Below are 446008 nucleotides of genomic sequence, written 5' to 3' on the forward strand. Positions count from 1 at the left end.
CGGGCGGCCAGGGCACGATCAACGTGAACAGCTGGTCACCGGATTCGCGACGGTTCGCCTACGTCGACTACCCGTTCCCGGCCTGACGTCACGCCCGGACCGACGCCATGTACTCGCGCAGCCGCCCGTCCTCCACCGCCTGCACCCACAGGTGCGACACCTGCGGGTCCAGGTCCCGCGACCGGGCCGCCAGCCGCCGCCGGACCGTGGCCTGCAGCTGTGCCTTGGTCAGCCGGAACGTGTCCGGCCGGGTCCGGGCGGCCAGCCGCCGGGCGACCGCCACCGCGGCGTCCAGCAGGCCGTCCGGCGGGGCCAGCTCGTCGACCCGGCCGGCGGCCAGCGCGGCGGCCGGCCCGAGCGTGTCGGCGGCCAGCACCTGCCGGCGGGCCTGCGGCTCCCCGTAGGCGTGCCCGAGGATCTCCAGCGCGCTCGCCGGGAACGGCACCCCGACCCGCAGCTCGGTCACCCCGATCGTGCCGGCGCCGTCCGCCATGACCCGGTGGTCGCAGGCGGCGGCCAGGATCGCGCCGCCCGCGATGGCGTGCCCGTTCAGCGCCGCCACCACCGGTTTGCCGGTCGAGAAGACGGCCAGGAAAGCGGCCTCCAGCGCGGGCAGGAACGCGTGCACGTACCCCGCGCCGCCGTCGATGACCCGCCACAGGTCGACGCCGGCGGAGAACGCCCGCCCGGCCCCGGTGAACACGATCGCCGCCGCCGGTCCGGCGTCCAGCTCGGTGAAGGTCGCGGTGATCCGCTCCAGCAGCTCCAGGTCGAGCGCGTTGACCTTGCCGTGCGCCAGCCGTACCACGGCGACCCCGCCGGCCTCGTCCAGTTCAATCACGGGCACCTCCCCGCACTGATGCATATCGCATCGCGTCCGGTTGCGGAACCGCTCGGTCGCGCGTCCGCACCTGCAGGACCACGGCCGAGGCCAGCACCAGCGCGCCGCCGGCCAGCTGCACCGCGGTGAGCGCCTCGCCGAGGATCAGCGCGGCCAGCGCGGCGGTCACCACCGGCTCGAAGGTGGACAGGATCGCCGCGGTCGACGGGCCGGTCCGGCGCATCCCGGCGAAGAACGTCAGGATCGGCAGCACCGTGGCGATCACCGCGATGCAGGCCAGCCAGAACCAGCCGACCGGCCGGAAGGCGAGATCGACCCCGCTGCCGACGGCCGCCCGCAGCGTCAAGGCTCCGGCCGCGCCGAGCATGACGAGCATCGACAGTACGACCGGGGGCAGCCGATCGACGACCGTGTCGGCGACCAGGATGTAGATCGTGTAGGTGACCGCCGCGGCGAACGCGAGCAGCGCCCCGACCGGCTGGAAGTCCATCGCGCCGCTGCCCAGCAGCACCAGCAGGATGCCGGCGCACGCGGCCAGCAGGGCGATCACCCGGCGGCCGGTCAGCCGGTCCCGGCCGAGCAGCACCGCGGCCAGCGTGACCAGCACCGGATAGGTGTAGAGGATCAGCGACAGCAGCGAGGCGTCCATCACCCGCAGCGCCCCGAAGTAGAGGCTCGCCTGCGCGGCGTACCCGACCGCGCCCAGCCCGAGCCCGACGGCCAGCACCCGGCCCGGCAGCCCGGCCACCGCCCGGCGCAGCTGCGGGCGGGTCAGCACGATCGCGGTCATCAGCGCGGCGGCCAGGCCGAACCGGACCAGCAGCAGCGCGGCGGGGGAGACGCCCGCCTGGTAGGCGAGCTTGCCGAAGACGGCCATCGCGCCGAAGCAGACGGCGGAGACGAGACAGAGCAGCGGACCCATAGGTCGAGCATCGGCGGCAGCATTGTTCGGGTCCAGCGATGATTCCTGGACCTCAATGATTAGGATTCCCGGATGATGGAGCTGGACCTGCGGCGCCTGCGGTTCCTCCGGGAGCTGGAGGAGCGCGGCACGCTCGGCGCGGTCGCGGCGGCCCTGGACTACAGCCCGTCGACGGTCTCCCAGCAGCTGGCCCTGCTGGAGCGGGAGACCGGCGCCCGCCTGCTGGAGAGAGCCGGGCGCGGGGTGCGGCTGACCGAGGCCGGGCGGGTCCTGGCCCGGCACGCGCGGGTGCTGCTGTCGGCGGCCGAGGCCGCCGCCGCGGACCTGGCCGCGCTCGACGACGAGATCCGGGGCACGGTACGCGCCGGTGGCCTGCAGTCGGCGGCCCGCCGGCTGCTGATCCCGGCGGTCGCCCGGCTCCAGGCGGAGCATCCGCTGGTCCGCCCGGAGATCCTGGAGATCGAACTGGAGGAGGCGCTGCCCAGCCTGAGCCTGGGCGCGATCGACCTGGTGATCGGCGACGAGTACGACGGGCATCCCCGGTCCCGGCCGCCCGGCCTGCGTTTCGCGGTGCTGCTGGAGGAGCCGGTCAAGGTGGTCCTGCCGGCGGCCCACCCGCTCGCGGCCGGCGGCGGCCCGGTCCCGATCGCCGGGCTGCGCGCCGACGTGTGGACCGCGGCCGACGAGGGCACCGGCCACCACGCCATGGTGGTCGGCACGTGCCGGGCCCTGGGCGGCTACGACCCCGACCTGCGCCACTTCTCCAACGACGCGGACGTCCAGCTCGAACTGCTCCGCCGCACGGGCGCGGTCGCCCTGATGCCGCCGCTGGCCCTGCCCGCCGCGGATCCGTCCCTGGCGGTCCGCGAGGTGGCGGAGCTCCACCTGGGCCGCCGCCTGCTGCTCGCCACCCGCGACACCGCACCGTCCCCGGCGCTGACCGCTTTCCTGACGGCGGTGACGGAGCGGGCTGCCACCATGGGGGCGTGAACCAGGAGCGGGTGCGGGCCGGGGACGTTCTGACCGGGACGGTCACGGAGGTCGGCGACAGCGGGGTGTCGGTTCGGCTCGATGAGGTGGGGGAGGAGCTGGACGGCTTCGTCGGGGCGCTTGACCTGTCGTGGCGGGATTTCGGGCCGGCTTCGGTGCGGGTCGGCGAGCGGGTGTCCGCCGAGGTTCTCCGGGTGAACCCGGCGAAACGACGGGTGTGGCTCTCGCTCGCGGCCACCGAGAACCCGGAGTTGTGGGCCTTCCTCAAGGGGTTGCGGCCGGGGCAGCGGCTGTCCGGCACGGTGGCGTCCCTGGAGACGTTCGGCGTGTTCGTCGCCCTGGATGACGGGCCGGCGCATCCGGTGTTCCCGGGCGTCGGGTTCCTCACCATGCCGGAACTGTCGTGGCGGTGGTTCCAGGACCCGGCCGAGATCGTCGCCGTCGGGCAGCGGATCACCTGCGAGTTCCTCGTCTTCGACACCAGCAACGGGGAGGCGCGGCTGTCGCTGCGGGCCACCCAGCCGGACCCGTTCCGGGAGTTCGCCCGGGACTTCGCGGTCGGGCAGGTGGTGCGCGGGCCGGTCACCAAGGTGCTGCCGTTCGGCGTGTTCGTGCGGGTGGCGGAGGGGATCGAGGGGCTGGTCCGCGAGCCGGATCAGGAGTTCCCGGTCGGCGCGGAGGTCACCGTCGCCATCCGGGAGATCGATCCGGACCGGCGCCGGGTCACTCTTGTTCTATATAAAGATCATCTCTATATTGGGCGGCGTGACCGAACCGATGCGTGATCCGAGCTTCTGGGTCCTCACCGCTCTCGCCCCCGAGCCGCGGCACGGCTACGGGGTGATCCGCGAGGTGGACCGACTGTCCGGCGGGCAGGTGACGCTGCAGGCCGGGACCCTTTACGCGGCTCTCGACCGGCTCACCGCGCTCGGCCTGATCGAGGCGGACCGGGAGGAGACGGTGGACGGCCGGCCGCGACGGTACTACCGGCTCACCACCGACGGCGCCGCCGCGCTGGACGCCGAGACGGAGCGCCGGCGGGCGGCTGTCGCCGCGGCCACCGCGCAGCTGTCGGCCCGTCGCCGGCTCGGGCTGAGCCTGGGCGCGTCGTCGTGAGTGACCGGCTGGCCCGGCGGTACGCCCGACTTCTCCGCTTCTATCCGCCCGGCCCGCGCCGCGCCGAGATGCTCGGCACCCTGCTGGAGTGCGCGCCGCCCGACCGGGTCCGACCGACCACCAGGGATGTCGTGAACCTGACCCGCTTCGGGCTGCGCGCCCGCCTCGGCCGTCCGACCAGCACCGGCGTGGTCGTTCTGTCGCTGCTGGTCACGCTGGTCTGCGGCCTGCTCGGCGCGGCCAGCAGCGCCCGGCTCGGGTGGGCGCTGCAGGAGCCGCTGCCCTCGGGCGCGGAGGCGGAGCGGCTCTCGGCGACCGCCTTCCCCGGGCTGCCGGTGCTCGGTGGTGGCGACGCGCCGCCGTTCGTGCCGGCCTTCGGCGCGGACGGCGGCGAGATCTACGGCTTCGCCGAGTACTGGGTGCGGAACACCGCGGAGACCCGGGACGTGCTGGCGTACACGAAGGGGGTCCGCGATCGTCTGGCCGGCGCCGGCTGGGAGATCCGCGACGACATCGCCTACGAGGAGGACCATGAGCAGCCGTCGTGGTTCGCCGAGTTCTCGGCTGTCCGGGACGGGCTGATCCTGGACTACGGCGCCTACTACGTGAAGGACCACCCCTGGTACGACTCCGACGGCTCGGCCGGCTTCCAGTTGTCCCGCGCGACGCCACCCTGGCCGGCCCGGTTCGCGGTGCCCGGCGGGCTGTTGGCCGCGTGCGTCGGCTGGCTGTTGTTCGGCTGGGCGAGCCGCCGCAGCGAGGGCTATCCGGGGCGGACCCTGGCCGCGGCCGCGCTCGCCTGGTCGGCGGTGGTGGTGGTCGCGCTGAGCCTGTACTTCATCTGCCTGTGGTTCTCGCAGCCCGGCCCGCTGGAGGGCAGCGCGCTGTGGACGAGCCTGGATCAGCTGTCCCAGGCGCCCACCACGATGGTGCTCGGTCTGGGCCTGCTCGCCCTGGCGGCGGCCGTCCTGCCGGGCGGCCGGGTGCGGGTGTTCGCGGCGGCGGCGCTGGTGCTGGTCGCGGTGGGCGCCATGACGGGCTGGCCGGGCTGGGCACGTCCGGGTTGCACGCCGTCCGGGCCGCCGGCCGACCTGCCGGCCGCGGAGGTCGCCTACAGCCTGGTGGCCCGCGTCTACGTGACCGCGGACGCCACCGACGACCAGCGCAACATCGCCCAGGCCGCGATCTGGCACGTGCCTTCCGTGCGGACCATGGCCTGGTCCGCGGACGTGACCGACCAGGAATTCCGGGACGCGTACTGCGACGGCGGCCCGGTCCACGGCGCCTCGAAGGCGACGGTGCCCGGGTTCTGGCTGCTCGAGCTGAGCAGCCCCGGCGCGTTCGAGGGCCTGGTCGCCGAGGTGGGCAGTCTGCCCGGGGTGGCGGCGGTCCGGCACGCCGCTTCCTGACACCGTCGAGGCGAGGCGCGGGTCAGCGAGCGCGATCGGCCCCGGTGGCCACCCGATCCGGCTGGTCAACCGACCGGTGTGGAGCGGGGCGGCGAGCGGCCACCCCGGCGAAACCGGCGACCAGGGCGACGTTCACCGCGACCGCCAGCCAGGCGAGGTTGGCGATGTGGGCGACCGGCCAGGCCAGCGACGCCACCGCGATCGAGGCCACCGCCCACCCCGGGCCGTAGCGGCGCAGAGCGAGCGCGCACAGCAGCAGCATCAGCGGGAAACACAGGCCGAGCGGCTTGATCAGGACCGCGGCGCCGACGGCGTCGACCAGGGCGGTGTCGCCGAGCGAGACGTGGATCGTGTCGAAGCCGTAGGCGACGCTGCCGGCCACGCCGATCGCGCCGGCCACCAGGAGGACGGCGGCCGGATAGCCGGTGCTGCGCTGCACCACCCAGAGCATGACGAAGGTGTAGGCGATGCTGGCGAGGACGTGGACGACCGCGGCGCCCGGGTCGTCCCAGCCGCGAGCCGCGTACAGCACGTCGGCGATCAGGTACAGCGTTGGGGCGAAGTAGAGGGACGCGTTCAGGATCCGGTTCACGGGACTGGTCATGGCTTCACCGTGGCCTCCGGCGACCGCCCGCCACATCGGTGCCGGCCCGGCAACATCGCAGGGTTAACCCTGGTCCGGTACGACCGGCGCGCTGGCACGATACAGGCATGCTCCGGAGCGCAGCCCTCGGCGCGGCGACCGCGGCCCTGGTCGCCGGCGGTCTCGCGCTCGGCTTCCACGTCGGCAACCTGCACAACGCCCTGATCGCGCTCTCCTTCACCGCCGTCGGCCTGTACGTCGTCCACCGCCGCCCCGGCAACCGGGAGGGCTGGCTGTTCGTCGCCACCGGCACGGCGCACGCGGTGATGTTCGCCGGCCGGCAGTACGGCCTGCACCCCGGCCCGCTGCCCGGCGCGTCCTGGCTCGGCTGGCTGGGCGTCTGGCCGTTGCCCCTGGTCCTGGTCCTCGCCGGGGTGACCGTGATGGGCTTCCCGGACGGCCGGCTGTCCTCGCCCCGCTGGCGGCCGGTGGTGGCGGTCATGGTGGCGGCCGGTGTGGTCCTCACCGGGATGTCCGCGCTCTGGCCGGTGGAGTACGCCCGGACCGGCCTGGTCGCGCCGCACCCGCTGAACCTGTCCGGCGCCGCCGCCGCGGAGGCTGTCTACGACGTCTGCCGCCCGGTCGCCTACCTGCTGTTCCAGGTGACCGCCGCGGTGAGCGTGGTGGCCCGGTTCCGCCGGGCGCGCGGCGACGAGAGCCGCCAGCTGCGCTGGTTCGTCTACGCGGTGACCGTGTCGGCGACGGTCATGGTGCTGGGTCTGCTCGTCTTCGGTTCCCCCTTGGCCGGCACGCTGACCGTGCCGCTGGTGGCCGTCGCGGCCGGCGCCGCGATCCTCAAGTTCCGGCTGTACGACATCGACCCGGTGATCAACAAGTCGTTGGTGGTCAGCGCGATGGCCGCCGTGGTGACGCTGGGCTACGCCGTGGTGGTGGTCGGCGTCGGCCGGCTGGTCGGCGGCGCCGGCACGCTGCTCTCGCTGCTCGCCATCGCGCTGGTGGCGGTGGTCTTCGAGCCGGTGCGCCGGCGCGTGCAGCGGCTCGCCGACCGGCTGGTCTACGGCAACCGCCCGACGCCGTACGAAGCGCTGGCGCGCCTCTCCGCGCACCTCGCCGGACCGGCCGGCCGGCTGCTCGACGGCATCTGCGCCACGGTGGCCGATGCCGTCGGTGCCCGCGAGGTGGTGCTCTGGGCCGGCCCGCCGGACGGGCAGCGGGCCGTGTCGGCCTGGCGGGCGCCCGGCGAGCCGCCGCTGGCCGACCCGGCCGGCGTGCGGATCCGGCACGACGGCCGCACCCTCGGCACGATCACCGTGCGGAAGGCGCCCGGCGACCCGCTGTCCGGGCCCGAGCGGAGGCTGACCGCCGATCTGGCCGCGCAGGCCGGGCTGGTGCTGGAGTTGCGGGCCGCCGCGCAGCGGCTGGTGGTGGCTGGTGACGCGGCCCGCCGCCGGTTGGAACGTGACCTGCACGACGGTGCGCAGCAGCGGCTGGTGACGGTGGCCCTGGAGCAGGGGGCGGTGGTGCGCCGGGCCCGGGCCGAGGGCTCGGTGGGGCTGGCCGAGCAGGCCGAGGCGGTCCGGGCCGGGCTGCTGGAGGCGACCGCCGAGCTACGCGAGATGGCCCGCGGGCTGCATCCGGCGGTGCTCACCCAGGACGGCCTGGAGGCTGCGGCCGGGTTCCTGGCGGACCGCTCGCCGGTGCCGGTCCGGCTGACCGTGGCGGTCGGCGGCCGGCTGCCCGCCGAGGTGGAGGCGACCGCCTACTTCGTGATCAGTGAGGGGTTGACCAATGCCGCCAAGCACGCCGGGGCCACGCTGCTCACGGTCCGCGTCGAGCGCACCGCCGAGGGGCTGGTCGTGGAGGTGACCGACGACGGCTGCGGCGGCGCGAGCATCCGTCCGGGCAGTGGCCTGGAGAACCTGGCCGACCGGCTCGCCGCCCTGGACGCGCGCCTGCATCTGGACAGCGGGCCGGCCGGGACCAGGCTGGGTGCGGTGATTCCGTGCGGGTGATGCTGGCCGACGACGCGGTGCTGTTCCGCGAGGGCATGGCCCGGATCCTCGCCGAGGCCGGCTTCGCGGTCGCCGGGCAGACCGGCGACGGGGCGGCACTGGTCGACCTGGTGCGTGCCGATCCGCCGGATGTCGCGGTGATCGACTTGCGGATGCCGCCCGGGTTCGCGGCCGAGGGCATCGACACCGCCGCTGCCATCCGGCGGGCAGCGCCGGGCGTCGGTCTGATGCTGCTCTCCCAGTACGTCGAGGTGCACCACGCGCTGCGCCTGATCACCGACTTCGACGGCGGGGTCGGCTACCTGCTCAAGGACCGGGTCTCCGACTTGACCGCGTTCGCCGCCGACGTGCGCCGGGTGGCTCGCGGGGAGACGGTGATCGACCCTGACCTGGTGGCCCGGCTCGTCGCCCGGCGCCGCGAGCGTGACCCGCTGGACGGGCTCACCGAGCGGGAACGCGCCGTGCTCGCGCTGATGGCCCAGGGCCTGTCGAACGCCGCGGTCGCCGCCGACCTGCACCTCGCGGTCAAGACGGTGGAGGCGCACGTCACGGCGATCTTCACCAAGCTCGGGCTGATCCCGCACGACCGGGAACACCGCCGGGTGCTCGCCGTCCTCACCTTCCTGCGGGCGTGAGGCGATCATGCCAAGGCGGTGGCGAAGGCCCGGTGCGGCGCGGAAGCACTCCGGTAACTGGTCGCCGGGCGGGCGAACTCGGCCGCCCGCTCCGCCTGCCGGGCCGCTTCCGTGGCCTGCCGGAAGAGAGCTTGGCGGTGCGCGGCGACCGCCCGGAGCAGCGCGAGTTCCTGTTCGACCGGGTGCAGGCGCGGGTCCCAGCGGTCCCGGGCGGCCGCCGCCGGCAGGTCACCACGCTTGATCGCGGCCCACAGCGCCCGGTGCAGGAAGCGTTCCCGGTCGGCGTACTCGTCCGCGGTCCGCGGGGTGTCCGGCGTCGCGAAGGCGGCCGCGGCCCGCGCCCGGGTCACCCGCTCCTCGGCCCGCTGCCAGGTCTGCCACGCGGTGTCGGCGTGCTCGTCGGCCTCCCGGGCGAACTCGTGCCACCGCCACGCCACCTCGGCGGCCCGGGCCGCTTCGGCGGCCTCCCACGCGGTCACCGCGACCGGCCGCGGCCGCTCCCGGCGCAGCGCCTCCAGCACCGTCCGCACCGGATCGCGCATCGCCTCCGGATTTCCGAGCAGCAGCAACGCCGGCACCGAGACCAGTACCAGGACCAGCCAGATCGCCATCGGCCGGAAGTCGGCGAGCAGCATCTGCAACACGACAGTCATGCTTGAAAAGCTCCTTGAACAGGAAAGATCAACACCAAGACCCGAGTGGGGTACGGCGGGGGAGCGCGCGCCTACGCGAAGAGTGCGGGCGGTGCGCGGGAGTCCCCCGCGGACGCGACGACCTGGTCGATCAGGACGCGCGTGGAGTCGGCCACCACCACGGTGACCGGCGCCTCGAAGTCCACAGCGGACGTGTCGTCGACCGTGGTGGGGGCGCTGAAGGCGGCCAGCAGAGCGGCCAGCAGAAGCGGCAAGAACCGGCGCAGTACTCCGCGCTCCCTGTCCTTGACCATGGTCAACAAGCTACCGATCGCATCGTGCTCAGGCCACGCGCCGCGCCCGTCGGGAAACGTATATTCCGGACAAAAGTTCGACGCCGCCTCCGCCCTGCTCAACTACCTCCTCGGCGTCGGCGCCCAGAACGCCGCGATGGCCAGCTGGGTCACCCAGGGCACCGACCGCACCGAGGTCCTCGACATGGTCGCCTCCTTGTGGACCAGCCTCGACACCGACGAGTACCCGTTCCTGCGCTCCATCGCCGCGCAGCTCCGCGCCCACGACGACCGGGCCGAGTTCCTGGCCGGCGTCGACCTCATCCAGGTCGGCATCACCAGCACCGCCCCCCGGCGTGAGACCGCTTCCGCTAGGCCAACCCATTTCCGGTACTACGCCGGCGCCCCCTGACTGCGGTTTCCGGACGGGACGCTCCGGGCGTACCGAAAGACGGGGTGAGCAGTGAGTGCCGAGCGGATCCCGCGCCCGCGTGCCGTTGGCGGAAAGCGATCACCTGAGTACTCTGCGAGCATGCCTGTCGATGTGACATGCCGTGTTCCTTGACCGCCGCCCGGACGCCGGCCCGGGCCTGCACGCCCTGATCATCGGGGTCGGGCACCATCCATTCCTTACCGGCGACCACCTGCGGCACGCCGGGCCCACCGATGCCGGGACCGCCCCGGCCTCCGCGCTGCGCTTCCTGGACTGCCTGCTGGCCCGCGGGGTGGGCAACTGGGCGCGGCCGGTCGCGACGGTTGACGTGCTGCTGTCGCCGGTGCGGGAGCTGGTGAGTCCGGACGGACGGAGCGTGGCGGTCGAGGAACCGACCCGGCGTAACGTGCAGGCGGCTTTCGACCAGTGGCTGGAGCGGTGCGAGTCGCATCCGGACAACATCGCGGTGCTGTACTTCTCCGGGCTCGGTGTACAAACCGGTCAGCAGGTCCTGCTGACCTCCGACTTCGCCGCGAGCGAGGACGACCCGTTCCGGGGCGCGTTCGCCTTCGACACCAGCCGGGACGGGTTGCTGACCCGGTTGCCGTCCACGCAGTGCCTGTTCGTGGACGCCGGGTGGCTGCGGCTGGGTGACGAGGTGATCCGCCGGCGCGGCCGGGGCGCCGAGCCGCTGATCGCTCCCGGACCCTTCGCGGAGCGGAAGTGCCGGCATGATCTGACTCTGCGGGCGCCGCAGCTCCCGGATACCGGCGCGCCGCTTTCCCCGTTCACCTCCGCCCTGATCAAGGCCTTGGAGGGGGTGGCAGCCACGGAGGACCCGGAAACCGGGGACTGGGTGCTCTCCACGGCATCCATCAGTCAGGCCATGACCGTCCTGGTCCAGCGGGAGCTGGGGAAGGCCGGCACCGGGCGGGCGGTACCGGGTGCGGAGATCTTCGAGCCCGCGGTGCTGCGGCGGCTCCTGGTACACCCGCAGGTCGAGGGTGAGCTGCGCTGGAAGGTAACGACGTCCGGCCGGGTGCGCTGCGTTCCCCGGCTGCGCACGGGTGCCGCGCAGGAGTTCTGGGGCTCGATCGAGGGGCCTCAGTGCTTCTCGGGGCCGGCCGGCCATTATGTCGCGAAGGTCGACTCCTTCCCGGGCGTCGGCGAACTGGCGGAGCGGCCGCTCCTCGCGCTGCCGCCAGCCGCCGAGATCCTCGTGGGGAGCGCCTGATGAGTTCGGTACGGCTGCTGCTCACGGCCGCGGATCCCGGCCTGGCCGGCACGCCGCTGCTGGTCACCACCCATCCACCGGCCGGGCGTGGTGGGCGGTCCCTGGTCGCCCGGATCCAACATCCGCTGAGCGTTGCGGTGGCGGAACCCTACTGCGGGTTCGCCGTCCATCTGCCGGGCGGCCGCACGATCACCGCCGCTGTCGCGCCCGGCAAGCGGGACGAGACAGTGGACCTCGTCGTAGACGTGGTCGGCGACGCGCACACGGTGTTCACCACGGCCGGCACCCAGCAATGGGGCCGCTTCACCGACTCCGGCTACCCGGGATGCTGGGTCCGGCTGTGGCGGGCGGACGACCGGACCGGCGCGTGGCAGGTCGTATCCTGGCCGGACGCGCCGATCACGGCCGAGCCGGACCGGATCACCTTCCACCTACGGCTGCCGCCCGGCCGGCACATGGTGCAGGCCGGTGGCGAGCGGCTCACCCCTAAGCTGTCCGTGCTCCCGGAAGCGGCCCGGGTGGACATCACGCTGCGCCCGGCCGCCGGTCCGGTGCCCTGGCTCGGCGTCTTCGTCACCACCGATGACCTGCCCGCCGAAGCGTTGCGGGGCTACCTGGCGAGCGGGGCAGTGGCAGCCGCCCGGCAGATCGATCAACTGACCAGCGATGCCGCCGGTCCGCTGGCCCGGATCGCTGCCGGCTACCTCAGCCTCCGCGCCGGCGCCCCGCCGGACGCCGAGGCAGTCGACGGGTCGACAGCCGACGAGACGGTGATCCGCGCCTGGCGGCACTGGCACACCGGATCGGAGCCGGAGGCGGTGCCGGCGGAGTTCGAGCGAGCGGTCCGGGCCGGGGTGCCGATCTACCCGGAAGGGCTCCGGTTGCTGGCCGCGGCCCTGCGCCGGCTGTCCGATCCCGGCGCGCTGGACGAGGTGGCTCCGCTGCTGGACGCGGCGGAGCTGAGCGAGCCCACCACGGCGTTCGCCGGAGCGGCGCCCGACCGGCCGTCGGCGGATGCGACCGACTCGATGTGCACGGCGCTGCCCCATCGCGTCGCGTTGGCCCCGCATGTCGGCGAACCGCGAGAGGGCGTTCACCTGCCCGCCGCCACTCTGGCCGACATCGCCGAGGCCGAGGAGTTGCTCGGCGACCTCGAAGTGTTGGCGTCGTGGTACCACACCGCGAAGGGCTGGGAGCAGGTCGGTGTCGCGCTCCGGCAGATGCGGCAGGCGCTGCTGACCGACGACCTCGATCAGTTCCAGGACAGTCTGGTCGCACTCGAAGTCTTGGGGCCGGTCCGCCACCACCATGGTCCACGCACCGTGAGCCCCATGCCGGCCGAGATCCGGGTCCTGGTCGACGAGCTGCGCGGCATGCTGGCGGCGATGCGGGTGGACGGATCGCCGCGGCTGGCGTGACCCGGGCGGAGCATTTGCGGACAGCGATCACCTGAGTACTCTTCGGGCATGCCGGTTGTCTTCGTGCACGGGGTGGCCACTCGGAAGAAGCCGGGCACGACGCGGCGGTTCGTGAAACGCTGGGCGCTGCTCGAGGAGATCCTGTTTCCCGCGCTGGGCGGCGGCGACGCGGCGATCGGGCGGTATGAGGCGTTCTGGGGTGACGCCGGGGCCGAGCTCTGGTGGGGTGGGGCCTCGCTGCCACGGGCCGGTGGTGAGCGGTTCGGCGGGTTCGAGCCGGACGGCGACGACCTGATCCTGGCCGAGACGCTGTTCGGCGGGGCGGTCACCCGGCCGGTGGATGTCGCCCGGCCGCTGCTCGACGCGGCCCGGGGCGGGCTGGGGCAGGCCGTCGATCTGCTCTGGGCCTACGCCGAGCCGGAGCCGCCGGACGAGCTGATCCCGTTCGTGGCGAGCGCTTCGGCGTACGCCGAACGCCATCCGTCGCCGGGGTGGCTGGCCGACTGCCGGGACGACGAGGACCTGCTGGGCCGGCTGCTCGACGAGGTCGCGCCGGCCGAGCCGGGCGCGGGGGAGACGTTCGGGTCGCGGCGTCTGGTGCGGCGGCTGCGCGAGGTCGGCGCGCGGGTGGTCGCGGCGCCGGGGCGGCTGGTCTCGAAGCCGGCGATGGCGGCCCGGCCGCTGGTGCACCGGCCGAGCGCGATTTTCCTCGGTGACGTCTTCGAGTACCTGGCGCAGCGCGGCCGGGCCGGCGCGGAGGGAAAGATCGCGCGGATCGTCGGGGACACGATCGCGGAGGCGATGACGGCGCGGCGGCCCGGCGACGAGCGGCTGGTGGTCATCGCGCACAGCATGGGCGGGAACATCGTCTACGACCTGCTCTCCGACCTGCGCCCGGAGCTGGAGTGCGACCTGCTGGTGACGGTCGGGTCGCAGGTGGCGCTCTTCGCCGAGCTGGGCATGTTCGGCGCGGTCGAGCGGCCCGCGGACGCCGAGCGCGACCGGGTGCCGGCGCTGCCGAACGTCCGGCGCTGGATCAACGTCTACGACCAGCAGGACGGCCTGTCGTTCGCGGGCGCCCGGGTCTTCGACGGCGTCGAGGACTACGGGTACTCGACCGGGGCCGGGCTGCTCGGCGCGCATTCGACCTACTTCGAACGGCCGAGTTTCTACCAGCGGCTGGCCGCCCGGATCCAGGAAGGCGGCTGACGCCGGTGTTCCTGGACCGCCGCCGGGGCGCCGAGCCCGGGATCCACGCCCTGATCATCGGGATCGGTCACTATCCGTTCCTGACCGGAAACCATCTACGGTACGACGGGAGCGCCGATCTGCGGTCCGCACCGGTGTCCGCGCTGCGGTTCCTCGACTGCCTGCTGGACGACGCGGCAGGACCGTGGTCGCGGCCGGTGTCGACGGTCGACGTGCTGCTCTCCCCGGTGCGTGAGCTGGTCGACCCGGACGGGGTGGCCGTGCCGGTCGCCGACCCGACCAGGCGGAACATCCAGGCGGCCTTCGACGGCTGGCTGGATCGCTGCCGATCCGATCCGGACAACGTCGCGGTCCTCTACTTCTGCGGCCACGGTGTCCAGACCGACGAGCACATCCTGCTGGCCAGCGACTTCGCCGAGAGCGACAACAACCCGTTCCTGGGTTCGTTCGCCTTCGACACCAGCCGGGACGGCCTGCTCACCCAGTTGCCCCGGACGCAGTGCCTCTTCGTGGACGCCTGCCGGGTCCATCTCACCGAGGAGGTACGGCGGAAACGGCTGCTGGGCGCCGGCCCGCTGATCGCCCCGGAGGACTACGCGGAGCGGCTCTGCCGGCACGACCTGACGCTGCGGGCGCCGTTCCTCGACGAGTTCGGCGCGCCGGACGGCGAGGCGCCGGTCTCCTACTTCACGGCTGCCCTGGTGAAGGCTCTGGAAGGCCAGGCCGGGGAGGAGGACCCGGACACCGGGGCCTGGCTCGTGTCGAACGAGTCGATCAGCCGGGCGATGACGACGTTGCTGCAGCGGGAACTGGGCGAGGCGACCGGGCAGGCGGTGGAGGGCGCGCGGATCTACCAGCCGGCGGTGCTGCGGCGGCTGGCGGCGGCGCCGTCGACCGAGGTCCGGGTGCGCTGGGATCCGGAGATCACCTCCGGTGTCGTCCGGTGCACGCCGCGACTGCCGGCCCGGCCGGAGCACCGGTCGGCGGCCTCGGCGAGGCAGCCCTGGCGATTCCCGGCCGAGGCCGGGCACTACGTCGCCACCGCCGAGTGTGACCAGGGCTCGTATGTGGCGGAGCAGCGACCGTTCCTGGCCCTGCCGCCGACCGCCGACGTCCGGGTGCGAAGGCAGCGGTGAGCACCGTGCGGCTGCTCCTGACCAGCGACGACGCCGGGCTGGACGGAACGCCACTGGTGGTCACCGCGCATCCGATGGAGGGTCGCGGCGGCCAGCCGTTCGTCGCCCGGATCGGCGAGCCGCGGACCGTCACGGCGACCGGCCCGCAGTGCGGCTTCGCCGTGGCGCTGCCGGGCGGCGGCACGGTCACCGCCGCCGTCGTTCTCGACGATGGCGACCGGGCGGACCTGGAGGTCGGCCTGCCCGACGCGCACGCCCTGTTCACCACGGCCGACAGCCAGGTGTGGGGCGCCTTCACCGATCCCGGCCATCGCGACTGCTGGATCCGCCTCTGGCGCCGGACCGGCGATTCCCGCGGCTGGGCGGTGGTCCCGTGGCCGGCGGAGCCGGCCGTGGCGTTGCCGGACCGGGTCACCTTCCGGATGGAGCCGCCGTCCGGGGCTCTGGTGCAGACCGGCGGCCGGGGGCTCACCCCGAAGTTCTCCGTGCTGCCCGAGGCGTCGCACGTCGAGGTGACGGTCCGGCCGGCCGCCGGCCCGGTGCCCCGGCTGGCCACCTACGTCACCACCGGCGACCTGATCGCCGAGGTGCTGCGCGGCTACCTGTGGCGAGGGAACGTGTCCGCCTGCCGGCGGATCGCCGCACTCGACTACGGACACCGGGACGTCGGCACGCACCTCGCGCGCGGCTATCTCCTGATGCGAGGGGCAGCGGAGTTGCTCCCGGACCTCAACGTCTGGCATGCGGACGACGCGTTGTGGTGGCCCGATGCCGACGGGGTCCGGGAACCGGCGGATGTCGCCGCGATCCACGGCACCCTGCTGTGGGAGGCCGGGCAACGGGAGGAAGCCACCGCGGCTTTCCAGCGGGCCGGCATCCCGGCCTACCCCGAAGGACTGCGCCTGCTCGCCACCGGCCTGCGCAGGCTCCGTGACCCGGCCTCGCTGACTCTGCTGGAGCGGCTCCTCCCGACGCTGGACGCGGCCGACCTGAGCGAACCCACCACCGCCTGGTTCGGGGCGTCGCCGGACCAGCCGTCGCGCGACGCCCGCGACGACGACTGCGCGCACCTGCCCCACCGGTTCAGCATCTCCGCGCTGTTCGGCACGCCGGCTGCCGGCTTCCGGCCACCGGCCGCTGACCGGGAGCTCCTCGCCGAGGTTCAGGATCTCCTCACCGACGTCCCGGGCTGGACCTTCACGGCGGACCGGTGGGCCCGGGTGGGCGTGCTCCTCGACGACCTGCGCAGCGCCTTGCTGGCCGCGGACCTGGAGGCGTTCCTGGAGCGGGCGGACGATCTGGAGATGCAGGCGCCGTTCCGCGACGTGCAGCCCGGCGCCAGGCTGACGGCGATGCCGCCCCACGTCGGCTCGCTGCTCGCCGAGGTGCGGGAGCTGCTGGCCAGGATGCTGGCCGGCGAGATCCAGCGATGACGCCGGAGGCGATGCGCGAGCGGCGTCGCCGTCGGTGCGGTCAACCGGTTGCTGCGGTGGTCGCCTGGATCAGGTAGAGGACGGCCAGGGCGGTGGCCAGCGTGCCGAGCAACAGGCGCAGCGTCCGCTCCGGGAGCCGGGGCTGCAGGCGGGCACCGAGGTAGCCGCCGATCAGGCCGCCGGCGCCGCAGAGCAGGCCGAGCAGCCAGTGCGGGGCGATGTCGCCCGAGGTGGTCAGGGCCAGCACGCCGTAGGTGGCGGCGCCGACGATCGAGGTGACGAAGGTCGAGGCCAGGGCGGCCGGGGCGATCTGCGTCATCGGGGTGCCGCGGCCGGCCAGGATCGGGCCGAGGATCGAGCCGCCGCCGATCCCGTAGACGCCGCCGACCGTGCCGGTGAGCAGGCTGAGCCCGAGGATGGCGCGGCGCGGCAGCGGCGGCCGGTCGGGAGTGCCCGGGCGCAGCGCGCGGGCGCACAGCCAGAGGCCGAGCGGCAGCAGCACCGCGGCGGCCACCAGGCGGAACACCCGCGGGCCGGGGATCGCGAAGACCCGGATGACCGCGCCCAGCACGACACCGGGCACGGTGCCGGCGATCAGCAGCCGGGCGAGCGGGCCGGTCAGCTGGCCGTTGCGCCGGTAGCGGGCCAGTGCGCCCGGGCCGGCGACGACGTTGAACAGCAGGTTGGTCGGGGTGACCGCCGGGCTGGGCACGTGCAGCACGCTGAGCTGGACCGGGAGCAGGAACACCGCGCCGGACACGCCGACCGGCGCGGTGACCGCGGAGATCAGCAGGCCGGCCAGGAAGCCGGTCAGGCCGGTCGCCACGTCCATGGTCGGAAACGATAGTCAGCCCTGGTACGGCGGTGCGACGCCCCAGCCCCAGTGCGGCACCGGGGCCTGCCGGGGCGGGGTGGCGCCGGGCTGCGAGTTGGCCAGCGCCAGCCGGGTGCCCCACTCGATGTAGCCGAGGAACGCCGCCCGGAACTCCGGGTCGTCGGGCAGCCCGACCTGGTCGGCGGCGTCGATCAGCAGGTTCACCCAGCGGCGCCGCTGCGGCTCGGTGATCGCCTTGCCGAGGTGGTGGCCGAGCATGGCCGGGTAGCCGCCGCGCTCGTCGGTGTAGCGGCTCGGCCCGCCGAACACCTCGCCCAGCCACATCGCGACGTGCCGCGGATGGCCCGGGTCCATCTGCGCGAACAGCGGCCCGATCAGCTCGTCGGCCAGCACCAGCTGGTAGAACCGCTCGGTCAGCCGCTCCAGGGCCTCGGTGCCGCCGGCCCACTCGTACATGCTCGGGACCGAGGCGCCGGCGCCGCGCACCTCGGTCGGCTCGTAGTGGCGCATCTCCTCGATCGCCTCGACGTACGGCCGGATCTCGGCCAGGAAACCGGGGAACAGCTCGCCGCCCCGGAAACCCTTCAGGTGATCGTCGGGGGAGGTCCAGGTGATGCGCAGGATGTAGGTGTCCGGTTGGTCGGCGCAGCGGCTCAACTCGTAGTCGACGCACTGCGGGGCCCGGGCTAGGAATCGGGCCGCGCGGGCATAGGCCTGCTCGAACGCGGCGGTGTCACCAGGGATGCGATACCGGATGTACTCGACCGTCATGCGGTCCACCTTAGACCCTGTAAGCGTGTAAGCATGTAATCAATTGGGTGGCGACGGCGGCCGTTGCGGGCATCATGCCAACCGGATCGGGCAGCGCGCAGGCCCGCCGCCGGGCGGGTGGGCCGAGGACCGGGCCGCCATGATGGGATGGGCGGCGTGCCTGATCTCGCTGACCGGCTTCCGGAGCCGCCCGCGCGCCGGCCCGACCTCGACGACGACTTCGCCGGGCCGCGGCTGCGCGACGACCTCTGGATCGACCACTATCTGCCGCAGTGGACCACCCCGGACCGGTCCGCGGCCCGCTACGACCTCGGCGACCGGGGACTGCGCCTGCGGATCGACGAGGACCAGCGGGACTGGCGGCCGGAGGACGCGCCGCTGCGGGTGTCGAACATCCAGACCGGGACCTTCGCCGGGCCGCTCGGATCCGGGCAGGGCACCCACCGGCACCGGCCGGACGGGCTGGTGGTGCGGACCGCGACGCCGGCCCGGCTGCTCTGGGCGCCGGCCGCCGGGCGGGTCGACGTCACGGTCAGCGCCAGCGCCGACAAGGGCTGCATGTTCGCGGTCTGGCTGGTCGGCACCGAACACCTCGACGCGCGGGACAGCGGCGAGGTGTGCGTCTTCGAGATCGAGGCGGCCGACCTGACCACCGCCCGCTGCGGGATCAAGGCGCACCACGACGACCGGCTCCGGCAGGAGATGACCGAGGTGACCATCCCGGTCGACGCGGCCCGGCCGCACACCTGGACGGCGATCTGGGGTCCGGACGGCACCGTGATCGGGTGCGAGGGCGTCGAGCTCTTCCGCTCGGCGCAGGCCCCGCTCTACCCGCAGTTCCTGCTGATCGACCTGTGGGAGCTGGGCGGGCGTACCGGGAAATATCCCAAGACGGCCTGGATCCACCGCGTCCGCGGCTGGGACAACAGCCGTTAGCAGGCGGCCGGGGTGCCACCGGCGGTGATCGTCTTCAGCGCGGTCAGCGCCTCGTCGACGGTACCGACCTTGGCCATCGGCAGCCCGGGCACCGCGTTGCGCTTGGCCTCGGCGCAGTTGCCGGCCGGCACCAGGAAATACGTCGCGCCGGCCGCTTTCGCCCCGTGCAGTTTCTGCGGGATGCCGCCGATCGCGCCGACCTTCCCGGCCTCGTCGACAGTGCCGGTGCCGGCCAGGATCCGGCCGCCGGTCAGATCGGCCGGGGTCAGCTTGTCGACGATGCCGAGGCTGATCATCAGCCCGGCGCTCGGGCCGCCGATCCCCGCCACGTCCACGGTGACCTGCACCCCGGCCGGGTTGCCGAGCTCGTCCAGGGCGACCGTGACGGCGGTCGACTCGGACTCCTGGAACGCCGTCGCGTTCTCCTGGTTGACCTGCTCGTCGGTGCGGCCGGCGGTGAACACCGCGTCGCGCGGCACCAGCGCCCGCTGCGGATCGGACCAGGCGTCCCAGGCCTCGCCCAGGGTGACGCCGGTCTCCACCGACACCGTGGTGAGCCGCAGCTGGCCGGCCGAGGCGGACACCTCGGCGCCGGTCACGGTGATCACCTGGTGGCCGTCCTTGCTGCCCAGCGTGTCCACCGTCGGACCCGGATCGAGCAGCACGTAGGGCAGCGGCAGGACGGCCGCGCCGACCCCGAGCAGAGCGGTGATCAGGGCGCCAACGGCGATCAGGAGGCCACGACGTTTCATCGGGGCGAGCGTACCGATGGTCGCGCGACGGCCGCCGCCGGGTCGGCCTTGCCCGCCGGTCCTAGCGTGGCCGCATGCCCATCATCTCCTGGCGCAAGGCCGGTCCGGCGGCCGCCGCGGCCGCGCTGCTCGTCGCGTTCGTCGTGGCGCCCGGGCCGCTGGCCGCGATCGGCTCCGGCGGCACCAGGTTCGACGAGGCCGGCGTACGGTCGGCGTTCCTCGGCTACTGGAACTCCGGCGACCGGCAGCTCTCCCCGGAACTGCGCGACCTGGTCGACTACTGGCTGCGCTACCACGTGGCGAAAGGGCTGATCGCCGCGCTGCTGCTGGCGGTGTTCGTGCTGCTCGCGGTGCGGGTGCACAAGGCGTTCCTGGCGCTGGCCGTGCTCGCCCTGGTCACCGTGATGGCCAACGTCCAGGGCGCGGTGGCGCCGTTCGCGTCGCTGTTCCCGATGCTGACCGACGCCCCGCCGCCGCAGCTCCAGCAGCAGTTGGACGCCGCCGCCCCGGTGCCCGCGGTCGCGGTCATGGTCGACGACTTCGCCCGCTACCACGTGGCGATGGCGGTGATCGCCGCGGTGGTGGCCGTCGCCCTGGTCGCGCTCAGCGTCCCGCTGTGGCGCCGCAGCCGCGCGGTGACCGCCGGCCTGCTGGTGCTCGCCGTGCCGATGCTGGTGATCGCGGTCGCCAACACCGGCACCGCGGCCGACCCGGCCCCGGCCCTCGCCGCCCTCTTCCACGGCGGCTGGTGAGCCCGCCTCAGTCGATGTCCTCGCCGTCGTAGAAGATCTGCAGCACCGGCCGGATGACCTGCTCCCGGCGCTCCGGATCCTTGATCGCATAGGGTGGATCGGTCGCCTCCAGGGCCGCTTCGAGCCTGGCGACCAGCCGGTCCCAGGTCTGCCGGTCGAGATCGGCGTCGGTGTGGTCGATCAGCCTGGCCGCCTCCCGGGCCACCTCGTAGTTGTCCTCGACGATCAGGTCGACCAGCAGCGGCAGGAGCGGCCCGCAATCGTACGGCTCGAGCGCGTAGACGAGCGTGCCCCGACGGCCCCGGGTGCGCTCCTGGGTCAGCAGCCCGGCGATCACGTCGCGCGCCTCCGGGACCCGCATGTCGGACAGCGCGAGCGCGGCGGCGACCCGCACCGCCGGGTCCTCGGTCGTCGTGAGCACGTCGAGCAGGCGGACCGCACCGAGCGCCCGGGCCGCCTCCGCGGCCCGGTCCGGGTCGTCGTCGGTGAGCCGCGCGAGCAGGTCGTCCTGGGGAGCTGTCACAACCGGTCATTCTCCTCGGCCTCGCCGATCCACGGGGGCTGATGGCTACCGCTACTGTGTCGGCGTGCGGTGGCGTGGGCGGCGCGTTCTGGGGCTGGGGCTGGCGGGGCTGATCGTGGCGGCCGGCGCCGGCTGGGGGCTGTACGCGTGGCAGCGGCACACCACCTACGGGACCGTGGCCGATCAGCAGGAGCTGAGCGTGACCGTCGCGACGGGGGAGCGGCTGACCCTCGCGGTGCCGGACCGCGGCGCCTCGGCCGGTGACCACTGGACGGCGCAGGTGGCCGCGCCCGACGTGGTGCGCGCGGTGGACGAGCGGCTCGCCTACAGCAGCGTGCACGACCGGCTGTTCGGGCCGGAGCTGGGCGGCGGGGCCGGCACCCGCTACTTCATCTTCGAGGCGGCCGCGCCCGGCGAGGTGGCGGTGACGCTGACCAACTGCTACCGCGGCTGCAAGACGCCGGCCGACAAGGCGGAGTCGACCGCCACGATCTGGTTGGTCACCGTCTCCTGATCCGCCGACCTTCTACAGTTCGTTCGTGACTGTCGATGGGATCGAGCGGCCGGCCAAGCTTCGGGCCGGGGACCAGGTGGCGCTCGTCGCGCCGTCCGGGTGGGTGCCGGAGGAGCTGGTCGCGGCGGCGGCCGCCGTGCTGAGCAGCTGGGACCTGCGGGTGCGGGTGGGTGACAACGTGCTGCGGCGGCACTTCTACCTGGCCGGGACCGACGCCGAGCGGGTCGCGGACCTGAACGAGGCGTTCCGGGACCCGTCGGTGCGGGCGGTCCTGTGCATGCGCGGCGGCTACGGCGCGCAGCGGATCGTCGACGACCTCGACTTCGCCGCCGTCCGGGCCGATCCGAAGCTCTTCATGGGCTTCTCCGACATCACCGCCCTGCACGTCGCACTCTGGTGCGAGACCGGGCTGGCCACCCTGCACGGTCCGACCGCTTCATATCTGGCCCGAAGCCCGGACAGCGCGACGGCGCGGGACATGCGCCGGGCGCTGACGACGGCCCAGCCGGTCGTGCTGACCGCGGACGAGCGGGAGGACAGCTTCGGCGTCCGGACCGCCGGCCGGGCCGACGGGACCCTGCTCGGCGGCAACCTGAGCCTGCTGGCCACCACCGTCGGGACGCGCCACCGGCCCGACCTGACGGGTGCCATCCTGATGCTGGAGGTGGCCGGCGAGGAACCGTACCGGATCGACCGCTCGCTCGTGCAGCTCCAGCGGGCCGGCTGGTTGGACGGGGTGGCCGGCGTCGCGGTCGGCCAGTTCACCGGCTGCACCGACGACGGCCCGACGCCGACGGTCCGGGAGGTGCTCACCGAGCAGCTCGGATCGCTCGGGGTGCCGGTCCTCGGCGGCCTGCCGTTCGGTCACGGCGAGCAGCAGACCGCGCTCGGCCTCGGCGTGCCGGCCGTCCTCGACGCGGACGCGGGAACACTGACGGTTCAGTCGCCCGCGCTGTAGACCATCAGCGCGGTTCGGCCGGCCGGGTTGTAGGCGACCAACGCGGTTCGGTCGGCCGGGGTGTAGGCGACCCGCGCGGTTCAGTCGGCCGGGCTGTAGGCGACTCGCGCGGCGAGGAATTTCGGGGCCATCAGGCAGTAGCTGTCGGTGACCAGCTCGGCGATCTCGGTCCAGTCGGTGTGCTCGCCGAGCACGGCCCCGGCGACGTTGTGACCCCAGGGCGCGCGGAAGTAGGGGAAGCCGGCGGCGGTCAGCCCGAGCAGGTCGTCGACCGGCACCCGGAAGGTCAGCACGGTCGGCGCCGCGCCGTCGGCGAGATGCTCGGCGTAGACCGGGAAACGCTCCGGGTCCGGCTCGTAGACGTGCGCGACGGTCCGTTTCCGGATCCGCCAGCGGACCCCGATCCAGGCCGGCTCCTCGTAGCTCTCGGGCAGCTGCCGGCAGATCGGCCGCAGCCGGTCGAGGATCTCCGGGGACACGTCGCCAGGACCAGACATCAGCCGACCCTAACGGCTGCCGGCGATTTCCGGTACGACGCCCGGCGGCGCGACCGGGCGGGCTGCTTCCGGTACGCGACGCCAGGCGTACCGGAAGCAGCCTGTCATTCCGTGCGCAGGGCCGTCGCGGTCCGGGTGCGGGCCGCCCACCCGGCCGGCAGCATGGCGCCGAGGACCGCGATGAGCAGGCCGCCCAGGCCGAACAGCACCAGCTCGGCGGGGACGTAGATGTCCAGCACCGAGTCGGGCAGGTGGAAGCCGGCGGTGTGGCCCATCGACGTCACGATGGTGCGTTGCAGCAGGACGCCGATCGGGGCGCCGAGCGCGCCGCCGGCCAGCCCGGTGACCGTGACCGAGGCGATCACCATCGTGATGGTCTGCCGCGGGGCCATCCCGAGGGCCTTGTGGACGCCCAGGTCGTGGACGCGTTCCCGGGTCTCCAGGACGACCGTGTTGAGGACGCCGAGGGCGGCGACCGCGATCAGCATCAGGGTGAGCAGCGCGGTCAGCGCGTTGATGATGATCACCTCGTCGGGGATGCCGTTCTCGTCCACGATGGCCTGCGCCTGGAGGGGCCGGAGTGCGGCGTTCAGCTCCTCGGCGTAGGTTCCCGGATCGGTGCCCGGCTGGACCGAGACGGAGAACATCTCGGCCTTGTCGTCCGGGCCGGCCGCGGTGATGATCTGCAGGCCGTCGTTCTCGGTGTTGAACACCTCGCCGACGATGGTCGCGCTGCTCCGCCGGCCGTTCTCGGTCAGCAGGACGGTGTCGCCGACGCTGGTGTGCGTGGCGGTCAGGAACGGCGTCGACACGACGATCTCGCCGGCCTGCCGGTACCAGCTGCCGGTCACCATCCGGTAGCCGTCCGCGCAGGTGGTGCCGGTGGTCTTCAAGGTCTCCAGGTCGCCGGTGACGCCGGCCGCGGACACCTGGCCGGTGGCGACCCCGCAGTAGCCGGCCGTCCCGGGCTGGGCGGTGATCGCGGCGGCGACCGCCGCCGGATCGGTCGTCGTCCCCTTCTGCTGCGCGCCGCCCGGGGTCGGCCCCGGTCCCGGGCCCATGCGGCCCAGTCCGACCTCGACGTCGCCGTGGCTGTCCGCGGCCTGCACCTCGGTCAGTGACGCGGCCAGCCCGACCGAGAAGGTGACCGCGGCGGCCCCGAAGGCGATCGCGATGACGATCGTCGCCGATCGGACCGGCCGGGCGAACGGCTGCGCCAGCCCCAGCGTGACCGGGCGGGGCAGCGGCAGCCGGGCGGTCAGCCGGGCCGCCCACCGGCCACGGCCGGGTGACGGGGTGCGGCCCACGGCAAGAGCGTCGACGGTACGCAGCCGCCCCGCCCGGGACGCGGCGATCCACGCGGTCACCGCGACCAGGGTCAGCACCCCGGCGAGCACGGCCGCGGTCACCCACGGTTCGACGCCGCTGTCGTCCGTACCGTAAAGGTCGTTGGTCTTGGCCAGCACCGGGATGGCCAGCAGGTTGCCGGCGACCGCGCCCAGCGCGGCCCCGATCGTCGCCGGGATCAGCGCCTGGCTCAGGTAGGCGCGGACCACCTGGTGCGGGGTGAAGCCGAGCGCCTTGAGGATGCCGATCCGGCGGGTGCCGGAGCTGACCGCGCCGGCGATCACGTTGCCGACGATCAGCACCGCCATCACCAGGCCGAGCACGCCGAAGGCGATCAGGAAGGGGACGAACAACGCGGCGTCGCTCGCCGCCCGTTGCCGGGTGACCAGCCAGGACCTCGACGCGGCCAGCGAGGCCTCGGGCACGCTCGCCTCGATCGCGGCCAGCCCGGCGTCGACCTGGCTCGCCGACGTCAGCCGGTAGAGCATCTGGTAGCCGGTCGCGGTGATCTGCTCCGGGACCACCCAGGCGTCGGCGGTCTCGCTGATCGACCGGGCCAGGCCGACCACGGTCAGGTCCGGGTTCCGCCACACCGCGCCGATCGCCCGGGAGCGCATGCCCTCCATCCGGCCGTCGCTGAACAGCACCACCTCGCCCGGCTCGGTCGCCCACCGGCCCTTGAGCAGCTTGACGTCGTCCACCCCGCCGGTCGGCTGCGGGCGGCCGACCACGGTCATCGACACCGCCCGGCCGTGGTCGTCGACCGGGGTGATCGTCGCGGTCGGGAACGGGCCGGCGGCCGCGGACACCCCCGTGGCGTGCGCGGACGCGGCCAGCTGCGCCGCCGTGGTCTTGCTCGCGTCGAACTGCGCGGTCAGGTGCGCGCCGTTCTGCTGGTCGAAGGCCCGGTCGAACGGCGCGTGCGAGGCCACCAGCAGGGTCCCGCCGAGCACCGACGCGGAGACCGCGATCAGCACGACCAGGCCGACCACCAGGGTCTGCACCCGGCGGCGGCCGACCCCGGAGCGAACCACCCGGCCCAGCGCGCTCATCGGGGCCGCCCGTCTCCGGCGGTACTCCGGTCTCCGGCGGTACGCCCGTCGATCAGCTCGACGGTCCGGGTCGCGCACGACTTCGCCAGCGCCAGGTCGTGGGTGACCAGCAGGATCGTCTGGCCTTCCCGGTGCAGCTCCTGCAGCAGCCGCTGGACGTCCTCGCCGGAGGCGGTGTCCAGCGCGCCGGTCGGCTCGTCGGCCAGCAGCAGCGCCGGCCGGTTGATCAGGGCCCGGGCCACCGCGACCCGCTGCCGCTCCCCGCCGGACAGCCGTCCCGGGTAGGCGCCGGCGTGCCGCTCCACGCCGAGCGTGCCGAGCAGCTCCCGGGCCCGGCGCTGGGCCGCGCCGCGCGACATCCCGGACAGCTGGGCGGGCAGCGTCACGTTGTCCGCGACGGTCAGGTCGTCGAGCAGGTTGAAGAACTGGAAGACCAGGCCGACCTTGGCGCGCCGGTAGCGGGCCGATCCGGCCTCGCCCAGCTCGTCGACCCGGACACCGTCCACGGTGACCGTGCCGCGGCTGGGCCGGTCCAGGCCGGCGATCAGGTTCAGCAGGGTCGACTTGCCGCTGCCGGACGGGCCGAGGATGGCGACCGCCTCGCCGGCCGTGACGGTCAGGTCCACGTCCCGCAGGGCGGGCGGGCCGTCGCCGTAGCTTCGGGTGACTTCACGCAGCTCAATCATGCTGCCCGAGGCTAGGGGCGCGGGCCGGGCGGCCGCGTCGCTCGCAGGAGCCATCTTCGGCACACCGTCGGGATGAGACGGTCCGGGGTCATCCCTGAGGTGTAGTCCACGGGTGGACGCCCGGCGGCGGATCGACGGCGATAATGGGCGGGTGATCGGCCGGTTGTTGCGTCGGGACGGCACGCTGCCACGGCTCACGTGGCGCGGGCAGGTGCTCGACGTGCTCATCGCGTTGTCGCTGATGCTGGCCGCGGTCTCGGCCGGCGACCACCCGAAGGTGGTCCTGGACCAGCGGCCGCATCCGGGCGTGCCCGACCCCGGGCTGTTCGTGCCGATCCAGGAGAACGACAGCGCCGAGGTGTTCTTCGGGCTGCTGCTCGTGGTGGCGCCGCTGGTGTTCCGCCGGCGCCGCCCGCTGACCGTGCTGTGGATCGTGCTGGCCACCATGCCGTGGCTGGTCGACAACGACTCGGCGCTGCGAGTGTCGTTCTACGCCTGCGTGATCGCCGGCTACACCGCGGCGGTCTACAGCCCCTACCGGATCCTGGCGCTGGCCAGCCTGCCGGTCGCGATGCTGTTCTACAGCGGCGCCGAGGACGGCGCGCCGACCGTCCCGCCCGGCTTCGTCCCGGTGCTGATCCTGGGCGCGATCGCGATCGCCGCCGACGGCCTGCGCCGGTGGCGGCACCGCGCCGCGGAGCTGGAGCGCGACCAGGCGGAGGCGCTGCGCCGGGCCGCCGAGCACGAGCGCGCCCGGATCGCCCGCGAGCTGCACGACGTGGTCACCCACAACGTGAGCGTGATGGTGATCCAGGCCGGCGCGGCCCGCAAGGTCCTCGACGCGTCGCCGGAGCAGGCTCGGGAGGCGCTGCTCGCGATCGAGAGCGGCGGGCGGGCCGCGATGACCGAGCTGCGGCACGTGATGGGCCTGCTCACCATGGACGACGCCGGGCCGGGCGCGGACCTGGCGCCGCAGCCCGGCCTGGACCGGTTGGACGCGCTGATCGAGCGGGTCGCCGGCAGCGGCGTGCCGGTCACCCTGACCCGGTCCGGGCAGCCGCGGCCGATGCCGGCCGGGGTGGAGCTGACGGCGTACCGGGTGGTGCAGGAGGCGCTGACCAACACGGTCAAGCACGCCGCCGGGGCCAGTGCCACGGTGCTCGTCGACTACCGGCCCGACCAGCTGCGGGTGCGGATCACCGACACCGGCGGGACGTCCCGGTCCGCGGCCGGCGCCGGTGGCGGGCACGGCCTGATCGGCCTGCGCGAGCGGCTCGCCGTCTACGGCGGCACGCTGCGCACCGGCCCGCGCCTGACCGGCGGCTACCGGGTCGACGCCGCGATCCCGCTGGAGGGCCGGTGACGCTGCGGGTGGTGGTCGCCGACGACCAGGCGCTGGTCCGGGCCGGGTTCCGGATGATCCTGACCGCGGACGGCATCGACGTGGTCGCCGAGGCCACCGACGGCGCCGAGGCGATCGAGGCGGTCCGCCGCACCCGGCCGGACGTGGTGCTGATGGACATCCGGATGCCCGAGCTGGACGGCCTGGAGGCCACCCGCCGCATCCTCACCGGCGCCGACGGCGAACCCCGCGTGATCATGCTGACCACCTTCGACCTGGACCATTACGTGTACGCGGCGCTGACCGCGGGCGCGAGCGGCTTCCTGCTCAAGGACGTCACCCCGGAACACCTGGTCGCCGCGGTCCGGATGGTCCGCTCCGGCGACGCGCTGCTGGCGCCGGCGATCACCCGCCGCCTGGTCGAGCGGTTCGCCCAGCGCGAGACCGGCCCGCCCGCCGGGCACCGGGAGCTGGGCACCCTGACCGCCCGCGAGCTGGAGGTGCTGCGGCTGCTCGCCCAGGGCCTGAGCAACGCCGAGCTGGCCGCGCACCTGCACCTGTCCGAGGCGACGGTGAAGACACACGTCGCCCGGATCCTGGCCAAGCTCGGCCTGCGGGACCGGGTGCAGGCCGTCGTCCTGGCCTACCGCACCGGCCTGGTCACCCCCGCCTGACCGACTTCCGGTCCGCTTCGGCTTGCGGTGCTTTCGTTTGCGGTCCGCTTCGGCTTGCGGTGCTTTCGTTTCCGGTCCGCTTCGGCTTGCGGTGCTTTCGCTTGCGGTCCGCTTCGGCTTGCGGTGCTTTCGCTTCCGGGCCGCTTCGGCTTGCGGTCAGGGCCGTTTTCGGTACGGCCTCCGCACCCCGCCGTCAGCTGGTGGCCGGCTCCGGGCGGATCGCGTAGTGATGCATGGTGACGCCCTGCTCGAAGCGCCGCTGCTCGATCAGGTCGAGGTCTATCGGCCGGTCGTAGTCGTCGAACAGCGGCCGGCCGAAGCCCAGGATCGTCGGGTGGGTGAAGAGCAGCAGCTCGTCGAGCAGCCCGGCGCGCAGCAGCTGGGTGGCGAGCGTCGCACCGCCCACGCCGATCGTCCCGTCGGTCTCCGCGCGCAGGGCGGCGAGCTGCTCGATCGCGTCGTCGCCGCCGATGATCCGGGTGTGGTGGCCGGCGCTGTCGCGGGTCCGGGAGACCAGCACCTTGGGGGCGGCGGTCCAGATCTCGCCGTACTCCCGGAGCACCTCGGGCAGCGTGGTGTCGTCGCGCGCGGCCGGCCAGAACTTCTCCATCGTCTCGTAGACGACCCGGCCCTGCACCATCAGCGTGAGCTCCCGTGCCCGCGCGTTGAACTCGCGGTGCAGCTCCTCGCTGATCCGCAGCCACTCGCCGGCGCCGTCGTCGCCCGGGACCTGCTCGATGCGCAGGTCGACGGAGACGTTCATCCAGTACTGGAAGCGGCCCATCGGTTCACCCTTCGACTAGTGGTTGCATTTTGCAACCACTATATTGGGGCCGAGATGCCTGTCAAGGAGGAGTCGTGGAGCCACGGTCCGGGTGCCCGATCAACGCCGCCGTCGAGCTGCTCGGCGACCGCTGGTCCCTGCTCGTGCTGCGCGACGTGATCTTCGGCGACCGCCGGTACTTCCGGGCCCTGCTCACCGGGTCGATCGAGGGCATCGCGTCGAACATCCTGGCCGACCGTCTCAAGCGCCTGGTCGACGCCGGCCTGCTCACCCGCGGCGCCGCGGCCCGCGGCCAGCGCGCCCGTTTCAGCCTCACCGAGGCCGGCATCCAGACCCTGCCGGTCATCCACGCCCTGGGCAACTGGGGCCTCGACTGGACCGCCGGCACCCCCGGGCTGCGCGTCCGCCAGGAGTTCATGCGCGCCGCCGGTCCCGCCTTCCTCGAGGACCTGATGGACGAGCTACGCGTCCGCCACCTCGGCGCCACCCCGAAGCCGGCCGCGGGCCCGACCGCTTTCGACCGGCTGAACGCCGCCCACGCCGCCGGGTCAGGAGAGGCGGGATGAGCCGGCGCGCGCCTTCTCCAGGAGGGTGAAGAGGATGGTCTGCTCCTCGGGGGTGAGGCGGCCGACGGTCTCGGTGAGGACCGTGTCGACGATGCCGGAGCCGGCCTCGTAGGCGGCGGTGCCCTCGTCGGTCAGCGCGTGCCGGACGGCTCGGCCGGGGCCCTCGACGCGGCGGAGCAGGCCGCGCTCGATCATGCGGCGGGCCAGCTCGCCCATCGACTGGTCGGTCTGGAAGGTCAGCTCGGCCAGGGCGTGCAGCGACGCGTCCGGGTTGCGGTGCACGTGCCGGAGCACGTCCCACTGCACCAGGGAGAGGCCAGCCTGCGCGGACAGCCGCCGGTTGCTCTCGCGGTGATGGACCCACTGCAGCCGCTTGACGGCCAGACCTACGTCCTGCTGGGAAGGCACGCCGCCCAGCCTAGGCCACGATCACGGCACATTGCAAGGTTCCTTATACAAGGAACCTGATATACGGTGGGTCCATGACGATCACCATTCGCCCCGAAGACGTTCCGGTCCGCGGCGCCGGCGCTCACACGTTCCTGCTCCTGCACGGCGGCGCCGGGCCCGGCTCGATGGCCGGGTTCGCCGATCTGCTCGCCGAGCGCACCGGATCCCGGGTGCTGCTGCCCACCCATCCGGGCTTCGGCGGCACCCCGCGGCCGGACGCCCCGGCCACCACCCGCGACCTCGCCGCGGCGTACGCCGAACTGCTCGACCGCCTCGGCCTGTCCGGGGTGACCGTGGTCGGCAACTCGTTCGGCGGCTGGCTGGCCGCCGAGCTCGCCCTGCTCGGCGGCCCCCGGGTCGGCCGCGCGGTGATCGTCGACGGGATCGGCGCCGAGGTGCCCGGCCACCCGATGACCAGCGTGGCCGGGCTGGACCCGGCCGGCCTGCGCAGGCTGTCCTTCCACGACGAGCGCAAGGCGCCGCGCCCGCCGGCCGGTGGCGGCCCCGGCCCGGACATCGCCGCCCTGGTCGGTTACGCCGGGCCGGCGATGTCCGACCCGACCCTGCTGGAGCGGCTCGCCGCGGTCACCGTGCCGGTGCACGTCATCTGGGGCGAGAGTGACGGCATCGTCGGGGTGGAGTACGGCAAGGCGTATGCCGGGGCGATGCCGCACGCCACCTTCACGGTGCTGCCGGAGACCGGGCACCTGCCCCAGCTGGAGACGCCGGGGGAGCTGCTCGACGCCATCCGGTCGCCGGTGCGCTGAGGTCGTACCGTCGAGCGGGTCTTATCCGGCGAGCCAGTCGAGCAGCAGGGCGTGGAAGCGGTCCGGCTGCTCCAGGGACGGCAGGTGGGCGACGTCCGGCCAGTCGACGCGGCGGACGTCGGGCAGGCCCGCGCAGAGCCGGTCGGCGGCGTCCAGCGTGGTGGCCAGGTCGTGCGCGCCGACCAGGACCAGCGTGCGGGCGCGCACCTCGGCCAGCCGGTCCAGGGCCGGCGGGTCCAGCTCGACCTCGTCCGGCTCGGCCGGCCAGTTCTCCTGGATGTCGAAGGCGCGGCGCTGCATGCGGCGCACGGCGTCCTGCACCTCGCGGTCGACCGTGGCCGGGTCACGGCCCGGGCCGACCACCCAGGCGGCGATGTTGGCCTCGACCGCGGCGTCCAGGTCGCCGGCGGCCAGCGCGGTCCGCTCCGCCTCGAAGAACGCCTTCAGATCGTCGGTCAGCTCGGCGAGCAGGCTGCCGCCGGGCGGGGCGAGCAGCAGCGACGCGACCAGGTCCGGGGCGGTCAGCGCGACCTCGACCGCGACGCCCGCGCCCATCGAGGCGGCGACCAGGTGGCAGCGGTCGATGCCGAGCCCGGCGAGCGTGCCGATCACCTCGGCGGGATGCGACAGCGGGCCGTCCGGCGGGGTCGCCGACTCGCCGAAGCCGCGCAGGTCCAGCCGCACCAGGGGGTGGTCGCCGGCCAGGCGGTGCCACTGCGGGTCCCACATCCGGCGGTCGGCGACCCCGGCGTGGATGAAGACGATCGGCAGACCGGCGCCCGCGGTGGCGTGGTCGAAGGCGAGAGATGTCACAGGACTCCTGGCGTCAGGCGGGTGAGCGGCCCCCAGGCAAGCACGCGGGCCGCCGCCGCGCAACGGGAATACTCAGATCCGCGCCGTGCCCGCCGATGGCGACGACGTGCGGCGGGAGACGGTGTGGCTCGGGTGGATCGTGGCTGGAGTGCTGGCCACGGCCGGCTACTACGCCGTGCCCACCGACAGCCTGGCCGCCAACCTGTTCTACAACGGGATCGGGCTGAGCTCGGTGCTGGCCATCCTGGCCGGCATCCGGCTGCACCGGCCGCGGAACGCGGCGGTCTGGTACTGGTTCGCCGCCGGCCAGTTCACCTGGGCGGTCGGTGACCTGGTGTGGGAGTACTACCAGTACGTCCTGCTCCAGGAGCCCTACCCGTCCGCCGCCGACATCTTCTACCTGGCCTCCTACCCGATGCTGGCGATCGGCCTGTGGCTGCTGATCCGCGGCTGGGGTGGCGGCGCGGCCCGGCTGGCCGACGCGGCGATCGCCGGCGTCGGCGTCGGCCTGGCCCTGTGGATCTTCGTGTTGCACCCGATCGCCAGCGACTCGACCGCCTCCGCGGTGGAACGGGCGATCAGCACCGCCTATCCGGCCGCTGACGTGCTGATCCTGGCGCTGCTGGCCCGCCTGCTGGTCACCCGGGACGCCACGATGAGCATCCGGCTGCTCGGGGCGGCCGGGGTGCTCCTGCTCGCCGCCGACGTGGCGTACTCGGTGGTCTCGCTCTATGCCGACGGCGACGACCACCTGATCTCCGGCGGCTGGCTGCTCTCCTACGTGCTGTGGGCCGCCGCGGCGCTGCACCCGTCGATCACCGCCGAGGCGGCCGAGGAGGACGGTTCGGTCCGGGTCGGCCGGGTGCAGTTCGCGGTGCTCACCGTCTGCGCGCTGATCGCGCCGGCGCTGCTGTTCATCCCCGGGGTCGGCGCCGACACCGTCGACCGGGTCGCGATCGGCGCCGGATCGGTGGTGCTGTTCCTGCTCTCGGTGACCCGGGTGCTCGGCCTGACCCGGACCGTGCAGGGGCAGACCGTCGAACTGCAGCGGATCGCCCTGCACGACGACCTCACCGGACTGCCCAACCGCCGGTACTTCGAGCAGGCGCTCGGCGAGATCACGCCGGGCGGCGGCTCGCTGCACGTCGTCTTCCTCGGCCTGAGCGGCCTCAAGAACGTCAACGACGAGCTCGGCCGACCGGTCGGCGACCAGGTCGTCGCGATCTCCGCGGCCCGGATCTCCGGCGCCGCGCCGGAAGCCACCCGGGTGGCCCGGATCGGCGGCGACGAGTTCGCCCTCGCCCTGCCGGACGCGGAGACCGCCGACCGGGTCGTCCGGCGGCTGGTGTCGGTGCTGCGCGAGCCGGTCCACGCCGGCGGCCACGAGCTGCTGGCCGGCGCCGCCATCGGGGTCGCCGAGGCCGGCGGTGTGGTGGAGGCGCTGCGCCGGGCCGAGGCCGCGATGCACGCCGCCAAACAGACCGGAGAGCCGTGCCGGACCTGGACGGCGGAGCTGGACGAGCGGGCCGGCGAGCACGCCCGGCTCGGCGCCGAACTGCGCGCCGCGCTCGACGCCGGCCAGTTCCAGGTCGTCTACCAGCCGATCGTCCGGATGCCGGAAGGCCGGGTCACCGCGGTCGAGGCGCTGGTCCGCTGGCAGCACCCGCAGCGCGGGATGGTCAGCCCGGCCGCGTTCATCCCGGTCGCCGAGCAGAACGGCCTGATCGTCGAGCTGGGCGCCTGGATCCTGCAGACCGCCTGCCGGCAGATGGCACGCTGGCGTGCCGAGCTGGGCCCGACCGGCCCGGACCGGATCAGCGTCAACGTATCGGCCCGGCAGCTGGCCCGCGCCGGCTTCCCGGCCACCGTCGCCGCGACGCTGGCCGCCACCGGGCTGCCCGCCCAGTGCCTGACCATCGAGGTCACCGAGACCGCGGTGTTCGGCGGCGGGCAGGCGCTCACCGCGCTGCACGAGTTGCGGGCGCTCGGCGTCCGGATCGCGCTGGACGACTTCGGCACCGGCCACTCGTCGCTGGGCCTGCTGCAGACCGTCCCGGTCGACGTGCTGAAGGTGGACAAGTCGTTCGTCGACAACATCACCGAGGCCGGCCGGCACACCGTGATCGCCCGGGCGCTGATCCAGGTCAGCGAGGGTCTCGGGCTGACCGCGGTGGCCGAAGGGGTGGAGACCGCGGAGCAGGCGGCGGCCCTGTACGACCTGGGCTACCGGCTGCTGCAGGGCTACTACTTCGGCAAGCCGTCGGCGGACCCGGATTTCCAGCCTCGCCCGGCGGCCGCCGTACCGGTGGCCTAATGTCTGGGGGATGCGCACCGTCAACGCGATCGCCGCTCCGTCGGCGACCGAACCGCTCGTCCGTACCACCATCGACCGGCGTGACCTGGGGCCGCGCGATGTGCTCATCGAGATCCGCTACGCCGGGATCTGCCACTCCGACATCCACACCGTCCGCGGGGAGTGGGGCCAGGTGCCTTACCCGCTGACCGTCGGCCACGAGATCGTCGGCCGGGTCGCCGAGGTCGGGGCCGAGGTCGATCGTTTCGAAGTGGGCGCCCGGGTCGGCGTCGGCTGCATGGTCAACTCCTGCCGCAAGTGCGGCAACTGCCAGGCCGGGCAGGAGCAGTACTGCGAGAACGGCAACATCGGCACCTACGCGAGCACCGACCTGGACGGCACGGTCACCCAGGGTGGCTACTCCACGCACATCGTGGTCGACCAGGACTTCGTGCTGCGGGTGCCGGAGAGTCTTCCGTACGAGAAGGTGGCGCCCCTGCTCTGCGCCGGGATCACCACCTACTCGCCGCTGGCGCACTGGAAGGCCGGCCCCGGCAAGAAGGTCGCCGTCGTCGGGATGGGCGGCCTCGGCCACATGGCCGTCAAGATCGCCGCCGCGATGGGCGCCGAGGTCACCGTGCTTTCCCAGACGCTCGGCAAGAAGGACGACGGGCTCCGCTTCGGCGCCGAGCACTACTACGCCACCAAGGACCCGGCGACCTTCGAAGCCCTGAAGAACACCTTCGACCTGATCATCAACACGGTCAGCGCGCCGATCGACATGGCCGCCTACCTGCGCCTGCTCCGCCTCGACGGCACGCTGGTCAGCGTCGGCGCGCCCCCGGAGCCGCTGCCGGTCCCGGTCTTCGCGCTGTTCGGCAACCGCCGCTCGTTCGCCGGCTCGAGCATCGGCGGCATCGCCGAGACCCAGGAGATGCTGGACTTCTGCGCCGAGCGGGGGATCAGCCCGGAGGTCGAGCTGATCACCGCCGACGCGGTCAACGAGGCCTACGAGCGCGTGCTGTCCTCGGACGTCCGCTACCGCTTCGTGATCGACATCGACTCCCTGCGCTCCTGAACGATCCGCCCGTGAGGATGCCTGCCCAGGCATCTTCACGGGCAAGGTCCGCCGCCCTCTTCCGGTGGTCCCGCCCCATTGCCGCCGCCTCCCGGTACGCCGTGAGCGCGCGCCCCGGCCACCGCCCCGCGAATCCGCGCTCCGCGTCCGTCGGGCCTCTTCTCCCGTCCGCCTCTCGGGCGTCGGGCCTCTCGCGTGTCGGGCTTCTTCTCCCGGCCGTCTCTCGCGTGTCGGGCCTCTCGGGCGTTGGGCCTCTCGCGTGTCGGGCCTCTCGGGCGTTGGGCCTCTCGCGTGTCGGGCCTCTCGCGCGTTGGGCCTCTCAGGTGTCGGACTTTTCGCGTGTCGGGTCTCCTCGTTGGTCAGCGGTCTCCCAACTCGGTGATCGACCGCTCCAGCCACTCGGCGAGCAGCGTCCGCTCGGCCGCGGTGAGCGCGGGCAGCTCTGGCACCGTCGTCGAGAAAGCCACGGTGACCGCGAGCGGGCCGGCCGAGGGAACAGCCGGCGCGTCGGTCAGGATCGCCGCCGTCACCGCGTCGAACAGGTGGTCGGCCAGCCCCAGGTCCCGGCGCTCGGGCGGGCTCGCGAGCAGCGCCAGCACCGCGCCCGTGCCGGCCGCGTGGATCATGTCGACCGCCCGCTGCTGATCGACACGCAGCAACCCGGCCTCGGCGAGCCGCTGCACCCGGCGCCGCAGCACCTGCGCCCCGGCCTCCACCGCCCGCGAGTCCGAGCTGCGGCCCGGCGTGACCAGCAGGGCGAACAGGTCCGGGTTGGCCAGCCCGAAATCCACGTGCACCTGCCATCCGTCGCGCAGGTCGGCCACCGGATCGTCGGACTCGTCCTGCACGCTCTTCTCCGCCACGTAGGTGGCCATCACCTGCTCGGCGACCGCATCGAGCAGGCCGTCCTTGTCGCCGAAGAGTCGATAGATCGTCGGCGCCTGCACGCCGGCCGCCGCGGAGACCGCTCGGGTGGTCACCCCGGCGGCCCCGGTCTCGCGCAGCAGCCGGGTCACGGCCTCGACGATCGCTGCCCTGGTGTTGGTCACGGATCGATGCTAACAGACTCTTGCTATCGCCGATAGTGCAGCGCTAACGTTGCGGCGTTAGCGAAGATAACAGGAGGTCGTCATGATCGTTGTCACCGGTGCCACCGGGCGCCTTGGCTCCCAAGTCGTCGAGCGGTTGCTGAGTCGCATCCCGGCGGATCAGGTCGGGGTCAGCGTGCGCGATGTCGCCCGAGCTGCGGCCCTCGCCGGCCGTGGCGTGCGGGTCCGGCAGGGCGACTTCACCGAGCCACAGAGCTTGAAGCACGCCTTCGAGGGCGCCACCTCGGCGCTGATCATCTCCGCGGGGATCCGCGGGCACGAGGCCGCCGTCTCGGCGAACCGGGCAGCCGCCGACGCCGCCTGCGCCGCCGGCGTCGAGCGGATCCTCTACACCAGCCATCAGGCCTGCTCGCCCAGTTCGCTGTTCGCCCCGATGTCGGTGCACGCGGCCACCGAGGAGCACCTGGCTGGCCTCGGCACCCCGTTCGTCAGCCTGCGCAACGGTTTCTATGCCAGCACCCTCGGGTTCTATCTGCCCGAGGCCCTGGCGACCGGCCGCTTCACCGTGCCCGATGACGGCCCGGTCTCCTGGACCGCGCATGCCGACCTGGCCGAGGCGGCCGCTGTCGCGCTGACCCGTCCCGAGGCGTTCGACGGGGTCACGCCGCCCTTGGTGGCCGACCGGACGTGGACGTTCGAGCAGGTGGCCGCCGAGTTGTCCGCGATGCTCGGCCGTGAGATCACCCGGGTCGTGGCCACCGACGAGCAGTGGCGGGACGCGGCCGTCGAGCGCGGCATGCCACCCCAGGCGGCCGACTTCACGCTGGGCTTCTTCCGCGCCGCCCGCCGCGGCGAGTTCGACGTGGTCGATCCGGCCCTCCCAACGGTCCTCGACCGCCCGACGACTCCGCTCCGGACCACCCTGGAGGCGGTCGGCGGTCTTGACTGAGGGCGTCACCTTCCGGGCGTTGGAGGCGGTCGGCGGTCTTGACTGAGGGTGCCGCCTTCCGGGCGTTGGAGGCGATCGGCGGTCTTGATTGAGGGTGCCGCCTTCCGGGCGTTGGAGGCGATCGGCGGTCTTGATTGAGGGTGCCGCCTTCCGGATCGCTCGGGAGGCGATCGGGTGGCCTTGGCCAGGGGCGCCACGTCGCAGGGCATCCCGGCAGGCGCGCTGCCGTAGCGGTCCGGCCTGTTTCCGCCTGACCTGGGCATCGCCGGCCGCTGACTATTCGATCTGGGGGATGGCGGAGGCGGGCTGACGACCTACGTTGCCCTTATGGGTCACCGCGAGCCTCATCGGGAAGTCGGGTGTCGATCCGAGGATGAGAGGAGCAGGGACAGATAGGCGATCGCGGTGCGCAGCTGGATCGATCACGCGGGGGAGGTCGTGACGGAACCCTCGCCGTCCCTGCTGGCGCGGCTCCTCGGAACCGGCGAGCCGCTCTAGCTGGACATCGAGGACCCGACCGGCGAGCCGCTCTGGCTGGACATCGAGGACCCGACCGGCGAGCCGCTCTGGCTCGACATCGAGGACCCGACCGACGAGGCGATCGACCGGCTGGCCGTCCGCCTCGGGCTGCACCCGCTGGCGGTCGAGGACTCGAAGCAGTTCGGCCAGCGCGGCAAGCTGCAGGTGTACGGCGAGGTGACGATGCTCGTCGGCTTCGGGCTCGACGAGCAGCTCAGGGAGACGGTCGAGGTCCACTGCTATCACACCGCCGGACTGCTGATCACGCTGCGCCGGGCGCCGAGCCCAGCGCTGGACGCGTCCTCACCGGCACCATCCAGGTGGGCTGGCCGGCGTTCCTGTTGCTGGGCTTGGGACTGCCGGTGGCGTGCATATCGGTGACGGTCTTGCTGCTCACCCGCCGCCGATGGAAGTGACGGGGGAGGGAGGTGGCGGCTCGGGGCCGGGGACGGAGGAGGCGGCTCAGCGGGACGCCGTGAGGATGACAGGCAGGGGAGTGCGTAAGGATGACTGGCAGGGGAGTGAGCGCTCAACCGCCCGGGCCCTCCTCCTCGGGGGCGACTCCGGTGATGGCTTTGGTCTCCTGGGCGATCAGGGACTGCAGGGACACGTCCTCGGTGTCGCGGTTGAGCAGGATGACGCCGACCCAGCCGGTGTCCGGGTAGACGCTCCAGTTCGCGCCGATGCCGGGATTGCCGCCGGCCCGCTGGTACTGCCACTGGCCGCCGACGATCTCGACCGCCACGCCGTAGGCGCCGAACGACGCCTGGCCCAGCGGGATCTTCGGCGCGGTCAGCACGTCGGCCCAGGGCTGGGCCAGCAGCGTGCCGTCACGCAGGGCGTTCGCGAACCGGACCAGGTCCGGCGCGGTCGCGAACCCGCCGTCGCCGGGCGCGTCGATGAAGGCCCGGCCCGGGTTCTTGCCCGCCACGTGCCCGAGCGGACTGCCCTGCGTCAGGTCCTGCAGCGCGTCCGCCACCCGGCCGTCGGCCAGTGTCATGTACGGGTGGGCGAGGTGCCGGTCGACCCGCCACTGCGGCCGGGTGAAGAATCCCGAACCGGTCATGCCGCACCGGTCGAAGATGTTCCGCTGGACGTAGTCCCAGTACGTCATGCCGGACAGCTCCTCGACGATCCGTACCGGAATGGTGATCTCCGCCTCGGCGTGCTCGGTGTCGAGGGTGCCCGGCACGCCGACCAGCCGCACGTCGCGGGCGCGGCGCGTGTAGTACTCGCGCACCTCCTCCCGGCTGTGGAAGATCCGGTCGGCGTCCTCCGGCTGGGTGGCCAGCCGCGACGTCCCGGACAGCAGGTGGTGGACGGTCACGTGATCGGCGATGTCGCTGGGGTAGCCGCTCAGGTAGGTCCCGATCATCTCCGACAGCCGCAGCCGGCCCGCCTGGGCCAGCTGCAGGACGGCGACCGGGAGGAACGGCTTGCCCGCCGAGCTGAGGTTGAACGCGGTCCCCTCGTGGTTGCGGATCCCGCGCGCCTGGTCGGCCATGCCGTAGCTGCGGGACAATACGGTCCGTCCCCGATGTGACAGCAGCACCACGCCGGAGAACTTGCCGGCGGCGGCCAGCCGGGCCACGTAACGGTCGTAGGCGCCGCCCGGCTGAGTTTCCGGCGGCACCCGGCCGGACAGCGCGGCGGCAGGGTCCGCGCCGGCGGCGACAGAACCGGCGACAACACCGCCGGCCCCAGGAGCCACCAAACCGCCGACCGCCGCCAATCCACCCCGCTTGATCAGCCCACGCCGGCCAATGCCTTTCGGATGAGAAGTCATACCTACATCTAAGACGATAGATTGTTACCAGAACGTATGAAATTTCTGATATGTCCTCGATAGGGCACGCGAACCGTGACCACGAGCCCACCACCCGACCGCGGGACCAGATCAAGCGTCCCGTCATGCGCCCGCACGATGCTCTGCACGATCGCCAGCCCCAGCCCGGCCCCAGCGTGTTCGTCCCCTCGAACCCGCTCGGTGCCACGCTGGAAGGGCTCCGTCAGCGTCGGAATCAGCGACGGCGAAAGCCGCTCCCCGGTGTTCTCCACCCGCAGCAGCCCCACGCCGCCGCCCGCCTCGGTGTGGACGGTCACGACCCCGCCGCCCGGCAGGTTGTGCACGATGGCGTTCTGCACCAGGTTGGTCGCCAGCCGCAGCAGCAGCTCGGCGGACCCGCTGGCGGGAGCCGCCTCCCCGGTCACCTCCAGGACGATCCCGCGCTGCTCGGCGACCGGCAGCAGGGTCTCGGCGGCCTCCTCGGCGACCAGCGACAGGTCCACGTCCTCCCGGGTGACGTCGTCGCCCCGGCTGAGCAGCAGCAACGCCTCGGTCAGGTTGACCGCCCGCTGGTTGGCGGCGAGCAACCGGTCGATCAGCTCCTCCCGGTCCCGGGTGGGGTCCTCACGGGCGACGTCGAGCAGCGTCCGCGCGATGGCGAGCGGGGTGCGCAGCTCGTGCGACGCGTTCGCGGCGAACCGGCGCTGCTCGTCGACGTGCGATTCGAGCCGGTCGAGCATCGCGTCGAAGGTGTCGGCCAGCTCCCGGAACTCGTCGCGCCGCCCGCGCAGCCGGATCCGGTGCGACAGCGATCCCTCGCCGGCGAGCCGGGCCGCGTCGGTGATCCGGGTGAGCGGCGCCAGCATCCGCCCGGCCAGGAACCAGCCGCCGAGCAGCCCGAAGAGCAGCAGCATCAGCAGCACCCCGGCGGCCCGCGGGGCGAAGGCGCGCAGCAGTTCGGAGCGGACCGGGAAGACCCCGTCGACCGGCAGGTCGCCGGCGTCGGGAAGCAGCAGCGCCCGGTCCGGCACGTAGCGCAGCAGGAACAGCCACACCGTCGCGAGCAGCAGCACCCCGGCGAGCATGAGGAAGCCCGCGTAGCTGAGCGTGAGCCGGAACCGGACGCTCAGGCCGGGCGCCCTAGACACGGTCGCCGCCAGCCGCCGGTGGGGTGTCGATGCGATAGCCGACCCCCGGCACGGTGGCGATGATCCACGGCTCGCCGAGCCGTTTGCGCAGGGCCGAGACGGTGATCCGGACCGCGTTGGTGAGCGGGTCGGCGTTCTCGTCCCAGGCCCGCTCCAGCAGATCTTCGGCGCTGACCACTCCGCCCTCGGCGGCGACCAGGACTTCCAGTACGGCGAACTGCTTACGGGTCAGCGCCACGTACCGTTCGTCGCGGTAGACCTCCCGGCGGAACGGATCCACCCGCAGCCCGGCGATCTCCCGCACCGGCGGCCGGGCGTGCCCGCGCCGCCGGTCCAGCGCCCGCAGCCGCAGGACCAGCTCGCGCAGTTCGAACGGCTTGGTCAGGTAGTCGTCGGCGCCCAGCTCGAACCCGGACGCCTTGTCGTCGATCCGGTCGGCGGCGGTGAGCATCAAGATCGGGATGCCGCTGCCGGACGCGACGATCCGGCGGGCCACCTCGTCCCCGGACGGGCCGGGGATGTCCCGGTCGAGCACGGCGAGGTCGTACGAGTTGACGCTGAGCAGCTCCAGCGCGGTGTCCCCGTCACCGGCGAGGTCGGCGGCGATCGCCTCCAGCCGCAGACCGTCCCGGATCGCCTCGGCCAGGTGCGGTTCGTCCTCCACGATCAGCACGCGCATGCCGCCGAGCCTATAGATCCGCTCATACCGGCACGCCGGGCGCGAGATCGCCGGTCGGCGCCCCGTCCCGGCCACGCCACCAGCGGCGCGACGCCAGCCCGGCGAGCGCCGCACCGGCTGCGTTGACCAGCACGTCGTCGACGGACGAGACCCGGTCGAGCTGGAGGACGTATTGCGCGATCTCCACCAGTGCCGAACATCCCGCGCCGAGCGCCAGGATCCGGGGCACGGTGGCCAGCGCGGCGAACCGCATCGGCGCGAAGAACCCGGCCGCCGCGAAGATCAGCAGGTTGCCGCCGATCCCGAGCGGGCCCATGGTGACCAGGTCCCGCAGCGGGACCAGACTGAGCCGCCCGGGCACGATGCCGGCGCCCGGTCCGGGCATCAGCGTCAGCCAGACGAACGGCACGGTGCCGTACACCACACCGACCTCAGCCACCGACCTCCGCCAGGGATCGGTGACGCCCGCCGCGCGCCGGCCCCAGGCCAGGGCGCTGACCAGCAGCGCGGCCAGCGGCAACCCGGCGAGCGTCATGAGCACCACGCCGTTCTCGGTGTCGTAGCAGCCGTGCCAGTGCCCGCCCAGGCACCGCGGCGCGGCCATCAGCAGGGGCCGCCGTACGAGGTAGGCGCCGGTCCCGAGGAGGACCAGCCCGGCGATCACGATCCAGCGCAGGCGGCTCATGACCTCATTGAAGGCGGCGGCCGGTTGCGACGGCGTATCCGATTTTCGATACGCCCGCGATACGTGGTTGCAGTTCGGTTGCGCGCGCACCTCGCACCAGAAGTACCGCGCCCGGGTGCCGATGGAGGGGCATGAACCGCCGGATGCTGCTGCTCTACGTCGCCTTGGCCGCCGTCGCCGCCGTGGTGGCCGGCGTGACGTCCGGCAAGCCGGTCGGCGACCTGGCGTACTTCGGCGCCTACCTGGCCATCACGGGCCTGCTCTGCTGGTCCGCGGCGCGGCGGCGGCGCAGCGTGGACTACCTGCCCTGGTCCTACCTGGCGCTGGGGCAGATCGTCTGGCTGGCCGGCGATGCCGTCTACCCGGTGAGCACCATGCTGCACCGGGAGGACGACGGGACCGCGTCCGCGGTGCTCTGGACCATCGGTTACCTGGCCTACGGCGCGGCCCTGGTCGGGATGGCACGGCGCCGGGCCGGCCGCTGGTTGCGGCCGGCCTTGATGGACATGCTGACCATGGTGGTCGCCGCCTCGATCGTGATCTGGACGGTCTTCGTCTCGCCGTTCCTGGGTGAGCTGGCCGCCGATCCGCTCGGCGCCTACCTGTACCTGATGGGGCCGGTGGGCGACCTCGTCATCCTGGCCGGCGTGCTGCTGCTGGCGTTCTCGCCCGGCCGGCGCACCGGCGCGACCCGGCTGCTGGTGGCGTCCGCGGTGCTGCGCATCGCGTCCGATCTGGGGTCGAGCTTCATCCCGTCGCTGGAGCTGTCCACCGCGGTCGCGACCGCGGTGATCCTGCTCAGCAACGGCCTGCTGGTCGCGGCGGCGCTGCACGAGCACAGCGGTGAGCTGACCATGGCCGCGCGCCGGGCTCCGACGCTGCACGCGGCCCGGGTCTGGTTCCTCGGTTTCGGTCTGCTGACCGCCCCGGCGGCCCTGTTCGTCCAGCGCGACTACGACGAGGGTGAGCGGGTTCTGCTGTTCGGCGCCGCGGTGGCCATCGCCGGGTTCATTCTGGCCCGGTTCGCCACCGCCCTGCGCTCGCTGGAGCGGGCCGAGCGGACCCTGGACCACCGCAGCCGGCACGACGCGCTGACCGGTCTGCTGAACCGGGCCGCGCTCAACGACGAGCTGGACGCCTGCCCGCCCGGCTCCACCGTGCTCTACCTGGACCTGGACGGCTTCAAGGGGGTCAACGACAGCGCCGGGCACGCGGCCGGCGACGCGATCCTGCGGGCGGTGGCGCAGCGCCTGACCGCCGCGGTCCGCGACTGCGACACGGTGGCCCGGCTCGGCGGTGACGAGTTCGCCGTGGTGCTGCCCGAGTTGAGCAGCACGGACGCGGTCCCGGTCGCCGAGCGGATCCTGCGCGACGTGGCGGTGCCGGTCGAGTACGAGGGTGCCTGGCACACGGTCGGCGCGAGCATCGGCATCGCCGGCGTCGAGGCCTCCGGCTCGGCTCTGCTGCGGGCCGCGGACACCGCGATGTATCAGGCGAAGCGTCTCGGCCGCGGCCGGTGGGTGCTCGCCGACGCGGCGGCGTGACGGCGGTTATATTTACGACCGGTCGGTCTTTTTTGTAGGGTCGGGGCATGACCCAGGACGGCAGGCTCCTCCGCGGTGAGCGGACCCGGACGGCGGTGCTCGACCAGGCGCTGCTGCTGGCCACCGTCTCCGGGCTGGACGGGCTGTCGCTGAGCCAGGTCGCCGAGGCGCTCGGGGTGAGCAAGTCGGGGCTGTTCGCGCACTGGCGCTCCAAGCAGGAGCTGCAGCTCGCGGTCATCGATCACGCCCGGGCGCAGTGGACCGACCGGGTGATCCGGCCGGCCCTCGCCGAGCGGGCCGGGGTGCGGCGGCTGTGGGCGGTGCATGACCGGCGGCTGGCCTTCTACGAGGCCGGGGTGCTGCCCGGCGGCTGCTTCTTCGCCACCGCGCACTTCGAGTTCAACGCCCGCCCCGGCGTGATCAAGGACCGGCTCGCCACCGAGCAGAGCGACTGGATGGCCTTCCTGACCCGGGTCGCCGCCGACGCCGTCGACGCCGGTGACCTGCGGCCCGGCACCGACCCGGAGCAGCTGGCCTACCTGGTCGAGTCGCTCGGCGTCTGCGCCGTCATGCGGGCCACCGCACCCACTTTTCAGTACGCCCGCCGGGCCCTGCGCGACCACCTGCGAGCCATCGCCATCGACCTTCCGGAGCTGATATGACCACGCAGACCCTCCAGCACGGCGCCGTCGTCCGCATGCCGGTGCACTTCGACGACCTGGACGCGATGGGCGTGCTGCACAACTCGCGCTATGCGGTGCTGGTCGAGCGCGCCGTGGTGCTCTGGTGGGCGGAGCGCGGCGTCTCGTTCGCCGGCGGCCGCCCGACCACGCCGGACGCGTTCAACGTGGTCCGGGAGTATGCGGTGACCTTCCATCGCCCGGTCACCGGCACCGGCGAGATCGCCGTGCACTTCTGGGTGGACCGGCTCGGCACCTCCAGCGCGGAGTACGGCTTCCGGGTCACCTCGCTGGACTCGGAGACGGTGTTCGCCGAGGGTCGCCGGGTCAACATCCGGGTCGACCCGGCGACGATGCGCCCGGCGCCGTGGACCGAGCACGGCCGCGGGATCGCCGCCACGCTGCTGCGCTGATTCATCCCTGGCGAGTGGTGCCCGTCCGGCCCGGACGGCCGACAGTGGGTCGATGAGTGACGCCTATGTGTACCGTCCGGCGGCCGGGGTCGCCGCCCGGGACCGCGGCCGCACCCTGTTCGCCCAGACGATGGGGTATGTCGCGGCGACCACCGCGCTGTTCGCGCTCGGCGCCTACCTGGGCCGGAACCTGCCGCCGTTCTTCGCGTTCGTCGCCTACCTGGCGTCGTTCGCGGCGCTGATCGCCATGCAGTTCACCGTCCGCAGATCCCGGCCGGCGACGGTGGCCATGCTGGCCGCGTTCGGCCTGCTGATGGGCGTGGCGGTCGCCCCGACCCTGGTCTACTACGCGCAGACCGATCCGCAGGCGCTGTGGCAGGCCGGCGCGGCGACCGCGCTGTTCGTCGCCGGTTTCGGCGCCGCCGGCTACGCCACCCGCCGCGATCTGACCTTCCTGGCCCGGATCTGCTTCTGGGCGCTGCTGGCCCTGATCGTCTTCGGCATCGTGCTGATCTTCGTGAACATCCCGGGCGGCGCCCTGATCTACTCGGTCCTCGGCCTGGTCATCTTCGCCGGCTTCATCATGGTCGACTTCCAGCGCCTGCGCCGCACCCGCGACATCGACGCCGCCCCGCTCCTGGCCGCCGCCATCTTCCTGGACATCCTCAACGTCTTCCTGTTCTTCCTCCGCATCTTCCGAGGCGGCAACCGCTGACCCGTTCGCCATCCAAGATCAAGACCCGCTTCCGGTACGCCCGGAGCCGCCTCGCCGGCTGTCAGCCCGGACAGCCGAAGGTCTGCAGGATCTCGCCCGTCTCGCTGTCGACCGTGACGGCCTGCGCGAACGTGATCTCCGACCCGGACTGCTCGCACAGCTGCCACGGCCCGTTCGCCGGCACCGGCGCGACCGTCCCGCCCGGCCGGGGCGACGACTCGCCGGGAACGCCGAGCAGGGCGAACGCCAACACCGCGAGAACCAGCAGCCGGCCGTCCCCACCCCGGGCCCGGCTCGAGGGGTCAGGGCGCGGGGCATCGAGATCGATCAGCGGCATGCCAGGATCTTAAGGTCCTCAGCCCTGCCATGGAGCCGGCAGCCCGCACGAACCGCGTACCGGGGGAGCGGGTGGTGAAGCCATCGGTACGCCATGGATCTCCCGTGCTATTCCTGGTGCTTGTGACACTTGCCCCGGCTGGAGGGAGTGGTACGCCACCCGGTGTGCCGGCAGCCGTCTTCGGGACAGCGAGAGAGGGAGTTCGTTGGCACTTCCGGCCTGGTTGGAGTCCTGTCGCCAGTGGGTCCTGCGGCCGCCCGGCACCACCGTCCAGCTCCGTCCCTTGCAGGAGAAGGTGCAGCGGGCCGCGGAGCGCCGGCGTGAGCTGGAGCAGCTCGGCGACGCCGCGCTGAACGCACGCGCTCGGCGGAGCCGCGCCGACCGCGATGAGGTGGAATTCGCCGCGGCCGCCCGGGAATGCGCCCGCCGGGCCCTGGGCCTGCGCCCATACGACGAGCAGTTGACCGGCGCCCTGGCGCTCGCCCAGGGGCGCGTCGTGCAGATGGCCACCGGCGAGGGCAAGACGGTGACGGCCGCGATCGCCGCCGCCGCGCTCAGCGCTGACGGGCCGGTCCACGTGCTGACCGTGAACGACTATCTGGCCGGTCGGGACGCCCAGTGGATGCGCCCGCTGTACGAGCGGCTCGGCGTCTCCGTGGGATGGATCACCGAACTGTCGACACGGCAGGAGCGGCGGGAAGCGTACGCCTGCGATGTCACCTACGTGTCCGTCAACGAGGCCGGTTTCGACTTCCTCCGCGACGGGCTCTGCACCGACCTGGCCCACCGGGTCCAGCAACCGCTGGGCGCGGTGATCGTCGACGAGGCCGACTCCATCCTGGTCGACGAGGCCCGTATCCCTCTGGTCCTTGCCGGCGCCACCCTCACCGGCCAGAACCTGGCGCAGCGCATGGCCGAGCTGGTCCGCCAGCTCCGTCACGACGAGCACTACGTGCTGGCCGACGAGAACCGGGTCGTTCACTTGACGCCCGAGGGCGCCGCCCTGCTCGAGCGAGCACTCGGCGGTATCCACCTGTACGCGGCGGAGAACCTCGACGTGCTCACCGCGGTGAATCTGGCGTTGCACGCCGAGGCGCTGCTGACCCGGGACGTGGATTACATCGTCCGGGACGGTCGCGTCGAGCTGGTCGACAGCTTCCGCGGCCGGGTGGCCCAGCGCCGCCGGTGGCCGGACGGTCTGCACGCGGCGGTCGAGGCCAAGGAGAGCCTGACGAGCACCGGCGGCGGCACCATCCTCGCGACGATCACCCTTCAGGCCTTCGTCAACCAGTACTCCCGGGTGGCCGGTATGACCGGGACCGCGCTGCCCGTGGGCGACCAGCTGCTCGAGTTCTACGGCCTGGAGGTCGTCGTCCTGCCGCCGCACCGGCCGCGCATCCGTGTGGACGAGCCGGACCGGGTCTACGCCACCTCGGAGCAGCGCGACACCGCGGTGCTCGCCCAGGTGGCCACCACACACGCGACCGGCCAACCAGTACTGCTGGCCACACCCAGCATCGCCGAATCGGAAGCGCTGGGCGCCCGGCTCCGCGACGCCGGCATCGACTGCACGGTGCTCAACGCGAAGAACGACGCGATGGAGGCGGCCATCATCGCCGAAGCCGGCACCCTCGGCGCGGTCATCGTCTCCACCCAGATGACCGGCCGCGGCGTGGACATCCGGCTCGGCGGCAGCGACCAGCACGACCACGCGAGGGTCGCCGCGACCGGCGGGCTGTACGTGATCGGCGTCGGGCGCCACGACAGCAGCCGGGTCGACGATCAGCTCCGGGGCCGCTCCGGCCGGCACGGCGACCCCGGTCGCTCGGTGTTCTTCGTCAGCATGCAGGACGACCTGATCACCACATTCGGGCCGGAGAAACTGCCGCGCCTGGAGCCGGCCTCTGACGGCCGCCTCGACGAGCCGGCCGCGCTGCGCGCCGTCGCGGACGCCCAGCGCATCGCCGAGCAGGTCAACCTGGAGATCCACCGCAACACGTGGCGTTACCACTACCTGCTGGAACAGCACCGGGCGACGGTGGCCGCGCTGCGGGAGGAACTGCTGACCGGCGACCGGGCTGACCGGATGATGGCGCAGCACCGCCCGGCCGACCATGCCCGGCTGGTGCGGGCGCATGGCCGGGACCGTGTCGCCTCGGCGGCCCAGGCCATCGTCCTCTACCACCTGGACATGGCCTGGGCCGACCACCTGCGCGACATGGGAGACCTCCGCGAGAGCATCCACTTGCACGCCTTCGCGAACCTCGATCCGCTGGACGAGTTCCACCGGGCGGCGATCCCGGCCTTCCGGCAGCTGATCCCGGATGTGGAGCTGCGCTCGGCGGAAACCTTCGCTGGCCTCGACCTGTCCGACCCGGACTGGACACCCGCGGACCTCGGCCTGGAGCGCCCCAGCGCCACCTGGACCTACATCGTCAACGACAGCCCGTTCGGGGTCGACCTGGAACGCTTCTTCGCCGGCGTCATCGGACTGCTCCGAGCGGGCTGGCAGGCGGCTTGACTCGCCTCGGCTGTCGCGGACAACCCGGCCCGGGTCCCGGCTGTACGTGTCGAGCACCCTCTGATAGGAAAGCGTCCATGGTCGTCGCGTCGGTGGTGCTGGTGCCCTTGCTGCTGCTCAACGCCTATCTGCTGACCTGGTACCTGCCCGAGCTGACCGGCGACCGGCCGGCCGGGTGGCTGCTGGTGTGCGCACTGACCGTGGCGTCGGCGGTGTGTCTGGGGCTGGGCTGGGCGCGGCGCCGCGGCAAGGGGCGGTGGGTCTGGCCGCTCGCGGCGGCGGCGCTCGTGGTCGCGAGCTGGCCCTCGTTGTCGAGCCTCTGATCGGACCACCGGATGCGATGACCCTGGAGCAGCAGCCCGGCCGCGCATTGATACATTCGCGCGAACTGATCTCCTGGGGGCTACCGTGCGACGGCGCTGGCATGCGGGTCTACTGACGATTCTGGTCCTGATATCCGGTTTCCTGCCCCAGGTGGTGGCGGTCGCCCCGGCGGCCGCGGCGCCCCCGGCCGGCGGCATGACGGGCGCGGCGCTGACCGCCGCCTTCAGCGACTACGGCAACACGAGCGGCCGCTGGAGCGGCGCCGACAGCACGGTCTCGGTGCTGCTGCCCGACGGCCGCGTCCTATGGCTCTTCTCGGACACCATGCTCGGCACGGTCAACGCCGACTTCACCCGTCCGCGCTCGAGCCCGATGATCAACAACTCGGCGATCGTCCAGGACGGCAGCGCGCTCGTGTCGACGCTGCACGGCGGCACCACGGCGGCGCCCGAGGCGCTGTTCAAGCCCTCGGTGGCCGGCGAGTGGTACTGGATAGCCGACGCCACCGTCGAGGGCAGCACGCTCAAGGTGCTGGCCAACCGCTATCGCAAGACCGGCGAGGGCGGCCTCGACTTCGCGCTGACCGGATCGGCGCTGGCCACGCTGGCCCTGCCCTCGCTGACCGTGACCAGCGTGATCGACCTGCCGCTGGGCTCGACGACCGCGTGGGGCGCGGCCGTGCTCGAGGACGGCGCCTACACGTACGTCTACGGCTCGGAGTACGTCGCGGCCGACGCGATGCGCTTCGCCCGGCTGGCCCGGGTGCCGGCCGGCGGGCTGGCCGGCGCCTGGAGCTTCTGGACGGGCACGACCTGGTCGGCGAACGCGGGCGACTCGGCCCGGCTGCCGCTGTCCGGGGTCGGCACGTCGTTCGGCGTGCAAAAGGTCGGCAGCCAGTACGTCGTGGTCACGATGGAGAGCAACACGACGTTCTCGGCGCAGGCGGTGGCGTACACGTCCAGCTCGCCGCAGGGTCCGTTCAGCGGCCCGATCGACCTGTTCACGGCGCCCGAGCCGGCCGAGCGCTCCGGCGTGATCGTCTACGACGCGCGCGTGCATCCCGAGCTCGCGCCCAGCGGCAAGCTGCTGATCTCGTACAACGTGCACAGCCTGACCCCGGACGACCTGTACGACGACGCCCGGATCTATCGCCCGCGCTTCGTCGACCTCACCTGGCCGATCCCCGCCCCCGACCCGGCGGCGGTGCCGGCCGCGCCCGCGAGCCTGACCGGGACCACCGACACGACCGGCGCGATCAACCTGTCCTGGCCGGCGGTCTCCGGCTCCGGCATCACCTACAACGTCTACCAGCGCGACGTGACGGCCGGGCAGAGCCACGCGTCGCGGGTCAACCAGCCGTCCACCAACGCGGTCACGCTGGGCGGATTCAAGACCGGGCACACGTACGAGTTCACGGTCAGCGCCGTCAACGCGGCCGGGGAGGGCGGCCGTTCGCCGGTGCGCAGCGTCGCCGTCACGATCGCGCCGCCGGCCGCGCCGACCGGCCTGACCGCCACCGCCGGCACGGACGGCTCGGTCACGCTGAACTGGTCGGCCGTCCCGTACGCCTGGCGCTACGACGTGCAGCGCCGCGACATCACCGCCGGCGAGACCGAGTTCGCCCTGGTCAACGACCCGTCACCGGCCGACACGACGGTGACCGCGACCTGGCTGGAGAACAACCACCAGTACGAGTTCGTGGTCACCGCGAGCCACGGTGGCGGCACCTCGCCCCGCTCGGCCGCCGTCACCGCCACGGCCCGGTACGCCGTGCCGAGCGCGCCGACCGGGCTCACCGCGACCGCTCGCAGCGACGGGCAGATCCAGCTGACCTGGACCGCCACCGCGCAGAACGTCTACTACTGGGTCGAGCAGCGCGACGTCACGGCCGGCGAGACGGCGTTCACCCGGCTGCCGCTGCCGGTCGGCACCTGCTGCGACTTCACCGCGGGCTATCTGATCAACGGGCACCGGTACGAGTTCCGGCTGTTCGCCAACAACAAGGGCGGCGACTCGCCGGCGTCGAACACGGCCCAGGCCACCTCGGCCTATCCGCGGCAGTCGGCCCCGGGCACGCTGACCGCGGTCGCGGGCGACGGACAGGTGCAGCTGACCTGGGGCGCAAGCCCGTCGGAGGACGTCTGGTACCTGGTCTACCAGCGCGACGTGACCGAGAGCGAGACCGAGTTCACCCAGCTCCCGCTGCCGATCACCTCCTGCTGCACGATGACGGCGGGTTACCTGGCCAACGGGCACGAGTACGAGTTCAAGGTGACGGCGACCAGCCAGGGTGCCGAGTCGCCGCCGACCAACCTCGTCCGAGCGACGCCGAAGGCGCCGCTCCCCGCGCAGGTGACCGGCCTGAGCGTGACCGCCCTGTCGTCCGGGGAACTCAAGCTGAGCTGGAACGATCCCGGGCCCAACCTGTGGTTCAACGTCTACCAGCGCAACGTGACGGCCGGCGAGACGACGTTCACCAAGCTGGCGCTGCCGGTCACCACCTGCTGCACGTTCAACGCGGGACTGCTCACCCACAACAACGTGTACGAGTTCAAGGTGGCCGCGACCAACGCGACCGGCGAGGGGCCGCACTCGGGCACCGCCCGCGGGACGGCGAAATACGCGGTGCCGGCGGCGCCGACGAACCTGCGGGTGAGCGCGGCCGGCGACGGCAGCATCGACCTCGACTGGGACGCGCCCGCCAACCTGTTCTTCTGGATGTACATGCGGGACGTCACGGCCGGTCAGACCGCCTTCACCAAGGCGTTCTACCCGACCGACAAGACGTCCGGGAGCTGGGGCGGCCTGGTGCACGGCCACCAGTACGAGTTCAAGGTGACCGCGACCAACCAGGGCGGCGAAGGGCCGGCCTCGGGCACGGCCCGGGCCACCTCGGTCGGCGGGCTGCCGCAGCCGCCGTCCGGTCTGAGTGCGACGGCCGGGGACGGTCAGGTGACGTTGCGCTGGACGGCCAGCCCGACCGCGAACGTCTACTACTGGGTCGAGATGCGTCCGGCCGGCGGCACCTGGACGCGCCTGCAATACCCGGTCACCACGTGTTGCGCCTACACCGTGAAACTGCTCAACAACGGGACGACGTACGAGTTCCGGCTGCGCGCCAACAACGCCGCGGGCGACTCGGCCGCCTCGGGCACCGCGTCGGCCCGGCCGTTGCCGCCGCTGCCGCAGGCGCCCTCGGGCCTGACCGCGACGGCCGGCGACGGTCAGGCGACGTTGCGCTGGACGGCCAGCCCCAGCGGCAACGTCTACTACTGGGTGGAGATGCGCTCGTCCGGCGGCACCTGGAAGCGGCTGCAGTACCCGGTCACGACCTGCTGCTCGTACACCGTGAAACTGCTCAACAACGGGACGACGTACGAGTTCCGGCTGCGCGCCAACAACCTGGCCGGCGACTCGGGAGCGTCCAACACGGCCTCGGCCCGCCCGATGCCGCCGATCCCGTCGGCGCCGTCCGGGCTGAGCGCGAGCGCGGTCGGCGACCAGGCGGCGAAATTGACCTGGACGGCCAGCCCGACCGGCAGCGTCTACTACTGGATCTACTACAAGACGACCGACCAGTCGGCCTGGACCAAGGCCCGCTACCCGTACGGCGGGTGCTGCACCTTCACGATGCAGCTGCTCACGCCGGGCAAGACCTACCAGTTCCAGCTGCGGGCCGAGAACCTGAGCGGGATGAGCGGCGCGTCCAACACGGCCACCGTGACGCTGACGATCACCGCGCCGGGCACGCCGGGCAAAGTGAAGGCCGTGCCGTCCACGTCGTCGTCGTCCGTGCAGGTCTCGTGGAGCGCCGTCAGCCAGGCCACCGGGTACTCGGTACACGCGAAGCCATGTCGGGGCGGTTCCTGGCTGTTGGTCGGCTTCATGATCACCAGTACGTCGTACACGGTGAACGGCGCCGCCGGCTGCTACCTCTACCGAGCCGTGGCCGACCGGTTCGGCAAGGAGGGGACGCCGTCAGGCGGCAACCTGATGGCCTTCGGCACGGTCGACGACTACCCGTGGGGCAGCGGCTTCCCCTGGCTCGACCGGTACGGGTTCCCGCTGCAGGAGTGCACGTCGTTCGTCGCATCCCGGGTCAACCGCTACTACGCCAACCCCAACCCGCCCGGTTTCACCAGCCTCAACTACTGGCACGCCAAGGGCTGGGACGAGGCCGCCCCGAAGTACGGCGGCTTCGTGAGCCAGACGCCGGCCGTTGGCGCCATCGCCCAGTGGAACTACCAGCCTTACGGGCATGTGGCCTGGGTGGCCGGCATCGACGGCTCGGACATCATCATCGAGGAGTACAACTACGTTGGCCATCACGTGTATTCGAGGCGGCGGATCTCCGCCTCGAACCCGGACAACTACCTGGCCCTGATGTAGGTCGGTCGGCCGGCTGGCGGTTCAGCGGCGTCAGGTTGCCCGAGCGGGCGGCCTCGACGTTGCGGCTGGTCCGGTCAACCTGGTTCCGCCGCTGACCGGAACACCGAGCGGCCTGATCCTGCCTACGGCAAGGACCAGGCCGCTCGCCGGTGCGGGCGAGACCACAATGGGCCTGCTACGACTAGGCTCCTGCCGAACGGGGACGCGGAAGGAGACCTACTGTGGACGATGCCGGGAACGACGGGTCGAAGAATCCAGGGCCTGCCACGAACCGCCGCATCGCGCGCACGTTGTTCTTCAGCCTCCTAGCGGTGCTGGTGGCGCCGTTCTTCGTCGTCCTGAAGCCCTGGCAAGGGATAGGAACACCGGCCACGGTCGTCGTCGCGCTCCTCGCCGTCGCCGCCGTGGGCTGGTTCTGCCTGGTTCTCCTGCGGCACGCGAACGCCAGACCGGACTGGTACCAGGCCCGGATCTGGACCACCCTGTCCGACCCGCCGCCCGAACGGACGGTCACCACCGTCGTGTGTACCGACCTGGTGGCTCCCGGACACTTCCGGGACTTCGTCGAGCGGCTCCGGCGCGCCTTCGGGGACGGCACCGACGTGGTGTTCGATGTTGAGCCCATCAGCAGGCAGAACACGGTTCACGTGCACGCCCCGCTACCCGACGCGCTGACCGTCCGCGCCGCGGCGGTGGACGCGCTGAGATCGATCGGCGTCACCCGCATCGAGCACCGCCCCGAACCCTTCTCCGCGCAGCAGCCAGACCCGACCTGACCTACGCCGCAATCGGGCCGCGGCGATCCCGCGGACCAGCAGGCTCACCGAAGATGGACGCCCTGGAGCTTGAAAGGTCTCAGCCGGCGGACCCTCAGTCACCCCAGCGCGATGCCGCTGCGGCGGCCTCCAGGGTGGTGACGTGCGGCGGGACCTCGCGTTCCCGCTGGAATTGCCAGGCGAGTGAGTATGCGGGTGCCTTGTCCGGCCGGCCCTGCGCCTGCGTCACGATCGCCTCGACCAGCGATCGGGTGACGGCCAGGCGCGGATAGGCCGCGTGGATCCGGGTGGCGTCCGGCTCGGTGACCAAGGCGGCGTCGAAGCCGAGATCCATACCGACACCCCGGCGCACCAGCTGGCACAGGACGCCGCGGCGCTCGGCGATGCCGGGCGAGGTGTGCAGGGCGATCGCCTCCCATACGGCGTCGACTCCGCCGGCCGGCACTCCTCGGGCGGTCAGGAACTCGGCGGCGACATCCGCCCCGTCGACCTCGAAGCGCTGCCGGCGATCGCCGGGTGCGGACAGGCCGATGTCGTGCAGCAGGCACGCGACGAACAGCAGCTCCGGGTCGTAGTCGCGATCCGCCTCGACCTCTTGGTGCTCGGCCAGCAGCCGGGCGAACAGATAGCTGCGGATGCTGTGGTTGGCCACGACCACGGGTTCCGCGTCGACCACGAGAGCCAGCGTGGCAGCGGCCAGCTCGGTGTCGGGCAGGGTCAGTACGTCGGTCTTCGTCGTCATGGTGACCATCGTGGTCCGGTGGGCCGGCAGCCGGTGAGTGGCTGGAACGCCACTGCTGGATAGGATCCTGCCATGGTCCGGCATGCCGTCGCGGTGCTCGCTCTGCACCAGGTGGTGCCGCTGGACCTGGGCATCCCGGCCAGCATCTTCGGCGAGCACCTGGACCTGCCCTACCAGCTGACCGTGTGCGGCCCCGCCGCGGAGGTGGCGACCACGACCGGCTTCGCGGTCCGGGTGCCGGGGACCCTGGCGGACGCCCGCCGTGCCGACACCCTCATCGTCCCGGGCTACACCAGCCCCGGCGACGAGGTCCCCGAGGCGGCCTTGGCGACCATCGCCGAGGTGTTCCGCCGGGGCGGTCGCGTGGTCTCGATCTGTTCCGGTGCGTTCGCCCTGGCCGCCGCCGGGGTCCTGGACGGCCGCCGGGCGACCACGCACTGGAGCCGGACCGCCGAGTTGGCCGCGCGATACCCGCAGGTCACCGTGGACCCGCACGTGCTCTTCGTCGACGAGGGCCAACTGCTCACCTCGGCCGGCGTCTCGGCGGGCATCGACCTGTGCCTGCACCTGGTCCGCCGGGACCACGGCGCCGTGGCGGCCAACCGGGTGGCCCGCAACGTGGTCGCCGCGCCGCACCGCGACGGCGGCCAGGCCCAGTTCATCGAGTCACCCGTCGTCGCCGAGGACGACTCGCTGTCCGGCGTTCGCGCCTGGGCGCTGGCCAATCTCGACCGCCCGGTCAGCGTGCCCGAGATGGCCCGCCAGGCCGCGATGTCCTCGCGTACCTTCGCTCGCCGGTTCGTCGCCGAGACCGGCCGTACCCCGCTGCAGTGGCTGTTGCACGCCCGCATCGACCGCACCCGCGAGTTGCTGGAGAGCAGTGACCTCAGCATCAGCCAGATCGCCGACCGCACCGGGCTGGGCAGTGCCGTCAATCTCCGGGTGCACTTCCGCACCATGCTGGGCACCACGCCGACCGCCTACCGCCGGGCCTTCCGCACCTGCGAGATCGACTGACGCCGAAAGCCTGCCGCCGGTGCCCGATTGTCGGGCACCGGCGGCAGACTGATGGCGGTCTTCGGGCCGAGGTGGGCGGCGCCCTGGTCGAGGACGCCGCCCACCGGGTCAGCGCTGCTGGGTCAGCAGACCCGGGCGGTAGGGCAGCAGCCCGTAGTCGCCGCCGGAGCTCGGCGAGCGGCCCTGGTAGAGCAGCTGCAGGCGGCACGGGTCCACGGTCATCGTCTGGTCGGCGGTGACCCGGACCAGCTCGCCGTGGCTGATGTCGTTGGTCCAGGTGGCGCCGCTGTTGGCCTTGCCGGCGAACGGGTTGCTCTCGGTCGCGGCCTGCGGGGTCCACGAACCGTTCAGGCTGCTCGCGGTGAAGGACCGGAAGTAGCGGCCCTGGCTGCCGATCGCCTCGACGATCATCAGGTACTGGTTCTGACCCTGCACCTTGTAGACCTGCGGCGCCTCGAACAGGTTGTTCGTCGTGTCGCTCATGATCGTGGTGTAGGACGAGCCGAAGTTGCCGGGGAAGTTCCCGATCGGCATGCTGGCCCGGTAGATCTTCCCGTTGTCGCCGGCGAAGAACAGGTACATGTTCTGCCCGTCGCCGATCAGCGTCTGGTCGATCGGCCCGGTGCCGGAGCCGGAGATGCTGCCGGTGAACAGCGGCTGCGCGGCGGACCACCCGTTGGCGTTGGTCGGGTCACTCGACGTGCGGTACGAGAACGCCGTGCCACCCCACTGGTAGGTCAGCACCCAGATGTTCTTCGGCGCGAAGTAGAACAGCGTCGGCGCGACGGTGCCGGAGTTCATCCCGTTCTGGCTGGCCGAGGCCATGTCCGACCAGTTGGTGAACGGGCTGAAGTTCATCGAGCCCCAGGACGACCCGTAGTCGTGGGTGGTCGCGTAGACCAGCTGCTTGCCGTTGTAGGGCACCACGGTGAAGTCCTTGAGCGAGACCCAGCCGGACTTCGGGGTCGCCAGCGAGCCGGTGGAGGTCCAGCGGTAGCTCGACGGCAGCGTGCACGAGCCGCCGGACGTCGGCGACGTGGTCGGCGTGCTGCCGCCCACCTTCACCAGCTGCCACTGCTGGTTGGCGCCGTTCCAGTCGCTGTACTGCACGATGTTCGCGCCGTCCGCGGTCGACGCGCCCTGCACTTCGACCGCCTTGCCGCTGTTGCGATTGATCAGCTGCACATAGCCGTCGATGTCCTGAATGCTGAACTGCTGGTTCGTGGTGTTGTTGTCGGTCCACTGGACAATGGCGCCGCCGTCGGCGGTGGACAGGTTGTAGACGTCGAGCACCTTGCCGGAATGCTTCGATTTCAGCCGGTAGTAGCCGCCGCCGGAGTCGACGAACTGCCACTGCTGCTGCGCCTGGTCGTTGCGGGCCCACTGGGTGATCCGCGCGCCGTCGTTGGTGGCCAGGTTGTAGACGTCCAGGGCCTTGCCGCTGTTGCGGTTGACCAGCACGTAGGAGGCGCTGGTGTCGATCGTCGCGGCGGACGCCGCGGTCGCGGTCACGGCGACGGCTCCGCCGCCGGCCAGCACGATCATCGCGGCCAGGCCGGTGCGCCACCACTTGCGGCGCGGCACGGCTGGTGGTGCTTGCGGCTCATTCTCCGGTACGGGCGGACGGCCCAAAGTCATGGCGATCTCCTGAGTGGGGGAGGGGTCCGAGCCGGCGCCGGGGAATGCGCCGGTGATCACGTGAAAGCCGAATGGGAGCGTTCACATTGTGTCCGTGATGGTGCCAGACGGTGCGCGACCGTTTCAATGACGTGAACAGCCGACTAATTGGCGCCGGCCGACATAACAAATCTTTAAAACGCGTTTCTGTTATCTGCCGGCCGGACCCGGAGTCGGCGTTTCCCGCGTTCCGTGCGCGCGGTAGTCTCCCCGGGCGCCGATCAGAGGGCAGCGGGGGAGAGCAACGCGATGTACAGCAGCGGCACCGGGCTGGACCCGGCAGGCGGTCGTCCGGCGGAATGGGATCCGGACCTGGAGCGCGGCCCGCGCAGCGATCTCAGCGGGTTCGCGGTCGCCTCGCTGGTCTTCGGCCTGATCGGCGGCCTGCTGCTGGGCCCGCTGCTCGGCGTCGCCGCGCTCGTGAAGATCAAGCAGACCGGGCAGCGGGGCAAGGGCCTGGCGATCGCCGGCCTGGTGCTCAGCGGCGTCTGGGTGCTGGTGCTCGCCGTCGTCGTCGGCGTCAACAAGTACGTGGTGAACCGCGCCGAGGACGTGGTCGCGCTGCAGATCGGACAGTGCTTCGACCTGCCGTCGACCGGCCCGGAGGACGTGTTCCCCGGGCCGATCACGACGCTCCCGTGCACCCAGCCGCACCGGGCCGAGATGGTCGGCTGGGCGAGCCCGGTCGAGGGCCGGGGGACGGCCGGCGACTACCCGGGTGTCGCGGCTCTCGTCCAGCGCGCCGAGACCGGCTGCGCCACGATCAGCCGCAACTACGTCCTGGACCCGGTGTCCCTGCCGGCCGGCGTCCGCCCGCGCTGGTACATCCCGCGGGCCGCGGAATGGGCGCGAGGTAGCTACGGCATCACCTGCTTCCTCGCGACGGACGGCGCGCCGGTGAGCCGCCCGCTCCGCGAGGACGCCTCGATCGTGAACCGGGACCAGCTGACCTTCCTGCTGGCGATCCGGGACTGCGCCGAGTCGACGGCGAAGGTCGAGGCACTGCTCGCCGGCGGACCCGCGGCCGAGCTGCGCAGCGCGACGAAGCAGACCGCCGAGGCGTGGTCGACCATGTGGCTCAAACTGCGGGCGGGCGCGTGGCCGGCCGAGGCGCAACCGGCCATCATCCAGTGGATTGCCGACGTCGACGCCGCGCAGCCGCTCTGGCAGGAGGCCGCCGCCGCGACCAGTGACCGGGACCTGCGCGACAAGGTCCGGCGAGCGCAGCAGCGCAGCGGCGCCGACCACCTGCTCGCGGTACGCCGCGCGCTGGGCCTGTCCACCACGCGGGGCGAGCCGCTGCCCCACCGGTAGGAACGGTGCCCGGGGCAGGGCGCCGCGGCCGTACCGTCAAGCGTCTTGCGATCTCGGCCGTCGCCTGCCTGCGGCCGGCCGGGTCAGGCGCCCGATCCCGCCGCGACCGGCTCGCGCTGGGCGCGGAACTCGGTGCCGGCGATCAGCTCGGAGACGAAGCCGTCCGGGCCGACCGGCCGGTCCCCGATCAGGGTGACCCGGTGCAGGGTGCGCTGCACGTCCAGGTGGTCGAGGTCCTCCGGGGCCAGGTGGGCGGTGGCCCGGTTGTCCCAGAAGGCGATGTCGCCCGGCTGCCAGCGGAACCGCACGGTGTACGCCGGGCGGGCGATCTGTGCGAACAGCAGGTCGAGGATCTGCCGGCTCTCGGCCGCGGACAGATCCAGGATCTTGGTGGTGAAGCCCGGGTTCACGAACAGCGCGCGCTCCCCGGTCTCCGGGTGCACGCGCACCACCGGGTGCACCGCGACCAGCAGGTTCTTGCTGATCCGGTCCTGGTAGCCGCCCAGGTCGCTGGCGTCCACGCCGGCCAGGAAGCGGTGCTCGGCGCGCAGTCCGTCGACGAACCGGCGCAGCGGCTCGGACAGCCCCTCGTAGGCGGCGACCAGGTTGCTCCAGGTGGTGTCGCCGCCGAAGCTGGGGACCACCTCGGCGCGCAGGATCGACGCGGCCGGCGGGTTCACCGCGGCGGTGACGTCGGTGTGCCAGCCCGCGTAGTAGCTGTACTGCCGGCGGCTCTGCTGTTTGCGGTCGATCCCGTACTGCTCCTCGTAGCGGCGCGGGTCGATGGTGAGGATCTCCGGGGCCTCCGCCGGGGCGGCGTCCTCGTGCGGGTGGGCGTGGGTGAGGTCGCCGAACTGGCGGGCGAAGGCGATCTGCTGGGCGTGGTCGAGGTGCTGGCCGCGGAAGAAGACGACCTTGTGGATGTGCAGGGCGTCGCGGATCGCGGCGACGTCGTCGGTGCCGAGCGGCGCGGACAGGTCGACCCCGGAGATCTCGGCGCCGATCCGGCCGGCCACGCGATCGATCTTGATGCTGGACATGAGCGGGTTCCTCTCGTCGGGCGTGCCTCCGATCAAATATCCGCATCTCCTATATGTCAACTAGGATATTGGGAGCCGTAACGAGCTGTCATGAGTCCGTAACGGGTCCGGTTGACCTCAAGCCGGGTTCAAGGGTGACGATGCGGGGATGCGGATTCGACGGATCTCCTGGCTCGGCGTGAAGACCGACTCCTATCAGGAGACACGGGACTTCTTCGCGGACGTCGCCGGGCTGGACGTGGCGTACGAGAAACCCGATTTTGCGGTCTTCCGGATGGCGGACGGGGACCTTCTCGAGGTGTTCGGGCCGGACGCGGACGACCCGCCCGAGCAGTTCGCCGCCGAGAAGGTGGTGGCCGGCCTGCTCGTCGACGACATCGACGAGGCCACCGCGACGCTGCGCGCGGCCGGGATCGAGCTGCTCGGCCCGCAGCAGTCCGGCAGCGACGGCTACCGCTGGCAGCACTTCCGGCTCCCGGACGGCAAGGTCTTCGAGCTGTCCACCGGCCCCGGTGCGGACTGACCCCGGTCAGCCGTGCCGGGGCAGCGACGCCTCCACCCGCAGGCCGGTCGGTGCCAGCTGCCGGGCCCGGACCGTACCGCCCAGGTCGGCGAGCCGCTGCCGGACCACCCACAACCCGAGACCGTGCTCGTCGGCCGGCGCGGTCCGGCGGCGCAGGGCGGTGCGCAGCCCGGTGGTCATCCGACCCTGATCGGTGACGGCCAGCCGCAGCTGCCGAGCCCGTACCACGGCGCGCAGCCGGATCGGACCGGGCGCGTGCCGGACCGCGTTGCCGACCAGGTTGATCAGGATCTGCTTGGTGTGATGCGGGTGCACCGGCCAGCGCAGGGCGGCTCGGCTGGCGGTCACCGCGAGCGCCCCGGGCGGGGCGGTGACCCACACCGCGGGCAAGATGTCGTGCAGCGGCACCGGCGCGGCCTGGCCGTCGGTCAGGCCCAGCGCCGCCTCCGCGGCGTCCCCGAGGACCGCCTCGGCGTAGACGACGTGCTCGGTGGCCAGGCTGAGCAGTTGCTCGCGGCGCGGACCGGGCGGCGTGGACTCCAGCGCCCGCAGCAGGCCGCGCAGCGTCGCCATCGGCGGGCGCAGCTCGTGACACAGGCTGCGGGTCAGGACCAGCCCGGGTTCGATCGGCCGGCGTCGAAGACTCAGGCGCATGCCGGCCCCGGATCGGGGCAACCGGCCGGCATGCGCACCGGGATCCGGGTGGTTGTCATCGACGACCACCACCTTTTCGTACGAGGCCTGGAACTGTTGCTGCCCGAGGTCAGCGACGGCCGGGCCGCCGTGGTGGCGAGTACCGGCGACGCCGCGTACGCGGCCAGCGTCGCCCGCCACGCGGTGCCCGACCTGGTGCTCGTCGACCTGCACATGCCGGCGCCGGGCGGGGTCCGGGCGATCGGCGCGGTACGCCGGGCCGCGCCCCGCGCCCGGGTGCTCGCGATGTCCGGCGACGACGACCCGGCGATCGCGATCGAGGCGCTGCGCGGCGGCGCCACCGGCTTCCTGCCCAAGAGCAGCGACCCGGCGGACCTGCTGCAGCCCCTGCTGGCCGCGGTCGACGGCTGGGCGGTGCTGCCCGACCAGCTGCTCGCCGTCCTGACCGAGCAGACCCGCCGGACCGCCGCGCACCCGGCCGCGACCCTGTCCGAACCGGACCGTGAGCTGCTCCGGCTGATCGCCGGCGGTTCGTCGACCGTGGAGATGGCCGCCACCCTGCACGTGTCGGAGCGGACGGTCAAGCGGCTGACCGCGGGCCTGCTGCGCAAGCTGCACGTGGCCAGCCGTGCCGAGGCCGCCGCGGTGGCCGGGCAGGCGGGTCTGCTGTAGGTCGCCATGCGGTCCGGATGCCCGGTTTCCCCCGGCTCAACCGGCTGTCCTGACGATCAGGAAGACGTCCAACGCGATGATCAGCACGGCCGCCGCGGAGGCGGCCGTCGTGGTGACCCGCCGGTTGACATGGGCGCCGAGCAGGTCCCGGCGAGTGGTCAGCCAGATCAGGGGCACCAGCGCGAACGGCACGCCGAACGAGAGCATCACCTGCGACCAGACCAGGGCCTCGGTCGGGTCGGCGCCGAGCAGCAGGACGACCATCGCCGGGGCCATGGTGACCAGGCGGCGCGCCACCAGCGGGATGCCGCGGCCGAGGAAACCCTGCATCACCACCTGCCCGGCGTAGGTCCCCACACTGGACGACGCGAGACCGGAGGCGAGCAGCGCGATCGCGAACGCCAGCGCGGCGTGACCGTCCAGCACCGTGGCGAGGCCGGTGTGGATGCCCTCCAGCGTGCCGGTGTCACCACCCGCCGAGCCGGCGAACAGCTGGGCGGCGATCACCAGCATCGCCAGGTTGACCAGCCCGGCCGCGCCGAGCGCCAGCAGCGTGTCGGTGCGCTGGCAGCGCAGCGCCGGCCGGAGCCGGCCCGGCTCGGCGGCCGCGCCGGCCCGGGACGTGGTCAGCGCCGAGTGCAGATAGATCACGTGCGGCATCACGGTGGCGCCGAGAATGCCGGTGGCCAGCAGCAGGCTCTCCGACCCGGCGAACGACGGGACCAGCCCGCCGGCCAGTGCGCCGGGATCGGCGCCGGCGCGCAGGCTGGTGTAGAGGAAGCCGAGCAGGATCACCCCGAGCAGCGCGCCGATCGCCGCCTCGAACCGGCGCACCCCACGCCGGTGCAGCTCCAGCAGAGCGAACGCCACGACGCAGGTGATCAGACCACCGACCGGCAGCGGGACACCGAAGAGCAGGCGCAGGGCCAGCGCGCCGCCGATGATCTCGGCGAGGTCGGTGGCCATCGCGACCAGCTCGGCCTGTGCCCACAGGCCCCAGGTGACCGGCCGGGGCAGCCGTTCCCGGCACAGCTGCGCGAGGTTGCGGCCGGTGACCAGGCCGAGCTTCGCGGACAGCGACTGGATCAGCATGGCCACCAGATTGGCCGCCACGATCACCCAGACCAGCAGGTAGCCGTAACTGGCGCCGCCGGTGAAGTTGGTCGCGAAGTTTCCCGGATCGGCGTAGGCGATCGCGGCGACGAAGGCCGGGCCGAACCACGGCGCCGCCCGTCGCGCCCGGGCCAGCGGAACGGTCAGATCGAGAACCACCATGCCCGGCCGATTCCCCGCCCGGCGCGGCCCGCCCGGGCCCGGGATGACCCCATCGGGTCGCCGCCCCGGGTAGTCCGGTTCAGGTACGCAGTCCCCTTGAGAGGAGCACGACGTCATGTTCAAGCACGTCGACTACCTGCAGTTCCAGGCCAAGCCGGAGAAGCCGGACGCGTTCTTCGCCGCCAAGCTGCAGGAGCTGGTCGGTGGCCAGTTCGGTGAGATGACGGTGATGATGCAGTACCTGTGGCAGGGCTGGTCGTGCCGGGTGCCGGGCAAGTACAAAGACATGATCATGGACATCGCGACCGAGGAGATCGGCCACGTCGAGATGCTCACCACCATGCTGGCTCGCCTGCTGGAGGGCGCCCCGGCCGAGGCCACCGAGAAGGCGGCGGCCGCGAACCCGCTGCTGGCCGCGGTGCTCGGCGGGCAGAATCCGCAGCACGCGATCGTCACCGGCGGCGGCCCGATGCCGACCAACAGCCAGGGCGTCCCGTGGAACGCCGGGTACATCGTGGCGAGCGGCAACCTGCTCGCCGACTTCCGGTCCAACGTGGCGGCGGAGGCGCAGAGCCGGCTGCAGACCAGCCGGATCTATAACATGACCGACGACCGCGGGGTCAAGGACATGCTGCAGTTCAACCTGGCCCGGGACACCTACCACCAGCAGCAGTGGCTGCTCGGCATCGAGCAGCTGATCGAGGACGGCTTCACCGAGAACGGCATCGAGGACTCCAACGCCGAGCACGAGCACCCCGAGGCCAACCACACGTTCTACAGCTTCGACCCGGAAAGCACGGCGGGCGAGGGCCGGTGGGCGCGCGGGCCGGCGCTCAACGGCAAGGACGAGATCATCTATGTGCCGGACGCGCAGCCGCTGACCGACGACCGGCCGCTCGGACCGGCGCCGGACCCGAAACTGTTCGTCACCTACGACGGGTCGATGGGCAAGGGCAAACCGGGAACCGGGGCGGGCGCGCACGCCCAGGGAGTGGCGAACGTGGTCAACAAGGTCAAGGGCGTCTTCGAGTAGGTCGCCCGCCGAGGGCCCGATGCCCGGATCATCCTTCGAGCATCGGGCCCAGGCCGGCGATCGTGGCGATCCGGCGGACGAACGAACTCATCCCGGCCGCGGTGACCGTGACGCCACGGACCCGGCCGGCCTCGTAGACCGCCAGCAGCACCCGCACCCCGGCGGCGTCGAGCAGCGGCACCTCGTCCAGCCGCACGGTGACCCGGTTGCCGGCCGGCTGCCGGCGGATCAGCTCCAGCAGCCGGGTGCTCAGCCGGTCCGCGTTGTCCCGGTCCACCTCGCCGGCCACGGTGATCTCCAGCTCGCCGCCCGGGTGCAGTGCCGCGGTCACCCGGAACGGCTCCTCCAGCTCGTCGGCCCCGACCGGCCAGCGCGGCACCTGGTCGGTCAGCAGGCCCTCGCGCATCCAGCACAGCACCCGGGACAGGATCCGCGACACCTGCATCTGCGAGACGCCCAGCTCGGCGGCGATCTGCGCCTGGGTCCGGCCGCCGTAGAAGGTGGTCAGCACGACGCGCCGCTCGCGCTCCGGCAGCCGGGCGAGCAGGGTGGCCACGGTGAGCCGGTCGGCGGCGCTCTCCAACTCGCCGTCCGGCTCACCGATCACGTCACTGAGCTGCACCTCGCCCTCGCCGATCGGCCTGCTGAAGGAGATCGGCCGGAAGGCGGCCGACGCGGTCCGGACCCGGTCGACCTGCTCGACCGCCATCCCGGCCGCGGCCGCGATCTCGGCGTCGGCCGGCCGGCGTCCCCACCGGCGGGTCAGCTCGGCGTCGGTCTGCGTGACCAGCAGCACCAGCTCCTGCATCCGGCGCGGCACGTGCAGGCCCCAGGCGTGGTCGCGCAGGTGCCGTTTCAGCTCGCCGAGGATCGTGTTGACCGCGTACGCGGTGAACGAGCCGCGCTCCGGGTTGTACCGGTCGACGGCCTTGACCAGCCCCAGCCGGGCCACCTGCTCCAGATCGGCGAGCGGCTCGGCGCCACCGCGGTACCGCCGGGCCAGGCGCTCGGCCAGCGGCAGAGCGGTGCGGATCATGTCGTCGCGCAGCCGGGCGGCGCGCCGGTGGTCCGATCCCCGGTGCTGCCGGGCGTACTCCTCGGCGATCGCGTCGAAGTCCTCCCGGACCGGGTCCGTCGTCTCCGCCCGCTGCTTCGCCATGAGCACGCGAATGCCCTGAACCGGACGCGGCAAACAGCGGGTATCGATCAGGGGCGAGCCGTGCGGCGGCCGCGGATCCGATCACGCAGCAGGGGAGCGGCCCAGACCAGCGTCACCCCGAGAGCCGCCCGGCCGCTGGCGGCGCCCGGCTCGGCGAGCAGCAGCAACGCGGTGAGCCACAGCAGGACGAAGAACATGCGGGCGGCGGAATCAAGGCTCATGGGGGTGGACTGCCCGCCCGTGCCGGTCCCTCGGGGCCGCGGGTGGCCCGCCGGGGACAACGGTCAGGCGGACAGCCCGCGATCCAGGAAGCCGATCATCCACGCGAAGCTCTCGTCGACGTCGGTGTCCAGCTGGAAGCCGCCGGCCGACTCGATCACCGCGAAACCGTGGAACAGGCTGCGCAGCATCCGCATCGCGTGCACGGTGTCGGCCGGGTCCAGCGGGTAGCCGCTGAGCACCGCCCGCAGCGAGTCCAGCACCCGGTCGCCGGCCGCCACCACCGGATCGTCCGGCGAGTCGGCGTCGAAGCGGATCGTGGTGGCGTACCGCCCCGGGTGCTCGACGACGTAACGCCGGATGGTCCGGGCGGCCGCCGCCAGCGCGTCCCGCCCGGCCCGGCCCTGCAGCGCGTCGCGCAGCGCGTCGCCGAGCTCGGTCAGGGCCAGCACGGCGATCCGCCGGGTCAGGTCGGCCTGGCTGCTGATGTGCTTGTAGAGCGACGGCGCCCGGATCCCGAGCCGCTCGGCGAGCAGCCCCATCGTCACGTTGGCCAGCCCGATCTCGTCGGCCAGGTCGGCGGCGGCGGTGACCACGGCCACCGGGTCCAGCCCCGCCCTAGGCATCGGCGTGCGCCTTGAGGAACGGCAGGAGCAGCGCCACCGTCTCCTCCGGGAACTGGGTGTGCGGGTAGTGCCCGGCGCCCTCGATCACCTCGACCCGGCCGACCCCGGCCGGCATCGCCGCCACGATCGCCTCGCCCTCGGCGCGCGGATCGGCCCAGTCCGGGTCCAGCGAACCCTCGATGATCAGCGCGGGCTGCCGCACCTTGCCCAGCTCGGCCCCGGCGTCGGCGGGCGTCGACTTGCCCATGCCCTGCAACGCCTTCATCCGGCCGGGCTCGCCGAGCATGACGGCGATGTCGTGCAGCTGCGCGTCCCAGTCGGCCGGCTTGCGCCCCGGGAACGCCACGTCGAGATACCTGTGCCACCACTTCACGCTGCCCAGGATGCCGGTCAGCAGCCGCGTCATCCCGCTCCGGAACCGCTTCACCCGCAGGTCGCCCAGCGAGACCGACTGCGCGCGGGTGAACGGCGCCAGCTCCACCACCGCGCTGACCAGCTCGGGCGCCCGGGCCGCCGCGATCGTCGCCGCCCCACCGGAGATCGAGTGCCCGACCAGCACGGCCGGGCCGCCGAGGTGCCGGATCAGCGCGATCAGGTCACCGGCGATGTCGGTGCGGGTGTAGGACGGCCACTGCGCGCTCGACTCCCCGGCCCCGCGGAGGTCCGTCACCGCCACCCGGTAACCGGCCGCCACCAGCCGCGGCACGACGAACCGGTAGGCCGACCGCCCGTTGCCCATCCCGGGCGCCAGCACCACCAGCGGCCCGCTGCCACTGACCTGGTAGGCGATCGTGCCACCGTCGACGGCGAGCATCTCGGTCATCTTCACTCCTTGGCTAATGTCGTTAGCTATAAGCTAATGCCATTAGCTTTACCCGTCAACCCCACCGCCTGTCCGCCCACTCACGGCCCGCTCCGGCCCGCGGCCGCCGCTTTCCGGTACGACCGCCCCGCCCGACCGTCCCCACGCGACGGCCCAGGCCATGGCGCGCCCGGCGGGCATCCAGCGGCGGGCGATGCCCGGTTCACGCCTCGCTGTCCGCGGAGCGCTCGGTCGATCGGGGCAGTCGTGCGCAGCGAGATCCCGGGGCGGCTCAGGTCGTACCGGAAACTGGTCTGACCCGGTGCGGCCGCGGTCCGGAAGCGGGGCGTGGAGGGCGATGCCGAAGGCGAGACGGATTTTTGTGGTCACCCGTCCGGGACCGCGTTGGTGCAGGCCGGGTCCAGGCTGTGGCAGGGTGGCGCGATGGCGCGGCGGGTGCTCGGTGACCGATATGAGCTGCATTCATTGCTGGGCCGGGGTGGCATGGCGGAGGTGTGGGAGGGGGTCGATCGGCGGCTCGGGCGGGCGGTCGCGGTCAAGGTGATGCGGCGGGTGGAGGACGCCGACTCGTCGTTGCCGGCGCGGTTCGACCGGGAGGCGCGGACCGTGGCCGGGCTGTCCCACCCGAACATCGTGCCGGTGCACGACGTCGGCGCCCACGACGGCGTGCCGTTCCTGGTCATGGAGCTGGTCGACGGGGACAGCCTGGCCGACCTGCTGGAGCTGCACGGGCGGCTGCCGATCGGCGAGGCGGTCCGGGTGGCGATCCAGGTGTGCGCGGCGCTGGAGGCGGCGGCCGCGGCCGGGGTGGTGCACCGGGACCTGAAACCGGCCAACATCCTGATCACCGACGCCGGGCTGGTGAAGGTCTGCGATTTCGGGCTGGCCCGCCGGGCCGGGGCCGCGCAGGCCGAGCTGACCGGGATCGCGCAGATGATCGGCACCAGCACCTACATGGCGCCGGAGCAGGTCACCGGCAGCCCGATCGACGCCCGCACCGACCTGTACGGCCTGGGCTGCGTGCTCTACGCCATGGTCACCGGCCAGCCGCCGTTCGTCGGCGACACCGCCATGGAGATCGCCTGGAAGCACGTGGAGAACAGCCTGGAGCCCGCCTCCCGGCACCGCCCGGACCTGCCCGCCGACCTGGACCGGCTGCTCGGCGCGCTGCTGGCGAAGTACCCGGCGGACCGGCCGGCCGGGCCTCGCGAGGTGCGCGCCGCCCTGGAGAGCCTGACCGTGGCGCCGGTCGCCGTCGCCGGCCGGGCGCAGCCGTGGTTCCGGCTCGCCGGTCTCGCCGTCGTGGTCACGATCGGCATCGGCGGGCTGGTCGCGCTGCTGCCACCGGAGGCTCCGGAGATGAGCAGCCCGCTGCCGCTGCCGTCCTTCGCGCCCCCGCCCACGGCCCCGTCGTCGTCGCCGCCCACGACCCGGCCGTCGAGGACGCCGAGCCGCCCGGCGCCGGCCGCCGCCCGGCCCGCCCCGGTCGCCGAGCAGTGCGATTTCCCGGGCCGGGGCCGGCCGGCCGGTAACCCTCGGGCCGGCTGCCCGAAGGCGCGGGGCCAGCGGCAACGCTGATCATCCGGCGGAAACCGATCCGTGTTGACCGCCCGGATCCGGGTAGCCGATCGTCATGGGGGACGACATCCACGAATACCTGGCCCGGCACGCCGACGACCTGGTCCGCCAGCCGGCCGACCGGGTCGGCATCCCCTCGGTGGCCGGCCCGCCCGAGCGCGAGCCCGACCTGCTGCGCTCGGCGAACTGGCTGGCCGCCGCGCTGCGGGCGACCGGCTTCCCGTCGGTCGAGGTGTGGGCGGCGCCGGGCGCCTCGGACGCCAAGGGCCAGGTGCTCAGCCACGTCCGGGGGATCCGCGCGCACCTGGCCGCGACCGGCCGCGAGGCGCCGGCGGTCGACCTGCTCGACGAGCACCGTGACCGGCTCGGCGCCGACCTGGTGGTCTTCTCCGACACGATGACCTGGCACACCGACCACCCGGCCGTCTGCACCAGCCTGCGCGGCATGGTCAGCGCCCAGCTGGCCGACGCCGGGCGGGGGTGACCGCCATGCTCGCGCAGGCCCCCACGGTCGGGGTCGAGGAGGAGTTCCTCCTGCTCGACCCGGTCACCGGGGAGAACCTGCCGGTGGCCGAGCAGGTGCTGGGCGCGCTGCCGCCGGCCGCCCGCCGGCAGAGCAGCCTGGAGTTCCGGCGCAGCATGGTCGAGCTGGTCACCCCGGTCTGCGCCGGCCTGGACGAGGTGCGCGACGCGCTGACCGGGCTGCGGCACGCCGCCACCACGGCCGCCGAGCGGGCCGGCGCGCACCTGGTCGCGGTCGGCGCCACCCCGGTCGCCGAGCCGCAGCCGGCCGTCGCCGACGAACCGCGGTACCGGGCGATCGTCGAGCGCTACGGGCCGATCGCGCTGGACGCGGCGGTCTGCGGCTGCCACGTGCACGTCGGGGTCGCCGACCGGGAGCTGGCCGTGCGGGTCTGCAACCAGCTCCGGGTCTGGCTGCCCACGCTGCAGGCGCTGACCGCGAACTCGCCGTTCTACGCCGGGACGGACACCGGTTACGCCAGCTGGCGGTGCACCCAGCTGGAACGCTGGCCGAGCCTCGGGCCGACCCCGTACTTCGAGTCGGCCGAGGACTACGACCGTACCGTCGACGCTCTGATCGTCTCCGGAGTGATCCTGGACGCGGCGATGGTCTACTGGTACGCCCGGCCGTCGGCCCGCTATCCGACGGTCGAGGTGCGGGTGGCCGACGCCTGCCCCACCGTGGCCGACGCGGTGCTGCTCGCCGGACTGGTCCGGGCCCTGGTGGCGACCGCGATCGACCAGCTGCGCCACGACGCGCCGGAGCCGCCGATCCGGGACTGCCTGCTCACCGCGGCGCACTGGCACGCCGCGCACGACGGGCTCGGCGGCACCCTGATCGACCCGCGGACCGGCGCCGCCCGGCCGGCCTGGGACCTGGTCGACGAGCTGGTCACCACGGTGACGCCGGCGCTGCGCCGGCACGGCGACCTGGTGCGGGTCACCGCCGGGCTGGCCCGGCTGCGCCGGCAGGGGACCGGGGCGGCCCGGCAACGGCGCCTCTTCCAACGGGCCGCGAGCCTGCCCGAGCTGCTCAACACGCTCGCCGAGCACTAGCGCCTGTGCCGGGATCCGGCCGAGTGTGCGGCGCGGACCCCGGAACAGGTCTCAGCCCGGCTGCATCATCGGGCCCAGGCCGGCGCTGGTGGCCAGCCGGCGGACCAGCGGATTCACGCCGGTCGCGGTGACCAGCACACCGCGCGCGCAGGCGGCCTGGTAGACGGCGAGCAGCACGCGCACCCCGGCGGCGTCGAGCAGCGGGACCCGGCGCAGCCGGAGCACCACCCGCTGCCCGGGCGGCTGACGGCGGATCAGGTCGAGCAGGGTCGCCCGCAACAGCCCGGCGTTGTCCCGGTCGACCTCGCCGACCACCGTGATCTCCAGCGCGCGCCCCGGCCGCAGCGTGGCCCGCACGTCGAACGGCGCGCCGGCGGTGACCGGCCAGCGCGGCACCTGATCGGTCAGCAGCCCCTCGCGCAGCCAGGCCAGCGCCCGGGCCAGGGCGCGGGACACCTGCATCTGCGAGATGCCCAGCTCGGCGGCGACCTGGGTCTGCACCCGGCCGGCGAAGAAGATCGCCGACACGATGTGCCGCTCCCGGCCCGGCAGGCAGCTGATCAGGTCGGCGGCGGTGAGCCGGTCCGCGGCGTTCTCCACGGCCCGGTCCAGCTCGCCGAAGAGGTCGGCGAGCTGGGTGCCGGTCTCGCCGATCGGCATGTTCAGCGAGACCGGGTGGTAGGCGGCCGCGGACACCCGGATCCGGTCCAGCTCGCCCGGCGCCACCCCGGCCCGCTGCGCCAGCTGCGCGTCGGTCGGCGCCCGGCCCAGCTCCCGGGTCAGCGCCGCCTCGTGCCGGTGGAGCTCACGCACCGCGTCCTGCATCCGGCGCGGCACGTGCACGCCCCAGGAGTGGTCCCGCAGGTGCCGTTTCAGCTCGCCGAGCATGGTGTTGACGGCGTAGGCGGTGAACGACCCGAGCGCGGGATCGTACCGGTCGACGGCCTTGACCAGCCCCAGCCGCGCGACCTGCTCCAGGTCGGCGAGCGACTCGGCCCGGCTCCGGAACCGCCGCGCCACCCGCTCCGCCAGCGGCATCGCCGCCGCGATCATCTCGTCCCGCAGCCGCCGCGCCCGCTCCGGCCCACAGCCCTGCCGGGCCCGGCTCCACCCCTCGGCGAGCGCGTCGAAGTCGTCGCGTCCGGCGCTGTCGAGCCCCACAGCACTGTCGAGCCTCACGCTGCGCTGCTCCGGCATGCCCGGCCTCCGCGTCCTCGTCCGCCTCACCGAGAATGTCCGCTTCCCCGCCCGAAGGCCACCGCCACCACCCGGATTGACCACATTCCGGCAACTCGGAACCCCTACTCGGGTGAGGCCGGCCGTTGACCCGTGGTTACCGTCGCGACTCGCGCCGGACGCGTTGAACCTTTCCGGGCGGCTGTGCGTTCACTCGGGGGTGAACCGGAAACGGGTGGCCGGTCTGGACGGTCTGCGCGGGCTCTGCGCCCTCTACGTGATGTTGTTCCACTGCTGGGCGTACACGTTCCGCGGGTTCCCGCGCTATCGCGGGCCGGACTGGCTGAGCTGGCTCGGGTTCGGCCGGCTGTCCGTGGTGTTCTTCCTGGTGCTGTCCGGGTTCTCGCTGGCGCTGGTGGCCGCCCGCGACGACTGGCGGCTCGGCGGGCTGGCCCGGTACGCCCGGCGCCGCGCCTGGCGGATCCTGCCCGCCTACTGGGCCGCCCTGGCGTTCAGCCTGGTCGTCGCGTGGACCGTGGTGCGCCAGCCGTACTCCGCGGAGCCGACCGCCGGGTCCGTGCTGGTCTACACGCTGCTGCTGCAGGACCTGGTCACGGTGCCCACCCCGAACGGCGCGTTCTGGTCGATCGGCGTGGAGGCGCTGCTGTACGGCGTACTCCCCATTCTCTTGATCCTGTGCCGCCGGCTCGGCCCGGCGGCGATGCTGGCCGCCGTCACCGTGCCGGTGGTCGTGGTCGGCCTCGTGGTCTTCGACGGCTCGCCGCCGCAGGGCGACAACGGGCTGGCCCCGCACCTCGTGCCGGCCTTCGCGGCCGGGGTCCTGGCGGCCGGCGTGGTCGCGGCCGGTGACCGGCTCCGCCGCCTGCCGTGGGCCGGGCTGGCGCTGCTGGCCGCGGTCCCGGCCGGCGCCCTCATCCTGCACCAGGGCTCGCGCTGGATGGTCAAGCACTACTACTGGGTCGATCTGGCCGTCGTCCCGGCGATGACCCTGCTGCTGCTGGCGGTCGCGAGCGGCCGGCCCGCCGCGCTGACCCGGCTGCTCGACTCGGCGCCGTTGCGGCGGCTCGGCTCGTTCTCCTACAGCCTCTACCTGATCCACCTGCCGATCGTGGTCGCGATCGACCAGAAGCTGGTGGCGCCGCGACTGGGTCACGGGATGGCCGCGTTCACCGCCACGACCCTGCTCGCCGGGGGCCTTTCGCTGGTCGGCGCGTGGTTCTTCGCCAAGGCGTTCGAGTGGCCGTTCCGCTCCTGGGCGGAGGTGCGCGCCGCGCTCCGGCTGCCGGCCCCTGCCGACCGGCTGTGCCGCGAGGGACGCCACGATGGCAGCCGGCGCTGTTGCGACCAGGTGGTCCTCGGCCAGGTCTGACCGCACTTCGCGCTGCACGGCGACGGCCGGCGGTCGCGCTGCGCGGCGACGGCCGGCGGTCCCGCTGCGCGGTGACGGCCGGCGGTCCCGGTTCATCGGGACGGGTGGCGGTCCCGGTTCATCGGGACGGGCGGCGGCGGGCCGCCAGTGCGCCGGCCACGGCGAGGCCGGCGACGGCGGCTCCGGCGGGGCGCGTCCAGGAGCGCTTGCGGCCGCCGCTGACCGCTTCCGCTTCCGGTGGCAGGGGACCGAACACGTTGCCGTCGTGCGGCGCGACCGGCTCCCGGGACAGCCCGGCGATCCGCATCAGCGGGCCGACCAGCACGTCGTAGAGCGGCGGCGTCGCCACGAAACCGAACTGGATGAACCGGTTGGCGAGCCCGATGCTGACGGTGCCGCGCGGGCGGTGAGCGCACCGCACGATCGCGGCGGCCACCTTCTGCGGCGTGTCGATCGGCGGTGGCGGCCGGCCGATCCGGCCGGCGAAGTTCGCCGCGTTGCGGTAGACCGGCGTGTCCACCGAGCCCGGCGACACCAGGCAGATGTGGATGCCGGGCGCGTCCCGGGTCTCGATCCGCAGCGCGCGCACCAGCGCTCGCAGACCCCACTTGCTGGTCACATAGGAGCTGGTGTACGGCGTGACGACCGTCCCGAGCAGCGACCCGCCGAAGATCAGCGTCCCGCTCCGCTGCCGCCGGAAACACGCCAGCGCGACCCGGGCCACGTTCGCCGCGCCGAGCAGGTCGGTGGTGATCACCTGGTCGAACACCTCGGCCGGCACGTCCTCGAACCGCCCGTACGCCATCACCGCCGCGGTGTGCACCCAGACGTCCACCCGCCCGAACGCGTCCACCACCGCCTTGAGCGACTCCGCCTTGGTCACGTCCGCGACCACCACCCGGACCACGGCACCGAGCGCCCGGCACTCGGCCGCGACGTCCCGCAGCGCCCCCTCCGACCGCGACGCCAGCACCAGCGTCGCCCCGTCCCGCGCGAAGGCGAGCGCCGAAGCCCGCCCCACCCCACTCGATGCCCCGGTGACCGCCACGACTCCCACGGCGACCCAGTACCCACCGACACCCCCGCGAACCCAGCGCGATACGAGCGTCCCGGCGATCGCGCCCCGCCCTCGCTTGAGCGGTCGCTCAAAACCTCGTATCCTGCCGTCTTGAGCGACCGCTCAAAGGCAAGGGGGAGTCAGTGAGCTCGACGGCGTGGCCTCTGGCGTTGGCCAGCCGATGGTGCCTCGGTCGGTTCTTCGTCCATGCGGTGGCCCAGGCTCTGGGTCTGGCAGTCCTGGCTGCCGCGATGAATCCCCATCCCGGAGCGGTGGACCTCATCGAAGTTCTGGATCAACTCGGAAGTGTGTTCACCGTCTACTTGATTCAGGGTGCTGTAGCGGCAGTCGGCCTGTGGATTTTCGGCAGAAGCGGCAGCGGGCGCCGGTTCCGGGCTCTCAGCCTGCTCATGTTCGTCGGATTGTGGCTGCCCCTGCAGATGTTCACTTCACCCCCGGTGGTGGCGGCCGTGTGGCTGTGCGCCTCCCTCGCCGCTGTGATCACTACGCGGCAGCCGGAGCCGGCATATTACGGGCCGCCGCAAGGAACGGTGTGGCGGTCGTGCGCCGTCAGGCTCGTCCGGTCGGCATCGGGGAGGGCCTCGCGGTGATGTGGGAGAGGCGATCTATCCGAGGAAGCATGTCGACTGGCCCAAGCGGATATATGTCCGATGGGCCACGACCTGGACCCTCGTGTTCGCGGTGTTGCATCTGACCGGCCTGATCGTTGCCATGGCGCTCGCGGTGCGGGATTCCGGCAGGTCGACGGATCTCGCCGCGGAGCGTCTCACGGTGCTCGAAGCGATACAGGTCACCATGGTGCTGTCCGTCATCGATACGGTCGTGGCGACGCTGTTGGTCAACCTGCTGTGGACCTACGGCAAACGGCGAGGGCCGGTCGGGTTCCGCATCGTTGCCCTGCTCGTCTTCGTCCTGGTCGGCTCCCCGGTGCAGGCTTGCATATCCGCCAGCACGTTCGACACGGCGTGGGCCGCTGTCACGGCGATCATGGTGGTGATCGTCCGCCGTCCCCGGCCGGCCGTCCGCGTGCTTCCCGCGGGGACCGCGCCTGCCATCGTCATGCGGGCCGGCCGCGCGCCCCGCAGGAGCGCGCGGCCGTACCGCAAGCTGGTCTAACTCGCGAGGAATGAGCGGACCTGGGCCAGGGTGACCGTGTCGGTGAGGTAGCCGAGGTGGGTCTGGCAGGCCACGTAGTTGTTGGTGGCGCCGCTGAGCACCGTGCTCGTGTACGGGATGATGATCCCGTCGCACGGGGAGTACCACGTGCCGTAACGGGTGCTGCCCGGCGTCTCGTCGCCCGCGCTGAGCGTGCTGATGAATGACGAGCCGGGATACATCTGCTGGCAGGTGACGTAGGCCAGGCAGGCGCCGGCGTACGTGGTGCCATGGTTGGCGCCGGCGATCGAGGCCAGGTGCCGCACGGAGGACGCGCCGCCGAGCTGCTTGAGGTACCAGAGGCTGACCAGGCCGCCCATCGAGTGGTTGACGATGTCGACCTGGGCGGCGCCGGTCCGCGCCCGCACCTGCTCGACGTAGGTGGCCAACCCTCGCGCGTTGGTGATGTTGTTGCCGTACGAGTTGTACTCGTACGCGAAGAGCTGGCTGCTGGCATAGCCGCCGGCGCGGAACACCGACATCGCGGTGGTCCAGTTCGAGGCGCTGCCGGTGTAGCCGTGCACGAAGATCACCGGGGTGCTGGGCGCGGCGGCGGCCGGCGGGGCCGGGCTGAGCGCGAGCGCGGCCAGCAGCGCGGTGATCAGGACGACGAGACGACGCATGAAACCTCCAGGGGAGTTCGGGGTTTCTGCATCTTCAGTGCAAAGACTTCGGCCGCACATCGGCGAAATCACCGGCTTTCGAACCCGCCGCGAGGTAACCGGCCGAACCGCCGATCACACGGAAGGTGCGACTCCGGCGGGCCGGTTTTTTCGCAATCTTTCCGGTACCGAGCCGATGGGAACGGATGAGACGTCCGCGGAGGTGATGGTCCGGATGGTTCCGGAACAGGTCGGATACTGGGTACTGCACGAACTCCCCCGGCTCAACCAGGCGATCCTGCAAGATCACGCGCCACCCGAGCTGTTGGTCACCGAACTACACGAGCACGTGCTCGACCACCTGCCGGAGGTCACCCAGCTGACCCCGGCGCAGGCGCAGCAGCTGGTGGTGCACCTCGGCTTCGTCGGCGCCTCGGTGGCCCGGCACTACCAGGAGCACACCGCCGGCGGCACCGAGCACCCGGAGCGCGCGTTCGACCCGCTGACCGTCGACGACCGGATCCCGTTCCGGACCTACTTCGCGACGCTGGCCGCGCACACCGGGACCGGCCACTACGAGCGGGACAGCTACGCCTCGCTGGTGCGCTGGAACGTCGGCACCATCCAGGTGCGGCTGCACGACGAGGTGGTGGCCGAGCTGCCCGGCGTCTTCGACGACGGCCGGATCCGCAGCTACACCGGCACGCCGGGGGAGGAGCGCTTCTTCCTGCTGGTCAAGCAGGGTGAGGCGATCGAGCTGGCGGTCAACTGCTTCCTCGAGCCGCTGACCCGCGAGCACGCCGACCTGATCGGGGAGAGCGCCCGGCACCGGGTCCGCGAGGCCACGCTTCTGCTCGGCGCGATGCGCAAGCTGTTCATCGAGTTCGGCTCGCTGCCGGCCGAGCAGACCATGGACGCCGAGATGTTCATGGACGTGTTCCGGCAGTTCGCCGCGCACTGGGTGCCGGGTGACATCCCGCCCAGCGGGGCCCTGGACCCGGAGGCGCTGAAGCGCGACTTCCTGCTCGGCATCGCCGAGCCGGACTACGACCAGCAGGCCCGGCGACTCTTCCCGGCACTGCTGGAGCGGGAACGGACCGAGATCGACGATCTGATCACCGCGCCCACCCTGCCGCAGCGGCTGCTCGCCGAGATCGGGCTGGACGAGTCCGCGCTGCGCCTGTCCGACGACGGCGACCTGCGCCGGCTGGTCGCCCACCACCCGGCGCTGGTCGACTGGTACCGGCTGCTCGCCATGCACGCCCGGGTGTCCGGGGCGCACCTCATGCTGAGCAAGAAGTTCCTGTTCAAGCCGCAGCGGCAGCGTGACGCCGAGGGGATCGGCGACCAGCATCTGGTGTCGAACCGGGCCGGCACCACCGGGATGACCGAGAGCTTCCTGGAGCGGATCACCCGGGCCCGGCAGAACCACGCGCTCGCCCCGCTGCGCTCGGTGCTGATCGGCGAAAACCCGGCGCTGCCCGGGACCGAAGGGGTACGTTCCGCACGGGGAGCGACCGCGCCGGTGGTGCTGGAACTGACCGGATGAGCGCAACGGACGGAGCCGCGGGCGGGGTGAAGACGAAATCCGGCGCCGCGCGCCACCCGATGCCCGAACTCGGCCGCGACCAGCTGATGGCGCTGATCGACTACACCTCCGCGGTCATCTACATGCGCGACGCCGACGGGCGGTACCTGCTGGTCAACCGGGAGTACGAGCGGCTGTTCGGGCTGCGCCGGGAGGACATCGTCGGGCTCACCGACCACGACCTGTTCCCGGCCGACGTGGCCGACGCGTTCCGGGAGAACGACCTGCAGGCCCTCGCCGGCGGCGTCCCGGTGCAGATGGAGGAGGTCGCGCCCGGCGACGACGGGGTGCGCAACTACCTGACCGTCAAGTTCCCGCTGATCGACGCGGACGGTACGGCGTACGCGGTGGCCGGCATCTCCACCGACATCACCGAGCGCAGCCGCGCCGAGGCCGCCCTGCGCGACAGCGAGGAACGGTTCCGGCTGCTCGCCGAGCACGCCCAGGACATCATCTTCCGCTACCGGCTGGACCCGGACCCGGCGATGGAGTACCTGAGCCGGGCCGTCGAGTCGATCACCGGTTTCCCGGCCGAGGACTTCTACGCCGACCCCGATCTGATCATGACCCGGATCGAGCCGGAGGACCGCACCGTCTTCGAGCAGTCCTGGCGGGCGCCCCGGGCCGGGACGATCACCTTCCGGCTGCGGCGCCGCGACGACACGGTGGTCTGGATCGAGCAGCGGTCCGGCGCGGTCCTCGGCGACGACGGCGAGCCGGTCGCCGTCGAGGGGATCCTGCGCGACGTCACCGAGCGGATGGCCGCCGAGCGGGAACGCGCCGAGCTGGAGCACCAGCTGCGCCAGTCGGAACGGCTCGACTCGCTCGGCCAGCTGGCCGGCGGCATCGCCCACGACTTCAACAACATCCTCGCGGTCATCTCCGGGTACGCCGACATGCTGGTCGACGAGCTGGGCGACGACCATCCGAGCCGGCCGGACGCGACCGGGATCAAGCAGGCCGCGGCCCGCGGCGCCGCGCTCACCCGCCAGCTGTTGCTGTTCAGCCGCTCCGAGCCGTCGCAGGCCGAACTGCTCGACCTGAACGCGGTCGCCTCGGACATGACGCGGCTGCTGACCCGGACCCTGGGCGAGGACATCGAGCTCGGCACGGCGCTCACCCCCGGCCTGCCGCCGATCATCATGGACCGCAGCAAGCTGGAGCAGGTGGTGATGAACGCCGTGCTGAACGCCCGGGCCGCGATGCCCTCGGGCGGCCGGTTGACGATCAGTACCGGCCTGGAACACGGCGGTGGCGGCGACGACCAGGTCTGCCTGGCGGTGACCGACACCGGCTGCGGGATGACCCCGGACGTGCTGGCCCGCGCGTTCGAGCCGTTCTTCACCACCAAGGGCCGGGGCAGCGGCACCGGGCTGGGGCTGGCCACCTCGTACGGCGTGGTCACCGACGCCGGCGGCACGATCAGCCTGGAGTCCGAGCCGGGCCGGGGCACCACGCTGCGAGTCCGGCTGCCGGCCGGGGCGGAGGGCGCGCCCGGGGTCAGCCCGGCCGCGCCGACCGCCGCCGCGTTCGCCGGGGACGGCCGCCGGATCCTGGTGGTCGAGGACGAGGAGCAGGTCCGCGACATCGTCTGCCGGCTGCTGCGCAAGGCCGGCTACCGGGTGTTCGCGGCGCCCCACCCGGCCGAGGCGCTGCGCATGTGCCGCGACGACGGGCTCGCCTTCGACGTGCTGCTCACCGACGTGATCATGCCCGGCATGTCGGGCACCCAGCTCGCCGCGGAGCTGCGCCGCGACCGCCCCGACCTGCCGGTGCTGTTCATGTCCGGATACACCAGCGGCCCGGCGCCCGGCGGCCAGGAGATGCCCGCCGACGCGCCGCTGATCCGCAAGCCGTTCGAGGCGCAGACGCTGATCAACGAGGTGCACCGGGTGGTCAGCGAGCGCGTCTGACGGGTCATTTTCCCAACAGATCTGGTTTTCGGTACGCCCGGGGGCGCATCATGCGGCGATGACCGAGACGCGGGTGGACGTGCTCATCATCGGCGCCGGGATCTCCGGGATCGACGTCGCCTACCGGGTCCGGGAACGCTGCCCGGAGCTGAGCATCGCGATCGTCGAGGCGCGGGACCGGCTCGGCGGCACCTGGGACCTGTTCCGCTACCCGGGCGTCCGATCAGACTCGGACATCTACACCCTCGCGTTCCCGTTCCGCCCGTGGCGCGGCGAGCGGTCCATCGTCGACGGCGATGAGCTGCTGGCATACCTCGAGGACACCGCTCGGGAGACCGGCGTCGACCGGCTCATCGCGTACCGAACGAGGGTCCTGGAAGTTGACTGGTCGGGTCGGGACGCCCGGTGGACGGCCCGCGCGCGGCGGGGCGACCAGGACGTCGTCTACATCGCCCGGTTCGTGGTGTCGTGCGCCGGCTACTACGACTACGAGAACCCGCACGATCCGGGCTTCGCCGGCACCGAGGACTTCGCCGGGACGATCGCGCACCCGCAGTTCTGGCCCGCGGATCTCGACTACACCGGCAAGCGGGTGGTGGTGATCGGCTCCGGCGCGACGGCGGTGACCGTGGTGCCGGCCATGGCCGGTGACGCCGCGCACGTGACCATGCTGCAGCGCACCCCGAGCTACGTGCTGGCCCAGCCCCGGGACGACGTGATCGCCCATCAGCTGCGCCGGTTCCTGCCGCTGCGGACCGTCCATCGGATCACCCGGGCCAAGAACACCACCCTGCAGTGGGCGCTCGTACAGGCCTGCCGGCGCTTCCCGGACCGGATGCGGGCGCTGCTGCGCAACGGCGCGGTTGCCCAGGTCGGCGACGCGGCGCTGGTCGACGAGCACTTCCGGCCGCCCTACAACCCGTGGGAGCAGCGGCTCTGCGTCGCCCCGGACGGCGACCTCTTCTGGGCGATCCGGGCCGGCGACGCGTCGGTGGTCACCGGGCACGTCGACCGGTTCGTGCCCGAGGGGATCCGGCTGACCAGCGGCCGGGTCCTCGACGCCGACCTGGTGGTGACCGCGACCGGCCTGCGGATCCGGCTGCTCGGCGGGGTCCGGGTCAGCGTCGACGGCGAGCCGGTCGACCTGGCGAAATCCTGCACCTACCACGGGGTGCTGCTCAGCGGCCTGCCGAACTTCGCCTTCTGCGTCGGCTACATCAACCTGTCGTGGACCGTCCGGGCCGACGTGACCGCCCGGTTCGTGGCCCGCCTGCTGCGCAAACTGCTCGACACCGGCGCCGACGCGGTGGTCCCGGACGTCCCACCGGACCTCGGCCCGACCGGCCCGTTCATGGACATGCCCTCCGGCTACCTGGCCCGGGCCGCGGCGATCATGCCGCGCGCCGGGCGCCGCTACCCGTGGGCGTTCCGGCAGAACGTGATGCGGGACGGCTGGGCCACCAACCGGGCCGGTCTCGACGAGGGCCTGCGGTGGAGCCGGGTCCGGGCGGAGGCGGACGCGTGAGGGCGGTGACCGTCCACGACGGGAAACTGGAAGTCACCGAGGTGCCGCTGCCCGAGCCCGGGCCCGGACAGCTGCGGCTGCGGGTCACCCGGGCCGGGATCTGCGGCTCCGACCTGCACGTCCGGCACGCCGCCGACGCCAGCGCCGACGTCGCGGCCGAGGTCGGCTATCCCGACTTCATGCGGCGCGAGCACCGCGTGGTGATGGGTCACGAGTTCACCGGGACCGTCGACGCCTACGGCCCCGGCTGCCTGCGCCGGTGGCGGCCCGGCCAGCCGGTGGTGTCGCTGCCGCTGATCCGGCACGGCGACGAGATCCACATGACCGGGCTGTCGGCCAAGGCGCCCGGCGCCTACGCCGAATACGTCCTGGTCGCCGAGGATCTCACCATGCCGGTCCCGGCCGGCGTCGACCCCGACCTGGCCGCGCTCACCGAGCCGCTGGCCGTCGCCCACCACGCGGTCCGCCGCGGCGAGGTCGCTCGAGGCGACACCGCGGTGGTCATCGGGTGCGGACCGATCGGGCTCGCGGTGATCCTGATGCTCAAAGCACTGGGGGTACGCGAGGTGGTCGCCAGTGACTTCACCGAGCGCCGCCGCGAGCTGGCCCGGGCGTGCGGCGCGGACGTCGTGGTCGACCCGGCCGTCCAGTCGCCGTGGGCCGATCTCGGGCTGGTCACCTCGGCGCCGGAACTCTTCGGCACCGGCCTGACCGCCCTGCACGCCCTGCGCAAGGTCCGCGGCCTGCCCTGGTGGACCGTGGTGAGCGCGGCCCGGCGGCTCGGGGCCGGCCCGCGCGGCGCGGTGGTCTTCGAGTGCGTCGGCCTGCCCGGCGTGATCGAGGACATCGTCACGCACGCCCCGTTCCGTTCCCGGGTCGTGGTGGTCGGCGTCTGCATGCAGCCGGACACGTTCCGCCCCACGATGGCCAGCAACAAGGAGATCGACCTGCGGTTCTCGTTCTGCTACGACCCGGCCGAGTTCCACGACACCCTCCAGCTGATCGCGAGACGCCGGATCGACCCGCGCCCGCTGCTGACCGGCGTGGTCGGCCTGGACGGCGTGGCCGGCGCGTTCGACCAGTTGGCCGAGGCCGACCAGCACGCCAAGATCCTGGTCGACCCGTTCCGGGAGGTCAGCAGCTGAACTTGACGGTCCTGCTGCTGCCCTCGTCGACCGAGGACTCGATGGCGTCACCGACGAACTTGGCCCACACGACCCGGTAGTTCATCCGGTAGGAATGGGTGCCGGAGGTGCAGCCGCCGCTCAGCGAATAGGTGTGATTGCCGCTCGTGCTGGGAATGGCCTTCGCCCCGGTGGTGCGGACATCGCGCCAATTGCAGCCCCAGAAACCGCACACTTTCCGCTGCAGCTTGAACTGCACGGTGGCGCCGCAGTTCATCCGGGCCCAGACGCGGATCGTGCCGGTGCCGGACAGCGTGCCGCCGTTGCGGGAGACGTCGCTGACCGAGCTGCGCTGGATCGGATCCGAGATGAAGTTGCAGGTAGCAGCGGCTGCCGGGGAGGCGCCCAGTACCGAGACGGCGGGGACGGCGAGCATGGCGGTGACCGCGCCCAGGGCGAGGCGGCGCATGGTGATCATTGGTGTGTCTCCTCATGAGTGCCGAAACGTTCTGCGCATCAGCAAACATTCGGAAATGATTCCGGACAATCCCTCTCCGGGGGCATCGATGCCATTGCCTCGGACGGGTTCATAAAGGCGGTCGAATCATCTGACCGGACGGCTTTCCGGGTCGGCCCATCGGCCGCTTGCCGCCCGGCCCGGTGGCTCTGGTGGTCCCGGCCGGTCGAGGTCGGAGAAAAACGCCGGTGCGGGATGTCAAGGTGGGTGGGCCGGCTCCGACCACCTGACGACAGGCACGGTCCGGGTGAGGGAGCAGAACGATGCGCAAGATCATTTACTGGGTGCACACGTCGGTCGACGGGTTCATCGACGGGCCGGGCGGGGAGTTCGACTGGCCGGTCATGGGGCCCGGCCTCTCGGCCTACTCGGAGGGGCTCGACCAGCGGGTCGACACGCTGCTCTACGGCCGGCCGGTGTGGGAGATGATGGTCGGTTTCTGGCCGACCGCCGACGCGCGGTCGCGGAGTCCGCACACGCTCGCCTTCGCCCCTTTCTGGCGAGCCACGCCGAAGGTCGTCTTCTCCCGCACCTTCCCGGGCGACGACTGGACCGACCGGGTGATCAGCGACGACCTGCCCGGCGCGGTCACCGAGCTGAAGGTCCAGCCGGGCAAGGATCTCCTGCTCACCGGCGGCGCCGGCCTGGCCGCCGCGCTGACCGAGCACGGCCTCATCGACGAGTACCACATCGCCGTCCACCCGGTCGTCCTGGGCGGCGGCCGCAAACTCTTCACCGACCCGAAACAGCGCCTCACCCTGCGCACCACCCACTGCGAGCTGGTCGACGACCGGGTCGTGGTCACCAGCTACGAGGTGGCCCCGCCTCACGCGGCGCGGTGAGGCCGTGCGCGCGGACCGGGCACAATGGCGCCGTGACAGCGCTGCCGCCGATGCGAGAAGTTCGATTTGAGGTACGCCCGTGGGACGGGTCCCTCGATCCGCCTCGGGAGGTGCTGGCGTTTGTCGATGACGTCAGCTTCGTGGACCTCGTCTCCGGTTACGAGAAGGCGGCTGGGTTCGATGTGCCGGGGCAGTATGCCGGGCTGGTGGTCGACTTCTTTCGCTTCGGTGACCTGAACGACTACCTGCTCGGGCGGCCGGAGGGCGGCTACTGGGGTGACCTGGGGGCGATCGCGCTGCTCGGCTGCGACTGCGGTGAGGTGGGCTGCTGGCCGCTGCATGCGCAGGTGGTCGCGGACGAGAACCGGGTCACCTGGCGCGGGTTCGTGCAGCCGCACCGGCCCAAGCGGGACTACTGGGACTTCGGGCCGTTCGTGTTCGAGCGCGGGCAGTATGAGCGGGCGGTCCGGGAGGCGGCCGCGATCGTCGCCGACCGGGGGTGAAGCTCGGCGGGATGACCGGGCGGCGGCCCGATCCCGTCAGGCCGGAGGGACGGGACAGGCCGGACAGCGGAGTGAGCTGCCGCTCGCATAGCCTGTCGGCCGTGGGTACACCGGCGATCACCTATCGGAACCTGGCCCTGCTGGCCGACGCGGGCCGCTGGGACGACCTGCTGAGCCTCGCCGCCGACCCGGGCGTGCCGGTCGACGAGCGGCGCGAGGTGGCCCACGTGGTCGCGCTGGAGGCGCCCGCGTCACTCGCCGTGGCGGCCGCGCAGCTGTTCCCGGACGACGACTACGGGTTCCTGGGTCCGCTGTGGCAGGTGGTCGCGCAGCACCGGCCGTGGCGTGAGCTGGCGCCCCACCTCACCCAGCGCCGGGTGCGGGACCTGGTCGCCCAGACCCGGGTGCTGCACGGCGAGGACCTGCGCGACGCCGACGACGTCCGGTCCGCAGTCCCGCTGCGGCTCGCCGCCTGGGAGGCCGCCCGCTGGGACCCCGAGTGGGACATTCCCGAATGCGGCCGGTCCACCAGCTCCAGCGGCCTCCTGTGGTACTTCCCCGGACCGCTGAGCGACCCGACGATCCCCTCGGACACACCGGCCGAGCCGATCGCGCACCCGGCGGTCGCGGTGCTGGACCGGCTGGCGGCCGTCCCGCCCGGCGCCGACCGGCGGGCCGCGCGGGCGGCGGCGTTCCGTGGCAGCGCCTGGGCGGCGGCCGCGGCGACGGTGCCCGGGGTCGAGGCGGCGCAGGTCCGGTTCACCGACGCCTACAAGTATCTGGTGAGCCTGGCCTCCGGCGACGTCGCCTACGGCCGCGCGACCGGCCGGGCGCTGGGCCGCAGCCGTCTGTGGGAGGCCCTGCGCGCGATGGCCGGCGACCCCGAGGTGGACGCGTTCGTCGGGCGGCTGCGCTGCGTGGCCTGGGCACCGGCCCGCTACACCCTGTACTCGATGCAGATCGCCATGGAGGACCCGGAGCAGGGCATCAGCTGGGTCCTCGTCGGAGCCGACGATGACTGACCTGCCGGCGCTGCGGGAGCGGATCGCCGCGATGGTGCGGCGGGAGCTGCCGCCCGACGGCGGCCGCGGGTTCGCCGCCGAGGTGCTGCGGGAGCGCGGCCCGGCGTACGCGGAGCTGCTCCACGGCGGCGACCCGGGACGCCGCGGTACGCATGCTCGGCCGCACCGATTAAGGTCGGTGGATGGAATCGGACCTGGTGACCAGTGCCTTCGACTCGCTGCGCCGCGACGCCGTGCCCGACCACGAGGCGCTGCGCCGGGTCTATGAGCTGCCCAACGAGGCTGCCGTGCGCAAGCAGATGTCCGAGCTCACCGTGCCGACCCGCCGGTTGATCGCCTGCGCCTCGCTGGTTCTGGTGGCCAGCGCCGACGCCGAGGGCAACTTCGACGTGTCGCCGCGCGGCGGCCCGGCCGGTTTCGTCAGCGTGCTGGACTCGCGGACGGTGGCGATCCCGGACGCGACCGGCAACAAGCGTCTGGACACCCTGCAGAACGTGGTGGCCACCGGCCGGGCCGGGCTGCTGTTCGTCATCCCGGGGCGCAGCACGACGCTGCGGGTGAACGGGCGGGCCTGCGTCTCCACAAGCCCGGAGCTGCTGTCCCGGCTGACCGCGGTGGGCAAGCCGCCGGCGAGCGCGCTGGTGGTCGGGATCGAGCAGGTCTACCCGCACTGCCCCAAGGCGTTCCTGCGCAGCGGGACCTGGAAACCGGAGCGGTGGCTGCCGGCCGACGCCCAGCCGACCTCGGCCGAGGTGACCCAGGCCCAGCTACGGATGCCGGGCCTGACCATCGCCGAGATCGAGCAGAACGAGGCGGACGCGTTGAAGTACCGGTACGAGTGACGGGCGGCTGCGGCCGTACCGGGAAGCGGCGGACCGCAACCCGGCACGGACCGTGAGTCAACCGGCGACCGGGGCCTGCGTCTCGGTCTCGGCCGGGCGGCGGTCCACGTCACCGTGGCCCGGCCACCAGGCGGCGTGCCCGATCAGCGCGGTCAGCGACGGGACCAGGAACATCGACATCACGAACGCGGCCAGCAGGATGCCGGTCGCCACCGAGAAGCCGATCTGCTGCAGGAACGACACCGGGGCCAGGGCCAGCACCGCGAACGTGCCGGCCAGGATCACCCCGGCCGCGGCGACCGACGGGCCGCCGTGCTGGATCGCCAGGGCGGCGGCGTCGCGCGGCTCGTTGCCGGCCCGGGCCTCCTCGCGCAGCCGGGCGATCATCAGGATGTTGTAGTCGGTGCCGATCGCCAGCACGAACAGGTAGAGCACGATCGGCAGCTGGAAGGTCACCCCGGGCCGGTCGGCGACGCCCTGGAACAGGTAGACCGCGGCGCCCAGGGTCGCGGCGAAGTTCAGCAGCACCGCGAGGACCAGGTAGACCGGCGCGACCACGCTGCGCAGCAGCAGGCCCAGGATGATCGCGATGAGCAGCGCCGCGACCGGCAGGATCACCGACAGGTCCCGGTTGTTCGCCGAGTTGATGTCGGCGAACAGCGCGGTGGTGCCGCCGACCAGCACCTTGGTGCCGGGCGGCGCGATGCCGTGCAGGTCGTCGCGCAGGTGGTCGTGGACCAGCGTGATCGCCTCGTTGGACGCCGGGTTCACGGTGAGCAGCAGACCGAACCGGGCGACCGTCCCGTCGGCGTTCTTCACCGGCGGCTGGACCGCGCCGACCCCGTCCACCTTGGCGGCCGCCGCGCCGAACTCGGCGAGCTGCGCGTCGGTCAGCTTGCCGCCGCCGGTGGTGGTCAGGTAGGCCTCGGTCGGGTCCAGCGCGCCCTGCGGGAAGCCGCGCTCCAGGTCGGCGGCCGCCTTCGCGGACTCGGTGGTGCTCGGGAACCCGGCCGCGAAGTCGTAGTCCGCCTTGAACAGCAGCACCCCGCTGGCCAGCGCGACCAGCACCAGGCCGGACGCGGCCGCGGCCACCGCCGGACGGCGGCCGACCGCCGCGCCGATCCGGGCGAACCGGGTGCCTTTCGGCTCCCGCTTCCACGCCTTCGACGGCCAGAAGGTGGCCGGCCCGATCAGGCTGACCAGGGCCGGGATCAGGGTGAGCCCGGTGACCAGCATGACGAAGACAGCGATCGCCAGGGCCGGGCCGAGCGACCCGAACCCGCCGAAGCTGGCCAGCAGCAGCACCAGGAACGCCACGATCACCGCGGCCGCCGCCGAGGTGATCACCTCGCCGACCCGGGCGACGGCGTGCACCATCGCGGTCTTCTTGTCGGCGCCGGCCCGCAGCTGCTCGCGGTAGCGGAACAGCAGGAAGAGCAGGTAGTCGGTGCCGATGCCGTAGAGCACGATCAGCAGCAGGGTCTGCAGGCTCTGGTCGACGTTGAAGTCGAACAGCTCGCCGGCCGCCGCGATCAAGTTCGACGAGACCTGCATGACCACGCTGATCACCACGATCGGCAGCAGCGCCGCGATCGGGCTCCGGAAAATGATCAAGATCAAGACAATGATCAGTACGAACGTCGCCGTCCCGACCACGGTGAACGCCGTGGTGAACGTGTCGTTGTTGTCGACGATCTGGGCCACCTGCCCGGCCACCCCGGCGCTCAGCGCGGTCCCGGCCAGCTGCGTCTTGATCACGTCACGGGTCTGTTTCACCGCGTTCAGCTGGCCCTCGGCGTCGGTCGCCGCCGCGGTGACCGGGATCGAGATCAGCTGGACCGTCTTGTTCGGCGCGACCGCCTGCGGGCCGGTCAGCGGCTGCCCGACCCCGGCGATGTGCGCGTCGCCGATCGCGGTGGCCAGCGCCTGGGTCTTCTGCTGGTCGGCGGCGGTCAGCTCGCCGCCGTCGGTGCGTTTCACCACCACGACCGCGGTGGACGTGGCCTGCTCCGGGAACGCCTTGGTGGCCAGCTCGATGGCCTGCACCGACTCGTAGCTGTCCGGCAGGAAGCTGCCCTGGTCCCCGCTGGTGATCTCGGAGAGGCTGGGCAGCAGCCCGATGATCAGGAAGGCGCCGACCAGCCAGCCCCCGATCACCCACCACGCCCGGCGTACGACGAACCGTCCCCATCTATCGAACATCACGACTCCCGGTTGAACAGTCGTATCGACCAGAGGTATCCGCAAGTTGTCATGGCAGCACACCAAGCCAACGCGATCCATCCGTTATTGCCGATGCCTCTGTCCGAGAGCGGACCGCGCGGAGTCCCGGGTTCGCTTCGGGAGTCAGGAGCGGTGCGGTCACGCACCTCGACGGTCTCGTCCCCGCCGTGCGGGGTGCGGCCGGCGTCAGCTCGGTGAGCCGAGGGCGGTCTCGTCGAGGGCCTTGCGGAGATCGATCAGGGAGTCGAAGACGCGGACGGCGCCGGCGTCGGTCAGTTCCTCGGCGGAGAAACCGCCGGTGCGGACGGCGAGGGTCGGCACGTCCAGCTTGCGGGCGGCGACGCAGTCCCACGTCGAGTCGCCGATCATCACGCCGGAGGCTCCGCCGGCCCGCTCCATCGCGGTGGCGACCAGGTCCGGCGCCGGTTTGCTGCGCTCCACGTCGTCGGCGCTGGTCCAGGCGTCCGCGATCGGCCGGCCGCCGACCAGGTCGAGGAAGTGCTCGACGTGCTGCTTGCGGCCGGAACTGGCCAGCACCACCCGGAAGCCGCGGGACTTGACCTCCTCGATCAGCTCGCGGGCGCCGTCGAACGGGCGTACCTCGTCGATCAGCCGGTCGAACTCCTCGGTCTGGGCCTCCCGCAGCGCGTCACCGTGGCGCCGCTCGGCGTCGTCGCCCGCGACCGCCGGGACGAGCTGGTCGCCGCCCATCCCGATGGCCCGGTGGATCCGCCAGACCGGCACGGTGAGTTCGTGCCGCCGGAACGCCCGGTACCAGGCGATGGCGTGCTGATAGTTGGTGTCGACGAGCGTGCCGTCGACGTCGAAGATCGCGGTGTCGGCCACCTGGTCCCTGTACCCACCCCGCTCCCACCTGAAGCGCCGCCGGACCGTGACGTGATCCCGAGCCGGCGGAACGCGAACGGTCAGGAGCCGGCGAGGCGCGAGCCGCCTGGACTCGGCGAGGCGCGAGAGGTCGCGATTCGGGGCGACCGCGGCGCCTACCGCGTACCGGAAATCGAACTGACCGTGAGCAGCCGCTATCTCGCGCCGGACAGCTTGCGGCAGAGCGCCAGCAACCGCTCGTCGTCGCCGATCTTGCCGGCCAGGACGCCGTGCGCGCTCAGGTTGTGCCGGAGCGCCGTCGCCAGCTCGGCCTGCGCGCAGCGAGCCACGTGCCGCGCGTCGCCGGTCTCCACCCAGAGCCGGGCGATCCGCGGCCGGACCAGCGGTTTCGACTCCCAGACGCGACCGAGGCGCTGGGCCGCGTCGCGCTTGCCGGCGATCCACCACAGGGCATCCGCGGCGGCCGCGGCGACCGCGCCGTCGGTGCGGCTGCCGGTCAGCGCGGACAGCCTCCGGACCCGGCTCTTGACCCGGATGCCCAGTTCCTTGAGGCCGTCGATGGCGGCGACCGCGTGCTCCGGCTGGGCGGTGCGGTCGTCGAAGTAACGGTCGTAGACCTCGGTGGCCGCCTCGGCGTCCCCGGCCACCAGCCAGACCGCCCGCGCCGCGGCCAGTTCCAGGGTGGGGTCGCCGCAGGTCAGCGTGGTCCGGATGTCCGGGATCCGGGCGGTCGCGGCCCGGCCGGCGCGGGCCAGCAGGCCGAGCGTGGCCACGTCGATCGACTTGTCGGCGAGGTGTTCGGCGGCCTCGTTCGGGGCGACGGCGGTCAGCGCGCGCAGCAGGTTCGCCCGATGGGTCTCGTAGCGCCACGCCTCGGCGAACGTCTCCGGCCGCAGACTCCGCAGGTGCCGCCGCAGCGTGCGGCTGGTGCCGCGGGCCCGCACCCCGAACCCGGCGATGCCGCGGTGCAGGCCGACCGTCTCCGGGATCTCGTCGAGCAGGCGTTCCAGCATCGGCAGGACCCGGTCGTCACGCAGCTCGGCGAGCAGTTGCGCGGCCGGGCCGAGTTCGGGGCCCTGGGTGCCCAGGGTGACCCAGGCGAACGGGCTGTCGTCGACTCCCGGCCGGATCCGCTGGTCGGCCGGCGGCAGCGTGGCCCAGACCGCGTCGGCGGCCGGCCGGGCCAGCTCGTCGATGCCGTGCAGCAGCCGCATCGCCGCCGCCCGCACCTGCGGATCGCCGTCGCGCAGCAGTTCCGCGGCCCGCGACACGATCGGCCCGTAGGGTCCGCGCAGCCGCTGCACCAGGGTCCGCGCCGCGTACAGCGCGTCCTGCTGGGCGTCCCAGGCGTCCAGGGCCAGCATCTGTTCGAGCAGGTCCCGGTGCGCGGCGGCGTCGTTGCGGTAGGTCGCCCGGATCGCGCTGAGCACCTGGTTGTAGCCGGGCGTCCACTGCCGCGCCGCCATCCGCCGCCCGGCCAGCAGCGGCGCGATCTCGTCGTCGAGCGGCTCCGGCTCCCGGTTCAGCCCCTCCCGGTAGGCGGCCAGCAGCGTCTCCCGCGCCGTCTCCACGTCGAACGGCGGCGGGTTGAGCAGGGCCATCAGCTCGGTCAGCGCGGTGATCCGGACCCGCAGGTCGGTGTCGCTGCCGGCGACCCAGGCGAGCCGCTGCTTGGTCGGCTCGTAGCCGCTGCCGACCGCGCCGGCGAGCACACAGCTGCGGATCAGCGTGACCCGGACCGCGGGGTCGGGCTCCTCGACGTACCGATCCCAGAGCAGGCCGGGCGCCAGCCGGGTCACCGCCCGCAACGTGTAGGCGGCCGCCTCCCGGACCTGCGGATCCTCGTCGGTGAGCAGGTCGGTCAGCCCGGCGTGCCCGGCCAGCAGCTGCTTGGCGCGCAGCGTCTCCCCGGTCAGCTGCCAGGTCCGGTCCGCGCCGGCCAGGTCCCCGATCAGGCACAGGATCGGCCCCCGGTCCGGCTGATCGCGGTCGGCCACCAGATCCAGCAGGATCGGCAGCGCGGTCACCACCCATGGCTGCACATCGCCACCGTCCGGCGCGAGCCGCCGCAGCTCGCGCAGCGCCCGGGTCCGGGCCGCCTGATCACTTCCGGTCAGATCGAGGAGCATTTTCCGTACGACGAAGCCCCGCTCCACCGTCGCCCAGTCGATGTCACGCAGCGCGCGGGTCTCCGTCATGCGCTAGATCATGGAGGTCCCGGCCCCCCAGCGCCAGCGGGCGTCACCTTCTCGTGGCATTCACCGCTGCTGGTCGGCGGGCCTCGTCGTCCGGTGGCGGCGGTGGCTCACGCTCGCGGCACGTGCGGCTCGTTCCGGGCGTCGCCGCCGCGAGTCGCCTGCCGCCCGGAGACGTCCCGGTCCAGGTCACCGCCCCGCTGACCGTGGCCGGAACGTGATCGAAATACCTGCTCCCGGCCGATGGCTGGATCGAGCATGATCCAGTATGGTCGGTCGCCATCGCCGGGGTTCAGCGCGGCGTGGTGGCTGGTGGAAACGTGGGTGGCGCGGTGAGTGTGATCGAGGTGCGCGTGCGGCGCCGGGTGTTGCGGCGGGCCGGGACGACCGAGGGCACGGTGCTGCTGGTCGGTGAGGGGATCGCCGTCGCGATGCCGGCGGCCCGCGCGGCCAGCGTCGGCAAAGCGGTGGTGACCGCGGCGGGCCGGGTGAAGTTCGTGCCCGGTGGCACGCCGGCCGGCCGGTTGCGGGTCACCTGCTCCCGGGGCCGGTTGACGCTCGACGGCCGGGTGAAGATCACCGCGAGTTAGGCCGCGGCCGGCGCCGTCACGGACGGCGCCGACCGCGAGGGTCAGCTGCGGGCAGCCAGGATCCGGGCCGCGAGGGTCAGCTGCGGCGGGCGGCCAGGATACGGGCCGCGGCGCCGGTCGCGGTGATCGCGCTGCCGGCGATGAGCAGCCACAGTACGGCCGGTCCGGTCGTGGGCAGCGGCTTCGTCGTGGTGGTCGTGTCCTTCGCGGCGGCCTTCACGTCGAGGCGGCGGACCAGGGCGTTGCCGTTCGAGTCCACGCCGGAGGCGACGATCGAGTGGGTGCCGACCGGGACCCCGGCCGGGATGGTGACGGTCAGGCTGATCTCACCGGCGGCGTCCGCGGTGGCGGTGCCCAGCTCCAACGGGTCGGAGTAGAGCGTGACGGTGACCGTGGAGAACGGGGCGTACCCCTTGCCCTTGATCGTCACCGTGCCGCCGGGCGCCACCGTGTTGCTGGTGCCGGCCGGTGTGGTGAGTGGTTTGTCGGTGTTGGGGACGGTGTCCGGGATCGCCGGGGTGGTCGGGGTGACCGTGTTCGACGCGGCGGAGGCCGCCGACTCGCCGCCCTTGCCGAGCGCGACGACGGTGACGGTGTAGGAAGTGCCGGCCGCGGCGCCGATCACGCAGCTGGTGCCGCTGGAGGTGCAGGTGCCCGGGCCGGGTTCGGTCATCGCCCGGTAGCGGGCGACGCCGGAGGCGTCAGCGGGCGGGTTCCAGGAAACCACGATCGAGGAGATGCCGGCCTGGGCGGTGACGCCGCTCGGCGAGCCCGGGGGAGCGGCGGATTCCGAGGGGCTGGGGGTGGCCGACGGGGTCGCGGACGGTGTGGGGGACGGCGTCGCGGACGGGCTGGCCGCCGAGGGCGACGGGGACGGCGTGGTCGCCGATGGGGTCGGCGACGCGCTCGTTGTCGAGGGTGTCGGCGACGCGCTGGTCGCCGATGGGGTGGGCGAAGCGCTCGTAACGGACGGAGTGGGTGCGGCCGTCGTGGCCGACGGGGATGGCCCAGGAGTCGTCGGGGTCGAGGACGGTGTCGTCGGCGTGGGCGACGGCGATGCTGTGGTGGGCGTGGGCGACGGGGATGGAGTCGTCGGCGTGGGGGACGGCGAAGGAGTCGTCGGAGAAGGCGTCGGCGAAGGGGACGGTGCCGGTGTCGGCGACGGCGTGCTGACCGAGGGCGACGGCGACGCGGTCGTGATGCTGGGCGACGGTTCCGGGCTCGGTGTCTCGGCCGACGGTTCCGGTGAGGGCTCGGGTGTTGGTGACTCGGACGGTTCCTCGACCGGTTCCTCGATCGGATCCTCGGCAGGCTCCTCGGGCATGACGGCCGCAGCGGACGGAGTGAACGTGGTGGACACCGGCTCGCCGACGCCCAGCGAGTTGCGGGCGCGCAGCTGGACGGACAATTCGACGTCGTTGGCCAGCCCGGTCAGCGTCGCGACCAGATCCTCCCGGTCGTCCGATGACCGCCAGTCCAGGGCGGTCCAATCCCCGCCGTCGATGCTCACCTCATAGGACGTGATCGGGTCGCCGCCCGAGTCGGGCTGACCGAAGACCAGCAGCGCCTCCTGGTTCCCCGGCACCGCGTAGAACGCTCCTGGCGTGCCGGGCGGCCACTTCGCCGCCAGGCTGTACGACTCGCTCGGATCACCCTCCCCGGCGTCGTTCACGGCACGGACCCGTACCGCGTAAGTTTCGCCCTCCATCAGCCAGTCGATGCTGCCGCGCAGGGTTGTCGCACCCTCGCCGGTCGGGGTGACGTCCAGGTCGAACCAGGTTTCACCGTCGTCGGGGGTCAGCTGGTACCCGGTGATCTCGCTGCCGCCGGTGTCCGTCGGCGGCTCGAACACCACGGTTGCGGAACCGTAGCCGTAGGCGTCGTCCAGGCGCCGCGCCGTGGCGGTCAGGTCGGTGGGCGCGAGCGGCGTGCCGATCGGAGTGACCGTGGCGGCGTCCGAAGCCGGCCCGGTGCCCCGCGAGTTGGTGGCGCGGACCCGCACCGAATACTGGACGCGGCCGGTCAGGTCGTTCAGGTAGCTCTCCAGCGTGGCGCGGCTTTCGTCCTCGACGTTCGGGGATGCGTGCAGCTCGTGCCAGGTGCCGCCGTTGTCGACGGAGTACTCGTAGCCGGTGATGCCGGAGCCGCCGTCGTCCGGCGTCGTGAAGACGATGCGGGCGCCCCGCACCCGGGGCGTCAGGATCACGCCGGTCGGCTTGCCGGGGACGGCCGCCGGATAGGCCCACGCGCCGGTCTCCGCGCCGGGTCCCTGGCTGTTCACCGCGCGCAGCTTCAGCCAATAGGTCTGCCCGTTGGTCAGGCCGGTCACGGTGGCCTGCCACCGGCCCTGCTCCTCGGCCGGGCTGAGCGTCGCCCGCTCCCATGCGTCATCGGCCGTGGCCACCTCGTAGTAGTCGACGGCCGCGCCGCCGTCCTCGGCGGGCGGCGCGAACTCCAGGATGGCGCCTTCGTCCTGCGGGCTGGTGGTCACGTCGGCCGGCGCGTCGGGGGCGGTCGCCGGCGTCACCTCGTCGGTGATCCCCGCACCGGGCCCCAGAGCGTTCACGGCCCGCAGGTGCACCGTGTAGGTGGTTCCGTTGTCCAGCCCGAGCACGTCGGCCCGCAGGGCGCCCCCGTCGGCCGGCGCGGAGTAGACCGTTTCCCAGTCGCCTTCGTCGATCTTCACCTCGTAGTGGTCGATCGGCGAGCCGCCGTCGTCCTCCGGCGGGTTGAACAGGAGGCGTGCGCTCTGGTTTCCCGGGGCGGCGGTCAGCGAGGCCGGGGCGCCGGGCAGTTCCGGCATCGGTGTGACCTCGATGGGCTGGGAGACACTCGGTCCGACCGCGTTGACCGCCCGCACCCAGAGCGTCACCGCGTAGCTGTTCGCGAGGCCGGTGACGGTCGCGGTCAGGTCCTCCCCGGATGGTGTGGTCGTCAGTGTCGTCCAGGCGTCCCGGTCCTGCGACACCTCCCACCTGATCACCGGGCTGCCGCCGTCGTCGCCCGGCGTGATGGTGAGCGCCGCCTCCGCGTTGCCGGACTGGGCGGTCAGGGTCGGGCTGCTGGGATAGGTCGGCTCGTGCGGGGTGACCGGGTCCGACGCGGCGCTGGGCGCGGACTGCCCGACATCATTGGCTCCGGTGTTGGTGGCGGCCACCGTGACCGTGTATGCAACATCGTTGCTCAGTCCGGAGATGGTGCAGCTCGTCCCGGTGGTGGTGCACGTGCGTTCGGTCCCGACCACCCGGGCCGTGTATCGGGTGACCGCGTGCGATCCGTTGGCGTCGCTGGCGGTCCACCTCACCTCGACCGCCTCGTCGCGCGCCATCGCCGTCACCGAAGCCGGTGGCAGCGGCACGGTCCAGGTGTCGACTGCGGTCGGCGAGGTGAGCTGGGTGATCGTCGAAGGGTCGAGAGCGTCGTCCCCGCTGATCCGGGACACCGTGCCAAGATCGGGATCAGCTGCCCACACGTTGTCGTGCGCGTCCACGGCGACGCCGCCCACGCTGCCGTTGGGCTGAGCGACCACCGAACGGGTCCCGCCCGGGCTCACCTTCTCGTATTCGCCTCGGAGAGGCGCGGCGAGATACACGTTCTCGTGGCTGTCGACGTCGATCGCCGTGGTCACACCAAAGGTGAACGGGCTGCCCACGACGGAGGGCTCGCCGTTCTCCACCCGGCGCACCGTCGTGTGCCCGGTGTCGGCGTTGAAGTCGGCGACGAACATGACGCCGGCCGGGTCGATGGCGACACCCTTCGCGCTGACCAGGCCGGGGATCGATACCGGGGTCTCATTGCCCTCGTCGTCGAACTCATGCACCCCGGTGGAGTCGCTGACGTACACGTGGCCGGTGGTCTGATCGACGTCGATCCCGGTCGGGTCGGTCAGTTGCCCCGAGCCCCAGTCCACCGTTGCCCCGTCCGGCGCGAACCGGACGACCTTCGCGGGATCGGCGACGACGGCGTACACGAAACCGTCCTTGCCCACCGCGATGTCCCGCGCCGGCCCGTTGTCATCAGGGTCGGACAGCAGGGTGAGATCGCCGTCGGGGCGGATCCGCCAGATCGCTCCGTCCGCGTCGGCCGTATAGGTGAGCAGCCCGGTGATCGCCTCGACCTGTGCCGACGCCGCTGCCCGGGTCACTCCGACCAGCACGCACAGCCCGCTGACCAGCAGGACCAGGATTCCCGCCGCGCGACGGCGCAGCCTCTCCACCGACATGCCGCTCCACTCCCCGCGTCTGCCCGCCCCCACTATCTAGGGCGGAACCGGCCCGGTACGGAAAACCCGGAAAATCAGGCGGAAGGGCTAAAAGTCAGGCTAGAGCGCCGGTGGCAGCAGGTTCGCCCGGAGCGAGCGCACCGTGGAGATCAACGGCAAGATGGATCAGCACACGCTGGTTCACGAGAATGGGATACGCCGGAATGAGCGACTGGAACGCCAAGATCATCGAAGAGTTCCGGGCCAATGAGGGCCGGGTCGGCGGGCCTTTCGAGGGCGCGCCGATGGTGCTGGTCCACAACAAGGGTCGCAAGACCGGCCGGGAGCTGGTCATCCCGCTGATGTACCTGCCGCACGAGAACGACGACGACGTCATCTACATCTTCGCCTCGAAGGCCGGCGCCCCGGACAACCCGGACTGGTACTACAACCTGATCACGGCCGGCAAGGGCGCCGTCGAACGTGGCACCGAGACCTACGACGTCAAGGTCCGCGAGGTCACCGGCGACGAACGCGACCGCATCTACTACGAGCAGTCCCGCCTCTACTCGAACTTCGCCGAGTACGCCCAGAAGACCGCCGGCATCCGCACCATCCCGGTCCTCGAGCTGACCCGCGCCTGACTCCCGGCCCGCTCCGGCCCACGACCGACATTTCCCGGTACGGCCGGAGCACCCACCGGCCCAGGGGATTGAAGTACGGCCGGAGCACCACTGGCCCCGGCCGATCAGCGAGGTCCGGGGATCAGCGACGTCGGGGGGATCAGCGAGGTCGGGGACAGCAGATCGCCGCCGATCAGGGCCGGTCGGCGGCGGGCCAGCCCGGCCAGCAGGTCGGCGACCTGGACCCGGGCGTCGTCCCGGGAATCGGTCATCAGCAGGCCGGCCAGCGGCGACGGGCCGTCGCTGGCCAGGGCCTGCTGGAGGCGGGTGAGGCGGTCGGCGGTCAGGGCGCTCTGCTCGTCGTGGACGACCAGCACCCGCCGCCACCCGCCGCTCCAGTGCAGGACCGTCTCGGCGAGGGCCGGCAGCATCGGCTCCAGCGGTGGCGGCATCGACCGGTCCTCGTCGTCGAGCCGGGTCATCACCTGCCGCACCGCCTCCGGCCGCAGTCCGGTGAGGACCGCGTCGGCGTCCGGGCCGGTGCCGAGCAGTCCGTCGCGGGCCTGCAGGAACCGGTCCGCCACCCGTGGGTCGGGCCGTCGCCGCCGGGTCTGCACCAGATCGACGAAGGCGGCCAGGAAGCCGTCCCAGGCCGGGCCGCCGGCGCGCCCGGACCGGTACAGGGTGAGCGCCGCCGCCCGGTGCTCCGGCGCCAGGCTGGTCCCAGCCGCGTAGGAGGGCTCGCCGAGCAGCAGGTCGACCACCCGGGTGACCAGGAAGAACTCCTTGTCGATCAGGTGCACCAGGGCCCGGCCGGCAACCGCCGCCAGGAGCCGGTCGAGGGCCGCGTCATGCCGGCGCAGGAACCGGCCGGACTTCAATTCGTGCGGCGAGAAGCGCAGGGCGCCGACCAGTTCGGCCGCCTCGGGCACGCTCAGGTCGACGCTGGCGTGGGTGATCACCGGGGCGCCGGAGCGCAGCAGGTTCGTCCCGGAGAAGCCGGACTCGTCGCAGGCGATCTCCACCACCGCGCCGGCCACCGCCCCGGCCGGCGGCAACCCGCCCTGCAGCGGCGATCGCATCCCGACATCCTGTGTCGGGTGCCCGCCGCGGGCAAGCTATTTGCGGTCCGGGAAGAGCCCGGACATCCGCTGGTCCAGCAGTTCCGGCCCGGCCACCCCGGCGAACAGGTTCGGCAGCAGCGCCACCAGCCCGGTCCAGCCGGTCTGGTGCGCGGCGCCGAGGCCGGCCCCGTTGTCGCCGTGGAAGTACTCGGAGTACGTGATCAGGTCCCGCCAGTGCTCGGTGGCGAAGATGTCCTGCCCGCCGTAGCAGGGCCGGCGGCCGTCCGGGTCCGGCAGGAAGATCCGGGTCAGCCGGTCGGACAGCTCCCGGGCCACCTGGAACAGGGTCATCCGCTGCCCGGAGCCGGTCGGGCACTCGACGGTGAACTCGTCGCCGTACGCCAGATAGAGATTGAGCAGCGAGCGGATGATCAGCATGTTGACCGGGAACCAGATCGGGCCGCGCCAGTTCGAGTTGCCGCCGAACATCCCGCTGTCCGATTCGGCGGGCAGATAGGACACCCGGTAGACGTCGTCCCGGACCGGGAAGGCGAACGGGTGCTCGCGATGCCAGCGGGACAGCGACCGGATCCCGTACGGGCTGAGGAACTCCTCCTCGTCGAGCATCCGGGCCAGGATCCGCCGCAGCCGGTCCTCGTCGAAGAACGCCAGCAACTGTTCGTCGCGGGTCAGCACCGAGCTGATGCTGGGGTGGCGGGACACGAAGTCCCGGGCGTTCTCCAGCAGCCTCGGGAACCGGGCCAGCAACGCCGGGTCGTACACGGTGGCCGCGGCCAGCGGCAGCAGCCCCACCATCGAGCGGATCCGCAGCCGGCGCGTCTCGCCGTCGGGCAGCCGCAGCAGGTCGTAGAAGAACCCGTCCTCGTCGTCCCAGAGCGCCGCCGTGCTCGACTTGCGGTTGACCGCCACGGCGATCCAGGCGAAATGCTCGAAGTACGCCTGCGCCTGCTCGACGTAGACCGGGTCGCGCACCGACAGCTCCAGGGCGATCTGCAGCATGCTCTGGCAGTACAGCGCCATCCACGCGGTCCCGTCCGCCTGGTCGATGGTGCCGCCGGTGGGCAGCGACGTGCTGCTGCGGTCGAACACCCCGATGTTGTCCAGGCCGAGGAAGCCGCCCTGGAAGACGTTGTTGCCGTCGGCGTCCTTGCGGTTCACCCACCAGCTGAAGTTGCGGGCCAGCTGGTGGAACACCGACTCCAGCCAGTCGTGGTCGCCCCGCCCGGTGCGCGCCTTCTCCAGTTCGTGGACCAGGTGTGCCGCCCACGCGTGGACCGGCGGGTTGACGTCGCCGAAGTTCCACTCGTACGCCGGGATCTGCCCGTTGGGGTGCAGGTAGCGCCGGCTGAGCAGCAGGCTCAGCTGGCTCTTGGCCAGCTCGGCGTCGACCATGCTCAGCGCCACGGCCTGGAAGCCCAGGTCCCACGCGGCGAACCAGGGATACTCCCACTTGTCCGGCATGGAGATCACGTCGTGGCAGATCATGTGGAACCATTCGCCGTTGCGGGTCGGCCCGGCCTCCAGCGGATCCTTGCCGTGCCCGGTCAGCCAGCGCTCCACGTCGTACCCGAAATATTGTTTGCTCCACAGTAGGCCGGCCAGCGCCTGCCGGGCCACCTGCCGCTCCGCGGCGCTCAGCTGCGGGGCGAGCACCTGCTGGTAGAACTCGTCGGCCTCGTCGCGCCGGGTCTGCACGAGCGCGTCGAACTCGGCGTCCGAGGAGGTCACCGCCTGCTCGCTGAGGCGGACCCGGACCACGCCGGTCCCGCCGGCCGGCACGTGCAGGGTGTAGTCGGCGGCGACCTTGGTGCCGGTGGCCGCCGGGTTGACCGCGGCCGTCTCGCCGTGCACCACGTAGCGGTCGATCGCGTCCTTGACGAACGGGCTGCCGTTCGGCCGGTGGAACACCCGGTCGGTGTTCGTGTCGTTCTCGGTGAACAGCAGGTCGGGCGCGCCCAGGCAGGTCAGCCGGCGGGTGCCGAGCCGCTGGTGGACCGCCTCGACGACCGGCGCGGCGCCGTTGCGGGCGGCCGCGTGCAGCTCGGGTCGCGGCTCCGGCCGGTCCCAGGACCAGATGTTGCGGAACCACAGGGTGGGCAGCACCCGCAGGGTGGCGGTCTCGGGACCCCGGTTGTGCACGGTGATCCGGGCCAGGATGTCCTCCGGGGCCGCCTTCGCGTATTCGATCTCCACGTCGAAGTACCGGTCCTCGGCGAAGATCCCGGTGTCGAGCAGCTCGTACTCGTACTGGGTGCGGTCCCGCCGGCCGTTCGTGACGACGAGTTCCTCGTACGGGAAGGCGCGGTGCGGATATTTGTAGAGCATCCGCATGTACGAGTGGGTCGGCGTCCCGTCGACGTAGAAGTAGTACTCCTTGACGTCCTCCCCGTGGTTGCCCTCCTGGTTGGTCAGCCCGAAGAAGCGTTCCTTGAGGATCGGGTCGTGCCCGTTCCACAGCGCGACGGCCAGGCACAGCCACTGCTGGTCGTCGCAGAACCCGGCGATCCCGTCCTCGCCCCAGCGGTAGGCCCGCGACCGCGCCATGTCGTGGCTCAGGTAGGACCAGGCGTCCCCGCCCGGGCTGTAGTCCTCCCGGACCGTGCCCCACTGCCGGTCACTGACGTACGGCCCCCACCGCCGCCACGGCACGGCGGCGGTGTCGGCATCCCGGAGGCGTCGCTGCTCGGCGCCGGAACTCTCAGCCATGCCCTCAGCGTGCGCCGCTCCGGAGATCAGTAGGGCGCTCCTGGCTGTCCGAAGCATGACCCGGTCCGGTTTGGCGTATCCGCTGGTGAGGCGGGCATACGGGGGCTGAACGGGGGAAGGCGGGGCGATGAGAGACATCCCGGGCGACGACCTGGCCGTCGCGTTGAGCGAGGTGGCCCGGTCACTGCAGACCGAACCGGACGAACGGCACACCCTGGACGCGATCACCACGACCGCGGTGGACACCGTGCCCGGCAGCCGGTACGCCGGGCTCATGGTGGTCGAGCACCACCGGGACGTCGACACCCGCGCCGCGACCGACGAGGTGGTCCGGCAGATCGACCAGGCGCAGTACGACACCGGCCAGGGACCGTGCCTGCAGGCGATCTACGACGACCGGATGGTCAAGGTCGCCGACATGGCCGGCGAGGACCGGTGGCCGGTCTTCGCCGCGCGGGCCGCCGAGCTGGGCGTCCGCAGCATGCTGTCGTTCCAGCTCTACGTCGAGGACGACACGCTCGGCGCGCTCAACCTGTACTCGTGCGAGCCCGGCGCCTTCGGCGACGAGGCCGAGCACGTCGGCCGGCTCTTCGCGGCGCACGCGGCGGTCGCCCTCTCCGGGGCGAAGCAGCAGGAGCAGTGCGGGCACACCATCGAGGTGCGCGACCTGATCGGCCAGGCCAAGGGGATCCTGATGGAGCGGTACTCGGCCGACGCCGACCAGGCTTTCCGCCTGCTGATCCAGGTCAGCCAGCGGACCGGGACCAAGCTCATCGACGTGGTCCGGCACCTGACCGCGACCCGGGAGCTGCGCCCGGACCGGCGGCCGCCGGGCACGTGCTGACGGCCGGCCGGAGCGGCGGATGGGATACTGCCGGGTGCCGCGCCGAGAGGTATCTAGGCCATATCTCTCGGCGCGGCGCGGCCGGATCAGTACCCGCCGAAGGTGTCGTGCGTGACGTAGGTGCCGGTCGGCGGCGTGATCGTGCGCCGGTTCTGCTGGTAGCTCTTCTCCCAGCGGGCGACGCTGCCGTTCGGGTTCTTCACGATGTACTGGAACTCGACGTAGGTGTTGGGCGGCAGCGCGGCGCCACCGGTCCAGACCGGGAAGGTGGTGCCGGTGGTGCTGAGCGGGACGGCCTTGGCCGTGTCCCAGCCGCCGAGCGCCGGGATGTTGCCGACCACCGCCACCGTCTGGCCCCAGCTGGTGAAGTCGGCGGTGACGTTGAAGGTGGCGGCGATCGGCGTGACCTCGGCGGCGCCGGCGGTCACCGGCGCCGCGGTGACGGCCGGGGCGGCCAGGGCGGGACCGCCGGCCCCGAGGACGCCGGCGACGAGCCCGGCGACGACGCCGGCCCGGACGGCGATGCGGTTCTGCATGAAGTCTCCTCAGTCAAACAGCCTGCCAGATCCTGCAAAGGATGGAAGTGTTTGCAGACCGCGACCGGTGTCGCGCGGCAGGCACTCTCCACACTGGTCACTCGTGAGACCCCGGTCAAGGCATGGTGAGAAGCTGTGAGCTGCGTCAAGAAGTCACCGTCGCGTCACAGTATCTTGCTAACGGGGGTGCAAGATTTGCAAGAATTTACAGCGTGGTGAGCCGGAGTGCCGCCGTGGCGACGGCCTCCTGGAGTTCCTCGTGCGGCGGGAGGGTGGCCAGGTCGCGGCGCATCCCGATGACGCTCTCCACCAGGCCGAGCACCAGGTCGCCGGGGACGTCGCCGCCGGCCAGCCGGCGGTAGGCGAGGCGCAGCCGCTCCCGCTCGGCGCGGAATCGGGTGAACGGCTCGGTGGCGATCTCCGGCAGGGCGTAGAGGATGCCGGCGTTCCATCGGGCGCCGAGCAGCACCCCCACGTCGTAGCGGACCAGCGCGCGCAACGCCTCGGCCGGGTCCAGGCCCTGCTCGGGCAGTGACGACGCGTAGTCCACCGACGGCCGGACGGTGGACTCGAGCAGCTCGGCGAGGATCTGCTCCTTGGTCTTGAAGTGGTAGTAGAGCGAGGCCTGCCGCACACCGACCATCTCGGCGATCATCCGGGTCGAGGTGGCCGCGTAACCCCGCTCGGCGAACAGCTCGGCGGCGGCGTCCAGGATCTCGTCGCGGGCGGACCCGGTGGGCAGCCGGCGGGCGCCGGATCGGGGCCGGCCGACGGAGGCGGTCGGGGAACTCACCACCGCATCGTGTCACGCGGCCGCCCGCACTTCCGTCGCCGGATCGATGTAACCGTCGCGACACAGTAGGCAACCCAAGGTTTACCGCCGAGAAACCACGGTCGATGTCCGGTCACAGAATCTGTCAACCGACAGGTATTCGCCGGACCTCCGGGAGACGGTATGACCACATCCACCACTGACGCCGCTGACCTGCGCGGCTTCGGATACGAGCCGGAGCTGCGCCGCAGCATCGGCAGCTACGCGTCGTTCGCCGCCGGGTTCTCCTTCGTCTCGATCCTCACCACGGTCTTCCAGCTCTTCGGTTTCGGCTTCTCGTTCGGCGGGCCGGCGTTCTTCTGGACCTGGCCGCTGGTCTTCCTCGGCCAGTTCATGGTGGCGCTCAACTTCGCCGAACTGGCCGCCCGCTACCCGCTCTCCGGCTGCATCTACCAGTGGTCGCGCCGGCTCTCCAACGCCACGGTCGGCTGGTTCGCCGGCTGGGTGATGATCATCGCGCAGATCGTCACGGTGGCCGCCGCGGCGATCGCGCTGCAGGTGGTGCTGCCGCAGATCTGGTCCGGCTTCCAGCTGGTCGGCGGCGACCCGGCGCTCACCTCGGCCAGCGGCGCCACCAACGCGGTGCTGCTCGGCTCGATCCTGATCGTGCTCACCACGCTGGTGAACGTGATCGGCGTCCGGCTCATGGCGATCATCAACAGCACCGGGGTGACCCTGGAGATCATCGGCGTGGTCGCGGTGATCGTGCTGCTGCTGTTCAACGTGGAGCGCGGGCCGGGCGTCGTGTTCGACACCGGCGGCATGGGCGACGGCGCCTCGTACGTCGGCCCGTTCCTGGTCTCCGCCCTGATGGCGGCCTACGTGGTGGTCGGCTTCGACAGCGCCGGCGAGCTCAGCGAGGAGACCCGCGACCCGCGGCACACCGCGCCCCGCACGATCCTGCGGGCGCTCGCCGCGTCCGGCATCGGCGGCGGCCTGATGCTGCTGGTCGCGCTGATGGCCGCGCCCAGCCTGACCGACGGCCGGCTGGCCACCGAGGGCCTGCCCTACGTGCTGACCAGCCGCCTCGGCGAGACCGGCGGCAAGATCCTGCTGATCGACGTGGCGATCGCGGTCGCGGTCTGCACCCTGGCCATCCAGACCGCCGGCAGCCGGATGGTCTTCTCGATGGCCCGGGACGGCGTGCTGCCGTTCTCCGCCGCGCTCAGCAAGGTCAACCCGCGCACCGGCACCCCGGCGCTGCCGGCCATCGTGGTCGGCGCCGGCGCGGCCGGGGTCCTGCTGGTCAACATCGGACAGGCGGCCCTGTTCACCGCGCTGACCAGCGTCTGCATCGTGCTGCTCTACCTCGCCTACGCCCTGGTCACCATCCCGCTGCTGATCCGCCGGATCAAGGGCTGGCCGGCCGGCGCCGAGGCCGCCACCACCGAACGCGGCGGCAAGCTCTTCTCGCTCGGCAAGTTCGGGATCGTGGTCAACGCGGTCGCCGTCCTCTACGGCCTCGGCATGATCCTCAACCTCGGCTGGCCCCGCCAGGAGGTCTACGACCCGGCCGGCACCCACTGGTACCTGCACTACTTCTCGCTGATCTTCGTCGGCGGCGCGCTGCTCGCCGGCGGCCTCGCCTACCTGCGCTACCGCACCCGCGCGCTGTCGCTGCACCTGCCGTCGTTCCCGGCCGCCGTCCCGGCCGTCGTCGAAGGAGAGCCCGCATGAGCACCGCCACCACCACCGGGGCCCGGGAGCACGCCCGCGCCCAGGGCGGCACCGTCGTCGAGTGCATGCCCACGGTCCCGGCCAGCACCGGGCTGACCTGGGAGGAGACGATTCCCGGCGGCGGTTACGCGAGCAAGCGCCTGGCCCGCGGCACCACCCTGCGGTTGACCGACGTCCACGGCGACGCCTGCGTCTCGGTGCTGGTGTTCAACGCCGACGAGCCGTGGGAGCGGCTCAACGTCGCCGACACGGTCAAGGTGCTCTGGCAGGCCTACGTGGGGGAGGGGCACCTGCTTCTCTCCGACCAGGGGCGCGCCCTGGCGACGGTCACGGCCGGTTCCCCGGACCGCTCGGACACCTTCTGCGGCACCACCACCCTCACGAGCAATTCTTCACGGTACGGCGACGGCAGCCCGCACAGCGCCACCCCGGCCGGCCGTGAACTGTTCACCCTCGCCGCCGCCAAGCACGGGCTGACCCGCCGGGACCTGCCGCCGAGCATCTCGTTCTTCCAGGGCGTCCGGGTCGGCGCGGACGGCGGCTTCACCTGGCTCGGCTCGGCGGGACCGGGGGCCGTCGTCGAGCTGCGCGCCGAGATGCCGGTCACGGTGCTGCTCGTCAACGTTCCGCATCCGCTCGACCCGCGCGAGGAATACACCTGCTCACCCGTACGGATAAGCGCCCGTCCCGGCAAGCCGAGCGAACCGCGCGATGCCCGCACGCCGGAAGCCGAGCGGGCCCTGTTCAACACCGTCGACTACCTGACCGCCCGGGGGCTCGCATGACGACCGTTCTCGATCAGATCGTCCCGGCCCGCGCGCCGTGGTCCGCGGTGATCCGGAAGGGTCAGACGCTGACCATCGAGGACCTGGCCGGCAACCAGGCCGTCGACTGCCTGATCTACAACGCGGACGACACCGCCGAACGCTACTCGGCGCCGGACACCGTCGCGGCGCAGGGCACCATCTTCCTGACCACCGGCAGCGTGCTGCGCTCCAGCGAGGGCAACCCGCTGATGACCGTGATCGGCGACCAGGTCGGCCGGCACGACACGGTCGGCGGGGCGTGCAGCCGGGAGAGCAACACCCTCCGGTACGGCCAGCACACCAAGCACCAGCACGCCTGCGTGGAGAACTTCCTGATCGAGGGCAGCCGCTGGGGTCTCGGCAAGCGTGACCTGGTCAGCAACATCAACTGGTACATGAACGTGCCGGTCGACCCGGACGGCAGCCTCGGCATCGTCGACGGCATCTCCGCGCCCGGCCTCACCGTGACCCTGCGCGCCGAGATGGACGTGCTGGTCCTGGTGTCGAACTGCCCGCAGATCAACAACCCGTGCAACGGCTTCGACCCGACGCCGGTCCGGATGCTGGTCACCGCTCCCTGACCTCCGGCACGCCGCAGCCACCACGGCAAGCCGTCCCTCTCCCCGACCCGGAGGCCCGCTCCCCATGTTCGACACCCTGCTGATCGCGAACCGCGGCGAGATCGCCTGCCGGATCATCCGCACCGCCGCGCGGATCGGGCTGAAGACCGTCGCGGTCTTCTCCGACGCCGACCGCGCCGCCCCGCACGTCCGGATGGCCGACGTGGCCGTCCGGCTCGGCCCGGCCCCGGCCCGGGAGAGCTATCTGCTGGTCGACCGGGTGCTCGACGCCGCACTGTCCACCGGCGCCGGCGCCGTGCACCCCGGATACGGCTTCCTCTCCGAGGACGCCGCCTTCGCCACCGCGGTCGAGGCGGCCGGGCTCGCGTTCGTCGGGCCGACGCCGGCGCAGCTGACCGCGTTCGGCGCCAAGCACACCGCGCGGGACCTGGCCCGGACGGCCGGCGTTCCGATGATCGAGGGCACCGGGCTGCTGTCCGGCTTGGACGAGGCGCTCGCCGCCGCCGAGACGATCGGCTACCCGGTGATGCTGAAGGCGACCGGCGGGGGCGGCGGCATCGGCATGCAGGCCTGCCACAACGCGGCCGAACTGGCGTCCGCTTTTGATCGGGTCGAGCGGCTCGCGGTCGCGAACTTCGGCAGCGGCGGAGTGTTCCTCGAACGGTTCGTGCAGCATGCCCGGCACGTCGAGGTGCAGGTCTTCGGTGACGGCGCCGGACGCGTGGTGGCGCTCGGTGACCGGGACTGCAGCCTGCAGCGGCGCAACCAGAAAGTGATCGAGGAAGCGCCCGCGCCCGGCCTGCCGGACGACGTGCGAGAGCAGCTGCACGCGGCGGCCACGGCCCTCTGCTCGTCGGTGCGGTATCGGTCAGCGGGGACCGTCGAGTTCGTCTACGACGCGGCCCGGGAGCAGGCCTCATTCCTGGAGGTGAACACCCGGCTGCAGGTCGAGCACCCGGTCACCGAGGAGATCTTCGGGATCGACCTGGTGGAGTGGATGCTGCGCCTGGCGCAGGGCGACGCGAGCGTGCTGGACGAGCCGCGACGGGCGGCCGGGGCGGCGGTCGAGGCCCGCGTCTACGCCGAGGACCCGACGCAGGGGCACCGGCCCAGCGCCGGACTGATCACCGACGTGGCCTTTCCCGGCGACGTCCGGGTGGACGGCTGGGTCGAGGCCGGGACCGAGGTGAGCACCGCCTACGACCCGATGCTGGCCAAGGTGATCGTCACCGGCGCGACCCGGGACGAGGCGTTCGGCAACCTGCGGGCCGCGCTGGCCGGGACCAGGGTGGACGGGATCGAGACGAACCTCGGGTTGCTGCGCGCCGCCGCGGCCCACCACGACGTGCTGGCGGCGCGGCACTCGACGGCCACGCTCGCCGGGGTGCACGACACCGAGCCGCGGATCGTGGTCGAGCGGCCCGGCACGATGACCACGGTGCAGGACTGGCCCGGGCGGACCGGGCTGTGGGAGGTCGGGGTGCCGCCGTCCGGGCCGATGGACGACCTGTCCTTCCGGCTCGGGAACACGGCGCTCGGCAACCCGGAGGGGGCGCCCGGCCTGGAGTGCACGGTGGACGGGCCGGCGCTGCGGTTCACCGCGGACACCACGGTCTGTGTGACCGGGGCGCCGGTGCCGGTGAGCGTCGACGGACGGCCGGTGCCGCAGTGGGAGCCGGTTGTGGTGCCGGCGGGTGCGGTGCTCGACGTCGGGAAGGCGACCTCGGGTGGGTTGCGGGCCTATGTGCTGTTCGCCGGGGGCCTGGACGTGCCGCGGTATCTGGGGAGTGCGGCGACGTTCACTCTCGGGCAGTTCGGGGGGCATGGCGGGCGGGCGTTGCGGGTCGGCGATGTGTTGCGGTCGGTTTCCATCGGGACGAAACCTGAGATGTCGATGGTGGAGCCACCGCGGATCGGCCACGACTGGCGGATCAAGGTGACCGAGGGGCCGCACGCCGCCCCCGAGTTCTTCACCCGCGAAGACCTCGACGAGTTCTACGCCGCCGCCTGGCAGGTGCACTTCAACTCGGCGCGCACCGGGGTCCGCCTGGTCGGCCCGAAACCCCGCTGGGCGCGGACCGACGGTGGCGAGGCCGGCCTGCACCCGTCCAACATCCACGACACCCCCTACTCGGTGGGCGCCATCGACTTCACCGGCGACGTGCCGATCATTCTCGGACCGGACGGGCCCAGCCTCGGCGGCTTCGTCTGCCCGGCCACGGTGATCACGTCGGAGCGGTGGAAGCTCGGGCAGCTGAGCCCGGGCGACACGGTCCGGTTCGTACCGGTAAGCGATCTTGATTTCACGCCCTTGCTCAAGACGCGCGACGACGGTGTGCTCGCCCGGGTCGACGACGTCACCTACCGGCGCTCCGGCGACGACAACCTGCTCGTCGAATACGGCCCGATGACCCTCGACCTCGGCCTGCGGATGCGCGGGCACGCCCTGATGGACCGGCTGCGCGCCGAGGGCCTGCCGGGCGTCGTCGACCTCACCCCGGGGATCCGCTCGCTGCAGATCCACGTCGACCCGGCGGTGCTGCCGGTCCGCAAGCTGCTCGACGTGGTCCGGTCCATCGAGCTGCCGGCCACCCGCGACCTGGAGGTGCCCAGCCGGACCGTGCACCTGCCGCTGTCCTGGGACGACCCGGCCACCCGGGAGGCGATCGCCCGCTACATGGCCGGCGTGCGCGACGACGCGCCGTGGTGCCCGTGGAACATCGAGTTCATCCGCCGAGTCAACGGTCTCGACTCGGTCGACGACGTCTACCGGACCGTCTACGACGCCAGTTACCTGGTGCTCGGCCTCGGCGACGTGTACCTCGGCGCGCCGGTGGCCACCCCGCTCGACCCGCGGCACCGGCTGGTCACCACCAAGTACAACCCGGCGCGCACCTGGACGCCGGAGAACGCGGTCGGGATCGGCGGGGCGTACCTGTGCATCTACGGGATGGAGGGGCCGGGCGGCTACCAGTTCGTCGGCCGTACCGTGCAGATCTGGTCCCGCTGGCGGCGCGAGGCCGGCGACCCGTGGCTGCTGCGCCACTTCGACCGGATCCAGTGGTACCCGGTCGGTGCCGAGGAACTGCTCGACCTGCGGGCCGACGTGGCCGCCGGGCGGCACCGGCTGCGGATCGACGACGGGACGTTCCGGCTCGCCGACCACGAGGCGTTCCTGGAGTCCAACGCGGCGTCGATCGCCGACTTCCGGGCGCGGCAGGCGACCGCTTTCGGCCAGGAGCGGGAGGCGTGGGCGGCGGCCGGGGAATTCGATCCCCGGCCCGAGCCGGAAGCACCGCCGGCCGCCGGGACGGTCACCGTTCCCGACGGTGGGACGCTGGTGGAGGCGCCGTTCGTGTCCAGTGTCTGGCGGGTCGACGTGCGGCCCGGTGACCGGGTCGTCGCCGGGCAGCCGCTGCTCGCGCTCGAGGCGATGAAGCTGGAGACCGTGGTCACCGCGCCGTGCGACGGGCAGGTCGCCGACATCCTCGTCATCCCCGGCGCGCAGGTCGCGCCGGGCAGCCCGCTCGTCGTCCTCGGGAGCCCCGCATGAAAGACCGCGTTCGCGCCGCCTACGCCCGGCTCGCCCGGGAGGAGCGTCCGGAAGCCTGGATCACTCTGCGGCCCGAGGTGGACGTGCTCGCCGACGCGGCCGTCGTCGAGGCGCGCCTGGCCGCGGGGGAGGACCTGCCGCTGGCCGGAAAGCTGCTCGCGGTCAAGGACAACATCGACGTCGCCGGGCTGCCCACCACCGCGGGCTGCCCCGCCTATGCCTACCAGCCGGACCGCAGCGCGTCCGCGGTGCAACGGCTCGTCGACGCCGGCGCGCTGGTGCTCGGCAAGACCAATCTGGACCAGTTCGCGACCGGGCTGGTCGGCACCCGCAGCCCGTACGGGGCGGTCCGCGACGTCCGCGACCCGGCCCGGGTCTCCGGTGGCTCCAGCTCCGGGTCGGCGGTGGTGGTCGCGCTCGGCATCGCCGACCTGGCCCTCGGCACCGACACGGCCGGGTCGGGGCGGGTGCCGGCCGCCTTCCAGGGCATCGTCGGGATGAAGCCGACCCCGGGGCTCGTGCCGGTCGACGGGGTGGTGCCGGCCTGCCGCAGCTTCGACTGCGTGACCGTTTTCGCTCGCACACTCGGCGAGGGTCGGCAGGCGCTCGCCATCATGAGCGACCCGGCGCCGCACTCCGCCGCGTCGCCCTTGTCCGCGCCGCCGCATCCGGTCGTCGCGGTCCCCGACCGGTCCGAGCTGATCGGGCTGTCACCGGACTGGCTCGACGCGTTCGACCAGGTCGCGAAGGACCTCGAAGCGGCCGGCGCCCGGCTGCGCCCGATCCGGCTCGCCCCGTTCCTGGCCGCCGCGAAACTGCTCTACAACGGTGGCTTCGTCGCCGAACGCTACGCCGCGGTCGGCGCCTTCATCGACGAACATCCGGATCAGGTCGATCCGACGGTCCGGGCCATCATCAGCCCCGCCCGGGACATCCCGGCCCACGTGCTGGTGACCGATACCGAACGCCTCTCCCGGCTGCGCGCCGAGGCGATGGCGGAGTGGGGCGACGCCGACGCGCTGCTGCTGCCGACCGCCCCGAGCCACCCGACGATCGCCGAGGTCGCCGCGGACCCGATCGGCGTCAACGCGACCCTCGGCACGTACACCAACTTCTGCAACCTGTTCGGGCTCAGCGCCGTCGCGGTCCCGGCCGCCTTCGGCGTCCAGATCATCGCCAGAGGCTTCGCGGACGCGGTCGCCGCCGACGTCGCGGCCCTGGTCCTCGGCGAAGACCCGCTTTCCGGTACGGCCACCCGTGGCCTCCCGTTGCTGGTGGTCGGCGCGCACCTGACCGGGCAGCCGCTGAACCACCAGCTCACGTCACCGGGCGGCAGATTCGTGCGAGCGGCCCGCACCGCCCCGCGCTACCGCCTGCACGCCCTGCCCACCGAACCCCCCAAGCCCGGCCTGGTCCGGGTCGCCACGGACGGCGCCGCCATCGAGGGTGAAGTGTGGGAACTGCCGCCGGACGCGCTCGGCCGGTTCCTCGCCGCTCTGCCCAGCCCGATGGTCCTGGGCCGGGTCGAGCTGGAGGACGGCACCAGCGTGACCGGTTTCCTCTGCGAGGGCGTGGGCTTGGTCGACGCACCGGACATCACCGCTCACGGCGGCTGGCGCGCCTACTTGTCGTCCTTGCCTTCCGCCACCCCCGGCTCCGCCTCCGCCGAGTCTCCCTTTTTCGCCGTTCCCGCCGCCGCGTCTTCCTCTTCCGCCGTTCCCGCCGCCGCGTCTCCGTCTTCGGCCGTCCCCGCCGCCGCGTCGCCCTCTTCCGCCGCATCCCACTCTGTCGTCGAGGAGCATCGATGAACTCGCTCGCCCTGCACGCGCCCCGCTACGTCCTCGGCGACCTGTTACTCACCCGCGTCCGCGGCGCCGACGTCCTCCTGGTCACCGGCGGCGCCGCCCTGATCGGCCTGTCCGCCCAGATCGCCGTCCCCGTCCCGGGCAGCCCGGTCCCGGTCACCGGCCAGACCTTGGCCGTCCTGCTCTGCGCCGCCGCCCTCGGCCCCTGGCGCGGCCCGGCCGCCACCCTGGCCTACGTTTTCGCCGGCCTGGCCGGAGTCCCGTGGTTCGCCGGCGGCGCCTCCGGCCTCACTGGCGCGACCTTCGGCTATCTCCTGGGCATGATCGCCGCCGCGGCGGTGGTCGGCGCCTTGGCCCGCTACGGCGCCGACCGCACCCCGTGGCGCACAGTCCCGGCGATGCTCCTCGGCAACGTCGTCATCTACACGGTCGGGGTCTCCTGGCTGGCGGTAACCCTGCACCTGAACGCCACCACCGCCGTCCGAGTCGGCCTGGTCCCGTTCCTGCTCGGCGACGCCCTGAAGGTCCTGATCGCCGCCGGGGTCCTCCCCGCCGCCTGGCACCTCACCCGCAGGACGCCGAGGAGCCGGTGAGGCGCGGTGCCGTCGCGCTCAGGCGGTCCGAAGCACCACGGCGCCCACGATCCCGATCGTCGCCACCATCGGAATGGCGTAGCCCTGCCCGGTGCGTCGCGGCCGTAGCCACAGGTACGCGATGCCGAACATGAACGCCAGCATGAACGATCCCTCGTAGCCCGCAGCTCTGACCGCCCGGCTGTCGGCGACGGCAAACCCGACGTAAACGGCGACGAAGGGCAGGTAGAGAGCCCAGGAGTCGTAGGGAACGAGTGACTGCACCGGAAACGTCAGGGCCATGCCCCACGCGTAGGCGTTGTTCAGGCGATCCATCGTCGTTCCCGTCCGCTCCCCAAGATCATCCGCGACAGCGTAGGGTGCGAGGTGGCTGCGGGCAACGCCCATCCGGCGGAAAACCGCAGGTCAATCCGGCTAAGTCCCGCCATGGTTGTGAAGGTTTCGGGGAGATTGATGGGCTCCCTTCCGCTGCAGTCCCGGATCGATCAAGATCATCCCCGACTTGGGGAGGGCTGGGATGCCAAGGCAATGGGACACAACCGCTCATGACCGAGCGAAGGCTGATAAATCAGGCCGACGTTGGCGCGGCCTGCTGGCGCTCATCGGAACGCTCCTTGTTGTCGCGTTCCTTCTCGCCATGGCGGCTCTCAAGGTCATTACCTTCGCGCTCGAACCCATCACCTCGCCGCCCGAGGCGCCGAGGGAGGATGAATTCGTGGGCACCTGGTGCTCACCTCACGGCGACCGGCTGGTACTTGCCGGAGACCGCTTCAAGGTCGATCCGATGTCGCCTGTGCTTGCCGGGCAGATTTCCTTCAGAGTTCCGACCCCTAAGCCTGGAAGCTCACCCCGGTGGAACGATCCGCCGGCCACCACCGCGGCCGGCAGTTGGGGTGTGTTCGTCCTGGGAGCTGACGTCATGGCTGGACGGGTGACAACGCTGGACATGGAGTTCGACACCATCGGCCAGGACGCCGTCATCAGCGACATGCTGGAACTGGACACCTACGAAGGAGACGCCGGCTGGAGTTTCTCTCTGCCGCTGAAGCCCAGCGGTTCCGGCGACATGACGTTCGGCAGATGCGAGGGGAACGGCTGATGGAAGATTCGCGGGTGCGCGTCGAGTCGCAGTTCTAGGGGCAGTCGATGCGATGCCAGGTCGTGTCGTGCTGCCACCGCAGTTCGAAGCGCACGCACACAATGTGGTCCATCTGGCCATCGGCCCCGCCGCGCATTTCGGCGTCGGCCCAGGCGTGCGGGTCGGCCGGGTTCTCGTTGTCGTTGCCCTGGGAGGCCCGGACGGTTCCGCCGTAGTTGGCGATCCAACCGGTCAGCGCGTGGAGGCCGGTTGTCGGATATTCCCCCGGGCCGAGGGGCGCCACTGCCAAGTCGGCCTTGCGGGCGATGACCTTCGCGTTGGCGTCAACGGCTGACCAGGCCGGGTCATAGGTGTTGAGTCGATACAGCAGCCAGACGACTCCACCGGCCAGGATCACGAGCATCACCGCGACGGCGCCGCCGACAAATTTGATCACCTTCACGCCTGCCAGTGTTCCTGGGGAGAGCAAGGTCAAATAGAGGTGCTACTGCAAGCCGGACTCGATGGCGATCTGCCTGCGCACTCAGTTGGAGGGGTCAGAGGCGCTGGCCGTATACCTCGGGCATTCGGATCCCGAGTTTCGCCCTTCGGACGTACACCCATCTCATGCCCAGCAGTGAGGAACGGACCCGCCGGGCGATCGACCGGGGGTTCTGGCGCGAGGCGGTCCCACGGCCCAAATGGTCCGCGCAGCATGAAACCGCAGCTTGACGCCCTGTTTCTCGCAGTACACCAATTACCGATAATGGTGTTTGGCCGGTCCTGGCAGCAGGGTCGGCCAGGGTGCTGACCTGGGTAAATGCCGTTAGTCATGGTCATCTTTGGTCAACGTTCTGGGACGTCTGACGGCCCAGAGACGGCCCAGGACGCCCCCAGCGGCCCCGAGATCGTCGGACCCATGTCCTAGCCTTCGTCCGTGCGATCCCGCCCGCTACCGGAGCCACAGACGCTGGCGCTCTCCTGGGCTGACTGGCTTCCGCTGAACGATCGGGCGGCCCGTCTCCGGGTGCCGCGCGGCCCAGGGCTCTACCGCGTGAGGCGGGTGGGGGAGAGCACGCTCGCCTACGTCGGGCAGAGTTCGGGGCTCCGTGGGCGGCTCAGCCAGCTTTGCGCCCTGTATGGCGACGAGATGCCGTACAACGACCCGCACACCGCCGCTCCGTGCCTCTGGGTGATGCGCACTGCGGAGGGCGCCGAATTCGAGGTCTCGGTGGCTGAGTTCGCGGGGGACGTCCGGGAGCGCAAGCTCGCCGAGTGCGTCGCGGTGTCACAGCACCGGGCGAAGTTCGGTCGCTCGCCGACGGCCAACTTCGGGCGCATGCCAGATGGGTGGATCAAGTCCACCGGCAACAACGCCGCGTTGGTGAAGTCAGGGCGCCGGACTCGCGGGTATCAAGATCCCGCAGTCACCCGATCGCTGGATCATGCCCCGGTGCTTGATCTGGACCACGCCCCGACCAGCGCCGAGTGGGCCGGCCTCCCGTGGAGTCCCTGGCACCCCGGGCTGATCGCCAAACCGACCCTGGGCGTGTACCGAATCCGTCGCGCCGGGGAGCAGCACCTCGTGTACCTCGGGCAGGGCCGGATCGGCGCTCGGCTGGCCGCTCACGGTGCCAAAAGCCGCCTTGAAGACCACCGCCAGCGCGCCGCGTTCACCGGCGACCTCGAAAGCTCCTGGGCGCCCTTACCGACCTGCACCGCGGCCCAGCTCCTGGAGGTCGAGTGCGACCTCATCGCCAGTCACGCACTCTTCGCCGGACTCGCGCCCGAGGCGCAGTTCCTTGGTTGACCACCGATCCTGACCAGGTCAGTCCTTGCCGGCGCGATCGATCGCAATTGAGGCGCACAGGCGGCCCTCTACATCGATTCCCCACGGCTCGGTGCGAACCAGCCGACGAGCAGTAAGAGCCGTGTCTATCGCCGTCATCTCGCTTTCCGTCGGCCGGTCGTCGGTCGGACGGCTCGCAAGGCCAGTCCACTCCTCGCCGGGCTGGCGGGGCGGCAGAGTGACCCAATCCCTGCCGTTGGTGTAGTCCACTAGGAGGATGTAGCCGGACGGTAAGACTGCTGCCACTGTGGCGCGCCGCGGCGACCCAAGGAACCAGTTCGGATGCGGGCCTAGACTCCTGAACACCCTGGTGAGGAAGCTTTGCAGACCTGACGACATCGTGAAGACCCTCCATACCGCCGCCGTTTGGGGGATGCGTTGGATCGATGGTCGGCCATGGCGAAGAGCACCGGCAATACGACAGCCGACACGGAGTTATAAGCGACCGCCTTAGCCATCCGTCCGCCGTCGACCCGCCGACCGGGGAGCGGGCATGGTCCTGGGCGCCAAGGTGGAGCGCCAACCGGACGAACGACCTTGGCGCCCAGGGGCATGTCTGCTCGACTTCGTCCGGGTCGACGGTGGACGGAATGGCGTCACCATCCCAGAAGCCCGAGCGCTCCTGCCGGAGGCATCCTGCAGACCAAGTGCCGCAGCAGAGGTTGGCCGGCGCGCCGGCCGATGCCGGCCGAAGGCCGCCAGCAGGGCGAGCGCGACCGGCCCGCGGCGCGCTCGCGCGGCGCCTTGATCCAGAAAAGATCAATTCGGCAGTATTCGCCGCTAGACATCGCCGCTAGTGCACAGAAGCGGCCGGGCTGCGAAGTGACTCCCACACTGCCAGGACGGTGCTCGCACATGATCGTAGAGCTGCAATTTCGTTCACCAGCCTGGACGCAAATCGACTTGCAGCCGTTCCCCCTATACTCCATCAGCGACCGATCCGTCTGGCACGGATCTGGCACACAGGCATCAGTATCGAGAGTATCTGGCGCGCGATCTTCACGCCCATCGTCCCAGCAGGTTAGGGCCTCAACCTCTCCTTGACTTAGCTGTCGTTCAGGAGCGCCTGTGATCGAGATGGCTACCGTCGTTGACGTGAGCACAGACTTTAACAAGCGCCAGGAAGGCCAGAGACCGAGCATTAGTTCAGCGAGACTCCTGCGTGACGTGGGTGTCAACGTGCTGGCGAACCTCATAGCGGCGGCGATCATCTATCTGGCTGGTGCTCTGCTCGGTCTTCTTCCCCGGTCGCCTGCTGCGATCGCTGGAGCCACTTCTTTGTTGGTGATGGTTGGTGGCATAGCGTTGCAGATATTGGCTTTCCGAAGGGGCTGGCACGGCTTGCCCTGGTTTGCGGTTGGGGCAAGTCTGGTTGCTGCCGTCGCGGCCGGTACCTTACTTAGCTCGTCCAACCCGTCTCGGTTTGCGCTGGCAGCCTGGTGGAGTCTCCTCGTCGCTATCCAGTTCTTGGGCACGTTTGTTTCAGATCGGTACCTGACGAGTCGAGCGAATAGGCAGGAAAGCAGCCGACTAAGCACTTGATCCCCAGGCAACGATGGGTGCCATTTGACCTTGGCTTACGGTGCCCTCTATCTGCAATTTCTGTCAGTGGGCGTCCACGCTGGTCCTGCATGATCACTGGCGGTCGTCACCCAGTTAGTCACCCGGACAGAGCCCGCAATGCGAGAGCCGTCTCCATGGAATGGCTCTTACCTCTGCCAACCGGGATCGTTGTTGCGGACGATGTACGCTCTCGCTTCGTCACCGTCCAGAGTCAATTCCGTGTGAAGCTTGAACTTCACGAGTCGCCGCCATGCGGCGTGGTGAGCTTCCTGTACTTCTACTGCTACTTCGTACGGTCCCGCTTTCAGTGGTAGGTCAACCTGTACCGCCCGGCCGAACTCGATGAATCGTTCGACCGCCGACCGGCCAGCTACAGCGATCGGCGATGGCATCAGCCGCCCTCCGCCGACCCCAGCCGGTTCGAGCCTCGGCTGAATCGCCTGCCAGGACATCGAGAAAGGCACGGGGCTGGTGGTTCCGTCGATGGGCGGTACTCCGCCGCTTACGTGAAGGCGAAAGTTGAGTACCACGATCGGTGCCGGACCGGGGTTGTAGAGAACCAACGGTAGGACGAGCCTGATGTCGTTCGGGTGAAAGTAACCGGCATAGGAGAGCGGCGGATAGCTAGCCAACTTGCTTCTTCGAACTTGGATCCACCAGAAGGACGCGATCGTGAAGATCAACGCTAGGACTGCGACAGAGAGACTTGGCGAGAGCCATGAGGAGGTAGTCGCCATGGAGGTCGCCGCGGAGATCGAGTTGGCCACGGCGGCACCTTACGCGGTCCCGGCCTCACTCACCCAAGACCGTTTGGAGTGCGGCTTGCTTACCAGGACAGACACACATCTACTTCCTGATGTTCCCCGCAGAACCCGGCGAATGACCGGCCGACCTGGCATGGATCTGGTACGACGAATCTCCCCGTCGGGAGCCGTTCAACTCTGGGCGGAGCGGTCCGATTGGGTGCACGTGCCACCGTCGCTCTGAAGCAGGGTCGGCCCCGCCGGGCCGGTGCCACCTGAACTCGGCGACCAAGCTTGCATGGCCTATCCGTCTGGCGTGACTTCGCGGAACCCCGCACGAACCAAGATCTCGATTTGAGATTCGGGGTCTGCTTCTAGGCCAGGAATTTCCATGTCGATATGGACCGTGCCCTGCCCAGGAAGGAAGATTGCCCTATTGATAGGCCGAGGTTGAAGTAGTTGTTCATGCACCCAACGGCTCACCAGGGTGTCACCTTCGCCGCTTACTCGCTCCCACGACCCAGGGCTGTCGATGCCCACTGCGTCTCCCGGTGAGGGCAGCCAAGGGAACGGCCACGTACCGGCTTCCCGAACGAAGATCCTCTTCAGAGCGTGGTGCGGGTCGTCTAGATGTATGCGATACATGATCGTTGTCATCACGCCTCCACTGGCCCGTAGCCGGCCTCAACTACCGGCTTGCTGCCGACTCATCTACCCGCAGGTCTGACATTAATACAGCGGGCGGCACTCGAGAACGATTGTGATCATCGCATGTACCCACTAGCTTCGGGGGCATGGGCTCGCGAGATGGCAGTAAAAGCGGCATTGAAAACGCGTCCGAAGGATGGGTAATAAGACTTGAAGGCTCATCAATTCCTATGCCGAGACAGAAGAGCGATGGCCCGGTTTCCTCGGACGAGAGAGTATTCAATAATGCTAGAGAAACAGTTGCAGATGCGGTCAAACCCTATCGCCTCGTTTCCTATGGACCTGTAAATTCTCTCGGCGGAGCATTCGCATTTCTCGTCGCAGCGCCACGCGCGGGAAAGTTCAGCAAATCCAACGAGGAGCGGGCGGTCGATTCGCTCACAATTGCGGTTTATGTTGATTCCGACGACGAGGAGCAGAACGATAAGGTAATCCGTGCTGCGGATAAGCTTCGACGCGCGCTTGGATACGATGCCGAGGAAGATATCGACATCAAGCGCGGCTCCATTTTCCGACGTTCCCGAGCTTGGCTGAAGGGAGCGGTGAAATCAGAAGAGGTTCAGCATAGGCTCGTCAAAGTCGAACGAGCCCTCGAGCTTGTTGTTCTTGATGCGAAACAGGCAGAAGTAGATTCCGCGCAGGCTTCCGCTGTACGCGAAATTGTCGAGTCGTTGGCGGGAGTGAGTCGAGCGTCCGTCCGCGTCGGCTCCATCCTGGTCGCTAAATACATGGTAGCCGAAGAGCCTGTAATTCTGGTACGAAACCTCTCGCAGCTGGAAATCCGAGCGCTTGAGAAATACCCGGAAATCCAAGGTCGGCCCGAAAACATGTTCCATGCTTTGGCTATAGCCGTGTCGACTATGAGCGAGGTCTCTGCCGAGCAAGGTGTGGTCGAAGGAACCGGGGGCAGCTAAGACAACTCGACCTACCGCCATCGATCTGCGTGCCCACGACGTCAAGGAGCGCTTGACAGCCGCGTTGAGCCGTCGGCGGCGTGCGCACGTTGTGGGCAGGCCGTAAGGGCTGACCGTTACTGACCGCTAAGGGTTGCAGAGGCTCCACCGCTCAAGGGCGGCCGCTCGCGGCCGTCGCTTGCGACGCGTAGCGCCCTTGACGGTGGAGGGGCGGCCCGGACGCACGGCGCGCCGCCGCGCCCTGCATCCGACGGCCGCGACTCGACGGCGGCCCGGCGCGGCGGCTCGGCCGCGTCGCCCTGACCGCACCGGTTGGCTGCCGACCAATACTCCTTAATCCCCCACGCCGCGTCGATGTTCTACAGCGGCTCACGGTTGTCCGTTCCCCACGCCATCCGACGGGCGATGGCGAGCTCCGGCCAAAGCACTGCGGCGGCCGGAGCTCGCGCCCAGGCGGCGGCCTGAGCGGCCCGTTTTGGGCCACCTTGAAGATGTACAGGAAGTTTGAACGAAGCTCGACCGGCGTATGTGGCGGATCGCGGTAACGGCATCCGTGAGTCAGAGGCGTTGTAGGGGCAGATGCCACGGGAATCCGCTTGCCGAGTGATCGCTGGTTCCTGAGGCATGCGGATCGAAGCCATCAGACCCCAGTAGGACGTCGATCCCCTCATCCCGCAGTTGGTGGATGCTGCGGCGGAATGGTGCCCGGCCGGCGAGTGCGCTGTTCGCGAAAGGGAGGATGACGACGGGAATTCCTAGTCCTGGTGCCTCGGCGAGGAGCCCGAGGGCGTAGGTGTCGGCAATGCCCTGCGCAAACTTGTTGATGGTGTTGTACGTGGCGGGCGCGACGATGATGGCGTCGGCGCGGCGTGGCTTCGGATCGGTCGGCTTGCGGTATCGGCTGCGTACGGGGTGGCCGGTTTGCGCTTCCAGGGCCTCGATGTTGATGAAGTTGAGAGCCGCTGGGGTGGCGATGACGTGGACGTCCCAACCGTCGGCTTGGGCCAGGTCGACGAGCTGGCCTACCTCGCCGGCGGGGCCGGCAGCACAGACGATGACGTAGAGCATCTTGCCGTCAGGATTCATGGGGTGATCCTCGGACGTCTTGAAGGGGGCAAGCTATTGCCCCTACGGCCGGACCGGCTGAGTCCCGGTTATGAGGCAGGAACGGGTTCGCCAGCGACGAGGGCGAGGATGGCGGGCAGAAGCGCGGGATTCGCGGCGATAGTGGCGCTCGATCCGGTGTGATGCGGGGTGCCGTCCTGGTCTACGAGGACGGCACCGGCCTCACGAGCGATGATCACCCCGGCTGCGGTGTCCCAGGGTTTGTTGGCGAGCATGACAATGGCGTCGACCTGGCCGGCGGCCAGCCAGGCGAGGTCGATGGCGGCCGAGCCGTGCATGCGGACACGCTGCACGCTGGTAGCAAGGCGCTGAGTGAGGGCGAAGCGGGCGCGGTTCTTGTCGTCGGCGCCGTCGCCTACGGCGTAGTCGCCGAGGGCCACCACGGCGTCGCCGACGTGGGCGGTGGTGCTGACAGCGATGGGCTGGTCGTTGGCGTAGGCGCCAGCGCCTTCGGCTGCGTGGTAGCGGACGCCAAGAAAGGGCAGATCGATGACACCGAGTACGGAGCGATTCTCGCGTGCCTACGGTGGAGTGATGGGGTCGGATCGCTGTCCCTGACACCGGTTCTTTGATCACGGCCTGTGCTTGCTCGTGTTGACAAGTCGGGTTGTCATCTCATTTAGCCGGGCGCTGGGCATCGGGGATCGCGAACACTCGGCAGAACGGCATGCACGACCTCCAGCACTTCTACGCCTCGGTCTTCCGGGACGGCCGCGAGTCGATCAAGGCACTGGCCGCGTACCTCGGCTACTCGGACCCCGGATCCGCCCTCCGGATGGAAGCCCAGCAGTGCGGGGGGAACCGCCGGGCGATCGACCGGGTTCTCAAGGGGGGCGAGACGGTCACACGGCCCAGCGGCGGCCCAGAGCGTCCGGGCAGCACGAAACCGCAGCTTGAGGCCCTGCTTCTCGCGGTGCACCAAGTTTTTCTGGTCGAGTGTCGATCTGGCGGCGCGCCGTTCGTACAGATGGCGAAACCACCGGCGGCGTTATCGTCGCGACCGGAGAGCGGAGGACGGCATGAAGCAGTACCTGTTGAGCGTGTACCAGCCCGACGGCGGCACCCCGCCGCCCGAGGTGCTCGAGCCGATCATGGAGGGGCTGCGGCGGCTCAACGACGATCTGCGCGCGGCCGGGGCCTGGGTGTTCGCGGCCGGGCTGCACGCGCCGGAGACGGCGACCGTGGTGCGGGTGCGGGACGGCGCGGACCTGATCACCGACGGGCCGTTCACCGAGGGTAAGGAGCACCTGGGCGGGTTCACCGTCATCCAGGCGCCGGACCTCGACGCGGCGCTCCGCTGGGCGCGCCGGATGGCGGACGTGACGACGCTGCCGATCGAGGTTCGCCCGATCGCCTCGTGAAGCTCGTGACCGACGTGGACTTCGAGGAGCTCTACCGCCGGGAGTACGGCCGCGCGGTCGCGATCCTGACCCGCGCCTTCGGCGATCTCGATCTCGCCGAGGACGCGGTGCAGGACGCGTTCGCCGCGGCCGTGCGCCGCTGGCCGGCGGAGGGCTGCCCGCCGAGCCCGACCGGCTGGATCGTCACCACCGCCCGCAACCGGGCGATCGACCGGCTGCGGCGGGCCCGGGCCGGCGCGGAGAAGGAGGCGCTCGCGATGACGGCCGGCCACGACGAGCCGGTGGCCGGGCCGTTCACCGACGACCGGCTGCGGCTGGTCTTCACCTGCTGCCATCCGGCTCTGGCCCTGCCGGTCCGGGTGGCGTTGACGCTGCGGCTGCTCGGCGGGCTCACCACCGCCGAGATCTCGCGGGCGTTCCTGGTGCCGGAGGCGACGATGGCCCAGCGGATCGTGCGGGCCAAGGCGAAGATCCGGCACGCGGGCATCCCGTACCGGGTTCCCGCCGAAGCGGACCTGCCGGAGCGGCTGCGTGGCGTGCTCGCGGTCGTCTATCTGATCTTCAACGAGGGCTACGCGGCCTCGTCCGGCGACGCGCTGGTCCGCGACGACCTGTGCGCCGAGGCGATCCGGCTCGGCCGGCTGCTCGTCGAGCTGATGCCGGACGAGCCGGAGGCCCGCGGCCTGCTCGCGCTGATGCTGCTGATCGGGTCCCGGAGGGACGCCCGCACGGCGCCGGACGGCACCCCGGTGCTCCTCGCCGACCAGGACCGGTCGCGGTGGGACCGGACCCTGGTCGCCGAGGGGCAGGCGATCGTGCGGGAGTGCCTGCGGCGCAACCGCCCGGGGCCGTACCAGATCCAGGCCGCGATCAACGCGGTGCACAGCGACGCGCCGAGCGCCGCGCGCACCGACTGGGCGCAGATCCTGCAGCTGTACGACCTGCTGGCCACGATCGCGCCGGGCCCGGTCGTCGCGCTGAACCGGGCGGTGGCGGTCGCCGAGGTGCACGGCCCGGAGCCGGCCCTCGCCATCGTGGACGGCCTGCCGCTGGCCGATTATCACGTCTTCCAGGCCGTGCGGGCGGATCTCCTGCGCCGCCTGGGCCGCTCCGAGGAGGCCGCGGTGGCCTACGCGCGCGCCGCCGAGCTGACCGGCAACGCCGCCTCCCGGGAGTGGCTGCTGTCCCGGTCTACCGCAGGACGTCCACCACCTGTGGCTCGGTGAGGGTGTCGTAGATCAGCTGCACGGTCGCGTCGGTGATCCCGCAGAACTCCGAGATGCCGACGCGCAGCTGCCGGTCCAGGATCTCGTCGAGGCCCTGGACGGCGTAGTCGGCTGCCGAACCGCCGGCCAGGCCGACCCACCGTATCCGCTTGCCCTTGAGAGTGGACGGCTCGTAGGCGAAGCCCCGGTTCCAGACCCGGTCCACCCAGCCCTTGGCCATCGCCGGCAGCCCGAACCACCAGACCGGGAAGACCACGACGATCTCGTCGGCGGCGGCGATCCGGGCCATGTGCGCCCGCACCTCGGCCGAGTACTCCTTGGCGGCGTCCGCCCAGTCCGGCTCGTCGTCCGGGAGCAGCGACGGGTCGAAGCCCTCGCCGTACAGGTCGAGGACGTCGACGGTGCAGCCGCCGGCGACGAGCGTGTCCCGGGCGCGGGCCGCGGTGGCCGCGGTCAGCGAGTCCGGGCGGGGGTGGGCGAAGACCACGAGGGCGTGCGTCATCGGTCGAGCGCCGGGTAGTCGGTGTAACCGGTGTGGTCGCCGCCGTAGAAGGTGGCCGGGTCGGCGGTGTTGAACGGCCCACCGGCCCGGATCCGGACGTCGAGGTCCGGGTTCGCCAGCCACATGGTCGCCAGCGCGACGGCGTCCGCCACCCCGGACTCGATCGCCTCGGCGGCCGTCTCCGGCGAGGCGGGGAACGCCTCCGGCGACGGGTGCGGGTTGAGCAGGAAGGTGCCGGGCCACGCGGCGCGCAGCCGCTCGGTCAGTGCCCGGTCACCGACCTCGACCAGGTGCACGTAGGCGAGATCGAGCTCGGCCAGCAGGGCCAGGTAGACCGGCGCCGGATCGGCCTCCCGGATGTTGTTGTACGGGCTCCCCGGCGACAACCGGATCCCGGTGCGATCCGGTCCGATGCTGTCGGCGACCGCGGCGGCGACCTCGACCGCGAAGCGGATCCGGTTGGCCACCGAGCCACCGTACGGATCCGTACGCAGATTGGTGTTGTCGGCCAGGAACTGGTGGATCAGATAGCCGTTGGCGCCGTGCAGCTCCACCCCGTCGAACCCGGCGTCGATCGCGTTGCGGGCGGCGGCCGCGAAGTCGGCGACCGTGGCCCGGATGTCGTCGGCGGTCAGCTCCCGAGGCACCGGGTGGTCGAGCATCCCGTCGAGGCTGAACAGCTGCTCGCCGGAGGCCACCGGGGACGGCGCCACCGGCAGCTCCCGGTTCGGGTAGAGGCTCGGGTGCCCGATCCGTCCGGTGTGGTTGAGCTGGGCGAAGATGCGGCCGCCGGCCTCGTGGACCGCGTCGGTGACCGCGCGCCAGCCCGCCACCTGGGCGGCGGTGTGCAGCCCCGGGGTCAGGATGTAGCCCTGGCCGATCGCGCTGGGCTGGATGCTCTCGCTGATGATCAGGCCCGCGCCGGCCCGCTGCCGGTAGTACTCGGCGGTCAGCGCGGTGACGACGCCGTCGGTGGACGCGCGGTTCCGGGTCATCGGGGCCATCAGCAGGCGGTTCGGCAGCTGCAGCTTGCCGAGCGTGACCGGCTCGAAGATTTTGGGCATGGTGCGACCTCCCACAGATGCTTGATTGGCTCAAGCATTACCGTGGCACAAATGCTTGAGCCAATCAAGTGTTAGAGTGAGGGCATGGCGGTTCCCTCCGGTCCGGTCTCGGCGTCCACCGAGGCCGAGCGCGCGATGTTCGACTTCGTCGACGCGTATGACCGCGCCTACGAGACGGCCGCCGAGCAGCACGGCATGAGCGTCGCCCAGGCCTGCGTGCTGGGCCGCATCTCGCAGCCGAGAGGGATGCGCGAGCTGGCCGACGAGCTGGGCTGCGACGCCTCCAACATCACCCAGATCGTCACCCGCCTGGAGGCCCGCGAGCTGGTCGAGCGGCACGCCAACCCGAGCGACCGCCGCTCCCGCCAGCTCATCCGGACCGCCGCCGGCGACCAGCTCAACGCCGACTTCGAGAAAACCTTCGAGTTCGCCCGCTCCGCCGCCTCCAACCTGTCCATCGAGGAGCAGGCCCAGCTGGCCGCCCTGCTGCGAAAGGCCCTCGGCCAGCCGGGCCCGCGGAGTTAGGCGGGGAGCAGGCTGGTTGTCAGGACCTCTCGCGCGACGCCGCGGCCGATGGTCTGCCCGGCCTGGTCGCTGAAGCTGAAGTGCTGGCCGCCGTAGACGCGGGACAGGCCCACCTCGGTGGCCGCCGCGGCGAAGCCCGGGTAGCTGCGCGCCACGCCGCCCGGCGCCGAGTCCGTGGTGTGCGTGAACGGGATCCGGTCGGTGCGGAAGAACCCGGCCAGCACGGTCGCCGCCGCGCCGCTGTAGGAGCTGTGCCCGGACACGTACTCCGGGGAGCCGCCGACGCTGCCGGCCCGCGACGTCCACGCCGGATCCGGCTCGGTGGCCGGGTTGCCGTCGGTGTCCGCCTCCCGGATCGCGGTGGTCGGCCGCCAGTGCCGGTAGGCGTACTTGGTCGACACCGTCACCACCGTGGTGTCGGCCAGCGTCATGGTGAGCAACGCGGTCAGCCGGGTCTGCTCGGCGAGCGGCAGGTGCCGGTCGCCGGCCACGGTCAGCGCGATCCGCAGCCACTCGCCGGGCGGCTGCACCGAGCCGGCCGGCAGCGACCAGAACTGGAAGGTGGCGAGCAGGTCCGGCGCCGGGATCGCCGCGTTCCCCAAGGTCTTGACCTGGGCGAACGCCTGCGCGTAGACCGTGCTGGTCAGCGCCGGCGGCGCGCCGGGGACGTACCGGGCCGGGTTCGCCACGGCGAACGGCCGCACGTGGCGGTACTGCGTGCCCGACCACTCGGCCCGGAACACCCCGGGCCCGGCGCCGGCCGCCTGGCTCTCCACCGGGCGGTACCCGTCGTCGGCCCGGGACGCGATCACCGCGGCGCCGACCTGGTCACCCCACGCGGCGCCGCGGTCGACCGGGGTGCCCGGCCCGAGCTTCGCCAGGTCGGCGGCGAGCTGCGCGTCATAGGTGGCGGTCCGGTCGGCGTCGGCGCGCACCAGCACCGCGTGCGCCGCCGACGCCGCCGCGGCCTGCGGGTCGGCGCCGTGCGGCCCGCTGCCCCCGACCAGCGCCGGGGCGCGGCGCGCGTGCCCGGAGCGCAACCCGTTGACCGCGTCGTACATGGCGGCGTCGAGCATGGCGTAGAGCCGCGCGGCGTCCGCGTCGGTGGCCCGGGTGGTCCGCACCGCGGTGAACGCGAGCTCGTTCCAGACCCGGACGCTGTCGATGTCCGGCCGCTTCGACTGGGCGACCGCCGGTGCGCCGGCCCCCACGCCGGCGACAAGCACTGCGACGACGAGCAACAGCTTCTTCATCCGCACACCGTCGCGCATTCCGTGAAGACCGTTATCGATATGTAGGCAACCGGACTGGACCGCTGTCCGCCGCACGGCCCGCTTCGGGTCACGGCCACCACCAATTTACGGTACGTACTCCGTACCGTAAATCGAAGTGACCGTGACCGAAGCGGGCCGTGCGTGCCCGGCGGTCAGCCCCGCTTGGTGCAGGTCAGGATGATCAGCGAGTCGAGCGGCAGCTTCTTGCCGGCCTTCGCGGACTGCTTCTTCACGGTCCAGTTCTGCGGGAGCACGACGAAGGTGTCGTTCTCGTCGGCCGAGCCGAACTGGACCCGGGTGAAGCCGAGCTGCTTGAGCGTGTCCTCGGCGATCGCCGCGTTCTCGCCGACCAGGTTCGGCATGGTCGCGGTGGCCGGCTGGGGCGGCGTGGTGGTCGGCGCCGCGGTCGGCTCGGTGGTGGCCGGCGTCGTCTCGGCCGGCGTGGTGGTCGGCGGCGTGGTCGGGACGGTGGTCGCCGGCGTGGTCGTCACCACCTGGGTGGGCGCGGCGCCGGTGCTCTTCTTGTCGTCGTCACCGGCGGCCGCGGAGATCACGCCGCCGAGGCAGCAGAGCGCCACGAAACCGCCGGCCACCCCGAGGATGATCTTCCCGGCGTTCTTCTTCGGCGGCGGGGGCGCGAGGAATCCGGGGTGGCCCGGCGGGATCGGCTGTCCGGGCGCCGGCGGCGGCTGGTATCCGGCGGGTGGCGGGGCCCAGCCGGGCTGCGGCTGCGGATTGATCGGCGGTTCGTGCGGCGGCTGGTTCGAGTAGGACATTGCCCTCTTCCGGGATCTGTTCACGGGGCCCACGCTGACCGGACCGAGGTCCAAGATCATTTAGGCTTGTTGAACATTCAAGCTCAGCCGGTGATCCGGACGGCTAGGTCGTTCGGGTACATCACCCCGCCTACCGGCCAGTAGTTGATCATGAAATCGATCGGCCGCCGGCAACCGGATCGCAACCGGGTCGCCCTGTTCGCGGCACGAATCCTGCCGAACGGAAAGGGTCTGCTGTCTTCGATCTTCGGTGCGGGAGGGGTGCGGCGTGGGCGGGCGACGACTTCCGCTCTGGGGCTGGCCGCTGGTGCTGGCCCCGGTGCTGACCACGGTCTACTACCTGATCGGGCACTATGCCGGGACCTGGACGGTGGGGAGCCAGCTGGTCTTCTCGGTGCCGTCGGCCAGCGCGGTGGCCGCGCTGATCGGCGCCGCGATGCGGTACCGGCCGCACGGCGCGCGCCGGCCGTGGCTGCTGCTCGCCGCCGGGCAGGGCGCCATGCTGATCGGCGACCTGGTCTACTACCTGCTCGGCCGCTCCGGCGAGGTGCCCTATCCGAGCCTCGCCGACCTCTGGTATCTCGGCGGCTACATCGGGCTCGCGCTCGGCCTGCTGTCGCTGCTGCGCCGCCGCACCCCCGGCTGGGACCTGCCCAGCCTGATCGACGCGACCGTCGTCGCGGTCGCCACCAGCCTGGTCGCCTGGGTGTACCTGATCGAGCCGCTGTCGTCCGGCGCGTCCGGCGCCGCCCAGGCGGTCACCATCGCCTTCCCGATGATGGACCTGGTGCTGCTCACCGTGGGCGTCCGGCTGATGATCGGCGCGGGCCGCCGGCCGCCGACATTCTGGCTGCTGATGACCTGGCTGGTCATCATGATCTTCGCGGACACCACGTACTCGCTGCAGGCACTGCTCGGCACCTACGACGGCACCGTCCTGGACGGATTGTGGATCTGCGGAGTGTTCAGCCTGGCCGCCGCGGCCCTGCACCCGTCGATGGCCGCGGTCGACGAGCCGTCGCCGGCCGCCGCGCCGGACGCCACCCGGAGCCGGCTGATCGTGCTCTCGGTCGCCTCGGTGGTCGCCCCGGTCCTGCTCGGCGTGCAGTACCTGCGCGGCGCGGCCCTGCACGTGCCCGAGGTGACGGTCGCCTGCATCGTGCTGTTCCTGCTGGTCCTGGCCCGGATGGCGGGGCTGGTCGACGTCCAGCGGACGATGGCGATCACCGACGGGCTGACCGGGCTGCGGACCCGGCGCTACCTGGAGGAGGCGTTGCGGACCGAGGCCGAGCGGTGCCGGCGTACCGGAGCATCCTTCGCCTTCGTGCTGGTCGACGTCGACCACTTCAAGCGGGTCAACGACACCTACGGCCACCAGGCCGGCGACCGGGTGCTGGTCGAGGTGGCCCGCCGGATGCGCCAGCTGGTCCGCACCGGCGACGTGGTGGCCCGCTACGGCGGCGAGGAGTTCGCGGTGCTGCTGCCCGGCGTCGGCCCGGAGACGGTCGCCGCGATCACCGGCAGCATCCACCGGGGCGTGTGCACCGCCCCGTTCGCCATCGGCGACGACCTGCTGCTCTCGGTCACCGTCTCGGTCGGCGTCGCCTGCCTGCCCGAGCAGGCCACCGAGGTGACCGAGCTGACCCGGATCGCCGACCAGGCCCTCTACGCCGCGAAGGCCGCCGGCCGCAACCGCGTGGTGGTAGCCGGCGCCGACACCCTGCCCGCCGCCGCGTGATCAGCGGGCCGGATCCCAGTAGGCGGTGGGCAGGCCGGTCACGCCGACCCGGGCGGTGAACAGCCGTCCGGAACCGGGGAAGCCCTCGGTCCGCGCTGTGGTGATCACGAGAAGGTCCAGGTCCGGGCCCGCGAAGGCGACGCTTGTCGGTTGCGGCGCGTCGACGGTCACGGTCGCCACGAGCACACCGCTGGGGGTACGACACTCCACGCGCCCGCCGTCCCACACCGCGATCCACAGGTTCCCGTCCGCGTCGGCGCACATGCCGTCGGGGAGGCCGCCGCCGACCCGGAACGCCGCCCGGCGCTCGCCGGCCGCGCCGGTGACCGGGTCGTAGTCGCGGACGTGAACCACGCCCGGGATCGTGTCGATGCTGTAGAACCGGTCACCGGCCGGGCTCCAGGCGAGCCCGTTGGAGAGGATCAGGTCGTTGTCGAGGGTGGTCAGCCCGCCGTTCTCGAACCGGACGAGCACCTCGGTCCCGGACCGCTGCCCGGGGTCGAGGCTGCCGACCAGGAACCGCCCGGCCGGGTCGACCGCGCCGTCGTTGAGCCGGCTGGTGCTGCCCGGCGCGAGCACCCGCGCCAGCTCGGTCCGCGTCCCGTCGACCGCGACCCGGGTGAGCACCTCCCGCTCGGCGACCAGCAGCTCCCCGCTCTCGGCGACCGCGACCGCCCCCACCTCGGCGCCGAACCGCCACTCACCGGTGGCGGCGATCCGCCCGTCCCGCAAAGCTCCTTGGTGGACGACGCCGCCGTCGATGTCCACCCAGAGCAGCCGCTGCCGGGCGCCGTCCCACACCGGCCCCTCGCCGAGGGCGCAGATCTCCACCCCGGCGGGGCGAGCGGTGAAAGCGGTCGTCATCACTCTCCTACCGTAGTTCCGAAGCCGGGGTTAGCCTTCGGTCATGCGGCCGCGGCGGAGTGCGCAGTGGTATGCCGGGGAGGACCGGAACAGCTACATCCACCGGGCCTGGATGCGTCGTGGGCTGCCGGGGGACGCGTTCGCCGGCCGGCCGCACGTGGCGATCGCCAACACCGCCTCGGACCTGACGCCCTGCAACGCGCACCTCGATGAGGTGGCGCGCAGCGTGTCCGCCGGGATCTACCAGGCCGGCGGGATCCCGCTGAACCTGCCGGTGGTGTCGCTGGGGGAGACGCAGGTGCGGCCGACCGCGATGCTGTGGCGCAACATGGCCGCGATGGCCATCGAGGAGATGCTGCGGGCCAACCCGATCGACGGGGTGGTGCTGCTCGGCGGCTGCGACAAGACCATTCCGGCGCTGCTGATGGGCGCCGCCTCGGTCGACCTGCCCGCCGTCGTGGTGCCGGGCGGCCCGATGCTCACCGGAACCTTCCGCGGGGTGCCGCTCGGCTGCGGCACCGACGTGTGGAAGCTGTCCGAGGAGGTGCGCGCCGGGACGCTGCCGGCCGCCGAGTTCCAGCGCTCCGAGTCGTCGATGATCCGCAGCCGGGGCCACTGCAACACGATGGGCACCGCCTCGACCATGGGGCTGCTCGCCGAGGTGCTCGGGATGACCCTGCCGGGCGTCGCCGGCACCCCGGCCCCGGACAGCCGGCTGCTGGAGGCCGCGCACGCCACCGGGGTCCTCGCGGTCGAGATGGTCGACGCCGGTCGCCGCCCCAGCGAGGTGATCGGTCACGGGTCGTTCCGCAACGCGATCGTCGCCCTCGCGGCCCTGGGCGGGTCGACGAACGCGGTGGTGCACCTGCTCGCGATCGCCGGCCGGCTCGGCGTCCCGCTCACCCAGGACGACTTCGACCGGATCGGCGCGGACGTGCCGTTGCTGGTCGACCTGCTGCCGGCCGGCCGGTTCCTGATGGACGACCTGTTCCGGGCCGGTGGCCTGCACGCCGTGCTCGCCGAGGTGCGCGACCTGCTCGACCCCGCCGCGCTCACGGTCACCGGCCGGCCGCTGGTCGAGCACCTGGCCGGGGCGGTGACCCACGACCGGGAGGTGATCCGGCCGCGTGCGCAGCCGTTGCAGGCGCACGCCGGGATCGCCGTCCTCTACGGCAACCTGGCCCCGGACGGCGCGGTGGTCAAGCCCGCGGCCGCGTCCCCGCACCTGCTGCGGCACCGGGGCCCCGCGGTGGTCTTCGACTCGGTCGAGGACCTGCACGCCCGGCTCGACGACCCGGATCTCGAGGTGACCGCCGACTCGGTGCTGGTGCTGCGCGGCTGCGGCCCGAAGGGCTACCCGGGGATGCCGGAGGTGGCGAACATGCCGCTGCCGGCGAAGCTGCTCGCGCTCGGGGTCCGCGACATGGTCCGGATCTGCGACGGCCGGATGAGCGGCACGGCCTACGGGACCGTCGTCCTGCACGTGTCCCCGGAGGCCGCCGCCGGTGGCCCGCTCGCCCGGGTCCGTACCGGCGACATGATCGTTCTCGATGTGGCCGGGCGGCGTCTCGACGTCGACGTGCCGGCCGGAGAGTGGGCGGCCCGGGAGCCGTCCGCGGAGGCCGCGCGGGCCTACGCGGCGCCGCGGCGGGGCTGGGAGCGGCTCTACGTCGACACCGTCGGGCAGGCGAACACCGGCGCCGACCAGGATTTCCTGCTCGGCGCCAGCGGTGACCACGTCGCTCGCGGCTCGCACTGATCAGGCACCGCGGATGCTGCCCCAGCCGGAGTCGGCGCAGGTCATCCCGAGCCGGTAGCGACCGGCGGCGTTGACCAGCGTCTGGTTCGTGACCTGCCGGGCGGGGACGTTTCCGAGCAACACCGGCGCACCGCTGTCGGCGTTGATGATCCGATAAGCGCATCCTCCGTTTCCGGTCTGGATGCGGACGAACACCAGGTGGTTGCTGCCGGCCGCGACGACCCCGCTGGTGCAGCTGCCGAGCGGGGTGGTGACGATGCAGTCCTGCGTCACCAGCGAGTGAGCCTGTGCCGCACCGGCGGGAAGCAGGGCCGCGACCGGTGCGAGGACGGTGAGCAGGCCGAATGATCTCTTGTTCTTCACCATGGCATCGGTCTAGCGGCGCGGGCGTTGTCTTGCTCCTGCGCGGCCGGTCAGTCAAACAACTCCGGACAACGGGTCCCACTTTTGCTTCCTGTGACAAAAGTTGGGCGAGGCGGATCGGAAAGATAGACAGCTGGTTTCGAAACTCTTAAGGTCCCGTTTCAAATCGACGCATGTCACTGCTCGGTGAAGGGACCGCACATGCGCCCGTACCGATGGGGATCCACCGCCTCCGCAGCCCTGCTCGCCGCCGCCCTCCTGACCGCGCCCGCCCCAGCGGCGGCGCACCCGATCGATCCCAGCAACTTCCAGCAGGTCACCCTGGCCAAGGGCGAGCCCGAGGTGGGCGAGCCAATGAGCCTCGCGGTGCTGCCGGACCGCTCGGTCCTGCACACCGCCCGAAACGGAACGCTGCGCCGGACCGATGCGTCCGGCACCACCGCCGTCGTCGGGACACTCCCCGTCTACTCCCATGACGAGGAAGGTCTGCAGGGCGTCGGGGTGGACCCGGGGTTCGCCACCAACCGGTTCATCTACCTCTACTACGCGCCGCCGCTGAGCACCCCGGCCGGCGACTCGCCGGACGCCGGCGCGGACTACTCGGTCTGGCAGGGGGTCAACCGGCTGTCCCGGTTCACCCTGACCGCCGACTGGAAGCTCAGCGCCGAGAAGACCGTCCTCGACGTGCCCGCCTCGCGCGGCATCTGCTGCCACGTCGGCGGCGACATCGACTTCGACGCGGCCGGCAACCTCTACCTGTCCACCGGCGACGACAGCAACCCGTTCCAGTCCGACGGGTACTCGCCGCTGGACGAGCGGGCCGACCGCAACCCGGCCTTCGACGCGCAGCGCAGCGCCGGCAACACCAACGACCTGCGCGGCAAGATCCTCCGGATCAAGGTCAACACCGATGGTTCGTACGCGATCCCGTCCGGCAACCTGTTCGCGCCCGGGACGGCGGGGACCCGGCCGGAGATCTACGCGATGGGCTTCCGCAACCCGTTCCGGCTCAGCGTCGACAAGGCGACCGGCGTGGTCTACGTCGGGGACTACGGACCGGACGCGGGCGCCACGTCCAGCCGCGGGCCGGGCGGGCAGGTCGAGTTCAACCGGATCACCGCGCCGGGCAACTTCGGCTGGCCCTACTGCACCGGCACGAACACCGCGGCCGAGACCTACGCCGACTACAACTTCGCCACCGGCTCGGTCGGCGCGAAGTACGACTGCGCCGGCGGCGCGACCAACAACTCGCCGCGCAACACCGGCCTGGGCAAGCTGCCTCCGGCGAAACCCGCCTGGATCCGGTACGGCGGCGACGCCGGCTCGCCGCCCGCCTTCGGCACCGGTTCGGAGTCGCCGATGGGCGGACCGGTCTACCGGTACAACGCCGCGAATCCGTCGACCACCAAGTTCCCGCAGGATCTGGACGGGCACTTCTTCGCCGGGGAGTTCGGCCGCGGCTGGATCAAACCGATCCACGTGGGCACCGACGGCTCGGTGGGGGAGATCTCGAACTTCGCCTGGAACGGCAAGCAGGTGATGGACATGGCGTTCGGCCCGGACGGCGCGCTCTACGTCCTCGACTACGGCACCGGCTACTTCAACGGCGACGCCAACTCGGCGCTCTACCGCTACGACTACGTGGGCGGCGGCAACAAGGCGCCGACCGCGGTGGCCTCGGCGGACAAGACCTCCGGGCAGGCGCCGCTGACGGTGAACTTCTCGTCGGCCGGCTCCTCCGATCCGGAGGGCGGCGCGCTCAGCTATGCCTGGAAGTTCGGCGACGGTACGACGTCAACCGCTGCCAATCCGGCGCACACGTACACCAGCAATGGCACGTACAACGTCACGCTCACGGTGACCGATCCGCAGGGCGCGACGGGCAGCGGTGGGGTGCAGATCGGCGTCGGGAACACCGCGCCGACCGTCACGATCAGCACCCCGGCCAACGGGCAGCTGGTCAGCTTCGGCGACACCGTGCCCTACACCGTCACGGTCAGTGACCCGGAGGACGGGTCGGTCACCTGCTCGCGGGTGAAGATGACCTACGTGCTCGGCCATGACCAGCACGGGCACCAGATCACCTCGGCGACCGGCTGCTCCGGCTCGATCACCATCCCGGTCGACGGCGAGCACGACTCGGCGGCGAACATCTTCCCGATCTTCGACGCGGAGTACGCCGACAACGGCGGGCTGATCACCCACAAGCAGCACGTCCTGCAACCGCGGCACCGGCAGGCCGAGCACTTCAAGACCTCGTCCGGGATCAACACCTTCAGCAAGCCGGAGGCCGAGGGCGGCAAGACGGTCGGCGACATCAACAACGGCGACTGGATCGCGTTCGAGCCCTACACCATCGCGAACGCCAAGACCTTCAGCGCGCGGGTCTCGTCCGCCGGGGCCGGCGGCACGCTGCAGATCCGGGCCGGTTCGGCGACCGGGACCGTGCTGGGCAGCGCGACCGTGCCGGTGACCGGCGCGTGGAACGTGTTCACCGACGTCAGCGGCACGATCACCAACCCGCCGGCCGGCACCACCACGCTCTACCTGACCTTCGCCGGCGGCACCGGGGCGCTGTTCGACCTGGACGCGTTCACCTTCACCACCGGCGGCACCGGCCGGGTGGTCGGCTTCGCCAACAAGTGCCTGGACGTCAACGGCGGGGCCAGTGCCGACGGCACCAAGATCCAGCTCTGGACCTGCAACGGCTCCGGCGCACAGACCTGGCAGATCAGCGGCCAGGTCTGGCGCAACCCGCAGTCCGGCAAGTGCCTGGACGTGGCCGGTGGCGCGACCGCCAACGGCACCAAGGTGCAACTGTGGACGTGCAACGGGTCCGCGGCGCAGAACTGGGTCGCCTATCCCGACCGGACGGTCCGCAACCCGCAGTCCGGGCGCTGCCTGGACGTCTCCGAGGTCAAGTCCGACGACGGACAGCAGATCCACCTCTGGGACTGCCTGGCCGCCGCCAACCAGCTCTGGAGCCTGCCATGATCCGCATCCTGCTCAGCGCGGTGCTGGCCGCGGCCTTCGTGCCGACACCCGCGGCCGCTGCCGACACCCCCTACGACGTGCTCGTCTTCTCCAAGACCGCCGGGTTCCGGCACGACTCGATCGCGGCCGGCACGACCGCGATCCGCGAGCTCGGCGCGGCGAACAACTTCACTGTCACCGCCACCGAGACCTTCCCCGCGGACCTGTCCCGGTACGAGGCGGTGGTCTTCCTGAACACCACCGGCGACGTGCTGGACGCCGCCCAGCAGACCGCCTTCGAGTCCTACATCCGGGCCGGCGGCGGCTACGTCGGGGTGCACGCGGCCGCCGACACCGAGTACGACTGGCCGTTCTACGGCGAGCTGGTCGGCGCCTGGTTCGCCTCCCATCCGGCGATCCAGCAGGCCACGGTCAAGGTGGAGGACCGGGCGCAGGCGGCCACCGCGCACCTGCCGCAGGCGTGGATCCGCACCGACGAGTGGTACAACTACCGGACCAACGCCCGCAGCACCGCGCACGTGCTGGCCAGCCTGGACGAGGGTTCCTACGCCGGCGGCGGGATGGGCGCCGACCATCCGCACGTGTGGTGCAAGACGGTCAGCGCCGGCCGATCGTTCTACACCGGCGGCGGGCACACCATCGAGTCGTACTCGGACGCCGCCTTCCGGGCCCACCTGCTCGGCGGCATCCGCTACGCGGCGAACCGCAGCCACGCCGACTGCCGCCCGGAGACCGGGTACACCACGCTCTACAACGGCTCGACGGCCGGCTGGTCGCAGGCCGGGCCGGGCGGCTTCGGCAACGCCGACGCGACGCTCTCGTCGACCGGCGGGATGGGGCTGTACTGGTACTCCGCCAAGCAGTTCACCAGCTACTCGCTGAAGCTGGACTGGCGGATGACCGGCGACGACAACTCCGGGGTGTTCGTCGGCTTCCCGGCCTCGCCGGACCCGTGGTCGGCGGTGAACAACGGCTACGAGATCCAGATCGACGCGACCGACGCCGCCGACCGCACCACCGGGTCGGTCTACACCTTCAAGGGCGCCGACGCGGCGGCCCGGGACGCCGCGCTCAACCCGCCCGGCGAGTGGAACGGCTACGAGATCCGGGTCGAGGGGGAGCGCCTGCAGGTGTTCCTCAACGGCGTGAAGATCAACGACTTCACCAACACCGATCCGGTACGGTCGCTGGCCGGCTACGTCGGCATCCAGAACCACGGCGACGCCGACCACGTCGCGTTCCGCAACGTCCGGATCAAGGAGCTCGGCACGCCGTCGCGCACCGGCCCGGTGGTCGGCTTCGCGAACAAGTGCCTGGACGTCAACGGCGGCGGCAGCGCCGACGGCACCAAGATCCAGCTCTGGACCTGCAACGGCTCCGGCGCGCAGACCTGGCAGATCAGCGGCCAGGTCTGGCGCAACCCGCAGTCCGGCAAGTGCCTGGACGTGTCCGGCGGCGGCACCGCCAACGGCACCAAGGTGCAACTGTGGACGTGCAACGGCTCCGGCGCGCAGAACTGGGTGGCCGGCGCCGACCGCACGGTCCGTAACCCGCAGTCGGGCCGCTGCCTCGACGTCTCCGAGGTGAAGTCCACCGACGGCCAGCAGATCCACCTCTGGGACTGTCTGGGCGCCGCGAACCAGCTGTGGACCGTTCCCTGACGCTTCGGCGGGAGTGCTCACGGCCGCTTCGCGGTCGTGAGCACTCGGCGGTCCGCGGCGGCTCCCGGCTGCCCCCTCGCCGAGCCAGCCGGACCAGGCTGGTCAGGCTCGGTCGCCGGGGAACCGGACGGATCCGTCTTCCGCCACCTGCCCACCCCAGTGCTGCACGACGCCGCCGTCCATGGCATTGCCCCATCCGAGCGGAATCACGGTGAGCAGGTCGCGAGCGAGCGCGGCGGCTGTCGGATCGGACCCGACGCCCGCGATCGTCTGCAACAGAGGGATGGCGTCAGTCATCTTCTGCACGATGGCGGGGATGACCGCGACTGTCGCGCCGCCCGCCTCCGCGAAGGACTCGAAGCCGTGCTCCGGCTCGTACCCACCCCACCAGTCCGCCACCACGGACAGGGCGACACACCGCGGCTCACCGGGATACTCCCTGGCGATGAACAGCAAGATGTCCACCATGGCCAGCGCGGCTGGGTACAGGGAGCCTCGGTGGTCGTTGCCGACGGCGCAGCGCACCATCGTCCCCGCGTCGCTCCAGTCCTTGGGGTTCGGCGCGAGGACGGCGCGCAGTGCCGCCAAGATGTTTTTCTCGTTGCCAGCACGGGACTCCGGCCACGGGAAAGCCGCCCAGCGCACCTCTTGACCCAGCGGGCGACCGTCGTGCAGGAACACGTCTGGCCGTCTTCGAAAAGCACCCCTCACGCACCTACTGTCGCATCGGCTGGTAGCCGCCCGGGGAGCTGCAGGGCGGGAGGCGCGCAAGCAGCTTCACATTCTGCAAGCATTTTCAGACTTCGTCACGAAATTCGTCACCGGCACCACAACTTCACTCCTTCCAGCGGCACTCTGCCGGCGCATGCCACTAGGCCATGCCGCCACTTCGACTCGCCGCGCGTTGGTGGTCCGGTGCTGTGCACGGTGGATCTCGCCATGGTGAGGGGCGATGGAGTGGCGACCGTCTCATCGAAGCCGCCGCGATGTCGATACCACTGTCAATGAGCTCGGCCTATCGGCATCCGTGAATGCCGATACATGACGTTCACTTGCATGTCATGAAAAAACTTGCAGAGCACCGGGCCTATTCCACTATGGTCGATCAGCGCGGCCGCATCTCGCCGCCCGGCCGCGACGACGGCCGCGACACCGCCGTCGCGCCCCGTCCAGGACCTCTGCACCCCGCCCGAGCAACTCGCGACGAGCGTCAGGTGCCCTGCACGCCGATGACGTTCGATCGTCCCGGGTGCGCTCGCCGCCAGAAAGGAAAGCCCATGAACATGTCACGCGTGCTGCGTAGTGTGCCGATGATGGCCACGGTGCTCATCGCCGCTCTGGGAGGCCTCACGGCTCCCGCCAGCGCCAGCCCTCTCCCGGCCGGCACGGGTACGCCGGTGCTGCACTTCAACGCCGACGGAAGCACCTCGGTCGACGGCGTCATCGAGTCCGGCCATGCGGTCACCATCGACTTCGACCCGGCTCGCCTGCCGCACTGCCGCGGCACGGACGAGTACGGAGACTCCTGGGGCATCTCCGTCCAGTACCGCATCGACGGTGGCGACCTGCGCGTCTACCCGGTCACCGAAAGGGTGACCGCGGACGGCAAGGACACCACGGTCAGGAGCCTGGGCACCGTGCAGCTGCGCCCGGACACCCAGCACCTGCAGATGTGGTTCGTCAACCAGGACCGCACCGGTTGCCACGAGGAGGACACGAACCACGGCGCGAACTACGAGTTCGACATCAGCCAGCCGCCGGTGCTGGCGCGCGCCACCTACCGGGCCGACTGGTCCGAGACCCTGACCGGCTCGCTGCGTAAGGGCGGCGCGCTGGTGATCGACTACGACCCGGCCCGGCTCCCGCAGTGCCGCGCCACCTACCGGGGCTACCCGGCTTGGGACATCACCGCCTTCTACCGCTTCGACGGCGGCTCGGTGCGGTCCGCCGTGGTGAACCAGGGTGACGAAGTCATCCCGTTCCGCATCGACGTCCCCGCCGACGCCCAGAAGATCGAGACGTGGTTCAAGATCGCGAATTACTACGCCCAGTGCTCGGCGTACGACTCGGACTACGGGAAGAACTACACCTTCGCCATCAACTGACTCGAGCAAGCACCGGGCCGGGCGGTGGCACCGCCCGGCCCGGTGCCGGCCAGTCAGCACAGGTCCTTGGGGCGCCATGCCGGGCCGGTGTGCGGCAACGCTTCCGAGCGGCTGCTTCCATTGTTGTGGCGCGACGTGAAGAACTACGTTTGACCGCCGGTTCAATGCCATGCGGAGGGCGGCTTCATGACGAACGGCGCGGACGAGTCCGATCTGGCCGACGATCCGAACGAGCTGACCGTGTGGTTCGAGCGCCTCGACCCCCTTCAGGTCCGCACCTACGATGACGCGCCGATCCGGGACGACTACAGCAATATCTACTTCGTGGGCACCGGCAAGTCGCGTGCTCACGCGGGCCGGCCAGGGCGGCGCCCCGATTGCATCCCCGCGGACGCACCAGCGCATTGGTCCCATGATCTGTGGGCGGGCGAATTGCCTCCTGCGATTCCGCGATGTGCCGACTGCGCGAAAAGGCATCCGCGGCCGTCCCCGAGTGCCTCCCGCTGACCGTGGAACCATCAGATGGTGACCATGGCCCCTACGGCTCGTGGTCCGCCGTGCCGCCCGTGAGTAAGGTCCGCCGTGCCGCCCTCAAGTAAGGTCCGCGGTGCCGCCCGTCAGTGAGGATGACGATGTCGAATACCAGTCGGCCCGGCACGGGCCCGGCTCTGCGGGATGCCGGACCGGCGGCAACCGGTTTCTCGGCCGCAGCCGTCACCGTGCTCGGCGTCGTGGCGGTACTGGCGGTCACGCTGGATCAGCTCGTCAAGGCGCTGTCGACTGACAGGTTGACCGAGAACGAGCCGGTTCGTACCCTCGGCGGCCTGGTCTATCTGTGCCTGTGGCGCAACAGTGGTGCGGCGTGGAGTGTCGGAAGCCGGCACACCTGGATGTTCACGCTGGTGGCGGTTGCGGTCGTCGGCTGGATCGGCTGGGTCGCGGTGCGCCTTCGCTCGAAGCCGTGGGCGGTCGCGCTCGGTCTGGTGCTCGGCGGGGCACTGGGTAATCTCGGCGATCGGCTGTTCCGCGATCCGGGCGTGCTGCGGGGGCACGTGGTCGACATGATCAGTCTCTTCGGGCCGGACGCTCAGTACTTCCCGGTCTTCAACGTCGCCGACATGTGCCTGACGGTCGGTGTGGTCCTGGCGGTCGTGCTCGAGCTGACCGGACGAGCCCGTGACGGCTCACGCCGGCAGCCGACCGGATGACCTCCGGCACGTGTCGCCCGCTCCGATACTCCCCTTTTGTTTGATCCATTGACATTCATTACGGGCGGATGACAACGTTGTAAGCAATAGATCTCAACGGATCGATGGGGAGATGCTGTTGCGCGATCTCGTCCTCCGGAGGGTCGCCGCGGCGACCGTCCTGACCCTGGTGCCCGGCGGCCTGGCGCTGATCCCGTCCACGTCCGCCCAGGCCACCCCGGGGCACAGGCACCCGGCAAGCGTCGTCTCCGGCGACGCCCGCTTCCAGATCCTGTCGCCGACCCTGATCAGGACCGAGTACGCGACCGGCGGCCGGTTCACCGACACCGACACCTTCACCGTGATCGGCCGTGACGACTTCGCGCCGGTCCGCTTCACCCAGCGGGTGTCGCGCGGCTGGCTGACCATCGACACGGGCGCTGCCACCCTGCGCTACCGGGTCGGTTCCGGTCCGTTCACCGGGGACAACCTTTCGGTACGCCTCAAAGCCGGCCGCCAGACGGTGACCGCCGCGCCGTGGGCCGGCAAGGGCGCGCCGGACTGCGTGGCCGGAGCCCTGTGCGAGGCCGAGGACCTCGCGCTCACCGGGCTCGGCACGGCCACCGACCACCGGGACTACACCGGTCAGGGCTTCGCGGCCGGGTTCGAGGGCACCGGCGCCTCGGTCGCCTTCGCGGTCACCCCGGCCGCCGCGGGCGGGCAGCAGCTGACCGTCCGCTACGCGAACAGCACCGGCGGGGACGGGCAGAACGTCACCCGCACGCTGACCGTCACGGTCGACGGGGTCGCGGCCGGGACGCTGAGCCTGCCGCCGACCGGGAACTGGGACACCTGGGCGCTCGCCTCGCTGCCGCTGACCCTGAGCGCCGGCCGGCACGAGATCCGCGTGGTGCGCACCGCGAGCGACTCCGGCAACGTGAACGTCGACAGCCTGGCGGTGCTCGCGCCGGGCGCCGCCTATCCGGCTCCGACGCCGGCCGGGCCGCTGCCGTGCGCGTTCGGCGCGGTGTGCGAGGCGGACACCGGGACGGGCGCCGGTGGGGCGAAGCTTGCCGACGACCACAACGGGTACTCCGGCGAGGGCTTCCTGGCCGGGCTGGAGCGGGCCGGCGCCGGGACGGCGCTGACCGTAACCGGGGTGCCGGCCGCCGGGACCTACCAGGTGCAGCTGCGCTACGCCAACGCGCAGGCCGGCAGCCAGCCGGTGCAGACGCGGACGATGACGGTGACGGCTAACGGCGCGGCTCCGGTCACCGCCACGCTGCCGCCGACCAGCGGGTGGGACTACTGGCGTACCGAAAAGGTCCTGGTGCCGTTGAACGCGGGCACGAACACGGTGACGCTGGGCTGTCCGACCGACCAGAGTTGCAACGTCAACGTGGACACCGTGGCGGTCGCCGACCGGACGGCGCCGCTGCTGGCGCCGCACGCGCCGCTCGGTGGGTACCGGCGCGGGCTGGACGGCGTCAACGGCGGCGCGCGGACCTTCGCCGGGCTGCTCTACCAGGACGGCTGGTCGCTGCTCGACGACTCCGGGGCCGGGCAGGACGGCTACGTCTTCGCCTACGGGCAGGACTACCGGCGGGCGCTGCGCGAACTGTCCACCCTGACCGGGCCGACCAAGCTGCTGCCGAAGTGGGCCTACGGCGTCTGGTACTCGGAGTACTACGACCGGACCGCCGCCGAGTTCCAGGACATCGTGACCCGGTTCCAGACCGAGGGCGTGCCGCTGGACACCCTGGTGGTGGACACCGACTTCAAGTCACCGGACCGGTGGAACGGCTGGGAGATCGACCCGTCCCGGTTCCCGGACTGGACCGCCTTCGCGACCTGGCTGCGGCAGCGGGGCGTGCACACCGGGCTGAACATCCACCCGAGCATCCTCGGCTCCGACCCGCACTTCGCCGGAGCGCAGCAGATCGCCAAGGGCAAGCTGCAGCGGACCGGGTGCAACAGCGGGCCGGACTGCTACGTGTTCGACTTCGGCGACCCGGACCAGCTCGCCGCGTACTTCTGGCTGCACGACCAGATGGGCGCGACCGGGGTCGACTTCTGGTGGCTGGACTGGTGCTGCGACGGCTCCCGGGGCCTGGACGCCCTGATCAACAAGGCGTACGCCGACAAGACCGGGTTCGCCTTCTCCCGGGCGTACGGGTCGCTGCAGGCCGGTGGCTACGGCAACCCGGGGGAGGTGGCCATCGGTCCATGGGCGGAGAAGCGGAACACCCTGCACTTCACCGGCGACACCATCTCCAACTGGGAGACGCTGCGGTTCGAGATCGGCTACACGCCCGGTGAGTCGGCGGCGACCGGGCTGGCCGCGATCAGCCACGACATCGGCGGGCACACCGGCGGGCTGCAGGAGCCGGGCAGTGAGCCGGGCAGCACCAAACTCCCGGACGACCTGTACGCGCGGTGGGTGCAGCTGGGCACCTTCCAGCCGATCGACCGGCTGCACTCGAACCACAGCGACCGGCTCCCGTGGCAGTACGGCCCGGCCGCCAACGCCTCGGCGAAGAAGTTCCTCAACCTCCGGAAGAAACTGCAGGGTTACACGTACGCCGCGGCGGCCGAGGCGACCCGCACCGGCACCCCGATCGTCCGGGCCATGTACCTGGCCTACCCGGGCGAGCAGGACGCCTACGCGACGGCCGGCAGCCAGTACCTGTACGGGCCGGACCTGCTGGTCGCCCCGGTGACCACGCCGGGTGCGACCGCGACCACCACGGTCTGGTTCCCGCCGGGCAGCACCTGGACCGACTACTTCACCGGCAAGCGGTACGCGGGCGGCACCACCGCCGCGGTCACCACCACGCTGGACACCATGCCGGTCTTCGTCCGCTCCGGCGCGAAGATCCGGTGACCCCGGCGGGCGGGTGGCGCCCGCCACCCGCCCGCCGCTCCGGCCTCCCAGGTGGGCGAGCCGTAGGTCGCCGACGCCGTATGCTCCTCCGGATAATGATCTTGGCTGACACCTGGCCTGCACCTGAGGACACCGGATGAGCGTGGCATCACCGAACCGACCGAGCCCGCGCCGCGCGTTCGTCGAGGGTGTCAAGCTCTACATCGGCCCGGTGCTGCTGTTGACCCTGCTGGCCGGGCTCGGCTTCGCCTCGAAGAGGGTCGATCCGGACAAGGCCGGCTGCCACGCCGACCTCGACGCGATCGCGGCCATCCGGGCCGAGCCGGTGTTCCGGCAGCACCCGAAGTCGACCGACCTGGACGAGCCGACCGAGTCCCTGAGCTGCGGCACGGTCAGCTCCGCCGCCGACGACGGTTTCCCGTTGCTGGCGGCCGGCCAGGTCAGCGCCCACCTGACCGGCTCGCCGGCCGGAGTCGACGTGCCGGGCTTCTACGCCGACCTCGCCGAGCGCTCCGGCTGGCGTCCGAGCCCGAGGCCCGGGGGACTGTACTCGGCCACCAAGCCCGCCGGCGGCTGTTCCTGGTGGTTCGTCCTCCAGCCCGCGGACCGCGGCTACCAGCTCACCGTCCGATACCAGCCGGCCGGCCTCCGCGACGAGACCTGCGCCTGGGAGGACGGCGACGCGGTGCTCATCCCCCTCGTCCCGAAGAACTGAGAAGGACCGTCGGCGTCACCGCCGGGGCGGTGAGCGTCGCGGAGAACTACACCCCGGTCGAGTTCGACGGCTTCGAGACCGGCCTCCCGGTGCTGGCCGGCAACAACGTCTGCGCCGCGCACCCGGCGGGCAGCCCGGTCCGGGCGGCTGCCGATGAGCGGGTGCCGCTCGTCAGGTCGTCGGTGGCGGAGTGGTGTGCACGGCGGGATCGCCCTGCACGATCCAGACCTGCGGGTCGTCGATCGGGGTGAACGACCGGTCGCCGCCGGGTTCCCGGGTGCTCGGCACGGTGTCGCCGCTGGGCTGGTGGACGATGAAGTTGACCGGTTCGGTGTCGTCGGCGATCGGGATGTCGAACTCCGCCCAGCCGCCGGCGATCCGGGTCGGTGGCATCGGCCGGTCCCAGGTGATGGTGGCCAGGGTGGCCGGGTCGACGGCCTCGCCCCAGAGATGCAGGCCCCAGCCGGTGTAGTCACCGGCCGGCCGGTGGTAGCGCAGAGTCGCCACGGTCACCGGTGGCCCGGCGTACCGGACGGTGCGGACGGCGCTGGTGACCCGGGTGCCGCCGGGCTCGCTGAGGATCGCCCGGTACCGGATCGGGGTGCCCGCGGCCAGGCCGAGCGGCGTGAGATCGTCGACGACGGTGTACGCCGGTGAGGAGCTGTCCTGGCCGATGGCGGTCCAGGCGCCGTCGCCGATGCCGCGCTCGAACCGCACCACCTGGCTGGCCCGCTCCGGGTCGGTGACCGCCCGCACCTCCACCGTGCCGCGGACCTGCCGGCCCTCGGCGGGTGCCTCGATGGTCACCGCCGGCGGCGCGACCCGGGTGGCCCGGGTCCGGCTGGTGGCGGTGTGCCCGGCGTCGTCCAGCGCCACCGCGCGGTACTCCACCCGCTGACCGCTGCGCAGGCCCGACGTGTCGTGGAACACCCGGTACGGCGCGGTGTCGTCGGTACCGATCGGGGTCCAGCCGCCCTGCCCGGTCTTGGCGTAGAAGGTGACCTCGTAGAAGGAGTCACCGGCGACCTGGGCGGTCACCTCCATCCGCCCGGGCGAGGCCGCGGCCGGCGCCGGCGCGGCCAGGGAGACGGCGGGCGCCGCGGTGGACCCCGGGATCCGCCCGGCGGCCGCGTACACCAGGGTGGACAGCGGCGGCACGGTGACGGTGAGACGGCGGTCGCCGGCGGTGCGGAGCTGGGCCGGACCGGTGCCGTACACCTGCTGGAAGGCCTGACCGGCCGCATAGGTGGGTACGGCTGCGGTGTGCGGCTGCTCGCTGTTGTTCACCGCGACCACGTACTCGCGCTGCCGGGCCCGGTCGATCCGGGAGAACGCGTAGACGCCGGCCTGGTCGTCGGCGTACCGATTCTGGTGCGCGCCGTCGCGCAGGGCCGGGTGCTCCCGGGTGAGGGCGGCCAGCCCGCTGATCGTGCGGTACAGCGGATGCGTGCTGGCGAAGTTGTCCTGGGCGTGGGTGGCATCGGTGCCGAGCAGGTCGTCCTTGAGGTATTCCGGCACCCGGCTGGCGAACATGCTCTGCCGCGAGTCCTGCCCGCCACCGGCGCCGGTGAAGCCCTGCTCGTCGCCGTAGTAGACGACCGGGTTGCCGCGGGAGAGGTACAGCAGCTCGTGGGCGAGCCGGTCCCGGGCCAGCCACTCCGCGTCGCCGGCGCCCGGGTTGTCGGTGACGACGAAGGTGCCGATCCGGCCCATGTCGTGGTTACCGAGGAAGGTCGGCAGCTGGTAGACGTTGGAGTCGGCGTCGGTGTACCAGTCGTCGCCCTCGAAGAACCGGGCCAGCCCGCTGGCCGGTCCGCCGCGCGAGGCGAAGGTGCGCGCCGCGTCCTGGAACGGGAAGTCGAGGACCGCCTGCATCCGGTCGGTGGTGGTGAAGTGCGAGCCGAACGGCCGGCTGGTGTCGTACACCTCGCCGAACATGAAGAACTCGCGCTTGCCGTGCGCCCGGGCGAAGGTCAGCACCTCCGGGCCGAACCGCTGCCAGAACTTGTCGTCGACGTGTCGCATCGTGTCGATCCGGAAGCCGTCGATGCCGAAGTCGCGGATCCACGTCCGGTAGACGTCGATCATGCCGCGGACCACCCGGGGATTCTCGGTGAACAGGTCGTCGAGGCCGAAGAAGTCGCCGTAGTAGGAGTTCTCGCCGCTGAACGTGGTGTCACCGCGGTTGTGGTACAGCGTGACGTCGTTGAGCCAGGCCGGGACCTTGACGTTCTCCTCGCCCGGTTCCAGGACCGGCCGGTACGGGAACGACACGGCCGGGTCGAGCGCCGGGAAGGTGCCGGTGCCGGCGTAGTCGCGGTCGTCGAACGGCCGCCCGGTCGCGGTCCGGTAGGGCGAGACGTCCTTGCTCACGTACGGCCGGCGGGCGCCCTGCTGGTAACCGATCACGTCGGCGGTGTGGTTGGTGATGATGTCGAAGTACACCTTCATGCCGCGCGCGTGCGCCGCGTCGACCAGGGCTCGCAGGTCCTCGTTGGTGCCCAGGTGCGGATCGATCCGGGTGAAGTCGGTGATCCAGTAGCCGTGGTAGCCGGCCGACGGCCCGTCCTCCAGCTGCACCGCCTTGTTCTTGAAGCTCGGGGTGAGCCAGATCGAGGTGGTGCCCAGCCCTTCGATGTAGTCCAGACGCCGGCGCAACCCGGCGAGGTCACCGCCGTTGTAGAAGCCCGGCCGGGTGGGGTCGAACCCGGACACCAGCGGATCGTCGCCGAGCCCGCCGGTGTCGTTGCCGGTGTCACCGTTGTCGAACCGGTCGGCCATGACGAAGTAGAAGTTCTCGTCGGTGACCGGGGCCCGCAGCGAGTGCCGGGCCGGCAGACCGTTCCCGCCGGCCCGCGCCGGCGACGTCAGTGACCCGCCGACCAGCACGGTCGAGAGCAGCATGGCCAGTGCGGAACGTATGCGCATCGAACCTCCCTGAGAGACTTGCGATGACATCGGTCAGAGCGGGACGTCGTCCGCCCGCGCGAGCAGGATCTCGCCGACCGCGCCGGCCAGCTCCCGATCCAGGTCCAGGGCCTGCAGGCGGGACAGGCGCAGCGCCACCGGACCCGGCCCGGTGGCCGCCTCCAGGACCAGCGTCTTGGTCCGGTATTCGATCTGCGCCCGGTCCAGCAGGGTGAACAGCCGCCCGGCCACGTCGTTGCGGCCCAGCCGGGGCCCGGCGCCGATCTCGACCCGCAGGGTGGCGATGACCGGCACGTCGTCGACCGTGATCGAGGTACGGGTGCCGTCCCGGGTCACCTGCGCCGGCACCGGCACACCGTCCGCCGTGGCCACCGGGTCGCCGGCGAGCAGCGCCGGAAAGGTGACCGTCCAGCGGCGGGCGGCCGGGACCACGCCGGCCGCGCCGCGCACCGGCTCGACCACCAGCGTCCCGTCGTCCTGGTGGAAGCCGATCCGGGTACGGGCCGGGTCGCCGGTCGTGGTGCCGTCGTCCTCGATCAGCTCGAACGCTCCGTCGGCGCCGGCGACGACGAGCAGCTCCAGATGGCCCGGGTGGACCGGCGCGTTGCCCGGGACCGCGGCGCCGTCCAGCACCACGATGGCCCCGGCGGGCGCGAGCACCGGGATGCCGGTGAGATCGCGGTGCAGGTGGATCGTGCGCCCGCCGTCGTAGACCAGGTCGGTGAACACGTCCACCCAGGTGCCCTCGGGCAGCCACGCCTTGACCCGGCCCAGGCCGGTCCGGCGGTCGGCCGGCTCGGTGATCGCGGCGACCACCAGCTCGGTGCCGAACTGGTACTGGTTGGGCACCTGGTACGCCTCGTCCGCCCCGGGCGAGCGGTAGTACATCGGCAGCACCAGCGGAAGCCCGTCCGCGGCGGCGCGGTGGTTCATGGTGTGCAGGTACGGCACGAGCCGGTGCCGCAGCCGCAGGAACGCGGTCATCACCTGCTCGACGTGCGCCGGGAAGGACCACGGCTCCTTGGTGATGAACGGGTTCTTCGCCGAGTGCAGCCGCAGGATCGGCGAGAAGGCGCCGAACTGCACCCAGCGGACGGCCAGCTCGTCGTCACGCGTACCGAAGAAATGACCGCCGATGTCGTGGCTCCACCAGCCGTAGCCGATGTTGCTCGCGGTCGCGGTGAAGTGCGGCTGGAACGCCAGCGACGCCCAGGAGATCACCGTGTCGCCGGAGAACCCGACCGGATAGCGGTGGCTGCCCGGACCGGCGTAGCGGGAGAAGGTGAGCGCACGCCGGCCGTCCCGCGCGTTGTCCAGGTAGTGGAAGTGGTTGAGCATCCACAGCGGGTCGATGCCGGCCACCCGCGAGTACGGGCCGGACTGCCAGTCCAGCCACCAGAAGTCGACGCCGTCCCGTTCCAGGCCGCGATGCAGCACCTCGAAGTAAGCGGCGAGGAACTCCCGGTCGGTGACGTCGAAGGCGATCGGTTCGCCGTCGGCGGGATCCCGGCCGAGAGCGGCCGCCATCGCCGGGTAGGCCTCCTCGAACGCGCGGACCCCGTCGGCCGGGTGGACGTTGAGGGTGACCCGCAGGCCGTTGTCGTGCAGCCAGTCCAGCAGCTTCTCCGGGTCGGGGAACAGCTCGCGATTCCAGGTGTAGCCGGTCCAGCCGCTGCCGTGCGCCGGGTCGACGTCGGTCAGGTGCCAGTCCATGTCGACGACGCTGACCGAGAACGGGATGCCCTGCTGCCGGAAGCGGGTCATCAGCGCGAGGTAGGACTCGGTCGTGTACCGGTGGTGCCGACTCCACCAGTTGCCCAGCGCGAAGCGCGGCACGACCGGCACCGGACCGGACACGGCGTACAGGGCGCGCAGCGCGGCGGTGTAGTCGTGGCCGTAGGCGAACACGTACAGGTCGGTCCGGTCGATGGAGTCGGCGGCCACCCAGCCCTCGTCGTCGAAGACGAACGACGACGAGTCGTCGATCACAGCCACCCCCGCGCGGGAGATGACGCCCGGCTCCAGCGGGATCGGCCCGTCCGTGTTGTCCAGCGTCCGCGCCGTGCCGCCGAGGTTGGGCGGCTCCTGCCCGAAGCGCCACACCGAGTGGTACGCGGTGATCCCGCCCCGCACGGCGACGCTCAGCCCGCTGGTGCTGAACCGGCCCCGGTCGTACGTGAGCCGGAACCGGGACGTCACGATCTCCAGGTGGCCGCCGCTCTCCAGCACCCGGAAGTCCGGCACCGGCAGCCGCCGGTGGACCGCGAAGGTGGAGGCCCGATCCTCGAAGACGCCGTCGTCGGCGTACTCCAGGCGCAGCAGACCATCGGTCAGCACGGTGATCCGGTAACGGTCACCACGGACCACGGCTGCCGGGTCGGCCGTCGGATCGCATCCCAGCCGGTACGGAAATGGCATGTGACGGTGTTTCCTCTCGGAGGTGCGGCCGGGGGAGCTCAACCCTTGACGGCGGCGCTGGCCGCCCCGGCGACGAAACGCTTCTGGAAGATCACGTAGACGATGACGACCGGGATGATGGAGACCGTCGTCGCCGCGAAGAGGCCGCCGTAGTCGGTGCTGTACTGCCCGCTGAAGGTCGTCAGGCCCACCGCGAGCACCTGCTTGGACGGCGTGGTGAGCATGAGGTACGGCCACAGGTAGTCCTCCCAGACCCAGAGGAACTGGAAGATGGCCAGCGCCGAGATCGCGTTGACGCTGAGCGGGGCCACGATGCGGTGGAAGATGTAGAGCTCGGAGGCGCCGTCGATCCGGGCCGCCTCCAGGACCTCGTCCGGCACGTTGTCCATGCTCTGGCGCATCAGGAAGATGCCGAACGAGCTGATCGCGGCCGGGATGATGATCGAGGCGTAGCTGTCCTGCAGCCCGGCGCCGGTGAACATCGTGTAGCGGGGGATCAGCACGACCGCCCACGGGATCATCATCGTCGCCAGGACCAGCGCGAACAGTGGGCCGCGGCCGCGGAAGCGGTACTTGCCGAAGACGTACCCGCCGAGCAGGCTGGTGTAGACCGCGATGCCGGTGATCGCCACGGACAGCAGCAGCGAGTTGCCGAACAGCCGGACGACGTCGAAGTGCTCCTGGATCGACCGGTAGTTCGCCAGCGTCCAGACCCGCGGCAGCAGGTGCTGGTCGACCGAGGCGATCTCGTCGGCGTTCTTGAAGCTCGACATCAGCATCCAGACGAACGGGAAGATCGTCACCGCCGAGACGGCGAGCAGCCCGGTGTTGAGACAGATCGAGGCGATCCTGCGACGCATCACTGAGCCTTTCCGCGCCACGGGCCGCGCTGCGCCCGGAACGATAGGACGGTCAACGCCGCGGTGGCGACGAAGAGCACGAACGCGGCCGCCGACGCGTACCCGAAGTTGTATTTGACGAACGCCTGCTGATAGATGAGGTAGGGGAGCAGGCTGGTCGAGTCACCCGGCCCGCCGTCGGTCAGGACGAAGACCTGCACGAACGCCTGCAGGTACCCGATCATCGACGTTACGACGACGAACAGGGTCGTCGGGCGCAGCATCGGCCAGATCACCCGGCGGAACCTCGCCCAGGCCCCGGCGCCGTCCACCTGGGCCGCTTCGAGCACGTCCGCGGGCAGGGCGTACAACCCGGCGAGGTAGAGGATCACCCCGAAGCCGAAGTCCTTCCAGATGGTCATCACCATGACGGCGGGTAGCGCGAAACGGCTGTCGTAGAGCCAGTTCACGTCCAGCCCGAGGATCGAGTTCACCGCGCCGAACTGGGGGTTGTACATCAGCCGCCAGACGTACGCCACCGCGACCAGCGGGGTGACGGTGGGCAGGTAGAGCAGGGTCCGGTGCAGGGTCCGGACCCGGGTCAGCGAGGAGTGGACGGCGTAGGCGAGGGCCATGCCGAGGACCACCCGGCCGATGATCGCGCCCGCCATGAAGACGACGGTGTTCACCGAGGAGGTCCAGAACACCGGGTCGGCGAACAGGCGGCGGTAGTTCGCCGTGCCCACCCAGCGGTAGGTGCCGTTGAGCGGGTTCCAGTCGTGCAGGCTGCCCAGGAGCGCGGCCACGATCGGCCAGGCCACCAGGGCCAGGATCGCCACGGTGACGGTGGTGACGACGACCAGCCGCAGCGGGCGCTCGCCGTGCGCGGCCGGGGTCCGGCGTGAACCGGCCGGTGGCCGCACCGATGCGGCCACCGGCTGAGCGGATTCGGTGGTGGTCATCGGGCCCGGCCTCAGTTCGAGGGCGCGTAGGCGGGATAGAGCTTCTCGGCCGAGGTGAAGTTCTTGCCGGCCAGGTCGGCGGCGATCTTCTGCTGCGCCGTGGTCAGCGCCTTGGCCGGGTCGACCTTGTTGTAGAGGATGTCCTGCCACATCTTGGTGAAGTTGTCCTCGAAGGTGGACGGGACGGTGCCGGGCCAGATGTAGCGGCTGATGTCGCCGTACGCCTGCAGCGCCGGATCGGCCTTGATCTCCGGGTCGTCCGCCAGCGGCTTGTACGCCGGGAAGACGCCGAGGCTCAGGTCGAGCGCCTTCATGTCCGCCTTGTCGGTGAGGTAGAACTTCAGGAAGTCCTGGGCGGCCGCCTGCTGGTCGGCCGGAGCGTTCTTGTTGATCCCCACGGTCGACTCGCCGTTGTAGCGGTCGTAGGCGTACGGCGTCGCGCCGGCGGTCGGCACCGGGGTGCGGAAGACGCCGAACTTGATGGCGGGGAACTGGCTGCGCAGCGTGCCCTCGTACCAGCCCCAGGCGTAGACCATGGCGGTCTGGCCCTGCCCGAAGCTGGTGGTGGCCTCGGTGCCGAAGTCCTTGGAGCCGGAACCGTCCGCGTAGATCTGCAGGAACCGCTGGATGACCTGCCTGTTCGCCGGGTTGTCGACGGTCGGCGTGGTGCCGTCGGCGGCGAACATGTTCTGCCCCAGCTGGTACGCCATGCCGGCCTGGAAGGCGCTGAAGGAGCTGTTGAAGTTGAACCCGGCCTGCTTGAGTTTCGCGCCGTCCTTCACGGTGAGCTTCTTGGCGACCTCGCGGAACTGGTCCCAGGTGGCCGGGATGTCCGCGTCGGTCAGGCCGGCGGCGGCCCACATGTCCTTGTTGTAATAGATGGCGCCGCTCATCAGCCCCAGATCGAGGTAATAGATCTTGCCGTCGATAACGTGCGATTTCGCGTTGAGGTAATCCGCCGCCAATTGGTCGACCGGGATGTCGTAGGGCGCCATGTACTTGATGACATTGTCGTGCTGACTGTTGTGGATGTTGAAAATTGCCGGCCCCTTGGGGCCCTGCAGTTGCAGCGGCAGCTTCGTCCAGTAGTCGTCCCACGGCTGGTTGACGACGGTGATGTCCACGTTCGGGTGGATCTTCTGATAGGCGTCGGCGAACGCCTGAATCTGCGGGATGTTTCCCCAGGCCCACCAGTCGAGGTGGATCGGCTTGCCGTCGTTGACCAGGGTGTTCGGGTCGTACTTCAGAGTGGCGCCGGCGACCGGCAGCCCCTTGGCCGCCGTGGTGTCGGTCACCCCGTCGCCCCCGGAGGGCTTGCTGGAGCAGGCCGTTATCATCAGGACGCCGGCCGCGAGGACGGCGGCCAGCGTGCGCGTGGTTTTCATGGAACCTCCGCTGAAAATGGAGTAAGCACAGGCATAAACCATCCACGGAATGACGGTGGACATCCCGGATGGATTAGGTTTACCGGTATATGGCAGAACGCTAGACCGGCCGCCCGGAGACGTCAAGATGGTTCGATGTCCGGGTGCGGCCGAGACCAGGGCGCAGAGAGGACGAGAGATGCCGACGCTGCAGGACGTCGCCCGCGAGGCGGGAGTCTCCAAGATGACGGTCTCCAACGTGCTGAACGGGCGCCGGGACCGGGTCTCACCCGCCACCATCGCCCGGGTCATGGAGGTCGTCGGCCGGCTGGGCTACGTCCCGAACGCCACCGCCCGGTCGCTGAGCGCGCGCCGGTCGAACATCGTCGCCCTGGCTTTCCCGAGCCGCGCCGCCGGCGGGGTCACCCCGCTGACCAACCCGCACGACTCGCTGTTCCTCAGCGAGGTCGAAGAGCACGTCACCCAGGCCGGCCTCTACCTGATGGCGCACTCGGTGAACAGCGTGGAGTCCACCGCCAACAGCCTGCGGTCCTGGAACGTCGACGGGGTGATCTTCCTGGGCACCCGGGCGGACGAGGTCGCCGCGCTGCAGGCGGCCTACGACGCGCCGATGGTCTTCATCGACAACCACGGCACGCTGCCGCACATCAGCAACGTCGGCATCGAGGACCGGCTCGGCGGGCATCTCGCCGGCCGGCGCCTGGTCGAGGCCGGACACCGGCGGATCGGTTTCGTCGGGCCGAGGTTCGACGAGCCGGGTGTGGTCCGGGAGCGGCACGCCGGATTCGTGCAGGCGCTGGCCGAGGCCGGGCTGAGCCTCCGGCCGGAACACGTGGTGCACTGCAACGCGGGCTTCGACCACGCGGTCGCCGCGGCGCGCCAGGTGCTGGCGGCTCCGGAGCGGCCGACGGCGGTCTTCGCCACCGCCGACATCATCGCCGCCGGCCTGCTCAAGGGCTTCGTCCGGGCGGGCTGCCGGGTGCCGGACCAGATGTCGATCATCGGGTTCGACGACCTGGAGGTGGCCCAGCACGTCACGCCCGAGATCACCACGCTGCGCCAGGACATCCCGGGCAAGGCGCGGGCGGCGGTGGAGGTGCTGCTGACCCAGCTCGCCCACTGGCCCGCGGCCCGGTCCGAGCGCCGGGTGCTGGGCGTCACCCTGATCGAGCGCGAGTCCGTCGCCCCGCCCCCGGCCGATCCGGTCTGACCCGCAGTTTACCGATAAACCCAATGCCGGATGCCGACTTCGGCGCCCGGGCCATTCACTTCAGGGCTCGGGGACCAGCGGCGCGCGCGGTGCCGCTGGGCACGGTAGCGGCCGCGGCTCACGGTTCCGGCTGGTCGTCAGGGGTGTCTCGCGACAGCTGAGACACCCCTGACGACCAGCCGAGGGCCGGGAGGCGCGTGACGGCCTCGGGCGGGCTGGGCGTCGCGGTGGGCGAGCGGACCCGCACGACACGCGCCGCGGCCGGGCGCCGGCCGGGCCTCGCGGGCCGACTGCCGCGGTGCTGCCAGTCGTACCGAAGGAAAGCATCGCGGCAGCGGCAGGGGCCTCAGCGCTGGAGCCGGTTGGCGAGGGTGGGGTCGCCGTTGTAGTGGGCGAGGACTCTCGGGTCCATGACCCGGCGCCACAGCGGCGGGATCAGGGCCAGGACCAGCATCGTGGCGTAGCCGGCCGGGAGCTGCGGGGAGACGTCGAAGCTGCGCAGCGTCTGGTAGCGGCGCAGCGGGTTGGCGTGGTGGTCGCTGTGGCGTTGCAGCTGGAAGAGGAAGACGTTGGTGGTGAGGCGGTCGCTGTTCCAGCTGTGCCGGGGGTCGACCTTCTCGTAGCGGCCGGCCGCGTTGCGCTGCCGCAGCAGGCCGTAGTGCTCCAGGTAGTTGACCGCTTCGAGGACGGTGAAGCCGACCACCGCCTGCAGCACCAGGAAGGTCAGCACCCCGGGTCCGAAGGCGACGGTGAGGGCGGCGAAGAGCAGCGCGGTCATCACCCAGGCGTTCAGGATGTCGTTGCGCGGGGACCACGGGCTGCGCCCGCGCAGCCGGTGCCGGCTGGTCTCCAGCCGCCAGGCCGACACCAGACTGCCCTTCACGGTACGCGGCCAGAACCGCCAGAACGACTCGCCGAGCCGGGAGCTGGCCGGGTCCTCCGGGGTGGCCACCCGGACGTGGTGGCCGCGGTTGTGCTCGACGAAGAAGTGACCGTAACCGGTCGGCGCGAGCGCGATCTTGGAGAGCCAGCGCTCCAGTGACTCGCGTTTGTGGCCGAGTTCGTGCGCGGTGTTGATCGCGATGCCGTTGACCAGCCCGGCGGTGAGCACCAGCCCGGCGGCACCGCCGACGCCCGGCCCGCGGACCCAGATCGCGCAGGTCATCACCAAGGCGGCGTACTGGGCGGGGAGGAACAGGTAGGTGATCCAGCGGTAGTAGCGGGAGGCCTGCAGGGCCGGCACCACCTCCTCGGGCGGGTTGGCGTGGTCGTCGCCGACGAGCAGGTCGATGACCGGGATGACGCCGAGGATGACGATCGGAGTCAGCCACCAGGCCCACGTCGAGCCGGTGGCGGCGCCGAGCAGCAGGGCGGCGAAGGGAAGCGCGGGGACGACGAGGGCGAGCGGCCAGAGCGGGCGTTTGGTGTCCCGCCAGGGGACGACGGCGGCGGTCATGCATCGATGCTTTACAAAGCATGCTCTGGTGTCAAGAGTGTGGACAAGAGGTGCCTGTTTGTCGACATGTGGGGCCGACGCTATGGTTTGGCGGGAAAAATGCGCGCGGGAGGAGAGCCGGATGCCGCCGGGGTTGAAGGACGTCGCCCGGCAGGCGGGCGTCTCGATCAAGACCGTCTCCAACGTTGTAAACGGTTACCTGCACGTCGCGCCGGACACCCGCGCCCGGGTGCAGAAAGCGATCGCCGAGCTGGGCTACCGGCCGAACGTCGCGGCCCGGCAGCTGCGCGGCGGCCGATCCGGGGTGATCGCCCTGGCGCTGCCCGAGCTGCGCTCGGCCTACTTCGCCGAGCTGGCCGGCTCGATCGTCAAGGCGGCCGAGGAGCGGCACTGGACGGTGCTGATCGACCAGACCGACGGCTCCGCCGAGCGGGAGCGCGGCCTGGTGTCCCGGCTGCGCCGGCACCTGATCGACGGGCTGATCTTCAGTCCGCTCGGGATGGCCGGCCCGGAGCTGGCCGCCGACGCCAGCGACACCCCGATGGTGCTGCTCGGCGAGCGGGTCTGGCACGGCCCCGCGGACCACGTCGCGATCGACAACACCGCGGCCGCCGCCGAGGCCACCCGGCACCTGTGTGAGCTGGGCAGACGCCGGATCGCGGCGATCGGCGCGCAGGACGCGCCGACCGCGGTGACGGCCCGGCAGCGGCTCGCCGGGTTCGAGGCGGCGCTCGCCGAGGCGGGCCGGCGGGCGGATCCCGGGCTGGTCGCGCACGTCGAGGAGTTCCACCGGGCGGACGGCGCGGCGGCGATGGCCCGGCTGCTCGACTCCGGCGACCCGCCGGACGCGGTGTTCTGCTTCAACGACCTGCTGGCCATCGGCGCGATCCGCACGCTGCTGGACCGGGGCTACGCGGTCCCCGGCGACGTCGCGGTGATCGGCTTCGACGACATCGAGGAGGGCCGGTTCAGCTCGCCGACGCTGAGCACCGTGTCGCCGGATGTGGACCGGATCGCCCGGACCGCGGTCGACCTGCTCGCCGAGCGCCTGGACCTGCCGCGCGGCGAGGACGCCCCGGCACCCCGGGAGGTGCGCATCGAGCACCGGGTGGTGGTGCGGGAGAGCACGCTGGGCCGGCTCGCCGCCCGTCGCGTCTGAGGCGCTGACGCGCCCGAAATCACGCTCTTGTAACACGCGTGCCACAGGCCATTTACAACGTTGGTTACAACGTTGTAGAACTAGTGCTGCCCGTCACATGACGTTTCGTTTCCGGGAGCTCATCTGTGGAATCCGCGCACCTCGCCGTCGATCCGGCGTTCTCCGTGGCCGCGGTCGACCGCCGCCTCTTCGGCTCCTTCGTGGAGCACATGGGCCGGTGCGTCTACACCGGCATCTTCGAGCCCGGCCACCCGGCAGCCGACGACGACGGCCTGCGCACCGACGTCCTCGCCCTGACCCGCGAGCTCGGCGTCACCCTGGTCCGCTATCCGGGCGGCAACTTCGTCTCCGGCTACCGCTGGGAGGACGGCATCGGCCCGGTCGGCGAGCGCCCGCGCCGGCTCGACCTGGCCTGGCGGACCATCGAGACCAACGCGTTCGGCCTCAACGAGTTCATGACCTGGGCCGGCCGGGCCGGCGTCGAGCCGATGATGGCGGTCAACCTGGGCACCCGCGGCGTCGCCGAGGCCGCCGAGCTGGTCGAGTACTGCAACCTGCCGAGCGGCACCGCGGCCGCCGACCTGCGCCGCAAGCACGGCGTGGCGCAGCCGCACGACATCCGGCTCTGGTGCCTCGGCAACGAGATGGACGGTCCCTGGCAAACCGGCAGCCTGACCGCGTACGAGTACGGCCGGCTCGCCGCCCGGGCCGGGCACGCCATGCGCAAGGTCGACCCGTCCATCGAGCTGGTCGCCTGCGGCAGCTCCAACTCGAGCATGCCGACCTTCGCCGCCTGGGAGGCCACCGTCCTGGAGCAGGCCTACGACCAGGTCGACTACCTGTCCCTGCACCAGTACTACGACCCGGACAAGACCGACCCGGCCAGCTTCCGGGCCTCGGCGGTCGACCTGGACGGCTTCATCGACGCGGTGATCGCCACCGCCGACCACGTCCGGGCCAAGCTGCGCCGGCCGAAGCGGATCAAGCTGGCCCTGGACGAGTGGAACGTCTGGTACCAGACCCGGTTCACCGAGCCGGAGGACCGGCCGATCGCCGAGGAGCCGTTCCGCCTGATCGAGGACGACTACACGGTCACCGACGCGGTCGTGGTCGGCAACCTGCTGATCAGCATGCTGCGGCACGCCGACCGGCTGACCGTCGGCGCCCAGGCCCAGCTCGCCAACATCATCGCCCCGATCCGCACCGAGCCGGGCGGCCCGGCCTGGCGGCAGACCATCTTCCACCCGTTCGCGATCACCGCCGGGCTGGCCCGCGGCACCGTGCTGCGCACCGCGGTCACCGGGCCGCTGATGGCCACCGGCGAGTTCGGCGACGTGCCGGCGCTCGACTCGGTCGCGGTGCACGACGCGGAGCGCGGCGAGCTGGTGCTCTTCGTGGTCAACCGCGGGACCGAGGCCGTACCGATGCAGCTCGATCTCCGGTCGTTCCGCGGCCTGGAGATCGCCGACCACATCTCGATCAGCGATCCGGATCCGGCGGCCCGCAACAGCGTGGCCGAGCCGGACCGGGTCACCCCTCGCCGGACCGCCGGCCCCGCGCTCGACGGCGGGACGGCCACCGTCCTTCTCCCGCCGGTCTCCTGGCACGCCCTCCGCTGCACCGTTCCCCCGAAGGAGTAATCACCGTGACCATCAACCTCAACCGTCGTAACCTGCTCGGACTCGGTCTCGGCGCGGGCAGCGCCGCGCTGCTCGCGGCCTGCGGTGACAGCGGCCCGAGCGACAAGGTCACCGGCGGCGGGCAGAACGCCGCGCCGGCCGCCACCGACTACACCGGGCCGAACGTCTCGCTGGCCTTTTGGAACGGCTTCACCGGCGGCGACGGCCCGTTCATGAAAAAGTTGGTCGACCAGTTCAACACCGAGCACCCGAACATCAAGGTCACGATGAACGTGTACCAGTGGGCGGACTACTACCAGAAAGTGCCCGCGGCGGTCTCCACCGGCAACGGCCCGGACCTGGGCATCATGCACGTCGACCACGTCGCCACCAACGCCGCCCGCGGTGTCGTGCTGCCGCTCGACGACCTGGCCAAGACGCTCAACCTGACCGAGGCCGACTTCTCGCCGCCGGTCTGGAAGGCCGGCGTCTACCACGACAAGCGCTACTCGATCCCGCTCGACGTGCACCCGCTCGGCCTGTTCTACAACAAGAGCGTGCTGGAGAAGGCCGGCCTTGACCCGGCCAAGCCGCCGATGACCGCCGACGACTACATGAAGGCGCTCGACACGCTGAAGAGCAAGGGGATCCAGGGCCACTGGGCCACCCCGTTCCCGTTCACCGGCGAGATGCAGTTCACCGCGCTGCTCTGGCAGTTCGGCGGGCAGCTCTTCGACGAGCAGGGCACCAAGCCGATGTTCGCCGAGCAGGCCGGCGTGCAGGCGCTGACCTGGCTGACCGACCTGGTCAAGAACGGGTACAGCCCGAAGAACGTGGCCCAGGACGCCGACGTGGTGGCGCTGCGCAACGGCAAGAACGCGTTCAACTGGAACGGCATCTGGACGATCAACACGCTCAAGGAGGACAAGGCCCTGCAGTGGGGCGCCGCGCCGCTGCCGCAGATCGGCACCCAGAAGGCGGCGTGGGCCGGGTCGCACCAGTTCGTCCAGTTCAAGCAGAAGCAGGCGGACGCCAACAAGCTGACCGCCGGCAAGGTCTTCATCAACTGGATCAGCCAGCACTCGATCGAGTGGGCCAAGGGCGGCCAGGTGCCGGCCCGCAAGGAGATCCGGGACAGCGCCGAATTCCAGGCGCTCACCGAGCAGGCCGCGATCGGCACGCAGATCGACTACCTGCAGTTCCTGCCGTCCACGCCGGGTATCTCGGACGCCATGGCGACCGTGGACACCGCGGTGAACGAGGCCATCCTGCTGCGCAAGGAGCCGGGCAAGGCGCTGGCCGACGCGGCCGCCAAGGCCGGGCAGATCCTGGAGGCGAACCGCAAGAAGTACGGCAACTGATGGCCCTCGCCACCGCCTCCGCGGCGGCCACCCGGCAAGACGCCCCGCCCGGCGGCCGCATCCGCCGGGTCGGGATCGCCACCCCCTACCTCTTCCTGCTCCCGTACCTGCTGCTGTTCGGCACGTTCGTGCTGGCCCCGGCGGCCTACGGCCTGTGGGTCAGCCTGCACGACTGGGACTACCTGCTGCCCGGCAAGCCGTTCGTCGGTCTGGCGAACTATCACGCGCTGCTCGACAGCGGGTCGGCGGTCTACGAGGAGTTCTGGCAGAGCATGCGGGCCACCGGGATCTTCACGGTGGCCAGCGTTCCGCTGCTGGTCGTCGTGCCGCTCGGGCTGGCGCTGCTGCTGAACCGGTCGTTCCCGGGACGGACGTTCTTCCGGGCGGTCTACTTCGCCCCGTACGTCCTGGGTGTCGCCGTGATCGGCGTCCTCTGGCGCTTCCTGCTCGACCCGAACCTGGGCGCGGTCAACGGCCTGCTCCGCGCGGTCGGGCTGCCCAGCGACACGCCGTGGATCACCGGCCTGCCCTGGGCGTGGATCTCGCTGGTCGCAGTCACCGTCTGGTGGACGATCGGCTTCAACGCGGTCATCTACCTGGCCGGCCTGCAGGACATCCCGCGCGAGCTGTACGAGGCGGCCCGGATCGACGGCGGCGGGAAGTGGGCCGAGTTCCGCCACATCACCCTGCCGGGCCTGCGCCCGGTCCTGGTCTTCGTGGTGATCAACACGATGCTGGCGTCGAGCAACATGTTCGGCCAGTCCCTGCTGATCACTCAGGGCGCGCCGGGCAACGAGACCCGGACCGCGATCATGTACATCGCCGAGAAGGGCCTGCGGGAGTACAACATGGGCACCGCCGCGGCGATGAGTTACGTGCTGACCCTGGCCCTGCTGCTGGCCAGCGTGATCATCTTCCGCCTCTTCCGGGACAGGGATGCCGTATGACCAGAACCCGGGGCATCGCCTGGTACACGATCCTGATCGGGCTGAGCCTGATCTTCATCGCGCCGCTGGTGTGGATGCTGATCACCTCGTTCAAGACCACCGGCGAGGCCACCCGGGTGCCGCCGACCCTGCTGCCGCAGGAGCCGAGCACCCACGCCTACGACACGCTGTTCGCCGCCGACTCGCAGACGCCGGTGCTGCGCTGGTTCCTCAACAGCCTGCTCGCCGCCGGCGCGCAGGCGGTGCTGATCCTGGTGGTCGCGTCGATGGCCGCCTACGCGCTGGCCCGGCTGGAGTTCCGGGGCAAGAAGCTGCTCTTCGGGCTGATCATCGGGACCCTGTTCGTGCCGGTCTTCACGCTGATCATCCCGAACTTCCTGATCGTCGACCGGTTCGGCTGGCTGGACACGCTCTGGGCGCTGATCGTGCCCGGCGCGGCCGGCGCGTTCGGGGTCTTCTTCCTGCGGCAGTTCTTCCTCGGCCTGCCCCGGGAACTGGAGGAGGCCGCGCAGCTGGAGGGCGCCAACGCCTGGCAGATCTTCTCCAAGGTGATCCTGCCGCTGTCCAAACCGGCCCTGGCCACCCTCGCCGTGATCAGCTTCCTGGCCAACTGGAACGACTTCATCTGGCCGGTCTACGTGCTGTTCAGCCCGGAGCACTTCACCCTGCCGCCGGGGCTGAGCATCCTGCAGGGGGCGTACACCATCGACTATCCGGTGATCATGGGTGGTGCGGCGCTGGCCAGCGTACCGGCCCTGATCCTCTTCCTGATCACCCAGCGTTACGTGATCGAGGGGGTGTCGCGATCCGGCCTCAAGGGTTGATCCTTTCGCTGGTCCTGGCGCTCGCCGCCTGTTCGTCGCCTCCTCCTCCGCCACGCCCATCGGGAGAGCCTGTGCTGATATATCCGGAAAACTTCCCCGACCCGGGGGTCATCGAGGCCGACGGGACCTGGTATGCCTACGGCACCAACAACGCGACCGACAACGTCCCGCTGCTGACCTCCACCGACCTGGAGCACTGGACCCCCGCGGGCGACGTGCTCCCGGAGGTCGGCAGCTGGGCCCAACGCGGCAACACCTGGGCGCCCGAGGTGGTCCGCACCGACGCCGGCAAATACGTCCTGTACTACACCGCGCGCTGGTCCAAGGCGGACCGGCAGTGCATCGGGGCGGCGGTGGCCGACACCCCGGCCGGGCCCTTCGTCGACCCGTCCGACCGGCCGCTGATCTGCCAGGACGCCGACGGCGGCTCGATCGACGCCAGTCCCTACCGGCACACCGACGGCAGCCTCTACCTGTACTGGAAGAACGACGGCAACCACATCGGCAAACCCACTTTCCTGTACGGCCAGAAGCTCACCCCGGACGGCCTGTCCCTGACCGGCGACCCGGTGCAGCTGATGGTCAACGACAAGCCGTGGCAGGCACACGTGATCGAGGCGCCGCAGATGGTCCGCCACGACGACAAGCTCTACCTGTTCTACTCGGCGAACGCCTTCGACACCGACCGGTACGCCGTCGGCTACGCCACCTGCGACACCCCGCTCGGGCCGTGCCACGACGCGCCGGAGAACCCGATCCTCGCCTCGTTCCCGCAGGCGGCCGGGCCGGGCCACAGCTACCTGGTGACCAAGGCGGACGGCAGCACCTGGCTGCTTTACCACGCCTGGCCGCCGGACAGCATCGGCAGCGTCAGCCCCGGCCGTCAGCTGTGGCTGAGCCGGGTCGACTGGCCGGACGGCAAACCCGTCGTGGTCACCTCATGAGCCGGACTCGCTCCCGCCGGGGTCACCTCATGAGCCGGGCGAACACCTCGGCCAGCGCGTCCGCCGAGGTCTCCGGGGAGCCGGACGGCAACACGATGTGACTGACCGTGAGCCGGACGATCGACTCGGCCGCCAGCCGGGTCGTCGCCGGGGCGGCCTCCGGCACGCAGGCCGCCGCCCACTCCTCGATCACCGCGCCGGCCGCGCCCAGCAGCAGGTCGGCGCGGGTGGTCAGGTAGGGCAGCAGCTCGTCGGCGCCGCCGGGGGCGCTGGTCAGGATCGCCTTGATCAGCGGATTCCCGGCGGCCTCGCGCAGCGTGTGCAGGATCGCGGCGTGCCCGGCCGCGCGGACGTCACCGCCGTGCTCGTGCAGCCGGGCCCGGACCGCGGCGGTGAACTCCTCGATCTCCCGCACGGCGAGCGCCTGGGCCAGCCCGTCCCGGGTGCCGAACTCGTTGTAGACGGTCTGCCGGCTGACCCCGACCAGCCGGGCCACGTCGGCCATCCGCACCCGGTCCCAGCCGTCCGCCACGGTCAGCTCCCGCGCCGCCGTCACCAGGGCGTCCCGCAGCCGGGCCCGGTTGGCGTCACGGTAGGAGAGCGCTGTTTCCATTCCGGCCATTCAACCCGATTTCCGGTACGACACGCGCGGCGCTCCCGGTCGTACCGGAAATCCTGGGTTTTGCTCAGGCGGGCTTCTTGCCCGGGATGCGCCAGAGCCGGACCTTGTCGTCGGCGCCCGCGGTGATCAGGCGTTTGCCGTTGCGGGTGAACCGCAGCGCCCAGACCTGGCCCTCGTGGCCGGTCAGCGGCGCGCCCCGCAGGCTGCCGGTGACCGTGTCCCACAGCCGGACGGTGCCGTCGTCGCTGCCGGTGGCCAGCAGTTTCCCGGCCCGGTTGAAGCGCAGGGCGCGGACCGGTCCGGTGTGCCCGGTCAGTGGCTCGGTGGCCGCCCGGCGCGTCGTCGTGTTCCACATCTGGACGGTGTTGTCGCCACCGGACGAGGTGGCCAGCAGCTTGCGGTGGTGGCTGAAGGTGAGCGCGTAGACCGGCCCGGTGCTGGTGGTGATCGGCTGGCCGGCGGGTTTGCCGGTGACCGGGCTCCACAGGCGGACCACGTTGCCGGCGCCGGAGGCGGCGAGCAGTTTGCCGTCCGGGCTGAAGCTCATCGCGTAGACCGGGCCGGGGCCGGGAGTCAGCGGCTCGCCGATCGGCCGGCCGGTGGCCAGGTTCCACAAGCGCACGGTGTTGTCCGCGCCGGTGCTGGCCAGCCGCTTGCCGTCCGGGCTGAACGCGACCGAGCCGACCGGGCCGGCGTGCGCGTTCAGGGTGCGCATCGCCTCCCCGGTGGCCGGGTCCCACAGGCGGACCGTGCCGTCGGCGCCGGCCGTGGCCATCAGGTCGTCGTCGGCGTCGAACGCCACCGAGCGCACCGCTCCGGTGTGCCCGGTCAGCGGCGCCCCGGACCGCTTGCCGGCGACCGGATCCCACAGCGACACCCCGCGGTCCCCGGCGACCGCCAGCAGCTTGCCGTCCGAGCTGTACATGATCGAGTTGACCGACCCGGCGCCGGCGGCCAGCGGCGCCCCGGCCGCCCGCCCGGTCGCGGTGGCCCACAGGTGCACCCGCGCGTCGCTGACCGTGGCGAAGACCTTGCCGTCCGGGCGCAGGGCGATGAGGCCGTCCGCGCCGGGCACGACGGTGCGCCCGTTCTGCGGTGCCGGGGCGGTTCGCGGGTTGGTGGCGGCCGAGCGCTCGCTGTGGTCCGCCGCGAGGGCGGGGTGCGGGCCGGTGACGACGATGGGCGCCAGCAGCCCGACCAGGGCGACGGCGAGGAGGTTCTTGGTATTCACGCCCGCACGATAACTACCGTTATAGCCAACTTTTATCCGTTTCGTCGCATTTCCTCCGACCGGACCTCGGCCAGGCGGTCGGTGAGGAAAGCGCGCTCGACCTCGTTGCCGGTCAGCGTCAGGGCCTCCGCGTAGGCGGTGGCGGCGTCCGCCCACCGGCCGAGCCGGCGCAGGAAGTCGGCGCGGGTGGCACTCAGATAGCCGTAAGTCGCCAGCGCCGGCTCGCCCAGCAGCGGGGTCAGGGCGTCCAGGCCGGCCTGCGGGCCGTCGCGCATGCCGATCGCCGCGGCGCGGTTCAGCCGGACGACGGGGGAGTGCGGCCACCTCTCCTGCAGCACCGTGTAGAGCGCGACGATCTCCGCCCAGTCGGTGTCCGCCCAGGTCGGGGCCTCGGCGTGGACGGCGGCGATGGCGGCCTCGACGGCGTAGCGGGTCGGCGGGCGACGGCGCAGCGCGTCGGTCAGCACCGCGGTGCCCTCGGCGATCAGCGCGGCGTCCCAGAGGGATCGGTCCTGGTCGGCGAGCAACCGGAGCCGGCCGTCCGGGCCGACCCGGGCCGCCGCCCGGGCGTCGTTGAGCAGCAGCAGCGCGAGCAGCGCGGCCACCTCGGCGTCGGACGGCATCAGCAGGCGCAGCAGCCGGGCCAGGTCCACCGCGCAGCCGGACAGGTCACGGCGGACCAGCTCCGGCCCGGCCGGCGCGGTGTGCCCGGTCGTGTAGATCAGGTGCACCACCTGCAGCACCGCGCCGACACGTTCGCCGAGCTGGTCGGGGGCGGGCACCCGGTACGGGATCCGCGCCGTGGCGATCTTCTTCTTCGCCCGGGTGATCCGGGCCGCCATGGTCGGCTCCGGCACCAGGAAGGCGCGCGCCACCTCACCCGTGGACAGCCCGCAGACCAGCCGCAAGGTCAGCGCGACCTGCGCCTCCCGGGCCAGCGCCGGATGACAGCAGGTGAAGATCAGCCGCAGCCGGTCGTCGGCGACCACACTCTCCGCCGAGCCCGGGACGCTCTGCCCGGCGAACAGCCCGTCCGCCGGGCCCGGCGTGCTCTCCTCGGCGACCAGCAGCGGCATCGTCCGGCGGAAGTGCGACTCGCGCCGCAGCACGTCCCGGGCCCGGTTGCGGGCCACCTGGGTGAGCCAGGCGCCCGGCCGGGACGGCACCCCGGACGCCGCCCAGACCTGCAGCGCCTGGGCGTAGGCGTCCTGAGTGCACTCCTCGGCCAGATCCAGGTCCCGGGTGAGCTGCGCGGTGGTGGCCAACACCCGCCCCCAGTCGCGGCGGTGCGCGTCGGCGACCGCCGCGACGACGTCCTCGGTCACCCGTGGAACACCACGGGCCGGATCTCGACGGCGCTGTGCCCGGCCCGCACCTCGGGCAGCAGTGCGGCCAGCTCCAGCACCTCGTCCAGGTCGGCGGCCTCCAGCAGGTAGAAGCCGCCGAGCGCCTCCTTGGTCTCCAGGAACGGCCCGTCGGTGGTGATCAGATCCCCGGCCACGCCGCCGCGCAGCGTGGTCGCGGTCGGCGCCGACACCAGCTCCTCCCCGCCGACGACCCGTGCCCCGGCCGCTTCCCGGAACGCCGCGTGCGCGGCGTCGTGCGCGGCCCGCTCGTCCGCCGTCATGGCGTCCCACTGAGCCGCGTCGCCGTAGATCAGAAGCGTGTACTTCGCCATTGCCGTTCCCCTCACGTCGTGGCCCGGGGTGGGCCTCTCAACCTACGACGAACGACGCGCCCCGCGGATCGACAGGCCGCACAGCCTTTTTCACCGGCGATCCGGGCCGGTTGCGGGTCGCTGTGGGTTCCCATTCTTTCGGTACGCCGCCCGCCCGCCTCCGCCTCCGTCGCCTCCCGCCCTCCCGTCAGCCTTCAGCCTTCCGCCGACACGGTTCACTCTTGTCGCTAGTCACTGTACCCGCGTACAGTTGTCGTGTGTCACGGTCTTGGGGAGGGGATGTGTCTGACGGGTCGGGGGACGGTCGCCGCGGTGCGGCAGTCCGGGACTACGACGGTTTGTACAAAGCGCTGCTGAACGCGCACCCGCAGGAGGCGTTACGGCTGCTGTGCAAGGCGCAGGTCGACGGGGCGGTGGTCGTCGACGGCCCGACCGAGCAGGTCCGCCAGCGCAGCATGCAGCGGGACAAGGTGTTCGTGGTCTCCGGGCCGGACGGCACCGTCGACGTGCACCACATCGAAGTCCAGGTGAAACGGACCGACGACTTCCAGGTCCGGATGGTGGCCTACTGGGCGGGCCTGGCCGGCAAGTACGCCGAGCCGAGACACCGGATCCACCAGACCGTCCTGTGGCCGGTCGGCGGCGGCTATCCCGGGTCTTTCCAGCGCGACCGCCTGCACTTGGAGTACCGCTCGGTGAGCGTCCCGGACGACCTCGACCCAGCCGCGTTGCTGACGAGCCCGCTGGCCCCGCTCGCCCTGTGGTCGAGCCGCCGCCCGCCGGATGTCGCCGACCGGGTCGCCGAGCGGATCGCCGCCGTGGCGGACAACGAACAACGATTGGTTCTCGTCGACCTCAGTATGCTGGCTGAGGAAGACGTCGCAGCTCAGGTGGTCGAGGCGTTGAGGAGCAAAGGCATGAGTTTCGCTCTGGAGAAGACCGAAGTCGGTCGCGAGATCGCCCAGAAGAACCGGCTGGAGGAGCGAATCGATGCGATGAGACTTCTTCTACAGGCCCGCTTCGGTGACCTCGCCGACTTGGACGAGCTGGCGCGGAGGCTCGTTGCCGACGACTATGCGGCCAACATGGTGAAAATCGTCAACGGCGCCTCGCTGGAAGACCTCGAACGGTCCTGACCGCGGCGTCGGATCAGACGGTCGTTCGCCGCCTCGGTCGTTCTCGGCTTCGGTGCAGGGCATCTACCGCAGGGAAGGTCGGCGCCGCCCAGGGACGGCCGGCGCCGTTCGGTGAAGCGGCGCCGGCCGGTAGGTCAGGCGGGCAGGGTGACCTGGGTCGGGGTGGTGCGCTGGGTGGTGGTGCCGTCGCCGAGTTGGCTGTTGGCGTTGTTGCCCCAGCACCACAGGCTGGCGTCGGTGCGGAAGCCGCACGTGTGGTAGCCCGTGACGTGCTGGGCGGACCACGTCGTGGCGGTGCCGACGCGTACCGGGGAATTGTGGTTTGTCGTCGTGTTGTCGCCGAGCTGGCCGGCCATGTTGTTGCCCCAGCACCACAGGCTGCCGTCGGTGCGGTCGGCGCAGACCGTGTTGTAGCCGGCGTCGACCCGGCTCCAGGTGGTGCCGGCGACCTGGGCCGGCGCGGTCTGGTAGGTGGTGCCGGCGCCGAGCTGGCCGTAACCGTTGTCGCCCCAGCACCACAGCGTGGCGTTGGTCTGGGTGGCGCAGGCGAAGGCGTAGCCGGCGGAGACGGTCGCCCAGCTGGTGCCGGTCCCGACTTGCGCCGGGGTGGTGGCCCCGGTCAGCCGGCCGAGTCCGAGCTGGCCGTCGCCGTTGTCGCCCCAGCACCACAGGGTGCCGTCGGTGCGGGTGCCGCAGCTGTGCGCGAAGCCGGTGGTCACGCTCGCCCACGTGGTTGCCGTGCCGACCTGCAACGGCGCGGTGGCGTAGTAGACCGAGCCGGTGACGCCCAGCTGGTTGAGCCGGTTGAAGCCCCAGCACCAGAGCGTGCCGTCGGTGCGGGTGGCGCAGGTGTGGCTGTCGCCGGCGCTGACCGTGGCCCAGCCGGTGCCCGTGCCGACCCGGGTCGGCACGTTGCGGTTGCTGGTGGTGCCGTCGCCGAGCTGGCCGCGGGTGTTGCTGCCCCAGCACCACAGTGACCCGTCGGTCTGGGTGCCGCAGGTGTAGCTGGTGCCGGCGTCGATGCTGGTCCAGGTCGCGGTGCCGACCCGGACCGGGGTGGTTTTCTTGACGGTGGTGCCGTCACCGAGCTGGCCCTTGGTGTTGTCGCCCCAGCACCATAGGCCGCCGTCGGCGCGGATCGCGCAGGTGTGCGAGTAGCCGGCGGCGACGGTGGTGGTGGCGGGTGGTGCGGCGGCGGCCGCTGGTCCGGTCGTGCCGCCGAGGGCGAACGCGGTCAGCGCGGCGGCGGTGAGGAGGGCGCGCGCCGTGAATGTGCGCATGTATGGATCACTCCAAGCCGGGGATCAAGGGGAGTGGGAGCGCTCCCAGGATGTTCTTACCATCGCCCATCGACATTGACTAGAAGCAATGTTGTCGGTCCTGCCTTCGTGCCAGACCCTCCTTCGGGTGGCGTCCGGCCGCCCGGCCCGGCCGTAGAGTGCGCCGAAAGCCGGTCCGATCAGGGAGGACGTCAGTGAGACGTCGTTGGTTCATCGCGCTTCTGTGCGCCATGGTGATCCTGGCGGTCGCCGCCGGGATCGTGTTGTCCCGGCTCCGGGCGCAGCCCGCCGTTCCGCAGGGCGCCGATCCGGTCGTCACCACCACGGTGACCGAGAGCCCCGCGCCGGAGACCACCACGAGCCGGCCGAAGGATGTCCCGACCCGCAAGGTCACCGCCACGGCCACGGCCACCGCCACGCCGGCCGCGAGCGAGACCCCGGACGGCCCGGCGATCAGCTACTTCCGGGTCACCGGCAAGCCGTCCTGCCCGTCCGGCACCGACCAGGTCCGGTACGAGGGCACCCCGGTCACCCTGGAGTGGAAGGTCACCGGTGCGGAGAAGGCCACGCTGTCGGTGGACGGCCCGGGCGTCTACGCCGAATACGCCACCAAGGACTCCGCCACCCTCACGTTCTCGTGCGGTGGTGACCCGGGTGGCTACCAGGTGCACACCTACCTGCTCACCGCGATCGGCCCGGACGGCACCAAGACCAGGAAGCTGACCGTCAAGGCCAAGGTCAACGAGATCGCCACCACCTGAGTTCCTGGACGCCGGCCGACATCCCCTACGGTGACCAGGTCTTCCACGCCCAGGTCCGTCCGTCCCTGAGGTCCGCTGCGCGGCGCGAGGCCACGCCGGGCTTCCGGACACCCCGCTTTCGGTACGGCCGGAGCACCGTGATTCCGTAGACTTCCCGGCGTGATCGCGCGCATGTGGCGGGGCTGGGTCAGGTCCGAGCGGGCCAAGGAGTATGCCGACTACGTCGCCCGGACCGGCCTCGCCGGATATCGGGAGACGCCGGGAAATCTCGGCGCCGAGTTGTGGACCCGGGAGGTCGGCGACGGCCGTACCGAGGTCACCACGCTGAGCTGGTGGGAGTCCGTGGACCACATCCGGGCCTTCGCCGATGACGACATCGACCGGGCGGTGTTCTACCCGGAGGACGACGACTTCCTGGTCGACCGGGAGACCACGGTCACCCACCACGAGGTCACCGGCCGCATCCCGGACACCCAGGCGTAGGCGACGGTACGACCCGGTCACGGCCAGGCCGAGTCGTCCCAGCGCACGTCGGCGGGCAGCTTCGCGGCGTACTCGGGATGTCTCTTGATCCGGGTCCGGACGCTGGCGTGCACCCGGGCGTCCGGCGGCAGCGGCCGGGTCCGGCGCGGGATCAGCGCCCACTTCCAGCCCATCCGGTGGATGTCGCCGAAGGCGTCGGCCTCCTGCCACCGGCACTGCTCCGAGTAGGACGGTGCCAGCAGGAGCCCCTCGGCGCGGGCCCCCTCCAGCATCCAGCGCAGCGACACCCGGCCCAGCTCGGGATGGTCGTCGAACCCGCCGCCGACATCCGAGTGCACCCCGGCGAACCAGGTCTCGGTGACCCGCCGCCGGCCGTCCGCCGGACTCGGGATCAACTTCTCCCGGTACGGCCGGCGCCGCTCGTCGATGGCCACCGCGTGCCGCACGACACGCACGTTGAGCAGCTGGTTCGTGTAGGGCCAGTGAATGTCCCGGCCGATGATCCGGGTGGCTTTCACGGTGTCGTAGACGCCGAGGTAGTGGATCGGGAAGGCGCGCGACTCCGGGTTGACCGGCCGCACCGCCATCGCCGCGGAGAACCGGTCCATCAGGTCCCAGCCCTCCGTCCCGTCCAGCCGGGAGTTGCGGCCCGGGCGGCGGGCGTAGGCGCGGATCGCGTACCGGATCAGGTTCTCGTTCCCCGGGCGCAGCAGGCCGATCCGGTAGAGCATCCCGCACAGGGCCCGCGCCGTGTAGGCCCCGCGGCTGAAGCCGAACACGAACACCCGGTCGCCCGGCTGCCAGGCGCGCATCAGGTAGCCGTAGGCCTCGCCCACGTTGCGGCGCAGGCCGTGGCCGAGCGCCAGCCCGCCCAGCCGGGACAGTGCGCGCGCGGTCGCGGTCCAGGCGCTCGGCGAGGCGAACGTGCCCACCCCCGGGTCGTAGTAGACCACCTGCTCCGCGGGCCTGCTCACGTCCAGCAGCTCGACGGTCTTCAACACGTTGGTGGCGCCCACGGCCTTGACCTCGTTGCCGGTGCCGTCCAGGCAGATCACGATGTTCTTTCCCATGGCCTCGTCCCGATCGACTCAGGACCGCTTCCGGCGCAAGCGGCTCGGCAGCGCGACGGCGGGCGGGATCTCGTTCACCCACTTCACGGCCGGCGCGGCGGGCGTGGCGGCGAGCATCGCGCGGGCCGGCCCGACCGCGGCGGCGGTCCGGGTGACCACCACCGCCGGACCGGTCCCCACCTGCCGCAGGAAGGTGCGGGCGGTGCGGCCGGCGGCACCGCGTCCACCGGAGTGGCTGAGCTGCTCCTCCAGGCGGGCCGGCAGCCGGATCAGCCGCGGCCGGTCGGTGTCGCTGCCCAGCCGCCACTTGTCCTCGTCCAGGCGCTGCCGGATCTCGGCGGCCAGGATCTCCGGGTCGCCCAGGTGCCTGCGGGCCGGCCGGGACAGCAGCGGGGTCTCGGCCAGCCGCACCACGTCCGGGTCGGCGGTGCTGCTGCCGGCCTCCAGCATCAGCCAGAGCAGCCGGGGCAGGTTGCGCATCGCCTCGGTGTCGGCGCTCAGGATGCGCAGGCACGCCGAGACGGTCTCCAGCGGATAGCAGTCCTCGATCAGCTCGACCATGTCGGGGACGATGTCACCGACCGTGATCAGCGACTCCTTCACCTCGGAGGTGCGCACGAACCAGGCGCGGTGCTCGTACAGCTCCCGCCGCAGCAGGTCGGTCAGGGCGTCCCAACCGGCTGACTGCGGCAGGTCCGGCTCGCCGACCGTGACGTCGTTGAGCCGCAGGCGGACCCGGCCCGGCGGCAGCTCGGCGAACTGCAGCCGGACGTCCGGGAACTCCAGGCCGGTGCGCCGGAACAGGTCCTGGCGCAGCGGGGTCAGATCGGCGCCGGCCGCGGTCAGTTCCCGGGCGGTGGCGGCCGAGGCGTGCACGACGATCTCCCTCGGCGCCAGCGCGTCGACGAGACGTTCGCCGAGCGTGGCGGCGTTCTCCTCGGGCGTGCTGCGGGCGATCAGCCGGCGCAGCTCACCCGCGTTCAACCGGATCCCGTTGTCCAGGCCGTAGCAGAGCGCGTCGCGGGCGACCTGCCGGCTGCACGTCCCGATCGACACCATGTCGGTCACCAGGGCGAGCGCGCGCCCGGGGTCGATCAGCGCGGACAACGCGCGACTGATCGACCGGTTCACCGCCTGCACGACGGCGTCGGCCCGGTCCGGCGCGTCCGGGTCCGGCCCGGCCGGCAGGCCCACCGCGACCGGCCGGTCCAGGATGTCCAGCTCCGGGCGGTCCAGCGCGGGATCGGTGTGCACCCGCACCTCGATGTCCTGGTTGAGGCCGAGTTCGTCGCTGTAGCCGGCCAGCAGCTTGCGGATCCGGCGGACCAGCCCGCCGGACGCCGCCGGCGCGTGCAGCGTCGCGGTGATCCGCTGGCGGGCGGGCATCCGCGGGTCCGGGCGCACGGCGCCGAAACCGGGAAGCATGCGGTCGCTCATCGCGGTCTCCTCACTCGTCGCCGGCCAGCACGGTGACCTCCCGGCGGGTGCCGGCCATCAGCCGCCAGACGTGCGGCCGCAGCACGCCGTCGTCGACCAGCACCCGGACGGGTCCGTCCGCTTCGGCGCGGCGCGCGTCGTGCCAGCTCGCCAGGTCGGCGACGAGCGCCTCGGCGTCGGCCCGGCGCAGCTGCCAGACCGACGGGTCCCGCGGGTTCAGCCCGGCCGCGATCCGTTCCCGCAGGGCCGGGTCCAGGCTCACGGTGACGGCGGTGGCCGGTCCGGTCTCCAGCGCCGCCCGGCCCAGGCGCCGGCGCACACTCCGGAGGGCGATCAGCGGGTCGGCCGGGCCGTCCGCCTCGATCTGCTGGAACGCGGTCACGATCAGTTGCCGGTCGGTGATCGGGACGCCCTCCCGCAGCAGCAGCCGGAGCAGGCGCACCAGCCGCAGCCGCAGGCGGGCATCGGCGCGCAGCCCGGCGTACCGCTCGCCGATCGCGGACTCCCAGCCGTCCAGCCAGAGCAGCAGGTCGTCCACTCCGAACACGCGGGCCAGGCTGGGCCGCAGGGACGTCTCCAGCCGCCCGGCGACCCAGTCGGCGAACGGCGCGCCGGACCGTTCCCGCGGTTCCGGCCGGGCCCGGCCGACGACCTGCTCGACCACGCAGAACTCGACCGAGCCGGGATCGCGGGGCAGGCCGACCGTGGTCCGGACGGCCGGGACGAGCACGCCGGTCTCCGCCGCGATCCGGTGCCGGACCTCGTCCAGCCGCGGCGCCAGGTCGTCGGCACGGCCCCGGAAATCCTCACCGAGCCGCACCTCGACCTGGGTCAGCAGCGGGAAGACCGCGGCACTGCCGACATCGCGCCGGCGCAGCCGGGCGACCCGCGACAGGTCCAGGCTGCCGGCGATCTCGCCGAGCGACTGCCGGGCCGGGGCGGGCAGGTCGTCGTCCTCGCGCCGGGACAGCAGCGCGTCGCGGTGTGCCCAGAAGGTGGGTATGTCGCGGGCGAACAGGGTCAGGGCGCCGGTCAGCACGCGCGGCCCGTCCGGCCTGGTGAGCAGGGCGGCGAGCAGCGGCGCGGCGGCGTCCGGCCCGGCCTGCTCCTGGGTGGCCAGAGCGAGCCGGGCCTGCAGGGCCCCGGACTCCGGCTGGTCGGCGAGGAACGGCGCGGCCGTCGCCTGCAGGTCCTCCCAGACGTGCCGGGCGGCGGGCAGACCCTCCTTGCGCAGCACCTGGTCGCCGTTCTTGATCACTTCCCCCGCGGCGCGGGCGATGCGGAGCGGCGCCTCCGGCGCGACGCCCCGCTCGGCCAGGCCGGCGTAGATCCGGATGGCGTCGCCCAGCTCGCCGTCGCGTATCCGGACCCGGGCCGTCGCCAGCTGGGCGGCGTCGTCATCCGGCTCGCGTCGCGCGTCCAGCAGCGCGGTGATCCGGCCGTGCGCGGCGGTCTCGGTGTCCGCGACGATCCGGGCCACCCGGGCGGCGTGCGGGGCGTCACCGACCAGCCGCAGCAGCAGCGGGAACTCGACCGCGGTCAGATAGCGCAGATCCAGGACGATCCGCTCGGCGGCGACCGCGCCGGCAAGCAGGTCGCGCGCCCGGGCCAGATCCGCCGGGCCACCCCGGGTGAGCAGGGCCAGTGCCATGTCGCGGGGGAAGGTGTTGTCGGTGATGGTGCGGCCCATGCCCTCGTACGCCTCGACGGCCTGTTCGGTGCGTCCGCCCAGCCAGGCGGCGTACGCCGGGAAGTACTGGCTGTTCATCGACGCGCGGCGGTCCCACACCTGGTCGAAGCGGCGCCGGGCCCGCTCCTCGTCGCCGCAGATCAGGTAAGCGGTGCCGAGCAGCGTGTCGTACATGTTGGGTTTCACCCCGGAGCCCTGCCGGGCCACCACGGCGGCCGCGGCCGGCCGGCCGCGCAGCAGCTCGGCGACAACGTGCGCGTAGAGCAGGTCGGGGGTGCCGGGACGGAGCAGCTCGTGTTTCTCGATGACGGTGAGTGCCTGCGCGTCCCGGCCGTGGTCGAGCAGCGCCCGGGCGAAGGCGTCCACGACGAACCCGTCGGCGGCGTCGGCATGGTAGGCCTGGCCGGCCGCGGCCAGCGCGTCGGCCGGATAGCCGGCGTCCCGCAGCAGGGTCGCCACATAGGCGTAGCCGCGGGCGTACCGGTCGTCGAGCAGCAGCGAGCGTTCCGCCAGGATCAGCGGCGAGGTGGGCGGGTCCGGCAGTTGCTCGGCGATCAGCGCGGCGGTGACCAGCGACCACGGCGCCACGTCGGCCGTGCCGGACCACTGGAAACCCTCGTTGACGGTGAGCCAGGCCTCCTTCATCACGTCGCCGTCGGCGCCGCCGTACGGATGGATGCCGGACACGCGCAATGCCTCGGCGTGGTCCCACCAGTATTTCGCCACGCTGCTGTCGAGCTTGTGCGCCGCCTCGAAGCACGCGATGGCGCGCTGGTTCTCGCCGGCCGCGGCGAACATCTCGCCGGCCCGGTGCTGGGTGGCGGCCGCCTCGGCGTCCCGCCCCAGATCCTTCAGCAGCCGGGCCCGATCCCGCAGGGCGGACCGCTCCGGGTGCGAGCCCTCGCCCTTGATCCCGTCCTGCAGAGCACGTTCGAGCAGGTGGAACGCCCACGCCGGATCCTCCTCGCGCAGCTGGCGGGCGCAGCGCCAGAGCAGATTGGCCGGGATCGGCCGACGCAGCACAGGCTCGGCAACCGCCCGCCCACCGACGGTCACCGCGAGATCGTAGTTGTCGTCGGCCTGATACCAGGCGTTCTCCGCCTCGGCGACCAGGCCCAGCCCGATGTAGCCGTCGGGCAGCGCGGGCATCGCCGCGACCAGGTCTTGGAAGGTCTTCCCGGCGTCGGGGAACTCCCCGCGCGCCAGGGCCAGTTCACCCGGCAGTGAGGCAGCCGCGGCCAGCACGGCCTTGGGCAGCTGCGGATCGGCGGCGTCGGTGGGGAGGAGTTGCGCGGCGGCCTCCGCCGCCTCGACGTCGCGGGTCTGGTAGAGATGGATCCGGGTCAGCAGGACGGCGAGCCGGACCACCGTGGTGGCCTCCAGGGAGTCGCGCGTCGGTGGCTCGAACAGGGCGTGCAAGGCCCGTGCGGCCGGCCACAGATCGCCGCTGGCGGCCGCGGTCGCCACCGTGCCCAGCCGGTCGGCGAACTCGTACCGCCCGCCGTCGGGTGGCTTGATCGCGAGCACCTTGGCGCACAGGTCGAAGCGCTCGGCGGCGAACGCCTTCACCCAGGTGCGCAACCAGAGCCGCTCGTGCTCGGCGCCGCTGAGCCGGTTGAGCTCCCGCCGCCGTCGCTGCCACCAGGTGGAGCCCAGCGGCTCGGCGGTGGCCTGTTCCTCCTCGGCGCGGCTCGCCCGGGCGTGCAGGTCGGCGAGCACCCGGTCGACGGTCTGCAGCTCGCCGCGCAGCGTTTCGACGGCGGCCAGCAACGCGGCCGGTCCGTCGGTCCGGGGAAGAGCCAGTGCTTCGGCGTACGCCCGGGTGGGCTCGGCCGATGTCAGCGCGGTGAGCGCGGCGACAGCCTCGTCGACCGCCTGGGCCACCTCGGACTCTGTGGTGCCGGCCATGGTGTCACCACCTTTCCCGCAGGGCCCGCGAGATCGTCCGGTAGAGGGGCTGGAGTTCGGGACGCTGGTCGTTACGGGCCCGGAGCCGGAGTGTCTGCCAGGCGGCCGCGAAAGTGGGTGGCCACGATGTCTGCCTGACCCAGACGGTGACCTCCTGGACGAGTTCGCTCGGCCCGTCCGGGTCGTCCTCCTCGAGCAGCAGGTATCCCTCGATGGTGTCCAGAACCAGCTGTTGCGGCGTCTCCCGGGACGGGGCGGTGGCGGGTGGTGCGGGCGGCGGAGGCGGGGGAGGCTTCGTCGCCGCGGCCGCCGGTTGGGTGTTGATCAGGCTGCCGTCGAAGCTCTGCATGTACAGCACCGGCGTGCCGAAGAAGCGTCGCTCCCGATGCTCGGTGAACATCCGCCTGCGAGCGAGCTGCACCGCGTGGCCGATCGGCTTGGCGTCGGCGAGCAGGCTGTAGAAGTGGGTGAGGAACGGCACCGCCGTCTCCCGCGCCATCGGGTACTGCATGGCCACGACCGCGGCGACGTTCTCCTTGATCAGCGAGGGGGCGAGGCGTTCGAAGTTCTCGCTGAACGGCTGGGTGTCACCTTTGGTCTGATGACGCTCGCACAGGTGCAGGACCACCAGTTGCGGCACCGTGTCCGGCTCGCCGGTCAGCGTCGACACGATGCGGTCCGCGTTCAACCAGGTGGTGCCGGTTTCGCTCGCCGGGTCGGGTACCAGCAGGAGGGATCCGGAGGCGGTGGCTCGGCAGACGCCGACGATGTGCACGATGTCGGCCGGGGTCTTGGACAGGGTGGTGCTGATGAAATCCTCGTCCCAGGCGTTCGCCGTGTACACCTGGAGCCATTCCGCCTTCTGTCCCAGGGCCGCGGTGAGGTCGGTGAAGACCCCGTTCTCCTTGTCGAATCCGGGCGTGTCCTGCGGGATGGCGTTCACCAGCATCACCCGCACCAGCGAGCCGTGCCGGACCCGCGTCTCCTGCTCGATCGGCGGGTTCAGGTGCCGGCTCAGGACCAGCTTCGTCTCGGTGGCCAGGAAGTATCCGTCGGCGTTCAGGTCGTCCGGCATGTGCAACAGTTCCCAGGGCAGGGTGGCGTACCGATCCGCCTCCTCGCCGAAGATGATGTGGACGTCGAGCGTCTCGCCCTTGGGCACCTCGGCCACCGCGGTCTGCAGCCGTTTGCCGACGTCGTTGCTCAACATCAGCTCGTACAGGTGGCGGCCGAGGACCTCGACGGTGTCCGGCACGATTCCCGTGGTGCCGGGCGGCATCGTGCCGTACAGGTATTCGTCGCGCCGCAGCCACGCCTCCAGCGTGGAGATCGTTCTCAGCCGGAGTGGGTCGTTCGTCAGCGGTACCGGTTCGGTGACCGCTCCGTCGATGACCGGGGTGTCGTACACGGCCCAGATCTCGCCCCGGTCGATGTGGATGCGGAGCTGGTACTGGGACATCACGCCTCCTCGGGGAACAGCCGCTCGGGCCGGCCGTGCAGATAGGTGACCGGGATGCCGAGCAGCCGTGGGTCCGCGCCGGTGCGCCCACCGATGTGCATCCGGGCGGCCTGGACCGCCCGATCCGGCGGCACCCGGGCGGCCAGCTGCCGGTAGAGCTCGACGCTGAACGCGGTCGCGGTGCTGTTGGTGACGGCGTACTGCATCGCGATGACACAGTGCAGGCCGGAGCGCAGCAGTTGCGGGGCCAGCCCGGCGAAGCTCTCGGTGAAGTCGGCGCGGGCGCCGTCGCACGAGTGCAGCACCAGCATCCGGGGGACCCGGGACAGCCGGCGCATGTGCTCGGCCAGCTCCCGGTCGCTGACCCAGTCCACGTCGCCGTAGCTGTCGACCAGGGCCAGCCGGCCCTCGGCCTGCTCCTGCCGGAACTCGCCGTGGCCCATGTAGTGCACCACGTGCGGCTGCCGCTCCTCGATCGCGCGGAACAGCTGGTCCACGCCCGGGTCGTGGAGCGTCTCCAGGACGGCGAAACCGTGCTGCTCGGTCGCCCGTACCGCCTCCTCCACGTCGTCGAAGACGACGTCCTTGAGCTGAGAGGTCTTCGGCCGGGACACCACGATCTGGATCCGCGGCCGGTCGACCGGCGTGAGGTCGGCGCGCGTGGCCGCCCGGCGCAGGTACCGGGACAGCACGAGCCGGCTGTCGGTGGCCAGGTAGTAGCCGTCGTTGCCGGGACGGTGCAGGTACTCCCAGGGAACCGCGGCGAGCCGGGCGAACGGCGGATCGGGCGGGAAGATCAGCGCGACCCGGGCCGGGTGCGGCAGACCGGGCAGGCGGTTCTCCACCCACGACCACATGGTTCCGGGGAACAGGTAGCGGTGCAGGAGGCTGCCGAAGGCGCGCAGGTCGCGGTCCTGCCAGACGTGGTCGCGCCGGGCGATCCAGCGTTCGAAGAGTTTGATCAGCTCGGCGTCCGGTCCGGTGAACGGGGACAACCTCTCCCGCTGGCGCCGGTTGTCCGCCGGGGTGGTGGCGGTGATCGTCCCGTCGGCGCGGACCTCGATCGCCAGTTCCTGCTCCTCCATGTGGTCCTCCTGGCCACCGGCCGGCCGGTCACAGGGCCACGGTGAGGCCGGCGCCACCGGCGGGTGGGCGCCGCACCGTGTACGTGAAGTCCGGGTTCGTCGTCGAGTCGTCGTCCCAGACGTCGCCGGGATCCGGATAGTTGAAGACCAGTTCGGCGCCGGGCGGCGCGTACCGGATGATCGTGGCCACCGCGCTGCGGTGCGGATGCCCGTGGTAGCTGCCGTCGGTGGAGATCAGGTACTGCCGGGCCGGGATGAGCCGGACCAGGTCGGCGCTGATGTTCTTGGCGCTGCCGTGGTGCGGCACCTTCAGCACGTCGACCGGCAGCCGCTCGGCGCCGGTCGCGGCGAGCTGGGCGCGCACCCCGGCGGCCAGCTGAGCCGGGGTGATGTCCGCGGTGAGCAGCGCGGTGTGCCCGCCGAACTCCAGCAGCAGCACGATGCTGGACGCGTTCGCGGCGCTCCGGTCGACACCGATCCGGCCGCGGGCCAGCTCATCGATGTCGAGTCGGCCCTCGGCGCCGAGGTAGGCGTCGGCCGGCTTCAGCTCCGGCCGGTTGCGCAGCTTCACGAGCGCCGCCTCCACCGAGCCGGCCGCCAAGCCGGCGTCCCGGCAGGCCCGCTCCCACTCGTCGCGCAGCGACAGCAGCGCGGTCGTGGTCGGCGCCAGCACGCTCACCCGCAACCCGCCGGGCAGCTCCCGGACCGGCGGCGGGCCGTCGGCCGGGCGGCAGACGGCGTGGCCGCCGAAGCGCGCGTTCCAGCTCAGACCCCGCTGCTTGATCAGGGCGCCGAGGATCTCGCCCTGGACCGCGCCGAGCTCGTCGGTCAGCTGGCGGTAGCCGTTGTACCAGACCTCGTCGACGCCCAGCGCCACCGCGGCGTCGTTGACCGCCAGGATCACGCCCTCGACGTGGTCGCCGTCGACGTGGCTGAGGACCAGCAGGTCGAGCCGCTGCCCGGCCCGGGCCAACTCGGCCAGCCGCCGGGAGACCGCGTCGTACCCGATGGCCGGCCCGCCGTCGACCAGCAGCCAGTGTGTCCGGTCGTCCTCGCCCGGCCAGGAGACCAGGACGGCGTCCCCGTGCCGGGCGGGGAGCATCTCGATCCGCAGCGGCGCCTCATGGCTCGTCATGTGCGCAGCGTGCGCCCGCCGCTCCGGCGCGGTCAGTCGGGTTCCGTCTCCGGGTCCGGCATTTCCAGATGGCGGGCAAACCACCGGACGCGGTCACACCGCCCGGCAAGATCGCTGGGATCGCCGTGAGCAGCGGAGATGTCGTAGAGTGCGGGTCCATCCCGAGGCAGCAGGAGAGCGCGCATGTCGAGAATCGTGGCCGTGACGGCGGTGCTGGCCGCCCTGGCGACCGCAGCCGGGTGCGGTTCGCAGGCGCCGGCCGCCGAGCCGTCCGGGCCGCTGACCGAGTAGCAGGCGGCCGCGGCGTGCCGCAAGGACCTCACCGAGCTGAACGGCGAGATGGTGCCGCGGCTGGCGGAGCGGTTCGTGGTCCGCGACGGTGACCGGCAGATCCGCGTCTACCTGTCCGAGGCCGACAAGTGGATCAGCACCTGCCGGATCGGTCCGGCCGGGGCGGAGGAGACGTTCGGCACCGTGCTGAACGCGGGACCGGCCGACAAGATCACGCTGTACGGCGACCTGGACGCCGTACTGAAAGCCAAGATGTTGATCGGTCGGCTGCCGGCCAAGGCGACCGCGATCACGGCGAAGCTGCCGTCCGGGCGCACCCTGACCGGGGCGCGCGACCGCGACCTCTTCCTGATCTGGGCCCCGGACACCGAGGTGGAGGGCGCCCGGCTGACCGCCACCGGAGCGGACGGCAAGGTCGTCGCCACCGTGACGGCGCCGGGCGTCGACGGGTAGCGGCGTCAGGCGCCGAAACCGTTGTCGGCCAGCCACTGCGGGTCCGGAGCGACCTGCTGCAACACCTCGACCAGCAGGCCGTCCGGGCCGGCGACCTGGAAGCGGCGCTGCCCCCACGGCTCGGTGACCGGCGGCAACACCACCTCCAGGCCCTCGTCCCCGAGCCGGGCGTACTCCGCGTCCACATCGGCGACCAGGAACGCCAGCAGCGTGCCGACCACCGTCTTGCCACGGGTGGCGGCCGGCCACGACGGGTGGTCGCGCTGGACGAAGTCCAGGCTCAGCGCCGGATGGTCGGTGTGCTGCGTGTTCACATACCAGCCCAGGTCGACGCCGACCGCGAACCCGAAGTGCTCGGTGAACCAGGCCGCGCTGACCGCCGGCTTCTCCGCCGCGATCGCCATCCCGACCATGGTGAACTTCATCTGTGCCTCCCAGCGAGAACCAAGAACCTGTTGCCGCTCCACGATCGTCGCCGGCGCCGTCTCGATCAACGATGAAGACCGCAACCGTCGATAATCGGTGAGTTATCGGCGGCCGACCAGGTCGCCGACCTCGGTCCGGGACGAGACGCCCAGTTTGCGCAGGATGTTGGAGACGTGCACCGCGGCGGTCTTCGGCGAGATGTAGAGGCGCCGGGCCAGCTCGGTGTTGGTCAGCCCGTCGCTGATCAGCACGGCCACCTCCCGCTCCCGCGGGGTCAGCGCGGCCGGGCCGGTCACCGCCGCCGCCGCGTCGGCCGGGGCCATCCCCAGCTGGGCGCGGACCTGGTCGAGCTGCACCACCCGCCAGCCGCGCCACCGGGCGAGCAGCGAAGCGGCCGACTCGACCTGCGCGGCCGCCTCGGCCCGGCGGTCGGCGGCGAGCAGGCAACGCGCCGCGCCGACCCGCACCGTCCCGCGGGTCGACGGCCCCAGGATGTGCGCCTCCGCGACCGCCAGGTAGAGGTCGAGCGCCTCGGCGTGCCGGCCGCGCGCCTCGGCCAGCTGCGCGTCGGTGACGGTCCGGAAGGCATCCCACACGTTCGCGTCGAGCAGGTTGCCGGCCAGCCGGTCCAGGCGGTCCTGGGACAGCCCGGCCGCCAGCGCCGCGGAGATCAGGTCGTGCGCCTGCTCGCCGCTGCGCCAGGTCTGCCCGTCGAAGGCGGCGATCAGCTCGTCCATCAGCGCCTCGGCGCGGGACAGGTCACCGCGGCGGCAGGCCAGGTGGAAGGCGAGCCCGGGAATCGTCGTGGGCGGATTGTTCGGCAGCGCCGCCAGGTCGGTGATCAGCTGCTCGACCCGGTCCAGCTCACCGGCCTCCAGGTAGAGCCCGGCCAGGAAGACCCCGTGATAGTCCGCCCACCGGCCACGCCGCCGGAAACTGAGGTCCTGCTCGCGCCCGTTCTCCAGGGCCGCGATCGCGTCCCCGAGATCACCGGCGCGGATCGCCAGCCGGGCCCGGTTCTGGAAGTAGGTGGCCTCGGCCAGCGACTCGAACCCGGCCCGCTCGGCGTCCACCCGCATCCGCTCCAGCATCGCCACGTGCTCGGCCGGCGACGTCGGCGGCTCGCCCTGCACCAGCGCGTTCAGCGCCCGGGCGGCCAGCACCCACTCGCCGGCCTGCTCCGCCTCGTCGACCAGCCCGGCCAGGATCTTGCGGCCGTCGGCGGCGGTCTGCGGCCGGTCGGCGAGCATCGAACCCTTCTCCACCAGCGCGGCCAGGCGCACCGCCGGCAGGTCGAACTCGTCGGCCAGCGCCAGCGCCCGGTCCGACCAGAGCAGCGCGGCGTCCAGCTCGTCGCGCAGGGTGGCCGACTGGGCGATCGCGGTCATCGCGCGCGCCTGGTCGGCGCCCGGCGGCAGCTGCGCGATCAGCGTCTCGATGTCGTCGGTGAGCGCCCGCATCTCGTCGGTCGCGCGGGCCTCCCAGGCGACCCGGACCAGCAGGTAGAGCGACTCGGCGCGGTCGGTGGCGGTGCCGGCCAGATCCCGCCAGCGACGCCCGTGGCGCAGCGCGTCGTCGAGCAGCCCGGCCAGCCACGCCGCCCGGGCCGCCGAGGCGAGCAGGGCGGTGTCGTCGGGCGCCTCGTCCAGACCCATCTCGGCCAGCTGCAACGCCTGGTAGGCGGAGCCGATCGACAGGTAGAGCACGGCGCCGTCGCGGGCCGCGGTGATCATGTCGTCGTACCGCCCGGCGCCGCGGGCGTGGTGCGCCACCATGGCCGGGTCGGAGGTGCCGCCGCGCAGCAGGATGTCCAGCGCGGCCTCGTGCAGCCGCCGCCGCTGCCGGCCCAGCATCTGGTCGGCGATCGCCTCGCGGACCAGCGCGTGCCGGAAGGCGAACTCGTCCTCCCCGGACTCCACCAGGACACCCCGGGTGACCAGGTCGCGCAGCACCGCGATCAACTCGTCCTCGCCGCTGCCGGTCACGTCGGCGAGCAGGTCGAACGGGATCCGGTGGCCGAGCACGGTGGCCGCCTCGACGATCCGATGGCTGACCGGGTCGAGGTCGTCGACCTGGCGGCGCAGCACATCGGCGAGACTCCACGGCAGCGGCTGCTCGACCAGGCCCTCCACGTCGTACCCCGGCAGGGCCCGCAGCAGCTCCTCCAGGAAGAACGGGTTGCCGCCGGTGCGGTGATGCAGCGCCGTCGCGGCGCGCAGCGGCGCCGGTGCACCGGTCGCGGCCGCCAGCATGGCCGCGGTCTGCGCCGGGGTGAGCCGGTTGAGCCGGACGTGGGTGACCGCGTGCCGCCGCTCCATCCGGGCCAGCAGCCCGGCCACCGGCTGCCGGCGGGACACCTCGTCCGGCCGGTACGTCCCGATCAGCAGCCGCGGCCCGTGCTGGTCGGCGATCCGCTCGAACAGCGCGGCGCTCTCCGAGTCGGCCCAGTGCAGGTCCTCGAAGACGATCACCGCGGGCGCGTCGCCGATCAACTCGGCCACGACCGCGAGACCGACGTGCAGCCGCTCGACCGGGCTGCGTCGCGGGTCGGCGAGCGCGGCCAGCTGCTCCTCGTCCACCCCCGGCCGCCCGTCGATGGCGTCCAGCAGCACCTCGTAGGGCCGGGACAGCGAACCCGGCTCGGCCTGCCCGACCAGCACCACCGTCGCGGCCGGCACGGTGCCGAGCAGCTCGTGCACCAGCCGGGTCTTGCCGATCCCCGGCTCCCCGGCGATCATCGCGACCGCGGGCTCGCGCGCGGAGGCGAGCCGCGCCAGGCGGCGCAGCTCGCTCTCTCGCCCGATCATCACTGGGCTGGCACCGCCGCGGACCGTTCGCACGACGCCAGCGTACTGGTGGGCTGACCGCGCACCGCGGAGGCTTTTCCCACCCTGCGGACCAGGCGGCGGAGCAGCCGCTCGCGGTCCGCCGCGGCGATCAGCGCGTCGCGGCGGTCGTGCGCCAGCGTGAGCATCATGTCCGGGTGCATCATCATGGCCGATCTCCCTCGTCGTTGCCGTTCGATACCTCGATCATCGATCGGCACGGGGGCGGTCACATCCGGTGCTGTTACCTATCTTCGCTGGTCAGGGCGCTTTAGGCAGGGTGCGCCGGCGGCCTAGGTATACCTAGGTGAGCGGGTGCGGCCGTGCGGCGCTCCGCGCGCTGCTTGATGCCGAGCAGCATCCGTCGCTCCATGATCAGGGAGCCCGGCTCCATGACCGCGCGGTCGACCAGCCGGCGCGCCCAGGTCGGGTCCGGCACGCGGATCCGGTTGCGGCTCAGCAGCCGGGTGCCCGGATGCCGATCGCGCAGGTGGAAGCTCCACAGCCAGGCGCCGTCGACCGAGCGCAGCGCCAGCGTGCGGGCCGGGTCGCAGATTTCCACCCGCATGGCCGGGCCGCCGGAGCCCAGCGGCAGCTCGTCGCCGGCCGCCAGGTCCTGGAACTGCGGCAGGATCACGTCGCTGCTGTGCATGTCCAGGCCGAACAGGTTCTCGATCCAGTCGTAGGTGTAGGCGCCGGCCCGGCCGCTGCCCATCTGCACCAGCCACGGCCAGACCGCCTCGGGCGCGACGCCGATCGTGATCGCGCGGGTGGACTGCAGCTGCGGGGCGGGTATCAGCTCGTCGCCCGGCAGCGGTTCGGCGGCCTCACCGGTGGTCGCGCCGTGACTGAGGTACCAGTGCCGGGCCGGCGGCGAGTAGGCCGCCGCGGTGAGCAGCGCCGCGGCGCCCACACCGAACCACATCCGATCTCTTCTCATCGCCCCTCCTTCGCCATCCCGCTCAGCGTCTCGCCGGCGGGCCGCTCCGGGCCAGGGCCGCAAGTCATCGGTACGGCGACCGTCCGGCTCAGCCCGCGACCGGGGCGTTCCGGGGGCAGTGCGGCGAGCGGATCCGCCGTTTGCCGGCCGGTTTCGCCAGGTACATGGCGGCGTCGGCCCGCTCCAGAACGTGGTCCGGGGTGTCGCCCGGCTCGGCGACCGCGACGCCGACGGTGCCCTTGCCCGGCAGAACCCCGCAGCTCAGGTGCAGTGGCTCGAGGAACGCCGCGCGCACCGCCCGCGCCGCGACCTCGGCCTCGGCCGCCGCGGCCTGCGGCAGCAGCACCGCGAACTCGTCGCCGCCCAGCCGGGCGACCGTGGCGGTCTCGTCGACCGCGGCCTGGAGGCGCTCGGCGACCCCGGCCAGCAACTCGTCACCGATCTTGTGCCCGAGAGTGTCGTTGACGACCTTGAAGTCGTTGAGGTCGATCAGCAGCATCGCGTAGGGCAGGTCGCTCTCGTACGCCACGGTGAGCCGCTCGAACAGCATCCGCCGGGTGGGCAGGCCGGTGAGCAGGTCGAAGTAGGCCGCCCGGTGCAGGTGCTCCTCGTAGGACCGCTGCGCGGTCACGTCCAGCAGTGCCAGCACCACACCGCCACCTTCGGTGAAACCCTGGGCCATCGGTACGGTCTGCACCACGATCTGCAGGGCCGACCCGTCCGCTCGCAACAGCCGCAGCTCGGTCTTCGCCAGGTTGCCGGTGTCCCCGCACCGCGCCGCGACCGTACGCAGGTCGACCGGGCGCTCCTCCAGATCCCGCAGGGCCAGCTCACCCAGCTGGAGCGTGCCGGTCCGCGGCCAGCCGACCAGGTCCATCACGGCCGGGTTGGCCAGCACCACGTGCCCGGCGGCGTCGGTGACGACCACCGGGAACGGCAGGTCGGTCAACACCCCCTGCAACAGGGCGTTCTGCGCCCGCTGCTGCTCCTGCAGCTTCGCCATCAGCGTGCGCGTGCCGTAGATCATCAGCGTGGTGATCGGCAGCGAGATCATCGCGCCGGGGACCGGCTCCACCCGGAACGGCAGGGCGACGGCCAGCACCCAGGCGCCCAGATAGCCCGCCTGGGACAGCAGCAGCCGGGGCAGCGAGCCGATGGCCGCCCGGAACAGCAGCGACATGAACAGCGTGCTGATCACCGGCGAGGCCTCGGTGACCTGCGACAGCACGAAGAACACCGCGCCGAACTCGATCGTCTCCACCCAGACCGGCAGCGGGCGCCCCCGGCGGAACTCCGCGGTGCGCAGCCCGATCAGGAGCAGCTGCGCCGCCGCGCAGGCCAGCGTCACGGAGAGCCCGAGACCCATGTGCGCGATCTGCACCGTCATGCTGACGCAGCAGATCAGCAGCGACGTCAGGAAGAACAGCCGCAGCGAGCGGGTCAGGTCCCGCTGGACGAATCCGCGCAGCCTGGCGTATGTCGTGCGCAGCGTTCCGGGGCCCATGTCGGGCACGATCGGCAGCGGGCGCCCGGATCCGCGCCGCAGCCCGGTGCAGTTCGGTTGCGGCCGGGCCGGAGGCGGATGATGAGGTGATGCGGCACGACGACCCGAGCGCGATCGACGCGCTCCGCCGGTGGGCGGACAGCGGAGGCCACTGGCGGCTGATCGCCCGCTCCGACGCCACCGTGACGGTGGCCCTGATGACCTGCACCGGCGAGGAGATGGAGAGATCGACCTGGGCCGCCGGCCCGGACCTGCTCGCCTTCCTGTCCGGCGAGCAGTCCGGGTGACACGTCGTCCGGGTCAGGAGGGCAGCGCGGCCTCGATCGCGGTGACCACCTCGGGCGCGTCCGGCGTGGTGCGCGGGCCGAACCGGGCCCGGATCTCGCCGTCCGGTCCGATCAGGAACTTCTCGAAGTTCCAGCGGATGTCGCCGGTGTAGCCCTCGGCGTCGGCCTCCGGCGTGAGCGCCTGGTAGAGCGGGTGCCGCCCGGCGCCGTTCACCTCCACCTTCTCGGTCATCGGGAACGTCACGCCGTAGGTGGCGCTGCAGAACTCGGCGATCTCGTCGGCGGTGCCCGGCTCCTGGCCGCCGAACTGGTTGCACGGCACGCCGAGCACGCTGAAGCCGCGGTCCGCGTACCGCTTGTGCAGCTGCTCCAGCACCTCGTACTGCGGGGTCAGCCCGCACCGGGAGGCGACGTTGACCACCAGCGTGGCGGTGCCACGGAACCGCTCCAGGTCCAGCGGCTTGCCGTGCAGGTCGGCGATCTGGACGTCGTAGATGGTCTCTTGCGGCACGCGGTCCTCCTGCGGCTCGTCGATGATCCAGACGACGAGCCTAGCCGCGCCCGCCCGCGCGGGGCTCACGCAGGGTGCGGGCGGTCCGGTGAGATCGTCCTCGGTGGCACGCCCGGCGGAGGGGATCGATCATCGCGTGAGACGCTGTCAGGGTGACGACAGCCGACTCCGCACCACCGATCCGCCGCGGGCGTGGCCGGCCCGGTCACGATCAGGCCGCGGTGCTGCGCGCGGCCGTCACCCTGTTCAACCGCCGGGGCTACGACGCGACCAGCATCGGTGACCTGGCCAAGGAGCTGGGCGTCACCAAGTCGGCGATCTACCACCATTTCGCCAGCAAGGAGGACCTGCTGCGGCTGGCGCTGGCCGACGCGCTCGACGAGCTGACCGAGGTGGTGTCGGCGGCGGCCGGCGACAGCGCGCCCGGCAGCGCCTACGACCGGCTGCGCGAGGTGGTCCGCCGCTCGGTCGAGGTCCTCGTCGCCCACCAGCCGGCGGTCACCCTGCTGCTGCGGGTGCGGGGCAACACCCCGGTCGAGGTCGACGCTGTGAAGCGCCGCCGCTGGCTCGACGACCAGCTGGCCGAGCTGGTGCGTGCCGCGGTCGCCGAGGGCGCGCTGCGCGACGACATCCCGCCGGACCTGGTCAGCCGGCTGCTGTTCGGCATGGTGAACTCGCTGGTCGAGTGGTACCGCCCGGACGGCGCCTACGACGCCCAGGCGGTCGCGGCCGCGCTGGCGGCTACCGCTTTCGACGGTCTGCTGCGTCGCTGAGCCCGGGGATGCCGCGGCCCTGCGCCCGGCTGCGCCCCCGGAACTCGGCGATCACCTCGTCCGGCGACCCGTCCGCGCCCAGCCGGGACACGGTCACGTCGTAGACCCCGGACCGGCCGCGCCGCGCCCGCTCCACGGCCCGGGCCAGCAGCCGGTCCCCGGCCCGCGCCGACTCCAGCAGGCTGATGTCGAAGCCGGCCGCCACGGTCACCTCGCCGTAGGAGTTGCAGGCCACCGCGAACGCGCTGTCGGCTAGCGCGGCGATCAGTCCGCCCTGGCACAGGTCCCAGCCGTTGGTCATGTCCGGCCGCACCACCATCGCCATCTCGGCGGTACCCGGCCCGACCGCCTGCAGGGTGATGCCCAGCGACTTGCCGGCGGCGTCCCGGGCGAGCATCACTTCGGCACTGCGCTGGGCGATCTCGTGCTGGTCCACTGGCACTCCCATTTACCTAACGATCGGTCTGCAATAACGTGACACATGACGGCCCGGGAGAGGAGAGAAGCGTGAGCACGCTGCTGGAGAGTTACGCCGCCGGTCGGTGGTTCCGCGCCGCTGACCACGGAGACCCGCTGCTGGACGCGGCCACCGGCGAGGAGGTCGCGCGGATCTCGAGCCGCGGCCTGGATCTCGGCGCGATGGTCCGGCACGCCCGGGAGACCGGCGGCCCGGCGCTGCGCGCGCTGACCTTCCACGAGCGGGCCGGGCTGCTCAAGGCGGTTGCCAAGCACCTGAGCGCGGGCCGTGACGAGTTCGCCGCACTGTCCACCCGGACCGGCGCGACCGCCCGGGACACCGCGGTGGACGTGGACGGCGGCATCGGCACCCTGTTCAGCTTCGCCAGCAAGGGCGTACGCGAGCTGCCCAACGACACGATCGTGCTGGACGGGGCGCTGGAGCGGCTCGGCAAGGCCGGCACCTTCGTCGGGCAGCACGTCTACACGTCCCGGCCGGGTGTCGCCGTGCAAATCAACGCGTTCAACTTCCCGGTCTGGGGGATGCTGGAGAAGCTCGGTCCGGCCCTGCTCGCCGGGTTGCCGACGATCGTCAAGCCGGCCAGCCAGACCGCCTACCTGACCGAGCTGGTGGTGCGCCGGATCATCGAGTCCGGCCTGCTGCCCGAGGGTGCCCTGCAGCTGGTCTCGGGCAGCGCCGGCGGCCTGCTCGACGAGCTGGACATGCAGGACTCGGTGGCGTTCACCGGTTCCGCGCACACCGCCGGCATCCTGCGCCGGCACCCGAACGTGATCGACGGCGGCGTCCGGCTCGGCGTCGAGGCCGACTCGCTGAACTGCTCCATCCTCGGCCCGGACGTGCGCGCCGACGACCCCGAGTTCGACCTGTTCATCAAGGGCGTGGTCGCCGAGATGACGGTCAAGGCCGGGCAGAAGTGCACCGCGATCCGCCGGGTCATCGTCCCCTCGGCGATCGCCGGGCAGGTCGTCGACGCCCTGGCCGACCGGCTCGCCAAGGTCACCACCGGTGATCCGCGCAACCCGGACGTCCGGATGGGCGCGCTGGCCAGCCTCGGCCAGCGCGACGAGGTGCGCAAGGCGATCGAGTCGCTGCGGGCCGGCTCGGAGGTCGTGGTCGGCGACCCGGACGGCGGCCCGCTGCTCGACGGCGACGCCGAGCGCGGCGCGTTCCTGACCCCCCTGGTGCTGCGGGCCACGCCGGGCGCGGTCGAGCCGCACAACGTCGAGCCGTTCGGCCCGGTCAGCACGGTGATCACCTACGACGGCCCGGACGAGGCGGTGGCGCTGGCCGCCAAGGGCAAGGGCAGCCTGGTCGCCTCGGTGGTCACCCACGACCCGGACGTCGCGCGGCGGGTGGTGCTCGGGCTGGCCCCGTTCCACGGCCGGGTGCTGCTGCTCGACCGCGACGACGCCAAGGAGTCCACCGGCCACGGCTCCCCGCTGCCGATGCTGGTGCACGGCGGCCCGGGGCGGGCCGGCGGCGGGGAGGAGCTCGGCGGTGTCCGCGCGGTCCTGCACCACATGCAGCGCACCGCGATCCAGGCGTCGCCGGACCTGATGACCGCGGTCACCGGCCAGTGGACCACCGGCGCGGCCCAGCGCGAGGGGGACGTGCACCCGTTCCGCAAGAGCCTCGCCGAGCTGCGGATCGGCGACACCATCCGCTCCGCGCGGCGCACCGTCACGCTCGACGACATCGACCACTTCGCCGAGTTCACCGGCGACACCTTCTACGCGCACACCGATCCGGAAGCGGCCGCCCGCAACCCGCTGTTCGGCGGCATCGTCGCGCACGGCTACCTGGTCGTCTCGCTGGCCGCCGGCCTGTTCGTCGAGCCGTCGCCGGGTCCGGTGCTGGCCAACTACGGCGTCGACAACCTGCGCTTCCTCACCCCGGTCAAGGCCGGCGACACGATCGCGGTGACACTGACCGCCAAGCAGATCAAGCCGCGTAACAGCGCCGACTACGGCGAGGTCCGCTGGGACGCGGTGGTGACCAACCAGGACGGCGCGCCGGTGGCGACCTACGACGTGCTGACGCTGGTCGCGAAGACCTGGCCCGCCGATGAGTGATCAGCTCGACCGGATCGAGACCGCCTCCGTCGACGAGCTGCGGGACCTGCAGCTGCAGCGGTTGCGCTGGTCGCTGCGGCACGCCTACGACAACGTGCCGTTCTACCGGCAGAAGTTCGACGCGGCCGGCGTGCACCCGGACGACTGCCGGTCGCTCGCCGACCTCGCCCGGTTCCCGCACACCACCAAACAAGACCTTCGAGACAATTATCCGTACGGGATGTTCGCCGTCCCCCGCGAGCGCATCGCCCGCATCCACGCCTCCAGCGGCACCACCGGCCGGCCCACCGTGGTCGGCTACACCAAGGGTGACCTGGACACCTGGGCGGACGTGATGGCCCGCTCGATCCGGGCGGCCGGCGGGCGGCCGGGCCACCGGGTGCACGTGGCGTACGGATACGGGCTGTTCACCGGCGGCCTGGGCGCGCACTACGGCGCCGAGCGGCTGGGCTGCTCGGTCATCCCGGTCTCCGGCGGCATGACCGAGCGGCAGGTCCGGCTGATCGTCGACTTCGAGCCGGACATCATCATGGTCACCCCGTCCTACATGCTGACCATCCTGGACGAGTTCGAACGCCAGGGCCTCGATCCGAAGGGCACCAGCCTCAAGGTCGGCGTCTTCGGCGCCGAGCCGTGGACCGAGGACATGCGCCGGGAGGTGGAGGACCGGCTGGGCATGGACGCGGTCGACATCTACGGCCTGTCCGAGGTGATCGGCCCGGGCGTCAGCCAGGAGTGCGTGGAGACCAAGGACGGCCTGCACATCTGGGAGGACCATTTCTACCCGGAGGTGATCGACCCGTCGTTCGGCACCGTGCTGCCCGACGGCGAGCTGGGCGAGCTGGTGTTCACCTCGCTGACCAAGGAGGCGATGCCGATCATCCGGTACCGCACCCGCGACCTGACCCGGCTGCTGCCCGGCACCGCCCGCACGATGCGCCGGATGGCCCGGGTGACCGGCCGCAGCGACGACATGATGATCGTGCGCGGCGTCAACGTCTTCCCGACCCAGATCGAGGAGCTGATCCTGCGGGTGCCCGGCCTGGCCCCGCACTACCAGTGCGTGCTGGACCGGCCGGGCCGCCTCGACGAGCTGACCGTCCGGGTGGAGACCCGCGACGAGCACGTCGAGGGCCGCGACGGTCTCGCCGCCGCGCTGCGCGACCTGGTCAAGCACAACGTCGGCGTGTCGGTGCGGGTCGAGGTGGTGCCCCCGGCCGGCCTGGAGCGCTCGATCGGCAAGGCCCGCCGCATCGTCGACAACCGCCCGCGAGGGGAGCCCCAAGGCGTCGACTAGCGTCCACGCCTGCTGACGCCGCGGCAGGCCGCGCAGACCGGTGTCTCCGCTGATCGGCGTGCGCACCCTGACCGCCTGGTGGTGCGCCGGGTGTCGGCGCCGCCGGTCTGTCCCGCTTCACCACCCGCCGCTGAAGGGGTCGCCGGGGCCGCGGTCAGGCGGGCGGATCGTCGCGGAAGAGGTGCGCCTTGACGTCCCGGCCGCCCCAGCGGGTCGCGACCAGCCCGGGCCGGGGCCGGACCGGCGCGGGCCCCCAGGCGTGCTCCCTGGTGTCCGGCGCCGGCTCGTCCCAGTCGGCGACCAGCGCGAACGGATTCGCGGCGCGGTCCGGCTCGGTACAGGTCTCCCGGACGACCAGGGACGGGTCGAAGCGGCTCTCCTGCGCGACTCCGCAGTCGTCGGTCCGGTAGCCCACCAGGGCGCCGCACCCGTCGCAGGCCATGCATGGGCTCCACCCGGCCAGCGACCAGCAGCCGATCTCCACCAGTTCCGGGACGATGCGGGTCCCGCGCACGTCGCCGGGGGACAGCACGTAGGTGCCGGCGATCCGATCCCGGCCGTACGCGGCCGCGTCGATCGCGTAGCCGCCCGGCTCGAGCCGTGGCGGGTTCACCCGGAAATGGTCCAGCCGGGACGGGTGCGGCCCGGCCGGCAGCTCCACCAGCCGCACCGGCACGCTGAGCACGTTGCCACACGCCGCACACCGAAAACGCTCCACCGCGGCAGTCTGGCTCACCGCCCCGGCGAAGGCATCCGAGATTCGCCGCTGTCATCCGGACCCAGCCCTCGCCGCTGCGAACCTGATCGCATCGACGGAGGAACTCACCCCGTCGGGATCACCGTCAGCCGGGTGCGGCGCGAACGGGCCCCGCAGCGATATGTTGGCGGTAGGTGTGCCGGGAAGGCTGGTCGGCGAGTCGTCGTCTGCCGTCTCGCCTTGCGGAGCCCGCCATGCTGATCCAGCTTCTGCTCGCCGCCGCCGGTCTGGTGCTGCTGACCGTCGCGGCCGACCACCTCGTCGTGGGCTCGTCGCGGCTGGCCGCCCGGATGCGGATCCGGCCGGTCGTGGTCGGCGTCGTGGTGATCGGCATCGGCACGTCCATGCCGGAGTTCCTGGTCTCCGGTGTGGCCGCGGCCCGCGGTGAGGCCGGCATCGCGCTGGGCAACCTGATCGGCTCCAACATCCTCAACCTGACGCTGATTCTCGGCATCGCGGGGCTGATCGCCCGGATCGGATTCGCTTCGACGGTGATCCGCCGCGAGGTGCCGCTCGCGGTCGCCGGGACCGTCCTGTTCGCCGCCCTGGCCTGGACCGGGCTCACCGTGGTCACCGGTGTGGTCCTGGCGGTCGCCGGCGGCGCGGCGCTGTGGCTGCTGGTGCGGTGGGCCGGCGACAGCCGGAACGGGGAGCTGGCCGAGGAGGCCGTCGAGTGCGTGGCGGAGGCGCCCGCGGGGCCGGGTGGGTCCGCCCGATTCGAGCCGCTCAGGGCGGTGCTCGGCCTGGCCGGCGTCCTGGTCGGCGCCCAGCTGCTGGTCGTCAACGCCTCCGCGATCGCCGCCGGCCTCGGCGTCTCCCCGCTGGTCATCGGCTTCACCCTGGTCGCCCTCGGCACATCGCTGCCGGAACTGGTGACCACCGTCCAGGCCCAGCGCCGCGGCGAGTCCGAACTGGTCATCGGCAACCTGTTCGGCTCGAACCTGTTCAACAGCCTGATCGGCGGCACCGTGGTCAGCCTCGCCGCACCGGCTGGGATCGGCGCGGCGAACGGTCTCCTGCTGCTGCTCATGGTGCTGACCAGCCTGGCCGCCTGGGGTCTGCTGGTCCGCGGCATGGTGCTGACCCGGGCGGAGGGCGCGCTGCTGCTCGCCGCCTACCTGGCGACCGTGCCGCTGCTGCTGACCGCGTGAGCGGGTTCAGTGGCGGCGCAGCAGGCGTGCCTGTTCCGCTTTCAGTGCCGCGAACCCGTCCTGCACGTAGCGGACGAACGGCTCACCCGGGTGCGGCACCAGCGCCTTGCGCCGCGCCGGCCCCGCCGGCGGGGTCAGGTGCACCTCGTAGGAGGCGACGTGCGTGCAGAAGTCCTGCAGCGGCGCGGGCATGCCGTCCTCGGCGATCAGGTCGGCGTGCTCGACGATCAGGTCGCGCATCTTGACGTTGGCCGGCATCAGCGCCTGGCGTAGCCACCGCTGCCATTCCCGGGACTGCTCGGCGGTCAGCGAGCCGGTCTGCCGCTGGGCGCGATCGGGGAGTTGCGCGGCGCGCATCGCCTGCCACAGGCGCTCGTTCACCGACACCAGCGCGTGCAGCGGCCCGTAGAGGTCCCGCAGCTGGGCGTTGACCCGGGTCAGCCGCGCCTGCCGCCGCTCGTTGCGCAGCTGCGCGACCTGGTTCGCCACGAACACCACCACGGCGACCACGACACCGGCCGAGGCGGTGATGATGGCGGGCGTCGCGTCGGCGGCCATGCGCGCCATCCTGCCGGGGGCCGTCCGGGCCTGGCAAGGCGGCGGGCGGCCGTGGTTGACTGCGCCGATGTCGCCGGTGACATCGGCTGTGGTCAATGCGGCGATCGTCGTCGCCGCGCTGCCGGTCGCGCTGGCGGCCGGGATCTTCGTGGTGGCCGCCTACCGTCTCGCGACCGTCAAGGGCCACTCCGCGACGGCGGTGCAGGCGGTCCTCGGCGCGGTGACGTTCCTGGCCCTCGGGTGCGTCCCGGTCGCCCTGGTGGTCCTGGTGCCCGGGCTCGCCGCGACGGTTGCGGCGGCCGCCGGGTTCGCCGCCCTGCTGCCGCTGGCGGTGCTCGCCTGGGCGGCGGCGGACCGCGGCCCCGAGGTGGTCCGGCACGGCGACCCACGCCGGCGCCGGCACCCCTACCGGCGGCTGGCCGTGCTGGTCGGGCTCGCCGCGGTGGTGGTCTGCGGGCTGGTGTGGACCGCCCTCGGCCCCTGGTGGGCACTGCCCTTTCTGGCGCCCGCCGTCTACCCGATCCGCACCCTGCTGGCCTACGAGCGACGGTTCCGGGCGCAGGCCACCGATCCCGCCGCGATCCCCGACGGCTTCGCTCTCTACCTGCGCTGGTTCGGCGTCGACCAGCACACCGCCATCCCTCCGACGGCCGCCGACGCCGCGCGCCTGGGCTGGGTGGACAGCAGCGGCTGGGTGAGCCTCGAACGTCTGCTGAGCGTCGAGTTCGTCCGGCGGCTCGGCGGTTTCGTCGCCCTCGGCAGCCCGCGGGACGTGCTGCCGCCGGGCGGCGCGACCCGGCTCTACTTCGACCGGGGCTGGCGGGAGCAGGTGACCGCGCTCGCGCGGCGGGCCGCCGTCGTGGTGATGGAACCCGGCGACACCCGGTGGCTCGCCTGGGAACTCGGCATGATCCGCGAGCTGGGCCTGGAGGACCGGTTCTTCATCGTCACCGCACCCCGCCGGGACCTGCGCTGGTACCACCTGCATCGGTGGACCGGGCACGCCGTCGTGTCGGTCGTCGCCCGCCTGACGCACAGCACGCCACCGGCCTGGCGGGCGTTCGGCGCGCGACTGCGCAGCGCCGGGTTCGAGCCGCTGCCCGACGATCCGGGACCGGGTTGCGTGCTGGCCGTGGACGGCTCGCGGATCGTCCTCCTGAGCGCCGGGCTGACCTCGTCAGCCGAGCTCGTCGGCACCATCCTCGATCATGCTCCGGCCTGGTCGTAGGCCCGCTGCGCCCGCTCGACCGCCTCGATGTTGGTCTCCGCCCACGCCTTGATCGCGGTCATCACCGGCAGCAGGCTCGCCCCGAGCGGGGTCAGCGCGTAGTCGACACGGACCGGGACCGCGGCGGTGACCGTGCGGGTGACCAGGCCGTCGCGTTCCAACCCGCGCAGCGTCTGGGTGAGCATCTTCTGGCTGACGCCGGCGATCGTCCGGCTCAGCTCGCTGTACCGCTGCGGGCCGCCGGCCAGGGCGGTGAGCAGCAGGCTCACCCACTTGTCGCTGATCCGGTCGAGCAGCTTGCGGGCCGGGCAGGCGGCCAGGTAGGCGTCGTAGCGGTCCCGCTCCTCGGCGCGGAGCTGGGTGGCGGTGCGGGTGGCCATGTCCTACCTCCGGGAGGGTTACGCACTCTGAGGTGCCTACTTCCCGATGGAGAGTACCGCTGCTTACGGTCGGCGCATGCGAGCTGTGATCATCAATTCCTACGGCGGTCCCGAAGTGCTGCGCGTCGCCGAGACGCCGCTCCCCGAGCCGGGGCCGGGCCAGGTGCGGATCCGGGTGGCCGCGGCGGCGGTCAACCCGGTCGACCTGCAGACCCGGTCCGGCGCGCTGGCCGGTCTGCTGCCGCCGCGCGAGACGATCGGTATCGGCTGGGACCTGTCCGGGACGGTCGACGCGGTCGGTCCGCGGGTGACCGGGTTCCTGGTGGGGGAGCGGGTCGTCGCGCTCTCCGACCGGCTGGCGCTGCCGGCCAAGGCGCAGGCCGATTTCGCGGTGCTCGACGCCGAGGCGGTCGGCAAGCTGCCGCCGGACGTCGACCTGGTCGCGGCCGCGACGCTGCCGCTCAACGCGCTGACCGCCGCGCAGGCGCTCGATCTCGCCGGGCTGCGTCCGGGCCAGACGCTGCTGGTCACCGGCGCGGCCGGCGGGGTCGGTGGCTTCGCGGTGGAGCTCGCCGCCCGGTCCGGGTTGCGGGTGGTCGCGACCGCCGACGAGCAGGACGAGCTTTTCGTACGCGAGGCAGGCGCGAGCGAGGTCGTTCCGCGCGGCAGGGAGCTGGCTGACGTCGTACGGAAAAGGGTCCCTGAGGGTGTCGACGGGGTGATCGACGCGGCGTCGCTGGGCGTGGCGGCGCTGGATGCGGTGCGCGGCGGCGGGGTGCACGTCGCGGTGCTCGGTGGGGCGCCGGTGCCGCTGCGCGGGACCCGGGTGGTCAACGTGTGGATCCGGGCCGATGGTCCGCGGCTGACCGCGCTGGCGGCGGCCGGGCTGCGGTTGCGGGTGGCGGAGACTATGCCGTTGTCGCGGGTGGCGGACGCGCATCGGACCCTGGAGAAGGGCGGGGTGCGCGGCCGGCTGGTCCTCACGATCGACTAAACCTATCGGTGGTGTATATATTCTCGGGCGTTGTCGTGACCGGAGACACCGGCGCGCGGACGGGAGTATCGATGACCGACGAGCTGCTCACCCGATCGCCGGAGTTCACCTTCCTCGCCGCCGGCGGCGAGGCCTGGGACGCGACCGTGGAGCGGCTCGCCCACCCGTCACGGATCCTCGACCTGCCCAGCCCCGGCGCCTCCGGTCCCGGTGACAACGGCCCGGGCTCCGGCCTCGCGCCGGGTGACATGGCGGCGGCTGTGGTGCGGGCGGTCGCGGCTCTGGCCGGCGGCGAACCACAGATCCTGGTCGGGCGGGCGCTGGGCGGGCTGACCGCGATCGCGGTCGCGCACCAGCGGCCCGACCTGGTTCGCGGGCTGGTGCTGGTGGATGTGACGCCGGACAGCGCGCAGCTGTGGGCGGCGCTGGAGGAGACGACGGTGCCGACGCTGCTGATCCGCGCCCGTCGTGGTGGTCTGCCGGAGATGGCCGTCGCCGAGTTCGCCGAGCGGGTGCCGACCGCGTGGATCCTCGGGGTGGACGCCGGGCCGGACGCGGCGGGGGAGAACCCGGCCGCGCTGGCCCGGCTGATCGACAGGTTCGGCGCGGGCCGCCGGGCCGCCACGACCGAACCGGTCGCCCCGCCCGCCCCGCAGCGGGCCGCCGAGCCGATCGCCGAGCCGCTGGCACCACGGCAGACCAGAGGGCTGGTCCCGGGGCAGCGGACGGCCGGCCCGGCCGTGCGCCAGCAGGCCGGTGTGCCGGTGATCGGCCAGCGGATGACTGAGCCGACGGTGCCGCAGCAGGCACAGGGGCCGGGGACGCGGCAGCAGGGTGCCGGGCCGGCTGCTCGGCGGCGGCCGCATCGGGCGCATCGGTCGGTGTGCCGGCCCCATTGACCGGCGGGCGAAAGATGCTTGGATCGACCCATGGGTGGTGACGGCAAGGCTCTGGTGCTCGGCGGCGGTGGCGTCACCGGGGTGGCCTGGGAGATCGGTCTGCTCCACGGGCTGGCCGAGCACGGCGTCGACCTGACCGGCGCGGGCCTGTTCGTCGGCACGTCGGCGGGATCCATCGTGGCCGCGCAGGTGCTCTCCGGCGTACCCCTGAAGGATCTTTTCGAGGCGCAGCGCGCCGACCCGACCGGCCAGCTCACCGCGCGGATCACGGTGAGCGGCCTGTTGAGCTTCCTGGTGGCCGGGCTGTGGCCGGGCGATCCGGCGCGCGGCCGGGCCTGGCTCGGCCGGCGTGCCCTGCGGGCCAGGACGATCCCGGAGGCGGAGCGACGCGCGGTGATCGCCGAGCGGATCGGCGACCATGACTGGCCGGCGACCCGGCTGCTGATCACCGCGGTCGAGGCGGAGACCGGCACCCCGAGGATCTTCGACGCCGCCAGCGGGGTGTCCCTGGTCGACGCCGTCGCGGCCAGCTGCGCCGTCCCGCTGACCTGGGCCCCGGTGACGATCGACGGGGTGCGCTACGTCGACGGCGGCATCCGCTCGGTGGCGAACGCCGACCTGGCAGCCGGCAACCGCCAGGTGGTGGTGCTGGCCCCGGTCGCCCAGTCGGCCCGGCGGTCCGGCCGCCCGGCGGCCCAGCTCGCCGCCCTCGGCCCGGGCGTGCGCAGCGCCCTGATCTCCCCGGACGCGGCCGCACGCGCCGCGATCGGCCGCAACGTCCTGGACCCGTCCCGCCGCCGCCCAGCCGCGGAGGCGGGCCGTGCCCAGGCCGCCGCCGAGGCGGAGCGGCTCCGCGCGATCTGGGAGTGAGGCTCAGCGGACCGCCGGCTGCTCCCGCGTCCAGATGGTGACGTCGCTGCTGGTCGCGACGACCAGGGTGGTCCCGGACGGCGAGAAGCCGGCCGCCCGCAGCTCCGAGTATCTCGAGTGGAAGATGTGCCACCAGGCGACGCCCTCCGTCCCGCGGTAGGGGTCGCCCCCGTGGGAGAGCAGCACCCGGTCGTTCGGCCAGTCGGGACTGACCACGTCGATCACCCAGCCGTCGCGGGTGCCGGTGTGCAGGCCGCCGCCGTGCAGTCCGGCGATCCGCACCGGCGTCCCGGCGATCGGGCCCAGCCCGGGACAGCTGAGGTCGTCATCCGGGCAGGGCAGGTCGGGGGCGGGGTCACGGTCCCGGGCCAGCTTCCGGCCGGTGACCGTGTCGAACAGGCCGTGCCCGTCGCCGGAGGTGACGAACAGCAGGTCCCGATGGCCGGCCGGGTCCACGGCGAAGCCGACGCCCTGCAGGCCACCGACCGCCGCGCAGGGTGCCTCCGCGGGCCGCCAGGGTCGCGGCGCGGGAACGACCGGGGCCTGGAGGAACCGTCGCCGTAGTCCTCGCTGGTAATCGGTGAGGTCCGCCGGAGGATCAGTCATCCCGCTAGTGTGGATCATGCGGCGCGGCGGCGTGCGGGTCGGCCAGGCCGGTCCGCCACGCCCAGGCGGCCATCGCCACCCGGTTGTGGAGGCCGAGTTTCGCCTGGATGTTCGCGACGTGGGTCTTGGCGGTGCCGGCCGAGATGAACAGCTCGGCGCCGATCTGGGCGTTGGTCAGGCCCTGCGCGACCAGCCGGACGATGTCGGTCTCGCGGGGCGTCAGCGGGTTGGCCGGCGCCGGTCGGTCGGCGCTGGTCATCGCCTTCAGCAGCCGCACCGTGACCTGGGGACTGATCAGCGCGTCCCCGGCCATCGCCGCCCGGACGCCCTCGACCAGCAGCGCCGGGCCGGACCGCTTGAGCAGGAAACCGCAGGCGCCGTGGCGCAGGGCGGTGTCCACGTACTCGTCGAGGTCGAAGGTGGTGACCACGACCACCCGCAGGCCCGCCTGCACCAGCAGGCGGGTCAGTTCCAGGCCGTCGATGCCGGGCATCCGGATGTCGGTGAGCACCACGTCCGGCCGCAGCCTGCGGGCCAGGGCCAGCGCGGTGGTCCCGTCGGCGGCCTCGCCGACCACGGTGATGTCCGGCTGCGAGTCCAGGACGAGGCGGAACCCGCTGCGGACGTCCGGCTGATCGTCGGCGAGCAGGACCCGGGTGCCGGTCACGCGGCCACCACCGGGATGTCCGCGACCACTTCCCAGCCGCACGCGCCCGGACCGGCGGAGAACGTGCCGCCGGCCGCGGTGACCCGGTCCCGCAGGCCGGACAGGCCCCGCCCGCCGCGCCGCCGCCGGGGCGGCGACGCGGTGCTGTCGTCGCTGACCCGCACCTCGACGCCGGAGGCGCCGCCGGTGACGGTGATCTCGACCCGGGTCGCCCCGGGCGCGTGCCGCCGGACGTTGGTGAGCGCCTCGGCCACGATCCGGTACGCCATCGCCCCGCTGTCCCGGGGCACCGGACCGGCGTTGTGGACCAGCCGCACGTCGAGGTGTCCCGCCGCGCGGAACCGGTCGACCAGGGCCGGCAGCTCGTCCAGGGTGGGCAGCGGCCGTACCGTCGCGGGGTCCGCGTCGTGCAGCATGCCGACCATCCGGTCCATGGTGTCCAGCGCGGCCAGCCCGGCCGCTTCGATCCGGGCCAGCGCCGGACCGGCCGCCTCCGGCCGGCTGTCCGCGACGAACCGGGCGGCCTGGGCCTGCGCCACGATCCCGCTGATGTCATGCGCGACGAAGTCGTGCAGGTCCCGGGCCACCTGCAGGCGCTGTGCCCGCCGGGCCCGCTGGACGGCCACCGCCCGCCGGTGCAGCATCAGCCGCGGATAGCCGCCGACGACCAGCGCGACCAGTGCCGGAGTCGTCCAGACCGCGGCGGCGACGAGCCGTTGCGGCGTCGGCATCCCGCCGGTGAACGACCAGAGAACCAGCGCCATCGCGGCGGCGGCGAGCCCGGCCACGGGCGCGATGTGCCGCCGCGGCCCCCACCGGACCGCGGCCGCGGTCAGCGCCGCCAGGGTGGTCACCACCAGGATGAACAGCTGCGGCGGGTCGCCGAGGTCGGCGACGAACGCCAGGCACGGGGTGGCGGCGCCGGCCGCCATGCCGGCCCAGCCGAGGTTCCGGCGCATCATCACCTGATCGTAGGCGGACATCGCCGTATGCCGATCGGGGGAGGACACCGCCGCCGGCCGGCCACACCTCCGCACATCGGCAGATGGTGGCGCAGCCGGGCCCGGGCCGAGGCTGATGGCATGTACTCATGGCTCACCACCCGCTGGCCGGACCTGGCGGGATACGCAGCGGCCGGCTGGTCGTCGATGTACGCCCTGCTGGGGCTCTACTGGACGGTCGGCGGCGACGGCTTCCCGTTCGGACCGGCCGGTGACGACCGCCGGACGGGTTCGATCCTGGAGGGCACGCCGGTCGAGGCCGGCGGCCCGCTGATCGCGGCGCTCGGCCTGCTCGGCACGGTCGTCGCGGTGGCGATGGCGCGGGGCGCCGGCTCCGGCCGCCGGTCCGCCGCGATGATCGCCTTCGGCTGGACCGCGGCGGCCGCCCTGACCCTGGTCATCCCGGACTACACGCTGATCGCGCTGGTGGCGTTCGCCCCGGTGCTGCTGGTCTTCGCCTTCACCGGGGTGCCCGGCCCGCAGGACGGCATCGGCGACATCCTCTACTGGCACCGGGTCAACCTGATCATCCTGTTCGCCGGCGGCCTGCTCTGGGCCGCGGCCACGCTGGCCTACCAGCGCCGCCGGCGCGCGGCCTGCGGGCACTGCGGCCGCCGGCCCGGATCCGGCGACGACGGCCCGTCCCGGCGGACGTTGCTGCGCTGGGGACGCCGGGCGGTGCTGGTCGCCCTGCTGGCCCCGCTGCCCTACGAGATCACCCGGCTGGCCTGGTTCTTCGGCTACCCGCTGGGGATCACCCGGGATTTCCTGACGATGATGCAGGACACCAACGGCATGCTCGGGATCGGGCTGGGCCTGGCCATCGCCTCGGTGTTCGGCGGGGTGCTCACCCACGGCCTGGTCAGCCGGTGGGGCGAGGTCTACCCACGGTGGATCTGGTTCAAGGCCGGCAAGCCGGTGCCGCCGGCCCTCGCGATCGTTCCGGCGTCGCTGGTCGCCGTGGTCCTGATCCCGGCCGGGATGATGATGCTCCGCGGCGCGACGTTCCAGGAGGGCTGGGGGCTGCGCCTGGTCAGCGTGCCGTGGATCGTCTGGGGCGTCGCGCTCGGCGTGGCCACGTACACCTATCACCTGCGCCGGCGCGGATCATGCCGGCATTGCGGGCAGGGCGTGCCCACTGCCGCTCCCGGGCGTACCGTCGACGCGTGACTGTCGAGGAGCAGTTGTTCGCATTGTGGAGGGTGGCGCCGGAGGAGCAGGGCGACCCGATCGGGCGTTTCGGGGCGGTCTACACCGATCCGGTGACGATCAACGGGGTGCCGATGCCGGTCAAGGACCTGGTGGCGCGGGCCCGGGCGCTGCACGCGGCCTTCACCGAGCACGAGATCGAGGTCGTCGACCGGGTGGCCGCGCCGGGCAAGCTGGTCGTCGCGTTCCGGCACCGCGCCCGGCACACCGGCACCTGGACCACCCCGCTCGGCGAGATCGCCCCCACCGGGCGGACGGTCAGCGGGCTCGGCATCGACGTGCTCACGCTGGCCGGTGACGGGCGGGTGAGCGGCATCTGGGTGCTCGCCGACGAGCTGCAGCGGATCCTGCAGGTGCACGACCCCCACTGACGAGTTCGCGCTCCGGCGCCGGGTCCGCTGCTGTTCCGGATCGCCGATTTTCGGTACGCCATGGTGCACCTGACTGGCCGAACGGCCTGCTGGAGCCACCTGTACGGGTGTGTCGATGGCCACGCATCCGATAAGTGACCGTCGTTCTCCGTTTCCGTCACGTAACTTTGAACGCTGCCCGGGGCGCCTCAGTGCCGTGCGCCCGGCGACGTGTGACTTGTGTTGTGGAGATGGAGCGCGCCCGGTGACGGTGACGACCGAAGAACAGCTGTTCCCGTTCCCCGACATCCTCGAGGGGCCGGCAGCTCCGGCGGTGTTCCGCTCGCCGGAGGCGCCGGCCCTTCGCAGTCTGGTCGACATCCTCGACGCCACGATCCGGCACCACCCGGAGAGCCCGGCGATCGACGCGGGTGGCGTCCAGCTGACCTATCGGGAGCTGGCCGCCGAGGTCGAGGCGCTGCGGGTGACGCTGAGCGGGCACGGGATCGGTCTCGGCGACCGGGTCGGGGTCCGGGTCTCGTCCGGCACCGCCGAGCTCTACCTGGCGATCCTCGGCGTGCTGGCGGCCGGCGCGGCCTACGTGCCGGTCGACGCGGACGACCCGCAGGAGCGCGCCGACCTGGTCTTCGGCGAGGCCGGGGTGAGCGCGGTCATCGGGGACGGGCTGAGCGTGACGCTGCACGGCACGCCGGGCGGCCGCACCGGGCGGCCCGGCCCGGCCGACGACGCCTGGATCATCTTCACCTCCGGCTCGACCGGCACGCCGAAAGGGGTGGCCGTCACGCACGGGTCGGCCGCCGCGTTCGTCGACGCCGAGGCGGAGATCTTCCTGGCCGACGACGCCGGGCTGGCCCCGCACGACCGGGTGCTGGCCGGGCTGTCGGTGGCGTTCGACGCGTCCTGCGAGGAGATGTGGCTGGCCTGGCGGCACGGCGCCTGCCTGGTGCCGGCCGCCCGGTCGCTGGTGCGCAGCGGCGTCGACCTGGGCCCGTGGCTGGCCGGGCAGCGGATCACCGTGGTCTCCACGGTGCCGACCCTGGCCGCGCTCTGGCCGGTCGAGGCGCTCGACGAGGTCCGGCTGCTGATCTTCGGGGGCGAGGCGTGCCCGCCTGAGCTGGCCGAGCGGCTGGCCGTCGACGGGCGCGAGGTGTGGAACACCTACGGCCCGACCGAGGCGACCGTGGTGGCCTGCGCCGCCCGGATGACCGGTGACGGGCCGGTGCGGATCGGGCTGCCGCTGGCCGGCTGGGAGCTGGTCGTGGTCGACCCGGCCGGCGATCCGGTGGCGATGGGCGAGACCGGCGAGCTGGTGATCGGCGGCGTCGGTCTGGCCCGCTACCTGGACGCCGGGAAGGACGCCGAGAAGTTCGCGCCGCTGCCCTCGATGGGCTGGCAGCGGGCCTACCGCAGCGGCGACATCGTCCGCGCCGAGCCGGCCGGGCTGCTCTTCCTGGGCCGCGGCGACGAGCAGGTCAAGCTCGGCGGGCGCCGGATCGAGCTGGGCGAGGTGGACGCCGCGCTGCAGGCGCTGCCCGGGGTGGCCGGCGCGGCCGCCGCGGTGAAGCGGACCGCGGCCGGCACCCAGCTGCTGGTCGGCTATGTGGTGCCGCGCGAGGGCTTCGACGCCGCGGCCGCCGCGCTGCGGATCCGCGAGCAGCTGCCGGCCGCGCTGGTCCCGCTGCTCGCCGAGGTGGACGCGCTGCCGACCCGTACCTCCGGGAAGGTGGACCGGGCGGCTCTGCCGTGGCCGCTGGCCCCGACCAGCGACTCGGACGCCGCGCTGACCGCCACGCAGGCGTGGCTGGCCGAGGGGTGGGAGCACATCCTCGGGGTGCGCCCGTCCGCGGCCGACGCCGACTTCTTCAGCAGCGGCGGCAGCAGCCTCGGCGCGGCCCAGCTGGTCGCCTGGATCCGGGAGACCCACCCGCAGGTGTCGGTCGCCGACGTCTACCAGCACCCGGTGCTCGCCGAGATGGCCGCGGTGATCGACGCGCTGGACACCACCGCGGCGGTGCGCCGCGACGTCCGGCCCACCCCGCGGCGCGCCGGGCTGCTCCAGTTCCTGCTGATGCTGCCGCTGCTCGCGCTGGTCGGGCTGCGCTGGGTCACCGTGCTGGCCGGGCTGGGCAACCTGGCCGCGCTGACCGGCCTCGGCGCCTCCTGGGTGCCGGCGGTCTCCTGGTGGTGGATCGCGGCCGGCTGGCTGGTGCTGTTCAGCCCGCCCGGGCGGATCGCGGTGGCCGCGGCCGGCGCGCGGCTGCTGCTGCGCGGCGTCGGCCCGGGTGACTACCCGCGCGGCGGCGGCGTGCACCTGCGGCTGTGGGCGGCCGAGCGGCTCGCCGAGCTGACCGGCGCGACCGGGGTCGCCGGCGCCGGCTGGATGATCACCTATGCCAAGGCGCTCGGCGCGCAGATCGGCCGGGATGTCGACCTGCACTCCGCGCCCCCGGTCACCGGCCTGCTGAAACTGGGCCGTGGCGCGGCGGTCGAGCCGGAGGTCGACCTGTCCGGTCACTGGGTCGACGGCGACCTGGTCCGGGTCGGCAAGGTGCGGATCGGCGCCGGCAGCCGGGTCGGTTCGCGCAGCACGCTGATGCCCGGCGCCCGGGTCGGCAAGGGCGCGGACATCGCCGCCGGGTCGACGGTCACCGGCGCGGTCCCGGCCGGGCAGCGCTGGGCCGGGTCGCCGGCCGCGCCGGCCGCCAAGAGCACCGCCGGCTGGCCGGCCCAGCGCCCGGAGCGCCGGGCCAAGGCCTGGGTGGCCGGGTACAGCCTCACCGCCCAGCTGCTCGGCCTGGTGCCGGTGGTGGCGGTGCTGCCCGCCCTGGCGCTGCTGGCCCGCCCGACCGCGCTCGGCGCGCTGGCCATGGTCCCGGCCGCCGCGGTCGCCTACGTCCTGACCTACGCCCTGCTGATCCTCGGCCTGGTCCGGCTGCTCGGCCTCGGCGTCCGGGAGGGCTTCCACCCGGTCCGCGGCCGGGTCGCCTGGCAGGTGTGGACCACCGAGCGCCTGATGGGGATGGCCCGGACCGCACTGTTCCCGCTCTACGCCAGCCTGTTCACCCCGGTCTGGCTGCGACTGCTGGGCGCCAAGGTGGGCCGTAACGTGGAGGCGTCCACGGTGCTCGCGCTGCCGGTGATGACCACCGTCGACGACGGCGCGTTCCTGGCCGACGACACCATGGTCGCCACCTACGAGCTGCGTCACGGCTGGCTGCGGGTGGCCCCGGCCCGGATCGGCAAGCAGGCCTTCCTCGGCAACTCCGGGATGGCCGCGCCGGGCCGGTCGGTGCCCAAGCGCGGCCTGGTCGGGGTGCTGTCGTCGGCGCCGCGCAAGGCCAAGAAGGGCACCTCCTGGCTGGGCGCGCCGCCGATGCCGCTGCGCCGCACGGTCGAGACGGCCGACGCCAGCCGCACCTACGCGCCGCCGCTGCGGCTCAAGCTGGCCCGCGCCGCGATCGAGCTGTGCCGGATCGTCCCGGTGATGCTGGCCGGCGCGCTGGCGGTCGGCGTGCTCGCGGCGCTGGCCCAGATCTGGCAGGTGGCCGGCGCGGTGCCGGCCGCGCTCGCCGCCGGCCCGGTGCTGCTGGCCGCGACCGTCGTCGCCGCGCTCACCGCGAGCGCCGCGAAATGGCTGCTGGTGGGCCGGTTCCGGGTCACCGAGCGGGCGCTCTGGACGTCGTTCGTCTGGCGCAACGAGCTGGCCGACACGTTCGTCGAGGTGCTCGCCGCGCCGTGGCTGTTCCGCTTCGCCACCGGCACGCCGCTGCTCACCGCGTGGCTGCGGACCCTCGGCGCGACAATCGGCCGGGGCGTCTGGCTGGAGACCTTCTGGCTGCCGGAGTACGACCTGGTCCGGCTCGGCCCGGGCGCCACGGTCAACCGGGGGTGCGTGGTGCAGACCCACCTGTTCCATGATCGGATCATGGCCATGGATGAGGTGACACTGGGCGCGGGCGCCACGCTCGGCCCGCACGGGATCGTGCTGCCCGGCGCCAGCATCGGCGCGCGCACCACGGTCGGACCCGGCTCGCTGGTCACCCGCGGCGACGCCGTGCCCGCGGACAGCCGCTGGCAGGGCAACCCGATCGCGAACTGGGCGTCATGACCCCAGGTTCGGGACCGCTCGGCGCCACCCCCGGCGCCGAGCACTCGACCGACCCCTACCTGCCCGCGCACGGCAACGGCGGGTACCGGGTGCTGCACTACGACCTCGACCTGGACTACCGGGTGATTACCAACCGGCTGGTCGGGAGGGCGACCGTCACGGCGCGGGCGGTGCAGGCGCTGTCCCGGTTCAGCCTCGACCTGGGCGCGTTCCGGGTGCAGGACGTGCGGGTGGACGGCCGGCCGGCGAAATTCCTGCACCGGGCCGGCAAGCTGCGGATCAAGCCGGAGCGCCCGATCGGCTACGGCGCCACCTTCAAGACCGAGATCCGGTACGCCGGGACGCCCGTGCCGATCTCCGGCCGGTGGGGCGACATCGGCTGGGACGAGCTGACCGACGGCGCGCTGGTGGCCAGCCAGCCGAACGGGGCGCCGTCCTGGTTCCCGTGCAACGACCGGACCGCGGACAAGGCCACCTTCCTGGTCACGCTGACCGCGCCGGCGCCGTACACCGTGGTGGTCACCGGCGACCTGGTCTCCCGGCGCCGCCGGGCCGGCACCCAGACCTGGGTCTACGAGCGCAACGAGCCGACCGCGCCGTACCTGATGGGCGTCCAGGTGGGGCGCTACGAGCTGGTGCCGCTGGCGACCGACGGGGTGCCGCAGCGGGCCGCCATCCCGCCCCGGCTACGGACCGTGTTCGGCCACGACTTCGGCCGGCACGGCGAGATCATGGCGACGCTGGAGGGGTTCTTCGGGCCGTACCCGTTCCGGGAGTACGTCGTGGTGGTCGCCGACGACGACCTGGACGACCCGATCGAGGCGCAGGGGATGGCCGTCTTCGGCCGCAACCACCTGGACGGGCAGCGCACCCACGAGCGGCTGGTCGCGCACGAGCTGGCCCACCAGTGGTTCGGCAACAGTCTCACGGTCGCCGACTGGCGGCACATCTGGCTGAACGAGGGCTTCGCGACGTACGCGGAATGGTTGTGGTCGGCCGCCTCCGGCGGCCCGTCGGCGGACGCGCACGCCGCGCACTGGCATGCCCGGCTGGCGCTGCAGCCGACCGGCATCACCATCGCCGACCCGGGCGTGGCACGGATGTTCGACCCGACCGTCTACAAGCGGGGCGCGCTGGCCCTGCACGCGCTGCGCGTCCGGGTCGGCGACCCGGCGTTCTTCGCCATGCTGCGCACCTGGGTGTCCGGCCACCAGCACGCGACCGTCACCACCGAGCAGTTCCGCGAGCATGCCCGCCGCTTCGCCACCCGCCCGGTCGACGACCTGCTCACCGCCTGGCTGGACCGCCCGGCCCTGCCCAAACTGCCGGTCTTCGGCCTCTGATCCCGGTCAGGGATCGGCCTGCCGGCAGGCTGCCACCGTCGGCACACTTCCCGGGCGCGCCGATATCGATCACCCACCACCGGGTTCCCGCGGCAATTCATGACTTTCTCACAGGAATCGGCGTCAGTTGTTCGAATCGGTTCGGTAGGTTCCCCGGCATGATCTTCGATGTACTGTTCCGGTCGGTGGCTGCGGGTGCGGAAGGCCGCGGCCGATGATCACCCGGAGGGCCGCGATCGGTGCCGCGGTACTTCTGATGGCCGGGTGCACCAGGCAGGACGAGAAGACGGCGGGGCCGGACCTGCGGCCGAGCCCGCCCCCGCCGCCCGCATCACCCTCGATCGTCGCGTCGCGCCCGGCGCAACGTCACGAGCGGCTCCTCGAACTGGAGCGGACGTACGGCGCGCGGCTGGGAGTGTTCGCGATGGCGCTCGGCAGCGGTGTCACGGTCGAGCACCGGGCGGACGACAGGTTCCCGTTCTGCTCGGCGTTCAAGGGTCTGGCAGCCGCCGCCGTCCTGCACCGCACCTCGCTGTCCGGGCTGGCTCAGCGCATCCGGTTCACCTGGGCCGATGTGGAGCCGAACCTGCAGAACGCGGTCAAGACCCAGGAGCGGGTGGACACCGGGATGACGCTCGGCGAGCTGTGCGACGCGGCGATCCGCTTCAGCGACGGCACCGCGGGCAACCTCCTGCTGCGCCAGATCGGCGGCCCGGCGCAGCTGACGGCCTATCTGCGGACGCTCGGCGACACGGTGACGCAGTCCGTGCGGACCGAACCGGGCCTCCACCGGGACTGGAGACCAGGCGACCAGCGGGACACGACTTCGGCACGGGCCATCGGCACCGACTATCAGAAGATCGTCGTGGGGGACGCGCTTGCCGGCGATGCCCGCGCCTACCTTCGTGACCTGATGGAACGCGCCGACCGGACCAGCAACAGCAAGAAACGGATCCGGTCCGTCGTGCCGCGCGGCTGGACCGTGGCCGACAAGACCGGCACCGGCAGGTTCTACGGCATCGCGAACGATATCGGCCTCGTGTGGCCCGCGCCGTCCGCCGACCCCGTCCTCGTCTCCATCATGTCGAGCCGTACCGGCCGCAACGCCGAGGCCGACAACACCCTCGTCGCCGAAGCCGCGAGGTACGCACTGGAAAAGACCACCTGAGCGCCGGCCGGGCCGCCGCGGTCTCGGCCTCGGGAACGAACCGCGCCGCCTCCGGCTGGCGGAGGCGGCGCGGGAACGGGTCGGGGCGGGTCAGGAGGTGGCGGAGACCTCCTCCGGGACGGCGCCCGGGGTCTCGGCGGCGCGGAAGACCAGCTTGGACTTCTCCACGTTGGCCGGGTCGCCCTCGCAGTCCACGACCACGGTCTGGCCGGGGCGCAGCTCGTTGAAGAGGATCTGCTCGGACAGGGTGTCCTCCAGGTCGCGCTGGATGGTGCGGCGCAGCGGCCGGGCGCCCAGGACCGGGTCGAAGCCCTTCTTCGCCAGGTACTTCTTGGCGTTGTCGGTCAGTTCGAGGCCCATGTCCTTGTTCTTCAGCTGGGACTCGATGCGCGCGGTGAAGATGTCGACGATCTGCAGGATCTCCTGCTCGCGCAGCTGGTGGAAGACGATCGTGTCGTCGATGCGGTTGAGGAACTCCGGGCGGAAGTGCTGCTTCAGCTCGTCGTTGACCTTGACCTTCATCCGGTCGTAGTTGCTCTCGGTGTCCTCCGAGGCCTGGAAGCCCAGCGAGACCGCCTTGGCCACGTCCCGGGTGCCCAGGTTGGTGGTCAGGATGATCACCGTGTTCTTGAAGTCCACGATGCGGCCCTGGCCGTCGGTCAGCCGGCCGTCCTCCAGGATCTGCAGCAGCGTGTTGAACACGTCCGGGTGGGCCTTCTCGATCTCGTCGAAGAGGACCACGCTGAACGGCTTGCGCCGCACCTTCTCGGTGAGCTGGCCGCCCTCGTCGTAGCCGACGTAGCCGGGAGGGGCACCGACCAGCCGCGACACCGTGTAGCGGTCGTGGAACTCGGACATGTCCAGCTGGATCAGCGCGTCCTCGGAGCCGAACAGGAACTCGGCGAGGGCCTTGGACAGCTCGGTCTTACCGACACCGGACGGGCCGGCGAAGATGAACGAGCCGGACGGCCGCTTCGGGTCCTTCAGACCCGCCCGGGTCCGCCGGATCGCCTTGGAGACCGCCTTGACCGCGTCCTCCTGGCCGATGACGCGCTTGTGCAGCTCGTCCTCCATGCGCAGCAGCCGCGTCGTCTCCTCCTCGGTCAGCTTGTAGACCGGGATGCCGGTCCACAGGCCGAGCACCTCGGCGATCTGCTCGTCGTCGATCTCCGAGACCACGTCGAGGTCGCCGGCCTTCCACTCCTTCTCCCGGGCGGAGCGCTGGTCGAGCAGCTTCTTCTCGTCGTCGCGCAGCTGGGCGGCGCGCTCGAAGTCCTGCGAGTCGATCACCGACTCCTTGTCCCGGCGGACCTGGGCGATCTTCTCGTCCAGGTCGCGCAGGTCCGGCGGGGTGCTCATCCGGCGGATGCGCATCCGGGCGCCGGCCTCGTCGATCAGGTCGATCGCCTTGTCCGGCAGGAACCGGTCGGAGATGTACCGGTCGGCCAGCGTCGCGGCGGCCACCAGGGCGGCGTCGGTGTAGGTGACCCGGTGGTGCGCCTCGTAGGCGTCCCGGAGCCCCTTGAGGATCTCGATCGAGTGCGCCAGCGACGGCTCACCGACCTGGATCGGCAGCAGCCGCCGCTCCAGCGCCTTGTCCTTCTCGACGAACTTGCGGTACTCGTCGAGGGTGGTCGCGCCGATCATCTGCAGCTCGCCGCGGGCCAGCATCGGCTTGAGGATCGAGGCGGCGTCGATCGCGCCCTCGGCGGCGCCCGCGCCGACCAGGGTGTGGATCTCGTCGATGAACAGGATGATGTCGCCGCGGGTGCGGATCTCCTTGAGCACCTTCTTCAGGCGCTCCTCGAAGTCACCGCGGTACCGCGAGCCGGCCACCATCGAGCCCATGTCCATGGTGTAGAGCTGCTTGTCCTGCAGGTTCTCCGGGACCTCGCCCTTGACGATGGACTGGGCCAGGCCCTCGACCGCGGCGGTCTTGCCGACGCCGGGCTCGCCGATCAGCACCGGGTTGTTCTTCCGGCGGCGGGACAGACCCTGGATGACCTGCTCGATCTCCTTCTCCCGGCCGATCACCGGGTCGAGCTTGCCCTCCCGGGCGTCCTGGGTGAGGTTGCGGCCGAACTGGTCGAGCAGCGCCGAGTTCGACGGGGTGCCCGCCTCGCTGGAGGTGGACGCGGCCGGCGTCTCGGTGTGCCCGGCGACCAGCTGGATCACCTGCTGGCGGACCCGGCCGGTGTCGGCGCCGAGCTTGACCAGGACCTGGGCGGCGACGCCCTCGCCCTCCCGGATCAGGCCGAGCAGGATGTGCTCGGTGCCGATGTAGTTGTGCCCCAGCTGCAGCGCCTCCCGCAGGGAGAGCTCCAGCACCTTCTTCGCCCGCGGGGTGAACGGGATGTGCCCGCTGGGCGACTGCTGGCCCTGGCCGATGATCTCCTCGACCTGCTGCCGGACGCCCTGCAGGGAGATGCCCAGGCTCTCCAGAGCCTTGGCGGCGACACCCTCGCCCTCGTGGATCAGCCCGAGCAGCAGATGCTCGGTGCCGATGTAGTTGTGGTTGAGCATCCGGGCCTCTTCCTGGGCCAGGACGACCACCCGCCGGGCGCGGTCGGTGAACCGTTCGAACACGTCGCTCACGTCCTCGTGGCAGAGCCCCACGCACCCCACCCGATGAGACGCACGCAGACGTGCGGAACCGGCTGGTGTCACATGCGCTGAGTCGGGGCCTCTTGGCGTCGATGCGGGGTCCGCGTGGGGAACCCCGCGACGCTCGTGCAGGCGCGGCTGCACCACGAGCCTACAACGATCCGGCCTACGATGAGCGGGGGAGGCGCACCAAGCGACGCCGGTGCGCAGCGGAGGTGGCGGCATGAACGAGACACGGAACAGGCGATCCGTACCGGACCGGGCACGCAAGCGGGCGGTCCGGGCGCTGGCCGCCGAGCTGGGCGTGGCCTACTCGGTGGCGGCCCGTCTGCTCGCGGCTCAGGCCGCGGAGGCCGCCGAGTCCGGGCCCGCCGGGCTGCCGGCCGACGAGCACCGCGCCTGGCTGTTCGCTGCGCGCGAACAACGCACCTTTCACTCCCGGGTGCGGGACACCCGGACCGCGGCCGAGCTCCCGCTGGGCCGGGCCGCCCACCTGGCGCGGCGGTTCCCGCCGCTGCGCGACCTCGCCGGGGCCGGCCCGCTCTACCACGGTGAGGGCCGCGAGACGCTGATCGCGATGCTGTACGCGGTGCTCGAGCACGAGTCGCCGCATCTGCTGCCGTCGCCCGACGAGCTGACCTGGGCCGCCGAGCTGGGTGAGGAGACCGCCGTCGACATCGCCTGCCGCGACCTGGACCGGGCCGCCCGGCAGCTGCTCGACCAGGGCTGGCAGCTGTGGCCCCGGGTCGACGCCGCGCTGGCCGCCGGTGAGGGCCTGACCGAGCCGCGGGTCCGGGACGCCGCCCGGGTCCTCGGCCGGGAGCTGCGGTCGACCAGCCTGCGCGGAGCGGTCGGCGGCGCCCGGAACATCCTGGACGCGCTGCTGGCCGAGGCCTATGACGCCGCGCTGCCGCCGGGTGCGCCGGTGCTGGTCGGGGAGCGGCTCGGGACGGTGGTCGGGGTGTGCTGGGAGCCGGCCGGGCCGCCCGGTGGCTACCGGGTCCGGTTCGGCGCCGACCCGGCGGTGCACTCGGTCGCGGTCGCCGAGGTGCGCCCGGCGACGGCCACCGAGCCGGAGCCGGTCTCCGGCTGAGCACGGTGTGTGCCGCCGGCCCGGGCGCGCGTCAGCCCGCGGCGGCCGGCGGGTGTGGGTTGCGGTGACCACCCGCGGACAATGAAGGGCACGGCGATCGTTCTGGACGCGCCAGCGGCCAGATCGCCGGGCCCGGCCCGCGCGGGAGCATGCGATCCGCACCCGAGCGGACCTGCGTCAATGAAGAATCTGATCTATGAGGGACGCTGGCGTGCTCAGGAGCCGGGCGCGGACGGGCTCGCGGCGCCCATGACGGCGTGCCAGCGGGTCGCGTCGAAGATCAGGGTGATCGCGGTGATCCGGCCGTCCTCGAGGCGGAAGTGCTCGGCGGTGCGCTGGGTGCCGACGGGGAGTGCGGTGTGCACGTCGTAGACCAGGGTGGCCTCGGCATCGCCGTACAGTTCGCTGATCAGGTCGACACCCGTCACGACCTGCAAGAACATCGGGAGTCCGGCCAGATGGCCGGTCCGGTCGGCGGAGCTGATCAGCGGGCTCCGGAAGGTGAACGTGTCGGCGAGCTGGGCCGCCGCGGCCGGGATGTCGCCGGCGAACCTGGCTTGGTGGTAGACCTGGACGGTGTCCGCGGTGCTGGTCATCAGGGGTGATCCTCCAGATAGTGGATCAGGTGGCGCTGGTTCGCCACGAGGCGCAGGCACAGGTGCCGCAGCAGCGTCGTCTCGGCGGCGGTGAATCCGCGGAAGCAGGCGGCCATCGCGGCCCGGGTGGGCTGGCGGAACTCGTCGAGCCAGGTCAGCCCGGCGGGCGTGAGCCGGACCCGGACGGATCGCCGGTCACGCGGGTCGGGGGCCCGCGCGGCGAGCCCGGCCCGTTCCAGCGTGTCCACCAGACCGGTCACGTTCCGGCTGGTCACCCCGGCGGCCTGGGCCAATTCCTTGACGCTGCGGCCGTCCGGGCTCGCGTTCAGGCTGATCAGGACGTCCAGGGCGCCGGGACTGAGCCCGCAGTGGCCGGTGGCGCGTGATTGCAGTCTCTCCAGGCCGCGGGCGGCGGCGCGCAGGGCGGCGGCGGCCTCCAGCTCCGCGGTGTCCTCGCCACCGGTGAAACGGGCCAGCGTGGCGCGGCTTCGGGCGTCGAACAACAGTTCCTCGTCCATAGTGAAGCACTACTTTAGTACATACTTCTTTATTGTGTCGTCAAGGGATGGGCGCGGTAGACTGCTGGCGGCTTCGAGGAGGCCGGCATGGCGGATGGTGACCCTCCGGGTGGCACGCCCCGGGACGTCGTGGTCTTCGGCGTGGTCATCTCGGCGCTCAGCGTGGGGCTGGCGATCGTCCATCTGATCTGGCCCGGCCTGCGGATCGACGCGGTGACGCTGGCGCTGCTCGTGGTCGCCGTCGTCCCGTGGCTCGGGCGGATCTTCGCCAGTGTGGAGCTGCCGGGCGGGTGGAAGCTGGAGTATCGGGAGTTCAAGCGCACCGTGGAGCGCGAGCTGACCGAGAAGCAGCAGCAGGTGCGGGACCTGAGCCAGCGGATCGACCGGGTGGAGCAGTTCGTCTTCACCGGTGACGCGGCACCGGAGCGGGCGACCCGGCTGCGTGGGGTGCTGGAGGCGTTCCAGGAGTATCTGGCCGGGCTCGGGTATCGCAGCGAGGCGCCGCTGCCGCGGATCCACATCGGGCCGCTGGACGACGCGGCGATCAGCAGTGTCTACAGCGACACGAACGCGTTCTACTACGGCGCCCGCAACCTGATCGTCGTGGGGCGCTCGCTCGCCGACGACCCCAGCGTGCTGCTGCGTGAGTACAGCCACCACATCCTGGACGACCTCGCGCCCGGCGCGGCCGGGAACTGGACGAGCGGCGGGATCACGGACGCGGCGTCGATCCACTCGGCCCTGGCCGACTACTTGCCGTGCAGCTTCCAGGATGACCCGTGCTTCGGCCGGGCAGCGGCCGGGGCACAGCGCTGCCTCCGCGATCTCAGCCTGGTGGTCCGGGCTGATTCGGTCGACGGTGACCGGCACACCCCGCAGCAGGCCGGATGGGTGTGGGCGTCGGCCTTCTGGGAGATCCGCGCCGGGGTGGGCGCGGCCGTGCTGGACCCGGTCCTGCTCGACGGCTGGCGCCACTACCCGGCCGTCACCTCGCCGGAGGGTGCGGCGGCCGCGCTGATCGACCGGATCGTCGAGGCATTCCCGGAGGCCGGAAATGCCTTCGCCAATCGCGGACTGAGGTCAATTTAGGGGTACGAGGTCCTGCCACAATCGGGGCCATGAGCGGCTGGATGCGAGATCGGCACCTGGTGGGGGACCTGGTCCTCGCCGGTCTGCTCGGCGTGCCGGCGGTCGTGGCCACCGCCGTCGCCGACCGGATGTCGCGGGGCTCGGCGCCGATCGACTGGCTCGGCTGGGCACTGCTCGTGGCCGCCGCGCTGGGCCTGACGCTGCGCCGCCGCCGGCCGGTGCTCGCTCTCGCCGTGGTGTCGCTGTGCACGGCGGCGTTCCTGGCGACCGGGTTCGCCTATGGTCCGATCCTGATCATCTTCATGGTCGCCGTCCACAGTGCGGTCCGGCACGGTCCGTTGCGGGCCGCGCTGTGGTGCGCCGGCGGGGCGCTCGGGCTGCTGCTGGTCCATCTGGTCACCTCGGACCGGCCGCTGGGCTGGCTCGGGATCGGCCCGGTCGCCGCCTGGGTGGTGGTGCCGGCCACGCTCGGCTACGGCCTGCGGCTGCGGCACGACGCCGCGCAGCGGGACCGGGCCGAGACGATCCGGCGGCACGTCGACGAGGAGCGGCTGCGGGTCGCGCAGGAGGTGCACGACATCGTCGGGCACGGGCTGGCCGCGATCACTTTGCAGGCCGACGTCGCTCTGCACGTGATGGCTCGCAAGCCGGACCACGCGCAGGGGGCGCTGACCGCGATCCGGGACACCAGCCGGCAGGCCCTCGACGAGCTGCGCGGCGCGCTCGCCGTGCTCCGGGCCCCGCCGCGCCTCCGGGAGGGGATGGACCAGCTGACCCGGCGGATGGCCGATGCGGGCGTCGCGGTCCGCCTCACCATGTCCGGTACGACCGGGTCGCCCGTGCCGCCGGCCGTCGACCTGGCGGCGTACCGGGTGGTGCAGGAGTCGCTGACCAACGTGCTGCGTCACGGGGGCTGTGCCCGGGCCGACGTCACGGTGACCTACTCGGCTGACGCCTTGAGCATCACCGTGACCAACCCGCGGACCGGGCCGGTCGGCGACGGCTCCGGCTCCGGCTCCGGCTCCGCAGCGGTGCGGACCGGCGACGGCTCCGGCTCCGCAGCGATGCGGACCGGCGACGGCTCCGACTCCGCAGCGATGCGGACCGGCGACGGTTTCAGCCTCGGGGCAATGGTGATCGGCACGATGGCGAGCGGTGCGGGCTCGGGCATCGCCGGGATGCGGGCCCGGGTGCAGGCGCTCGGCGGCGCGCTCACCGCCGGCCCGGTCGGCGAGAATTTCGAGGTCCGCGCCCGGCTGCCGATCGGAGACCCGCCATGATCACCGTGCTGCTCGCGGACGACCAGGATCTGATCCGGTTCGGGCTGCGCACGCTCATCGACACCGAGGACGACCTGACCTGCGTCGGTGAGGCCGCCGACGGGCTGGCCGCGGTCGCCGAGACCGCGCGCACCCGGCCGGACATCGTGCTGATGGACGTGCGGATGCCGGGCATCGACGGGCTGGAGGCGACCCGCCGGATCACCGCCGACCCGGCGCTGACCGGCACCCGGATCATCGTGCTCACCACGTTCGAGCACGACCAGTACGTGTTCGACGCCCTGCGTCACGGGGCGAGCGGCTTCCTGCTCAAGGACGCCAGCCCGGCCGACCTGCTGCACGCCGTCCGCACCGTCGCCGACGGCGGGGCGCTGATGTCGCCGTCGGTCACCCGGACCCTGGTCAGCGAGTTCGTCACCCTGTCGCCGCGGGCCACCACCCCGCATCCGCTGCTGCCCACGCTGACCGACCGGGAGCGGGAGACCATGGTGCTGGCCGCCGAGGGCCTGTCCAACCAGGAGATCGCCGAGCGGCTCGGGATCAGCGTGGCGACGGCGCGCACCCACGTCGGCCGGGCGGCCACCAAGCTCGGCGCCCGGGACCGCGCCCAGTTGGTGGTCTTCGCCTACCGCTCCGGTCTCCTATAGTCGCGCGGGTGAGTGCGGAGACAGTGCGGGACGCGTATGCCGGGATGGCCGGGCTCTACATCGAGCTGCTCGGGGCCCGGGACAAGGTGCACGCCGACGACCTGGCGTTCATCGGGCGGCATCTGTCGGGAGCGGCCGGGGAGGTGCTCGACCTGGGCTGCGGGCCGGGGCACATCACCGGCTACCTGCGGTCGCTGGGAGTCGACGCGACCGGGATCGACATGGTGCCCGAGTTCCTCGCGCACGCCCGGTCGGCGGATCCGGACGGGCGGTACCGGCTCGGGTCGATGACCGGCCTCGACGCCGCGACCGGCTCGGTCGCCGGGGTGCTGGCGTGGTTCTCCACGATCCACATGGCGCCGGCCGAGCTGGACGGGGCGCTCGCCGAGATCCGGCGGGTGCTGGCGCCGGGCGGCACGCTGGTCGTCGGGTTCTTCGCCGGGGACCGGGTGGAGACGTTCGATCACAAGGTGGTGACCGCGTACCGGTGGCCGGCCGACGAGTTCGCCCGGCGGCTGGCCGGGGCCGGGTTCACCGAGGTGGAGCGGGAGCATCGGCGGGCCGAGGGGACCGACCGGCCGTATGCCGCGGTCGCCGCGGTCGCCGTCTGAGCAGCCATTCGACGACGAGCAGGTTGAGGATCCAGCCCAGCGTCTGACCGACCGGGATCATCGCGGGCGCGCGCTCGGCGATCGCGCCCGGCTCGGCACCGCCGAACGGGATCTGGGCCAGCAGCAGGAGCGGGACCAGGACGCGGGAGGTGACGGCGAGGAAGGTCAGCGCGTAGTTGCGCATCATCCAGGCGCGGTGGGTGGCGAAGTCCCGCCGGCGCGCGGCCCGGAAGGCGAGGACGCCGGTGACCAGCCACAGCACCGCCGCGGTGGTCAGGCCGACCTGGGTGACCGGGCGCCCGGACCAGAGCGCGACCGGGATGCCGGCGACAGCCGAGGGCAGCACCCCGGCGAGCAGGTAGACCCGGCCGAGCGCGCGGTGGACCCGGCGGCGCGCCCGGATCCGCGGGACGAACTGGAGCGGCCCGAGCACGAGCGCCACCGCCGCGGTGAAGATGTGCGCGACCAGCACCGCGTAGTGCGGGCCGCCGCGCACGTCCAGGCGGCTGTCCGCCAGGTCCAGGCTCAGGTACGGATACGTCAGCACCAGCCCGACAACGATCGCCACCCCGAACAGCAGCCAGGCCACCGGCCTCCCGTTTCGCATGCCCCGATCATCGGTGCCGCGGCGGGATCCGGCGTCAGCACGACAGCGTGCTCGCTCCTACGCAGATCTGCGTAGGAGCGAGCACGTGAGGTCAGGCCGGCCTGACCGTCGGGTGGCCGCGCACCGCGGAGCTTGTGCGCGCCTTGCGGGCCAGGCGGCGCAGGCCGGCGGCGGTGAGCAGCCGCTCCTGGTCGGCTTCGGCGATCAGCTGGTTGCGGCGCTCGTTCGCCAGGGTGAGCATCATGTCCGGGTGGATCAACATGGCCTGTCTCCTTCGTCGTCCGATGCGTCAATCATCGATCGCCGAAGGGCTCGGCACATGGGTAGCCTGCACCTATCTTCGCAGCTCAGGACGCTTTAGGCGGGCACCCGGCGAGCCTAGGTATACCTATCGGCGCAGCCGGGAATGCGAAGATCACCGGGTGATCCCCTCCGTGTTGACCCAGCTGGCTGAGGCCACGCACCTGGTGTGCTCCGACGATCCGGCTTGGCTCGTGGCGGTCCGGTTTCGCTTCGCCGAGGGATACCTCCAGGTGGGGGACATCGCCGGCCAGCACGACGTTGCAGTACCTGGCAGTCGCCTCACGCCTGCGGGTGCGGCTCGTCAGCGATCTGCGGTAGGCGGCAGCATCCGGGTCTGGCAGTTGAGGCGGGTGCCGAGGTCGTCGAGCAGGCGGCGCAAGGACTGCTTGCCGGACTGGCGGTGGGTGCGGCCGACGGTGAACGGCACCAGTCTGCCGGCCGGGCCGGTGGCCAGGTTGAACGTTCGCTGGTGGATCACCGTGTGGCCGTCGGCGCCCTCCGCCAACTGGAAGCGGCCGCACCACCACCACTCGCCTCGGGCCTGCACCCAGCCGGCCTCGCGGTCGACCTCGATGGTGACCCGGGCGCTGGCGACGCTCGCCCGGAGCACCTGTGGTCCGCCGGTGACCGTCACCCGGCGGTCGCCCTGATCGCCCAGGACCAGCGGCACCTCGGCGCCGCTGAACTCGCCGGCGCTGACCGCGAGCACCAGCTCCCGCACCCGGCCGATCGGGGCGGCGACCACGCCGCGGTGCTCGGACAACACCGGACCGGGATCCGCACCTGTCATCAACCGATCCTGGCACGGCCGGCGGCGCCGCGGTGCCCCTCCGGGACCGGGTGACGGCCCCGTCCTGATAGAACTGACCGATGGCAAGCCTGGCCGCCGCTGACCGGATCGCTGCCGAGGTCGCCGGCGTCATCGGCGGCGCGGCGCGGTCGGTGATCCTGCACGGCTCGCTGGCGGCCGGCGATTTCCGGCCGGGGCGCAGCGACCTCGACCTGCTGGTCGTCGTGGACGGCGGGCTGACCGACGCGCAGGCGGCGGCTCTGCAGCGGCTCGTGCGGCAGGCCGATCCGGGCGCGGCGGCCGGCATCGACCTGCACGTGATCACCGCCGACGCGGCCGGCACGGCTTCCCGGGCGCCCGCGCTGGAGCTCTACCTGGGCCGGTCATCGACCGCGATGGAGGTGGAGCGCCGGGTGCCGGCCGATCCCGACCTGGCCACCGAGCTGTCCATGGCCCGGGCCGGCGGGCGCGCGCTGACCGGCGCGTCACCCGCCGAGGTGATCGCGCCGATCCCGGCCGAGTGGGTGATCGACCGCGGCCGGCACTGGCTCACCGTCTGGCGCTCGCTGACCGACGACACCGCGCACGCCGCGTTCATGGTGCTCACCACCTGCCGCATCTGGCGGTTCGCCGTGGAGCGGGTGCACTGTTCGAAACCGCGGGCTGCGGCGTGGGCACTGCGGCGGGATCCGGCACTGACTGTGGTGCGGCAGGCGATTTCCCAGTACGCCGAGGAGCCCGCCGTCGTCAGCGAGCCGGCCCTGGCCGCCCTGCTCGACCGGGTGATCGGCGAGACCGCGAGCGGCTGACCGTGCCTTCCACGGCCGCCCTGCTCGACCGGGTGATCGGCGAGACCGCGAGCGGCTAACCTGCGTTCCATGGCCATCGAGGAGCTGATCGTCGCCGACGCCGAAGCGCTGCGCGCGTGGTTGCTGGAGCATCACGCCTCATCGCCGGGGGTGTGGCTGGCGCTGACCAAGAAGGGCGGCACCGTCACCAAGCTGACTTGGCAGCAGGCGGTCGACGAGGCGCTCTGCTTCGGTTGGATCGACGGGCAGGCGCGGCGGCGGGACGAGGAGTCGTCGTGGATCCGGTTCACGCCGCGCCGGCCGCGCAGCATCTGGTCGCAGCGCAATGTGGAGAATGTGGCCCGGCTGGAGGAGCAGGGCCGGATGCAGCCGGCCGGCCGCGCCGCGGTGGAGGCGGCGAAAGCGGACGGGCGCTGGGCCGCGGCGTACGCCCCGGTGTCGCAGGCCGAGGTCCCGGCCGACCTGCTCGCCGCGATCGCGGCGGTCCCGGCCGCCCAGGCGATGTTCGACGTGCTCACCAAGACCAACCGGTACGCGCTGATCCACCGGGTCAACTCGGTCAAGCGGGCCGAGACCCGGGAGCGGAAGATCGCCGAGTTCGTCGCGATGCTGGCCCGTCACGAGACGATTTATCCGCAGAAGGCCAAGCCCTGACCGGTTAGGCTGCCCGCATGTGCCGGTACTCGCAGACCTTCTACCGCGTGCACTACGTGTGCGTGGCGTGCCGGCGCAGCAGCAAGCAGCCGTGGGACGACCTGCCGCACCCGTGCCCGCAGTGCCGGGTGCCGATGGTGCTCGCCGGCCACGACTTCGCCGCTCCCCGCCGCCGGGACACCTCCGGCTGGCGCGCGGTGGCCGCGGTGCTGGCCGAGGGGCTGCGCTACGACGGTTTCGAGATGTGCGGCTGCGGGCGCGAGCCGAAGTTCCGGCCGCGGACCAGCGCGCAGGTGCGCCGTCGCCGCCGGCTGGCCGCGCGCTCCGGCGTACCGTTGGCGGACCTCCTGGCCACTCGCGATCTGTGAGTCCTCAGCGGACCCGTCACGAGACGGCCCGGAAACCCTCGGCCCGCCGGCGCCAGACGTATCCATAGCCACGGTGCCGCCCGGATAGGAGCCGACCCGGGCGAGCGGCGCCCGGCGGCGATGCCGAGAGCACCGCCAGCCGCCGGAGCACCGGGCGCTGTCAGGTTGCCGTCCGGGCGGGCCGGCGGCCTTGACGGGGTCCGGCTCGCGGGTGGTGACTGGAGGGGATGCACGAGGACTTCTACGCGGTCGCCACCACGGTGGTGGTCTTCTTCATTCTCGGCAGCCTCTACCTGCTGCACGAGCTGGAGAGCATGCGGATCGGCCGGTGGGCGTACTACCTCTGCTACACGGCGGTGCTGCTGCCGGGCGTCTTCGTGATCATCGTGTCCCTGCAGATCCTGGGCGGGGCCTGGATCGACACCGCGGGCTGGCGGGAGGCGATCCGCTGGGCGGTGGTCGTCCAGATCGTCACCGGCGCCGGCGGCATGCTGGTCGAGGGCGGGGCCCGCCGCGGTTGAGTCCGGCCGACCGGAAGGAGGAATGCCGTGCAGCCGTCCCTGTCGCACGCCGACCTCGTCTCGGGTGCGATCTTCCTGCGGCTCGGCGGCGCCGATCCGCTGACCGCCGACCTGCTGGCCGCCGCGGCAGCGGACCCGGCGTCGCCGCACTACAAGAACGGCGTCCTGCTGCTGGCCTGGGAGCCGTACCGCAGCCTGCTCGCGCACGAGTGGGCGCACGTGTTGCAGGTGGCCAGCTACCCGTACCTGTTCCTGCGCGCCGCCCGCCACGGCCGCGTCATGATCGGGATCAGCGTGGCGCTGGAGGCCGCGCCCGGTGAGTACCCGATCCCGTTGCCGTTCCGGCTGGACGAGCAGTGGTCGACCTCGAGCGTGCTCAGCCAGCTGCCGGTGCGGGTGGAGATCACCGAGGACGGCGTGGCGATCGAGCCGGTCGACCCGGGCCTGATCGCGCGCGGCGTGGTGACCGAACTGGATCTGCTCGAGGAGGATGCGCAGATCTTCCAGTACCGCGCCGAGATCGGTGCGCGCGGCAACGGCCGGTCCTATCGGCGCTGGTCACGCGAACGACCCCGGTACGAGCGGCTGTTCCTGCTGTGCGCCCGGCACCTGGGGACCGAGCCCGCCTACCGCGCGCTGCCCGTCTTCGTCCGGCTGGCGTTCCGGACGACGCGGCCGCTCCGGGCGTTCTTCACGTGCCTCGCCGTCGTACTGAAATACGGTCCGGATGATCTGACCGGCTGGGACACCCTGCCGACGCTGGAATCGATCCTGCAAGACCAGTTGGTGGCGGAGTTCGGGCTGCTGGCCGCCGACGCGGTGAGCATGGACCACCCGGAGGTCGCGGACGTCGAAGGCGTGTTGCCGCCGGACGCGCTCGCGGTGCTGCGGCGCCGCGGCCGCCAGCTGCCGGCCTCGGTGCTGACCGGGATGGAGATCGAGGACGGCGTCGTCAGCGAGTTCCTGACCGAGCCGTGGCGGTTCCTGCCGCGCGGCGGGAACCCGACCCCGGCCGCGCTGAGGCTGATGCCGCCGCTGCTGGTGGTGGAGTTGGTGGGCGCGGACTTCCCGGTCGGATCGACGGTGCTGGCGCTCTCCCCGGAACTGCGCGGGTCGAGCCCGATCGACGTGCCGGGCGCCAGCTATCTGGACTGGACCCCGGAAATCTACCGGACCCGGTCGGTCTGGAAGGCGGTCGCGGCCGGCGCCCGCGGCCCGCACCCGCGCTGCCCGCACACCGCCTGCCGGGTGCACCGGACCGGGCTCTGCCACGGCTGGTTCCCGTTCCCCGCCGACTTCGAGGACTGCCGGTTCCGGCCGTTCCTGCGGCACACCACCAAGCACGACGTGGCCGCCGACGGCACCCACCTCGTCCCGGTACCGGCCGGGACCGACGATCGGAGAGTCTGATGGACCTCATCATCGAAGGGAACCCGGCGACGCTGGAGTGGCTGCGCCGGCAGATCCACGAGAACTGCGCCGACGAGGTGGCCCTCGAGGCGGTCCCGGCGCAGGACGCGGGGGAGTTGCGGGAGCCGGTCACCGTCGCGCTGATCGTCAGCCTGGCCGGGCCGCTGCTGGTCCGGAGCGTCGTCGACGTGCTGAGGAAACGGCATGCGCACGCCGGCGACATCGCGGAGATCAACGGCGAGCTGCGCCTGCCGCCGGAGGACGAGCCGGCCGGCACGGAGCTGCGGCTGCGGGTGACCGACGGGCACACCCAGCGGGACACCTCCGAGGACGAACTGCTGGCGGGTGCGGCATGAGCACCCCGCTGCACCAGATGCAGGTGCCCGCGGAATGGGTGGCGCACGGTTCCCTGGGCTCGTTCCCGAAGCTGTTCGGATACGACCAGAAACCAGCCGAGGTACGCGAGATGCAGGGCCGGCTGGCGATCGTCTTCCCGTCCCTGGAGGACCAGGCGGAGCTGATCTACGCGGTCCCCGGGATCGTCGACTGGTTCCGGGAACTCTATGCGAAGATCCCGCACTTCCCGTACTTCCTGGTGCCGAACGTCGAGGCCGGCGCCCTGCAGAGCATCCTGATCTCGGGGATGGCCTCGAAAGCCCGGGACCAGGCCCTCACCTCCGGCGTCTTCGAAGCCGACGACCAGGCCATCGCGTGGACGCTCACCCTGATGGCGGCGACCGCCCGATACGCGACGCACATGGGCGACGACTGGGAGCCGGTCGTCCGCGCCTTGCTGTCCCCGCTCGGAGCCGACACCGACTACTTCGTCGAGCAGGTCGCCCAGGTTCTCGACGAGTCGCCCTGACCGGCCCTGGCATCCTGGGCCGATGGATGTGGTCGACGAGGTGGCGGGCCGGATCCCGGCCTCCCGGGACGGGGCCTGCCTGCGGGTGGGCGTGGACGGGCCGGACGGCTCCGGTAAGACGTTCTTCGCGGAGAGGCTCGCCGGGGCGGTGCGAGCGCTCGGCCGTCCGGTGGTGCGGGTGTCGATCGACGACTTCCACAACGTCCGGGAGGTGCGCTACCGGCAGGGCCGGACGTCGCCGCGGGGCTTCTGGGAGGACTCCTACAACTACGAACGGTTCCGTGCCGACGTCCTCGAGCCGTTCGGGCCGGGCGGCTCCCGGCGGTACCGGACGGCCGCCCACGACCTGGCCACCGACGAGGTGCTGTACCCGGATCGGCAGGAAGCCGCGCCCGGGACGGTGCTGATCGTCGACGGGTTGTTCCTGCACCGGGACGAGATCGGGCAGGTGTGGGACCTGTCGGTGTTCCTGGACGTGCCGTTCCGGGAGACGGCGCGGCGGATGGCCGAGCGGGACGGCACCGAACCGGACCCGGACCATCCGAGCATGCGGCGCTATGTGGAGGCGCAGCGCAGGTACTTCGCGACCTGCTCGCCGCAGCGGCGGGCGGACATCCTGATCGACAACGCGGACTTCGGCGCGCCGCGGATCGTCGGCGGGTGATCTGCTCCTGGTCGGCGACCTGGTGGGGGTCATCCGCCCACCCCCGGGAAGATCAGGCCGAACTCGTAGGCGAGGACGGCTGCCTGGGTGCGGTCGCGGGCACCGAGCTTGTCGAGGACGTTGCCGACGTGCGTCTTGACCGTCTCCCGGGTGATGTGCAGGGCCGTCGCGATCTCGCTGTTGGTCCGGCCGCGGGTGATCTGCCGCAGGACCTCCGACTCGCGCGGAGTCAACTCGATCGTGGTCCTCGACCGGGTGCCGGTGTGCGGCGCGGCGATGCGGCGCAGCGAGTCGGGGAAGACCACCGCGTCGCGGGTGTGCACCAGCCGGACAGCGGCCAGCAGTTCGGCGGCCGGGGCGCGTTTGAGCACATAACCGGCCGCGCCGGCGCGCAACGCACCCCAGACCAACTGGTCGTTCTCGAAGGTGGTGACCACGACGACGCGGGTCGCCGGGGCTCGGCGGGCCAGTTCCCGGGTCGCGGTCAGACCGTCCATGCCGGGCATCCGGACGTCCATCAGCACCACGTCGGCTCCGGCGCCGGCCACCACGGCCTCGTGGCCGTCGGCCGCGTCGCCGACCACTTCGATGTCGTCGTGCGCGGAGAGGATCGTGCGCCAGCCCGCGCGGATCAGCCTCTCGTCGTCGGCCAGCACGATGTGGATCACAGCGGCAGCACTGCCTGTACCCGCCACGTTCCGTCCACCTCCCGCCAGGTGCAGTCGCCGCCGGCGAGGCGAGCCCGCATCCGCATGCCGGTCAGCCCCCGGCCCGGCCCGGCCGCCGCGCCGATTGTCGCGTTCTCCGCGGTGACCACCAGGCCGGCGCCGACAGCGAGATCGAGCGTCACCGGGCCGTGCCCGTGCCGCAGGGCGTTGGTGAGCGCCTCCCGGGTGATCGCGAACGCGGCGCGCGACGTCGCGGCCGGGACCCGGTCGAGGGGGTCGGCGCGGGCCCGCACGTCGAGGCCGCGGATCAGGGTGCCGAGCGAGCTCAGGGTGGGGGCCTGCTCGGTGACGCCGTCGTCGAGCACGCTCAGCAGCACGTCGAGATCCTGCTGGGCGATCCGGGCGGTGGACGCCAGGTGGTCGAGCGACTGCGCGGCGAGGGTGGGCTCGGTCCGCTGCAGCGCCGCCTCGGCGGCCATCGCCTGCACCAGGACGACGCTGAGCGCGTGACCGACCGAGTCGTGCAGTTCCAGCGCGAGGCTCTGGCGGCGGTCGAGCGCGTCGACGAGCCGGGACGGCTCGGTGCGCAACAGCCGGCGCGCCGCCCAGCGCTGGCCGGATCCGGCGGCGACCATCGCGATCAGGACAGCGACGGCGACCAGCAGCACCTCGGCCGAGTCGCCCGGCGCGCCGGGCCGGCCGTCGCCCAGGCGCAGCAACTCGGGCGAGAGCGCGGCCAGGCCGGCGCTGAGCGTGGCGCCGACGAACAGGTGCAGGCTGGTCAGGACGGTCAGGTAGACGCGATCGGCCCGGTGCGGCACGTCCACGTCGAGCAGCTCGGCCAGTGCGGCCACCTCCAGGCGCCGGATCAACGGCGTCATGGCGAGCAGCACGGCGCCGGGCAGGCACGCCGCCCACCAGAGCAGCACGCGGCCCAGGGTCGGCGCGGTCAGGATCGGCACGCCGAGCGCGACCGCGACCGGCGTCAGCAGGGCGGCGCCGACCAGCGGGTAGAGCCCGGCGCGGGCGAGGCGGCGCGTCATGGCTCTCGACGCTAATCCACGCTCCGGCCGATGTACTCCCTCCACGGAGGGAGGTGGGCGGCATCGATCGTTCCTAGCGTCATCGGCATGACCAACATTGATCAGTACGGGCGGGTACGGGCCGCGTGGCAGGCCGCGCACCGGCCGGTTGCCGGGGTGCCGCGGTGGGCGCGGATCGCGGCGAACGCGGTGCCGCTCGTCGTGCTGCCGTCCGGACTCTGGCGGCTGCAATTCGTCTTCTCCGACGGCGGGATCGGCGAGAAGATCTACCTCGTCTGCCTGTCGATCGTGGCCGAGCTGCTGGCCTTCACCGCGGTCGGGCTGATCGCCACCTGGGGCGAGCGCTTCCCGCGCTGGATGCCGTGGGCCGGTGGCCGCCCGGTGCCAAGGCTGTTCGCGGTCGTCCCGGCGACAGCCGCGGCGATCTTCCTGACCGTGTTGTGGACCGTCGCCTTCGCCGCCATCTTCCGGGATGTGACGATGGGCGGGACATCGCTGGACCCGGACTTCCCGACCCAGGGCGGCTTCTGGGAGGCCAGCATGTTCTATGTCTGCTACCTCCCGCTGCTGCTGTGGGGGCCACTGCTGGGCGCGGTCACCTTCGCCTACTGGCGCCGTCGTTCTCAGCACGGTGCTGAGTGACCGGGCGATCTCTTCCCAGGGACTTCTCCCGGTTCGCGACCACGTGGGCGAGGACCACCGGGACCGGGCTCAGGGCGCCAGCGGACCGCGCCTTCCGGGTGCTTCGGGACGGAGGCGTACCGGGAAGTGGCGGGCCGCGCCGGGAAGGTGCCGTGCGCGGCCCGCGGACCTGGATCAGGCGGGCTGGCCCCGGACCGGGGAGGTGGTGCGGGCCCGGCGGGCCAGGCGGCTCAGGCGGGCGCTGTGGAGCAGGCGCTGCTGGTCGGCTTCCGCGATCAGTTCGCGGCGGCGGTCGTGGGCCAGGACCAGCATCGTCTCCGGGTGCAGCAACATCTCGGTCTCCCTTGTCGTCGTTCGATGTGTCCATCGTCGATCGGCCGAGCTGCCCTGACATCCGGAACGCCTACCTATCTTCGCAGGTCAGCGCGGTTTAGGTGGCTGGCCGGGGGCGCCTAGGTATACCTAGGGGCTGTTAGCCTGACGGGCGTGATCGTTTCGGGACTGTGGCGTTATCCGGTCAAATCCATGGGTGGGGAGCCGCTGCGCGAGGCGCGGGTGGACCCGTGGGGGATCGCCGGAGACCGGCGGTGGATGGTGGTCGACCGGTCCGGGAAGAAACCGTGGGCCGGGGAGTTCCGGCAGCTCGCCGGCGTCTCCGCGGTGCAGACCGGGGACGGCGGGGTCCGGTTGCGCGCTGCCGGGCATCCGGATCTGCACCTGGCCGAGCCGGTCGGCGGTGAGCCGGTCGAGGTGACGCTGCGCGGAGTAGGTAGGGCGGTGTCCGCCGGAGACGCGGCCGACGCCTGGTTGTGTGCGGCGCTCGGCCTCGACGTGCGGCTGGTGTGGCTCGACGAGCCGGCCCGCCGGCCGATGTCGGAGAGTCACGGCGGCCGGCCCGGCGACGTGCTGAGCTTCGCGGACGCGGCGCCGCTGCTGCTCACCACGGAGCCGTCGCTGCGCCAGCTGGACGCGTGGATCGCGGACAACGGCGGCGGGCCGGTGCCGATGACCCGGTTCCGGCCGAACCTGGTGGTGGACGGGGAGATGGCCGCGTTCGCCGAGGACGGCTGGGGTGAGGTGCGGGTCGGCGAGGTGCTCTTCCGGTTCGCCGAGCACTGCGACCGGTGCGCGGTGACCACGCTGGACCCGGCGACCGGGCGGACCGCGAAGGAGCCGATCCGCACCCTGGCGAAGCATCGGCGGTGGGACGGCAACGTGTGGTTCGGGGTCCGGATCGTCCCGGTCAACCCGGGCACGATCGCGGTGGGCGACCCGGTACAGCCGCTCTAGGCCACGAGCAGTCGCAGGCCCAGCTCGGCCGCGTCGAGCGACAGCAGCTCGCGGTTGCGGTCCGCCCAGCGGCCCGAGTCCAGGTCGGCGCGGAGCCGGGACACCGCGCGCTGCTCGGCCTCCGGCCCGACCCGGGTCCAGATCGACACCGCGCGGCGGGCGCTTTCGTCCAGGTAGACCTCTGGCCGGCGCCAGTAGGCCTCGAAGAAGCCGTCGGCGCAGTCCCACGGGATCAGCACCGGCTCGATGCGGGCGCCGATCGTCGCGGCCAGGTCCTCCACCGGCGGGCGGCCGGCGACCAGGCCGGCCACCTCGGGCAGGTAGTCGCGGGACAGCCAGAAGCGGTTCCGCCAGCCGGTGTCGCTGGCGTCGTGGGTGAACACCACCACCCGCCGGGCCACCCGGCGCATCTCGCGCAGCCCGGCGATCGGGTCGCGCCAGTGGTGCACGGTGCTGAACGCCATCGCCGCGTCGAACGACTGGTCGTCGAAGGGCAGGCTCTCCGCGCTGCCGGCCACGCACGGCGCCGCGTCCGGGCCGCGCTGGGCGCGCATCACCGCGGACGGCTCGACCGCGGTGACCTCGCGGTCGGCCGGTTCGTAGGAGCCGGTGCCGGCCCCGACGTTGAGCACCGTGCGGGCGTCGCCGAGCGCCTCCCAGACCCGCGCGGCGATCCGCGGTTCGGTGCGGCGCGTCGCCGGGTAGGCGGCGCCGATCGAGTCGTACAACTGCGCGCCGAACATGGTCAACTGTTCCTCCGGTGTGGTGCCGAGCCCCCGGGCCCGGGCTTCGAGTTCCCTGTCGATGGCGGTCACCATGGCGCCGGCCCGGTCCCGCTGCTCCAGCAGCAGGCCGCGCAGGCGGTGCAGGTGCGCGACCGCGTCGGTGGCCGGGTCGTCGACGAGATCGGCGATCTCGCGCAGCCCGAACCCCAGCCGCCGGTAGGCGAGCACCTCCCGCAGCCGCTCCACGTCGGCCGGTGCGTAGGCCCGGTAGCCGGCGCTGGTCCGGGCGGACGGCTGCACGAGACCGATCTCGTCGTAGTGGTGCAGGGTGCGGACGCTGACGCCGGCCAGCTCGGCGACGCGTCCCACGGTGAGGTGTTCTGCCACGGGGATGACTATGTCGCCTGACGTCACGTGAGGCTCAAGACCCAGCTTCCGTACGCCATGAGCGCCACCCGTGTGATCGCTGAGGCGCGGGGTAAGGCCGATGAGACAGGGACAACGAGGAATGTGAGGTGGACCCCCGTGGCCGCTACCAAGAGCGCCAAGAACCCGACCAGTGGTAACGACACTCCGAACACTCCTGAGGTGAGTGAGTCGGCGATCGCCCGGATGAAGGTGGGTGACCTGCGCCGAAAGTTGCAGAGCCGTGGTGTGCAGGGCACGGCTGATCTGAAGAAGCCGGAGCTGGTCAAGAAGCTGATCAAGTTGGAGACCGCCGGGTCGAAGGCGAAGAAGTCGGCGGGGAAGAAGTCGGCGTCCGGACGCAAGAATCCGACCAGTGGCAATGACACTCCGAATACGCCGGAGGTGAGTGAGTCGGCGATCGCCCGGATGAAGGTGGCTGACCTTCGTCGGGAGTTGCAGAGTCGTGGGGTGAAGGGCACCGACGATCTGAAGAAGCCGGAGCTGGTCAAGAAGCTGATCAAGTTGGAGACCGCCGGGTCGAAGGCGAAGAAGTCGGCGGGGAAGAAGTCGGCGTCCGGACGGAAGAATCCGACCAGCGGTAACGACACTCCGAACACTCCTGAGGTGAGTGAGTCGGCGATCGCCCGGATGAAGGTGGCTGACCTGCGTCGGGAGTTGCAGAGTCGTGGGGTGAAGGGCACCGACGATCTGAAGAAGCCGGAGCTGGTCAAGAAGCTGATCAAGCTGGAGACCGCCGAGTCGAAGTCGACCCGCACGGCGGCGAAGAAGTCGCGGGCCGCGGCCAAGGACCGGTCCACGCCGAAGAAGCTGGCCTCCGCCGCGGGCAAGCTGCCCACGACGAAGAAGCTGCTCTTCGCGCAGACGGACCTGCCCAGCAGCGAGGAGGTTCCGTCCACTCTCACCGTCAGCAAGTCCAACAGCCGCAAGCGGACGGGCAAGGCGACCGCCGTGATCCATTGAGCCGAGGTCGACGGCGGTCGGTCATGCCCTCCCTTGATCTATATACACGCTACTTGTATATTCAACCGCCATGCGATCATCCTCGCGCGTCACCCTGCGGGAACCGTCGTACTTCGTGCTGGCCGCCCTGCTCGACGGGCGGCTGCACGGGTACGCCGTGGTCAAGCGGGTCGAAGAGTTGTCCGCCGGCCAGGTGAAGCTGGCCGCCGGCTCGCTGTACTCGGTGCTCGACCGGCTGCTCGGCGAGGGCTACGTCACCGCCGACGGCGAGGAGATCGTCAACGGGCGGGCGCGACGTTATTACCGGTTGACCGACAGCGGTCAGCAGGTGCTCGCCCAGGAAGCGGACCGGCTCGCCCAGGCCGCGCGTGTCGTGCACGAGCGGCTGACGCAGGGCGACACCCCTCGACCGACCTGGAGGACTTCACCGGCATGAGTGCTGACATCCTGGAGCGCCGCTACCGGGCGCTGCTGCGGTCCTACCCGGCCGACTACCGGCGTGAGCGCGCCGACGAACTGCTCGACGTGCTGGTCACCGACGACGCCGGGACCCGGCGCTGGCCGGAGCTGCGGCAGGCGGTCGCGTTGATCCGCGGTGGCCTGCGGGTGCGCGCCGGCAGCGCGGCGAACCGGCCGACGGTCTTCCTGGCGTGGCAGGGCGTGCAGCTGGCCGCCCTCGCGGTGCTGGCGCTCGGCGTGCTGATCGCGACCGACGACCTGGTGGAGGGTTTCCAGTTCGGCGGATTCGACGCGCCTCTGCTCGTACTGAAAGATCTGGGTCCGAATCTGATCCTGTCTTTCGCGGCCCTGGTGGCGCTGGTCCTGGGGCGGCAGCGGCTCGCGATCGGACTGATCGTCGCGGCCGTCGTGGTGCAGACCGCGCTGTCGCAGTACCTGTACCTGAACGGCCTGCCGCAGTGGTGGGCGCCGGTGGTGGCGCTGCCCCTGGTGGTCGCCGGCCGGTGGCGGCCGGCTGACGTGCCGCAGCTGGAGCGCGGCAACGCGGCGCTGGTCACGGCCGGTGTGGTGGCGCTGCACCTGGTGCCGATCGGTGGGCTGCAGATGGTCGATCCGGCGCAGCGTGCCCTGGCGGTGATCGCGGCGGTGCTGGCCGGGGCGGTCTTCCTGTGGTTCGCGACGGCCGACCAGCGGCTGCTGATCGCCGCGGCGCCCACCTTCGCACTGACCACGCTGCACGAACTGATGGTCGGCGGCGGCTCGCTCGGGCAGACGCTGCCGTTCCTGGCGGTCGGGGTCGCCCTGGTGATCTGTGCGGTGGTGCTGTCCCGCCGCCGGGCAGCGCGGGTCTGAGCCGGTCCGGGCGTGGGGCTGACACCCCGCGCCCGCACCAAGCCCGGAAGTGATCAGCCGCCCCAGCCGGCCGGCACGTGCGCGAGCCGGACCCGCTGCGGGTGATCCCCGACCCCGACCGAAGTGATCTTCTGCCCGGTCGCGAAGTCGATCGCGGTCACCTGGTCGGCGGCACTCTCCGAGATCACGCAGGCCCGGCCGTCACCGCTGACCGTGGCCCAGTACGGCTTGGCCGCCGGGACCAGCGTGCCTTCTTGCAGCGTGGCCCGGTCGACGATGGTGGTGTAGTCGTCCATCGTGCCGGCCACGCACAGCTTGCCGCCGTCCGGGCTGATCGACAGCCCGTGGTGCCGCGAGTCGTTCACGTAGCTGGTCCGGTCGTCGCTGGTGGCCGGGTTCTTCGGCAGCGTCTTCACCCGGGTCACCTTGTCGGTGGCGACGTCGTACTCGACGACGCCGTTGAAGAACGACACCTGGAAGTACAGCTTGCCGAAGTCCGGGGTGAAGACTCCGGGCCGGACCGCGTTGGACAGGTCGCTGCGGCCGAAGGCGTTCAGCCGGGACCGCATGTCGATGGTCTTCACCGTCTGGAAGGTGGTGGTGTCGACCACGGTGATGTGCCGGTCGCCCTTGGTCCAGTCGAGCAGCGGGCTGTCCAGGTCGGTCTCCACGTTGCCGATCGACATGTTCCAGATGTAACGGCCGCCGTTGGTGAAGACGTTCTCGTGCGGTTTGTCGCCGGTGGCAAACGAGCCGAGCTGCGCGCCGGTGGTGATGTCCAGTACGTGCACGGTGTTCGAGGTGGACGCGGAGACGGCGAGCCGGGTGCCGTCCGGCGAGACGGCCATGTGGTCGGCGCGGTAACCGGAGACCGGGAAGCGCCACTTCAGCTTGCCGGTGGCGATGTCGATCGAGACGACGTCGGCGAAGCTGGGCCGGGAGGCCACCAGCGCGGTGCCGTCCGGCGTGGAGTACAGGTCGTCGACGAGCTGGTCGTGGCCCTCGCCCGGGCCGTTGCGGATGCCGAGGAAGTAGATCAGCTTGATCGGGTTGAGGTAGATCTCGGTCAGACGCTGGTTCTTGTCCGGCACCACGTTGATCCGGCCGAGCTTGGCGAAGTCGCCGCTGGACTTGATGACGTCGGCGGTGCCCTCCCAGTTGTTGCCGACGAACATCACCTCCCGGAGCGCGGCGGGGGCGGCGGCCGAGGCAGGGGTGGCGGTGGCGGCGGTCGTGGCGGCCAGGGCGACCGCGGCGGCGGCGCCCAGTAAGCGGTGGGTAGCGCGCATGTGTGCCTCTCCCAGGGGGCGAGCAATTTGAAACTCCGTGGTGTTCTTATTGACGCATCTGGATGGTATGCAGCAGTGGTCCAGATCACAAGGCTCGGCTTGCGATCATGGAGGCATGGGGAATCGGACGGCGGCGGTATCGGCACTGCGCGGGCTCGCGCTCGGTGACGCGTTCGGGGAGACATGGTTCTTCCGGCCCGCCGAGCAGGTCGAGACGGCGGTGGGGGAGCGGCGGCTCAAGGAGGGGCCGTGGCCGTGGACCGACGACACCGCGATGGCGCTGTCGGTGCTGCGGATCCTGGACGAGCACGGGCGGGTCGACCAGGACGCCCTGGCCGCGGCGTTCGCCGAGGCCTACGCCGCCGATCCGTACCGGTGCTATGGCGCCTCGATGCACGACGTGCTGATCGCGATCGGACAGGGTGAGCCGTGGGCCGAGGTGACCCGGCGGCAGTTCGACGGGATGGGCTCGTGGGGCAACGGCGCGGCGATGCGGGTGGCGCCGCTCGGCGCCTGGTTCGCCGACGACCTCGACCGGGTGGCGGCCGAGGCGGCGCGATCGGCGGCGGTCACCCACGCCCATCCGGAGGCCACGGCCGGCGCCGTGGCGGTCGCGGTCGCGGCGGCGCTGAGCGTCCGGGGTGTCCCGGGCGACGAGCTGATCGGGGCGGTCGCCGACCGGGTGCCGGACACCGAGGTCGGCTCGCGGCTGCGGCGGACCGGCAAGCTCGCCGCGGGCGCCGACCCGCGGCACGTCGCCGGGATGGTCGGCTGCGGGCTGCAGATCTCCGCGGTGGACACCGTTCCGTACGCCGTATGGTGCGCGGCGACGCACCTCGACGACCTGACCGAGGCGCTCTGGGCGACCGCGCTGCCCGGCGGCGACATCGACACCACCTGCGCGATCGTGGGCGGCATCATCGCCGGTCGCACCGGCCTGTCCGGCGTGCCGGCGGACTGGCTGACCGCGTGCGAGCCGCTGCCGGACTGGGTGTCCCCGCCGGCTGCGCGCTGACCACCGGTCCGAGGCGACGCCGGTCAAGACCCGTTTCGCGTACGCCTCCGTCACCACCACGGACCGGCACCGGCGTGATCACCCGCCCGTGCCGGTCCGCTCTCGTCGACTCCCGCGGTCAGCGGGCGGTGCAGGTGGCGCTGGTCGGCCCGGTGCCGGTGCCCTGGAAGCCGAACTGGGTGCTGGCCCCCGCCCCGACCGAGCCGTTGTAGTTCACATTGGTGAAGCTCACCGCCCCGCTAGTGCCGCTACCGGTCGCGCTCCACGAGTTGGTGATCGCCGAGCCGGACGGCAGCGTGGTGCCGACCGTCCACCCGTTCAGTGCCGACGACCCGGCCTTGACCGTGACCGTGGCGACGTACCCGCCGGTCCACGAGTTCAGCGAGATCGTCGCGGTGCACCCGCCCGGGACCGGCGGCTGCGACGACGACGGCGTGGACGGGGTCGGCGAGGACGGTGAGGACGGCGGGACCGGCGTGGCGTCCAGGCCGAAGAAGCTGATCGCCATCCTGGCCTGGCCGGCCATCGGCAGCGAGTGACCCACCCCGGCGATGCTGATCGCCTGGACCGGCGGCTGCGCCGAGGTGTCGCCGTACCAGGTGCGGGTCCAGCCGGACTGCGGCGTGTCGGTCTTGACCGGCGTCTGGCTGACCCCGTGCACGTTGGTCCACTGCTTGATCTCTTCGCCGAAGTTGTTGTAGTGCAGCGTGGTGTCGGTGGCGCCGTGCCACAGCTGCATGCGCGGGCGCGGCCCGGTGTAGCCGGGGTAGGAGTTGCGCACCGCGTCGCCCCACTGGGCGGCGGTCTTGATGACCTGGCCGCTCGCGCAGGCGCTGTTCCAGCCGGCCTGCTGGCTCGGGTCGGCCGGGTTGCCCGCGGTCGCCTGGAAGCAGGTGTCCGGCACGCCGGAGAACGCGGCGCCGCCGGCGAACACGTCCGGGTAGTCGGCGAGCAGGACGTTGGTCATCATCGCGCCGGACGAGGCGCCGGTGACGAAGGTCCGCGCCGTGTCGGTGTTGTAGCGCTGCTGCACGTACTTGACCATCGAGGTGATGCCGACCGGGTCACTGTTCCCGTTGTGGGTCAGCGCGCCCGCGGACGACACGTCCCAGCAGTTCCCGGTTCGCACCGTCGACGGGTAGATGACGATGAAGCCGTACTGGTCGGCCAGCGACTTGAACTCGGTGCCGGAGTAGAACGCCGGCCCCGAGCCGGTGCAGTAGTGCACGGCCACCAGCACCGCGGGCTTGGTGGCGAGCCGGTCCGGGACGTAGAGGTACATCCGGATGCCGGTCGGGTTCGTGCCGAACCCGGTGACCTCGGTCAGCGCCGCGGCGGACGCCGGTGACGCGGGGAGCGTGGTGGCGACCACCAGGCCGGCGATGACCGCGGCCGCCGCGGCCAGCAGCTTGCGCCAGGGTTTTCTCATGGGCGGATTCCTTACCTGGAGTGGGGGAGTGCTGCCAGGGCGGAGAGGTGGGGATCGGCCGAAACATAACAAGCCAGTTCCGGCAATTACAACAGTCAATATTCACCCGTCATGGCAGTTGAGCCAGGCATATAGGTATCAAGCTGCGACAATATAATTTCGGGTACGAGATCAATTGCCGGAAGTTTCGGAGAAGTGCTCCGAAAAGTGTGGCGGTGATTTCGGAGCCGCTAGTGGCCGACGACCGCCAGGTAGCGGCGGAGCGCCTCCTGACCGTCCGGGACGAACCGGTGCCGCCGCACCGCCCGCTCCAGCTCGGCCCCGGTCATCCAGCCCACCCAGCTCACCGCCTCCGGGTCGGGCGTGACCTCGCCGCCGACCACCGCCTCATGGACTGCCAGCCAGTAGCCGCCCACCACGCCGTGACACCGGAACCTGACCACCTCCCGGACCGCCACCCGGACCCCCAGCTCCTCGGCCACCTCGCGGGCCGCCGCCGCGCCGTAGGACTCGCCGGCCGCCACCGCCCCGCCGAAGCTGACCTCGTGATACCCCGGGAACCGGGAGAGCCGGTCGGCGCGCCGGCACACCAGGAACCTCCGTTGAGCATCCCGGCAGACGGTGGTCGCGACCCGGTGCAGCCAGCCGTGGCGAACCGCCTCGTCCCGCCCGACCACGCCCAGCACCCGATCCTGCTCATCGACACGTTCCACGAGTTCGGTCACGGCGGACACCCTGCCAAGCCGCCGCACCTATCGGGCCGGTGGACTCACCGCCGCGGCCGCGAGGAGCAGGACCGGGATCAGGGCGAGCGCGGCCCGGCTTCCCTGGGCGTCGGCGAGCTGGGCGAAGACGGCCGCTCCGGCCGCGCCGCCGGCCATGTCGAGGGTGCTGAGCCAGGACATCGTCTCGGTGACGCGGCCGTGCGGCGCCAGGTCACCGCCCAGCGTGCGCAGGGTGGCGAACAGCGAACCGATCATCAGCCCGGCGGCCGGGCAGACCAGCAGCACGGCCAGCGGCGACCAGCGGGCGCTCAGCGCCAGGGCGGCGGAGCCGGCCGCGAACACGCCGAGGTGCAACCGGAGCCGGCGATCGGCGCGCAGCCGGTGCGCCGCCGCGCCCAGCGCGAAGCTGCCCAGCACGCTGCCGATCGACAGCACCCCCAGGTAGACGCCGGTCAGGCTGGCCACCTGGAACTCCCGCGCGTAGCTGGGCAGCACCACGTCCAGGGCGGTCACCGCCATCACGAACAGACCGTTGGTGACCAGCAGGCGCCGCACCGGCGCGGCGGCGAGCAGCCCGGCCCGGCGACCGGACCGCACCGGGCGCGGTGACACCGGGGGACCGCCGATCAGCAGGACGACCGTGCCGGCGGTCAGCACCGCGAGGACCAGGACCGGGGCGACCGGCGACAGGGACAGGCTGAGCCAGCCGGCCAGCGCCGGGCCGGTGATCAGCGCGGCGCCCATCATGGACGCGTCCAGGGCCATCGCCGTGGTCAGCGCCTCGCCGTCGGTGGCGTGCCGCCAGACCGTACGCATCATGACGCCGACCGGCGGGTTGGTCGCGCCGACGGCCGCGGCGGCGGCCAGCACCGCGACGGGCGGGCCGGCCCGGCTCACCGTCACGAGCAGCACGGCCGTCGCCGTCAGGTGGGCGACGAGGCAGCCGAGCAGGACCGGACCGGCGGCGAACCGGTCGATGAGCCGCCCGCGCAGGGGAGCGCTCAGCCCCTGCCCGAGGGCCGAGCAGCTCACCGCGAGACCCGCCGTCGCGTACGAAAAGGTGCCTCCCACCAGGAGCAGCAGGCTCAGCCCGAGCATGCCGGGGGCCAGCTTCGAGGCCAGCCCGATGGTCGCGAGGCGCCAGAAGCCGGGCACGTCCAGCAGCGTCCGGTAACCGGCGAGGAACCGCCGCGGCGGGGCGTCGACGGTGGGCGCGGGTCCGGGGCGGCCCACTACCGCCGCGTCCCGGCGTGGAGGGCCGCGACGGACCAGTCGAGCATCGGCGCCAGGCTGTCCGGCACCGGCCGGCCGTTGAGCACCGCGAGCAGGGCCAGGTATCGGTCCCGGCGCGGGTCGTTCATGCTCTCCAGCAGCGTCGCGAGGCGCCGGCGCACCTCGGTGTCACCGGGCGCGGCCGGGTGACCGAGGATGCGGGCGTAGTGCTCCGCCAGCGCCGCGACGACCGGCTCGGCCTCGGGTGCGGCCGGGTCCACGCCGGCCGCCAGAGCCGGGGTGACAACTGCTCGGACCGCTTCGGCGAGGACGCGGGGCAGCCCGGTGGTGTCCCCGGTGACCCGATCGTTCGCCAGGTCCCGGGCCATCTCCCGCAGGGTGGCGCGGAAGCCGCCGTCCTGGAACAGGTCGGCCAGGTCCAGCCACGCCTCGACCTGCTCCGGCTCCGGGTCGTCGGGCAGCTCGGGGGTCATCGAACGGGTGACTGCCGCGAAGGCGGGGTGCTCGTGCAGGCCCTCGAAGACGTCGCCGAGGAAGTCGTCGATCAGCTCCTGGCGCTCCACCGCGGACAGTCTCGCCAGCCGGTGGATCACCTCCAGCTGCGGGGCGGTGGAGCCGCGCCGGGCCGCCACGGTCAGCACCGCGCGGCGCAACCGCAGCACCCGGATCTGCACCTCGAGCGCCTCGGCGTGCGCCGCGGCCACCTCGGCCAGCGGGGCCTGCCGCTCCACCACCGTCCGGATGGTGGCCAGGTCGATGCCCAGCTCACGCAGGGTCCGGACCAGGTCGAGGCGGGCCACGGCGCCGGCGTCGTACCGCCGGTAACCGGCCGGGCTGCGGCCGGTCGGCGGCACGATGCCGGCGTCCGAGTAGAACCGGACGGCCTTGACCGTCAGGCCGGTCCGCCGCGCCAGATCACCGATCGAGTAGAGGATCTCCCCGTCCATGTCCGCCACTCTGCTGTCTCCCCCTACTGGAGACTCAAGCCGGCCGGCGGACAGGCCGTATCGTCGCGGCCATGACCGACAAGCGCGGCTCGACCGCTCTCGCTGTCGCCGGCCTGAGCCTGGTGCTGTCCCTCGTGGCCTGTGGTGTGGCCGGTTTCGCGCTGGCGGACGACCGGGACGGCGGGGCCGACCGGGGCCTGCCCGTGCAGTCCGAGCCGGTCGTCGCCAGCGCGGGCCAGGTGGAAGCCGTCGCGCACGTGACCCTGCCGCCCGGCTCGGTGCTGCTGTCCGCGGTCTCCAGCACCGGCCTGGAGACGCGGCTGTCGGCGAAGGTCCGGATGCCGCGGGCCGCGCTCGACACGTTCCTGACCGGGGCGAAGTTCACCGCGCCGCTGACGCCCGGCCTGCGCGCCGTCGGAGCGAAGGACGACGTCGGCGGCGGCAACCTGTGGCATCCGGAGACGGCGAAGATCGTCTCCGGGATCGCCGAGGAGGAGCCGGCCGCCGACGGCACGCGCCGGAGACTGCTCGTCGACCTCGACGCGCCCGGCACGGTCGTCGTCTATCTGTACGCCGGCCGGAACTGAGCCGGCGGCCCCGCTCAGTCCAGGCAGAACTCGTTGCCCTCGACGTCCTGCATGGTGATGCAGGACTCCTCCTCGCCGTCGGCGTACTGGGTGTAGAGGTGCACCGCGCCGAGCGCGACGAGGCGGTCCCGTTCGGCCTTCAGGGCGGCCAGCCGCTCGTCGCCGACCAGGCCGGTGCCGGCGCGTACGTCGAGATGCACCCGGTTCTTGACGACCTTGCCCTCGGACACTTTCTGAAAGTACAGCCGCGGACCCACCCCGGTCGGGTCGGTGCACCAGAACCACCGGTCCCGCTTCTCCGCCGGCTGCGCGTCGTTGTACGCGTCCCAGCTGGCGAAACCCTCCGGCGGCGGGGGCGCCTGATAGCCCAGCACCGCGCACCAGAAGCGGGCCACCCGCTCCGGCTCGGCGCAGTCGAAGGTGATCTGAACCTGCTTGATCGACGCCATGAGCCCACCATAGAGGCGATCACCGCGACCCGTTTCCCGGGCCCGCCACGGCGGCACCGGTTCGTGCGAGACTTGCTGCCACCCGGGAACCGTCATCGTCGATGGAGGGGAGCGCCGAGGTGAGCCGACCGGCTGTGAAGCGAGTGACCCTGGCGGCCGTCGCGCGGGCGGCGGGCGTGTCGGTGCCGACCGTGTCGAAGGTGGTGCACGGCAGCGGCGAGGTCGCCGAGGCGACCCGGGCCCGGATCGAGCAACTGCTGGCCGAGTACGACTACCGGCCGCGTACCTCGCGGTCGGCGGCCCCGGCCGGGATCGTCCACGTGATCTACCCGCGCCTGGACAGCGCCTGGCAGCTGGCGCACATCCGCGGGATGGAGGTGGTCACCCGCGAGGCCGGGGTGGGACTGATGGTGTCGTCCCTGGACCGCGGCGGCGAGGGCAAGGAGAGCCTGCTGCGGCGCGCCCGGTCCGGGCAGGCCGCCGGGGTGATCCTGGCGGCCGCCAGCGGGGACACGCCGCTCGGCGCCATGCTGGACCAGCTCAACACGCCGGTGCTCGGCCTCGACCCGGGGATGCGGGCCGCGGCCACCCTGCCGACCATCGGCACCACCGACTGGCGCGGCGCCCGCGCCGCGACCAGGCATCTGATCGGGCTCGGCCATCGCCGGATCGGGGTGATCACCGGGTGGAAGGGCCGGCTGCTGTGCAGCCGGGCCCGATTCGACGGCTACCGGGCCGCCCTCGAGGAGGCCGGGATCCCCGAGGACCCGACGCTGGTCCGGCACAGCGACTTCGCCTTCCGGGAGGGCATCGGCGCGGCCCGGCACCTGCTCGGCCTCGCCGATCCGCCCACCGCGATCTTCGCCTGCAGCGACCACCTGGCACTCGGCGTCTACGAGGCCGCCCGCCTGCGTGGCCTGTCGATCCCGGACCAGCTCAGCGTGGTCGGCTTCGACGACCTCCCGCCCGCGCGCTGGGCGGCGCCGCCGCTGACCACGGTCCGGCAGCCCTTGGAGGAGATGGGCCGGCTGGCCGCTCACACCATCCTCGACCTGGTCCGCGGCAAACCCCTCGGGTCCACCCGGGTGGAGCTGAGCACCCGCCTGATCGAGCGGGCCAGCACCGCCCCACCCGGCCGTATCCGCAGGTAGCCGGCCGCGCGCGGGGTGGGTCAGCGCAGCTCGCCGGCGAGCAGTCCCATCAGGTACGCGTCCGTCCACTCACCGTCGCGGCGGGAGGCCTGGCGCAGGCGGCCCTCCTCGACGAAACCGATCTTCTGGTAGACGTGGCGCGCGGGGTCGTTGCCGGCCACCACGGTCAGCCAGATCCGGTGCAGGCGCATCCGGTCGAAGCCGTACCGGCACGCGGTGCGCATCGCGTCGGTGGCGTAGCCCTGACCCCAGTAGTCCTTCTCGCCGAGGTAGATGTTGAGCTCGGCGATGCCGGTCTCCGGTTCCGCGCCCTGCAGCCCGATCAGGCCGATCAGCTTGCCGTCCTTACGGCTCTCCACACCGAACAGCACGTCGCCGTAGGCGTTGCGTGGCCGCTCGGTGAGGAACTTCGCGACCGTCTCCGGCGTCTGCGGATAGCCGGCCACCATGAACCGCATGACGTCCGGATCGTGGTTCCACCGCCACAGCGCGTCCGCGTCCCCCGGTCGCATCGCCCGCAACTCCACCAGCTCACCCAGCGCGTTCACAGCACCTCCACCATGATCATTGAGACGCCAGGCTATCGAACCGGACACCCGGCGTCGCGCCCATTGCCGCCGGGCACCGCACGGCCGGCGAACCGTCTGCCGTCAGGCCAGGGGATAGCCGATCCTGGCCGCCTCCGACCGGACGTGGGCCAGGTCCGCGTCCGGGTTGAGCGCCCGGATCGCCTCGCCGGTCAGCGGCCGGAACGCGACCACGTGCTCGATCGCGGCCGGCGGCAGCTCGATCTCCAGCACCTCGTCGGCGTACTGGGCGTACTGCTCGGCGATGTCGTCGAAGAGGACGTCGAGCAGCCAGGAACCGTCCGGATCCTCCTCGTCGACATCGGCGGGGGACAGGTCGATGCCGTCACCGGCGTGCCACCGGTCGTCGCCGGTGCGGCGCCACAGCACGAAGGTGGCGTTGAGCCTGCCGTCCCAGCTGAACGCCGGCTCGTCCACCTGCGGCCGGAACTCCTCGGGCAGCCCGTCCAGCAGGCCCGGCCACAGCCGTCCCTCGGCGATCTGGATCATCGGTGACTCGTGGTAGAGGCCGCGGATGAAGACGCCGTGCTCGGTGAAGACGATGTCGTACTCCTCGCCGCTGCCGTTGCGCATGGCCGCCGCCTCGCCGGCGCCCCAGGCCGGCTCGTAGGTGTAGTAGTCGCCCTCGACGATCGCGTCGAGCACCGTCAGAGCCTTGCACCGCTGCCGCACCACCTCGATGGCAGGCAGCCGAGCAGCCACGTCATACACAGTCACGCCGCGCATGCTACGCGGCGATGATCAGCCCGGAACTGATGCCGACGGCCTTCGGCGGCCGCCCTTTCCGAGAGCCGCGCGTGCTTCAGCGTGCCTTCACCCTCCCGACAACTGGTGCGGACGGGCTGAGGGCCGGAGCGCCTCGGCTATCCGCATGGCGACCCACTCGGCCCGGGACGGGGGCAGGCGGCCGTAGCCGAGGACGAGCGCTGGTGGCTGAGGACGGATGGTGTAGCGGGACAACGGGATCGCTGTCACGCCCAGGCCGGCCAGCCGGGACACCACGGCGTGCTCGTCAGCTCGTGGTGGCAGCGGCAGGGTCAGATGCAGGCCGGCGGCTATCCCCTGGACCGCGCCGAGCCGTCCGGTCACCTTATGCCGCTGCAAGGCGGTGACCAGGGCATCCCGGCGAAGCCGGTAGGCTTTTCGCGTGTGCCGCAGGTGGCGGTCGTAGGCCCCGGTCTCCACGAAGTGAGCGAAGGTCAGCTGGTCCAGGATGCTGGGGCCGGCGCCGGCCGTCTCCACCGCGGCGAGCAGCGCGCGACGCCGGGCGGGTGGCGGCACCAGCCAGCCGAGTCGCAGGCCGGTATGCAGCGTCTTGCTGGCGGAGCCCAGGTGGACCACATGGTCGCGGCTCAGGCCGGCCAGCGCGCCGACCGGGCGGCCGTCGTAGCGGAACTCGGCGTCGTAGTCGTCCTCGACGACGATCGCCGACGTTTCCAGCGCCCAGGTCAGCAAGGCTCGGCGGCGTCGCGGAGACAGCAGGGCGCCGGTGGGGAACTGGTGGGCGGGGGCACAGATCACTGCCGCCACCTCGGCACGGCGAACCGCCTCGACGTCGATGCCTTCGGCGTCCACGGTGACCGGTTCGATCCGCAGTCCAGCCGCGGCGGCCACCTCCCGCAGACGGAACCAGCCGGGGTCCTCGACCGCGACCCCGGGCCCGGCCGGGGTCAGCGTTCGGGCCACCGCGGCCATGCCGTGGGAGGTGCCACAGGTGATGATCACGTCGTCGCTGTCCACGGCGATGCCTCGGGCGCGGCGCAGATAGGCGGCGACGGTCTGCCGGAGGCGGGGTGCTCCGGCAGGCGGCGGGAAGACCGGCGGTGACCAGGCCGGGTCGGTCAGAACGTGGTGCAGGGACCGCAGCCAGGCCGCGGCGGGGAAACCGCTGACATCGGGGGCGCCCGGCCGCAGATCGACATGCGACGCGGGCGGCTCGGGGTCGCCGGACTCGGCGCGCGACGGTTCGGTACGAGCGGTGGCGCAGGCGGTGACCCGGGTGCCGGAGCCCTGCCGGGTCTCCAGATGCCCCTCGGCGGCCAACTGCACGTACGCCTCGTTCACCACCCAGCGGGAACAGCCGAGTTCGGCGGCGAGGGTACGACTGGACGGAAGCAGATGACCAGGCGTCAGGCGGCCCCGTGCGATCGCGGTCCGGATCGCGCCGGTGAGCCGCTCATGCATCGGCCGGCTGTCCTCGGGCAGCTCGATGAGCAGGGCAGTAGCACGATTGGTCCGGTCAGCGGCCACGCAAGTGGACTGTACGCCAAGACCAGTTCTGCCTAGCGTCGGTACTCGCCGGCCCGGCGCTCACGACCGGGCCACCGAACCGGGAGCACCGCACCCATGTCACAGCATCTGACCGTCATCGCCCAGCTGCGCGCCAAGCCGGGACAGGAGACGGCTCTCCGGGAAGCCCTCACCGCGCTCGTCCCACCCACCCTGGCCGAGCCGGGCTGCATCACGTACGACCTGCACCGCGCCGTGGACGATCACGGCTCGTTCCACTTCTACGAGGTGTGGAGCAGCCCGGAGGAGCACGCCGCCAACCTGAAGACACCGCACCTGCGGAGTTTCCTGGCGCGCTCGGCGGATCTCCTGGCCGGCGACATCCAAGTCACCCTGCTCCATCGCCTCGCACCTCGATCATGAATCCGGACGATCTCGCTGAGGATCGACGCTCACGCGTTGATCGTCCGATATGCCTATGCTGGCCCAGGTGGCGCGGTGTGGGGGTGTGCGCATGACGGACGGGTTTCCCGGTGCCGGACTGACGCCGGTGCGGCGGGCCGAGTTGGTCACCGCGGACATGGATCAGATCGCGGATCTGGTGCGGCAGCTGTACCTGCAGCACACAGCGTCGTTCCGGTGCCCGGATCCGGCGCGGGTGGAGGGCCGCGCGCAGTCGGCGACGGTCGCCGGGCTGACCGCGGGTGTGCTCGGGTACGACGGTTTCACGTACTCGTTGACGTCCGGCCCGACAGATTCGGCGATGGCCTTCCTGGCCACCAAGGGCGGCGGCGCCGTCACGAGCGGCGGGGAGGAGCTGGCCATGGCCTCGGGCAGGGCATACCTGTACCCGACCGAACGGCCGGCGGCGTGCCACCAGTTGCACGGTGACTGGCTTGCGCTGCGGGTGTCGTGGGACGCGGTGGTCGATCTGGCGGAGGAGCAGACCGGGCTGCCCGGCGACGCGCTGCGGTTCGAGGCGATGGGCCCGGTCTCCGCCGACGCCGAGCGGTTTCTCGCCGGCACGGCCGAGTTCCTGTGCGGGCAGCTGGTCACCGCGCGGCCCGGCGGGATTTCCCCGCTGCTGGCCGCCGCGTGGACCCGGGTCGTGGCCGGGGCGTTGCTGCACACGTTCCCGAACACCGCGATGACCGCCTACTATCTGCGCGGCCCTTCCCGAGTGCCCGCGGCCACGGTGCGCGCCGCCGCCGAGTTCATCCAGGCCCACGCCGACCAGCCGGTCACCGGCGCTCAGATCGCCGCCGCGGCCGGCGTGGACGCCCATGGTCTGCAGCACGCGTTCCGCCGGGAGCACGGCACCACCCTGGACAGCTACCTGCGCCGGGTCCGGCTGGAACGCGCCCATCAGGAACTGACCGCCGCCGACCCGGCCGGAGGTACCACGGTCGCCGCGGTGGCCACTCGCTGGGGCTGGGCCGGCCCGGCCCGGTTCACCGACGCCTACCGGGAACGGTTCGGCGTCCTGCCCGACGACACCCTGTGCCGCTAGCCACCCGGTCCCGACCGGGCCGGGCATCGCCATCGGAGAGGAGGCGTCCCTCGTGGACACTGAGGTGTACGAGACGCATGACCTCGACGCCGCCGAGCACCTCATCAGTGAGCTGTTCACCCCGGTACGGCTGCACGTGTCCGGCGGGAACGGATCCATGCGCCTGGCCCGCACCCGCCTGGGCGAGTACGTGTCGCTCAACCGGTTCACCTTCGGGATGGGGTACACCACCCAGGGGCCCGCCCTGGGCGTCATCCCGATCGCCCGGATCCGGGCGGGCACCGTCACGAACCGCTACGACGGGCGCGCGCACGACAGTGGCCCCGGCGATGTGATGATCTCGCTACCGCCCGACCGGGACTGGCAGGGCCTCGCCGCCGATCTCGATGTGGATTCCGTCTACCTGGATCCGGTCCTGCTCGCCCAGGTGGCTGACGGTCCGCCCCGCAGCGGGCCGGTTCTGCGGTTCACCGGGAACCGGCCGGTCTCCGCAACCGCGGCCCGCTGGTGGTCCGACACCTACGACTACGTCCTGGCCGCGGTCGAGACCCTCCCGGCCGGCCCTGCGCCCTTGGTCACCGGCACCCTGTCCCGGCTGCTCGCCGCGACCGCCTTGACGGTCTTTCCGAACAATGCCCGGACCGGCCCGAGCATCGGGGACCGGCACGACGCCCACCCCGCCACCGTGCGCCGCGCGGTCGCGTTCATCGACGATCACACCCGCACCGACATCAGCGTGGCCGACGTCGCCGCCGCCTGCCACGTCACCATCCGCGCCGTGCAGCTGGCGTTCCGCCGGCACCTGGACACCACCCCGATGGCCTACCTGCGCCGCGCCCGGCTGGCCGGCGCCCACCACGACCTGCGCACCGCCGACCCCCGCACCGCCACCGTCGCCGCGATCGCCGCGCGCTGGGGCTTCGCCGACCACAGCCGCTTCACCGCCGGCTACCGCGCCGCCTACGGCATCACCCCGTCTCACACCCTGCGCCACGGCTGATGAAGATCCGCAGCGGCCGCATGCCCTTCACCGAGGGCACGCCGCGGATCACGTGGAGAACGCGGTGTCCACCGCCGTCTCGATCCAGTCGGGACGACCGCTGAATCCGCTCGGCCCCATCCGGGGTCGGGGTGCTTCCGGGTGGCGCGTCAATGACGACGCTTCGCGTGGTTGAGGGTTCGCTCCCACTCGCCGATCAGGGTGTCCTCGAGACCGGAATCCATTCGACCGCGTTCCACCATGCCGACGAGTTCACCGGCGAACTCGACTTGGAAGGAGACGCCGTGCTCCTCCGAGAGTCGACAGACCTCCCCGGCCAGCTCCTTGACCTCCTCCAGGTGGGCACGGTCCACCCCCGGGTCGATCTCGTCGCCCCACGGAGGTAGGGCGGTATAGAGCTGTAGCCCGAATCCGACCCACCGCGCGCCCGAAGCATCTGATTGATCGAGGAAGCGGGGCGGATCGATCACCCAGCCCCGGCGGCCGGCAAGCCGCTCAGCAGACGCACGCATCGCACTGAGGATCGACGTGGTGGGGTTGCCCTCCAGCGCGACAACGAGCCTGTCCACGGGATGATCTTCTCGCACCGGATTCCTTTCGAGCCGTGCAGGTGGGGCCGCTGCTGACCGCCGGGATCAGGTCAGGACGGCGTCCGGAACGGGGTGAGGGTGGCGCGGATCAGGTTGGCGGCGCCCCAGTCGTTGTCGAACTGGGCGAGGACGGCCAGGTGCTGGCGCAGCTGGAGGATCGGCATGCGGGCCGGCCAGTCGCGGTCGAGCGAGGTCAGCTCGGCGTAGACCGCGAAGAAGCGCTGCGCCTCCGGCGGGGGCGCGGTGGTCCACACGTGAGCCAGGTCGACCTCGGCCCAGGTGTAGGAGACCGCCGGGTCGATCAGCGCGGGCCGGCCGTCCGGGGTGGCCAGCAGGTTCTGCGTCCACAGGTCGCCGTGGGTGAGGCAGGCCGGCTGCTTCGGCAGCAGGTCGGGCAGCCGGTCGCAGAGCCGCTCCAGCGCGGCCTGGTCGGCGGCGTCCAGCGCCGCCTCGACGCGCGGCTCGCCGAGCCAGCGCAGCAGCCGGTGCTCGGCGAAGAACGCGAAACCGTCGTCGTTCCAGGTGTTGTGCTGCCGGCGGCGGCCCAGCCAGTTGTCCCGGTGCCAGCCGAAACGGGGGTGCACCGTGCTCAGGTGCTGGTGGGCCAGCGCGTGGGCGAACCGCTCCCAGAAGTCCCCGGTGCTGGGCCGCGGCTGCAGCACGGAGAGCACGAGCAGCTCCCGGCCGGCCAGCAGCACCTCCGGGGTGGCCATGCCGCCCCGCTCGCGCAGCGCGGTCAGGCCCTCGGCCTCGGCGGCGAAGACGTCGTCGGCCGGTGGTTCGGCGAACGCCTTGACGAAGACAGGCGGCGCGTCCCGGCGGGTCGCGACGCCGGCGAGCGCCGCCAGGCCACCGGTCGCGGGCTGCACCGCGACGACATCGTCCATTCCGGCCCGCCGCAGGCCATCGAGCAGGAACGCCGCCGCACCTTTCATGAGGGCGATCTTAGGGCCGCACGCCGCCGAACGGCCGATCTCCGGGCTGCCGCTCGAAGGCGGGGACGATCAGGTCGGCGCGGGCGCGGGTGGCCAGGATGACCTCGGCGTTGCGTTCGTCGGTGCCGGTGGCCCAGGCGACCGCGGCGTCCGGCGCCTTGCCGAAGTGGACGTGCCGGTCGACCAGCCGGCGCAGCCGCTCCTCTTGATCCAGCTCGACGTACCAGACCTCGTCGAGCTGGGCCCGTACCGCCCGCCAGCGGGGCTCGTCGACGAGCAGGTAGTTGCCCTCGGTGACGATCAGCCGGGCGTCGCGGGTGACCGGGATGGCGCCGGCGATCGGTTGCTCGATGACACGGTCGAAGCCGGGCGCGTAGACCACCTCGTCGGCGCCCTCGCGGATGCGGCGCAGCAGGGCCGCGTACCCGAAGGCGTCGAACGTCTCGGGTGCGCCCTTGCGGTCGCGCAGCCCGAGCCGCTCCAGCTCGGCATCGGCGAGATGAAACCCGTCCATCGGTACGTGCGCCACCGGCACCCCGGTCGCCGTGAGCGCCCGCACCAGCTCGTGGGCCAGCGTCGTCTTGCCGGCCGCCGGGGCTCCGGCGATGCCGAGGACCGCCCGGCGCCCGCCGTCGGCGAGCGCGCGGGCCCGGTCCACCAGCGCCGTGAGACCGGTCATGCCGGCACGGCGGTCAGGTGCGCGCTGATGAACCCGTGGGCGTGCCGGGCCAGGTCCTCGCCGTCGTCCCACAGGTTGCGCCAGATCGACAGGTCGGCGGAGAGGCCGGGGGCGACCACGGCCGACGAGAACGACTCGAAGGTGATCGGCCCGGTGTAACCGATCTGCCCGAGCGCGTGGAAGAACGACGTGAAGTCCAGGTGCCCGGAGCCCAGATAGCCGCGGTGGTTCTCGCCGACGTGCACGTAGCCGAGGCGGTCGCCCACGTCGAGGACCGGGCGCACCATGTCGTTCTCCTCGATGTTCATGTGGTACGTGTCGAGGTGGATCACCACGTTGTCCTCGCCGATGTCGTCGGCCAGGCGCAACGCGTCCCGCGCGGTGTTCACCACGTTGGTCTCGTAGCGGTTGCAGATCTCCAGGCCCAGCGTCACGCCGGTGCCGCGGGCCTCCTTGGCGAGCCGGCGCAGCACCGAGACCACGGTGGCCCGGCCGGCGGCGCTCAGCGGGCGGGAGTAGCTGCCGAAGGCGCTGTAGAGCGCGCCGGTCAGGTGGCTGCCGCCCAGCCCGGCGGTCAGCCGCAGCGACTCGTGCAGCAGCCGCTCGCCGCGTTCGACCACGGCCGGGTCGTCGCTGGAGATGTCGGCGTCCATGGCCAGCCCGCGGGAACAGGCGACCCGCAGCCCGGCCCGGTTGAGTTCGGCGCGGGTCCGGTCCACGTCCAGGTTGAGCGAGTCGTGCAGGGAGAACTCCACGAGGTCGTACCCGCAAGCCTTGGTCTTGGTGATCGCGGTCGTGACCGATGCCGGAGCCGTGTCGCCGGCCCAGACCAGGGCGTGCACGCCGAGGGGGTTGCGCGGTTTCATCATCCGTCCTTACTGGCTGAGAGCGCCGGTGATCAGGCCGACGATCTCCTCGCCGGTGGTGTCGGAGGTGCGGCGGCCGGCCACGCAGCGCCCGGCGCGCATCACCCAGACCTGGTCGGACAGGCGCATCACCTGGTCGAAGTTGTGGCTGATCAGCAGGACCGAGCGGCCGTCGTCGCGAAGCTTGGTGATCAGCTGCTCGACCCGCGCGGTCTCCTGGACGCCGAGGGCGGCGGTCGGCTCGTCCATGATCACGAGTTCCGAGCGGAACCCGGCGGCGCGGCAGATCGCCACCGCCTGCCGCTGGCCGCCGGAGAGCCGGCGGACCCGGCTGCCCACCGCGGGCACGTTGACCGCGAGCGTGGCGACCATCTCCTTCGCCTGCTTGCGCATGCCGCGGCGGTCCAGCACGGCGATCGGGCCGGCCCGGTGCACCAGCTCCCGGTTGAGGAAGAGGTTCTGCCAGACGGTCAGGTCCTCGACCAGGGCCAGGTTCTGGTGGACGGTCTCGATGCCCTGCTCGCGGGCGTCCTCCGGGGACTTGAGGTGCAGCTCCCGGCCGTTCATCGCGATCGTGCCGGTGTCCGGCCGGTGGATGCCGGAGATGCAGCGCACCAGCGTGGACTTGCCGGCGCCGTTGTCGCCGACCAGGGCGGTGATCTCGCCCTCGGCGATGGTCAGGGAGACGTCCTTGAGGGCCTGCACGCTGCCGAAGGCGAGCGAGACACCGGCGACGTCGATCAGAGTGCTCATTTCTGGAACCTCGTGAGTAGGGCGGCGAGCACGACGACGAAGCCGACCGCCAGCGGTTGGTAGAACTGCGAGACGCCGAGCAGGGTCAGGCCGTTGGTGAGCGCGGTCAGCAGCAGCGCGCCGATCACCGGGCCGGTGATGGTGGCGCGCCCGCCGAGCAGGCTGACGCCGCCGAGGACCACCGCGGCCACCGAGTTGAGCAGGAAGGAGGTGTTCGAGGCCGGTTCGGCGGCGCCGACCCGGGCGATCAGCAGGATGGCGGCGAGACCGGCCAGCAGGCCGGAGATGGCGTAGACGGCGATCTTCACGTTGGCGGTGTTGATGCCGGTCGCGGTGGCCGCCTCCCGGGAGCCGCCGGTGGCCAGCACGTGGGTGCCGAACCGGGTCCAGAAGAGCAGGACGTGTGCGATCACGGCGACCACCGCGGCGATGATCACCGTCCAGCCGAAGATCCCGATCCCGCCGGTGGAGAGCTTGAGCAGGAACGTGTTGACGATGGTGACCGGCTTGCCGTCGGACAGGATCAGCGCGGCGCCGGAGGCCGCGGAGAGCATGCCCAGCGTGACGATGAAGTCGGTGATCTTGCCCCGGGCGATGACGAACCCGTTGACCAGCCCGATCGCCAGGCCGACGGCGACCGCCAGCAGGCAGGACCAGACCAGACCCCAGCCATTCGCGTACGCCTGGCCGAACGCGACCGCGCCGAGGGTCATCATCGACGCGACCGACAGGTCGATGCCGCCGGTGGCGACCACGAAGGTCTGCCCGACCGCCAGGATCACCAGGATCGCCGCGGCGACCAGCATGGACGCGATGTTGCCGGTGCTCAGGAAGGCCGGGTTGAGGATCTGGAAGACGATGACGAGCAGCACCAGGCCGACGGCGGCGGCCCACTCGGCCCAGAAACTGACGTCCTTGAGCTGGCTGGTCCAGGTGCGCGCGTGGTGCTCGGAAACGGTGGCGGTGGTCATGGTCAGCTTCCCGAGAGGGTCTTGAAGGGGTCGTCGTAGGTGCCGAACGGCTTCGGGGTGGCCGCCAGGGCCTGGTCGGCGTTGGCCTTGGTGACCACCTCGACCGGCGCCTCCACGGTGGCCGGCAGGGTGGCGCCCTTGGCGGCGGCCTGGCACGCCTCCATGCCCATCGCGCCGATCGCGTACGGGTACTGCGCGACCGTCGCGTCCAGCTCCCCGTTCTTGACCGCGGTCAGCGCGTCCTTGATCCCGTCGACGCTGATCACCTTGATCTGGCCGGCCTTGCCCGCGGTGGCGACCGCGCGGGCCACGCCCAGGCCCATGTCGTCGTTGGCGACGAAGAAGCCCTTGAGGTCGGGCTGCGCCCGCATGATGTTGGTGGCCTGGGTCAGCGCCTCCTGCCGCTCCCAGTTGGCGGCGACGGTCTGTACCAGGTCGAGCTTGCCGGTGATCGCCTTGCCGAAGCCCTCGATGCGCTGGCCGCTGGTGACGTCACCGGCGATGCCGCCGATCGCGGCGACCTTGCCGCCGCCGGGCAGCAGGGTCAGCATCTGCCGGCCGCCCTGCTCGCCGGCCGAGACGTTGTTGGTGCCGATGTAGGTGGCCGGGGTGGCGTTGGCGGCCTTCGCGGCGGCGGCGTCGACCGGGCTGTCGATGTTGACGATGGTCTTCTTCTGGGCGGCGAGCTGCGCCATGCCCTGGATCAGGTTGGTGCCGGAGATCGGATTGACGATGTAGCAGGAGTAGTCCTGCCCGGCCAGTCCGGTCAGCTTGTCGGCCTGGCCGGTGGTGTCGGTGATCGAGTTGGCGGCCTGCACGGTGACCTCGGTGCCGGAGGTCTGCGCCTGGTCCTTGATGCCCTGCTCCATGGACTGGAAGAACGGGTTGTCCAGTCCCTTGATCACCGCGGCGACCTTGAGCGTGCCGTCCGAGGAGGACGAGCCGCCGGAGCCGCAGGCGGCGACGAGCACGAGGGCGGCCGCGGAGACGGCGGCGGCCACACCGCGATGGACGGATATGCGCGACATGGGGATTCCTTCCGCATCGATGTTTCGATTGATTAGATGCAGGACTTATGACGGCTGTCAACCAAAAGCCTGGGGACTTACGTATGGTGCCTATCCGTAATACGATGCGGTCGTGTCCACGAGCGCCTCACCCCTGACGGCCGCGGCGGGGCTCGGCGAGGTGCTCCAGCTGTTCCGGGGCCGGCCGAGCCTGACCCGCGCCGACGTCATGCAGCTGACCGGCCTGTCCCGCTCGACCGTGAACCAGCGCCTGGACGCGCTGCTCGGCGCCGCCCTGGTGGTGCCCAGCGGGGAGGGCTCGTCGACCGGCGGCCGGCCCGCCAGCCGGTTCACCTTCCACCGCGACCGCGGGGTGCTGCTGGTCGCCGACATCGGCGCGACCGGGATGCGGACCGCCCTCTGCGACCTGCGCGGCGAGGTGCTGGCCGAGCGGGAGCGGACCATCGACGTGGCGGACGGGCCCGGCCCGGTGCTGTCCGCGGCCGACAGCCAGTTCCGCGAGCTGCTCAGCGAGGCCGGCCGCGACGCCGGCGAGGTGTTCGGGATCGGCATCGACGTGCCGGGCCCGGTGGACTTCGACAGCGGCCAGGTGGTCAGCCCGCCGATCATGAGCGGCTGGGACCGCTACGACATCCCCGGCTGGTTCGCCGGCCGCTACGCCTGCCCGGTGCTGGTCGACAAGGACGTCAACGCGATGGCCCTCGGCGAGCAGCGCACCTTCTACCCCGACGTGCGGCAGATGCTGATGGTCAAGGCGGGCACCGGGGTCGGCGCCGGGATGATCCTGGGCGGCGAGGTGTACCGCGGGGCCGACGGCGCGGCCGGCGACATCGGGCACATCCAGGTGACCGTCGAGGACGCCGAGGTGGAGCCGGTGTGCCGCTGTGGCAACACCGGCTGCGTGGAGGCGTACGCCGGGGGCTGGGCGCTGGTCCGCGACCTGCGCGCCGCCGGCAAGGAGGTGACCACCGTGGACGACGCGGTGGCGCTGATCCGCACCGGTGACGTCACCGCCGTCCGGCTCGCCCGCCGCGCCGGGCGGATCATCGGGCACGCCATCGCCGACTCGGTGAGCCTGGTCAACCCGCGGGTCGTGGTGATCGGCGGGCAGTTGGCCCGGATCGAGGAGCAGCTGTTCGCCGGCATCCGGGAGATGGTGTATCGGCGCTCGCTGCCGCTGGCCACCCGCAGCCTGCAGATCGTCGCGACCCGCCTGGACAACCGGTCCGGGCTGGTCGGGCTGGCGCTGTTGCTCGCCGATGGCATCTTCGCGCCGGAGCGGGTGGAGGCGCTCGTCGCCCGAGGCTGAGGCCGAGGCGCGCGGTGCGGTTGTCCGGCTGGGCGTGAGGGGTGTCTCGGGGTGGGTGAAAGACCCCTGGGAGCCAGCCGTTCCCTCGGCAGCGCCCCGCCCGGCGCTCGGGGCGCTGGGCGGGTCAGCGGCGGGGCGAGGGGAGGGCCAGCCGGACGGCGACGGCGGTCAGCGCGGTCAGGGCGGTGTTGACGGCGATCGCGGTGCGGACCGCGGTGAGGACCGTGTCGGGGCTCCCGGTGCCCAGGGTGGCCAGGACCGCGCCGACGACGGCGGACATCAGCGGGATGCCCAGCGTGATGCCGATCTGCTGGCTCATGGTGGCCAGGCCGGCCGCGAGCCCCTGGTCGCTGTCGGGCAGGCCGGACGTCGCGGTGACCAGGAAACCGACGATCGCGACCAGGTTGGCGACGCCGCCGAGGAACGTGGCGGCCAGCAGGACCGGCAGCCACGCGCTGGTGCTGCCCAGGAAGACCAGCGGCAGGGTGGCGGCGGCCTGGACGGCCAGGCCGAGCGCGAGGGCCTTCGGCGGGTGCGCGAGGCGGGCGATCACTTTCGGACCGAGGATGCCGCCGAGGACGGTGCCCAAGCCGAGTACGGCGAACGACAGCCCGGCCGCCAGGGGCGTGCGGCCGAGCACCTCCTGCAGGTAGATCGTCAGCAGGAAGACCAGCGACGTCTCGGTGGCGAAGGCGAGCATCCCGGCCAGGTTGCCCCAGGCGACCCGGCGCCGGCCGAGGATCCGGACCGGGACCAGCGGCGCGGCCACCCGGCGTTCGATGGCGGCGAACGCGGCCAGCAGCACGATCCCGGCGACCAAGGCGCCCCACGTGCGCGGCGCCGCCCAGCCGTGCTCGCCGGCGCTGGTCAGGCCGAGGACCACGGCGAGCAGGCCGCCGGTGACGGTGACCGCGCCGGGAACGTCGAGCCGGGGACGCCGCGCGGGGCGGCTCTCGGCGAGCACGAGCGGCGCGACGGCCAGCACGACGGCCGCGACGGCGACGTTGACGAAGAACGCCCACCGCCAGCTGAGCAGGTCGGTGAGCACGCCGCCGAGGATCGCGCCGGTGGTGAACCCGGCCGCCATCAGGGCGCCGTTGAGACCCAGCGCTCGCTCCCGCCGCGGACCCTCCGGGAAGGACGTGGTCAGCAGCGACAGCGCGGCCGGGGTGACCGCGGCGGTGGCCAGACCCTGCGCCACCCGCGCGGCCAGCAGCAGCACCGGGCCGGTGGCCAGGCCGCCGGCCAGCGACGACACGCCGAGCAGGGCGATGCCGGCCAGGAACATCCGGCGCCGGCCGGCCAGGTCGGCGACCCGGCCGAACAGCAGCGTGAAACCGGCCGCGAACAGGGCGAACGCGGTGGCTATCCACTGCAGGTCGGCGAGCGCGAGACCGACGTCGGCGCCGATCACCGGCAGCGCGACGTTCAGGATCGAGAAGTCGACGGCGAGGGTGAAGCTCGCGGTGAGCAGCACGGCGAGCACGAGTCGGTCACGGCCGCTGGTCACGGTGGCCGGCAGGGTGGCTGTCTGAGTCATGGCACCCACCCTGAGCTGGGCCGGCGAGGCCAGCCAGAGCACTGCGCTGACTGGTACCGGCAGGGACAGGCAGCGGACTCCGGTTCGGGGCAGGATCAACGGCATGGAGAGCGAGCTGGCGGACTTCCTGCGGACCCGGCGGGCACGGTTGCGGCCGGAGGAGGTGGGGCTGGTTTCGTACGGGGCCCGTCGCGTGCCCGGGCTGCGCCGCGAGGAGCTGGCCCAGCTGGCCGGGGTCAGCCCGATCTACTACACCCGCCTGGAGCAGGGCCAGAGCACCAATGCCTCGGCCTCGGTGATCGAGGCGCTGGCCCGGGCCCTGGTGCTCACCGACGACGAGCGGGCCTACCTGCACGACCTGGCCCGGCCCCGGCCGGCGAAACGGCGCCGCGCCCCGCGCCCGGAGCGGGCCGCCCGCGGCGTCGAGCAGCTGATCGCCGCGATGGTCGACGTTCCGGCGCTGGTCCTCGGCCGGCGCACCGAGGTGCTGGCCTGGAACGAGCTGGGCCACCTGCTCGTCGGTGGCCACTACGACCGGGAGGCGCCGTCCCGGCCCGCGGACCGGCCGAACCTGACCCGGATGCTGTTCCTCGACCCGCACAGCCGGGAGCTGTACCGCCGCTGGGACGAGCAGGCCGGCCTCGCGGTCGCCTCGCTGCGCCTGGTCGCCGGCCGGCACCCCGACGACGCCGAGCTGACCGCGCTGGTCGGCGAGCTGGTGATGAGGAGCCCGGAGTTCGCCAGCTGCTGGGCGAAACACCCGGTGCAGGTGTGCGACGCCGGCACCAAGGCGCTGCATCACCCGCTCGTCGGCGACCTCGACCTCGACTACCAGGTGCTGCACCTGCCCGGCGACGACGGCCACCGGCTGCTCACCTATTCGGCGGCGCCCGGTTCCAGCGACGAGGCCGCGCTGCGGCTGCTGCGCCGGTGATGGACGAGGGCGTGCTGCGCGACCGGCTCGCGGCTTCCTGGGGTCTGGAGCGGGCAGTCGTCGAGGTGCACAACGGCGGGATGAACTCGGCGACCTGGTTCGTCGACCAGGACGGTGCCCGGTGGGTCGCCAAGGCGGTCGTTCCGGGCTCGCGGCGCTCGTTCGCCGCCGGTCTCGCGGTCGCGGCGGCGCTCCAGGACGCCGGGATTCCCGCGGGCGCGCCGGTGGCCACGCGGCACGGCGAGTTCGTCGTCGACGTCGAGGGGATCCCGCTGGCGCTGCTGACCTGGGTGCCGGGGAAGGAGCTGACCTGGGCGGACCAGCGGCTGATCGGCGGAACGCTCGCCCGGGTGCACCGTGCTCTGCGGGACGTCGCGGTGCCGGGCGCCGAGGAGTTCCACTGGGTCGACCCCCGAGCCGAGCACCTGGACGTCCGCCCGTGGGTGCGTGCGGCGGTCGCCGATGCGGTCGAGGCCTACGAGCGGCTCGGCCCGCGGACCTTGTCCTGGGGCCTGCTGCACACCGATCCGGCACCCGAGGCGTTCCGGCTGGAGTCCGGCACCTGTGGATTGATCGACTGGAGCGTCGCGATGCGCGGCCCTTTCCTGTACGACCTGGCGTCCGCCGTGATGTACGCCGGTGGCCCGGACCGGGCCGGCGACCTGCTCTCCGCCTATCGGGAGCAGGGGCCGATCCCGCGAGCCGAGGCCGGCCGGGCCCTGCCGGTGATGCTGCGGTTCCGGTGGGCGGTGCAGGCCGACTACTTCGCGCGGCGGATCGTCGCCGGCGACCTGACCGGCATCGACGACGCCGCCGGCAACGAGCAGGGCCTGGCCGACGCGGAGGCGGCGCTCAGCCCTCGGTGACGCCGCCGGCCGTTCCGTTTCACCCGGGCGCGTCCAGGACCAGCACCGTCATCTCCAACAACCTCCGGTAATAGGCGGCTTCGCGATCAGTGAGCTCCGGAAGCACCCGCTCGAGCCGGCGCTCGCAGGCCGCGAGAACATCCCACGACCGGTCGTCGACGGTGCCGCCGTTCGCCAGCCAGACGCTGACACACCCGGCGACGTCCGCATCGAGCATCACCATCTCGACACCCGCCACCTCGACCGCCCGGAGCCGGCCCGGGAACGGCGCCGCACAGTGCTCCGCCCAGAGCCGCGCCACGGTCGTCATCCGGTTTTCACTGCTCACTGGCGCTCCTCACGCGACGTTTCCCGCAGGCCCTGGTCGGTCGCGACGAGCCAGGCTCCGGTGGCCGGGTCGCCGGCCGCCGTGGTGGCGTGGCCGGGTACCGGCAGCACGCCGAGGGGGGCGCCGTCGTCGGTCCCGAACAGCACGACCGATCCGTCCAGGCCGAGCGCGATCTGTCCGCCGTCCGGGGACAGGCACGGCCTGGTGAACCAGCCCATCGGTGCGCCCGCCTCGGCCGGCGACGTGCGCACGCCGGTGGTGTCCGCGTCGATCGGGCGCTGCCAGAGCACCTGACCGTCGGTGCCGGTGAGCAGCAGGTCGCCGCGCCAGCCGGGCTGGCGGGCTCCGTGGAGAGCCGACGTCTGCCAGATCACCAGGCATCGGCTGTCCGGCGTGAACACCGCGGCCGGGATGGTGTCCCGGCCCGGCCGGTCGATCTCGGTGACCGGCTCCAGCCGGCCGTCGGCGGTGACCCGGTCGACCCGGACGTGAGCGCCGGCCTGGAAGGAGCAGGTGGTCGCCAGGAGCGAGCCGTCGGGGGAGAAGGCGACGCAGTCGGTGCGCTCGCCGGCTTCCGCCTCGCCGGTGATCTGCCGGGTGGCCACGTCGACCAGGACCACCCGCTCCGGGTGGGTGGCCGCGGCCAGCCACCGGCCGTCCGGGGAGAAGGCCAGCGCGGTGACATCGTCCAGTCCGGCCAGCGGCTCGGGGTCGGCGAGATCGTCGCCGCGCAGCTCGACCGAGGCGTCGGCGGGCGCCACCGCGATCAGTGGCTGGTGCGGGTGGACGGCGAGGTCACGGAGCACGGTGTGCTCGGTCGCGACGATCGTCTCCGGCCGGGGCGGCCGGTCGAGCCGCCAGCGGACCAGCGTCGCGTGCCCGGACACGGTGTAGGCGGTCGGTCCGTCCCGGCCCAGGCGCAGGGCGCGCTGAGGGCCGCTGCCGGCGATCGCGGGATCGGTCGGCTCGGCGAGCGATCCGCCGGCTGCTTCCAGCAGCCCACGGATCTCCCGCGGTCCGCGGCCACGCGCCAGGTGCATCGGGCTGCTGCCGCCATCGTCCCGTACGACCGGATCGGCGCTCTCGGCCAGCAACAGCGCGACCAGCTCGGCGTCGCCGTCCGCGACCGCGCGGTGCAGCGGCGTCTGGCCGTGGTGGTCGCGACTCCCCGGGTCCGCGCCCGCGCTCAGCAGCACCCGCGCCTTGGCCGCCCCGGCGTCGTGCAGCGGCGTGCGCCCTTGGCGGTCTCGGGCGTCAACCGAGGCGCCGTGGCGCAGCAGGACCGCGGTGATCTCCCCGTCCCGGGCACAGTGCAGCGGCGTCTCGCCCAGCCGCCCCCGTGCCTGCACCGCGGCCGGGTCCGCGCTGAGGAGCCGCCGCAGAGCCGGCAGGTCACCGCCGCGGGCCGCCGTGATCACCGTTGGATCCCGCACCGGCCCATCGTTCCATGATCGATCCAGCCCGGTCCGGTCCACCGTCCGGCGACGGAGATGGCGGATCACCTCCGTGCCGCACCGGAGATCGTCCAGCATGGCTGGTGGGCCGGGTTGCGCGGAGTTCCGCCATGTGGTGAGCGGAGACGGCCGTGGTGCGGTGAGAGGGAGCGTCCCGGCGGGAACTCAAGGAGCACGTCGCGGTCGATCAGTGCTCCGGGCGTACGCAAATCAGCTTTTCGGTCTGATCTTGATGACCGAAAGTATGGTTTGGCGATTCTGCTCAGTGGAGAACTGGGGTCACACGTTCGCCTGCCAGTGGCTGATGTTGAGGAGCACACCGAGATGACCGTCATGGTTGACACCGCTGTCGAGACCGATGCTTCGACGAGCACGGATCCGGCCAGCGACCTGATCAACGCGATGGCGGCCCTGCCGGCCGGCCACCCGTCGCGATCGGGGCTGCGTGACCGCGCGATCGAGGCGTGGTTGCCGCTGGCCCGGCACCTGTCCAACCGGTACGCCAACCGCGGTGAGCCGCGCGACGACCTCTACCAGGTCGCGGTGATGGGCCTGATCAAGGCGGTCGACCGGTTCGAGGCGGACCGCGGCGTCGACTTCGCCGGCTTCGCGATCCCGACCATCATCGGTGAGCTGAAGCGGCACTTCCGGGACAAGACCTGGTCGGTGCGGGTGCCGCGGCGCCTGCAGGAGCTGCGCCTGGCGATCACCACGGCCAACAACGCGCTCACCCACGACCTGGGCCGGTCGCCGACGGTCGCCGACATCGCGGAGTACCTGAACGTCACCGAGGACGAGGTGATCGAGGGTCTGGAGGGCGCCCGCGCCTACAACTCGACCAGCCTGTCCACGCCGATGAGCGACAGCGGCACCGAGCTGGGTGACACGCTCGGCGGGATGGACTCCGGGTTCGAGGAGGCCGAGCTGCGGGTCGCGCTCGGGCCGGCGATGGCCAGCCTGGACGAGCGCGAGCAGAAGATCATCAGCCTGCGGTTCTACGGCAACCTGACCCAGTCGCAGATCGCCGAGCAGGTCGGTGTGTCGCAGATGCACGTGTCGCGGCTGCTCACCCGCGCGCTGGCGAAGCTGCGCAAGCAGCTGGACGGCGCCGGCATCTGAGCCACCCGCCTGGAAAGGCAGCGGCGTCACGCCGAGAAAAGCAGCGACGTCACGCGTTGAGGAAGGTCAGCGACTGCCGCTGGCGTGCGATGAGACTCGCGTAGGGGCCGCCGGCCAGGCTGAGCTCCTCGTGCGTGCCGATCTCCTGGATCCGGCCGGCGCCGACGACGGCGATCCGGCCGGCCAGGCGCAGCAGCGGCCACCGGTGGCTGACCAGCAGCGCGGTCGAGCCGCGCAGCTCGGCCTCCAGCGTGTCGATCATGGCGGCTTCCTGGTCGGCGTCGAGGGCGGCGGTCGGTTCGTCGAGCACGTAGAGGCCGTGGCCGCCGAGGAGCAGGCGGGCGAACATCACCCGCTGCCACTCGCCGCCGGACAGCGCCCGCCCGTGCTCGTCGGTGCCGAACTGCTGGGAGATCTCCGAGTCCAGCCCGTGCGGCAGCCGGGCGGCGATCCGGTCGACGCCGGCCAGCCGGGCCGCCCGGTCCACCTCGTGCCGTGACCGGCCGCGGAACCGGTCGATGTTGTCGCGCAGGCTGGCCTCCAGCCGGACCGGTTCCTGCAGCATGAGCCGCAGCGTCGCGGCCAGCTCGTCCGGGTCGTGGTCGCGCACGTCGCGCCCGTCCAGCAGGACCGCCCCGCGGGTCGGGCGGTGCACGCCGAGCAGCAGTTTCAGCGCCGTGGTCTTGCCGGACCCGTTCGCCCCGACCAAGCACACCGTCTCGCCCGGCACGACGTCCAGGGTGAAGTCGCGCAGGCTCCACGGCGCCCCGGGCGAGTAGCGGAAGGACACCTCGTCGAAGGTCACCGACGGGCTGCGGCCGGGAACCAGCCGGGGCGGGTCGGCGGGCACCGGATGGGCGTGCTCGCGGACAGTGGCCCGCAGCCGGTCCGCGCGGCGCCGTTCCAGGGTCGCCTCGCGCAGCGTGCCGGCGCCCTGCAACGCCGTGCCGAGGCTGGCCTGCAACGCGCCGAAGCCGACGATGACCAGCGACAGCTGCCCGGCCGAGCGGACCGTTCCGGAGAGCAGCCCGACGATCACGACACCCGCGGTGACCAGGTGCGGGAGGGCCACGATCGCCATCCCGGACCGGGCCAGGGCCCGGTCCACGCCGCGCTCGATCACGGCGATCCGGGCGATCAGGGCCCCGCCGGCGGCGCGCAGGGCGCCGGTGGCGCGGCCGGCCATCAGCTCGGCCAGCGAGCCCGGGTGGGACAGGACGTGGCGCAGGTAGCCGAGCCGCCGGTCGAGCACGCTGGTGGCGGCCGCGCCGGCGTGCGAGCGGGCCCCGTTGCGCAGGTGGAACGGCGCGGTGACCGCGGCGACCAGCAGCGCCACCACGCCGAGCTGCCAGCCGAGCGTGGCGATCGCCGAGCCGAGCAGCGTGCCGCCGAGCACGCCCTGCAGCAGCATGGCCGCGGCCTGCAGCCGGGACACCCGGTGCCGTTCGCCGCCCTCGACGCCCAGGTGGACGATCTCCTGGGTGGCGCCGTTCTCGTACATGCCGAGGTCGCGGCACCTCTCCAGGGTCGCGCTGGTCCGGGCGTGCTCGACGGCGCGGTTGGCCCGGTGGAAGGCCTGCTGGGCGGTGCCCGAGAGGATCTGCAGCCAGCCCTGGGCGATCCGGGCGCCGACCACCGCGATCAGCAGCGGGATCACCGCGGCCGCGCGGGTCATCGCGTCGACCGCGCGGGCCAGCGCCAGCGTTTCGATCACCGGCATCAGCCCGGCCAGACCGGCGAGGGTCAGCGCGACGGCGGCGGGCCGGCCGAGCGACGGGCGGCGGGTCACGCCGCGACCCGGAGGCCATCGAGCCGCCGCCACCTGGCCGGTGGCGCCACGATCCGGCGGGCGATCCCGACCACCTCGTCCGGGTGCACCGGGCCCAGCTGCTCGGGGGTCTTGCTCAACCCGGTCCCGGCGACGCGCAGCCGGCCGCCGGTCGTACCGATGATGACTTTGACCAGCAGGCCGATCGGCCTGCGGAAGACGACGATGTCCCCGGTCGCCGGCGGCTGCCCGCTGGTGTCGACGAGCAGCACGTCACCGTCGCGCAGCGAGGGCTCCATGCTGGCCCCGACGACCATCACCAATGTCCACGTACGGCGGCGAGGCCGGGAGACTCGTCCCGACCAAGCACGCGCCCGGCCCCGTCCCCGTGTCATGGCAGGCTCAGCACTCGTGCGGCTTGCACGACGTCCAGTAGTCGTAGGCCGGGTAGCCCGGGCTGTACCAGCACTGATAGTGGAACTTGCAGCCGGTGCCGCAGCTCCGGCTGCCGATGAAGTCGCAGTAGAGGGCGTGGGCCGGCTTGATCCGGAGCAGGGCCGTGACGGCCGTGAGGATCTTGTTCATGGTGCGTCCTTTCGTTGTCGGATTCCGCCGCGCGGTCACACCCGCGCGGACATCGCCGCGATCCAGGCGCGGTCCTCGCACAGGCCACCGCGGATCACCTCGTTGCCACGCAGGACGAGGTAGGTCGGGGTGGCGCGGACTCGGGCCTCCTGGATCATCAGCTGCTTCTGCTCCGGGCTCGGATGAAGCCAGGAGAATCGGGCGTCGACGCGGGCCCGGAACCGGTCGTGGTCGGACCGGGACCGACCGGACAGGTCGACGAGCAGCACGTCGGCCAGGTCCGAGTGCTGCAGTTCACCGAGGGCCCGGGAGCAGCCCTCACATTCGTCGGTGAGGAACAGCACCGACAGATCGTGGGGCGCGACGGGCAGGCCGGCCCGCATCCGGTCGACCGACGAGGCGGCCTCGGCGACCGGCGGCCCCGCCATGCCGCCCGTCCGCGCGGACCGTTGCAGGATGTCGCCCATGCGCAGCAGCAGCGCCCCGACCGCTACGGTGTTGAGCAAAGTGAGCGTCCACAGCAGCGCGGTGCTCATCAGGTCGCCTCGGCGACGACGCGAACGGCTTTCACGAGGACCTCGATTCGGATCAGGGCCAGGCTCAGCACCACGCCGAGACCGATGTCGATCACCGGGGAGACGAGCACCACCGGCCCGGCGACCAGCACCAGCAGAGCCAGGACCAAGAGCAGGCAATTGCGGAGTACGCCGAAGCGCGGTGACGTCCGGGCGGCCGGGCCGAAGCAGCGGCAGTCACCACGCCCGTCCCGCAGGGACCGTACGGTCACGCCGGTGAGCAGCGTCAACGCGGCGACCGAGGCGGCGGCCCCGGCGACCGGCGCGGCGAGCAGCAGGACCGCCCAGCCGAGCTCGGCCACCACCACCGCCGGGGCGAGGACCGCGGCGACCGGCGGTGGCAGCCCGAACAACTCGGACAGCTCCCGGCCGAAAGCGGCGTTCCCGCCCCGGATCTTGCCGATCGCGGCCGCGAGCACCACCGCGGCGATCAGAACCGATGCGCTCATGAACCCGGTGTAGCCGCGCCGGAGTTGTCTCGCCCCTGCTCAGAGCGGTCAGACAAACAACACTGGACAACCCAGTGACAATTGGCGATGAATGTCCACGGTTGCCGGAGGTGGGCGATGCCAAGGCCGGAGCGGCCGCTGGAGGGCCAGGGTGGCCCGGTCGAGGAGCTGGCGGCCGGGCTGCGGGCGTTGCGCGACAAGGCCGGCACGCCCGGGTACCGGCAGATGGCCGCGCGGGCGAACTACTCGGTGGCGACGCTGTCCGCGGCGGCGTCCGGCCGGCGGCTGCCGACCCTCGAGGTGACCCTGGCGTACGTCGCGGCGTGCGACGGCGACCCGCAGGAGTGGGAGCGGCGCTGGCGGGAGGCGAAACGGCTGAGCGTGTCGGCGGTCGAGGAGACCGGCAACGGCCGCGGGGCGCCGCCGCCGTATCCCGGGCTGGCGATGTTCCAGCCGGCGGACGCCGAGGTGTTCTTCGGTCGGGACGAGCTGGTCGGCGAGCTGACCCGGCGGTTGCGGGCGCGCCGGTTCCTGGCGGTGTTCGGGGCGTCCGGCGCCGGCAAGTCCTCGGTGGTCCGGGCCGGGCTGGTGCCGGCCATGGGCGGACCGGCGGTGGTGTTCACGCCGGGGACGCACCCGATGGCCGAGCTGGCGGTGCAGCTGGGCCGGCACGCCGGGGTGCCGGCCGGCGGGCTGCTGGACGAGTTGCGGGCCGATCCGGAGCGGGCGCCGCTGATCGTCCGGCAGGGGCTGCACGGCGTACCGGCAGATGTTGATCTTTTGGTGGTGGTGGATCAGTTCGAGGAGGTCTTCGCGGCCTGCCCGGACGCGGCCGAGCGGGCCGGCTTCGTCGCGGCGCTGCTGGCGATGTGCCGGGAGCCGGACGGCCGGGCGCGGGTGGTGCTGACCGTGCGCGCCGACCACTACGCCCGGTTCACCGAGTACCCGCGGCTGCTGGCCGCACTCACCGACGCGCAGGTGCTGATCGGCGGGATGAGCCCGGCCGAGCTGCGCGAAGCGGTGACCAGACCGGCCGAGGTGCGCGGCGCCCGGGTCGAGGGCGCGCTGGTGGCCACCATCGTGGCCGAGGTGGCCGACTCGCCCGGCGCGTTGCCGCTCGCGGCGCACGCGTTGCGCGAGGCCTGGGACCGGCGGCAGGGCGCGATCGTCACGCTGGCCGGCTACCGGGCGGCCGGTGGCGTGGCCGGGGCGGTCGCGCGCACCGCCGAGCAGGCCTACGAGCGGCTCGGCGAGCCGGAACGGGTGGCCGCCCAGCGGCTGCTGCTGCGGATGGTCGACGTGGGGCCGGACGGGTTGATCACCCGGCGGCGGCTGACCCGGGCCGAACGGGACACCATCGACCGGGCGACCGCGGTCGTCGACGCCTTCGCCGCCGCCCGGCTGGTGAGCGTCGACCGGGACACCGTGGAGATCGCGCACGAGGCGCTGATCCGGGCGTGGCCGCGGCTGTGCGGCTGGGTCGAGGAGAGCCGGGCCGGGCTGCGGCTGCACCGGCAGCTCACCGAGGCGGCGGCGGCCTGGGAGTCGCTGGACCGCGACGAGGGCGCGCTCTACCGGGGCGTGCGGCTGTCCGCGACGGCGGACGCGGGCGTGCTCGACCTGGCTCCGGCCGAGCGGGAGTTCCTGGAGGCCAGCCTCGCGCTGCGGGACCGGGAGGCGCGCGGGCGGCAGCGGCGCACCCGCTGGCTGGTCAGCGCGCTCGCCGCGGGCCTGGCGGTGGTCTGCGTGCTGGCCACCGGTGCGGTGGTGGCGGCCCGGCAGGCGGCGTCCGAACGGGACCGGGCGGTGGCGCGGGAACTGGCGGCCGCCTCGCGGGCCGAACGGATGGCCGATCCGGAACTCGCGCTGCTGCTGGCGCAGCGGGCGTACCGGCTGCATCCGGACCCGGAGACGGAGTCGGTGCTGCGGCAGGGCACGGCCGACGCCCGGGTGATGGCCACGATGAGCATGGCCACCCAGGTCACCTCGGTGGCGATCAGCGGCAACCAGGTCGCCGGCGCGGACACCGACGGCATGGTCCGGGTCTGGGACCTGCAGGGCCGGACACCGCCGCTGACCGCGCCGGTCCCCGGTGTCTTCGTCGCCGGCGGCCCGGACGGGCGGCTGGCGATCACCCGGTTCAGCCCGGCCTCCGGCACCACCCAGATCGTGCTGTGGCGGCCGGGGGAGAACACCACCCGCCCGCTGGAACCGCTGGTGCCCACCGGCATGGCCCGATTGGCCTACAGCCCGTCCGGCCGCTGGGTGGCCGCGATCGGCGCCGACTCGCGGGTGCACGTCTGGGACACCACCCGTCCGGGATGGCACCGGACGCTGCGCTACACCGGGTTCGCCGGCGGCCTCTCCTTCAGCGGCGCCGGCCGGCTGGCGCTGGCCTCGGACGACGGCACCATCCGCGTCTGGGACGTCAACGGCAGCGCCGCACCGCTGCTGATCCGTCAGCCGGCCGAGACCTCGCCCGTCTCGGTGGCGTTCAGCCTGGACGGCAGCCGGATCGCCGTCGCCGGCTTCGGCAAGGTCACCGTCTGGCCGGCCGACGGGCGGGCCGGCTCGCAGACCTACCGTGGCCCGGAGACCTGGTACGGCAAGGTGGCGTTCACCCGGGACGGCAGCCGGATCGCCGCGGCCACCGACGAGCGGACCGTGCGGATCTGGGACGTCGCCGACACCACCACCGGCACCCTGCTGCGCGGCCACCACGGCACGGTGCAGGACCTGGCGTTCAGCGGGGACGGCCGCCGGCTGGTCACCGGTGGCAGCGACGCCACCGTCCGGGTGTGGGACACCAGCGCCGGTGCCGATCCGGCGCCGATCACCCTGGCCTCCGCGCCCGGCGAGTTGCCCCGGCTCAGCGACGACGGCGCCTACGCGGCCACCGTCTCCAGGCCCGGCACCGTCTCGGTGATCTCGACCGGGACCCGGCTCACCGTGGCGACCCTGCGGCACGCCGCGCCGGACCTGCGGTTCCTGGCCGTCAGCCGGGACGGCCGCGGCGTCGCCGGCACCGTCGGCGAGCAGATCCACTGGTGGCGGGCCGGTGACGGGGCCGGCCCGGCGGTCCGGGAGTGCCCGCGCCGATCGCAGGTGACCACCAACAGCGCTGCCTTCAGCGCCGACGGGACTGTGCTCGCGGTGGACTGCGGCGACGGCGAGATGATGCTGTGGCGGGCCGGGAACCCGCGGGTGGCCGACCGGATCAGCGGCTACGGGCCGATCGCGATCAGCCCGGACGCCACCCTGGTGGCCCTGTCGCAGAGCACCAACGACGTGGTGCTCTGGGATCCGGCGGCGGGCCGGGCGGTGCGGACCCTGCGCAGCCAGAGCATGACCGCCGACCACATCCGATTCAGCCCGGACGGCCGGCTGCTGGCCGCGGTCGGCGAGGACGGCGCGGTCCGGGTCTGGTCGGTGACCGGCGACGGCGAACCGGTGGTGCTCACCGGCGCGATCGAGCACCTGACCGCGATCGCGTTCAGCCCGGACGGCCGGCTGATCGCCGGGGTCGGCACCGACGACGTGGTCCGGGTGTGGAACACCGACGGCACCGGGGAGGCGCTCACCTTCGACCATCCGACCGGGGCACGGCAGCTGGCCTTCAGCGCCGACGGCCGCCGGCTGATCAGCCTCTCCGCGACGACCGTGCGGGTCACCCCGTGCGAGGCCTGCGGCTCGATCGACGAGGTGCTGTCCCTGGCCCACCAGCGCACCACCCGAGACTTCACCCCGCAGGAACGCGCGAAGTACCTCCGCGAGCCCGGCTAGCCCTGCGGTGCCCGGGCGTACAGCTCGCCGGACCGGTGGCGGGTCGCATCGGCTGTCTTCGGCACGCTCGCTCGGAAGCGGGCCGGGTTCGCCCGGACCGCTATGCCGATGTCGTGTCCCACCGCCGGGTCGACGACGCAGTGCAGTCCGAGATCGGTGATCCGGCCACCGGCCGGGTGTCCCAGCAGCGGGCGGAGCGAGTCGATGGTGACCTTCCACAGGTTCGGCCACGCACGTCGCGGACCCACCACGAACGACAGCTGGAGGGCGATGCCGCCGTACGGCAACGGGCGAGCCGCGGTGATCTGGTTACGGATCTGCTGCCGGAAGGTCGTGGTGACGATGGACGCCGTCGTCCGGACCTGAAACCGCTGCGATCCGCCCGGATCCGGGACCGGGTGTGCCGGAAGGACCGCGACCGAGGACGTCCTCGCGTGCCGCTTGCTCACCCACACCGAGACGAACCGGCGGCCGGTCGCCCCGCCGAGCCGGGACACCAGCGGATACGCCAGGCTGTCCAGGTCGTTGGACGCCAGCAGCGGGACATCGTCCGGCAATCCGACGTCCACCCGTAACCCCACCGGATCCGGCGTGGCCCGCAGGTCGTCCGCGACGAGCAGGCGGACCTCGTCGGCGAGCGCCGCCAGCCGCTGCTTGCGGGTGCTTCCGGTGTCCCCGCGACCGGCGAGAGCGGGCGTGACATCGAACGCCTTGCCTGCCACCGGACGCCCCGCGTAGAAGGCCGGCATGATCGCTGTCGGGGGGCGTCGGGGAACCAGCCGTTGATACATGCGCAGTCCTCCGAGGTCCGGCTGCGCGTTCGCCAGCGGACGCGCAGACTTGCCGTTGCGTCGATTCCTGCGTCGATTCTGGGGCTGACGGGAGTGACCTCGCAAGTCGCGACGAACCTCAGGCGTTGATCGATGTCGCCGCGGCCGACCGGCCGGGTCATCCGGTGCGAGGCCCGCGGCTCGCAAGACGAGGTGCTGTCCCTGGCCGCCGGTGCACCACCCGGGACCCTCACCGCGCCGGAGCGAGCCGGGCCGGGTCCCGCCCGGGCTAGTTTGCTCTCGACATGGCGTTCCAGATCCCGAGGCCGGCTGCCAGGGCGCCGGCGAAGGCCGCGCCGCTTATTGCGATTATCTGCCGCAGGGAAGCACCGTCAGCCTGACAGACCCAACCGGCGGTCAGCCCGACCAGTATCGCGAATTGAAGAAGATTGGCAAGAATCAGCGTGCGCGTCAGCATGCGCCTACTAGATACCCGCGGTATCGCTGGCCGCCAGGCGTAGTCGCTCAAATGGGGGCACGCGGCTCCCTGTCACTTCAAAGCTATGTCGGCCTGGCCGCATCTGCAATTCCCCGAAAGGTGACAAGTTGAAGTCTGTGCGACCGGCTCTGATACGTTTTCCAGTTGTTTCGGGGTCTCCTTGGCCCGGCTGATGGCGCACCCGGATCCGCCGGTATCCCCATTCATCAGCGTGCGAATGAATGGGGTTCGTAAGCGCAGGCATAGCCGTGGAACAATGCCTCGGTGATCGGGTTGCTTGAGCGGCGGCTGCGCCGTGCCTTCCGTGCCGGTGCCGCGCTGGATCTGGATGGGGCGGCTGTCCGGGCCGACCTGCTGAGCGCGCTGCTGGTCGGCGGCGACCGTGCGGTGCCCGGCCGGACCGCCCGGCTCGACCTGAGCGGGGCCCGGATCACCGGGCGGCTGGACCTGACCGGCGCGCGGATCGACAGCCCGGTCCGGCTGCGCCGGTGCGTCTTCGACGAGGTGCCGCTGCTCGATCACGCCGAACTGGCCCAGCTCAACCTGGACGGCAGCGAACTGCCCGGCATCGAGGCGGACGGGCTCCGGGTGACCGGTGATCTGGGCCTGCGCGACGCCACCGTGACCGGTGACCTGTGGCTGCTGCCGGCCCGCGTCGGCGGCAGCGTCGAACTCGACCGCAGCACCGTGGCCGGCACCGTCTACCTGCAGCGTTCCGAGGTCGGCGGCCACCTGCGCCTGGTCGGTGCCACCATCGACGGGGAGCTGCGGCTGAACAGCACCCGGCTGGGCGGTGACCTCGACCTCGGCGACGCCCGGATCGGCGGGCTGTTCGCCGCCGGCCTCCAGACCGGCGGCAGCGTGATGGCCCACCGGCTGCGCGCCACCGGGCCGGTCAACCTGATCGGCGCGCAGGTCGCCGGGACGATCGCCGTGGTCGGCAGCACGCTGACCGGCCCGGCGCCGGACGGGCACGCGCTGCTGCTGATCGAGGCGCGGACCGGCCTGCTGACCCTGCGCCCCGGGCCCGGCTCGGCCGGCACGATCAGCCTGCGGGACGCCCGCGTCGGCCGGCTCGCCGACGACCCGGCCGGCTGGCCGGCCGGCTGCCCGGTGGAGCTGGACGGGCTCACGTACGAACGACTCACCCGCCGCTCGGAGGACGTGTCCGAGTGGACCGTCTCGCAGCGGCTGGCCTGGATGACCCGGCACGCCACCGGCTTCGCGCCCGGCCCGTACGACCAACTGGCCGCCGCCCTGCGCCGGGATGGGCGCGAGCAGGACGCCCGGCAGGCCCTGGTGGTCCGTGAGCGGCTGCGGCACCGGGCGATGGGCCGGCTCGGCGCGGTGTGGGGCGCGCTGCAGGACGCCACGATCGGATTCGGTTACCGCCCGGGCCGGGCGCTGCTCTGGCTGCTCACCGTGGTCACCGCGAGCACCGCCTGGTTTGCCTGGTCGGGCCCGCTGCAGCCGGTCAAGCCGGGGGAGTCGCCCACCTGGGACCCGTTCCTGTACAGCCTCGACGTGCTGGTTCCGCTGGTCAGCATCGGTCACGACCAGGCCTGGGATCCGGTCGGCGCGGACAAGGCGGTGACCGTGGCGGTGATGGCGGCCGGCTGGATCCTGGCCACCACCGTGATCGCCGGCGTGGGTCGCTCGCTGCGCCGCTGAACCTGTCGAGCGGGCTTCCGCTGTGGACGGTCCGCTACCGTGAGGCGATGGGCCAGCCGTGGGATCCGTCCGTTGCCGCCGTCCCCGACGACACCGTCCCCGATGACATCGTTCCGGTTCGCCGGATGCATCCACGGGTCGAGCGCGCCCTGGTGCAGCTCGTCCACTGGGGCGGCGTTCTCGGCCTGCTCGCCGGCGCGCTGTTCGGCTGGGTGGTGCCGCTGATCGTGCTGGTCGCGGCGGGCCGGCGGTCGGCGGTGGTGCGCGCGCACGCGGCGTCCGCGTTCAACTTCTTTCTGACCTGGGCGCTGGTGACCGTGCTCGTCGGTGTCGTCTCGTTCTACACCAACAAGGAGCCGGAGCTGGTTCCGTACATCATGGTGTGGATCCCGTTGTTGATCGCGATACCCCACCTGATCCTCTCGCTGCGCGACGACGAGCACCGCTACCCGGGCGCGATCCCCTTCGTGGGCTGGCCGGCCGCCCGGCGACCATGATCCGGCAGCGAACCGGGTGCTGCCTGCCCGGTCCGGGCACGCCGGGGTGCCGGCCGACGATCTTTTGCGGTACGCGGTGCCGGCTCACCCCTCCGGCCCGGATCGGCGGGCCCGGCGGGTGCGCAGGCCCAGGTCACTCACCTCGCCGAGGTGGCGGAGCTTGTCCGGGTTGACGACCGAGTGGATCGCCCGGATCCGGCCGTCGGCGATGTCCAGCGCGAGGACGCCGACCAGCCGGTCACGGGCGTCCCGGGCGAGGGCGCCCGGCTGACCGTTGACCTCGACCAACTCCAGGCGTACCTCGAAGCGGGCCAGCGCCGCGAGGCCGGCGCCCATGGTCCGGGCCACCCGCTCGCGGCCGGTGACCGGCCGGCCCAGCGCGGGCACCCGGCCACCGCCGTCGCCGTGCAACGTCACGTCGCGGGTCAGCAGCGCCTCCAGCGCGGCGAGGTCGCCCCGGCCGGCCGCGGCGAAGAAGCCGCGCGCCAGTTCGTCGCGCTGCTGCCGGGTGGCGTGCCGGCGGGGCCGCCGGTCGCGCAGGTGGGCGCGGGCCCGGGCGACCAGGTGCCGGGCGCCGTCCACGTCGCTGCCGACGATCTCGGCGACCTCCGGGTACGGATAGTCGAACACCTCGCGCAGCAGGAACGCCGCCCGCTGCGCCGGGGACAGGCTCTCCAACAGGACCAGGAAGGCCAGCGACAGCGAGTCGGCGGTCTCCGCCCGGTCGGCCGGGCCGGGGCCGGTGACCAGCGGCTCCGGCAGCCACTCGCCGACGTAGCGTTCCCGGCGGGCCCGCGCCGAGCGGAGCTGGTCGATCGCCAGCCGGGTGACCAGCGTGGCGAGGTAGGCCCGCGGCGAGGCGATCCGCTCGTCGCGCCGCAGGCTCTGATGCGCCCGCAGGAACGCCTCCTGCACCACGTCCTCGGCCTCGCTGACGCTGCCCAGCATCCGGTAGGCGATCGCGAACGCCCGGGGACGCAACTCGTCGTACAGCTCCGTGATGGTCATCCGGGTCAGCGCAGTCCCTCGGCGAAGCCGGTGCGCCAGCTCGGGTACCGCGGCGTCCAGCCCAGCTCGCGCTTGACCCGCTCGCTGGAGATCCCCGGCGCCCGGGTCATCAGGTCGACCGGACCGCCCCCGGCGAGCAGGCGGACCAGCCAGGCCGGGAACCGCCGCGGCGGGCGGGCGCCGAGGGCCCGGGCCAGCTCGGGCAGCCAGACGCCGACCGGCGCCGGATCGTCGTCGGCGACGTGGTAGATGCCGGGCCGGCCCCGCTCGACGCAGGCGACCGTGGCCGCGGCGGCATCGGCGATGTGCACCAGCGACCACACTCCCGTCCCGCCGCCGACGACCGGGAATCTCCGGGACCGGATCAGCTGCGCCAGCGTGGCGTCCGGCGCGTCCTCCAGGCCGGTCCCCGGACCGTAGAAGCCACCGTAACGAATCGCGATGCCGTCGGCCCAGTCGATGCCGGTCACCGCCGTCTCCAGGTGCCGGAGCGCGGCGACCGACTCGGCGGCGTCGGCCGGCGGGCGCGGTTCCAGCCGGCCGCGCTCGTCGGCGATCCGGGCGCCGGAGCGCTCCATCCAGGACCCGTTGCTCTGCGCCACGAACCGGCGGACCCCGGCGGCCCGGGCGGCGGCCAGCAGGTGGTCGGTCCCCTCGGTGCGCAGCCGATTGGTGGCCGCCGCCATCCGCTTGGCGTGCCGGAAGTCCGGCGGCGTGTTCAGCGCGGTGAGCTGGTGGACGATCACCTCGGGCGCGGCCTTGGCGACGGCGTCGGCGACCGCTTCCGGGTCGAGCGCGTCGAGCACCACTGGTTCGGCGCCGAGCGCCCGCAGCGAGCCGGTCCTGGCCGGCGAGCGGGTGGTGCCGACGACCTCGTGGCCGCGCGCCACCAGCTGCGCGGTCAGGGGCTTGCCGATCGCGCCGGACGCCCCGGCGATGAAGATCTTCATGACGTCTCCCTCGGTGGGTGGTGAAAGGAAGACGGGACAGCCGGGCCGGCCATGACCGGCGGTAACCCAGGTCACACCACGAAAACTGTCGGTGGGCGTCGGTAGGGTGCCGCGCATGGATGAGACGGCGGGGACACGGCGGGTCGCGACGGACTATGTGGAGTGCCTGGAGCGCCGGGATTGGGCCGGACTCACGGCGCTGCTGGCCGAGGATGTGGTCTACGACATGCCGCAGACCCGGGAGCGGATCCGGGGGAGGGCGGCGTTCGTCCAGTTCAACGCGGAGTATCCGGGGGACTGGCACCTGCGGGTGCGGCGGTTGGTGGCCGACGGGCGGTTCGCGGCGGTCTGGCTTGATGTGCGGGTCGGCGACGACCGGCTGGACGCGTGCGTCTGGGTCGATGTGGACGAGCGCGGCCGGGTGGAGCGGATCACCGACTACTGGCCGGAGAGCTACGACCCGCCGGCCGGCCGGGACCACCTCGTCGAGCGGTGGTGACACGAGTCGGCCCCGCCCACGGTGCGGGCGGGGCCGACTCGACTGTCGATCAGACCGGCAGGTTGCTGCCGGTGACCGGCGCCGGGGTGCGACTGGTCTCCACCGGGCGGCTGGTGCTGTTGCCGGCGGTGGTGCTGCTGTTCGTGGTGGTGCCCAGTTTCGAGCTTGCCGTGGCGACGCCGGACTCGACCATGGTCTTGGCCTTCTCCTTCGCCCGGACCACGCTCGGGTTGGCGGCGAGCTTGCGGCTCGTGGCGGCGATCTCCTCGTACTTCTCACGGCCGGCGCGGGTACCGAGGACATAGCCCACGGCGAAGCCGGCGGCCAGCTTGAGCATGCGCATCTGGTGAGACTCCCCTCTCGAAGGTGAACGGTTGTCAGGTCAGGTCGGGTCAGGCCCGGCGCCCGCGGACGACCAGGATGGTTCCGGCGATGGCCAGCGCGCCGGCGATCGCGAGGTCGGCCGCCGGCAGCGCGCGACGCACCCGGGGGTGGTTGCTCGCCTCGGCGAGCTGCTGTTTCGCGCCGGCCACCTTGTCGCTGGCGGTGCTGGTGGCCTGGGTGACCTTGTCGGTCGCGGTGCTGGTGGCTTGGGCGACCTTGTCGCTGGCGGCGCTGGTGGCCTGGGTGACTTTGTCGCTGGCGGCGCTGGTGGCCTGGGCGACCTTGTCGGTGGCGGCGCTGGTCGCCTGGACGACGCGTTCCTTGGCGGCTTCGACGTCGGCGCGGATCCGGCGCTGGGCGCGGCCCTTCACGTCGGTCTTCGCGGCGAGGGCCTCCACCGTCTCGCCGAGGTCCGCGCGGGTCTGCTCGATCTCGGCGCGCAGCTGGTCGGGATCGGGGGTGGTCTTCGGGTCGCTCATGCGTGCCGTCCTCGGTGGGCTGCGTTCTTGATGGTCTGCACGTCGGCTTCCACTCCGGCGATCGCGTCGGAGGGCACCGGCGGGGTAGCGGTCGCCAGCTTCTTCTTGCCGAGCAGCGCGGCGACTCCGGCCGCGGCGAACACGACGAGCATCACGACCAGCAGGGCCAGCCACAGCGGCCAGGCCAGGGAGAGCAGGGCCACGGCCAGCGCCAGGAACAGGCCGAGCCCGTACAGGCCCAGCACCGCGGCGCCGCCGAACAGGCCGCCGCCGACACCGGCGCGCTTGCCCTTCTCGGCCAGCTCCAGTTTGGCCAGGGTCAGCTCGTCGCGCACCAGCGTGGAGATCTGCGCGGCCGCCTGGCTGACCAGGTCCGCTGTCGACGCGGCGCCGGCCGGCCCGGGGGTGGGGGATGAATTCGCCGTCACGGGGGTGCACCTCCTTACCTCTTTTTCAGGTGGTGCCCGCCGCCCGGACCGGCGAAACCGGGTCCGCCCGATGTCCGCCGCGGGTGTCCCGCCGACACCTCTCCCGTCACGGAGAGTGAGTGCCGCTGGAGCTGCGTATGCTCAGCGGACCCGCTGGACATACCTGCTGCGACGTTCGCTCTGCGCGCACGACCGACTACTCAAAGTTGCGTCGATTTGCATGGCGTTTCGCGTGTGCGGGAACATTCCGTGGGTGGCCGCTGAGGCCGCGTCGCGCGGTCCCCGGACGGCGTGCTGATCACGGGTATCGGTGGTGGGAGCGGAGGCGGTGGCTGCTCGATGAGTACTTTGACGGCGCATTTCGATCTGCCGTTGGACAGCACGGCGCCCCGATGGGCGCGCAGCGCGGTGACGGCGGTGCTCGGCGGGTGGGGTCTGCGGGACCAGGAGTGGCTGGACGACGCGGCGGCGGTGGTCAGCGAACTGGTCACCAACGCGGTCCGGCACGGCGGTGGCGCGGTGGTGGTGGACGTGGAGGCCTACGGGCGGCAGGTGACCGTCTCGGTGGCCGACGGCTCCTCGGTGGTGCCGCGGCGGCGCGAGCCGGACGGCACCGGGGGCCTGGGGCTGCGGATCATCGAGTCGCTGACCACGCGGTGGTTCGTGCAGTCGTACGAGGGCGGCAAGCGGGTGCGCGCCGAGCTGCCGTTGTCTCCCGGCCCCGGGGTGCCCCCGGGCGGGACGAGCCGAGAGGAGCCGGCATGAAGATCGTGCGTCATGACGACCTGGAGGTCACGCGTCTAGTCCTGGCCGGCGACCTGGACATGGCGACCACCGAGGAACTGGACGCCGGCGTCGCCGCGGTCCTGGCCGGGACGCTTCCCGGCCGGTTGGTCATCGACGTGGGCGAACTGGAGTTCTGCGACTCCTCCGGCCTGCACGCGCTGCTCGACGCCCAGGAGAAGGCCCAGCGCCGCGGCGTGTCGTTCATGGTGGCCAACCCGACCGGGATCACCCGCCGGACCCTGGAGGTCACCGGCCTGCTGGAGGTGCTGACCACGCCGAGCACGGTGCCGTGACCGGCCCGCTGTCCGAGGCCGAGCTGGCCGCGCTGGAAGCGCGCTGGGCGGACTGCTGGACGCCGGACGAGGTCGCGCGCCGGCTGGCCGGGGTGGCCACGCCGTGGTACATCGCGGCCGGCTGGGCCCTGGACCTGTTCCGCGGCGAGCAGTCCCGCCACCACCACGACATCGAGATCGGCGTGCCGCGCGGCGGGTTCCCGGAGATCCGGGACCGCTTCGCCGGGCTCGCCCTCGACGCGGTCGGCTCGTCGCGGATCTGGGAGTCACCCACCCGGGAGCGGCTCGACGCCACCTGGCAGACCTGGTTGCGCGAGCCCGCGACCGGCCGCTACCTGCTGGAGGTCTTCCGCGAGCCGCACGACGGTGACGTGTGGATCTGCCGCAGAGACGAGACCATCCGATTTCGGTACGCCGAGGTGATCCGCCGTACCGCGGCGCGGATCCCGTACCTCAGACCGGAATTGGTCCTGCTCTTCAAGGCCAAGAACCGGCGCCCGAAGGACGAGGCGGACTTCGCCGGCGTGCTCCCGCTGCTGGACCGTGCCCAGCGGGAGACGCTCGCCGAGCTGCTCGACCGGGTGCATCCGGGCCACGCCTGGCTGGCGCCCCTCCGGGCATGACCCCGACCCGGCTCGGCGTCGCGGTGCTCACCTGACGGTGGCCCTGGAGGCCGGCCGGTCGCATCTGCGGACCCGATGGCAGGCGTGGATCCATCAGCTGTGACCATGGTTGTGGAGACGTCTCCGGGTGGTGGGAGCAACGCATGGTTCGGTCGGACGCCCGCCGGAATCGGGCCGGCATCCTGGTGGCCGCCCGGGAGGCTCTCACCGAGGACGACAACGCGTCGATGAACCAGATCGCGCAGCGGGCCGGGGTCGGGCACGGCGCGCTCTACCGGAACTATCCGTCGCGCGAGGTGCTGATTCTGGACATCTACGCCGAGGAGATCGACACGCTGGCCGGCGTGGTGCCCGAGCTGCTCGCCACGCTGTCGCCGGTGGAGGCGCTGCGGCGCTGGACCCTCGACCTGGTCGCCGCGATGCGCAAGAACCACTCTCTCGGCGTGGCCCTGAGCCCGGACGCGCACCGGTCGATCACCGAGCAGAGCTACGGCCCGGTGATCGCGGTGATCATCTAGCTCCTGAAGGCCGGCAAGGCCGACGGCAGCATCCGCGCGGACGCTGAGCCGGGTGACTTTCTGCAGCTCACCGAGGCGCTGTGGCGGGCCGCCCCGGACCGCTCGGAGCCGATCCTGACCCTGATCCTGGACGGCCTCGCCGCCCCGGGTCGCAGCCGCTGAGGTCAGAGGCGTTCGAGCAGCTGCGCCTTCTTCCGCGCGAATTCCTCGTCGGTGAGGATGCCGGCGTCACGCAGCGAGGCGAGCTTGGTGAGCTGCTCGACGACATCCGGTTGAGCCGTGATCGCGGCCGGCGTCGGCGCGGGCGCCCCGAACTTGCTTTCGCTGGATCACTGACGAGGCGAGGTCAAGGATCTTCTCGGTCACACCGGCGCGGGCTCGGCGGGCGTGGGAGTGACGGTGACGACCTGCCGGCTCTCGAGCAGGACCGAGAAGACCAGGAACAGCTTCTCCGGCAGCTCGATGACGGACTGATTGCCGTCGGCCCAGTCCACGCGGACCGTGCGCGGGGGTTTCATGGCGGCCCCGAGGCCGGCGCCGACCGCCTTGCCGAGCATCCCGGGCAGGGCGGCCTTCGCGGCGGCCTGACCGACGGCGCCGGCGAGACCTTCGCTGCTCGGCAGTTCCTCCCACTTCAGGACGGTCTCGGTGGTCAGCTTGAACCGCTTGAACGGGTTGATCGGGTGGGGGATGGAGAGTCCCTTGTGGTCGGAATCGACGCTGCAGTCCGCCAGATGGCCGCCCACTACACGTCCCTGATTAGACAGCCCCATGAATGCCACTCGTGAACCGTAGATCAACTTCTCGGGGCCCCGCAATTGTCGTACGTATGAATGCGCCTAGCTCGATAAGCCAGAATCGGTGACAAGTGGAGATGTCTCCGCTTGCTCGTGCTGAAGCGGAGCGGTTTCCGTTGGCGTGGGGGCTGGCTGACGTCCTGCTTACCGGCGGCTCTGGCTACATCGGCAGTTGGTGCGTGCTGGTGCTGCTCAGCGCCGGGTTATCGGTGCGTACGACGGTGCGGGCCCGGCTCGCGAGCCGTGGGTGCGGGCGATGCTGCGGCGCGGCGGTGCGGACGCCCGGGGCGGAGCTCCAGGTGGTGCGGGCCGACCTGAGCGGCGACGACGGGAGGCGGTCGCCGGGTGCGAGGCGGTGCTGCACGTCGCGTCGCCGACGCCGACCCGGCAGCCGCGCACCGACGACGGGATGATGACCGAGCCGGCCGCGGCTGGGGAGCGGTTCATCGCGACCCGCCGGGCACAGCCTGTGGCAGCGCGACGTGGCCGCGATCCCGCGCGAGCGGCTCGGGGAACGGGCCGCCAAGGTGCCGACCCGCGAGATGCCGATGCTGGTGGCGCGGGCCCTGACCCGGGTCGACCCGGAGATGCGGGGACTGCGGATGCTGCTGGGCCGCAACCTCGACGCGACCTCGGCGAAGGCGGAACGCGTGCTCGGTTGGAAGGCCCGCTCGATCGAGGACACCATCGTGGATACGGCGGAAAGTTTGCTCGGCCTCCCGGAATGACGAGATCGCTCGTCACCGTGCCGCGCAGGCGCAGGCACCGCCCGAGCAGCCGGTCCGGTGCCGGCGTCGCGACGCCCACCACCAGGCGCCCGCCGCCGTCGCGGTGAGCGCGACGGCGACACCCGGCAGCCATGAGCCGGCCGCGGCCCAGCCCGCGCCGGACAGGACCCCGGCCGCGAGCAGCGCCGGGATCGCGCAGCAGGCGGCGCAGGCGAGGCCGGCCAGCCCGGTCAGCCCGGTCAGCCCGGCCAGCCCGGACGGCAACAGGCGGCGGGCGTGGTCAGCGAGGGTCGGCATCGGGTGCTCCCACGGCGATGGTCGCGAACGGGATCGGGCAGCACGGCCGGCCGGCGCAGGTGACCAGGTCGTCGCAGCCGGCGTCGACGGCCTGCCGCAGCGTCGAGGCGATCACCTGCAGGTCAGCGATCTTCGCCTCCACCTCGGTGAGCTTGGCCCTGGCCCGCTCCTGAAGCCCGGCGTCCCGGCGGCCGTGCCGGTGACCGCCGCTGGTGAGCAGGTCGGCGACCTCGTCCAGGGTGAACCCGAGCCGCTGCGCCGCCTTGATCACCCGCAGCACGGTGACCGCCTCCGGCGGGTAGAGCCGGTGCCCGCCGAGGCTGCGTTCCGGCTCGGCGAGCAGGCCCCGCCGCTCGTAATAGCGCAGCGTCTGCAGGTTGACGCCGGCCGCGTCGGCGACCTGGCCGCTGCGCAGCCCGCTCACGACCGCACCCGGCCGGCGGCCCGCTGCTGCAGTGCGTCCAGGATCTCGGCCTGCGCGCCGGGAACCTCGATCTGCACGCACAGTGCGTCGTCGCTCGCCTGGAAGCGGAAGGTGAATGAGCAGCACTCGCTCTCCCGGGCGGTTAAATCTCGGACGGTCGCCTCGGATGCCGGGTCCAGGTCCCAGCACAGGGTGGTGGGCGACAGGCGCCGCTGGCCGAGCAGCGCGGTCGCGAACAGATCGTCGAATTCGGCCAGCCGCGACGGCCGGTCGGCGGTGGGCAGGGTGCAGAGGTCCATGCCCTGACGGTAAGCCTGTACCCAGGTACCGGATGCAAGCCCGCTCAGGCATCCGGATCGAGGAGGCAGCCGCGCCGACCGGCCGGCCCCGATGGAATCGCCCGCCGGGGTCGATGCGAAATATCTGCCCACGTGGCAACCTCGGTATCTGTGCTTGGACCTGCCCCGGATCGTCGCCGCGGAGGCGTTCCCGCCCGCCGGCCGGGCGCCCGCCTCGCTGCCCGCCCGTTGCTCGTCCGGCGGGCCGCGCTCGCGGTGGTGCTGGCCCTGACCGGCTGCGCGGGCCCGATCCGGGCCGAGCGGGACAGCCCGGTGGTGGTCACGCTGGGCGATTCGGTGCCGGCCGGCACCAACTGCTCCTGTACGCCGTTCCCCGACCTGTACGCCCGGATGCTCTCGCCGCGCGCCCGGTCGGTGAACCTGGCCCAGTCCGGCTTCACCACCGCCGACGTGCAGGAGCAGCTCGGCCGCGGCGGGGTCCGGGACAGCGTGCGCGCGGCCAGCGTGGTGCTGGTGATGGCGGGTGCCAACGACATGGCCGCGGCGTTCGACGAGGGCGACGATTTCGGTACGGCCGCGCAGCGGGTGGGCGACGCGATGGCGTCGATCGTCGCCGCCGTGCGCCGGGAGCACGGTTCGCCGGTCACCGTTCTGGTCCTCGGCTACTGGAACGTGGTGAAGGACGGCGCGGTCGGGCTCGAAGCGTACGGCGCGGACGGCCTGCGGACGGCGAAGCAGGCGACGAGTTACGACAACGACGCGCTGCGGCAGGCCGCCGAGCAGGCCGGGGCCACCTATCTGACCACGTCGCCGCTGTTCACCGCCGACCCGACCGCGCTGCTCGCCGACGACGGCGACCACCCGAACGCGGCCGGCCACCAGGCCATCGCCCGGATGCTCTACGGCGTCGACCCACACCCGTAGGCTCTCCCACTTCGTCGAGTCTGCTTTCCGGCACGCTCTACTTCGTCGCGGTCGCTTTCCGGCTCGCTTTGCTTTTTCGCGGCTGCTTGCCGGCACGCTTCACTTCTTCGCGGCTGCTTTCTTGTACGCCGCCGCCAGCGTGTGGAACGCCTCCTTCGCCGTCCAGTGCCAGTCGGAAGTGGGGTCGCCGGGCCGGTCCCGGATCGGTTTGACGATCCCGTAGCTGGCCATGTCCAGGTCGTAGCGCGGCTCGCGGCGATGCTCGGCCTCCGGGGTGACGAAGGTGAAGGCCAGCGCCGAGTAGAGGTTCAGCGACTCGAACGCGGCGAGGACGCTCGCCAGGTAGTCGGCCTGGGTTCGCTCGCTGCGTACCAGGTCGCCCTTGATCTCCGGCGGCTCCTTGGTGTAGTCGACGACGTTCCACGCCATGCCACCCTGCTCCGGCGCGCCGCGGAACGTGCAGCAACCGAACTCCATGATCGCCAGCGGCTTGCCGGGCCGGACGTGGCGCCGGATGTCGCGCACGTAGTCGGCGTGCCGCCGGAAGTATCCGTAGTAGTCGAGCCCGACGATGTCGAACAGATCCCAGTCGACGTCCTCGTCCTCCGCCGCCGCGTAGGTCAGCCGGCCGTGGAAGACCGACCGGCCGACGGCGGCCGCGCGCGCGGTGAACCGGCGCAGCTCACGGACCATCCGGTCCGGATCGAAGGTGCCGTTCAGCAGGTTCTCGATCCGCTCCAGCACCGTGTCGCCGGGCACGATCCCCGGCACGAACAGCATGAACTCACAACCGACGCTGAGATGGACGGCCGCTCCTTGGCGGCGCAGCCGCTCAGCGGACCGACCGGTCTCGGCGAGGTGGTCGAGAATCTCCGCGGGCGGCCGGTCGCCGAGGGTCGGCTCCAGCCAGACGTGCAGCCCGCGCTCCACCGCCTCGGTCGCGGTGGCGGTGAGCTCCTCGACACCCGAGCCGGTGACCTTGACCGAGCTGGCGTGCAGGTCGTGCCGGATGGCCCGCATGTCGTGCCGCACCCGCCGCCGGCTCCAGCCCTCGCCGACCTCGTAGACCACCCCGCGCAGCGCCAGCCCTCGCCGCGCCGCATTTGCTTTGCTATCAGCGGCCCCGACACTCGCTCCAGCACCGGTGGCCGCCGCAGCCGCCCCGGCACCGGTCGCCGCCTCCGTGCCGGCCGCGGCACCGGCCGCCGTCGCGCTCGCCGCGGCGCCGGTCGCCGGCAGCAGCAGCCCGCCGCCCGCCGCCGCGGCCAGCCCGAGGAACTCCGCTCGCGTGATACCCATGTGACGCCTCCCTTTTCCGGATGCGTCCAGGCTCGTGCACCGGCTGGGCAGCGGCGACTGTCGATCGTCTAGGCGGTGCCGACCAAGGTATATGTCGCTAGAGACCGCAGGCGGTGGCCACCGCGTGGGCGTCCGCCGGATCGCCGTGGCGGACCAGGGCCGCCGCGAAGCAGCGGCCGATCCGCAGTGCCGGCTGCTCGCCGGACGCGGTCTCCAACAGGGTGTGGAGAGTGGTGAAGTCGCCGATCTCGGCCGCCGCCGCGGCGAGCCAGGCGGCCCACCGGGCGCCGGTCACCGGCTCCGGGAAGCGGCCGAGCAGCCCCGCGGCGGTGGCCCGGCCGGCCGGACCGAGGCGGACGGCCAGCGTGGTGCCAGCCGGTGGCCAGTCGCTCGACCGCGCCACGACCGTCTCGAAGAACTCGGCGAACAGGTCCGGGTCGCGGTCGGGGAGGTCGGCCTCGGCGGCCACCGCGATCAGCCGCCGCGCGATGGGCAGCCGCACGCCCGGCGCCATCGCCGCGGCCCTGCTCAGGACGGCCGTCGCCTCGCCCGCCCGATCGATCGCGAGCAGCCCGGCCGCCACGCCGGCGTCAACCTGCAGCCGCAGGCTGGCCCGCAGCCTCGGGCGCAGCGCCGCCGCGCGCGAACCGATGATCTCGGTGCGCAGCGCCGGGTCGGCCACCACGAGCATGCGGTGCAGGGTGGCGGTGACATGATCGCCCAGCTCCTGGGGCAGGACCCCCGGGCTCTCCAGCACGTCGAGCAGGGCGCGCAGGCGCTGCCCGGTGGCCTCCTCGGGATGGTCGCCGAGCCAGCTCATGATCTCCCCGGCCAGCTCGGCCGGGCCGAACCACGCGGTGCGGCGGGCGCCCATCTTGGCCGCCTCGGCCAGCGCGTCGTCGACCCGGCCGGCACTGAGCAGCACCCGGGCGAACCGGCGCTGATGGATCGCCTGCTGGTGCCGCTCGCGGCTCGCTTTCGGACAGCGGCGGAATGCGGACACCACGGCCGGCGCCTCCGGCCCGTCGGTGACCACCTCCGCCACGGCGACGATGGCCTGCTGCCGGGCGGTCGGCTCCAGCCGCGCCGCCAGCTCCAACGCCTCCGTCGCCCGCCCGGCCTCGGCGAGCGCCCGGGCCAGCGGCACCGCCTCGAACAGCGCGAACTCGTCGTCCAGCGCACCGCACCGCCGGTCGATCTCGGCCAGCCCCAGCGGCCCGAGCAAAGCGGCGGCGCCGGCCAGGCAGGTGCGATCGTTCAGGCGTGGGCGGTGGCCCTCAGCCCCGGCCTCAGTCCCGGCCCCAGCCTCAGTCCCGGCCCCGGTCGGAGTCCTGGCCCCGGCCTCAGTCCCGGCCCAGGCCCCGGCCTCAGTATCGGCCTCCGCATCAGCCCCGGCTCCGGACCCGCCCACAGCCCCGCCCTCAGCCAGGATGCCGGCCCAGAGGTCCAGGCGCTCCGGCTCGCCGCGATGCGCCTCGGCCAGCCCGGCCAGGACCCTGGAGATGCGGTAGGCCCGATAGTTGCGATACGCCATAGGCGGCCGATCCTCATACTCCCGGACCACGAGCGCCGCGCGCAGCAGCGCCTCCTCGGTCTCGTCCGACCCGGCGGCCAGCCGGGCGAACGCCGCCGGTACCGGAGACGTCTCCGAGGACACCTCGACCCGGCCGTTGTCGATGGCCGCGGTCACCACGGCTCGCACCTGCTTGCGAGGGAGACGGCTCGCCACCGCCGGCAACGCGTCGGGCACGTCCCGCTCGCCCCGCAACACGGCGACCAGCTGACCGGCGGCGGCCTCCGGATCGCCGCTGTCGAGGAGCGCGCCGGCCCAAGCGACCCGCTCGGCGGCCGACGGCGGCGGCACGTCCCCGGCCGCGAACCGGTCGAGAATCTGGCGGGCCGATCCCAGGAGCGCTGAACTCATGCCGCGGATCGTAACGACGCCCTCCGACAACAATCGGCGCCCGTCTACGACCCGATGGCGATCCGTGCGTCGGTACGGTCGGCGTACCCGTTGATCGTGCTGGCCAGTAGCTGCGCGTCGACGCCCGCGGCCGGCAGCAGGGCCCGGTCGCCGCCGCGGAAGCCGCGCTTGCGCACCAGGTCGGGGCGGGCCAGGCGGAGCGCCACCTGGTGCGCCTTGCGCGGGAAGGCGGCGGGCGCGGTGTCCAGGGCGTCCCAGGGGATGAAGAGATCTCCGTACGGCTGCCGGTCGGTGATGCCGGCCGGGGTGAGCCGTACCCCGAAGCGGCCGAGCGCCGCCCGCCAGAGGGCGGCCTGCTGACCGCCGACGAGCGCGATGACGGCCACGGTGAACCACAGTTCCGGCCCCGCTTCGAGGTACCGGATCATCCCGCCCACGATGTGCACGGCGACGAACGTGTAGCCGGCGGCGCCCAGGACCGCACTCGGATTCGCGGGAACGTCGAGGGCGGGCACCTCGGGCCGGGCCACCAGCCACGCGGGCCGGTACCGCTGGCCGGCGACCGCCGCGCCCAGGATGAACGGGACCGCGGGCAGTGCGGCGACCAGGAGGCTGAACCGCAGGGCATGACCATTCCCGGCGGTCTGTCGCAGCACCTGGAGGGCGACCGCGGTGAGCAGCGCCGCGACCAGCACCGCCACCCGCCGCCGAGCCTCCCAGCCGAAGAAGTTGATCATCATGCGCGCAGGGTAACCGGCGGAGCCGCTGCTCACGGCACGGGAGGACCAGCAGCGTGATCGGAATCCCGAGCAGGGGCGGGTCGTACCGGAAACTCTGGCGGATCGGGCCGTCAGTGGCCCGTCAGCCGGCGGCGAAGGTGGAAATTCATCCGCTCCGGACGACGTGAGGCGTCGGATCGACCGTCATCGTCGGTGGTGATTCGGCCCGGTCGGTGACCGCGGCATGTGGTGTCACACGGCCGTCCAGGTGATGTCCCTTCAGCGTTGCGGGGAAGTCATGGCAGATGTCAGAGAAGCACCGTCGAAGCCCGAGGCCACCGCCAGTCTGGGCCTGCCCCAGGCCACCGCGCTGATCCTGGGCAGCATCATCGGGGTCGGCATCTTCAACCTGCCGTACTCCCTGGCCTCCATCGGACCGATCAGCATCGTCGCGATGGTGCTGACCACGCTCGGCGCGGTCGCGCTGGCGATGATGTTCGCGGCGCTGTCCCGGCGGCTTCCCGCCGACGGCGGACCCTATGCGTACGCCCGAGCCGCCTTCGGCAACAGCACCGGTTTCGTGAACGCGTGGTCGTACTGGATCACGGCCTGGGCCGGGAACGCGGCGATCGTCACCGGCTGGGTCTTCTACGTCGAGAAGTTCCTCAACCAGGATCATGTGGCCGGCTGGTCGATCCTGATCGCCCTGGTCGGTCTCTGGATCCCGGCGGCGATCAACCTGAGCGGCGTCAAGAACACCGGCGCCGTCCAGCTGTGGACGTCGATCATCAAGTACGTGCCGCTGGCGCTGATGTCGACGGTCGGCCTGCTCGCGATCAGCTCCGGCAACTTCTCGCCGTGGAACGTCAGCGGCGAGTCGGACCTGCGCGCGATCGGCAGCGCGATGGCGATCTGCCTGTTCAGCTATCTCGGTGTGGAGGCGGCCGCGGTCGCCGCGGCGAAGGTTCGCGACCCGGAACGCAACATCCCCAGGGCCACGCTGCTCGGCACGCTGGGCGCCTCGGTGGTCTACCTGCTCTCGATGGTCGCCGTGTTCGGCACGGTGCCGACCACCGAGCTGGCCAAGGACGAGAACAAGGCGTCGTACTCGGTGGCGGCCGACGCGATGGTCGGCGGCGGCACCTGGGCCGGCAACCTGGTGGCGCTCGCCGTGATCGTTTCCGGGATCGGCGCGCTCAACGGCTGGATCATGATCTGCGCCGAGATGCCGCTGGCCGCCGCGAAGGACGGCCTGTTCCCGGCGGCGTTCGGCCGGATCTCCCGGCGCGGGGTGCCGGCGGTCAGCATCATCGCCTCCACCGTGCTGGGCAGCGTCGCCATGGCGGTGAGCTTCATGGGGACGAGCGGCGCCACCGTCTTCAACACCCTGGTGCTGATGACCGGCATCACCGCCGCGATCCCGTACGCGTTCTCCGCCCTGGCCCAGCTGAAGTGGCGGCTGCGTGACCGCCGTGAGCTGCACACGCCACGCTTCGCCCGGGACGCGACCGTCGCGGTCCTCGCCCTGATCTTCTCCGTCCTGTTCATCTGGTGCTCCCGCAACACGGGTGCGGACAACTGGTACGAGGTCTGGGGCCCGTTCCTGATGGCGGGCGCGGCCATGCTCATCGGCATACCGGTCTACCTGCGCATGCGTACCCGGATGACGGAACCGCCGCCGGTGCCGCCCTACCACTGACCCGGAAAGGATCCCCATGCGCATCGTGATCGCCATCGGCGGCAACGCCCTGCTGGAGCGTGGCCAGAAACCCGACGCCGCGGTCCAGCGGGACAACGCCCGCCGAGCTGTCGAGGCCCTGGCCCCGCTGGCCGCCCGGCACGAGCTGGTCATCACCCACGGCAACGGCCCGCAGGTCGGCATGCTCGCCCTGGAGAGCGCCAACGATCCGGAGCTGGAACGGCCGTACCCGCTGGACGTGCTCGGCGCGCAGACCCAGGGCATGATCGGCTACTGGCTGCTGCAGGGCCTGCAGAACGCGCTGCCCGGGCGGCAGGTCGCGGCGATCGTCAACCAGACCCTGGTCTCGGCCGCCGACCCGGCGTTCGCGTCGCCGACCAAGTTCGTCGGGCAGGTCTACGACGAGGCGACCGCGCACCGGCTGGCCGCCGAGCGGGGCTGGGAGGTGAAACCGGACGGCCCGCACTGGCGCCGGGTCGTCCCGTCGCCGGCGCCCGAGCGGATCGTCGAGACCCGGATCATCCGCCAGCTGCTCTCCTCCGGCGCGGTGGTGGTCTGCGCCGGTGGCGGCGGCGTCCCGGTGATCCGCAACGAGTCGGGCCGGCTGCAGGGTGTCGAGGCGGTCGTCGACAAGGACCTGGCCACCGCGGTCCTGGCCGAGTCGCTCGAAGCGGACGCGCTGCTGCTGCTCACCGACGTGCCCGCGGTGTATCGCGGCTTCGGCACCAGCCACGCCGAACCGCTGTCCCGGGCCACCCCGGCCGCGCTGCGCCGCGAGCCGTTCCCGGCCGGGTCGATGGGGCCGAAGGTGGAGGCCGTCTGCCGGTTCGTGGAGCTGACCGGCGACCTGGCCGCGATCGGGGCGCTCGACGAGGCGGAGCAGATCCTGGCCGGCAAGGCCGGCACGGTCGTGACCCCGGGCGGCGACTACGGCGGCCCGCACGACCTCCAACCCCAGTCCGTTCCCGCCCGCGCGGTCCAACTCACGAGGTGATCGGTATGTCCTTCGGCGTTCACTCCGAGGTCGGCAAGCTCCGCAAGGTCATGGTGCACCGGCCCGGTCTGGAACACACCCGGCTGACCCCGTCGAACGCCGAGGAGCTGCTCTTCGACGACGTGCTCTGGGTCGAGCGGGCCGAGGCCGAGCACGACGCGTTCTGCGAGGTGATGCGCGGCCGCGGCGTCGAGGTGTTCGAAGTGGAGACACTGCTCACCGAGGCGCTCGCCGACCCGGCCGCCAAGCAGTGGGTCGGTGCGCACGTCCTCAACGAGCGCGAGGTCGGCGTCACCGCCGCCGACCGGGCCCGGGAATGGGTCGGCGAGGCCGAACCCGCGCAGGTCGCGGACTTCCTGATCGGCGGGATCACCAAGGCCGACGTGGCCCGCCCGCTCGGGCTGATCTGGGAGGCCGCCTCGTCGACGACGATGCTGCTGCCGCCGCTGCCCAACTTCCTCTTCCAGCGCGACCCGTCCTGCTGGATCTACGACGGCGTCACGCTCAACCCGATGACCAAACCGGCCCGCAAGCCGGAAACCATGATCATGGAAACCGTCTACCGGTTCCATCCGATGTTCGCCGCGGAGAAGTTCCCGATCTGGCTGGGTGGCGCCGACGAGGACTGGGGCCGCGCCCACGTCGAGGGCGGCGACGTGCAGCCGATCGGCAACGGCGCGGTGATGATCGGGATGGGGGAGCGCACCACCCCGCAGGCGGTGCTGTGGATCGCCCGGTCGCTGTTCCGGGCCGGCTCGGCGCGGGTCGTGCTGGCCGTGCTGCTGCCGAAGTCCCGCAGCTACATGCACCTGGACACGGTGATCACCATGTGCGACCGCGACGTGGTCACCGCCTTCCCCCAGGTCGTCGACGGCGCCCGGATCTGGACCGTCCGGCCCGGCGACAACGCCGACGACCTGGTCGTCGAGGAGGCACACGGCTCGCTGCCCAAGCTGATGGGCGAGGTGCTCGGCGTCGGCGCGATGCGGGTCATCGAGACCGGCGGCGGCAGCTTCGGGGCCGAACGCGAGCAGTGGGACGACGGCAACAACGTGGTCGCCCTCGAACCCGGCGTCGTCGTCGGGTACGAGCGCAACACCAGCACCAACGCCGCGCTCCGCAAGGCCGGCATCGAAGTGCTCCCGATCGCCGGGTTCGAGCTCGGCCGCGGCCGAGGCGGCTCGCACTGCATGACCTGTCCGATCCAGCGCGACCCGGCGTACTGAAACGGAGATTCGCCATGGCGTTCAACCTGCGCAACCGCAGCTTCCTCAAGGAGATCGACTTCGAGCCGCAGGAGTTGCGGCACCTGCTCAAGCTCGCCGAGGCGCTCAAACTGGCCAAGTACGCGGGCACCGAGGTCAAGCACCTCGAAGGCAAGGAGATCGCGCTGATCTTCGAGAAGACCTCGACCCGGACCCGCTCGGCGTTCGAGGTGTCGGCGTTCGACCAGGGCGCGCACGTGACCTACCTGGACCCGTCCGGGTCGCAGCTGGGGCACAAGGAGTCGATCGCCGACACGGCGGCCGTCCTGGGCCGGATGTACGACGCGATCGAGTTCCGCGGCAGCGCCCAGACCGACGTCGAGGAACTCGCCGCGCACGCCGGTGTGCCGGTCTACAACGGGCTGACCAACGAGTGGCATCCGACCCAGATGCTGGCCGACTTCCTGACCATGCACGAGGCGAGCAACAAACCCTACGACGCTCTGACGTACGCCTACCTCGGCGACTGCCGGTTCAACATGGGTCGCTCCCTGCTGGTCATGGGTGCCCTGATGGGCAGCGACGTCCGGCTCGCCGGCCCGGCCGACCTGCATCCGCCGAAGGACGTCGTCCAACTCGCCCAGGAGATCGCCGGACGGACCGGCGCCCGGATCACCATCACCGACAATCCCGGCGAGGCGGTCGACGGCGTCGACTTCGTGCACACCGACGTCTGGGTGTCGATGGGCGAGTCCAAGGACGTCTGGACCGACCGGGTCCGGCAGCTCACGCCGTACCAGGTGAACAGCGAACTGCTGGCCCGGACCGGCAACCCGGTCGCCAAGTTCATGCACTGCCTGCCGGCCTTCCACGACGCCAACACGGTGGTCGGCGCGGAGATCATGGAGCACACCGGCATGACCTCCGGCCTGGAGGTCACCGGTGAGGTCTTCAACTCACCGGCCAGCATTGTCTTCGACCAGGCCGAGAACCGCCTGCACACGATCAAGGCGGTCCTGGTCGCCACCCTCGGCTGACCCGTCCCCGGGTGACCGGCTCGGCCCCGGCCGAGCCGGTCATGCTGGTGGCGGTAGCGTGCCGGCGTATCCTTCGCCACCGGAAGCGGTGGAGGAGCGGTCCTGAGCGAACCACCGGAGCTGTTCCACGTCAGCGATCAAGGACCGTTCGCTGCCCTGGGCCTGGTCATGACCGGATCCGGCCTGGTCCGCCTGTGGGGTTTCACCGCGTAGCCGCCGCGAGGGCGGCCGCGGTGCCGTCCAGGAGCGCGGTCAAACCGTGCTCGAAAGCCTCGTCGGCGTTCGCCCCGGTCTCGCGCAGGGCCACCACCAACGTCGCGTCCGGGTCGTCCAGCAGCGCGCCGAGGGCGGCGAGCGGATCCGCAGGCGGCTCGGCGGGCTCCGGCCGTGGTGACTGCTGCTGCAGCACGCTCCCGTTGATGTAGTGCGTGATCGCGGTGATCGTCCGCAGCGCCAGGGCGGGGCTGAACCCGTGCTCGACCATCGCGGCCAGCTCCTGGTCGAGACGGCGCAGCGTCTCCGGGCCGAGCCGGGCGTTCGCGACGATCCGGGCGCCGTCCCGATGGGCGAGCAGGGCGGCCCGGTAGGCGCGGGCCCGGCGCCGCAGCCAGGCCCGCCAGCCTTCCCCGGGCCGGGGCGGGCCCATGCCCGCGGACAGGACGATCGCGTCCGCGACGCCGTCCAGCAATTCCTGTTTGGTACGCACGTGCCAGTACAGCGCCGGTGACTGCACGCCCAGCTCGGCGGCGAGCCGGCGCACCGTCAGGCCGTCCAGCCCGACCTCGGTGAGCAGGCGGCGAGCCGCGTCGATCAGCACCGGCCGGCTGAGGCCGCCGCTCCGGCCACGTGTCTCCATGCATTGACACCTTAGCGGCGCTAAGGACACACTGGTCTCCTTAGCGGTGCTAAGGGAGGCGTGATGACGACGGTCACCGAGGGCGCCGGCCCGCCGATCCTGATCCTGCACGCGGGGATGAACGACGAGACGGCCTGGCGACGGGTCGCTGCCCGCCTGACGGCACGGTTCCTTGTCGTGCGCGTGAGGCGCCGCCGCTATCGGATGGACCTGGACCCGCCGCCGGGCCTGGCCGCGGAGACGGCCGACGCGGTGGCCGTCGCGCGGACGCTCGGCCGGCCGGCGCTCCTGGTCGGACACTCGTCCGGCGCAGTGGTGGCGCTGGAGGCCCTGCTGGCCGGGCCGGACGCCTTCGCCGGCGCGATCCTCTACGAGCCGCCCGTGGTCGTCGGCGCGCCGCTCGGTGGCGACGCCACCGTCCGGGCCCGCGCCGCCCTGGCGAGCGGCCACCGCCGGCGTGCGATTCAGATCTTCCTGCGTGACGTCGTCGGACTGCCCCGCCTGCCGGCCTGGCTGTCCGCGGTGCTGGTCGCCGCGGTGCCGCGCTGGCGGCGGCTGATCCCGCGCCAGCTCGACGACAACGCCGCCATCGACGCGCTCGGCGACCGGCGCGCCGCGTACGCCGCCATCCGGTGTCCGGTGCTGCTGCTCGGCGGCGAGCGCAGTCCGCGGCACCTGGCCGAGCGGCTGTCCGCGCTGGCCGCGGTCATCCCCGGGGCGGAGCGGGTGACCCTGCCCGGCCAGGGGCACGGCGCCAACCTGCGGGCACCGGCCCGGGTCGCGGGTGTGGTGGCGGCCTTCGCCGACCGGGTGTTCGCCTGACCGGGAAGGAGGCGGGAATGCGGAGCCGATGGTTCGTCGCGGCCCTGCTGCTGACCGCGGTCACCGCTTTTGCCCTGCTGCTGCTTCCGACGGTGGCCGTGCACCGGAGCGGGTCTACGGACCGGGTGGTGAGCCTTGGGGCGGACCAGCCCGCTGTCGCTCCTGTGCTGGCCGCACCGGTGCTGCTGTGTGCCCTGCCGCTGCTGGTGCCTCGCCGTTGTCGTCGTGGCGCGGCCTGGGCGGGCGTCACGGCGCTGACCATTGTCGTGCTTCTCGGCCTGCTCTCGGTCGGACTGTTCTTTGTGCCCGGTGCGATCCTGATGGCGATCGGAGCCGTCCGGCTCGACGACTCGGACTCCTGAGGAGAACCATGCGTATCGTCTTCGTCGCGGCGCCACTGCAAGGGCATCTGCTGCCGCTGGTTCCGCTCGCGGCGGCCTGCCGCGACGCCGGGCACGACGTGGTCCTGGCCGGCGGCGGCTTCCCCGGCGACGTGCTCGGTCTGCGGACCGCCGACATCGGCGCCCGGTTCCATCTGCAGCGGAGCGCCCTGCGGGTGGCCCTGCGCCGGCCCGGCCTGGCCCGCGCCGAGCTGCGCGGCACCGCCGGCCAGGAGATGGTCGGTGAGCTGTTCGGCCGCGCCAACCAGGCGCTGATCGACCCGCTGCTGGCGCTCGCGCGGCGCGAACGACCCGATCTGATCGTCTACGAGTCGCTGAGCGAGGCGGGCGCCGTGGTCGCCGCCCGGCTCGGCGTTCCCTCGGTCCTGCAGGAGGCTTCGCTGTGGCCGGCCACCGAGCTCTTCCGGGCGGTGGCCGGGAGCCGGGCGATGAGAGGGCAGGACGTCCCGGCCCCGGCCCTGACCATCGCCACGACGCCGCCCAGCCTGCGCGGCGCCCCCGCGGCGGACGAGTTCAGCATGCGGCCGGTTCCGTTCTCCGGTGGCGGCGCCGTCCCGGACTGGCTGCTCAGCGCCGGCGACCGGCCCCGCGTGGTGGTCAGCCGCAGCACCCTCACCGGTCCGAACAGCGGCGACCCCGGCCCCGCCGTGATCGCCGCGGCGGCCCAGGTGGACGCCGAGTTCGTGCTGGTCCGGCCGGCGGTCACCGGACACCTGCCGGCGAACGTGCGGACGGTCGACCGGGTGCCGCTCGACCGGGTGCTGCCGTTCGCCGCCGCGTTCGTCCACCACGGCGGCGCCGGCAGCGTGCTGGGCGGCCTGGCCGTGGGCGTGCCGCAGCTGGCCACGCCCGGCGCGGGCGACCGGCGCTACAACGCCGGACTGCTGGCGCGCCGCGGCGCCGGCCTGGCCGTCGAGGCGAAGGCGATCGGCGCGGCCGACCTGACCACGCTGCTCACCGACGGCGCGCTGCGGACCGCGGCTAAGGAGGTCGCCGCGGAGATCGCCGCGATGCCGGCCCCGGCCACCGTGGTGCCCGCGCTCGAAAAGCTCTAGGACGAGCGGAACAGGTAGTTGTTGGTGTGGGGGCAGACCCGCTCGGCCGGCACCCACCCCCGCTGCCACGTGTACATCGTGTAACCCCGCGCCGTCAGCCAGGCGACGACGTCACCGGGGGAGTGGTCGTAACGGGCCGTGTGCCGTTCCTCGATCTCGATGAACATCGCCGGCCGGAACCGCTCCACCGTCCGCGCCGCCCCGTGCAGCACGTGCAGTTCACCGCCCTCCACATCGATCTTCACGAAGTCCAGCCGCTCCAGCCCCGCCTCCGCGACCAGCGCGTCCACCGTGCTGACCTCGACGACCACGTCCTCGTGCCGGACGAACTCCGCGGTGGAGCCCAGCCCCCGGCTCTCCCGGCCGAGGAACGACCTGCTGGTCGCCGGCCCGCTCGCGGTGTAGGGCACCCGCATCGCGGCCCGCCCCGGCTGCGCGCCGAGCGCCACCGCGTGATGCCGGACGTTGCCGCGCCGCCGCGCGCCGAGCACCCGCGACCAGAACGGGTGCCCGAAGCTCAACGGCTCCACGCTGTGCACCAGCCCGGCCGGTCCGACCAGGTCGGACAGCGTCCGGCTGTAGAGGCCGGCCGCCGATCCGACGTCCAGGCACACGTCGCCGGGCCGGACCAGCCCGCCGATCGTGTGCAGCTCGTTGTCCAGGTAGCGGGTGTGCCGCGACAGGGTGTTCGCCACCGCGTTGAGGATCGTCACGGGACCCGAAGGTAGGCGGTGGCCACGGTCCGCGAATCGGCCCGCGGAACTAAGCCCCCGGGCTTACCAACCCCATCTCGTACGCGATGATCACCAGCTGGACGCGGTCCCGGGCGTCCAGTTTGGTGAACAGCCGGGCCAGGTGCGCCTTCGCGGTGGCCGGGCTGATGTGCAGGTCAGTGGCGATCTCGGCGTTCGACCGGCCGAGCCCGACCAGGGTCAGCACCTCCCGCTCCCGCTCGGTGATCCCGTCCGACGAGCGATAGACCGGCGCGGGCACCGCGGGCCGCCCGGCGAACTGGGCGATCAGCCGCCGGGTCACGCTCGGCGCGATCAGCGCGTCGCCGCCCGCGACCACCCGGACCGCGTTCAGGATGTCGTCCAGCGCCATGTCCTTGACCAGGAAACCGCTGGCCCCGGCGCGCAGCGCGGCGTACACGTACTCGTCGTCGTCGAACGTGGTCAGCATCAGCACCTTGGCCGGGTCGGTGCCGCCGAGGATGTGCCGGGTGGCCTCGATGCCGTCCATGACCGGCATCCGGATGTCCATCACCACCACGTCCGGCCGGTGCTCGCGGGCCAGCCGGACCGCCTCGGCGCCGTTGCCGGCCTCGTCGACCACGGTCAGGTCCTCGGCGTCGTTGATCAACACCCGTAGTCCGTTACGGATCAGTGGCTGGTCGTCCACCAGCAGCACCCGGACGCTCACGAGCCCTCGCCCGGCAGCGGGATGCGGGCGTGCACCCGGAAGCCGCCGGACGTGCCCCGACCGGCGCTGAAGTCGCCGCCGAGCAGGCTGACCCGCTCGCGCATCCCGGAGATCCCGAATCCGTGGTCGCTGCTGCCGGCGCCGCCGCGCCCGCCGTCGATCACCTCGATGGTCAGCTCCCGATCATCCTGTTCGATCACCACGTCGCATCGGTCGGTGCCGGCGTGCCGGATCACGTTGGTCATCGCCTCCTGGACGATACGGAACGCGGACAGATCGATGTCCGGCGGCAGCGGCGCCTGCGCGCCGCTGCGCAGCAGGGAGACCGTCAAACCCGCCTTTCCGGTACGGGTGATCAGGTCCTCCAGGTCGCCCAGTCCGGGCGCCGGATCCCGGACCGCCGGACCGGTCTCGAGGTCGTTGCGCCGCAGCGTGCCGAGCATCCGGCGGAGCGCGGCCGCGGTGTCCCGGCTGGTCTCCTCGATGACGGCGAGCGCGTTGCGGGCCTCGTCCGGCTGGGTGCCGATCACCCGGCGGCCCATCCCGGCCTGCACCGCGATCACCCCGATGCTGTGCGCGATCATGTCGTGCAGCTCGCGGGCGATCCGCAGCCGCTCGGCCTGCACCGCGCGCACCTCGGCCTCGACCCGCTGCGCCACCGCGAACTGGCGCCGCTGCCGGACCGAGTTGCCGATCAGCCACGCCGTGGCCAGCGCCAGGAGCTGGATGGTCCAGACGACGGTCAGGTCGATCGGGTTGTCGACCGCGGCGAGCGTCATCTGCACGGCGAGGGTCACCAGCGCCGCCGGGATCGAGCGCCGGCGCGGCGTCGAGGCGGCCACGTTGCCCACCATGATGTCGGCCAGGACCAGCAGCGGGATCAGCATGGCCCGGCCGGCGAACATGTGGTGCACGGTCGGCACGAAGACCGCCCCGCTGATCAGCACCACGGCCAGTGCCGCCGTCGCGTGCCGGCGCATCAACCCGACCGGCAGGGCCAGCGTCACGACGAGCGCGCCGACCCACAGCGCACTGGCCGTGAACGGCATGAGCGCTACCAGCAGCAGGGCGAGCGGGAAGAGCAGCGCGAGACCCCAGCGGGACAGGCCGTTAACCATGGCGCTGATCGTATCGGCGCTGGTCAGCACGTACATCGGCCTGCGGGCGTAAGCCCCGGGGCTACCCGCCGCTCACCGCGATGTGATCCACGAGCCGATGTGGGTCTATGTCTGCGGCCAGCAGATTGGCGGCCATGAAGAAGAACGTCGTGCTCGCCGTCCTCGCCATGATCGTGACGCCGTCGGCGAGCACCCTGCTCGCGCCCCCGGCGACCGCACCACCCGCCTCGATCACCCGGCCGCCCGGGCAGTACCTGCTGTTCGACCCGGCTGGCCAGGGCCGGGTCGCGCAGGTCTTCGGCGACCTGGACACCGCGCGGCGGATCGCGGTCCTGGTGCCCGGCATGTCGAACCGGCTGGCGAACTTCTGGCGCGGCGTCGGCGGCAGGAACTATCGGTCTCCGGCGACCCAGGCGGCGAACCTGCGGCAGGCGATGGGCCCCGGCGAGCACGCGGTGATCGCCTGGCTCGGCTACGACACCCCGCAGACCATGCGGCAGGCCGGCCGCCAGGAGCTGGCCGCGACCGGCGCCGACAACCTGGTCGCGTTCGTCGGCGAGCTGGCCGCCGCCCACCCGAACGCCACGATCACGCTGCTCGGGCACAGCTACGGCTCCACGGTGATCGGCCTGGCCGCGTCCCGGCTGCCGGCCCGGGTCACCGACATCGCCGTCTTCGGCAGCCCGGGGATGGGCGTCGACCGCGTCGCCGAGCTGGGCACCAGCGCCCGGGTCTGGGCCGGGCAGAGCGCGGGGGACTGGGTCCGCTGGGTGCCCGGGATCCGCTGGTTCGGCATCGGGCACGGCACCAAACCGGCCGACCCCGCCTTCGGCGCGCGGCTCTTCGCCACCGCCGACGTCGACGACCACGACCACTACCTGGCGCCGGGCACCGACTCGCTCGCCGCGCTGGCCCGGATCGCCGGAGGGACCCCATGACAATCCACGACCGCGACCGTACGGTCGACGCCCTGCGCGCCGTCGCCATCCTCGGCGTCGTCCTCGGGCACTGGCTGGTGTCCGCGCTGGTCAGCGACCCGGCCCAGCCGACGGCGTGGCACGGCGCGAGCCCGCTCGCGGAGCATCCGGCGCTGACCCCGGCGACCTGGCTGCTGCAGACGCTGGGGCTGTTCTTCTTCGCCGGCGGGTTCGCGGCGTCCCGCGGCCTGCGCAGCCGGGCGGTGTGGCCGTGGCTGACCAGCCGGGTCAGCCGCCTGCTCCGGCCGATCGCGGTCCTCGCCGCGGTGTGGCTGCCCGCGCTGTGGCTGCTGGAGCTGGCCGGCGCCCCGGAGAGCACCCGCCACGCGGTGTGGTCGCTGGTCACGCATCCGATGTGGTTTCTGATCGTGTACGTCGTGCTGCTCGCTCTGACGCCGCTGCTGCGCGCCGCCGTGACCCGCTCCGGTCTCTGGGCGCCGCTGGCGCCGGTCGCCCTGATCGCGGCCAGCGATCTCGCCCGGCACCTGGGCGCCGACTCGCCGCTGCTCCTGCTGGCCGCGCCGGTCGGCTGGGCCGCGCCCTACCTGCTGGGGATCGCGCTGTCCGAAGGCCGGCTGACGCGCCGGCACGGTCTCGCCCTGGCCGCCGGCGGCATCATCACCGGCGCGGTCCTGGTCGGCGTGGCCGGCTATCCGGCGAGCGCGGTCGGCGTCCCCGGCGACAACTGGTCCAACCTCGACCCGCCGTCACTGTTCGCCCTGGCCCTGGCCGCCGCCCAGCTCGGCGTGTTCCTGCTGGTGCGCCCCCGGCTGGCCGGCTGGCTGCGGCACCCGAAGCTGTGGCTGCCGGTGGTGGTGCTCAACCTCGCCGCGATGACCCTGTTCTGCTGGCACCAGACCGCCCTGTTGCTGGTCAGCTTCGCGAGCCTGCCGGCCGGGCCGCTGCCCGGCCTGCTCGACGCGCCGACCGGGTGGTGGCCGCTGCACCGGCTGCTGTGGCTACCGGTTTTCGCCCTGGTCCTGGCCGCCCTCGTCGCCCTCTTCCAGCGCCGCCGGCACCCGGCCGTAGATCAGCCGCAGGATCGCGTCGGTCAGCGTGTCCAGCAGCTCGTCCTCGTCGAAGGCGCCCGGGTCGGCGTAGACCTCGGCGAACATCGCGCCGCGCAGGTGGACGGCCATCTTGGCGAGCAGGTCGGGCGGCCCGCCCACGGTCAGCCCGGCGCGCGCGTCCCGCTCGATGCGCTTGCTGAACAGCGTGCAGCCGCGCCGGACCAACCGGTCCCGGATCTGCAGGACATCGTCGCCCGGGTCGGGGGCCAGGAACGCCTCGCGCAGCCATCGGCCGTCGACCTTCCACCGGGCCAGCCCGGCGGCCAGGCCGCGGCGCAGCCCCGCGCGGTCCAGGCCGTCGGAGTCCAGCCACTCGGCCACCTCCAGGTCGGCCTCGGCGATGCCCTGGTCGACGACCGCGGCGAACAGCGCCTGCTTGGACTCGAAGTAGAAGTAGAAGCCGGACCGGGTGATGCCGGCCGCCCCGGCCAGCTCGTCGATGGTGACCTGGCTGATCGGCTTGTCCCGGAAGACCGCCCGCGCGGCGTCGACCAGGGCCTGCTCCCGTTGGTCGCCTTTGGTGGGGGCCCGGCGGCTCTTGATGGCTGGCACGGCGCCGACTCTACAACCCATCAAATGTAATTGACGCCGCATCTTTGGTTTTTGACACAGCGTTGAAAACTGTCGGCGGCGGGTCTACGTTCGGGTCATGCCCTCAAGAACGCGCTTGGCGTTGCCCGTCGCCTGCTACGTCGTGCTGCTCGTCTCCGCGCTGCAGACCCTGGTCGTCCCGGTGGTCGCCAACATCCGGGCCGACCTGGGCGTCTCGACCAGCGCGGCCAGCTGGGTGGTGACCGCGAACCTGCTGGCCGCCGCGGTGCTCACCCCGATGCTCGGCCGCCTCGGCGACCTGCACGGCCGCCGCCCGGTGATGCTTGGCGTGCTGACCGTGGTGCTGCTCGGCTCGGTGCTGGCCGCCACCACGTCCAGCCTGCCGCTGCTGCTCGCCGGCCGGGTCGCCCAGGCGGCCAGTTTCGGGCTGTTCCCGCTGGCCATCGGCGTGCTCCGGGAGGAGCTGCCGCCGCACCGGCTGACCGGCGCGATGGCCCTGGTCAGCGGCATGCTGTCGGTCGGCGCCGGGTTCGGCCTGGTGGTCACCGGCCTGCTGATGCGCCACGGCGGCGACTACCACCAGTTGTTCTGGCTCGCCACCGCGCTGACCCTGATCGGCCTGGCCGGGGTGTGGCTGCTGCCGTCCCGCCCGGGCGCCGCCACCGGCACCCTCGACGGGATCGGTGCCGGGTTGCTCGGGCTCGGCCTGGTGCTGCTGATCCTGCCCCTCGAGGAGGGCAACGGCTGGGGCTGGGCCTCGGCCCGGGTGCTCGGCTCGCTGGCCGCCGCGGCCGTCGTGCTGACCGCGTTCGTGCTGTTCGAGCGGCGGGTCCAGCATCCGCTGGTGAGCACCCGGATGCTGCGCCACCGCCCGATCGTGATCGCCAACGCGGCCGGCCTGTTCCTCGGCTTCGCGATGTTCGCCGTCTTCCTGGCGGTCTCCGCCCTGGTGCAGACCCCGTCCGAGGTCGCCGGTTACGGCTTCGGCGCCTCGGTGCTCGCCGCCAGCCTGGTCTACCTGTTGCCCGGCACGGCCGGCGGCGTGCTCACCGCCCCGGTCGGCGGCCGCCTGGTCGCCCGATTCGGTGCCAAGGCCACCCTGGTCCTCGCCGCGGTCCTGGCCGGCGCCGGCTTCACTCTGCTCGCGCTGCTGCACGCCGCCACCTGGCAGGTGATCGTCGGCGCCCTGATCGTCAACACCGCGGTCACCTTCGGGTACGCAGCCTTACCCGCCCTGCTCATCGCCCACGTCGAGCCGGCCGAGACGGGCATCGCCAACAGCGTCAACTCGATCGCCCGCTCCGTCGGCATGTCCCTGGGCACCGCCTTCGTGGTCACCATGCTGACCCGCAACCCGATCCCGGGCCCCGTCCCGCTACCCGACGAGTCCCAGTTCGTAGCCATCTTCGTAGCCGGCGCCGTCCTGGCCGCCCTCGCCGCCGCCACGGTCGGCTGGCTCCTGCCCCGAGCCCGCCGGCCCCACCTCACCCCCGCCGAGGTGGAAGCCGACGAGGTCCTCGGCGCCGCCGGCCTGGACGTCCCCGCCACCCGCTGACCAGCCTGGGCGAAGCGCGGTCCGAGCGGTGCCCTGCCACCTGGCAGGCAGCGAGGTGTCACCAACGGCACCATGGCAGATTGCGTGGTGGCGCGCCGACGGATGGCGTGCTTCACTGAGTTCAGACCTCGTCAACTTGAATCAAATGGCGTCAAGGTGAATGAGGTTGAGTATCTCCTGTGCTGTCTGTTTGGGCGGACACATCAGGATAAAGGCACCCGGGGTTGCAGCCGGGTGCCTTTTCATGCTGTTGCCCCTCGCGGGCATGCGACCCGCCGAAGCGCCGATCACCTCGATTCCGGAATGTCCTCCCTGGTCAGGGCCGGCGAATAGGTCGGCTGGATGATTTCGCCGCGTACCAGCCATGACGCGGCCATTCGCCAAGCGCCGGCCATTAAGGATCTTGGCGAACGGCCGTCGCGGTGCCACCTGGCAGGGAGCCAGGTGTCACCAGCTGCAACATGGCAGATTGCGTGGTGGCGCGCCGACGGATGGCGTGCTTCACTGAGTACAGACCTCGTCAACTTGAATCAACTAGCGTCACAGTGAATGAGGTTGAGTATCTCCTGTGCTGTCTGTTTGGGCGGACACATCAGGATAAAGGCACCCGGAGTTGCAGCCGGGTGCCTTTTGCGTTGTATCGGGCTCTTACGCACATCACAAATGGTCGAGTGGGGATCGCGTCATTACCGCGCGCGGTGACCGAAACTGTCGGCAAGGCGAACCGGGACGGTGTCTTCCTGCAACAAGGCGCCGTAGCACCCGTCGGTCCGCCGGTGTCCGCCCGAACAGCAGCGCGAAGGAGGCGCCCCCACGACAGTTCTGGTCGCGGAACCAGGCGCCCCATTCGACGCTGCGCGCTTCCGGCCGAAGCGCGTCGAGAAAGCCGTCGCCATGCACGCACCCGCACCCGACCTCCGGCCACTGTGGCTGACCGTCATCCTGCTCGCCGCGAGCGGCGTCGCCCTCGTGGCCGGCGTCCTGTCCTACCTCGGCGGCATGACCGTGCCCGCCGCCGTTCTCGCTGGTGGCGGGGCATTCTCCGCCACCACGTTCCTCCTGATCGCCATCCGGCAGTTCCTGTCCGCCTGACCGGCGGCGACATGCGATGGAGGGAAGTCGCAGGGGTGACGGCCGGTTCCTATGCCGGCCGTCACTCTCCGATATGCCCGAGGCGGCGAGACGGCACGGCGCTCATCGCACGATCGACGGCCGTTGCCGCGGCGTGAGAGGGTTCGCCGGTGACACGGGACCCTGGGGACGCCACCGCCATCGAGTACCTCACGACGGTGACCGCCCTGATCGAGGAGCTGACCACGGCCGCGGATCCGTACGACAAAGGGGTTGATCTGTGGGGTCGCTCGGCTGGCGCGGACGGTGAGCTGGCCATCGATCTGCAGCTGATCTGGGGTGCGCTGACCGACTGGGTGGAGCGGAGGCCGGCCGAAGGGGAACAGGCGAGGGCCGAGATGCGGCGCGCGGCACGGGAGTGGCTGGCGCTCGACCGCGCCGACCGGGCAGCGGTCGAGCGGTATCGGGACCGCTGGGTGCACGACGTGTGCGGTTACCCCAGGTAGGCGAGCAGGGGCCGGTCAGCCGGCGTTGCCCAGCCAGATGAGGCGGTCGTCGAAGCCGCCGCGCTCCTGCCGCTTCTGCTCGGCCAGCTCGATCAGGTCGGTGCGGCTGACGCCCTGCAGGCCGGCCGCGGCGAAGCAGGCCTCGAGCACGTCGGCCAGCTCCTCGGCGCGGCCGCTCTCCAGGTACTCGTTGAGCTCCTCGCGCAGCTTGGCGTGGACGTAACCGCGGAACTCGTCGTCGGTCGCGGTGCGCAGGATCGGCTCCAGACCGTCCCGCCGGATGATCTCCGGGATCCGGTCGCGCACCAGCTTGCCCGTCTGCCCGGTGTCGCCCGCCACGAGCGAAGTCTAGAACGCCGAGGCCGGTACCGCAGGTGCGCCGACACGGACGTGGCGGAAGGCTCCACCGTGGACGGCGGACGGTGTCACCGGGACGCCGGGCCGGTGCCGCGGTCGAGGATCAGGTCGCCGGCTCGGCGGAGCACCTGCGCGCGGGTGCGGTCGCCGTGGTCGGCGGCCAGGAAGTGCTCGCCGATCAGCAGGCAGAAGGCGAGCACGCTGCGCGCCTCCACCTCGTCCGGGTCGGTGCAGAAGGTGCCGATCATCTCCCGCAGCAGGGCCATCCGCCGGTTGTCGACGCGCCGCAGGCGCTCGGCGACGGCCTCGTCACGCCGGGCCCAGTCGCGCACGGCCAGGTCGATCGGCAGGAGGCGCTCGCTGAAGGTCAGCAGACCGGCTCGGGTGATCCTGGTGCGGGCGTCTCCGCCTGCGCGTTCGGTGCGGTCCAGCGCGCTGTCCGTGCTCTCCTGCTCCCAGGTGTCCAGCATGGCGGTGAGCAGGGCCTCCCGGTCGGTGAAGAAGCCGTAGAACCCGCCCTTGGTCACCCCGAGGCTTTTCGCCAAGGCCTCCACCCGGACGGCGTCCGGTCCGCCGGCCGCGAGGGCGTCCAGCCCCGCCGCGATCCAGCGCTCCCGTGGCGTGCGCGTTGCGAACCTGATGTGACTCACCTCACCGTATACGCGACCGTATATGAACGTTACCGTCGCCCTTATACGGCAGCGTATACGAGGAGCCGCCATGAACGTCTTCGGATCGGTTGTCGACCGGTACGACACCGCACGCCCCGGCTATCCGCCCGAGCTCGCCGACGCCATCGCCGGCTACCACGGCAGCACGCCCTCCCGCGTGGTGGAGATCGGCGCCGGCACCGGCAAGGGCACCGAGGTCCTGGTCACCCTCGCCGCCCCGGTCACCTGCATCGAGCCGGACCCACGGATGGCGGCCCGGCTCGCCAGCAAGTTCCCGCAGGCCCAGGTGCTGATCGGCACCTTCGAGCAGTGGCGGCCACCGCCCGGCGGCGTCCCCCTGCTGGCCTGCGCGATGGCCTGGCACTGGCTGGACCCGGTGACCCGCAACGCGAAGGCCCGCGCCGCTCTCGCGGCCGGCGGCACCCTCGCCCTGTTCGGACACCGCTACGGCTACGCCGACCCGGACCAGGCCGCCGCCATCCGCACGGCGCTCGACGCCCTCGACCCCACCGCGACGGACCGTCCCGCGGACTGGATGTACCACGACGTGCTGGCCGCCGGTGAACTCACCGACGTCCACGTCGAGCGGTTCCGGCGCCGGCTGCCACTGACCCGCGACGCCTACCTCGCGCTGGTGAGCACGTTCGGCCCGTTCCTGACCCGCCCACCGGACCTGCAGCGCCAGGGTCTCGACGCGCTCGGCCGGCTGGTCGACGACTTCGGTGGCACCGTGACCCTCGACCTGCTGACCACCCTCACCCTGGGCCGGGCGGCATGAACCCGATGCTGCTGCCGGTCGTCGCCGCGCAAGGACTCTGGCTGCGCGCCACCCTCGCCCCCGCGCCCGAGGCCGGCGGCGCCACCACCGGCACCGTGCCCGGCGGTTCCGGGGCGCCGCTGCGCCTCGCGGTGGTCGGCGACTCCACCGCCGCCGGCTGCGGCGCCACCCACCACACCGAGGGCTTCGCCGCGGCACTCGCCCAGCGGCTCGCCGCCGACACCGGCCGCCCGGTCGGCTGGGAGACGGTGGGGCGGTTCGGCGCCACCGCCCGCCGGGTCCGGCACCAGCTCGTTCCGCGCCTCGGCGACGATCTCGACCTGGTCGTCCTGCTGGCCGGCGCCAACGATGTGATGGCCGGGCGCCGCCCCGACCAGTGGCGCCACGAACTCACCGCCATCCTCACCGACCTGTCCGGCCGCGCCCGCCAGGTGGTGGTCGCCGGGATCCCGCCGTTCGGCGAGTTCCCGGCGCTGCCCGCCACCCTCGCCCGCTACCTCAGCGAACGCGCCGACGCCCTGGACCGGGTCTCCCGGGAGATCTGCGCACGGAACCCGGACCGGACCAGGTTCATCAGCTCACCCGCGGGGCAGCCGCCACCGGAGTTCTTCGGCAGCGACCGTTTCCACCCGTCCGCCCTCGGCTACCGGCTGTGGGCCGAGGACGTGGCGACCCGGCTCACCCGGTGAGCCCCGCCGGCCGCACGTAGCCGCGCCTTGAGCACCCGGGACAGCCGGCCTGGGGCCGTGACTCGCGTCGCCGTCGTGACCACGGACGGGCGTCGCGATCGGCGGGCGGACCCGCACGACACGCGGCGCGATCGTGTGCGGGCCGGGCAGCGCGGGCCGGTCGGCACAGGGCTGCTGGTCGTACCGAAGAAGAGGCCGCGAGGGCGCGGGCGGCATCGCGGCAGCGGGGATGGTCGTCAGCTCCAGTCGGTCTGGTAGTAGTCCGAGCGCAGCAACCGCAGCAGCTCGGCGTCGTCGGGAGCGTGCGTCGCGGTGATGAGGCCGCGCAGCCGGTCCACCAGGTCGGGACGGTGGCCCGGGACGCCGGCCTCGAACATCAGGTCACCGATCCGCCTGCGGACGATCGTGGCGGGGTCGCTGTTGTCCGTGTCGAACTCGGTGAGCAGCGTGTATCCGTCACCCAGATCGGTGCAGACCACGACGGCGGTGGCGCCGCAGCTGACGCTCCACAGCGGCTCTCCCCGCTCCGCCACGAGCAGCACCGAATAACTGACGATGCCCAGCGACAGCCTCAGTCCGTAGGCGCTGATCTCACCGCTGCCCGGATCGGCCGGCATCTCGTCCGGTACCCGCAGTTCGTCGAGAGGACGATTCCAGCCGATGGTGAGGTCGAGCAGGTCGCGCCGGTCCTTCGCCTCGTGGTAGCGGTGCCGCGCCACCAGGCCCAGCCCCGTGCAGGTCAGCAGCACGGCCGCCACCACCGCCATGATCCATTTCTGAGTCGTTCGCATCGCGACCCATCCTCGGCCGTCGCCGGTGAGGATCGGTGGTGATCCTGTGATGGTTCGGTGAAGAACCGGACGTGGTATACCCGGCGGATGGACCTGCAGCTCAGCGGCAAGGTTGCCGTCATCACCGGTGGCAGCGCCGGCATCGGCCTGGCGATCGCCCGCGGCCTGGCCGCGGAGGGCGCGCACGTCGCCCTGTGCGCCCGGGACGCGGCGCGGCTCACGGCCGCGGCCGACCAGATCAGAGACGAGTTCGGGGTACGAGCGACCGCCGTCCCCGCCGACCTCAGCGCCCCGGACGCCGCGGACCGGCTCGCCGCCGCCGTGACGAGCGAGTTCGGCGGTGCCGACCTGCTGATCAACAACGCCGGCACCGGCAGCGAGGAGAAGATCCTCACCGCGCCGGACGAGCGCTGGCAGGCGTACTGGGACCTGCACGTGATGGCGGCGGTCCGGCTGGCCCGGGCGCTCGCCCCGGGGATGAAGGCCCGCGGCGGGGGCGTGATCCTGCACAACGCGTCGATCTGCGCCACCCAGCCGCTCGGCTACGAACCGATCTACAACGTCACCAAGGCCGCGCTGGTGATGTTCTCCAAGTGCCTGGCGAACGAGCTGATCGGCGACAACATCCGGGTCAACGCGGTCAACCCCGGCCTGGTGATGACCGGGGACTGGGTGAAGACCGCGCAGCAGCTGACCGCCGGCACGCCGCAGAGCTGGGAGGACTATCTGCAGGCGATCGCCGAGGAGAAGGCGCCGATCGGGCGGTTCGCCGCCCCCGAGGAGATCGCCGACTTCTTCGTCTTCCTCTGCTCGCCGCGGGCCGCCTACGCCGTGGGCTCGACCTACTACCTCGACGGCGGCTGGCTCAACGTGACTACGTGAGCGTCAGGACCAGCTTGCCGCGCACGTGACCCTCCTCCAGCAGCCGTTGCGCCGGCGCGGCCTCGTCGAGCGGGAACTCCCGGGCCACCTCGACGCGCAGCCGGCCGGCGTCGGCCAGGTCGGCCAGCGACGACAGCTGGTCACCGTCGGGGCGGACGAAGACGTACCGTCCGCCCTGCTCCTTGACGTGCGGATCGACCACGGAGGCGTGCCGGGCGGGGGAGCGGACCAGGCGCGGCGACTGGGTGAGCGCGTCGCCGCCGACGAAGTCCAGCGCGGCGTCGACCCGGCCGTCACCGCCGACCAGGGCGGCCAGCCGTTCCGGCAGGTCGTCGCCGTACTCGATCGGTTCGCAGCCCAGCCCGTACAGGAAGTCGTGGTTGCCTTTCGACGCGGTGCCGATCACCCGGGTCGCGCCGAGCGCCCGGGCCAGCTGGACGGCGAGGTGACCGACGCCGCCGGCGGCCGCGTGCACCAGGACGACGTCGCCCGGGCCGGTGTCGACGGCCAGCAGCATCTGCAGCGCGGTCAGCCCGGCCAGCGGCAGACCGCCGGCCTGCGCGAAGCTGAGCGAGGCGGGCTTGCGGGCCACCGCGCCCTCGGCGACGGAGACCAGTTCGGCGTACGTGCCGTGCTGCACCGTGTCCTTGCGGGCGTACGCCATCACCTCGTCGCCGGCCGCGAACCCGGTGACCGCCGGCCCGACCGCGTCCACGACCCCGGCGACGTCCCAGCCCGGGATCAGCGGCGTGTGATGCGGGATGGCGCCCCGCAGATGACCCTGCCGGATCTTGTAGTCGACCGGGTTGAGCCCGGCGCCGCGCACCCGGATCCGGACCACGTCCGGCCCGACCGGCGGATCCGGCAGCTCCCGCAGCCGCAGCACGTCGGCGTCACCGTAGTCGTCCAGCGCGATAGCTCTCATGCCGCCCGGTTTGCCCACTCCGGCCGCCGATAATCACCGCGCCGGACCCGGCCCGGTTCCCCCCAGCCGCCGCGCGTCGACGCCGGCGCCGGAACAGGTCATCGCCGCCTCTGTTGAGCGCCGGACAGATTTCTTCTGGCATCGTGTCGGAACCGGGGTGAGTCGTTCGTAGCACAGGCGAGAGGTGGCCGACCGGGCCGCCGGAACAGGGGAGTGACCCGATGGCGCGGTACCTGGTTTCGTTCAACGACGGCGCGATGGACCACATCACCGCCGACGAGATGCCCGACGTGGCCAAGGCGTCGCACGAGGTGGTCCAGGAGGCGATGGACGCCGGCGTGTGGGTGTTCGGCGCCGGCCTGGAACGCCAGCGGGCCACCATCGTGGCCACCGACGGGATCGTCACCGACGGCCCGTACCCGGAGACCAAGGAGGTCATCGGCGGGTTCGCGGTGATCGAGGCGGACACGCGCGCGGAGGCGGAGGTGTGGGCCGGCAAGATCGCCGCCTCGTGCCGCTGCTCGCAGGAGGTCCGCGAGATCCTGCCCGACCCGATGCAGGACGAGATGTTCCGCAGGGCCGGCCGCAACTGGTGACCTGACGCCGGACCGGGACCGGTGCGCTCGCGCCGGGTCCCGGTCACCCGGTGCGGAACAGGCGGCCGAGCTGATCCTCCAGGATGCGCAGGGCCGCCGCGCCGTCGCGCTGGCCGCCGAGCACGCTCGAACCGAGCCCGTTGGTCAGCGCGAGCAGCGCGGCCGCGGCCAGCGCCGGGTCCACGTCGGCGGCGACCTCGCCGGCCTGCTGCGCGGCGGTGATCTGGGTGGCGAGCAGCGACTCCAGCCGGTCGGGATAGGTCGTGCCGTGCCGCTTGTCGATCTCCGGCTCGCTGAAGATCAGTGTGTAGAAGCCGGTGTACGCCCGGGTCAGCCGCCGGCTCTCCTCGTCGGTCGGCAGCACCGCGGTCAGCGTGCCGTGGACGATGCTGCGCGGCGTGACCGGCCCGAGCGCGCGGATGCCGGCCCGCACCCGCTCGGTGAGCTGCTCGCCGAGGTAGGCGAGCGCGGCCACCAGCAGCTCCTCCTTGGTGTGGAAGTAGTACTGCACCAGCCGCAGCGACACCCCGGCCTCGGCCGCCACCTCGCGCATCGTCGCAGATTGCAGGCCGCGCGTGCTGGCGATCCGCAGCAGCGCCTCGCCGATCTGCCGCCGCCGCTCCTCGTGGTCCACCCGTTTCGGCACGGCTTTGATGATACGCGTGTATCACTTTGGTGATACGCTCGTATCACAAGCGAGGAGGTTCCCGATGCCCGTCGGCACATTCCGCAACGACCAGGCCCGCGACCGCTTCTTCACCGTCTACGAGGAGGCCGCCGCCCGGCTCTGGCCGTCCACGTCAGTCGATGCCGACATCACCACCAGTTTCGGTACGACGAGAGTGCACCGCCTCGGCACCGGCGACGAGCCCCCGTTCGTGCTGCTGCCCGGCTCGGGAGGGCCGGCCCTCGGGTGGCACTCCTACCTCGGCCCGCTCGTCGCCTCCCGCCCGGTGATCGCCATCGACCCGGTCGGCGAGCCCGGCCCGTCCGTCCAGACCCGGTCCATCGACAGCGGCGACGAGTGGTCCCAGTGGCTCGGCGAGGTCCTCACCTCGCTGGACGTCGACCGCGCCCACCTGGTCGGCACGTCGTACGGCGGCTGGATCGCCCTGCGGCACGCGCTGCGCCGCCCGGAGGCGGTCGCCAGCCTCGCGCTGCTCGACCCGGGCGGCTTCGGCGAGGTCAGCCGCAAGTTCATCGCCTGGGTGATCGCGGGCGGCCTGGCCACCTTCGCGCCCCGGCCGATCCGGCACGCGCTGGCCGGCCGCCTGCGCAACGTGACCCTGCGCGACGACGACGCCGTGCGCCTGATCAAGGCCACCTTCGGCTTCCGCCGGCGGCACATCCTGCCCGACTCGCTCACCGACGCCGACCTCGCCCGGATCACCGCACCCACGCTGGTCCTGGTCGGCGGCAACAGCCAGCTCTATGACGCCCGCGAGGTCGCCGCTCGCGTCACCACCCGGATGCCGCACGCGGTCGCCGAGATCGTCCCCCACGCCGCCCACGACCTGGTCATGTGGCACCCGGAGAGGTTCGCCGCCCAGATCGCCGCCTTCGCCGCGAACGCCTCCAGCGGGATCCGCTGAACGGCGCATCGTGCCGGCCAGGTGATCCGGGCACATTTCGGAGGCACCGCCTGTGCCCGGCATCCTTCCGTTCGATGGGCGGGGGATCGCCGGTGAGCGCTGGTCAGGAGTTCAAGCCTGTCTTCTACCGCCGGCCGACGGCACCGTCCTCGAAGTCGCGCCCGGCCTCGCCACTGGCGGTAGGAGAGCGGCGGGACGACGCCGTCCTCGCGGTCAGGGGCTCGCTGGTCAGTGGCGGAAGCCGCTGACCAGCTGGGTGAGGTCGGCGGAGAGGCGGGTCAGATCGGCGGCTGCCCGCTGGGTGGTGTCGGCGCCGGTGGCGGTGGCGGTGGCCACCTCGGCGACGCCGGAGATGGTGCCCAGCACCTGGTTGCTGGTGGCGGCCGCGTCGGCCACCGAGCGGCTCATCTCGGCGGTGGTGGCGGTCTGCTCCTCGACGGCCGAGGCGATCGTGGTGGTGTAGTCGCTGATCTGCTGGATCACCTCGGTGATCTCGCCGATCGCGTGGGCCGCGCTGCCGCTCGACGCCTGGATCGCCTCGATCCGGTTGGTGATCTCGTCGGTGGCCTTGGCGGTCTGCTGGGCGAGCTCCTTGACCTCGCCGGCGACGACCGCGAAGCCCTTGCCCAGTTCACCGGCCCGGGCGGCCTCGATGGTGGCGTTCAGGGCGAGCAAATTGGTCTGCTCGGCGATCGTGGTGATCAGCCGGACCACGTCACCGATCTCGGCGCTCGCCGTGCCGAGCTGGGCCACCTGGTCGGTGGTCCGCTGGGCGACCGCCATGGCCTGCTGGGCCACCTGCGCGGCCTGCCCGGCGTTGCTGGCGATCTCGGTGATCGAGGCGCTCATCTCCTCGGCGCCGGCGGCGATGCTCTGCACACCGGTGTTGACCTGGTCCGAGCCGCGGGACGCGGTGTTCGCCCGGTCCGCGGTGTCGGCCGCGCCGGACTGCAGCTGGGAGCTGACCGTGGTGAGCTGCTCGGCGGCGCCGGACAGGGCGACGGCCGTACCGTCGATGGTGGTCACCGCGGTCCGCAGGTTGGTCACCGCGGTGTCCAGCGCCCCGGCCATCCGGCCGGGCTCGTCCCGGCTGGTCAGCCCCGCGGTGTGGGTGAGGTCCCCGGCCGCGAGGCTCTCGCAGACCCCCTGCACCTTGCGCAGCGAGCCGACGATGCCGCGTGCCACGAACACGCCGGCGCCGAGTGCCAGCAGCAGACCCGCCACGAGCAGGACCAGGGAGACCACCCGGCGCGACTCGTAGGAGGATCTCGCGTCGGCTGCGTTGCGCCCGGCGGCGGCCTCCTCGGTGGTGTCCATGTCGACGAGGTCCTTCATCGCCTCGTTCATCAGCGGGGTGAGTTCGGCATCCCGGATCCGCTGCCACAGCGCGATGTCGTTGTCCCGGCTGGCCGGCAGCAGCTTGTCCTTGGCCAGTGCGGCGTACGAGTGGTAGTCGTCGAACAACTCGTCGATGGCGGCCGGGTCGATGGCGGGCCGGCTGTCCCGGTACGCGGCGAACGCCTTCTCGATGTCCAGCAGGTTGCCCGCCAGCGCCTGCTCGTACCGGCTCTTGGTCTGCGAGTCCTGGGAGACCGCGTGGTTGACCACGGTCAGCCGGGCCTGCAGCACCGCCGAGCGCAGGTCGCTGAGGGCCAGGATGCTCGCCACGTTGTTGGTGTAGATGTTCTGCGCCGACGCGCTCGCGGCGCTCAGCCCCTGCAGCCCGACGATCCCGACCGCCATGGCCACCACCGCCGCCACCGCCACCGAGCAGAGGATCTTGGTGTTGATGCTGAGATCAGCGAACCACCCTGACCGTGTGCGCGTCTGCACCGCTCGTCTCCCTTCACACCGGGCCGCAGTGGGACCCCACTGGCTAGATCGGCAGGCGGAGCGCGATCGCTGAGCCTATGGCACAAACGGGCTGTTGCGGCAGCAAGTCAGACTTTTGCCTCGCTGGCCGATTGCGCGGTGGTGGGCCGGGCCGGGGCGTTAATCTGAGGGGCGCCGGCAGCTTCCGCATCCCCGGGGACGCGCTGCTGACTCACCGGGGGAAACGATGTCAGCCATGTCGGACGGGATCGGTGACTCCGGCGCGATGGTGCTCAACCAGCCAGCGGTGCTGGCCGCCGCGCTGGAGGCCTATGTCGCCTTCGACGCCACCGGGCGGGTGGTGGCGTGGAACCCGGCCGCCGAGTCCACCTTCGGCTACTCCCGCGAGCAGGCGCTGGGCCGGTCGATCGAGGACTTGATCGTACGGCCGCAGGCCCGCGAAGCCGGGAAGGTCGAGCTGGCGATGCTGGCCGGCGGGCTGCCCGGGCTGACCCGGGACCGGCGGCTGCAGTGGCCGGCCTGGCACGCCGACGGCCACGAAGTGCCCATCGAGATGACGCTGACCGCCACCGACGAACCGGACGGCCAGATCTTCCACATCTTCGCCCACGACGTCACCACCGCGCAGCGGGCCAGCCGCTTCGCCGCCACCGAAGCCGCGGTGGCCCGCGGTCTGGCCGAAGCGGACTCGGCCACCGCGGCCGCCGCCCGGGTCGTCGAAGCCCTCGGCACGCAGATGGGCTGGCCGGTCACCGAGCTGTGGGCCGTCGACGAGGAGCGGCAGCTGCTGACCTGCCTGGCCCGCCACGTCGAACCGGGCCGGGACCTGCACGACTTCGCGGTGGAGACCCTCGATCCGGGTGTCGCGCTGCCCGGCCTGGTCTGTGCCGACGGCACCCCGCACTGGATCCCCGACCTGGGCGCGGACACCGGATCGGTCCGCAGCCTCGCCGGGAGCCGGATCGGGCTGCGAGTGGCGATCGGCGTCCCGGTGTGCAAGGGCCGCCAGGTGCTCGGCGCCCTGTGCGTCTACGGCGACCGGGTCGAGGACCCGGAGGACACCCTGCGTGGACTGCTGAGCGGGCTGGCCGCGCAGATCGGGCAGTACCTGGAACGCCGCCGCTCCGAGGAACTGGCGATCGAGCTGGCCCGCACCAAGGACGAGTTCCTCGCCATGGTCACCCACGAGCTGCGCAACCCGCTCGCGTCGATCACCAGCGCCGCCGGCCTGCTGCACGACGAGCTCGACGGCCTCAGCCGCGATGAGCAGCGGCACTACCTGCGGACCATCGTCCGCAACGCGGAGCGTCTGTCGGTGATGGCCGAGGACCTGCTCGACCTGGCCCGGCTGGAGTCCGGGCAGCTGGCCATCAACCCGACCACCACCGACCTGTGCGACATCCTCCACGAGTCGATGCGCGGCCTGCCCGCCCTCGACAAGGACCTCACCGTCACGGCGCACCTGCCGGACCGCCTGCCGCTGTACGCCGACCCGGTCCGGATCCGCCAGGTCGCCGACAACCTGCTGTCCAACGCCGTCAAGTACACCCCGGCGGGCGGCACCGTCACCGTCACCGCCACGACCGACGAGGACCGGCACCGGATCGTCTGGACCGTCGCCGACACCGGCATCGGCATCCCCGCCGCCGAACGCCCCCGCCTGTTCCGCCGCTTCTACCGGGCTTCCACCGCCCTCGACCGCCGGATCCCCGGCACCGGCCTGGGCCTGGTCATCGCCCGAGCCATCATCGAACGCCACCAGGGCACCATCGACCTGCTCGACCTCCCCGCCCCCGGCACCACGTTCCTCATCGAACTCCCCACCCCGCCGCCCTAGTACTCCAGCAGGAGATCCGTTCCGAGCTGCGGTGACATGCGGTTTGTCCGTGAAGAGAAGGGTGTGTGGACCCAAGATTCGTCGCGGCCCGCATCCGCGACGGGCCCTCATGGGCCATCGAGCGAGCCGCTATCCCAGAGGCCGGGTGTCGATCCCTCGTTCATGTGGCCGGAACCGCCGCCGTCCTGCCGGGGAATGTCTTCTTCGCGCTTGCGACGACGACCCTTGATCCACGAGCTCACACCAACCACGACGAAGGCGAGGAACAGCGCGGCCAAGGCGATGAAACCCGCCGTCCGGATCGTGGCAACCATAGCGGTAGCCTAGTTTCATCGGCACCCGCCTGACTCGACGTTCATCGCCATTCCCTGGCTCGGCGGGTGTAGCGGTATTCCATCAGGGACCCGGCGTGTGGAATCGGTCGCACGAGCAGGCGCAACCGGCGCCGGAAAGCACCTCGAGCGGCGACGATCATGCGAAGCCGTCGATGTCCGGCAGCCGGGTGACATCGGCGCGATCGGCCGGACGGACGACCTCGGTCCGATTACCGGCCGCATAGTCTGCCCGGCATGGTTGACGACTGGGCGCGGGCTTATCGGCCCGCACGGGCGCGCTGGGGAGTCATCGCCTGGGAGGCCGCCGGGCTGGCCTACCTGCATGGGACGACGGTGCGGCTCTTCGATCTGGATGCGGACGGATCGATCCCGCTGGCCGTGGTGCTGCTGCTGACCTGGATCGCCGGTTCGTGGCAGGTGGTCCGGATGGGCGTTTATCTGCGCGCGGGGGCGGTGCGGATCCGCGGCGTGATGCGCACTCGGACCATTCCGTTCGCCGACATCGCCGAGGTGTCGGTGGAGGACGTCGTGCACCGGGTCGGGCCACTACGGGTGCCGTCCGGCAGAACCGTCTTCCTGGTGCTGCGCGATGGCACCCGGGTCAACACCGCGATGTGGCAGCGCGGCCTCGATTTCCACCACCGGCCGCGGTTGTTCCGCGAGGTCTGCCGGGAACTGCGCGATCGAGTGGCGCCGCATCCGGCAACCGCGTTGGCCCCGAGCCCGCCGGCGCGGCGACGGCGCGGCTGAGGTGCTGTCACGGTGCTTTCGGCGTACGCCGATCATGGCGACCGGAAGCACGGCGGATCGGAAGCGAGCGGGCGGTCAGCGGGGATGGACGGTGATGGCCCATTCCGCGTCGCAGCCGGGCGGCACGGCGGCGGGGCGGCCCCGGACGGTTATCGTCTCGCCGTCGGCGAATTGGCCGAGCGGCAGGCGGACCAGCGCCCAGCGATGACCGTCAACGGTCAGCACGACGCATTCGCCGGACGTCTCGATCGGGCCGGTCAGGACGATCGGCGCGCCGACGCGGTCCTGCGGTTGTTCCGGGTCGCTGCGGGAGGCGGGTGGCGACGGAGTGCGGCGATGCGCGCCGGGTGACGGGCTGGGGGTGGACATGGCGGCTCCGGATGATGGTGACGACGCGGCGGCCGAGCTGCTCGGGGACTGTGGCGCCGGGCGGCAGGCGGCGATGGACACCAGCACGAGCACACCGAGGGCGATCAGGGAATTACGCATGTAGTTGTGACGCATCGACCGCTGTGCCGGTTTCATCGTTCTGCTGATCGACCGCCCTGGATGGTTGCGAGGGCTGTTCCGGTCCTGGAGGTTCTGCTTCTGGGAGGTGAGGCAATGCGGCCTCGACACGAACGGAGCAGATATCGGCAGACGCTGGTCGGCGCAGCGGTCATGGTCGTGGTGGCCGGGCTGGTCCCGGCCGGTGCGGCGGCCGCGCCCGGCGACACGCCACGGCCGGCGCCCTACCAGCGTCAGCAGCAGGCCGCCCAGGCGCGGGTGGCGCACGCCGGGCAGCTGAGCGCGCTGACCGCGAGCGTGCAGCCGGAGGAGGGCGAGGACCCGGAGGAGATCGCCGAGCAGGCGGAACAGTACGCCGAGGCGCGATCCGCGCCCGGCATCGTCGCGCCCGGCGCCTACACCGCCGCGTGGCGCGCGTTGCAGGCCATGCCGGCGACCCCGGGCCGCTGGCAGCACGTGACCGACCGCCCCTACAACTCCGATGACCCACGCTACCGCGACATCAACAGCAACTCCTCCGGCGGCGCCGGGTTCGTCACCGGCCGGGTCACCGGGCTGGCCGCGGACGACGCCGGCTACGTCTACGCCGGCGCGGCCAACGGCGGCGTGTGGCGCTCGCGCACCGGCGGCGGCCACTGGCAGCCGATCGCCGACCGGGTGCCGTCACCGTCCACCGGCGACCTCCGCCTGGACCGCGCGGGCCGGCTCTGGTGGGCCACCGGCGAGGGCAACACCAGCGCGACCTCGTTCGTCGGCAGTGGCGTCTACCTGCTGAGCAAGCCGCGGACCGGATCGTTCTCGGTCAAGAACCGGGTGGGCGGCACCGAGCTGGAGAGCACCATCATCCGCAAGCTGCGGATCTTCGGCAGCACCGCGTGGGTGGCGACGAACCGCGGCGCCTACAGCCATTCGGTCACCGACCTGTCCGGGCCGTGGCGGCGGGAGTTCGTCCCGAACCCGGACTTCCTGCCCGGTGGCGCGCAGGCCACCGACCCGAACGCGCCGTACAAGAACATCATCAACGACTTCGCCGCCGACCCGAAGGACCCGGCGAAGGTGATCATCGCAGCCGGCTGGCGCAGCGGCGACGCCTACAACGGCTTCTACACCCGGGTCGCCGGCAGCTGGCAGCGCACCACGCTCGCCGGCGACATCGCCTCGGACGCGGCGAACGTCGGCACGGTCACCTTCGCCGCGGCGGCCGACGGCTCCCGCTACTACGCGATCGAGCAGTCCCCGGCGATGCTCGCCACCAACCCGGACAGCAATTTGTACGGCGTCTTCGTGTCGGCGTCCGGTTCGCCGCTGGGCCCGTGGACCCGGTCGGCGGACTACGTGAAGCTGGCGGCGTCCGGCTCGGCGCTCACCGATCCGGGCTACATGCCCGGGATCCAGGCCTGGTACAACCAGTTCCTGCAGGTCGACCCGGCCGACCCCGACCACGTCTACCTCGGCCTGGAAGAGGTGTTCGAGTCGGCGGACGGCGGCGCGACGTGGGGGACGCCCGGCCCGTACTGGAACTTCGACTTCCCGTGCTGGTCGATCGATCCGCGCAAGCAGACCGGCGACTGCCACCAGACGACGCACCCCGACCAGCACTCCGTGGCGATCGGCTCCGCCCACGGCAAACGCTATGTCGTGATCGGCGACGACGGCGGCACCTACCGCCGGCCGGTGCGCGGCAAGACCGACGCGGCCGGGCACGCCACCGACTGGGTGTCGCTCAACGACGGCTCGATGGACGTGCTGCAGTACTACTCGGTCGACACCGGCCGGGACCGCGGCGGCCTGGCCGTCTCCGGTGGCCTGCAGGACAACGGCCAGTCCATCCTGCGACCCGGCGACCGGGTGATGGGTTCCAACTTCGGCGGCGACGGCGGCGACACGATCGTCGACCCGGCCAACGGCTGCAACATCGCCGAGGAGTACGTGTACCTGGACGTCTGGGTGACCAACAACTGCGCGGTCAACGACGGCTCGTGGACCGTCGACCCGAGCCGGGCGACCAGCTACCACGTCCCGCCGCCGGACAACGAGACCGGCGAGGCACGCTTCATCGCTCCGCTCAACCAGGATCCGCGCGACTCACGGATCTGGGTCGCCGGCGGGCGGCATGTCTGGCTCAACACCTTGGGGTACGCGATCCGCTCCGGCGAGCAGTGGCAGAACCTGGTCGACCTCGGCGCCGGGCACACGGCGACGGCGGTGGTGACCTCCGGCGGCCTGGTCTACGCCGGATGGTGCGGGCCCTGCAACAACCAGGGCTTCACCCGGGGGATCGCGGTCGGGCGTACCGACGGGACCGGCTGGCACCAGCTGACCCTGCCGATCGACGGCACCATCCCGAACCGGTACATCTCCGGGCTCGACGTCGACCCGGCCGATCCGCGGCACGTGGTGGTGGCGATCAACGGCTTCTCCCGCCGCTGGACCGAGGGCCCCGGCGCCGGCGTCGGGCACGTCTTCGAGTCGAGGGACGCGGGCGAGCACTGGACCGACATCTCGGCGAACCTGCCGGACATCCCGGCCGACTCGGTGCAGCTGATCAAGGGCGGCGGTTTGGTGGCGGCCACCGACAACGCGGTCTTCTACCGTCCGCCGCGCGGCCGGAACTGGGCGGTGCTCGGCAGGAATCTGCCGACCACGACCACGCTGCAGGTCCGCTTGGACCCGACCGGGCGCCGACTGTACGCGGCAACGCACGGCCGTGGCATCTGGTCCTTCGACCTGAACCAGCTGTCCCACGGTCATTGATCTCCATGGTGGCGCGGACGAGACCGGTCTCCGGTTTCGCCCGCGCCGCTGCCGGCCGGACGTCGGCGCGGTCAGAGGTTCACCGGCCGGAAGTTCCACTGTTGCTGCTGGGAGCCGTTGCAGTCCCACAGTTGGACCTTCGTGCCGTTGGACCAGATGGCGTTGAAGTCCGCGTCCAGGCACTTGTTGTTGAAGCCGACGTGCAGGGCGCCGTTCACCGAGATCCACTGCTGTTGCTGGGAGCCGTTGCAGTCCCACAACTGGACCTTCGTACCGTTGTTCCAGATGTTGTTGAAATCGGCGTCCAGACACTTGCCGTTGTAGCCGACGTGGATGGTGTTGCCCTCCCGCCACCACAGTTGCTGCGGTGAGCCGTTGCAGTCCCACAATTGCACCTTGGTGCCGTTGGTCCAGATCGTGTTGACGTCAGCGTCCAGACACTTGTTGTTGAAGCCGACGTGCACCCGCTGGAACGGTGGTGTGGCACTCGCCGATTCCATCGGTAATAGTGGTACGCCCAGGGCGAGCAGCAGCGCCAGGACGCGGGCACAGAATTTTCCGGACATGGTCGATCTCCCGTTCTCGTGACATATTTCGCCAAGAACGCTAGGGACTCGACCGTGCCGCGGTGGTGGAACGTGAACGGCCGCGCCGAACGGCTCGACGTTCCTGGCCGTTCGGCCGCGATCAGGCCGTTCGGCTCTCCCCGACCGGCCGTTGAGGATCGTCGTTGTGCACGATGATGTCGGCGTGGTCGGCCGGGCGGGCGGTGGCGAAATAGAGCTGCTGGGAGGGGAGGTAACGCTCCCGCCAGCGTCGCTCGACGTCGGCCCGCAAGGTCCCGCTCTCCCGGATCACCGCACGGTCGATGGTCTTCTCGAGTGTGGTCGACACGAAGACGCGCAGATCCCATCGGTCGAGCAGCTCCGGGCGCATCAGGAAGACGCCGTCGAAGAGCAGCACGGCGTCCTCCGGGGCGGTCGTGACCGGCGGGGACAGCACGGTGTCGGTGGCGTGGTCATAGACCCCCTGCTGGATGCGCCGGTCGCCGCCCGGGCCGAGCGGATCCAGCAGGACCCGGTTGAGCGTATGGAAGTCGTGGGTGTCGAAGTAGCAGCCCTCGGCCGAGAACTCGCCGCGGGCGTAGCGCCGGGCCCGCGGGTACAGGAAGTCGTCGATCGTGGCGCGCAGGACGTGGTGGCCCCGGGCGCGCAGCAGGACGGCCAGCTCGTCGGCGAGCGTGGTCTTGCCGGCGGCCGGCGGCCCGTCGACGGCGACCCGGACCGGGTGCGCGACGGTCACCGACCCGACCGCCGCAGCCAGGCGGTCCAGCAGCTTCGCGCGGGAACCGGGCTCCATGTCGCTCAGTAATAACTGCGCATGATCTCCGTCGACCACTCGGGCTGACGGACGTCACCGCGCGGCCCGAACTCGGCCAGGTACGGCTTGATGTCCAGCACCGGCGTGCCGGCGACCGCGTCCAGCCCGCTGACGTGCAGGTCGAGCCCGTCCACCCGGTGCAGACGGCAGCGGGAGACGCCGATCCGGTTCGGCCGGTTCTTGCCGCGCTGCGCGAAGATGCCGACCAGCGGCCAATCGGTGTTGCCCCGCGGGTGGCGGGCGCCGGTCTCCACCTTCTCCACCGGCACCCGGTCGAAGTGGAACACCACCTCGAGGTGGGAGAACTGGTCCAGGCCATAGAGGGCGTCCTCGCCGAACTGCGCGGCGTCCAGCCGGATCACGGCACTGACGCCGTCCCACGCGTCGTCGACGACGTCGTCCCGGCCGCCGACCACGTGCGCCACCGGCCGTACCGTCACCAGGTTCTGGTCGATCTGCATGTGCCGATCTTGTCATGGGCGCGCGAGGGCGAGTCGCCGCCGTGAGGTGATGGAGAAGAACTGGGCTTGACGCAGCTAGTCATTTCAGTCAAGACTGAAACGACTAGCCCGAATCTTCCTGGAAGGTGGCGGTGATGATTCCGTGTCCTCAGCAGGTGATGTTCAACAGTCTCGGCACCTCGTGCGCTGGTGACCTGTACGTGCCGGAGGTGGACGCCCCGGTTCCCGGCTTGGTGCTGGGCCACAGCGGGGTGATGGTCAAGGAGGCGTTGGCCGTGTTCGCGCCGTACTTCGTCCGCGCCGGATTCGCCGTGCTGGCGATCGATTACCGCACCGTCGGCGCCAGCGACGGTGAGCCTCGGGGGCAGGACCATCCGCAGCGCCAGGTGGAGGACTTCCGCAGCGCGGTCTCCTATCTGCGGAGCCGGCCCGAGGTGGACCCGGCGCGGATCGGGTTGTGGGGCGTCAGCATCGGTGGTTCGGTCGCCGTGCAGGCCGCGGTGCTCGACCGCCGTGTCGGGTGCGTTGTGGTGCAGAGCCCCAGCGTGTGGAACGGGTGGCGGTACCTGGAACGGCTGGTCGGCCGGGCCGGCCTGCAGGCGCTGCGGGACCGATTGGACGACGACTGGCAGCGCCGCTACGAGGGTGGGCCCAGCGCCCGGGTCCCGCACCTGAGCCTGGACGGCGAGACCGTGCGGGACACGCCCGACCTGGCCGCGGAGATGTTCCCCAGCTATCGCAACGAGAAGACGCTGGACTCCACCGAACACCTGCTCACCTTCGCGCCGGAAGATCTCATCCACCGGCTGTCGCCCACCCCGCTGCTGATGGTCGCGAACGGCGGGTGGGACCCGTACCACATGCTCGAGGAGGCGCAGAGCGCGTTCGCCCGGGCCGGCGAGCCGAAGCGCATGGAGGTGCTGCCGTACGACGTCCTCGGCCTTTACACCGGTCCGGGCCTCGACGAGGCCATGGCGCTGGCAGTGGACTGGTTCGACCGCTATCTGCGCAGGGCGCGACTCGCCACTGTCACCCCGACGCCTACCCGCGAGACGGTGGCCGCCATGACACAGTGACGGCTCGGAAAGGTGAGTCGAGGAGGAGTGCGATGTCCGGCCAGGGCAACCAGGACGAGGTGCTGCGGTGGGTCGAGCGGGTGGCCACGTTCTGCGTGGAGGAGTGGGCGCTCCCGCCGATCACCGGGCGCATCCTCGGCCTGCTGATGATCTGCGACCCGCCGGAGATCTCGGCCGGTCAGATTGCCGGGACGATCCAGGCCAGCCGGGCGTCGCTGACCTCCAACATGCGCTTCCTGACCGCGATCGGACTGGTTCGCAAGGTCCGCGTGCCAGGCGATCGCACCACCTATTACCGCATCGAGGACGACGCCTGGCACAAGGTGATCCAGCGAAAGCTCGACAGCCTGGGCGCCTTCGGTGACATCGCCGATGAGGGTGTGAAGCTCGCCGGCGGCAGCGGACCGCACACCGAGCGCATCCGCGCCGCCCAGCAGTCGCTGACCTGGCTGCGCGACATCGCCACTCGCCATCCCCCGCAAACGTGAGGAACTCTCGTGCAACGCCTGCGACTGCGCCTGGACCCGCTCCGGGAAACCTTGCTGCTCACCCTCTATGCCAGGGCATTGGATGCCGGACTCGCCCACCCGATCCTCGGCGATGCCCACTCCGCCGGCATCGCCGACGCGATCGACTACGACTTCGCCAAGCTCGATCTCAAGCCCAGCCTGGTCTGCGGCACCGCCCTCCGCGCCAAGAAACTGGACGAAGCGGTCCGCCGGTTCGCCGACCGGCATCCGGACGCCGTCGTGCTCGACCTCGGCTGCGGGCTCGACACCCGGGTCCTGCGGTGCGACCCGCCTCCCGGCGTCGACTGGTACGACGTCGACTTCCCGGACGTCGTCGACCTGCGGCCGCGGTTCTTGCCGGACCGCTCCGTCCGCATCGGCGCCGACCTGACCGCTCCGGGCTGGCTCGGCCCGCTGCCCCGGGACCGGCCGGCCATGATCGTCGCCGAGGGCCTGCTGCCGTTCCTGCCCGGCGACACCTTCCAGCGGATGACCCGGGAGCTCACCGCCCACTTTCGTACCGGTGAACTCGCCATCAACGGCTACACCCGCTTCGCAGCCTGGTCGATGAGGTACCACCCGACGATCAAGGCCATCGGCATCACCGCCGCCCAGGGCTTCGACGACCCGCGGGAGCCGGAGACCTGGGACGCGGGCCTGCGGCTGGTCGAGGAGCAGTTGCTCGCCCGGGCGCCGGAAGTCGCCGACTTCCCCCAGCCGCTGCGGGCGGCCACCCGACTCATGAGCCACAGCACCACGCTGTCCCGGCAGGGCACCCGCGTCCTGCGCTACCGGTTCTGACCGGCTCCTTGGTCGTCGTGTTCCCGGATGGCGGTTTCCACCAGGGCGCGAGCGGCCCAGGTCATGGCTTCCTGTTCGGCTTGCGGGTCAAGTCCGCGGACGTCCCGCAGGGCGATCTGTGCCTCCCACCCGACCACCATGGTGAGCGCGGAGATCAGGCGCTGGTAGGACTGCTCGCCGAGTTTGTCGCGTAGTGGCTCGCAGGCCTCGTCAAGCCATGCGATGCGGCGTTGACTGCGGCGCGGCCCCGGCTCCGGTGCGCCGTTCGGCGCCGGGTCGACGGTGAGGCGGATCATGCGGCGTCCCAGTGGCAGCGATTGCGGCGAGTAGGCCAGCAGGGTCTGGATGAGCGCGACGACCCGGCCGGCCGGGTCGTCGGCGAGGGCGGGGTCGGACAGCGCTGCTTCGACCGGCGGCTCGTTGAGCGCACCGGCTGTCGCGTCGATGAGCAGCTCGTCCAGGGCCGGGAAATACATGTAGATGGTGCGCCGGGAGACGTCGGCGGCGGCCGCGATCTCGTCGATCGACGGTGGTGTCCCGGCGGCGCTCAGGCGGACCGCCGCGTCGACGATCGCCTTGCGGGTGCGGCGGCGCTGCGCCTCGCGACCGCCGCCGCGGACTGCTTTCTCGGTCGTCATCGGGGATGCCGTCCCTTCGCGGAGTCGATGGTCATCACCGCCTTGACGACGGTTCCGAGCCGAGTATACCGTCGTGCACTGGTTGCACGGCAGTGCAATGAATGCACAGTCAGGAAGTTTCCGCTGGCGTCCGCCATGCGAGTCGTGAGGAAGATGAGGAGCAGATCATGAGAGTGCTGGTAGCGGGAGCGACCGGAGCGATGGGCAAGCAGCTGGTGCCGCGCTTGACCGGCGCCGGGTACGCGGTGTTCGCCATGACACGTCACGGCTCGGCCGAACCGAGCCTGGTGGAACTGGGTGCCGTGCCGATCGTCGCCGACGCGCTCGATCGCCGGCAGGTCGAGGCGGCCGTGCGCGAGGCCAAGCCGGACGTGATCGTCCATCAGCTGACCGCCATCGGTCACATCGACACCCGGCACTTCGACCGCAGCTTCGCCGCCACCGACCGGCTGCGCATCGAGGGCACCGACAATCTGCTCGCGGCCGGCCGCGCCGCCGGGGTGCGCCGGTTCGTCGCGCAGAGCAACGGAGCCTTCACCTACGCCCGCACCGGTGGTCCGGTGAAGACCGAGCAGGATCCGCTGGACCCGGCGCCGGTCAAGCCGATGGCGGCGATGATCGCGGCGGTCCGGCATCTGGAGGACGCGGTGCTGGGCGCTGACTGGACCGAGGGGATCGTGCTGCGCTACGGCGCGTTCTACGGACCGGGCACCTCGATGGCGCCCGGTTCCGCCCAGCTCGACGCGATCGGCAAGGGTAAGTTCCCGATCGTCGGCGACGGCGGCGGCGTGTGGTCGTTCGTCCACGTCGCCGACGCGGCGGAGGCGACCGTGGCGGCGATCCAGAAGGGCAGCCGCGGCGTCTACAACATCGTCGACGACGAACCCGCCCCGGTCGCCGAGTGGCTGCCGGAGGTGGCTCGCAAGCTGGGCGCTCGCAAGCCGATGCGGGTGCCGCGGTGGGTCGGACGGCTGGCCGCCGGGGAGGCCGGCGTGGTGCTGATGACCGAGTTGCGCGGCGCCTCGAACGCCAAGGCCAAACGGGAGCTGGACTGGCGGCCGGCGCATCCGTCCTGGCGTCAGGGCCTTCGGGTGTCGTGATTCCGGCACCGATCCGGACGCTTTGACGCGGGGGTGCCGGCGGCGCGTTCGTCGCCTGCACCCCCGGAACCCTGGCGAGCTCGCGGCGGGGGCGATCCGTGCCCCGTCGAGGGCGCTCGCCGATCGGCCTACGACGGGGGAGACGGTGCGAATCCTGCTGGTGGAGGACGATGTGCGGATCTCCTCGGCGATGAGTGCGATGCTCCGGCGCGGTGGCTATGAGGTGGAGCCCGCCGCGACGGCCGCGGCGGCGCTCGAGGCGGCCCCCTGCGACCTGGTTCTGCTCGAGCTCGACCTGCCCGACGGCGACGGCATCGAGGTGTGCCGGACGCTGCGCCGGCGTTGTGCCGAGCTGGGCATCATCGCGGTGACGGCGCGCGATGGGGAGCGGGATCGGGTCATCGGTCTGCGGGCGGGTGCGGACGACTATGTGGTCAAACCGTTCTCCATGGCCGAGCTGCAGGCACGCATCGAAGCGCTGCTGCGGCGGGGCGCCCGGCGTCACCCGGCGATGCCCGGTGTCGTCGAGGTGGGCGGAGTCCGGATCGATCTGTCGGCGCGTACGGTCCGGGTCGACTCGGAGCCCGTCTCGCTGACCCGTAAGGAGTTCGACGTTCTCGCGTCGCTGTCGCGTCAGCCGGGTGTCGCGCTCAGCTACGAACGGATCATGCTCGACGTGTGGCAGACCACCTGGTCCAGCCGCCATACGTTGGAGGTGCACGTGGCAGCCCTGCGGACGAAACTGGGCCGGCCCGAGTTGATCCAGACCGTACGGGGTGTCGGCTACCGCTTGGGATAGGCCGTCCGGGGTGCCGGCTCGCTGGTCCGGACCGGGCGCGGTTCGGGGGCTGCGGGACGATCCGCGAGCTTGAGCCAGACCGCTCCGGCGATGATCAGCGCGAGTCATCCGGCCTTGGCCGGGGTCAGGGTGTCGTCCAAGGAGGCCGGGCCCAGAAGCGCCGCCCAGGCAGCGCCGATGCCGGCCCAGACGGCGTAGCCGACGCTCACCTCGATGCTGCGCAGGGCGAGGCTGAGGGCCCACAGCGTCAGCGGGAAGAACACCACCGCCGTGAGCGACCACGTCCAGGAGGTGAAACCGCGGCTGCCGCCGACGGACAGGGCGTAGCCGACCTCGAAGCCGCCGGCCAGCAGCAGGGTCATGCTGCCCTGCCTGGAGGCGACGCCCCGCGTGGTCCACCGTCGGGCCCTGCCCCGCCGCGGACCGGCCCGCCCCGGCTCCGGGCCGGAGCGGGGATCGCGCTGATACCGGCCATGGCCGAGGCGGATCGTGACTCGCGCTGCCGGGCCTACCGGCGGTGACGGGAGACCACGGGCCTGTGGGGCATCAGGCCGGTGCGCCGCCGTAGAGCCGGTAGGTGGCGAGAACGTTGAGCCGGTGCAGGTTCTGGCACAGCGCCCGTATCCCGGCCTCGGCCGTCCCGGGCGGAAGCCGGTACGCCGACAGCGCCGTGACCAAACCCGGGTCGAGCGACTGTGCCCACGGGTCGGTGCAGGTCCGGATGGTCCGGTCCAGCGTGAGTCCCTGCCGGACGGCGCTCGCCACCTCGTCGTCGAGCCGTTCGAGGTACGCGGTCAGCGCGTCGATGGCGGTGGCCGCGTCCCCCATCGGGCCGTGCCCGGGGACGATCGTCCGGACGTCGGGCAGCGCCTGTCGCATGGCCTGCAGCGTGCGCAGATAGGGTTGCGGTCCGCCCTGCAGCAGCATGTGCGCGATGCCCGCGTGGCACAGCAGGTTGCCGGTCCACGCCACCCCGGCGTCGGGCACGTGCACCACGGTGTCGCCGGGCCCGTTGCCCGGCCCGAAATGCCACAGCTCGACGACGCGCCCGCCCAGGTCGATCTCGGCGCGGCCGTCGAACACCACATCCGGTCGCCGCCAGGAGGTCACGGCGTCGAGTATCGCCTCGTCGCCGTACATGTTGGCGCCGCGCACGTCCTTCTCGAAGTCCAGGTCGGTCATCGCGTCCCGGTTGGCGCGCGAGGAGACCACCACGGTCCCGGGGCCGAACGCCGCATTGCCGAACGTGTGATCGCCGTGGTACGTCGTGTTGACCAGGTAGCGCAGCGGGGAGTCGGTCAGCTCGGCGACCCGATCCTGGATCAGGCGTGCCACCTCGGGGGTGATGCCGGCATCGACGACCAGCGCGGCGTCCCGGCCGGCGATCACGCCGTTGTTGTCCTTCGGCGGCGTCGTGGCCATCAGCGCGAACACTCCGCCGGCCAGTTCCCGCGGTCGCAGCCGGAGTCCTCGCGGTGACAGGTTCGGGCCGGCGTAGGCGTCCGGCCGTTCGGTGATTTCCCGGTCCGGGATGTGGTGGAGGTTCATCGGGCCGTCGCCGCCTCGGTGACCGGAGCGAGGGTGACGGTTGAGGACAGCCGGTCGGGCAGCGTGGCGGTCCACAGCCGGTAGACGAGGAGCGGACCTATGATCCAGTACCCGAGCGCGGTGTAGAAGCCCGGGAAGCTGAGGTCGCCGGCGATCAGGTCGTAGGCGATGTGGCCGATGGCGTTGCCCATGGCTCCCATCACGGCGAAGAACCAGGCGATCAGCAGCGGCACGCGCCAGCCGCGGTAGATGGCGAGGGCGCCGATGGCGAAGGCGGCGTAGGAGATCATGTTGATCCAGACGAACTTGTTCAAGGTCATCGCCTGTGCGCCGAACACCTCGGTCGGCCAGCGACGGTGGAATCCGTTGGTGAACTCCTCGGCGAAGTGCAGAAATTGCCACGCCATGCCGACGAGGTAGACCGGCAGCACCTTGGCCGGGTCCGGGCGGCGCCGGTTGGTGGTCATCAGGTGCGCCGCGTAGGCGATCACCATGGCCGGGATGAACGTCCACCACAACGCCGAGCCCGGCGAGAGCCAGGCGAACAGGGCGATCAGCGCGGCGGCGATGACGCCGGCCGCGATCGCGGTCTTTCGAGTATCGGACACGGTCGTGTCTCCTCAGGAAGGGCGGCTGGGTGTGGTGCGCGAACCGGCGATCCGTGACGACTCCTGCGGTGCGGAACGGCACGGGGGTTTCCCGGCCCGCCGGTCGAGGGCTCGGACCCCTGGCGACGATCATGGCAGTGCGCCCAGTCGTGACCGAGCCGGAGACGCTGGAATTGATCGAGTCTTGAGCACCGGTGTGCGGGGACTCCCGGTGCCGGCCGCCGGTTGTCCGGAATGCCGGTCACTCCGGCAGGAGGCGGTAGCCCACTCCCCGCACGGTCTCCACCCGCCCCGGCTTGTCCAGCTTCAGGCGCAGCGACGCCACATGCACCTGGAGGGTGTGCTTGCCCGACCAGACGCTTCGCCAGACGTCCAGCATGATGCGCTTGCTCGGGACCACCGCGCCCGGCTGGCGCGCCAGCGAGGCGAGGATGTCGAACTCCTTGCGGGTCAGCGGGGCCGGCTCACCGTCCACCGTGACCGTCCGGGCGGCGTAGTCGATGCGTACCGGTCCGCACTCGACCACCTCGCTGTCCGGCCGGGCCCGGTGGGTGGACCGGCGCAGCAGCGCCTCGATGCGCGCCTGCAGCTCCGCCATGGAGAACGGTTTCACCACGTAATCGTCGGCTCCGGCCCGCAGACCGGTCACGCGGTCACGTTCCTCGCCACGCGCGGTCACCACGATGATGGCGACGCCGGCGTCGCGGGCGCGTAGCTCGCGACACACCTGCAAGCCGTCCCCGTCGGGCAGCCGGAGATCGAGCAGCACGAGGTCGCACGATGCGGCGGCCAGCGCGGCCGCGGCGGTGGCGGCTTGTTCCACCTCGTATCCGTGACGCTGCAACATCACCGTCATCATCGTGCTGACCCGCCGGTCATCCTCGACGAGCAGTATCCGCATGGAGCCCGTTCCTTCTGCAACGCTCGGCCGTGAGCTGCCCCGGTCCGCGCTGGTCGCGCTGTCGCTGGACGGGGAGCGCGCGCACCACTCCGCTTCCCTCACGCGCACAAGACAGCGCAGATCCGTCGGGCATGACGCGGCGTGGCGTGGATCACCCGGTCGCGCTGACCCCCTCGGACGGGATGCCGCCTGCATCCGGATGGAGATCGTCGCCACCGGCATGACCCATCTCGATCACCACCCACCTGGTACGAAGGTGGCGGACCGGCCGGCGCTGCCGCTTCCGGCGAGCCGGCCCTCGTGCCGCCCGGGATTCAGTACACGCGCGGGCCCGATTCGGTGGCTCGGACCGGATCGGCGAACCCGGTCGGCTGATCGCCTTTGCCGACTACCTCGCAGCTGTACTGGCTCCGCACGTTCAGCGGGGCGAGCACCGCCGGCGGGATGTCGTTGCACAACGCGTAGTCGATGGTGTCCCGGAAGTTGCCGTAGAGGACCCGCGCCACGCCTTCCTTGGTGATCAGGCCCTGGTCCGGGGTCGCGTCGAAGGAGACATAGTCCTGCGACCACCCCGGCTTGTCGCCGAGCGTGACGTCCCAGGTGACCGCCAGGCCCCGGTAGGTCGCCCGGCAAGTGACCTTGGTGCCCGCCGTTCCGCTGATCCGCTCGGGACAGACCGCGGTGGTGTCCCCGGCCGCGGAGGCCATCTGCAGCGTCTTCTTGCGGAGCTCGTACTCCAGGTTCTCGCTGAGCGACGCGTTCGCCCCGGGCGAGGGGGAGGGCTCCAGCGCTGGCGTGCCCTGCGGCCGGTCGATCCGCTGCGGCAGCACGGCATGGCTGGGCGGGCTCTCCGCGACCGAGTCGTCGGAGCCGGATTCCGAGCCGTCCCCGCACCCCGCCAGCACCACACTGACCACGCCCAGGACCGCGAGCCTCTTACCACGCACAGCCGATTCACCCGTCCGATCTCGACATGTCGACCGCGGCGGTGCCACAGTCGACGGACCCAGAAATCGTGGATCATCGGCCGGACGTCGACCTCACGGTGGCGATGGAAATTGACGCAATCTTGCGGTCGTGCCACCGGCCCGGTCCCTGTTCCGCTGGCGTGACAGCGGAGCGGTCCGCTACGCGATCCAGCTCGGCCCCGACGACCCGGCCACACCGATCACCGGCTTCCGGAAAGCCCTCACCGGTCGCTGAAAGGCGTGGATCGCGCAGCTGCGCTGCGTTACGGTGCTGCGATGCAGGCGGACGAGGCCCACCGGGCACGACGAGCAGCCGTCTCCATCGCCGCCTCGCTGGGCCTGACCGCCCATCACGCCACCGTCCTGCACGACTCGAACAAGCTCACCCTCCGCCTGCAGCCCTGCGACGTGCTGGCCCGGGTAGCACCCGCGACGCATCAGGGCGCCCTGCTCGAAGTGCGAATCGCTCGGCGACTCGCCGAGGCGGGATGCCCGGTGGCAACGCTGATCGCCCCCGAGGTTTTCGTCCGGGACGACTACGAGGTCACGCTCTGGACCTACTACGAGCCGGTGACCACTCCAGCGATCCGAGCCTCGGACTACGCCCGGGCGCTCGAACACCTGCACGCCGGAATGCGCGGGGTCGACCTGCCCACCCCGCATTTCACCGACCGGGTAGCCGAGGCCCAGGCACTCGTCGCCGACCGCGACCGCACGCCGCGACTGGCCGACGCGGACCGGGTCTTTCTTGCCGGCACGCTGGACCGCCTGCGCCGGGCGGTCGCCGGCAGCGGCCGGCCCGAGCAGCTGCTGCACGGTGAACCGCACCCGGGCAACCTGCTCCGCACCGCGACCGGGCCGCTCTTCATCGACTTCGAGACGTGCTGCCGGGGTCCGATCGAGTTCGATCTGGCCCACGCACCCGACGAGGTCGGGGACCACTACCCGGGTGTCGACCACCACCTGCTCCGGGACTGCCGGACCCTGATGCTGGCGATGATCACCACGTGGCGCTGGGATCGCGACGATCTTTTCCCGGACGGTCACCGGCTCGGCGTCGAGTGGCTGAGCGAGCTCCGTGATGGCGGGCCGCCCCTACCCTGAGGCCACTCCACGGGGGAGGGTCTCATGCAGTTGACCGAGGTCAGCATGTTCGGCGTCCGATCTTCCGTCATCACGTTCGCGCGTCGGGCACAACCGTTGCGATTCGTGCTCGTCCCGACTGTTCATATCGGGCGGCCGGACTACTACCGGCAGATCGCCCGGAGGCTGGTGCAGTGCCGGCTGATCGTCGCCGAGACCTACGACGGCCCGAGCTCGACCGGGCTCGCCTACGTCACCGCCATGCGGCTGACGCTGCAACCGCAGGCCCGCGACCTGGTCCACCAGGACATCGACTATCGGTCGCTGGGTGTCCCGACGGTCTGGCCGGACGGCCACCCGAGTCCGGGACGGCGTGACCGCCTGCCGGTGTCGGGCTGGGCCGACCTGGCGTTCCTGGTTCCCTACCTGACCGTGACCATGGCGGTCGGCGGCCGGAACTGGCTGCTGCGCCGCAATTTCGAGGTCAGCGACGACAGTGATCTCCGGTTGGCCCGGATCGGCTGGCTCAACCGGATGTTCCTCGACGACCGGGACAAGCTGCTGGTCGCCGAGCTGGAGCGGATCCACGCCGAGCACCGCGACGAGCCGGGCGAGGTGGCGGTGGTCTACGGCGCCGCGCACATGCCGGCCGTGGTCCAGGCGCTCGCCGGGCGGCTCGGCTACCGCCCGCTGCGCGGCGGCGACTGGCTCACCGCGATCGACTTCTGAAGCCGGCTCAGCCGCGCCGGGCGATCCGCTGGGTCAGCGTGTGCGCGGCCTCCAGCAGCAGCGCCCCCAGCTGCCCGGTGCGCTCCCCGTTGAAGCGGGACTCCACCCCGGTCAGGCTCAGCGCCCAGGCCGGCGACCCGGTCCGGTCGAACACGACAGCGCCGACCCCCCAACTGCCCGGCACGATCAGACCCGGGTTCACCGCGTACCCCCGCCGCCGCGTGGCCGCCACCCGCCGCGACAACGGCCCGACCTCGTGCTGCGCCCCGTAGACCGCCGCCAGCTCCTGACCCCGCGACCGTACATAAGCCTCGGCATCCTCGAGCGGCAGCAACGCCAGGATCGCCAGGCCCGCCGAGGCCACCCCGAGCGGGAACCGGATCCCTTCGTGCAGCACGTGCGACCGCAGCGGGAAGCTGCCCTCCTCGCCGGCCAGGCACACCGTCTCGTCGCCGCGCCGGGCCGAGAAGAACGCACTCTCCCCGGTGGTCACCGCCAGCGACCGCAGGATCTCCCGGGCCGTCGACGTCACGTCGTAGCGTTCCGCCGCCACCGACCCGAGCAGGAACAGTTCCGGCCCGAGATACCACCGGCCCCGCCGCGCGTCCCGGTCGACGAAACCCTCCTCGGCGAGCGCGGCGAGGACGCGCTGCGCGGTGGACCGGGGCAGCCCGGTGGCCGCCGCCACTTCCACCGTCGTCACCCCGTCGGCCGCTCCCGACCCGACCCGGCGGAGCACCGCTGCCATCCGCGCGACCAACTGTGACCCCTGCATGCTCACATTATGGGCACGTGACGCCGGTCACGGCCGCCAGGTGATCAATCCGGGGGTCAGAAACGTCGATGTGCCTACCGTCCCGCGCCATGAGCAAACTCGTCGACAGCGCGGCGCGAGCCGTCGCCGCCGTCGCCCGGGACGGCATGACCGTGGCCGTCGGAGGCTTCGGCCTCTCCGGCATCCCCACCACGCTGATCACCGCCCTGCGCGACACCGGTGTCAAGAACCTCACCATCGTCAGCAACAACATGGGCGTCGACGGCAAGGGCCTCGGCCTGCTGCTGGAGAACCAGCAGGTCAGCAAGGTCCTCGCCTCCTATGTCGGCGAGAACAAACTCTTCGCCCAGCAGTATCTGGAGGGTGAGCTCGACGTCGAGTTCGTCCCGCAGGGCACCCTGGCCGAGCGCCTGCGCGCCGGCGGCGCCGGCATCCCGGCCTTCTACACCCCGACGGGTGCGGGCACGCCGATCGCCGACGGCAAACCCGAGATGACCTTCAACGGCTTGCGTACGATCTTGGAGCGCGGCATCGTCGCCGACCTGGCTCTGGTCCGCGCCCACCGTGCCGACCTCGAGGGCAACCTGCGTTACCGGCTGACCGCCCGCAACTTCAACCCGCTCGTGGCGACGGCGGGCCGGATCACCATCGCCGAGGCCGAGGTGATCGAGGACGGCTTCATCGCGCCGGACGACATCCACACGCCCGGCATCTTCGTGAACCAGCTGGTCCGGTGCGAGACCCCGGAGAAGGACATCGAGCAGAGGACGGTGCGGCCCCGTGTGGACGCGTGACGACATGGCGGCGATCGCCGCCTCCGAGCTGACCGACGGCCAGTACGTCAACCTCGGCATCGGCATCCCCACCCTGGTGGCCAACCACCTTCCCGAGGGCGTGCGGGTGACCCTGCAGAGCGAGAACGGCATCCTCGGGATGGGCCCGTTCCCGTACGAGGGCGACGAGGACGCCGACCTGATCAACGCGGGCAAGCAGACCGTCACCCTGCTGCCGGGCGCGTCGGTGTTCGACTCGGCCACCTCGTTCGGCATGATCCGCGGCGGCCACGTGCAGACCGCGATCCTCGGCGCGCTGCAGGTCGCGGCGAACGGGGACCTGGCCAACTGGACCATCCCCGGCAAGCTGGTCAAGGGCATGGGCGGCGCGATGGACCTGGTGGCCGGCACGCCGCGGGTCATCGTGGTGACCGAGCACGTCGCCAAGGACGGCTCCCCGAAGATCGTCGACCGGTGCACGCTGCCGCTGACCGGCGCCGGCGTCGTCGATCGGATCATCTCGGACCGGGCGGTCTTCGACGTCACCGAGGACGGCCTGGTGCTGCGCCGGCTCGCCGATGACCAGACCGTCGAGGGGCTGCTCGAACTGACCGGCGCCGGCTTCACGGTGGACCTGGCATGAGCGCGGTCATCGCCGGCTACGCCCGGACCCCGTTCCTGCGCTACACCGGCGCGTTCGCCAAGATCTCCGCGGTCGAGCTGGGCGCGCACGCGACCAAGGCCGCTCTGGCCCGCGCCGGGGTGCCGGCCGACGCGGTGCAGCGGGTCTTCGCCGGTCAGGTGCTGCAGGGCCTGGCCGGGCAGAACCCGGCCCGGCAGGCCGCGGTCGCCGCGGGCATCCCGCTGTCCGCGCCGGCCACCACGATCAACGCGGTCTGCCTGTCCGGCCTGGAAGCCGTCGTGGCCGCCGTCGACCTGATCGAATCCGGTCGCGCGGAGATCGTGGTGGCGATCGGCATGGAGTCCATGTCGCTCGCCCCGCACGCCAGCCGGGCCCGGGCCGGGGCCCGCTACGGCGCGATCGAGCTGCTCGACACGCTGGAGCACGACGGGCTGACCGACGCGTTCGAGCAGCGCTCGATGGGCGCGTCCACCGAGGCCGGCAACACCGATCTGAAACTGGACCGGGCCGGCCAGGACGCCTGGGCCGCCGCGTCCCACCAGCGGGCGGCGGCGTCCCGGGAGTTCCTGGCCGGCGAGATCGAGCCCTTCTCCGTACGCAACCAGGTCCTTGATTCCGATGACGGGGTCCGGGCGGACACGACGGTGGAGACGCTCGCCAAGCTGCGGCCGGCGTTCGCCTCGGACGGCACGATCACCGCGGGGAACGCCTCGCAGCTCACCGACGGCGCGGCCGCGCTGGTGCTGATGAGCGAGGCCGCGGCGGCCGCGCACGGCGTCACGCCGCTGGCCCGGGTGCTGGCGTCGGCGCTGGTCGCGGGGCCGGACGTGCGCCTGCACCAGCAGCCGTCGAACGCGATCCGGGCCGCCCTGTCCCGGATCGGCGCCGAGCCGTCGGCGCTGGGCCGGATCGAGGTGAATGAGGCGTTCGCCGCGGTGGCGGTCGCGTCGGCCGAGGCGCTCGGCGTCGATCCGGGCATCGTGAACGTGCACGGTGGGGCGATCGCTCTCGGTCATCCGATCGGCGCGTCGGGGGCGCGGATCGTCGGCACCCTGGCCCGGCAGCTGCACGAGCCGGGCGCCGGTCGGCTCGGCGCGGCCGGAATCTGCGGGGGCGGCGGGCAGGGCTCCGCGGTCATCATCGAAGCGATCTGAGGCAGCCGGCCGCGTAGTTGTTCACCATTTGCGTACTTTTAACGCATTTGTAGCCAGCACGAAATGACGGCATTCAACCTACTACCCTCCGGTAACTTGAGGGAACGGGGTTCGTCTATGCGCCGTCTCGCGGCCGTCCTGTCGTTGTTGCTGATCTCACTCGTGGTGGGCGCCGCCCCGGTCTCGGCGGCGGCGCCCACCACCGGCTTCCACTGGAACGACATCACCGCCGCTGACGGCGTGACGCTGAAGTCCAACGTGATCGAACCGACCACCCCGGGTGCCTACCCCGGGGTGGTGCTGGTGGCGAGCTGGGCGCTCAACGACTTCCAATACCTGGCCCAGGCGAAACAGCTGGCCGAGGCGGGCTACGTGGTGCTGTCCTACACGGCCCGCGGCTTCTGGCTCTCCGGCGGCACCATCGAGGTGGCCGGGCCGAAGGACGTCGCGGACGCGTCGAGCGCGGTCGACTGGATGATCGAGCACACCGGCGTCGACCCGCAGCGGATCGGCATCGTCGGGATGTCCTACGGCGGCGGGATCAGCCTGCTCGCCGCCGCGCACGACCCCCGGCTGCGTGCGGTCGGCTCGCTCAGCGGCTGGGCCGACCTGGGCGCCTCGATGACCGGCGGCGACACCCGCCGGCCGCAGGCCGCCTGGTTCCTGCAGACCGCGGCCCGGCTGGTCGGCCGCCCGTCGCCGCAGATGAACCAGATCCTCGACGACTACTGGGCCAACCGGGACGCCGAGGGCCGCGAGCGGTGGGCCCGCGAACGGTCGGCGCGCTACGCGGTCGACGCGCTCAACCGCAGCCACCCGGCGGTGCTGATCGCGCACAGCTTCGGCGACAGCATCTTCCCGGCCAACCAGATGCTCGACCTCTACACCGCGCTGGACACCCCGAAACGCCTCGAACTGGCCCCCGGTGACCACGCCACGGTGGAGATCTCCGGCCTGGCCGGCATCCCGAACCACGTCTGGACCAGTGTCCGCCGCTGGCTCGACCAGTACCTGGCCGGCGTCGACACCGGCATCGGCGACGAGCCCGGCGTGGTGCTGCGCCCGCACGGCTCCTCGGCCGTCGAGCACTTCCCGGACTGGCCGCACGTCACCGGCCACCGCGACCGCCTCCAGCTCGGCGCCCCGCACGGCCTGATCGCCACCGGCGACCTCAGCCCGCATTCGCAGCCCGCGTGGACCCGGCAGATCCAGGCCGGCACCGACACCATCGCCGGTGGCGGCGTGGCTCTGCTGAGCAACGGCCTCGAAGGCCTCACCGGCATCCCGCCGATCGTGGCCCTGCCCGCGGTCTCCCGCCGCAACGCCGGCGTCTGGCTGTCCGGCGCCGCCCCGGCCGCCGGCTGGAAGGTCCGCGGAGTGCCCCAGCTGCACGCGCCCCTGACCTCGTCGCGTCCCCTGGGCACGGTCATCGCTTATCTGTACGACGTGAACGCGCTGGGCATCGGCAAACTCTTCTCGCACGCCCCGGTCACCTGGTCCGGCACCCGGACGACGGTGGACCTGCCCCTGCAGGTCACCGCCTACGACGTCCCGCCCGGCCACCGCGTGGCCTTGGTGGTCGACACGAAGGACCCGCTCTACCTGGACGCCAACGCGAAGAACTCCACCATCACCTTCACCAGCGGCTCCTGGCTGGACCTGCCGCTCGCCTGAGCCTCCACTCGCCGGCCGTCACGGAGCAGGCCGCCGTTCCACCACGGCGCCCTGCTCCGCCCGCAGGCCTTCAGATCGGCCACCACCCAGTCGGATGCGGCCGAGCACCTGATCGCCGTAGGCGCCGAACTCAACAGCCGGCCGCACCACACCCTCGACTGTGAAAACGTTGCCCAGCGGTTCGCTCGGTCGCCCGCCGAAGTCGCATCATCATGTCGACTGAAGTAGCCGAATGGAGTACGCAGCGGCAAAGGAAGCCAGCACCTTTCGGTACGCCTGCATTCGGCGCTACGACACGGTGGGGCGAGAGCGCAACGTTTTTCGCAGAATGTAGTTGAATCCGAATTCGGTTTCGCTGGTGCGCACATCGAGGTAACCCAGTCGTTGATAGAAACCGTGCGCGGTTATGCTGGCGCCGGTCTCCATGTACTCGTATCCCTCGTTCGCGGCCAGCGTCTCGATGTGCCCCATGAGGCGTCGTCCCACGCCGCGGCTGATCCCTTGAGGCTGGACGAACATGGTGAATACCTTGTTGCCGTCCCGGGAGACGGTGCCCACTACGGTCCCGTCGTCCACGGCGACGAACATTTGCCTCGCCTCGGCGAGCTGCATTATCCGCTCAGGGGAGAAATATTCACACATGCGTCCAATAATCTCCTCCGGATAATCACGACTATTAATTTCGCGCAGGCACCGCCGAATAATTTCACTGACGGCAGTGCTGTCTTCGGATCGCAGTAGCCGGATCTCCATCAACGCATTATGCCGAGCCGGTGGATGTGCCGGAAGTGGCTTGACGCGCAGCGTAGGTCACGCGCAGATGATCTGGTCGATCAGTGCCTTCTCGGCGTTGTCCGGATCGCCACGGAAGTCGGGGGTGAACGCGACGGTGACCTGGCGCCGGGCGGCCTTCGTGGAGGAGGGCATGTCAGAACCGCCCAGTCCGCATGTCCTCGTCGGGCATGAGTGCGGTCACCACGTCGCGCAGGGTGTGGTCGAGGCGGCTGCCGTCGCCGCGTTCCAAGGCGTTCAGGATCGGCTCGCTGTGCAGGGTGGCGAGCAGGACGTGGGCGAGCATGTCGGTGTCCAGGTCCGGCCGCTGCTGCTGGACGAGGTCGCTGAGGTGGCCGTGCCAGCGCCGGTAGACCGGGTGCGCCTCCCGTGGTTGCCGGTCCGGTGCGGCGGTGACCGGCGCCTCGGGGCCGAGGGCGGCGAGCAGGCCCTTGTTGCGGGCGACCAGGTCGACCGCGGCGGTGAGGAAGGCCAGCAACCGTTCGCGCGGCGGGGCGCCCACGCCCAGTGGCGGCGGGCCGGTGCTGATCGCGACCTCCAGGTCCTGCGCGCGTTCCTGGATGAGCGCGCGCATCAGCCCGTGCCGGCTGCCGAAGCGGTGGAAGACGGTGCCTTTGCCGACGCCGGCCGCCGCCGCCACCTGTTCCATGGAGATCTGCTGCGGGTGGTGCCGGGCCAGCAGCTCCTCGGTGGCGCGCAGGATGGCCGCACGGTTGCGGGCCGCGTCGGCGCGGAGTCGTTCGGGCTCGGTCATCGCACGCACCTCGACAAGTGGACCGTCGGTCCAGTAGCGTCCTGAACCGAAGTTGACTGCCGGTCCAGTTTAGGGGAGGGGTGGCCGTGCGACGCGTCCGGTACTACCAGTACGGCGGGCCGGAAGTGCTGACCGTCGAGGATGTCGACCCGCCGGCCCCGCAAGCCGGGCAGGTTCTGCTGCGGGTCGAGGCGGTCGGCGTCAACTTCGTCGACACCCGGTTCCGTCGCGGGCCGGGCAGCGGCAGCATCTTCGAGCGTCCGCTGCCCGGCCGCCCGACCGGTGACGTCGTCGGCACGATCACCCGGGTGGGTCCCGGGGGCGACGCGCGGCTGATCGGCCGGCGGGTCGCCGCGCTGGCCGAGGACGCGTACGCGGACTATGCCGTCGCCGAAGCCCAGTGGCTGGCCCCGGTCCCGGAGAACCTCGGCGCCGGGGACGCCAGCATGCTCGCGATGAGCGCCCCGGTGGCCCTGCGGGTCCTCCGGTCCGCGCCGCTCAGGCCCGGCGACACCGTGCTGATCCATGCCGCTGCCGGCGGGGTCGGTCACCTGGCCGTCCAGCTCGCCAAACTGCTCGGCGCGGGCACCGTCATCGGCACCGCCCGATCAGCGCGCCGGCTCGACTTCGTCCGCTCCGTCGGTGCCGACGTGGCCATCGACTACAGCGAACCGGACTGGCCCGACCGGGTCCGTGCCGCCGCCCCGGGCGGTGTCGACGTCGTCCTCGACGCGGTCGGCGGCCCTGTCCTGCAGGCCAGTCTGGACCTTCTCGCGCCGTTCGGCCGGGCCGTCGTCTACGGCGCCGCGACCGGGAAGCTGGAACACGTCCCGGTCGTCTCGCTCTTCGCGCTGCGCTCGGTCACCGGCTTCAACCTGACCGCCTGGCGCCGGGCGAACCCGGACGAGGCACGCCGCGAGATGGACGAGCTCACCGACCTGTTCGCGGCGGGCCGGTTGCGCGCCACCGTCCACGCCGGCCTGCCACTGACCGAGGCCGCGACCGCCCACCAACTCATCGAGAGCCGCTCCCACACCGGCCGCGTCCTGCTGCTCCCCGGGGGCCTCGGCCCAGGAGCCGCCTGACTCTCCGGACAGGCCGGCATCGTTGCCGCTCGGCGCCGCGAGCGGCCGTGGCGCGCGCGGTCGGCGTCGATCATCCTGCTGTTCTGGCCGCCAGCATCAACCTGGCGCTCGACCTGCGCGCGCTCGGACGGGGGCAGGAGGCCGACCGGCTACAAAGCGACACCCTGTCCCGAATGCGCCGGATCCTCGGGGAGACGCATCCGGCCACGCTCAACGCCCTCCGTTCTCTGCGGGCCGAAGGTGATGTCGATCTGCTGCTGCTCTGAACCTTGTCACATGAAGGTGGCTCAGGACCGACGGTCGGGGTCCGGCTCGTCGAAGGTCAGCGTGAGGGTGCTGTGGTAGGCGCCGCCGGTTCCGCCCGCGGTGTCGGCGTAGCGGTCGACCGGCTGCTCGCCGTGCGGCCAGAAGCGGACGGCTCGGTACGGCCAGCCGTCCTGGCCGGGCTCCTCCCATTCGAGCAGCACGGCCTGGCCGGCGGTGAAAGCGGCGTAACCGGCGACCGCGGCGTGCGAGAAATGCGCCCAGCACCCGCCCGGCGTCTGCGGGGAATCGAGGACACCCCAGCCCTCATCCTCGTTCCATTCACGAACAGTCCCGATGACGGCCATGCCGCATCCTAACCATTCCGCCAAAACAAAATCATCTTCAGTACGCCGCCGGCCATGCCCAGCGGTGGGGTGAGCAGGGGGATACATTCCGTTGTGGATCGTCGCCTCGTGGCGAGGTGACTTCGTCATGTCTCACTGGCATGGTCATCGCCGTGTGGCTGGCGGTCCCGCTCGCCTGACGGCCGCCTACAGGGGCATCGGGTCGAGATCGCAGTCGGCGCGCAAACTTTGCAGAGCGTTCAACGTTGCCGGATGGCGGTCGCCCAGGACCGTCCGGAGACGCTGCAGCGTGTCAGCGAGGATCCGGTCACCCTCCTGGATCCGGTCCAGCAGGCGTAAGTCCAGCGCGAGGTTGACTCCGACCGCCAGGGTGGCCGGATGCTCAACGCCAAGCACACGCTCCGACCTGGCCAGCGTGTCGGTGTCGAGTTCGAACGCCTCCTGCCCGAGACCCAGGGAGAACCGGTCACTGGCCAGATTGGTGGCGCAGCAGAGGGTGGTCGGATGGTCCGGGCCGAGCTTGTCCCGCAGCAACTCGATCACCTGGGAGTCAGCCCGGTTCGCCGCTTCGACATCGCCTCGCAACCGCTTGACCACGGCCAAGTTGACCTCGGCGGCCAGGGTGTGCGGGTGATCGGGCCCCAGGATGGCTCGGTAGCGGTCCAGGGTCGCCTGGCCCAGCTTGAACGACTCGTCCAGCCGGCCGGCGTGCCGCAGGTCGACGGCCAGGGTCAGGGTGGCTGCCATGGTGTCGGGGTGACTCTCGCCGTACTGTGTGCGGAAGCGCTCCGCCGTCTCGGTGGCCAGTCGCAGCGCGCCGTCGTGATCGCCGGCCTTGCGCCGCGCCACGGCGAGGTTGCGGCTGGCCCGCATCGCCGGCGGATGGCGCGGACCGTATGCCGCGAGGGTCCGTTCGAGCACCTCCTCCTGCTGCGCCCGGGCCTGGAGGAAGTCGCCCGCCTCCCGGATGTCGGTCGCGTAGTGGCTCAGCGTCAGCAGGGTGTCCGGGTCGTCGCCGCCGAGCACCTCGCTCTGCTGCTGATAGGTCGCCCGGTCGAGGTCGGCGGCCGCGGCGAACTCGCCGGTCAGCCGGAGACTCGACCCGAGGTGGGCGGCGGCGCGCAGCGTCACCGGATCCTGCTCTCCCAGGGTGCGACGACAGATCTCCAGCACCCGTTCGTTGACGCCTTTGGCGCTGGCGAACTCGCCACGGGTGCGGTGCGAGACCGCCATCAGCAACATCGCGTCGAGGGTGCCCTCGTCCTCGTCTCCCCAGGCTGCCGAACACAGCCGGAGGGCACCCTCGACCAGGGTGCCGGCCTGCTCGTAGCGACCGAGCGCGAAGCAGACCAGGCCCAGGAATTTCATCATCCGCAACGTCTGCGGGTCGCTCTCGCCGAGCGAGTCTCGCCAGATCAGGTACGCCTGCTCGGCGAACTCGTGGCAGCCTCGGTGGTCACCCCAGTGGTACAGGAACTCGGTCGTCTCGTGCACGAGCAGCTGGACGTTGGGATCCTGGGACTCGACCGCGCCTGCCGTGGTCACATGCGGCACGAGGGCCTGGTAGCGGTCCCACCGGCTACGGCGGGCCGGAGTGTGCGGGTTCGCACCGGCGAGCAGCGTCTGCGCGCCGGCCCGCATCAGGGCACGCTGCTTCTCGTCCATCCGGCTGATCAGCACGGCCTGCACCAGACGATGGATCTGCAGCGTGTTGTTCCGGTGGTTCAGCTTGGCGAGCGCGTACCGCTGGATGTCGCGCAGCGCCCGGCTCAACTTGAACGAATCCCGGAGTGTGTCGTCGAGAGGATCGGCGATCGGGGAGGCCGGTGGCCCGGCGAAGAACTCCCGGGGGATCGGCTCGGCGGACAGGAACGAGCAGACCTGGAGTAACTGGAACGCCGCCGGATTCACCCGCTCCAGTGCGTCGAGCGAGACATTCCACGCGGCCGCGACCGAGACCGGGTAATCCGGTGAGGCGGCGTCCTCGAGCAGCTCGATCCGTTTGTCGTCGAGCAGCCGCAGGTACTCCTCGACCGGCATCCCGGTGGCGGCCTGCCAGGCAGCGGCCTGCTCCACCGCGAGCGGCAGGTCGCCCAGGGCGTAGGCAAGCCGGTCGGCGTCCTGCTCAGTGAGCCCCGGCACCCGGTTGACCAGGAACTGGATGCTCTCCTGGCGGGTGAACACGTCGACCTCCAGGGCGCGGGCGTGCCAGGCCCACTCCGGGTTCCGGGAGGTGACCAAGATCTTGCCGGCGCCGCCGGTGGGGAAGAACTGGCGGACGTTCTGCAGGGACTCCGCGTTGTCGAAGACCAGCAGCCAGGCGGCATGCCCGGTCTGGCCGGTGCTCAACGCTTCCCGGACCGCGGGCACGGCGCTGCTGGCTTCCGGACTGACGTCGAGGCGCAGGCGCTGCGCCAGCCCGGTCAGCGAGGAGAGCAATTGGCTGTGTTGTTCGGCGGGGATCCACCAGATCAGGTCGTATTCGCTGCTGTGCCGGTGCACGTACTCGATGGCGACCTGGGTCTTTCCCACCCCACCCATGCCATGGACCGCCTGAGGCAGGACGGCGGCCTCGCGCACACTCATCAGCTGGCGGTGCAGGAGGTCCAGAAGATCTTCGCGGCCGGTGAAGTTCGGGTTCCGCGGCGGCACGTCACCCCACACCTGCGGTAGCCGCCGCAGCGGCTCGGAGAGACCGACCGGAGGCATCACGTCAGCGATGTCGCCGTCCGCCGAGGAATCCGGGGACGAGGCGCTGATGGGGTCGGGTGCTTCCCGCAGATCTGGGTTCACGGTTTCCGCCACTTCGTCATCCTCACGAGTCCGCTCATCCGTCGGCCGCTGTCCGGCAGGTAGTCCGAGCAGGTCGCTCGTCTCGTCGGACCAGACGCGAAGTTCTTCGGCCCGTACTCCCTGCACGAGGGCTGTCACGTGATCGATGAGCAGCAACGCCGGCGGGCGCGCATCCTCCTTTCCGGTGAGCAGTGTCAGATGATCGAACGCGGCGACCAGTCCGAGATCAGGCAGATCGATGGCGGGATGCGACTGTATGAACCCGGGCCGCCAGGAGTCAGCGTCGATCTCGAGCGTCGCCGAGGCGAGCGCGTCGCGGGCGCGCGCCAGCCGGCTCGTGGGCAGGAGTTGTGCCAGGCTGGCTGACTCGATCAAGCGGTTCACTCGCTTGGTGCCCGGCGCCTCCGGCGCCATCGTGAGCAAGGCGGCACGCAATGCCCACAGACGCTCCGGGCGCTCCATGCAGGTCAGTAAGATCGTTACGACGTGTAGCCGTGGGTCCTGGTTTTCCGCTATGTCGGGGAGATCGCGGGTGCCGCGCCGGACGAGTTGCAACAGAAGCCGCCGATCGGCCAGCGAGCCCATGAACGGTATCTCGACCAGTGCCGCGATCAGGCTGGCGCGGAACTCCGCGAAGGGATCGAGGGGGCCGGTGTTCCGGACCATTGATCCTCCCCGCGAGATCGGGCGAGGGGGATGCACCGCACCCCGCTCATCGCCGCACAGTCTACTCACCACCGGGTGGTCTTTACGTATGCTGGATCGCGGCACGGGCGCTCAGACGTGCACCATGGATCCGGTGAGGCGGAGGCGACGTCCATGCGGGATCCGGAGAGCCGCGATCCAGCCGAAGCATGGCGCGCTGCCTTGGTCGAGGGACTGCTCGAGGTGCCCGCCTTCCGTTCGGTCCGTGACCGGGTCGACCTGATTCATGCGATCCGCCGCGCCTGTCCGGGTTTCCCGGACGTCCCGGAGAGCGCTGAGGGGCAGCAGCACGTCGTGGCGATCGTCCGGGCGCTGCTGGATCTGCCCCGGGCGCTGCCCGCGTTGCTCAGCGAGCTCGAACTGCTGGCACCGGGCCAACTGGCCACGGAGCACGTCCGCGGCCTGATCGAGGCGGTCACCCTGGCCGATCTCCTTCCCGGAGCCGAGTTGGACCGCGGCCGGGCACTGGTCCACCAGGCGGGTGGTTCGCTCGACCAGTTCGACCGCCTGGTCTCGCGCCCGGGTCTCGGCGACGGTGTTCCCGCGGCGTTGCGCCTTGCCGACCGGATCGCGACCGGTCGGGATCTGGCCGCGTGGGTCGCCCGGCACGCCAGCCGGATCGGGATCTCGGTCGGCCGTGCCTCCGCCGCGCCCTCGCCGGTTGGCGAATCCGGCCCGCTACAGCTCGACCCTGCCCCGCATGAGCTGCTCACCGCCCAGCTGGACAACGCGCAGCACCCGTACCAGTTCTTCGAGGGGCACGTCCCCGCACTGTCCAAGATCTACGTCCACCAGCGAGGCGAACCGGCGGAGACCGGTCAGCCGGGTGGCGAGGCGGTGCTCACCGTCCCGCAGATGCTCACCCAGCACCGTGACACGCTGGTGGTGGCCGGTCCCGGGATGGGCAAGTCCACGCTGGTCTGGCGGATCCAGCGGGACCAGGCGCAGTGGTGGCTCGATCCGGCGCGCACCACCGCCGTCGAGTCCTCCGAACTCGGCCGGTTCGTGCCGATCGCCGTCCCGGCCAGCCTGCTGGTCGAACAGAGCATCGATGCCGCGATCGCGGAGTCGGTCCGCGGGCTCGGCTGCCAGCAGGACATCCGTCGCCTGCTCGGCATGCCGCCGGTGCCCGGCGGTAGCTGGCTCGTGATGATCGACGGCGTCGACGAGGTGCTGAACAGCCGGGAACGGTCGGTGGTGCTGAACAAGATCGCCAACCGGATCGGCCGGGACGAGCCGTCGCTGCGTTTTCTGATCACCACCCGCCCCCTGCCGTTCGGCTATCTGACCGATCTGCGTACCCAGGGCATCGCGCAGTTCGGGTTGAAGGGATTCGACCGCGCCGACCTGACCTCGTTCGCCGTCAAGTGGTTCGCGGCCCGGGATCGAGGCGAGTCGGCGGGCGCGTTGGCCGATCGGTTCGTGGACGAGGTGAACGCAGCCGGACTGAGCAGCCTCGTCGAAGTCCCGCTGCTGGCCACCATCGCCGCGCTGGCCTTCGAGAGCGACCCGCACAAGCCGTTGCCGCAGGGGCGCGCCCTGCTCTACGAGTGGTTCGTCACCCATCTGCGCTATGGCCGTCCTGCACCACCACCGGGCACCGGATCGGAACTGGAAAAGTCCCGACCGGCTTGGCACCGTGCCTGGCAGTGGGTCGAGGAAAACATCGTCGAACTCCTGGAGCACCTCGCCGATGGGCATCTGGATCGGCATGCCGATCCGATCGACCAGCGCGCCGAGGCCTGGGTCACCAACAACTGTCCGGACCGGATCACCATGGTGCCGGGGTGGCGCGCCAAGCTGCGTGACATCCTGACCGCCACCTCCCTGCTCACCGTGAACGGTGCCGGCCAGGTCGCGTTCACCCACCACAGCTTCGCCGAGTTTCTGGCCGCCGGGCCGCGAGCCCTCGACTTCGACGTCGACGAGTGGACCACCGACATCCTCAGCCCGCACCGCCGTGGATTGGCGATCTTCGTGCTCGCCCGCCGCACCGAACTGCCCGACCCGCAGGTGGAGGCCCTCCTCGACGGGTTCGGGGAACACCTCATCGCGGCCGGGGACATCCTCGCGGAGGGGATCGGGGTCGCCGTTCCGCTCCGCCGACGTGTGGTGTCCGCGCTGGTCGACCAACTGATCCGGGAGGACGACAACGCGCCGGAGGCGCTCCGGGTGCTGGCGACGCTCAGCGCCGACGACGAGGTCGCCGCCCTCCTGGCCGACATCGTGGACGACAGCGCCAACCCGCCTTGGGTCCGAGCGACCGTCGCAGACGCCCTGGACGTCCGGGACCGCGGTGGCCGCCTGCGCCGGCTCGTGACCGACCATTCCCTGCCGGACGACGTTCGGCGCTGGGCCGCCGAGCAGTCCGGCGACGTCAATGCGACGCCGGCGCCCGCCACGGGACCGGTCGGGTTCATGCCGGCAGCGGCTGCCACCCCCCTGTCGCGGCACGTCTTCTACCGCGACCTGAATGATCTTTCCGCCCGCCCGGAGGATCGGCTTCGCATCGCGGTCAGCCTGGCCGTCTGGGGTGACCCGGCCGGATCCGCGGCGCTGCGGCGCTCGCTGACCGATCCGGTGTTCAGCCTCGACCAGCGGCTGGTGGCGGCGCGCACCCTGCGCGAGCGGGATCCGGACAGCCTGGTGTTCCTGCGGGGGGTCGCCCAGGCGACAGCACACCCCGACGAAGTACGTGCGGCCGCAGCTCTTGCGGTCATCGAGTCAGGCGACAGTCGGCCGGCGGAGCCGGCTTCCACCGGGGCGACTGTGTTCACGGTGGCCGAGTCGCTCGCCGCGGCGATCCTCACGCTGCCGTTCATCAACACCGTTCAGGAACGCCGGCGCCTGGTGAGCTTGGCCGGCCAGTGGCTGTCCGAGCCGCCGGCCGTGGCCGAGAGCCAGGATGCCCGGGCTCACGTGACCGCCCTGGCCCGTGCCTACCTGTCCGAGCCGCGGGCCGTGTGGAGCCTGCTGGACGCCTTGGCCACGATGGCCCCCGCCGCCATCGGGACCATCCGGGCCCACGTCGTCGTCGAGTCCGCGACTCTGGCCGTTCTGCTCACCGACAGCGAGCGCGACCGTGCCGTCCGCCTGCTCGAACAGGTCGAGGCGACCGCCCCGGCCACCGTCTGGCAGCTCGAGTTGCGTACCCTCGACGGCACCACCGGCGAGCTGGTGCGCACCTTCGGTGAGCTTGCCGGGCAGCCGATCCGGCGGGGAGAGATCCCACCCGCGGCGATCCTGATGACGCGAGTCGCCAGTGCTGTCAGCGGCCCTCTGGGAGTGGACCTGCAGGCCTGGTGCGACCAGGTCGTCCGTCGGTTCACCGGCGAGCGCCCGGCGGTGCCGGATTCCTCGGCCCAGGACAAGGGCGCCGTACCCGGGGCCGAGCCCGACAAGTCTCCGTCAGGTCCGCTGCTCGGCGGCATCCCACCCCGCAGCTCCGCGTTCGCCGGCCGACTCGGCGTCCTGGCGGAGCTCGCCGCCCAGATGCGGCGCGGGCCGGATTCAGCCGTGCTCGTCCGGGCCTTGCACGGCATGGGCGGTGTGGGGAAATCCCAGATCGCCGTCGAGTTCGTGCATCGGCACCGAGCGGACTACGACCTGATCTGGTGGATACCGGCGGAGCAGCCGAGCCTGATCGTGTCATCCTTGACCTCGCTTGCGCACCGGCTCGGGCTCGACGACGCGGCCGGGGCGCAGGCGGCGGTCACGGCCGTGCGGGAGGCGTTGAGCACCGGCCGCACGGGCTTTCGCAACTGGCTGCTCGTCTTCGACAACGCCGAGTCGATCCAGCAGGTCCGGCCGTTCCTGCCCACCGGCGGCACCGGCAACGTGCTGATCACCAGCCGGAGTCCGGACTGGGGCTCGGTGGCCCAGGCGATCGAGGTCGACGTCTTCACCCGTGACGAGAGCATTGAGCTGCTGCGTGACCGCGTCCCGGAGCTGACCGACGACGAAGCGCATCGTCTCGCCGACGCGCTGGGCGACCTGCCGCTCGCACTCGAGCAGGCAGCGGCCTGGCGCGCGGCCACCGGCATGCCCACCGACGAGTACCTGCGGATCCTCGATGAGATGCGCCTGGAACTGCTGGACGCCGCACCGGGCCCGGACTACCCGAACTCGGTGGCGGCGGCCTTCACCATGTCGTTCGACCGCCTGCAAGCCGACAACCCGGCCGCTATGACGCTGCTGCGGGTCTGCTCGATCCTGGCTCCCGAGCCGATCGCCCGCCAGATGTTCGCCGTGCCGCCCGGCGCACCGATCTCGCCGCCGGAACTCGCCGAACTGCTGAGCAGCTCGATCGGCCTGGCCCGGGCGATTCGTGACCTGCAGCGCTATGCGCTGGTCAGGGTGGACCATCGGGCGAATACCATCCAGCTGCATCGGCTGGTGCAGACGGTCGTCCTCGGGCAGATGGCGGATGACGAGCGGACCGAGATGCGGAACGCGGCGCAGTGGCTGCTGGCCACCAACGATCCCGGCCTGCCGGAGCGACCGGCGGCGTGGGCGCGCTATCTCCAGATCCGTCCGCACTTCGCCGCCTCCGGTGCGGCCACCTCTGACGACCCGTACGTGCAGGACCTGGTGGTGAACGTCGCCTTGTTCCTCTGGCACTGGGGCGATCACCTGGGGGCCTCCGAGCTGGCGGAGCAGGCCTACGACCGATGGCACGAGCAGTACGGTGCTCACCATCCCCGCACGCTGCGGATCGCTCGGCTGCTGACCACCATCCGCCAGACGCTCGGTGACGTCGGCGCCGCCGCGGAATTGATCGCCACCATGGTGGATCGTGAAGCTTCGCACGAAGACCGGGTGGAGACGCTGACGCTGATGGCGTCCCATCTGCGGGCGAAAGGCGCCTTCGCCACCGCTTTGACCAGGGACGCCGACGCGATCGAGATCGCTCGTAGGGAACTCGGGCCCGAGGATCCGATCTCGCTGGCCGCCGCCGGAAGCTTGGCGACCAGCGTCCGGCTGGCCGGCCGCTTCCGGGACGCCAAGGGCCTTGCGGAGGATACTTACCGCCTCTGCCAGGTCGAGCTGGGCGATGACGCCATGCTGACCATGTTGGTGCTCGACGGCTTGATCGTCGACCTGCGTGAGTCAGGTGACCACGACCGCGCCCAGCGGTGGCACGAGGATCTCTACCAGCGGCAGGTCGAACAGTTCGGCGGCTCCTGCCCGGCGACCCTGCGGGTCGGCCGCAACCTCGCCATCTCCTGGCGGCGGGCTGGGGACCTTGCCGAGAGCCGCAGATTGGCCGAGACGATCCTGGACCTGCAGCTGCGCCGGTACGGCGAGGAGCATCCCGACACGATGGCAGCCGCCGCGACCTTCGCCATCGAGTTGCGGATAGCCGGCGATCTCCAGGCTGCCGAGTCGCTGGGGTCGGCCACCGCCGAGCGGTACGCCCGGATGTTCGGAGTGGATCACCCGCAGACTCTGGTGTGCCGGGCCGGGCTAGCCGTCATCCGCCGGCTCGTCGGTGACCCGCAAACCGCACTGGCGCAGAACCGGGACCTGCTGGCCGCGTTCTCCGCGAGCCTTGGCGCGGACCACCCGACCACGTTGACCTGTGCCATGAACGTGGGCAGCGACCTCTTCGCCGCAGGCGAACCGCAGAGCGCCTTCGAGCACGACGCCACGGTCGTCGACCGCTTCGAGCGGGTCAGTGGCATCGATCATCCTCTGGCCCTGGCCGCCACCACGAACCTGGCGCTCGACCTGCGCGCTCTCGGCCGCGGGCCGGAAGCCGACCAATTGCAGAGCGACACCCTGATGCGGATGCGCCGCACACTCGGTGACCAGCATCCGGCGACTCTCAGCGCGTTGCGCAGCATCCGGGCCGAGGGCGACATCGACCTGCTGCCGATCTGACCCCGGAGAACGCTGCCTGGACACGCTGCCGCGCCAAGCCGGTCACGCGTAGCGCCCGGGTCAGCCGGATACGCCGACTCCCGTTGCGGCGCGCGAGCCGCATCTGCGCGACGCACTGACCGGGGAGGCTCGGGCATCGTCGGTGGGTCCATGGCGAATGGCGTTGCGGTTCGCTGAGGTCGTGGCGAGGCTGGCGGTGTTTTCCGGCTCGGTGACGGCGGGAGGGGTGGGCTGTGGAGTCTTCGGAGCGGCTTGGGGCGTGGGGGGCCGGGGCGCAGCAGGGGGACGCGGTTCTGGCTGACGGAGTCGTACGGAAAACGGTGGGGCCTTGGACACCGGCGGTCTTCGCGCTGCTCCGCCACCTTGAGCGGGAGGGTTTTGCGGGGGCGCCGCGGGTGGTCGGGGATGGGTTCGGTTTCGTGCCGGGGGAGTCGCCGCATCCGAGGGCCTGGGCGGACGACGCCGTGGCTGGGGTGGGGGTGCTGCTGCGCGGGCTGCATGACGCGACCGCGAGCTTCGCGCCGCCGGCGGGGGCGGTGTGGCAGGCGAGCTGGCTGCGCGATCTGGGCGGGGACGACGTGGTGGTCGGGCACGGCGACACCGGGCCGTGGAACATCGTCGGTGCTGGTGGGCGGCCGGATGCGTTGATCGACTGGGAGTTCGCCGGGCCGGTGGATCGGCTGTGGGAGCTGGCGCAGACGGTGTGGCTGAACGCTCAGCTCGTCGACGACGACGTCGCGGAGATGCAGGGGCTGCCGGACGCGCACGCCCGGGCTCGCCAGGCGCGGGCCATCGTCGATGGCTACGGTCTGGCGCGGGCCGAGCGGGACGACCTCGTCGACCGGCTCGCCGACGTCGCGATCCACAGTGCGCGCCACGAGGCGGTCGCCGAGGGCGTGACGATCGACAGCACCGCGGCGGTCGGCGGCAACGGCTACCCGATCCTCTGGGGGATCGCCTGGCGGGCGCGGAGTGCCTCGTGGATCGCCCGGCACCGCACCCTGATCCGCCGGGTGATGGTGGCGTAGCGGTGGTCGGACAGCCTCCCGGTGACCCTCCGGGAGGCTCCTGACGTGCGGAAACGAGCCGTGATCCGGGTCGGTCCGCGCGCGATCAGTCCGATCAGGACGGAATTCGGGAGGCGGGGCGAAGGTCGTACCGGGAAAGGTCTTGCGCAATGGTCAAGGATCGTTGACCATTGAGCACATGCCTGTGGATGATCCTGATCAGACGTTTCATGTCACTACTGCCGAGCAGCTCCGCGCCGTCTCCAACCTGACCCGCCACCGGATCATGGCGGTGCTGCGGTTCGAGCCGGCGACGATCACCCAGATCGCCGAGCGGGTGGGGCTGGCCAAGGGAAGTTCGAGCTATCACGTGCGGCTGCTGGAGCGGGCCGGGCTGGTGAAGGTGGTGCGCACGCGGAAGGTGCGCGGCGTCACCGAGCGGTACTACGCGATCGCCGCGGCCTCGATCGCGTTGCCGGACCCCGGGGTGGGGGAGCCGGATGTGCTGATGCGGCACGCGGTGGCGGACCTGGAGGCGGCGCCGACCGGTGAGCGGCACGTGCGGATGGCGCACCTGCGACTCACCGACGCGCAGTTCACCGAGCTGGGGAAGCGGTTGCAAGCGTTGGCGGACGAGTACCGCGCGCTGTCCGATCCGGCGCTGCCGGACGTGTCGATGGTCTTCGCGCTGTTCCGGCCGGCGCGGGGCACGGGGGAGGCCAAATGAGAATCGCTTCGGGTACGTTGCCGTCCGGCTTCGGGCGGCTGTGGACGGCGCAGACCGTGTCGTCGTTCGGTGACGGGGTGATGGTGGCCGCGCTGCCGCTGCTCGCGTTGACGCTGACACGCGATCCGATGGCGCTGGCCGTGGTCACCGCCGCCGGGACGCTGCCGTGGCTGTTCTTCGGGGTGCTCGGCGGCGCGCTGGTCGACCGCTGGGACCGGCGGCGCACCATGTGGGTCGCGGACGTGTCGCGGGCGCTGCTGCTGGCGGTGCCGGCCGCGGCGGCCGCTCTCGACATGCTGAGCGTTCCGATGCTCGCGGTCGTCGCCTTCCTGCTCGGCGTCGGCGGGCTCTTCTTCGACACGGCGGCCACCGCCTACCTGCCCGAGCTGCTCGGGCGGGAACCGGCGCTGCTGGAGCGGGCCAACTCCCGGCTGCGCGCCGCGCAGACCGCCACCTCCGGGTTCGCCGGACCGCCCGCGGGCAGTGCGCTGCTGGCACTCGGGCGGTCGGTGCCGCTGCTGGCCGACGCGGTGTCGTTCGCGGTCTCCGCGCTGCTCGTCCGGTCCCTGCCCAGCATGCCGCGGCCGGCGGCGCCGGCCCGGGAGTCGCTGCTGCGGCAGGCACGGGACGGGGCTTCGTACGTCTTCCGCGACCGGTTGCTGCTCGGGCTGGCGCTGCGTCCTGCGGTCGGGAACGTCGCCTTCCTCGCGGTGGAGACGGTGCTCGCGCTGTTCGCCCACGAGCGGCTCGGGGTCGGCGCCTTCGGGTTCGGGCTGCTGCTCACCGCGGAGGCCACCGGTGGGCTGATCGGCGCGGCGGTCGCCTCGATCCTCAGCCGGCGGCTCGGGACCGGGACCGCACTGACCTGTACGGCCGCGGTCGAAGGGCTGGCGATCCTGGCGCTGGCCGCCGCCCCGAACGCGTACGTGGCCGGGTTCGCCCTCGCCGTCTGCGGGGCGGGGATGGGCGCGACCATGGTGATCGGGCCGTCGCTGCGGCAGACGATCGTCCCGGCTCACCTGATGGGGCGGGTCGCGTCCACCTCCCGGATGCTGGCGATGTGCGCCGCGCCGTTCGGCGCGTTCCTCGGCGGGTGGCTGGCCTCCGGCTTCGGCGTACGGACGCCGCTCTACGCCGCCGCCGGACTGCTGCTCACGATGACCGCTGTCACGGCGACCATGACCAGCAACCGCCGGGTCGAGGCGGCCCTGCGCGCCGTCGCCGCGAACGCTGATCCCGCTCGGGAGCCCGTGCGGTTGTGAGGGCGGCGTTCTGCCTCGTCCCCGCCCCCGCCCGCTGGAGCGTCGCTCCCTGGTCGCGGGGGTGGAGCCGTTCCCGGCGCGGGTCGGCTGGTGCAGCGCCGAGGAGAATGACGACGGGTACGCGCCACCTGCTGGCGGCGGCTGCGGGCCGGTTGCGGGCGGCTGCCAGGATGCCCTCGTGACGACACCGCGTACGCCGAGGCAGGCGGCCGTTGCCCTGTCCGGACGGGCATTGGCCGTTCTCGCGGCGGCAGCGGGCATCTTCCTGCTCGGTAACTACATGCGGAGCGACGGCCTCTGCAGCCCGGACGAGACCGCCGTGAACGCGTTGATCACGGCGCTTCTGGTCGCGGTCGTCGGATTGGCTGGGGTGGCGCTCAGCGTGCTGCGTCGCAGATACCGGGGCGTGCGGGCCGCGGCGCTGGGCGGTTGGGCTCTGACCTTGCTGCCGGCCTATCTGCTGCTGGAGGTGGCCACGCGATACGTGGCATCGGTCGCCCCGGGCTGCCCGACCTGACACCCGCCGGGCGGCGAAACCCGTCGGTCACGGCAAGGTGACGACCTGGGCGGCGTAGGAGAGGCCGGCGCCGAAACCGACCAGCAGGGCGGGGCCGGACGCGTCGGGCAGGGCTGCCATGGCCTGGGGGATGGAGGCCGCGCCGGTGTTGCCGTTGGTGGTGATGTCGGTGGCCACCTGGACGTGCGGGCCGAGCTCCAGGGCCTTGGCGGTGGCCGAGATGATGCGCAGGTTGGCCTGGTGGGGGATGAAGGCCGCGAGGTCGGCCGCGGTGATGCCGGCCGCGTCCAGTGCGCGCCTGGCCAGGTCGGGAACGATCGAGGTGGCCCAGCGGAAGACCTCGGGACCGGCCATCCGCAGGATGCCCGACTCGTCGTAGCGCAGCAGCTCGCTGCCGGAGCCGTCGGCGCCCCACACCACCGGGCCGATCTCGCAGGTCTGCGCCGGGCCGACGACCACCGCGCCCGCGCCGTCGCCGAAGAGGAACGCCGTGCCGCGGTCGCGCTCGTCGATGATGTCGGTCATCCGCTCGGTGCCGACCAGGACCACGTAGCCGGCCGAGCCGCTGCGGATCAGCGCGTCGGCGGTGGCGAGAGCGTACGGAAAGCCGGCGCAGGCGGCTCCCAGATCCATCGCGGCCGCCGCGGTGGCGCCCAGCGCGTCGGCCACCAGCGGCGCCGCGGTGGCGGCGCGGCCACGGTGGGACATCGTCGCGACCAGGACGGCGGAGACGTCGCCCGGGTCGACGCCCGCGCCGGCCAGGGCCTTGGAGGCAGCCGCCGCGCCCATCATGACCAGGTCCTCGTCGGGCGCGGCGCGGCGGCGCGACTCGATGCCGCAGCGGCGGCGGATCCACTCGTCGCTCGAGTCGATCAGGGCGGCGATCGGCTCGTTGCCCACCTCGGTCCGCGGACGGTACGAGGCGACGCTCAGGATGCGCGATCCGGGGTGACCGGCGCGGCGCTGCAAAGGAGTGGCCATGACGAGCAATCCAAGCATGCCCGCCTGGGTGCCCTCCGATTTTCAAGTTCCCCGCCGGTAACCAGGCCGCGGGGCCGGCTATCGGCCGGTGAAAATGATGTCGTTGCCGTCCGGATCGGTCACCGTGAGGACGCGTGAGGCGGTCACCTCCCGGATGCCGGCGTGATCGATGCCGTCCCGCGTCAGGCGGTCCGCGAGACCGTCGAGGTCGGACTCGTCGAGGACCATCGTCGAGCGTCCGGCACGCTCGGCGTCCGCCCACACCTGCACCCCGAACGTCGGTGCGAGGTGCCATTCGACCAGGCCCTCCATCGGGCGGGCGTCGACACCCCGGCCGAAGAGCTTCGTGTACCACCGCATGGCGGATTCGAGGTCGACGACGGTCATCTGGGCGAGGAGTCGAGTCGCAGCCATACAGCGGGTTTACCCAGCGACCCGCCGTCATGCACCGGGCCGCTCGATCGTTGACTGTGGCGCAACGATGGTTGCCCGAGCTGATCTTGATCGTTCAGTGGCGCTCGCCGAGAGTAGTTCCTGTCAACACGATCACGGCAAAGGGATACCAACGTGACGAACCGGAAGAAGGTCGCCGATGGCGCCGTGAGCGCCCCCGAGCAGTGGACCTTCCCGCCCATGACCCTGCCGCAGGCCGGGCTGGTCCACCCGCACTACCGGATCGGGGCGTGACGCGATGTCCTTCCAGGCCTACCTCGACGCGGTCGAGGACAAGACCGGCAAGACCCCGCGCGTCCTGGTGGACGAGGCCAGGCAGCGCGGGTACGACGCCGCCGACGTGAAGGCCGGCGTGATCGTCGCCTGGCTCGCCGAGGAGTACGGCGTCGGCCGCGGGCACGCCATGGCCCTGGTCCACGTGATCAAGAAGGGCCCGCGGATCAGCGCCAGGCACGTCGGTACGACCGGCGCCCACCGCGATGCCACCGACCTGTTGTGGCTGGACGGCAAGGCGACCAGGCCGGTGTGACCGCCGGCGCCGCCACATGGGTCTTCGTGGCGGCGCTCGGGCTCGGGATCGTCGTGGCGATCACCCCGCCCGTACCGAAGCGGGTCCCGGAATGCTCAGTCGTGCCGGAAGCCGTCCGATTGTGCGGGTGTGGCATCGGTGAGGGTGGTACCGGCGCGCGGGCGAGGCTGGCTTCGAGCCGGGTTCGCCCTGGGCCTCGTGCTGCTGATCGCCCAGTTCGTCGCGATCCTGCCGGGGGCACGCGCCTGGATGGACCGGCACGCCGGGATGCACGACGTCCTGCAGGACGCCATCTACGTGCTGGCCGCGGTGCTGGTCGCGGCCCGGGCGGCACGGGTGCGCCGGGACCGCGGCGCCTGGCTGCTGATGGCCGCCGGGCTGGGCTGCTACGCCGCCGGCACGGTCTACTGGGTGGCGGTGCTGGCCCGGATGAACCCGCCGCCGTACCCGTCGGCCGCCGACGTCATGTGGCTGGCCTACTACCCGTTCGCCTACGCCGCGCTGCTGCGCCTGCTGCGAGCCCGGCGCGGCCGGATCAGCGCGCCGATGTGGCTGGACGGCCTGATCGCCTCGGCCTGCGCGGCGGCGCTCGCGTCGGTGGTCTTCCTGTCCGGTTTCACCGGGTTCTCCGCCGGCTCGGTGCCGGCCGTGCTGGTCAGCGTGGCCTACCCGATCGCCGACATCGTGCTGGCCGGTCTGCTGCTCGGCGCGTGGGCGCTCAGCGGCTGGCACACCGAGCCGCTGTGGATCCTGCTGCTGGCCGGGATGGGGATCAACACGGTCGCCAACGGCATCCACATGTTCGACACCGCGCACGGCAGTTACACCCCGGGCGGCTGGACCGACGCGCTGTGGTCGGTCGCGCTGGCCGTCATCGTCGCGGCCGCCTGGCAGCCGCGGCGGCGGCCTTCGGCCCGCCCGCCGGCCCGGGCACTGGTGGGCGTGGCGCTTCCGGCCGTGCTGGCTTGCGCGGCGATGGCCCTTTTGCTGTACGGCAGCCTGCGCAACGCCGTGGTCCCGCACACCAGCAGCCTGCTCGCGGCGGCCGCGATCACCGCGGCGATCGTCCGGATGCTGCTGACCGTGCGGGCGGTGGAGTCGCTCACCGACGCCCGCCGGCAGGCCCGTACCGACGATCTGACCGAACTGCCGAACCGCCGCCTGTTCCAGGAGCGGCTCGATCTGGTCCTGCGCCGGCGCGACCCGCGGGAACCGGTGGCGGTGGCGATCGTCGACCTGGACCGGTTCAAGGAGATCAACGACAGTTTCGGGCATCACCTCGGCGACCAGCTGCTGCAGCTGGTCGCCGCCCGGCTGAGCGAGGCGTTCGGCGGCGCCGGCCTGCTGGCCCGGCTCGGCGGTGACGAGTTCGGCGTGCTGCTGCCGGACGCGGACGTGGACCGGGCCCGGGAGGTGATGACCGACCTGCTCACCGCGCTGCGGCACCCGTTCGACCTGGAACAGGTGACGCTGCACATCGACGCCAGCATCGGCCTGGCCGTCTTCCCCGACCACGGCGCCGACCGGAGTACGCTGCTGCGGCACGCCGACAACGCGATGTACACCGCCAAGAGTGAGCACAGCGGCCTGAGCCTGGCCAACGCCGGCGCCGACGACGACATCGGCCGGCGGCGGCTGACCACGCTGGAGGAGCTGCGCACCGGTCTCGACAACGGCGAGCTGGTGCTGCACTACCAGCCGCAGCTGGACCTCGGGTGCGGGACGGTGGCCGGGGTGGAGGCGCTGGTCCGATGGAACCATCCGACCCGCGGCCTGGTCTATCCGGACGGCTTCCTGGCGCTCGCCGAGCACGCCGGACTGATCGGCCGGCTCACCATGCAGGTGCTGGACATGGCGGTCGAGCAGTGCCGCGCCTGGCGGGACGCCGGTCTCGACCTGACCGTGGCGGTCAACCTGTCCACCTCCAACCTGCACGACCCGACCCTGCCGGCCTACATCGCCGCCACCTTGACCCGGCACGGGGTGCCGCCGGCCGCGCTGCACCTGGAGGTGACCGAGGAGATCCTGATGCGCGACGCCGCCCGGGCGACCGAGACCCTCGCCCAGTTGCGCGCGATGGGCATCCGGCTGGCCGTCGACGACTACGGCACCGGCTACTCCAGCCTGGCCTACCTGCACGCGCTGCCGGTCGACGACCTGAAACTGGACCGCGCGTTCGTCGGCCACTGCGACACCGACCCGCGCAGCGCGGCGATCGTGAAGAGCACCGTGGAGCTGGCCCACAACCTGGGGATGCGGCTGATCGCCGAAGGGGTGGAGAACGAGGCGGTCCTGGACCGGCTGCGGCGGTGGGACTGCGATCTGGTGCAGGGCTATCACCTGAGCCGGCCGCAGGCGCCGGAGCGGTTGACGCCGTGGCTGCTGGAGCGCCAGGAGTCCGCCACCACAGCCGACATCGCCGGTCGCGCCTGAGCGCTGGGGACGCTGAGCCTGGCAGGATGGCGTCCGTGCCCGGACTGCGCGTAGTCGACTACGACCCGGCATGGCCGGACCTGGCCGTCGCCGCCATCACGGAGCTCGAGCGGGCGTTGCCGGATGTCCTGGTGGCGATCGAGCACATCGGGTCGACCGCGGTGCCGGGGCTGGCCGCCAAGCCGATCATCGACTTGATGGCCGCGGTGCCCGACCTGGGCATCGTGCACCAGCGCGAGGAGACCTTGGCGGGCCTGGGCTATCGCCGTCATGTCAACGGCATGGTCGACCGGCTGCTGTACGTGCGGGCCACGGACGGTGACCGTACGCATATCCTGCACGTCGTCACGGTGGAGAGCTGGCCGACCCGCAACCAGCGGATGCTGCGTGACCACCTGCGCGCGCATCCGGATGACGCCCAGCGGTACGCGCGCCTGAAGCGGGAACTGGCAGCCGGCGGCATCGCCCCCGGTGAGTACGCGCGAGCCAAGACCGGACTCATCCAGGAGCTGACCGACCGGGCCCGCGCCGCACGCGGGCTGCCGCCGGTGCCGGTCTGGGAGAAGACGGGGGCGCGTGCCGAGCGCGACGGACGGGGTGCTGGCTGGTTCTGCGGTGACCTGCACGTACACACGCGGTGTTCACACGCCGGTGAGCTGACGCCGGCCCAGGTGGCTGCCGCGGCCCGCGAGGCCGGCCTCGACTTCCTCGCCGTCACCGAGCACAACAACGCCGACAGCCACGGTGCGTGGGAGCCGCTCGCCGGTGACGATCTCCTGGTCATCCTCGGGCAGGAAGTGGTCACCGCGTCGGGACACTGGCTGGCGCTCGGCCTCGACCGCGGCCAGGTCATCGATTGGCGCCACGATCACCGTGACGGCGTGGACCGGGTGCGTCGGGCCGGTGGCCTGTGCGTGGTGGCGCATCCGCACGCGCCCTATCCGTCCGGGACGTTCGAGTATCCCGTCGAGCGGTTCGACGCGGTGGAGGTGTGGAACGGCCGGTGGACGTCGGACCTGCCGTGGAACGCCGACAACGAGGCGGCGCTGGCCGACTGGGGCCGGGACCTGGCAGCCGCCGTCCGTCGTGGCCGGTGGCAGCCGGCGATCGGCGACAGCGACGCTCACCTGCACGGCCAGCTCGGCACGCCGCAGACCGTCGTGCTGGCCGGGGAGTTGAGCGCCGACGCGGTGCTCGCCGGTGTGCGTGCCGGGCGCTGCTGGGTCGCCGAGTCGGCCGACGTCCGGCTCTCCTTCACGGCACGTGCCGGTGACCGCGGCGCCGGGATCGGCGAGGTGCTGGACACCGGTGGTGAGGCCGTCGCGGCCGCGGTGCAGGTCAGCGGGGTGCCGTCCGGCACGGTCACCTTCCACACCGATCGTGGTGTGCCGCACCGGCACATCCTGCCGGGTACGGGATCGGGCTCGGCCGACTGGCTCACCAGCGCCGGGGAGTCGGCGTTCGTACGCATCGAGGTGCGCCATCCGTCCGGCCGGATGGCGGCGCTGACGAACCCCATCATCCTGATCTAGGGAGGGCCTCCCCGTCAGCGCCGATGTCCTTGGGGAGTCGCCACAGCGGACGGACCGGTCGGCTGGCCGGGACGCGAGGTCCCCGGCGGGCCGGGCCGGTGGCGTCGTACCACTGGCGGCAGAAGACGGCGATCAGGGCCAGGTCGACCAGGTCGCCGCCGTAATACATCAGCTCGGCGCCGGCCTGGGCGTCGGCGGCGGGGACACCGGCGGGCGGGTGGCCGTACAGGAACTTGGCCAGAATGCCGTGCGCGGCCAGGAAAGCGATCAGAATGATCGCGCGGACCGGCCGGGCCGGGCGGCGCGGATCCGGGTCGACGCCGACCATCGCGGCGGTGAACAGGTAGCCGGCGGCGACGATGTGGACGTGCACGGCGGTCCGCAGCCAGTCGTGTCCGGCCATCGCCGGGTAGAGGTCCGTGGTGTAGAGCAGCCACAGGCCACCGGCATTCAGCGTCGCGGCGGTGAGCGGATGGGTGAGCACGTGCACCGGGCCGCTGCGGAGCACCCGGGCCAGCGTCCGAGCCCGGCGGACCGGCAGCGCCCGCAGGGCCAGCGTGACCGGCGCGGCGAGCACCAGCAGCAGCGGCGCGGCCATCCCGAGCAGCAGGTGCCCGGTCATGTGCCCGGCCAGATCGTGGTGGGCGTGGCCGGCCGCCGGTCGCAGCGTGGCGGCCGCGGCGAGCACCAGCCCGGCGGCCCAGTAGACGACGCGCCGGCCGGGCCACCAGCCGCCGCGACGATGCACCGTGACCACCCCGGCCGCGTAGCCGGCGGCCGCGGCCAGCAGCGCCAGGCCGGAGACCATCACCCGGCGCGGCCGCGGGACCGGGCCAGCAGCACGGCCCCCGCGACGATCATGACGGCGGCGAGGATGTTCCAGGTCCAGTCGTAGGGGGTGACGTCGACGTCGTACCGGATCTGGTGCAGTCGCATGACCTTGTGCTGCAGCGTGCCGTCGTAGAGCTGGAAACCGCCGGCGCCGACCAGCAGGCCACCCCACCACGGCGTCGCGCGGAAGGCCGCCCGGCGGCGCAGGTCGGCCAGCAGGAACAGTGCGGCGACGGTGGCGAACCAGCTGACCGCGTGGAACACGCCGTCGGAGACCAGGCCCGCCGCGGGCGTCGACTTGTCGTAGAAGTGGTGCCAGTGCAGCAGCTGGTGGAAGACCGTCTCGTCGACGAAACCGGCCACCCCCACCCCGAGCAGCACCCCGGACACCACGTTGCGGGCTGGCGCGGACGACATTCAAGACCTCTTCCGGTACGGGGAAAGCTGGCGAGTTCCCCGGTCCGGAGCGGCTAAACGGATCAGCAGTCGTACCGGTGCAGCACCGCGCCGGGCACCCGCCGGCAGCCGCAGAGGTCCAATGTCTTGGCGACCGCGGGCGAACAGTGCAGGTGCAGGGTGATCCCGGCGGCGAGGGCCGCGGCGGCCACCCGCAGCAGCGCCCGTACCCCGGGCGCGCCGAGGAAGGTGACCGCCCGGCAGTCCAGCTCGGTGACCGGGTGGGCCAGCGCGGCGATCAGGCGGGTCTCGATCATCGCGGCATTGGCCAGATCTATCTCACCGGCCAGCGCGAGGTGCCCGTCCGATGTGGTCAGTTCGCAGCAGAGGAGTAGCTCGGTGTGACGCCACACGAACGTGACCTCCTTTCGGCGGGTCCTTAATGTCAGCTTTAGTCGGGCGGTGGCCAATCCGCCATCGGCTGAGTGGCCGGAGTGACGGCCGTCAGGGCGGCGGTTGCCGGATGGTCGCCCAGACGACCTTGCCGGTGCGGGTCGGCAGGGCGCCCCACGTCCAGGCGGCCTGCCCGACCACGTGCAGGCCGACCCCGCGCAGGGTCAGGGCGCCGTCGGGCAGCGTGTCGCCGTCGTGCACCGGGCGCGGCAGCTCGGGACTCCGGTCGTAGACGGCCAGATGCAGATAGTGCTGGTGCGGGGACTTGCCCCGCTGCTGCGGGCCGAGCCGGGTGACCACCAGGTCGACGGTGGTGCCGGCGTGCTCGGCCGCGTTGGTGACCAGCTCGGACGCGACCAGCCGGGCGTACGGGAGCAGCGGTTCCAGAGCCCACTCACGGCACGCCGCGGTGACGAGTTCCCGGGCCACCGCCGCCGAGGCCGGGTCCGGCGCGAGCATCGCCCGGACCTGTTCGGTGCGCGGCCGGCTGATGGCCAGGGCGTGCCGGGCCTGGTCCAGGTCGAGGTAGACGGGCAGCCCCCGGTCGCCGTCGGGCCGGCCCAGCCGGACCGCCAGCGGGGTGCCGGGGCGCAGGCAGACCGCCACCGGCACGGGTGGCTGCATCCGGGAACCGTGCGCCTGCACGGTGTGCCACAGCGCCGCGCTGCGCGCGTCCGGATCATCGAGGTACGACAGGTCCAGCAGCAGGCCGGTGGGATGCTCGGCAAGGCACTCCTGCCAGGTCTGGTCCGCCTGCTCCCACAGCCGGTGGTCCCAGGTGCCGGTGACGGCGAGTTCGACGATCGCGGTGCGTTCGTCCTTGACCGCCGTGATGGGACTACCCGGGAGGGCGTCGCCGGGTTGAGATGTGGAATCCGCGCTCATGTCGGTACCTTTTCGGCCGCACCGGCACGGGGTGCCGGTCGCACGACGGCAGCAGAGCTGCCGAGTGGCTTGATCGGATCTTGTCCCCGCTTCGCCGGACGGCATTTTCGTGGCACGGTGAAGTGCCGGCCCTCGCTGCTGAAGGTCGCAGCTCACTCTACGGCGGCACTGCCCCGGCCGTCACCACCTAGCGTCACCGTCCTCAGGGCAAATCAAGCCGATGCCGGAGACATTCTTGAGAAATGGGCCACCCCGGGTCGCATTTCGATCACATTCCGTTAATCACCTCGCCACAACCTTGGGTGAAGCCGCCCGCGCCGGCATCCGGTCCAGGCGTTGTCCCCGGTGGCATCCGCGGCGGCCTGCCGGTTCGCGGCGCCGGCATGACAGATGTCAGGTGGTGGGCTGACTTCACTCACGGTCAGCTGATGACAGCGCTCACTGGGTTGATCTTCGTCCGGCGACCAGGCTTGTCGATGACAGCGCGACCCGTTTATCGCAGGAGGAACGATGACACATCGGCAACGGCTCTCCATGCTCGTCGTGATGGTGATCGCGGCGCTCGGCCTCAGCTTCGCGGGCGCCGGCGTGGCGAGCGCCGCCCCGAGCGCCCCGGCGGCCCCGCCGCCGGTGACCGCCCTCGCCACACCGATCACCGGTACGGCCGCCGACGGCGGCTCCTTCGCCGGCACCTTCACCCCGTCCCGATTCACCACGCAGGGCGGGAAACTGCTGGCCACCGGCGTGCTCGCCGGCACCGTCACCGACGCGTCCGGGGCCACGGTGGGCACGGTCGAGCGGACCGTCAGCCTGCCGGTCACCGTCGCGGCCGCGACCTGCCAGGTGCTGAACCTGGTGCTCGGGCCGCTGCACCTGGACCTGCTCGGCCTGGTCGTCGACCTGAACCAGGTGCACCTGCTGATCACCGCGGTCCAGGCGCCCGGCAACCTGCTCGGCAATCTGCTGTGCGCCATCACCCATCTGCTCGACGGCACCCCCACCGCGGGTGGCCTGGCCGCGCTGCTCAATGCCATCCTGGCCCTGCTGGGCCAGCTCTGACTCGATCGACCATGAGCCACAACGGCCGCCGCAGCCGCACCCCGCCAGGTGCGGCTGCGGCCCGTCCCGTGACAACGTCAGGCGCAGTTGGGGCCCGTCCCGTGGCATCGTCGGGCGCAGTTGGGGCCTGTCCCGCGACGGTCTCAGGCCAGCCAGCCGGCGCTCTCGGCCAGGCGGACCGCTTCCAGGCGGTTGCGCGCGCCGGTCTTGCGCAGGATCGCCGAGATGTAGTTGCGCACGGTGCCGGGGCTCAGGTGGAGCTCGGCGGCGACCTCGGTGGACGGCACGCCGGACGCGGCCACGGTCAGCACGTTCAGCTCGCGCGGCGACAGCGGGCTGCGCGGAGCGGTCACCATCGCCACAGCCAGGGTCGCGTCGACGACGCGTTCACCCCGGGCCAGCCGGCGGATGCCGCGGACCAGCTCGCACGGAGCGGCCTGGGTGCTGACGACGCCGTCGACCCGCAGGCCCAGCGTCCGGTTGAGCAGCACCGACTCGTCCGGGCCGGCCAGCGCCAGGGTGGCACAGCGCGGATGCTCGGCGGCGAACCGAGCCATGGTCGCCAGGCCGTCGCCGGCCAGCAGCGCGATGTTGACCACGGCGACGTCGGGCGACACCGCGCGGGCCATGTCCAGCGCCGGATCGAGGGTGCCCAGGTCGGCGACCACGTCAAGGTCGTCCTCCTGGGCCAGCGTCGCGGCGAGGGCGCCGCGCAGCAGGGTCAACGGTTCGACGAGCAGAATGCGGATCACGATGGCCTCCCAGCCGGGGAAGAAGCTTCGGGATGGCCGGCTTGGTGCCGGCCGGATTCCGGGTCCCTGCGGGAGGTCGGTCAGCGGGGCGGGCCCGCGTGGCGGACGGTGCGTCCGCGGGGGAGGAGCTGGGTGGCACGTTGCTGCCCGGTGGCGGTCAGCTCGGGCCGCCACGTCGTTGAGACGGTGGCGGTCGCGGGTGCGGGGTTGCCGCCGGCGTCGCGGGCCTGTCCCGTCGGCGCCGGGTGGCCGGCCGGTTGTCGCGGCGGGGCCGGGTGCGGGGTGGCGGGTCGGGCCGGTGCCGACGGTTGTCCGGTCACCCCGGCCAGCGGTGTCCGGGGGAGTCCGGAGATCTGGGCTGCGGCATACTGCGGCAACGGAATGCTGAACGTCGCCACGATCAGGGTGGCCGGCGGGGCCGGGCGGGGCAGCTCACCGGGCAGCACCTGCGGAGCGGGCAGCTCAATGTGGGACAGGCCAAGCATTTCCGGCGGGGCGGGTAGCTCGATCTGGGGCAGGCCAAGCATTTCCGGCGGAGCGGGTAGCTCGATCTGCGATAGGCCAAGCATTTCCACCAGAGTGGGCAGCTCGGTCTGGGGCGGGTCGAGCAGTGTCGGCAGAGTGGGCAGGTCGATTCCGGGCAGGCTGGGCAGCTCCGGCGGACTGGGCGGCTGGATCGTGGGCAGCCCGATTCGGGGTAGCCCGGGCAGCTCCAGCGCGCTGGGCAGCTGGATCGCGGGCAGCTCGATGTGGCGCAGCTCCGGCGGGCTGGGCGGCTGGATCGCGGGTAGCTCGATGTGGCGCAGCTCCGGCGGGCTGGGCAGGTGGATTGCGGGCAGCTCGATCTGGGGCAGCTCCGGCATCTCGCGCGTCGCGGGCAACTGGATCCTTGACCGGCCAACCAGGTCCGGCGATGTGGGCAGGTTGCCCTGCGAAAGGTCGGGCAGGGTGTTCGGTTGCCGGGCGACAGTAGTTCGGGCGAGGCTGCGGGTGGTGCGGACAGTGTCCTCGTCGATCCCGGACACGAGCGGCGTCGTCGTGCCGTGCACCTGCCGGAAAGTCTCGTCGGTGTCGGCCCGCACCTGTCGAAGGATGTCGTTCCCCTTGGCCTGCACCTGCCGGATGGTGTCGCTGGCCTTTGTTTTCGCCGGTCGGACGGGCGTGCTTGTCGCAGCTTGTGCCTGTCGGACGGGTGTGCTTGTCGCAGCGTGTGCCTGTCGGACGGGTGTGCCTGTCGCTGGGTGTGCCTGTCGTGTTGCGCCGCTCGCCTTGGCATGTCCCTTCCGGACGGGATCGCTTGTCGCGGCATGCACCTGTCGGACGGTCTCGCTCGCTCGGAGCCGCGGCGTCTGGATCTCCCGCGAGGCCGGGGGCGCCGAGGCGTGACGCTTCGTCGTCGCGGCGACCTTCGGCGAGTGGACCTTCGCTGTCTTGATCAGCCGCTGGCTCTTCGGCGGGTGGGCCTTCGGAAGGGATGCGGCCGGCTTCGAAGCCTTGGCGGCGGCTGCCTTGTTCCTGGCCGAGTCGACCTTGCTCTTGGGCGACTCCTTGCCCTTGGGCGACTCGGCCCTGCTCTTGACTGGGTCCTTGCCCTTGAGCGAGCCGACCTTGGTCTTGGCCGAGTCGCTGCTCGTGACCCGGTCCACTTTGCTCTTGGCTGAGCCCTTGGTCTTGGCCGAGTCGAGCCGGGCTGTCGTGGCGATCTTGCCCAGCGGTTGATCGTCCGGGCCGGTATCTGCACGCGCCGCGTGATCGAAGGCGGCCAGCGCGAGGTAGGCCGTGATGGCTGCGCCGAGCAGCACCAGCAGACGGACAACGCGCCGAGTCGCCTCGGGCGGGTGGTCCTCTCCTCGCGCAGCTCCGCTTCGCATCCCGGAAGACTTACCCGGCCCAAACGCACTGACACTTGTCGATCTCTAAGCGGTGGGCTTCATCACCGCGGGACGTGCCATCGCTTTGCCCGGCGGGCGGCATCCGCCGCCCTCTTCGACTGGTGGGTGGCGTCGGCCGCCTGCTTCGCCCGGCGGGGGTATGGGAGCTCCATTTCGCCCGGCGGCGGCATCGGCCTTGCGCTGCCTCGTAGCGGCCGATGCGAACCGCTACGCACCGGCTGGATCCGGCTACCGGGCGTTTTCATTCGAGCGTTGCCCTCAGAAGGTGAACGACGCACCGGCGGTGTGTTTCGAAGTGGGCGGCAGCGGCAAGACTCTCTCTCATACACCGCCTGGGTGTGTGCGGCAGACGATCCCCGCGCCCGGTCGCGACACGGATGGCCCCCTCGCATGGGGGCCATCGTCGTGTCCGGCGCAGTAATGACGAGTAGGACCGCCGCTGGCAGCGAACCGGTCAGCCACTGGCCTCGGGCGTGCGGTTCCCCATCTCCATCAGCACTGCTCGACTCCTCGACCACGTCGGCGTGCATAGCCGCGTCGAGCGTGTCGAAGACCCGCCTTCTGCGGTGATCAGCGATTCGCCGGCCAGGTGGATTCCGATCGCCTGGCTTGGTGGGATTCGGTCGGTGAATCACGCCGCTTGGTGGAACCTGGCCCGCGGCGGCCGCGTCCGAACCACTGTCGACGCGGCGAAGTGGGGGTTCGGGTGAGCGGTCGTGTGCTGGCTGCGGTACTGGTGGCGGCGCTTGCGTGCGGCGGCTGCGATGGCCGGGCGGTCGAGCCGGACGATCCGCAGCCGGTGGGGGACGGACCGGAGGTTCGGTTCAGCGCGTCGGTCGAGGTGGGGGAGAGGGCGGTCCACGTCCGGTATGAGCTGACCAACACCTCCGGCGAGCCGCTCACCGTGTTCAACCGGGTGCCGTCCTACACGCCGTCCGGGGGTCTGGACACGCCGGATCCGGGCGCGGTGTACGTGGTGGGCTCCACCCTGGACGGACGGGTGCAGATCGCCAAGCGCGTTTTCCCGCGCCCGGACACCGACCGGATGACCTGGGCGATGACGCCGCGGGTCGCCGCCACCGTCGTCGCGGCGGGCGTTTCGGTCGGCGAGGAGTTCGATGTGCCGCTGCCGCTGACCCGGCGCCATCCGTACGGTGAAGACTTCGGCGACGGCCCGATCGCTCTGCCGGACCCGGTGCGGGACGTGGTGTTCTGCCTGGGCGTAGCCCGGCAGGCGGAGGTGGCGCGGTATGCCGGACCGGTGGACGGTCCCAGCCCCGTCGCCGACGAGATCAGCCTGCCGCATCTGAGCATCGTCACGGACCGGCAACACCTGTCATGTTCCGCACCGGCCCGGCTCTGACCGGTTCGCCGAGTCACGTCTGCCGGGCCGGTCCCTGGCCGAGGACCGGCCGATGACCACGGCGGTGGCGCCGTGGAGCGGGTCGTCGAGGTTCCGGCAATGCTTCACGCGGAGTCCGGAGGTCAGCGCGGGGTGGGCGGGATGGTTGCGGCCGGCTTGGACGCGGACGGGGTTGCGTCCGCGATGGAGGACGAGCTGGGGGAGGCGGCCGGGGCGGTGCTCGGCCGGGCGGTCGGGGACGGCGAGGTGGTGCGGGTGGCTGGGGAGGTGGCGGGCGCGGCCGGGGAGGTGGTGCGGGCGGCCGGGGACGTGGACGGCGAGTGCTCGACCGATGGGGCGGGGGACGGCGGCGACGCGGGTGGGGTGGGGGCCGGGTCGGTGGGGCGGAGCACGGCGAAGGCGGTGATGGTGACGGCCGCGGCGGCGACGCCGGCGGTCAGGGGGAGCCACCAGCGGGCCGGCGCGCTCGGGCGGGCGGTGCGGGACGGGGCCGGCTCGTGGCGCAGGTCGCGGCTGGTGACGGCGGCGGCTCGGGCGGACAGCGCGCCGCGCAGGCGTTGTTCCAGGTCGGTGTCGGTCATCTCTCCCCCAGCTGGGCGCGTAGCAGCGTCAGGGCGCGGTGCGCGGTCGACTTGACGGTTCCGGTGGTGATCCGCAGCGTGCCGGCGATCTCCCGCTCGGACAGGCCGGACCAGTAGCGCAGGACGACGACCTGCCGCTGCCGGGTGGTGAGCCGGCCCAGCGCCCGGATCACCTCGCGGTCGCCGGCGCCGAGCAGCGCCTCCTCCTCGGCGGCCGGGGCGGGCTCCGGGCGCGGTGGCAGGTAGGCCCGGGCGATCCGGCGCCGGCGCAGCGCTGACCTGGCCGCGTTCATCACGGCGGACACCAGGTAGGCGTGCGGGTCGTCGACGGCGTCCAGCGCGGCGCCGTGCCGGCGGTAGAGCCGGGCGAAGACGTCCTGGACGATGTCCTCCGCGGTGGGCAGGTCGTCGACCATCAGGACGGCCAGCCGGACCAGCGGCAGGCGGCGCTCCCGGAACAGGTCGTCGATCGCGGGCGCCGCGGCCGCTGCCGTCGCGACCGGCCCGGAGAGTGCCCTCCGGGTCCAGCGCAGCAGCGACGTGGGCATCGGCAGCACAAAGATCACCAAGGGCCTCGCAGGGGGTTCGGGGATGGTGGGCGGACCGGCGGCGCGCCGGCCGGGGGAGCGGCCGGCGCGCGGGACCTCAGGAAGTGCTCGGGGTGGGGGCCGCGGTCGCCGGCCGGGAGGCGGAGGGCGTCGGTGCGATGGTCGGTTTGCGGCCAGCGGGGGACGTGGCAGGTGCGGCGGTCGGTTTGTACCTCGACGGGGACGGCGCGGCGGTCGGCTTGTGCCTCGACGCCGACGGGGACGGTACGGCGGTCGGTTCGTACGCGGAAGCCGTCGGTGCCGGGCTGGCCGCCGGGTCGTACGCGGAAGCCGTGGGTGTCGGTGTGATGGCCGCGGCCGGTGAGGTGGCAGCGGTCGCCACCGGGGATGCGACCGGCGACGTGGTCGCGGCCGGCGCCGGAGCCGTGTCGTCGGCGAAGGCGGCCGCAGCGGAGACCCCGCCGATGGCGACGACGGCCACGGCTCCGGCGGCGATCGCGAGGGTCCGGGTGGTTCTGTGCATCTCAAGCTCCAGCACTGTCGGTCGGTGCACTGTCGCCTGGGAGGACGCCCGAGCCCGGAAAAGGTTGGCGGTCCCGCTGTGACCTGCGCCACAGCGGGACCGCCAGGTGGACTCGCACCTTATCTCTCGCGCACGTGCAGGCCGAAACCGTGGCGTCCGGGCAGTTCCAAGCCCTCCTTCAAGCGCAGCGACGGGATCTCGTAGTCACCGAAGTTCTGCCGCCGGAAGGCGATCGGGGTGGCGGTCTCCAGGGACAGGAGCCGTTCCGTCCACCTCTTCGCGGCGTCCTCGAACTCGCCGTCGGTGATCCGGTCGGTGCCGTAGAGCACGAACGGCGGGAGGACGTCCAGGCCCGGGTAGTAGAGGATCCCGTGGTGGATCGGGAACAGCAGGTCCTCGATCGGGCCGTTGATCCCGCGGTCGGTGTAGTGCGACTCCGGGCCGCCGACGGTGACCGAGAGGATCGCCCGCCGCCCGTGCAGGGTGCCCTCGCCGAAACGGTCGCCGTAGTGGGTCTCGTCGTGGACGCCGACGCCGTACCCGAAATGGAAGGAGAAGACCCGGTCCACCCAGCCTTTCAGGATGGCCGGCATGGTGTACCACCACATCGGGAACTGGAAGATCACGGTGTCGGCCCAGAGCAGCTTCTCCTGCTCGGCCCGGACGTCCGCGGTGAGCGTCCCGGCGTCGAACGCCGCACCGGAACTCGGGATCACCCGCAGCGGGCTGGTGGCGTGCTCGCCGAAGTCGGCGGCGTCGACCGCGGCTTTCCAGTTCATCGCGTACAGGTCGCTGACCCGCACCTCGTGGCCGGCGGCTTCCAGCGTCGCGACGGCGAGGTCCTTCAGCGAGCCGTTCAGCGACCGGGGCTCGGGGTGGGCGTAGACGATCAACGTTTTCATGCCACCGATGCTCGGCCGCGGTGGCCGCGTCGTTCAGGGGCGCTTCGTCCGTCGGACCGGACTTCCTGGTACCGGCAGGACCACCCGCGCGGCGGCCGCCCCGGCGATACTGGGAGCCATGGACGATCTTGCGGGCTTCCTGCGGACCCGGCGCTCCCGGGTCGATCCGTCCGCCGCCGGCATCCCGGCCGACAGCCGCCGCCGCGTCGAGGGGCTGCGGCGCGAGGAGGTCGCGCTGCTATCCGGCGTCAGCGTCGACTATTACGTACGCCTGGAGCAGGGCCGTGCCACCCAGCCCTCGGAACAGGTGCTGGACGCGCTCGCCCGGGTCCTCGGGCTCGACGAGACCGAGCGGGACCACCTCCACCGGCTGGCCTCGCAACGCCGCCGCCGGGCCAAGTCGCCGAGCGGCCGCCTGCGCCCGGAGCTGCTGCGCGTGCTCGACCTGGTGATCGGCGCGCCGGCCCTGATCATGGACCACCGGCTGGACGTGGTCGGCGGCAACCGGCTCGCCGGGCTGCTCTACGGCCGGCCGATCCCGGGGCTGAACACCGCCCGGCACATCTTCCTGGAGGAGACCGAGCGGGGCCTTTACGCGGACTGGGAGAAGTGCACGCTCGACGTGGTCGGGCACCTGCGCCTGGCCGCCGGGAAGTATCCCGACGATCCCCGGCTGGCCTCGCTGATCGGCGAGCTGGCGATGGGCAGCGAGCGGTTCCGCCGGTTGTGGGCGCGGGCGGACGTGCGGGCCCGGGCGCACGGGCGGAAGGCGTACCGGCATCCGCTGGTCGGGCTGCTGGAACTGCACCAGGAGAACTTCGCCCTGCCGGACGAATCCGGTCTGGAACTGATCGTCCTGTCGGCTGCTCCCGGGAGCCCGACCGAGGATGCCCTGCGGTTGCTCGGCACGCTCGGCAGCGACCGGGAGCCCGCGGGTGACGGCCTGCCGGCCGACCGGGTCAGCGGATGACGCGACGCCGGCGGGCGCGCTGCCGGCCGGTCCCTTCCTGACCGGCGCGGGAGGCCGCCCTCGTGGGGCGGCCTCCGGTGGCCGGATCTCAGGAGCCGGTGTAGAGCAGCCGGTTCGGGGAGCCGCTGCCGGGGCTGGTGACCACACCGGTGGTGGCGGCGTTCACGATCGCCGCGTTCACCGTGGTGACCGAGGCTCCCGGGTGGGCGGACAGGTAGAGCGCCACCGCACCGGCGACGTGCGGCGCCGCGAACGACGTGCCGCTGCCGGTGTACGTCGCGGTGTTGCTGGTCCGCCAGGCCGAGGTGATCGAGACGCCGGGTGCGAACAGGTCCAGCACCGAGCCGTAGTTGGACCAGGAAGCCCTGGTGTCGGCGCTGTCGGTGGCGCCGACGGTGAGGGCCTCGGTCACCCGGGCCGGGGAACTGCCGCTCGCGTTCACCCCGGAGTTGCCGGCCGCGATGGCGTACGGGATTCCGGCGCTGATCGACCGCCGGACCGCGGCGTCCAGGGTGCTGCTGGTGCCGCCGCCCAGGCTGAGGTTGGCGACCGAGCGGCCGGGGGTGGCGTTGGCGGTCACCCAGTCGATGCCGGCGATCACCCCGGCGGTGGTGCCGGACCCGTTGTTGTCCAGGACGCGGACGCCGACGACGTTCGCGGTCTTGGCGACCCCGTACGTGGTGCCGGCCGCGACCCCGGCGACGAACGTGCCGTGCCCGTTGCCGTCCTGCGCGACGGTGTCCCCGTCGACGGCGTCGTAGCCGTACGAGGCCCGGCCGCCGAAGTCCTGGTGGGTCACGGTGATGCCGGTGTCGACGACGTAGACGGTGACCCCGGTGCTCGGGCCGTACACGAAAGTGTTGTTGAGCGGGCGGGTCCGCTGGTCGATGCGGTCCAGGCCCCAGGGTGCGCCGGTCTGGGTGCCGGCGATCCGCACCGTCTGGTCGGCCTCGACCGCGGCGACCGCGGGGTCGGCGGCGAGCCGGGCGGCCTGCGCGGCGCTCAGCTTCGCGGTCCAGCCCTCCACGGCGTGACCGAAGACGCGGGAGACGGTGCCGCCGTACCGCCGGGTGATCCGGTCGGCGCGGGAGCGGTCGGCCTCGCCGCTCTTGAGCACCACGACGTAGGAGCCGCCGATCGCGGTGGCGCTGTCCGCGTAGAGCACCGTTCCGGTGGCGGGGGCGGCGAAGGCCGGCGTCGTGAGGGAGAGGGCGAGGGCGGTGCCGGCCAGGATCGCGGCACTACGGGTGGCGGGTCGCATGGTTTCCTCCGTGGTCGCGGCGCCCCGGTCGAGCGCCTGGCGATGACGGTAGGAGGAAACTTTTGATAGATGATCAACGATACATAAGCGTGTTGGTAACGACTTTTGTCGATGATTTCACCCGTTCGGGCGGATAGCCTGGCCGGGTGCCGTGCGGCTACCGTCACACCTGTGGAAGCCGCCGAACGGGGACGCGGCGAGAGCGGAGTGCGCCGCCTGACACTGCGCTCGCGCAACGTCGACGAGGTCCGGGCCTTCGGCGGACGGCACTTCTATCCGCGTGAGTTCCTGCACCCGCTGCAGCGATCTGGAGCGCTCGACGCCCGGTTCAGCGTCATGAGCCTCGGCGACGTGACGATCGGGGACGTCAGCTACGGCGCGGACGTCAGCTACGGCGCGGACGTCACGCTCGGCTACGCGAACCCGGATGCCTACCAGGCCGGTGTCCCGGTTGCCGGGCACCTGGACGCGCGGCAGGGCGGCCGGACCATCGTCGGCGCCGGCGGCCAGGCGCCGCTGTTCCGGGTCGGTGAGGACGTCGTGCTGCGCCGGTGGAGCGCCGACTGCCGCCAGCTCGGCGTGAAGATCGCCCGGCACGCCCTCGACCGGCAGCTCGACGCGCTGCTCGACGGCGCCGGGCAGCGGCCCCTCGAACTGCCCGCCCAGCTCGACATCACCAGCGGCCTGGGCCACAGCTGGGCGGCGCTGATCCGGTTCATCGCAGCCGAGCGGGACAACCCGGGCGGGCTGCTCGACCACGCGATCATCGTGACCAGCCTGCAGGAGAGCGTGACCATCGGCCTGCTGCTGGCCACCGACCATCCGCACCGCGCCATGCTGCTGCGCCCGGCGGCGGCCTACCGCCCGGCGCCCGCGCGGCGCGCGATGGAGGCGATCCACGCCCACCCGGAGCGGCCGTTCACCATCGCCGAGCTGGCCCGCCTCGCCGGCGTCAGCGTGCGCACGCTGCAGGCTTCCTTCCATCGGTACGTCGGGTGCAGCCCGATGGCGTACCTGCGCCAGACCCGCCTCGACCACGTGCACGCCGAGCTGCTCCGGGCCGACCCCGCCGAACGTACCGTCAGTGCTGTCGCGCACCGGTGGGGCTTCACCCACCTGGGCCGGTTCGCTGCCGCCTACCGCACCCGGTTCGGCGCGTCGCCGAGCGACACCCTGCACCGGCCATGACCAGCCGCCTCAGCCGGCGGGCGGCCACCTGGCTCCACCCCGACCGCGCCGGCGGGCTGCCACCGGGTGAGCCCGACCTGGAGCCGTGGGAGTGCGAACTGTTCTAGCCTTTCGTCATGTGAGCGCGGATCCCGTCAAGCCCGCGGAGGTCCCGGTGGAGAGCAAACGCGCGCTGGTGGTGATCCTGGTTGCGGCAGTCGCCGTCGCGGTGGGGATTGTCATCGCGACGTGGAATGGTGAGAAGCCGCAGTCCGGCGAGGCTGCGTTCGCGCCGCCCGGGGACGAGCTGGACCTGGCAAAGATGCGCCCGTATGGCTGGTCGGGATCGAAGTCGGTGGGTACGCGATTCACCGACGGGCTCAACTACCTGCAGATCTCGCCGAACATCGCCGGACCGATCAGGATCGTCTCGGTCGCGCCGCTGCTGGACAACAACGAGACCTTACGTGTCGTCGGAGTGCTGGCCCGGGTCGTGCCGGATATGCTCCCCGCAGGTCATCAATCAGGATGGTTTCAGCAGGACGACGGGTTTCCGCCGGCGAGCCGTGACAACTCCGGTGGCCGTGACCCGCGCGACTTGGTGGTCGACAATGCCGGACACGGCGACGATGTGGCTGTCGAATTCCAGATCGGGTTCGATGTGGTCGGCAATGGCAAGTCGAACAAGGTCGGTGTCGCAGTCGTCTATCAGTACGAGGGGAAGACGAGGCGCTTCGTCATCCCCAGCCACTTGTCGATCTGCGCGCCCGCCTCGGTGACGTGCGCACCGGCAGACGAGTGATCAGCAGCGGAGCCGAGCGCCAGCCCTCCGGCAGGAGTTTCGCCGGAACAGCGCGGGTGGGTCAGCTTGCCGACGGACTGGGCAGCGGGCCGCGGTCCACGAAACTGAACGTGTAGATCGGGTCGCCGTCCCCGACCTCCTGGACGTAGAACGCCTTGCCGTCCCACAGCAGATAACCGCTGGAGTCGTTGTAGATGTAGTACGCCGGCCGCCCGTGGTCGTCCTTCTCCTCGGCGGGGATCAGCTCGAACTGCGTTCCCCGCCCGGTGAAGCATTCCGACTGGGTCAGTTTCGCCGACTCCTCGGTGAGCCGGACACCGAGGCACACCGGACGGTCGGGGGTCGACGCGGCCAGGGACTGGAACAGGAAGTCGACGCCGGCCGGGATCAGCGCGAACTCGGACTTCTTCCCGGTGCCGTCCCCGGCCTCGATCTCGGTGGAGTGCGACTCCATCGCCAGGTCCTTGTTGAGCTGGACGGAGTGGATCAGGGTCTTGCGTTTGCCGTTCCGGATGGCCTGCAGTTTCTCCAGCGGTGACAGCGACCGGGCGGACGGTTTCGGCGCCGGCCGGCTCGACACGGCACCGCCCGGGGACGGCTGGCCGGCGGCGGCACTGCTGGGAGAGGTCACGCCGGTGGCTGTCGCGTTGTCATCGCGCAGATTGCGGATCGCCAGCCCCGTGCCGGTCGCGGCGAGCACGGCGATCGCAGTGGCGAGCACGGGGACCGTACGCCTGCGCTTGGCCCTGACCGGAACCGACGGGAGCTCCGGGGTCACCGGACGTGGCGCCTCGCCCGCCAACAGCAGATCCAGCAGCTGGCGGGCGGTCGGCCGGGCCTCCGGGTCCTTCGCCAGTGTCCATTCGACCGCGCGGCGCAGCGACTCCGGCACCCCGGTCAGATCCGGCTCGCCGGTGAGGATGCGCATCGCCGTCCCGGCGGCCGAGTCGGCGGCGAACGGGCTCCGGCCGGTCGCCGCGAACACCACCACGGCGCCCCAGGCGAAGATGTCAGCGGCCGGGGTGACCGGCCGCCCGTCGACCGGATCGAACCGTTCCGGCGCCATGTACGACACCGTGCCGACCATCTGATCGGTGCGGGTGTGCTGGCTGGTGGCCTCGAACGCCCGCGCGATCCCGAAGTCGATCACCTTGATGCCGCCGCGCGCGAACAGCACGTTGCCCGGTTTCAGATCCCGGTGGATCACCTCGGCGCCGTGGATCGCGGTCAGCGCCGTGGCGATCCCGACGGCGACACCCTGCAGCGCCGCCCCGGACAGCGGCCCCCGCTCCCGCACCTCGACCGCCAGGCTCGGCCCGTCGACGTACTCCACCACCAGGTACGGCGGCTCATGATCGGGATCGGCGTCCAGCACCTCGGCGGTCGAGAACGACGGCACCTGCTTGGCCCGGTTCACCTCACTGCGGAACCGGCCCCGGAACTCCGTCTCGTGCGCGAACTCCGGCCGCACCATCTTGATCGCGACGAGGCGCCCGCCGTCCGTGTCCCGGCCCAGGTAGACCGTGCCCATGCCGCCTTCACCGAGCCGTCCGACCAGCTCGTACCGGCCGAGCCTGGCCGGGTCACTCGGGCGCAGCGGCATGCTCATCTCGGATCCGTCCCCCTCGGCTCTCGCGCCCCGGGAGTCTACCCACGCGGATCATCACCCGCCGGTGCCCGGTCCGCCCGGGAACCGGCCTCAGCAGCGCAGGCCCTCGCGCAGCTCGCGGACCAGGGAGGCGACAACTGCTTTGAGGCTGCCGTCGTTGACCGCCGCGACCTGCAGCTGCCGCTGGTAGCTCGCCCCGCGGTCCACGATGTCCCGCACCGCCTCCAGTTCCGCCGCGCACCCGAGCGCCTCCGCGATCGGTTCCAGGGTCGGTAACAGCTGGTCGAGGTCCTTGGTGACGAGCCGTTCGTCGCCGGCCGCGTTCTGGATGATGATCGCGTCCAGGCCGTAGCGTGCGGCCCGCCACTTGTTCTCCCGGACGAACCAGGGCTGCATCCGGGGGACGGTGCGGCCGGCGTCGATCTCCCGGGAGAAGTGCTCGACCAGGCACTGGGTCAGCGCGGCGAGCGCGCCGATCTCGTCGGCGCTGGAGATGCCGTCGAAGGTGCGGATCTCGATGGTGCCCCAGCGCGGCGACGGGCGGATGTCCCAGCGCAGCTCGTTGAGTTCCTCGATCACGCCGGTGTGCTTGAGGTCGGCGACCATCGTCTCGAACTGTTTCCACCTGGCGAACTGCGGTGGCAGCCCGGCGGTCGGCAGCTGCTGGAACATCAGCGCCCGGTTGGAGGCGTACCCGGTGGTCTCCCCGGCCCAGAACGGGCTCGACGCGCTGAGCGCCTGGAAGTGCGGGAGGTAGGTGAGCAGGCCGTCGATGATCGGGAAGACCTTGTTGCGGTTCTCCACCGCGACGTGCACGTGCACGCCCCAGATCATCATCTGCCGGCCCCACCAGCGGGTCCGGTCGATCAGCGTGTCGTAGCGTGGCTTGCCCGGCGTGACCTGCTGCTGGAACCACTGGCTGAACGGGTGGGTGCCGGCCGACATCAGGTCGACGCCCATCGGCTCGGCCACCGTGCCGGCCCGCTCCACCAGCCGGGTCAGGTCGGCGACCGCGTCCCGCACCCGGTGGTGCGGCGCGCTGACCACCTCGATGGTGTTGGTGAGCAGCTCGGTCGTCACGTGCGGGAACCCGTCGGCGGCGCCGATCCGGGAGATCAGCTCCGGCGCGGCGGGCGCCAGCTCCCCGCTGCGCCGGTCGACACAGGCGATCTCCCACTCGATCCCTAGACGCGATCGCTGCGATGACGAGAAGTCGATCTTCATATCGGGACTCTTTCGGCCGGGGCCGTTCCCGTCATGTTATATCGATGAATCCGATCAGTCCGGCATTCCCGCATACCGGAGGCGACCCAGAGCCCATTCACAGATCAACACCAGGATTCGCGTACGCCGAGGAGCCCGGTCTTCGCCCTCGCTAGGAGGTGACCCCGCGATCGAGCAGCTCACTGTGGTGTGCAACGTCGTGGAGTCGCGCGCCGGGCGCCGCGAGGTCCCCGTCGAGGAAGGCCGCCGGCAGCGTCCGGCCACCGATGTCCCGTAGCGCGGTGCGCCAGCCTCTTCCCGCTGCCCGAAGTGGCGGAGCAGGCGGCGGACGAAGTCCGGGTCGGGTGGGGTGACTTGCGCACCGTCGCGCCGATCCGCACGACGTCGCTGACGAAACCGCCCGTGCCTCAGGCCGGGCGCTGGTCGGCGGCGGATTCGTTGTCCAGGATGGTGGTGCGGATCAGTTCGGCGTCGCGGCCGACCCGGTCGGACTCGTCGCGGTAGGTGTGGCAGGCCTGCTCGTCGCCGGCGCGTTCGGCGTTCGCGGCCAGGTTCCGCAGCATGGTGACCTTCTCCTGCATGGCGCTGACCGCGGTCCACAACGCCGTCTCGATGCTGTGGTCGGTGGCGGCGACGAAGGTCTGCGGCGACCAGGAGTGGCCGACGTGGCAGGCGTAGTGGACGGCCTGGCCGGTGCGGATCTCGTACATGCCGCCGCCGCAGTCGGGGCAGCTCAAGGCGATCGGCTTGCTCGGCACCGCACCCTCCGTGTGACCCTCGGCGATCATGTCGGTCTCCCAGACCAGCGCGGGGTCCGGCTGGCCGGCGTCGCCGACCGGCCGGCCCGCCATCTCCGCGATCAACCTGGCCAGCCCGGCGGCCGGCGCCGTGACGGCGGAGGGGACCGCCGACAGCGCCGCCGCCGGCATGCCCGGGAACCGGGCCTCATCCGGGTCCTGGACCAGTGCCGCTCCACCGTGCTGGGCGATGGCGGCCAGTCCGGCGGCGCCGTCGTCCAGGCTGCCGGACAGCACGACACCGGCGACCCGGGGACCGCACCATCGGGCGGCGGCCCGGAACAGCGCGTCCGCCGCGGGCCGGGCCCGGTTCTCCCGCGGTCCCGCGGTGAGCCGCAGGATGCTGTCGTCGTCGATGATCAGATGCCGGTCCGGCACCGCGACGTACACGTGGCCGTTACGGGCCGGCTCGCCGTCGACCGCGGCGCTCACCGGCAGGGCGCAGTCCTTGCTCAGCATCTGCGCGAGCGTGCTGCGGGCACCGGGTGCCAGATGGGTGACCACCAGGACCTTTGCCGGCAGGTCGGTCGGCAGCCGGGCCAGCAGGGTGCGCAGCGCGGCATGCGCACCGGCGGAGCCACCCATCACGATCACGTCGCGCCGCTCCATCTGCCTCCGCTCGCCCGGGGGATCCCGTCCCGGCGCGCATTCCCGGATCCCCGCCGGTCAACCCGGAAGGGCCGGGTGAATGCCGGAGAGGTGCCCGGGCGGTCACCGGCATCGGTTTAGCCGGCGGCGTCCGGGGCAGCCACCGGGCATGGAACCCATCGGTGACCCTGACGAGGAGACCGGCGACTTCGCCGAGGAGCACGAACTGACCGAGGTCACGCCGGAGGACGGCGACGACGGCGAGACGGAGAGCCCGGCGCGCTGGTCCGGCCGCCTGGAGCAGGACGGTTTGCCGTAACGGTGGTGGGTGGCTGGGTGCCGGTCAGAGCTGACGCAGGACGGCGTCCGCCTCGGCGCTCAGTGTGGTGTGGTGCTCGGCGGCGCGCTCGTACAGCATCGTGTAGGCGGCGTCGCGGTTGCTGACGCCGTGCTCGGTGAGCGCCTGGACCGCGCGCCGGACGATGGTGCGGATGGCCAGCGCCTGGGCGTACCCGGTGAGCAACTCGGCGGCTCCCGGGTCGGACACCGGGGGAGGGTCGATGCTCAGGGACAGCTCCCGGCTGGTCGAGTACAGGTGGGCGACGGCGGTGATCAGCGGTTCCATCGTGGCGCTGTCCCGGCCGTACAGGTTGAGCGCGGCGATCGTCGTGCCGCGGCCGTCGTGGAGCGGCACCGAGACGGTCGCCCGCAGCCCCAGGGCGGGCGCCACCACGTGGAAGCCGGGCCAGTCCATCGTGGTGCCGGTGTCCGGCACGCCGACCGGTTCGCCGGTCTCCAGGGCCTGCAGGCACGGACCGGCCCGGTCCGCGATCTGCGCCTCGTCGACCGCTGCCGCGATGTCGCTGCTGGCCGCGACGATGGTGTACTCGTCGCCCTCCAGCGTGGTGACCGAGGCGTAGTCCGCGGCGGCGACCCGGTCGACGGCGAGCGCGGCGATCATTTTCAGCCGGGCTTCGATGCCGGACACGTGCCCCGGGGTCTCGGCCAGGGCGACGATCGCGTCCGCCAGCGGGCCGTGCTGGGCCGGCCAGACCTGCTCGGGATGCCTCGGTGTCGCCATCGATCGCCCTTCGTCGCGGTGCGTGTTGCCGGCGGGTACCCGATAGATGACGGCGTACGCGATCCGGACTCTGCAAGTTCTTGCAGATTTTTCTTTCGTGCCCTCACAGGAAAGGGCGTGATGGGGCCCACATTGCTCCTCGATGACTCATTTGAACGGCCCGGACCTCGGTCGAACCGCTTAAATTGGTCACATTCTGACTAAGGATGATTACGCCGAGCAATGACGTGACTTGACCGGCTCTGAAAGAACTTGCAGAGTCTGGTGTGGCGTCGCGGGGAGCGCGGCGCCTCCACCGCGATCTGCGAGAAGGAAAAGCGATGCAACGCACCCCTGGGAACACCCTGAGACGGCCGACCCTGGCAGCTGCCGCCCGCATCCTCGTCCTGAGCACGGCCGCGCTGCTCGCCCTGGCCACACCGGCCGCCGCGGCCACCACCGCCGGCACGCCCGTGCTGCGCTTCGCCGCCGACGGCACCGACCGGGTCGACGGGACCCTGGAGGCCGGCCGGTCCGTCCTGGTCGACTACGACCTGGCGCGGCTCGCGCAGTGCCGCAACCAGTACGCCGGCGGCGACGCCTGGGCGATCGGCGTCTACTACCGGATCGACGGCGGCCCGATCGCCACCCAGCCGGTCAGCCGGCTCGACGAGAACCGGCACAACGTCAAGGCGCCGGTCCCCATCGACCTGCCGCTCGGCGCGCACGACCTGGAGCTGTGGTTCCACGCCGGCGACCGGGCCGGCTGCAGCGAATACGACTCCCGCTCGGGCGCGAACTACCACTACGCGATCGAGCAGCCGGCCGTCGCCACCTTCCGCGCCGACTGGTCCGAATCGGTCAGCGGCCCGATCCGCGCCGGGCACGGCCTGGCCATCCGGTACGACCTCGCCCGCCTCCCGCAGTGCCGCGAGACCTACAACGGCATGCCCGCCTGGCGCATCGACGTCCACTACCGCTTCGACGGCGGCCCGGTCCAGTCCCAGGCGCTGACCGGCAGCAGTGGCGAACCGGTCCCGGCGACCGTCGACGTCGCACCCGGGAGCCGGCGGATCGAGCTCTGGTTCCAGGTCACCGGCCAGCGCAGCGGCTGCACCGCCTACGACTCCGACTTCGGCGCCAACTACGCGTACGCCGTCGCCTGATACACCGGAAGGAACCTCACCATGCGCACCCTCGTCCGACTGTTGTTCACCCTGCTGCTCGGCGCCGCCGCCGTGCTGGCCGTCACCGCCGCGCCCGCGTCGGCGTCACCGTTGCCGCCCCGGGAGCTGGGCGCCCCGAATCTGACCGGGTACTGCCAGGCGCAGGGTCACTCCGGCGCGTCGTTGTCCGGTGACACCGCCTACGACTGGCACTGCCGCACCGCGGACGGCCGGGACACCGACATCGCCCTCGACGCGGCCTGCCGCTGGACCTACGGCACCGACCTGGCGGTCGACCGGATCGGCGACTTCCACCAGCCGCGGAGCATCGTCTGCTGGCGGGTCCGCTCGGACATCGTGGCGCCCGACTTCGACCGGTACTGCCGGAGCCTGGGTGCGGACGGCGCGGCGCTGACCGGCGCCACCGTCTACGACTGGCAGTGCACCTCCGGCGGCTCACGGTCCGCGATCGACGTGCTGGCCGCCTGCCGGGAGACCACTTTCGGGTACGCCACCGTCGACCGGTTCGCCGACTTCCACGACGCCCGTTCCTGGCAGTGCCGGGTGTGACAGCGGACTGAGGCTTCGGTACGGCGGGCGCTCCCCGCCGTACCGAAGCTGTGTCGCCGGACCGCCCGGACCCATCGGCTCACCCCGCCAACCGCGGGGTTTCGGTGTTCGCGGCCTCGAACCGGCGCCGTGCGCCCGTCCGGCCCGGACGGATGTCGGGGGTCTGCGGCGGGAGCCGGATGTCAGGTGTCTGCGGTGGCGGCAGGAGGTCAGGTGTCTGCGCTGGCAGCAGGATCTCGGGTGTCTGCAGTGGGAGCAGGAGGTCAGGTGTCTGCCGTGGGAGCGGCACCTCAGCGATCTCCACCGTCATCTGGTCGCGCAGCGATCCGTGCAGGGTGGCGGCCAGCCCGGTGAGCCGCTCGATCTCGGCGAGGATGGCGGCCCGCTCGTCGGAGAGCCGGCTGATCGCCTGGTGGTGGCGGGCCCGGGCGTCGCTGTCGATGGTCGAGGCGAGCAACTGCGCCTCGACGGCGATCTTGTCGGCCTTCGCCCGGGCGGCATCGACCAGCGCGTCGGCCTCGCGCTCGGCGTCGCGGACGTGCGAGTCGGCGAACCGCTGCGCCAAGGTGACGAACGGTGAGGTGCCGGCCCGCGCCGCCGCCTCGCGGGCCTGACGCAGCGCGGCCTCGGTCTCCCGGGCCTGCTGCTCGGTGTGGGCCAGCTCGATCCGGTGCTGCTCCAGCCGCGCCACCAGGTCCTCGGCCGACGGCCTGCTGTGGCGCAACTGCTCGCGCATGTCCCGGTTCTCGGTCTGCAGGCGGGTGAACTCCCGCTCCACCTCGGTCAGGAATGCGTCGACCGCGTCGCCGTCGTAGCTTCGCCGCCGAGAGGGCGCGGGGCGGAAAACCGCGTCGCGGATCCGCGAGGAGGTAAATAAAGCTTTCTTTTCATTCGGGTCGGTGCTGGAACTCGTCATAGCGGTGGCACCGTCTGCAAAATGGTCACCATTCCCCGATCGTGCGGCTGTCACCTGGCACTACGCGGTGGCCGGACGGTCGGATCAACCGACCCTTTCTTAATCGACCTACCTTGGTGTGATCGCTCACATCGCAGCTATCGACGTTGATGGAATAGTGGCGGACCGCGGTCGGATGATGGATATCTCACTTTGACGGTTCTCCGGCCATGTGCATTAATCAAGGCCCTCTCCGCCGAGACACCGATCTGGGGCCGACCTTGTTCGAGTACGCATCGTGACGCCCGCCGGCGATCCACCGCCCCGGCCGCGCCTGCGCGCCGGCCGATGGGTGCCCGACATGTCCGGACGACCCCGCCCGCTGTCGCGGCGCCGGCGTCGCCTGATCGTCGCCGGCGTCCTCGGCGCCTCCTCCGCGCTGGCCGCCGCGGTGCTGCTGCTGCAGCCGCGGATCCAGCTGGTCACGTCCTTCGCCGGCGTGACCCTGCCGCCCGCGACCCACCCCGGCCGGCTCCCCACCTACTCGTTCGCCCCGTCGCCGGCCGCACCGGCCAGTGGCACCGCCACCCGGCAGCGGCAGTCCCCGCCGCATCGCACCTCCACCACCTCGCCGCCGGCCAGCACCGGACCGGTGCCGGTCCAGGTCACCGTCCTTTCGGCCCGCAGCGAGGGCCGGGTGCGGTCGCTGGACGACGAGCGGAGCACCGAGATCCAGTTCGTCAACGACCGGGACGAGCCGGTCGTCATCTACTGGCTCGACTACCGCGGGACCCGGGAGCGGTACGCCGTGCTCGGCAGCGGGAAGACGCGCCAGCAGCCGACCTTCGTCAGCCACCCGTGGGTGATCACCGACCTCACCGGGCGCGCCCTGACCATCTTCCTGCCCGCCAGCCGGCCCGCCCGGGCGACCATCACCTGATCCTCAGCGGGCGCCGTCGACCGGCCGCACCTCGGCGAGCCGCCGCTTCGCGTAGTCGTCGTCCCAGCAGACCGCGGCCTCCCAGGCGGCCGACGCCTGAGAGGCGATGTCGTAGGCGTCGTCGTCGAGGCCGGCGGCATTGCCGGGCAGCGCCAGGTCCAGGTCCGGGACGTCGGCGTGCGACTCGTCCCAGTCGATCAGCGCCACCCGGGCCGCGGTGATCCGGACGTTGCGCGGGTTCGGGTCGCCGTGCACCACGCAGGCCGGGCGTCCGGCGAGCCGGGCCCACGCCGCGCGGCACCGCGCCACGCCCTCCGGAGGCATCGCGCCCAGGTCGATCCGCGTCCCGGTCTCCGCTCGCAGCAGGTCGGCCGACGAGCGCCAGCCCGGGCGCTGCGGCCAGCCCCGGGTCACCTCGTGCAGCCGGCGCAGGGTGCCGGCCACCCGCCGCCAGTCGGCCGGGGTCTCGGGCGGCCCGCCCGCCAGATAGGTCATCACCACCAGGCCGTCGGTGAACAACCGGCCGTCCGTCGTGGGGATCGGCACCGGCACGGTCAGGCCGGCCCGGTCGAGATGCCGCAGCAGGCCGGTCTCCCAGGCGAGATCGGCGTCGCTGCGGGTGCCCAGCCGGGCGACCGCGAGCTGCCCGTTCACCCGCACTCGCCAGACGTCGTTGGCGACACCGCCGGAGAGCGGCTCGATCCGGGCGGCGTCGTCACCCCACCGCTTCAGCGCCTCCCACCCCTCGGGCTTCACTGCGCTCGGACGTACTGCGCGGGCGGCACGCCGACCATGGCGGCGAAGTCGCGGGTCAGGTGGGCCTGGTCGCTGTAGCCCAGCTCGGCGGCGAGGGCGCCGAGGTCGAGGCGGGTACCGGCGGCGGCCCGGGCGGCCGCCTCGTGCAGGCGGTGGCGGCGGATCACCCACTTCGGGCTCACCCCGACGTAGGTGGCGAACAGCCGCTGGAGCTGGCGCATGGTGAGGTCGAAGGCGTCGGCCAGGTCGTCGACGCGGGTGATGCCGGGCTCGGCCGCGGTGCGGGCCACGACGGTGGCGGCCAGCTCCGCTGCCGGATCCGGCTCGTCGGGGGCCCGGGCGGCGAGGAAGTCGTTCATCGCGGTCACGGCGGCCTCGTCGTCGGCGGCGAGGATCGCGTCGGCGAGCGCCTGGCCGGGCGTACCGAAGATGTCCTCGATGGCGAGGAAGCGGCCGGTGATCGACGAGACCGGCGCGCGCAGGAAGGGATGGAAACCGCCGGGGTGGAAGCGCACGCCGAAGACACGGCCGGCGTCGTGCAGGGTCTCGGTGAAGCGTCCGCGCGGCACGCCGGCGACGCGGCACCGGCCGGGCTTGAAGGTCATGTTGACCGCCGGGTACGGCAGCACCTGCTGCTCGTAGGGTGCCTGGCCGCGCAGGTCCCAGGTGACGGTCCAGTAGTGCGCCACGAACGGCCGCAGCGCCGGGGCGGCGGCGGGTGCGCCGAACCGGAACTTCTGCTGGCCCGCACGGGGATGGAGAATCGCCGGCACGGACGAAGGCTAACCGAGTCGCGGCCCGTCGTGTTTGTTCAAGACCGCCCGGCGCTCGTGTCCTAGCCTGCCCTTCATGCAGCTCAACACTCTCCTGGACCGGTCCATCATCGACGCGGCGGCCGTCGTGCACGGCGTCGAGCCGGACCAGCTCGACGGCCCGACCCCGTGCGCCGAGTGGGATGTGCGGGCGCTGACCAACCATCTCCTGCAGGTGACGTCGGCGCTGCACCTGGCCGGCGTGCGGCGGTCCGTGCCCGAGGACGTGTGGGCGCGTGACCTGATCGGCGAGGGGTGGGCGGAGCGCTTCGACGACGAGGGCCGGGCCGCCGCGGCCGCGTGGGGGCGGGCGGGCGCGTGGGACGGCACGGTGGTGATGGCCGGGGCGGCGGTGCCGGCCCCGATGATCGCCATGATGTTCGTCAGTGACCTGGCGATTCACGGGTGGGACCTGGCCCGGGCGACCGGGCAGGACTACCGGTGCGACGACCAGGTGGCCGAGGCGACGCACCGGTTCCTCACCGACATGGGCGAGCAGGGCCGCCAGATGGGCATCTACGCCGCACCGGTGGACGTCGCCGGCCACGCCGCCGCCTTCGAGCGGGCCCTGGCGCTCAGCGGCCGCGACCCGCGCTGGAGCCGCTGAGCGCTGTCCCGCCGGTCCGAGCGTCGTCCTGCCGAGAACAGTGCGCCCGGTCTTCAGTCCCCTTCGATCTGCGACCGGCGAGGACCGCCGGCGGATCGTCGTGCAGCGGCCTCCAGCCCAGGTCCTGGTGCGCGCGGGCGGAGCTGAGCCGCTGGTCGAGCGCGAACGCGTCGGCGATCGGGCCCATCTGCTCGCGGGCCCGCTCGAGGGTGATCGAGATCGTGGACCCGTCGCCGAGCACGTCGGCGACCTCGCGGGCGGTCGGCCCGACGCCACCCGCGCCCAGGTGCACCGTGCCGGCGCGGGCATTCAACGCGGCCGCGTACAAGGTGGCGACGTCGTCGACGTGGACACTGCCTTCACGCTCAGCTTGTCATTTAACCCGTGCGGCGGGGTTTTGTGCCTTCTTGTGGTGGGTCGGCCGTTGATGGGCCTGGCCGGTGACCAGGATGAGTCCCAGGTCGTGGCGGATAGCAGACTGTCGGTTGCGGAACCGCGCGGACGTCCGGGACCAGGGTGGCTGGGTTTAGGTGCACGCGCTGGTGAGAGGCGTTGCCGTCGATGCCCTGTGCGGACCACAGGTCTCAGTGGCCGGCACGCCATTGGTCGGCAGGACGCCATCGGCGCTGGAGCAGTGGTTGATCGATCGTGCCGAGACGAGGCCGCTTGAGACCGAACTGGTCTATATGAGCGCGGGCGTGCCCGGCTCGGAGTCTTTAGGCGTAACCATCAATGTGCAACGGGACGGCGACCGGCTCTTGACTCGGCCGGTCTTCTACCCCACCGAGGCGCTTGATGATCTATCCCACTGGCTGCCGGAAGATGCCTGGGTTATCCACGATTGACTCGAAGATTCACAGCGCTTCGAACATCCGCTTCTGCCGCTGTCCGCGCTCGGACCTGTCGCCGCTGGCGCGCCCGGCGGTCGGCTGTGACGCCCCGGCACCTTGTCGTGCCGATGAGCGGATGTTCCGCGGCGATCAGTGCCGCACTGCGCTGCTTGTGACGGTGGACCGGGGCCGGCAAGATCATTCGGTGTGGGTTTTCTCGACCGGTATCTCAGTGGCGATCGTGAGCGGGTATGGGCGGAACTGCGAGCACTCGGGCTGATCGAGCGTGGCCATGCACAGTACGACGATGCCCGTGCCGTCGCTGCGGAGACGATGCGGCGGGTACGTGGAAACGTCGAGATGGTGCGGACACGCCTGATCGACGCTGGGTATGAGCTGGTGGCGCAGGGCCGGGCTCACGTGCCGCCGGCTGCGGACGCCAGTGCACAACTGGACGCGTTCGAACGGAAGCATGGGTCGTTGCCGTTGTCTCTGCGGGCGTTCTACGAGTTCGTGGGCACGGTGAACTTCATGCAGTCGGCGAACCAGTTAGTCCAGTGGCATAAGCGGGAGGATGCACCCGAGCCGGTTGCCGAGGTCAGCTACGCCGGGGAGTACGACCCCTTGGTCGTCCAGTCTTTGCACCACGAGGACGCGGAGTGGGATGACAGGCGGCGCAAGCATGCCTGGTACCTGGCTCCGGACGAGTGCCATAAGGCCAACTACAGCGGCGGCATGAACTATCACGTCCTACTGCCCGACAACGGTGCCGACTTCCGGATCTACGGGATCTGTAACGAGGAGGACCGGTTCGGTGACTGGTTTGTCGACTACCTCCGGGAGACGTTCCGTGGCGGCGGCTTCCGCGGCGGCATCGCGATCGACGAGGACGAGGTTGTCGGGCGGGAACTTCCAGATCTCGCGTTCACCCGCCAGCTCGCCGTGGGACTTGAGGAGATCGGCGACGAGCGAAACGCCTGAGGGATGATCACCCTTCGGTACGCTACGGCGGGGTTCGTCGACATCCGGATCTAGCCGCGATCAGGGCGTCGATCCGAGTTCTGGGCGCGGCTGCCACGGTTGCCGTCGGACGCTCGGGTCATGATGGCGAGTGCTGACGAGGTCGGTGGCCGGTCGACCGATGCTGGTGCAGGCCGGTCTGTCGCTGGTCAAGACATTGGTCTGCCGATGAGCGGATGCGACCGTGGCCGAACGGACGTGCCAGTCTCCTTACGACTTTGCTTACGTGTTGGTGACCAGAACTCGCAGGGTCCGGCCGCTGAACGCCGGCCCGAGACGGTGCTGTGCGGTGGCGCGGCGAAGACTGCCAACGCCTGGACTGCCGCATACAAGGGAGGCACCAGGATGGACCAGTGGGGCCGACTGGAGAACGACAACCGCCGCCGGATCGAGCAGCAGCGCGCGGACCAGGCCGACTACATTCGCCGTTACGGCGGGATGGAGATGCCGGACGTCCCGAAGCTGCCCGACCCACCGCCCACCAAGGCGCGGGCCGTGGTCGGCGCGATCACCTTGCTGGGCCTGAACCTGATGGTGTTCGTACTCTGCGGGGCCAGTGTCTACGTGTTCTTCGCTCGCATGCCCCACCCCTGACCCGGCGCCTGTCCCGCTCAGCGGCGCGCGAAGCCGGCTGAGCCCGGCCACGGTCCTGGCCGCCATAGGAGATGCCGCACCTCGGCCGGTCCTGCGGCAGGACCGGCCGAGCCACCCGGTCAGTACCTGGTGTACTTCACCCAGTCGTAGCCGGCGGTCAGCCGGCGGCCCGGGTAGGTGAACGGCTGCAGCCAGCTGTCGACGCCGATGCCCGGCCAGAGATTCATCATGATCCGCTGTGGGTGGGTGGGCAGCGGGCCGCGCGAGCCGTTCTCCTGGTGGACCAGGCGGCCGTCGACGAACCAGTTGATGGTGCCGCCGTTCCACCACTCGAACGCGTAGTCGTGGTAGCCGGCCGCGGCGTCGAAGCCCAGGTTGATCAGGCGCTCGTGGCCGCCGACCCCGTTGGTGAAGTAGTTGACCTGCATCTGGGTGGTGTTCTTGCCGAGGATCTCCACGTCGATCTCGTCCCACGGCTGGCCGTCGCTGGGCCCGGTGTAGGTGAAGAACGAGGTCACCGTGCCGGGATTCTTGACCGCCTTGAGCCGCGCCTCGAACCGGCCGTAGGAGTACAGGTCGGTGGTGCGGTACTCGCCGGAGGCGTACGGCTTCCCGGCGCAGCCGCCCGGACAGGTCTGGGTGTCCAGGTTGAGGCTCATCGCCCCGCCGCCGAAGGTGACGTGGTCGGCGCGCCAGCCGACGTTGAACATGCTGCCGTTGCTGTAGCCGTCGGCCTTGTACCAGCGGCCGGTGTCGAAGCCGTTGAAGTTGTCGGTGAAGCTCGGGCCGATGGCGGCCTGGGCCGGCACGGCGCCGGGGCCGGTCAGCGCGGCGGCGATGCCGAGGGCGGCGGCGGTCAGCGCCCGGCGGGCACGGGAACGGGTGATCAGCACAGTCGTCTCCGGGGGATGTCGGTCGTGCTCGATGGGCAGGGGGAGTGGGCCCAAGTCTGGAAGCGCTTCCAAATGGAGTGTGTAACCCGCCGTTAACGATTGTCAATGACCATCTCGGCGAGCGTTCCACGGCTTTACATAGATCGCCGTCGGTCGTACCTTGTGGCCGGAAGCGCTTCCAATCCGTAGGGAGTCAACATGCGCAGACGAGTACTGCTGGGCGCGGCGGCAGCCGCGGCGACGCTGGTGGTGTCCGACACCGGCACCGCGCACGCCGCACCCGCCGGCACCCGCTTCCTGGGCGTCTTCCGGGAGGGGGAGCCAACGGCGATCGCCGCCGAGACGCGCACCCGGTACGCCGTCACCCCGGCCAGCGTGATGTGGTTCGACAGCTGGGCCAGCGGCCGCCCGTTCCCGGTGGCCGAGGCCAAGGCGCTCTGGCGGCGCGGCATCATGCCGCACTACACGTGGGAGCCGTGGAACACCGCGCTCGGCCCCGCCGACCCGGCGCAGATCCACCTGCGGGACATCCTCGACGGCGCCTGGGACGGCTACCTCACGGCGCGGGCCCGGGAGTTCGCCGCCGTCCGGCTGCCGATCCTGGTCCGCTGGGGACACGAGTTCAACGGCAACTGGTACCCGTGGGGCATCGCCAACAACGATCAAGACCCTTCGCTGTACGTCCGGGCGTACCGGCACGTCCACGACCTGGTGGAGGCGAGCGGGGCGCGCAACGTGCAGTGGGTGTGGGCGTTCAACAACGGCTCCGCACCGGACGAGCCGTACAACGACCCGGCCGCCGCGTACCCGGGCGACGGCTACGTCGACTGGGTCGGCATCGACGGGTACAACTGGGGATTCGGGCCGTCCTGGGATCCGGCCGGTGACCACTGGACCGGCTTCGACGAGACGTTCGCTGCCGCGTACGCGAAGGCTCGGGTCATCGCGCCGAAGCGGCCGGTGATGCTCGGCGAGTTCGCGTCCAGCGAGGACGGCGGCGACAAGGCGCAATGGCTGCGGGACATGGACGCGAGGCTGCGCTCGGGCGCCTACCCGGACCTGAAGCTGCTCACCTACTTCGACCTGACCAAGGAGGAGCCCTGGTCGCCGGACTCGTCGCCGGCCGCTCTCGCCGCGTTCACCTCCTGGGTGCACCGCCGCTACCTGACCGGGCACGGCCACGAGCTGGCCCGGGTGGCCGCCCGGTACGCCTGCTCCTGACCCGCGGTCGCGGAAGGTCGCCGGTGGCGGACAGCCTTGCCGGGGTCAGGCGGACTCCCGGACCACCAGCCTCGTCGGCAGGATGAACGACTCCGGCTGCGCGCCGTCCAGCAGGTCGACCAGCATCCGGGCGGCCTCCCGGCCCAGCGCCTGCACCGGCTGGTGGACGGTGGTGAGCTTCGGGTCGGTGTGCACCGCGACCGGCAGGTCGTCGAAGCCGGCCACCGCCACGTCACCGGGCACCGTGCGGCCGGACTCGCGCAGCACCCGCAGGGCGCCGGCTGCCATGTTGTCGTTCGCGGCGACCACGGCGTCCAGGTCCGGGTGCCTGCTCAGCAGCGCGCGCATCGCCCCGGCGCCGCCGTCCTCCAGGAAGTCGCCGGGCTCGACCGCGTACGGTTCGAGCCCGGCCAGCAGCAGCGCCTCGGCGTAACCGCGCCGGCGCTCCCGGCCGACCGCGGTGTCCTCCGGCCCGGTGATCATGGCGATCCGGCGGCGCCCGGCGCGCAGCAGGTGCTCGGTCACCGCCCGCGACCCGCCGGCGTTGTCCACGTCGACGTAGAACGGCGGCGTCCCGTGCATCGGCAGCCCGACGAAGACGGTCGGCACCCCGGACTGGGCGGCGATGTCGATCAGCGGGTCGTCGCCGCGCATCGCCACCAGCATCACCCCGTCGGCGCCGCGGGTCTGCAGGAACGCCTTCAGCCGCTGCCGGCCGTGCACCGGCGTGGCCAGGCTGAGCATCAGATGGAGGTCGGTCTTCTCCAGCGCCGCCGACGCGCCGACGATGATCTGCGCGAAGAACGGGTCGCCGAACACCTCCGGCCCCTCCCCGGAGACGGCCAGGACCACCACCCCGGTCTGCTGGGTGACCAGGGCGCGCGCCGCCCGGTTCGGGGTGTAGCCGAGCTCGCGGATCGCTTTCTCGACGGCTTCGCGCTTGGCGCGGCTCACGTGCGGCCCGTTGTTGACCACACGGGACACCACGGTGCGCGACACACCGGCCCGCTCAGCCACCTCGTCCAGCGTCGGCGGCCGCGACCGCCCCGGTGACGGCATGGCGTGGTCCCCTCGGTCGAGCCGATCACCAGGGGGAAACGGTTTGCCGACCTGGCTCCGGGCGATCCTAGCCGACCGGGCCGGAGGCGGGGCGCCGGAAGCCGGCGCCCCGCCCGGCGTGCCTATTCCACCCAGGGGCGGGGCTGGTTGACGATCTCGGCGCGCAGGAACACGTCGTACTTGCCCTCGCCCTTGCCGTCGATCCAGAACTTGTGGGTGTAGGGCTCGTTCGTGCCCGGCACCATGCCCTGGACCGGCGGCTGAGCGTAGCCCTTGGCGAACAGCGTCTCGCCGTGCTCGCCGACGTAGTCGTCGGCCAGGCCGAGGCCCTCGACCAGACCGCCGGCGATCAGGCTGCCGATCGGGCCGCCGACCACCATGCCGGCGATGGCGGCCGCCGGGGTGAGCCCGCTGCCCGGTGCGGCGGCGCTGGCCATGTCGTAGATCGCGGCGCCCTGGGCGGCGGCCGCGGCGGCCTTCTGCATGGCCGCGTCGACCTTCTTGCGGGCCTCCGACGGGGAGCCCTCGTCGTTCTCCATCACCGCCACGTGCAGCGCGCTGGTGACCACCGGCTGGAAGTCGGTGACCACGGCCGGCGTGGACCGCACGTCGTTCTTGTCCACGTCGCTGAACTTGAACATCTGGGTGGCCGAGCGGCCCAGCCCGCCCCAGGAGACGATGAAGTACGGCTCGTCGCTGCCGGACAGCTCGCTGGACTCGCCCCAGCACTGGAAGCCGAGGAACCAGATCCGCAGGTGCTGGTCGATGATGATCTCCGGGTCGCCGGACGCGCCGGCGGTGATGTGCCCGCCGGTCATCTGCCAGCGGCCGGTCCCGGCGGTCACGCTCACCGCCCCGGTCGGCAGGCCCAGCTTGCTGGTCACGCCGCCGGTACGCTCGTACGCTTCGAGCGCCTTGCGGGCCACGACGTCGCTGCGGTTCACCATCGCGGTCAGCGACTGCAGCCGCCAGCCCTGCTGCCACAGCTCGTCGTAGCGTTTGCGGTACTGCTCGTAGGTCGCCCCGTAGAGCTGGAACTCGCCGGTGCTGGCTGGCCGCCAGACCGCGGTGTAGCGGGTGTGCCCGCCGACCACGTACGGCTGCAGCAGCTTCAGGCGCCAGCCCTGCTTCCACAGCTCGTCGTACTTCGCCCGGTACGTCTCGTAGCTGACGTCGTACATCTGGATCTCGCCGTCGGTCGACGGCCGCCACACCGCGGTGTAGCGGACCTGGTCGCCGGGCAGCACGAACGGCTGCAGCGCCTTGAGCCGCCAGCCCTGCTTCCACAGTTCGTCGTACTTCTTGCGGAAGTCGGCGTAGGTCCACCCGTACACCTGGGTCTCGCCCTCGGTGGACGGCTGCCAGACCGCGGTGTAGCGGACCTGGCCGCCGACCACGTACGGCTGGATCAGCTTCAGCCGCCAGCCCTGCTTCCACAGCTCGTCGTACTTGGCGCGGAACGTCTCGTAGGGCACGTCGTACAGCTGGATCTCGCCCTCGGTGGACTGCCGCCAGACCGCGGTGTAGCGGACCTGGTCGCCGGAGAGCACGAACGGCTGCAGCGACTTGAGCCGCCAGCCCTGCTTCCAGAGCTCGTCGTACTTCTTGCGGTAGTCGGCGTAGGTCCACCCGTAGACCTGGATCTCGCCCTCGGTGGAGGGCCGCCAGACCGCCGAATACCGGATCTCGTCGTTCGCCATCTCGGTCTTTTCTCCCACTTCGTCCCGGTGTTGCTGACCCACTCAGGGCACCATCCGGGCCGGGGGAGCGGCCATACGCAGTTATGCGCATCCCCGTCAGCGCGAGCGTCCGGCGGCCGACAGTTCCGGCGCCGCCACGGCGGTGCAATCAGAGGGGTGAACACACCTTCGGCCACTGACCTGCGGCGCGTTCTCGACCTGGTCCACGACCTGGACGACGGCCCGGAGAACGAACTGGCCCGGATGGGCGCCATCCTGGGCAGCGACATGACCACGCTGAGCACCGTCGACCACGTCGAGGGCCGGCTGGTCGCCGCCCGCAGCACCCCGGACGAGTCGAACTTCATCCGGGTCCCGTCGTTCCACCGCGTCTTCACCCTGCACCCGGGCTTCGCCGCGTTCCGGGCCGGCGCCCTGCGCCCCGGCACCTCGACCGCCTGGTCCGACGTGACGAATCTGCGCGAGCTGCGGCGCAACCCGCTCTACACCGACTTCTTCGCCCCACGCGGCACCCGTGACCAGTTGCTCTGCGTGTTCCGGCTGAACCGCCGGGAGGGCCACCTGCTGTCCTTCAACCGGTCCCGGCGCGGCTGGACCGGCCGGGACCGCGCGGTGGTCGAGCTGATCTCCGCCCACCTGGCCCGCGCCCTGGCCCGCCGCGCCGAACTGACCCGGCTGCGCCGCGCCCTGACCCGCCGCGACACCCTGGACGCGGCGGCGGACCGGCTGGCCGCGCTGACCCCGCGCGAGCGCGAGATCGTCGAGGAGCTGGGCCGCGGCGCCTCGGACCGGGACATCGCCCGCGCCCTGGGCATCCGGGAACGCACCGTGCACAAGCATCTGGAGCAGGCGTACCGCAAGCTCGGCGTCAACTCCCGCACCCAGGCCGCGGCCCTGCTCCACGACTGACGTCAGCGGCGCACCCGATAGCGCAGGTGCAGCACCCGGTTCCCCGGCACGACCAGGTCCGGGCCGTCCAGCAGGTGCTGCGCGTCGACGGAGCCGAAGTACCGCTTGCCGGAGCCGAGCACGACGGGGGCGACGTCCATGCGGACCTCGTCGACAAACCCCGCGGCGAGCGCCTGGCCGCCGACATCGCCGGCAGCGAATTCGACGGTACGCCCGCCCGCGAGCTCCCGCGCCTTGGCCACCGCCGCCTCGATGCCGTCGACGAAGTGGAACGGCGCCCGGGGGTCCCAGCCCTCCGGCGCACCCCGGTGACTCACCACGACCACATGGTCGATCCCGCTCGGCGGCGTCCCGTCCCAGCCGTCGGTGATGTCGAACGAGCGGCGGCCGGCGATGGTCACCCCGATCTCGTCCCAGTAGGGCCGGACGTAGTCGTACGACGCCCGCGACACCTTCAGCACGCCGCTGTCGTCCAACGGCACGTCACCGCTGACCAGCCACTCGAAGATCGGACCGGGATCGTCGTTCTCGCCCGCGATGAAACCGTCCACCGAGACCGACGCGTTCATGACCACTTTCCCCACGGATTCCTCCTCTGCTCGCCGGTCCCCAGTCTGGTGCGGCGCGAGCTGCCGTTCTTGTACGAAATCAATCGGCGGGGAGCGGCCAGCCCTCCAGGGCGTGGCCGGGATGATCGCGCAGGAATCGCCGCCGGACCTCCACGTACCGGGTCGGCGTGAGGCCGGTGAACTCGCGGAACTCGCGGACGAAGTGGGCCTGGTCGAAGTAGCCCGCGCCGGCGGCGACGTCTCGCCAGTCGATCGGGGCGGTGACGTCGAGCGCCAGCACGGTGAAGCTGAAGCGGTAGCTGCGAGCCAGCCGTTTCGGCGTGACCCCGACCACGGCCTTGAACCGCTTCGCCAGGTACGTGCTGCTGGCGCGGGCCGCCACCCCGATGTCGCTGATCGGCACCGTCCCGCCGCTCGCCGCGACCGCGCTGCTCAGTTCGCGGACCAGGTCGAGGCCGTCGATCACCCGCAGCCGCCGGACCAGTTCCTCCTGGAGCACCGTCAGCATGTCGTCCGGAGCGTCGGCCGAGGTCAACCGGTGTCGCAGCGCGGCGGCAGCGGGCCGGCCCCAGATCTGTTCCACGGTCGCCGGCCGGTCGCACAACTCGGCCGCGGGCATCGGCAGGAACGGCGCCAGGCCCCACGGCTTGAAGTGCACGCCCACCGACCGGGTCGGGGTCGGGTAGCTGAACTCCCAGGCACGCGTGGGCGTGGCGACCGCGCAGCCGTCGGCGTGGCCGGCGGCGTCGTCGGCGGTGCCCGCGCGGATGAGGAAGGGCGCACCCAGGTTGACGATCAGCAAAGGGGCGGGCGCCGCCGGCAGCAGCAACCGGGAGTACGGCGGGACGCCCTCCAGGTAGTAGAGGTCGTCGATCAGCCCGTCCAGCGGCGGCCCGGGCGCCCTGGCCACATACTTCACGCCGCCATCATCGCCGACAGCCATCCGGTCCACGGCCGGTAGAGGCCGGCGTCCCGGGGTATGTCGCCGGGGTGACGCTCAACCCGGTCGACGTGACCGTTCCGCTGGCGCCCGGCGGGCCCGCCGCGCCGCACAGCGCCAGCGGGGAGATGGTGGCCCTGCACGACCTCGACGGGGTGGCGCCGCCGGCGCAGGCGGCCCGGCGGTGGATCCCGAAGCGGGTGGTGGCGACGCCGGCCGCCTACGACCATGCGCACGGGCAGCGGATCATGGCGTTGCTGGCGGCGCGTGGGATCGAGGTGGAGCGGCTGCGCGGGAACCGGCTGACCGGGCTGCGCGGGGAGAGCGACCGGGCGACCTACGCGCGGGCGAAGTCGACGATGGCGATCGTGGTGAGCCCGCCGTCGCGGCGCAAGCTGCAGCCGATCGCGCCGAGCGCGGACTGGCGGTTCGACCTGGCCGAAGGCTGCCCGGCGCACTGCCAGTACTGCTATCTGGCCGGGTCGCTGTCCGGGCCGCCGGTGACCCGGGTCTACGCCGACCTGGACGACATCCTGGCCGGGCTGGGCGACTACGTGGGCCGGGGGACGATCACCAGCCGCCGGGAGCACCGGCGTGACGAGGGCACCACCTTCGAGGCGTCCTGCTACACCGATCCGCTGGCGCTCGACCATCTGACCGGCAGCTGGCGGCGGGCGGTCGAGCACTTCGGCGCGTGGGACGCGCCGGTGCAGTTGCGCTGGACGACCAAGTTCGACGATGTCGGGCCGTTCGTCGGGCTCGCCCACCACGGGCGGACCCGGGTCCGGTTGAGCGTCAACTGCCGGCCGGTGACCACCCGGGTCGAGGGCGGCACGAGCCGTCTCGAGGACCGGCTCGCGGCGCTGCGGCGGCTCGCGCTGGACGGCTATCCGGTCGGGCTCACCATCGCGCCGATCATCGCGGTGCCGGACTGGCGGGCGCACTACGGGGAGCTGCTCGATGACGTTGCCGGGGTGCTGCGGGGCGTACCGGACATCGATCTGACCGCTGAGCTGATCACGCATCGCTTCACGCCGGGCAGCAAGGAGGTGCTGCTGGGCTGGTATCCGCGGACGAAGCTGGAGATGGACGAGGAGTCCCGCAGCCGGAAGCACGGCAAATTCGGCGCGGTCAAATACGTCTACCCGCCGGAGACGATGGCCGGGCTGCGGACCTGGTTCCACGAGCAGATCGCCGCCCGCCTGCCGGCGTGCCGCATCCTCTACTGGACCTGAATACGCACGGCCTCAACACGTGGCGTTCTGATTCGGCCATGATCCCGAGGGATGTCGATCCATTGTCCGCGGTGGAGCAGGAGCTCGACTCCACAGAAGCCGCCGGTCTCTACTTTCGCCGTCCCGCCCTGCCCACAGCCACCACCACGCCGACAATCAGCACCACAATGATCAGGCAGAAGAGCAGATGCCACGGTTTGATCGCGCCCATATCGGCAGACCATACCGCGCACCGTCGAGGCAAGGCTTCCTTTGGCCAGCCCCACCGCCCAACGGCAGGAGACTGCGCACGGAAAAGGGGCACGGCCGGGTAGGGCCCCTCGCGCCGCGGCGGCGGTGAGGGCTACCCTCGGAGTGAGGGCCGGAGGGAGTGCCCAGCTATGTCCTTATCGCCTGGCTTCGGGTCGAGCGAGCCGACCGAGTACCTGTTCCCGGCAAGTCCCGACGCGCTGTATGACATCCGGGTCTACGTGACCCGGCTGGCCCGGGAGGCCGGTTTCACCGACCGCGAGCGGGAGCGGATCGTCCTGGTCACCCACGAACTGGCGGCCAACGCGGTCGAGCACAGCGCCACCGAGGTGGTCTGCGTGCGGTGGGAGGACACCGGCCAGGGCGTGTGGATCACCGTGTCCGACGACGGCGTCTTCGAGGGCGGTGGCGGCAACGGCGACCGCGGGCGTGGCCTGCGGATCGTGCTCAGCCTGGCCGACGAGGTCACCATCCGGCCGGGCCGGCGCGGCGGGCAGGGCACCGCGGTCCGCCTGCGGGTGCCGGTCAGCGCCGGGCGGACCGCCCCGGCAGTCAGTGACCCGGCGCCGCGCCGGGTGCTGCTCGTCGACGGTGACCGGTTCGCCGCGCGGTCGTTGTCCGCGTTCCTCGAGGCCGAGGGCTTCCCGACGGTGGTGGCGGCCGAGTCGGCGGAGGCCGGCCGTGCGGTGGCCGCGGAGCCACCACAGTTGGCGATCATCGATCTGATGACCTCGCACGGGCTGACCGTCCAGCTCTGCGACGACCTCACCCGAACAGGAGTCCCGGTCTTGGCCATGTCGATCCTCGCCCCGCCGCGGGACCTGCGGTGCAGCCGTTTCCTGCGCAAACCGGTGCATCCTCTGGAGGTGTTGGCCATGGTGCGACAGCTGACCGAGCCGTCCGCCGCGGGCGCCGCCGCCGAGGTGCCCGGTGCCTGAGCGGCGACTGACGAGCGGGCAGGACAGGTTCGACGCGATCCTCGGTGGTGGGCTGATCGACCCGTCCATCGCCTTGATCGCCGGCCTGCCGGGGAGCGGCAAGACGGTCCTGGCGCAGCAGTACGCGTTCGCCAATGGAACCGACGAGCGCCCGGCGATCTATCTGAGCACCGTCGCGGAGCCGCTGAGCAAGATTCTGTATTTCGGCGAGGCGCTGTCCTTCTTCGACCCGGACCGGGTCGGCCGGTCGGTGCTCTTCGAGGACCTCGGCGGTCAGATCGACGACAACGGGTTGGTCGGCGCGTTGCGCCGGATCAGTGGCCTGGTCGAGCGGCAGCCGTGCTCGGTGCTGATCATCGACAGTTTCCGGGCGTTGCGCTATCGGGCGGCCGGCGAGCGGGAGTTCGAGGGCTTCGTCCACCAGCTGGCCGGTCAGCTGGCCGCGAGCGGCACGATGGCGCTGTGGCTCGGTGAGTACCGGCGTGACGAGCTGGAGGGCTGCCCGGAGTTCGCGGTCGCCGACGCCGCCGTCCTGCTCGCCACCGAGGACGCCGGGCAGCGCGACAGCCGGGCCCTACGGGTGCTCAAGCTGCGCGGCAGCGACTTCCGCTCCGGCGCGCACGCCTACCGCATCGAGAACTCCGGCATCCGGGTCTTCCCCCGGCTCAGCGACGTCGACGCCGGGGCGTACGAGCTGGGCGAGCGCCGGACCACGTCGGGTATCGCCGCGCTGGACATGCTGGTCGGCGAGGGCTACTGGCCCGGCTCGGCGACCCTGGTGATCGGCCCGTCCGGATCCGGTAAGACGGTGATGGGCCTGCAGTTCGTCTACGGCGGGGCGAAATTGGGCGAGCCCGGGGTCTACGCCTCGATGCAGGAGAACCGGGTCCAGCTCACCCGGATGATCAACGGATTCGGCTGGGGCCTCGACGATCACGGCGCGGTGCTGCGCTGCGACTCGCCGAACGACATCTACATCGACCAGTGGTATTACGACCTGCTCGACACGATCAAGGCAGCCGGCGCGCGCCGGCTGGTGATCGACAGCCTGGGTGACCTCGCCGCCGCCTGCCCGGACGAGAAACGTTTCCGCGAGTTCGTCTACGCCCTGCTCAACCACTGCTCGCGGGCGGGGATCAGCGTGCTGCTGACCTTCGAGTCGGCCGAACTGTACGGCCACACCAGTCTGTCCGAACGCGGTGTCTCGCACCTCTCCGACAACGTGATCCTGCTCCAGTACGTCCGCAACGACGTCAAGGTCGGGCGGGCGCTGACCGTGCTGAAGACACGGGCCAGCCAGCACGTCCCGCAGTCCCACGAGTTCGAGATCACCCACGATGGCATCGACATCAAAGCCGCCCTCGACACCGTTTGAGGTTCGCCGGGACCTTCGGGACCCGTACACCGTGCACCTCATCGGCGAGCTGGACCTGGCCACCCGCGACATCCTCGCGGAGGCCCTCGGCGATGCCGCGCGTCCGGGCCACGACCTGATCCTCGACTGCACCGACCTCGACTTCATCGACGCGGCCGCGATCGCCGTGCTGGTGTGCACGGCACACGGCCTCGGCGCGGGACAGCTGCGGCTGACGCACCTGCGAGCCGGCCTGGCCGACATCTTCGACCTGCTCAAACTCCCCGAGACCGTGCCGAACTTCCACCACGAGATCGGGTGACCGGTACGCCGTGTCCCGATCCGCCGGGTGGGGGAGCGGCGCGGCGCGCTATCACCGGCCGAAGTCCGCGGGTACCTGAACGGCCTTCGCCCGGAACGCCGTGTCCAGCACGTCGCCGTCGATCAGGCCGTCGACATTGTCGTCGGTCGGCCACGACTCGGAGGGCTCGCCGTTCCGGCTGCGACGCAGCGTCTCCGCCATGAGGTCGGCGGCTGCGGAGAGCTCGAAGTAGCGCAGGGCGTTGATCGCGCGCTCGATGCGGAACGGCTCGTTGACCTCCAGGGCGAAGCCGAGGCCGCCACCCATCACGGAGCCGTGGACCCGCAGCAGGCCGGCGAGGTGTTCCACACCCGGGGGTGTGCCGTCCGGAACGTCCCCGTCCGCGCCGTAGTCACAGGCGTCGTTCCACAGCAGGTCGAGGTCATCCAGCACGGCGCCACCGAGATCGAGCGTTGGCGACGGCGCGGCGTCGGGGTCGCTGGTGGCTCCGGACTCTGCCATGCGGGCTGCCTCCTCAAGACGGGTGCCGCGCCGAAGCTACAAGATCATCGCGGTGGGGTCGAGAGCGGGCGGATCGCGCGCGGCTGGTCGTACCGAAATCGGGTTTGTGGTCGTGGGCGGGGTCGCCGTCGATGGGGCGGATCGGCCAGACTGGGTCCGCCGCCATCCAGCGATCGAGGGGAATCATGGATCCAGCGAGCACTCAGTACGCCATGCCCGAGCGCCGTGACGTGGCGGACCAGCCGACCGCACTGCGGTTGTCCGGTCTGCACAAGCAGTTCGGCGCGAACGTCGCGGTGAACCGGGTCGATCTCGTGGTGCCGCCGGGCTCCTTCTTCGGGCTGGTCGGGCCGAACGGGGCGGGCAAGACGACCTCGCTGTCGATGGCGGTCGGGTTGCTGCGGCCCGACGCCGGCCGGTCGCAGGTGTACGGCGTCGACGTGTGGTCGGCTCCCGGGGAGGCGAAGTCCCTGATGGGGGTGCTCCCCGACGGACTGTCGATGCCGGAGCGGCTGACCGGGCGCGAGCTGCTCACCTATCTCGGGCGGCTGCGCGGCATCGAGGCCGGCGTGCTGGCCGGCCGGGTCCAGGAGCTGCTCGACGTGATGGAGCTCGGCGCGGCCGAGCGGACGCTGGTGGTGGACTACTCGACCGGCATGCGCAAGAAGATCGGGCTGGCGACGGCGCTGCTGCACGGGCCGCGGCTGCTGGTGCTGGACGAGCCGTTCGAGGCGGTGGACCCGGTGTCCGCGGCGGCGTTGAAGGGGATCCTGAACTCGTTCGTGGCCGCCGGCGGTTCGGTGGTGCTGTCCAGCCACGTGATGCCGCTGGTCGAGCAGCTGTGCGACACCGTGGCGGTGATGGCCCGCGGCCGGGTCGTCGCGGCCGGCCCGATCAACGAGGTGCGCGGCAACCGCACGCTGGAGCAGGCGTTCGTGGAGCTGGTCGACGGCGGCGAGCACACCCGCAAGGGGCTGTCGTGGCTGGCGTCCTGATCCGGATGAAGCTGGCGGTCATCAGGAACTCGATGACCGGCAGCCGGGCCGCGTGGATGCTGATCGGCGCCGTCTTCGGGCTCCTGCTGGCGGCGGCCACCGTGTGGCTCACCTTCCTCGACCTGTCCGGCGAGCGGGTGCTCGGCGACCTGCTGGCGTGCGTGTTCCTGATGTGGACGCTCGGCTGGCTGATCGGCCCGGTCTGGGGCGGCTCGGCGGTGCTGCGCGCCGACCATTTCACCCTGCTGCCGGTGCCGCGGCGCAAGCTCGCCCTGGGGCTGCTCGGTGCGGCGTTCGTCGGGATCACCACCGCGGTGACCGCGCTCGGGTTCGCCGCGCTGGTCACCTACGGGGCGCGGCAGGGCCTGGCCGCGGCGCTGGTCGCGGTGCCGTCGGCGGTGCTGCAGCTGGTGTTCGTGGTGCTGCTCTCCCGGGTGGCGTACGCGCTGTTCGGCATGGTGGCGGCGTCGCGGGTGGGCGCGGCGATCACCGGGCTGCTGTTCGCGGCGATGCTCGTGCTGGTCCAGTCCGGCTGGATGATCGCCGTCGCGATCAGGTACTCCGACATCCTCGACACCGGATTCTCCGCCACGACCAGCGGCACGCTGCGGGCGATCCCGTCGAGCTGGGGGATCGTGGCGGTGGACGCCGCCGCCCGCGGCGACTGGCTGCTCGCCGGCGCCGCGCCGGTCGGGCTGGTCGTGCTGTGCGGGTTGCTGCTGCTCGCCTGGTCGCGTGAGCTGGACACGTCGCGCCGGGCCCGGGTCACCATCGGCGGCAGCGCCGGCCAGGCTCCCCGAGCGTCCGGCCTGTTCCGCGGGCCGACCGGCGCCGTCGTCGGCAAGGAGCTGCGGACCTGGCGGCGTGACCCGCTGCGGATCACCACCGCCACCGTGCCGGTCTTCTGGGCGCTGGGCACGGTGCTGCTGCCGCTGACCTTCGACTCCCGGATCCTGCTGCCGTGGGCCGGTCCGGCGCTGGCCCTGTTCGCGATCACCTCGGCCGGCAACCTGTACAGCCAGGACGGCACCGCGCTCTGGCAGACGCTGACCGTCGGCGCCGAGCGCCCCGACGTCCGAGGCCGGCAGTGGGCCTACCTGATCGTCTTCGCGCCTCTCGCGCTCCTGCTGAGCGTCGGTTTCACCTGGTGGAGCGGCTACACCTGGGCCTGGCCCTGGGTCGCTGCGAGCGTGCCGGCGCTGCTCGGCGGCGGCGCCGGCCTCGTCGTGTACGCGTCGGTGTTCGCCATGGTCCCCGGCCCGGACGCGCACCAGCGGCCGAGCAACCCGCTGGAGCGCGCCGACACCACCGGCCAGTCCCACGTGCTGTTCTGGGTGGGCCTGCTGCCCGCCGTGCCCCCGCTCGCGGTGGTGTACCTCGGCCCGCGCCTCGATCAGCCCTGGCTGAGCTGGGCGGGCCTGCCGGTCGGTGTGGCGATCGGCGCCCTGGCCGGCCGCCTGCTCGGCGCCTCGGCGGTCAGGCGGCTCGCCGCCGAGGGGCCCGACATGCTGCACACCATGCGGACCGGCCGGCCCGCCGTGGCGCCGGCCGCCGCCGATCCGGCGCAGGCCCGGAAGGACGGCTGGATCGCGGGCCTGTGCTGGAGTTTCGGAGCGATCCTGCTGATCCCGCAGGGCATCCTGCCGCTGGTCTTCATGCTCACCGGGGTCGAGGCCAAGTCGTGGTTCCTGGCGCTGTACGTGCCGGAGCGCTTCAGCGTTCCGGTCGCGGTCGTCAGCGTCCTGGGCGGGATCGCGCTGTTCGCCAAGGCCATCATGGTGCAGGTCAACGGCCGGGCCGGTGGCTCGCAGGGCGGACCGGCGCCGGCCGTCGATCGCGACCTCGAATCCGTCTGACCGGGTGTCGGCGTGGCGCCCCGCGAGCGGGGGCAGCCTCACACCAGGCCGGTGCAGACCGCCTTGACCGGCGCGGCCAACCCGGAGTCGCCGCAGTCGGTGCCGGCCGAGGCTCGCCCGAAGACCTTCCACACGCCCTTGTCGGAGTGCAGGAACAGCTGGCTGCCGCCGGGGATCTCGGCGTCGCCCTGACCGACCGCGAGCAGCCGGGCGAAGCCGTTGCGGCAGCCGAGCACCTCGGTCCGCGCCGGCACCGTGGCGCCGAGTGCGGGTGCGGCCGCTTCCAGCAGTGCGGGCGGCCGGCACGCCGGGTCGCTGTCCGCCGTGGCCGGCAGCGCGGCGGGCCGGGCGGTACCGGCGGGCTCCGCCGGTTTGGCGGTTTTGGTGGACTGCCGTTCCTTGGTCGCCGGCGGCTTCTTTTCGCCGGCGGCCTGCGTCTGCTGGCCCGGCTGCGCACTCTGGCCGGCCTGCGGACCCGGACCCGGGCTCGCGGCTGCGCTGGGGGTCACCGCGGGAACGGCGTCGCCGCCGCCCGCCGCCGCGACCGGCGCGCCGGCCGGCTCGTCGTCTGCGCATCCCGCGGCTGAGAACACCAGCGCGGCCGTCACGGCCAGCAGCCCACCGACGCGTCGGATCGTCATCGTCTTCCCTCTCGTCCGTGGCCCGGGGCACGAGGTCGGGCACGGTTCCGACGCTAGGCAGCGGATCTCCAGCGGATCTGAACCAAATCTGGACGCGCTGGTCAGGCGGCCGCCGCGAGCTCCCGGAAGGAGCCGAACCGCAGTTCGTCCTCCGGATGCAGCTGCGCCTGCTCGTAGGCGAACAGGCGGACCAGGTCGTGCATGCGGTAGCGCAGCGACTGGCCGGTCGGCTCGGTCACCACCGTCACCAGCCGGGCGTCGGCCAGCTGCTCCAGCTGCTCCTCCACGACGTCGTGCGGGCCCCCGATCAGCCCGGTCGCCATCCTGCTGGAGAAGTCGGTCACCCCGAGCAGGCCCAGCAGCCGGAACGTCCGCCGGGCCGGGTTGTCGAGCCCCGCGTAGCTGACCGCGACGCTGACGCGGACGGCGAGTCCGTCCGCGGTCATCTCGTCGAGCCGGTTCGACTCGTCGCGCATCCGGTCGGCGAGGTGCGCGATCCGCCGGTGTGGCCGGGCCGCGATCCGGGCGCCGACGATGCGCAGGGCGAGCGGCAGGCCGGCGCACATCCTGATCAGGCCGGCCACCGCTTCCGGCTCGGCGGCGCTGCGTTCGGCGCCGACGATGCGTTCCAGCAACGTCCGGGAGCCGGCGTCGTCGAGCAGGGGCACCTCGATGCACTCGGCACCCGGGATGGTCGTCATCCGCACGCGGCTCGAGACGATCAGCGCGGAGCCGGTGCCGCCCGGTACCAGCGGTCGTACCTGTCCCGCGTGCCTGGCCGAGTCCAGGACCAGCAGGATCCGCCGCCCGCTGAGCGCGGACCGGTACTCGCCGAGCTTGTCCTCCACCGTCCGCAGCCGCCGCACGCTGGGCACCCCCAGCGCCCGCAAGGCCCGGTCCAACGCGTCGCTGGAGTCGCCGTGCCGGTCGCCGAGGCTCACGAAGATCTGCCCGTCCGGATAGCACTCGCGCAGCAGATAGCCGAGACGCACGCTGACCGCCGTCTTGCCCACCCCGCCGGGGCCGGACAGGATGACCACCGGTCCGGCCGTTCCGCTGAGCCGCTGGCTGCCCGGCTGCAGCGCGCTGAGCGCCCGGGAGATCTCGGGTTCGCAGCCGACGTGGTCCGGCAGGTCGGCCGGGAGCTGGCAGCCCGGGGCGCCCGGCGACGGCGGACGCCTCGGCGCGGCCGGTGGCACCGGGTCGGCGGGCGGCGGGGTCTCGGCGCGCACCGCGGGGTGCAGTTCGCCGCGCAGGATGCCGCGATGCAGTTCCTGCAGGTCGGCGCCCGGGTCGATGCCCAGTTCCTCGGCCAGCAGCGCCCTGGTCCGCGCGTACAGCTCGAGTGACTCCGCCCGGCGGCCGCTGAGGGCCAGAGCCCGCATGCGGCGCTGGACCACCGGCTCGGCCAGCGGGTCGCGGTGCAGCGTGGCGGCGAGGCGGTCGGCGACCCGCCCGGGGTGGCCCCGCTCGATCTCGCTGTCGGCCCAGGCGATCAGCACCTGGACGAGGTCCTGGCGCAAGCCCTCGCGCACCCGCTCCGCCCAGCCGCCGGGCAGGCCGTTGAGCGGGTCGCCGGCCCAGAGGTCGAGGGCTTCCCGCAGGAGCCGTGACCGGTCCGGATGGTCGGCGGGGAGGCCGTACGCCCGCTCCGCCAGGCGGCGCAGCCGCTGGAGATCGAAGCGGTCCGGGTCGGCGGAGAGGACGTAGCCGGCGTGGCCGCGACCCACCGTGATCGGTGTTGCCGCGTCGGTCCGGGCCGCGGCGAGGACGCGCCGCAACCGGGTGAGGTACGTGTACAGCGCGCCCCGGGCATCCCCGGGCGGCTCGTCGTCCCAGACGCGGTCGACCAGAGTCTCGATGGAGACGCTGTGTCCCAGGTCGACGGCGAGCGCGGCGAAGACGAGCCGTTGCTTCGGCGGCCCCAGGTCCACGGACCGGCCGTCCACCATCACCTGTAAGTCGCCGAGTAATCGAAGTTCCACGGTGAAACCCCCGCGTCCGTAGCCCCGTCCGGACATTCCAGAAATCGTTCAGATTCGCTACCGAGTCCGCTCGGGACAGTTTCCCGGCAATCCCTGGAACCTTTAGCGGACGTTACTGGCGGCTTCGACAGACGCCAATGCCTGCTGATGGAAATAGGGGTCTCGTCGTCACAGCAGGAGTCCACTGTGAAAGGACCGTCCGTGCAGCGAAATTCTCGACGCTCCGTCATCCGCCGATCGACCGCCGCGGTGATCACCTCGGCGGTGGCCGCCGGCAGCCTGGTGAGTCTGTCCCCGGCACCCGCGCAGGCATCGTCGATCGACGGCCCGATCGGCCGGAGCGAAATCCTGTCCCGCGCCCAGAACTGGGTGGACCGGGGCATCACCTACACCCAGACCGGCACCTGGGCCAGCGACGCGGACGGTGACAAGACCTATCGCCGGGACTGCTCCGGGCTGGTGTCGATGGCCTGGCACCTGAGCAACAGCTACGTCACCGGTGATTTCCAGGGCAGCAACTCGCGGTGGAGCACGCTCGGCAGCATCGACGACTTCCAGGCCGGCGACGCGATGGTGCGGACCGGTCACATGGAGCTGTTCGCGTACTGGGCCGACAAGGGCGACCACAGCAAGGGCGCCTACGTCTACTCCTTCAACAGCGACGGCGAGACGGTGCAGAACCCGACCGCGCGGTCGAACGAGGGAAACCTCGGGTTCAACAGCGTCTCCGACCTGCGGTCCTACAAGCCGATCCGGCGCACCGGCCTGACCGGCGGGGTCAGCGGGGAGAAGATGGCGCCGGCGCTGGCCTACGACGACGGTGACGGCACCCAGACGATCTACCGCTGGCGGTCGAACACCAGCAGCTTCAGCCACACCACCGATTACCAGGGCGAGGGTACGTTCCGGCTGTCCAACGTCGGCGACCGCGTCGCGTCCGGTGACGTGGACGGTGACGGCACCGATGACGTCGTGATGGCCTACCAGGATGCCGAGGGCACGTTCGGCTTCTACGTCTTCGACGGTGGCCTGACTTCTCGTGGCCGCTGGTACACCTCCGGCGCGTTCAACCTTTCCGCGGTCGGCGGTCGATTGGTCGTCGCGGACTTCACCGGTGACGGCAAGGCGGAGCCGGCGCTGGTCCGGGACAACGGTGACGGTACCCAGAGCATCTACCGCTGGACGTCCACGGGCAGCAGTTTCGCCCGCACCACCGACTATGTCGGTACCGGGTCGTTCCGACTGTCCAATGTGGGCAACCGGGTGGCAGCCGGTGACGTCGACGGTGATGGCAAGGCCGACATCGTGATGGCCTACCAGAACGCGGACAACACGTTCAGCTACTACGTGTGGAAGTCCGGGCTCAGCAGCCAGGGCGCCTGGTACACGTCCGGTTCGTTCAACCTCGACACCGTCGACGGGCGGATGGTCGTCGCGGACTTCACCGGTGACGGCAAGGCGGAGCCCGCGCTGGTCCGTGACGACGGTGACGGGACGCAGAGCATCTACCGCTGGACGTCGACGGGCAGTGGCTTCTCCCGTACCACCGACTACGTCGGCACCGGAACCTTCCGGCTGTCCAACGTCGGCGACCGGGTGGCCGCCGGTGACGTCGACGGTGATGCCAAGGCGGACATCGTGATGGCCTACCAGAACGCCGACAACACGTTCAGCTACTACGTCTGGAAGTCCGGCCTGACCAGCGAAGGCGTCTGGTACACGTCCGGCTCCTACTCCCTCGACCGGGTCGGCGGCCGCATGGTCCTCGGCACCTGGTAGCCCACCGCGCCGACCCCCCTCGCCTCGCCCGTCCGGCGCAGCTGGCGCCGGACGGGCACCCCCCTCGCCACAGACAGGAAGCGCCGTGCGCACCGTACCGTGGATCGCTCGAACAGCCGCTCTGATCACGCTGCCCCTGATCGCCATGCTGACCCCCGCCTCGGCCGACGCCGCTCCGACCGGCTACTCGGTGACCGGCATCGACGTGTCGCACTACCAGGGCACCATCAACTGGTCGTCGGTCGCTGACGCGGGGACCGACTTCGCGTACGCCAAGGCGACCGAAGGCACGAACTACACCGACCCGACCTACAGCGCCAACCGGACCGGCGCCCGCGCCAACAGCATCTACTTCGGCGCGTACCACTTCGCCCGGCCCGACCAGGGCGACCCGCGCGGCCAGGCGGACCGCCTGGTCAACACCAGCCAGTACAGCAGTGACGGCCGAACCCTGCCGCCGATGCTCGACATCGAGTGGGCGTCCGGGCAGGCGACCTGCTTCGGCCTGTCGACGAGCTCGATGGTGTCCTGGATCAGCCAATTCCTCGACCAGGTCCGGGTCCGCACCGGCCAGAAGGCGATGATCTACACCAACCCCAACTGGTGGAATCCGTGCACCGGCAACACCACTGCCTTCGGCAGTTACCCCCTCTTCCATTCCCGGTACGCCGACACGCCGGGCGCCCTGCCGTCCGGCTGGTCGCAGTTCACCCTCTGGCAGTACACGTCGAGCGGCAGCGTTCCCGGAGTGTCCGGCGGCGTGGACCGCGACGTCTTCAACGGCACACTGGCCCAGCTGCGCGCCCTCTGCAACGGCGGATCGGGGAACAAGGCGCCGGCCCTGGCCTACGACAACGGTGACGGCACCCAGACGATCTACCGCTGGCGATCCAACGGCAGCGGCTTCAGCCACACCACCGATTACCAGGGCGAGGGTACGTTCCGGCTGTCCAACGTCGGCGACCGCGTCGCGTCCGGTGACGTGGACGGTGACGGCACCGATGACGTCGTGATGGCCTACCAGGATGCCGAGGGCACGTTCGGCTTATACGTCTTCGACGGTGGCCTGACTTCTCGTGGCCGCTGGTACACCTCCGGCGCGTTCAACCTTTCCGCGGTCGGCGGTCGATTGGTCGTCGCGGACTTCACCGGTGACGGCAAGGCGGAGCCGGCGCTGGTCCGGGACAACGGTGACGGTACCCAGAGCATCTACCGCTGGACGTCCACGGGCAGCAGCTTCGCCCGCACCACCGACTATGTCGGTACCGGGTCGTTCCGGCTGTCCAATGTGGGCAACCGGGTGGCAGCCGGTGACGTCGACGGCGATGGCAAAGCCGACATCGTGATGGCCTACCAGAACGCGGACAACACGTTCAGCTACTACGTATGGAAGTCCGGGCTCAGCAGCCAGGGCGCCTGGTACACGTCCGGTTCGTTCAACCTCGACACCGTCGACGGCCGGATGGTCGTCGCCGACTTCACCGGTGACGGCAAGGCCGAGCCTGCGCTGGTCCGTGACGACGGCGACGGAACCCAGAGCATCTACCGCTGGACGTCGACGGGCAGTGGCTTCTCCCGTACCACCGACTACGTCGGCACCGGAACCTTCCGGCTGTCCAACGTCGGCGACCGGGTGGCCGCCGGTGACGTCGACGGTGATGCCAAGGCGGACATCGTGATGGCCTACCAGAACGCCGACAACACGTTCAGCTACTACGTCTGGAAGTCCGGCCTGACCAGCGAAGGCGTCTGGTACACGTCCGGCTCCTACTCCCTCGACCGGGTCGGCGGCCGCATGGTCCTCGGCACCTGGTGACCTGACAGCCCTCGGAGCGCTCGGGCCCCGGCCCGAGCGCTCCCGGCGTTCTTCAGCGCCGGTCAGTTGTCGTCGGCGGTCAGCGGGAAACGGCCGGCGAACGGGTCGGGCAGCGCCGGCCACCGGTCCGACCCGGCCGCGAGCTCGGCGTCGGTGAGCAGGCAGGAGTCCAGCAGCTCGGTGATCGCGGCGTGGTCCAGGCGCAGACCGATCAGGGCGAGCACGGTGCGCCGGTCGCCGTAGTACGGGTCCCAGGTCAGGTCGGCGGCCAGGCGCCGCTGGTCGCTGGTCGCGGTCCAGCGGTCGACGGGCAGGGCGGCCAGCCAGTAGCCGAGGCTGCCCATGCTGATGCCGCCGCCGGCGGACTCGAAGCCGACGACCGTGTCGGGCTGGCTGGCGATCCACAGGTGGCCGCGGCCGCGCAGCGCGTCGCCGGTCAGGGTCTCCAGGCAGTCGTGCAGTCGTTGCGGGTGGAACGGTCGCCGGGTCTCGAACAGGATCGAGCCCACCCCGTCCGGGTTCGGATCGTGCAGGGCGATCGGCCAGCCTTCCAGGGCGCGCCCGAGCATGCCGGGTCGCTGCGGGTCGTGCCGCCCGGTCCGGCGGACCAGGGTGGCCAGGCCGGTGCAGTCCAGACTGGTGGTGGTGCCGGTCGGCACCTGCACGGCCCACGGCACGAGCCGGTGCACGAGGGTGCCGAGCCGGCTCAACTCCAGCGGGTCGGTGCCCGGCCGGCTCCAGAGGATCACCGTGTCGCAGAACTCGACCTGGTGCGCGACCACCTCGGCGACCGTCCGGTGATCGTCGTCGGCGGCGTGCAGCTCGCGGTCGCGCAGGTCGTCGGTGCTCGCCAGGTCGTCGAGGAAGCGGTCGGCGTCGACCACCGTGACGTAGGAGTCGAAGCGGACCGCGGCGGTGACCGGCTCACCGTCGACCAGGCTGTGCGCGCAGGCGGTGGCGACCGCTTCGGGCTCGATCGCCGGTGGCAGGACCAGCAGCAGGTCACGGTCCGGCCGGGTGCGGGCGAGCCGGACCAGGGTGGGCAGCACGTCCTCGCGCAGGGTGCAGGCCACGCAGCCGTGCACCAGCTCGACGGTGCTCTGCTCGATCAGCTCGGTGGCCGAGCGCACCGTGCGGTGCACGACGCCGTCGCGGATCCGGGTGACGTCATGGCTGATCGCCACGAGTCGCTCGTCGGCGATCAGGACGGCGCGGGCGGCCGCCTGCACGGCGTCGGGGGAGAACCCGGACAGCACCGTGACGGCCGGGCGATGATCGGCGGCTACCGGTGCGGCGGAGGTGCTCGGATCAATGCTCACACCCCCATCTTGTTGGAAATGGTTTTCATTGTAAAGTCGGCGCATGCCCTTCATCTGTGACGTGACCGGCGCCCAGCCGACCTTCGGCAACGCCGTGTCCTTCTCGCACCGCCGCACCCGGCGCCGCTGGAACCCGAATGTCCAGCGCCGGCGCTTCCGCCTGACGGACGGTTCGACGGTGCGCCTGACCGTCAGCACCACGGGTCTGAAGATCATCGACAGGGACGGCATCGACGCGGTGATGGCCCGCGTCCGCGCCCGGAAGGCGACCCGCTGATGGCCAAGAGCACCGACCTCCGGCCCGTCATCAAGCTGCGCAGCACCGCCGGGACCGGCTACGCCTACGTCACCCGCAAGAACCGCCGCACCAGCCCCGATCGGCTCGTGCTGCGCAAATACGATCCGATCGAGCGCCGGCACGTCGACTTCCGGGAGGACCGCTGATCTACCGCCGCGGCCGCACCGTCCCGGTCGCGGTCTCCTGCGGCGCGCTGTGCGGCACCTGGTGGTCTACCGGGCGGCGACCGTCTGCAAGGTGTCGACCCGGGCCTCCACCAGGTCGCCGCAGGAGGGGCAGTTGCCCGAGGCGAACAGGCGTTTCACCCCGCGACCGAGGTCCTTCGGGTAGACGTCCATGACGGCCACCCGGTCGGTGCGGCACGGCAGGCAGGTCAGATAGCCGGAGATCGTTCGTTGGCTCATGCCGCCGATCAGAACCCGATCGATCGCGCGTCCTACGGACATCCTGTCCGACCGGAGCGGCTCCTATCGATCTCTCACAACCATCCGGCGCGGCGGAGCAGCCAGTAGAGGACGGTGACGCCGAGCAGGATCGACAGCATGGCGCCGGCGTAGCCGTGCCGCCAGGCCAGTTCCGGCATGATCGCGAAGTTCATGCCGTAGACGCCGCCGACCACGGTGGGGACCGCGGCGATCGCGGCCCACGAGGCGATCTTGCGCATGTCGTTGTTCTGGTCGACGGTCACCTGGGTTAGGCGGGCCTGCAGCAGCGCGTTGACCACCTCGTCGAAGCCGATCACCTGCTCCATGACGGCGGTGTGCTGGTCGGCGACGTCCTGGAAATAGCTGCGGATGCCTCGGGGCGGGCCGGTGAGCCGCTTGTCGAGCAGGGCGAGCATCGCCCGGTGCAGCGGGACCACGGCCGCCTTGAACCGCATCAGCTGGCGCTTGAGCTGGTAGAGCTGCTCCACCGAGACCGGGGTGCCGGCCGCGAAGACGGCCGCCTCGGTCAGGTCGAGGTCGGCCTGCATGGCGGCCGCGATGTCGGCGTAGGCGTCGACGAGGTGATCCAGGAGGGCGTGCACGACCGACCACGGGCCCCGGGCCAGCAGTTCCGGCTCCGTACTGAGGCGGGCGCGCAGCGCGCCGAACTCCATCACGCTGCCCTGGCCGACCGTGACGACGAAGTGCGGGCCGACGAAGACCCGGACGAAACCGGCCGTGATCCGTTCGCGGTCGTCGTACCGGGCGGCGCGGACGACGAGGAACGCGACCTCCTCGTACCGCTCGAATTTGATCCGTTGCTCGCGGTGCAGCACGTCCTCGACCGCCAGCGGGTGCAGGCCGAAGATGCCGGCGACGCGGGTGAGCGCGGCCTCGGTCGGCTCGTGCATGCCGAGCCAGACGAACCCGCCGTCGTGCTCCCGGGCCCGCTCGTGCAACTGCCGCAGGTCCGCGGCCGAGCCCGGACTCTGCACGGTGACACCGTCGACCACCAGGTCACATCCGACGATCCCGGTGTGGTCGGCCCGTCGCTGACCGGGCGGAGGCGCTTGCCGGGCACGCCGGACGTCCAAGATTGCCACCTCCCGGTCGCAGCCTACTGCGACCCGGAGCGGGGTGCGGTCCGGCGGTGATCCGCTGTTTGTCCTGGTGAACGGCGGGTACGCCGTGATCATGGCGGAAACGAGCGATGGCGTGCTGGCGCGCCGCACACTGGTGGTCCTCGGGGTCACCCTGGCTGTATTGGCGACGCTGTTCCTCGCTCAGGAGACGCGGCGCGTGCTCACCTGGATCGTGATCGCCGCGTTCTTCGCCGTGGCGCTGCATCCGGCGGTCAACTGGATGACCCGCAAAGTCACCTTCTGCAAGCGCTGGCTGGCGACGCTGCTGGTGTTCACCACCGCCGTCGTCCTGCTGGCCGGCCTGGTCACCCTGTTCGTGGTGCCGCTGGCCCGGCAGGGCAGCCAGGTGATCACCGACTTTCCCAAGATCGTCGAGGACGCCCGCAACGGGCGCGGTCCGGCCGGGCCGCTGCTGGAACGATTCCACGTGGTGGAGTACGCGCAGCACAACGCGGGCAAGTTCCGGGAGTACGCCACCGGGCTCGGTGCCCCGACGCTGATGTTCGTGCGCTCGATCGCCACCGGCATCGCCGGGCTTGTGACGATCTTCGTACTGTCCTATCTGATGGTGCTGGAAGCCCCGAAGATCGTGGACGGGTTCCTCGCCCTGTTCGAGCCGCGACGGGCCGAGCACATCCGCCGGGTGGGTCACGACTGCGCCAAGACGATCACCGGGTACATCACTGGCAACCTGCTGATCAGTGTCATCTGCGGCGCCCTCACCTTCGGCGTGCTCGCTGTCATGGGTGTGCCGTACGCCGGTCTGATCGCGCTGTTCGTCGGCCTGGCCGACCTCATCCCGCTGGTCGGCGCCACGCTGGGCGCGGTGATCGCCACCGTCGCGGCGTTCGTCGAGTCGACCACCGCGGGGATCGTCGTGCTGGTGTTCTTCGTGCTCTACCAGCAGCTGGAGAACCATCTCCTGCAGCCGATGATCTTCGCGCGGACGGTGAAGCTGAACCCGCTGACGGTGCTCATCGCGATCCTGCTGGCGGTGGAACTGGCCGGCATCCTCGGCGCGCTGCTGGCCATTCCGGTGGCCGGCATCCTGCAGATCATCGCCCGCGACGTCTGGGACACCCGTCGCGGCCGTCCGAAGGCCACACCGACCGTCGGGGAGGAGCGGATCCCCGTGTCGGCCGCGCACGACGCCGACAGCGACGCGGCACATCGCTCGGCGGCCGCCGACGTGCGCGCGGCCTACGTCGCGGGTGCCGGCGCCGGGCAGCTGCCGACCGCCGAGTCGCCGATGCGTGCCGCGGACGCCGGACGCCGGTAGCCAGCGACCGCTGTCCGGCGGGCGCCGGGGATGCGCTCGAACGGGACTGCCATCCTGGCCGTCGACGGCGATCCGCTCACCGATCTGGTCGCTCTGACCGCGTCCGCGCGGTGTTCGCCAGGGGCCTCGAGGTGGCCTGAGGCAACAGCTGTGGTCTCGCGCGCGAGGTCCGCCCGCCCGCCAGCGGGCGGACCTCGCGCATCCTGGGGGAGGGAGAGGAAAGTCGGATCAGTTCACGCCGGCGTCCAGGACCACCTCGCCGCCGGTGGCGACGGTGAACCAGGCGGTGTGCCCGAGGTTGGTCCAGCCGCCGGTGTCGTTCCAGTGGTCGGCCAGGTCCGAATCCGGGGAGTCGATGAATTCGTACGGATTCCGCACCTGGAACTCGACGCGGTAGGCGCCGGCCCGCACGTACGCCCGGTAGGTCCCGTCGGCCTCGACCGTGGCGGCGTATCCGGGCTCGCCGGCAGTCTCCGGCAGCACGGTGACGGCTTCGATGCCGGTCGGCGGGCCGGATTCCCCGGCGTCCCGGACGCCGTTGTAGTTGGCGTCGAACCACACCGTGCCGCGCACCACGGCACCGGCGATCACGGCGACCGAGGTGCGGGCCGTGTTGTTGGCCAGTGTGGTCTCCGGAACGGTCGTGGAGACGGTCGCGGTCAGCGCCGAGCTGTCCCCGGGCGCCAGGCCGGTCAGGGTCGCGGCGAAGGTGACCGGCTCGCTGACCTGGCCGGGCAGCAGCGGCGCGTGTGAGCAGCGCCAGCCGGCCGAGCCGTCGGTCGCGCCGTCGCCGGACGTGCACTCCCAGCCGTCCGACCACGGCTCCGCACCGGTCATCCCGGCCGGGACCGCGGCGACCACGGTGAGGTCGCCGGACACCACGTTGCCGCTGTTGCGCACGGTTGTCGTCAGCCGGGCCTGCTCGCCGGGCAGCAACTCCTGCGCGGTGCCGGCGGGGTCGACCGCGAGGTCCGCGACGCCGGCGACGTAGCCGATCACCGCCCGGGCGCTGTTGTCGGCGGTCGACGACTCGGGGCCGCCGGAGACGGTCGCGGTGACGGTGCCCGTGTCACCCGCGGTGCCCGCCGGCAGCACGAGCGGCAGCCGCAACGTCGGGGCGACCGTCGCGGCGGCCAGCGGGGTGTGGCCGCAGGTCGCCGCGGGCAGGTCGCAGGTCCAGCCCGCCGGGACGGTCGCTCCGTCGGTGGCGAACTCGGCGCCGGCCGGGAGCGCGAACCGGACCACGGCGCTCTGGGCGGCCCGGGAGCCGTCGTTGCGCAGGTCGACGGTCAGCGTCGTCCCGCCACCGGGCGCCGGGACCGAGGCCGGGTCGGCGGTCATGGTGAGAACGAGGTTCGCCCGGGCCGGTGCCGCGCCGGCCGGTGCCGCGGGGAGCAGGATACCGAGGAGCGCCAGCGCGCCGGCCAGGCTCAGGTTTCGCAACATCACGCCTCTGAGGTCGTCGGACGGGGGATCGTCGAAGTCCCCGCGTCGAAGAGCGCCGGGGGTCCGTCCGGCGTTACACCCGGGGTCGCGTGATCACTTGCCGAGGCGGTCGGCGGCCCGTGTACCGTGTGCAGCCCTGTCGATCGGGGGAGCCGTACCTTGTTAGCAGACGACGATCTCGGCGGCGCGCTGACCGCCGCCCGCGAGGGCGACGAGACCGCGTTCGCCATCCTCTGGTGTGCCCTGCAACCAGCGGTTCTGCGCTATCTGCGGGTGGTGGTCGGCGACCCCGCCGAGGACGTCGCCTCGGAGACGTGGCTGCAGGTCGCCCGGGATCTGCGCGGCTTCCGCGGGGAGATCGGCGACTTCCGCGGCTGGCTGTTCCGGATCGCCCGGCACCGCGGCATCGACCACCTGCGCCGGACCGGGCGCCGCCGCGAGGACCCGGTCGAGGTCGTCGACCAGGGCGTGCTCGCCCCGGACGCCGCCGCCCAGACCGAGGAGGCGCTGAGCACCGGCTGGGCGCTGTCGCTGATCGCCACCCTCCCGCGAGACCAGGCCGAGTCCGTCATGCTGCGCGTCGTCGCCGGTCTCGACGTCGCCACCACCGCGAAAGTGCTCGGCAAGCGCACCGGCGCGGTCCGCATCGCCACCATGCGGGGCCTGCGCCGCCTCGCCGCCCATCCCGAGGTCACGGCCCGCAACGAGAAGAAGGCCACCGGCGTGGCCGAGGAGGTGTAACGGGATGCGACCGATCAGCGCTCTCCGTCGTGCAATGCGTGTTCGGCGAACCCATCCGATCGACCTCGACCAGACCGAGCGGTGGGCCACCGGCGAGCAGCCCGGCCCTGACCACCAGGGCCTGGCCGACCTGCTGGCCGCCGCCAAGGCCCCCGCCACCCCGGGGGAACTGGCCGGCCGGCAGGCCGCGATGGCCGCTTTCACCGCCGTACGCGACGGTGCCCAGGCATCAGGGGAGGGACACCGTGTCCGGACGTCACGGACCAGAAGGGCGCTGGTCGTGAACCTCGCGGCCGGGGTCGTGCTGGTCGCCGCGGGCGGGACCGCGGTGGCGGCCCGGAGCGGTGTGCTGCCCGACGCCGCCCAGGAACGCGCGCACGAGCTGTTCTCCGGGCTGGGTGTGCCGGCGCCGCAGACCAGTTCGAGCGCGCCGTCGCCCGTACCGTCAAGCAAGCCGTCCCGGACCACCAGCGTGCCGTCACCGGCGCCGGCCACCTCGCCCACCGCGGTCGTGCCCGCCGGATGGTGCCGGGCCTGGGCGGCCGCGCCGCGGGCCAGCAACGCGCCCTGGCGCCGGAAGCTGGTCGAGGCGGCCGGCTCGGAGGCGGCGATCCCGGCCTACTGCGCCGCCCTGGGCACCACCACGACGTCCCCTGCCGCGTCCCCGGCGACGCCCAGCACCAGCGCCCCGGGCAAGTCCGGGCACAGCCGCAAACCACAGGGCAAACCGAGCAGTCTGCCCACGCCGAGTCACCCCGGGAAGAAGTAGTTGATCACTGATCCGGTCTTCGTCGATCGCAGCGGCCGGCGCCGCCGCCTCGTCATGGCCGCCGGCGCCACCGGCGGCCTGGTCCTGCTCCTCGCCGTCGCCACGCTGCTGGCCGGGCTCACCGGCGCCGGACCGTCGGCGGTGCCCGGCTGGCCGGCTCCGGCCGCCACCCGGGCCAAGGCCCAGCCGTCACCGTCCCCGTCCCCGTCCCCGTCGCGCTCGCCGCGGGTGGTCACCAGCACCCGCAAGCAGACGACGCCCGGCTCGGTCCGGACCAGCACACCGCCGCCGGCGGCGACCACCGGCGCGGCGGTCACGCCGAGCCCGGCCACGGCCGCGACCAGCAGGCCGGCCAACCGCGGCCGCAAACCCAGCAGCCGTCCGTCCCGGAGCAAGTGACCCATGGGTAAACGAGCTCTGCGCCGCGAACCGCGCGCGCACTGGGCGCTGCTGCTGCTCGCGATGCTGGTCCTCTTCGCCGGGCTGTGCCTCAACGGCTACGTGACCGGCACCGGCGCCGAGGGCACGCACGTCCCGGTCGAGGGCGCGCCCGGCCCGGCCGCCGCGACCGAGGGCGCCGCCGTGCAGCGGCTGGAACCGGACGGCACCGTCACCAGCCGGGCGCTGCCCGCGAAGACGATCGCCCTGACCTTCGACGACGGCCCGGACCCGGCCTGGACGCCCGGCATCCTCGAGGTCCTCGCCCGGCACCGGGCGCACGCCACGTTCTTCCAGGTCGGCTCGCAGATCAACCGCTACCCGGAGATCACCCGGCAGGTCGTCGACGGCGGCCACGAAGTCGGGCTGCACACCTTCACGCACGTCGCCGCCGGGACCGTGCCGGCCTGGCAGCTGGAAGCCGAACTCAAACTCACCGCGAACGCGCTGGCCGCGGCCGGTGGCCCGCGGGCGACGCTGCTGCGGCTGCCCTACTCGGCGACCCCGCGGGCGCAGTCCGCCGCCGAATACGACGCCTGGCGCCGCAGCGCCCCCGGCTACCTGCAGGTCCTCACCGACCACGACACCGAGGACTGGCGGCGCCCGGGGGTGCCGGCCATCGTCGCCGCGATCAAGCCCGGCATCGTGATGCTGCACGACAGCGGCGGGGACCGGGCGCAGACGATCGCCGCGCTGGAGCAGGCGATCCCCAAGTTGCAGGCGAAGGGATACCGGTTCGTCACGGTCTCCGAGGCGCTGCGGCTGCCCCCGCCGGCGGCCGCCGACCCGGCTCAGCGGTGGCGCGGGCTGATCCTCCGGATCGCCCAGGACACCGCCGCGTGGCTGGCCCGGACGCTGACCGTCCTGATGACCGTGGCCGCCGCGATCGGCCTCCTGCGGCTGCTGATCCAGCTGGTCACCGCCCGGATCCACTGGCGCCGGGCGCGTGCCCGGCACGAGCGGCCGCTGGCGTACCTCGGCCTGGTCAGCGTGGTGGTGCCGGCCTACAACGAGGCGGCCAACATCGAGGCGACCGTGCGGTCGCTGATCGGCAACGACTACCCGGACATCGAGGTGATCGTCGTCGACGACGGATCCAGCGACGACACCGCCGGCATCGTCGAACGCCTCGGGCTGCCGCGGGTCACGGTGATCCGGCAGCCCAACGCCGGCAAGCCGGCCGCCCTCAACACCGGTATCCGGTACGCCGGCGGGGACATCCTGGTCCTGGTCGACGGGGACACGGTCTTCGCGCCGGACGCCCTCGGCCGGCTGGTCCAGCCGCTGACCGACCCGGAGATCGGCGCGGTGTCCGGCAACACGAAGGTCGCCAACCGGACCGGGCTGCTCGGCCGCTGGCAGCACCTGGAGTACGTGATCGGCTTCAACCTGGACCGCCGGATGTTCGAGATCGCCCGGTGCATGCCGACCGTGCCGGGCGCGATCGGCGCGTTCCGCCGCGCGGCGATCCAGGACGCGGGCGGCGTCTCGGCGCAGACGCTGGCCGAGGACACCGACTTCACCATGGCGGTCCTGCGGGCCGGCTGGCACGTCGTCTACGAGCCGGCCGCGGTCGCCTGGACCGAGGCCCCGGCCACCGTCCGGCAGCTGTGGCGGCAGCGCTACCGCTGGTGCTACGGCACGATGCAGGCGATGTGGAAGCACCGCGACACGGTGTTCCAGCGCGGCCCGGCCGGTCACCTCGGCCGCCGCGGCATCGGATACCTGCTGCTCTTCCAGGTGCTGCTGCCGCTGACCGCGCCGATGATCGACGTGTACGGGGTCTACGGTCTGCTCTTCCTGCATCCGGTCAAGGTGGCCGCGGTGTGGGCGGGCTTCACCGCGGCGCAGGTGGCGACCGCGGCGCTCGCGCTGCGGATGGACGGCGAACGGTACGGGCCGCTGTGGACGCTGCCGTTGCAGCAGGTCGTCTACCGCCAGCTGATGTACCTGGTGGTCATCCAGTCGACGATCATGGCGCTGGTCGGCGGCCGGTTGCGCTGGCACCGGATGGTCCGGATCGGCGCCGCGCAGCAGTACGCGGCAGCGGCTCCCCGGGAGGCCGATGCCGCCCGACCACGGTGATGCCGCTGACCGCGTACGCCTCGCCGGTCTTCTCGGTGTTGCCGGTCGACGCCGCCCGACGGCCACTGCTGAGAGGCGGGCGCTCCGGTCAGCGCGGGATCATGGGCGGAGGACGAACGATTGTTGAACGGTCGATGAATCGGTCCGTGAGCGTTCGAGCACTCCGCGCTCCGGCGTTACCGTCGTGCTATGCGGCTCGGTGTGCTGGACGTGGGATCGAACACCGTGCATCTGCTCGTGGTCGACGCGCACCGGGGCGGGCATCCCGATCCGATGTGCTCGGAGAAGACGCAGCTGCGGCTCGCCGAGCACCTGGAGGACGGGCGGCTGACCAGCGCGGGAGCCGACCGGCTGGTGCGGGCGGTGAAGCGGGCCAAGGTGGCGGCGACGATCGCCGGGTGTCAGGAGCTGCTGGCCTTCGCGACCTCGGCGCTGCGCGACGCGGAGAACTCGGCGGCCGTGCTGTCCCGGGTGCGCGCCGCGACCGGAGTCGACCTGCAGGTGCTCTCCGGTGAGGACGAGGCCCGGTACACGTTCCTCGCGGTCCGGCGCTGGCACGGCTGGTCGGCTGGGCGGCTGCTGGTGCTCGACATCGGTGGCGGATCGCTGGAGCTGGCCGTGGGCCGGGACGAGGACCCCGAGGTGGCGCTGTCGGTGCCGCTCGGCGCCGGGCGGCTCACCCGGCAGCGGTTGCCCGGTGACCCGCCCGCGCGCCGGGACGTCGAGGCGCTGGCCGAGGAGCTGGACGCGGCGCTCGCGCCGATCGCCCGGAGGCTGGGCGGGGCCGGGTCGTACGATCTCGCGGTCGGCACCTCGAAGACGTTCCGTTCGCTGGCCCGGCTCGCCGAGGGGCCGCGCGGCGGTCGCAGCCTCACCGACGGCGGCTTGCGGCAGCTGTTCGGGTTCATCAGCCGGATGGCGTCGCCCGACCTGGCCGTGCTGGACGGGGTCAGCCCCGGCCGCGCCCACCAGCTGGTGGCGGGTGCGCTGGTGGCCGGGGCGGCGATGCGGGCGCTGGGCGTCAGCGAGTTGCAGATCTGCCCGTGGGCGCTGCGCGAGGGCGTGATCCTGCACCGCCTGGACACGCTCGGCGTGCCGACCCCGTCGCGGCGCCCGTGGCCGCTGACCGACCGGCAGCCACTTCGCGTCGCCCCCGATGCGGCCGGTGAGGCGGTCCGCAGGCGGTCAGCTGGGTGATGCGGTATCACGACGACACGCTTGCCGGGCGGCGGGCGGTCACGACGTCTCCCGGCGACTGAACGCGACGTCCTGGTTGCCGATCACGGACAGCAGCGCCAGCTTCTCGTGGCTCTCGCTGCCCGGGACCGCGGTGTAGACCAGCAGCGAATGGCCCTGGTCCGGGTCGAGCAGCGCCTGACAGGTCAGCTCCAGCGCGCCGACCTCCGGATGCCGGAACCGTTTGAGGTGCTGGTGCCGCACGCCGATCTCGTGCTCGTTCCAGACCGTGCGGAACTCCTCGCAGCTGTCCATCAACAGCTTCTGCAGGTACGCCGCCCGGGAACCCGGCCCGCGGACCGTCGCCACGTGCCGCAGCCCGGACGCGAAGACGCGCGAGTGCAGCGGGTGGTCGTCCGGGTGGTAGCGGGCGCGGCACGCCGGGTCGGTGAACCAGCGGTAGCCGATGCTGCGCGCCGGCCCGGTGAACCGGGTGAGGTCGCCGTTGAGGGCGACGCCGAGAGCGTTCTGCCGCAGCGTCTCGCCGAGTTCGGTGACGATCTCGGCGGGGGTGTCGGCGAGCCGGTCGAAGATCCGCAACAGGCCGGGGCTGATGTGCTCGCCGGTGCCGCCGCGGACCGGCGGGTGGTGCCCGGCCAGCCGGAACAGGTGGTCGCGTTCGTCGAGCGACAGGTGCAGGCCCTGCGCGATCGACGCGATCATCTGCTCGGACGGGTGCGGGCCGCGGCCGCGTTCCAGGCGGCTGTAGTAGTCGGCGGAGATGTGGCAGAGCGTGGCCACCTCCTCGCGGCGCAGCCCGGATGTCCGGCGGCGCTGCCCGCGGGGCAGGCCGACGTCCTCCGGTTGCAGGGCTTCCCGCCGGCGCCGCAGGAACTCGGCCAGCCCGGCACGATCGATCAGCATGGGTCTCCTTCTACCGGTGCGATGCGGCCGCGAACGACACCTGCGCCATCTCCTCGGAGACCCGCCAGATCCGCTCGGCGTCGGCCTCGCTGCGCAGCGGCGAGTACAGCTTCTGCTCCGCGGGCGGCCCGCCGAGGTGCCCGGGACCGCTCGGCCCGTAGAAGGCGCCGTCCCCGGCGGTGGCCGCGTGCAGGGCCGGCAGCCCCGCCGACTCGGCCGTCCCGAGCAGGATGCCTCGCGCGGACAGCGCGCCGATGAGCCGCCGCGCCATCGTCTCCCGGGCCCGCCCCACCTCCGGGCGTGCGGCCAGCAGGCTGGTCGGCGCGACCCCGGGATGCGCCAGGTTGCTGGTGATGCCCCAGCCGTGCCGGCGACTGCGCCGATCCAGCTCAAGACCGAAAAGACCAAAAGCGATCTTCGATTGACGGTACGCCCGCATCCCGTCGTACGAGCGTTCCCAGTTCAGGTCGGCCCAGTTGGTCGCGCCGGAGTTCGCCGCGACGCTGATCTGGCTGGTCACCCGGGCGCCACCGGCCCGCAGCAGCGGCAGCAGGTGGGCCACCAGCGCGACATGGCCCAGGTGGTTGGTGCCGAACTGCAGCTCGAACCCGTCGGCGGTGCTCTGCCGGCTCGGCGGCGTCATCACGCCCGCGTTGTTGATCAGCAGGTGGATCGGCCGCCCCTCGGCCCGCAGCGCCGCGCCGAGCGCCGAGACCGAGGCCAGTGACGACAGGTCGAGGTCCCGCAGCGAGACGTCCGCCCGCGGGTGCCGCTGCCGGATCGTGGCGATCGCCGCCTCGCCCTTGGCCGGGTTGCGGACCGGGATGATCACCTCGGCGCCGGCGGCCGCCAGGCGGGTGACGATCCCCAGGCCGATGCCGTCGCTGCCGCCGGTCACCACGGCGCGCTTGCCGGACAGGCCGGGCAGGGTGATCTCGAGCTGTGTGCGCGGCATGAGCTGCTCCTGAGTGTCGTTCCGCCGGATGCGACACCAGAATGCGGCCGGGCGCGGGGGATAACCACGGCCTGACGATCCCAGGCTGTGGCCGCCGCCGGCGGTCAGAGGTCCGCGGCGGTCTCCGCCATCCGGGTGAGGATGCCCGGCCAGCCGGCGCCCATGCCGTCCAGCGCCGTGCGGCCCATCGGCGAGCCGGGGTCGAAGCCGGCGTGGGTGAGGAACAGGCGGGTGCCGTCGCCCTCCGGCTCCAGCCGCCAGGTGATCGTGGTGTCCAGGGTCTCCTCGGCGAACGTGTAGCGCAGCAGCCGCTCGGGATCGACCTCCAGGATCTCGCACGGCTGCTCGCCCCAGGCGCCCATGTCGAGCGTGAACCGGTGCCCGACCACCGGCTTGATGTCGCCTTTCGCCCACCAGCGGGCCAGCAGCTCCGGCTCGGTGAGGGCGCGCCACACGGCGGCCGGCGGCTTGGCGATGAACTGGTCGCACTCGATGCTGGTCACAGGTCTTCTTCTCCCTCGACGAGGTCGCGTAGGGCCCGGAGGTGCTCGCGCCAGTACTCCTCGAAGGGCCGCAGCCAGTCGTGGACGCCGGTGAGCCCGTCCGGGGCCAGGTGGTAGTAGCGGTGCCGGCCGCGGGCGTCCTCGGTGACGAGGCCGGCGTGGCGCAGCACCGCCAGGTGCTCGGAGACGGCGGACCGGCTCAACGCGAAGTGACCGGCCAGGTCACCGGCCGCCCGAGGGCCGTCGCGCAGGGCATCGAGCAGCTGGCGGCGCACCGGGTTGGCCAGTGCGCCGAACACGTCCATCTCCGGCACGCCGCCCATGATGCGTCGGAAATCTCCGACGTGTCAACCGCGGCGTAAGCCCGGGACCGCCGAGAACGCGCCGCTCGTCGAACGTCCCGTCCGGGCCGGCGACGCCCTGCCCCTCGTCGGGCGAGGCGGTCAGCAGGCGGCCAGCTGGGTGAACTCGACCCGGGTGGCGAGTTCCTCGATGGCGTCGCGGTGGCCGGTGCCCAGGCCGTGCCGGGTGACGTTGAGCGCGCCGGCGGCGGCGCCGATCCGGACCGCCTCGTGCAGGTCGCCGCCGAGGGCGAGGACGGTCGCCACGCCGGCGGTCATCGAGTCGCCCGCGCCGCGGTGGTCGACGGTCTGCAGCTGGGGCAGCTGGACCGTGAACGCCTCGTCGCCGAGCAGGGCGATGCTGGGTCGTTCGGCCCGGCTGATCATCACGTTCTCGGCGCCGTCCGCGCGCAGCTGCCGGGCCGCGCCGAGCAGAGCGTCCTCGTCGTCGCTCTCGGCCCGGCCGGAGTCGATCAGCTCCTCGTGGCTGACCTTGAGGAAGGCGACGCCGCCCTGCAGCACGGCGGTCAGGTGCTCTCCGCTGAGGTCGGCCACCACGCGGACGTCGTGGGTGTTGAGGTCGGTGGCCAGCCGCCGGTAGACCTCGGGGCGCACGACCTTGGGCCCCGCGGCGCCGCTGAGCACGGCTAGCCGGGACCGCAGACCCTCGGCGAGCGCGGTGGTGTACAGCTCGTCGAGGTCGTGGCGGCCCATCGGGAAACCGGGATGCGACGCGATCTCGTCGCGCGCTCCGTCGCGCCGGTCGTGCAGGTACCACCCGCTGCCGGTGTCCCGCGTGACCGCGCGTACCCGAAGATTCTCCTGCTCCAGCAGGCAGGCGAGAATCCGCCCGATCTCCCCGCCCACCGCGACGCACAGGGTGACGGATGCGCCGAGCGCCGCGCACATCCGGGCCTGCCAGATTCCCTGCCCGCCCGGATGCACATGCAACTCGGTCACTTCGCCCGGTTCCTCGACGGTGACGGTGAGCTGCGGCACCGGTGCGAAGACCAGGATCGTGCCGTCATCAGCCATGCGCGCGGCATACCCGCGTCCGATCCGATCAACCTGAAGCCCGGATGAACGGTGTCGCAACAGAGGGTCAGCGGAGGTGCCGGATCCGGTGGCGGGGCACTCCGGCCGCGATCAGGCTGTCGGTTCGCCTCGCTGCTGACCACCTGGGTCACCTTCGTGCCGTGCTTCCTGTTCATCCTGCTCGGCGCCCCCTACGTCGAACGGCTCCGCGGCAACCAAGCCCTCTCGGCCGCACTGACCGGCATCACCGCCGCGGTCGTCGGCGTCATCGCCAACCTGGGCCTCTACTTCGCCGTGCACACGTTCTTCGCCGCCCGCGGCACGCTCGACGCCGGCCCGCAGCAGCGTGAAGAGGGCACACCGGGACCAGGCCGGCCAGCCGGAGATGATCACCAGGTGGTGGGGGACTGCCGAGTGCCGGGACCGGCTCGCTACCGTTGAGGGGTGACCGTGCAGCCGTACCCGTGCTCCCGGGCCGGCCGTCGCCGGCCGGCCGGGCTGGTGGCCGTGGTCATGCTGCTCGCCGTGCTCGCGGCGTCCGCGCTGTTCTCCGCGCCCAGCGCGCACCACGCCGCCGGGTCGCACAGCCACAGCCACACCGAGGTCACGTCCACCGGCACCGTGTGCGCGGATCAGCCGGCCGCCGGCACGCACAGCTCCACGCATGAGCACCGGCACGGCAACGACTGGACGCCGAACCTGGGCCAGCGGGCCCGCTCCATCGGGCAGGCCGCCCTGGTCACCACGTTCGCTGTCGACGTGGCGGCGTGCCGCGGCGTCACGGCGCTGCCGGCCGGCCCGGTTGCCGCCGATCCCGACCTGAGTCTGCTGGGTGTCCTGCGGGTGTAGGAGCTGACGCTCCACCACACCCTCCTCAGGAATCTCATCGCGCCCGACCGACGGCGCATGTTTGCGTACCCGCAGAACAGGAAGACGGTTCGCCGTGCACCCGCAACCTCCCCGCCGCACCTTCCACGCCTACGGAACTCCGATCAACCGGCTCGTCTACGACCGCTGGGGCCGCTGCGGCCGCCCCGTCGTGCTGCTGCACGGGCTCGGTTACGACCGCACCATGTGGTGGCCGGTCGCCGCCGAACTCGGCGACAGCTGCGCCGCTGTCGCCGTCGACCTGCCCGGTCACGGCGAGTCCGCGCCGCGCGACGACTACGCGGTGGACCGGCTCGCCCACGACCTGGCCATGCTCGTCAGCCGCCTGGAGCTGCACCGGGCTCCGGTGCTGGTCGCCCACGCCGAAGCCGCGTTGCTGGCCGACACGTTCGCGCAGCGCTACGCGACGCAGGCGGTGATCAGCGTGGACGTCGCCCCGGGCGGGGGAGAGGAGCCGGACCTGAGCGGGGTGCCGCCGTTGTACCGGCAGTTCGCGGTGCGTCGCGTCGACCGGCAGCTGCTGCGGGCGTACCGAAGCTGGCATCAGCAACCCACGACGGACCTGTCGGCGATGGCGGTGTCGCCGGCCCGGGTCCGGGTCGGCGCCGCGCCCGAGGCACATCTCGGCAGCGGGAGTTTTCCCCACCTGCGGGATCCCGCGGGCTTCGCGGCGTTGCTGCGCACCCTGCGCTGAACGCCGCGGGGCCGCTATTGCGCCAGGCCCGCGGACGGGATCACCAGACCGCAAGCCTCGTGCTCCTGGAGGTCCTGGCCGGGCGGTGGGCCGGCGGGGCCGGGCGCGTCGGCGGTCAGCTTCGCCCAGACCTGCGGGATGATCTCGCGGTTCGCCCGGTCGCACAGCTCCCGGCTGGTCCAGACCTCGGTGATCCGGAAGCCGGTGCCGGTGGGCCAGGCGACGTGCACGAGCAGGCCGTCGACCTGGCCGCCGGTGTGCTGGAGGAGCGCGGCGTGGAAGGCGTCGTAGACGGCGACGGGCGCGTCGACGTCGATGCTCACGGTGTAGGTCATGGCGGTTCTCCGTTTCTTCCGGTCCGGTGCTGGGTTACGCCGGCGCCTCCGCGGGCTGTGCGCGGATCACGGTGGTGACCAGCGTGGTGATCTGTTCGGTCGGGTCGAAGGCGGGGTCCGGCATCGCCAGGTCGTGCAGGACCACGCCGGTGTAGTGGTTCATGATGATCGGCGCGTCGCGCTCCGGATCGGTGGAGCCGGCGACCCGCAGCCAGGTCAGGAACCAGGCGTTGACCTGGGAGCCGGTGGCCAGCAACTGGGCGCGCAGCGCGGGGCGGATGCCGGCCTCGACGAGGATGGCGTACCGCGCGAGGGTCAGCGTGCGGAGCCGGCCGGTCGCCGCCTTGGCCGCGGTGACGAGCACCTGGGCGAGATCGTGGGGGGTCGTCGGATACATCCGTATCGCGATCTCCTCCCAGGCCTGCCGCTCACGGATGGCGAACCGCTCCACCACCGCGTCGAGCAGCGCGTCGCGGGTGCGGAAGTGGTTGGAGGCCGAGCCGGTCGGCAATCCGGCTTGGCTGTCGACGGCGCGATGGGTCAGCGCGTGGATGCCGCCCTCGCCGAGCAGGGTGATCGCCGCATCCAGCAGTTGCTCACGCCGAGTCGTCACCAGCGCAGCCTACTACGAAAGTAGTCACCGGAACTACCATCGTAGTGCCGATTCGCATGCGCGCTATGGTGGGCGCCGTGATCAGCGCGGCGGCAACGATCGGGCGGGGTGCCCGGGCGCTGCTGTTGCTGTGCACGGTGTTCGGCCTGGCGCTGATGCACACCCTGGGACATTCCGGCGTACGCGTCGAGCACTCCGGTACCGCGGCGATGGCCACCATGTCGTCGGCCGCGATATCTCCTGTGGCTGCCGAGGCGACCGGCGCGTGCCCTGACGATCACTGCGACGGCCATGGGCACGTCGGTGTCTGGAGCGTGTGCCTGGCCGTTCTCGGCGGGCTCGCGGTCGTCATCCTGCTGGCGATGGCTCTGCTGGCCGTCACCCGCCCGGGCACGCCGGCACGGGGTTTCCAGGGATCGCGACGGCGAACGACCAGAGCGCCCCCGGCCGTCCGTACCGGATTGACCCTCGCGTCGACAGCGGTGCTGCGCATATAGGAGGCATCCCTCGGTCCCTCACGGACCGCCAGGGCTCTTCCGCGTGAACCCGTTTTCCTGTCGAAAGGTCAATCTCCGATGTTGCGTAGCACCATGCTGTCTTCCCCCGCCTGGCGCCGTGGCCTGCTGGCCGGCGCCGCGCTGAGCGCCGCGCTCGCCGTCTCCGCCTGCGGCGGCAGCGACTCCTCGTCGGACTCCGGCATGAACCACGGCGGCATGACGCCGGCCGCGACCGCCTCCGCGGCGGCGCCGGCGACGTTCAACGACGCCGACGTGATGTTCGCGAGCATGATGATCCCGCACCACCAGCAGGCCGTGGAGATGGCGGCGCTGGCCGACGGCCGCGCCGCCGGCACCGAGGTCAAGGACCTCGCTGGCAAGATCAAGGCCGCTCAGCAGCCGGAGATCGACACGATGAGCCGGTGGCTGACCGCCTGGGGCCACCCGATGCCGGCCACGACCGCCTCCGGTATGCCCGGCATGTCGGGCATGGAGCACGGCTCGATGCCCGGCATCATGTCGCAGGCTGACATGGACAAGCTGACCGCGGCCAAGGGCGCCGCGTTCGACAAGCAGTTCCTCACCATGATGATCAGCCACCACGAGGGCGCCATCACGATGGCCCAGCAGGAGGTGGCGCAGGGCTCCGACCCGGACGCCAAGGCTCTCGCCCAGAACATCATCACTGCTCAGCAGGCCGAGATCACCACGATGAAGGGCCTGCTCGGCAAGCTCTGATCCACCCGCCCACGCCGCAGGGTGCGCCCGTAGCCACGGGCGCACCCTGGGGCGTCACCTGAAAGGTTCGCCGAACGTCATGACCCCTCCCTCAGCGCCTCCCGCCCGTTGGCGCCGTGGCCTGCTTGCCGGCGCTGCCGTCTGCGCCGTTCTCGTATCGTCCGGCTGTGGCGACACGACCACCGCCGATCCGGGCCCGACGAGCACCGCTAGCCCGGCCGGGGCGGGAACGTCAGCGAACACGGCCGTCAACGACGCCGACATCGCCTTCGCCCGGCAGATGATCCCGCACCACCAGTCGGCCGTCGCCATGGCAGAGCTGGCCACCGGGCACGTCGGCGACCCCCGGGTGGCCGATCTCGCCGGCCGGATCCAGGCGGCGCAGCAGCCCGAGATCGACACGCTGAACCACTGGCTCGCCAGGTGGGGCAAGCCCATGCCGAGCGCGAGCGGCGAGGCGATGGAAGGCATGGAACACGGCGAGATGGCCGGCATCGACGAACTCGACGTGACGGCGCTGATGAACGCCAAGGGCACGCCGTGGGACAAGGAGTTCCTGGCGGTGATGGTCAAACACCATGAGGCCGCCGTCATGATGGCTCAGCAGGAACTCGCCCAGGGCGCCAACTCGGATGCCACGACTCTCGCGCAGAAGATCATCACTGATCAGCAGGCGCAGATCACCGAGATGAGGCAGCTCCGCGCCCAGTTGTAGGTCTGTCGAGCCGCCAGCCTGGCTGGTGGCGCTTCGGGAGTCAGCGGGTGGTGCGGCTGGTCCGCCTCCGGATCCGGCGGTAACCGTGCAGCACCAGATCGGTGAGCGCGACCGCGGCGAAGGCCCAGCCGGCGACCCGCAGCCACCAGTTCGGGTTACCCGCGGCGAAGCCGAGACCGACGACGACGTACGCGAGATCCACCCACCACGCGAACAGCCCTCGGCCGCCGGGATCGGGGGTCAGCTGCCGGAACGGATCCCTGCCGATCGCGCTGGTGAAGGCGGCGCCCAGCTGCGTTCGACTGAAAACACCACGCTCTACGGCGTCGGCGACGGTCGGCAGCACACCGGCCACACTGGCCAGTTCGGCCTCGGTGAGCGTCGCCACCAAGGGGCGTGGCGGCCCGGTGTGCAGGACCAGCTCGACCATCCCGCCGGTGCGCCGGGAGACACCCCAGACATCGGCTGGTCTTTCGTCCTGGCGATGGCGATCGACGTGGTCCGACACGATCGAAGACTAGCGGCACGCGGCAACGGGCACCGACCGGTCGGCGTGGCTCGCCTGACGGGTGTGCGGGACAGCGGTGCTGGCGCCGAGCGCACAGACTGAACAGTGCCCATTGTCGGCGATGCATGGGGGCGCGCTGTGCGAAGACTACTGACAGGTCTGGTCGTGCTGGTGTCGGTCGTAACCGCCGGCTGCACGGGGTCGCCGGCCGAACCGGCTGCCAGCTCGGCGGCGTCCAGCGTGACGGCGGTGCCGGTGACTTCCGGTGTGGCGGCCACGCCCGCGGCGTCCGCGTCGGTCACCGCGTCCCCGAAGGCGGAGCGCACCCTCGCCTATCCGGGCATGACCTATCGGGGACGGCTGCCGATCTGCCCCCTGCTGGACCAGGATGCCTTGGTGCCCGCCGTGTACAGCGCGCGCGGAGAGGTGCAGACGGACGACGGCTTCGGGAGTGCCGACGGGTCCGGCATGGAGTGCAAGCTCTCGTTCGGCGGCGAGGCGTACGGAGGCATCCGGATGTTGATCTGGGTGCACCCGGGCGTGCGGGGCGCGAAGCGCGACTACGACATGCGTCGTGCCGAGATGACGGATCTGCCGTGGTCCGGGACGCGCGGCGCGGTCACAGGTCTGGGCACGAGGGCGTACGGGGAGTACCAGCCGGTGTCGCCGTCCAGCCCGGGAGTGCGCATCCAGCCGGGGCGCCGGTGGTACCTGCTGCTGCAGCACGACAACCTGGTCATGCACGTCTTCATCGACGTGCTGCGGCCGATGGGCACCAAGTTCCCGGAGAGCGACCGGGCGTTCCAGAAGAAGCTCCGGCAGGCGCTCACCGCGACCTTGGCCAACCTGCGGGCACGCTAGGCGCTGCTCGGTCAGAGACCGGGCTTGGCCTGGTCAGCGGGCTGTTCGGCGTCGGGCTCGGGGTGTGCCGGGGCGGTCCAGCTGGCCAGCAGCCGCAGCAGCTCGTGGGTCGAGCTGCCGACCGGAGCGGTGTACGTCACCAGCACCTGGTCGGCCTCGCCGGGCAGCGCCAGCGTCTCGTACCCGAACTCCATCTCACCGACCAGGGGATGGCGGATCACCTTGGTCCCGGAGGTCTTCTCCCGCACCCGCTGAGCCGCCCACAGCCGGGCGAAATCGGGGCTGGCGATCGACAGCTCGCCGATCATCGCGGCGAGCAGCGGATCACCCGGGTGCCGGCCGGCGTCGAGGTGCAGGAACGCGACCGTGTCGGCGGCCACCGCCTCCCACTGCGGGTAGAGGGTGCGCGCGGCCGGGTCGAGGAAAGTTTGCCGGGCGATGTTGCGCCGCTCCAGCGGCCAGGTGCTGAAGCCGTTGACGGCGTCACCCAGCGCGTTGAAGGCGAGCACGTCCATCCGCCGGCCGAGGACGAACGCCGGCACGGTCTCCATCAGGTCCAGCAGCAGCTGGACCCCGGGACGCACGCCGCGCAGCGCGCATGCGGCGGGGCGGGGGCGGGCCAGGTTGAACAGGTGCTGCCGCTCGACGCGGTCGAGGCCGAGGACCCGGGCGATGGAGTCCAGCACGGCATCCGAGACGTTGCGGCTGCGGCCCTGTTCCAGGCGGATGTAGTAGTCCGGGCTCACCCCGGCCAGCTGCGCCAGCTCCTCCCGGCGCAGCCCCGGAACCCGGCGCCGGCCGAACACCGGCAGGCCCACCTGCTCCGGCCGGATGGCGGCCCGCCGCGCGCGCAGGAACGCTCCGATCTCTGACTCCCGGACGCTCATGACGATCATTCTGCCTCGCGCCGCCGGCCGTAACGTAGGTCTGTCAGACCCAGGTAACGACGCGCCCCTGCCCACCGGGCGCGAACCCGCTGACGCTTGTCGGCATGAACAGCTACGACCTGCAGAACCGCACCGCCGTCATCACCGGAGCCGCCAGCGGCATCGGCGCCGCCACCGCCGAACTGGTCGCCGCCGCCGGCGCCCGGGTGGCGCTGCTGGCCCGCCGTCGCGACCGTCTCGACGAGCTGGCCGCCAAGATCCGAGCCGCGGGTGGCACCGCGCTGGCAGTGCCGGCCGACATCACCGACGCCGCCGCGGTGAACGCGGCGGCCGAACAGGTCACCGCGGCGTTCGGGCCCGCCGACCTGATCGTCAACGCCGCCGGGGTGATGCTGCCGAACCCGATCGCCGACGGCCGCGACGACGAGTGGGCCCGCATGATCGACACCAATCTGACCGGCACGCTGCGCGTCATCCGCGCCTTCCTGCCGGGCCTGCGGGCCGCCGCGTCCGCCGGCCGGACCGCCGATCTGGTGAACGTCTCCTCCATCGCCGCGCATGCGATGTTCCCGACCTTCGCCGTCTACGCGGCGACGAAGGCCGGCGTCACGCAGCTCTCCGCGGCGCTGCGCACCGAACTGGGCTCGGAGATGGTCCGGGTGACGAACATCGAACCCGGCCTCACCGACACCGAACTGAGCGGGCACATCGACAACACCGAGATCGCCGGTCGGGTGGGGGAGATGTACCAGGTGCTGCCGGCGCTGCGCTCCGAGGACGTCGCCGACCTCGTGGCGTACACCGTCTCCCGGCCCCGCCACGTCAACCTGCGCCAGGTGATCGTCCTGCCCACGCCGCAGGCCTGAGTCCGGCAGGTCCCGCAGCCGCGGGGATCCGGCTTCGGCGCGCACGCCGCGGCGGCCATGTGATGGCCGCCGCGGACGTCGTGCCCGGGGTCAGACCAGGCGCCTGACCACGTAGCTCTTGCCCCAGATCTTCTGCTTGGTGACCGTCTTGCCGGTCCGCGGGGCCGCCCACATCTTGCCGCCGCCGGCGTAGATGCCGGCGTGCGTGCCGTAGGAGCCGCTGCGGATGATGATCAGGTCACCGGGCCGCGCCTTGGACTTGGCCACGGCCTTGCCGTACCGCTGCTGCAGGTTCGCCTTGTGCGGCAGCTTCTTGCCGACCGCCTTCTTGTAGACGTACAGGGTGAAGCCGGAGCAGTCGAACCGCTTCGGTCCGGCGGCGCCGAACAGGTAGCGCTTGCCCTTGTGCTTGGCGGCCTCCGTGATGACCCGGTTGCCGGCCAGCTGTGCCTTGGCGGCCGCGTTGACGGTGCCGGTGGTCCGGATCGCCACCGCGCTGACCTGCGGCATCGCCCGGGCGGCGGCGAGATTCGACGCTGTCGGGGCGGCGTGCAACGCCTGCGGTGCGGCGTGCAACGCCTGCGGCGCGGCTTTCAACGCGGGCGGGGCGGCGGAGACCGACTGTGGTGTACCGAGCCCGCCGGCGAGAAGGCCGAGGCCGACGGACAGGGCGACAGTGCCGGTTCCCAGGGTACGGGCGGGCCGGCTCGAGGTGCTTACGCGCACGGTGAAGGAATCCCTCCGGCACGCCTGCGAGGTTAGCTGTCGGATTCGGGCGCGAAGGATTGCCCGGCCGCGGTACGCGGCTTCACCCCAAGGTCCTCCCGCCGGACCGCCGTGGACGGCGTGCCGGTCGGGGACCGATGTGTGGTTCCCCCGTCCCTGCCCCCGATTGCCTCATGACTCGTCATGCGGATGCGTACCTCCGGACCGGGGCAGGGCTCGGCGTGGTCCAGTCGGCACGATCGGCGAGCAGATGCCCGCCGCTCATCCTTGATAGCTCAGGTCGCGGCGACGGCTGCCCGCCGCCGACCTCACGAACGGTGATTGTCGCGGTGGCTGCTGTCCGGTTTGGAAGGGCGCTGCGAGGTTTGCCGATACGCACTGTGTCCGTCCGGTGGCTTACCGGTGATATTGATCTGTGAAAGGGAACACGGAGATCCCTGGGTCGTCGCTCTGCGTGGCCTCGATGATGGTCGTCCGATCCACCGCGTCCACCCGACGAACGGCGCGGCGATCCTGACCGATCGTCCGATCGGACCCTCGCGAGTGTGGTGTGGCAGTCAATCGAGGGGTGGCCCTTGACCGCCAATACCCCCCGGGGGTAACAATAGCGCCGAACAACGGATACCCCCTGGGGGTACTTAGGAGGTTCGGTCATGTCCCGCAGTCCGCAACGGTGGTGGGCCCTCGCGCTCATCGCCCTCGCCCAGTTCATCGTGATCATGGACACCTCGATCATCGGCGTCGCGCTTCCGCGGATGCGCGACGATCTCGGCTTCACCCCGAGCGACCTGTCCTGGGTCTTCAACGCCTACGTCGTCGCGTTCGGCGGCCTGCTGCTGCTCGGCGGCCGGCTGTCCGACCTGTACGGCGCCCGCCGGATCTTCGCTACCGGCTGGGCGGTGCTGCTGGCCGGCTCGGCCCTGGCCGGCCTCGCCGGTGGCGTCGAGGTGGAATTGGCCGCCCGTGCTGTGCAGGGCGCCGGTGCCGCGCTGATCGCTCCGTCGGCGCTGACCCTGCTGATGATGCTCTTCGGTAGCCAGCCGGCCGAGCTGACCAAGGCGCTTGCCCTGTACGGCGCGGCCGCCCCGGCCGGCGGCACCGCGGGTGTCTTCCTCGGCGGCGTGATCACCGAATACGTCAGCTGGCCCTGGGTGTTCTACCTGAACATCCCGGTCGCCGCGCTCGCCCTGGTCGCCACCCCGGCGCTGATGCCGGCCGGCGGGAACCGTCCCGGCCGCCTCGACGTGGCCGGCGCGCTCACCGTCACCGGTGGGCTGGCCGCCGCCGTCTACGCCATCGTCCGCGCCCCGGAAGCCGGCTGGACCGCCGCCTCGACGTGGCTCACCCTGGGCGGCGCCGCGATCCTGCTCGCCGGGTTCCTGGTCATCCAGGCCCGCCGCCGGGAGCCGCTGGTCCGGCTGTCGATCTTCGCGAACCGGAACCTGTCCGCGGCGAACCTGGCCCAGCTGCTGCTCGGCGCGGCGTGGATCCCGATGTGGTTCTTCCTCAACCTCTACCTGCAGCAGGTGCTCGGCTTCCGGGCCTTCCCGAGCGGTGCCGCCCTGCTGCCGATGACCGTCCTCATCATGCTCGGGATGATCGTCGTCGCGCCGCGGGTGATCGGCCGGTTCGGGGCGAAGGCCACGCTGGTCACCGGGCTCGCGGTGCTGGCCGCCGGGCTTGGCTGGCTGGCCCTGATCCGGCCGACCGGCAGCTACCTGGTCGACGTGCTGCCCGCCTCTCTGGTCACCGCGCTCGGCATGGCCCTCGCGTTCATCCCGTCGCTGGGCACCGCGCTGTCCAGCGCCCGGCCCGGGGAGGGCGGTTTGGCCTCCGGGATCGTGAACACCAGCTACCAGGTGGGCTCGGCGCTCGGGCTGGCCGCGATGACTGCTCTGGCCAGTGCGCGTGGCGCTGACCGGCTCGGCGATCTGCCGGCGCTGACCAGCGGCTATTCCGCCGCCCTGCTCGGTGCCGCGGGCATCGCCGCGGCGGCGGCCGTCCTCGCCGGGATCACGCTCATCAGCCGTGGCGATGTCCCGGCCGCCCCGGAAACCGCACCGGCACCTCGATGAACCGCGGGTGCTGTCCGGTGCTCCGCCTGAGCGCCCTGAACGGCGGTCAGGCGGAGCACCGGGCATCTCGCCCGGTCGTACCGAAAGAGATGATTGTGGTGTCCACCGCGATGATGTCGCGCGCCGGGGTTGTCGGCGCTGCCCGGCCTACAGAGTGCTGCTCCCGGCGCGGTAGGCGGTGAGCACCCGGTCGACCACTCGCACGGCGAAGGCGGCGTCGAGCGGGGCGCCGGAGACCGCGCGGCGGTGGAAGATCGGTCCGGCGAGCAGGTCCAGGACTTCGGCCGGATCGGTGTCGGCGGGGAGCTCACCCTGGTCGATGCCCCGGGTGATGACGTCCAGGACGAGTTGATGGCGGGTGTCGGCCTGCCGGCGGTGCAGGGCGGCGAAGGCGGGATCGCGCTCCGCGGCGTCGACCAGAGCGAACATCATTCCGGTGGCTGGGCTGGTCCGGAGGGCTTCGGCGAAACCGGTGAGCAGGTGGACGAGATCGTCGCGGAGGCTGCCGGTGGCGGGGTCGGCGGGCAGGGCCAGGATGCTGTCGAAGGCGTCCAGGACAAGGGCGGCTTGACTCTCCCACTGGCGGTAGATGGTCGTTTTCGCCACGCCGGAATGCTCGGCAACCGCTTCGATGGTGGTGCCGGTGATGCCTCGCTGCGCGAGCAGCGCCAGGGCGCTGGTCAGCACCCTGGCCTTGCTGCGCAGCACGCGAGGGTCAACGGCCCGGCTCAACGTCGCTCCCACACCTCGCGATGGTCACGAATGTACTGTGCCATGGTGCGGGGCGTCCGCCGCAGCAGCCCGGCCATGGTGGGATCGACCTGCTCGGCCTGCCCGCGCCGCAGGCCGAGGTGCAGGACGGTCTGCACGAGGCACGGGGCGAGCGGCAGACCCTGACGGCGCAGATGCCGCAGATAGCCGCCGGCGCTGGCGGGCTGGTACTGGATCACCCGTCCGAGGGCGTCGGTGAGCAGGCCGGCGACCGCGTCGAAGGTGAGCGCTTCCGGGCCGGTCAGCGTGTACCCGGCGGATCGGTGGGCGGTGGTGTCGGTGAAGACGGTGGCGGCGACCTCGCCGATGTCTCGCGTGTCGACGAAGGCGACGCGGCCACGACCCGCGGGAAGGTAGATCCGGTTGTCCTCGCGGATGTCGTCACGGTAGGCGTCGGCCAGGTTCTGGGCGAAGAATCCGGGCCGCAGAATCGTGGACGGCAGCGGTGAGGCGAGCAGATGCTTCTCGACACGGTGGTGTGGCACCACGCGGTTGGTGTCGGCACCGGTCACCGAAACGAACACCACATGTCCGGGTGCGTGCCGGGCCACGGCATCCACCAGCGCGTTGAGGGTCGGGGCGACGCGGGCGATCGCCGGTGGCCGGAGCAGGAACAGGCCGTCGGTTCCCCGGACCGCGGCCGGGAAGGTCTCTGGCCGGTGCAGGTCCAGGTGGACCGCCTCGACGCCGGGAAACCGGGACCGGAGCCGGGCCAGGTCGGTGCCCGCCACCCGTACCGGTAGCCCGGCCGCCAGCAGGGACCGCGCGGCCGCTCCGCCGACATTGCCGGTGGCGCCGACGACCAGGATCGGTGGGGTCATCGCGCGAGGTCGAGGTAGATGACGGCCAGGCCGTCGCGGCGCGACGCCTCGGCCAGTTCCGCCAGGGTCGGCGTGCGGTCCACGTTGATCCGGATGCCCATGCGGCGGCCTGCCTTGGCGTGCCCGACCGCCTCGATCAGTTCGCGGTACACCCAGGCGACGTCGTCCGGATCCTCGACGAGTTGGGCCTGGGCCCGGCGGTGCGCTCCGAGCAGCGTGACCGACACCTCGGGGTTGCCGCGCAGATTGGCGCGCCAGCCCGAGTTGGTGAGCACCAGCAGCCGGCCGTCGCCGTTCTCGCGATAGGCCACCGGGAGCACGAATCGCCGCCCGGTCCGGCGCCCGGTGACGTGCAGGAGCAACAGATGCCGGCCGATCCGCTGGGCGCGGCCCGGAGACGAGAGCAGCCACCGCATCACCCGGTTGACGATCCGATAGGGGGCTCTCGGCGGTTGGACACGCTGGACCGCCGGGCGGGACGAGGCGTTCATGATTCCAGCTTACGCTACGGTACCGTAGCGAAACTGTGGCGGTGCCGACGGTGACGGAGCGTTGATCGACGGTCCGGCCGGGGCGTCTACGCTGACGCACATGACGGAGTCAGTCGGGGTTGCCGGCCTCGTCCGGGAGCGTCTCGGTGAGTGCAGTCCGAGCGAGCGGCGGGTGGGACGGGCGTTGCTCGCGGAGTATCCGTCCGCGGGTCTGGAGACGGTCGCGAGCTTGGCCGAACGCGCCGAGGTGAGCGCGCCGACCGTGCTGCGTTTCCTGTCCCGGCTGGGTTTCCGCGGCTTCCCGGAGTTCCAGCGGGTGCTGCGTGCCGAGCTTGCCGAGCGGCAGGCGTCGCCGCTGGCCGCGTACGCGGCGCCCGAGGACGGAACGGCCGGTCCGCGCTCGCGGGCGGCGGACGTTCTGCCGCAGGCGGTCGCCGGCACGCTCGGTGACCTCCCGGAGGCCGAGTTGGAGCGCGCGGTGCGGTTGCTGGCCGACCGGCAGTTGCGGATCACGGCGGCGGGCGGACGGTTCTCCACGTTGCTCGCTCAGTATCTGGTCTTCCACCTCATCCAGTTGCGCGGCAACAGCCGGATGCTGCCGGCCGCTCCCGTCGAGCGGGTCGACGCCCTGGTCGACGTCGGCCGCAAGGACCTGTTCGTGCTGTTCGACTTCCGCCGCTACGAGCAGCCCACTCAGCAGCTCGCCCGGTCGGTGTCCGAGCGTGGTGCCCGGATCATCCTGTGCACCGATCGGTGGCTGTCGCCGATCGCCGGCCTCGCCGACGTGGTGCTGCCCAGCCGGGTCGACTCGCCGTCCATGTACGACAGCTTCGTGCCGGCCCTGGCGCTGCTGGAGGTGCTGGTAGCCGGAGTGGTGGACAAGCTCGGCCCGGCGGCGCAGGAGCGGCTGGCGGCTGTCGAGGCGGTCAGTCAGCCGTACCTCTGAAATTACAGGATGCTGAAACTTCCATAGAGGCGTTACAGGCATTACATTCACCCGGACACATGCGATGTGATCCCGGGAGGGTCCAGATATGCGCCTCACCTTCGTCGCACCCCTGATCCTGGCGGCGACCGGCCTGTTCGCCGCCGGCTGCTCAACCAGCTCCGGCGAAGCCGCCGCCGATCCGGCCAAGACCGTCAGCGTCACCATCGACGGGGTGGGGCCGGTCGGCACCGACCCGAAGCTGGTGGCGGCCGTTCCTGCCGACATCCGGGGCAAGGGCAGCCTGACGGTGGCTACCAACGCTCCCTACCAGCCGTTCATCGCCTTCGCCCAGGAAGGCAAGACCGACGCCTTCAAAGGTCTGGACTACGACCTGTTCACCGCCGCCTCGGCGCGGCTCGGACTGACCGTCACGTTCACCCAGCAGCCGTTCGACGGCCTGGTGCCCGGCCTGCAGGCGGCCAAGTACGACGCGATCGCCGGTGGCGTCACCGACAAGAGGGAACGTCAGCAGGTCGCCACCTTCGTCGACTACACCGCGTCGGGAACCGGCTTCCTGGTCCGTTCCGGAAATCCGCTGGGCGTGCGGACGGCCGCTGAACTCTGCGGTCACCGGGTGGCCGTGCAGAAGTCCAGCAACCAGGCGGCGCATCTGGCCACCTACAGCAAGGACAGTTGCGGCGCCGCCCCGATCCAGGTGCAGGAGTACCCGGAGAACCCGCAGGCCGTGCAGGCCCTGCTCGCCGGCAACGTCGACGTGGTCGCGGCCACCAAGGTGAACCTCGTCGACATCGCCGGCGGCCTGACCGGCAAGGCCGAACTCGTCGAGGACCCGGCCGCTCCCAACGGCTGGCTGGCCAGCCCGAACGGATTCGGGTTCCTCAAGTCGCGCAAGGACCTCGCCGAGGCGTACCGGGCCGGGCTGCAGTCGCTGGTGGACGACGGGACGTACACGAAGATTCTCGACCGGTACAAGCAGCGGGCGATCGGACTCAAGACGATCACCGTCGACCAGGCCATCGACTGACCCGTACCGGACATCGACCGCAACCGGCGGGCGTCGGGCGCCACATATCCGAATGAGGGCGGACCGTGGCCCGGCACCCGCCGGTTGTCTCTTCTGCAAAGGACATCCATGGAAGCAACAGGTGTGCGTGCCGTCCCGGTGCGCCACTACGGCCGCTGGGTCACCGCCGCGGTGGTCACCGCCGTCGCCGTCATGTTCCTCAACGCTCTGATCCGCAGCCCCAACCTGCAGCCCGGCGTGATCCGCTCGTACCTGTTCAAGGACTACGTGCTGCACGGCGTGGGCGTCACCCTGCTGCTGACCGGGGTGGCGATGGGGCTCGGCACCGCCGGCGCGGTGGTGCTGGCCGTGCTGCGCCTGTCGGCCAACCCCGTCCTCAAGGCCGGCGCCTGGGCGTTCATCTGGTTCTTCCGAGGCACGCCGCTGCTCGTCCAGATCATTTTCTGGGGTTTTCTGGGTGCCCTCTTCCCCCGGGTGAGCATCTCGCTGCCGGGCCTGGGCACGCTGTTCGACCAGCCGACCAGTGTGGTCATCTCCGGTACCACGGCCGCGGTGCTCGCCCTGTCGCTCAACGAGATGGCGTACGCCGCCGAGATCGTGCGTAGTGGACTGCTGGCCGTCGACCGCGGGCAGACCGAGGCGGCGTACGCGCTGGGGATGAGTCCGGCTCTGACCCTGCGCCGCATCGTGCTGCCGCAGGCGATGCGGGTCATCGTGCCTCCGATGGGCAACGAGACGATCACCATGCTCAAGTCGACGGCACTGGTGTCGGTGATCGCCGGCCACGACCTGATGACCGTCGTGCAGGGCGTCTATGGCAACAACTACCAGGTGATCCCGCTGCTGACCGTGGCCGCGCTCTGGTACCTGGCGCTGGTCAGCGTCCTGTCGGCCGGCCAGTACCTGATCGAGCGGCGCTTCGGCCGCGGCACCCAGCTGGTGCGGGGAGGGATCCGATGAGAACCGCGGCGGTGCGCGCCGAAGCGGTGCGCAAGAGCTTCGGCGGCCACGAGGTGCTGCGCGGGGTGGACCTGACGGTCGAACCAGGCGAGGTGACCTGCCTGCTGGGACCGTCCGGCTCCGGCAAGTCGACCTTCCTGCGGTGCATCAACCACCTGGAGACCATCGACGGCGGCACGCTGACCGTGGACGGGGCGCTGGTCGGGTACGAGCACCGTGGTGGCCGACTGCATGAGCTGCGGCCGCGGCAGACAGCCGAGCGGCGGCGAGAGATCGGCATGGTGTTCCAGCGCTTCAACCTCTTCCCGCACCTGACCGCTCTGCAGAACATCACCGAGGCGCCGACCCGGGTGCTGCGTGAGCCCGCGGCGACGGTCCGGCCCCGAGCCATGGCGCTGCTGGAGCGGGTCGGGCTTGCCGACAAGGCGAACGCCTACCCGGCCCAGCTGTCCGGTGGTCAGCAGCAGCGCGTCGCCATCGCCCGGGCCCTGGCGATGCGCCCCCGACTGATGCTCTTCGACGAGCCCACCTCCGCCCTCGACCCGGAGCTGGTCGGCGAGGTGCTGGCCGTCATGCGGGACCTGGCCGGCGACGGCATGACGATGATCGTGGTGACCCACGAGATCGGATTCGCCCGCGAGGTCGCCGACACGGTGGCCTTCCTGGACTCCGGCATCGTCGTCGAGAGCGGAACCCCGGACCAGGTGCTCAGCGATCCGCGACACGAACGTACCCGCGCGTTCCTGTCCAAGGTCCTGTGAACCTGCGCGACGCGGCGGCCCGCCGCTATCCGGACTATCTCGAACGGCTCGCCCAGCTGGTCGCGGTCGACTCCGGCTCGGGCGACCTGGCCGGACTCGACAAGGCCGCGACGATGCTGGCCGGCTGGTGCACCGAGGCCGGGCTCACCGTACACCGCATCCCGGTGCGCGATCCCTCGAACAGGTTCCTTGGCGACGCGGTGGTGGCCTCCGCGCGCGGCACCGGCTCCCGCCGGATCCTGTTGGCGGGACACCTCGACACGGTGTTTCCGGCCGGTACGGCCGCGACCCGCCCGTTCCGGATCGCCGGTGATCGCGCCTACGGGGCCGGAGTTTGCGATGACAAGGGCGGGGTGCTGGCCGGGCTGGCGGCAGCGGAGGTGCTGCTCGCCGAGGGGAATTCCGCGTTCGGGGAGCTGCTGCTGGTGGTGACGCCGGACGAGGAGATCGGCTCGCCGGGCAGCCGCTCCCTGCTCGGCCGCCTGGCCCGGGGGGCTGACGCGGCGCTGTGCCTGGAGTGCGCCCGGGAGAACGGCGACCTGGTCCGCGCCCGCAAGGGTGTGGCCGACATCGAGGTGACCCTGCACGGCCGGGCCGCGCACGCCGGGATCGAACCGGAACGCGGTGCGCACGCGGCGCTGGCCGCGGCCCGGCTCACCGTCGCACTGCAGGAACTCAACGGTCGGTGGCCAGCGGTCACGGTCAACGTCGGTGTCCTGCAAGCGGGGGAGCGGCCCAACGTCGTACCGGATCAGGCGCGGCTGGTCGTCGATCTGCGCGCCGAGCAGCCCGGTGCGTTCGCTGAGGCTCTCGCCACGATCAGCGAGCTGGCCGCAGCTCCGGCGGTGCCCGGCGTGACCGCTTCGGTGGCCGTCGTGGCGCCCACCCCGCCGTGGGCGGGTTCGGCCGGCACCGACCGTCTGGTCGGCCTCGCCCGGATGGTCGGTGCGCAGCTGGACATCCCGGTGCGGGCAGCCGCGACCGGTGGCTGCGCGGACGCCAATCTGCTGGCCGCCGCCGGGGCGCCGGTGCTGGACGGGCTCGGCCCGATCGGCGGTGACGACCACAGCCGGTCCGAGTGGCTGGACCTGAGTTCCGTCGTTCCCCGGATCGCGCTGCTGGCCGGGCTGATCGACGCGATCTCACCAGGACCGGATTGAGCCGGGCGGCCGCACCCGGCCCGCACGGCAGAAAGGCTGGGCTCCCGATCCGGGAGCCCAGCCTTCGCCATATCAGCTGATGGCGATGCGCAGCCCGCTGAACGACACCACGTCACCGGCCCGGAAGGCCGCGGTGTCGCCCCGCCGGGACACCTCGACGGTGAACGCCGGCGCCTGCTCCGCCGTGGTCCCCGAGACCGAGCGGCACCGGCGCTGCACGGCCAGCGCCACCCCCGAGGTGTCGAGCGTGTGCGGGCCGAAGACGTCGGCGACCGGGCTGGCCGGGCACGGCGCCGTACCGTGGTCCCTGGTTTTGTCGCTGGTCATCCGCCACCGCTCCGCGTCGTACCGGTCGCCGGCGGTCAGCCGGGTCCAGCCGGCGTCACGTAGCTGCCAGCGCCCGCCACGGACTGCGGCGCGTGCCGAGCGCAGGTCCAGCACGTGTACCGCGGCGGTACCGAACACGCGCATCGTCTCCCGCCCGGTGCCGACCCCGGTCACCTCGAGGGCGGTGTTCTCGTCGAGCCCGAAGACCCGGTCGTGCCCGGTGTCCGCGGCCAGGCGCAGCGACCGCCCGGCCCGGCCCCGCGCGGAGAAGTGGGTGTCCAGCAGGCCGGCCCGGAAGAAGCCGAACCCGCCGTCGGGCAGGTAGCCGAGCTTGCTGGCGTCGTCGAAGTAGCCGGGTTCGCTGCCGTCGCGCAGACTCTCGTACGACTCGCCGCCGGTCAGCATGTCGCGGCCGGCCTGGATCTGCGCCCCGGCGCTGGTCCCGGCCACCACCGCACCGGCCCGCAACCGGGCCCGGATCGCGGCCAGCACCGCCGAGTCCGCGCCGTTTCGCATCATCGTGGTCACGTAGCGGAACTGGTCGCCGCCGCCGAAGAAGAAGCCGGTCAGCGAATTCACCTGCGCGACGACGGCCGGATCGTCGGCCGCCGCCTGATGATCCAGGTCGATCGGGATCCACTGCGCCTCGGCGCCGTAGCCGCGGAACAGTTCGGCGTAGTAGTCGCCGTTGCAGACGCTGTTGTTGCAGTCCGGAGTGCCCGCGTCGGGATCTTCGGACGGCACCGACGAGGCCGCCGTGACGATCCCGATCCGTGCCCGGCCCGGCCCGCCGGCGAGCCGCACGATGTCGCCGTAGATCGCCGCGTTGTCGTCGGACAAACCACCGCCGACCAGCACCAGGCTGCCGCCGGAGGCAAGCCGGGAGTGCGCGGCCGCGGGCGCGGCGAGCACTCCGGCGGCGACGACCACGCTCGTGAAGACGGTCACCAAGGAACGTGTGGACACACGTCGCTCCTCACCATTCGTGAGGGCGAACCGTGTCCGCAGATGCTAGCGCATCTATGTAATGAATGTAACTGATGGACCCATCGCGGGTTGAGATGTAACGTCTCAGCGGGGAAGAGCCTCGCTCGTCACGGCGACCTCGGCTCGTGGCCCCGCCGGTGGCCGGTGGCCCGGCCGGCCAGGCCACCAGAAGCGCTCGCCCAGCAGCAGGATGATGGCCGGTACGACCAGGGTGCGCACCAGCAGAGTGTCCAGCAACACGCCGATGCCGACGATGACACCGATCTGGGTCAGCGCGATGACCGGCAGGACGCCGAGCACCGCGAAGACCGCGGCGAGCAGCACACCGGCGGAGGTGATGACCGCGCCGGTGGTGCCGAGCGCCCGGATCGTCGCCGTCCCGGTGTCGCCCCGCACGATGCTCTCCTCGCGGGCGCGGGTGACCAGGAAGATGTTGTAGTCGACGCCGAGCGCCACCAGGAACAGGAAGCTCAGCAGCGGGACTCCGGCGTCCAGCGCCGGCAGATCGAGCAGATGCGTGAGTACGAGCGTGGCCGCTCCGAGGCTCGCGGCGTAGCTGACAACGACGGTGAGCAGCAACAACACCGGGGCGACCAGCGAGCGAAGCAGCATGATCAGCACCAGCAGAACGACCGCCAGGACCAGCGCGCCGATGATCAGGTTGTCTCGCACGTTCGCGTCGCGCTGATCGAGGTCGACCGCCGGTGCGCCGCCGACCAGGCCGTCCGCTCCCGGTATGCCGGCGAGCGCGTCGCGGATGTCCCGGACGCTGCGGTCGGCCGCCGCGGTGCCGGAGCCATCGGTCAGCTGCACCGAGACCTGCGACAGGCTGCCGTCGTCGGAGGTCTCGGGCCGGCCGACGTCAGCCACGCCATCAACCGTCCGCAGAGCGGCTGTCACCGCCCCTGCCTGTGCGCTGGTGCTGATCACGGCCAGCGGCTGGGAGCTGCCGGCCGGGAAGTGCCGGGCCAGCGCCTGCTGGGCGGTGACCGATTCGACCTCGGTGCGGAACTGCTCGGTCTGCGACAGCCCGATCCGGGTCGAGAGCAGGCCGGTGCTGAGGGCGCCCAGCAGCACCACCGCGACGGTGAGCACGACGGCCGGCCGCCGGCCGACGGCACCGGCGATGCGGGCCCACAGTCCGGTGTCGCTCGGCTCCGCGGAGCCGACCCTCGGCACGAGTGGCCAGAACACCCCACGCGGCAGACAGGCCAGCACGGCAGGCAGCACGACCAGGCCGAACAACAACGCGATCGCCACCCCGATGGCCGCCGAGACGCCGAGCGTACGGTTGCTGGTCAGCGTCGCCAGGATCAGTGTGAGCAGGGCCAGGATCACTGTGGCGGCGCTGCCGACCACGGCCGGGGTGGCCGCCCGGAGCGCGATCGCCATCGCATGACGCCGGTCCGGCGTGCGGCGGAGTTGTTCGCGGTAGCGGGAGATCAGCAGCAGCGCGTAGTCGGTGCCGGCGCCGAAGACCAGCACCGAGACGATGCCACTGACCGCGGCGTCGGTACGCTCGCCGACCAGCCGGCCGACCCAGGGGAGCAGCTTGGCGACGAGTTGGTCGCCGACGCCGATCACGAGCAGCGGCGCGATCCAGAGGACGGGGCTGCGGTAGGTGGCCAGCAGCAGCAACGCCACGACGCCGGCGGTGGTCAGGAGCAGGGTGAGGTCGGCGCCGTCGAAGGCCGCCGCGATGTCCCGGCTGAACGCGGGTCCGCCGGTGACCTGCGCGGTCAGTCCGGGCGGTGCCGGACTGCCGGGACTGGCGGAGACGGTGGCGCGGATCGCGTCGACGACGGCACTCTGCGCGGTGTCGTCGAGGCCGCCCGCGACCGGCACGATCAGCAGCGCGGCGCGCTCGTCCGGGGAGATCTGCGCGGCTGGTACGAATCCGCCCTCAGCCGTGGCGGCCAAGGCCTTGGCGGTGGAGGCGATCGCCTCACGGTCGGCCGCGGTCAGCGGGCCGTTGGCACGCTCGTAGACCACGACCGCCGCGTCGGTTCGGCCGCTGGGAAATCGGTCCGCAAGCTCGACGACCCGGGTCGACTGCTTGCCCGCGGGGAGGCCGTCGGTGGGCTCGTCGGCGGGCTGCGCCGGGGAGGTCAGCCACACCAGCGCGGTCAAGGCCGCGGTGGTCAGCAGGATCAGCAGTGCACCGCTTCTGCTGGTGACAGCGGTGGCCCAGCGAGAGCTCATGGAACTTCCTTCGGAAAACGAATTATTCGGTATCCGAAACGATAGGATGGTCGGCGTGCCGGCGCAACCATCTCGCGATGCCGCGCGCGCCGAGGTGGTCGAAGACCTCATCGACGCGTTGCGGCTGTTCACCGTCGAGACCGACGTGTTCGTCCACGTCTTCGCCCGGCAGCACGGGTTGAGCCGCAACGATCTGAACGCCATCATGTGGATCAGCCAGGGGACCCAGACGGGCCATCCGATCAGCCCCGGGGAACTGGCGACGCGACTGGGCCTCGGCGGCCCGGCCACCACCGGGCTCATCGACCGGCTGGAGAGTGCCGGCCATGTGCGCCGCGAGCGCGACGCCCGCGATCGCCGCAAAGTGACCATCCTGATGCAGCCACGGGCGCTCCAGCTCGCGACGGACTTCTTCGTTCCGCTCGGCGCGCTCATGCACGAGGCGGTCGCCGACCTCAGCGCCGAGGATCTGCACCGATCCATCGCGGTGATCAACCGGATGGTCACCGCCGTGGCGGCCGCCCGCGACTCCGCCGCCCGCGACTCCGCCGCCCGCGACTCGGCCGCCCGCGACTCCGCCGCCGCACCGGCCGGACCGCCTCGACGAGCGGACCTCTCGGCACCGTAGGATCCCGGCGATCATGGGCTCGCCTCGCCCGGCGCGCCGCCAAGTACGGGTTCGACCGCTCCGGACAATGGTGGACATGGACGGCGTGCGGGACGACGTCCAGCTACTGGTCACTGATCGCGCCCGGAACGGACGTGGGATCGGTGGCATGCTGCTCGAACACGCCCGCACGGTCGCTCGCGCGGGCGGCGTGGGGCTGATCCGGCTTGACTGTTACGCCGCTCCGGACCGGGGCCTGGTTCGCTACTACGAGCAGCAAGGATTCACCGCGACCGAGAGCTTCGAGATCGCCGGGCCATCCGGACCGTGGCCGGGTCAGGTGCTGGAACAGCGTCTGACCTGATGTCGTCGTCCCCACGCGACCACGAGTCCGGACCCAGGCACGCCTCAGTTGGGGGTGCCGGTGGTGGTGCGGGTTTGTTTCCAGCGGTGGTGTTCCTGGTTTTCGGTGGTGGTGGTGATGGTGCCGGCTAGTTCGGTGTTGTGGTGGCAGGCGGTGGGGGCGCAGTCGTCGAGGACGGGGCCGACTTTGACGGGTTTGCCGGCGGGGTTGATGTAGGCGACGCCGTACACGTTGTTGATGGCGCTGTTCTGGGTGAAGAATGTTTCGTGGTAGAGGTTGCGGATGTAGAAGCCGGTGTAGTGGCCTTTCATGATCCGGCCGTCGGGTAGCCGGCCGCTGGAGATCATCCGGTTGCCGTCCATGGTGTTGTGGTGGCCCTCGGCGATGGCGATACAAATGTTGGAGAACGACACGCAGGTGTTGTTTTTGCAGGTCAGATAGCGTGATGCGTGCGCGGCGGGGTTACCGGGTGAGCTGTCACCGCAGGTGATCATGCTGCCGTTGTTGCCGGCGGTGGGGTCTTTGGCGTAGGCGCCCTGGATGTAGTTGTGGGCTACCAGGGCCGGGTTGCCGGGTTTGCCGGCGACGCCGGTGACGCTGATGATGTCGGTGTAATCGGTTTGGCCGGGCTGGTTGATGATCTCGTTCCAGGAGATCTCGAACCGGCCGGGTTCGATGATGCCCAGGGTCGCGGAGAAGAAGCCGGCGCAGGAGCCGTGGCTGGTGGGCCGGGGATCGGCGTTGAGGTGTGGGTCGCAGCGGCCGGTCGTGACTCGCCCGTCGGTGTTGACCGCCCGGTTCCGGGAGATGACCAGTTCGCTGACGGCGGCGGGTTTACGGTCGCCGGTGATGTGCACGCCCCGGGTGTGGCTGAACTCGTTGTCGGTGATGACGACCCGGCGCGGCCAGACCGCTTTGAAGAAGAAACCGCGGGCCCGGCCGGGTACTTTCGGGTCCAGGCCCTCACCGTGGCAGTTGCGGACGGTGACGTTCATGTTGATCTGCGTGGCACGGTCGGTGCTCCACGCGGCGATCAGGTTCCCCGGTCCTCGTACCGAGCAGTTCTCGATCACTACCGGTTCCGAGGTGTGAATCGTCACGGCCGCGACGGCCGGATCGGTACTGGCCCACCTCCCGGAATACCGGCCACCCTTGGTGATCTCCAAAGGGCCTGAATACGAGACGGTCGCCTTCGGCGTGACCCGCGAAGGCCGCACCGACACCGACCCACTCACCGCCGCTGTGGCGGTCGCCTTGGCCGTGGCGCCGGCGCGGGGCGCGGTGCTGCGCGCCGGGGCAGGCTCGGCCTGACCGGTCGTGACCGGATCGTTCGGCGGTTGGCTGCAACCTCCGAGAAGCAGGGCCACCGCGACGGCCGCGGCCGTGCCGCGCACGGCGATCCGCGCCGGTGAAGTAATGCTTCGATTGCGATGTTGTGCCATGTTCCCCTGTCCGATCACGTGCGGTGCATATCGAAGGAATGCCATCGACAGAGGAGCAGGTTAGGTGCTCGACGCCCGCTACGGAACCGCATAAATCTCACACCACTTTTGTGATATGTGCCCATGAGATTCGACTCGCAGTACGTTCGTTTGCGACTTCGCCGGTCCGGATGGTAAAGCAATGAATCAACTTTTTCCGCAGCTCGAATTTCGGCCCACCGTAGTTATTCGGCAGCGGCACATGTACGATTCCCGGCGGCCCACCGAAGTGCGAAAAGGTAACTGATGGCGATAACACGCGAATCGACGATCGACGCGGCAAGGCGTGGCGACCGCCGAGCGAGGGACGAGCTGTTCCGGCGCCAGCTGCCCGTGATCTACTCCGCGGTCGCCCGCCTCGTCCCGGCCGAGCGCGTCGACGATGTGGTGCAGGAGACGGCTGCCCAGGCCGTGAAGCACCTTGACGAGTTGCGCGCACCGGCCAACCTGCGGTCCTGGCTGCTGACCATCGCACTGCGGGAAGCCCGCCGTGACCGGGCGGCACGGCAGACCGAGGCCGACTGGAGCGCTTCCGCGGATCCGGCCGGCTCCGGCGTGGATCCGCAGGATCTCGCCGTCGCCCGCGTCGAACGATCCGGCGAACGGTTCGAGGTGGCCGTCGCGGCGAGCTGGTTGGACGAAGACGACCGGGAGCTGCTCACCCTGTGGTGGCTGGAACTGCTCGGCGAGATGGACCGGGCATCGATAGCCGCAGCACTCGACCAGTCGCTGCCCTATGTCGCGGTGCGGCTACAACGGATGCGGGACCGGCTCGCCAAGGCGCGCACTCTGGTCCGGGTGCTGGCCGAGTTCCGGCGTGCCGGAAGCGACAACCCCTGCCCCGATCTGGCTCAGGAGTCGGCCGGGTGGGACGGCAAGCCGTCGCCGCTGTGGCGCAAACGCCTCTTGCGTCATGTCGCGGCCTGCCCTCGATGCACCTCAGTGGCCGGCACGTTCGTGCCTGCCGAGCAACTGCTGCCCACTTTCGTGCTTCTCGTGCCGCAGTCCGGACTGCTCGCCGCTCCCACGTCGCTCAGCGCCACGCCGGCGAAGGCGGTCGTCCGGACCCTGCGCCGGCTGCACTCGGCCATGGGCAACACGGCAACCGCCGGATTGACCGTTGTCGCTGTCGCGGCGTCGTCGATCGGTGTCTACGCCGCGGTACGCGACCGCGAGCCGGTCAGCGCCGAGCAACCGGCGGCAATCGGCGTACCGGCTCCCGTTCCGAGCGCGAACGTCACCTCATCGCCGGCGGTGAGTGGGTCGGTGTCGGTGCGGCCTTCCCGGGTCACGCCGAAGGCGACCGTCTCGTATTCAGGCCCTTTGGAGATCACCAAGGGTGGCCGGTATTCCGGGAGGTGGGCCAGTACCGATCCGGCCGTCGCGGCCGTGACGATTCACACCTCGGAACCGGTAGTGATCGAGAACTGCTCGGTACGAGGACCGGGGAACCTGATCGCCGCGTGGAGCACCGACCGTGCCACGCAGATCAACATGAACGTCACCGTCCGCAACTGCCACGGTGAGGGCCTGGACCCGAAAGTACCCGGCCGGGCCCGCGGTTTCTTCTTCAAAGCGGTCTGGCCGCGCCGGGTCGTCATCACCGACAACGAGTTCAGCCACACCCGGGGCGTGCACATCACCGGCGACCGTAAACCCGCCGCCGTCAGCGAACTGGTCATCTCCCGGAACCGGGCGGTCAACACCGACGGGCGAGTCACGACCGGCCGCTGCGACCCACACCTCAACGCCGATCCCCGGCCCACCAGCCACGGCTCCTGCGCCGGCTTCTTCTCCGCGACCCTGGGCATCATCGAACCCGGCCGGTTCGAGATCTCCTGGAACGAGATCATCAACCAGCCCGGCCAAACCGATTACACCGACATCATCAGCGTCACCGGCGTCGCCGGCAAACCCGGCAACCCGGCCCTGGTAGCCCACAACTACATCCAGGGCGCCTACGCCAAAGACCCCACCGCCGGCAACAACGGCAGCATGATCACCTGCGGTGACAGCTCACCCGGTAACCCCGCCGCGCACGCATCACGCTATCTGACCTGCAAAAACAACACCTGCGTGTCGTTCTCCAACATTTGTATCGCCATCGCCGAGGGCCACCACAACACCATGGACGGCAACCGGATGATCTCCAGCGGCCGGCTACCCGACGGCCGGATCATGAAAGGCCACTACACCGGCTTCTACATCCGCAACCTCTACCACGAAACATTCTTCACCCAGAACAGCGCCATCAACAACGTGTACGGCGTCGCCTACATCAACCCCGCCGGCAAACCCGTCAAAGTCGGCCCCGTCCTCGACGACTGCGCCCCCACCGCCTGCCACCACAACACCGAACTAGCCGGCACCATCACCACCACCACCGAAAACCAGGAACACCACCGCTGGAAACAAACCCGCACCACCACCGGCACCCCCAACTAGAACGCCACAGCCGGACAGACCTGGCGCACGCTGCCGTACTTTGGGCGATGTGAAGAGCGTCGAGCGGTTGCGCTACGCCGCCCGGGCGCACCCCACGGCGGTGGACAGCCTGCTCGGCGCGTTGGTGTTCGGGATCAGCCTGGTGCCGGTGGCCCCGCCCGGCGGCCCGCCTCCGCAGCCGGTGACGGCCGGCTCGGTGCTGCTCGCACTGACCGGGTGCGGCGCTCTGGCTCTGCGCCGCCGCCATCCGTTGCCGGTCCTCGGGGTGGTCAGCGTGGCTGCCGCGGTCTCCCTGGTGACCTTGCAGACCCGCGGGTTCCTGGTGCTCACCGTGGGCATCGCGGCGTACACGGTGGCTACTCGCACGTCTCGGCGCACCGCCGTGGCGGTCGGTACGGCCAGTGCCTTGACGCTCGGCGCCTGCGCCGTGGTCGCGCTCGATGTCGGCTGGCTCGATCCGGCGGTCGTGGTGCTGCTGCTGTGGTTCGGATTGGCCGTCGCGGCCGGCACCTCGGTACGCACCCGGCGCGACTACATCGCCGTCCTCACCGAGCGGGCCCAGCGCGCGGAGCAGACCCGTGAGCAGGAGGCCCGCCGCCGGGTCGCTGAGGAGCGGCTGCGGATCGCCCGGGAGCTGCACGACGTGGTGGCACACCACATAGCGGTGATCAACGTGCAGGCCGGGGTGGCCGGACATCTGATCCGTGAGCAGCCGGCCGTCGCCGAGGACGCCCTCGGCCATGTCCGGGCCGCGGCCCGCACCGCTCTGGAGGAACTCGCTACGCTGCTCGGCGTGCTGCGCCGCGACGAGGAGTCTGGCCCGGACGCTCCCACCGAGCCGGCTCCGAGCCTCAGCCGGCTCGACGCGCTCATCGAGGCGTTCGCCGCCGGCCAGCCAGTGCGCTGGACGGTGTCCGGGCAGCCGCGGGCCTTGCCCAGCGCGGTCGACGTGGCGGCTTACCGGATCCTTCAGGAGTCCCTGACCAACGCGTGCCGCCATGCCAGCGGCACGCCGGTGACGGTTCGGCTGACGTACGACGAAGCCGCCGTCACCGTCGAGGTCTGTGACGGCGGCCCGGCCGGCGCGGCGCCCGCGGCGTCGCCGGGTACCGGGCTGGGGCTGCTGGGTATGCGGGAGCGTGCCGAGTCGGTGGGCGGCACGTTCAGCGCCGGTCGCCGTCCGGAGGGCGGCTTCCGCGTTCATGCCGTGCTTCCGGCCCGCGCCACTCAGGAGGAGGCGGTATGACGATCCGGGTCGTGCTGGCTGACGACCAGACCCTGATCCGGGCCGGATTCCGCGCGTTGATCGATTCGGCGGCCGACCTCTCGGTGGTCGGTGAGGCGGCAACCGGCGCCGAGGCGATCGAGCGGGTCCGTGACACCGGCGCCGATGTGGTGCTGATGGACATCCGGATGCCCGGGATGGACGGCTTGGACGCCACCCGCCAGATCACCGCCGACGAGAGCCTGGCCGGCACCCGGGTGCTGATCCTGACCACGTTCGAGGTCGACGAGTACGTCTTCCAGGCGCTTCGTGCCGGGGCGAGCGGATTCCTCGGCAAGGGCGTGGAACCGGCGGAGTTGCTGGCCGCCATCCGGACCATCGCCGCCGGCGAGGCCCTGCTGTCACCCAAGGCCGTCCGCGGGCTCATCGCCCGGTTCCTGGCCGAGCCCGACCCGGAGCCACGCACCGCGCCGGCCGTGCTGCGGGTGCTCACCGAGCGGGAACGCGAGGTGCTGTCGCTGGTCGCCGCCGGGCTCAGCAACGAGCAGATCGCGCAGCGGCTGGTGGTGTCGCCGCTGACCGCCAAGACGCACGTGAATCGGGCCATGGCCAAGCTCGGCGCCCGCGATCGCGCGCAGCTCGTGGTGATCGCCTACCAGACCGGACTGGTCCGCGCCGACCCGCCGGTGCAGTAGGCGCCGGGCGGGCGTACCGCATTCGCGGTACGCGCAAGAGTCCGCAGGCGGCGGACGCGGCGCCGGTCCTACGCGGGCGACCGTAGATCCATGATCGAAGTAGTCGAGCTGAGCAAGCGCTACGGCGACAAGGTCGCCGTGGACACGTTGACGTTTCAGGTGCGGCCGGGCGTGGTCACCGGCTTCCTCGGGCCCAACGGCGCCGGCAAATCCACCACCATGCGCATGATCCTCGGCCTGGACGCTCCGACCAGCGGCCGGGTGACCGTGAACGGCCGCCGGTACGCCGAGCACCGCGCCCCGATGCGGCAGATCGGCGCCCTGCTGGAGGCCAAGGCGGTGCACGCCGGGCGATCGGCCCGCAATCACCTGCTGGCCCTCGCCGCGACCCACGGAATCAGCACCCGGCGAGTCGACGAGGTGATCGACGCGGTGGGGCTGCGGGAGGTGGCCGGCAAGCGGGCAGGCGGCTTCTCCCTCGGTATGGGGCAGCGGCTCGGCATCGCCGTGGCCCTGCTCGGTGACCCGGCCGTGGTGATGCTCGACGAGCCAGTCAACGGCCTGGACCCCGACGGCATCCGCTGGATCCGTGACCTGTTGAAGGGACTCGCCGCCGAGGGACGTACGGTCTTCGTCTCCTCGCACCTGATGAGCGAGATGGCCCAGACGGCGGAACATCTGATCGTCGTCGGCCGTGGCCGCCTGCTGGCCGACGTCTCGCTCACCGAGTTCACCCGGCGGGCGTCCCAGACGGTCGTGCGGGTCCGTTCGCCGCAGGCGGCCGCGTTGCGCGAGCTCCTCGCCGGGGCCGGCGTGACGGTCACCAGCGGCGAACCCGGCGCGCTGGAGGTGACCGGCCTGACCCGGGAACAGATCGGCGACCGGGCCGCCGCCGCCCGCATCACCCTGCACGAGCTCAGCGCGAGCGAGACGTCCTTGGAGGACGCGTTCATGTCGATGACCCGCGACGCCGTCGAGTACGCCGGCACCCCGGTTCGGAGCCCGCGATGACGACGCCCACCGCACACGCCGCTGTCCCGGCCGATGCCAGCGTCACCGTCTCGCGGGTGATTCGCGCCGAGTGGATCAAATTCCGTTCCCTGCGATCATCGCTGATCATGATGGCTGCCACGATCGCCGTCTTCGCCGCTCTCGGTCTCGGCTTCTCCGCCTTCCTGGCCGATGCCACCATCGAACCCGGCACCCCGGCTCCACCCGGCGGGCCGTCCTCGCTCGATCCGCTCGGCGCCAGCCTCGGCGGGGTGAACCTGGCCCAGCTGCTCATCGCGACCCTGGGAGTGTTGCTGATCGCCGGGGAGTACTCGACCGGCATGATCCGCTCCTCGCTGGCGGCGGTGCCACGCCGGTGGCCGGTCCTCGCCGGCAAGGTCGCGGTGCTGGCCGGCGTGTCGCTGGCCACGTTGGTGCCGACCGTCCTGCTGACCTTCGTCGGTGCGCAGACCGTGCTGGGGGACAAGGGCATCGCGCTCACCGACAGCGGAGTGCTGCGGGCGGTCCTCGGCACCGCCGGCTATCTCGCCGGCGTGGGCGTACTGGGCATGGCATTCGGCTTCCTGCTGCGTAACACCGCTGCCGCGCTCACCAGTGTGGTCGCCGTCCTGCTGATTCTGCCCGGCGTCGTGTCGCTGCTGCCGGAGAGCTGGTCCGACACGATCGCGCCCTACCTGCCGTCCAACGCCGGCCAGGCGTTCATGAGCATCGCCAGCGATCCCGGCCTGCTTTCACCGGGGGCCGGTGCGGCCGTGTTCACCGGCTGGCTGGTGCTGCTGCTCGCGGCGGCGGTCACGGTGCTGCGCCGCCGCGACGCCTGAGCGGGCCGGCGCCCTGCCGCCGCGCGGGAGGACGTGAGCGAGCCGGTCGCTGACCGCGACCGGCTCCCGCCTTGGCGCTGCCCTGCTCAGGATGACGCCTGGGGCACTTTTCCCACGTCGCACAGGCGCATCGCCACGGCCTGCAGGTCGGTGTTCGGCACCGGGCGTGACCAGGTGTAGCCCTGGCCGCGGTGGCAGCCGAGCTGGCGCAGGGCGGAGGCCTGCTCCGGGCTCTCGACGCCTTCGGCGACGGTGCGCATCCCGATGGCCTCGGCGAGTTTGATGACCACCTCGCTCAGCGCGGTTCCGGTGCCGGGCCCGCTGACCGGGTCGACGAAGCTCTTGTCGATCTTCAGGATGGTGGCGGGGAGTTTCTGGACGTAGCTGAGCGAGCTGTAACCGGTGCCGAAGTCGTCGAGGGCGAGCTGCACACCGCAGGAGCGAATGGCGTGCAGGGTTTCCAGAGCCGCCTCCGGCGCGCTGATCAGCGCGGTCTCGGTGATCTCCAGGATGAGCCGCTCCGGCGGCAGCCCGCTGTCGGTCAGGGCCGCCCGCAGGTCGGCGAGGAAACGCGGATGGGTCAGCTGCCGTGCCGACACGTTGACGCTGACCGTGGCCTCCGCCATGATCGGCGCTTCGTGCGGCCAGGCGGCGGCGTCCCGGCATGCCTGCTGGAGCACCCAGCGCCCCAGGTCGACGATCAGACCGCTCTCCTCGGCCATCGGGATGAACCGGTCCGGCGGCTGCATACCCTGCCCGGGCCGGTGCCATCGGACCAGCGCCTCGGCACCCACCGGCCGCCCGGTGTCCAGCGCGATGATCGGCTGGTAGTGCAGCATCAGCTGGTTCTCGGTGATCGCCCGGGCCAGGGCGATCTCGTCGTTCATCCGCCGCTCCGCGCTGCCGGCCATGGCCGCGTCGAAGACGACGATCTGGTCCTTGCCCCGGCTCTTGGCCTGGCGCAGCGCGGCGTCGGCGTCACGGAGCACGCCAGCCGGGAAATGTTCCGGATCGTCGCAGGTGACGGCGCGGATCCCGACGCTGGCGCGCAGCACCAGCTCGTGCCCGCCGATGATCAACGGTTCCCGCAGGTCCAGCAGCAGCCGCTCGGCCAGCAGCGGCGCCCCGTCCGGCCCGCACGAGATGGCGGCGACGACCACGAACTCGTCGGCGCTCAACCGGGCCACCAGGTCCTCGGCCCCCACCGCGGCGCGGAGCCGTTCGCCCACCAGACGCAGCACCTGGTCGCCGATGGCGTACCCCAAGGCGTCGTTGACCAGCCGGAACCGGTCGAGATTGATCAGCAGCAGGGCGGCCTGCCGCCCGTCCGCCTGGCGGGTGCGCCGGATGTGGTCGAGCAGCAGCCGCCGGTTGGCCAGGTCGGTGACCGGGTCGTGGGTCGCCTGCCAGGCCAGCGCCTCGCTGGTCCGTTGCCGCTCGACCACCCGGCCCAGCGCGAGACCGACCTGCTCGAGAGCCTGGACCAGGTCGTGTTCCGGCGCGGCGCTGCCGGTCGGCAGATAGAAGCCGAGCATTGCGGTGACCTCGCCGCCGGCGAGGACCGGCACCGCCATCGCGGAGCCGATCCCGCACTCCCACACGGCCGGTCCCATCGGTCCGAGGCCGGCCGGATCGGAGACGACCCGGGCGACGGCGTCCAACGGGAGCTGCTGCGGGGTCGGGGCGCTGTCCTCGCCGGCGAGCTGGCGCAGTGCGCATCCGGACTCCGGCGAGGCGTGCTGGTGGTCGGTGACGTGCCAGGCGACCGGCCCGCCGCCGGCGGTCCACGCCTGCCCGGCCCGCCACCCGAGCCGGGCGCAGACCTGTCGCACCACCTCGGCGGCCGCCTCGACGAAGGAGTTGGCGCTGTTCGCGGTGACCGCGGCGTGCCTGATCAGGGCGGCGGCCTGTTCGGCGCGCCGCTCGACGGTGACGTCCCGCGCGATCGCGGTGAACCGGGCGTGCCCGTCGTGCTGCCACGTCGACAGGGACAGCTCGGTCAGCAGCTCGCGGCCGTCGGCGTGCCGGGCCGCCACCTCGACGGTACGACCGAGGAGCGCCCCGCCGCCGGCCAGCAGATCTTGCAAGTGGGCGGCATACGTCTCCCGTACGCGGGGCGGGACGAGGCCGTCCAGCGGACTGCCCAACATGTCGGTGGCGGGGTGACCGAACAGGCGCTCGGCTCCGCGGTTCCAGGCG

At 71.9% G+C, this 446008-nt stretch carries 441 protein-coding genes, 4 pseudogenes and 1 riboswitch (2 of these 446 only partly in view); of the genes and pseudogenes, 235 read left to right on the forward strand and 210 right to left on the reverse strand.

The genetic code is table 11. The annotated features are described in order from the left end of the window. Positions 1 to 86, forward strand: the 3' portion of a protein-coding gene (locus BJY16_RS25575; RefSeq protein WP_185042102.1) for a TolB family protein. It extends 784 nt beyond the left edge of the window; 86 of the gene's 870 nt are visible here — the last part of the coding sequence; its start codon lies off the left edge, out of view; its stop codon occupies positions 84 to 86. 2 nt (positions 87 to 88) lie between these two features. Here the strand turns inward: BJY16_RS25575 and BJY16_RS25580 are convergent, their stop codons facing one another. Together BJY16_RS25580 and BJY16_RS25585 are read right to left on the reverse strand one after the other, a co-directional pair. After that, positions 89 to 841 (reverse strand): enoyl-CoA hydratase/isomerase family protein, encoded by a 753-nt coding sequence (locus BJY16_RS25580; protein WP_185042103.1) that lies wholly within the window; start codon positions 839 to 841, stop codon positions 89 to 91. After that, complete coding sequence (locus BJY16_RS25585; protein WP_185042104.1) at positions 834 to 1763, reverse strand: DMT family transporter; 930 nt, start codon at positions 1761 to 1763, stop codon at positions 834 to 836. The genes BJY16_RS25580 and BJY16_RS25585 overlap by 8 nt, the downstream gene beginning before the upstream one ends. 72 nt (positions 1764 to 1835) lie before the next feature. Here BJY16_RS25585 and BJY16_RS25590 point away from each other — a divergent pair, with 72 nt between their 5' ends. The 4 genes from BJY16_RS25590 to BJY16_RS25605 are packed head-to-tail and all read left to right on the forward strand — an operon-like array spanning position 1836 to position 5278. After that, positions 1836 to 2753 carry a LysR family transcriptional regulator gene (locus BJY16_RS25590; protein ID WP_185042105.1) on the forward strand — a complete coding sequence of 306 codons (918 nt, stop codon included), beginning with the start codon at positions 1836 to 1838 and terminating at the stop codon, positions 2751 to 2753. Beyond that, on the forward strand, positions 2750 to 3538 hold the full coding sequence (locus BJY16_RS25595) for a S1 RNA-binding domain-containing protein (RefSeq protein ID WP_185042106.1): 789 nt from the start codon (positions 2750 to 2752) through the stop codon (positions 3536 to 3538). Before BJY16_RS25590 ends, BJY16_RS25595 begins: the two co-directional genes overlap by 4 nt. Next, the gene (locus BJY16_RS25600) at positions 3531 to 3869 is read left to right on the forward strand and encodes a PadR family transcriptional regulator (RefSeq protein ID WP_221503008.1); all 339 of its coding nucleotides are present in this window, start codon (positions 3531 to 3533) and stop codon (positions 3867 to 3869) included. Before BJY16_RS25595 ends, BJY16_RS25600 begins: the two co-directional genes overlap by 8 nt. After that, positions 3866 to 5278, forward strand: a complete 1413-nt coding sequence (locus BJY16_RS25605) for a hypothetical protein (RefSeq protein WP_185042108.1) — start codon at positions 3866 to 3868, stop codon at positions 5276 to 5278. Before BJY16_RS25600 ends, BJY16_RS25605 begins: the two co-directional genes overlap by 4 nt. Before the next feature lie 22 nt (positions 5279 to 5300). On the opposite strand, the gene BJY16_RS25610 is transcribed toward BJY16_RS25605, so the two are convergent. Continuing rightward, the gene (locus tag BJY16_RS25610; protein ID WP_185042109.1) at positions 5301 to 5882 is read right to left on the reverse strand and encodes a hypothetical protein; all 582 of its coding nucleotides are present in this window, start codon (positions 5880 to 5882) and stop codon (positions 5301 to 5303) included. A gap of 107 nt (positions 5883 to 5989) precedes the next feature. On the opposite strand from BJY16_RS25610, the gene BJY16_RS25615 reads away from it, so the two are divergent. Both BJY16_RS25615 and BJY16_RS25620 read left to right on the forward strand, forming a co-directional pair. Then, on the forward strand, positions 5990 to 7894 hold the full coding sequence (locus tag BJY16_RS25615; RefSeq protein WP_185042110.1) for a sensor histidine kinase: 1905 nt from the start codon (positions 5990 to 5992) through the stop codon (positions 7892 to 7894). Continuing rightward, positions 7885 to 8529: a response regulator transcription factor gene (locus BJY16_RS25620; RefSeq protein ID WP_185042111.1), complete on the forward strand. Its 645-nt coding sequence runs from the start codon at positions 7885 to 7887 to the stop codon at positions 8527 to 8529. Before BJY16_RS25615 ends, BJY16_RS25620 begins: the two co-directional genes overlap by 10 nt. Before the next feature lie 5 nt (positions 8530 to 8534). On the opposite strand, the gene BJY16_RS25625 is transcribed toward BJY16_RS25620, so the two are convergent. Both BJY16_RS25625 and BJY16_RS25630 read right to left on the reverse strand, forming a co-directional pair. Beyond that, the gene (locus BJY16_RS25625; RefSeq protein WP_185042112.1) at positions 8535 to 9182 is read right to left on the reverse strand and encodes a hypothetical protein; all 648 of its coding nucleotides are present in this window, start codon (positions 9180 to 9182) and stop codon (positions 8535 to 8537) included. 71 nt (positions 9183 to 9253) lie between these two features. Then, positions 9254 to 9475, reverse strand: a complete 222-nt coding sequence (locus BJY16_RS25630; RefSeq protein WP_185042113.1) for a hypothetical protein — start codon at positions 9473 to 9475, stop codon at positions 9254 to 9256. A gap of 136 nt (positions 9476 to 9611) precedes the next feature. Here BJY16_RS25630 and BJY16_RS25635 point away from each other — a divergent pair, with 136 nt between their 5' ends. The 6 genes from BJY16_RS25635 (at position 9612) to BJY16_RS25660 (ending at position 16317) form a co-directional block, all read left to right on the forward strand. Next, complete coding sequence (locus tag BJY16_RS25635; protein ID WP_185042114.1) at positions 9612 to 9866, forward strand: hypothetical protein; 255 nt, start codon at positions 9612 to 9614, stop codon at positions 9864 to 9866. 142 nt (positions 9867 to 10008) lie between these two features. Further along, positions 10009 to 11121 carry a caspase family protein gene (locus tag BJY16_RS25640; RefSeq protein ID WP_185042115.1) on the forward strand — a complete coding sequence of 371 codons (1113 nt, stop codon included), beginning with the start codon at positions 10009 to 10011 and terminating at the stop codon, positions 11119 to 11121. Next, positions 11121 to 12539: a CATRA system-associated protein gene (locus BJY16_RS25645; RefSeq protein ID WP_185042116.1), complete on the forward strand. Its 1419-nt coding sequence runs from the start codon at positions 11121 to 11123 to the stop codon at positions 12537 to 12539. The genes BJY16_RS25640 and BJY16_RS25645 overlap by 1 nt, the downstream gene beginning before the upstream one ends. A 48-nt stretch (positions 12540 to 12587) precedes the next feature. Then, the gene (locus BJY16_RS25650) at positions 12588 to 13748 is read left to right on the forward strand and encodes a hypothetical protein (protein WP_185042117.1); all 1161 of its coding nucleotides are present in this window, start codon (positions 12588 to 12590) and stop codon (positions 13746 to 13748) included. A gap of 5 nt (positions 13749 to 13753) precedes the next feature. Continuing rightward, positions 13754 to 14884: a caspase family protein gene (locus tag BJY16_RS25655; RefSeq protein ID WP_185042118.1), complete on the forward strand. Its 1131-nt coding sequence runs from the start codon at positions 13754 to 13756 to the stop codon at positions 14882 to 14884. Beyond that, positions 14881 to 16317: a CATRA system-associated protein gene (locus tag BJY16_RS25660; protein WP_185042119.1), complete on the forward strand. Its 1437-nt coding sequence runs from the start codon at positions 14881 to 14883 to the stop codon at positions 16315 to 16317. The genes BJY16_RS25655 and BJY16_RS25660 overlap by 4 nt, the downstream gene beginning before the upstream one ends. A gap of 40 nt (positions 16318 to 16357) precedes the next feature. On the opposite strand, the gene BJY16_RS25665 is transcribed toward BJY16_RS25660, so the two are convergent. Beyond that, positions 16358 to 17149 carry a sulfite exporter TauE/SafE family protein gene (locus BJY16_RS25665; protein WP_185042120.1) on the reverse strand — a complete coding sequence of 264 codons (792 nt, stop codon included), beginning with the start codon at positions 17147 to 17149 and terminating at the stop codon, positions 16358 to 16360. Between the two features lie 15 nt (positions 17150 to 17164). Further along, the gene (locus BJY16_RS25670; protein WP_185042121.1) at positions 17165 to 17923 is read right to left on the reverse strand and encodes a group II truncated hemoglobin; all 759 of its coding nucleotides are present in this window, start codon (positions 17921 to 17923) and stop codon (positions 17165 to 17167) included. A gap of 156 nt (positions 17924 to 18079) precedes the next feature. Between BJY16_RS25670 and BJY16_RS25675 the strand changes: the two genes are divergently transcribed. Further along, a complete protein-coding gene (locus BJY16_RS25675; protein WP_239177036.1) occupies positions 18080 to 18859 on the forward strand; it encodes a LamG domain-containing protein in 780 nt (259 codons plus the stop codon). Here the strand turns inward: BJY16_RS25675 and BJY16_RS25680 are convergent. Further along, a complete protein-coding gene (locus tag BJY16_RS25680) occupies positions 18856 to 19611 on the reverse strand; it encodes a YlbL family protein (protein ID WP_185042122.1) in 756 nt (251 codons plus the stop codon). The two genes, BJY16_RS25675 and BJY16_RS25680, sit on opposite strands and share 4 nt — an antisense overlap. Positions 19612 to 19685: 74 nt before the next feature. Between BJY16_RS25680 and BJY16_RS25685 the strand changes: the two genes are divergently transcribed. Then, positions 19686 to 20363, forward strand: a complete 678-nt coding sequence (locus BJY16_RS25685; RefSeq protein ID WP_185042123.1) for a hypothetical protein — start codon at positions 19686 to 19688, stop codon at positions 20361 to 20363. 7 nt (positions 20364 to 20370) lie between these two features. Here the strand turns inward: BJY16_RS25685 and BJY16_RS25690 are convergent, their stop codons facing one another. Further along, complete coding sequence (locus BJY16_RS25690) at positions 20371 to 20886, reverse strand: HEAT repeat domain-containing protein (RefSeq protein ID WP_185042124.1); 516 nt, start codon at positions 20884 to 20886, stop codon at positions 20371 to 20373. A 64-nt stretch (positions 20887 to 20950) separates the two neighbouring features. Between BJY16_RS25690 and BJY16_RS25695 the strand changes: the two genes are divergently transcribed. After that, positions 20951 to 21400, forward strand: a complete 450-nt coding sequence (locus tag BJY16_RS25695) for a protease inhibitor I42 family protein (RefSeq protein ID WP_185042125.1) — start codon at positions 20951 to 20953, stop codon at positions 21398 to 21400. Between the two features lie 25 nt (positions 21401 to 21425). Then, complete coding sequence (locus BJY16_RS25700; protein WP_185042126.1) at positions 21426 to 22358, forward strand: S66 peptidase family protein; 933 nt, start codon at positions 21426 to 21428, stop codon at positions 22356 to 22358. 80 nt (positions 22359 to 22438) lie between these two features. Here BJY16_RS25700 and BJY16_RS25705 read toward each other — a convergent pair whose 3' ends face one another. The 3 genes from BJY16_RS25705 to BJY16_RS25715 form a co-directional block, all read right to left on the reverse strand. Beyond that, positions 22439 to 22855: an MmcQ/YjbR family DNA-binding protein gene (locus BJY16_RS25705; protein ID WP_185042127.1), complete on the reverse strand. Its 417-nt coding sequence runs from the start codon at positions 22853 to 22855 to the stop codon at positions 22439 to 22441. A gap of 104 nt (positions 22856 to 22959) precedes the next feature. Next, complete coding sequence (locus tag BJY16_RS25710; protein ID WP_185042128.1) at positions 22960 to 25254, reverse strand: ABC transporter permease; 2295 nt, start codon at positions 25252 to 25254, stop codon at positions 22960 to 22962. Then, positions 25251 to 25940, reverse strand: coding sequence for an ABC transporter ATP-binding protein (locus tag BJY16_RS25715; RefSeq protein ID WP_185042129.1), 690 nt, complete (start codon positions 25938 to 25940; stop codon positions 25251 to 25253). Before BJY16_RS25715 ends, BJY16_RS25710 begins: the two co-directional genes overlap by 4 nt. Positions 25941 to 26052: 112 nt before the next feature. Here BJY16_RS25715 and BJY16_RS25720 point away from each other — a divergent pair, with 112 nt between their 5' ends. Further along, positions 26053 to 27303, forward strand: a complete 1251-nt coding sequence (locus tag BJY16_RS25720; RefSeq protein ID WP_311775332.1) for a sensor histidine kinase — start codon at positions 26053 to 26055, stop codon at positions 27301 to 27303. Beyond that, the gene (locus tag BJY16_RS25725) at positions 27300 to 27956 is read left to right on the forward strand and encodes a response regulator (RefSeq protein WP_185042130.1); all 657 of its coding nucleotides are present in this window, start codon (positions 27300 to 27302) and stop codon (positions 27954 to 27956) included. The genes BJY16_RS25720 and BJY16_RS25725 overlap by 4 nt, the downstream gene beginning before the upstream one ends. Before the next feature lie 193 nt (positions 27957 to 28149). Here BJY16_RS25725 and BJY16_RS25730 read toward each other — a convergent pair whose 3' ends face one another. Further along, positions 28150 to 28740: a dihydrofolate reductase family protein gene (locus tag BJY16_RS25730; RefSeq protein WP_185042131.1), complete on the reverse strand. Its 591-nt coding sequence runs from the start codon at positions 28738 to 28740 to the stop codon at positions 28150 to 28152. 74 nt (positions 28741 to 28814) lie between these two features. Here BJY16_RS25730 and BJY16_RS25735 point away from each other — a divergent pair, with 74 nt between their 5' ends. Beyond that, a complete protein-coding gene (locus BJY16_RS25735) occupies positions 28815 to 29306 on the forward strand; it encodes a winged helix-turn-helix transcriptional regulator (RefSeq protein WP_185042132.1) in 492 nt (163 codons plus the stop codon). On the opposite strand, the gene BJY16_RS25740 is transcribed toward BJY16_RS25735, so the two are convergent. After that, positions 29289 to 29714: a MarR family winged helix-turn-helix transcriptional regulator gene (locus BJY16_RS25740; RefSeq protein ID WP_185042133.1), complete on the reverse strand. Its 426-nt coding sequence runs from the start codon at positions 29712 to 29714 to the stop codon at positions 29289 to 29291. The genes BJY16_RS25735 and BJY16_RS25740 overlap by 18 nt on opposite strands. A 74-nt stretch (positions 29715 to 29788) precedes the next feature. On the opposite strand from BJY16_RS25740, the gene BJY16_RS25745 reads away from it, so the two are divergent. Continuing rightward, positions 29789 to 30523 carry an alpha/beta fold hydrolase gene (locus tag BJY16_RS25745; protein WP_185042134.1) on the forward strand — a complete coding sequence of 245 codons (735 nt, stop codon included), beginning with the start codon at positions 29789 to 29791 and terminating at the stop codon, positions 30521 to 30523. 21 nt (positions 30524 to 30544) lie between these two features. Here the strand turns inward: BJY16_RS25745 and BJY16_RS25750 are convergent, their stop codons facing one another. Beyond that, the gene (locus tag BJY16_RS25750) at positions 30545 to 31336 is read right to left on the reverse strand and encodes an alpha/beta fold hydrolase (RefSeq protein ID WP_185042135.1); all 792 of its coding nucleotides are present in this window, start codon (positions 31334 to 31336) and stop codon (positions 30545 to 30547) included. Positions 31337 to 31421: 85 nt separating this feature from the next. On the opposite strand from BJY16_RS25750, the gene BJY16_RS25755 reads away from it, so the two are divergent. Both BJY16_RS25755 and BJY16_RS25760 read left to right on the forward strand, forming a co-directional pair. Further along, positions 31422 to 33650 (forward strand): putative bifunctional diguanylate cyclase/phosphodiesterase, encoded by a 2229-nt coding sequence (locus BJY16_RS25755; RefSeq protein ID WP_239177040.1) that lies wholly within the window; start codon positions 31422 to 31424, stop codon positions 33648 to 33650. Positions 33651 to 33660: 10 nt separating this feature from the next. Then, positions 33661 to 34707: an NAD(P)-dependent alcohol dehydrogenase gene (locus BJY16_RS25760; protein ID WP_185042136.1), complete on the forward strand. Its 1047-nt coding sequence runs from the start codon at positions 33661 to 33663 to the stop codon at positions 34705 to 34707. A 359-nt stretch (positions 34708 to 35066) separates the two neighbouring features. Here BJY16_RS25760 and BJY16_RS25765 read toward each other — a convergent pair whose 3' ends face one another. Beyond that, positions 35067 to 35756 (reverse strand): TetR/AcrR family transcriptional regulator, encoded by a 690-nt coding sequence (locus tag BJY16_RS25765; RefSeq protein WP_185042137.1) that lies wholly within the window; start codon positions 35754 to 35756, stop codon positions 35067 to 35069. Positions 35757 to 35838: 82 nt separating this feature from the next. Here BJY16_RS25765 and BJY16_RS25770 point away from each other — a divergent pair, with 82 nt between their 5' ends. Then, the gene (locus tag BJY16_RS25770; RefSeq protein WP_185042138.1) at positions 35839 to 36705 is read left to right on the forward strand and encodes an NmrA family NAD(P)-binding protein; all 867 of its coding nucleotides are present in this window, start codon (positions 35839 to 35841) and stop codon (positions 36703 to 36705) included. 609 nt (positions 36706 to 37314) lie between these two features. After that, positions 37315 to 37605 carry a magnesium transporter CorA family protein gene (locus BJY16_RS48995; protein ID WP_373873430.1) on the forward strand — a complete coding sequence of 97 codons (291 nt, stop codon included), beginning with the start codon at positions 37315 to 37317 and terminating at the stop codon, positions 37603 to 37605. Between the two features lie 148 nt (positions 37606 to 37753). On the opposite strand, the gene BJY16_RS25780 is transcribed toward BJY16_RS48995, so the two are convergent. Genes BJY16_RS25780 through BJY16_RS25795 form a run of 4 tightly spaced genes read right to left on the reverse strand, consistent with a single transcriptional unit; the run spans position 37754 to position 41522 of the window. Then, complete coding sequence (locus BJY16_RS25780) at positions 37754 to 39010, reverse strand: serine hydrolase domain-containing protein (RefSeq protein WP_185042139.1); 1257 nt, start codon at positions 39008 to 39010, stop codon at positions 37754 to 37756. A gap of 8 nt (positions 39011 to 39018) precedes the next feature. Further along, complete coding sequence (locus tag BJY16_RS25785) at positions 39019 to 40158, reverse strand: sensor histidine kinase (RefSeq protein ID WP_185042140.1); 1140 nt, start codon at positions 40156 to 40158, stop codon at positions 39019 to 39021. Then, entirely contained in the window at positions 40151 to 40837 is a 687-nt protein-coding gene (locus BJY16_RS25790; protein ID WP_185042141.1) for a response regulator transcription factor, read from the reverse strand. The genes BJY16_RS25785 and BJY16_RS25790 overlap by 8 nt, the downstream gene beginning before the upstream one ends. A 22-nt stretch (positions 40838 to 40859) precedes the next feature. Further along, the gene (locus BJY16_RS25795; RefSeq protein WP_185042142.1) at positions 40860 to 41522 is read right to left on the reverse strand and encodes a VanZ family protein; all 663 of its coding nucleotides are present in this window, start codon (positions 41520 to 41522) and stop codon (positions 40860 to 40862) included. Between the two features lie 131 nt (positions 41523 to 41653). Between BJY16_RS25795 and BJY16_RS25800 the strand changes: the two genes are divergently transcribed. Genes BJY16_RS25800 through BJY16_RS25815 form a run of 4 tightly spaced genes read left to right on the forward strand, consistent with a single transcriptional unit; the run spans position 41654 to position 44874 of the window. After that, positions 41654 to 43066, forward strand: a complete 1413-nt coding sequence (locus BJY16_RS25800; protein WP_185042143.1) for a GGDEF domain-containing protein — start codon at positions 41654 to 41656, stop codon at positions 43064 to 43066. 47 nt (positions 43067 to 43113) lie between these two features. Beyond that, entirely contained in the window at positions 43114 to 43728 is a 615-nt protein-coding gene (locus BJY16_RS25805; RefSeq protein WP_185042144.1) for a TetR/AcrR family transcriptional regulator, read from the forward strand. Further along, a complete protein-coding gene (locus tag BJY16_RS25810; RefSeq protein ID WP_185042145.1) occupies positions 43725 to 44159 on the forward strand; it encodes an acyl-CoA thioesterase in 435 nt (144 codons plus the stop codon). The genes BJY16_RS25805 and BJY16_RS25810 overlap by 4 nt, the downstream gene beginning before the upstream one ends. A gap of 52 nt (positions 44160 to 44211) precedes the next feature. After that, the gene (locus BJY16_RS25815) at positions 44212 to 44874 is read left to right on the forward strand and encodes a Bax inhibitor-1/YccA family protein (RefSeq protein WP_185042146.1); all 663 of its coding nucleotides are present in this window, start codon (positions 44212 to 44214) and stop codon (positions 44872 to 44874) included. Between the two features lie 61 nt (positions 44875 to 44935). Here the strand turns inward: BJY16_RS25815 and BJY16_RS25820 are convergent, their stop codons facing one another. Beyond that, entirely contained in the window at positions 44936 to 45211 is a 276-nt protein-coding gene (locus tag BJY16_RS25820) for a hypothetical protein (RefSeq protein ID WP_185042147.1), read from the reverse strand. A 205-nt stretch (positions 45212 to 45416) separates the two neighbouring features. Between BJY16_RS25820 and secA2 the strand changes: the two genes are divergently transcribed. From secA2 to BJY16_RS25840, 4 genes are all read left to right on the forward strand, one after another. Then, positions 45417 to 47732: an accessory Sec system translocase SecA2 gene (gene secA2 / locus BJY16_RS25825; protein ID WP_185042148.1), complete on the forward strand. Its 2316-nt coding sequence runs from the start codon at positions 45417 to 45419 to the stop codon at positions 47730 to 47732. A gap of 77 nt (positions 47733 to 47809) precedes the next feature. Then, positions 47810 to 48055: a hypothetical protein gene (locus BJY16_RS25830; RefSeq protein WP_185042149.1), complete on the forward strand. Its 246-nt coding sequence runs from the start codon at positions 47810 to 47812 to the stop codon at positions 48053 to 48055. A 151-nt stretch (positions 48056 to 48206) separates the two neighbouring features. Then, a complete protein-coding gene (locus tag BJY16_RS25835) occupies positions 48207 to 52445 on the forward strand; it encodes a DUF5005 domain-containing protein (RefSeq protein ID WP_185042150.1) in 4239 nt (1412 codons plus the stop codon). Positions 52446 to 52666: 221 nt separating this feature from the next. After that, positions 52667 to 53221 carry a hypothetical protein gene (locus BJY16_RS25840; protein WP_185042151.1) on the forward strand — a complete coding sequence of 185 codons (555 nt, stop codon included), beginning with the start codon at positions 52667 to 52669 and terminating at the stop codon, positions 53219 to 53221. Between the two features lie 94 nt (positions 53222 to 53315). On the opposite strand, the gene BJY16_RS25845 is transcribed toward BJY16_RS25840, so the two are convergent. Next, positions 53316 to 53963 (reverse strand): HD domain-containing protein, encoded by a 648-nt coding sequence (locus BJY16_RS25845; RefSeq protein ID WP_203758934.1) that lies wholly within the window; start codon positions 53961 to 53963, stop codon positions 53316 to 53318. A gap of 72 nt (positions 53964 to 54035) precedes the next feature. Here BJY16_RS25845 and BJY16_RS25850 point away from each other — a divergent pair, with 72 nt between their 5' ends. Then, entirely contained in the window at positions 54036 to 54980 is a 945-nt protein-coding gene (locus tag BJY16_RS25850; RefSeq protein WP_185042153.1) for a GlxA family transcriptional regulator, read from the forward strand. A 108-nt stretch (positions 54981 to 55088) separates the two neighbouring features. Here the strand turns inward: BJY16_RS25850 and BJY16_RS25855 are convergent, their stop codons facing one another. Continuing rightward, on the reverse strand, positions 55089 to 56525 hold the full coding sequence (locus tag BJY16_RS25855) for a non-reducing end alpha-L-arabinofuranosidase family hydrolase (protein WP_185046669.1): 1437 nt from the start codon (positions 56523 to 56525) through the stop codon (positions 55089 to 55091). Between the two features lie 381 nt (positions 56526 to 56906). Between BJY16_RS25855 and BJY16_RS25860 the strand changes: the two genes are divergently transcribed. Further along, positions 56907 to 57971: a DUF4190 domain-containing protein gene (locus tag BJY16_RS25860; protein ID WP_185042155.1), complete on the forward strand. Its 1065-nt coding sequence runs from the start codon at positions 56907 to 56909 to the stop codon at positions 57969 to 57971. 83 nt (positions 57972 to 58054) lie between these two features. Here BJY16_RS25860 and BJY16_RS25865 read toward each other — a convergent pair whose 3' ends face one another. Continuing rightward, entirely contained in the window at positions 58055 to 59011 is a 957-nt protein-coding gene (locus tag BJY16_RS25865; RefSeq protein ID WP_185042157.1) for a TauD/TfdA dioxygenase family protein, read from the reverse strand. 148 nt (positions 59012 to 59159) lie between these two features. Here BJY16_RS25865 and BJY16_RS25870 point away from each other — a divergent pair, with 148 nt between their 5' ends. After that, positions 59160 to 59534 carry a VOC family protein gene (locus tag BJY16_RS25870; RefSeq protein ID WP_185042158.1) on the forward strand — a complete coding sequence of 125 codons (375 nt, stop codon included), beginning with the start codon at positions 59160 to 59162 and terminating at the stop codon, positions 59532 to 59534. A 6-nt stretch (positions 59535 to 59540) separates the two neighbouring features. Here BJY16_RS25870 and BJY16_RS25875 read toward each other — a convergent pair whose 3' ends face one another. Then, complete coding sequence (locus BJY16_RS25875) at positions 59541 to 60188, reverse strand: sensor histidine kinase (RefSeq protein WP_239177058.1); 648 nt, start codon at positions 60186 to 60188, stop codon at positions 59541 to 59543. Between the two features lie 30 nt (positions 60189 to 60218). Between BJY16_RS25875 and BJY16_RS25880 the strand changes: the two genes are divergently transcribed. Beyond that, complete coding sequence (locus BJY16_RS25880) at positions 60219 to 60860, forward strand: response regulator (RefSeq protein WP_185042159.1); 642 nt, start codon at positions 60219 to 60221, stop codon at positions 60858 to 60860. 36 nt (positions 60861 to 60896) lie between these two features. Here BJY16_RS25880 and BJY16_RS25885 read toward each other — a convergent pair whose 3' ends face one another. Next, positions 60897 to 62135: an Nramp family divalent metal transporter gene (locus BJY16_RS25885; protein WP_185042160.1), complete on the reverse strand. Its 1239-nt coding sequence runs from the start codon at positions 62133 to 62135 to the stop codon at positions 60897 to 60899. A gap of 115 nt (positions 62136 to 62250) precedes the next feature. Here BJY16_RS25885 and BJY16_RS25890 point away from each other — a divergent pair, with 115 nt between their 5' ends. Continuing rightward, positions 62251 to 63168 (forward strand): manganese catalase, encoded by a 918-nt coding sequence (locus BJY16_RS25890; RefSeq protein WP_185042162.1) that lies wholly within the window; start codon positions 62251 to 62253, stop codon positions 63166 to 63168. A gap of 28 nt (positions 63169 to 63196) precedes the next feature. Here the strand turns inward: BJY16_RS25890 and BJY16_RS25895 are convergent, their stop codons facing one another. The 4 genes from BJY16_RS25895 to BJY16_RS25910 form a co-directional block, all read right to left on the reverse strand. After that, positions 63197 to 64327: a sigma-70 family RNA polymerase sigma factor gene (locus BJY16_RS25895; RefSeq protein WP_185042164.1), complete on the reverse strand. Its 1131-nt coding sequence runs from the start codon at positions 64325 to 64327 to the stop codon at positions 63197 to 63199. Between the two features lie 47 nt (positions 64328 to 64374). Beyond that, positions 64375 to 64548: a hypothetical protein gene (locus BJY16_RS25900; protein ID WP_185042165.1), complete on the reverse strand. Its 174-nt coding sequence runs from the start codon at positions 64546 to 64548 to the stop codon at positions 64375 to 64377. Positions 64549 to 64611: 63 nt separating this feature from the next. Next, entirely contained in the window at positions 64612 to 65172 is a 561-nt protein-coding gene (locus BJY16_RS25905; RefSeq protein WP_185042167.1) for a TetR/AcrR family transcriptional regulator, read from the reverse strand. Continuing rightward, a complete protein-coding gene (locus BJY16_RS25910) occupies positions 65165 to 65995 on the reverse strand; it encodes an alpha/beta fold hydrolase (RefSeq protein WP_185042168.1) in 831 nt (276 codons plus the stop codon). Before BJY16_RS25910 ends, BJY16_RS25905 begins: the two co-directional genes overlap by 8 nt. Positions 65996 to 66418: 423 nt before the next feature. Here BJY16_RS25910 and BJY16_RS25915 point away from each other — a divergent pair, with 423 nt between their 5' ends. The 3 genes from BJY16_RS25915 to BJY16_RS25925 are packed head-to-tail and all read left to right on the forward strand — an operon-like array spanning position 66419 to position 69151. Beyond that, positions 66419 to 67573, forward strand: coding sequence for a serine/threonine-protein kinase (locus BJY16_RS25915; RefSeq protein ID WP_185042169.1), 1155 nt, complete (start codon positions 66419 to 66421; stop codon positions 67571 to 67573). 55 nt (positions 67574 to 67628) lie between these two features. Next, positions 67629 to 68057 carry a zinc-binding metallopeptidase family protein gene (locus BJY16_RS25920; RefSeq protein WP_185042170.1) on the forward strand — a complete coding sequence of 143 codons (429 nt, stop codon included), beginning with the start codon at positions 67629 to 67631 and terminating at the stop codon, positions 68055 to 68057. Positions 68058 to 68062: 5 nt separating this feature from the next. Then, on the forward strand, positions 68063 to 69151 hold the full coding sequence (locus BJY16_RS25925) for a carboxylate-amine ligase (protein WP_185042171.1): 1089 nt from the start codon (positions 68063 to 68065) through the stop codon (positions 69149 to 69151). Between the two features lie 51 nt (positions 69152 to 69202). Here BJY16_RS25925 and BJY16_RS25930 read toward each other — a convergent pair whose 3' ends face one another. Beyond that, positions 69203 to 70330, reverse strand: coding sequence for a sigma-70 family RNA polymerase sigma factor (locus BJY16_RS25930; protein ID WP_185042172.1), 1128 nt, complete (start codon positions 70328 to 70330; stop codon positions 69203 to 69205). A gap of 217 nt (positions 70331 to 70547) precedes the next feature. Here BJY16_RS25930 and BJY16_RS25935 point away from each other — a divergent pair, with 217 nt between their 5' ends. Next, complete coding sequence (locus BJY16_RS25935) at positions 70548 to 71717, forward strand: acyltransferase family protein (RefSeq protein WP_203758936.1); 1170 nt, start codon at positions 70548 to 70550, stop codon at positions 71715 to 71717. A gap of 118 nt (positions 71718 to 71835) precedes the next feature. On the opposite strand, the gene BJY16_RS25940 is transcribed toward BJY16_RS25935, so the two are convergent. Next, on the reverse strand, positions 71836 to 72774 hold the full coding sequence (locus BJY16_RS25940; protein WP_185042174.1) for an SDR family NAD(P)-dependent oxidoreductase: 939 nt from the start codon (positions 72772 to 72774) through the stop codon (positions 71836 to 71838). Positions 72775 to 73467: 693 nt separating this feature from the next. Here BJY16_RS25940 and BJY16_RS25945 point away from each other — a divergent pair. Beyond that, a complete protein-coding gene (locus tag BJY16_RS25945) occupies positions 73468 to 73911 on the forward strand; it encodes a hypothetical protein (protein WP_203758937.1) in 444 nt (147 codons plus the stop codon). Here the strand turns inward: BJY16_RS25945 and BJY16_RS25950 are convergent. Then, positions 73908 to 74573 (reverse strand): esterase/lipase family protein, encoded by a 666-nt coding sequence (locus BJY16_RS25950; RefSeq protein ID WP_185042176.1) that lies wholly within the window; start codon positions 74571 to 74573, stop codon positions 73908 to 73910. The genes BJY16_RS25945 and BJY16_RS25950 overlap by 4 nt on opposite strands. A gap of 214 nt (positions 74574 to 74787) precedes the next feature. On the opposite strand from BJY16_RS25950, the gene BJY16_RS25955 reads away from it, so the two are divergent. The 4 genes from BJY16_RS25955 to BJY16_RS25970 are packed head-to-tail and all read left to right on the forward strand — an operon-like array spanning position 74788 to position 80723. Beyond that, a complete protein-coding gene (locus tag BJY16_RS25955; RefSeq protein WP_185042177.1) occupies positions 74788 to 76101 on the forward strand; it encodes a hypothetical protein in 1314 nt (437 codons plus the stop codon). Continuing rightward, complete coding sequence (locus BJY16_RS25960) at positions 76098 to 78053, forward strand: hybrid sensor histidine kinase/response regulator (RefSeq protein ID WP_239177060.1); 1956 nt, start codon at positions 76098 to 76100, stop codon at positions 78051 to 78053. The genes BJY16_RS25955 and BJY16_RS25960 overlap by 4 nt, the downstream gene beginning before the upstream one ends. 58 nt (positions 78054 to 78111) lie before the next feature. Next, positions 78112 to 79578 (forward strand): flavin-containing monooxygenase, encoded by a 1467-nt coding sequence (locus tag BJY16_RS25965; protein ID WP_185042178.1) that lies wholly within the window; start codon positions 78112 to 78114, stop codon positions 79576 to 79578. After that, positions 79575 to 80723 (forward strand): zinc-binding dehydrogenase, encoded by a 1149-nt coding sequence (locus BJY16_RS25970; RefSeq protein WP_185042179.1) that lies wholly within the window; start codon positions 79575 to 79577, stop codon positions 80721 to 80723. The genes BJY16_RS25965 and BJY16_RS25970 overlap by 4 nt, the downstream gene beginning before the upstream one ends. Here BJY16_RS25970 and BJY16_RS25975 read toward each other — a convergent pair. Further along, positions 80713 to 81180 (reverse strand): hypothetical protein, encoded by a 468-nt coding sequence (locus BJY16_RS25975; protein WP_185042180.1) that lies wholly within the window; start codon positions 81178 to 81180, stop codon positions 80713 to 80715. The two genes, BJY16_RS25970 and BJY16_RS25975, sit on opposite strands and share 11 nt — an antisense overlap. Positions 81181 to 81482: 302 nt before the next feature. Between BJY16_RS25975 and BJY16_RS25980 the strand changes: the two genes are divergently transcribed. From BJY16_RS25980 to BJY16_RS25995, 4 genes are all read left to right on the forward strand, one after another. Continuing rightward, the gene (locus BJY16_RS25980; protein WP_185042181.1) at positions 81483 to 82061 is read left to right on the forward strand and encodes a dihydrofolate reductase family protein; all 579 of its coding nucleotides are present in this window, start codon (positions 81483 to 81485) and stop codon (positions 82059 to 82061) included. Between the two features lie 110 nt (positions 82062 to 82171). After that, positions 82172 to 82564, forward strand: coding sequence for a hypothetical protein (locus BJY16_RS25985; RefSeq protein WP_311775333.1), 393 nt, complete (start codon positions 82172 to 82174; stop codon positions 82562 to 82564). 101 nt (positions 82565 to 82665) lie between these two features. Then, the gene (locus BJY16_RS25990; protein ID WP_185042182.1) at positions 82666 to 83586 is read left to right on the forward strand and encodes a hypothetical protein; all 921 of its coding nucleotides are present in this window, start codon (positions 82666 to 82668) and stop codon (positions 83584 to 83586) included. Positions 83587 to 83768: 182 nt separating this feature from the next. Then, entirely contained in the window at positions 83769 to 84428 is a 660-nt protein-coding gene (locus BJY16_RS25995; RefSeq protein ID WP_185042183.1) for an MSMEG_1061 family FMN-dependent PPOX-type flavoprotein, read from the forward strand. A gap of 57 nt (positions 84429 to 84485) precedes the next feature. Here BJY16_RS25995 and BJY16_RS26000 read toward each other — a convergent pair whose 3' ends face one another. The 3 genes from BJY16_RS26000 to BJY16_RS26010 form a co-directional block, all read right to left on the reverse strand. Continuing rightward, on the reverse strand, positions 84486 to 86630 hold the full coding sequence (locus BJY16_RS26000; RefSeq protein ID WP_185042184.1) for an MMPL family transporter: 2145 nt from the start codon (positions 86628 to 86630) through the stop codon (positions 84486 to 84488). Between the two features lie 207 nt (positions 86631 to 86837). Beyond that, entirely contained in the window at positions 86838 to 87497 is a 660-nt protein-coding gene (locus tag BJY16_RS26005) for an HAD family hydrolase (protein WP_185042185.1), read from the reverse strand. 194 nt (positions 87498 to 87691) lie between these two features. Continuing rightward, a complete protein-coding gene (locus BJY16_RS26010; protein ID WP_185042186.1) occupies positions 87692 to 89695 on the reverse strand; it encodes a hypothetical protein in 2004 nt (667 codons plus the stop codon). Between the two features lie 329 nt (positions 89696 to 90024). On the opposite strand from BJY16_RS26010, the gene BJY16_RS26015 reads away from it, so the two are divergent. Continuing rightward, on the forward strand, positions 90025 to 90282 hold the full coding sequence (locus BJY16_RS26015; RefSeq protein WP_185042187.1) for a hypothetical protein: 258 nt from the start codon (positions 90025 to 90027) through the stop codon (positions 90280 to 90282). A 76-nt stretch (positions 90283 to 90358) separates the two neighbouring features. On the opposite strand, the gene BJY16_RS26020 is transcribed toward BJY16_RS26015, so the two are convergent. Continuing rightward, the gene (locus BJY16_RS26020) at positions 90359 to 94504 is read right to left on the reverse strand and encodes a fibronectin type III domain-containing protein (RefSeq protein ID WP_185042188.1); all 4146 of its coding nucleotides are present in this window, start codon (positions 94502 to 94504) and stop codon (positions 90359 to 90361) included. 203 nt (positions 94505 to 94707) lie between these two features. Here BJY16_RS26020 and BJY16_RS26025 point away from each other — a divergent pair, with 203 nt between their 5' ends. After that, entirely contained in the window at positions 94708 to 95127 is a 420-nt protein-coding gene (locus BJY16_RS26025) for a nitroreductase family deazaflavin-dependent oxidoreductase (RefSeq protein ID WP_185042189.1), read from the forward strand. A 104-nt stretch (positions 95128 to 95231) separates the two neighbouring features. Here the strand turns inward: BJY16_RS26025 and BJY16_RS26030 are convergent, their stop codons facing one another. After that, a complete protein-coding gene (locus tag BJY16_RS26030; RefSeq protein ID WP_185042190.1) occupies positions 95232 to 96188 on the reverse strand; it encodes a hypothetical protein in 957 nt (318 codons plus the stop codon). Positions 96189 to 96224: 36 nt separating this feature from the next. Then, positions 96225 to 98897, reverse strand: coding sequence for an MGH1-like glycoside hydrolase domain-containing protein (locus BJY16_RS26035; protein ID WP_185042191.1), 2673 nt, complete (start codon positions 98895 to 98897; stop codon positions 96225 to 96227). Positions 98898 to 99024: 127 nt separating this feature from the next. Between BJY16_RS26035 and BJY16_RS26040 the strand changes: the two genes are divergently transcribed. Next, positions 99025 to 99741: a GAF and ANTAR domain-containing protein gene (locus tag BJY16_RS26040; RefSeq protein ID WP_185042192.1), complete on the forward strand. Its 717-nt coding sequence runs from the start codon at positions 99025 to 99027 to the stop codon at positions 99739 to 99741. An 86-nt stretch (positions 99742 to 99827) separates the two neighbouring features. Here BJY16_RS26040 and BJY16_RS26045 read toward each other — a convergent pair whose 3' ends face one another. Next, positions 99828 to 100277: a carbohydrate-binding module family 20 domain-containing protein gene (locus BJY16_RS26045; protein ID WP_185042193.1), complete on the reverse strand. Its 450-nt coding sequence runs from the start codon at positions 100275 to 100277 to the stop codon at positions 99828 to 99830. A gap of 205 nt (positions 100278 to 100482) precedes the next feature. Continuing rightward, positions 100483 to 101070 carry a TetR/AcrR family transcriptional regulator gene (locus BJY16_RS26050; RefSeq protein ID WP_185042194.1) on the reverse strand — a complete coding sequence of 196 codons (588 nt, stop codon included), beginning with the start codon at positions 101068 to 101070 and terminating at the stop codon, positions 100483 to 100485. A gap of 162 nt (positions 101071 to 101232) precedes the next feature. On the opposite strand from BJY16_RS26050, the gene BJY16_RS26055 reads away from it, so the two are divergent. From BJY16_RS26055 to BJY16_RS26080, 6 genes are all read left to right on the forward strand, one after another. After that, positions 101233 to 102786: an amino acid permease gene (locus BJY16_RS26055; RefSeq protein WP_185042195.1), complete on the forward strand. Its 1554-nt coding sequence runs from the start codon at positions 101233 to 101235 to the stop codon at positions 102784 to 102786. Then, entirely contained in the window at positions 102783 to 103571 is a 789-nt protein-coding gene (locus tag BJY16_RS26060; RefSeq protein WP_185042196.1) for an urea amidolyase associated protein UAAP1, read from the forward strand. The genes BJY16_RS26055 and BJY16_RS26060 overlap by 4 nt, the downstream gene beginning before the upstream one ends. After that, on the forward strand, positions 103568 to 104173 hold the full coding sequence (locus BJY16_RS26065) for an urea amidolyase associated protein UAAP2 (RefSeq protein ID WP_185042197.1): 606 nt from the start codon (positions 103568 to 103570) through the stop codon (positions 104171 to 104173). The genes BJY16_RS26060 and BJY16_RS26065 overlap by 4 nt, the downstream gene beginning before the upstream one ends. A 64-nt stretch (positions 104174 to 104237) precedes the next feature. Then, positions 104238 to 107726 carry a 5-oxoprolinase/urea amidolyase family protein gene (locus BJY16_RS26070; RefSeq protein ID WP_185042198.1) on the forward strand — a complete coding sequence of 1163 codons (3489 nt, stop codon included), beginning with the start codon at positions 104238 to 104240 and terminating at the stop codon, positions 107724 to 107726. After that, positions 107723 to 109534: an allophanate hydrolase gene (atzF, locus tag BJY16_RS26075; RefSeq protein WP_185042199.1), complete on the forward strand. Its 1812-nt coding sequence runs from the start codon at positions 107723 to 107725 to the stop codon at positions 109532 to 109534. The genes BJY16_RS26070 and atzF overlap by 4 nt, the downstream gene beginning before the upstream one ends. Continuing rightward, the gene (locus BJY16_RS26080) at positions 109531 to 110124 is read left to right on the forward strand and encodes a biotin transporter BioY (protein ID WP_185042200.1); all 594 of its coding nucleotides are present in this window, start codon (positions 109531 to 109533) and stop codon (positions 110122 to 110124) included. Before atzF ends, BJY16_RS26080 begins: the two co-directional genes overlap by 4 nt. 18 nt (positions 110125 to 110142) lie before the next feature. Here the strand turns inward: BJY16_RS26080 and BJY16_RS26085 are convergent, their stop codons facing one another. After that, positions 110143 to 110439 (reverse strand): hypothetical protein, encoded by a 297-nt coding sequence (locus BJY16_RS26085; RefSeq protein WP_185042201.1) that lies wholly within the window; start codon positions 110437 to 110439, stop codon positions 110143 to 110145. Between the two features lie 322 nt (positions 110440 to 110761). On the opposite strand from BJY16_RS26085, the gene BJY16_RS26090 reads away from it, so the two are divergent. Then, positions 110762 to 111223, forward strand: a complete 462-nt coding sequence (locus tag BJY16_RS26090; protein ID WP_185042202.1) for a hypothetical protein — start codon at positions 110762 to 110764, stop codon at positions 111221 to 111223. A gap of 34 nt (positions 111224 to 111257) precedes the next feature. Here BJY16_RS26090 and BJY16_RS26095 read toward each other — a convergent pair whose 3' ends face one another. After that, positions 111258 to 111665, reverse strand: coding sequence for a hypothetical protein (locus tag BJY16_RS26095; RefSeq protein ID WP_185042203.1), 408 nt, complete (start codon positions 111663 to 111665; stop codon positions 111258 to 111260). Positions 111666 to 111753: 88 nt separating this feature from the next. Between BJY16_RS26095 and BJY16_RS49135 the strand changes: the two are divergent. Next, a pseudogene (locus BJY16_RS49135) lies at positions 111754 to 111934 on the forward strand (hypothetical protein); the annotation flags it as partial. 418 nt (positions 111935 to 112352) lie between these two features. Next, complete coding sequence (locus BJY16_RS26100; protein ID WP_185042204.1) at positions 112353 to 113012, forward strand: hypothetical protein; 660 nt, start codon at positions 112353 to 112355, stop codon at positions 113010 to 113012. Between the two features lie 18 nt (positions 113013 to 113030). Here BJY16_RS26100 and BJY16_RS47485 read toward each other — a convergent pair whose 3' ends face one another. Continuing rightward, positions 113031 to 113261: a hypothetical protein gene (locus BJY16_RS47485; RefSeq protein ID WP_239177063.1), complete on the reverse strand. Its 231-nt coding sequence runs from the start codon at positions 113259 to 113261 to the stop codon at positions 113031 to 113033. Between the two features lie 858 nt (positions 113262 to 114119). Between BJY16_RS47485 and BJY16_RS46555 the strand changes: the two genes are divergently transcribed. After that, a complete protein-coding gene (locus BJY16_RS46555; RefSeq protein ID WP_221503490.1) occupies positions 114120 to 114593 on the forward strand; it encodes a hypothetical protein in 474 nt (157 codons plus the stop codon). 167 nt (positions 114594 to 114760) lie between these two features. Here BJY16_RS46555 and BJY16_RS26115 read toward each other — a convergent pair whose 3' ends face one another. Then, positions 114761 to 115381: a hypothetical protein gene (locus tag BJY16_RS26115; RefSeq protein ID WP_185042206.1), complete on the reverse strand. Its 621-nt coding sequence runs from the start codon at positions 115379 to 115381 to the stop codon at positions 114761 to 114763. Between the two features lie 770 nt (positions 115382 to 116151). Here BJY16_RS26115 and BJY16_RS26120 point away from each other — a divergent pair. After that, a complete protein-coding gene (locus tag BJY16_RS26120) occupies positions 116152 to 116979 on the forward strand; it encodes a hypothetical protein (protein WP_185042207.1) in 828 nt (275 codons plus the stop codon). A gap of 558 nt (positions 116980 to 117537) precedes the next feature. Here the strand turns inward: BJY16_RS26120 and BJY16_RS26125 are convergent. Together BJY16_RS26125 and BJY16_RS26130 are read right to left on the reverse strand one after the other, a co-directional pair. Beyond that, the gene (locus BJY16_RS26125) at positions 117538 to 118065 is read right to left on the reverse strand and encodes a flavoprotein (RefSeq protein ID WP_185042208.1); all 528 of its coding nucleotides are present in this window, start codon (positions 118063 to 118065) and stop codon (positions 117538 to 117540) included. Positions 118066 to 118133: 68 nt separating this feature from the next. Next, positions 118134 to 118607 (reverse strand): annotated as a pseudogene (locus BJY16_RS26130) (inositol monophosphatase family protein); the annotation flags it as partial. 516 nt (positions 118608 to 119123) lie between these two features. Here BJY16_RS26130 and BJY16_RS26135 point away from each other — a divergent pair. Both BJY16_RS26135 and BJY16_RS26140 read left to right on the forward strand, forming a co-directional pair. Further along, on the forward strand, positions 119124 to 119465 hold the full coding sequence (locus BJY16_RS26135; protein ID WP_185042209.1) for a YciI family protein: 342 nt from the start codon (positions 119124 to 119126) through the stop codon (positions 119463 to 119465). Positions 119466 to 119470: 5 nt separating this feature from the next. Continuing rightward, positions 119471 to 120691: an RNA polymerase sigma factor gene (locus BJY16_RS26140; RefSeq protein WP_203758944.1), complete on the forward strand. Its 1221-nt coding sequence runs from the start codon at positions 119471 to 119473 to the stop codon at positions 120689 to 120691. On the opposite strand, the gene BJY16_RS26145 is transcribed toward BJY16_RS26140, so the two are convergent. Both BJY16_RS26145 and BJY16_RS26150 read right to left on the reverse strand, forming a co-directional pair. Then, on the reverse strand, positions 120657 to 121193 hold the full coding sequence (locus tag BJY16_RS26145) for an NAD(P)H oxidoreductase (RefSeq protein ID WP_185042210.1): 537 nt from the start codon (positions 121191 to 121193) through the stop codon (positions 120657 to 120659). The genes BJY16_RS26140 and BJY16_RS26145 overlap by 35 nt on opposite strands. Then, the gene (locus BJY16_RS26150) at positions 121190 to 122257 is read right to left on the reverse strand and encodes an alkene reductase (RefSeq protein ID WP_185042211.1); all 1068 of its coding nucleotides are present in this window, start codon (positions 122255 to 122257) and stop codon (positions 121190 to 121192) included. The genes BJY16_RS26145 and BJY16_RS26150 overlap by 4 nt, the downstream gene beginning before the upstream one ends. An 84-nt stretch (positions 122258 to 122341) precedes the next feature. Here BJY16_RS26150 and BJY16_RS26155 point away from each other — a divergent pair, with 84 nt between their 5' ends. Then, positions 122342 to 122782, forward strand: coding sequence for a MarR family winged helix-turn-helix transcriptional regulator (locus BJY16_RS26155; protein ID WP_185042212.1), 441 nt, complete (start codon positions 122342 to 122344; stop codon positions 122780 to 122782). Here the strand turns inward: BJY16_RS26155 and BJY16_RS26160 are convergent. Together BJY16_RS26160 and BJY16_RS26165 are read right to left on the reverse strand one after the other, a co-directional pair. Next, positions 122779 to 124035: a vanadium-dependent haloperoxidase gene (locus BJY16_RS26160; protein ID WP_185042213.1), complete on the reverse strand. Its 1257-nt coding sequence runs from the start codon at positions 124033 to 124035 to the stop codon at positions 122779 to 122781. The two genes, BJY16_RS26155 and BJY16_RS26160, sit on opposite strands and share 4 nt — an antisense overlap. Positions 124036 to 124208: 173 nt before the next feature. Then, a complete protein-coding gene (locus tag BJY16_RS26165) occupies positions 124209 to 124832 on the reverse strand; it encodes a PASTA domain-containing protein (protein WP_185042214.1) in 624 nt (207 codons plus the stop codon). A gap of 268 nt (positions 124833 to 125100) precedes the next feature. Here BJY16_RS26165 and BJY16_RS48570 point away from each other — a divergent pair, with 268 nt between their 5' ends. Continuing rightward, positions 125101 to 126570: a GGDEF domain-containing protein gene (locus tag BJY16_RS48570; RefSeq protein ID WP_185042215.1), complete on the forward strand. Its 1470-nt coding sequence runs from the start codon at positions 125101 to 125103 to the stop codon at positions 126568 to 126570. On the opposite strand, the gene BJY16_RS26175 is transcribed toward BJY16_RS48570, so the two are convergent. Further along, positions 126571 to 127434, reverse strand: coding sequence for an SMP-30/gluconolactonase/LRE family protein (locus BJY16_RS26175; RefSeq protein WP_185046675.1), 864 nt, complete (start codon positions 127432 to 127434; stop codon positions 126571 to 126573). Positions 127435 to 127477: 43 nt separating this feature from the next. Between BJY16_RS26175 and BJY16_RS26180 the strand changes: the two genes are divergently transcribed. Beyond that, complete coding sequence (locus BJY16_RS26180) at positions 127478 to 129193, forward strand: dihydroxy-acid dehydratase (RefSeq protein WP_185042216.1); 1716 nt, start codon at positions 127478 to 127480, stop codon at positions 129191 to 129193. On the opposite strand, the gene BJY16_RS26185 is transcribed toward BJY16_RS26180, so the two are convergent. Further along, positions 129194 to 129559: a hypothetical protein gene (locus BJY16_RS26185; RefSeq protein WP_185042217.1), complete on the reverse strand. Its 366-nt coding sequence runs from the start codon at positions 129557 to 129559 to the stop codon at positions 129194 to 129196. Between the two features lie 198 nt (positions 129560 to 129757). On the opposite strand from BJY16_RS26185, the gene BJY16_RS26190 reads away from it, so the two are divergent. Together BJY16_RS26190 and BJY16_RS26195 are read left to right on the forward strand one after the other, a co-directional pair. Then, the gene (locus tag BJY16_RS26190; RefSeq protein ID WP_185042218.1) at positions 129758 to 132550 is read left to right on the forward strand and encodes a ricin-type beta-trefoil lectin domain protein; all 2793 of its coding nucleotides are present in this window, start codon (positions 129758 to 129760) and stop codon (positions 132548 to 132550) included. Continuing rightward, complete coding sequence (locus tag BJY16_RS26195; RefSeq protein ID WP_185042219.1) at positions 132547 to 134211, forward strand: ThuA domain-containing protein; 1665 nt, start codon at positions 132547 to 132549, stop codon at positions 134209 to 134211. The genes BJY16_RS26190 and BJY16_RS26195 overlap by 4 nt, the downstream gene beginning before the upstream one ends. 102 nt (positions 134212 to 134313) lie before the next feature. Here BJY16_RS26195 and BJY16_RS26200 read toward each other — a convergent pair whose 3' ends face one another. Beyond that, positions 134314 to 134892: a hypothetical protein gene (locus BJY16_RS26200; RefSeq protein WP_185042220.1), complete on the reverse strand. Its 579-nt coding sequence runs from the start codon at positions 134890 to 134892 to the stop codon at positions 134314 to 134316. 596 nt (positions 134893 to 135488) lie between these two features. Between BJY16_RS26200 and BJY16_RS26205 the strand changes: the two genes are divergently transcribed. The 5 genes from BJY16_RS26205 to BJY16_RS26225 all read left to right on the forward strand — a co-directional run bounded on the left by BJY16_RS26205 (position 135489) and on the right by BJY16_RS26225 (position 141102). Next, a complete protein-coding gene (locus BJY16_RS26205; protein WP_185042221.1) occupies positions 135489 to 136316 on the forward strand; it encodes a DUF6209 family protein in 828 nt (275 codons plus the stop codon). A 186-nt stretch (positions 136317 to 136502) separates the two neighbouring features. Continuing rightward, on the forward strand, positions 136503 to 136823 hold the full coding sequence (locus tag BJY16_RS26210) for a hypothetical protein (RefSeq protein ID WP_185042222.1): 321 nt from the start codon (positions 136503 to 136505) through the stop codon (positions 136821 to 136823). 125 nt (positions 136824 to 136948) lie between these two features. Continuing rightward, positions 136949 to 137524 carry a signal peptidase II gene (gene lspA / locus BJY16_RS26215; RefSeq protein WP_185046676.1) on the forward strand — a complete coding sequence of 192 codons (576 nt, stop codon included), beginning with the start codon at positions 136949 to 136951 and terminating at the stop codon, positions 137522 to 137524. A gap of 112 nt (positions 137525 to 137636) precedes the next feature. Beyond that, positions 137637 to 140387 carry a TIM-barrel domain-containing protein gene (locus BJY16_RS26220; protein WP_185042223.1) on the forward strand — a complete coding sequence of 917 codons (2751 nt, stop codon included), beginning with the start codon at positions 137637 to 137639 and terminating at the stop codon, positions 140385 to 140387. A 136-nt stretch (positions 140388 to 140523) separates the two neighbouring features. Beyond that, positions 140524 to 141102 (forward strand): hypothetical protein, encoded by a 579-nt coding sequence (locus BJY16_RS26225; RefSeq protein ID WP_185042224.1) that lies wholly within the window; start codon positions 140524 to 140526, stop codon positions 141100 to 141102. A gap of 171 nt (positions 141103 to 141273) precedes the next feature. Here the strand turns inward: BJY16_RS26225 and BJY16_RS26230 are convergent, their stop codons facing one another. The 5 genes from BJY16_RS26230 to BJY16_RS26250 are packed head-to-tail and all read right to left on the reverse strand — an operon-like array spanning position 141274 to position 149634. Further along, entirely contained in the window at positions 141274 to 144030 is a 2757-nt protein-coding gene (locus tag BJY16_RS26230) for an alpha-amylase family glycosyl hydrolase (RefSeq protein ID WP_185042225.1), read from the reverse strand. 33 nt (positions 144031 to 144063) lie between these two features. Further along, positions 144064 to 146448, reverse strand: a complete 2385-nt coding sequence (locus BJY16_RS26235; protein ID WP_185042226.1) for a glycoside hydrolase family 31 protein — start codon at positions 146446 to 146448, stop codon at positions 144064 to 144066. A 38-nt stretch (positions 146449 to 146486) separates the two neighbouring features. After that, on the reverse strand, positions 146487 to 147308 hold the full coding sequence (locus BJY16_RS26240; protein ID WP_185042227.1) for a carbohydrate ABC transporter permease: 822 nt from the start codon (positions 147306 to 147308) through the stop codon (positions 146487 to 146489). Then, complete coding sequence (locus BJY16_RS26245) at positions 147308 to 148249, reverse strand: carbohydrate ABC transporter permease (protein ID WP_185042228.1); 942 nt, start codon at positions 148247 to 148249, stop codon at positions 147308 to 147310. Before BJY16_RS26245 ends, BJY16_RS26240 begins: the two co-directional genes overlap by 1 nt. Positions 148250 to 148260: 11 nt before the next feature. Continuing rightward, positions 148261 to 149634: an extracellular solute-binding protein gene (locus BJY16_RS26250; RefSeq protein WP_185042229.1), complete on the reverse strand. Its 1374-nt coding sequence runs from the start codon at positions 149632 to 149634 to the stop codon at positions 148261 to 148263. 127 nt (positions 149635 to 149761) lie between these two features. On the opposite strand from BJY16_RS26250, the gene BJY16_RS26255 reads away from it, so the two are divergent. Next, entirely contained in the window at positions 149762 to 150844 is a 1083-nt protein-coding gene (locus tag BJY16_RS26255) for a LacI family DNA-binding transcriptional regulator (protein WP_260418308.1), read from the forward strand. A 346-nt stretch (positions 150845 to 151190) separates the two neighbouring features. Here BJY16_RS26255 and BJY16_RS26260 read toward each other — a convergent pair whose 3' ends face one another. Next, complete coding sequence (locus tag BJY16_RS26260; protein WP_185042231.1) at positions 151191 to 152300, reverse strand: alkane 1-monooxygenase; 1110 nt, start codon at positions 152298 to 152300, stop codon at positions 151191 to 151193. Positions 152301 to 152421: 121 nt separating this feature from the next. Between BJY16_RS26260 and BJY16_RS26265 the strand changes: the two genes are divergently transcribed. From BJY16_RS26265 to BJY16_RS26290, 6 genes are all read left to right on the forward strand, one after another. Then, on the forward strand, positions 152422 to 153459 hold the full coding sequence (locus tag BJY16_RS26265; RefSeq protein ID WP_185042232.1) for a LacI family DNA-binding transcriptional regulator: 1038 nt from the start codon (positions 152422 to 152424) through the stop codon (positions 153457 to 153459). 125 nt (positions 153460 to 153584) lie between these two features. Then, positions 153585 to 155099 (forward strand): arabinosylfuranosidase ArfA, encoded by a 1515-nt coding sequence (gene arfA / locus BJY16_RS26270; protein ID WP_185042233.1) that lies wholly within the window; start codon positions 153585 to 153587, stop codon positions 155097 to 155099. 5 nt (positions 155100 to 155104) lie between these two features. Then, on the forward strand, positions 155105 to 156439 hold the full coding sequence (locus BJY16_RS26275) for an ABC transporter substrate-binding protein (protein WP_203758939.1): 1335 nt from the start codon (positions 155105 to 155107) through the stop codon (positions 156437 to 156439). After that, entirely contained in the window at positions 156439 to 157386 is a 948-nt protein-coding gene (locus BJY16_RS26280; RefSeq protein ID WP_185042234.1) for a carbohydrate ABC transporter permease, read from the forward strand. The genes BJY16_RS26275 and BJY16_RS26280 overlap by 1 nt, the downstream gene beginning before the upstream one ends. Next, entirely contained in the window at positions 157383 to 158210 is an 828-nt protein-coding gene (locus BJY16_RS26285) for a carbohydrate ABC transporter permease (protein WP_185042235.1), read from the forward strand. Before BJY16_RS26280 ends, BJY16_RS26285 begins: the two co-directional genes overlap by 4 nt. Positions 158211 to 158281: 71 nt before the next feature. Beyond that, on the forward strand, positions 158282 to 159154 hold the full coding sequence (locus tag BJY16_RS26290; protein ID WP_185042236.1) for a glycoside hydrolase family 43 protein: 873 nt from the start codon (positions 158282 to 158284) through the stop codon (positions 159152 to 159154). A 22-nt stretch (positions 159155 to 159176) separates the two neighbouring features. On the opposite strand, the gene BJY16_RS26295 is transcribed toward BJY16_RS26290, so the two are convergent. The 4 genes from BJY16_RS26295 to BJY16_RS26310 all read right to left on the reverse strand — a co-directional run bounded on the left by BJY16_RS26295 (position 159177) and on the right by BJY16_RS26310 (position 162685). Then, positions 159177 to 159767 (reverse strand): TetR/AcrR family transcriptional regulator, encoded by a 591-nt coding sequence (locus BJY16_RS26295; RefSeq protein WP_185042237.1) that lies wholly within the window; start codon positions 159765 to 159767, stop codon positions 159177 to 159179. Positions 159768 to 159840: 73 nt separating this feature from the next. Continuing rightward, a complete protein-coding gene (locus tag BJY16_RS26300; RefSeq protein ID WP_239177065.1) occupies positions 159841 to 161007 on the reverse strand; it encodes a WD40 repeat domain-containing protein in 1167 nt (388 codons plus the stop codon). 32 nt (positions 161008 to 161039) lie between these two features. Further along, positions 161040 to 162332 carry an RNA polymerase sigma factor gene (locus BJY16_RS26305; protein WP_185042238.1) on the reverse strand — a complete coding sequence of 431 codons (1293 nt, stop codon included), beginning with the start codon at positions 162330 to 162332 and terminating at the stop codon, positions 161040 to 161042. Further along, complete coding sequence (locus BJY16_RS26310; protein ID WP_185042239.1) at positions 162329 to 162685, reverse strand: YciI family protein; 357 nt, start codon at positions 162683 to 162685, stop codon at positions 162329 to 162331. The genes BJY16_RS26305 and BJY16_RS26310 overlap by 4 nt, the downstream gene beginning before the upstream one ends. Positions 162686 to 162966: 281 nt before the next feature. On the opposite strand from BJY16_RS26310, the gene BJY16_RS26315 reads away from it, so the two are divergent. Further along, positions 162967 to 163821, forward strand: a complete 855-nt coding sequence (locus tag BJY16_RS26315) for an RpnC/YadD family protein (RefSeq protein ID WP_185042240.1) — start codon at positions 162967 to 162969, stop codon at positions 163819 to 163821. A gap of 134 nt (positions 163822 to 163955) precedes the next feature. Here the strand turns inward: BJY16_RS26315 and BJY16_RS26320 are convergent, their stop codons facing one another. After that, on the reverse strand, positions 163956 to 165101 hold the full coding sequence (locus BJY16_RS26320) for an RCC1 domain-containing protein (protein WP_185042241.1): 1146 nt from the start codon (positions 165099 to 165101) through the stop codon (positions 163956 to 163958). A gap of 194 nt (positions 165102 to 165295) precedes the next feature. Here BJY16_RS26320 and BJY16_RS26325 point away from each other — a divergent pair, with 194 nt between their 5' ends. Both BJY16_RS26325 and BJY16_RS26330 read left to right on the forward strand, forming a co-directional pair. Next, positions 165296 to 165862 (forward strand): hypothetical protein, encoded by a 567-nt coding sequence (locus BJY16_RS26325; protein WP_185042242.1) that lies wholly within the window; start codon positions 165296 to 165298, stop codon positions 165860 to 165862. A 159-nt stretch (positions 165863 to 166021) separates the two neighbouring features. Continuing rightward, positions 166022 to 166345 carry an antibiotic biosynthesis monooxygenase gene (locus BJY16_RS26330; protein ID WP_185042243.1) on the forward strand — a complete coding sequence of 108 codons (324 nt, stop codon included), beginning with the start codon at positions 166022 to 166024 and terminating at the stop codon, positions 166343 to 166345. Between the two features lie 17 nt (positions 166346 to 166362). On the opposite strand, the gene BJY16_RS26335 is transcribed toward BJY16_RS26330, so the two are convergent. Genes BJY16_RS26335 through BJY16_RS26360 form a run of 6 tightly spaced genes read right to left on the reverse strand, consistent with a single transcriptional unit; the run spans position 166363 to position 176129 of the window. Beyond that, positions 166363 to 167415 carry a T6SS phospholipase effector Tle1-like catalytic domain-containing protein gene (locus tag BJY16_RS26335; protein WP_185042244.1) on the reverse strand — a complete coding sequence of 351 codons (1053 nt, stop codon included), beginning with the start codon at positions 167413 to 167415 and terminating at the stop codon, positions 166363 to 166365. 18 nt (positions 167416 to 167433) lie between these two features. Further along, positions 167434 to 168852, reverse strand: a complete 1419-nt coding sequence (locus tag BJY16_RS26340; protein ID WP_185042245.1) for a hypothetical protein — start codon at positions 168850 to 168852, stop codon at positions 167434 to 167436. A gap of 10 nt (positions 168853 to 168862) precedes the next feature. Then, positions 168863 to 172450: an FHIPEP family type III secretion protein gene (locus BJY16_RS26345; RefSeq protein ID WP_185042246.1), complete on the reverse strand. Its 3588-nt coding sequence runs from the start codon at positions 172448 to 172450 to the stop codon at positions 168863 to 168865. A gap of 4 nt (positions 172451 to 172454) precedes the next feature. Continuing rightward, positions 172455 to 173909 carry a CHAT domain-containing protein gene (locus BJY16_RS26350; protein WP_185042247.1) on the reverse strand — a complete coding sequence of 485 codons (1455 nt, stop codon included), beginning with the start codon at positions 173907 to 173909 and terminating at the stop codon, positions 172455 to 172457. Then, positions 173909 to 174994 (reverse strand): CHAT domain-containing protein, encoded by a 1086-nt coding sequence (locus tag BJY16_RS26355; protein ID WP_185042248.1) that lies wholly within the window; start codon positions 174992 to 174994, stop codon positions 173909 to 173911. Before BJY16_RS26355 ends, BJY16_RS26350 begins: the two co-directional genes overlap by 1 nt. 28 nt (positions 174995 to 175022) lie before the next feature. Next, the gene (locus BJY16_RS26360; RefSeq protein WP_185042249.1) at positions 175023 to 176129 is read right to left on the reverse strand and encodes a ComEC/Rec2 family competence protein; all 1107 of its coding nucleotides are present in this window, start codon (positions 176127 to 176129) and stop codon (positions 175023 to 175025) included. Positions 176130 to 176468: 339 nt separating this feature from the next. On the opposite strand from BJY16_RS26360, the gene BJY16_RS26365 reads away from it, so the two are divergent. Beyond that, on the forward strand, positions 176469 to 176873 hold the full coding sequence (locus BJY16_RS26365) for a hypothetical protein (RefSeq protein WP_185042250.1): 405 nt from the start codon (positions 176469 to 176471) through the stop codon (positions 176871 to 176873). 5 nt (positions 176874 to 176878) lie between these two features. Here the strand turns inward: BJY16_RS26365 and BJY16_RS26370 are convergent, their stop codons facing one another. From BJY16_RS26370 to BJY16_RS26390, 5 genes are all read right to left on the reverse strand, one after another. Next, entirely contained in the window at positions 176879 to 177298 is a 420-nt protein-coding gene (locus BJY16_RS26370; RefSeq protein ID WP_185042251.1) for a VOC family protein, read from the reverse strand. Positions 177299 to 177400: 102 nt separating this feature from the next. Beyond that, a complete protein-coding gene (locus BJY16_RS26375; protein WP_185042252.1) occupies positions 177401 to 180106 on the reverse strand; it encodes an ATP-binding protein in 2706 nt (901 codons plus the stop codon). Then, positions 180106 to 180294, reverse strand: coding sequence for a hypothetical protein (locus BJY16_RS26380; RefSeq protein ID WP_185042253.1), 189 nt, complete (start codon positions 180292 to 180294; stop codon positions 180106 to 180108). The genes BJY16_RS26375 and BJY16_RS26380 overlap by 1 nt, the downstream gene beginning before the upstream one ends. 101 nt (positions 180295 to 180395) lie before the next feature. Beyond that, positions 180396 to 181064, reverse strand: coding sequence for an SRPBCC family protein (locus BJY16_RS26385; protein WP_185042254.1), 669 nt, complete (start codon positions 181062 to 181064; stop codon positions 180396 to 180398). 88 nt (positions 181065 to 181152) lie between these two features. Continuing rightward, positions 181153 to 182568 carry a GGDEF domain-containing protein gene (locus BJY16_RS26390; protein WP_185042255.1) on the reverse strand — a complete coding sequence of 472 codons (1416 nt, stop codon included), beginning with the start codon at positions 182566 to 182568 and terminating at the stop codon, positions 181153 to 181155. An 89-nt stretch (positions 182569 to 182657) separates the two neighbouring features. Between BJY16_RS26390 and BJY16_RS26395 the strand changes: the two genes are divergently transcribed. Beyond that, the gene (locus BJY16_RS26395) at positions 182658 to 182855 is read left to right on the forward strand and encodes a hypothetical protein (protein WP_185042256.1); all 198 of its coding nucleotides are present in this window, start codon (positions 182658 to 182660) and stop codon (positions 182853 to 182855) included. A gap of 13 nt (positions 182856 to 182868) precedes the next feature. Here the strand turns inward: BJY16_RS26395 and BJY16_RS26400 are convergent, their stop codons facing one another. Then, a complete protein-coding gene (locus tag BJY16_RS26400; RefSeq protein ID WP_185042257.1) occupies positions 182869 to 183366 on the reverse strand; it encodes a glutathione peroxidase in 498 nt (165 codons plus the stop codon). A gap of 152 nt (positions 183367 to 183518) precedes the next feature. On the opposite strand from BJY16_RS26400, the gene BJY16_RS26405 reads away from it, so the two are divergent. Next, positions 183519 to 184139 (forward strand): TetR/AcrR family transcriptional regulator, encoded by a 621-nt coding sequence (locus BJY16_RS26405; RefSeq protein ID WP_185042258.1) that lies wholly within the window; start codon positions 183519 to 183521, stop codon positions 184137 to 184139. Here the strand turns inward: BJY16_RS26405 and paaI are convergent. After that, a complete protein-coding gene (gene paaI, locus BJY16_RS26410) occupies positions 184108 to 184587 on the reverse strand; it encodes a hydroxyphenylacetyl-CoA thioesterase PaaI (protein ID WP_185042259.1) in 480 nt (159 codons plus the stop codon). The two genes, BJY16_RS26405 and paaI, sit on opposite strands and share 32 nt — an antisense overlap. 59 nt (positions 184588 to 184646) lie before the next feature. On the opposite strand from paaI, the gene paaZ reads away from it, so the two are divergent. Together paaZ and paaK are read left to right on the forward strand one after the other, a co-directional pair. Further along, complete coding sequence (gene paaZ / locus BJY16_RS26415) at positions 184647 to 186689, forward strand: phenylacetic acid degradation bifunctional protein PaaZ (protein ID WP_185042260.1); 2043 nt, start codon at positions 184647 to 184649, stop codon at positions 186687 to 186689. Further along, complete coding sequence (gene paaK, locus BJY16_RS26420; RefSeq protein WP_185042261.1) at positions 186682 to 187986, forward strand: phenylacetate--CoA ligase PaaK; 1305 nt, start codon at positions 186682 to 186684, stop codon at positions 187984 to 187986. Before paaZ ends, paaK begins: the two co-directional genes overlap by 8 nt. Positions 187987 to 188140: 154 nt before the next feature. Here paaK and BJY16_RS26425 read toward each other — a convergent pair whose 3' ends face one another. Further along, complete coding sequence (locus BJY16_RS26425) at positions 188141 to 188704, reverse strand: hypothetical protein (RefSeq protein WP_185042262.1); 564 nt, start codon at positions 188702 to 188704, stop codon at positions 188141 to 188143. A gap of 233 nt (positions 188705 to 188937) precedes the next feature. Between BJY16_RS26425 and BJY16_RS26430 the strand changes: the two genes are divergently transcribed. Continuing rightward, positions 188938 to 189894, forward strand: coding sequence for a calcium/sodium antiporter (locus BJY16_RS26430; protein WP_185042263.1), 957 nt, complete (start codon positions 188938 to 188940; stop codon positions 189892 to 189894). 6 nt (positions 189895 to 189900) lie between these two features. Here the strand turns inward: BJY16_RS26430 and BJY16_RS26435 are convergent, their stop codons facing one another. Further along, entirely contained in the window at positions 189901 to 190452 is a 552-nt protein-coding gene (locus tag BJY16_RS26435) for a hypothetical protein (RefSeq protein WP_203758941.1), read from the reverse strand. Positions 190453 to 190519: 67 nt separating this feature from the next. Between BJY16_RS26435 and BJY16_RS26440 the strand changes: the two genes are divergently transcribed. Continuing rightward, the gene (locus tag BJY16_RS26440) at positions 190520 to 191680 is read left to right on the forward strand and encodes a hypothetical protein (protein ID WP_185042264.1); all 1161 of its coding nucleotides are present in this window, start codon (positions 190520 to 190522) and stop codon (positions 191678 to 191680) included. On the opposite strand, the gene BJY16_RS26445 is transcribed toward BJY16_RS26440, so the two are convergent. Beyond that, on the reverse strand, positions 191659 to 192060 hold the full coding sequence (locus tag BJY16_RS26445; RefSeq protein ID WP_185042265.1) for a winged helix-turn-helix transcriptional regulator: 402 nt from the start codon (positions 192058 to 192060) through the stop codon (positions 191659 to 191661). The two genes, BJY16_RS26440 and BJY16_RS26445, sit on opposite strands and share 22 nt — an antisense overlap. A 76-nt stretch (positions 192061 to 192136) precedes the next feature. Between BJY16_RS26445 and BJY16_RS26450 the strand changes: the two genes are divergently transcribed. From BJY16_RS26450 to BJY16_RS26460, 3 genes are all read left to right on the forward strand, one after another. Further along, positions 192137 to 193054 (forward strand): NADP-dependent oxidoreductase, encoded by a 918-nt coding sequence (locus BJY16_RS26450; protein ID WP_185042266.1) that lies wholly within the window; start codon positions 192137 to 192139, stop codon positions 193052 to 193054. Between the two features lie 71 nt (positions 193055 to 193125). Next, positions 193126 to 193953: an alpha/beta fold hydrolase gene (locus BJY16_RS26455; protein ID WP_185042267.1), complete on the forward strand. Its 828-nt coding sequence runs from the start codon at positions 193126 to 193128 to the stop codon at positions 193951 to 193953. Positions 193954 to 193983: 30 nt separating this feature from the next. Further along, a complete protein-coding gene (locus tag BJY16_RS26460) occupies positions 193984 to 194823 on the forward strand; it encodes a patatin-like phospholipase family protein (protein WP_185042268.1) in 840 nt (279 codons plus the stop codon). A 3-nt stretch (positions 194824 to 194826) separates the two neighbouring features. On the opposite strand, the gene BJY16_RS26465 is transcribed toward BJY16_RS26460, so the two are convergent. The 3 genes from BJY16_RS26465 to BJY16_RS26475 are packed head-to-tail and all read right to left on the reverse strand — an operon-like array spanning position 194827 to position 197058. Then, positions 194827 to 195429, reverse strand: coding sequence for a hypothetical protein (locus BJY16_RS26465; RefSeq protein WP_185042269.1), 603 nt, complete (start codon positions 195427 to 195429; stop codon positions 194827 to 194829). 4 nt (positions 195430 to 195433) lie between these two features. Further along, positions 195434 to 196096, reverse strand: coding sequence for a response regulator (locus BJY16_RS26470; RefSeq protein ID WP_185042270.1), 663 nt, complete (start codon positions 196094 to 196096; stop codon positions 195434 to 195436). Next, complete coding sequence (locus tag BJY16_RS26475) at positions 196093 to 197058, reverse strand: sensor histidine kinase (protein ID WP_185042271.1); 966 nt, start codon at positions 197056 to 197058, stop codon at positions 196093 to 196095. The genes BJY16_RS26470 and BJY16_RS26475 overlap by 4 nt, the downstream gene beginning before the upstream one ends. Positions 197059 to 197178: 120 nt before the next feature. Between BJY16_RS26475 and BJY16_RS26480 the strand changes: the two genes are divergently transcribed. The 5 genes from BJY16_RS26480 to bla all read left to right on the forward strand — a co-directional run bounded on the left by BJY16_RS26480 (position 197179) and on the right by bla (position 205296). Next, positions 197179 to 198267, forward strand: coding sequence for an NYN domain-containing protein (locus BJY16_RS26480; RefSeq protein WP_185042272.1), 1089 nt, complete (start codon positions 197179 to 197181; stop codon positions 198265 to 198267). Beyond that, positions 198264 to 198677: an ester cyclase gene (locus BJY16_RS26485; protein WP_185042273.1), complete on the forward strand. Its 414-nt coding sequence runs from the start codon at positions 198264 to 198266 to the stop codon at positions 198675 to 198677. The genes BJY16_RS26480 and BJY16_RS26485 overlap by 4 nt, the downstream gene beginning before the upstream one ends. 244 nt (positions 198678 to 198921) lie before the next feature. Continuing rightward, complete coding sequence (locus tag BJY16_RS26490) at positions 198922 to 202785, forward strand: Pls/PosA family non-ribosomal peptide synthetase (protein ID WP_185042274.1); 3864 nt, start codon at positions 198922 to 198924, stop codon at positions 202783 to 202785. Then, positions 202782 to 204128 (forward strand): M1 family metallopeptidase, encoded by a 1347-nt coding sequence (locus BJY16_RS26495; RefSeq protein WP_185042275.1) that lies wholly within the window; start codon positions 202782 to 202784, stop codon positions 204126 to 204128. The genes BJY16_RS26490 and BJY16_RS26495 overlap by 4 nt, the downstream gene beginning before the upstream one ends. Before the next feature lie 214 nt (positions 204129 to 204342). Further along, on the forward strand, positions 204343 to 205296 hold the full coding sequence (gene bla, locus BJY16_RS26500; protein WP_185042276.1) for a class A beta-lactamase: 954 nt from the start codon (positions 204343 to 204345) through the stop codon (positions 205294 to 205296). A 90-nt stretch (positions 205297 to 205386) separates the two neighbouring features. Here the strand turns inward: bla and BJY16_RS26505 are convergent, their stop codons facing one another. After that, complete coding sequence (locus tag BJY16_RS26505) at positions 205387 to 207882, reverse strand: ATP-dependent Clp protease ATP-binding subunit (RefSeq protein ID WP_185046680.1); 2496 nt, start codon at positions 207880 to 207882, stop codon at positions 205387 to 205389. A 241-nt stretch (positions 207883 to 208123) separates the two neighbouring features. On the opposite strand from BJY16_RS26505, the gene BJY16_RS26510 reads away from it, so the two are divergent. Beyond that, a complete protein-coding gene (locus BJY16_RS26510; protein WP_185042277.1) occupies positions 208124 to 208993 on the forward strand; it encodes a hypothetical protein in 870 nt (289 codons plus the stop codon). Between the two features lie 215 nt (positions 208994 to 209208). Here BJY16_RS26510 and BJY16_RS26515 read toward each other — a convergent pair whose 3' ends face one another. Both BJY16_RS26515 and BJY16_RS26520 read right to left on the reverse strand, forming a co-directional pair. Then, a complete protein-coding gene (locus BJY16_RS26515; protein ID WP_185042278.1) occupies positions 209209 to 209589 on the reverse strand; it encodes a nuclear transport factor 2-like protein in 381 nt (126 codons plus the stop codon). Then, positions 209589 to 210107 (reverse strand): MarR family winged helix-turn-helix transcriptional regulator, encoded by a 519-nt coding sequence (locus tag BJY16_RS26520; RefSeq protein WP_185042279.1) that lies wholly within the window; start codon positions 210105 to 210107, stop codon positions 209589 to 209591. Before BJY16_RS26520 ends, BJY16_RS26515 begins: the two co-directional genes overlap by 1 nt. Positions 210108 to 210194: 87 nt before the next feature. Here BJY16_RS26520 and BJY16_RS26525 point away from each other — a divergent pair, with 87 nt between their 5' ends. From BJY16_RS26525 to BJY16_RS26540, 4 genes are read left to right on the forward strand one after another with little or no spacing between them, the layout of a single operon-like run. Beyond that, positions 210195 to 211196, forward strand: a complete 1002-nt coding sequence (locus tag BJY16_RS26525; RefSeq protein WP_185042280.1) for a hypothetical protein — start codon at positions 210195 to 210197, stop codon at positions 211194 to 211196. A 29-nt stretch (positions 211197 to 211225) separates the two neighbouring features. Continuing rightward, the gene (locus BJY16_RS26530; RefSeq protein WP_185042281.1) at positions 211226 to 212476 is read left to right on the forward strand and encodes a sensor histidine kinase; all 1251 of its coding nucleotides are present in this window, start codon (positions 211226 to 211228) and stop codon (positions 212474 to 212476) included. Then, entirely contained in the window at positions 212473 to 213123 is a 651-nt protein-coding gene (locus BJY16_RS26535; RefSeq protein ID WP_185042282.1) for a response regulator, read from the forward strand. The genes BJY16_RS26530 and BJY16_RS26535 overlap by 4 nt, the downstream gene beginning before the upstream one ends. 8 nt (positions 213124 to 213131) lie before the next feature. Further along, complete coding sequence (locus BJY16_RS26540; RefSeq protein ID WP_185042283.1) at positions 213132 to 213734, forward strand: class I SAM-dependent methyltransferase; 603 nt, start codon at positions 213132 to 213134, stop codon at positions 213732 to 213734. Here the strand turns inward: BJY16_RS26540 and BJY16_RS26545 are convergent. From BJY16_RS26545 to BJY16_RS26555, 3 genes are all read right to left on the reverse strand, one after another. After that, complete coding sequence (locus BJY16_RS26545; RefSeq protein WP_185042284.1) at positions 213655 to 214341, reverse strand: DUF2306 domain-containing protein; 687 nt, start codon at positions 214339 to 214341, stop codon at positions 213655 to 213657. The two genes, BJY16_RS26540 and BJY16_RS26545, sit on opposite strands and share 80 nt — an antisense overlap. Before the next feature lie 91 nt (positions 214342 to 214432). Next, positions 214433 to 214603 carry a hypothetical protein gene (locus tag BJY16_RS26550; RefSeq protein ID WP_185042285.1) on the reverse strand — a complete coding sequence of 57 codons (171 nt, stop codon included), beginning with the start codon at positions 214601 to 214603 and terminating at the stop codon, positions 214433 to 214435. Between the two features lie 342 nt (positions 214604 to 214945). Next, positions 214946 to 215434: a hypothetical protein gene (locus BJY16_RS26555; protein ID WP_185042286.1), complete on the reverse strand. Its 489-nt coding sequence runs from the start codon at positions 215432 to 215434 to the stop codon at positions 214946 to 214948. A gap of 80 nt (positions 215435 to 215514) precedes the next feature. Here BJY16_RS26555 and BJY16_RS26560 point away from each other — a divergent pair, with 80 nt between their 5' ends. From BJY16_RS26560 to BJY16_RS26595, 8 genes are all read left to right on the forward strand, one after another. Continuing rightward, a complete protein-coding gene (locus tag BJY16_RS26560; protein ID WP_185042287.1) occupies positions 215515 to 216243 on the forward strand; it encodes an aminoglycoside adenylyltransferase domain-containing protein in 729 nt (242 codons plus the stop codon). 69 nt (positions 216244 to 216312) lie between these two features. After that, positions 216313 to 216897, forward strand: coding sequence for a YdeI/OmpD-associated family protein (locus tag BJY16_RS26565; RefSeq protein ID WP_185042288.1), 585 nt, complete (start codon positions 216313 to 216315; stop codon positions 216895 to 216897). Positions 216898 to 216914: 17 nt separating this feature from the next. After that, complete coding sequence (locus BJY16_RS26570) at positions 216915 to 217265, forward strand: hypothetical protein (RefSeq protein WP_239177698.1); 351 nt, start codon at positions 216915 to 216917, stop codon at positions 217263 to 217265. Between the two features lie 227 nt (positions 217266 to 217492). Next, the gene (locus BJY16_RS26575; protein ID WP_185042289.1) at positions 217493 to 217786 is read left to right on the forward strand and encodes a hypothetical protein; all 294 of its coding nucleotides are present in this window, start codon (positions 217493 to 217495) and stop codon (positions 217784 to 217786) included. A 27-nt stretch (positions 217787 to 217813) separates the two neighbouring features. Then, complete coding sequence (locus tag BJY16_RS26580; RefSeq protein WP_185042290.1) at positions 217814 to 219196, forward strand: hypothetical protein; 1383 nt, start codon at positions 217814 to 217816, stop codon at positions 219194 to 219196. After that, a complete protein-coding gene (locus BJY16_RS26585; protein ID WP_185042291.1) occupies positions 219196 to 219552 on the forward strand; it encodes a hypothetical protein in 357 nt (118 codons plus the stop codon). The genes BJY16_RS26580 and BJY16_RS26585 overlap by 1 nt, the downstream gene beginning before the upstream one ends. Further along, positions 219549 to 220061, forward strand: a complete 513-nt coding sequence (locus BJY16_RS26590) for a hypothetical protein (protein WP_185042292.1) — start codon at positions 219549 to 219551, stop codon at positions 220059 to 220061. Before BJY16_RS26585 ends, BJY16_RS26590 begins: the two co-directional genes overlap by 4 nt. 22 nt (positions 220062 to 220083) lie before the next feature. Next, a complete protein-coding gene (locus tag BJY16_RS26595; RefSeq protein ID WP_185042293.1) occupies positions 220084 to 220725 on the forward strand; it encodes a nucleoside/nucleotide kinase family protein in 642 nt (213 codons plus the stop codon). A gap of 29 nt (positions 220726 to 220754) precedes the next feature. On the opposite strand, the gene BJY16_RS26600 is transcribed toward BJY16_RS26595, so the two are convergent. Next, positions 220755 to 221393 (reverse strand): response regulator transcription factor, encoded by a 639-nt coding sequence (locus BJY16_RS26600; RefSeq protein WP_185042294.1) that lies wholly within the window; start codon positions 221391 to 221393, stop codon positions 220755 to 220757. Continuing rightward, positions 221390 to 222436: a sensor histidine kinase gene (locus BJY16_RS26605; protein WP_185042295.1), complete on the reverse strand. Its 1047-nt coding sequence runs from the start codon at positions 222434 to 222436 to the stop codon at positions 221390 to 221392. Before BJY16_RS26605 ends, BJY16_RS26600 begins: the two co-directional genes overlap by 4 nt. Positions 222437 to 222523: 87 nt before the next feature. Between BJY16_RS26605 and BJY16_RS26610 the strand changes: the two genes are divergently transcribed. Beyond that, positions 222524 to 223078 carry a hypothetical protein gene (locus tag BJY16_RS26610; protein WP_185042296.1) on the forward strand — a complete coding sequence of 185 codons (555 nt, stop codon included), beginning with the start codon at positions 222524 to 222526 and terminating at the stop codon, positions 223076 to 223078. A gap of 174 nt (positions 223079 to 223252) precedes the next feature. Here BJY16_RS26610 and BJY16_RS26615 read toward each other — a convergent pair whose 3' ends face one another. Next, entirely contained in the window at positions 223253 to 223411 is a 159-nt protein-coding gene (locus BJY16_RS26615) for a hypothetical protein (protein ID WP_185042297.1), read from the reverse strand. Between the two features lie 153 nt (positions 223412 to 223564). Between BJY16_RS26615 and BJY16_RS26620 the strand changes: the two genes are divergently transcribed. Further along, positions 223565 to 224368 carry an MOSC domain-containing protein gene (locus tag BJY16_RS26620; RefSeq protein ID WP_185042298.1) on the forward strand — a complete coding sequence of 268 codons (804 nt, stop codon included), beginning with the start codon at positions 223565 to 223567 and terminating at the stop codon, positions 224366 to 224368. Here BJY16_RS26620 and BJY16_RS26625 read toward each other — a convergent pair. Continuing rightward, complete coding sequence (locus BJY16_RS26625; protein ID WP_185042299.1) at positions 224365 to 225480, reverse strand: MerR family transcriptional regulator; 1116 nt, start codon at positions 225478 to 225480, stop codon at positions 224365 to 224367. The genes BJY16_RS26620 and BJY16_RS26625 overlap by 4 nt on opposite strands. A gap of 138 nt (positions 225481 to 225618) precedes the next feature. Between BJY16_RS26625 and BJY16_RS26630 the strand changes: the two genes are divergently transcribed. The 3 genes from BJY16_RS26630 (at position 225619) to BJY16_RS26640 (ending at position 227793) form a co-directional block, all read left to right on the forward strand. Further along, positions 225619 to 226482, forward strand: coding sequence for a hypothetical protein (locus BJY16_RS26630; protein WP_185042300.1), 864 nt, complete (start codon positions 225619 to 225621; stop codon positions 226480 to 226482). A 70-nt stretch (positions 226483 to 226552) separates the two neighbouring features. Continuing rightward, positions 226553 to 226918 (forward strand): PadR family transcriptional regulator, encoded by a 366-nt coding sequence (locus BJY16_RS26635; RefSeq protein WP_185042301.1) that lies wholly within the window; start codon positions 226553 to 226555, stop codon positions 226916 to 226918. Further along, a complete protein-coding gene (locus BJY16_RS26640; protein WP_185042302.1) occupies positions 226915 to 227793 on the forward strand; it encodes a hypothetical protein in 879 nt (292 codons plus the stop codon). The genes BJY16_RS26635 and BJY16_RS26640 overlap by 4 nt, the downstream gene beginning before the upstream one ends. A gap of 53 nt (positions 227794 to 227846) precedes the next feature. Here BJY16_RS26640 and BJY16_RS26645 read toward each other — a convergent pair whose 3' ends face one another. After that, entirely contained in the window at positions 227847 to 229082 is a 1236-nt protein-coding gene (locus tag BJY16_RS26645; protein ID WP_185042303.1) for a YncE family protein, read from the reverse strand. Positions 229083 to 229197: 115 nt separating this feature from the next. Between BJY16_RS26645 and BJY16_RS26650 the strand changes: the two genes are divergently transcribed. Continuing rightward, a complete protein-coding gene (locus BJY16_RS26650; RefSeq protein ID WP_185042304.1) occupies positions 229198 to 230097 on the forward strand; it encodes an ADP-ribosylglycohydrolase family protein in 900 nt (299 codons plus the stop codon). A gap of 118 nt (positions 230098 to 230215) precedes the next feature. On the opposite strand, the gene BJY16_RS26655 is transcribed toward BJY16_RS26650, so the two are convergent. The 4 genes from BJY16_RS26655 to BJY16_RS26670 all read right to left on the reverse strand — a co-directional run bounded on the left by BJY16_RS26655 (position 230216) and on the right by BJY16_RS26670 (position 234431). Continuing rightward, positions 230216 to 231526 (reverse strand): extracellular catalytic domain type 1 short-chain-length polyhydroxyalkanoate depolymerase, encoded by a 1311-nt coding sequence (locus tag BJY16_RS26655; RefSeq protein WP_185042305.1) that lies wholly within the window; start codon positions 231524 to 231526, stop codon positions 230216 to 230218. Between the two features lie 230 nt (positions 231527 to 231756). Beyond that, on the reverse strand, positions 231757 to 232251 hold the full coding sequence (locus BJY16_RS26660; protein ID WP_185042306.1) for an NUDIX domain-containing protein: 495 nt from the start codon (positions 232249 to 232251) through the stop codon (positions 231757 to 231759). 27 nt (positions 232252 to 232278) lie between these two features. Continuing rightward, positions 232279 to 233484 (reverse strand): MFS transporter, encoded by a 1206-nt coding sequence (locus BJY16_RS26665; RefSeq protein ID WP_239177699.1) that lies wholly within the window; start codon positions 233482 to 233484, stop codon positions 232279 to 232281. Then, positions 233484 to 234431 (reverse strand): MerR family transcriptional regulator, encoded by a 948-nt coding sequence (locus BJY16_RS26670; protein WP_185042307.1) that lies wholly within the window; start codon positions 234429 to 234431, stop codon positions 233484 to 233486. The genes BJY16_RS26665 and BJY16_RS26670 overlap by 1 nt, the downstream gene beginning before the upstream one ends. Before the next feature lie 71 nt (positions 234432 to 234502). Here BJY16_RS26670 and BJY16_RS26675 point away from each other — a divergent pair, with 71 nt between their 5' ends. Continuing rightward, entirely contained in the window at positions 234503 to 235018 is a 516-nt protein-coding gene (locus BJY16_RS26675) for a hypothetical protein (RefSeq protein WP_185042308.1), read from the forward strand. A 14-nt stretch (positions 235019 to 235032) separates the two neighbouring features. On the opposite strand, the gene BJY16_RS26680 is transcribed toward BJY16_RS26675, so the two are convergent. Next, complete coding sequence (locus BJY16_RS26680) at positions 235033 to 235467, reverse strand: VOC family protein (protein ID WP_185042309.1); 435 nt, start codon at positions 235465 to 235467, stop codon at positions 235033 to 235035. Between the two features lie 119 nt (positions 235468 to 235586). Here BJY16_RS26680 and BJY16_RS26685 point away from each other — a divergent pair, with 119 nt between their 5' ends. Next, complete coding sequence (locus BJY16_RS26685; protein ID WP_239177701.1) at positions 235587 to 236618, forward strand: LacI family DNA-binding transcriptional regulator; 1032 nt, start codon at positions 235587 to 235589, stop codon at positions 236616 to 236618. Between the two features lie 20 nt (positions 236619 to 236638). Here the strand turns inward: BJY16_RS26685 and BJY16_RS26690 are convergent, their stop codons facing one another. From BJY16_RS26690 to pdxR, 3 genes are all read right to left on the reverse strand, one after another. Next, entirely contained in the window at positions 236639 to 237166 is a 528-nt protein-coding gene (locus BJY16_RS26690; RefSeq protein ID WP_203759115.1) for a GNAT family N-acetyltransferase, read from the reverse strand. 102 nt (positions 237167 to 237268) lie between these two features. Next, positions 237269 to 237931 carry a hypothetical protein gene (locus tag BJY16_RS26695; RefSeq protein ID WP_221502040.1) on the reverse strand — a complete coding sequence of 221 codons (663 nt, stop codon included), beginning with the start codon at positions 237929 to 237931 and terminating at the stop codon, positions 237269 to 237271. A gap of 87 nt (positions 237932 to 238018) precedes the next feature. Beyond that, positions 238019 to 239455, reverse strand: coding sequence for a MocR-like pyridoxine biosynthesis transcription factor PdxR (pdxR, locus tag BJY16_RS26700; RefSeq protein ID WP_185042312.1), 1437 nt, complete (start codon positions 239453 to 239455; stop codon positions 238019 to 238021). Positions 239456 to 239551: 96 nt separating this feature from the next. Here pdxR and BJY16_RS26705 point away from each other — a divergent pair, with 96 nt between their 5' ends. From BJY16_RS26705 to BJY16_RS26715, 3 genes are all read left to right on the forward strand, one after another. Further along, entirely contained in the window at positions 239552 to 239857 is a 306-nt protein-coding gene (locus tag BJY16_RS26705) for a putative quinol monooxygenase (RefSeq protein WP_185042313.1), read from the forward strand. A gap of 91 nt (positions 239858 to 239948) precedes the next feature. Further along, positions 239949 to 240944: an AraC family transcriptional regulator gene (locus tag BJY16_RS26710; protein WP_185042314.1), complete on the forward strand. Its 996-nt coding sequence runs from the start codon at positions 239949 to 239951 to the stop codon at positions 240942 to 240944. Positions 240945 to 240996: 52 nt separating this feature from the next. Further along, entirely contained in the window at positions 240997 to 241944 is a 948-nt protein-coding gene (locus BJY16_RS26715; protein WP_185042315.1) for a helix-turn-helix transcriptional regulator, read from the forward strand. 149 nt (positions 241945 to 242093) lie between these two features. Here BJY16_RS26715 and BJY16_RS26720 read toward each other — a convergent pair whose 3' ends face one another. From BJY16_RS26720 to BJY16_RS26750, 7 genes are all read right to left on the reverse strand, one after another. After that, positions 242094 to 242513, reverse strand: coding sequence for a hypothetical protein (locus tag BJY16_RS26720; protein ID WP_185042316.1), 420 nt, complete (start codon positions 242511 to 242513; stop codon positions 242094 to 242096). Between the two features lie 71 nt (positions 242514 to 242584). Continuing rightward, positions 242585 to 243469 (reverse strand): fructosamine kinase family protein, encoded by an 885-nt coding sequence (locus BJY16_RS26725; RefSeq protein WP_185042317.1) that lies wholly within the window; start codon positions 243467 to 243469, stop codon positions 242585 to 242587. A 10-nt stretch (positions 243470 to 243479) separates the two neighbouring features. Next, on the reverse strand, positions 243480 to 244148 hold the full coding sequence (locus BJY16_RS26730) for a nucleoside/nucleotide kinase family protein (RefSeq protein ID WP_185042318.1): 669 nt from the start codon (positions 244146 to 244148) through the stop codon (positions 243480 to 243482). Continuing rightward, complete coding sequence (locus BJY16_RS26735) at positions 244145 to 245014, reverse strand: sugar phosphate isomerase/epimerase family protein (RefSeq protein ID WP_185042319.1); 870 nt, start codon at positions 245012 to 245014, stop codon at positions 244145 to 244147. Before BJY16_RS26735 ends, BJY16_RS26730 begins: the two co-directional genes overlap by 4 nt. Before the next feature lie 9 nt (positions 245015 to 245023). Next, positions 245024 to 245767 carry an ATP-binding cassette domain-containing protein gene (locus BJY16_RS26740; protein ID WP_185042320.1) on the reverse strand — a complete coding sequence of 248 codons (744 nt, stop codon included), beginning with the start codon at positions 245765 to 245767 and terminating at the stop codon, positions 245024 to 245026. Further along, positions 245764 to 246738, reverse strand: coding sequence for an ABC transporter permease (locus tag BJY16_RS26745; protein ID WP_185042321.1), 975 nt, complete (start codon positions 246736 to 246738; stop codon positions 245764 to 245766). The genes BJY16_RS26740 and BJY16_RS26745 overlap by 4 nt, the downstream gene beginning before the upstream one ends. 2 nt (positions 246739 to 246740) lie before the next feature. Beyond that, complete coding sequence (locus BJY16_RS26750) at positions 246741 to 247766, reverse strand: sugar ABC transporter substrate-binding protein (RefSeq protein WP_185042322.1); 1026 nt, start codon at positions 247764 to 247766, stop codon at positions 246741 to 246743. Positions 247767 to 247878: 112 nt separating this feature from the next. Between BJY16_RS26750 and BJY16_RS26755 the strand changes: the two genes are divergently transcribed. Next, entirely contained in the window at positions 247879 to 249075 is a 1197-nt protein-coding gene (locus BJY16_RS26755) for an ROK family transcriptional regulator (RefSeq protein WP_203759116.1), read from the forward strand. A 124-nt stretch (positions 249076 to 249199) separates the two neighbouring features. Here the strand turns inward: BJY16_RS26755 and BJY16_RS26760 are convergent, their stop codons facing one another. Then, positions 249200 to 250615 (reverse strand): MFS transporter, encoded by a 1416-nt coding sequence (locus tag BJY16_RS26760; protein ID WP_185042323.1) that lies wholly within the window; start codon positions 250613 to 250615, stop codon positions 249200 to 249202. 103 nt (positions 250616 to 250718) lie between these two features. On the opposite strand from BJY16_RS26760, the gene BJY16_RS26765 reads away from it, so the two are divergent. Next, the gene (locus BJY16_RS26765) at positions 250719 to 251549 is read left to right on the forward strand and encodes a helix-turn-helix domain-containing protein (RefSeq protein WP_185042324.1); all 831 of its coding nucleotides are present in this window, start codon (positions 250719 to 250721) and stop codon (positions 251547 to 251549) included. Beyond that, positions 251546 to 252415 carry a phosphotransferase enzyme family protein gene (locus BJY16_RS26770; RefSeq protein WP_185042325.1) on the forward strand — a complete coding sequence of 290 codons (870 nt, stop codon included), beginning with the start codon at positions 251546 to 251548 and terminating at the stop codon, positions 252413 to 252415. Before BJY16_RS26765 ends, BJY16_RS26770 begins: the two co-directional genes overlap by 4 nt. A 19-nt stretch (positions 252416 to 252434) precedes the next feature. Here BJY16_RS26770 and BJY16_RS26775 read toward each other — a convergent pair whose 3' ends face one another. Then, a complete protein-coding gene (locus BJY16_RS26775) occupies positions 252435 to 252743 on the reverse strand; it encodes a hypothetical protein (RefSeq protein ID WP_203759117.1) in 309 nt (102 codons plus the stop codon). After that, positions 252740 to 254176, reverse strand: coding sequence for an ankyrin repeat domain-containing protein (locus tag BJY16_RS26780; RefSeq protein WP_185042326.1), 1437 nt, complete (start codon positions 254174 to 254176; stop codon positions 252740 to 252742). The genes BJY16_RS26775 and BJY16_RS26780 overlap by 4 nt, the downstream gene beginning before the upstream one ends. 345 nt (positions 254177 to 254521) lie before the next feature. Here BJY16_RS26780 and BJY16_RS26785 point away from each other — a divergent pair, with 345 nt between their 5' ends. Further along, positions 254522 to 255316 (forward strand): RNA polymerase sigma factor SigF, encoded by a 795-nt coding sequence (locus BJY16_RS26785; protein ID WP_185042327.1) that lies wholly within the window; start codon positions 254522 to 254524, stop codon positions 255314 to 255316. Positions 255317 to 255365: 49 nt separating this feature from the next. On the opposite strand, the gene BJY16_RS48575 is transcribed toward BJY16_RS26785, so the two are convergent. The 5 genes from BJY16_RS48575 to BJY16_RS26810 form a co-directional block, all read right to left on the reverse strand. Further along, entirely contained in the window at positions 255366 to 257105 is a 1740-nt protein-coding gene (locus tag BJY16_RS48575) for an ATP-binding cassette domain-containing protein (RefSeq protein ID WP_185042328.1), read from the reverse strand. Further along, positions 257102 to 257401 (reverse strand): S24/S26 family peptidase, encoded by a 300-nt coding sequence (locus tag BJY16_RS26795; protein WP_239177717.1) that lies wholly within the window; start codon positions 257399 to 257401, stop codon positions 257102 to 257104. The genes BJY16_RS48575 and BJY16_RS26795 overlap by 4 nt, the downstream gene beginning before the upstream one ends. A gap of 85 nt (positions 257402 to 257486) precedes the next feature. Beyond that, positions 257487 to 257669 (reverse strand): hypothetical protein, encoded by a 183-nt coding sequence (locus tag BJY16_RS26800; RefSeq protein ID WP_185042330.1) that lies wholly within the window; start codon positions 257667 to 257669, stop codon positions 257487 to 257489. A 35-nt stretch (positions 257670 to 257704) separates the two neighbouring features. Beyond that, complete coding sequence (locus BJY16_RS26805) at positions 257705 to 258205, reverse strand: hypothetical protein (protein ID WP_185042331.1); 501 nt, start codon at positions 258203 to 258205, stop codon at positions 257705 to 257707. Beyond that, positions 258205 to 258693 carry a MauE/DoxX family redox-associated membrane protein gene (locus BJY16_RS26810; RefSeq protein WP_185042332.1) on the reverse strand — a complete coding sequence of 163 codons (489 nt, stop codon included), beginning with the start codon at positions 258691 to 258693 and terminating at the stop codon, positions 258205 to 258207. Before BJY16_RS26810 ends, BJY16_RS26805 begins: the two co-directional genes overlap by 1 nt. A 117-nt stretch (positions 258694 to 258810) precedes the next feature. Here BJY16_RS26810 and BJY16_RS26815 point away from each other — a divergent pair, with 117 nt between their 5' ends. Continuing rightward, positions 258811 to 262476, forward strand: a complete 3666-nt coding sequence (locus BJY16_RS26815; protein ID WP_185042333.1) for an nSTAND1 domain-containing NTPase — start codon at positions 258811 to 258813, stop codon at positions 262474 to 262476. Here the strand turns inward: BJY16_RS26815 and BJY16_RS26820 are convergent. Together BJY16_RS26820 and BJY16_RS26825 are read right to left on the reverse strand one after the other, a co-directional pair. Next, on the reverse strand, positions 262473 to 263267 hold the full coding sequence (locus tag BJY16_RS26820) for a hypothetical protein (protein WP_185042334.1): 795 nt from the start codon (positions 263265 to 263267) through the stop codon (positions 262473 to 262475). The genes BJY16_RS26815 and BJY16_RS26820 overlap by 4 nt on opposite strands. Before the next feature lie 268 nt (positions 263268 to 263535). After that, positions 263536 to 263724: a hypothetical protein gene (locus tag BJY16_RS26825; RefSeq protein ID WP_185042335.1), complete on the reverse strand. Its 189-nt coding sequence runs from the start codon at positions 263722 to 263724 to the stop codon at positions 263536 to 263538. A gap of 285 nt (positions 263725 to 264009) precedes the next feature. Between BJY16_RS26825 and BJY16_RS26830 the strand changes: the two genes are divergently transcribed. Together BJY16_RS26830 and BJY16_RS26835 are read left to right on the forward strand one after the other, a co-directional pair. Then, positions 264010 to 265416 carry a hypothetical protein gene (locus BJY16_RS26830; protein ID WP_185042336.1) on the forward strand — a complete coding sequence of 469 codons (1407 nt, stop codon included), beginning with the start codon at positions 264010 to 264012 and terminating at the stop codon, positions 265414 to 265416. 47 nt (positions 265417 to 265463) lie between these two features. Then, a complete protein-coding gene (locus tag BJY16_RS26835) occupies positions 265464 to 265913 on the forward strand; it encodes a DUF4870 domain-containing protein (RefSeq protein WP_185042337.1) in 450 nt (149 codons plus the stop codon). An 84-nt stretch (positions 265914 to 265997) separates the two neighbouring features. Here BJY16_RS26835 and BJY16_RS26840 read toward each other — a convergent pair whose 3' ends face one another. Both BJY16_RS26840 and BJY16_RS26845 read right to left on the reverse strand, forming a co-directional pair. Beyond that, positions 265998 to 266921 carry an RNA polymerase sigma-70 factor gene (locus BJY16_RS26840; RefSeq protein ID WP_185042338.1) on the reverse strand — a complete coding sequence of 308 codons (924 nt, stop codon included), beginning with the start codon at positions 266919 to 266921 and terminating at the stop codon, positions 265998 to 266000. A gap of 5 nt (positions 266922 to 266926) precedes the next feature. Continuing rightward, entirely contained in the window at positions 266927 to 267871 is a 945-nt protein-coding gene (locus BJY16_RS26845; RefSeq protein WP_185042339.1) for an NAD-dependent epimerase/dehydratase family protein, read from the reverse strand. 115 nt (positions 267872 to 267986) lie between these two features. Here BJY16_RS26845 and BJY16_RS26850 point away from each other — a divergent pair, with 115 nt between their 5' ends. Continuing rightward, entirely contained in the window at positions 267987 to 268370 is a 384-nt protein-coding gene (locus BJY16_RS26850; RefSeq protein ID WP_185042340.1) for a nuclear transport factor 2 family protein, read from the forward strand. A gap of 49 nt (positions 268371 to 268419) precedes the next feature. Here the strand turns inward: BJY16_RS26850 and BJY16_RS26855 are convergent, their stop codons facing one another. The 3 genes from BJY16_RS26855 to BJY16_RS26865 are packed head-to-tail and all read right to left on the reverse strand — an operon-like array spanning position 268420 to position 269661. Next, positions 268420 to 268713, reverse strand: a complete 294-nt coding sequence (locus tag BJY16_RS26855) for a hypothetical protein (protein WP_185042341.1) — start codon at positions 268711 to 268713, stop codon at positions 268420 to 268422. Between the two features lie 49 nt (positions 268714 to 268762). Beyond that, a complete protein-coding gene (locus tag BJY16_RS48580) occupies positions 268763 to 269233 on the reverse strand; it encodes a DUF3618 domain-containing protein (protein WP_185042342.1) in 471 nt (156 codons plus the stop codon). Then, positions 269230 to 269661: a phage holin family protein gene (locus tag BJY16_RS26865; RefSeq protein WP_185042343.1), complete on the reverse strand. Its 432-nt coding sequence runs from the start codon at positions 269659 to 269661 to the stop codon at positions 269230 to 269232. Before BJY16_RS26865 ends, BJY16_RS48580 begins: the two co-directional genes overlap by 4 nt. A 339-nt stretch (positions 269662 to 270000) precedes the next feature. Between BJY16_RS26865 and BJY16_RS26870 the strand changes: the two genes are divergently transcribed. From BJY16_RS26870 to BJY16_RS26885, 4 genes are all read left to right on the forward strand, one after another. Further along, on the forward strand, positions 270001 to 270426 hold the full coding sequence (locus tag BJY16_RS26870; RefSeq protein WP_185042344.1) for an ATP-binding protein: 426 nt from the start codon (positions 270001 to 270003) through the stop codon (positions 270424 to 270426). Next, positions 270423 to 270740, forward strand: coding sequence for an STAS domain-containing protein (locus tag BJY16_RS26875; RefSeq protein WP_185042345.1), 318 nt, complete (start codon positions 270423 to 270425; stop codon positions 270738 to 270740). The genes BJY16_RS26870 and BJY16_RS26875 overlap by 4 nt, the downstream gene beginning before the upstream one ends. Beyond that, positions 270737 to 271363 (forward strand): nucleotidyltransferase domain-containing protein, encoded by a 627-nt coding sequence (locus BJY16_RS26880; protein ID WP_203759119.1) that lies wholly within the window; start codon positions 270737 to 270739, stop codon positions 271361 to 271363. Before BJY16_RS26875 ends, BJY16_RS26880 begins: the two co-directional genes overlap by 4 nt. Positions 271364 to 271506: 143 nt before the next feature. Next, positions 271507 to 271881 (forward strand): TetR/AcrR family transcriptional regulator, encoded by a 375-nt coding sequence (locus BJY16_RS26885; protein WP_203759120.1) that lies wholly within the window; start codon positions 271507 to 271509, stop codon positions 271879 to 271881. A gap of 164 nt (positions 271882 to 272045) precedes the next feature. Here BJY16_RS26885 and BJY16_RS49000 read toward each other — a convergent pair whose 3' ends face one another. After that, positions 272046 to 272165, reverse strand: a complete 120-nt coding sequence (locus BJY16_RS49000) for an SHOCT domain-containing protein (RefSeq protein ID WP_185046687.1) — start codon at positions 272163 to 272165, stop codon at positions 272046 to 272048. Positions 272166 to 272243: 78 nt separating this feature from the next. Continuing rightward, entirely contained in the window at positions 272244 to 272627 is a 384-nt protein-coding gene (locus tag BJY16_RS26895; protein WP_185042346.1) for a hypothetical protein, read from the reverse strand. A gap of 533 nt (positions 272628 to 273160) precedes the next feature. Here BJY16_RS26895 and BJY16_RS46565 point away from each other — a divergent pair. Then, positions 273161 to 273406, forward strand: coding sequence for a hypothetical protein (locus BJY16_RS46565; protein WP_203759122.1), 246 nt, complete (start codon positions 273161 to 273163; stop codon positions 273404 to 273406). 12 nt (positions 273407 to 273418) lie between these two features. On the opposite strand, the gene merT is transcribed toward BJY16_RS46565, so the two are convergent. Genes merT through BJY16_RS26915 form a run of 3 tightly spaced genes read right to left on the reverse strand, consistent with a single transcriptional unit; the run spans position 273419 to position 274426 of the window. Further along, entirely contained in the window at positions 273419 to 273703 is a 285-nt protein-coding gene (gene merT / locus BJY16_RS26905) for a mercuric ion transporter MerT (protein ID WP_185042347.1), read from the reverse strand. Further along, on the reverse strand, positions 273687 to 274127 hold the full coding sequence (locus BJY16_RS26910) for a MerR family transcriptional regulator (RefSeq protein WP_185042348.1): 441 nt from the start codon (positions 274125 to 274127) through the stop codon (positions 273687 to 273689). The genes merT and BJY16_RS26910 overlap by 17 nt, the downstream gene beginning before the upstream one ends. Next, on the reverse strand, positions 274124 to 274426 hold the full coding sequence (locus tag BJY16_RS26915) for a hypothetical protein (RefSeq protein ID WP_185042349.1): 303 nt from the start codon (positions 274424 to 274426) through the stop codon (positions 274124 to 274126). The genes BJY16_RS26910 and BJY16_RS26915 overlap by 4 nt, the downstream gene beginning before the upstream one ends. Positions 274427 to 274654: 228 nt before the next feature. Between BJY16_RS26915 and BJY16_RS26920 the strand changes: the two genes are divergently transcribed. After that, positions 274655 to 275350 (forward strand): SGNH/GDSL hydrolase family protein, encoded by a 696-nt coding sequence (locus BJY16_RS26920; protein ID WP_239177703.1) that lies wholly within the window; start codon positions 274655 to 274657, stop codon positions 275348 to 275350. 99 nt (positions 275351 to 275449) lie between these two features. Here BJY16_RS26920 and BJY16_RS26925 read toward each other — a convergent pair whose 3' ends face one another. From BJY16_RS26925 to BJY16_RS26935, 3 genes are all read right to left on the reverse strand, one after another. Next, a complete protein-coding gene (locus tag BJY16_RS26925) occupies positions 275450 to 276649 on the reverse strand; it encodes a glycoside hydrolase family 113 protein (RefSeq protein ID WP_203759123.1) in 1200 nt (399 codons plus the stop codon). 97 nt (positions 276650 to 276746) lie between these two features. Then, positions 276747 to 278573 (reverse strand): hypothetical protein, encoded by a 1827-nt coding sequence (locus BJY16_RS26930; RefSeq protein ID WP_185042350.1) that lies wholly within the window; start codon positions 278571 to 278573, stop codon positions 276747 to 276749. 44 nt (positions 278574 to 278617) lie between these two features. Continuing rightward, the gene (locus BJY16_RS26935) at positions 278618 to 279313 is read right to left on the reverse strand and encodes a hypothetical protein (protein ID WP_185042351.1); all 696 of its coding nucleotides are present in this window, start codon (positions 279311 to 279313) and stop codon (positions 278618 to 278620) included. Between the two features lie 277 nt (positions 279314 to 279590). Between BJY16_RS26935 and BJY16_RS26940 the strand changes: the two genes are divergently transcribed. The 4 genes from BJY16_RS26940 to argF are packed head-to-tail and all read left to right on the forward strand — an operon-like array spanning position 279591 to position 284227. Beyond that, complete coding sequence (locus tag BJY16_RS26940; RefSeq protein ID WP_185042352.1) at positions 279591 to 280991, forward strand: APC family permease; 1401 nt, start codon at positions 279591 to 279593, stop codon at positions 280989 to 280991. Between the two features lie 16 nt (positions 280992 to 281007). Then, on the forward strand, positions 281008 to 281985 hold the full coding sequence (locus tag BJY16_RS26945) for a carbamate kinase (protein ID WP_185042353.1): 978 nt from the start codon (positions 281008 to 281010) through the stop codon (positions 281983 to 281985). Between the two features lie 5 nt (positions 281986 to 281990). Beyond that, complete coding sequence (locus BJY16_RS26950; protein WP_185042354.1) at positions 281991 to 283211, forward strand: arginine deiminase; 1221 nt, start codon at positions 281991 to 281993, stop codon at positions 283209 to 283211. Between the two features lie 14 nt (positions 283212 to 283225). Continuing rightward, positions 283226 to 284227 carry an ornithine carbamoyltransferase gene (gene argF / locus BJY16_RS26955; RefSeq protein WP_185042355.1) on the forward strand — a complete coding sequence of 334 codons (1002 nt, stop codon included), beginning with the start codon at positions 283226 to 283228 and terminating at the stop codon, positions 284225 to 284227. A 202-nt stretch (positions 284228 to 284429) separates the two neighbouring features. On the opposite strand, the gene BJY16_RS26960 is transcribed toward argF, so the two are convergent. Then, positions 284430 to 285083: a TetR/AcrR family transcriptional regulator C-terminal domain-containing protein gene (locus BJY16_RS26960; protein ID WP_185042356.1), complete on the reverse strand. Its 654-nt coding sequence runs from the start codon at positions 285081 to 285083 to the stop codon at positions 284430 to 284432. Positions 285084 to 285146: 63 nt separating this feature from the next. Here BJY16_RS26960 and BJY16_RS26965 point away from each other — a divergent pair, with 63 nt between their 5' ends. Genes BJY16_RS26965 through BJY16_RS26975 form a run of 3 tightly spaced genes read left to right on the forward strand, consistent with a single transcriptional unit; the run spans position 285147 to position 287361 of the window. Next, positions 285147 to 285905: an alpha/beta fold hydrolase gene (locus BJY16_RS26965; RefSeq protein WP_185042357.1), complete on the forward strand. Its 759-nt coding sequence runs from the start codon at positions 285147 to 285149 to the stop codon at positions 285903 to 285905. Between the two features lie 17 nt (positions 285906 to 285922). After that, the gene (locus tag BJY16_RS26970; RefSeq protein WP_185042358.1) at positions 285923 to 286267 is read left to right on the forward strand and encodes a hypothetical protein; all 345 of its coding nucleotides are present in this window, start codon (positions 285923 to 285925) and stop codon (positions 286265 to 286267) included. Positions 286268 to 286275: 8 nt separating this feature from the next. Then, the gene (locus BJY16_RS26975; protein WP_185042359.1) at positions 286276 to 287361 is read left to right on the forward strand and encodes a glycosyltransferase; all 1086 of its coding nucleotides are present in this window, start codon (positions 286276 to 286278) and stop codon (positions 287359 to 287361) included. On the opposite strand, the gene BJY16_RS26980 is transcribed toward BJY16_RS26975, so the two are convergent. Genes BJY16_RS26980 through BJY16_RS26990 form a run of 3 tightly spaced genes read right to left on the reverse strand, consistent with a single transcriptional unit; the run spans position 287358 to position 289901 of the window. Further along, positions 287358 to 288074 (reverse strand): FkbM family methyltransferase, encoded by a 717-nt coding sequence (locus BJY16_RS26980; protein ID WP_185042360.1) that lies wholly within the window; start codon positions 288072 to 288074, stop codon positions 287358 to 287360. The two genes, BJY16_RS26975 and BJY16_RS26980, sit on opposite strands and share 4 nt — an antisense overlap. Before the next feature lie 49 nt (positions 288075 to 288123). After that, positions 288124 to 288783, reverse strand: a complete 660-nt coding sequence (locus BJY16_RS26985) for a response regulator (protein ID WP_185042361.1) — start codon at positions 288781 to 288783, stop codon at positions 288124 to 288126. Further along, the gene (locus BJY16_RS26990; protein ID WP_185042362.1) at positions 288780 to 289901 is read right to left on the reverse strand and encodes a sensor histidine kinase; all 1122 of its coding nucleotides are present in this window, start codon (positions 289899 to 289901) and stop codon (positions 288780 to 288782) included. Before BJY16_RS26990 ends, BJY16_RS26985 begins: the two co-directional genes overlap by 4 nt. A 134-nt stretch (positions 289902 to 290035) precedes the next feature. On the opposite strand from BJY16_RS26990, the gene BJY16_RS26995 reads away from it, so the two are divergent. Next, complete coding sequence (locus BJY16_RS26995) at positions 290036 to 290839, forward strand: alpha/beta hydrolase (RefSeq protein WP_185042363.1); 804 nt, start codon at positions 290036 to 290038, stop codon at positions 290837 to 290839. After that, positions 290836 to 291855: pseudogene (locus tag BJY16_RS47505) on the forward strand (acyltransferase family protein); the annotation flags it as partial. The gene BJY16_RS26995 and the pseudogene BJY16_RS47505, both read left to right, overlap by 4 nt. On the opposite strand, the gene BJY16_RS27000 reads toward BJY16_RS47505, so the two are convergent. Then, positions 291838 to 292542, reverse strand: a complete 705-nt coding sequence (locus BJY16_RS27000) for a TetR/AcrR family transcriptional regulator (RefSeq protein ID WP_307835881.1) — start codon at positions 292540 to 292542, stop codon at positions 291838 to 291840. The pseudogene BJY16_RS47505 and the gene BJY16_RS27000 overlap by 18 nt on opposite strands. A 55-nt stretch (positions 292543 to 292597) precedes the next feature. Between BJY16_RS27000 and BJY16_RS27005 the strand changes: the two genes are divergently transcribed. From BJY16_RS27005 to BJY16_RS27015, 3 genes are all read left to right on the forward strand, one after another. Beyond that, complete coding sequence (locus BJY16_RS27005) at positions 292598 to 294055, forward strand: MFS transporter (protein WP_185042364.1); 1458 nt, start codon at positions 292598 to 292600, stop codon at positions 294053 to 294055. Positions 294056 to 294949: 894 nt separating this feature from the next. Continuing rightward, positions 294950 to 295147, forward strand: coding sequence for a hypothetical protein (locus BJY16_RS27010; protein WP_185042365.1), 198 nt, complete (start codon positions 294950 to 294952; stop codon positions 295145 to 295147). Between the two features lie 149 nt (positions 295148 to 295296). Next, on the forward strand, positions 295297 to 295632 hold the full coding sequence (locus tag BJY16_RS27015; protein WP_239177705.1) for a hypothetical protein: 336 nt from the start codon (positions 295297 to 295299) through the stop codon (positions 295630 to 295632). Between the two features lie 15 nt (positions 295633 to 295647). On the opposite strand, the gene BJY16_RS27020 is transcribed toward BJY16_RS27015, so the two are convergent. Both BJY16_RS27020 and BJY16_RS27025 read right to left on the reverse strand, forming a co-directional pair. Further along, complete coding sequence (locus BJY16_RS27020) at positions 295648 to 295971, reverse strand: nucleoside triphosphate pyrophosphohydrolase (protein ID WP_185042366.1); 324 nt, start codon at positions 295969 to 295971, stop codon at positions 295648 to 295650. Between the two features lie 86 nt (positions 295972 to 296057). Further along, positions 296058 to 296639: a TetR/AcrR family transcriptional regulator gene (locus tag BJY16_RS27025; protein ID WP_239177707.1), complete on the reverse strand. Its 582-nt coding sequence runs from the start codon at positions 296637 to 296639 to the stop codon at positions 296058 to 296060. 70 nt (positions 296640 to 296709) lie between these two features. Between BJY16_RS27025 and BJY16_RS27030 the strand changes: the two genes are divergently transcribed. Both BJY16_RS27030 and BJY16_RS27035 read left to right on the forward strand, forming a co-directional pair. Beyond that, the gene (locus tag BJY16_RS27030) at positions 296710 to 297438 is read left to right on the forward strand and encodes a class I SAM-dependent methyltransferase (RefSeq protein WP_185042368.1); all 729 of its coding nucleotides are present in this window, start codon (positions 296710 to 296712) and stop codon (positions 297436 to 297438) included. Next, entirely contained in the window at positions 297435 to 298127 is a 693-nt protein-coding gene (locus tag BJY16_RS27035; RefSeq protein ID WP_185042369.1) for an SGNH/GDSL hydrolase family protein, read from the forward strand. The genes BJY16_RS27030 and BJY16_RS27035 overlap by 4 nt, the downstream gene beginning before the upstream one ends. Positions 298128 to 298363: 236 nt before the next feature. Here the strand turns inward: BJY16_RS27035 and BJY16_RS27040 are convergent, their stop codons facing one another. After that, on the reverse strand, positions 298364 to 298918 hold the full coding sequence (locus BJY16_RS27040; protein ID WP_185042370.1) for a hypothetical protein: 555 nt from the start codon (positions 298916 to 298918) through the stop codon (positions 298364 to 298366). Positions 298919 to 299005: 87 nt separating this feature from the next. Here BJY16_RS27040 and BJY16_RS27045 point away from each other — a divergent pair, with 87 nt between their 5' ends. Next, positions 299006 to 299800, forward strand: a complete 795-nt coding sequence (locus tag BJY16_RS27045) for an SDR family NAD(P)-dependent oxidoreductase (protein ID WP_185042371.1) — start codon at positions 299006 to 299008, stop codon at positions 299798 to 299800. Here BJY16_RS27045 and BJY16_RS27050 read toward each other — a convergent pair. Beyond that, complete coding sequence (locus tag BJY16_RS27050) at positions 299793 to 300725, reverse strand: NADP-dependent oxidoreductase (protein ID WP_185042372.1); 933 nt, start codon at positions 300723 to 300725, stop codon at positions 299793 to 299795. The genes BJY16_RS27045 and BJY16_RS27050 overlap by 8 nt on opposite strands. A 221-nt stretch (positions 300726 to 300946) precedes the next feature. On the opposite strand from BJY16_RS27050, the gene BJY16_RS27055 reads away from it, so the two are divergent. Further along, on the forward strand, positions 300947 to 301321 hold the full coding sequence (locus tag BJY16_RS27055; protein WP_185042373.1) for a YciI family protein: 375 nt from the start codon (positions 300947 to 300949) through the stop codon (positions 301319 to 301321). Positions 301322 to 301364: 43 nt separating this feature from the next. Here the strand turns inward: BJY16_RS27055 and BJY16_RS27060 are convergent, their stop codons facing one another. Then, entirely contained in the window at positions 301365 to 301967 is a 603-nt protein-coding gene (locus BJY16_RS27060) for a TetR/AcrR family transcriptional regulator (RefSeq protein WP_185042374.1), read from the reverse strand. A 64-nt stretch (positions 301968 to 302031) separates the two neighbouring features. Between BJY16_RS27060 and BJY16_RS27065 the strand changes: the two genes are divergently transcribed. Continuing rightward, positions 302032 to 302913, forward strand: coding sequence for an alpha/beta fold hydrolase (locus BJY16_RS27065; protein WP_185042375.1), 882 nt, complete (start codon positions 302032 to 302034; stop codon positions 302911 to 302913). 228 nt (positions 302914 to 303141) lie between these two features. Here the strand turns inward: BJY16_RS27065 and BJY16_RS27070 are convergent, their stop codons facing one another. Further along, positions 303142 to 304746, reverse strand: coding sequence for a methyl-accepting chemotaxis protein (locus BJY16_RS27070; protein ID WP_185042376.1), 1605 nt, complete (start codon positions 304744 to 304746; stop codon positions 303142 to 303144). Positions 304747 to 304981: 235 nt separating this feature from the next. Between BJY16_RS27070 and BJY16_RS27075 the strand changes: the two genes are divergently transcribed. Further along, a complete protein-coding gene (locus tag BJY16_RS27075; protein WP_185042377.1) occupies positions 304982 to 306583 on the forward strand; it encodes a sensor histidine kinase in 1602 nt (533 codons plus the stop codon). A 107-nt stretch (positions 306584 to 306690) separates the two neighbouring features. Here BJY16_RS27075 and BJY16_RS27080 read toward each other — a convergent pair whose 3' ends face one another. Beyond that, positions 306691 to 306897 (reverse strand): hypothetical protein, encoded by a 207-nt coding sequence (locus BJY16_RS27080; protein WP_185042378.1) that lies wholly within the window; start codon positions 306895 to 306897, stop codon positions 306691 to 306693. A gap of 255 nt (positions 306898 to 307152) precedes the next feature. Here BJY16_RS27080 and BJY16_RS27085 point away from each other — a divergent pair, with 255 nt between their 5' ends. After that, positions 307153 to 307668 carry a PH domain-containing protein gene (locus BJY16_RS27085; protein WP_185042379.1) on the forward strand — a complete coding sequence of 172 codons (516 nt, stop codon included), beginning with the start codon at positions 307153 to 307155 and terminating at the stop codon, positions 307666 to 307668. Positions 307669 to 307743: 75 nt separating this feature from the next. On the opposite strand, the gene BJY16_RS27090 is transcribed toward BJY16_RS27085, so the two are convergent. Continuing rightward, positions 307744 to 308157 carry a hypothetical protein gene (locus BJY16_RS27090; RefSeq protein ID WP_185042380.1) on the reverse strand — a complete coding sequence of 138 codons (414 nt, stop codon included), beginning with the start codon at positions 308155 to 308157 and terminating at the stop codon, positions 307744 to 307746. Between the two features lie 114 nt (positions 308158 to 308271). Between BJY16_RS27090 and BJY16_RS27095 the strand changes: the two genes are divergently transcribed. Beyond that, positions 308272 to 310929 carry a beta propeller repeat protein gene (locus BJY16_RS27095; RefSeq protein WP_239177709.1) on the forward strand — a complete coding sequence of 886 codons (2658 nt, stop codon included), beginning with the start codon at positions 308272 to 308274 and terminating at the stop codon, positions 310927 to 310929. 71 nt (positions 310930 to 311000) lie between these two features. On the opposite strand, the gene BJY16_RS27100 is transcribed toward BJY16_RS27095, so the two are convergent. From BJY16_RS27100 to BJY16_RS27110, 3 genes are all read right to left on the reverse strand, one after another. After that, entirely contained in the window at positions 311001 to 311495 is a 495-nt protein-coding gene (locus BJY16_RS27100) for a ricin-type beta-trefoil lectin domain protein (protein ID WP_185042381.1), read from the reverse strand. Positions 311496 to 311616: 121 nt separating this feature from the next. After that, entirely contained in the window at positions 311617 to 312288 is a 672-nt protein-coding gene (locus BJY16_RS27105) for a nucleoside/nucleotide kinase family protein (RefSeq protein WP_185042382.1), read from the reverse strand. 5 nt (positions 312289 to 312293) lie between these two features. Then, entirely contained in the window at positions 312294 to 312770 is a 477-nt protein-coding gene (locus BJY16_RS27110) for an SAM-dependent methyltransferase (RefSeq protein WP_185042383.1), read from the reverse strand. Positions 312771 to 312904: 134 nt separating this feature from the next. Between BJY16_RS27110 and BJY16_RS27115 the strand changes: the two genes are divergently transcribed. The 3 genes from BJY16_RS27115 to BJY16_RS27125 are packed head-to-tail and all read left to right on the forward strand — an operon-like array spanning position 312905 to position 315156. Beyond that, the gene (locus BJY16_RS27115) at positions 312905 to 313846 is read left to right on the forward strand and encodes an alpha/beta hydrolase (RefSeq protein WP_203759124.1); all 942 of its coding nucleotides are present in this window, start codon (positions 312905 to 312907) and stop codon (positions 313844 to 313846) included. Between the two features lie 32 nt (positions 313847 to 313878). Next, the gene (locus tag BJY16_RS27120; protein WP_185042385.1) at positions 313879 to 314334 is read left to right on the forward strand and encodes a GbsR/MarR family transcriptional regulator; all 456 of its coding nucleotides are present in this window, start codon (positions 313879 to 313881) and stop codon (positions 314332 to 314334) included. Between the two features lie 9 nt (positions 314335 to 314343). After that, positions 314344 to 315156 carry a class I SAM-dependent methyltransferase gene (locus BJY16_RS27125; protein ID WP_185042386.1) on the forward strand — a complete coding sequence of 271 codons (813 nt, stop codon included), beginning with the start codon at positions 314344 to 314346 and terminating at the stop codon, positions 315154 to 315156. On the opposite strand, the gene BJY16_RS27130 is transcribed toward BJY16_RS27125, so the two are convergent. Further along, the gene (locus tag BJY16_RS27130) at positions 315144 to 315794 is read right to left on the reverse strand and encodes a TetR/AcrR family transcriptional regulator (RefSeq protein ID WP_185042387.1); all 651 of its coding nucleotides are present in this window, start codon (positions 315792 to 315794) and stop codon (positions 315144 to 315146) included. The two genes, BJY16_RS27125 and BJY16_RS27130, sit on opposite strands and share 13 nt — an antisense overlap. 167 nt (positions 315795 to 315961) lie before the next feature. Between BJY16_RS27130 and BJY16_RS27135 the strand changes: the two genes are divergently transcribed. Then, positions 315962 to 316894: an NAD-dependent epimerase/dehydratase family protein gene (locus BJY16_RS27135; RefSeq protein WP_185042388.1), complete on the forward strand. Its 933-nt coding sequence runs from the start codon at positions 315962 to 315964 to the stop codon at positions 316892 to 316894. Positions 316895 to 317039: 145 nt separating this feature from the next. Further along, the gene (locus BJY16_RS27140; protein ID WP_185042389.1) at positions 317040 to 317693 is read left to right on the forward strand and encodes a response regulator transcription factor; all 654 of its coding nucleotides are present in this window, start codon (positions 317040 to 317042) and stop codon (positions 317691 to 317693) included. A gap of 104 nt (positions 317694 to 317797) precedes the next feature. Here the strand turns inward: BJY16_RS27140 and BJY16_RS27145 are convergent, their stop codons facing one another. The 5 genes from BJY16_RS27145 to BJY16_RS27165 form a co-directional block, all read right to left on the reverse strand. After that, positions 317798 to 318055: a DMT family transporter gene (locus tag BJY16_RS27145; RefSeq protein ID WP_185042390.1), complete on the reverse strand. Its 258-nt coding sequence runs from the start codon at positions 318053 to 318055 to the stop codon at positions 317798 to 317800. A gap of 184 nt (positions 318056 to 318239) precedes the next feature. Continuing rightward, positions 318240 to 319241 carry an MBL fold metallo-hydrolase gene (locus tag BJY16_RS27150; protein ID WP_185042391.1) on the reverse strand — a complete coding sequence of 334 codons (1002 nt, stop codon included), beginning with the start codon at positions 319239 to 319241 and terminating at the stop codon, positions 318240 to 318242. Beyond that, positions 319238 to 319849, reverse strand: a complete 612-nt coding sequence (locus BJY16_RS27155) for an HXXEE domain-containing protein (RefSeq protein ID WP_185042392.1) — start codon at positions 319847 to 319849, stop codon at positions 319238 to 319240. Before BJY16_RS27155 ends, BJY16_RS27150 begins: the two co-directional genes overlap by 4 nt. A 241-nt stretch (positions 319850 to 320090) precedes the next feature. Further along, entirely contained in the window at positions 320091 to 320750 is a 660-nt protein-coding gene (locus BJY16_RS27160) for a response regulator transcription factor (RefSeq protein ID WP_185042393.1), read from the reverse strand. Between the two features lie 314 nt (positions 320751 to 321064). Next, positions 321065 to 321697 (reverse strand): hypothetical protein, encoded by a 633-nt coding sequence (locus BJY16_RS27165; RefSeq protein WP_185042394.1) that lies wholly within the window; start codon positions 321695 to 321697, stop codon positions 321065 to 321067. Between the two features lie 130 nt (positions 321698 to 321827). Here BJY16_RS27165 and BJY16_RS47510 point away from each other — a divergent pair, with 130 nt between their 5' ends. From BJY16_RS47510 to BJY16_RS27175, 3 genes are read left to right on the forward strand one after another with little or no spacing between them, the layout of a single operon-like run. Further along, positions 321828 to 321953: a hypothetical protein gene (locus BJY16_RS47510; protein ID WP_260418310.1), complete on the forward strand. Its 126-nt coding sequence runs from the start codon at positions 321828 to 321830 to the stop codon at positions 321951 to 321953. Positions 321954 to 321994: 41 nt separating this feature from the next. Then, positions 321995 to 322822, forward strand: coding sequence for an aminoglycoside phosphotransferase family protein (locus tag BJY16_RS27170; protein WP_185042395.1), 828 nt, complete (start codon positions 321995 to 321997; stop codon positions 322820 to 322822). A 24-nt stretch (positions 322823 to 322846) separates the two neighbouring features. Continuing rightward, complete coding sequence (locus BJY16_RS27175; protein WP_185042396.1) at positions 322847 to 323530, forward strand: hypothetical protein; 684 nt, start codon at positions 322847 to 322849, stop codon at positions 323528 to 323530. Between the two features lie 7 nt (positions 323531 to 323537). On the opposite strand, the gene BJY16_RS27180 is transcribed toward BJY16_RS27175, so the two are convergent. After that, positions 323538 to 324305: an IclR family transcriptional regulator gene (locus tag BJY16_RS27180; RefSeq protein WP_185042397.1), complete on the reverse strand. Its 768-nt coding sequence runs from the start codon at positions 324303 to 324305 to the stop codon at positions 323538 to 323540. A gap of 89 nt (positions 324306 to 324394) precedes the next feature. Here BJY16_RS27180 and BJY16_RS27185 point away from each other — a divergent pair, with 89 nt between their 5' ends. The 4 genes from BJY16_RS27185 (at position 324395) to BJY16_RS27200 (ending at position 328549) form a co-directional block, all read left to right on the forward strand. Then, on the forward strand, positions 324395 to 325099 hold the full coding sequence (locus BJY16_RS27185) for a CoA transferase subunit A (protein WP_185042398.1): 705 nt from the start codon (positions 324395 to 324397) through the stop codon (positions 325097 to 325099). Beyond that, positions 325086 to 325721: a CoA transferase subunit B gene (locus BJY16_RS27190; RefSeq protein WP_239177711.1), complete on the forward strand. Its 636-nt coding sequence runs from the start codon at positions 325086 to 325088 to the stop codon at positions 325719 to 325721. The genes BJY16_RS27185 and BJY16_RS27190 overlap by 14 nt, the downstream gene beginning before the upstream one ends. Further along, positions 325718 to 326875, forward strand: a complete 1158-nt coding sequence (locus tag BJY16_RS27195; protein WP_185042399.1) for an acetyl-CoA C-acyltransferase — start codon at positions 325718 to 325720, stop codon at positions 326873 to 326875. The genes BJY16_RS27190 and BJY16_RS27195 overlap by 4 nt, the downstream gene beginning before the upstream one ends. Before the next feature lie 117 nt (positions 326876 to 326992). Then, positions 326993 to 328549 carry a S15 peptidase family protein gene (locus tag BJY16_RS27200; protein ID WP_185042400.1) on the forward strand — a complete coding sequence of 519 codons (1557 nt, stop codon included), beginning with the start codon at positions 326993 to 326995 and terminating at the stop codon, positions 328547 to 328549. Positions 328550 to 328837: 288 nt separating this feature from the next. On the opposite strand, the gene BJY16_RS27205 is transcribed toward BJY16_RS27200, so the two are convergent. Together BJY16_RS27205 and BJY16_RS27210 are read right to left on the reverse strand one after the other, a co-directional pair. Continuing rightward, on the reverse strand, positions 328838 to 329302 hold the full coding sequence (locus BJY16_RS27205; protein WP_185042401.1) for a GNAT family N-acetyltransferase: 465 nt from the start codon (positions 329300 to 329302) through the stop codon (positions 328838 to 328840). Between the two features lie 175 nt (positions 329303 to 329477). Continuing rightward, entirely contained in the window at positions 329478 to 330095 is a 618-nt protein-coding gene (locus tag BJY16_RS27210) for a TetR/AcrR family transcriptional regulator (RefSeq protein ID WP_185042402.1), read from the reverse strand. Between the two features lie 86 nt (positions 330096 to 330181). Between BJY16_RS27210 and BJY16_RS27215 the strand changes: the two genes are divergently transcribed. Further along, positions 330182 to 331180, forward strand: coding sequence for a quinone oxidoreductase family protein (locus tag BJY16_RS27215; protein WP_185042403.1), 999 nt, complete (start codon positions 330182 to 330184; stop codon positions 331178 to 331180). A 47-nt stretch (positions 331181 to 331227) separates the two neighbouring features. Beyond that, positions 331228 to 331446, forward strand: coding sequence for a tetratricopeptide repeat protein (locus tag BJY16_RS27220; RefSeq protein WP_185042404.1), 219 nt, complete (start codon positions 331228 to 331230; stop codon positions 331444 to 331446). A gap of 21 nt (positions 331447 to 331467) precedes the next feature. On the opposite strand, the gene BJY16_RS27225 is transcribed toward BJY16_RS27220, so the two are convergent. Further along, positions 331468 to 331791: a cold shock domain-containing protein gene (locus BJY16_RS27225; RefSeq protein ID WP_185042405.1), complete on the reverse strand. Its 324-nt coding sequence runs from the start codon at positions 331789 to 331791 to the stop codon at positions 331468 to 331470. A gap of 186 nt (positions 331792 to 331977) precedes the next feature. Continuing rightward, positions 331978 to 335250 carry an FxSxx-COOH system tetratricopeptide repeat protein gene (gene fxsT / locus BJY16_RS27230; RefSeq protein WP_185042406.1) on the reverse strand — a complete coding sequence of 1091 codons (3273 nt, stop codon included), beginning with the start codon at positions 335248 to 335250 and terminating at the stop codon, positions 331978 to 331980. A 153-nt stretch (positions 335251 to 335403) separates the two neighbouring features. On the opposite strand from fxsT (BJY16_RS27230), the gene fxsT (BJY16_RS27235) reads away from it, so the two are divergent. The 5 genes from fxsT (BJY16_RS27235) to BJY16_RS27255 all read left to right on the forward strand — a co-directional run bounded on the left by fxsT (BJY16_RS27235) (position 335404) and on the right by BJY16_RS27255 (position 344685). Next, positions 335404 to 341172, forward strand: coding sequence for an FxSxx-COOH system tetratricopeptide repeat protein (gene fxsT, locus BJY16_RS27235; protein ID WP_260418311.1), 5769 nt, complete (start codon positions 335404 to 335406; stop codon positions 341170 to 341172). Positions 341173 to 341636: 464 nt separating this feature from the next. Next, on the forward strand, positions 341637 to 342200 hold the full coding sequence (locus BJY16_RS27240) for a phosphotransferase (RefSeq protein WP_203759126.1): 564 nt from the start codon (positions 341637 to 341639) through the stop codon (positions 342198 to 342200). Positions 342201 to 342378: 178 nt separating this feature from the next. Next, positions 342379 to 342906: an ArsR/SmtB family transcription factor gene (locus tag BJY16_RS27245; protein WP_185042409.1), complete on the forward strand. Its 528-nt coding sequence runs from the start codon at positions 342379 to 342381 to the stop codon at positions 342904 to 342906. Continuing rightward, a complete protein-coding gene (locus BJY16_RS27250; protein WP_185042410.1) occupies positions 342903 to 344168 on the forward strand; it encodes an MFS transporter in 1266 nt (421 codons plus the stop codon). Before BJY16_RS27245 ends, BJY16_RS27250 begins: the two co-directional genes overlap by 4 nt. A gap of 178 nt (positions 344169 to 344346) precedes the next feature. Continuing rightward, positions 344347 to 344685, forward strand: a complete 339-nt coding sequence (locus tag BJY16_RS27255; RefSeq protein WP_185042411.1) for a hypothetical protein — start codon at positions 344347 to 344349, stop codon at positions 344683 to 344685. Between the two features lie 27 nt (positions 344686 to 344712). On the opposite strand, the gene BJY16_RS27260 is transcribed toward BJY16_RS27255, so the two are convergent. Both BJY16_RS27260 and BJY16_RS27265 read right to left on the reverse strand, forming a co-directional pair. After that, positions 344713 to 345666: a beta-ketoacyl-ACP synthase 3 gene (locus BJY16_RS27260; protein ID WP_239177713.1), complete on the reverse strand. Its 954-nt coding sequence runs from the start codon at positions 345664 to 345666 to the stop codon at positions 344713 to 344715. Positions 345667 to 345744: 78 nt separating this feature from the next. After that, a complete protein-coding gene (locus BJY16_RS27265; RefSeq protein ID WP_185042413.1) occupies positions 345745 to 346080 on the reverse strand; it encodes a VOC family protein in 336 nt (111 codons plus the stop codon). A gap of 277 nt (positions 346081 to 346357) precedes the next feature. Here BJY16_RS27265 and BJY16_RS27270 point away from each other — a divergent pair, with 277 nt between their 5' ends. From BJY16_RS27270 to BJY16_RS27280, 3 genes are all read left to right on the forward strand, one after another. After that, on the forward strand, positions 346358 to 346648 hold the full coding sequence (locus BJY16_RS27270) for a DUF4287 domain-containing protein (protein WP_185042414.1): 291 nt from the start codon (positions 346358 to 346360) through the stop codon (positions 346646 to 346648). A gap of 138 nt (positions 346649 to 346786) precedes the next feature. Continuing rightward, positions 346787 to 349081 carry a putative bifunctional diguanylate cyclase/phosphodiesterase gene (locus BJY16_RS48585; RefSeq protein ID WP_185042415.1) on the forward strand — a complete coding sequence of 765 codons (2295 nt, stop codon included), beginning with the start codon at positions 346787 to 346789 and terminating at the stop codon, positions 349079 to 349081. A gap of 26 nt (positions 349082 to 349107) precedes the next feature. Then, positions 349108 to 350613 (forward strand): CehA/McbA family metallohydrolase, encoded by a 1506-nt coding sequence (locus BJY16_RS27280; protein ID WP_185042416.1) that lies wholly within the window; start codon positions 349108 to 349110, stop codon positions 350611 to 350613. Here BJY16_RS27280 and BJY16_RS27285 read toward each other — a convergent pair. The 4 genes from BJY16_RS27285 to BJY16_RS27300 form a co-directional block, all read right to left on the reverse strand. Further along, a complete protein-coding gene (locus BJY16_RS27285; RefSeq protein WP_185042417.1) occupies positions 350600 to 351421 on the reverse strand; it encodes a cytochrome c oxidase assembly protein in 822 nt (273 codons plus the stop codon). The two genes, BJY16_RS27280 and BJY16_RS27285, sit on opposite strands and share 14 nt — an antisense overlap. Further along, positions 351421 to 351861, reverse strand: coding sequence for a DUF2243 domain-containing protein (locus tag BJY16_RS27290; RefSeq protein ID WP_185042418.1), 441 nt, complete (start codon positions 351859 to 351861; stop codon positions 351421 to 351423). Before BJY16_RS27290 ends, BJY16_RS27285 begins: the two co-directional genes overlap by 1 nt. Before the next feature lie 62 nt (positions 351862 to 351923). Next, positions 351924 to 352253 (reverse strand): STAS domain-containing protein, encoded by a 330-nt coding sequence (locus BJY16_RS27295; protein WP_185042419.1) that lies wholly within the window; start codon positions 352251 to 352253, stop codon positions 351924 to 351926. A 91-nt stretch (positions 352254 to 352344) separates the two neighbouring features. Beyond that, positions 352345 to 353178: an ATP-binding protein gene (locus tag BJY16_RS27300; RefSeq protein ID WP_185042420.1), complete on the reverse strand. Its 834-nt coding sequence runs from the start codon at positions 353176 to 353178 to the stop codon at positions 352345 to 352347. Positions 353179 to 353688: 510 nt separating this feature from the next. Here BJY16_RS27300 and BJY16_RS27305 point away from each other — a divergent pair. Beyond that, entirely contained in the window at positions 353689 to 354237 is a 549-nt protein-coding gene (locus BJY16_RS27305; protein WP_185042421.1) for a hypothetical protein, read from the forward strand. Between the two features lie 143 nt (positions 354238 to 354380). Here BJY16_RS27305 and BJY16_RS27310 read toward each other — a convergent pair whose 3' ends face one another. Both BJY16_RS27310 and BJY16_RS27315 read right to left on the reverse strand, forming a co-directional pair. Then, positions 354381 to 354989 (reverse strand): response regulator transcription factor, encoded by a 609-nt coding sequence (locus BJY16_RS27310; protein ID WP_185042422.1) that lies wholly within the window; start codon positions 354987 to 354989, stop codon positions 354381 to 354383. A gap of 80 nt (positions 354990 to 355069) precedes the next feature. Next, positions 355070 to 356791, reverse strand: coding sequence for a hypothetical protein (locus BJY16_RS27315; RefSeq protein WP_185042423.1), 1722 nt, complete (start codon positions 356789 to 356791; stop codon positions 355070 to 355072). A gap of 679 nt (positions 356792 to 357470) precedes the next feature. On the opposite strand from BJY16_RS27315, the gene BJY16_RS27320 reads away from it, so the two are divergent. Then, positions 357471 to 358244 (forward strand): hypothetical protein, encoded by a 774-nt coding sequence (locus tag BJY16_RS27320; RefSeq protein WP_185042424.1) that lies wholly within the window; start codon positions 357471 to 357473, stop codon positions 358242 to 358244. 122 nt (positions 358245 to 358366) lie between these two features. Here the strand turns inward: BJY16_RS27320 and BJY16_RS48590 are convergent, their stop codons facing one another. Together BJY16_RS48590 and BJY16_RS27330 are read right to left on the reverse strand one after the other, a co-directional pair. Then, on the reverse strand, positions 358367 to 358825 hold the full coding sequence (locus BJY16_RS48590; RefSeq protein ID WP_185042425.1) for a hypothetical protein: 459 nt from the start codon (positions 358823 to 358825) through the stop codon (positions 358367 to 358369). After that, a complete protein-coding gene (locus BJY16_RS27330; protein ID WP_185042426.1) occupies positions 358822 to 359373 on the reverse strand; it encodes an RNA polymerase sigma factor in 552 nt (183 codons plus the stop codon). Before BJY16_RS27330 ends, BJY16_RS48590 begins: the two co-directional genes overlap by 4 nt. Before the next feature lie 113 nt (positions 359374 to 359486). On the opposite strand from BJY16_RS27330, the gene BJY16_RS27335 reads away from it, so the two are divergent. Next, the gene (locus BJY16_RS27335; RefSeq protein WP_185042427.1) at positions 359487 to 359978 is read left to right on the forward strand and encodes a hypothetical protein; all 492 of its coding nucleotides are present in this window, start codon (positions 359487 to 359489) and stop codon (positions 359976 to 359978) included. A 37-nt stretch (positions 359979 to 360015) separates the two neighbouring features. Here the strand turns inward: BJY16_RS27335 and BJY16_RS27340 are convergent, their stop codons facing one another. Beyond that, entirely contained in the window at positions 360016 to 360798 is a 783-nt protein-coding gene (locus tag BJY16_RS27340; protein WP_185042428.1) for an NAD(P)H-dependent oxidoreductase, read from the reverse strand. A 118-nt stretch (positions 360799 to 360916) separates the two neighbouring features. On the opposite strand from BJY16_RS27340, the gene BJY16_RS27345 reads away from it, so the two are divergent. Beyond that, positions 360917 to 361768, forward strand: a complete 852-nt coding sequence (locus BJY16_RS27345) for a helix-turn-helix transcriptional regulator (protein WP_185042429.1) — start codon at positions 360917 to 360919, stop codon at positions 361766 to 361768. 88 nt (positions 361769 to 361856) lie between these two features. Here BJY16_RS27345 and BJY16_RS27350 read toward each other — a convergent pair whose 3' ends face one another. Continuing rightward, positions 361857 to 363029, reverse strand: coding sequence for a S8 family peptidase (locus tag BJY16_RS27350; protein WP_185042430.1), 1173 nt, complete (start codon positions 363027 to 363029; stop codon positions 361857 to 361859). Positions 363030 to 363200: 171 nt separating this feature from the next. Between BJY16_RS27350 and BJY16_RS27355 the strand changes: the two genes are divergently transcribed. Together BJY16_RS27355 and BJY16_RS27360 are read left to right on the forward strand one after the other, a co-directional pair. Further along, positions 363201 to 364217 (forward strand): AraC family transcriptional regulator, encoded by a 1017-nt coding sequence (locus tag BJY16_RS27355; protein ID WP_185042431.1) that lies wholly within the window; start codon positions 363201 to 363203, stop codon positions 364215 to 364217. A gap of 118 nt (positions 364218 to 364335) precedes the next feature. Continuing rightward, positions 364336 to 364998 carry a hypothetical protein gene (locus tag BJY16_RS27360; RefSeq protein ID WP_185042432.1) on the forward strand — a complete coding sequence of 221 codons (663 nt, stop codon included), beginning with the start codon at positions 364336 to 364338 and terminating at the stop codon, positions 364996 to 364998. A 61-nt stretch (positions 364999 to 365059) separates the two neighbouring features. Here the strand turns inward: BJY16_RS27360 and BJY16_RS27365 are convergent, their stop codons facing one another. The 3 genes from BJY16_RS27365 to BJY16_RS27375 form a co-directional block, all read right to left on the reverse strand. After that, a complete protein-coding gene (locus BJY16_RS27365) occupies positions 365060 to 366607 on the reverse strand; it encodes a serine/threonine protein kinase (RefSeq protein WP_185042433.1) in 1548 nt (515 codons plus the stop codon). Positions 366608 to 366697: 90 nt separating this feature from the next. After that, entirely contained in the window at positions 366698 to 367831 is a 1134-nt protein-coding gene (locus BJY16_RS27370) for a glutamate--cysteine ligase (RefSeq protein ID WP_185042434.1), read from the reverse strand. Positions 367832 to 368238: 407 nt separating this feature from the next. After that, positions 368239 to 369237, reverse strand: a complete 999-nt coding sequence (locus tag BJY16_RS27375) for a chemotaxis protein CheB (protein ID WP_185042435.1) — start codon at positions 369235 to 369237, stop codon at positions 368239 to 368241. Positions 369238 to 369385: 148 nt separating this feature from the next. On the opposite strand from BJY16_RS27375, the gene BJY16_RS27380 reads away from it, so the two are divergent. After that, positions 369386 to 369535 carry a hypothetical protein gene (locus BJY16_RS27380; RefSeq protein ID WP_185042436.1) on the forward strand — a complete coding sequence of 50 codons (150 nt, stop codon included), beginning with the start codon at positions 369386 to 369388 and terminating at the stop codon, positions 369533 to 369535. A gap of 24 nt (positions 369536 to 369559) precedes the next feature. Here the strand turns inward: BJY16_RS27380 and BJY16_RS27385 are convergent, their stop codons facing one another. Continuing rightward, positions 369560 to 370297: a GAF domain-containing protein gene (locus tag BJY16_RS27385; RefSeq protein WP_185042437.1), complete on the reverse strand. Its 738-nt coding sequence runs from the start codon at positions 370295 to 370297 to the stop codon at positions 369560 to 369562. Positions 370298 to 370617: 320 nt separating this feature from the next. Between BJY16_RS27385 and BJY16_RS27390 the strand changes: the two genes are divergently transcribed. Beyond that, a complete protein-coding gene (locus tag BJY16_RS27390) occupies positions 370618 to 371442 on the forward strand; it encodes a DUF6209 family protein (RefSeq protein ID WP_185042438.1) in 825 nt (274 codons plus the stop codon). Positions 371443 to 371463: 21 nt separating this feature from the next. Beyond that, positions 371464 to 372012: a hypothetical protein gene (locus tag BJY16_RS27395; RefSeq protein WP_185042439.1), complete on the forward strand. Its 549-nt coding sequence runs from the start codon at positions 371464 to 371466 to the stop codon at positions 372010 to 372012. 79 nt (positions 372013 to 372091) lie between these two features. Here BJY16_RS27395 and BJY16_RS27400 read toward each other — a convergent pair whose 3' ends face one another. Then, positions 372092 to 372928: a DivIVA domain-containing protein gene (locus BJY16_RS27400; RefSeq protein ID WP_185042440.1), complete on the reverse strand. Its 837-nt coding sequence runs from the start codon at positions 372926 to 372928 to the stop codon at positions 372092 to 372094. A 340-nt stretch (positions 372929 to 373268) separates the two neighbouring features. Here BJY16_RS27400 and BJY16_RS27405 point away from each other — a divergent pair, with 340 nt between their 5' ends. Next, complete coding sequence (locus tag BJY16_RS27405; protein WP_185042441.1) at positions 373269 to 373847, forward strand: VHL beta domain-containing protein; 579 nt, start codon at positions 373269 to 373271, stop codon at positions 373845 to 373847. A gap of 3 nt (positions 373848 to 373850) precedes the next feature. Here BJY16_RS27405 and BJY16_RS27410 read toward each other — a convergent pair whose 3' ends face one another. Both BJY16_RS27410 and BJY16_RS27415 read right to left on the reverse strand, forming a co-directional pair. Continuing rightward, positions 373851 to 374603, reverse strand: a complete 753-nt coding sequence (locus BJY16_RS27410; RefSeq protein ID WP_185042442.1) for a phosphotransferase enzyme family protein — start codon at positions 374601 to 374603, stop codon at positions 373851 to 373853. Further along, entirely contained in the window at positions 374600 to 375376 is a 777-nt protein-coding gene (locus tag BJY16_RS27415) for an AraC family transcriptional regulator (protein ID WP_185042443.1), read from the reverse strand. Before BJY16_RS27415 ends, BJY16_RS27410 begins: the two co-directional genes overlap by 4 nt. 76 nt (positions 375377 to 375452) lie before the next feature. On the opposite strand from BJY16_RS27415, the gene BJY16_RS27420 reads away from it, so the two are divergent. Beyond that, positions 375453 to 376022 (forward strand): TIGR03086 family metal-binding protein, encoded by a 570-nt coding sequence (locus tag BJY16_RS27420; protein ID WP_185042444.1) that lies wholly within the window; start codon positions 375453 to 375455, stop codon positions 376020 to 376022. Here the strand turns inward: BJY16_RS27420 and BJY16_RS27425 are convergent. Further along, positions 375991 to 376335 carry a Rossmann-fold NAD(P)-binding domain-containing protein gene (locus BJY16_RS27425; RefSeq protein WP_185042445.1) on the reverse strand — a complete coding sequence of 115 codons (345 nt, stop codon included), beginning with the start codon at positions 376333 to 376335 and terminating at the stop codon, positions 375991 to 375993. The two genes, BJY16_RS27420 and BJY16_RS27425, sit on opposite strands and share 32 nt — an antisense overlap. A 217-nt stretch (positions 376336 to 376552) precedes the next feature. Here BJY16_RS27425 and BJY16_RS27430 point away from each other — a divergent pair, with 217 nt between their 5' ends. The 3 genes from BJY16_RS27430 to BJY16_RS27440 all read left to right on the forward strand — a co-directional run bounded on the left by BJY16_RS27430 (position 376553) and on the right by BJY16_RS27440 (position 378466). Next, complete coding sequence (locus tag BJY16_RS27430; RefSeq protein WP_185042446.1) at positions 376553 to 376867, forward strand: hypothetical protein; 315 nt, start codon at positions 376553 to 376555, stop codon at positions 376865 to 376867. 192 nt (positions 376868 to 377059) lie between these two features. Continuing rightward, positions 377060 to 377833, forward strand: coding sequence for a hypothetical protein (locus tag BJY16_RS27435; protein ID WP_185042447.1), 774 nt, complete (start codon positions 377060 to 377062; stop codon positions 377831 to 377833). A 384-nt stretch (positions 377834 to 378217) separates the two neighbouring features. Further along, on the forward strand, positions 378218 to 378466 hold the full coding sequence (locus BJY16_RS27440; protein ID WP_185042448.1) for a hypothetical protein: 249 nt from the start codon (positions 378218 to 378220) through the stop codon (positions 378464 to 378466). A gap of 119 nt (positions 378467 to 378585) precedes the next feature. Here BJY16_RS27440 and bglS read toward each other — a convergent pair whose 3' ends face one another. Then, positions 378586 to 379359, reverse strand: coding sequence for a beta-glucanase (gene bglS, locus BJY16_RS27445; protein WP_185042449.1), 774 nt, complete (start codon positions 379357 to 379359; stop codon positions 378586 to 378588). 198 nt (positions 379360 to 379557) lie between these two features. Between bglS and BJY16_RS27450 the strand changes: the two genes are divergently transcribed. Then, positions 379558 to 380580, forward strand: a complete 1023-nt coding sequence (locus tag BJY16_RS27450) for a glycoside hydrolase family 26 protein (RefSeq protein WP_185042450.1) — start codon at positions 379558 to 379560, stop codon at positions 380578 to 380580. A gap of 45 nt (positions 380581 to 380625) precedes the next feature. On the opposite strand, the gene BJY16_RS27455 is transcribed toward BJY16_RS27450, so the two are convergent. Together BJY16_RS27455 and BJY16_RS27460 are read right to left on the reverse strand one after the other, a co-directional pair. Further along, entirely contained in the window at positions 380626 to 381639 is a 1014-nt protein-coding gene (locus tag BJY16_RS27455; RefSeq protein WP_185042451.1) for a LacI family DNA-binding transcriptional regulator, read from the reverse strand. Between the two features lie 122 nt (positions 381640 to 381761). Beyond that, the gene (locus BJY16_RS27460) at positions 381762 to 383339 is read right to left on the reverse strand and encodes a hypothetical protein (RefSeq protein WP_185042452.1); all 1578 of its coding nucleotides are present in this window, start codon (positions 383337 to 383339) and stop codon (positions 381762 to 381764) included. Positions 383340 to 383495: 156 nt separating this feature from the next. On the opposite strand from BJY16_RS27460, the gene BJY16_RS27465 reads away from it, so the two are divergent. Further along, positions 383496 to 384248, forward strand: coding sequence for a helix-turn-helix transcriptional regulator (locus tag BJY16_RS27465; protein ID WP_185042453.1), 753 nt, complete (start codon positions 383496 to 383498; stop codon positions 384246 to 384248). 2 nt (positions 384249 to 384250) lie between these two features. Here BJY16_RS27465 and BJY16_RS27470 read toward each other — a convergent pair whose 3' ends face one another. Both BJY16_RS27470 and BJY16_RS27475 read right to left on the reverse strand, forming a co-directional pair. Continuing rightward, positions 384251 to 384832, reverse strand: a complete 582-nt coding sequence (locus BJY16_RS27470; RefSeq protein WP_185042454.1) for a dihydrofolate reductase family protein — start codon at positions 384830 to 384832, stop codon at positions 384251 to 384253. A 64-nt stretch (positions 384833 to 384896) separates the two neighbouring features. Beyond that, positions 384897 to 385736 (reverse strand): helix-turn-helix domain-containing protein, encoded by an 840-nt coding sequence (locus BJY16_RS27475; protein WP_239177715.1) that lies wholly within the window; start codon positions 385734 to 385736, stop codon positions 384897 to 384899. A gap of 71 nt (positions 385737 to 385807) precedes the next feature. Here BJY16_RS27475 and BJY16_RS27480 point away from each other — a divergent pair, with 71 nt between their 5' ends. The 4 genes from BJY16_RS27480 (at position 385808) to BJY16_RS27495 (ending at position 389855) form a co-directional block, all read left to right on the forward strand. After that, a complete protein-coding gene (locus tag BJY16_RS27480) occupies positions 385808 to 386992 on the forward strand; it encodes a spore photoproduct lyase family protein (RefSeq protein ID WP_203759129.1) in 1185 nt (394 codons plus the stop codon). Positions 386993 to 387372: 380 nt separating this feature from the next. Further along, positions 387373 to 388179, forward strand: coding sequence for an ATP-binding protein (locus tag BJY16_RS27485; protein ID WP_185042456.1), 807 nt, complete (start codon positions 387373 to 387375; stop codon positions 388177 to 388179). Continuing rightward, positions 388172 to 389554, forward strand: coding sequence for an ATPase domain-containing protein (locus BJY16_RS27490; RefSeq protein WP_203759130.1), 1383 nt, complete (start codon positions 388172 to 388174; stop codon positions 389552 to 389554). The genes BJY16_RS27485 and BJY16_RS27490 overlap by 8 nt, the downstream gene beginning before the upstream one ends. A 31-nt stretch (positions 389555 to 389585) precedes the next feature. Further along, on the forward strand, positions 389586 to 389855 hold the full coding sequence (locus BJY16_RS27495; protein ID WP_185042457.1) for an STAS domain-containing protein: 270 nt from the start codon (positions 389586 to 389588) through the stop codon (positions 389853 to 389855). A gap of 51 nt (positions 389856 to 389906) precedes the next feature. Here BJY16_RS27495 and BJY16_RS27500 read toward each other — a convergent pair whose 3' ends face one another. After that, the gene (locus BJY16_RS27500; RefSeq protein WP_185042458.1) at positions 389907 to 390356 is read right to left on the reverse strand and encodes a hypothetical protein; all 450 of its coding nucleotides are present in this window, start codon (positions 390354 to 390356) and stop codon (positions 389907 to 389909) included. Positions 390357 to 390568: 212 nt separating this feature from the next. Here BJY16_RS27500 and BJY16_RS27505 point away from each other — a divergent pair, with 212 nt between their 5' ends. Both BJY16_RS27505 and BJY16_RS27510 read left to right on the forward strand, forming a co-directional pair. After that, positions 390569 to 391351 carry an ABC transporter ATP-binding protein gene (locus BJY16_RS27505; RefSeq protein WP_185042459.1) on the forward strand — a complete coding sequence of 261 codons (783 nt, stop codon included), beginning with the start codon at positions 390569 to 390571 and terminating at the stop codon, positions 391349 to 391351. After that, on the forward strand, positions 391336 to 393207 hold the full coding sequence (locus BJY16_RS27510) for a hypothetical protein (RefSeq protein WP_185042460.1): 1872 nt from the start codon (positions 391336 to 391338) through the stop codon (positions 393205 to 393207). The genes BJY16_RS27505 and BJY16_RS27510 overlap by 16 nt, the downstream gene beginning before the upstream one ends. A 38-nt stretch (positions 393208 to 393245) precedes the next feature. Here the strand turns inward: BJY16_RS27510 and BJY16_RS27515 are convergent, their stop codons facing one another. Both BJY16_RS27515 and BJY16_RS27520 read right to left on the reverse strand, forming a co-directional pair. After that, a complete protein-coding gene (locus BJY16_RS27515; RefSeq protein ID WP_185042461.1) occupies positions 393246 to 393848 on the reverse strand; it encodes a hypothetical protein in 603 nt (200 codons plus the stop codon). Between the two features lie 101 nt (positions 393849 to 393949). Continuing rightward, on the reverse strand, positions 393950 to 395782 hold the full coding sequence (locus tag BJY16_RS27520; protein WP_185042462.1) for an AfsR/SARP family transcriptional regulator: 1833 nt from the start codon (positions 395780 to 395782) through the stop codon (positions 393950 to 393952). A 252-nt stretch (positions 395783 to 396034) separates the two neighbouring features. On the opposite strand from BJY16_RS27520, the gene BJY16_RS48595 reads away from it, so the two are divergent. Both BJY16_RS48595 and BJY16_RS27530 read left to right on the forward strand, forming a co-directional pair. Next, positions 396035 to 397612 carry an FG-GAP repeat domain-containing protein gene (locus BJY16_RS48595; protein WP_185042463.1) on the forward strand — a complete coding sequence of 526 codons (1578 nt, stop codon included), beginning with the start codon at positions 396035 to 396037 and terminating at the stop codon, positions 397610 to 397612. Positions 397613 to 397697: 85 nt separating this feature from the next. Next, a complete protein-coding gene (locus BJY16_RS27530; RefSeq protein WP_185042464.1) occupies positions 397698 to 399428 on the forward strand; it encodes a GH25 family lysozyme in 1731 nt (576 codons plus the stop codon). 62 nt (positions 399429 to 399490) lie between these two features. Here the strand turns inward: BJY16_RS27530 and BJY16_RS27535 are convergent, their stop codons facing one another. Further along, entirely contained in the window at positions 399491 to 400747 is a 1257-nt protein-coding gene (locus BJY16_RS27535) for a CobW family GTP-binding protein (protein ID WP_239178046.1), read from the reverse strand. Between the two features lie 43 nt (positions 400748 to 400790). On the opposite strand from BJY16_RS27535, the gene rpmB reads away from it, so the two are divergent. Continuing rightward, entirely contained in the window at positions 400791 to 401024 is a 234-nt protein-coding gene (gene rpmB / locus BJY16_RS27540) for a 50S ribosomal protein L28 (RefSeq protein WP_185042466.1), read from the forward strand. Then, positions 401024 to 401191 carry a 50S ribosomal protein L33 gene (gene rpmG, locus BJY16_RS27545; RefSeq protein WP_185042467.1) on the forward strand — a complete coding sequence of 56 codons (168 nt, stop codon included), beginning with the start codon at positions 401024 to 401026 and terminating at the stop codon, positions 401189 to 401191. The genes rpmB and rpmG overlap by 1 nt, the downstream gene beginning before the upstream one ends. A 66-nt stretch (positions 401192 to 401257) precedes the next feature. On the opposite strand, the gene BJY16_RS27550 is transcribed toward rpmG, so the two are convergent. Together BJY16_RS27550 and BJY16_RS27555 are read right to left on the reverse strand one after the other, a co-directional pair. After that, positions 401258 to 401449: a hypothetical protein gene (locus tag BJY16_RS27550; protein ID WP_185042468.1), complete on the reverse strand. Its 192-nt coding sequence runs from the start codon at positions 401447 to 401449 to the stop codon at positions 401258 to 401260. Between the two features lie 74 nt (positions 401450 to 401523). Further along, positions 401524 to 402564: a magnesium and cobalt transport protein CorA gene (locus BJY16_RS27555; RefSeq protein ID WP_185042469.1), complete on the reverse strand. Its 1041-nt coding sequence runs from the start codon at positions 402562 to 402564 to the stop codon at positions 401524 to 401526. 100 nt (positions 402565 to 402664) lie between these two features. Here BJY16_RS27555 and BJY16_RS27560 point away from each other — a divergent pair, with 100 nt between their 5' ends. Continuing rightward, entirely contained in the window at positions 402665 to 403891 is a 1227-nt protein-coding gene (locus tag BJY16_RS27560) for an AI-2E family transporter (protein WP_185042470.1), read from the forward strand. A 228-nt stretch (positions 403892 to 404119) separates the two neighbouring features. Here the strand turns inward: BJY16_RS27560 and BJY16_RS27565 are convergent, their stop codons facing one another. Continuing rightward, positions 404120 to 405337 (reverse strand): SdrD B-like domain-containing protein, encoded by a 1218-nt coding sequence (locus BJY16_RS27565; RefSeq protein WP_185042471.1) that lies wholly within the window; start codon positions 405335 to 405337, stop codon positions 404120 to 404122. A 159-nt stretch (positions 405338 to 405496) separates the two neighbouring features. On the opposite strand from BJY16_RS27565, the gene BJY16_RS27570 reads away from it, so the two are divergent. The 5 genes and pseudogenes from BJY16_RS27570 to BJY16_RS27590 form a co-directional block, all read left to right on the forward strand. Then, the gene (locus BJY16_RS27570) at positions 405497 to 406078 is read left to right on the forward strand and encodes an RNA polymerase sigma factor (protein WP_185042472.1); all 582 of its coding nucleotides are present in this window, start codon (positions 405497 to 405499) and stop codon (positions 406076 to 406078) included. A gap of 34 nt (positions 406079 to 406112) precedes the next feature. Further along, positions 406113 to 406847 carry a hypothetical protein gene (locus tag BJY16_RS27575; protein WP_185042473.1) on the forward strand — a complete coding sequence of 245 codons (735 nt, stop codon included), beginning with the start codon at positions 406113 to 406115 and terminating at the stop codon, positions 406845 to 406847. Further along, positions 406848 to 407246, forward strand: coding sequence for a hypothetical protein (locus BJY16_RS27580; protein ID WP_185042474.1), 399 nt, complete (start codon positions 406848 to 406850; stop codon positions 407244 to 407246). Positions 407247 to 407249: 3 nt separating this feature from the next. Next, positions 407250 to 409370 carry a bifunctional polysaccharide deacetylase/glycosyltransferase family 2 protein gene (locus BJY16_RS27585; RefSeq protein ID WP_185042475.1) on the forward strand — a complete coding sequence of 707 codons (2121 nt, stop codon included), beginning with the start codon at positions 407250 to 407252 and terminating at the stop codon, positions 409368 to 409370. A 189-nt stretch (positions 409371 to 409559) separates the two neighbouring features. Then, a pseudogene (locus tag BJY16_RS27590) lies at positions 409560 to 410459 on the forward strand (Ppx/GppA family phosphatase); the annotation flags it as partial. A 147-nt stretch (positions 410460 to 410606) separates the two neighbouring features. On the opposite strand, the gene BJY16_RS27595 reads toward BJY16_RS27590, so the two are convergent. The 5 genes from BJY16_RS27595 to BJY16_RS27615 form a co-directional block, all read right to left on the reverse strand. After that, positions 410607 to 411470, reverse strand: coding sequence for a helix-turn-helix transcriptional regulator (locus BJY16_RS27595; protein WP_185042477.1), 864 nt, complete (start codon positions 411468 to 411470; stop codon positions 410607 to 410609). Positions 411471 to 411480: 10 nt separating this feature from the next. Next, on the reverse strand, positions 411481 to 412425 hold the full coding sequence (locus tag BJY16_RS27600; RefSeq protein ID WP_185042478.1) for an SDR family oxidoreductase: 945 nt from the start codon (positions 412423 to 412425) through the stop codon (positions 411481 to 411483). Positions 412426 to 412529: 104 nt separating this feature from the next. Beyond that, complete coding sequence (locus tag BJY16_RS27605; protein WP_185042479.1) at positions 412530 to 412928, reverse strand: SRPBCC family protein; 399 nt, start codon at positions 412926 to 412928, stop codon at positions 412530 to 412532. Continuing rightward, positions 412925 to 413233: an ArsR/SmtB family transcription factor gene (locus tag BJY16_RS27610; RefSeq protein WP_239178048.1), complete on the reverse strand. Its 309-nt coding sequence runs from the start codon at positions 413231 to 413233 to the stop codon at positions 412925 to 412927. Before BJY16_RS27610 ends, BJY16_RS27605 begins: the two co-directional genes overlap by 4 nt. Before the next feature lie 138 nt (positions 413234 to 413371). Continuing rightward, the gene (locus BJY16_RS27615; RefSeq protein ID WP_185042481.1) at positions 413372 to 414304 is read right to left on the reverse strand and encodes a 1-phosphofructokinase family hexose kinase; all 933 of its coding nucleotides are present in this window, start codon (positions 414302 to 414304) and stop codon (positions 413372 to 413374) included. 51 nt (positions 414305 to 414355) lie between these two features. Here BJY16_RS27615 and BJY16_RS27620 point away from each other — a divergent pair, with 51 nt between their 5' ends. The 3 genes from BJY16_RS27620 (at position 414356) to BJY16_RS27630 (ending at position 415886) form a co-directional block, all read left to right on the forward strand. Further along, on the forward strand, positions 414356 to 414745 hold the full coding sequence (locus tag BJY16_RS27620; protein WP_275408126.1) for a chromate transporter: 390 nt from the start codon (positions 414356 to 414358) through the stop codon (positions 414743 to 414745). A 3-nt stretch (positions 414746 to 414748) separates the two neighbouring features. Continuing rightward, positions 414749 to 415153, forward strand: coding sequence for a hypothetical protein (locus tag BJY16_RS27625; RefSeq protein WP_185042482.1), 405 nt, complete (start codon positions 414749 to 414751; stop codon positions 415151 to 415153). A gap of 94 nt (positions 415154 to 415247) precedes the next feature. Further along, the gene (locus tag BJY16_RS27630) at positions 415248 to 415886 is read left to right on the forward strand and encodes an alpha/beta fold hydrolase (RefSeq protein ID WP_185042483.1); all 639 of its coding nucleotides are present in this window, start codon (positions 415248 to 415250) and stop codon (positions 415884 to 415886) included. 14 nt (positions 415887 to 415900) lie between these two features. Here BJY16_RS27630 and BJY16_RS27635 read toward each other — a convergent pair whose 3' ends face one another. Together BJY16_RS27635 and BJY16_RS27640 are read right to left on the reverse strand one after the other, a co-directional pair. Beyond that, a complete protein-coding gene (locus tag BJY16_RS27635; RefSeq protein WP_185042484.1) occupies positions 415901 to 416221 on the reverse strand; it encodes a hypothetical protein in 321 nt (106 codons plus the stop codon). 34 nt (positions 416222 to 416255) lie between these two features. Further along, on the reverse strand, positions 416256 to 416834 hold the full coding sequence (locus tag BJY16_RS27640; protein ID WP_185042485.1) for a TetR/AcrR family transcriptional regulator: 579 nt from the start codon (positions 416832 to 416834) through the stop codon (positions 416256 to 416258). Between the two features lie 77 nt (positions 416835 to 416911). Between BJY16_RS27640 and BJY16_RS27645 the strand changes: the two genes are divergently transcribed. The 3 genes from BJY16_RS27645 (at position 416912) to BJY16_RS27655 (ending at position 418784) form a co-directional block, all read left to right on the forward strand. Continuing rightward, entirely contained in the window at positions 416912 to 417331 is a 420-nt protein-coding gene (locus BJY16_RS27645) for a DUF6153 family protein (protein WP_185042486.1), read from the forward strand. Positions 417332 to 417409: 78 nt separating this feature from the next. Beyond that, positions 417410 to 418069 carry a DUF305 domain-containing protein gene (locus BJY16_RS27650; RefSeq protein WP_185042487.1) on the forward strand — a complete coding sequence of 220 codons (660 nt, stop codon included), beginning with the start codon at positions 417410 to 417412 and terminating at the stop codon, positions 418067 to 418069. 79 nt (positions 418070 to 418148) lie between these two features. Then, positions 418149 to 418784 (forward strand): DUF305 domain-containing protein, encoded by a 636-nt coding sequence (locus BJY16_RS27655; protein ID WP_185042488.1) that lies wholly within the window; start codon positions 418149 to 418151, stop codon positions 418782 to 418784. Positions 418785 to 418824: 40 nt separating this feature from the next. Here the strand turns inward: BJY16_RS27655 and BJY16_RS27660 are convergent, their stop codons facing one another. Next, a complete protein-coding gene (locus BJY16_RS27660) occupies positions 418825 to 419292 on the reverse strand; it encodes a hypothetical protein (protein ID WP_185042489.1) in 468 nt (155 codons plus the stop codon). A gap of 255 nt (positions 419293 to 419547) precedes the next feature. Here BJY16_RS27660 and BJY16_RS27665 point away from each other — a divergent pair, with 255 nt between their 5' ends. Next, positions 419548 to 420153: a hypothetical protein gene (locus tag BJY16_RS27665; RefSeq protein WP_185042490.1), complete on the forward strand. Its 606-nt coding sequence runs from the start codon at positions 419548 to 419550 to the stop codon at positions 420151 to 420153. An 11-nt stretch (positions 420154 to 420164) separates the two neighbouring features. On the opposite strand, the gene BJY16_RS27670 is transcribed toward BJY16_RS27665, so the two are convergent. Continuing rightward, positions 420165 to 421040 (reverse strand): helix-turn-helix transcriptional regulator, encoded by an 876-nt coding sequence (locus tag BJY16_RS27670; RefSeq protein ID WP_185042491.1) that lies wholly within the window; start codon positions 421038 to 421040, stop codon positions 420165 to 420167. Between the two features lie 104 nt (positions 421041 to 421144). Between BJY16_RS27670 and BJY16_RS27675 the strand changes: the two genes are divergently transcribed. After that, a complete protein-coding gene (locus BJY16_RS27675; RefSeq protein WP_185042492.1) occupies positions 421145 to 421906 on the forward strand; it encodes an SDR family oxidoreductase in 762 nt (253 codons plus the stop codon). A 90-nt stretch (positions 421907 to 421996) separates the two neighbouring features. On the opposite strand, the gene BJY16_RS27680 is transcribed toward BJY16_RS27675, so the two are convergent. Next, complete coding sequence (locus BJY16_RS27680; RefSeq protein ID WP_185042493.1) at positions 421997 to 422632, reverse strand: C40 family peptidase; 636 nt, start codon at positions 422630 to 422632, stop codon at positions 421997 to 421999. 6 nt (positions 422633 to 422638) lie between these two features. After that, positions 422639 to 422775, reverse strand: a riboswitch (cyclic di-AMP (ydaO/yuaA leader). Positions 422776 to 423285: 510 nt separating this feature from the next. Between BJY16_RS27680 and BJY16_RS27685 the strand changes: the two genes are divergently transcribed. Then, entirely contained in the window at positions 423286 to 424707 is a 1422-nt protein-coding gene (locus tag BJY16_RS27685; RefSeq protein ID WP_185042494.1) for an MFS transporter, read from the forward strand. A gap of 147 nt (positions 424708 to 424854) precedes the next feature. On the opposite strand, the gene BJY16_RS27690 is transcribed toward BJY16_RS27685, so the two are convergent. Genes BJY16_RS27690 through BJY16_RS27700 form a run of 3 tightly spaced genes read right to left on the reverse strand, consistent with a single transcriptional unit; the run spans position 424855 to position 426790 of the window. Beyond that, complete coding sequence (locus tag BJY16_RS27690) at positions 424855 to 425439, reverse strand: TetR/AcrR family transcriptional regulator (protein ID WP_221502042.1); 585 nt, start codon at positions 425437 to 425439, stop codon at positions 424855 to 424857. Beyond that, entirely contained in the window at positions 425436 to 426299 is an 864-nt protein-coding gene (locus BJY16_RS27695; protein ID WP_185042495.1) for an NmrA family NAD(P)-binding protein, read from the reverse strand. The genes BJY16_RS27690 and BJY16_RS27695 overlap by 4 nt, the downstream gene beginning before the upstream one ends. Further along, positions 426296 to 426790 carry a nitroreductase/quinone reductase family protein gene (locus BJY16_RS27700; protein WP_185042496.1) on the reverse strand — a complete coding sequence of 165 codons (495 nt, stop codon included), beginning with the start codon at positions 426788 to 426790 and terminating at the stop codon, positions 426296 to 426298. The genes BJY16_RS27695 and BJY16_RS27700 overlap by 4 nt, the downstream gene beginning before the upstream one ends. A gap of 100 nt (positions 426791 to 426890) precedes the next feature. Here BJY16_RS27700 and BJY16_RS27705 point away from each other — a divergent pair, with 100 nt between their 5' ends. The 5 genes from BJY16_RS27705 (at position 426891) to BJY16_RS27725 (ending at position 431644) form a co-directional block, all read left to right on the forward strand. Next, positions 426891 to 427736: a MurR/RpiR family transcriptional regulator gene (locus tag BJY16_RS27705; protein ID WP_185042497.1), complete on the forward strand. Its 846-nt coding sequence runs from the start codon at positions 426891 to 426893 to the stop codon at positions 427734 to 427736. A gap of 88 nt (positions 427737 to 427824) precedes the next feature. Beyond that, a complete protein-coding gene (locus BJY16_RS27710; RefSeq protein WP_185042498.1) occupies positions 427825 to 428763 on the forward strand; it encodes a transporter substrate-binding domain-containing protein in 939 nt (312 codons plus the stop codon). Between the two features lie 108 nt (positions 428764 to 428871). After that, complete coding sequence (locus BJY16_RS27715) at positions 428872 to 429723, forward strand: amino acid ABC transporter permease (protein ID WP_185042499.1); 852 nt, start codon at positions 428872 to 428874, stop codon at positions 429721 to 429723. Further along, positions 429720 to 430484 (forward strand): amino acid ABC transporter ATP-binding protein, encoded by a 765-nt coding sequence (locus tag BJY16_RS27720; RefSeq protein ID WP_185042500.1) that lies wholly within the window; start codon positions 429720 to 429722, stop codon positions 430482 to 430484. The genes BJY16_RS27715 and BJY16_RS27720 overlap by 4 nt, the downstream gene beginning before the upstream one ends. Beyond that, positions 430481 to 431644 (forward strand): M20 family metallopeptidase, encoded by a 1164-nt coding sequence (locus BJY16_RS27725; RefSeq protein WP_239178043.1) that lies wholly within the window; start codon positions 430481 to 430483, stop codon positions 431642 to 431644. The genes BJY16_RS27720 and BJY16_RS27725 overlap by 4 nt, the downstream gene beginning before the upstream one ends. 72 nt (positions 431645 to 431716) lie before the next feature. Here the strand turns inward: BJY16_RS27725 and BJY16_RS27730 are convergent, their stop codons facing one another. After that, positions 431717 to 432937, reverse strand: a complete 1221-nt coding sequence (locus BJY16_RS27730) for a cyanophycinase (protein ID WP_203759398.1) — start codon at positions 432935 to 432937, stop codon at positions 431717 to 431719. A 105-nt stretch (positions 432938 to 433042) separates the two neighbouring features. Continuing rightward, entirely contained in the window at positions 433043 to 435160 is a 2118-nt protein-coding gene (locus tag BJY16_RS27735; RefSeq protein WP_185042501.1) for an MMPL family transporter, read from the reverse strand. Here BJY16_RS27735 and BJY16_RS27740 point away from each other — a divergent pair. Beyond that, entirely contained in the window at positions 435159 to 435788 is a 630-nt protein-coding gene (locus tag BJY16_RS27740; RefSeq protein ID WP_239178042.1) for a MarR family winged helix-turn-helix transcriptional regulator, read from the forward strand. The genes BJY16_RS27735 and BJY16_RS27740 overlap by 2 nt on opposite strands. Before the next feature lie 76 nt (positions 435789 to 435864). Further along, the gene (locus tag BJY16_RS27745) at positions 435865 to 436131 is read left to right on the forward strand and encodes a GNAT family N-acetyltransferase (protein WP_239178041.1); all 267 of its coding nucleotides are present in this window, start codon (positions 435865 to 435867) and stop codon (positions 436129 to 436131) included. Positions 436132 to 436175: 44 nt separating this feature from the next. Here the strand turns inward: BJY16_RS27745 and BJY16_RS27750 are convergent, their stop codons facing one another. Next, positions 436176 to 437591 (reverse strand): hypothetical protein, encoded by a 1416-nt coding sequence (locus tag BJY16_RS27750; RefSeq protein WP_185042503.1) that lies wholly within the window; start codon positions 437589 to 437591, stop codon positions 436176 to 436178. A gap of 267 nt (positions 437592 to 437858) precedes the next feature. On the opposite strand from BJY16_RS27750, the gene BJY16_RS27755 reads away from it, so the two are divergent. From BJY16_RS27755 to BJY16_RS27775, 5 genes are all read left to right on the forward strand, one after another. Beyond that, positions 437859 to 440057 carry a sigma-70 family RNA polymerase sigma factor gene (locus BJY16_RS27755; protein ID WP_185042504.1) on the forward strand — a complete coding sequence of 733 codons (2199 nt, stop codon included), beginning with the start codon at positions 437859 to 437861 and terminating at the stop codon, positions 440055 to 440057. A 49-nt stretch (positions 440058 to 440106) separates the two neighbouring features. Further along, complete coding sequence (locus tag BJY16_RS48600) at positions 440107 to 441303, forward strand: sensor histidine kinase (RefSeq protein ID WP_185042505.1); 1197 nt, start codon at positions 440107 to 440109, stop codon at positions 441301 to 441303. Next, on the forward strand, positions 441300 to 441977 hold the full coding sequence (locus BJY16_RS27765; protein WP_185042506.1) for a response regulator: 678 nt from the start codon (positions 441300 to 441302) through the stop codon (positions 441975 to 441977). Before BJY16_RS48600 ends, BJY16_RS27765 begins: the two co-directional genes overlap by 4 nt. A 90-nt stretch (positions 441978 to 442067) precedes the next feature. Then, on the forward strand, positions 442068 to 442988 hold the full coding sequence (locus BJY16_RS27770) for an ATP-binding cassette domain-containing protein (RefSeq protein WP_185042507.1): 921 nt from the start codon (positions 442068 to 442070) through the stop codon (positions 442986 to 442988). Continuing rightward, entirely contained in the window at positions 442985 to 443809 is an 825-nt protein-coding gene (locus BJY16_RS27775) for an ABC transporter permease (RefSeq protein ID WP_185042508.1), read from the forward strand. Before BJY16_RS27770 ends, BJY16_RS27775 begins: the two co-directional genes overlap by 4 nt. Positions 443810 to 443895: 86 nt before the next feature. Here BJY16_RS27775 and BJY16_RS27780 read toward each other — a convergent pair whose 3' ends face one another. Then, positions 443896 to 446008 carry the 3' portion of a sensor domain-containing protein gene (locus BJY16_RS27780; RefSeq protein WP_185042509.1) on the reverse strand. The gene runs 476 nt beyond the window's last position, so the window shows 2113 of its 2589 coding nt (coding positions 477-2589); its start codon lies off the right edge, out of view; the stop codon is at positions 443896 to 443898.

It is taken from the genome of Actinoplanes octamycinicus, from assembly GCF_014205225.1.
In the GTDB taxonomy this organism is placed as follows: Bacteria; Actinomycetota; Actinomycetes; order Mycobacteriales; family Micromonosporaceae; genus Actinoplanes; species Actinoplanes octamycinicus.

Bases quoted from the DNA above. Each gene is read 5' to 3' on its own strand.
- BJY16_RS25585 (WP_185042104.1), bottom strand. From the start codon at position 1,763: ATGGGTCCGCTGCTCTGTCTCGTCTCCGCCGTCTGCTTCGGCGCGATG.
- BJY16_RS25590 (WP_185042105.1), top strand. From the start codon at position 1,836: ATGATGGAGCTGGACCTGCGGCGCCTGCGGTTCCTCCGGGAGCTGGAG.
- BJY16_RS25600 (WP_221503008.1), top strand. From the start codon at position 3,531: ATGCGTGATCCGAGCTTCTGGGTCCTCACCGCTCTCGCCCCCGAGCCG.
- BJY16_RS25610 (WP_185042109.1), bottom strand. From the start codon at position 5,882: ATGACCAGTCCCGTGAACCGGATCCTGAACGCGTCCCTCTACTTCGCC.
- BJY16_RS25615 (WP_185042110.1), top strand. From the start codon at position 5,990: ATGCTCCGGAGCGCAGCCCTCGGCGCGGCGACCGCGGCCCTGGTCGCC.
- BJY16_RS25625 (WP_185042112.1), bottom strand. From the start codon at position 9,182: ATGACTGTCGTGTTGCAGATGCTGCTCGCCGACTTCCGGCCGATGGCG.
- BJY16_RS25630 (WP_185042113.1), bottom strand. From the start codon at position 9,475: ATGGTCAAGGACAGGGAGCGCGGAGTACTGCGCCGGTTCTTGCCGCTT.
- BJY16_RS25635 (WP_185042114.1), top strand. From the start codon at position 9,612: ATGGCCAGCTGGGTCACCCAGGGCACCGACCGCACCGAGGTCCTCGAC.
- BJY16_RS25645 (WP_185042116.1), top strand. From the start codon at position 11,121: ATGAGTTCGGTACGGCTGCTGCTCACGGCCGCGGATCCCGGCCTGGCC.
- BJY16_RS25650 (WP_185042117.1), top strand. From the start codon at position 12,588: ATGCCGGTTGTCTTCGTGCACGGGGTGGCCACTCGGAAGAAGCCGGGC.
- BJY16_RS25665 (WP_185042120.1), bottom strand. From the start codon at position 17,149: ATGGACGTGGCGACCGGCCTGACCGGCTTCCTGGCCGGCCTGCTGATC.
- BJY16_RS25670 (WP_185042121.1), bottom strand. From the start codon at position 17,923: ATGACGGTCGAGTACATCCGGTATCGCATCCCTGGTGACACCGCCGCG.
- BJY16_RS25680 (WP_185042122.1), bottom strand. From the start codon at position 19,611: ATGAAACGTCGTGGCCTCCTGATCGCCGTTGGCGCCCTGATCACCGCT.
- BJY16_RS25685 (WP_185042123.1), top strand. From the start codon at position 19,686: ATGCCCATCATCTCCTGGCGCAAGGCCGGTCCGGCGGCCGCCGCGGCC.
- BJY16_RS25705 (WP_185042127.1), bottom strand. From the start codon at position 22,855: ATGTCTGGTCCTGGCGACGTGTCCCCGGAGATCCTCGACCGGCTGCGG.
- BJY16_RS25710 (WP_185042128.1), bottom strand. From the start codon at position 25,254: ATGAGCGCGCTGGGCCGGGTGGTTCGCTCCGGGGTCGGCCGCCGCCGG.
- BJY16_RS25715 (WP_185042129.1), bottom strand. From the start codon at position 25,940: ATGATTGAGCTGCGTGAAGTCACCCGAAGCTACGGCGACGGCCCGCCC.
- BJY16_RS25730 (WP_185042131.1), bottom strand. From the start codon at position 28,740: ATGGGCCGCTTCCAGTACTGGATGAACGTCTCCGTCGACCTGCGCATC.
- BJY16_RS25745 (WP_185042134.1), top strand. From the start codon at position 29,789: ATGACGATCACCATTCGCCCCGAAGACGTTCCGGTCCGCGGCGCCGGC.
- BJY16_RS25760 (WP_185042136.1), top strand. From the start codon at position 33,661: ATGCGCACCGTCAACGCGATCGCCGCTCCGTCGGCGACCGAACCGCTC.
- BJY16_RS25770 (WP_185042138.1), top strand. From the start codon at position 35,839: ATGATCGTTGTCACCGGTGCCACCGGGCGCCTTGGCTCCCAAGTCGTC.
- BJY16_RS25780 (WP_185042139.1), bottom strand. From the start codon at position 39,010: ATGACTTCTCATCCGAAAGGCATTGGCCGGCGTGGGCTGATCAAGCGG.
- BJY16_RS25790 (WP_185042141.1), bottom strand. From the start codon at position 40,837: ATGCGCGTGCTGATCGTGGAGGACGAACCGCACCTGGCCGAGGCGATC.
- BJY16_RS25795 (WP_185042142.1), bottom strand. From the start codon at position 41,522: ATGAGCCGCCTGCGCTGGATCGTGATCGCCGGGCTGGTCCTCCTCGGG.
- BJY16_RS25800 (WP_185042143.1), top strand. From the start codon at position 41,654: ATGAACCGCCGGATGCTGCTGCTCTACGTCGCCTTGGCCGCCGTCGCC.
- BJY16_RS25805 (WP_185042144.1), top strand. From the start codon at position 43,114: ATGACCCAGGACGGCAGGCTCCTCCGCGGTGAGCGGACCCGGACGGCG.
- BJY16_RS25810 (WP_185042145.1), top strand. From the start codon at position 43,725: ATGACCACGCAGACCCTCCAGCACGGCGCCGTCGTCCGCATGCCGGTG.
- BJY16_RS25815 (WP_185042146.1), top strand. From the start codon at position 44,212: ATGAGTGACGCCTATGTGTACCGTCCGGCGGCCGGGGTCGCCGCCCGG.
- BJY16_RS25820 (WP_185042147.1), bottom strand. From the start codon at position 45,211: ATGCCGCTGATCGATCTCGATGCCCCGCGCCCTGACCCCTCGAGCCGG.
- BJY16_RS25830 (WP_185042149.1), top strand. From the start codon at position 47,810: ATGGTCGTCGCGTCGGTGGTGCTGGTGCCCTTGCTGCTGCTCAACGCC.
- BJY16_RS25845 (WP_203758934.1), bottom strand. From the start codon at position 53,963: ATGACGACGAAGACCGACGTACTGACCCTGCCCGACACCGAGCTGGCC.
- BJY16_RS25850 (WP_185042153.1), top strand. From the start codon at position 54,036: ATGGTCCGGCATGCCGTCGCGGTGCTCGCTCTGCACCAGGTGGTGCCG.
- BJY16_RS25855 (WP_185046669.1), bottom strand. From the start codon at position 56,525: ATGATCGTGCTGGCCGGCGGCGGAGCCGTCGCCGTGACCGCGACCGCG.
- BJY16_RS25860 (WP_185042155.1), top strand. From the start codon at position 56,907: ATGTACAGCAGCGGCACCGGGCTGGACCCGGCAGGCGGTCGTCCGGCG.
- BJY16_RS25865 (WP_185042157.1), bottom strand. From the start codon at position 59,011: ATGTCCAGCATCAAGATCGATCGCGTGGCCGGCCGGATCGGCGCCGAG.
- BJY16_RS25870 (WP_185042158.1), top strand. From the start codon at position 59,160: ATGCGGATTCGACGGATCTCCTGGCTCGGCGTGAAGACCGACTCCTAT.
- BJY16_RS25875 (WP_239177058.1), bottom strand. From the start codon at position 60,188: ATGCGCCTGAGTCTTCGACGCCGGCCGATCGAACCCGGGCTGGTCCTG.
- BJY16_RS25880 (WP_185042159.1), top strand. From the start codon at position 60,219: ATGCGCACCGGGATCCGGGTGGTTGTCATCGACGACCACCACCTTTTC.
- BJY16_RS25885 (WP_185042160.1), bottom strand. From the start codon at position 62,135: ATGGTGGTTCTCGATCTGACCGTTCCGCTGGCCCGGGCGCGACGGGCG.
- BJY16_RS25890 (WP_185042162.1), top strand. From the start codon at position 62,251: ATGTTCAAGCACGTCGACTACCTGCAGTTCCAGGCCAAGCCGGAGAAG.
- BJY16_RS25895 (WP_185042164.1), bottom strand. From the start codon at position 64,327: ATGGCGAAGCAGCGGGCGGAGACGACGGACCCGGTCCGGGAGGACTTC.
- BJY16_RS25900 (WP_185042165.1), bottom strand. From the start codon at position 64,548: ATGAGCCTTGATTCCGCCGCCCGCATGTTCTTCGTCCTGCTGTGGCTC.
- BJY16_RS25905 (WP_185042167.1), bottom strand. From the start codon at position 65,172: ATGCCTAGGGCGGGGCTGGACCCGGTGGCCGTGGTCACCGCCGCCGCC.
- BJY16_RS25910 (WP_185042168.1), bottom strand. From the start codon at position 65,995: ATGACCGAGATGCTCGCCGTCGACGGTGGCACGATCGCCTACCAGGTC.
- BJY16_RS25915 (WP_185042169.1), top strand. From the start codon at position 66,419: ATGGCGCGGCGGGTGCTCGGTGACCGATATGAGCTGCATTCATTGCTG.
- BJY16_RS25920 (WP_185042170.1), top strand. From the start codon at position 67,629: ATGGGGGACGACATCCACGAATACCTGGCCCGGCACGCCGACGACCTG.
- BJY16_RS25925 (WP_185042171.1), top strand. From the start codon at position 68,063: ATGCTCGCGCAGGCCCCCACGGTCGGGGTCGAGGAGGAGTTCCTCCTG.
- BJY16_RS25950 (WP_185042176.1), bottom strand. From the start codon at position 74,573: ATGCGTCGTCTCGTCGTCCTGATCACCGCGCTGCTGGCCGCGCTCGCG.
- BJY16_RS25955 (WP_185042177.1), top strand. From the start codon at position 74,788: ATGGTTCCGGAACAGGTCGGATACTGGGTACTGCACGAACTCCCCCGG.
- BJY16_RS25960 (WP_239177060.1), top strand. From the start codon at position 76,098: ATGAGCGCAACGGACGGAGCCGCGGGCGGGGTGAAGACGAAATCCGGC.
- BJY16_RS25965 (WP_185042178.1), top strand. From the start codon at position 78,112: ATGACCGAGACGCGGGTGGACGTGCTCATCATCGGCGCCGGGATCTCC.
- BJY16_RS25975 (WP_185042180.1), bottom strand. From the start codon at position 81,180: ATGATCACCATGCGCCGCCTCGCCCTGGGCGCGGTCACCGCCATGCTC.
- BJY16_RS25980 (WP_185042181.1), top strand. From the start codon at position 81,483: ATGCGCAAGATCATTTACTGGGTGCACACGTCGGTCGACGGGTTCATC.
- BJY16_RS25995 (WP_185042183.1), top strand. From the start codon at position 83,769: ATGGAATCGGACCTGGTGACCAGTGCCTTCGACTCGCTGCGCCGCGAC.
- BJY16_RS26000 (WP_185042184.1), bottom strand. From the start codon at position 86,630: ATGTTCGATAGATGGGGACGGTTCGTCGTACGCCGGGCGTGGTGGGTG.
- BJY16_RS26010 (WP_185042186.1), bottom strand. From the start codon at position 89,695: ATGACGGAGACCCGCGCGCTGCGTGACATCGACTGGGCGACGGTGGAG.
- BJY16_RS26020 (WP_185042188.1), bottom strand. From the start codon at position 94,504: ATGTCGGTGGAGAGGCTGCGCCGTCGCGCGGCGGGAATCCTGGTCCTG.
- BJY16_RS26025 (WP_185042189.1), top strand. From the start codon at position 94,708: ATGAGCGACTGGAACGCCAAGATCATCGAAGAGTTCCGGGCCAATGAG.
- BJY16_RS26030 (WP_185042190.1), bottom strand. From the start codon at position 96,188: ATGCGATCGCCGCTGCAGGGCGGGTTGCCGCCGGCCGGGGCGGTGGCC.
- BJY16_RS26035 (WP_185042191.1), bottom strand. From the start codon at position 98,897: ATGGCTGAGAGTTCCGGCGCCGAGCAGCGACGCCTCCGGGATGCCGAC.
- BJY16_RS26040 (WP_185042192.1), top strand. From the start codon at position 99,025: ATGAGAGACATCCCGGGCGACGACCTGGCCGTCGCGTTGAGCGAGGTG.
- BJY16_RS26045 (WP_185042193.1), bottom strand. From the start codon at position 100,277: ATGCAGAACCGCATCGCCGTCCGGGCCGGCGTCGTCGCCGGGCTCGTC.
- BJY16_RS26055 (WP_185042195.1), top strand. From the start codon at position 101,233: ATGACCACATCCACCACTGACGCCGCTGACCTGCGCGGCTTCGGATAC.
- BJY16_RS26060 (WP_185042196.1), top strand. From the start codon at position 102,783: ATGAGCACCGCCACCACCACCGGGGCCCGGGAGCACGCCCGCGCCCAG.
- BJY16_RS26065 (WP_185042197.1), top strand. From the start codon at position 103,568: ATGACGACCGTTCTCGATCAGATCGTCCCGGCCCGCGCGCCGTGGTCC.
- BJY16_RS26070 (WP_185042198.1), top strand. From the start codon at position 104,238: ATGTTCGACACCCTGCTGATCGCGAACCGCGGCGAGATCGCCTGCCGG.
- atzF (WP_185042199.1), top strand. From the start codon at position 107,723: ATGAAAGACCGCGTTCGCGCCGCCTACGCCCGGCTCGCCCGGGAGGAG.
- BJY16_RS26080 (WP_185042200.1), top strand. From the start codon at position 109,531: ATGAACTCGCTCGCCCTGCACGCGCCCCGCTACGTCCTCGGCGACCTG.
- BJY16_RS26085 (WP_185042201.1), bottom strand. From the start codon at position 110,439: ATGGATCGCCTGAACAACGCCTACGCGTGGGGCATGGCCCTGACGTTT.
- BJY16_RS26090 (WP_185042202.1), top strand. From the start codon at position 110,762: ATGGCGGCTCTCAAGGTCATTACCTTCGCGCTCGAACCCATCACCTCG.
- BJY16_RS26100 (WP_185042204.1), top strand. From the start codon at position 112,353: ATGCCGTACAACGACCCGCACACCGCCGCTCCGTGCCTCTGGGTGATG.
- BJY16_RS26120 (WP_185042207.1), top strand. From the start codon at position 116,152: ATGGGCTCGCGAGATGGCAGTAAAAGCGGCATTGAAAACGCGTCCGAA.
- BJY16_RS26125 (WP_185042208.1), bottom strand. From the start codon at position 118,065: ATGAATCCTGACGGCAAGATGCTCTACGTCATCGTCTGTGCTGCCGGC.
- BJY16_RS26135 (WP_185042209.1), top strand. From the start codon at position 119,124: ATGAAGCAGTACCTGTTGAGCGTGTACCAGCCCGACGGCGGCACCCCG.
- BJY16_RS26145 (WP_185042210.1), bottom strand. From the start codon at position 121,193: ATGACGCACGCCCTCGTGGTCTTCGCCCACCCCCGCCCGGACTCGCTG.
- BJY16_RS26150 (WP_185042211.1), bottom strand. From the start codon at position 122,257: ATGCCCAAAATCTTCGAGCCGGTCACGCTCGGCAAGCTGCAGCTGCCG.
- BJY16_RS26155 (WP_185042212.1), top strand. From the start codon at position 122,342: ATGGCGGTTCCCTCCGGTCCGGTCTCGGCGTCCACCGAGGCCGAGCGC.
- BJY16_RS26160 (WP_185042213.1), bottom strand. From the start codon at position 124,035: ATGAAGAAGCTGTTGCTCGTCGTCGCAGTGCTTGTCGCCGGCGTGGGG.
- BJY16_RS26165 (WP_185042214.1), bottom strand. From the start codon at position 124,832: ATGTCCTACTCGAACCAGCCGCCGCACGAACCGCCGATCAATCCGCAG.
- BJY16_RS26175 (WP_185046675.1), bottom strand. From the start codon at position 127,434: ATGACGACCGCTTTCACCGCTCGCCCCGCCGGGGTGGAGATCTGCGCC.
- BJY16_RS26180 (WP_185042216.1), top strand. From the start codon at position 127,478: ATGCGGCCGCGGCGGAGTGCGCAGTGGTATGCCGGGGAGGACCGGAAC.
- BJY16_RS26185 (WP_185042217.1), bottom strand. From the start codon at position 129,559: ATGGTGAAGAACAAGAGATCATTCGGCCTGCTCACCGTCCTCGCACCG.
- BJY16_RS26190 (WP_185042218.1), top strand. From the start codon at position 129,758: ATGCGCCCGTACCGATGGGGATCCACCGCCTCCGCAGCCCTGCTCGCC.
- BJY16_RS26195 (WP_185042219.1), top strand. From the start codon at position 132,547: ATGATCCGCATCCTGCTCAGCGCGGTGCTGGCCGCGGCCTTCGTGCCG.
- BJY16_RS26205 (WP_185042221.1), top strand. From the start codon at position 135,489: ATGAACATGTCACGCGTGCTGCGTAGTGTGCCGATGATGGCCACGGTG.
- BJY16_RS26210 (WP_185042222.1), top strand. From the start codon at position 136,503: ATGACGAACGGCGCGGACGAGTCCGATCTGGCCGACGATCCGAACGAG.
- lspA (WP_185046676.1), top strand. From the start codon at position 136,949: ATGTCGAATACCAGTCGGCCCGGCACGGGCCCGGCTCTGCGGGATGCC.
- BJY16_RS26220 (WP_185042223.1), top strand. From the start codon at position 137,637: ATGCTGTTGCGCGATCTCGTCCTCCGGAGGGTCGCCGCGGCGACCGTC.
- BJY16_RS26225 (WP_185042224.1), top strand. From the start codon at position 140,524: ATGAGCGTGGCATCACCGAACCGACCGAGCCCGCGCCGCGCGTTCGTC.
- BJY16_RS26230 (WP_185042225.1), bottom strand. From the start codon at position 144,030: ATGCGCATACGTTCCGCACTGGCCATGCTGCTCTCGACCGTGCTGGTC.
- BJY16_RS26235 (WP_185042226.1), bottom strand. From the start codon at position 146,448: ATGCCATTTCCGTACCGGCTGGGATGCGATCCGACGGCCGACCCGGCA.
- BJY16_RS26240 (WP_185042227.1), bottom strand. From the start codon at position 147,308: ATGCGTCGCAGGATCGCCTCGATCTGTCTCAACACCGGGCTGCTCGCC.
- BJY16_RS26245 (WP_185042228.1), bottom strand. From the start codon at position 148,249: ATGACCACCACCGAATCCGCTCAGCCGGTGGCCGCATCGGTGCGGCCA.
- BJY16_RS26250 (WP_185042229.1), bottom strand. From the start codon at position 149,634: ATGAAAACCACGCGCACGCTGGCCGCCGTCCTCGCGGCCGGCGTCCTG.
- BJY16_RS26255 (WP_260418308.1), top strand. From the start codon at position 149,762: ATGGTTCGATGTCCGGGTGCGGCCGAGACCAGGGCGCAGAGAGGACGA.
- BJY16_RS26260 (WP_185042231.1), bottom strand. From the start codon at position 152,300: ATGACCGCCGCCGTCGTCCCCTGGCGGGACACCAAACGCCCGCTCTGG.
- BJY16_RS26265 (WP_185042232.1), top strand. From the start codon at position 152,422: ATGCCGCCGGGGTTGAAGGACGTCGCCCGGCAGGCGGGCGTCTCGATC.
- BJY16_RS26280 (WP_185042234.1), top strand. From the start codon at position 156,439: ATGGCCCTCGCCACCGCCTCCGCGGCGGCCACCCGGCAAGACGCCCCG.
- BJY16_RS26285 (WP_185042235.1), top strand. From the start codon at position 157,383: ATGACCAGAACCCGGGGCATCGCCTGGTACACGATCCTGATCGGGCTG.
- BJY16_RS26295 (WP_185042237.1), bottom strand. From the start codon at position 159,767: ATGGAAACAGCGCTCTCCTACCGTGACGCCAACCGGGCCCGGCTGCGG.
- BJY16_RS26310 (WP_185042239.1), bottom strand. From the start codon at position 162,685: ATGGCGAAGTACACGCTTCTGATCTACGGCGACGCGGCTCAGTGGGAC.
- BJY16_RS26320 (WP_185042241.1), bottom strand. From the start codon at position 165,101: ATGCGCACATTCACGGCGCGCGCCCTCCTCACCGCCGCCGCGCTGACC.
- BJY16_RS26335 (WP_185042244.1), bottom strand. From the start codon at position 167,415: ATGGGAAAGAACATCGTGATCTGCCTGGACGGCACCGGCAACGAGGTC.
- BJY16_RS26340 (WP_185042245.1), bottom strand. From the start codon at position 168,852: ATGAGCGACCGCATGCTTCCCGGTTTCGGCGCCGTGCGCCCGGACCCG.
- BJY16_RS26345 (WP_185042246.1), bottom strand. From the start codon at position 172,450: ATGGCCGGCACCACAGAGTCCGAGGTGGCCCAGGCGGTCGACGAGGCT.
- BJY16_RS26350 (WP_185042247.1), bottom strand. From the start codon at position 173,909: ATGTCCCAGTACCAGCTCCGCATCCACATCGACCGGGGCGAGATCTGG.
- BJY16_RS26355 (WP_185042248.1), bottom strand. From the start codon at position 174,994: ATGGAGGAGCAGGAACTGGCGATCGAGGTCCGCGCCGACGGGACGATC.
- BJY16_RS26360 (WP_185042249.1), bottom strand. From the start codon at position 176,129: ATGACGAGCCATGAGGCGCCGCTGCGGATCGAGATGCTCCCCGCCCGG.
- BJY16_RS26365 (WP_185042250.1), top strand. From the start codon at position 176,469: ATGGTGCCGCGGCTGGCGGAGCGGTTCGTGGTCCGCGACGGTGACCGG.
- BJY16_RS26370 (WP_185042251.1), bottom strand. From the start codon at position 177,298: ATGAAGTTCACCATGGTCGGGATGGCGATCGCGGCGGAGAAGCCGGCG.
- BJY16_RS26375 (WP_185042252.1), bottom strand. From the start codon at position 180,106: ATGATCGGGCGAGAGAGCGAGCTGCGCCGCCTGGCGCGGCTCGCCTCC.
- BJY16_RS26380 (WP_185042253.1), bottom strand. From the start codon at position 180,294: ATGATGATGCACCCGGACATGATGCTCACGCTGGCGCACGACCGCCGC.
- BJY16_RS26385 (WP_185042254.1), bottom strand. From the start codon at position 181,064: ATGAGAAGAGATCGGATGTGGTTCGGTGTGGGCGCCGCGGCGCTGCTC.
- BJY16_RS26390 (WP_185042255.1), bottom strand. From the start codon at position 182,568: ATGGGCCCCGGAACGCTGCGCACGACATACGCCAGGCTGCGCGGATTC.
- BJY16_RS26395 (WP_185042256.1), top strand. From the start codon at position 182,658: ATGCGGCACGACGACCCGAGCGCGATCGACGCGCTCCGCCGGTGGGCG.
- paaI (WP_185042259.1), bottom strand. From the start codon at position 184,587: ATGGGAGTGCCAGTGGACCAGCACGAGATCGCCCAGCGCAGTGCCGAA.
- paaK (WP_185042261.1), top strand. From the start codon at position 186,682: ATGAGTGATCAGCTCGACCGGATCGAGACCGCCTCCGTCGACGAGCTG.
- BJY16_RS26430 (WP_185042263.1), top strand. From the start codon at position 188,938: ATGCTGATCCAGCTTCTGCTCGCCGCCGCCGGTCTGGTGCTGCTGACC.
- BJY16_RS26435 (WP_203758941.1), bottom strand. From the start codon at position 190,452: ATGGCCGCCGACGCGACGCCCGCCATCATCACCGCCTCGGCCGGTGTC.
- BJY16_RS26440 (WP_185042264.1), top strand. From the start codon at position 190,520: ATGTCGCCGGTGACATCGGCTGTGGTCAATGCGGCGATCGTCGTCGCC.
- BJY16_RS26445 (WP_185042265.1), bottom strand. From the start codon at position 192,060: ATGGCCACCCGCACCGCCACCCAGCTCCGCGCCGAGGAGCGGGACCGC.
- BJY16_RS26450 (WP_185042266.1), top strand. From the start codon at position 192,137: ATGCGAGCTGTGATCATCAATTCCTACGGCGGTCCCGAAGTGCTGCGC.
- BJY16_RS26455 (WP_185042267.1), top strand. From the start codon at position 193,126: ATGACCGACGAGCTGCTCACCCGATCGCCGGAGTTCACCTTCCTCGCC.
- BJY16_RS26460 (WP_185042268.1), top strand. From the start codon at position 193,984: ATGGGTGGTGACGGCAAGGCTCTGGTGCTCGGCGGCGGTGGCGTCACC.
- BJY16_RS26465 (WP_185042269.1), bottom strand. From the start codon at position 195,429: ATGACTGATCCTCCGGCGGACCTCACCGATTACCAGCGAGGACTACGG.
- BJY16_RS26475 (WP_185042271.1), bottom strand. From the start codon at position 197,058: ATGATGCGCCGGAACCTCGGCTGGGCCGGCATGGCGGCCGGCGCCGCC.
- BJY16_RS26480 (WP_185042272.1), top strand. From the start codon at position 197,179: ATGTACTCATGGCTCACCACCCGCTGGCCGGACCTGGCGGGATACGCA.
- BJY16_RS26495 (WP_185042275.1), top strand. From the start codon at position 202,782: ATGACCCCAGGTTCGGGACCGCTCGGCGCCACCCCCGGCGCCGAGCAC.
- bla (WP_185042276.1), top strand. From the start codon at position 204,343: ATGATCACCCGGAGGGCCGCGATCGGTGCCGCGGTACTTCTGATGGCC.
- BJY16_RS26510 (WP_185042277.1), top strand. From the start codon at position 208,124: ATGAACGAGACACGGAACAGGCGATCCGTACCGGACCGGGCACGCAAG.
- BJY16_RS26515 (WP_185042278.1), bottom strand. From the start codon at position 209,589: ATGACCAGCACCGCGGACACCGTCCAGGTCTACCACCAAGCCAGGTTC.
- BJY16_RS26520 (WP_185042279.1), bottom strand. From the start codon at position 210,107: ATGGACGAGGAACTGTTGTTCGACGCCCGAAGCCGCGCCACGCTGGCC.
- BJY16_RS26525 (WP_185042280.1), top strand. From the start codon at position 210,195: ATGGCGGATGGTGACCCTCCGGGTGGCACGCCCCGGGACGTCGTGGTC.
- BJY16_RS26530 (WP_185042281.1), top strand. From the start codon at position 211,226: ATGAGCGGCTGGATGCGAGATCGGCACCTGGTGGGGGACCTGGTCCTC.
- BJY16_RS26535 (WP_185042282.1), top strand. From the start codon at position 212,473: ATGATCACCGTGCTGCTCGCGGACGACCAGGATCTGATCCGGTTCGGG.
- BJY16_RS26545 (WP_185042284.1), bottom strand. From the start codon at position 214,341: ATGCGAAACGGGAGGCCGGTGGCCTGGCTGCTGTTCGGGGTGGCGATC.
- BJY16_RS26550 (WP_185042285.1), bottom strand. From the start codon at position 214,603: ATGTTGATCCACCCGGACATGATGCTCACCCTGGCGAACGAGCGCCGC.
- BJY16_RS26555 (WP_185042286.1), bottom strand. From the start codon at position 215,434: ATGACAGGTGCGGATCCCGGTCCGGTGTTGTCCGAGCACCGCGGCGTG.
- BJY16_RS26560 (WP_185042287.1), top strand. From the start codon at position 215,515: ATGGCAAGCCTGGCCGCCGCTGACCGGATCGCTGCCGAGGTCGCCGGC.
- BJY16_RS26565 (WP_185042288.1), top strand. From the start codon at position 216,313: ATGGCCATCGAGGAGCTGATCGTCGCCGACGCCGAAGCGCTGCGCGCG.
- BJY16_RS26570 (WP_239177698.1), top strand. From the start codon at position 216,915: ATGTGCCGGTACTCGCAGACCTTCTACCGCGTGCACTACGTGTGCGTG.
- BJY16_RS26575 (WP_185042289.1), top strand. From the start codon at position 217,493: ATGCACGAGGACTTCTACGCGGTCGCCACCACGGTGGTGGTCTTCTTC.
- BJY16_RS26585 (WP_185042291.1), top strand. From the start codon at position 219,196: ATGGACCTCATCATCGAAGGGAACCCGGCGACGCTGGAGTGGCTGCGC.
- BJY16_RS26590 (WP_185042292.1), top strand. From the start codon at position 219,549: ATGAGCACCCCGCTGCACCAGATGCAGGTGCCCGCGGAATGGGTGGCG.
- BJY16_RS26595 (WP_185042293.1), top strand. From the start codon at position 220,084: ATGGATGTGGTCGACGAGGTGGCGGGCCGGATCCCGGCCTCCCGGGAC.
- BJY16_RS26605 (WP_185042295.1), bottom strand. From the start codon at position 222,436: ATGACGCGCCGCCTCGCCCGCGCCGGGCTCTACCCGCTGGTCGGCGCC.
- BJY16_RS26610 (WP_185042296.1), top strand. From the start codon at position 222,524: ATGACCAACATTGATCAGTACGGGCGGGTACGGGCCGCGTGGCAGGCC.
- BJY16_RS26615 (WP_185042297.1), bottom strand. From the start codon at position 223,411: ATGTTGCTGCACCCGGAGACGATGCTGGTCCTGGCCCACGACCGCCGC.
- BJY16_RS26635 (WP_185042301.1), top strand. From the start codon at position 226,553: ATGCGATCATCCTCGCGCGTCACCCTGCGGGAACCGTCGTACTTCGTG.
- BJY16_RS26640 (WP_185042302.1), top strand. From the start codon at position 226,915: ATGAGTGCTGACATCCTGGAGCGCCGCTACCGGGCGCTGCTGCGGTCC.
- BJY16_RS26645 (WP_185042303.1), bottom strand. From the start codon at position 229,082: ATGCGCGCTACCCACCGCTTACTGGGCGCCGCCGCCGCGGTCGCCCTG.
- BJY16_RS26650 (WP_185042304.1), top strand. From the start codon at position 229,198: ATGGGGAATCGGACGGCGGCGGTATCGGCACTGCGCGGGCTCGCGCTC.
- BJY16_RS26655 (WP_185042305.1), bottom strand. From the start codon at position 231,526: ATGAGAAAACCCTGGCGCAAGCTGCTGGCCGCGGCGGCCGCGGTCATC.
- BJY16_RS26670 (WP_185042307.1), bottom strand. From the start codon at position 234,431: ATGGACGGGGAGATCCTCTACTCGATCGGTGATCTGGCGCGGCGGACC.
- BJY16_RS26675 (WP_185042308.1), top strand. From the start codon at position 234,503: ATGACCGACAAGCGCGGCTCGACCGCTCTCGCTGTCGCCGGCCTGAGC.
- BJY16_RS26680 (WP_185042309.1), bottom strand. From the start codon at position 235,467: ATGGCGTCGATCAAGCAGGTTCAGATCACCTTCGACTGCGCCGAGCCG.
- BJY16_RS26695 (WP_221502040.1), bottom strand. From the start codon at position 237,931: ATGCGCGGCGTGACTGTGTATGACGTGGCTGCTCGGCTGCCTGCCATC.
- BJY16_RS26705 (WP_185042313.1), top strand. From the start codon at position 239,552: ATGTCACAGCATCTGACCGTCATCGCCCAGCTGCGCGCCAAGCCGGGA.
- BJY16_RS26710 (WP_185042314.1), top strand. From the start codon at position 239,949: ATGACGGACGGGTTTCCCGGTGCCGGACTGACGCCGGTGCGGCGGGCC.
- BJY16_RS26725 (WP_185042317.1), bottom strand. From the start codon at position 243,469: ATGAAAGGTGCGGCGGCGTTCCTGCTCGATGGCCTGCGGCGGGCCGGA.
- BJY16_RS26730 (WP_185042318.1), bottom strand. From the start codon at position 244,148: ATGACCGGTCTCACGGCGCTGGTGGACCGGGCCCGCGCGCTCGCCGAC.
- BJY16_RS26735 (WP_185042319.1), bottom strand. From the start codon at position 245,014: ATGAAACCGCGCAACCCCCTCGGCGTGCACGCCCTGGTCTGGGCCGGC.
- BJY16_RS26740 (WP_185042320.1), bottom strand. From the start codon at position 245,767: ATGAGCACTCTGATCGACGTCGCCGGTGTCTCGCTCGCCTTCGGCAGC.
- BJY16_RS26745 (WP_185042321.1), bottom strand. From the start codon at position 246,738: ATGACCACCGCCACCGTTTCCGAGCACCACGCGCGCACCTGGACCAGC.
- BJY16_RS26750 (WP_185042322.1), bottom strand. From the start codon at position 247,766: ATGTCGCGCATATCCGTCCATCGCGGTGTGGCCGCCGCCGTCTCCGCG.
- BJY16_RS26760 (WP_185042323.1), bottom strand. From the start codon at position 250,615: ATGACTCAGACAGCCACCCTGCCGGCCACCGTGACCAGCGGCCGTGAC.
- BJY16_RS26765 (WP_185042324.1), top strand. From the start codon at position 250,719: ATGGAGAGCGAGCTGGCGGACTTCCTGCGGACCCGGCGGGCACGGTTG.
- BJY16_RS26785 (WP_185042327.1), top strand. From the start codon at position 254,522: ATGACCGTCATGGTTGACACCGCTGTCGAGACCGATGCTTCGACGAGC.
- BJY16_RS26795 (WP_239177717.1), bottom strand. From the start codon at position 257,401: ATGGTCGTCGGGGCCAGCATGGAGCCCTCGCTGCGCGACGGTGACGTG.
- BJY16_RS26800 (WP_185042330.1), bottom strand. From the start codon at position 257,669: ATGAACAAGATCCTCACGGCCGTCACGGCCCTGCTCCGGATCAAGCCG.
- BJY16_RS26805 (WP_185042331.1), bottom strand. From the start codon at position 258,205: ATGAGCACCGCGCTGCTGTGGACGCTCACTTTGCTCAACACCGTAGCG.
- BJY16_RS26810 (WP_185042332.1), bottom strand. From the start codon at position 258,693: ATGAGCGCATCGGTTCTGATCGCCGCGGTGGTGCTCGCGGCCGCGATC.
- BJY16_RS26815 (WP_185042333.1), top strand. From the start codon at position 258,811: ATGCCAAGGCCGGAGCGGCCGCTGGAGGGCCAGGGTGGCCCGGTCGAG.
- BJY16_RS26820 (WP_185042334.1), bottom strand. From the start codon at position 263,267: ATGTATCAACGGCTGGTTCCCCGACGCCCCCCGACAGCGATCATGCCG.
- BJY16_RS26825 (WP_185042335.1), bottom strand. From the start codon at position 263,724: ATGCTGACGCGCACGCTGATTCTTGCCAATCTTCTTCAATTCGCGATA.
- BJY16_RS26835 (WP_185042337.1), top strand. From the start codon at position 265,464: ATGGGCCAGCCGTGGGATCCGTCCGTTGCCGCCGTCCCCGACGACACC.
- BJY16_RS26840 (WP_185042338.1), bottom strand. From the start codon at position 266,921: ATGACCATCACGGAGCTGTACGACGAGTTGCGTCCCCGGGCGTTCGCG.
- BJY16_RS26845 (WP_185042339.1), bottom strand. From the start codon at position 267,871: ATGAAGATCTTCATCGCCGGGGCGTCCGGCGCGATCGGCAAGCCCCTG.
- BJY16_RS26850 (WP_185042340.1), top strand. From the start codon at position 267,987: ATGGATGAGACGGCGGGGACACGGCGGGTCGCGACGGACTATGTGGAG.
- BJY16_RS26855 (WP_185042341.1), bottom strand. From the start codon at position 268,713: ATGCGCATGCTCAAGCTGGCCGCCGGCTTCGCCGTGGGCTATGTCCTC.
- BJY16_RS48580 (WP_185042342.1), bottom strand. From the start codon at position 269,233: ATGAGCGACCCGAAGACCACCCCCGATCCCGACCAGCTGCGCGCCGAG.
- BJY16_RS26870 (WP_185042344.1), top strand. From the start codon at position 270,001: ATGAGTACTTTGACGGCGCATTTCGATCTGCCGTTGGACAGCACGGCG.
- BJY16_RS26875 (WP_185042345.1), top strand. From the start codon at position 270,423: ATGAAGATCGTGCGTCATGACGACCTGGAGGTCACGCGTCTAGTCCTG.
- BJY16_RS26885 (WP_203759120.1), top strand. From the start codon at position 271,507: ATGGTTCGGTCGGACGCCCGCCGGAATCGGGCCGGCATCCTGGTGGCC.
- merT (WP_185042347.1), bottom strand. From the start codon at position 273,703: ATGCCGACCCTCGCTGACCACGCCCGCCGCCTGTTGCCGTCCGGGCTG.
- BJY16_RS26915 (WP_185042349.1), bottom strand. From the start codon at position 274,426: ATGGACCTCTGCACCCTGCCCACCGCCGACCGGCCGTCGCGGCTGGCC.
- BJY16_RS26925 (WP_203759123.1), bottom strand. From the start codon at position 276,649: ATGGGTATCACGCGAGCGGAGTTCCTCGGGCTGGCCGCGGCGGCGGGC.
- BJY16_RS26930 (WP_185042350.1), bottom strand. From the start codon at position 278,573: ATGAGTTCAGCGCTCCTGGGATCGGCCCGCCAGATTCTCGACCGGTTC.
- BJY16_RS26935 (WP_185042351.1), bottom strand. From the start codon at position 279,313: ATGATGATCAACTTCTTCGGCTGGGAGGCTCGGCGGCGGGTGGCGGTG.
- BJY16_RS26940 (WP_185042352.1), top strand. From the start codon at position 279,591: ATGGCAGATGTCAGAGAAGCACCGTCGAAGCCCGAGGCCACCGCCAGT.
- BJY16_RS26945 (WP_185042353.1), top strand. From the start codon at position 281,008: ATGCGCATCGTGATCGCCATCGGCGGCAACGCCCTGCTGGAGCGTGGC.
- BJY16_RS26950 (WP_185042354.1), top strand. From the start codon at position 281,991: ATGTCCTTCGGCGTTCACTCCGAGGTCGGCAAGCTCCGCAAGGTCATG.
- argF (WP_185042355.1), top strand. From the start codon at position 283,226: ATGGCGTTCAACCTGCGCAACCGCAGCTTCCTCAAGGAGATCGACTTC.
- BJY16_RS26960 (WP_185042356.1), bottom strand. From the start codon at position 285,083: ATGGAGACACGTGGCCGGAGCGGCGGCCTCAGCCGGCCGGTGCTGATC.
- BJY16_RS26965 (WP_185042357.1), top strand. From the start codon at position 285,147: ATGACGACGGTCACCGAGGGCGCCGGCCCGCCGATCCTGATCCTGCAC.
- BJY16_RS26970 (WP_185042358.1), top strand. From the start codon at position 285,923: ATGCGGAGCCGATGGTTCGTCGCGGCCCTGCTGCTGACCGCGGTCACC.
- BJY16_RS26975 (WP_185042359.1), top strand. From the start codon at position 286,276: ATGCGTATCGTCTTCGTCGCGGCGCCACTGCAAGGGCATCTGCTGCCG.
- BJY16_RS26990 (WP_185042362.1), bottom strand. From the start codon at position 289,901: ATGGTTAACGGCCTGTCCCGCTGGGGTCTCGCGCTGCTCTTCCCGCTC.
- BJY16_RS26995 (WP_185042363.1), top strand. From the start codon at position 290,036: ATGAAGAAGAACGTCGTGCTCGCCGTCCTCGCCATGATCGTGACGCCG.
- BJY16_RS27000 (WP_307835881.1), bottom strand. From the start codon at position 292,542: ATGCGGCGTCAATTACATTTGATGGGTTGTAGAGTCGGCGCCGTGCCA.
- BJY16_RS27005 (WP_185042364.1), top strand. From the start codon at position 292,598: ATGCCCTCAAGAACGCGCTTGGCGTTGCCCGTCGCCTGCTACGTCGTG.
- BJY16_RS27010 (WP_185042365.1), top strand. From the start codon at position 294,950: ATGCACGCACCCGCACCCGACCTCCGGCCACTGTGGCTGACCGTCATC.
- BJY16_RS27030 (WP_185042368.1), top strand. From the start codon at position 296,710: ATGAACGTCTTCGGATCGGTTGTCGACCGGTACGACACCGCACGCCCC.
- BJY16_RS27035 (WP_185042369.1), top strand. From the start codon at position 297,435: ATGAACCCGATGCTGCTGCCGGTCGTCGCCGCGCAAGGACTCTGGCTG.
- BJY16_RS27040 (WP_185042370.1), bottom strand. From the start codon at position 298,918: ATGCGAACGACTCAGAAATGGATCATGGCGGTGGTGGCGGCCGTGCTG.
- BJY16_RS27045 (WP_185042371.1), top strand. From the start codon at position 299,006: ATGGACCTGCAGCTCAGCGGCAAGGTTGCCGTCATCACCGGTGGCAGC.
- BJY16_RS27050 (WP_185042372.1), bottom strand. From the start codon at position 300,725: ATGAGAGCTATCGCGCTGGACGACTACGGTGACGCCGACGTGCTGCGG.
- BJY16_RS27055 (WP_185042373.1), top strand. From the start codon at position 300,947: ATGGCGCGGTACCTGGTTTCGTTCAACGACGGCGCGATGGACCACATC.
- BJY16_RS27065 (WP_185042375.1), top strand. From the start codon at position 302,032: ATGCCCGTCGGCACATTCCGCAACGACCAGGCCCGCGACCGCTTCTTC.
- BJY16_RS27075 (WP_185042377.1), top strand. From the start codon at position 304,982: ATGTCGGACGGGATCGGTGACTCCGGCGCGATGGTGCTCAACCAGCCA.
- BJY16_RS27080 (WP_185042378.1), bottom strand. From the start codon at position 306,897: ATGGTTGCCACGATCCGGACGGCGGGTTTCATCGCCTTGGCCGCGCTG.
- BJY16_RS27085 (WP_185042379.1), top strand. From the start codon at position 307,153: ATGGTTGACGACTGGGCGCGGGCTTATCGGCCCGCACGGGCGCGCTGG.
- BJY16_RS27090 (WP_185042380.1), bottom strand. From the start codon at position 308,157: ATGCGTAATTCCCTGATCGCCCTCGGTGTGCTCGTGCTGGTGTCCATC.
- BJY16_RS27095 (WP_239177709.1), top strand. From the start codon at position 308,272: ATGCGGCCTCGACACGAACGGAGCAGATATCGGCAGACGCTGGTCGGC.
- BJY16_RS27100 (WP_185042381.1), bottom strand. From the start codon at position 311,495: ATGTCCGGAAAATTCTGTGCCCGCGTCCTGGCGCTGCTGCTCGCCCTG.
- BJY16_RS27105 (WP_185042382.1), bottom strand. From the start codon at position 312,288: ATGGAGCCCGGTTCCCGCGCGAAGCTGCTGGACCGCCTGGCTGCGGCG.
- BJY16_RS27110 (WP_185042383.1), bottom strand. From the start codon at position 312,770: ATGCAGATCGACCAGAACCTGGTGACGGTACGGCCGGTGGCGCACGTG.
- BJY16_RS27115 (WP_203759124.1), top strand. From the start codon at position 312,905: ATGATTCCGTGTCCTCAGCAGGTGATGTTCAACAGTCTCGGCACCTCG.
- BJY16_RS27120 (WP_185042385.1), top strand. From the start codon at position 313,879: ATGTCCGGCCAGGGCAACCAGGACGAGGTGCTGCGGTGGGTCGAGCGG.
- BJY16_RS27130 (WP_185042387.1), bottom strand. From the start codon at position 315,794: ATGACGACCGAGAAAGCAGTCCGCGGCGGCGGTCGCGAGGCGCAGCGC.
- BJY16_RS27135 (WP_185042388.1), top strand. From the start codon at position 315,962: ATGAGAGTGCTGGTAGCGGGAGCGACCGGAGCGATGGGCAAGCAGCTG.
- BJY16_RS27145 (WP_185042390.1), bottom strand. From the start codon at position 318,055: ATGACCCTGCTGCTGGCCGGCGGCTTCGAGGTCGGCTACGCCCTGTCC.
- BJY16_RS27150 (WP_185042391.1), bottom strand. From the start codon at position 319,241: ATGAACCTCCACCACATCCCGGACCGGGAAATCACCGAACGGCCGGAC.
- BJY16_RS27160 (WP_185042393.1), bottom strand. From the start codon at position 320,750: ATGCGGATACTGCTCGTCGAGGATGACCGGCGGGTCAGCACGATGATG.
- BJY16_RS27170 (WP_185042395.1), top strand. From the start codon at position 321,995: ATGCAGGCGGACGAGGCCCACCGGGCACGACGAGCAGCCGTCTCCATC.
- BJY16_RS27175 (WP_185042396.1), top strand. From the start codon at position 322,847: ATGCAGTTGACCGAGGTCAGCATGTTCGGCGTCCGATCTTCCGTCATC.
- BJY16_RS27180 (WP_185042397.1), bottom strand. From the start codon at position 324,305: ATGCAGGGGTCACAGTTGGTCGCGCGGATGGCAGCGGTGCTCCGCCGG.
- BJY16_RS27185 (WP_185042398.1), top strand. From the start codon at position 324,395: ATGAGCAAACTCGTCGACAGCGCGGCGCGAGCCGTCGCCGCCGTCGCC.
- BJY16_RS27195 (WP_185042399.1), top strand. From the start codon at position 325,718: ATGAGCGCGGTCATCGCCGGCTACGCCCGGACCCCGTTCCTGCGCTAC.
- BJY16_RS27200 (WP_185042400.1), top strand. From the start codon at position 326,993: ATGCGCCGTCTCGCGGCCGTCCTGTCGTTGTTGCTGATCTCACTCGTG.
- BJY16_RS27205 (WP_185042401.1), bottom strand. From the start codon at position 329,302: ATGGAGATCCGGCTACTGCGATCCGAAGACAGCACTGCCGTCAGTGAA.
- BJY16_RS27210 (WP_185042402.1), bottom strand. From the start codon at position 330,095: ATGACCGAGCCCGAACGACTCCGCGCCGACGCGGCCCGCAACCGTGCG.
- BJY16_RS27225 (WP_185042405.1), bottom strand. From the start codon at position 331,791: ATGGCCGTCATCGGGACTGTTCGTGAATGGAACGAGGATGAGGGCTGG.
- fxsT (WP_185042406.1), bottom strand. From the start codon at position 335,250: ATGGTCCGGAACACCGGCCCCCTCGATCCCTTCGCGGAGTTCCGCGCC.
- fxsT (WP_260418311.1), top strand. From the start codon at position 335,404: ATGCGGGATCCGGAGAGCCGCGATCCAGCCGAAGCATGGCGCGCTGCC.
- BJY16_RS27245 (WP_185042409.1), top strand. From the start codon at position 342,379: ATGCCTGTGGATGATCCTGATCAGACGTTTCATGTCACTACTGCCGAG.
- BJY16_RS27250 (WP_185042410.1), top strand. From the start codon at position 342,903: ATGAGAATCGCTTCGGGTACGTTGCCGTCCGGCTTCGGGCGGCTGTGG.
- BJY16_RS27260 (WP_239177713.1), bottom strand. From the start codon at position 345,666: ATGGCCACTCCTTTGCAGCGCCGCGCCGGTCACCCCGGATCGCGCATC.
- BJY16_RS27265 (WP_185042413.1), bottom strand. From the start codon at position 346,080: ATGGCTGCGACTCGACTCCTCGCCCAGATGACCGTCGTCGACCTCGAA.
- BJY16_RS27270 (WP_185042414.1), top strand. From the start codon at position 346,358: ATGTCCTTCCAGGCCTACCTCGACGCGGTCGAGGACAAGACCGGCAAG.
- BJY16_RS27280 (WP_185042416.1), top strand. From the start codon at position 349,108: ATGGCGTCCGTGCCCGGACTGCGCGTAGTCGACTACGACCCGGCATGG.
- BJY16_RS27285 (WP_185042417.1), bottom strand. From the start codon at position 351,421: ATGGTCTCCGGCCTGGCGCTGCTGGCCGCGGCCGCCGGCTACGCGGCC.
- BJY16_RS27290 (WP_185042418.1), bottom strand. From the start codon at position 351,861: ATGTCGTCCGCGCCAGCCCGCAACGTGGTGTCCGGGGTGCTGCTCGGG.
- BJY16_RS27300 (WP_185042420.1), bottom strand. From the start codon at position 353,178: ATGAGCGCGGATTCCACATCTCAACCCGGCGACGCCCTCCCGGGTAGT.
- BJY16_RS27305 (WP_185042421.1), top strand. From the start codon at position 353,689: ATGACACATCGGCAACGGCTCTCCATGCTCGTCGTGATGGTGATCGCG.
- BJY16_RS48590 (WP_185042425.1), bottom strand. From the start codon at position 358,825: ATGACCGACACCGACCTGGAACAACGCCTGCGCGGCGCGCTGTCCGCC.
- BJY16_RS27330 (WP_185042426.1), bottom strand. From the start codon at position 359,373: ATGCCCACGTCGCTGCTGCGCTGGACCCGGAGGGCACTCTCCGGGCCG.
- BJY16_RS27340 (WP_185042428.1), bottom strand. From the start codon at position 360,798: ATGAAAACGTTGATCGTCTACGCCCACCCCGAGCCCCGGTCGCTGAAC.
- BJY16_RS27345 (WP_185042429.1), top strand. From the start codon at position 360,917: ATGGACGATCTTGCGGGCTTCCTGCGGACCCGGCGCTCCCGGGTCGAT.
- BJY16_RS27350 (WP_185042430.1), bottom strand. From the start codon at position 363,029: ATGCGACCCGCCACCCGTAGTGCCGCGATCCTGGCCGGCACCGCCCTC.
- BJY16_RS27365 (WP_185042433.1), bottom strand. From the start codon at position 366,607: ATGAGCATGCCGCTGCGCCCGAGTGACCCGGCCAGGCTCGGCCGGTAC.
- BJY16_RS27370 (WP_185042434.1), bottom strand. From the start codon at position 367,831: ATGAAGATCGACTTCTCGTCATCGCAGCGATCGCGTCTAGGGATCGAG.
- BJY16_RS27375 (WP_185042435.1), bottom strand. From the start codon at position 369,237: ATGGAGCGGCGCGACGTGATCGTGATGGGTGGCTCCGCCGGTGCGCAT.
- BJY16_RS27380 (WP_185042436.1), top strand. From the start codon at position 369,386: ATGGAACCCATCGGTGACCCTGACGAGGAGACCGGCGACTTCGCCGAG.
- BJY16_RS27385 (WP_185042437.1), bottom strand. From the start codon at position 370,297: ATGGCGACACCGAGGCATCCCGAGCAGGTCTGGCCGGCCCAGCACGGC.
- BJY16_RS27390 (WP_185042438.1), top strand. From the start codon at position 370,618: ATGCAACGCACCCCTGGGAACACCCTGAGACGGCCGACCCTGGCAGCT.
- BJY16_RS27395 (WP_185042439.1), top strand. From the start codon at position 371,464: ATGCGCACCCTCGTCCGACTGTTGTTCACCCTGCTGCTCGGCGCCGCC.
- BJY16_RS27400 (WP_185042440.1), bottom strand. From the start codon at position 372,928: ATGACGAGTTCCAGCACCGACCCGAATGAAAAGAAAGCTTTATTTACC.
- BJY16_RS27405 (WP_185042441.1), top strand. From the start codon at position 373,269: ATGTCCGGACGACCCCGCCCGCTGTCGCGGCGCCGGCGTCGCCTGATC.
- BJY16_RS27420 (WP_185042444.1), top strand. From the start codon at position 375,453: ATGCAGCTCAACACTCTCCTGGACCGGTCCATCATCGACGCGGCGGCC.
- BJY16_RS27440 (WP_185042448.1), top strand. From the start codon at position 378,218: ATGGACCAGTGGGGCCGACTGGAGAACGACAACCGCCGCCGGATCGAG.
- BJY16_RS27450 (WP_185042450.1), top strand. From the start codon at position 379,558: ATGCGCAGACGAGTACTGCTGGGCGCGGCGGCAGCCGCGGCGACGCTG.
- BJY16_RS27455 (WP_185042451.1), bottom strand. From the start codon at position 381,639: ATGCCGTCACCGGGGCGGTCGCGGCCGCCGACGCTGGACGAGGTGGCT.
- BJY16_RS27460 (WP_185042452.1), bottom strand. From the start codon at position 383,339: ATGGCGAACGACGAGATCCGGTATTCGGCGGTCTGGCGGCCCTCCACC.
- BJY16_RS27485 (WP_185042456.1), top strand. From the start codon at position 387,373: ATGTCCTTATCGCCTGGCTTCGGGTCGAGCGAGCCGACCGAGTACCTG.
- BJY16_RS27500 (WP_185042458.1), bottom strand. From the start codon at position 390,356: ATGGCAGAGTCCGGAGCCACCAGCGACCCCGACGCCGCGCCGTCGCCA.
- BJY16_RS27505 (WP_185042459.1), top strand. From the start codon at position 390,569: ATGCCCGAGCGCCGTGACGTGGCGGACCAGCCGACCGCACTGCGGTTG.
- BJY16_RS27515 (WP_185042461.1), bottom strand. From the start codon at position 393,848: ATGACGATCCGACGCGTCGGTGGGCTGCTGGCCGTGACGGCCGCGCTG.
- rpmB (WP_185042466.1), top strand. From the start codon at position 400,791: ATGCCCTTCATCTGTGACGTGACCGGCGCCCAGCCGACCTTCGGCAAC.
- rpmG (WP_185042467.1), top strand. From the start codon at position 401,024: ATGGCCAAGAGCACCGACCTCCGGCCCGTCATCAAGCTGCGCAGCACC.
- BJY16_RS27550 (WP_185042468.1), bottom strand. From the start codon at position 401,449: ATGAGCCAACGAACGATCTCCGGCTATCTGACCTGCCTGCCGTGCCGC.
- BJY16_RS27560 (WP_185042470.1), top strand. From the start codon at position 402,665: ATGGCGGAAACGAGCGATGGCGTGCTGGCGCGCCGCACACTGGTGGTC.
- BJY16_RS27565 (WP_185042471.1), bottom strand. From the start codon at position 405,337: ATGTTGCGAAACCTGAGCCTGGCCGGCGCGCTGGCGCTCCTCGGTATC.
- BJY16_RS27575 (WP_185042473.1), top strand. From the start codon at position 406,113: ATGCGTGTTCGGCGAACCCATCCGATCGACCTCGACCAGACCGAGCGG.
- BJY16_RS27585 (WP_185042475.1), top strand. From the start codon at position 407,250: ATGGGTAAACGAGCTCTGCGCCGCGAACCGCGCGCGCACTGGGCGCTG.
- BJY16_RS27595 (WP_185042477.1), bottom strand. From the start codon at position 411,470: ATGCTGATCGATCGTGCCGGGCTGGCCGAGTTCCTGCGGCGCCGGCGG.
- BJY16_RS27600 (WP_185042478.1), bottom strand. From the start codon at position 412,425: ATGCCGCGCACACAGCTCGAGATCACCCTGCCCGGCCTGTCCGGCAAG.
- BJY16_RS27610 (WP_239178048.1), bottom strand. From the start codon at position 413,233: ATGGACGTGTTCGGCGCACTGGCCAACCCGGTGCGCCGCCAGCTGCTC.
- BJY16_RS27615 (WP_185042481.1), bottom strand. From the start codon at position 414,304: ATGGCTGATGACGGCACGATCCTGGTCTTCGCACCGGTGCCGCAGCTC.
- BJY16_RS27635 (WP_185042484.1), bottom strand. From the start codon at position 416,221: ATGACCTACACCGTGAGCATCGACGTCGACGCGCCCGTCGCCGTCTAC.
- BJY16_RS27650 (WP_185042487.1), top strand. From the start codon at position 417,410: ATGTTGCGTAGCACCATGCTGTCTTCCCCCGCCTGGCGCCGTGGCCTG.
- BJY16_RS27655 (WP_185042488.1), top strand. From the start codon at position 418,149: ATGACCCCTCCCTCAGCGCCTCCCGCCCGTTGGCGCCGTGGCCTGCTT.
- BJY16_RS27670 (WP_185042491.1), bottom strand. From the start codon at position 421,040: ATGAGCGTCCGGGAGTCAGAGATCGGAGCGTTCCTGCGCGCGCGGCGG.
- BJY16_RS27675 (WP_185042492.1), top strand. From the start codon at position 421,145: ATGAACAGCTACGACCTGCAGAACCGCACCGCCGTCATCACCGGAGCC.
- BJY16_RS27685 (WP_185042494.1), top strand. From the start codon at position 423,286: ATGTCCCGCAGTCCGCAACGGTGGTGGGCCCTCGCGCTCATCGCCCTC.
- BJY16_RS27695 (WP_185042495.1), bottom strand. From the start codon at position 426,299: ATGACCCCACCGATCCTGGTCGTCGGCGCCACCGGCAATGTCGGCGGA.
- BJY16_RS27700 (WP_185042496.1), bottom strand. From the start codon at position 426,790: ATGAACGCCTCGTCCCGCCCGGCGGTCCAGCGTGTCCAACCGCCGAGA.
- BJY16_RS27705 (WP_185042497.1), top strand. From the start codon at position 426,891: ATGACGGAGTCAGTCGGGGTTGCCGGCCTCGTCCGGGAGCGTCTCGGT.
- BJY16_RS27710 (WP_185042498.1), top strand. From the start codon at position 427,825: ATGCGCCTCACCTTCGTCGCACCCCTGATCCTGGCGGCGACCGGCCTG.
- BJY16_RS27715 (WP_185042499.1), top strand. From the start codon at position 428,872: ATGGAAGCAACAGGTGTGCGTGCCGTCCCGGTGCGCCACTACGGCCGC.
- BJY16_RS27720 (WP_185042500.1), top strand. From the start codon at position 429,720: ATGAGAACCGCGGCGGTGCGCGCCGAAGCGGTGCGCAAGAGCTTCGGC.
- BJY16_RS27740 (WP_239178042.1), top strand. From the start codon at position 435,159: ATGGAACTTCCTTCGGAAAACGAATTATTCGGTATCCGAAACGATAGG.
- BJY16_RS27735 (WP_185042501.1), bottom strand. From the start codon at position 435,160: ATGAGCTCTCGCTGGGCCACCGCTGTCACCAGCAGAAGCGGTGCACTG.
- BJY16_RS27745 (WP_239178041.1), top strand. From the start codon at position 435,865: ATGGACGGCGTGCGGGACGACGTCCAGCTACTGGTCACTGATCGCGCC.
- BJY16_RS27755 (WP_185042504.1), top strand. From the start codon at position 437,859: ATGGCGATAACACGCGAATCGACGATCGACGCGGCAAGGCGTGGCGAC.
- BJY16_RS27765 (WP_185042506.1), top strand. From the start codon at position 441,300: ATGACGATCCGGGTCGTGCTGGCTGACGACCAGACCCTGATCCGGGCC.
- BJY16_RS27770 (WP_185042507.1), top strand. From the start codon at position 442,068: ATGATCGAAGTAGTCGAGCTGAGCAAGCGCTACGGCGACAAGGTCGCC.
- BJY16_RS27775 (WP_185042508.1), top strand. From the start codon at position 442,985: ATGACGACGCCCACCGCACACGCCGCTGTCCCGGCCGATGCCAGCGTC.